The 387,708-nt window shown below is 40.0% G+C and carries 337 protein-coding genes, 3 tRNA genes and 1 riboswitch; of the genes, 181 read left to right on the top strand and 159 right to left on the bottom strand.

The window, feature by feature from the left end; genetic code table 11:
- Nucleotides 1-237: 237 nt before the first annotated feature.
- From DVR12_RS11080 to hflX, 3 genes are all read right to left on the bottom strand, one after another.
- Nucleotides 238-311 (bottom strand) — tRNA-Asn (locus tag DVR12_RS11080).
- Between the two features lie 154 nt (nucleotides 312-465).
- Nucleotides 466-807 carry a Rieske (2Fe-2S) protein gene (locus tag DVR12_RS11075; RefSeq protein ID WP_116975738.1) on the bottom strand — a complete coding sequence of 114 codons (342 nt, stop codon included), beginning with the start codon at nucleotides 805-807 and terminating at the stop codon, nucleotides 466-468.
- On the bottom strand, nucleotides 807-1,997 hold the full coding sequence (hflX, locus tag DVR12_RS11070; RefSeq protein ID WP_116975737.1) for a GTPase HflX: 1,191 nt from the start codon (nucleotides 1,995-1,997) through the stop codon (nucleotides 807-809). The genes DVR12_RS11075 and hflX overlap by 1 nt, the downstream gene beginning before the upstream one ends.
- A 119-nt stretch (nucleotides 1,998-2,116) precedes the next feature.
- Here hflX and DVR12_RS11065 point away from each other — a divergent pair, with 119 nt between their 5' ends.
- The gene (locus tag DVR12_RS11065) at nucleotides 2,117-4,144 is read left to right on the top strand and encodes a S9 family peptidase (protein ID WP_116975736.1); all 2,028 of its coding nucleotides are present in this window, start codon (nucleotides 2,117-2,119) and stop codon (nucleotides 4,142-4,144) included.
- Between the two features lie 26 nt (nucleotides 4,145-4,170).
- The gene (locus DVR12_RS11060; RefSeq protein WP_116975735.1) at nucleotides 4,171-4,947 is read left to right on the top strand and encodes an enoyl-CoA hydratase-related protein; all 777 of its coding nucleotides are present in this window, start codon (nucleotides 4,171-4,173) and stop codon (nucleotides 4,945-4,947) included.
- A gap of 46 nt (nucleotides 4,948-4,993) precedes the next feature.
- Here DVR12_RS11060 and DVR12_RS11055 read toward each other — a convergent pair whose 3' ends face one another.
- Nucleotides 4,994-6,058: a metallophosphoesterase gene (locus DVR12_RS11055; RefSeq protein WP_116975734.1), complete on the bottom strand. Its 1,065-nt coding sequence runs from the start codon at nucleotides 6,056-6,058 to the stop codon at nucleotides 4,994-4,996.
- 99 nt (nucleotides 6,059-6,157) lie between these two features.
- Nucleotides 6,158-6,859, bottom strand: coding sequence for a porin family protein (locus tag DVR12_RS11050; RefSeq protein WP_116975733.1), 702 nt, complete (start codon nucleotides 6,857-6,859; stop codon nucleotides 6,158-6,160).
- A gap of 279 nt (nucleotides 6,860-7,138) precedes the next feature.
- Here DVR12_RS11050 and DVR12_RS11045 point away from each other — a divergent pair, with 279 nt between their 5' ends.
- The gene (locus tag DVR12_RS11045; RefSeq protein ID WP_116975732.1) at nucleotides 7,139-10,078 is read left to right on the top strand and encodes a PAS domain S-box protein; all 2,940 of its coding nucleotides are present in this window, start codon (nucleotides 7,139-7,141) and stop codon (nucleotides 10,076-10,078) included.
- Here the strand turns inward: DVR12_RS11045 and DVR12_RS11040 are convergent.
- The 12 genes from DVR12_RS11040 to gcvT form a co-directional block, all read right to left on the bottom strand.
- Nucleotides 10,075-11,772: a sensor histidine kinase gene (locus DVR12_RS11040; protein ID WP_116975731.1), complete on the bottom strand. Its 1,698-nt coding sequence runs from the start codon at nucleotides 11,770-11,772 to the stop codon at nucleotides 10,075-10,077. The two genes, DVR12_RS11045 and DVR12_RS11040, sit on opposite strands and share 4 nt — an antisense overlap.
- Nucleotides 11,769-12,893, bottom strand: coding sequence for a sensor protein KdpD (locus DVR12_RS11035; protein WP_116975750.1), 1,125 nt, complete (start codon nucleotides 12,891-12,893; stop codon nucleotides 11,769-11,771). Before DVR12_RS11035 ends, DVR12_RS11040 begins: the two co-directional genes overlap by 4 nt.
- 5 nt (nucleotides 12,894-12,898) lie before the next feature.
- The gene (locus DVR12_RS11030; RefSeq protein ID WP_116975730.1) at nucleotides 12,899-13,978 is read right to left on the bottom strand and encodes a porin; all 1,080 of its coding nucleotides are present in this window, start codon (nucleotides 13,976-13,978) and stop codon (nucleotides 12,899-12,901) included.
- 108 nt (nucleotides 13,979-14,086) lie between these two features.
- Nucleotides 14,087-14,650, bottom strand: a complete 564-nt coding sequence (kdpC, locus tag DVR12_RS11025) for a potassium-transporting ATPase subunit KdpC (RefSeq protein ID WP_116975729.1) — start codon at nucleotides 14,648-14,650, stop codon at nucleotides 14,087-14,089.
- A 20-nt stretch (nucleotides 14,651-14,670) separates the two neighbouring features.
- A complete protein-coding gene (gene kdpB / locus DVR12_RS11020; RefSeq protein WP_199417085.1) occupies nucleotides 14,671-16,716 on the bottom strand; it encodes a potassium-transporting ATPase subunit KdpB in 2,046 nt (681 codons plus the stop codon).
- Nucleotides 16,717-16,737: 21 nt separating this feature from the next.
- On the bottom strand, nucleotides 16,738-18,450 hold the full coding sequence (gene kdpA, locus DVR12_RS11015) for a potassium-transporting ATPase subunit KdpA (RefSeq protein ID WP_116975727.1): 1,713 nt from the start codon (nucleotides 18,448-18,450) through the stop codon (nucleotides 16,738-16,740).
- Between the two features lie 12 nt (nucleotides 18,451-18,462).
- A complete protein-coding gene (locus DVR12_RS28120) occupies nucleotides 18,463-18,540 on the bottom strand; it encodes a potassium-transporting ATPase subunit F (protein WP_116975749.1) in 78 nt (25 codons plus the stop codon).
- 105 nt (nucleotides 18,541-18,645) lie between these two features.
- Nucleotides 18,646-18,966: a DUF7674 family protein gene (locus DVR12_RS11005; RefSeq protein WP_116975726.1), complete on the bottom strand. Its 321-nt coding sequence runs from the start codon at nucleotides 18,964-18,966 to the stop codon at nucleotides 18,646-18,648.
- Between the two features lie 309 nt (nucleotides 18,967-19,275).
- Nucleotides 19,276-23,019 (bottom strand): DEAD/DEAH box helicase, encoded by a 3,744-nt coding sequence (locus DVR12_RS11000; protein WP_116975725.1) that lies wholly within the window; start codon nucleotides 23,017-23,019, stop codon nucleotides 19,276-19,278.
- Between the two features lie 292 nt (nucleotides 23,020-23,311).
- A complete protein-coding gene (locus DVR12_RS10995) occupies nucleotides 23,312-24,034 on the bottom strand; it encodes a 2-phosphosulfolactate phosphatase (protein WP_116975724.1) in 723 nt (240 codons plus the stop codon).
- Between the two features lie 16 nt (nucleotides 24,035-24,050).
- The gene (locus DVR12_RS10990; RefSeq protein ID WP_116975723.1) at nucleotides 24,051-24,524 is read right to left on the bottom strand and encodes an SRPBCC family protein; all 474 of its coding nucleotides are present in this window, start codon (nucleotides 24,522-24,524) and stop codon (nucleotides 24,051-24,053) included.
- 50 nt (nucleotides 24,525-24,574) lie between these two features.
- Nucleotides 24,575-25,663 (bottom strand): glycine cleavage system aminomethyltransferase GcvT, encoded by a 1,089-nt coding sequence (gcvT, locus tag DVR12_RS10985; protein ID WP_116975722.1) that lies wholly within the window; start codon nucleotides 25,661-25,663, stop codon nucleotides 24,575-24,577.
- Nucleotides 25,664-25,868: 205 nt separating this feature from the next.
- Between gcvT and DVR12_RS10980 the strand changes: the two genes are divergently transcribed.
- The 6 genes from DVR12_RS10980 to DVR12_RS10955 all read left to right on the top strand — a co-directional run bounded on the left by DVR12_RS10980 (nucleotide 25,869) and on the right by DVR12_RS10955 (nucleotide 31,164).
- Entirely contained in the window at nucleotides 25,869-27,152 is a 1,284-nt protein-coding gene (locus DVR12_RS10980) for a M28 family peptidase (protein ID WP_116975721.1), read from the top strand.
- Nucleotides 27,153-27,215: 63 nt separating this feature from the next.
- A complete protein-coding gene (locus DVR12_RS10975) occupies nucleotides 27,216-27,611 on the top strand; it encodes a nuclear transport factor 2 family protein (RefSeq protein WP_116975720.1) in 396 nt (131 codons plus the stop codon).
- A 14-nt stretch (nucleotides 27,612-27,625) separates the two neighbouring features.
- A complete protein-coding gene (locus DVR12_RS10970; RefSeq protein ID WP_116975719.1) occupies nucleotides 27,626-28,033 on the top strand; it encodes a hypothetical protein in 408 nt (135 codons plus the stop codon).
- Between the two features lie 10 nt (nucleotides 28,034-28,043).
- Nucleotides 28,044-28,730 carry an NUDIX hydrolase gene (locus DVR12_RS10965; protein ID WP_116975718.1) on the top strand — a complete coding sequence of 229 codons (687 nt, stop codon included), beginning with the start codon at nucleotides 28,044-28,046 and terminating at the stop codon, nucleotides 28,728-28,730.
- 95 nt (nucleotides 28,731-28,825) lie between these two features.
- A complete protein-coding gene (locus DVR12_RS10960; protein ID WP_116975717.1) occupies nucleotides 28,826-29,731 on the top strand; it encodes an NUDIX domain-containing protein in 906 nt (301 codons plus the stop codon).
- 17 nt (nucleotides 29,732-29,748) lie between these two features.
- The gene (locus tag DVR12_RS10955) at nucleotides 29,749-31,164 is read left to right on the top strand and encodes a nicotinate phosphoribosyltransferase (protein WP_116975716.1); all 1,416 of its coding nucleotides are present in this window, start codon (nucleotides 29,749-29,751) and stop codon (nucleotides 31,162-31,164) included.
- 161 nt (nucleotides 31,165-31,325) lie between these two features.
- On the opposite strand, the gene DVR12_RS10950 is transcribed toward DVR12_RS10955, so the two are convergent.
- The 7 genes from DVR12_RS10950 to DVR12_RS10920 all read right to left on the bottom strand — a co-directional run bounded on the left by DVR12_RS10950 (nucleotide 31,326) and on the right by DVR12_RS10920 (nucleotide 41,363).
- A complete protein-coding gene (locus DVR12_RS10950; RefSeq protein WP_116975715.1) occupies nucleotides 31,326-32,189 on the bottom strand; it encodes an NHL repeat-containing protein in 864 nt (287 codons plus the stop codon).
- A 167-nt stretch (nucleotides 32,190-32,356) separates the two neighbouring features.
- Nucleotides 32,357-35,539, bottom strand: coding sequence for an efflux RND transporter permease subunit (locus tag DVR12_RS10945; protein ID WP_116975714.1), 3,183 nt, complete (start codon nucleotides 35,537-35,539; stop codon nucleotides 32,357-32,359).
- A 23-nt stretch (nucleotides 35,540-35,562) separates the two neighbouring features.
- Nucleotides 35,563-36,636 (bottom strand): efflux RND transporter periplasmic adaptor subunit, encoded by a 1,074-nt coding sequence (locus tag DVR12_RS10940; RefSeq protein WP_116975713.1) that lies wholly within the window; start codon nucleotides 36,634-36,636, stop codon nucleotides 35,563-35,565.
- A gap of 45 nt (nucleotides 36,637-36,681) precedes the next feature.
- The gene (locus tag DVR12_RS10935; protein WP_116975712.1) at nucleotides 36,682-38,043 is read right to left on the bottom strand and encodes a TolC family protein; all 1,362 of its coding nucleotides are present in this window, start codon (nucleotides 38,041-38,043) and stop codon (nucleotides 36,682-36,684) included.
- A 43-nt stretch (nucleotides 38,044-38,086) separates the two neighbouring features.
- Nucleotides 38,087-38,683 (bottom strand): TetR/AcrR family transcriptional regulator, encoded by a 597-nt coding sequence (locus DVR12_RS10930; RefSeq protein WP_116975711.1) that lies wholly within the window; start codon nucleotides 38,681-38,683, stop codon nucleotides 38,087-38,089.
- A 14-nt stretch (nucleotides 38,684-38,697) separates the two neighbouring features.
- A complete protein-coding gene (locus DVR12_RS10925; protein ID WP_158563252.1) occupies nucleotides 38,698-39,306 on the bottom strand; it encodes a TetR/AcrR family transcriptional regulator in 609 nt (202 codons plus the stop codon).
- 797 nt (nucleotides 39,307-40,103) lie between these two features.
- Nucleotides 40,104-41,363, bottom strand: coding sequence for a pyridoxal phosphate-dependent aminotransferase (locus DVR12_RS10920; RefSeq protein ID WP_116975709.1), 1,260 nt, complete (start codon nucleotides 41,361-41,363; stop codon nucleotides 40,104-40,106).
- A gap of 380 nt (nucleotides 41,364-41,743) precedes the next feature.
- On the opposite strand from DVR12_RS10920, the gene dnaN reads away from it, so the two are divergent.
- The 3 genes from dnaN to DVR12_RS10905 all read left to right on the top strand — a co-directional run bounded on the left by dnaN (nucleotide 41,744) and on the right by DVR12_RS10905 (nucleotide 44,430).
- Nucleotides 41,744-42,862 carry a DNA polymerase III subunit beta gene (gene dnaN, locus DVR12_RS10915; protein ID WP_116975708.1) on the top strand — a complete coding sequence of 373 codons (1,119 nt, stop codon included), beginning with the start codon at nucleotides 41,744-41,746 and terminating at the stop codon, nucleotides 42,860-42,862.
- A gap of 462 nt (nucleotides 42,863-43,324) precedes the next feature.
- The gene (locus DVR12_RS10910; RefSeq protein WP_116975707.1) at nucleotides 43,325-44,143 is read left to right on the top strand and encodes a sterol desaturase family protein; all 819 of its coding nucleotides are present in this window, start codon (nucleotides 43,325-43,327) and stop codon (nucleotides 44,141-44,143) included.
- Between the two features lie 35 nt (nucleotides 44,144-44,178).
- Nucleotides 44,179-44,430: a hypothetical protein gene (locus tag DVR12_RS10905; protein WP_116975706.1), complete on the top strand. Its 252-nt coding sequence runs from the start codon at nucleotides 44,179-44,181 to the stop codon at nucleotides 44,428-44,430.
- A gap of 6 nt (nucleotides 44,431-44,436) precedes the next feature.
- On the opposite strand, the gene DVR12_RS10900 is transcribed toward DVR12_RS10905, so the two are convergent.
- A complete protein-coding gene (locus tag DVR12_RS10900; protein WP_116975705.1) occupies nucleotides 44,437-44,907 on the bottom strand; it encodes a lipocalin-like domain-containing protein in 471 nt (156 codons plus the stop codon).
- A gap of 83 nt (nucleotides 44,908-44,990) precedes the next feature.
- Nucleotides 44,991-45,091: riboswitch (TPP riboswitch) on the top strand.
- A gap of 52 nt (nucleotides 45,092-45,143) precedes the next feature.
- On the opposite strand from DVR12_RS10900, the gene thiS reads away from it, so the two are divergent.
- From thiS to thiH, 7 genes are all read left to right on the top strand, one after another.
- Nucleotides 45,144-45,347, top strand: coding sequence for a sulfur carrier protein ThiS (gene thiS / locus DVR12_RS10895; RefSeq protein WP_116975704.1), 204 nt, complete (start codon nucleotides 45,144-45,146; stop codon nucleotides 45,345-45,347).
- A gap of 88 nt (nucleotides 45,348-45,435) precedes the next feature.
- Nucleotides 45,436-47,145: a phosphomethylpyrimidine synthase ThiC gene (thiC, locus tag DVR12_RS10890; protein ID WP_116975703.1), complete on the top strand. Its 1,710-nt coding sequence runs from the start codon at nucleotides 45,436-45,438 to the stop codon at nucleotides 47,143-47,145.
- Nucleotides 47,129-47,716 carry a thiamine phosphate synthase gene (locus DVR12_RS10885; RefSeq protein ID WP_158563251.1) on the top strand — a complete coding sequence of 196 codons (588 nt, stop codon included), beginning with the start codon at nucleotides 47,129-47,131 and terminating at the stop codon, nucleotides 47,714-47,716. The genes thiC and DVR12_RS10885 overlap by 17 nt, the downstream gene beginning before the upstream one ends.
- Nucleotides 47,689-48,438 carry a hydroxymethylpyrimidine/phosphomethylpyrimidine kinase gene (locus DVR12_RS10880; protein WP_116975701.1) on the top strand — a complete coding sequence of 250 codons (750 nt, stop codon included), beginning with the start codon at nucleotides 47,689-47,691 and terminating at the stop codon, nucleotides 48,436-48,438. Before DVR12_RS10885 ends, DVR12_RS10880 begins: the two co-directional genes overlap by 28 nt.
- Entirely contained in the window at nucleotides 48,435-49,055 is a 621-nt protein-coding gene (locus DVR12_RS10875) for a thiamine phosphate synthase (RefSeq protein ID WP_116975700.1), read from the top strand. The genes DVR12_RS10880 and DVR12_RS10875 overlap by 4 nt, the downstream gene beginning before the upstream one ends.
- Nucleotides 49,055-49,834, top strand: coding sequence for a thiazole synthase (locus DVR12_RS10870; RefSeq protein ID WP_116975699.1), 780 nt, complete (start codon nucleotides 49,055-49,057; stop codon nucleotides 49,832-49,834). Before DVR12_RS10875 ends, DVR12_RS10870 begins: the two co-directional genes overlap by 1 nt.
- A 4-nt stretch (nucleotides 49,835-49,838) precedes the next feature.
- Nucleotides 49,839-50,942: a 2-iminoacetate synthase ThiH gene (thiH, locus tag DVR12_RS10865; RefSeq protein ID WP_199417084.1), complete on the top strand. Its 1,104-nt coding sequence runs from the start codon at nucleotides 49,839-49,841 to the stop codon at nucleotides 50,940-50,942.
- 412 nt (nucleotides 50,943-51,354) lie between these two features.
- On the opposite strand, the gene DVR12_RS10860 is transcribed toward thiH, so the two are convergent.
- Nucleotides 51,355-51,795 (bottom strand): PA2169 family four-helix-bundle protein, encoded by a 441-nt coding sequence (locus tag DVR12_RS10860; RefSeq protein WP_158563250.1) that lies wholly within the window; start codon nucleotides 51,793-51,795, stop codon nucleotides 51,355-51,357.
- A gap of 233 nt (nucleotides 51,796-52,028) precedes the next feature.
- On the opposite strand from DVR12_RS10860, the gene DVR12_RS10855 reads away from it, so the two are divergent.
- The 12 genes from DVR12_RS10855 to DVR12_RS10800 all read left to right on the top strand — a co-directional run bounded on the left by DVR12_RS10855 (nucleotide 52,029) and on the right by DVR12_RS10800 (nucleotide 68,186).
- A complete protein-coding gene (locus DVR12_RS10855) occupies nucleotides 52,029-52,181 on the top strand; it encodes a lmo0937 family membrane protein (protein WP_116975696.1) in 153 nt (50 codons plus the stop codon).
- A 204-nt stretch (nucleotides 52,182-52,385) separates the two neighbouring features.
- Nucleotides 52,386-53,096, top strand: a complete 711-nt coding sequence (locus tag DVR12_RS10850) for a ferritin-like domain-containing protein (RefSeq protein WP_116975695.1) — start codon at nucleotides 52,386-52,388, stop codon at nucleotides 53,094-53,096.
- A 10-nt stretch (nucleotides 53,097-53,106) separates the two neighbouring features.
- Nucleotides 53,107-53,940 carry a ferritin-like domain-containing protein gene (locus DVR12_RS10845; RefSeq protein WP_116975694.1) on the top strand — a complete coding sequence of 278 codons (834 nt, stop codon included), beginning with the start codon at nucleotides 53,107-53,109 and terminating at the stop codon, nucleotides 53,938-53,940.
- A 94-nt stretch (nucleotides 53,941-54,034) separates the two neighbouring features.
- Nucleotides 54,035-55,186, top strand: coding sequence for an esterase-like activity of phytase family protein (locus tag DVR12_RS10840; RefSeq protein WP_116975693.1), 1,152 nt, complete (start codon nucleotides 54,035-54,037; stop codon nucleotides 55,184-55,186).
- A gap of 34 nt (nucleotides 55,187-55,220) precedes the next feature.
- Complete coding sequence (locus DVR12_RS10835; protein WP_116975692.1) at nucleotides 55,221-55,679, top strand: copper resistance protein NlpE; 459 nt, start codon at nucleotides 55,221-55,223, stop codon at nucleotides 55,677-55,679.
- A gap of 138 nt (nucleotides 55,680-55,817) precedes the next feature.
- Nucleotides 55,818-57,416, top strand: coding sequence for a DUF6377 domain-containing protein (locus tag DVR12_RS10830; RefSeq protein WP_147323445.1), 1,599 nt, complete (start codon nucleotides 55,818-55,820; stop codon nucleotides 57,414-57,416).
- 409 nt (nucleotides 57,417-57,825) lie between these two features.
- Nucleotides 57,826-60,774, top strand: coding sequence for a SusC/RagA family TonB-linked outer membrane protein (locus DVR12_RS10825; RefSeq protein WP_116975690.1), 2,949 nt, complete (start codon nucleotides 57,826-57,828; stop codon nucleotides 60,772-60,774).
- A gap of 23 nt (nucleotides 60,775-60,797) precedes the next feature.
- The gene (locus tag DVR12_RS10820) at nucleotides 60,798-62,336 is read left to right on the top strand and encodes a RagB/SusD family nutrient uptake outer membrane protein (protein WP_116975689.1); all 1,539 of its coding nucleotides are present in this window, start codon (nucleotides 60,798-60,800) and stop codon (nucleotides 62,334-62,336) included.
- A gap of 127 nt (nucleotides 62,337-62,463) precedes the next feature.
- A complete protein-coding gene (locus DVR12_RS10815) occupies nucleotides 62,464-64,917 on the top strand; it encodes a glycoside hydrolase family 31 protein (RefSeq protein WP_116975688.1) in 2,454 nt (817 codons plus the stop codon).
- 54 nt (nucleotides 64,918-64,971) lie between these two features.
- The gene (locus DVR12_RS10810) at nucleotides 64,972-65,610 is read left to right on the top strand and encodes a hypothetical protein (RefSeq protein WP_147323444.1); all 639 of its coding nucleotides are present in this window, start codon (nucleotides 64,972-64,974) and stop codon (nucleotides 65,608-65,610) included.
- A gap of 391 nt (nucleotides 65,611-66,001) precedes the next feature.
- A complete protein-coding gene (locus tag DVR12_RS10805; protein WP_116975686.1) occupies nucleotides 66,002-67,588 on the top strand; it encodes a collagen-like domain-containing protein in 1,587 nt (528 codons plus the stop codon).
- A gap of 268 nt (nucleotides 67,589-67,856) precedes the next feature.
- On the top strand, nucleotides 67,857-68,186 hold the full coding sequence (locus DVR12_RS10800) for a hypothetical protein (protein ID WP_116975685.1): 330 nt from the start codon (nucleotides 67,857-67,859) through the stop codon (nucleotides 68,184-68,186).
- A gap of 124 nt (nucleotides 68,187-68,310) precedes the next feature.
- Here DVR12_RS10800 and DVR12_RS10795 read toward each other — a convergent pair whose 3' ends face one another.
- From DVR12_RS10795 to DVR12_RS10765, 7 genes are all read right to left on the bottom strand, one after another.
- Entirely contained in the window at nucleotides 68,311-68,586 is a 276-nt protein-coding gene (locus DVR12_RS10795; protein ID WP_116975684.1) for a hypothetical protein, read from the bottom strand.
- Between the two features lie 35 nt (nucleotides 68,587-68,621).
- Entirely contained in the window at nucleotides 68,622-69,062 is a 441-nt protein-coding gene (locus DVR12_RS10790; protein ID WP_116975683.1) for a hypothetical protein, read from the bottom strand.
- A gap of 21 nt (nucleotides 69,063-69,083) precedes the next feature.
- Nucleotides 69,084-69,437, bottom strand: a complete 354-nt coding sequence (locus DVR12_RS10785; protein ID WP_116975682.1) for a hypothetical protein — start codon at nucleotides 69,435-69,437, stop codon at nucleotides 69,084-69,086.
- 3 nt (nucleotides 69,438-69,440) lie between these two features.
- Nucleotides 69,441-69,800, bottom strand: coding sequence for a hypothetical protein (locus DVR12_RS10780; RefSeq protein ID WP_116975681.1), 360 nt, complete (start codon nucleotides 69,798-69,800; stop codon nucleotides 69,441-69,443).
- Between the two features lie 212 nt (nucleotides 69,801-70,012).
- On the bottom strand, nucleotides 70,013-71,221 hold the full coding sequence (locus DVR12_RS10775; protein WP_116975680.1) for a DNA translocase FtsK: 1,209 nt from the start codon (nucleotides 71,219-71,221) through the stop codon (nucleotides 70,013-70,015).
- A 409-nt stretch (nucleotides 71,222-71,630) separates the two neighbouring features.
- Nucleotides 71,631-71,704, bottom strand: a tRNA-Ile gene (locus DVR12_RS10770).
- Nucleotides 71,705-71,801: 97 nt separating this feature from the next.
- A complete protein-coding gene (locus DVR12_RS10765) occupies nucleotides 71,802-72,743 on the bottom strand; it encodes a hypothetical protein (RefSeq protein WP_116975679.1) in 942 nt (313 codons plus the stop codon).
- A 187-nt stretch (nucleotides 72,744-72,930) separates the two neighbouring features.
- On the opposite strand from DVR12_RS10765, the gene DVR12_RS10760 reads away from it, so the two are divergent.
- Nucleotides 72,931-73,557: an HAD family hydrolase gene (locus DVR12_RS10760; RefSeq protein ID WP_116975678.1), complete on the top strand. Its 627-nt coding sequence runs from the start codon at nucleotides 72,931-72,933 to the stop codon at nucleotides 73,555-73,557.
- A 30-nt stretch (nucleotides 73,558-73,587) separates the two neighbouring features.
- Here DVR12_RS10760 and DVR12_RS10755 read toward each other — a convergent pair whose 3' ends face one another.
- The 3 genes from DVR12_RS10755 to DVR12_RS10745 form a co-directional block, all read right to left on the bottom strand.
- Nucleotides 73,588-73,839: a DUF4834 family protein gene (locus DVR12_RS10755; RefSeq protein ID WP_116975677.1), complete on the bottom strand. Its 252-nt coding sequence runs from the start codon at nucleotides 73,837-73,839 to the stop codon at nucleotides 73,588-73,590.
- Between the two features lie 69 nt (nucleotides 73,840-73,908).
- On the bottom strand, nucleotides 73,909-74,259 hold the full coding sequence (locus DVR12_RS10750) for a TM2 domain-containing protein (protein ID WP_116975676.1): 351 nt from the start codon (nucleotides 74,257-74,259) through the stop codon (nucleotides 73,909-73,911).
- 11 nt (nucleotides 74,260-74,270) lie between these two features.
- The gene (locus DVR12_RS10745) at nucleotides 74,271-74,561 is read right to left on the bottom strand and encodes a DUF2752 domain-containing protein (protein ID WP_116975675.1); all 291 of its coding nucleotides are present in this window, start codon (nucleotides 74,559-74,561) and stop codon (nucleotides 74,271-74,273) included.
- 202 nt (nucleotides 74,562-74,763) lie between these two features.
- Between DVR12_RS10745 and DVR12_RS10740 the strand changes: the two genes are divergently transcribed.
- From DVR12_RS10740 to DVR12_RS10715, 6 genes are all read left to right on the top strand, one after another.
- Complete coding sequence (locus tag DVR12_RS10740) at nucleotides 74,764-75,192, top strand: ribosome maturation factor RimP (protein WP_233522295.1); 429 nt, start codon at nucleotides 74,764-74,766, stop codon at nucleotides 75,190-75,192.
- 16 nt (nucleotides 75,193-75,208) lie between these two features.
- Nucleotides 75,209-76,456: a transcription termination factor NusA gene (nusA, locus tag DVR12_RS10735; RefSeq protein ID WP_116975673.1), complete on the top strand. Its 1,248-nt coding sequence runs from the start codon at nucleotides 75,209-75,211 to the stop codon at nucleotides 76,454-76,456.
- Nucleotides 76,443-80,252, top strand: coding sequence for a translation initiation factor IF-2 (infB, locus tag DVR12_RS10730; protein ID WP_233522293.1), 3,810 nt, complete (start codon nucleotides 76,443-76,445; stop codon nucleotides 80,250-80,252). Before nusA ends, infB begins: the two co-directional genes overlap by 14 nt.
- Nucleotides 80,253-80,438: 186 nt before the next feature.
- Nucleotides 80,439-81,827 (top strand): peptidylprolyl isomerase, encoded by a 1,389-nt coding sequence (locus DVR12_RS10725; RefSeq protein ID WP_158563249.1) that lies wholly within the window; start codon nucleotides 80,439-80,441, stop codon nucleotides 81,825-81,827.
- Nucleotides 81,828-82,009: 182 nt separating this feature from the next.
- Entirely contained in the window at nucleotides 82,010-83,857 is a 1,848-nt protein-coding gene (locus DVR12_RS10720; protein WP_116975671.1) for an amidophosphoribosyltransferase, read from the top strand.
- Nucleotides 83,858-84,066: 209 nt separating this feature from the next.
- A complete protein-coding gene (locus tag DVR12_RS10715) occupies nucleotides 84,067-84,561 on the top strand; it encodes a SixA phosphatase family protein (RefSeq protein WP_116975670.1) in 495 nt (164 codons plus the stop codon).
- Nucleotides 84,562-85,106: 545 nt separating this feature from the next.
- On the opposite strand, the gene proC is transcribed toward DVR12_RS10715, so the two are convergent.
- Nucleotides 85,107-85,904 carry a pyrroline-5-carboxylate reductase gene (proC, locus tag DVR12_RS10710; RefSeq protein ID WP_116975669.1) on the bottom strand — a complete coding sequence of 266 codons (798 nt, stop codon included), beginning with the start codon at nucleotides 85,902-85,904 and terminating at the stop codon, nucleotides 85,107-85,109.
- An 84-nt stretch (nucleotides 85,905-85,988) separates the two neighbouring features.
- On the opposite strand from proC, the gene DVR12_RS10705 reads away from it, so the two are divergent.
- Complete coding sequence (locus DVR12_RS10705; protein WP_116975668.1) at nucleotides 85,989-89,228, top strand: AAA domain-containing protein; 3,240 nt, start codon at nucleotides 85,989-85,991, stop codon at nucleotides 89,226-89,228.
- Between the two features lie 77 nt (nucleotides 89,229-89,305).
- Here the strand turns inward: DVR12_RS10705 and DVR12_RS10700 are convergent, their stop codons facing one another.
- Both DVR12_RS10700 and dusB read right to left on the bottom strand, forming a co-directional pair.
- Nucleotides 89,306-89,875, bottom strand: coding sequence for an NUMOD4 domain-containing protein (locus tag DVR12_RS10700; RefSeq protein WP_116975667.1), 570 nt, complete (start codon nucleotides 89,873-89,875; stop codon nucleotides 89,306-89,308).
- Nucleotides 89,876-89,917: 42 nt separating this feature from the next.
- Nucleotides 89,918-90,976, bottom strand: coding sequence for a tRNA dihydrouridine synthase DusB (gene dusB, locus DVR12_RS10695; protein WP_116975666.1), 1,059 nt, complete (start codon nucleotides 90,974-90,976; stop codon nucleotides 89,918-89,920).
- A 173-nt stretch (nucleotides 90,977-91,149) separates the two neighbouring features.
- Between dusB and DVR12_RS10690 the strand changes: the two genes are divergently transcribed.
- The 5 genes from DVR12_RS10690 to DVR12_RS10670 all read left to right on the top strand — a co-directional run bounded on the left by DVR12_RS10690 (nucleotide 91,150) and on the right by DVR12_RS10670 (nucleotide 94,220).
- Entirely contained in the window at nucleotides 91,150-92,073 is a 924-nt protein-coding gene (locus DVR12_RS10690) for a CPBP family intramembrane glutamic endopeptidase (protein ID WP_116975665.1), read from the top strand.
- A 35-nt stretch (nucleotides 92,074-92,108) separates the two neighbouring features.
- Nucleotides 92,109-92,348 carry a putative signal transducing protein gene (locus DVR12_RS10685; RefSeq protein WP_116975664.1) on the top strand — a complete coding sequence of 80 codons (240 nt, stop codon included), beginning with the start codon at nucleotides 92,109-92,111 and terminating at the stop codon, nucleotides 92,346-92,348.
- Between the two features lie 24 nt (nucleotides 92,349-92,372).
- Nucleotides 92,373-93,257, top strand: coding sequence for a phosphatidate cytidylyltransferase (locus DVR12_RS10680; RefSeq protein ID WP_116975663.1), 885 nt, complete (start codon nucleotides 92,373-92,375; stop codon nucleotides 93,255-93,257).
- A gap of 94 nt (nucleotides 93,258-93,351) precedes the next feature.
- A complete protein-coding gene (locus DVR12_RS10675; protein WP_116975662.1) occupies nucleotides 93,352-94,002 on the top strand; it encodes a phosphatidylserine decarboxylase family protein in 651 nt (216 codons plus the stop codon).
- Nucleotides 94,003-94,013: 11 nt separating this feature from the next.
- The gene (locus DVR12_RS10670) at nucleotides 94,014-94,220 is read left to right on the top strand and encodes a hypothetical protein (protein WP_116975661.1); all 207 of its coding nucleotides are present in this window, start codon (nucleotides 94,014-94,016) and stop codon (nucleotides 94,218-94,220) included.
- 70 nt (nucleotides 94,221-94,290) lie between these two features.
- On the opposite strand, the gene DVR12_RS10665 is transcribed toward DVR12_RS10670, so the two are convergent.
- Entirely contained in the window at nucleotides 94,291-94,986 is a 696-nt protein-coding gene (locus DVR12_RS10665) for a YjjG family noncanonical pyrimidine nucleotidase (RefSeq protein WP_116975660.1), read from the bottom strand.
- An 88-nt stretch (nucleotides 94,987-95,074) separates the two neighbouring features.
- Between DVR12_RS10665 and DVR12_RS10660 the strand changes: the two genes are divergently transcribed.
- From DVR12_RS10660 to DVR12_RS10650, 3 genes are all read left to right on the top strand, one after another.
- Complete coding sequence (locus tag DVR12_RS10660) at nucleotides 95,075-95,776, top strand: SDR family oxidoreductase (protein ID WP_116975659.1); 702 nt, start codon at nucleotides 95,075-95,077, stop codon at nucleotides 95,774-95,776.
- 146 nt (nucleotides 95,777-95,922) lie between these two features.
- Nucleotides 95,923-97,875, top strand: a complete 1,953-nt coding sequence (locus DVR12_RS10655) for a BatD family protein (RefSeq protein WP_116975658.1) — start codon at nucleotides 95,923-95,925, stop codon at nucleotides 97,873-97,875.
- Nucleotides 97,876-97,893: 18 nt separating this feature from the next.
- The gene (locus DVR12_RS10650; RefSeq protein ID WP_116975657.1) at nucleotides 97,894-98,649 is read left to right on the top strand and encodes a tetratricopeptide repeat protein; all 756 of its coding nucleotides are present in this window, start codon (nucleotides 97,894-97,896) and stop codon (nucleotides 98,647-98,649) included.
- Here DVR12_RS10650 and DVR12_RS10645 read toward each other — a convergent pair.
- From DVR12_RS10645 to DVR12_RS10615, 7 genes are all read right to left on the bottom strand, one after another.
- Nucleotides 98,644-99,390, bottom strand: coding sequence for a LytR/AlgR family response regulator transcription factor (locus tag DVR12_RS10645; protein WP_116975656.1), 747 nt, complete (start codon nucleotides 99,388-99,390; stop codon nucleotides 98,644-98,646). The two genes, DVR12_RS10650 and DVR12_RS10645, sit on opposite strands and share 6 nt — an antisense overlap.
- A gap of 37 nt (nucleotides 99,391-99,427) precedes the next feature.
- Nucleotides 99,428-100,237, bottom strand: a complete 810-nt coding sequence (locus DVR12_RS10640) for a sensor histidine kinase (protein WP_116975655.1) — start codon at nucleotides 100,235-100,237, stop codon at nucleotides 99,428-99,430.
- A gap of 188 nt (nucleotides 100,238-100,425) precedes the next feature.
- Entirely contained in the window at nucleotides 100,426-101,136 is a 711-nt protein-coding gene (locus DVR12_RS10635) for a response regulator transcription factor (protein WP_089764691.1), read from the bottom strand.
- A gap of 61 nt (nucleotides 101,137-101,197) precedes the next feature.
- On the bottom strand, nucleotides 101,198-102,217 hold the full coding sequence (locus DVR12_RS10630; RefSeq protein WP_116975654.1) for a sensor histidine kinase: 1,020 nt from the start codon (nucleotides 102,215-102,217) through the stop codon (nucleotides 101,198-101,200).
- Nucleotides 102,217-102,705, bottom strand: coding sequence for a gliding motility lipoprotein GldH (locus DVR12_RS10625; protein ID WP_116975653.1), 489 nt, complete (start codon nucleotides 102,703-102,705; stop codon nucleotides 102,217-102,219). Before DVR12_RS10625 ends, DVR12_RS10630 begins: the two co-directional genes overlap by 1 nt.
- Before the next feature lie 15 nt (nucleotides 102,706-102,720).
- Entirely contained in the window at nucleotides 102,721-103,596 is an 876-nt protein-coding gene (locus DVR12_RS10620) for a YicC/YloC family endoribonuclease (RefSeq protein WP_116975652.1), read from the bottom strand.
- 71 nt (nucleotides 103,597-103,667) lie between these two features.
- Nucleotides 103,668-104,255, bottom strand: coding sequence for a pseudouridine synthase (locus DVR12_RS10615; protein WP_116975651.1), 588 nt, complete (start codon nucleotides 104,253-104,255; stop codon nucleotides 103,668-103,670).
- Between the two features lie 40 nt (nucleotides 104,256-104,295).
- On the opposite strand from DVR12_RS10615, the gene DVR12_RS10610 reads away from it, so the two are divergent.
- The 14 genes from DVR12_RS10610 to DVR12_RS10545 all read left to right on the top strand — a co-directional run bounded on the left by DVR12_RS10610 (nucleotide 104,296) and on the right by DVR12_RS10545 (nucleotide 118,324).
- Complete coding sequence (locus tag DVR12_RS10610) at nucleotides 104,296-105,018, top strand: Crp/Fnr family transcriptional regulator (RefSeq protein ID WP_233522281.1); 723 nt, start codon at nucleotides 104,296-104,298, stop codon at nucleotides 105,016-105,018.
- Nucleotides 105,019-105,100: 82 nt separating this feature from the next.
- Complete coding sequence (locus DVR12_RS10605) at nucleotides 105,101-105,652, top strand: hypothetical protein (RefSeq protein WP_116975649.1); 552 nt, start codon at nucleotides 105,101-105,103, stop codon at nucleotides 105,650-105,652.
- The gene (locus DVR12_RS10600) at nucleotides 105,652-108,087 is read left to right on the top strand and encodes a heavy metal translocating P-type ATPase (RefSeq protein WP_116975648.1); all 2,436 of its coding nucleotides are present in this window, start codon (nucleotides 105,652-105,654) and stop codon (nucleotides 108,085-108,087) included. Before DVR12_RS10605 ends, DVR12_RS10600 begins: the two co-directional genes overlap by 1 nt.
- A 193-nt stretch (nucleotides 108,088-108,280) precedes the next feature.
- Nucleotides 108,281-108,571 carry a cupin domain-containing protein gene (locus DVR12_RS10595; RefSeq protein ID WP_116975647.1) on the top strand — a complete coding sequence of 97 codons (291 nt, stop codon included), beginning with the start codon at nucleotides 108,281-108,283 and terminating at the stop codon, nucleotides 108,569-108,571.
- A 6-nt stretch (nucleotides 108,572-108,577) separates the two neighbouring features.
- Nucleotides 108,578-108,736, top strand: a complete 159-nt coding sequence (gene ccoS / locus DVR12_RS10590; protein WP_116975646.1) for a cbb3-type cytochrome oxidase assembly protein CcoS — start codon at nucleotides 108,578-108,580, stop codon at nucleotides 108,734-108,736.
- A gap of 32 nt (nucleotides 108,737-108,768) precedes the next feature.
- Nucleotides 108,769-110,943, top strand: a complete 2,175-nt coding sequence (gene ccoN / locus DVR12_RS10585) for a cytochrome-c oxidase, cbb3-type subunit I (protein WP_116975645.1) — start codon at nucleotides 108,769-108,771, stop codon at nucleotides 110,941-110,943.
- Nucleotides 110,944-110,955: 12 nt separating this feature from the next.
- Complete coding sequence (locus DVR12_RS10580) at nucleotides 110,956-111,135, top strand: CcoQ/FixQ family Cbb3-type cytochrome c oxidase assembly chaperone (RefSeq protein WP_116975644.1); 180 nt, start codon at nucleotides 110,956-110,958, stop codon at nucleotides 111,133-111,135.
- A 13-nt stretch (nucleotides 111,136-111,148) separates the two neighbouring features.
- The gene (locus tag DVR12_RS10575) at nucleotides 111,149-112,192 is read left to right on the top strand and encodes a cbb3-type cytochrome c oxidase N-terminal domain-containing protein (protein ID WP_116975643.1); all 1,044 of its coding nucleotides are present in this window, start codon (nucleotides 111,149-111,151) and stop codon (nucleotides 112,190-112,192) included.
- Nucleotides 112,193-112,194: 2 nt separating this feature from the next.
- Nucleotides 112,195-113,583 (top strand): cytochrome c oxidase accessory protein CcoG, encoded by a 1,389-nt coding sequence (gene ccoG / locus DVR12_RS10570; protein ID WP_116975642.1) that lies wholly within the window; start codon nucleotides 112,195-112,197, stop codon nucleotides 113,581-113,583.
- Between the two features lie 30 nt (nucleotides 113,584-113,613).
- Nucleotides 113,614-114,051, top strand: a complete 438-nt coding sequence (locus DVR12_RS10565; protein ID WP_116975641.1) for a FixH family protein — start codon at nucleotides 113,614-113,616, stop codon at nucleotides 114,049-114,051.
- Between the two features lie 3 nt (nucleotides 114,052-114,054).
- Nucleotides 114,055-114,762: a sulfite exporter TauE/SafE family protein gene (locus tag DVR12_RS10560; protein WP_116975640.1), complete on the top strand. Its 708-nt coding sequence runs from the start codon at nucleotides 114,055-114,057 to the stop codon at nucleotides 114,760-114,762.
- Nucleotides 114,763-114,766: 4 nt separating this feature from the next.
- A complete protein-coding gene (gene hemN / locus DVR12_RS10555; protein ID WP_116975639.1) occupies nucleotides 114,767-116,125 on the top strand; it encodes an oxygen-independent coproporphyrinogen III oxidase in 1,359 nt (452 codons plus the stop codon).
- A gap of 508 nt (nucleotides 116,126-116,633) precedes the next feature.
- On the top strand, nucleotides 116,634-117,584 hold the full coding sequence (locus DVR12_RS10550) for a UDP-3-O-(3-hydroxymyristoyl)glucosamine N-acyltransferase (RefSeq protein WP_116975638.1): 951 nt from the start codon (nucleotides 116,634-116,636) through the stop codon (nucleotides 117,582-117,584).
- A 68-nt stretch (nucleotides 117,585-117,652) separates the two neighbouring features.
- Complete coding sequence (locus DVR12_RS10545; RefSeq protein WP_116975637.1) at nucleotides 117,653-118,324, top strand: hypothetical protein; 672 nt, start codon at nucleotides 117,653-117,655, stop codon at nucleotides 118,322-118,324.
- Here DVR12_RS10545 and DVR12_RS10540 read toward each other — a convergent pair.
- The 3 genes from DVR12_RS10540 to pheS form a co-directional block, all read right to left on the bottom strand.
- A complete protein-coding gene (locus DVR12_RS10540) occupies nucleotides 118,316-119,299 on the bottom strand; it encodes an NAD-dependent epimerase/dehydratase family protein (RefSeq protein WP_116975636.1) in 984 nt (327 codons plus the stop codon). The two genes, DVR12_RS10545 and DVR12_RS10540, sit on opposite strands and share 9 nt — an antisense overlap.
- A gap of 51 nt (nucleotides 119,300-119,350) precedes the next feature.
- A complete protein-coding gene (locus DVR12_RS10535) occupies nucleotides 119,351-120,202 on the bottom strand; it encodes a 3-hydroxyacyl-CoA dehydrogenase NAD-binding domain-containing protein (protein ID WP_116975635.1) in 852 nt (283 codons plus the stop codon).
- Between the two features lie 63 nt (nucleotides 120,203-120,265).
- Nucleotides 120,266-121,294 carry a phenylalanine--tRNA ligase subunit alpha gene (gene pheS, locus DVR12_RS10530; protein WP_116975634.1) on the bottom strand — a complete coding sequence of 343 codons (1,029 nt, stop codon included), beginning with the start codon at nucleotides 121,292-121,294 and terminating at the stop codon, nucleotides 120,266-120,268.
- Between the two features lie 102 nt (nucleotides 121,295-121,396).
- Here pheS and DVR12_RS10525 point away from each other — a divergent pair, with 102 nt between their 5' ends.
- Nucleotides 121,397-122,182 carry a sensor histidine kinase gene (locus DVR12_RS10525; RefSeq protein ID WP_116975633.1) on the top strand — a complete coding sequence of 262 codons (786 nt, stop codon included), beginning with the start codon at nucleotides 121,397-121,399 and terminating at the stop codon, nucleotides 122,180-122,182.
- Here the strand turns inward: DVR12_RS10525 and DVR12_RS10520 are convergent.
- Nucleotides 122,179-122,868: a response regulator transcription factor gene (locus DVR12_RS10520; RefSeq protein WP_116975632.1), complete on the bottom strand. Its 690-nt coding sequence runs from the start codon at nucleotides 122,866-122,868 to the stop codon at nucleotides 122,179-122,181. The genes DVR12_RS10525 and DVR12_RS10520 overlap by 4 nt on opposite strands.
- 16 nt (nucleotides 122,869-122,884) lie before the next feature.
- On the bottom strand, nucleotides 122,885-124,285 hold the full coding sequence (locus tag DVR12_RS10515) for a sensor histidine kinase (protein ID WP_116975631.1): 1,401 nt from the start codon (nucleotides 124,283-124,285) through the stop codon (nucleotides 122,885-122,887).
- 184 nt (nucleotides 124,286-124,469) lie between these two features.
- Between DVR12_RS10515 and DVR12_RS10510 the strand changes: the two genes are divergently transcribed.
- From DVR12_RS10510 to DVR12_RS10495, 3 genes are all read left to right on the top strand, one after another.
- Nucleotides 124,470-125,264, top strand: a complete 795-nt coding sequence (locus DVR12_RS10510) for a GLPGLI family protein (protein WP_147323443.1) — start codon at nucleotides 124,470-124,472, stop codon at nucleotides 125,262-125,264.
- Between the two features lie 45 nt (nucleotides 125,265-125,309).
- Nucleotides 125,310-128,162: a TonB-dependent receptor gene (locus DVR12_RS10505; RefSeq protein ID WP_116975629.1), complete on the top strand. Its 2,853-nt coding sequence runs from the start codon at nucleotides 125,310-125,312 to the stop codon at nucleotides 128,160-128,162.
- A gap of 688 nt (nucleotides 128,163-128,850) precedes the next feature.
- Entirely contained in the window at nucleotides 128,851-129,753 is a 903-nt protein-coding gene (locus tag DVR12_RS10495; RefSeq protein WP_116975628.1) for a hydroxypyruvate isomerase family protein, read from the top strand.
- On the opposite strand, the gene DVR12_RS10490 is transcribed toward DVR12_RS10495, so the two are convergent.
- From DVR12_RS10490 to mqnC, 3 genes are all read right to left on the bottom strand, one after another.
- Nucleotides 129,750-130,292 carry a GNAT family N-acetyltransferase gene (locus DVR12_RS10490; RefSeq protein ID WP_116975627.1) on the bottom strand — a complete coding sequence of 181 codons (543 nt, stop codon included), beginning with the start codon at nucleotides 130,290-130,292 and terminating at the stop codon, nucleotides 129,750-129,752. The genes DVR12_RS10495 and DVR12_RS10490 overlap by 4 nt on opposite strands.
- A gap of 117 nt (nucleotides 130,293-130,409) precedes the next feature.
- Nucleotides 130,410-131,027, bottom strand: a complete 618-nt coding sequence (locus DVR12_RS10485) for a hypothetical protein (RefSeq protein ID WP_116975626.1) — start codon at nucleotides 131,025-131,027, stop codon at nucleotides 130,410-130,412.
- A gap of 148 nt (nucleotides 131,028-131,175) precedes the next feature.
- Nucleotides 131,176-132,300, bottom strand: coding sequence for a cyclic dehypoxanthinyl futalosine synthase (mqnC, locus tag DVR12_RS10480; RefSeq protein WP_116975625.1), 1,125 nt, complete (start codon nucleotides 132,298-132,300; stop codon nucleotides 131,176-131,178).
- 138 nt (nucleotides 132,301-132,438) lie between these two features.
- Between mqnC and DVR12_RS10475 the strand changes: the two genes are divergently transcribed.
- The 6 genes from DVR12_RS10475 to DVR12_RS10450 all read left to right on the top strand — a co-directional run bounded on the left by DVR12_RS10475 (nucleotide 132,439) and on the right by DVR12_RS10450 (nucleotide 138,277).
- Nucleotides 132,439-133,668 carry a retropepsin-like aspartic protease gene (locus DVR12_RS10475; RefSeq protein ID WP_116975624.1) on the top strand — a complete coding sequence of 410 codons (1,230 nt, stop codon included), beginning with the start codon at nucleotides 132,439-132,441 and terminating at the stop codon, nucleotides 133,666-133,668.
- 14 nt (nucleotides 133,669-133,682) lie between these two features.
- Complete coding sequence (locus DVR12_RS10470; RefSeq protein ID WP_116975623.1) at nucleotides 133,683-134,585, top strand: aspartyl protease family protein; 903 nt, start codon at nucleotides 133,683-133,685, stop codon at nucleotides 134,583-134,585.
- Nucleotides 134,586-134,641: 56 nt separating this feature from the next.
- Nucleotides 134,642-135,880: a M16 family metallopeptidase gene (locus tag DVR12_RS10465; protein WP_116975622.1), complete on the top strand. Its 1,239-nt coding sequence runs from the start codon at nucleotides 134,642-134,644 to the stop codon at nucleotides 135,878-135,880.
- A 37-nt stretch (nucleotides 135,881-135,917) separates the two neighbouring features.
- Nucleotides 135,918-137,198, top strand: a complete 1,281-nt coding sequence (locus DVR12_RS10460; protein WP_116975621.1) for a M16 family metallopeptidase — start codon at nucleotides 135,918-135,920, stop codon at nucleotides 137,196-137,198.
- A gap of 222 nt (nucleotides 137,199-137,420) precedes the next feature.
- Nucleotides 137,421-137,819: a lysozyme inhibitor LprI family protein gene (locus DVR12_RS10455; protein ID WP_116975620.1), complete on the top strand. Its 399-nt coding sequence runs from the start codon at nucleotides 137,421-137,423 to the stop codon at nucleotides 137,817-137,819.
- 62 nt (nucleotides 137,820-137,881) lie between these two features.
- Nucleotides 137,882-138,277, top strand: coding sequence for a lysozyme inhibitor LprI family protein (locus DVR12_RS10450; RefSeq protein WP_116975619.1), 396 nt, complete (start codon nucleotides 137,882-137,884; stop codon nucleotides 138,275-138,277).
- Between the two features lie 204 nt (nucleotides 138,278-138,481).
- Here the strand turns inward: DVR12_RS10450 and DVR12_RS10445 are convergent, their stop codons facing one another.
- The gene (locus DVR12_RS10445) at nucleotides 138,482-139,621 is read right to left on the bottom strand and encodes a formimidoylglutamase (protein WP_116975618.1); all 1,140 of its coding nucleotides are present in this window, start codon (nucleotides 139,619-139,621) and stop codon (nucleotides 138,482-138,484) included.
- A 106-nt stretch (nucleotides 139,622-139,727) separates the two neighbouring features.
- The gene (locus DVR12_RS10440) at nucleotides 139,728-139,976 is read right to left on the bottom strand and encodes a hypothetical protein (protein WP_079471515.1); all 249 of its coding nucleotides are present in this window, start codon (nucleotides 139,974-139,976) and stop codon (nucleotides 139,728-139,730) included.
- 346 nt (nucleotides 139,977-140,322) lie between these two features.
- On the opposite strand from DVR12_RS10440, the gene DVR12_RS10435 reads away from it, so the two are divergent.
- Nucleotides 140,323-141,456 carry a glycosyltransferase gene (locus DVR12_RS10435; RefSeq protein WP_116975617.1) on the top strand — a complete coding sequence of 378 codons (1,134 nt, stop codon included), beginning with the start codon at nucleotides 140,323-140,325 and terminating at the stop codon, nucleotides 141,454-141,456.
- Nucleotides 141,457-141,517: 61 nt separating this feature from the next.
- Here DVR12_RS10435 and DVR12_RS10430 read toward each other — a convergent pair whose 3' ends face one another.
- On the bottom strand, nucleotides 141,518-141,847 hold the full coding sequence (locus tag DVR12_RS10430; protein WP_116975616.1) for an arsenate reductase family protein: 330 nt from the start codon (nucleotides 141,845-141,847) through the stop codon (nucleotides 141,518-141,520).
- Nucleotides 141,848-141,945: 98 nt separating this feature from the next.
- Here DVR12_RS10430 and polA point away from each other — a divergent pair, with 98 nt between their 5' ends.
- From polA to DVR12_RS10415, 3 genes are all read left to right on the top strand, one after another.
- A complete protein-coding gene (gene polA / locus DVR12_RS10425; RefSeq protein ID WP_116975615.1) occupies nucleotides 141,946-144,765 on the top strand; it encodes a DNA polymerase I in 2,820 nt (939 codons plus the stop codon).
- 108 nt (nucleotides 144,766-144,873) lie between these two features.
- On the top strand, nucleotides 144,874-145,398 hold the full coding sequence (locus DVR12_RS10420; protein ID WP_116975614.1) for a GNAT family N-acetyltransferase: 525 nt from the start codon (nucleotides 144,874-144,876) through the stop codon (nucleotides 145,396-145,398).
- Nucleotides 145,399-145,490: 92 nt separating this feature from the next.
- Nucleotides 145,491-146,639 carry a C1 family peptidase gene (locus DVR12_RS10415; protein ID WP_116975613.1) on the top strand — a complete coding sequence of 383 codons (1,149 nt, stop codon included), beginning with the start codon at nucleotides 145,491-145,493 and terminating at the stop codon, nucleotides 146,637-146,639.
- A 137-nt stretch (nucleotides 146,640-146,776) separates the two neighbouring features.
- On the opposite strand, the gene DVR12_RS10410 is transcribed toward DVR12_RS10415, so the two are convergent.
- Nucleotides 146,777-147,064: a hypothetical protein gene (locus tag DVR12_RS10410; protein WP_147323442.1), complete on the bottom strand. Its 288-nt coding sequence runs from the start codon at nucleotides 147,062-147,064 to the stop codon at nucleotides 146,777-146,779.
- Nucleotides 147,065-147,069: 5 nt separating this feature from the next.
- The gene (locus DVR12_RS10405) at nucleotides 147,070-147,687 is read right to left on the bottom strand and encodes an L-threonylcarbamoyladenylate synthase (protein ID WP_116975611.1); all 618 of its coding nucleotides are present in this window, start codon (nucleotides 147,685-147,687) and stop codon (nucleotides 147,070-147,072) included.
- 92 nt (nucleotides 147,688-147,779) lie between these two features.
- Between DVR12_RS10405 and mtgA the strand changes: the two genes are divergently transcribed.
- Nucleotides 147,780-148,493: a monofunctional biosynthetic peptidoglycan transglycosylase gene (mtgA, locus tag DVR12_RS10400; RefSeq protein WP_116975610.1), complete on the top strand. Its 714-nt coding sequence runs from the start codon at nucleotides 147,780-147,782 to the stop codon at nucleotides 148,491-148,493.
- Here the strand turns inward: mtgA and DVR12_RS10395 are convergent.
- The 3 genes from DVR12_RS10395 to DVR12_RS10385 all read right to left on the bottom strand — a co-directional run bounded on the left by DVR12_RS10395 (nucleotide 148,476) and on the right by DVR12_RS10385 (nucleotide 150,308).
- On the bottom strand, nucleotides 148,476-149,000 hold the full coding sequence (locus DVR12_RS10395) for an AAA family ATPase (RefSeq protein WP_116975609.1): 525 nt from the start codon (nucleotides 148,998-149,000) through the stop codon (nucleotides 148,476-148,478). The two genes, mtgA and DVR12_RS10395, sit on opposite strands and share 18 nt — an antisense overlap.
- A complete protein-coding gene (gene pnuC / locus DVR12_RS10390; protein WP_116975608.1) occupies nucleotides 149,000-149,620 on the bottom strand; it encodes a nicotinamide riboside transporter PnuC in 621 nt (206 codons plus the stop codon). Before pnuC ends, DVR12_RS10395 begins: the two co-directional genes overlap by 1 nt.
- Before the next feature lie 91 nt (nucleotides 149,621-149,711).
- The gene (locus DVR12_RS10385) at nucleotides 149,712-150,308 is read right to left on the bottom strand and encodes a NifU family protein (protein ID WP_116975607.1); all 597 of its coding nucleotides are present in this window, start codon (nucleotides 150,306-150,308) and stop codon (nucleotides 149,712-149,714) included.
- Nucleotides 150,309-150,534: 226 nt separating this feature from the next.
- On the opposite strand from DVR12_RS10385, the gene DVR12_RS10380 reads away from it, so the two are divergent.
- From DVR12_RS10380 to DVR12_RS10370, 3 genes are all read left to right on the top strand, one after another.
- On the top strand, nucleotides 150,535-150,987 hold the full coding sequence (locus DVR12_RS10380) for a methylglyoxal synthase (RefSeq protein WP_116975746.1): 453 nt from the start codon (nucleotides 150,535-150,537) through the stop codon (nucleotides 150,985-150,987).
- 59 nt (nucleotides 150,988-151,046) lie between these two features.
- Complete coding sequence (locus tag DVR12_RS10375) at nucleotides 151,047-152,906, top strand: mechanosensitive ion channel family protein (protein WP_116975606.1); 1,860 nt, start codon at nucleotides 151,047-151,049, stop codon at nucleotides 152,904-152,906.
- A 72-nt stretch (nucleotides 152,907-152,978) separates the two neighbouring features.
- Nucleotides 152,979-154,517 carry a glycoside hydrolase family 10 protein gene (locus tag DVR12_RS10370; protein ID WP_116975605.1) on the top strand — a complete coding sequence of 513 codons (1,539 nt, stop codon included), beginning with the start codon at nucleotides 152,979-152,981 and terminating at the stop codon, nucleotides 154,515-154,517.
- 18 nt (nucleotides 154,518-154,535) lie between these two features.
- On the opposite strand, the gene DVR12_RS10365 is transcribed toward DVR12_RS10370, so the two are convergent.
- Nucleotides 154,536-155,621: a hypothetical protein gene (locus tag DVR12_RS10365; protein ID WP_116975604.1), complete on the bottom strand. Its 1,086-nt coding sequence runs from the start codon at nucleotides 155,619-155,621 to the stop codon at nucleotides 154,536-154,538.
- A 343-nt stretch (nucleotides 155,622-155,964) separates the two neighbouring features.
- Between DVR12_RS10365 and gltB the strand changes: the two genes are divergently transcribed.
- The 5 genes from gltB to tamL all read left to right on the top strand — a co-directional run bounded on the left by gltB (nucleotide 155,965) and on the right by tamL (nucleotide 170,587).
- Complete coding sequence (gene gltB, locus DVR12_RS10360) at nucleotides 155,965-160,494, top strand: glutamate synthase large subunit (RefSeq protein ID WP_116975603.1); 4,530 nt, start codon at nucleotides 155,965-155,967, stop codon at nucleotides 160,492-160,494.
- A gap of 67 nt (nucleotides 160,495-160,561) precedes the next feature.
- Nucleotides 160,562-162,040: a glutamate synthase subunit beta gene (locus DVR12_RS10355; protein WP_116975602.1), complete on the top strand. Its 1,479-nt coding sequence runs from the start codon at nucleotides 160,562-160,564 to the stop codon at nucleotides 162,038-162,040.
- Between the two features lie 179 nt (nucleotides 162,041-162,219).
- Nucleotides 162,220-162,819, top strand: coding sequence for a hypothetical protein (locus DVR12_RS10350; protein ID WP_116975601.1), 600 nt, complete (start codon nucleotides 162,220-162,222; stop codon nucleotides 162,817-162,819).
- 252 nt (nucleotides 162,820-163,071) lie between these two features.
- The gene (locus DVR12_RS10345) at nucleotides 163,072-168,147 is read left to right on the top strand and encodes a translocation/assembly module TamB domain-containing protein (protein ID WP_147323441.1); all 5,076 of its coding nucleotides are present in this window, start codon (nucleotides 163,072-163,074) and stop codon (nucleotides 168,145-168,147) included.
- Complete coding sequence (gene tamL / locus DVR12_RS10340; protein WP_116975599.1) at nucleotides 168,131-170,587, top strand: translocation and assembly module lipoprotein TamL; 2,457 nt, start codon at nucleotides 168,131-168,133, stop codon at nucleotides 170,585-170,587. Before DVR12_RS10345 ends, tamL begins: the two co-directional genes overlap by 17 nt.
- Here the strand turns inward: tamL and DVR12_RS10335 are convergent, their stop codons facing one another.
- Entirely contained in the window at nucleotides 170,588-172,327 is a 1,740-nt protein-coding gene (locus DVR12_RS10335) for a thiamine pyrophosphate-dependent enzyme (RefSeq protein ID WP_116975598.1), read from the bottom strand. It abuts the gene before it with no gap.
- 112 nt (nucleotides 172,328-172,439) lie between these two features.
- Between DVR12_RS10335 and DVR12_RS10330 the strand changes: the two genes are divergently transcribed.
- From DVR12_RS10330 to corA, 3 genes are all read left to right on the top strand, one after another.
- Entirely contained in the window at nucleotides 172,440-172,823 is a 384-nt protein-coding gene (locus DVR12_RS10330) for a septal ring lytic transglycosylase RlpA family protein (RefSeq protein ID WP_116975597.1), read from the top strand.
- 220 nt (nucleotides 172,824-173,043) lie between these two features.
- Nucleotides 173,044-174,294, top strand: a complete 1,251-nt coding sequence (locus tag DVR12_RS10325) for a DUF3472 domain-containing protein (protein WP_158563248.1) — start codon at nucleotides 173,044-173,046, stop codon at nucleotides 174,292-174,294.
- Nucleotides 174,295-174,464: 170 nt separating this feature from the next.
- A complete protein-coding gene (gene corA / locus DVR12_RS10320) occupies nucleotides 174,465-175,571 on the top strand; it encodes a magnesium/cobalt transporter CorA (RefSeq protein ID WP_116975595.1) in 1,107 nt (368 codons plus the stop codon).
- Here corA and DVR12_RS10315 read toward each other — a convergent pair.
- On the bottom strand, nucleotides 175,568-176,074 hold the full coding sequence (locus tag DVR12_RS10315; protein WP_116975594.1) for a DUF2480 family protein: 507 nt from the start codon (nucleotides 176,072-176,074) through the stop codon (nucleotides 175,568-175,570). The genes corA and DVR12_RS10315 overlap by 4 nt on opposite strands.
- Nucleotides 176,075-176,169: 95 nt before the next feature.
- On the bottom strand, nucleotides 176,170-178,248 hold the full coding sequence (locus DVR12_RS10310) for a peptidylprolyl isomerase (RefSeq protein WP_116975593.1): 2,079 nt from the start codon (nucleotides 178,246-178,248) through the stop codon (nucleotides 176,170-176,172).
- A 772-nt stretch (nucleotides 178,249-179,020) separates the two neighbouring features.
- On the opposite strand from DVR12_RS10310, the gene nadA reads away from it, so the two are divergent.
- Entirely contained in the window at nucleotides 179,021-180,022 is a 1,002-nt protein-coding gene (gene nadA, locus DVR12_RS10305; protein ID WP_116975745.1) for a quinolinate synthase NadA, read from the top strand.
- A gap of 2,911 nt (nucleotides 180,023-182,933) precedes the next feature.
- On the opposite strand, the gene DVR12_RS10300 is transcribed toward nadA, so the two are convergent.
- Nucleotides 182,934-183,170, bottom strand: coding sequence for a FeoA family protein (locus tag DVR12_RS10300; RefSeq protein ID WP_116975592.1), 237 nt, complete (start codon nucleotides 183,168-183,170; stop codon nucleotides 182,934-182,936).
- A gap of 158 nt (nucleotides 183,171-183,328) precedes the next feature.
- Between DVR12_RS10300 and ybeY the strand changes: the two genes are divergently transcribed.
- The 3 genes from ybeY to DVR12_RS10285 all read left to right on the top strand — a co-directional run bounded on the left by ybeY (nucleotide 183,329) and on the right by DVR12_RS10285 (nucleotide 187,521).
- Complete coding sequence (ybeY, locus tag DVR12_RS10295; protein WP_116975591.1) at nucleotides 183,329-183,754, top strand: rRNA maturation RNase YbeY; 426 nt, start codon at nucleotides 183,329-183,331, stop codon at nucleotides 183,752-183,754.
- 176 nt (nucleotides 183,755-183,930) lie between these two features.
- Entirely contained in the window at nucleotides 183,931-185,799 is a 1,869-nt protein-coding gene (gene mnmG / locus DVR12_RS10290; RefSeq protein WP_116975590.1) for a tRNA uridine-5-carboxymethylaminomethyl(34) synthesis enzyme MnmG, read from the top strand.
- Nucleotides 185,800-187,104: 1,305 nt separating this feature from the next.
- On the top strand, nucleotides 187,105-187,521 hold the full coding sequence (locus DVR12_RS10285) for a hypothetical protein (RefSeq protein WP_116975589.1): 417 nt from the start codon (nucleotides 187,105-187,107) through the stop codon (nucleotides 187,519-187,521).
- Here the strand turns inward: DVR12_RS10285 and cls are convergent.
- Together cls and DVR12_RS10275 are read right to left on the bottom strand one after the other, a co-directional pair.
- Nucleotides 187,516-188,994, bottom strand: coding sequence for a cardiolipin synthase (cls, locus tag DVR12_RS10280; protein ID WP_116975588.1), 1,479 nt, complete (start codon nucleotides 188,992-188,994; stop codon nucleotides 187,516-187,518). The two genes, DVR12_RS10285 and cls, sit on opposite strands and share 6 nt — an antisense overlap.
- A gap of 124 nt (nucleotides 188,995-189,118) precedes the next feature.
- On the bottom strand, nucleotides 189,119-191,257 hold the full coding sequence (locus tag DVR12_RS10275; RefSeq protein ID WP_116975587.1) for an alpha-galactosidase: 2,139 nt from the start codon (nucleotides 191,255-191,257) through the stop codon (nucleotides 189,119-189,121).
- A gap of 175 nt (nucleotides 191,258-191,432) precedes the next feature.
- Between DVR12_RS10275 and DVR12_RS10270 the strand changes: the two genes are divergently transcribed.
- From DVR12_RS10270 to DVR12_RS10260, 3 genes are read left to right on the top strand one after another with little or no spacing between them, the layout of a single operon-like run.
- A complete protein-coding gene (locus tag DVR12_RS10270) occupies nucleotides 191,433-192,890 on the top strand; it encodes an ABC transporter permease (RefSeq protein WP_116975586.1) in 1,458 nt (485 codons plus the stop codon).
- A gap of 15 nt (nucleotides 192,891-192,905) precedes the next feature.
- A complete protein-coding gene (locus tag DVR12_RS10265) occupies nucleotides 192,906-193,835 on the top strand; it encodes an ABC transporter permease (RefSeq protein ID WP_116975585.1) in 930 nt (309 codons plus the stop codon).
- A gap of 52 nt (nucleotides 193,836-193,887) precedes the next feature.
- Nucleotides 193,888-194,415, top strand: coding sequence for a hypothetical protein (locus DVR12_RS10260; protein ID WP_116975584.1), 528 nt, complete (start codon nucleotides 193,888-193,890; stop codon nucleotides 194,413-194,415).
- A gap of 17 nt (nucleotides 194,416-194,432) precedes the next feature.
- Here DVR12_RS10260 and DVR12_RS10255 read toward each other — a convergent pair whose 3' ends face one another.
- The 4 genes from DVR12_RS10255 to recQ all read right to left on the bottom strand — a co-directional run bounded on the left by DVR12_RS10255 (nucleotide 194,433) and on the right by recQ (nucleotide 198,136).
- Nucleotides 194,433-194,855: a DUF1648 domain-containing protein gene (locus DVR12_RS10255; protein ID WP_116975583.1), complete on the bottom strand. Its 423-nt coding sequence runs from the start codon at nucleotides 194,853-194,855 to the stop codon at nucleotides 194,433-194,435.
- Nucleotides 194,856-195,004: 149 nt separating this feature from the next.
- Nucleotides 195,005-195,077, bottom strand: a tRNA-Phe gene (locus tag DVR12_RS10250).
- A gap of 83 nt (nucleotides 195,078-195,160) precedes the next feature.
- Nucleotides 195,161-195,928 (bottom strand): DUF3050 domain-containing protein, encoded by a 768-nt coding sequence (locus DVR12_RS10245; RefSeq protein ID WP_116975582.1) that lies wholly within the window; start codon nucleotides 195,926-195,928, stop codon nucleotides 195,161-195,163.
- A 6-nt stretch (nucleotides 195,929-195,934) separates the two neighbouring features.
- Nucleotides 195,935-198,136 (bottom strand): DNA helicase RecQ, encoded by a 2,202-nt coding sequence (gene recQ / locus DVR12_RS10240; RefSeq protein WP_116975581.1) that lies wholly within the window; start codon nucleotides 198,134-198,136, stop codon nucleotides 195,935-195,937.
- A gap of 156 nt (nucleotides 198,137-198,292) precedes the next feature.
- On the opposite strand from recQ, the gene DVR12_RS10235 reads away from it, so the two are divergent.
- Genes DVR12_RS10235 through DVR12_RS10225 form a run of 3 tightly spaced genes read left to right on the top strand, consistent with a single transcriptional unit; the run spans nucleotide 198,293 to nucleotide 201,556 of the window.
- Nucleotides 198,293-199,267 (top strand): KpsF/GutQ family sugar-phosphate isomerase, encoded by a 975-nt coding sequence (locus tag DVR12_RS10235; RefSeq protein ID WP_116975580.1) that lies wholly within the window; start codon nucleotides 198,293-198,295, stop codon nucleotides 199,265-199,267.
- Nucleotides 199,268-199,269: 2 nt separating this feature from the next.
- Nucleotides 199,270-200,361 carry a mannose-1-phosphate guanylyltransferase gene (locus tag DVR12_RS10230; protein WP_116975579.1) on the top strand — a complete coding sequence of 364 codons (1,092 nt, stop codon included), beginning with the start codon at nucleotides 199,270-199,272 and terminating at the stop codon, nucleotides 200,359-200,361.
- Nucleotides 200,362-200,419: 58 nt separating this feature from the next.
- Nucleotides 200,420-201,556 carry a methionine aminotransferase gene (locus DVR12_RS10225; RefSeq protein ID WP_233522278.1) on the top strand — a complete coding sequence of 379 codons (1,137 nt, stop codon included), beginning with the start codon at nucleotides 200,420-200,422 and terminating at the stop codon, nucleotides 201,554-201,556.
- Between the two features lie 112 nt (nucleotides 201,557-201,668).
- Here the strand turns inward: DVR12_RS10225 and DVR12_RS10220 are convergent, their stop codons facing one another.
- From DVR12_RS10220 to DVR12_RS10210, 3 genes are all read right to left on the bottom strand, one after another.
- Nucleotides 201,669-202,340 carry a carbonic anhydrase family protein gene (locus DVR12_RS10220; protein WP_116975577.1) on the bottom strand — a complete coding sequence of 224 codons (672 nt, stop codon included), beginning with the start codon at nucleotides 202,338-202,340 and terminating at the stop codon, nucleotides 201,669-201,671.
- 44 nt (nucleotides 202,341-202,384) lie between these two features.
- The gene (locus tag DVR12_RS10215) at nucleotides 202,385-204,034 is read right to left on the bottom strand and encodes a SulP family inorganic anion transporter (RefSeq protein ID WP_116975576.1); all 1,650 of its coding nucleotides are present in this window, start codon (nucleotides 204,032-204,034) and stop codon (nucleotides 202,385-202,387) included.
- A 203-nt stretch (nucleotides 204,035-204,237) separates the two neighbouring features.
- A complete protein-coding gene (locus DVR12_RS10210; protein ID WP_116975575.1) occupies nucleotides 204,238-204,534 on the bottom strand; it encodes a hypothetical protein in 297 nt (98 codons plus the stop codon).
- Between the two features lie 364 nt (nucleotides 204,535-204,898).
- Between DVR12_RS10210 and DVR12_RS10205 the strand changes: the two genes are divergently transcribed.
- The 4 genes from DVR12_RS10205 to DVR12_RS10190 all read left to right on the top strand — a co-directional run bounded on the left by DVR12_RS10205 (nucleotide 204,899) and on the right by DVR12_RS10190 (nucleotide 210,337).
- Entirely contained in the window at nucleotides 204,899-205,228 is a 330-nt protein-coding gene (locus tag DVR12_RS10205; RefSeq protein WP_116975574.1) for a PadR family transcriptional regulator, read from the top strand.
- Nucleotides 205,229-205,274: 46 nt separating this feature from the next.
- Nucleotides 205,275-207,056: a PspC domain-containing protein gene (locus DVR12_RS10200; protein WP_116975573.1), complete on the top strand. Its 1,782-nt coding sequence runs from the start codon at nucleotides 205,275-205,277 to the stop codon at nucleotides 207,054-207,056.
- Between the two features lie 173 nt (nucleotides 207,057-207,229).
- Nucleotides 207,230-209,362 carry a ferrous iron transport protein B gene (feoB, locus tag DVR12_RS10195; protein ID WP_116975572.1) on the top strand — a complete coding sequence of 711 codons (2,133 nt, stop codon included), beginning with the start codon at nucleotides 207,230-207,232 and terminating at the stop codon, nucleotides 209,360-209,362.
- Between the two features lie 39 nt (nucleotides 209,363-209,401).
- Entirely contained in the window at nucleotides 209,402-210,337 is a 936-nt protein-coding gene (locus DVR12_RS10190) for a M28 family peptidase (RefSeq protein WP_116975571.1), read from the top strand.
- 116 nt (nucleotides 210,338-210,453) lie between these two features.
- On the opposite strand, the gene DVR12_RS10185 is transcribed toward DVR12_RS10190, so the two are convergent.
- Nucleotides 210,454-211,893 carry a S41 family peptidase gene (locus tag DVR12_RS10185; RefSeq protein WP_116975570.1) on the bottom strand — a complete coding sequence of 480 codons (1,440 nt, stop codon included), beginning with the start codon at nucleotides 211,891-211,893 and terminating at the stop codon, nucleotides 210,454-210,456.
- A gap of 60 nt (nucleotides 211,894-211,953) precedes the next feature.
- Nucleotides 211,954-212,760 carry a DUF922 domain-containing protein gene (locus DVR12_RS10180; protein WP_147323440.1) on the bottom strand — a complete coding sequence of 269 codons (807 nt, stop codon included), beginning with the start codon at nucleotides 212,758-212,760 and terminating at the stop codon, nucleotides 211,954-211,956.
- Between DVR12_RS10180 and paaA the strand changes: the two genes are divergently transcribed.
- The 5 genes from paaA (at nucleotide 212,761) to nadD (ending at nucleotide 216,059) form a co-directional block, all read left to right on the top strand.
- A complete protein-coding gene (paaA, locus tag DVR12_RS10175) occupies nucleotides 212,761-213,753 on the top strand; it encodes a 1,2-phenylacetyl-CoA epoxidase subunit PaaA (RefSeq protein WP_116975568.1) in 993 nt (330 codons plus the stop codon).
- A gap of 28 nt (nucleotides 213,754-213,781) precedes the next feature.
- Nucleotides 213,782-214,153, top strand: coding sequence for a 1,2-phenylacetyl-CoA epoxidase subunit PaaB (gene paaB, locus DVR12_RS10170; protein WP_116975567.1), 372 nt, complete (start codon nucleotides 213,782-213,784; stop codon nucleotides 214,151-214,153).
- Nucleotides 214,150-214,911 (top strand): 1,2-phenylacetyl-CoA epoxidase subunit PaaC, encoded by a 762-nt coding sequence (gene paaC / locus DVR12_RS10165; protein WP_116975566.1) that lies wholly within the window; start codon nucleotides 214,150-214,152, stop codon nucleotides 214,909-214,911. Before paaB ends, paaC begins: the two co-directional genes overlap by 4 nt.
- 2 nt (nucleotides 214,912-214,913) lie before the next feature.
- Complete coding sequence (paaD, locus tag DVR12_RS10160) at nucleotides 214,914-215,408, top strand: 1,2-phenylacetyl-CoA epoxidase subunit PaaD (RefSeq protein WP_116975565.1); 495 nt, start codon at nucleotides 214,914-214,916, stop codon at nucleotides 215,406-215,408.
- Nucleotides 215,409-215,489: 81 nt separating this feature from the next.
- On the top strand, nucleotides 215,490-216,059 hold the full coding sequence (gene nadD / locus DVR12_RS10155) for a nicotinate (nicotinamide) nucleotide adenylyltransferase (RefSeq protein WP_116975564.1): 570 nt from the start codon (nucleotides 215,490-215,492) through the stop codon (nucleotides 216,057-216,059).
- Here the strand turns inward: nadD and DVR12_RS10150 are convergent.
- A complete protein-coding gene (locus DVR12_RS10150; protein WP_233522276.1) occupies nucleotides 216,047-217,057 on the bottom strand; it encodes an AI-2E family transporter in 1,011 nt (336 codons plus the stop codon). The genes nadD and DVR12_RS10150 overlap by 13 nt on opposite strands.
- A 273-nt stretch (nucleotides 217,058-217,330) precedes the next feature.
- Here DVR12_RS10150 and DVR12_RS10145 point away from each other — a divergent pair, with 273 nt between their 5' ends.
- The 3 genes from DVR12_RS10145 to DVR12_RS10135 are packed head-to-tail and all read left to right on the top strand — an operon-like array spanning nucleotide 217,331 to nucleotide 218,391.
- Nucleotides 217,331-217,525 (top strand): YtxH domain-containing protein, encoded by a 195-nt coding sequence (locus DVR12_RS10145; RefSeq protein ID WP_158563247.1) that lies wholly within the window; start codon nucleotides 217,331-217,333, stop codon nucleotides 217,523-217,525.
- Nucleotides 217,526-217,550: 25 nt separating this feature from the next.
- The gene (locus DVR12_RS10140; protein WP_116975561.1) at nucleotides 217,551-218,018 is read left to right on the top strand and encodes a hypothetical protein; all 468 of its coding nucleotides are present in this window, start codon (nucleotides 217,551-217,553) and stop codon (nucleotides 218,016-218,018) included.
- Nucleotides 218,019-218,040: 22 nt separating this feature from the next.
- Nucleotides 218,041-218,391, top strand: coding sequence for a hypothetical protein (locus tag DVR12_RS10135; RefSeq protein ID WP_147323439.1), 351 nt, complete (start codon nucleotides 218,041-218,043; stop codon nucleotides 218,389-218,391).
- Between the two features lies 1 nt (nucleotide 218,392).
- Here DVR12_RS10135 and DVR12_RS10130 read toward each other — a convergent pair whose 3' ends face one another.
- The 3 genes from DVR12_RS10130 to DVR12_RS10120 form a co-directional block, all read right to left on the bottom strand.
- Entirely contained in the window at nucleotides 218,393-219,703 is a 1,311-nt protein-coding gene (locus DVR12_RS10130; RefSeq protein WP_116975559.1) for a M56 family metallopeptidase, read from the bottom strand.
- 4 nt (nucleotides 219,704-219,707) lie between these two features.
- Nucleotides 219,708-220,070, bottom strand: a complete 363-nt coding sequence (locus DVR12_RS10125; RefSeq protein WP_116975558.1) for a BlaI/MecI/CopY family transcriptional regulator — start codon at nucleotides 220,068-220,070, stop codon at nucleotides 219,708-219,710.
- Between the two features lie 101 nt (nucleotides 220,071-220,171).
- A complete protein-coding gene (locus tag DVR12_RS10120) occupies nucleotides 220,172-221,197 on the bottom strand; it encodes an SPASM domain-containing protein (protein WP_116975744.1) in 1,026 nt (341 codons plus the stop codon).
- A 127-nt stretch (nucleotides 221,198-221,324) separates the two neighbouring features.
- Between DVR12_RS10120 and DVR12_RS10115 the strand changes: the two genes are divergently transcribed.
- A complete protein-coding gene (locus tag DVR12_RS10115) occupies nucleotides 221,325-222,077 on the top strand; it encodes a glycoside hydrolase family 25 protein (RefSeq protein ID WP_116975557.1) in 753 nt (250 codons plus the stop codon).
- 22 nt (nucleotides 222,078-222,099) lie between these two features.
- Complete coding sequence (locus DVR12_RS10110) at nucleotides 222,100-222,378, top strand: hypothetical protein (protein ID WP_116975556.1); 279 nt, start codon at nucleotides 222,100-222,102, stop codon at nucleotides 222,376-222,378.
- On the opposite strand, the gene DVR12_RS10105 is transcribed toward DVR12_RS10110, so the two are convergent.
- Nucleotides 222,375-222,932, bottom strand: a complete 558-nt coding sequence (locus DVR12_RS10105; RefSeq protein WP_158563246.1) for a CAP domain-containing protein — start codon at nucleotides 222,930-222,932, stop codon at nucleotides 222,375-222,377. The genes DVR12_RS10110 and DVR12_RS10105 overlap by 4 nt on opposite strands.
- Nucleotides 222,933-223,287: 355 nt before the next feature.
- Here DVR12_RS10105 and DVR12_RS10100 point away from each other — a divergent pair, with 355 nt between their 5' ends.
- Entirely contained in the window at nucleotides 223,288-223,470 is a 183-nt protein-coding gene (locus tag DVR12_RS10100; RefSeq protein WP_116975554.1) for a hypothetical protein, read from the top strand.
- 118 nt (nucleotides 223,471-223,588) lie between these two features.
- Here DVR12_RS10100 and DVR12_RS10095 read toward each other — a convergent pair whose 3' ends face one another.
- Nucleotides 223,589-224,026 (bottom strand): YybH family protein, encoded by a 438-nt coding sequence (locus tag DVR12_RS10095; protein WP_116975553.1) that lies wholly within the window; start codon nucleotides 224,024-224,026, stop codon nucleotides 223,589-223,591.
- A gap of 114 nt (nucleotides 224,027-224,140) precedes the next feature.
- On the opposite strand from DVR12_RS10095, the gene DVR12_RS10090 reads away from it, so the two are divergent.
- From DVR12_RS10090 to DVR12_RS10075, 4 genes are all read left to right on the top strand, one after another.
- Nucleotides 224,141-225,331 carry a DegT/DnrJ/EryC1/StrS family aminotransferase gene (locus tag DVR12_RS10090; protein WP_116975552.1) on the top strand — a complete coding sequence of 397 codons (1,191 nt, stop codon included), beginning with the start codon at nucleotides 224,141-224,143 and terminating at the stop codon, nucleotides 225,329-225,331.
- Between the two features lie 51 nt (nucleotides 225,332-225,382).
- Entirely contained in the window at nucleotides 225,383-226,108 is a 726-nt protein-coding gene (gene kdsB, locus DVR12_RS10085) for a 3-deoxy-manno-octulosonate cytidylyltransferase (RefSeq protein WP_116975551.1), read from the top strand.
- Nucleotides 226,109-226,126: 18 nt separating this feature from the next.
- Nucleotides 226,127-227,203 carry an iron-containing alcohol dehydrogenase family protein gene (locus DVR12_RS10080; RefSeq protein WP_116975550.1) on the top strand — a complete coding sequence of 359 codons (1,077 nt, stop codon included), beginning with the start codon at nucleotides 226,127-226,129 and terminating at the stop codon, nucleotides 227,201-227,203.
- Between the two features lie 131 nt (nucleotides 227,204-227,334).
- A complete protein-coding gene (locus DVR12_RS10075) occupies nucleotides 227,335-228,786 on the top strand; it encodes a DNA recombination protein RmuC (RefSeq protein ID WP_116975549.1) in 1,452 nt (483 codons plus the stop codon).
- A 70-nt stretch (nucleotides 228,787-228,856) separates the two neighbouring features.
- On the opposite strand, the gene DVR12_RS10070 is transcribed toward DVR12_RS10075, so the two are convergent.
- Nucleotides 228,857-230,038, bottom strand: coding sequence for an MFS transporter (locus tag DVR12_RS10070; RefSeq protein ID WP_116975548.1), 1,182 nt, complete (start codon nucleotides 230,036-230,038; stop codon nucleotides 228,857-228,859).
- A gap of 171 nt (nucleotides 230,039-230,209) precedes the next feature.
- On the opposite strand from DVR12_RS10070, the gene DVR12_RS10065 reads away from it, so the two are divergent.
- From DVR12_RS10065 to DVR12_RS10050, 4 genes are all read left to right on the top strand, one after another.
- The gene (locus DVR12_RS10065) at nucleotides 230,210-230,680 is read left to right on the top strand and encodes a Dps family protein (RefSeq protein WP_116975547.1); all 471 of its coding nucleotides are present in this window, start codon (nucleotides 230,210-230,212) and stop codon (nucleotides 230,678-230,680) included.
- A gap of 83 nt (nucleotides 230,681-230,763) precedes the next feature.
- Nucleotides 230,764-231,516 (top strand): NYN domain-containing protein, encoded by a 753-nt coding sequence (locus tag DVR12_RS10060; RefSeq protein ID WP_116975546.1) that lies wholly within the window; start codon nucleotides 230,764-230,766, stop codon nucleotides 231,514-231,516.
- Nucleotides 231,516-232,043, top strand: a complete 528-nt coding sequence (locus tag DVR12_RS10055) for an O-acetyl-ADP-ribose deacetylase (protein WP_116975545.1) — start codon at nucleotides 231,516-231,518, stop codon at nucleotides 232,041-232,043. Before DVR12_RS10060 ends, DVR12_RS10055 begins: the two co-directional genes overlap by 1 nt.
- A gap of 105 nt (nucleotides 232,044-232,148) precedes the next feature.
- Nucleotides 232,149-233,531, top strand: coding sequence for a TlpA family protein disulfide reductase (locus DVR12_RS10050; RefSeq protein ID WP_116975544.1), 1,383 nt, complete (start codon nucleotides 232,149-232,151; stop codon nucleotides 233,529-233,531).
- Between the two features lie 80 nt (nucleotides 233,532-233,611).
- On the opposite strand, the gene DVR12_RS27565 is transcribed toward DVR12_RS10050, so the two are convergent.
- The 4 genes from DVR12_RS27565 to DVR12_RS10035 form a co-directional block, all read right to left on the bottom strand.
- Nucleotides 233,612-233,755, bottom strand: a complete 144-nt coding sequence (locus tag DVR12_RS27565) for a hypothetical protein (RefSeq protein ID WP_158563245.1) — start codon at nucleotides 233,753-233,755, stop codon at nucleotides 233,612-233,614.
- 72 nt (nucleotides 233,756-233,827) lie between these two features.
- On the bottom strand, nucleotides 233,828-235,798 hold the full coding sequence (locus tag DVR12_RS10045) for an alpha-ketoacid dehydrogenase subunit alpha/beta (protein WP_116975543.1): 1,971 nt from the start codon (nucleotides 235,796-235,798) through the stop codon (nucleotides 233,828-233,830).
- A 39-nt stretch (nucleotides 235,799-235,837) separates the two neighbouring features.
- Nucleotides 235,838-236,182 (bottom strand): phage holin family protein, encoded by a 345-nt coding sequence (locus DVR12_RS10040; protein ID WP_116975542.1) that lies wholly within the window; start codon nucleotides 236,180-236,182, stop codon nucleotides 235,838-235,840.
- A 239-nt stretch (nucleotides 236,183-236,421) separates the two neighbouring features.
- Nucleotides 236,422-237,354, bottom strand: a complete 933-nt coding sequence (locus DVR12_RS10035; RefSeq protein WP_116975541.1) for a hydroxypyruvate isomerase family protein — start codon at nucleotides 237,352-237,354, stop codon at nucleotides 236,422-236,424.
- Between the two features lie 182 nt (nucleotides 237,355-237,536).
- On the opposite strand from DVR12_RS10035, the gene DVR12_RS10030 reads away from it, so the two are divergent.
- The 3 genes from DVR12_RS10030 to DVR12_RS10020 all read left to right on the top strand — a co-directional run bounded on the left by DVR12_RS10030 (nucleotide 237,537) and on the right by DVR12_RS10020 (nucleotide 241,259).
- On the top strand, nucleotides 237,537-238,499 hold the full coding sequence (locus tag DVR12_RS10030; RefSeq protein WP_116975540.1) for a formylglycine-generating enzyme family protein: 963 nt from the start codon (nucleotides 237,537-237,539) through the stop codon (nucleotides 238,497-238,499).
- 33 nt (nucleotides 238,500-238,532) lie between these two features.
- Nucleotides 238,533-239,870 carry a Gfo/Idh/MocA family protein gene (locus tag DVR12_RS10025; protein WP_116975539.1) on the top strand — a complete coding sequence of 446 codons (1,338 nt, stop codon included), beginning with the start codon at nucleotides 238,533-238,535 and terminating at the stop codon, nucleotides 239,868-239,870.
- Nucleotides 239,871-239,963: 93 nt separating this feature from the next.
- Nucleotides 239,964-241,259 (top strand): D-alanyl-D-alanine carboxypeptidase/D-alanyl-D-alanine-endopeptidase, encoded by a 1,296-nt coding sequence (locus DVR12_RS10020; RefSeq protein WP_116975538.1) that lies wholly within the window; start codon nucleotides 239,964-239,966, stop codon nucleotides 241,257-241,259.
- Here the strand turns inward: DVR12_RS10020 and DVR12_RS10015 are convergent, their stop codons facing one another.
- Nucleotides 241,260-241,910 (bottom strand): hypothetical protein, encoded by a 651-nt coding sequence (locus DVR12_RS10015; protein ID WP_116975537.1) that lies wholly within the window; start codon nucleotides 241,908-241,910, stop codon nucleotides 241,260-241,262.
- Nucleotides 241,911-242,650: 740 nt separating this feature from the next.
- On the opposite strand from DVR12_RS10015, the gene DVR12_RS10010 reads away from it, so the two are divergent.
- Together DVR12_RS10010 and DVR12_RS10005 are read left to right on the top strand one after the other, a co-directional pair.
- Nucleotides 242,651-245,737: a SusC/RagA family TonB-linked outer membrane protein gene (locus DVR12_RS10010; RefSeq protein ID WP_116975536.1), complete on the top strand. Its 3,087-nt coding sequence runs from the start codon at nucleotides 242,651-242,653 to the stop codon at nucleotides 245,735-245,737.
- Between the two features lie 10 nt (nucleotides 245,738-245,747).
- Entirely contained in the window at nucleotides 245,748-247,502 is a 1,755-nt protein-coding gene (locus DVR12_RS10005; RefSeq protein ID WP_116975535.1) for a RagB/SusD family nutrient uptake outer membrane protein, read from the top strand.
- A gap of 96 nt (nucleotides 247,503-247,598) precedes the next feature.
- On the opposite strand, the gene DVR12_RS10000 is transcribed toward DVR12_RS10005, so the two are convergent.
- From DVR12_RS10000 to DVR12_RS09990, 3 genes are read right to left on the bottom strand one after another with little or no spacing between them, the layout of a single operon-like run.
- Nucleotides 247,599-249,056, bottom strand: coding sequence for a Gfo/Idh/MocA family protein (locus DVR12_RS10000; RefSeq protein WP_116975534.1), 1,458 nt, complete (start codon nucleotides 249,054-249,056; stop codon nucleotides 247,599-247,601).
- A 51-nt stretch (nucleotides 249,057-249,107) separates the two neighbouring features.
- Nucleotides 249,108-249,800 (bottom strand): gluconate 2-dehydrogenase subunit 3 family protein, encoded by a 693-nt coding sequence (locus DVR12_RS09995; RefSeq protein WP_116975533.1) that lies wholly within the window; start codon nucleotides 249,798-249,800, stop codon nucleotides 249,108-249,110.
- A gap of 17 nt (nucleotides 249,801-249,817) precedes the next feature.
- Entirely contained in the window at nucleotides 249,818-251,557 is a 1,740-nt protein-coding gene (locus tag DVR12_RS09990) for a GMC family oxidoreductase (protein WP_116975532.1), read from the bottom strand.
- 82 nt (nucleotides 251,558-251,639) lie between these two features.
- On the opposite strand from DVR12_RS09990, the gene DVR12_RS09985 reads away from it, so the two are divergent.
- A complete protein-coding gene (locus tag DVR12_RS09985; RefSeq protein ID WP_116975531.1) occupies nucleotides 251,640-253,097 on the top strand; it encodes a gluconokinase in 1,458 nt (485 codons plus the stop codon).
- Between the two features lie 15 nt (nucleotides 253,098-253,112).
- Here DVR12_RS09985 and mutL read toward each other — a convergent pair whose 3' ends face one another.
- Nucleotides 253,113-255,008, bottom strand: a complete 1,896-nt coding sequence (mutL, locus tag DVR12_RS09980; protein ID WP_116975530.1) for a DNA mismatch repair endonuclease MutL — start codon at nucleotides 255,006-255,008, stop codon at nucleotides 253,113-253,115.
- 335 nt (nucleotides 255,009-255,343) lie between these two features.
- On the opposite strand from mutL, the gene msrB reads away from it, so the two are divergent.
- Entirely contained in the window at nucleotides 255,344-255,832 is a 489-nt protein-coding gene (gene msrB, locus DVR12_RS09975) for a peptide-methionine (R)-S-oxide reductase MsrB (RefSeq protein WP_116975529.1), read from the top strand.
- A 97-nt stretch (nucleotides 255,833-255,929) separates the two neighbouring features.
- A complete protein-coding gene (locus DVR12_RS09970; RefSeq protein ID WP_116975528.1) occupies nucleotides 255,930-256,946 on the top strand; it encodes an SRPBCC family protein in 1,017 nt (338 codons plus the stop codon).
- 48 nt (nucleotides 256,947-256,994) lie between these two features.
- On the opposite strand, the gene DVR12_RS09965 is transcribed toward DVR12_RS09970, so the two are convergent.
- Entirely contained in the window at nucleotides 256,995-257,261 is a 267-nt protein-coding gene (locus DVR12_RS09965; protein WP_233522274.1) for a YciI family protein, read from the bottom strand.
- A gap of 226 nt (nucleotides 257,262-257,487) precedes the next feature.
- Here DVR12_RS09965 and DVR12_RS09960 point away from each other — a divergent pair, with 226 nt between their 5' ends.
- The 3 genes from DVR12_RS09960 (at nucleotide 257,488) to DVR12_RS09950 (ending at nucleotide 261,196) form a co-directional block, all read left to right on the top strand.
- Nucleotides 257,488-259,248, top strand: coding sequence for a DUF4836 family protein (locus DVR12_RS09960; protein ID WP_116975526.1), 1,761 nt, complete (start codon nucleotides 257,488-257,490; stop codon nucleotides 259,246-259,248).
- Nucleotides 259,249-259,342: 94 nt separating this feature from the next.
- Nucleotides 259,343-259,993: an ATP-binding cassette domain-containing protein gene (locus DVR12_RS09955; RefSeq protein WP_116975525.1), complete on the top strand. Its 651-nt coding sequence runs from the start codon at nucleotides 259,343-259,345 to the stop codon at nucleotides 259,991-259,993.
- Nucleotides 259,994-260,005: 12 nt separating this feature from the next.
- Nucleotides 260,006-261,196, top strand: a complete 1,191-nt coding sequence (locus DVR12_RS09950) for an ABC transporter permease (protein WP_116975524.1) — start codon at nucleotides 260,006-260,008, stop codon at nucleotides 261,194-261,196.
- Here DVR12_RS09950 and DVR12_RS09945 read toward each other — a convergent pair.
- From DVR12_RS09945 to DVR12_RS09935, 3 genes are read right to left on the bottom strand one after another with little or no spacing between them, the layout of a single operon-like run.
- Nucleotides 261,193-263,751 carry a DUF3857 domain-containing protein gene (locus DVR12_RS09945; protein WP_116975523.1) on the bottom strand — a complete coding sequence of 853 codons (2,559 nt, stop codon included), beginning with the start codon at nucleotides 263,749-263,751 and terminating at the stop codon, nucleotides 261,193-261,195. The two genes, DVR12_RS09950 and DVR12_RS09945, sit on opposite strands and share 4 nt — an antisense overlap.
- Before the next feature lie 52 nt (nucleotides 263,752-263,803).
- Complete coding sequence (locus tag DVR12_RS09940; RefSeq protein WP_233522246.1) at nucleotides 263,804-264,883, bottom strand: DUF2891 domain-containing protein; 1,080 nt, start codon at nucleotides 264,881-264,883, stop codon at nucleotides 263,804-263,806.
- A 1-nt stretch (nucleotide 264,884) separates the two neighbouring features.
- On the bottom strand, nucleotides 264,885-266,120 hold the full coding sequence (locus tag DVR12_RS09935; RefSeq protein WP_116975522.1) for an NAD(P)/FAD-dependent oxidoreductase: 1,236 nt from the start codon (nucleotides 266,118-266,120) through the stop codon (nucleotides 264,885-264,887).
- 109 nt (nucleotides 266,121-266,229) lie between these two features.
- Between DVR12_RS09935 and DVR12_RS09930 the strand changes: the two genes are divergently transcribed.
- From DVR12_RS09930 to DVR12_RS09920, 3 genes are all read left to right on the top strand, one after another.
- The gene (locus tag DVR12_RS09930; protein ID WP_116975521.1) at nucleotides 266,230-266,529 is read left to right on the top strand and encodes a YbaB/EbfC family nucleoid-associated protein; all 300 of its coding nucleotides are present in this window, start codon (nucleotides 266,230-266,232) and stop codon (nucleotides 266,527-266,529) included.
- A gap of 97 nt (nucleotides 266,530-266,626) precedes the next feature.
- Nucleotides 266,627-267,928, top strand: coding sequence for a PepSY-associated TM helix domain-containing protein (locus DVR12_RS09925; RefSeq protein ID WP_116975520.1), 1,302 nt, complete (start codon nucleotides 266,627-266,629; stop codon nucleotides 267,926-267,928).
- A gap of 118 nt (nucleotides 267,929-268,046) precedes the next feature.
- Nucleotides 268,047-269,162 carry a TPR end-of-group domain-containing protein gene (locus tag DVR12_RS09920; protein WP_116975519.1) on the top strand — a complete coding sequence of 372 codons (1,116 nt, stop codon included), beginning with the start codon at nucleotides 268,047-268,049 and terminating at the stop codon, nucleotides 269,160-269,162.
- Here the strand turns inward: DVR12_RS09920 and DVR12_RS09915 are convergent.
- The 5 genes from DVR12_RS09915 to DVR12_RS09895 form a co-directional block, all read right to left on the bottom strand.
- A complete protein-coding gene (locus tag DVR12_RS09915) occupies nucleotides 269,152-269,808 on the bottom strand; it encodes a DUF2306 domain-containing protein (protein ID WP_116975518.1) in 657 nt (218 codons plus the stop codon). The two genes, DVR12_RS09920 and DVR12_RS09915, sit on opposite strands and share 11 nt — an antisense overlap.
- Nucleotides 269,808-270,572 (bottom strand): hypothetical protein, encoded by a 765-nt coding sequence (locus DVR12_RS09910; RefSeq protein WP_116975517.1) that lies wholly within the window; start codon nucleotides 270,570-270,572, stop codon nucleotides 269,808-269,810. The genes DVR12_RS09915 and DVR12_RS09910 overlap by 1 nt, the downstream gene beginning before the upstream one ends.
- Nucleotides 270,573-270,606: 34 nt before the next feature.
- Entirely contained in the window at nucleotides 270,607-271,287 is a 681-nt protein-coding gene (locus tag DVR12_RS09905; RefSeq protein ID WP_116975516.1) for a hypothetical protein, read from the bottom strand.
- A gap of 42 nt (nucleotides 271,288-271,329) precedes the next feature.
- Nucleotides 271,330-272,355 (bottom strand): GTPase ObgE, encoded by a 1,026-nt coding sequence (gene obgE, locus DVR12_RS09900; protein ID WP_116975742.1) that lies wholly within the window; start codon nucleotides 272,353-272,355, stop codon nucleotides 271,330-271,332.
- Between the two features lie 121 nt (nucleotides 272,356-272,476).
- Nucleotides 272,477-273,064 carry an adenylate kinase gene (locus DVR12_RS09895; RefSeq protein WP_116975515.1) on the bottom strand — a complete coding sequence of 196 codons (588 nt, stop codon included), beginning with the start codon at nucleotides 273,062-273,064 and terminating at the stop codon, nucleotides 272,477-272,479.
- Nucleotides 273,065-273,346: 282 nt separating this feature from the next.
- On the opposite strand from DVR12_RS09895, the gene DVR12_RS09890 reads away from it, so the two are divergent.
- On the top strand, nucleotides 273,347-276,328 hold the full coding sequence (locus DVR12_RS09890; protein ID WP_116975514.1) for a glycoside hydrolase family 3 N-terminal domain-containing protein: 2,982 nt from the start codon (nucleotides 273,347-273,349) through the stop codon (nucleotides 276,326-276,328).
- Between the two features lie 144 nt (nucleotides 276,329-276,472).
- On the top strand, nucleotides 276,473-276,982 hold the full coding sequence (locus DVR12_RS09885; protein WP_116975513.1) for a hypothetical protein: 510 nt from the start codon (nucleotides 276,473-276,475) through the stop codon (nucleotides 276,980-276,982).
- Between the two features lie 36 nt (nucleotides 276,983-277,018).
- On the opposite strand, the gene DVR12_RS09880 is transcribed toward DVR12_RS09885, so the two are convergent.
- Nucleotides 277,019-277,462: a hypothetical protein gene (locus tag DVR12_RS09880; protein WP_116975512.1), complete on the bottom strand. Its 444-nt coding sequence runs from the start codon at nucleotides 277,460-277,462 to the stop codon at nucleotides 277,019-277,021.
- A 166-nt stretch (nucleotides 277,463-277,628) separates the two neighbouring features.
- On the opposite strand from DVR12_RS09880, the gene DVR12_RS09875 reads away from it, so the two are divergent.
- Nucleotides 277,629-278,696: a COX15/CtaA family protein gene (locus DVR12_RS09875; protein ID WP_116975741.1), complete on the top strand. Its 1,068-nt coding sequence runs from the start codon at nucleotides 277,629-277,631 to the stop codon at nucleotides 278,694-278,696.
- Between the two features lie 44 nt (nucleotides 278,697-278,740).
- Nucleotides 278,741-281,011, top strand: a complete 2,271-nt coding sequence (locus DVR12_RS09870; protein WP_116975511.1) for a patatin-like phospholipase family protein — start codon at nucleotides 278,741-278,743, stop codon at nucleotides 281,009-281,011.
- Here DVR12_RS09870 and DVR12_RS09865 read toward each other — a convergent pair.
- Entirely contained in the window at nucleotides 280,977-281,975 is a 999-nt protein-coding gene (locus DVR12_RS09865) for an alpha/beta fold hydrolase (RefSeq protein ID WP_116975740.1), read from the bottom strand. The two genes, DVR12_RS09870 and DVR12_RS09865, sit on opposite strands and share 35 nt — an antisense overlap.
- A gap of 232 nt (nucleotides 281,976-282,207) precedes the next feature.
- On the opposite strand from DVR12_RS09865, the gene typA reads away from it, so the two are divergent.
- Nucleotides 282,208-284,016 (top strand): translational GTPase TypA, encoded by a 1,809-nt coding sequence (gene typA / locus DVR12_RS09860; protein WP_116975510.1) that lies wholly within the window; start codon nucleotides 282,208-282,210, stop codon nucleotides 284,014-284,016.
- Nucleotides 284,017-285,033: 1,017 nt separating this feature from the next.
- On the opposite strand, the gene recA is transcribed toward typA, so the two are convergent.
- The 5 genes from recA to DVR12_RS09835 form a co-directional block, all read right to left on the bottom strand.
- Entirely contained in the window at nucleotides 285,034-286,047 is a 1,014-nt protein-coding gene (gene recA, locus DVR12_RS09855) for a recombinase RecA (RefSeq protein ID WP_116975509.1), read from the bottom strand.
- 533 nt (nucleotides 286,048-286,580) lie between these two features.
- Nucleotides 286,581-287,276, bottom strand: coding sequence for a hypothetical protein (locus tag DVR12_RS09850; RefSeq protein WP_116975508.1), 696 nt, complete (start codon nucleotides 287,274-287,276; stop codon nucleotides 286,581-286,583).
- A gap of 11 nt (nucleotides 287,277-287,287) precedes the next feature.
- On the bottom strand, nucleotides 287,288-288,775 hold the full coding sequence (gene rpoN / locus DVR12_RS09845) for an RNA polymerase factor sigma-54 (protein WP_116975507.1): 1,488 nt from the start codon (nucleotides 288,773-288,775) through the stop codon (nucleotides 287,288-287,290).
- An 87-nt stretch (nucleotides 288,776-288,862) separates the two neighbouring features.
- Entirely contained in the window at nucleotides 288,863-289,471 is a 609-nt protein-coding gene (locus DVR12_RS09840; RefSeq protein ID WP_116975506.1) for a ribonuclease HII, read from the bottom strand.
- Between the two features lie 72 nt (nucleotides 289,472-289,543).
- Complete coding sequence (locus DVR12_RS09835; RefSeq protein ID WP_116975505.1) at nucleotides 289,544-289,963, bottom strand: hypothetical protein; 420 nt, start codon at nucleotides 289,961-289,963, stop codon at nucleotides 289,544-289,546.
- Between the two features lie 220 nt (nucleotides 289,964-290,183).
- On the opposite strand from DVR12_RS09835, the gene DVR12_RS09830 reads away from it, so the two are divergent.
- From DVR12_RS09830 to DVR12_RS09810, 5 genes are all read left to right on the top strand, one after another.
- The gene (locus tag DVR12_RS09830; RefSeq protein WP_116975504.1) at nucleotides 290,184-292,346 is read left to right on the top strand and encodes a S46 family peptidase; all 2,163 of its coding nucleotides are present in this window, start codon (nucleotides 290,184-290,186) and stop codon (nucleotides 292,344-292,346) included.
- Nucleotides 292,347-292,572: 226 nt separating this feature from the next.
- On the top strand, nucleotides 292,573-293,241 hold the full coding sequence (locus DVR12_RS09825; protein WP_116975503.1) for a succinate dehydrogenase cytochrome b subunit: 669 nt from the start codon (nucleotides 292,573-292,575) through the stop codon (nucleotides 293,239-293,241).
- Nucleotides 293,242-293,246: 5 nt separating this feature from the next.
- Nucleotides 293,247-295,157 (top strand): fumarate reductase/succinate dehydrogenase flavoprotein subunit, encoded by a 1,911-nt coding sequence (locus tag DVR12_RS09820; RefSeq protein WP_116975502.1) that lies wholly within the window; start codon nucleotides 293,247-293,249, stop codon nucleotides 295,155-295,157.
- Nucleotides 295,158-295,166: 9 nt separating this feature from the next.
- Complete coding sequence (locus DVR12_RS09815) at nucleotides 295,167-295,913, top strand: succinate dehydrogenase/fumarate reductase iron-sulfur subunit (RefSeq protein WP_116975501.1); 747 nt, start codon at nucleotides 295,167-295,169, stop codon at nucleotides 295,911-295,913.
- A gap of 211 nt (nucleotides 295,914-296,124) precedes the next feature.
- Nucleotides 296,125-296,460: an IPT/TIG domain-containing protein gene (locus DVR12_RS09810; RefSeq protein ID WP_116975500.1), complete on the top strand. Its 336-nt coding sequence runs from the start codon at nucleotides 296,125-296,127 to the stop codon at nucleotides 296,458-296,460.
- A gap of 90 nt (nucleotides 296,461-296,550) precedes the next feature.
- Here DVR12_RS09810 and DVR12_RS09805 read toward each other — a convergent pair whose 3' ends face one another.
- The 10 genes from DVR12_RS09805 to rlmD all read right to left on the bottom strand — a co-directional run bounded on the left by DVR12_RS09805 (nucleotide 296,551) and on the right by rlmD (nucleotide 308,703).
- Nucleotides 296,551-298,341 (bottom strand): META domain-containing protein, encoded by a 1,791-nt coding sequence (locus tag DVR12_RS09805; RefSeq protein ID WP_116975499.1) that lies wholly within the window; start codon nucleotides 298,339-298,341, stop codon nucleotides 296,551-296,553.
- Nucleotides 298,342-298,551: 210 nt separating this feature from the next.
- The gene (locus tag DVR12_RS09800; protein ID WP_116975498.1) at nucleotides 298,552-299,439 is read right to left on the bottom strand and encodes an SIR2 family protein; all 888 of its coding nucleotides are present in this window, start codon (nucleotides 299,437-299,439) and stop codon (nucleotides 298,552-298,554) included.
- Between the two features lie 14 nt (nucleotides 299,440-299,453).
- The gene (locus tag DVR12_RS09795) at nucleotides 299,454-300,071 is read right to left on the bottom strand and encodes an alpha-ketoglutarate-dependent dioxygenase AlkB family protein (RefSeq protein WP_116975497.1); all 618 of its coding nucleotides are present in this window, start codon (nucleotides 300,069-300,071) and stop codon (nucleotides 299,454-299,456) included.
- A 355-nt stretch (nucleotides 300,072-300,426) separates the two neighbouring features.
- Nucleotides 300,427-301,422 carry a M28 family peptidase gene (locus tag DVR12_RS09790; RefSeq protein WP_199417083.1) on the bottom strand — a complete coding sequence of 332 codons (996 nt, stop codon included), beginning with the start codon at nucleotides 301,420-301,422 and terminating at the stop codon, nucleotides 300,427-300,429.
- Nucleotides 301,423-301,440: 18 nt separating this feature from the next.
- Nucleotides 301,441-302,940, bottom strand: coding sequence for a cysteine--tRNA ligase (gene cysS, locus DVR12_RS09785; RefSeq protein ID WP_116975495.1), 1,500 nt, complete (start codon nucleotides 302,938-302,940; stop codon nucleotides 301,441-301,443).
- 155 nt (nucleotides 302,941-303,095) lie between these two features.
- The gene (locus DVR12_RS09780; protein WP_116975494.1) at nucleotides 303,096-304,169 is read right to left on the bottom strand and encodes an endonuclease/exonuclease/phosphatase family protein; all 1,074 of its coding nucleotides are present in this window, start codon (nucleotides 304,167-304,169) and stop codon (nucleotides 303,096-303,098) included.
- A gap of 99 nt (nucleotides 304,170-304,268) precedes the next feature.
- Nucleotides 304,269-305,369 (bottom strand): endonuclease/exonuclease/phosphatase family protein, encoded by a 1,101-nt coding sequence (locus DVR12_RS09775; protein ID WP_116975493.1) that lies wholly within the window; start codon nucleotides 305,367-305,369, stop codon nucleotides 304,269-304,271.
- 116 nt (nucleotides 305,370-305,485) lie between these two features.
- A complete protein-coding gene (locus DVR12_RS09770) occupies nucleotides 305,486-306,409 on the bottom strand; it encodes a rhomboid family intramembrane serine protease (protein WP_116975492.1) in 924 nt (307 codons plus the stop codon).
- Between the two features lie 44 nt (nucleotides 306,410-306,453).
- A complete protein-coding gene (locus DVR12_RS09765) occupies nucleotides 306,454-307,281 on the bottom strand; it encodes a rhomboid family intramembrane serine protease (protein ID WP_116975491.1) in 828 nt (275 codons plus the stop codon).
- A gap of 6 nt (nucleotides 307,282-307,287) precedes the next feature.
- Nucleotides 307,288-308,703: a 23S rRNA (uracil(1939)-C(5))-methyltransferase RlmD gene (gene rlmD / locus DVR12_RS09760; RefSeq protein ID WP_116975490.1), complete on the bottom strand. Its 1,416-nt coding sequence runs from the start codon at nucleotides 308,701-308,703 to the stop codon at nucleotides 307,288-307,290.
- 116 nt (nucleotides 308,704-308,819) lie between these two features.
- On the opposite strand from rlmD, the gene DVR12_RS09755 reads away from it, so the two are divergent.
- The 3 genes from DVR12_RS09755 (at nucleotide 308,820) to DVR12_RS09745 (ending at nucleotide 312,164) form a co-directional block, all read left to right on the top strand.
- Entirely contained in the window at nucleotides 308,820-310,226 is a 1,407-nt protein-coding gene (locus DVR12_RS09755; RefSeq protein WP_116975489.1) for a TlpA family protein disulfide reductase, read from the top strand.
- Nucleotides 310,227-310,689: 463 nt separating this feature from the next.
- Nucleotides 310,690-311,307, top strand: coding sequence for a porin family protein (locus DVR12_RS09750; protein ID WP_158563244.1), 618 nt, complete (start codon nucleotides 310,690-310,692; stop codon nucleotides 311,305-311,307).
- 176 nt (nucleotides 311,308-311,483) lie between these two features.
- The gene (locus tag DVR12_RS09745) at nucleotides 311,484-312,164 is read left to right on the top strand and encodes a porin family protein (RefSeq protein ID WP_116975487.1); all 681 of its coding nucleotides are present in this window, start codon (nucleotides 311,484-311,486) and stop codon (nucleotides 312,162-312,164) included.
- A 240-nt stretch (nucleotides 312,165-312,404) separates the two neighbouring features.
- Here DVR12_RS09745 and DVR12_RS09740 read toward each other — a convergent pair whose 3' ends face one another.
- Entirely contained in the window at nucleotides 312,405-313,358 is a 954-nt protein-coding gene (locus tag DVR12_RS09740) for a methylenetetrahydrofolate reductase (RefSeq protein WP_116975486.1), read from the bottom strand.
- 167 nt (nucleotides 313,359-313,525) lie between these two features.
- On the opposite strand from DVR12_RS09740, the gene lptB reads away from it, so the two are divergent.
- Genes lptB through fabG form a run of 3 tightly spaced genes read left to right on the top strand, consistent with a single transcriptional unit; the run spans nucleotide 313,526 to nucleotide 316,610 of the window.
- The gene (gene lptB / locus DVR12_RS09735; protein WP_116975485.1) at nucleotides 313,526-314,287 is read left to right on the top strand and encodes an LPS export ABC transporter ATP-binding protein; all 762 of its coding nucleotides are present in this window, start codon (nucleotides 313,526-313,528) and stop codon (nucleotides 314,285-314,287) included.
- A 23-nt stretch (nucleotides 314,288-314,310) separates the two neighbouring features.
- A complete protein-coding gene (locus tag DVR12_RS09730; protein WP_116975484.1) occupies nucleotides 314,311-315,843 on the top strand; it encodes a GH3 auxin-responsive promoter family protein in 1,533 nt (510 codons plus the stop codon).
- 17 nt (nucleotides 315,844-315,860) lie between these two features.
- The gene (fabG, locus tag DVR12_RS09725; RefSeq protein WP_116975483.1) at nucleotides 315,861-316,610 is read left to right on the top strand and encodes a 3-oxoacyl-[acyl-carrier-protein] reductase; all 750 of its coding nucleotides are present in this window, start codon (nucleotides 315,861-315,863) and stop codon (nucleotides 316,608-316,610) included.
- Between the two features lie 143 nt (nucleotides 316,611-316,753).
- Here fabG and DVR12_RS09720 read toward each other — a convergent pair whose 3' ends face one another.
- Nucleotides 316,754-317,641: an SMP-30/gluconolactonase/LRE family protein gene (locus DVR12_RS09720; protein WP_116975482.1), complete on the bottom strand. Its 888-nt coding sequence runs from the start codon at nucleotides 317,639-317,641 to the stop codon at nucleotides 316,754-316,756.
- Nucleotides 317,642-317,768: 127 nt separating this feature from the next.
- On the opposite strand from DVR12_RS09720, the gene DVR12_RS09715 reads away from it, so the two are divergent.
- Nucleotides 317,769-318,821 (top strand): nucleoid-associated protein, encoded by a 1,053-nt coding sequence (locus tag DVR12_RS09715; protein WP_116975481.1) that lies wholly within the window; start codon nucleotides 317,769-317,771, stop codon nucleotides 318,819-318,821.
- 199 nt (nucleotides 318,822-319,020) lie between these two features.
- Here DVR12_RS09715 and DVR12_RS09710 read toward each other — a convergent pair whose 3' ends face one another.
- The 7 genes from DVR12_RS09710 to radA form a co-directional block, all read right to left on the bottom strand.
- Nucleotides 319,021-320,808, bottom strand: coding sequence for a carboxypeptidase-like regulatory domain-containing protein (locus DVR12_RS09710; protein ID WP_116975480.1), 1,788 nt, complete (start codon nucleotides 320,806-320,808; stop codon nucleotides 319,021-319,023).
- Nucleotides 320,809-320,940: 132 nt separating this feature from the next.
- Entirely contained in the window at nucleotides 320,941-322,434 is a 1,494-nt protein-coding gene (gene ricT, locus DVR12_RS09705) for a PSP1 domain-containing protein (protein ID WP_116975479.1), read from the bottom strand.
- A 144-nt stretch (nucleotides 322,435-322,578) separates the two neighbouring features.
- Nucleotides 322,579-323,718: a DNA polymerase III subunit gene (locus DVR12_RS09700; protein WP_116975478.1), complete on the bottom strand. Its 1,140-nt coding sequence runs from the start codon at nucleotides 323,716-323,718 to the stop codon at nucleotides 322,579-322,581.
- 32 nt (nucleotides 323,719-323,750) lie between these two features.
- A complete protein-coding gene (locus DVR12_RS09695; protein ID WP_147323438.1) occupies nucleotides 323,751-324,293 on the bottom strand; it encodes a hypothetical protein in 543 nt (180 codons plus the stop codon).
- Nucleotides 324,294-324,387: 94 nt separating this feature from the next.
- Nucleotides 324,388-324,909 (bottom strand): glutathione peroxidase, encoded by a 522-nt coding sequence (locus DVR12_RS09690; protein ID WP_116975476.1) that lies wholly within the window; start codon nucleotides 324,907-324,909, stop codon nucleotides 324,388-324,390.
- Nucleotides 324,910-325,005: 96 nt separating this feature from the next.
- Nucleotides 325,006-325,692 (bottom strand): ComF family protein, encoded by a 687-nt coding sequence (locus DVR12_RS09685; RefSeq protein WP_116975475.1) that lies wholly within the window; start codon nucleotides 325,690-325,692, stop codon nucleotides 325,006-325,008.
- 10 nt (nucleotides 325,693-325,702) lie between these two features.
- The gene (gene radA / locus DVR12_RS09680) at nucleotides 325,703-327,079 is read right to left on the bottom strand and encodes a DNA repair protein RadA (RefSeq protein ID WP_116975474.1); all 1,377 of its coding nucleotides are present in this window, start codon (nucleotides 327,077-327,079) and stop codon (nucleotides 325,703-325,705) included.
- 547 nt (nucleotides 327,080-327,626) lie between these two features.
- Here radA and DVR12_RS09675 point away from each other — a divergent pair.
- From DVR12_RS09675 to pyrH, 8 genes are all read left to right on the top strand, one after another.
- A complete protein-coding gene (locus DVR12_RS09675; protein WP_116975473.1) occupies nucleotides 327,627-328,316 on the top strand; it encodes a zinc metallopeptidase in 690 nt (229 codons plus the stop codon).
- A gap of 296 nt (nucleotides 328,317-328,612) precedes the next feature.
- A complete protein-coding gene (locus DVR12_RS09670; RefSeq protein ID WP_116975472.1) occupies nucleotides 328,613-331,684 on the top strand; it encodes a SusC/RagA family TonB-linked outer membrane protein in 3,072 nt (1,023 codons plus the stop codon).
- Between the two features lie 17 nt (nucleotides 331,685-331,701).
- A complete protein-coding gene (locus DVR12_RS09665; RefSeq protein WP_116975471.1) occupies nucleotides 331,702-333,090 on the top strand; it encodes a RagB/SusD family nutrient uptake outer membrane protein in 1,389 nt (462 codons plus the stop codon).
- A 279-nt stretch (nucleotides 333,091-333,369) separates the two neighbouring features.
- Nucleotides 333,370-333,813, top strand: a complete 444-nt coding sequence (gene rplM / locus DVR12_RS09660) for a 50S ribosomal protein L13 (RefSeq protein WP_116975470.1) — start codon at nucleotides 333,370-333,372, stop codon at nucleotides 333,811-333,813.
- 13 nt (nucleotides 333,814-333,826) lie between these two features.
- A complete protein-coding gene (rpsI, locus tag DVR12_RS09655; protein WP_116975469.1) occupies nucleotides 333,827-334,216 on the top strand; it encodes a 30S ribosomal protein S9 in 390 nt (129 codons plus the stop codon).
- Between the two features lie 91 nt (nucleotides 334,217-334,307).
- Nucleotides 334,308-335,306: a 30S ribosomal protein S2 gene (gene rpsB, locus DVR12_RS09650; RefSeq protein ID WP_116975468.1), complete on the top strand. Its 999-nt coding sequence runs from the start codon at nucleotides 334,308-334,310 to the stop codon at nucleotides 335,304-335,306.
- Between the two features lie 128 nt (nucleotides 335,307-335,434).
- Complete coding sequence (gene tsf / locus DVR12_RS09645; protein ID WP_116975467.1) at nucleotides 335,435-336,259, top strand: translation elongation factor Ts; 825 nt, start codon at nucleotides 335,435-335,437, stop codon at nucleotides 336,257-336,259.
- A gap of 184 nt (nucleotides 336,260-336,443) precedes the next feature.
- Nucleotides 336,444-337,157 carry a UMP kinase gene (gene pyrH / locus DVR12_RS09640; protein WP_089765294.1) on the top strand — a complete coding sequence of 238 codons (714 nt, stop codon included), beginning with the start codon at nucleotides 336,444-336,446 and terminating at the stop codon, nucleotides 337,155-337,157.
- 79 nt (nucleotides 337,158-337,236) lie between these two features.
- On the opposite strand, the gene DVR12_RS09635 is transcribed toward pyrH, so the two are convergent.
- Nucleotides 337,237-338,340: a DUF3298 and DUF4163 domain-containing protein gene (locus DVR12_RS09635; RefSeq protein ID WP_116975466.1), complete on the bottom strand. Its 1,104-nt coding sequence runs from the start codon at nucleotides 338,338-338,340 to the stop codon at nucleotides 337,237-337,239.
- 72 nt (nucleotides 338,341-338,412) lie between these two features.
- On the opposite strand from DVR12_RS09635, the gene pdxH reads away from it, so the two are divergent.
- Complete coding sequence (pdxH, locus tag DVR12_RS09630) at nucleotides 338,413-339,060, top strand: pyridoxamine 5'-phosphate oxidase (RefSeq protein WP_116975739.1); 648 nt, start codon at nucleotides 338,413-338,415, stop codon at nucleotides 339,058-339,060.
- Nucleotides 339,061-339,158: 98 nt separating this feature from the next.
- Here pdxH and DVR12_RS09625 read toward each other — a convergent pair whose 3' ends face one another.
- The 6 genes from DVR12_RS09625 to DVR12_RS09600 form a co-directional block, all read right to left on the bottom strand.
- Nucleotides 339,159-339,263, bottom strand: a complete 105-nt coding sequence (locus DVR12_RS09625; RefSeq protein WP_089765291.1) for a 30S ribosomal protein THX — start codon at nucleotides 339,261-339,263, stop codon at nucleotides 339,159-339,161.
- A gap of 149 nt (nucleotides 339,264-339,412) precedes the next feature.
- A complete protein-coding gene (locus tag DVR12_RS09620; RefSeq protein WP_012788562.1) occupies nucleotides 339,413-339,682 on the bottom strand; it encodes an HU family DNA-binding protein in 270 nt (89 codons plus the stop codon).
- Nucleotides 339,683-339,998: 316 nt separating this feature from the next.
- Complete coding sequence (locus DVR12_RS09615) at nucleotides 339,999-340,301, bottom strand: DUF4286 family protein (protein WP_116975465.1); 303 nt, start codon at nucleotides 340,299-340,301, stop codon at nucleotides 339,999-340,001.
- Nucleotides 340,302-340,308: 7 nt separating this feature from the next.
- Nucleotides 340,309-341,073, bottom strand: coding sequence for an exodeoxyribonuclease III (locus DVR12_RS09610; RefSeq protein ID WP_116975464.1), 765 nt, complete (start codon nucleotides 341,071-341,073; stop codon nucleotides 340,309-340,311).
- Nucleotides 341,074-341,202: 129 nt separating this feature from the next.
- Nucleotides 341,203-343,965 carry a methionine synthase gene (metH, locus tag DVR12_RS09605; protein ID WP_116975463.1) on the bottom strand — a complete coding sequence of 921 codons (2,763 nt, stop codon included), beginning with the start codon at nucleotides 343,963-343,965 and terminating at the stop codon, nucleotides 341,203-341,205.
- A 17-nt stretch (nucleotides 343,966-343,982) separates the two neighbouring features.
- A complete protein-coding gene (locus DVR12_RS09600) occupies nucleotides 343,983-344,996 on the bottom strand; it encodes a homocysteine S-methyltransferase family protein (RefSeq protein ID WP_116975462.1) in 1,014 nt (337 codons plus the stop codon).
- Nucleotides 344,997-345,385: 389 nt separating this feature from the next.
- On the opposite strand from DVR12_RS09600, the gene DVR12_RS09595 reads away from it, so the two are divergent.
- Nucleotides 345,386-345,598, top strand: coding sequence for a hypothetical protein (locus tag DVR12_RS09595; protein ID WP_116975461.1), 213 nt, complete (start codon nucleotides 345,386-345,388; stop codon nucleotides 345,596-345,598).
- An 89-nt stretch (nucleotides 345,599-345,687) separates the two neighbouring features.
- Here the strand turns inward: DVR12_RS09595 and recR are convergent, their stop codons facing one another.
- The 5 genes from recR to DVR12_RS09570 are packed head-to-tail and all read right to left on the bottom strand — an operon-like array spanning nucleotide 345,688 to nucleotide 350,704.
- Nucleotides 345,688-346,308: a recombination mediator RecR gene (gene recR / locus DVR12_RS09590; RefSeq protein WP_116975460.1), complete on the bottom strand. Its 621-nt coding sequence runs from the start codon at nucleotides 346,306-346,308 to the stop codon at nucleotides 345,688-345,690.
- A 36-nt stretch (nucleotides 346,309-346,344) separates the two neighbouring features.
- Nucleotides 346,345-347,805 carry an Ig-like domain-containing protein gene (locus DVR12_RS09585; RefSeq protein WP_116975459.1) on the bottom strand — a complete coding sequence of 487 codons (1,461 nt, stop codon included), beginning with the start codon at nucleotides 347,803-347,805 and terminating at the stop codon, nucleotides 346,345-346,347.
- Nucleotides 347,806-347,850: 45 nt separating this feature from the next.
- On the bottom strand, nucleotides 347,851-348,375 hold the full coding sequence (locus DVR12_RS09580; protein WP_116975458.1) for a hypothetical protein: 525 nt from the start codon (nucleotides 348,373-348,375) through the stop codon (nucleotides 347,851-347,853).
- Between the two features lie 22 nt (nucleotides 348,376-348,397).
- Nucleotides 348,398-349,414 (bottom strand): lipid A deacylase LpxR family protein, encoded by a 1,017-nt coding sequence (locus DVR12_RS09575; RefSeq protein WP_116975457.1) that lies wholly within the window; start codon nucleotides 349,412-349,414, stop codon nucleotides 348,398-348,400.
- Between the two features lie 18 nt (nucleotides 349,415-349,432).
- Entirely contained in the window at nucleotides 349,433-350,704 is a 1,272-nt protein-coding gene (locus DVR12_RS09570; RefSeq protein ID WP_116975456.1) for an acetyl-CoA hydrolase/transferase family protein, read from the bottom strand.
- 128 nt (nucleotides 350,705-350,832) lie between these two features.
- Here DVR12_RS09570 and DVR12_RS09565 point away from each other — a divergent pair, with 128 nt between their 5' ends.
- From DVR12_RS09565 to DVR12_RS09535, 7 genes are all read left to right on the top strand, one after another.
- Nucleotides 350,833-351,336, top strand: a complete 504-nt coding sequence (locus tag DVR12_RS09565; protein ID WP_116975455.1) for a GNAT family N-acetyltransferase — start codon at nucleotides 350,833-350,835, stop codon at nucleotides 351,334-351,336.
- A 92-nt stretch (nucleotides 351,337-351,428) separates the two neighbouring features.
- Nucleotides 351,429-351,941, top strand: coding sequence for an RNA polymerase sigma factor (locus tag DVR12_RS09560; RefSeq protein ID WP_147323437.1), 513 nt, complete (start codon nucleotides 351,429-351,431; stop codon nucleotides 351,939-351,941).
- Nucleotides 351,932-352,402 carry a hypothetical protein gene (locus DVR12_RS09555; RefSeq protein ID WP_116975453.1) on the top strand — a complete coding sequence of 157 codons (471 nt, stop codon included), beginning with the start codon at nucleotides 351,932-351,934 and terminating at the stop codon, nucleotides 352,400-352,402. Before DVR12_RS09560 ends, DVR12_RS09555 begins: the two co-directional genes overlap by 10 nt.
- Nucleotides 352,403-352,504: 102 nt before the next feature.
- Nucleotides 352,505-352,990, top strand: a complete 486-nt coding sequence (locus tag DVR12_RS09550) for a hypothetical protein (RefSeq protein WP_116975452.1) — start codon at nucleotides 352,505-352,507, stop codon at nucleotides 352,988-352,990.
- Between the two features lie 127 nt (nucleotides 352,991-353,117).
- Complete coding sequence (locus DVR12_RS09545; RefSeq protein ID WP_158563243.1) at nucleotides 353,118-353,609, top strand: lipocalin family protein; 492 nt, start codon at nucleotides 353,118-353,120, stop codon at nucleotides 353,607-353,609.
- A 122-nt stretch (nucleotides 353,610-353,731) separates the two neighbouring features.
- Nucleotides 353,732-354,484, top strand: a complete 753-nt coding sequence (locus DVR12_RS09540; RefSeq protein ID WP_116975450.1) for a metal-dependent hydrolase — start codon at nucleotides 353,732-353,734, stop codon at nucleotides 354,482-354,484.
- Nucleotides 354,485-354,493: 9 nt separating this feature from the next.
- Nucleotides 354,494-355,012, top strand: a complete 519-nt coding sequence (locus tag DVR12_RS09535; RefSeq protein WP_116975449.1) for a GNAT family N-acetyltransferase — start codon at nucleotides 354,494-354,496, stop codon at nucleotides 355,010-355,012.
- On the opposite strand, the gene DVR12_RS09530 is transcribed toward DVR12_RS09535, so the two are convergent.
- From DVR12_RS09530 to ispG, 6 genes are all read right to left on the bottom strand, one after another.
- A complete protein-coding gene (locus tag DVR12_RS09530; RefSeq protein ID WP_116975448.1) occupies nucleotides 355,002-355,895 on the bottom strand; it encodes a LysR substrate-binding domain-containing protein in 894 nt (297 codons plus the stop codon). The two genes, DVR12_RS09535 and DVR12_RS09530, sit on opposite strands and share 11 nt — an antisense overlap.
- Before the next feature lie 22 nt (nucleotides 355,896-355,917).
- Nucleotides 355,918-356,835, bottom strand: a complete 918-nt coding sequence (locus tag DVR12_RS09525) for a molybdate ABC transporter substrate-binding protein (RefSeq protein WP_116975447.1) — start codon at nucleotides 356,833-356,835, stop codon at nucleotides 355,918-355,920.
- A gap of 10 nt (nucleotides 356,836-356,845) precedes the next feature.
- Nucleotides 356,846-357,271, bottom strand: coding sequence for a DsrE family protein (locus tag DVR12_RS09520; protein WP_116975446.1), 426 nt, complete (start codon nucleotides 357,269-357,271; stop codon nucleotides 356,846-356,848).
- On the bottom strand, nucleotides 357,268-358,260 hold the full coding sequence (locus DVR12_RS09515) for a c-type cytochrome (protein WP_116975445.1): 993 nt from the start codon (nucleotides 358,258-358,260) through the stop codon (nucleotides 357,268-357,270). Before DVR12_RS09515 ends, DVR12_RS09520 begins: the two co-directional genes overlap by 4 nt.
- Nucleotides 358,261-358,534: 274 nt before the next feature.
- Nucleotides 358,535-358,870, bottom strand: coding sequence for a hypothetical protein (locus DVR12_RS09510; protein WP_116975444.1), 336 nt, complete (start codon nucleotides 358,868-358,870; stop codon nucleotides 358,535-358,537).
- 73 nt (nucleotides 358,871-358,943) lie between these two features.
- A complete protein-coding gene (gene ispG, locus DVR12_RS09505; protein ID WP_116975443.1) occupies nucleotides 358,944-360,887 on the bottom strand; it encodes a (E)-4-hydroxy-3-methylbut-2-enyl-diphosphate synthase in 1,944 nt (647 codons plus the stop codon).
- A gap of 120 nt (nucleotides 360,888-361,007) precedes the next feature.
- Here ispG and DVR12_RS09500 point away from each other — a divergent pair, with 120 nt between their 5' ends.
- Nucleotides 361,008-361,871 carry a helix-turn-helix domain-containing protein gene (locus tag DVR12_RS09500; protein ID WP_116975442.1) on the top strand — a complete coding sequence of 288 codons (864 nt, stop codon included), beginning with the start codon at nucleotides 361,008-361,010 and terminating at the stop codon, nucleotides 361,869-361,871.
- A 297-nt stretch (nucleotides 361,872-362,168) separates the two neighbouring features.
- Here the strand turns inward: DVR12_RS09500 and def are convergent, their stop codons facing one another.
- The gene (gene def, locus DVR12_RS09495; protein WP_199417082.1) at nucleotides 362,169-362,702 is read right to left on the bottom strand and encodes a peptide deformylase; all 534 of its coding nucleotides are present in this window, start codon (nucleotides 362,700-362,702) and stop codon (nucleotides 362,169-362,171) included.
- A gap of 62 nt (nucleotides 362,703-362,764) precedes the next feature.
- Between def and DVR12_RS09490 the strand changes: the two genes are divergently transcribed.
- A complete protein-coding gene (locus tag DVR12_RS09490; protein WP_116975440.1) occupies nucleotides 362,765-363,550 on the top strand; it encodes a helix-turn-helix domain-containing protein in 786 nt (261 codons plus the stop codon).
- Between the two features lie 40 nt (nucleotides 363,551-363,590).
- Here the strand turns inward: DVR12_RS09490 and DVR12_RS09485 are convergent, their stop codons facing one another.
- From DVR12_RS09485 to kbl, 4 genes are all read right to left on the bottom strand, one after another.
- A complete protein-coding gene (locus DVR12_RS09485) occupies nucleotides 363,591-364,403 on the bottom strand; it encodes a tetratricopeptide repeat protein (protein WP_116975439.1) in 813 nt (270 codons plus the stop codon).
- Nucleotides 364,404-364,414: 11 nt separating this feature from the next.
- A complete protein-coding gene (locus tag DVR12_RS09480) occupies nucleotides 364,415-365,434 on the bottom strand; it encodes a VWA domain-containing protein (protein ID WP_116975438.1) in 1,020 nt (339 codons plus the stop codon).
- 175 nt (nucleotides 365,435-365,609) lie between these two features.
- Nucleotides 365,610-366,392 (bottom strand): penicillin-binding transpeptidase domain-containing protein, encoded by a 783-nt coding sequence (locus DVR12_RS09475; RefSeq protein ID WP_116975437.1) that lies wholly within the window; start codon nucleotides 366,390-366,392, stop codon nucleotides 365,610-365,612.
- A 142-nt stretch (nucleotides 366,393-366,534) separates the two neighbouring features.
- Nucleotides 366,535-367,722, bottom strand: a complete 1,188-nt coding sequence (gene kbl, locus DVR12_RS09470) for a glycine C-acetyltransferase (RefSeq protein WP_116975436.1) — start codon at nucleotides 367,720-367,722, stop codon at nucleotides 366,535-366,537.
- A gap of 378 nt (nucleotides 367,723-368,100) precedes the next feature.
- Between kbl and DVR12_RS09465 the strand changes: the two genes are divergently transcribed.
- The 6 genes from DVR12_RS09465 (at nucleotide 368,101) to DVR12_RS09440 (ending at nucleotide 374,736) form a co-directional block, all read left to right on the top strand.
- On the top strand, nucleotides 368,101-368,586 hold the full coding sequence (locus DVR12_RS09465; RefSeq protein ID WP_116975435.1) for an RNA polymerase sigma factor: 486 nt from the start codon (nucleotides 368,101-368,103) through the stop codon (nucleotides 368,584-368,586).
- Between the two features lie 20 nt (nucleotides 368,587-368,606).
- Nucleotides 368,607-369,623 (top strand): hypothetical protein, encoded by a 1,017-nt coding sequence (locus tag DVR12_RS09460; RefSeq protein ID WP_116975434.1) that lies wholly within the window; start codon nucleotides 368,607-368,609, stop codon nucleotides 369,621-369,623.
- A 24-nt stretch (nucleotides 369,624-369,647) separates the two neighbouring features.
- Entirely contained in the window at nucleotides 369,648-370,589 is a 942-nt protein-coding gene (locus DVR12_RS09455) for an outer membrane beta-barrel protein (protein ID WP_116975433.1), read from the top strand.
- A 33-nt stretch (nucleotides 370,590-370,622) separates the two neighbouring features.
- On the top strand, nucleotides 370,623-370,970 hold the full coding sequence (locus DVR12_RS09450) for a hypothetical protein (protein ID WP_116975432.1): 348 nt from the start codon (nucleotides 370,623-370,625) through the stop codon (nucleotides 370,968-370,970).
- 153 nt (nucleotides 370,971-371,123) lie between these two features.
- The gene (locus DVR12_RS09445) at nucleotides 371,124-374,063 is read left to right on the top strand and encodes a M16 family metallopeptidase (RefSeq protein ID WP_116975431.1); all 2,940 of its coding nucleotides are present in this window, start codon (nucleotides 371,124-371,126) and stop codon (nucleotides 374,061-374,063) included.
- A 109-nt stretch (nucleotides 374,064-374,172) separates the two neighbouring features.
- Complete coding sequence (locus tag DVR12_RS09440; RefSeq protein WP_116975430.1) at nucleotides 374,173-374,736, top strand: L,D-transpeptidase family protein; 564 nt, start codon at nucleotides 374,173-374,175, stop codon at nucleotides 374,734-374,736.
- Between the two features lie 176 nt (nucleotides 374,737-374,912).
- On the opposite strand, the gene DVR12_RS09435 is transcribed toward DVR12_RS09440, so the two are convergent.
- From DVR12_RS09435 to DVR12_RS09420, 4 genes are all read right to left on the bottom strand, one after another.
- Entirely contained in the window at nucleotides 374,913-375,851 is a 939-nt protein-coding gene (locus DVR12_RS09435; RefSeq protein ID WP_116975429.1) for an alpha/beta hydrolase, read from the bottom strand.
- A gap of 67 nt (nucleotides 375,852-375,918) precedes the next feature.
- Nucleotides 375,919-377,832 (bottom strand): acetate--CoA ligase, encoded by a 1,914-nt coding sequence (acs, locus tag DVR12_RS09430; protein ID WP_116975428.1) that lies wholly within the window; start codon nucleotides 377,830-377,832, stop codon nucleotides 375,919-375,921.
- A 113-nt stretch (nucleotides 377,833-377,945) separates the two neighbouring features.
- Entirely contained in the window at nucleotides 377,946-379,076 is a 1,131-nt protein-coding gene (locus tag DVR12_RS09425; protein ID WP_116975427.1) for a tetratricopeptide repeat protein, read from the bottom strand.
- 222 nt (nucleotides 379,077-379,298) lie between these two features.
- Complete coding sequence (locus DVR12_RS09420; protein WP_116975426.1) at nucleotides 379,299-379,574, bottom strand: hypothetical protein; 276 nt, start codon at nucleotides 379,572-379,574, stop codon at nucleotides 379,299-379,301.
- 443 nt (nucleotides 379,575-380,017) lie between these two features.
- On the opposite strand from DVR12_RS09420, the gene DVR12_RS09415 reads away from it, so the two are divergent.
- Both DVR12_RS09415 and DVR12_RS09410 read left to right on the top strand, forming a co-directional pair.
- The gene (locus tag DVR12_RS09415) at nucleotides 380,018-380,611 is read left to right on the top strand and encodes a helix-turn-helix transcriptional regulator (RefSeq protein WP_116975425.1); all 594 of its coding nucleotides are present in this window, start codon (nucleotides 380,018-380,020) and stop codon (nucleotides 380,609-380,611) included.
- 123 nt (nucleotides 380,612-380,734) lie between these two features.
- On the top strand, nucleotides 380,735-381,280 hold the full coding sequence (locus DVR12_RS09410) for a hypothetical protein (protein ID WP_116975424.1): 546 nt from the start codon (nucleotides 380,735-380,737) through the stop codon (nucleotides 381,278-381,280).
- Nucleotides 381,281-381,296: 16 nt separating this feature from the next.
- Here DVR12_RS09410 and DVR12_RS09405 read toward each other — a convergent pair whose 3' ends face one another.
- Nucleotides 381,297-381,833 (bottom strand): 5' nucleotidase, NT5C type, encoded by a 537-nt coding sequence (locus tag DVR12_RS09405; protein ID WP_116975423.1) that lies wholly within the window; start codon nucleotides 381,831-381,833, stop codon nucleotides 381,297-381,299.
- A gap of 83 nt (nucleotides 381,834-381,916) precedes the next feature.
- Here DVR12_RS09405 and DVR12_RS09400 point away from each other — a divergent pair, with 83 nt between their 5' ends.
- Nucleotides 381,917-382,663, top strand: a complete 747-nt coding sequence (locus DVR12_RS09400) for a DeoR/GlpR family DNA-binding transcription regulator (RefSeq protein ID WP_116975422.1) — start codon at nucleotides 381,917-381,919, stop codon at nucleotides 382,661-382,663.
- Between the two features lie 25 nt (nucleotides 382,664-382,688).
- Nucleotides 382,689-383,846 carry an MFS transporter gene (locus DVR12_RS09395; RefSeq protein ID WP_116975421.1) on the top strand — a complete coding sequence of 386 codons (1,158 nt, stop codon included), beginning with the start codon at nucleotides 382,689-382,691 and terminating at the stop codon, nucleotides 383,844-383,846.
- Here the strand turns inward: DVR12_RS09395 and DVR12_RS09390 are convergent.
- Nucleotides 383,843-384,430 carry a hypothetical protein gene (locus DVR12_RS09390; RefSeq protein WP_116975420.1) on the bottom strand — a complete coding sequence of 196 codons (588 nt, stop codon included), beginning with the start codon at nucleotides 384,428-384,430 and terminating at the stop codon, nucleotides 383,843-383,845. The two genes, DVR12_RS09395 and DVR12_RS09390, sit on opposite strands and share 4 nt — an antisense overlap.
- Nucleotides 384,431-384,620: 190 nt before the next feature.
- On the opposite strand from DVR12_RS09390, the gene carB reads away from it, so the two are divergent.
- Nucleotides 384,621-387,437: a carbamoyl-phosphate synthase large subunit gene (gene carB / locus DVR12_RS09385; RefSeq protein WP_116975419.1), complete on the top strand. Its 2,817-nt coding sequence runs from the start codon at nucleotides 384,621-384,623 to the stop codon at nucleotides 387,435-387,437.
- Nucleotides 387,438-387,708 lie beyond the last annotated feature (271 nt).

The raw sequence follows: 387,708 nt of genomic DNA, 5'->3' as shown, positions 1-387,708 counted from the left end.
GGAGTTTTTCCTATTTAGATTATACAAGCTGTATGCGTAAAATTTATGCCATCCCCCAAGTTTTCAACTTGATCCGATAATATTATTCTTCAACCGTTTTCTTAAAACAGGATTAATAGTGTTTGTTACCCAATTTCAGAGGCAAACAAGAACAGGAAAGAGAGAAACTCGAAATCTCTCGATGATTTGAATGTAAACAAAAAAGGTTCAGAATATTCTGAACCTTTTTCTGGTTTGCTCCCCCTGCTGGACTTGAACCAGCGACCCTCTGATTAACAGTCAGATGCTCTAACCAACTGAGCTAAGGAGGAATTTATCCTTTAGTTTCCCCTAATCGTTTGTGCGATTTGGGATTGCAAAAATAGATAAATTTTCATTTCTGCAAAATCTTATTTCATTTTTTTTGAAATAATTTTTCAAACCCGCCACTGTAAAGCATTCTAAAGGAAGTAAAATTTTTATATATTACCAGAACCACCCGCTTTTTTCCATGCCCAGCCACATTCCATCTTCTCTTTTTTCTATAGGATATGTTTTAAGATAATATCCTTCTCCACTTGAATTGTAGCCATTCTTCAAACTAAACTTATATCTGTGCAATGGGCAAACAACATTCCCTACGGCATCAATAAAGCCATTTGACATCATTCCTCCGGCATGCGGGCACTTATAGGCAAAAGCAAAAAGCTGCCCCTGAAACAGCGTACAGCAGACCTTTTTGCCGTTTACTTCCAATACCTGAATATCCTTTTCTGTTAGTGGAAGATTGCCTTCTTCCAGTTTATACCAGGAAAATTCTTTGGCCATTAATAATAAAATTCTGTTTTATATGGATAGCGGACCTTGTATTGTTCGGATACTTTATCGAGAATAGTTTTACGCAGCTCTTCAATATTTCTCTTTTCTATTGCAGATATAAATACGCAATTACCCTGGGTTTTTACTTCCCAGTCGCGCTTTAGTGAAGTAAGAATATCCTGCTTTACCTCAGGTTCCAACCACTTATCGAAAGTATTTTCCTCATAAAGATCCATTTTATTAAAGATCAGTATTGTCGGTTTCTCGAAGGCTTTAAGTTCCTGTAAAGTACGGTTTACTACTTCTATCTGTTCTTCGTACTGTGGGTGGGAAATATCTACCACATGAATCAAGATATCACTTTCTCTAACCTCATCGAGGGTTGATTTAAAACTTTCTACCAGGTGGTGAGGGAGCTTACGGATAAATCCCACTGTATCGCTCAATAGAAAAGGAGTTTGCTCAAATACGACCTTACGCGTTGTAGTATCCAGGGTCGCAAATAATTTATTCTCTGCAAATACCTCACTCTTACTGAGCAAATTCATGATGGTACTCTTTCCTACGTTGGTATATCCCACCAATGCTACCCTTATGAATTCACCTCGTTCCTTACGTTGAGTAAGCGATTGCTTGTCAATTTCCTGCAGTCTTTTACGTAATAAGGAGATTTTATCCTTAACAATACGACGGTCTGTTTCAATTTCAGCTTCCCCCGGACCCCGGCTACCAATACCACCTCCCTGACGCTCGAGGTGACTCCACATACCACGCAAACGCGGTAAAATGTACTGATACTGCGCCAGTTCTACCTGTACCTTAGCCTGAGCCGTACGAGCCCTGCGGGCAAAAATATCCAGAATAAGATCGCTCCGATCTATCACTTTTACCTTTAATACCTTCTCAATATTGGCTATCTGAGATCCTGATAACTCATCATCGAATATTACTATCGAAATATCCCTACCGGCAATAAATTGATATATTTCTTCCAGCTTACCCTTTCCAACAAAGGTGGCTCTATCGGGGTGTGCCAATCGTTGAGTAAACCGCTTTACGGTAGTTGCACCGGCAGTTTCAGCCAAAAATACCAGCTCATCCAGGAATTCATTTACCTGACGCTCTGTTTGATCTTTGGTAATAACTCCAACAATAACAGCTCTTTCTTCTTTTTGTACTACTTGTTTTTTCTCTATCAAGTTGTTTCTGTATTTGTTGCAAATTTACAAGAATTTGCCCGATACCATAAAAAAAGCAACTCTGGCTAAATCCGCTTTTCTTCCTACTTTTACCCGATCCAAAACAATTTACAGTAACTATGTACAAATCTTTTTTACTGACAGGACTATTTATTTCAACTATGGCAACTGCCCAGGATAAAATGACCCCCGAGTTACTTTGGCAATTGGGTCGTGTAAGTGGTGAAGCGTTGAGTGCAGACGGGAAAACCGTTATTTACGGCGTTTCTCAGGTAAATCTGGCCGACAATAAGAGTGAAAAAAATCTCTATTCCATCCCCCTGACCGGTGGGGCACCTCAGCAACTTACTCAAACTCCTGGTGGTGAAGGCGATGTAGCCATCCTTCCAGGAAACAAAATTGGTTTCTCTCTCAAAGGCCAATGGTACGAAATGAATGCCGATGGTTCCAATGCCGTTCAGAAAACCAATGTAGAAGGGGGGATGCAAAATATCAGAATTTCACCCGATGGTAAACATATCTTGTTCTCAAATGAGGTAAAAATAAAGAAGGTTTCGGGAGAAGATTTCTATCCAGATCTTTCAAAATCAAATGTTCAGATCTATACCACATTAAACTACCGCCACTGGGATACCTGGGAAGATGGTAAATTCTCTCATGTATTCTACGCAACTTACGATAATGGTGTTATAGGAACTCCTATCGACATCCTGGCGGAAGAGCCTTATGATTGTCCTCAAATGCCTTCTGGTGGTGCTGAAGATATGATCTGGGCTCCGGATGGTAAAAGCATCATATATGTTTGTAAGAAAAAATATGGTACCGCTTACGCAATCAGCACCAATACAGATATTTATGAATATGACCTGAACTCCAAAACCACCCGTAACCTGTCTGAAGGGATGATGGGATACGATGTTGCTCCTTCATTCAGCAATGATGGTAAATACCTGGTTTGGTTAAGTATGGCACATGATGGCTATGAGGCAGATAAGAATGATATTATTATTCTGAACCGTACTACCGGCCAAAAACAAAACCTGACCAAATCCTGGGATGGTACTGCTTCTTCAGTGCGTTTCAGTAAGGATGGTAAAAAACTCTATTTCCTCGCTGTAATCAAAGGAACAGAACAATTGCTGGAAATCAACCTGCAAAAAGATCTGGCACAAAATACTGAGAAGCATATACGCCAGATCACCAACGGTGATTTTGATATCAATGATATGGTGGACCAAACAGGTAATACTATGGTTGTTTCCCGAACTGATATGAACCATGCTGCCGAATTATTCACTGTAGATCTTAATAAAGGAACACTTACACCTATTACCAACGTAAATAAGGCGACTTATGACAAAATTGGTATGTGTAAAATCGAAAAACGCTGGATTAAAACTACAGATGGTAAGGAAATGCTTACCTGGGTAATTCTTCCTCCAAACTTCGATCCGGCTAAAAAATATCCTACACTGCTTTATTGCCAGGGAGGCCCTCAATCGGCCCTCTCACAATTCTATAGTTACAGATGGAACTTCCAACTAATGGCTTCTCAGGGTTATATAGTTGTTGCTCCTAATAGAAGAGGAATGCCGGGCCATGGTGTTCAATGGAATGCCGAAATTAGTAAAGACTGGGGTGGACAACCAATCAGAGATTATCTGAGTGCCATAGATGAAATCAGTAAAGAAAGCTATGTGGATAAATCCAGGCTCGGAGCTGTGGGCGCCAGCTATGGCGGCTATTCTGTATACATGCTGGCAGGTGTACACGAAAACAGATTTAAAACCTTTATTGCTCATGATGGGCTTTTTGATCTGAAAAGCTGGTACGGTACAACCGAAGAACTTTGGTTTGCCAACTGGGATATAGGTGCATACTGGGATCCGGCTAATGCCAATATCTATAAAAACTTCAATCCAAGCGAATATGCCAATAAATGGCACACTCCAATCCTGATCATTCAGGGGGGCATCGACTTCAGAGTTCCGATTGAACAAGGCTTACAGGCTTTCCAACTGGCACAGCTTAAGAATATTAAGAGCAAATTGCTCTATTTTCCGGAAGAAAATCACTGGGTACTGAAACCGCAAAATGCGATTGTTTGGCAACGTGAGTTCTTTAGCTGGCTGAAAGAAACCTTATAATTTTCATTCATTTAACACCAAAACAGATGACGACTTTACTTATGGAAATCCAGGATGGTATTGCTACCATCACCTTAAACAGACCTGAGGTATATAATGCCTTCAATGATCCGTTGAGCTACGAACTTCAGGATGCCCTTAAGAAGGCTGAGAAAGATGAAACGGTGAGAGTAGTAATATTAACAGGAGCCGGTAAGGCATTTAGCAGTGGTCAGGATTTAAAAGCATCCATGGCTTCAGGTAAAAGAGACCTGAGTGAGTCGTTACATCAGCGCTATAATCCAATTATCAGGGCTATCAGGAATATGCCTAAACCTGTGATATGCAAACTCAATGGAGTAGCAGCAGGGGCAGGTTGCTCACTGGCGCTGGCCTGCGACCTGGTTATTGCCAGTGAGGAAGCCAGTATGATTGAAATTTTCGTGAACATCGCACTGGTACTGGATTCAGGGTCGAGCTACTTCCTGCCACGTACTGTTGGCTATCATAAGGCTTTTGAACTGGCTACCAAGGCCTCTAAAGTAAGTGCAATAGAAGCACTGCAATTGGGCCTGGTGAATAAAGTAGTTCCGGCAGCCGAACTGGATGCAGCCGTAGCGGCAGAAGCCGAATATTACGCTAATGCACCTACTAAAGCCATTGGCATGATGAAGAAAATGCTTACCAAAGGGATGACGGAAAACCTGGATGCAGTTCTGGAATATGAAGCATATTGCCAGCAAATTGCTGGTAATTCGGCCGATAATGCTGAAGGAATAAACGCATTCCTCGAAAAGCGAAAACCTGTATTTAAAGGTATATAAAAGCAAAAGGGTGGATCTTAAGTCAGATCCACCCTTTTACTTTTAATCAGATATCCTCCAATATTAAAGTCTTCTTACCGTCCAGACCCACCTGGTAATACTTGCCAGCTTCAACATATAATCCTTTATGTTGACCTTCATGCTGGTCAACATCCACTCCTATAACCTTGCCATCGAATCGTTTCACTATAACCGTGTCGGTTATAGTATGTCCAACTATAATATGTTTACAGCCGTATTGTTTAAGAGTGCTGTCGATTGTTGCCATGCTGGCAACTGGTTCATAAAAATAGCCTCTGTACCAGAATGGCGAATTTCCGTTAAAGAATACCTGCAATGAATCGGGCATCTGCTTCCGGGGCACTCCCAGCAGGGGCCGGGTAATATCATTAATCTGAGTAAGTGATAGTTGTTTCGAATTTAAAGCCGGCGACATGCCCGCATGCATTACCAGCAGATCTCCAATCTTCTCAACAACATTTTTACTTCGCAACCACCGGCCCAATTCACTATCCTCTCCGAATAGTTGTTTGAGTTCACGACCCATCAGCCATGCATACTTAAAATATCGGGCATCTGTATAACGGAAATCCCCGGCAAGCTGCATGATATCATGATTTCCCAATATCACATGCACTTGTCCGCCTGCCGCTACAGCTTTATCTTCCAGCGTATATAACAGCCAAAGCCATGGCAGCACCTGAGTTCCACGATCGAAAAGATCGCCAGCTATTACCAGGTGGCCTTTACCAAAAGTCCAGTTACCAGATGGATCGATTACTCCTCCGGCGAGGAGTAATTTATATCCTGCATCAAACTCCCCTTCAATATCTGAGAGTACGTATAGCTTCTCAGGGGCAGGGGTAATATTTGCAGGAATAGTTATCTGTGGCTTTAGATGGATCTCAGATCCTTCGCTATTGAGAGAGAAACGCGATTTTACCGGGTATTTTTGGGTGACTGCAGAGGCAAGGTCCTCCTGTTGATAAATCGTCTTAACTACAGCACTGTCGCCTTCATAAAATACATAAGGGCCATCTACAAGTCTTTTCTGGGCTGTTCCAAGGCATGGTAGCATAACAAATGCCAGAACTAGTCTGCTGATCCGCATGGTGTATGATTGTTTTGGGAGTTGACTTACTATTGATAAAAATGCAAAAAGGGTATTTCATTGTTGTGAAATACCCTTTTTGTTGTTAATCTTATTATTTTATAAACCACTGATACATAAGCCTATTTGATAGGAATTTATATCGAAGTTGCTTTTATCTGATTTCAATAATGGGTTAAGTGCATAAGCACCGAAAATTGAGAAATTACCCATTCCTACGCGGCCGGTTGCAGAAAATCTCCAGGGATTAAAGAACCCTTTGTTCATATCCTTGTCTATATTTTTGCTACCGTTAGCACCGGTATACTTTAATTTCGTATGTGCATCTACTAATGCACCTATTTTCACACCAAGTGCAGCTTTGAAGCCTTTATTTGCATTATCCGGGTAGGTGCGGTAGCGTAACTCAATTGGAATTTCGATATACGTAGTAGCTACTTTATTTTTCTTGGTATTTGTTGTTGGGAAAGAAGCCACATTAGGATTGGAGGTTCCTTGGATGTCCATTTTATGATCTTTCAGATATACGCCGCTGGTGCTGATACCGATACCAGGTGCCACACTCAGTTTAGAGTTCTTAAACGGAAAATCATACATCAGGGCTATATTAAACCCACGGTTTAAGCCAGTTTTGATGCTATCTGGAGTTCCAGCCCAACCATCATAGGCAATTTGCACCATCAGAAAGTCGTTCGAATGGGTCAACTTATTAACCGCCTTATTCATCGGAGAGCCACCTTCCTGTGCAAAAACACCAATAGAAACAGCTATCAGCCCAAGGGTAAAGATTATTTTCTTCATAAATTATACATACTTAGGAAAAAGAATATTAGGCAAATATAATGGAATGATTGTAACACAACTGGTTAAAATATTGCAAAATCACTTGCGTGTAAACATTCCCGTTCCCGTAAGTTACATAAAAAGTAATTTTAGGACCCGCATCTTTTCGTGTTGGCCCAAATTTGAACAAAGATGAATAACAATATTGGGATAAAATATCCTAATTTAAAGTAAGAATTCCGTAATCTACGTCATAACCCCTGCCAATACATTTAAAATGCCGCTGAATCCTTTAGAATGAAAAAAGTCCTAAATACTGTCCTGGCACTCGTACTGGTCGTTGTAATGGCTTTAGTTGGTTTCGTTTACTACGCCTGGATGGTTCAGAAAAGAAGCAAGTCCGCCGCCGAAAACATGATCGAAACTAACCGGCTTATTGATAAAGTAAGAACCATTTACTTACTGGAAAGTAATTATACCAATGGTATAAGGGATATGCTTCTAAATAATAATACCCAACTTGCCCCTAACTTTCTGAAACTCCACGATAGCATTCAATTTATCTTCAATAGCATTAGCAACAATCCACTGCTCGACAGTACTTCCCAAAAAACCTTACATATCATTAAACTTATTATTGCCCGAAAAAAAGATTTTAATCAGAGAGTCATAGATATAGCCCCCTCCCAACCAGATTTAGCCCGCCAACTTATTACCAGCACTCAGGGAATGGACCTTAGAAGCTCATTGATTACCGAGTTTAACCACTTCCTTCAAATTAACCGTAATAAACTTATCAGCCGGGTAGATAAAGATCTCCATTACACCCTCTATTCTTTCTGGACAACAATCATCATCAGTATCTTTACCCTAATACTAATTATTGGAGAAGGAAGATATATTTACCGGCTATTTCTAAAACTAAAGAAAAGTGCCAACCAGCTTCATAAAAGAGAACAATCCTTTATGCGGCTCGCAGAAGAAACTGAACTGATCGTCTATAAATCCAGCGTCGAAGGCTTCTTTACAAATGTTAGTAAACGTGCTGCCGAAATGACAGGGTATTCCAGCGCGGAACTGGTTGGGCAACACTATTCTATCTTCCTGGCCGAAGAAACCTTCAAGGAACTGGAGGAGTTTTATGTTAATCAGATAAAAAACGGCGACGATTATACTTTTAAGCAATTTGAAATCATTACCAAATCAGGCGTTAAAAAGTGGGTAGAGCAACTGGCAACTATCATCTATGGCAATGATGGCAAAGTAAGAGAGTTTCAATGCATGGTAAGAGATATCGACAAAGAAAAAAGAAATGAAGATCAATTCCAGTACCTGCAGGAACGCCTCGAATCGATTATCGATTACATGCCGTCCATGATGTTTGTTAAAGATATGCCTGGCCGATATCTGCTGGTAAATAACAGGTTCTCCGAAATGATGAACGTAGCCAAAAAAGATATTATCGGCAAAACAGACCAGGAACTGTCTTTCGCCTGGGTAAAAAAATATGCCCACCTCGACGAGGAAGTACTGACAACCAAAAACAGAGTGAAAATGGAAGATACCATCACTGTAGATGGAAAAGATTACCACTTCCTGATCACTAAATTCCCACTCCGTAACGCCGACAATGAAATGATAGGTATTTGCGGCATTGGACAGGATTTTACAGAAAAAACCAATTACATTATTGCTGTCGAAGAAGCCAACAAAAGAGGGCAGGAGGCAATTGCCGCACAGGAAATGTTTCTGGCAAATATGAGCCACGAAATACGGACTCCAATGAACGGTATTATCGGGATGACTAACCTGATGCTGCAAAACCCACTTACCCCCAAACAACTCAATTATGCAAATGCTATAAAATCGTCTGCTACCAGATTAATGTCGATTATCACCGAAGTACTCGATTTCTCTAAAATCAAAGCAGGTAAACTCAGTGTACAACATGAGATGTTTGATATTTACGAGGTAATAAACAATACACTTCTTCCTTTAAAACTACAAGCAGAAGAAAAAGAATTGCAATTTATTACCCAGATAGATAACAATATTCCCACCTCCCTGGTAGGAGATGATGTACGCCTGACACAAATAATTACCAACATAGTCGAAAATGCTATCAAATTCACTGAGGCTGGCACAATAAAAGTAAGGGCTTCATTTACAAAGAAAGAATTAAATAGCCGGCAAATCTGGATTCAATTCATCGTTAGCGATACAGGTATAGGTATTGCTCCGGAAAAACATGAGCTTATTTTCAAAAGCTTTTCACAAACGCATTCCGACAATGCCCGGAAATTCGGCGGTGCAGGCCTGGGACTTGCTATCACAAAAGAACTTCTGAATCTGCTAAATGGCAACATCGAACTTCAAAGCAATCTGAATGAAGGAAGCACTTTCTACTTTGAACTACCATTCGATATTAGCGAAGATAATATCGGCGATGTACTGAAAAACGATACTTCTTTAAAAATCATTTCTCCACTATCCGGTAAGTCTATTTTGATTGTTGAGGATGATGAAATCAATCAACAGGTAGCAATTGAGCTATTAAGAGATGCCGGTTCCAGACCTGATGTAGTTAGTAGAGGGTCTTTAGCATTGAATATGCTTGATTTCAAAAAATACGATTGCATCATAATGGATATTCAAATGCCGGAAATGGATGGATATGAAACAACCCGCCGAATAAGACAAAAAGGAATAAATACTTATATCATCGCAATGACCGCTTCAGCCCTGAAAGATGAAAGAAGCCGCTGCCTGGCCGCAGGAATGAACGATTACATTGCAAAACCTTTCGACCCATCCGATTTATTTTATCGCATACTTAAAGGACTGGGAGAGAAAGTTGTAGAACCAACCCCAACAAAAATGATTATCTCTAAAATTAACGAGCACTCCCTTGATGTAGTTTACAATATGTTCTCCGGCAATAAAGCTAATGTCATCAAACTACTTAAAGATTTGGTTAAAGTAATGCCTCAAAAGTTCTCAGAACTAAATCAACTAGCCAGTAAAAAACAATGGGATCCATTCTACATTCTGGCACATCAAATAAAATTCAATCTCAATGTTGCAGGTATGCCTGAAGCTTCAATATTGGCGCAGGAAATGGAAATGGATGCACGGCAAAATATCAACCTCGAAAATATGCTTGAGAGAATACAAATGGTAGAATCTATCTACCTAAAAAATATTCACTATGTAGAAACACATATTGCTCAGGCTTAAGCTGCAGGAAGTGTGAAATAAAAGCGACTGCCTTTTCCTTCCTCACTTTCAACACCTATAGTTCCGCCTTGTGCTTCAATAAATTCCTTGGAAATGGCTAATCCCAAACCACTTCCCTGAACTTGTTTCCTTCCTGGTACCTGATAGAACCGTTCAAAGATTCTTTGAAGGAATTCTGCTGGTATGCCTTTCCCAAAATCCTGTACAGTAAACACGACCTTCCCGGATTCACCCTGCTCAATATGTAACATAATACTGGTTCCTTCCTTTGAATATCTGATTGCATTCGTAAGTAGATTTACCAATACCCATGCTGTTTTTTCTACATCCGCCACAACACTTGGTAAATTCTCTGCTATATTTTCATCTATTTCTATCCGTTGCTGAATTGCCTGTTTCTGTACTGCATCCAAAGCATATTGAACTATGTGCCTAACTGCTACAGGTTGCGGTTGTAGCTGAATGTTCCCACTCTCTACCTGTGAAAGATCCAGTAATTCAGAAACTATTCTGATCATTCTCCTGTTATCCTGTTTCAAGCTGGTTATTAGTTCTTTCTGTTCTTTATTCAAACGCCCCGTTCTATCATCCTCCAATAGTTTAATACTAAAATCAGAGGCTGCCAGTGGGGTTTTCAGTTCATGCGAAACTGTAGCAATAAAATGAGTTTTCGCAATATCCTGTTCCTTAAAGGAGGTAATATTTCTTAAAATTATTACATACCCAATACGTGCTTCTTCGTGCGTTATATCTGTCATTTCTTTTGTAAAGAAGGCCTCTTTACCATCAACTACAATTTTGAAAGGCGCACTTTCCTTAGGATTGATCAGAAACCTTAAAAGATCATTACGTTGCGCCAACTCTTCGGCAGGCTTTCCCACCAGGTCCTTGTCTTTCAGATTAAGTAATTGTTGGGCCGGTACATTTGCAAAAAGAATGAGATTATTACTATCCAACCCAATGGTAGCATCTTTGAAGCTACTGATTACAGCTTCTGCGCGTTGTTTTTCGAATAATATTTTAGCGAGATTACTGTGCTCATATTCATCGAGTCGCTGAGCCATAGTATTAAATGCAGCTGCCAGTTCCCCAAATTCATCATCTGATTTAAAATACAAACGTTTGCTATATTGTTTATTGGCAATACTTTTAATACCTTCTGTTAGCTCATGTATAGGATTGGCAACGTAGCCAGGGAAATTATATACGAAAGTAAACCCTAATAAAAAGCATATTCCACTAATAATAGCTATGTACATCAACGCATGGTCGGCGGTTTTCTTAGCTCTTTCATTTTTACCGACTATGGCATTCATATTGAGGTCCATGATTGTATAAATACCTCTTTTGATAGCGCTCAAATCTGATAAACGGCCATTTTTGTAAGCCTCAAAAGTTCTGGTGACTTCCAGTGTTGCGGCTTTTTCTCCGGGTTCGGTAACGTTATTACTTTGTCTTTGAAGGTTGGTTTCAAACACCCGGAGGGCAGAGTCGCGGTTCACATTCATGTCTTCAAGTGCCACCAGCATATTTTTGGAGTAATCGAGCGACTCATAATTATCCTTTAGAATAACCTTAGCCCTTTTGTTCAGGCGGTTGAGATAGTAGTATCCTAAAATGCTTACGAGAAGTAGCATCAAATAAAGGAATAATACTCCTACCGTTATTTTCGTTTTCAACCTTAGCTTATTCATGATAGTATAATAATATCAATATCGTTAGATGATAAGGTTTTTAGCAGTTGATTAAAAAGATTAGTCCGCAAAATAATTCGGAATAAACTTATGTGAGGCTTCCCCATGCAAATAGTAGTAATCTTTTTTGCCAAAGCCATATCTATGATCGCAGTGGAAATACTTGCATGTTGCACTTGTAATACCTCAGCCCCTAGTTCGGTTGCTAATTTAAGGTTGTTGATCAGATGGCGCTGACTAGCAAGGGCAATTCTATTAGAGTTTTCTTTAGGGGTTTGTACATATAGCACATACCAGTTTGCATGATAATAAGTAGCAAGCCTGGCTGTTTTCCTGATCACTTTTCTGGCTACTTCATCATTAGAAGAAATACAGGCAAGAAAAATTTCATGGCGCATCTGAAGGTTACGAGGTATCTCAGTTTCTACCTTTCTTTCTACTTGTGTAGCCACTTCTTTAAGTGCCAGCTCTCTGAGCTGAAGTATTTTTTCCGACTGAAAGAAGTTGCTCAAAGCACTTTCTACTTTCGATCTGTCATAGATTTTCCCTTCCTTAAGTCTGGTAATCAGTTCATCGGCTGTTAGGTCGATGTTTACCACCTCATCGGCCATTCTCAGCATCAGATCCGGAATCCGTTCTTTTACTTCTACACCTGTAATAGCTTTTACTTCCAGGTTGATGCTTTCGATATGTTGGATATTGACTGCTGAAATCACACTGATACCAGCATTCAGGATATCAACAACATCCTGCCATCGCTTTTCATTTTTACTACCGGGAATATTGGTATGCGCCAGTTCATCTACTACCACCCAATCTGGTGATAAAAGCAAAATTGCTGAAAGATCCATCTCTTCCAGCATTTTACCTTTATAGAAGACCTGCCGCCTGGGAATTTGCGGCAGGCCTTCCAATAAAGCATGGGTTTCTTCACGCCCATGCGTTTCTATGTAACCTATTTGAACATTGATGCCACTTCTTAACATGGCATGTGCCTCCTGTAGCATGCGATAGGTTTTACCTACGCCTGCGCTCATGCCGATGTAGATTTTAAATTTCCCCCGGCTGCTTCTATTTGCCAGATCGAGGAAATGTTGTACGGATTCTTCTTTTGTATCCATAGTTATCAGAACCAAACCGACAATGAAGCTGTCAGGGATGTACTTGTATTTTTAAAATCAGTTCCTTTATTGAAAATCTTATCCTTTCCATTGAACATGCGGCCTTCCACTCTGAATAGTACGTTATTAACCGGGCTAACATCGAGGTTGAGAGAATATCCCATTGTCTTGAATCCATGCGGTGTACCTGTATTTATTATAACTCCACTTGCATCGTTATAGTATTCGATACGACCAGCCAAAGCAAGTTTATTTGTAAACGCGTACTTACCAATCATAGTAGTAGTAAACCAACTATTGAAACTGCTGCTTCCTTTGCTTTTCTGTTGCCAGCCATAGTCGAATCCGGCAATCAGACTAAATTTTCCTGTGATATTAAAGGTACCATAAAGATCACTAAAATAACGCATTTGTCTGATGCTGTCCGGGAGGTCATTACCGATGAAAGTGCTCCAGTTAAGCAGTACTTTATCACCAGGTTTAAAAGAAATCTGAGTGCCAAATGAAGGTGTCTGGTTATCGTTTACTTTCCTGATTCTTTGCCAACCATTCAGATACATAACAGCAAACAACCACTTATCGTTGGGTGTCCAGCTAACTTTTGCGCCAGTTTCGTAGTAAGGGGAGTTTTCAGCTGCCAGGCTTCTGGTAAGTGTGGGGCAGTCTTTTCCGATGGCACTTTCCCATCCGATATGTGCAGGCATAATACCGGCATCTATCCATACCTGTTTTCCGATTCTAACTCCTACATTAGCTTCATAAACATATTGGAAAATAGTTGGTTCAGTAGCCAGGTTATATTCAGGATAAGTACCAGCCATGAGCGCAAAGTTTCCTCTTACCCTGTCTGAAGTATAATTTGCCTTCAACATTGCCATATTAATATTTAATTCATTATGGCGATTATAGTTGTAAAGAAATCCAGGTTTTAAATGGTTAGAAGGTTTATTAAAATCATAGCTATAGTAAGCTTCGGCGTACCCGGAAAAAGTCAGTTTTCCGGATTGATTTACTTTTGCACTATCTTGAGCAAACATAGTAATAGTAGCCGCCAGTAATCCGGCGATCAAAAGAATTTTTTTCATTTTAATTTATTGACGTTATATAGGTGCTTTGATAATCACCGGCAATCCTTTTCGGATTACCGGTGTAGGTTTTTCATAGGAAATTTCATGGCATAGGTAAGGCTGATTTCATTTCATATCGTCTAATGCGATGTTTAATTTTAACACATTTATTGTTGATACTCCAAATAAGCCAAGTACTGGACCTTGGGTATTATTTTTAATGAGTTCTTTTAATTTCTCGGGAGATATTCCTCTCGCTTTGGCAATACGAGACACCTGCACTAAAGCTCCGCTCGGAGACAAATGAGGATCTAATCCGCTAGCCGAAGCCGTTATCAGTTCTACCGGAATTTCAGATTTCTTTACATCAGGATTATGAACCATGAAAGTATCAATACGCTCCTGTACTGTTTTCAGATAATCCGGATTACCAGCCGATTTGTTAGAGCCTCCCGAACCGGCTGCATTATAATTCACAGTAGATGGGCGGGGTTGGAAGTATTTATCGTCAGAAAAATTCTGCGCAATATTCTCATATCCAACAACCCTTCCGTTATGCATCACCTTTACTCCATCTCCCTTTCCGTTGGCAAGCTTGGCTACTGCAGATAAAAAGAGAGGATAAAGACCCCCTAATACTACAATAAGTATTAAAGTAAGTTTTATGGAAGGCCAGAGATACTTTTTCATTTTATAAAGAATTTAGATCATTAAAAGAAAACAGCAATCAACATATCAATCAACTTAATCCCAATGAAAGGAGCAATAACACCACCAACACCATAGATCAACAGATTCCTGCGCAACAGAGCGCTCGCCCCAATTGGTTTATAAGCTACCCCTTTTAGGGCCAGCGGTATTAGCATTGGAATAATGATTGCGTTGAAAATAACAGCACTCAGTATTGCCGTTTCCGGACTATGCAGTTTCATGATATTGATAGCCTGTAATGCCGGAATTGAAGCCACAAACAACGCCGGAACAATTGCGAAATACTTAGCAACATCATTGGCTATTGAGAAGGTCGTAAGCGTTCCACGGGTCATCAGCAATTGTTTTCCTATTTCTACGATCTCAATCAGTTTAGTAGGATCATTGTCTAAATCCACCATATTACCTGCTTCCTTAGCTGCCTGGGTTCCGCTGTTCATTGCTACGCCAACATCCGCCTGTGCGAGAGCTGGTGCATCGTTTGTACCATCACCCATCATCGCAACGAGCCGGCCCTCATTCTGTTCTTTACGTATATACTTCATCTTATCTTCAGGCTTAGCTTCAGCGATGAAATCATCTACACCTGCTTTATTGGCTATATACTTCGCCGTTAGTGGATTATCACCCGTTACCATTACTGTTTTCACACCCATCTTTCTTAACCTGTCGAACCGCTCGCTGATACCTGGTTTGATGATATCCTGCAATTCTATTACTCCCTGAACTTTGTTGTTAAGCGCCACCACCAAAGGCGTTCCTCCATCTTTGGAAATTTCTTCCACCTGTTTGAAAGTATCGGTAGGGAAGGAGTTGCCAACTCGTTCAGCCATTTTCTTTATAGCGTCATAAGCCCCTTTGCGAATGCAATTTCCATCGGGCAAATCAATGCCACTACTGCGGGTTTCGGCTGTAAATTTTACCATGGAGGCATTGGCTATTGAAAGTTTATTTACGATGTCTTTTCCTGCCAGTTCAACTATGGATTTTCCTTCGGGGGTTTCATCGGCGAGCGAACTTAAGGCACAAAGACGGATAAATTCTTCCTGTGTAACTCCATTTGTTGCGTAGAAGTTAGTCGCCTTTCTGTTACCGATGGTAATAGTTCCGGTTTTATCGAGTAGCAAAACATCAATGTCACCGGCTGTTTCAACTGCTTTACCTGATTTGGTAATTACATTCGCTCTCAATGCTCTGTCCATCCCTGCTATCCCGATGGCAGATAATAATCCACCTATGGTAGTAGGAATAAGACAAACGAAAAGTGAAATAAATGCTGCGATTGTAATAGGTGTATTAGCGTAATCGGCAAAGGGTTTTAGGGTTACGCATACGATTATAAACACGAGGGTGAAACTGGCCAATAAAATAGTCAATGCAATTTCGTTAGGAGTTTTTTGTCTGCTGGCTCCTTCTACCAATGCAATCATCTTGTCCAGGAACGACTCTCCCGGTTCGGTACTTACACGTACTTTAATATGATCAGACAGTACTTTGGTACCACCCACCACGCTGGATTTATCGCCACCTGCTTCTCTAATTACCGGTGCACTTTCGCCGGTGATAGCAGATTCGTCGATGCTGGCCAGTCCTTCTATAATCTCGCCATCGGCGGGAATTATATCTCCCGGATCACAAACGAAAATATCACCTTTCCTTAATGTAGCTGAAGACACTACTGATACTTCGTTGGTAAATGTTTCTCCTACTTGTGAGATCTTTTTTGCCGGCGTGTCTTCTCTTGTCTTACGCAAACTTTCTGCCTGCGCCTTACCTCTTGCTTCTGCAATGGCTTCCGCAAAGTTGGCAAACAGTACTGTGATCAGCAGCATCAGAAATATGGCAATATTCCAACCTAAACTACCCTGATCTGTATGGCCGGTAAACATTACATATAATGTAACCACCAACATCACCACTGTTCCTATTTCCACGGTGAACATCACCGGGTTTTTAATCATTAGTTTAGGATTCAGTTTCACAAAAGATTCCTTCAGGCTCTCCATCACCAGGTCTTTCGGAAACAATTTATTATTAGCTTTCATGTTAATCAGTCTAATTAATAATTACAGAGAAAAATACTCGGCAATAGGACCTAATGCCAGTGCAGGGAAGTATGATAAAGCAGTAAGAATAATGATTACTGCAAATGTCATAACACCGAATGTAACAGAGTCTGTTCTCAATGTACCTGCAGATTCAGGGATATACTTTTTGGAAGCCATAATTCCTGCAATCGCAACCGGACCAATAATTGGCAGATATCTACCTAAAATCAATACAAAACCTGTTGTTATATTCCAGAAAAAATTACCATCTCCCAACCCTTCAAAACCGGAACCATTGTTTGCATTAGAGGAAGTATATTCATACAGCATTTCTGAGAAGCCATGATATCCCGGATTGTTTAACCAACTCGAAGGCTTCACCGCCCAATTGGCATCAGGATAGTTTACCAACACATAAGAGGATAGGGCAGTACCAACCAGGATCAGGAATGGAGATAATAGCGTCACCAATGCCGCGATTTTCACTTCCCGGGCTTCCAGTTTATGCCCCATAAATTCGGGGGTACGCCCCACCATCAAACCAGAAATAAATACTGCTATAATTATGAAGATGTAATAGTTGAGGATTCCCACTCCACAACCACCATAGAAGCAGTTGAGCATCATACCCAATAACTCCATTAAGCCTGTCAATGGCATTGTACTATCATGCCACCCGCAAACAGAACCCGTAGATATTATTGTAGTTACAGTACTCCAATAACCTGTGGCGGCAGCTCCAAACCTGACCTCTTTACCTTCCATTGCGCCGGCGGCCTGGTCTATCCCCATCTTGGAAATTAAAGGGTTTCCGGCCACCTCATTTTGAATCGACGGAATCAGTAAACATATCATCCCTATGGTCATTATCGCGAAAATGATATTGGCAAACTTCCGGCGTTGTATGAATAAGCCAAGCGCGAATACCATGGCAATCGGAATTACCACCTGCGCAACCATTTCTGTCATCCAGGTTACGTAGTTCGGATTTTCAAGCGGGTGAGCAGAGTTGGCACCAAACCATCCACCACCGTTGGTTCCCAGGTGTTTGATAGCTACAAAACCGGCAGCCGGACCTCTTGATACATTCACCGTATCGCCCTGCATAGTAACTACTGTATCTTTTCCTTCGTAACTGGCCGGCATTCCGTTGAAGATAAATATCAGGGCTATTACAATACTAAGAGGTAAAAGAATACGGGTAATTGTTTTGAGGAAGTAATCCCAGAAGTTGCCAAGTTGGGTAGTAGACTTTTCCTTCAATGCTTTAAACACAACAACTAAGGCAGCTATACCTGTTGCAGCACTAACAAATTGAAGGAAGGCAAGTACAAATAATTGTGTGAAGTAAGTAACTCCTGTTTCGCCGGAATAGTGTTGTAAGTTACAATTCACCAAAAAGCTGATAGCAGTATTAAATGCTAAATCGGCCGATTGCCCGGGATTACCATCCGGATTTAATGGCAGTTTATCCTGAAATAGTAATACAAAGAAGGCATAAATAAACCATACCAGGTTAATGGTAAGTAATGCTTTCATATGTTCCTTCCAATTCATCTCTTCTTTTGGGTTAATACCCGCTATTTTAAAGAAGAGCCTTTCAATTGGCGACATGAAGTCAGACCAGGTTTTATCACCTCTGAATACTTTTACAAAGTACCTGGACAAAGGCCAGGCTAATAACAGCGTTATACCATAGGTAGCAATAACGCCCGCAATTGCAGTGTTCATGTATATAATGAATTAAAATTTTTCAGGTTTCAGCAGTACGTATAGCATGTAGCCGAAAACGAAGATGGATAACACAAATAATGCTGTCATGTTTCTTGTAATTAGATGTTTTCGAAATAGTCGACCGACTTAAAGAATAGTGCAAAACATGCCAGACCAGCTAAAACCATTAATACAGTCATCATATCGGTTGAATTAAATAGTTTGTAATTGTTGTAATCTGATATGGCGAAGCGAAAGAGGAAGCATCGCCTGATGCTGTTTGTTGATCAGTGGAGATAATGTAAAAATAAAAGCTCCTTCAATTGCGTTACGCAATGCATTGCTCCCGTTTTTATACAGAACTCCGGCCATAGTAAAGCAACGCTTAACTTCGTTTAAATGTTCATATCTGATCATTCGGCCAGTATAGGAAGCAAATGTGCTGATAACCTTACTTATCTGCTGTTCGGCCGGGAAGAAAATACCCGGAACCTGAGAACCTATTAGCAAGGCGATTTTAGAATCTGGTAACATTTATCATTTTGATTTTGATGATGTATAGGTTATGCCATCCAGATGCCAGATTGTTTTAACTTGCTATTAAATAATTGATAATGAATTTGTTAATTTTATTTTGATGGTTTTGGGGGATGTTGAGCAAGTAGAAAACCATGCAGAAATTGAAGGGTGATTGCAGAAATTGAAGAGCCTTTGTTATTCTTTTTTATGTTGATGATAGAAAGTTAAACGAAAGCCAATTCATCAAATTAAAATCATTCTGTATAAATAAATAAAGGCCATAGCAGTAGTGCTATGGCCCTTATTTTTATTGTGTGTTAGTAACTAGCTAAATAAATACAATACATCTTCCTTCGTCAGCTTCTTCACAAATCCACTATCATCAGCTATAATCTCTTTCACCAATGATTTCTTACGTTCCTGAAGCTGAAGAATTTTCTCTTCCACAGTATCCTTACAGATCATGCGGTAGGCGAAGATATTCTTAGTTTGTCCGATACGGTGAGTACGGTCAATGGCTTGTTGCTCAACGGCCGGGTTCCACCATGGATCAACGATGTATACGTAATCTGCAGCGGTTAGGTTCAGACCCACGCCTCCGGCTTTCAGAGAAATCAGGAATACCCTGCATTCGTCATTATTCTGGAAGTTCTGAATGGCCTTTTCTCTGTCCATCGTTGAAGTACTACCATCAAAGTACTCGTATGGTATCTTTAATGCCTGCATTTTCTCGCGGATCAGGCTTAGCATTCCCAAAAACTGGGAGAAGATAAGCACCTTATGGTTGCCGATATTTTCTGAAATCTCGCGGGTTAATTCATGCAACTTCACAGAGTGATTCGGATATTGTTCCGTATCGTTCAGGATAGCTGGTGAATCACAAATCTGGCGAAGTTTCATCAAACCTTGCAGGATGGTGAGCTGTGAACGCTCGATACCCTGATCTTCTATCACACCCAGGATCTTAGAGCGGTAGGTATTCCTGTAAGCATCATAGATATGCCTTTGTTCAGGGTCCATTTCGCAGAAGATCACCGTTTCAATCTTTTCAGGCAGGTCTTTAGCCACCTGCTCTTTGGTACGGCGAAGGATGAATGGATAGATCAGTTTACGCAGATGATCTTTCCTTTCTTCGTCCTGGAATTTATCGATAGGAGTGGCAAATTCATTTCTGAAGAAATCCACACTCCCCAGCATACCAGGATTCAGGAAGTTCATTTGTGCATAAATATCGAATGTATTGTTTTGCATAGGCGTACCACTCAATGCCAACCTGTTTTTGGTTTGCAGAAGCTGTGCCGCCTTGGTAACCTTAGATTGCGGATTCTTAATTGCCTGCGATTCATCCAGAATTACATAATCGAATTCCAGTTTAATCAGCAATTGAATATCGCTGCGTAAAGTTCCGTATGTAGTGATAATCACATCATATTTCATCAGTTCTTCAGACGATTTCAGCCTGGTAGGACCATGATGGATATGATGCTTGATATCGGGAGTAAATTTCTTGATCTCGTTTTCCCAGTTATAGATCAGCGTAGTAGGACAAACAACCAGCGACAGGGTTTTATTCAGGTTCTTATTCTTATAGTATTGTAGGAATGTAAGTGCCTGAATGGTTTTACCAAGACCCATATCGTCGGCCAGGATTCCACCCCATTTAATATCATCCAGGTAGTTGAGCCATTGGAAACCGCTTTCCTGGTAAGGGCGTAACGTTGCATGCAAGTTATCAGGTAACTCAATATTCCGGATTTCATCGAACTGCAAGAGCTTTCTGCGCTTTTGTTCCAGTTCAATTACCACGGCTTCATCATCAATAAACTCATAAAGTTCATCGATAACGCTGAAATTATACTTGCTAAGTTTTAATCCTTTACCTTTTTCTTCCCCAACCTTAAACAGCAAGGAGTACTTACGCAGCCACTCTTCCGGCAAGAGGCCCAGAGAGCCATCTGCCAGTTGAACATAGTTCTGCTTATTTGCTAAGGCCAGTTTGATGTCTTTTATACTTACTTTCTGATCTCCATATAATACTTCAATCTGAGCATCAAACCAGTCAATCCCTGAGCTGATCTGGAGATTAGTAACTGGTTTATGGGAGCTGAACTTAAAGTTGCGTAATGAATCGAATCCGAATACGCGGACATTCATTTCCTTAAGCGCATCAAAGAAGAGGAAGAACCAGTTGTTCTTCAGCGCTTCTTTGGCCCGCAGGTAGAAGTAATTATGATTTTCGCTGGTCAGGAAGTTGGTGTGCAGGGTACGAAGTTTATTTACAAACTCTTCTTCTACCTCCTTATTACGATGAATAATCAGCACTTTATTTCCTTCCTGGATAGTGATTTTGCTTTCATCGTTCCATTCTACTTCCTGGTGGCGGTAAGCGAATCCAGGTTGAATAATGAATGTTTCTCCCATTTCTTTAAGGAACACTCTTGGTTCTGGCAGAATATCATCTACCTCAGCAAGCAGTTCCTTATCGAACTGAATATCATATTGTTTGCTTAAAGGCAGCAAATAGTCTTTAAGATATACCGGCCACTCATCATTTGCAATGCGCAGTTCTCCATTTTGTCTGAAAAGCTCAACATGCAGGGCATCCTGAGGGTTTTCGAACAAATACAATACGTTTTTGTACAGGAATAAGAGAGTGCTGACCCAGGCATTATCGGCAATACTAACTAATTCTCCTTCTATGTTTACGAAGCAACGAATTGTTACATGAGTTTTACCTGTTTCTGTTTTTATGATGAGTCTTAGTCTATCTGCTCCGATTTGCAGCAGTTCCAGGTTTTTTGTTTTGAAAGCCTGGCGCTTGGGCAATGCAAAAACCAGCTTATGTTCTGCCAGTTGAGGGAAGAGCTTTGCCAGTTTAGGATGCAGGTATTCCAACATCAATTCTTTGGTTTCTGTTGGAAGTTCATCTTCATTTTCGTGGGTAATATGATCCCATATACCTGCAAATGGAGAGTTTTTAGACAGAAACTTACTAACCTCAGAGCCCTGAAGTTTACGAATTGGTGTGATCAGATCTCTATCTTTTTCTTTGAATTGAAAGAAATCTACATATTTGGTAAGATCCAGCTTACTGGCCAATGAAACGAATTCAGTTTGTTCTTCGTTTACTTCTCCGGTAACCAGATCTATTTTAAAATATGGATATAAATCTTCGTTGGCATTAAAAACAGCAGCCAGACGTTGAGATATTGTAATCGTTTCTTCCGGCTTTTCAGCTACAGGAGGGGCAACTGGTTGTCGGCCCAACGTAGTGCCATCTACCCGTTTGATGGAAGGGTCGAGAACTCTTAAAAACGGTTTGCCCTCATTATAACTGAATGCAAATTTGCCATCCAGGTCATCAGACAGGGAGTAGCCATATAAAGAAAGTAGTTTATTCTTTTCTTTATCCCAGTTCCGGAGCGTATCGAAATAGTATGCCCCAAATTTCTGTAACAGTTGCATAAACAGGGTTGTCTTATGGATACAAAGAGCATACTCTGTTTCATCGCAGGTACAGTGGGTATCGAAAAAGCGTTCTTCATTCCGCTGTATGATCAGTGGAAATTCTTCGCCCTCATATTTTAGTACAGCTTCTACTTTCTCATCTTTGGCAGAACTGATGACAACCGGGTTCTTTTTGGCCAGTTCTTCTGCTTTGGAGAGGATAGCAGCTGAAGTAAGCAGTTTGATTGTTTTGAGGTCGATTGACTTCATTTTAATCAGCGTATGTTGCTGATTAAAGTTAGTGTCATGGCTTTCGAAATGATTTTTGTCCAGCATTTCCTGGAGTTGGAATAATGCTGCAGCTTCATGGCGACAAATATCGCCTAAGTTGTACGGGCATTGGCACCGTATGGACATACCGTTGGGGTCTCCATATTTTGAGATGGATACACGGTAATAATTGGCATGTGTGTCGCTCTTTACGCGGAAGGTCGCGGTTTTCAACACTGGATCGGCTTCAAGTAATTCTACTCCTCCAGTAGAAAAGATACGCTTCCCCCTGCGGATCACTTCATCAGTGCCGTTGTTGTAAACATATTTTAGCAAATGGGGTAGCGACATACTATACGTTGTTGCCTCTTTTTTTAATTATCAGCAAAGGGTTAATAATGTTAAAAACTAAGAATCGCTGATAAAAAGGCAATCCACAAAAGTAAGCAGAAAATTTCTAATTCGGCGCAGCAGGTGACTCCTGAAAAGCATTATTGTAACTGCTAATCAGCTAAATAGGGGTTAAGAAAAGATCTATAGGTATTATTAATAAAATCTAAAAATATAAATTTTTGTCTATCAATCTTTTAAATATAAAAAAGGGAGATTTTTTAAAAATGTTAAAAAATCTCCCTTTATAAATTTAACCTGCGATTAATTCTCCATTTTTAAACAGTGGCAGCACATTTGCGCCATCCGGTGTAAGACAATATTCAATATCTTTTTCTAATCCGAAATTAGCTAATCGCTTATAGTGTGAGGCTTGTTTCATGAAAGAATAAATATCACCTTTCGCAGTATTATACAAGGCTTCAGCAGCAATAGCAGAATCACAGTTAATATCAAAATTAGCGCTAATGCGACTAACTACCGCCCCGGCAAAAAGGGTATCTTCCAGGTTTACCCTGTCTTTCCACGCTGCACATCCCAGGATTACATTCTGCCCCTGAGAGATCAGATAATCACATACAGCACTGATATTAGGAAAAGATCCTGTCACAATCTGGATCGCATCCTTGGCCATATGCAGCATTTTGGTACCGTTGGTTGTTGTAAGTACCAATGTCTGATTTTCAATGAACTCACGTGGATATTCGAAAGGGGAGTTGCCATGTACCAGTCCTTCGGCGATACGGCCATCTCTTTCTCCGGCAGTTATACCCCCGATAGCTTTTCCAATGTTCACACATTCTTCAACACTGGCAACCGGAATTACTCTTGCAGCTCCATTATAAAGAGCGGTACAGATAGTAGAAGTAGCTCTTAGCACATCAATAATAACTACTATGCTGTTTTTTACATCGTAAAGATGTAATAAGGCCGGAGATAAACATACTTCCAGGCTAGGTTTGTTACTTTCTGACATTCAATTACTTTTAATATTAATCAAGGATCACTCTCCACTTCTCACTCTCTGCATAGTCCTTGATCGTACTATTCCTTTCCTGCAGGAGCTTAGTCATATACCTTTGAAGGTAGAAGCGTTCAAACACTCTTCCAAACCATCCATAAGGGGAACCAAAATCCATAATGTCTATCATTACCGTACCATTACCGATTTCCTTGAAATAATGTTCATGCTTCATATGCGTAAAATCGCCCTGAGTCATTTCATCACAAAAGAACTCGTTTTGCTGCATGGCTGTAATCTGGGTAGTGAGTTCCCTCATTTTACCCAAATGCTTGGCTCTCCAGGTAACAGTTTCATTATAAGATATAAGGCCGTTTGTACGTCCTTTTATTGCATCTTCCTGTCGGTGCGTCATGCTTCGTTTATGTAGCGTAATACTCCTGCTTAGGTCAAAAACGCGGTCTAACGGGGCATGAATAACGGTAGTTAAATGAATAGTGGGCATAGATATGGTGGTATAAAGTCAACGAAATTAATAACTTTAAACCGCTATTCCTAGCTCAGAAAAGGCACTTTTACCACTTTCGCTTTAAGTGCTTTATCTCGTACAGAGATGAAAATTTCTGTATCTGGCGTCGCAAAAGCAGTTTTTACATAACCCAAACCAATTGCTTTTTGCAAAGATGGGGATTGAGTTCCTGAAGTTACCTTACCAATTACATTGCCTTCTGCATCCTTAATTTCATAATCATGACGAGGAATACCCTTATCTACCATTTCGAAACCAACCAGTTTGCGGGTAACACCATTTGCCTTCTGTTGTGCAAATAACTCGCTGGAAGTAAATGGTTTAGTGAATTTGGTAATCCATGCCAGTCCGGCTTCCATTGGAGAAGTAGTATCATCAATATCATTACCATAGAGGCAGAATCCCATTTCAAGACGTAAGGTATCACGAGCTCCCAAACCAATTGGCTTCAGGCCTTTTGGTCCTCCTGCTGCAAAAAGTGCATCCCAGATCTTGTTGGCTGCATCATCTTTATCTTCAAAGTATATTTCAATTCCACCCGAACCAGTATAACCGGTTGCACTGATCAGTACATTTGGTACGCCGGCAAAAGTTCCTTTTTCAAAGGTATAGTACTTCATGTTCACCAGGTCTACTTCCGTTAATGGTTGCAGCATACTAGTGGCATTAGGGCCCTGAATAGCCAGCAGACAGGTTCTGTCAGAGATATTCTGCATCTCAACACCTTTGGTATTGTGAGCGCTGATCCAATTCCAGTCCTTCTCTATATTACTGGCATTTACAACCAGCATATACACTTTATTCTCCTCAATACAGTAAACGAGCAAGTCGTCTACTATCCCTCCTTCATTGTTAGGTAAGCAGCTATACTGTGCCTTACCAGGAGTGAGCTTTGAGGCATCATTGCTGGTTACTCTTTGTATCAGGTCCAGTGCATTTTCACCCTTTAAAATAAACTCGCCCATATGACTAACATCAAATACGCCGGCATTCGTACGTACCGCTTGATGCTCATCATTAATACCAGTGTAGGAAATAGGCATGTTGTAACCGGCAAATGGGGCCATCTTGGCACCCAATGCAATGTGCTTCTCAGTAAAAGGCGTGTTCTTCATACTTCGTTTTTAAAAACGGGGCAAAAATAGGCATTTGGTAACGATTAACGTTCAGACTTTCTCGTGGTATGACACATCCAAGACGATCAGTCTCATTTACATTACAAATACTTAAAATACAATACGATAGAAAAAGATTTGGCCCGATTTTAATTGTACCAATGGGGTAATTCGTACTTTTGCCACAACACCCAATATTAAAGCTGTGAAAAAGATTACCTGGCTGTTACCACTGGTCGTGATAACCATATCCGTAAATGCACAGAAAAAAGAGGACAGAAAAACCATTGGCAACCTACAATCGCATATCAATTATTTGAGCAGTAATCAGCTCGAAAGTCGTAGTACCGGCGCCCCTGGTGAACAACTAGCCGCTGCCTACCTCTCTACTCAAATGCAAACAATCGGTCTTACCCCCATGGGTAATGATAACTACCTGCAAACATTTACCGTAAAAGAAACCCGGGAACCTTCCGCTAACTGTTTAATGACAATTAACGACAAATCCCTCGAAGCAGGCCAACAGTTTTTACCCCTCCCTTTCAGCGCCGAAAAAACCGCCAAAGGGGAAGTAATACCCGGCGTTAATGAACCCGATAATATCTGGTTTATTAATATGGAAGATCTGGACTCCAATAGCCAGAAATCCCTTTTACAACAATGCTTCCAACTCGGAAAAGAAGCCGAAAAAGCCGGTGCCACCGGTATAGTATTCTATAATGGCAATACCACCCTGCCACAAGCCAAAAAATGGCTGGATGAACCAGTAGCCATTCTCTCTATCCCCGCTGTTTGGGTAGATAGCAGCACCAGTAAAATCCTAAGCTCAGACGACGCCAATGGATTTCAAATCGATTTTAAAGTGGCCTTCGACGATATAAAACGAAACGGAACTAACGTAATAGGATATATTAACAACAAGGCAGAACACACCATCATAATAGGAGCCCATTACGATTTCCCCGGCTGGGATGCAACCATACCGGTAAACGACAATGCCACCGGCATCGCCGCATTGCTGGAACTGGCCAGGTTACTTCATAACTCCGCCCTGCACAACAACAACTACCTGATAGTGGCCTTCTCAGGAAAAGAACAAAACCTTGCCGGATCAAATTATTTCGCTACTCACCCTACCATTAACCTGAGTACCGTGAATTATATGATCAACCTCGATGGTATTGGACAGCTATCTGCCGATAAACCACTACAGATCAATGGTAGCACATCATCGGCCGACTGGACCTCCATCCTGCAACAAGTTACTCCTCAGGAATTGCCATTAAATGTAAATGCAGCTTCAAGCTTTTCTGATCATGCTACCTTCTTTAAAAAGCATATTCCCGTACTTTCTTTTTCCACTAACTCTACCTCAACAGACAACACGAAAATCAACTACGACGGTACTCTCAGCGTATTAAAATTGGTATATAAGATCATCGATAAAACCAACAATAAGGATAAATTAGCTTTTACAAGCGTGCAGTAGACCTTGCAAAATAGAATTCGATCGTACCTAATGCTTATTTTCGCATAAATTTATCCCTGTTAAATGGACGAAAAGCTGGCGCTCATATACCGGTACTTCCATCTGCTTGAAAAGTTTTCAGTAGATGCCACTGAATATGCCTCCATTTTTCATCCTAATATCGTACAAACGGCTTATCCTAATCTGTTGTCTGATGAAGTAAAACAACGAAACTTCGACGTGATGATGGAAAGCATGGCTACCAACAAAATCATCCTGAAATCCCAACATTTCAGCGTGGTTAAGGTAGTAGAATCAGGCAATTCATTAGTCGTGGAAGCTACCTGGACAGGCGAAATAGGAGTGGATGCCGGACAATTTCGCAGAGGTCAGATACTAAAAGCCTTTATTTGTAGCGTTATTGAATTCAGGGATGGAAAAATTTACAGGCAGCGCAATTACGACTGCTACGAAAATTAAAAGCTACTTACAGTATGAAAAAATTATGGTCTTTCCTGCTTATCTCTACTGCATTATTTGCATGTAATTCAGGAACTCGTGAAACCACCAAAGATAGATCTGCTTACGACGTTATTAATGAAAAATGCTACGTGTACAGAGAGTTTAAACCAGCTCCCGGTCCGCTCACCGATTCTGTTCTACAACTCAGAAAAAATTTAATGGAGTATCTGGATCAACACCAGTTTAAAGGCCATCTTGCAAAAAAAGACAGCCTCCTGTTTCAACGTCTGAATGGCCAGGAAGTTATCATAGAACTGCCAGCCCCACAGGATATTTGGGAACAAAATACCATCATCGTTTTTGATCCCCAAAAAAACCCATTGTTCGTAAATTTACATAAAGGCACCGCCCAGTTAGATCAATATCTTCAAGCTAAATAATCAAACGGAGTTGTCTATCAAACAAAACATTAAATTAACTGTCGACGCAGTTGTTTTCGGATATAAGCCCAAGGAAGGTATAGAAGTACTTTTAATAAAACGTACTATACCTCCGTTTCTTCATAGCTGGGCCTTGCCTGGCGGATTTGTGCTCGACGATGAATCACTGGAAGAAGCCGTGACCCGTGAATTGGAAACTGAATCTGGCGTCAGAATCAACTACCTCGAACAATTATATACCTTCGGTAAAGCGGGCAGAGATCCAAGAGGCAGAATTGTATCGGTTGCCTACTTCGGATTGGTAAACCCTACGAACTTCAAACTTGCCGCCAGTTCGGATGCCGAAGACGCAGAATGGTTCAATATCAAAGACCTCCCTCCACTCGCATTCGATCATGCTACCATTATTGATGTGGCGGTACAGCGACTCAGAAATAAGTTCAGATACGAACCGGTTGGATTTGAACTGCTGGATAAGAAATTCCCGATCGCTGATCTCGAAAAATTATACGAAACACTGCTCGACCGGCCAATTGATCGCCGAAATTTCCAAAAAAAGATCAAGCATCTGGGTATTCTGATTGCTCATAACGAACAGCAAAAACAGGTATCTCAAGGACGCCCCGCCAAACTATTCTCCTTCGATGAAGCACGTTACTTTAAGCTACAAAAGGAAGGAATGGCTTTCGAGATTTAGCTTTTTTAATGTTTTGTGTATTTTTTACATAAAATATTTTGTTGTTTAAATTCGTCGTTATATATTTGTGTAACAATTACACAAAACAACATTTTATGCAACACTCCAGATCTACAGGCATAATAATAGCCAGGTTCCAAACACCTTCTTTACACGAAGGCCACCTCGCCCTGATAAAGGAAGTAGAACAACATCACAATAAAATAGTGATCGTTCTTGGTGTTGCACCGGTAAAAGGCAGCAGAAAAAATCCGCTCGACTACTATACTCGGGAAAGAATGATCAAGCAGCAATTTCCTAATATCATTATTCTACCATTGAGCGATCAGAAAAGTGATAATGTATGGTCTAAGACCCTCGACGAATTGCTGCAAACTACCTTTCCACACGAAACCTTTCTATTATACGGAAGCAGAGATAGCTTTATAGAAAGCTATTCCGGCAAATTTCCAACTACTTCACTGCCTCCGGTTCAGGACTATAATGCTACTGCACTGAGAGACGCAATTTCCGACAAAGTACTCGATACAGAAGCCTTTCGCGCAGGTATTATTTACAATACCTACAGCCTGTTTCCAACAGCTTTCCCAACTGTAGATATAGCCGTATTCAGAAATGATAAGCAGGAATTGCTTTTAGGAAGAAAACCAAAGGAACAAGCCTGGCGCCTACCAGGAGGGTTTGCCGACCCTACGGATGAAAGCTTTGAAATTGCCGCTGTAAGGGAATTACAAGAAGAATGCGGAAATATCACTGTTTCAGCTCCCGTATATGTTGCTTCATTGAGAGTAAACGACTGGCGCTATAAACACGAAGCAAATAAAATCATCACCACCTTATTCAGCACTAATCTTATAGATGGTATTCCTACCCCCAGTGATGATCTGGCGGCTCTTAAATGGATAACCGTAAAGGATATACCACAATTAATAGAAAATGGAGAAATAATCGATACACACATCCCCTTACTGACAAAACTTATTGAAAAAATGGCTTACTAAGCGCAAAACATGGAACTATGACAAAAGATAATCTCATTTTACTCGCCGATGCTTACAAATATTCTCACCATAAATTATACATCCCAGGTACCCAATATATTTATTCCTATCTCGAAAGTCGTGGCGGAAAATTCGATGAAACTGTAGTTTATGGCCTGCAATACTTTTTGAAAGAATATCTTGAAGGTCCTGTATTTACTAAAGAGAAACTGGATGAAGCAGAACAAACACTCAAAGAAGTTTTTGGAAGAACAGATGTTTTCGACAGAACTAAGTTCGAATATATCATAGAACGTTACGGTGGAAAATTACCCGTAAGAGTTAAAGCAGTACCGGAAGGCATGTCTGTACCCGTACGGAATGTATTAATGACAATTGAGAATACAGATCCGGAATGTTTCTGGTTAACCAACTTCCTAGAAACTTTACTGATGCAGGTCTGGTATCCTTGTACCGTAGCTTCATTATCAAGAGAAATAAAGAAAATTGTTACCCGCTATTATAACGAAACAGCCAGTGAACAATCTTTTGGCGGAATTGAATTTGTGTTGAATGATTTTGGTTTCAGAGGCGCCAGCTCCGTTGAAAGCGCAGGAATTGGCGGTAGTGCACACCTGGTAAACTTCTCCGGGAGCGATACCATCGCAGGATCTGTACTGGCAAAAAAATATTATAACGCAGCCACCGCACCCGGTTTATCTATTCCAGCCACCGAACACTCTATCTGCACACTTTTGGGAGAACCTGGCGAATTAACAATATTCAAACACATTCTTGATACTTTTCCAACTGGTACAATAGCCTGTGTATCCGACTCTTATAATATCTTCAGAGCATGTGAAGAATATTGGGGTACAGCACTAAAAGACCAGATCCTTCAAAGAAATGGCACACTGGTTATACGCCCTGATAGTGGAGATCCCGTTCAAACCTTAACCAGGGTATTTGATATTCTGATGAAGAAATTTGGTTTTACAATCAATGAAAAAGGATATAAAGTATTACCACCACAAGTAAGAGTTATACAGGGCGATGGTATTAGCTATTCCTCAATCCCGGAAATATTTGAGGCATTGAAACTGGCTGGAATAAGTGCTGAAAATCTGGTTCTCGGTATGGGCGGAGCACTATTACAGCGGGTTAATCGTGATACTCAGGAATTTGCATTAAAATGTTCTTATGCTGTTGTTAATGGGGTAGGAGTTGATGTACAGAAATCACCCGTAGAGTTAGATCGGGCAGGAAATCTCAGAACTTCTTTCAAAAAATCAAAAGCAGGAAAATTAAAATTAATTCAACCACAACAACAATTTGAAACTGTTGGCATACAGGAATATCCTGATGCTACGGATATAATGGAAACTGTTTTCGAAAATGGCCACATCACCCGCGAATATACTTTTGATGAGGTAAGAAAAAATGCAAGTATATAATATTTAAAAAGGTCAGGATCACCGCTATCAGACAGTAAGCATTACAATCGCGTAGATCCTGGCCCTGCCGTTGCAAAATGATTAAATCTTAATAATTGATATAAAAAATTAAGGTGCTAAAACATGAGTCTTAGCACCTTAATTTTTACAAAGAATATTATTTACTTAGGTAATCCTACAACTACTATTTCACTATCCAACAACTGCGGAATAAGCAATTTCCTGTTTGCCTTATCTAATGCTATATCAGCTGGTCCGTGCTTTACTTCTTTCCGGGTAACCTCTTTGGTAGCCGGATTATATGTCACCAGAAATCCTGCTTTTTCGCCACTCAGATTTTGCCAGTCAGACAATACAATATTCCCATCTTCCAGCTGAACAATTCCATCAAACAATCCAACCGGAGAGCCACTTACTTCTGTAAATTTTGAACCGTTATCTTTTAACTTTCTGGTAAACAGTTTACCTTGCCCCTTCATTTGTTCCCCCATAGAACAAACATAAACAAGATCAGACTTGCGGTCATACAGTATCCCGTTAGCCCCGGCAATAACACCCAGTTTAGTGGTGGTGCCATTAGAAAGGTTTACCGATAAAACATCACCGGTAAATGAATCTGTTACCAACAGCAGGTTTTCGTTTACGATGAATATATCATTCAGCAGTTTCGCGCTTTTTTCGAGATCAAGATCAAAAATCTTCTTCTTTGTAACAATATCAAATCCTTTTACGTGATCAATATCTGCTACATATAACCTGCTTCCTACAATATCAATACCCTTAGGTGCATTCAATACTTCATCGAAGTATTTTGGCGATTTAACCTTACCGGATTTATCAACGAAAGCGATAGCTCCGTCTCCATCCTTTTTAATTGGTTCCAGCTTCTCACCAATTGATGAAACAAAATATCCGTCTTTATATGCCACAATACTTTCTGGTGATGGCACTCCCTTAATAATTTGTTGAGCTTTAACAAAAAAGGGGGTCGATAAACACAATACAATAGTTGCTAGTCTTTTCATATGAAAGTTTTAAATTCCGATAAAAGTACAATCCATCTACTCTCAAAACTTGTAAAAACTAAAGAATTTAATGTGAATATCAAAGTACCCATAAAAAAATAAGCCGGAGTAAGAGTACTCCGGCTATTACCTAAACCTACAACTGTTACACTGTTAGTAACATATCTTTAATTCTGATGAATTTCATTTAAAGGAACTTCTTCGTAAGAAGCTACCATCCGCTGACGGATGTAACGCTTACCGGATATACGACCTATTCCGAATTTAGCCATGATCTTATCAACGATCATATAAATTACAGGTACTACTATCAGGGTTAAGAACATAGAACTGATCAAACCACCAATAATTACCCAGGCCAATCCATTTTTGGTAGATGCCACACCACCTGTTGCCAACGCAATCGGTAACATACCTATTACCATCGCAATAGTGGTCATCAGAATCGGACGCAAACGTGCATTATTCGCATGTATCAATGCCTGATAAGTACTTTGCCCCTGCTCCTTCATCTGATTGGTAAAGTCTACCAGAATGATCGCATTCTTCGCTACCAGACCAATCAACATAATCATACCCAAAATGGTGAAAATGTTTAAGGTATTATTTGTTAATGCCAGTGCAAGTAATGCTCCGATAATCGCCAACGGAATAGAGAACAATACGACAAACGGATAAATGTAGTTATCGTATAATGCCACCATGATGAGATATACCATCACAATAGAAATCAACAATGCCGCTCCCAATGTACCGAACGAATCGCCCTGGTTTTCTGCATCTCCACCAAACAGGTAGTTGATACCCACAGGTTTCTGCATTTTTTCCAGTTTCGCCGCAAATTCCTGCGTCACTGTACCTGATGGTCGACCCATTACCTGTGCCTGAACCGATACAGAAGTATTTTTATCCCTTCTTTCCAGATGACTGGGACCAGAGCCTTCAGTGATGGTTGCAAATTGTGCCAGCTTAATCAATTGTCCTTTACTATTCTGGAACTGAATATTGGAAACATCATCAAGATTCTTACGGTTAAAGGCATCAAAACGAATATTAATATCATACTCATAATCGCCCTGTCTGAACTTCACTTTCGAATCATCAGCTGTTCCACTGAATGCAGTTTGCATAGTACCACCCACTGCATCTAATGTTAGGCCGAGAGCCGACATTTTATCACGGTCTACCTGTACATTGATTTCAGGGTTACCATTTTCTACTGAAAGCTTTATTTCTGTAGCACCATCTACTGTTCTCAGTGTATCCATTGCCTTTCTTGCAAAGTTCATCACACTATCCAGCTCAGTACCCATTACTACCAGCTCTACCGGTGCTCTTTCAGCTGTACCCAGAATACTTACATCTGTGGTTTTTACCTTAACGCCCGGAAGTATTGCTTTCAACTCTTTTTTAATCTTGGCTGCATAAATATCAGAACCATCTAATCTCTGCTTCGGATCTACCAGCATAACTGTTATCTCAGATTTATAGGCAGTAGATTGAGCAGTACCAAAACCATCTTCACTTGTTTGCCCCACTGTGGTAATCAAACGGGTGATTTCCGGTTTCTTATTCAGATATTTTTCAACAGTACGGGTCGCCTGGTTAGTTTGCTCTACCGATGCATCCTTAGGCATTTCCAGCATAATGATAAACTGGCCACGGTCACCCTTCGGAATAAACTCTCCTCCAATATAACCTTTACCCAACAGCATGAAGGAAGCAAACAACAATCCTACTGCCACTATTACGGTTGCCAACTTATGATTCAGTGCCCATTTCAATAAACCAGTCATCCAGTTGGTGAAGCGTTGTAACTGACCTTCAAACCAAAGAATGAATTTTTCGAAAATATTCTTACCTGTAATATGTTCCAACTTACCGAAGCGGGAAGATAGCAGCGGTACAATCATGAAGGAAGACAACAAACTTAGCATTGTTGAGATCATTACCACCACGCAGAACTCACGCAGGATCTTTGATACCAATTCATTCGTCAGTGAAATTGGTAAGAATACCACCACAATTACCAAGGTAATTGATGTTACCGTAAACCCAATCTCTTTTACTCCATCAAATGCCGCTCTTACCCTGTTTTTACCCATCTCCATGTGCCTGTAGATATTCTCCAGTACCACAATCGCATCATCCACCAGGATACCTACTACCAGCGATAGTCCGAGGAGCGACATCAGGTTTAACGAGAAGCCCATCAGTTTCATACCAATGAAGGTAGCGATCAGAGAGGCCGGAATAGAGATCATAACGAAGAGGGCACTACGAATACTGTGCAGGAACAACAGCATCACAATGGCCACTAGAATTACCGCCAGAATAAGGTCATGAATTACTGAGTCGGCCGATTCAAGGGTAAAGTCTGAGGAGTCATTTGCAATCAGAATTTTCAGTCCGTTAGCTGCATAGTCTTTTTCTATTTTGCTAATGGCTTTTTTCATTTCTTCACTCACAGTTACCGCATTGGCATCTGTTTGTTTCTGCACCTGTAATGCAATCGCATTTACTCCATCAACCCTGGCTATACGTTCAGCATCTTTCTGTGCATCCTGTACGTCGGCTACATCAGATAATCTTACCTGTGTACCATTATCGGTAGTTTTAATTACCAGATTACGCAGCTGATCAACATTCTTATACTTACCGGCCAAACGAATCAAAATCTGTTCGTTAGCAGTTTTTACCTTACCGGTAGGGAAGTCGAGGTTTGCGTTTGTAATCAACTGGCGCAATTGCAGGATCGACATATTAAATGCCTGCAATCTTTTAGGATCCACATTGATCTGGATTTCACGTTCTTGTCCACCTATCAGTGAAACCTGAGCTACACCCGGAAGGCGGGATAATAATGGCTGAAGTTTTTTATCTACCAGATCATAGAACTGCTTATCATCCATGTTTGCAGTAGCAGACAATGTCATGATAGGAAGGTCATCTATCGAGAATTTATTTAAAGAAGGGGCCTTAGCATCGCCAGGTAAATCGGCCAGAATAGCGTTTACCTTACGTTGAGCATCCTGCAATGCAATATCTACATTGGCATCGTTATTCAGCTCAATAGTAATAACGGAAAGGCTTTCGGAAGATTTGGAAATGATTTTCTTAATCTTTTCCATTGATGCGATCGCATCTTCAATCTTCTTGGTTACAGTGCTTTCTACCTCATTTGGAGAAGCACCGGGATATATAGTGGCAATGGTCACCACCGGCGAACTAAACTTAGGCAACAGCTCATAGTTCAGTGCTTTATAGCTCATCACACCCAGTAAGGTGAGGATGGTGAATACAACCACTACTATAGTAGGTCGTTTTATTGATACTTCAGTAATCTTCATGTTTCAAAAAGTTTGATCCTCACTTACTTAGTAGCGTTGCGCTGAACAGATACAGTAGCACCATCGGTCAGGTTGATCTGTCCGCTGGTGATTACAGTTTCACCATCTTTCAATCCTTCACGTACTTCTACCTGATCACCTAAAATTCTTCCTGCTACTACTTTTCTTTTCTTTGCAACATTGCCTTCCATTACATAAACTTCATTGCTGTTTACCCCACCGATAAAGGCAGTACGGGCAACGAATATGGCTTTATCGGTATTGGTATCTGTGAAATTTGCAGTACCATACATACCAGCTTTAAGTTCTTTACCTGCAACATTGCTTACTTCCATTTCAACAGGATAGTTGAGGGAATTATCGCCTTTTGCAGCAATGAAAGTGATAGTAGCATCATATTTTGTTTCAGGGAACACATTAGAAGTAACTTCTACTTTCTGTCCTTTCTTTAAAGTAACAACTTGAGCTTCTGGTACAGATACTGATAGTTTAAGACGGGAAACATCTACTATATCAAACATCTTGTTACCTACAGAGAGATAAGCACCTAGTTCAATATATTTTTTATTGATGATCCCGGAGATTGGAGCTTTCACATAGGTATCGCTCACCCGGCGACTTGCAGCCTCATAGCGTGTTTTAGCGATATCGTACTGTAATTTGGCATCGTCCATTTGTTTACGGGTTACGCCACCAGTTTGGAAAGCACTTTCAAAACGATCTGCATCAATTTTCAACTGATTGAGATTTGCTTTCGCTGATTCGAGATCAGTACCAACAATCTGACCATCGATATATGCAATGATTTGTCCTTGTTTTACAACACTGCCTTCGTCTACCAGCAATCTGGTAACTCTGCCGGCAGCTTCTGCCAGGTAGGAGAGTTCACGAATTGGCTCGAAATTACCATTAGCAAGAAAGCTCTTAGAGAAATCGTTAGGCACAACAGTTTGTACCAGTACCGGTACATCACCAATGTTACTTTGTTTTACGAATTCGATTTTTGATTCGTTGGCTTTTTTATTTGAATTGAGCTTCCACATTATCAGTACAAAAGCACCAACAGTAACAAGACCCCAGATAATAATCTTTTTCATCAGTCAAAATAGTTTTTGTGTTCTATCTTTTTTTCGTTTGTAGATTTAGTTGAGCAAATCTCTCAGACTTCCTTTACTTTTTATAATTTCCAGCTCTGCCATTTTATATTGCAGCAGTGCTTCGTTGTAGCTGTTTTGAGCATCGGCCAGCGATGTTTCAGCATTCAGCAGGTCTGTTAATCCTGCTAAGCCTAGCTTATAGTTATTCTGTGTAGAATAATATACTTCATTGGCCAGATCCATATTTTCCTTCTGAGTAGAAATAGTAGCCAGGTTGCTGCGGATCATCAGTTTAGCATTTTCATAATCAGCGTCAATTGCCAGTTCAGTATCCTCAATTTGTTTATTGATTTGGCGAAGCGCTACGGTAGCCTGACTAACCTTTGATTTACGTCCGAAACCATCGAAAATTGGAATTTTCAGTGTGAGTCCAATAGATGCAGCGCTAAACCAGTTTGTCATGTAAGAAGGATCGGAATTTTTGAAGATCCAGTTATCACTCATCCCGTTATATGAATATCTTCCAAAGAGGGAGAGGGAAGGATAATACTCTGCCAGGTATGCTTTCTTTTGGAAGAGTTGCAGTTCTTCCTGTTTTTTCAGCATTTTATATTCAGTTCTGTTGGCAATATTCATATCGTCGTACCTCAATACACCAGCTGCTTTGTTTTCAATTTCTTTCAGAGAAGCAGGAGGTAAGGAAAATGCCGACTGGATAGGCATACCCATTACACGTTTCAGATTGTTGGTCTGAGTGGCGTATTGGTTTTGTAATTGAGTACGTTGAGTGATATAATTGGTAAGATTCACTTTAATACGATCCAGATCAATTTTTTTAGCTAATCCGTTATCGTATTGCGATTTGGTAGCGTTTACTAGTTCAGTAAGTTTTTCGATATTACCGTTAATGGTGGTGATCTTCTCCTGAGTTACCAGGAGTTGATAGTATAATTGAGAAACGTTGTAGATAACAGTTTCTTCAGATTGTTGAGTTTGGAGTGTATAATATTCTTCCCCGGCTTTAGCAGCTTTCAATCCTGTAAAAACTGATTGATTATAAATCTGCTGGCTAAGTTCGGCGCCTACAGAAGTACTATACTTTACACCAAATGCTACCAATACTGAGCTATCGGCAGGTTTGCCAAAAACAGCACCAGGAATGAGTGATTTCTGTAGCATTAAGTTATCGGAATATGTTGCATTACCATTAATCTGAGGTAAGGCCTGGGCGCGAACTTCCTGGGTTTTGAATTTACCCATATCCTCATCCATTTTAGTTTTCGCCAGTTGTTTATTGTTATTTAGTGCAAACTTCAACGCTTCCTGTAATGACAGTTGCGTTTGTGCATAGCCGTTATACACCCCTATCCCCAGCAGGAGGATAAGCGTTAACTTTAATCGCTTCATAAATTTGATTAGTTAGCGGTAGTCGATTATTATTCGTCGTTTTTTACTTTAGGAATTGGTTGGCCATCTGTTGTCCGGTGGTAGTGGCAATTCCCAGAATATAGTGAGCAGTAACCTGATCCATTACATTTTGCATTTCATACAGATCTGCAGGGTATTGTTCAGGATCAAAAGCAGCTTCCAGTTGCAACTGGCGCATGCGGGCTACGATATTAATATCGAGGGTCTGACGATATAGGCCTTCCGTCATTCCTCGCTTTAAGTTTTCTTTTATGCCATGTAAAACACCATCAGACTTAAACCTTTCTACATTGTTCCAGATATCGGGATGATATTTCTGGAGATCGTGCAACATCACTGGATTCAGGGTTTTGGCCATATTGGTCATATACCTTGTACTGTTCAGTAACTCTTCAATAGCATTGGTACTGGTTTGAATATTATCTTTCAGATAATCGCCATGATTAGTAAGTAATTGCTGTAATCCTTCTCCTACCAGCGCCTGTTTATCTTCAAAATGTTCGTAGACGGTCTTTTTAGATATCCCGCAATCACGGGCGATGTCGAACATTGTAACACCTTTAACTCCATAAATCCTGAACATTTTAAGCGCTGTTTCTAAAATCCTTTCTTTCACCATGATTATCTGCTTACTTATTTAGCCTTTATGCCATTGATAAATACTGTTAATAATTGTTTTTGCTTTTCAATTACCAGTTCAAACATCTCATCATCGATATCCATATCATCAGTTACATGATCGGGAACGGCGAAACGAAGACCAGCTGATGCCTGAACCAGAAGTTCAGCCACTTGTTTAGGATTTTCTACATTAAACTCCCCTGATTCGTTGCCGGCTATGATGATTTTGGTATGCAGTTCAATTTCGCGCTGCATTCCTTTTTTCTTTTCTTCTAAAAAAGTGTTTTTAACATCCTTCAGTAATTGAAAGATCTCGAGTCGGCAAAACTTACTAATGAATAGTTTGCGGATATCAACAATCTTAAATAATGCCTGAGATGCAGATGTCACGTTTTCGGCTTCTTTTTCCATATCACGGAAATAAGCTTCTCCTATTTTCTGCAATACGGCTATGTGCATAGCTTTCTTGTCGGGAAAATAATAATACAATGATGCTTTAGAGCAGTGAAGGTCATCTGCAATTTCATTCATTGTTGTTTTTGAAGCGCCATAGTGAGTAAAACGCTTCAGAGCAGCATCGAGGATTTTATCCCTCATTTCATCTTTTGACTCTGTATGCATTAACTTTTTGACTTTTTTAGTTTCAAGGTCAAAATTAGTGAGTTTTTTCATATTAGTAAGAACTATTGACCTTTTAACAGCTATTTAACTTTTTGATGACAAAAGTCAAAAAGTCAGGATTGAGTATAGGAAAGTATATTATAATATATTTTTATAATCAATAATTGTTTGGATTATAGTTATGTTGATGGAATTATAATGGTTTTATTGTAGGTTGATTATTGAATTTTTGTTGACTTATTACTGGTTAATTATTTATTTAGTTTAGTCCAATACAATTGATGTGAAGGAATATTGAATTCAATTTAAGGGATGGTTGGGGAACCCAATTTGTATGACTTGTTTCCTTTGCCGTAGGTAGGGCAGGGGTAAACCCTACAGGATTTCATCGAAACTATATTTTCATCCGGTAGATATATTTCATGTAAAATGTCAATCTACTAACTTCAATTCTGTTCAGAAACAATTTTACAATTTAGAACCTCTAATTCGCTGAAGCCCTGTAGGGGCGGGGCTTGCCCCCGCCCTACCTACGGTAAAGGAAACTTATCAATCAAATAAAGACGATAAAATCGGAAACTATCTCTCTTAACGTAAAAGCGTTGGGTTTACCCCCGCCCTACCTACGGTAAAGGAACTTATCAAAGACAATACAATCAAGCCCTATCTCTCTTAGCTTAATGGCATTAGGGCAATGCCCGCCCCAAAAGAAACAATTCACTACTCTGCACCAAATATAAAAAGAGGATGTTCCTTTCCAGAAACATCCTCTTTTCAAAATTTATTTATGATGGGAACTACTTCAACTTATCCAGTGCTTGTTGTAATTTCTCAAAAACGGCAGGAATTTCTTCCTTCACACAAGTTCCTACGCTAAGGCGGTACCAGGGAGAATTTTTGGTAGCTCCGAAGGCGTTAAATGGTACCAGGGCCAGTTTGGCTTCATTAAGAATATAGGAAGTAACGGCAGCCTGGTCTGATAATACAGTACCATCGGCGGTTTGTTTGCCTGTCAGGTCGAGTTTTACGGTCAGGTAAATGGCTGCTTGTGGAGCAATGGCATCTACTTTATGTCCGGCACCTTTCAGCTTTTCGAATCCCTGATAGAATTTAACCAGTCGCTCTTCGATTTCAGCTTTGAAGTGTTTCAGGTATTTATCTACATTCTCTTTTTGTGCAAGGTAGCGTGCAGCAGCCTTTTGTTCGGCCATTGGGCTCCAGGCGCCAACATGGGAGAGGATTGATTTCATTTTGCCAATAACAGCAGCGGGGCCGAGAGCCCAGCCAACTCTAACACCGGTAGCAGCGAAAGCCTTACTCATACCATCGATAAAAATGGTATAATCTCTCATTTCCGGGCGAAGGGCAACCGGATTATAATGTTCAGTGCTGCCAAAGGTAAGCACCCAGTACATTTGATCGAACATCACATAGAGGGGCTTTTCATCTGCTCCTCTGCTTTTGTTTTCTGCAAGTACCAGATCACAGATTTCTTCGAGCTGTTGTTTTCCGAAGGCAGTACCGGTTGGATTCTGAGGAGAGCATAAAGCCAGCAGGGTAGCACCTTTCAGAAGTGGTTTCAGTTCTGCGGCAGTAGGCATGAAATTATTTTCAGGAGTAGTTTCCAATACTACGTGTTCTGCTTCCAGGAAGTGTGTATAGTGGTTATTATTCCAGGATGGAGTAGCATATACAACTTTCTCACCTCTGTCTACAATCGTACGGAAAGTAGCATAGATGATAGGACGACCACCGCAGGAGATAACAATTTCCTTTGCAGGGTCATATTTCAGGCCTTCTCTTTCTGCAATAAATTCACTTACTGCTTGTCGCAATTCTGCAATACCATCGGCAGGAGGGTAGTTGGTTAAATGCTCTTTATATGCAGTTATGATTTCCTGTTCAAATTCTGCCGGAATAGGAAAAACCTTTGGGTCAAAGTCGCCAATCGTAAAGTTATAGATCTTTTCGCCCCTGGCCTGCTTTTCTTTAATATCGGCAGCCAGTTTAATAATTTCAGATCCAATCAATGTTTCGGCTAAATGAGACAGTTTCATAACCTTGTATTTTATTGTTTTGGTAAATCTTTTCGCGCGGCAAAATTAACCTATTTGAACATACCATTAAATACAGGGGGATTCTTTTCAAGAATATTAACAAATAAGTTGAGTTATTAAAATTTGTCAAACAAATATTGATTCTCATTAACTTATCAATAACTATTATTCAAATAAAACAACATATGACAGATATGGTTTCGGTTGTGTAAAACGCTATAATATAAGTGTATAAGATGTGATGAAATAAAGAGAATAACAAATCTTACTATCTTTGTTTTACTGTACATTTGACCTTTAAGATAGGTAACATGTGAATTTTAGAGCAAAACGCAAAGGTTACCCGATTGGCAAAAATGATAAGCAAACTTATATAAACCATGAAATTTATTGTTTCTTCCTCTACTTTATTAAAACAATTACAACAGATCAGCGGAGTTATCAATTCGAATACAGTATTGCCAATACTGGAGGATTTTCTTTTCCTGATTGACAAAAACGAACTGACCGTAGTTGCCACAGACCTGGAAACTGTTATGCGGGTGAAGCTGGAGGTGGAAGCTAAGGAAAGTGGAAGAATCTGTATTCCTGCAAAAATTTTGATCGACTCGCTCAAAAACTTGCCTGATCAACCACTCACTTTCCATATTGATCTGAATTCCTACGCTGTAGAAATCACCTCAGACAATGGTAAGTATAAAGTTATGGGCGAAAATCCCGAAAACTTTCCAAAAGAACCGGCAGCAGATGATACTACATCTTTTACAATGACTGCCACCGGCCTCGTTACAGCTATCAACAAAACCTTGTTCGCTGTAAGTAACGACGATCTTCGTCCTGCTATGACCGGTGTATTCTTTGAGCTCTCTCCCGAAAGCCTCACTTTCGTAGCTACTGATGCTCACAGACTTGTAAAGTATGTAAGAACTGATGTTAAATGCCCGAAGGCCGATACCTTTATCGTGCCTAAAAAGCCTTTAAACCTCCTGAAATCTGCTTTGCCAGACAACGATTCTGAAATCAAAGTTTCCTACAGTCAGAACCACTTCTTCGTGCAACACGATGGCGCCCAAATGATTTGTCGCCTCATCGATGCCCGATTCCCTGACTATAAAGTAGTTATCCCTAAAGATAACCCTTACCGCCTCACCGTTGTAAAGAACGATTTCCAAAACGCCCTGAAACGTGTAAGCGTTTTCGCTAATAAGAGCACCAACCAGGTAGCCCTGAATATCACCGGTAGCGAATTACAACTCTCCGCTCAGGATGTTGATTTCTCCTTCGAAGGTAACGAGCGTATGAGCTGCCAATATACCGGCAGTGATTTGCAAATAGCTTTCAACGCGAAATTCCTCATCGAAATGCTCAACGTTGCTGAAGGTGACGAAATTTCCATCGACCTTGCTACTGCTACCAAAGCCGGAATTCTCAGACCTTCCGAAAAAGAAGAAAATGAAGACCTGCTCATGCTGGTTATGCCTTTAATGCTGAATAACTAATTTTTACCTTATATAATAAAAGGCTGTATCAAAATATGATACAGCCTTTTGCTTTTGTAGCCATTAGTAAACAGACATTTTAGAATAAAGGCATCTGTCTATCCTACAAAAAATGACAAATCCTCCCGGGAAGAAATGCAAGACTTTTCCGAAGAAGGATTACGGCTATTTGCACAATACTATACCAACTTGTGGGATTGATTTTGTTTAACCTATATGACTATATTTTTTTACCTCAAACACCAATTTGTTTTTATAGTAATACATAATATTATACCCTCCAATATCTTGACTGTGGCAGAAAAGAACTATTTTATTTATTCTATAATTAGTTGTAATTTTTCACCACGGAAAGCAGTTGATTGATAACTTTTCCCACCCCGTATCCTCGTTAGATTTTGTTTTCGCCTGGTCGAAGAACCGATAATTATCAAGTAAAGCATTAGAAGATTAATCCGTTTTATGGTCAATTTTTTTGAACATATTCCGTCGTCTTTGCGTACCCTTATACTGATAGGAGGATTACTGGTGTTATGGATATTAGAAGGTATTGCACCCAGGTTTCACTTCAAAGGAAACCGGTATCGTCATGCCGGTATTAATCTGTTTTTTACACTTACTACTGCTATTATTAATACTGCCCTTGCTTTCCTGGTTGTGAAAGCAACCAGATATACCTCTCAAAATCAATTTGGCATATTATATCTGGTCAAATTACCACTTTGGCTACATACCCTGCTCGCAGTTATGTTACTCGATTTTATGGGCGCATGGCTCATTCATTGGGTACAACATAAGAAAGCATGGCTATGGCAGTTCCATAAAATACATCATATCGACACAGAAATAGACGCCACCACCGCCCTACGGCATCACCCTGTTGAAAGCCTGTGGCGTGTGGGAGCCTTATTTATTGCCATTTTTATTTTAGGAGTACCATTCTGGATGGTAATGTTCTATCAAAGTTTATCTGTCCTGTTTTCCCAGGCTACCCACGCAAATATTCGCCTACCTCAATGGCTCGACGATTCAATAAGCTGGGTGCTGGTATCTCCGGATATGCATAAAGTTCACCATAGCACTTATCAACCAGAAACCGATTCTAATTATGCCAACATCTTTTCATTATGGGATAGAATTTTTGGCACATTTAAGAAAGTAGAAACAACCAAATTGAAATACGTGCTCGATGAATATCAGGAAACCCGTTATGAGCAGATTGGTACGCTAATGAAAGTACCCTGGGAGCCCTTACCAAATCAGGACATCCAGGTAAAATAATATTCCTTAACCTGTTTATTAAAACTCGAATACATATGCAACATTCAACAACTTTAACAAAAACAGCTTGTTTCTCAGCTCTGATCATTGGCGTTCTTTCCGCTGCCTTTGCCTTCACAACTAAAAATCCAGCTAACGCAGTTACCGCAGGTGCCGTAGCCGCAATTGTAGGTCTGATCTCTCTATTTATTGGAAGAAAAAATATTGACGATATGCAGTTGGCTGCCGCCGGAATTTTTATGGCCGTTGTTGCCTGCCTGGTTGGCCTGTGGCAAATCTATAATTGATAACAGCTATTGTTTCCTGTAATGCTCTGTATAACCTTCAGCAGCATGTATAGGATACAATACCAACGAAGTATCTGATAATGCTCTGATAATAGTTGTATCAACGATAGTAGCAGTATCTTTTACACCTTCTGAATGATTCCAGAACAGTAAGGTGTCGCCCAACAGCTCCCATTTTTCATATACCAATGTATACATATTAATGGATTTAGCTGTACCGTTCTTTCTTAACTGGAAACCCTGAACCTCCCTATCAAGACCCTCTACAGGTCTTATCCATTTTCCTATGAGCTTTGCTGCATCAACATGCAGCGTATCCGCAACAGCAGCGATGCTGTCAGTGATGCCGGCATTACTGCTGTCTGCGATACTAAGCAAACTACTATCCTCATGCCACTCTTCAACTGAAGTCTGCTTACCGCTATGACCACACGCCGCAAACAATACTAAAAATCCTATTAGTGTAAATCGAATCATACCATTAAAATTACAATTTACTCTTTTTAACTGCTCTAAATTTTATTCCCCCCATTTGTATTTGATATTTTTTGGCTACTTTCGTGGCTCTTTAGGGGTGTTTATCCTTCCGGGATAAACTGAGATGATACCCTCAGTACCTGAAGCAGTTAGGACTGCCGTAGGGAAAAGTAGACTGAATCTTTCTCATCTTTACATCCTTAAAGTTTATTGTTTCACTTTTAATTCCAATCACTATGGAAGTGCTTGTAAACAATGAACTTTATGCGGTGCAGCAGGGAACTACCATTGCTGCACTCTTACAGTTTATTCAAATTACTACTCACAAAGGTATCGCGGTTGCTATTAACAACCAGGTAATTCCAAAAGCATCATGGGCAGATAAACCCTTGAATAACGCCGATAATGTAACCATTATCCGCGCCACTCAAGGAGGTTAAACCGCTCCCAATTCTCTAACTACGTATATCCCTTTCCGTATTATCATACGGAACAGGAATCTTATTACTCTTACAAACCGATTTTCTTATGACCACTACTTCTACGGCCATCAGCCGGATACCCCTGCCCGCATCAAAAAAAATTTATGTTGATGGTATTATCCATCCCATTAAAGTAGGAATGCGGGAAATAACTTTAACGAATACACGAAATAATAAACAGGAAACTCCTAACGAACCCGTTGTTGTATACGATACCAGCGGCCCGTTTACCGATCTGTCTATCTCCATCGATCCCGCTGTCGGTATTCCCCGTATCAGAGAGCAATGGATAAAAGACCGTAATGATGTTCTCCAATCCAACAACTCCTTCCGCGCCAAACCCGGCTCCAATATCACCCAACTTAGCTACGCTAAAAGAGGTATCATCACTCCGGAAATGGAATATATCGCCATTCGGGAAAATCAACTGGCTAACAAACCCGGTCTCATTACTCCTGAAATAGTTCGCGAGGAAGTAGCCGCCGGAAGAGCCATCATTCCCGCTAATATCAACCACCCGGAGAGTGAACCCATGATCATCGGCAGAAGATTCTTGGTAAAAATCAATGCCAATATCGGTAACTCCGCTGTTACTTCCAGTATAGAAGAAGAAGTTGAAAAAGCCGTCTGGGCCTGCAGATGGGGGGCAGATACACTGATGGACCTAAGCACCGGAAAAAATATTCACGCCACCAGAGAATGGATCATCCGTAATTCTCCCGTTCCGGTTGGTACCGTTCCTATTTATCAGGCACTCGAAAAAGTAAATGGTAAAGCAGAAGACCTTACCTGGGAAATCTTCAGAGATACACTTATCGAACAGGCCGAACAAGGTGTCGATTACTTCACCATTCACGCCGGTGTACTACTACGATATATTCCACTCACCGCAAAACGCACAACCGGTATCGTTTCCAGGGGTGGATCAATAATGGCTAAATGGTGTCTTGCCCACCACAAAGAAAACTTCCTCTACACCCACTTCGAAGAAATTTGTGAGATCATGAAAGCCTATGATGTTTCATTCTCCCTGGGTGATGGACTCAGACCAGGTAGCATTGCCGATGCAAACGATGCTGCCCAGTTTGCCGAACTGGAAACTTTAGGTGAACTCACCAAAATAGCCTGGAAGCATGAGATACAGGTTATGATCGAAGGTCCGGGCCATGTACCAATGCACCTCATCCAGGAAAATATGGATAAGCAGTTAAAACATTGCCATGAAGCACCTTTCTATACGCTTGGTCCATTAACTACCGACATTGCTCCTGGTTACGATCATATCACCTCTGCTATTGGTGCCGCAATGATCGGCTGGATGGGCACTGCTATGCTTTGCTATGTTACTCCTAAAGAACATCTTGGTTTGCCTAATAAAGAAGATGTAAGACAAGGGGTTATTGCCTATAAAATCGCTGCTCATGCTGCCGATCTGGCTAAAGGTCATCCGGTCGCTCAATTAAGGGATAATGCACTCAGTAAGGCAAGATTTGAATTCAGATGGGAAGATCAGTTTAACTTATCACTTGACCCTGAAACCGCGAAGTCTTATCACGATGAAACTTTACCTGCGGAAGGTGCCAAAATCGCTCATTTCTGTTCGATGTGTGGCCCGCATTTCTGCTCCATGAAAATAACTCAGGAAGTACGTGATTATGCTGAAGCAAACGGACTAAATGATACACAGGCCCAGGAAGCAGGGATGCAGGAAATGTCGGCCTCCTTTATTCAGAAAGGCGGTGAAATATACTCCTGATATGCTTTGGGTAATTACAGCACCACATTTCATCAGGGATGAAGTTTCAATTATCACAGATCTTATTCATGCTGGCGCCAATCGGGTGATCATACGAAAACCCGATTGGAAGCCAGAAGAATACGAACTGTTATTAAATCAACTTCCTTCATCAATCTATTCAAAAATCCTGATCCGTAATCATTATCAATTAGCGGAACAGTACTGCCTTGCCGGTATTCATTGGAATCAAACACCTACGTTTACTACAGGCAAAGAACACTGTACCGGCATTCACAACATTAATGAACTAACTGAAAAGGATAGACGGTTTAATACACTTCTGTTAAGCCCGGTTTTCGATAGTATCTCAAAACCGGGTTACAAGGGCTTACATGCTTGCAAGATTGAAACTCAAAACCGAACAGTACTGGCTTTGGGAGGTGTAAACCATACAAATATTGCGTCGCTTAAAAACTGGAATTTCAACGGAGCAGCACTTCTTGGAGCCATATGGAAACATCCTGAAACCGCTATTCAATCATTCTTAAAAATTCAGAAAGCATGGAAGCAATCAGACCAAAGGCAATGAGTATAGGAGGCCTGGATCCTAGTGGTGGTGCAGGTTTACTGGCAGATATAAAAACATTCGAACAGCATAAGGTAATTGGCTACGGATGCTGTTCTGCCATTACTGCCCAAACATCGGCTGAAGTGTTTTCTGTTTCCTGGCTTTCGAATAATGAAATACTTACACAGGTGCGGCCACTACTGGAAGAGGATCTTCAATATTGCAAAATAGGTATCATGCCTGGTGCTAAAGCTACTCTTGAATTAATTGAAGATTTAAAAATGCTTCAACCAGGTATACGAATTATTCTCGACCCAGTACTCAAAGCCTCTGCAGGGTTTAATTTCCATGCAAGTCAGGAATTCTCTGTTTGGAAAGAAATCTTATCGCTCCTTTATCTGATTACGCCTAATGCAATAGAGGCACAACAATTAACGGGTATCAACAATGCCGAAGGTGCAGCACTGGAACTTTCTGCATCTTGTTCTGTACTACTGAAAGGAGGGCACAGAACTCAACAATTGGGCTACGATATATTGTATACCCAAAACAATATCCATCAATTTTCACCAGGGCCGGAAAACGTATACCCAAAGCATGGTTCGGGCTGTGTACTGTCTGCCGCCATTACTTCATGTTTAGCGAAAGGAATGACACTAACAGAATCTTGCTCTAATGGTAAAAGATATACGGAAAAATTACTGGCCAGTCATTCATCACTCATCGGTTATCACCATATATGATCAGTCAATTACATTATATCTCACAATATCCACATCTCGAAAACATCCAGGCTGCCTGCGATGCCGGTTGCAATTGGATTCAATTAAGAGTTAAAGACCAGCCTGTAGCTGAAATACAGGAATTGGCAACAACGGTAAAACAGCTCTGTGATCGTTATCAGGCTACCCTTATTATCAATGATCATCCTGCCATTGCAGTACAAGTAATGGCTGCAGGAGTGCATGTTGGGCAGGAAGATATGAATGCCGCTGCTGCCCGGCTGGTAGTTGGAGACAATAAGATCGTTGGAGGTACTGCTAATACTTTTGAACAAATAGCACAGCATATTCAAAATAACGCCAGCTATGTGGGAGTCGGACCTTTCAGGTTTACAACTACCAAACAAAAACTAAGTCCAATACTGGGCTTGGAAGGATACAGGCAAATATTAACCACATTAAAACAGAATGAATTGAATATTCCACTGATTGCTATCGGAGGAATAAAACTGGAAGATATTCCGGCGCTGATAGAAGCAGGAGTACACGGCATTGCAGTAAGTGGACTGATCTCTAACAGCAACAATAAAGCCCTGATTGTTAAAGAAATTTATAACCTTTTAAAAGGAAATAACTAATGGAACCATTAAGAATTGCAGACAAGGTTTTTTCCTCCCGTTTATTTACCGGCACAGGAAAATTTGCTTCTAACGAATTAATGGAAAGCGCATTGCTGGTATCAGGAACGGAGCTGGTAACAGTAGCGCTTAAACGAATAGATCAAAATAATAAAGCCGATCAGATGCTAAAACATCTGGCACATCCCAGAATTAATTTGTTGCCAAATACATCTGGTGCCAGAACAGCCAAAGAAGCAGTTTTTGCTGCCGAATTAGGGAGAGAGGCTTTAGAAACCAACTGGGTAAAACTGGAAATACATCCAGACCCACGTTATTTACTACCAGATCCAATCGAAACTTTGCTGGCAGCCGTAGAATTAGTCAAAGCCGGATTTATAGTATTACCCTATATACATGCCGACCCGGTGCTTTGCAAACGTCTTGAAGATGTTGGTGTTGCTGCCGTAATGCCTCTGGGCTCACCTATTGGGAGTAACAAAGGTTTGAAGACTGCCGAATTCCTGGAAATCATTATTTCCCAAAGCAATGTTCCCGTAATTGTAGATGCCGGAATTGGTAGTCCATCCCATGCAGCATTGGCGATGGAGATGGGAGCCAGTGCGGTTTTGGTAAATACAGCTATTGCTACTGCAAGTAATCCGGTTCAAATGGCAGCTGCATTCAAGGCGGGAGTAGAGGCAGGGCTGATGGCACAGCAAGCCGGGCTTTCTGCCACATCAACCCATGCGATAGCAAGCAGCCCTATGATTGCCTTTTTAAATGAATCAGAATCTTAATAAGATGTTTAAGGATCTTTTTGAAAAATATAATTGGGCAGAAGTTAAAACACTGATCCATACGGCTACGAGTGAGCAGGTAGAAGCAGCCTTGAAAAAGGAAAAGCTGTTGGTATCTGATTTCGCGGCTTTAGTTTCTCCTGCTGCGGCACCATACCTGGAGGAAATGATAAGTAAAAGCAGTATGCTTACCAGACAAAGGTTTGGTAACACTATGCAGTTATACATTCCTATGTACTTATCCAATGAATGTAAAAACATCTGCACTTACTGTGGTTTTAGCTTACAAAATAAGGTGCCCAGGAAAACTTTGTCGGATACTGAAATTATGCAGGAGGTAGCTATACTGAAGAAGAGGGGATTTGATCATCTGTTGCTGGTAACCGGAGAAGATGGCCAGATGGTTGGGATGCCATATTTCAGAAATGCCATCAAACTACTTAGGCCACATTTTGCACAGATATCAATTGAAGTACAACCTTTGGAGGCTGAAGAATATCAAGAGCTTTCAGAACTGGGTGTGCATACAGTATTGGTATACCAGGAAACTTATAAGGAAGAAGATTATAAACTACATCATCCTAAAGGCAGAAAGTCGAACTTCCACTACAGACTTGAAACTCCCGACCGCATCGGCAAAGCCGGGATACACAAAATTGGATTGGGGGTCTTAATAGGATTGGAAGACTGGCGAACAGATAGTTTTTTTACTGCCTTACATCTGAGTTATCTGGAAAAAACCTATTGGAAAACACGTTTCAGCATTTCCTTCCCCCGGCTCAGGCCTTTTTCGGGAGGGTTGGCTCCTAAGGTTGAAATGAGCGACAGAGAGCTGGTACAGTTAATTTGTGCATACAGATTATTTAATCCGGATGTGGAATTAAGTATTTCAACCAGGGAAAGCGCCAGGTTTAGGAATTTGTTATCTACAATCGGCATTACCAGTATGAGTGCCGGCTCCCGTACAAATCCGGGAGGATATAGTATAGATCCTCAGTCATTGGAGCAATTCGAAATTTCGGATGAAAGGAGTGTGGAAGAAGTAATTGAAATGCTAAAGAGCCAGGGGTTACAACCGGTGTATAAAGACTGGACTTATGTATGGTAATAAAAAAGGTGACTGGTTAGGTCACCTGATCATCTATTTGTTTTTCATGGGGAGGTTAAAATATATATACAAGGAGTGTACTTCTTTAGAATCGTTTCAAAGGTAACGTAGCAATTTATTATTTTATACCTCCCAACTAAACTGAATAAAATGAATAACCAGGATAGACTTTGAATAAAAGACCAGCAATATCAATGAATTTATCATCATTCAGATCATTCTACAGATATAAAAAGGGCTGCCTTCATAGTAAAAGCAGCCCTGTACCGAAAATCCCGTAGTTGCCATATTACTTATTAACATAAGTATGATTGGAATATCATGTATTCAAAAATAGTATGGGTTTAATGAACAACACTAACTTGGGTGAATATGAATAAAAAGAACAACTACAGGGATAATGCACACTTAATTAATCTTTCAATACATCTTTATAACTTTTAATAGTATCATGCGCTTCTTTCAGTTTGGCTTGTTGCCCAGCCAATACTTCCCGCAGTTTGAAAGGCATTATTACTTGCAGATGTAATGCGCTGGAATAAGCGAATTGCACCGTATCTTCTCCATATTCACAAAAAGTAAATACCATACTTCTGTCATCCCCCACATAGGGAGATCTCACTGCCGTCCAGGCTCTGTAAACCTTTCCTTCTTCCTCATCACCACTATTGTGCGCCAGCATTTGTTCATGCAGCTCAATAATATTTCTCTTGCTTTCTTCTATCATTTGTTGAAACAGGGCTTTCTCGTCTTCATCCTGGATGGCAGCCATGGCTTTCTCATAGCCAATAATTCTGGCTTCATTGATTTTCACAAGGTCGTTTAATACAGTACCTATTTTTTCTTCCTGCATTGTAGTAACTTTTATAAAAATTAACATCTCAAATTCCCGACCAGACAATAACCCCCTTAAGAACAGTTATTTACAAAAGAAATAAAAATGTGATCATGATGCATTTTTGCTCGGATGGTGGAGAGGCTTCCACAGCTTGGTTTGCTTCCGAGTTTCTTTACCCATTGGAAATAAACATATTAAAGAATTGGCATAATGTTTTTATAACCTAATTAGAATCAAATTTTTATAATATGAACAGCCTGCTTTATTTGATTGCCGTTATATTGATTATTGGATGGATACTTGGTTTTTTTGTGTATTCAGCCGGCGCCTTAATTCATGCACTTCTAGTATTAGCCATCATTGCCATACTTGTAAATATTATTAGAGGGAGAAGCTTATAATCTCCATTAATTCAACTTCCCGCGAAAGACACTCTAATTGTTCTTTCGCGGGATTTTTTTGTTTGTTGAAACCAAATTTTTTAAAACTCCGTATATCTTACCCAGTGCCTGTGCGAGCGTACCTGCAGGCAGCATGAAAACCGCTATTGCTTATTAAAAAATAAGCAGTAGTAAACTATTTCCTTCTCATTAAAAATTTACCTCATGCACATTTTAAAGCATCTTTCTTCAGAGAAAGACGAAAAGGTTATGCCCAACCTACAACGGCGCAACTTCCTCAAATACATGGGAATGGGTGCAGCATTAGCTACAGCAACATCTTTGGCTGCATGTCATAAAGACCATGATTATGTTGATAATGGGGTGAGCCTCGGCTCTGGAGATTTTGCTGTTCTTAATTTTGCTTATGCATTGGAACAACTGGAGGCCGCCTTTTATACCCAGATAGTAGCCTCTCCGTATTCCGGTATAACTCCAACCGAACTGGAATTTTTTACAGACATCCGTAATCATGAGATTGGGCACCGGGATTTTTTTAAAAAGGCATTATCCACAAACGCTATCATTGGGCTTGAGGTAGATTTTAGTTCCATTGATTTTAGCAGTCGGGCCAGCGTTCTCGCTACCGCCAAAGCGTTTGAAGACCTCGGGGTATCTGCCTATAATGGTGCAGCCCAATATATTTCTTCTACCGATACAGGTAAAGCATATCTCTTACTCGCCGGTAAAATCGTGTCGGTGGAAGCCCGGCATGCAGCTTATATCCGGGACCTCATCGAACCTGGTTCTTTCGCAGGCAATGATGTTGTAGATGCTAACGGACTGGATACGGTAAGAACTCCGGCTCAGGTATTTGCTATTGCTGGCAAATACATCAAAACAAAAATTAACGCTAATACTTTACCTCACGCATAAATGTAAAAACATGGATTTACAGAATATTTTTCATGAAATCGAAAAAGTAGACCCAGAGGTTTACGACAGATTAGATAGTCGTCGGGCTGCCATGAAAGAATTTACGCGTATAAGTGGCAAAATAGCACTCGCTGCTATCCCTTTTGCCTTGGGTGGAATGTTCAAAAAAGCCTACTCACAAACAACTTCCGGAACAAGTGTGGCCGATGTACTGAAATATGCTCTTACTCTGGAATACCTCGAATCTGCCTACTATATTAAGGGCATAGCAACTCCGGGCCTCATACCCACTGCCGGTTTGGGCGCTATTACTACCATTCGCGATCACGAGAAAGAGCATGTCAATTTTCTACAAACCGTACTAAGCGGATTGGGTGGAGCACCCGCCAGCCCGGAATTTGATTTTACAGCCGGTGGAACCTTCCCAACTGTATTTTCAGATTATAACTACTTTCTGGCTGTTGCACAAACATTTGAAGACACTGGTGTACGAGCCTATAAAGGCCAGGCAGCAAACTTATCTGGCAATGCCACAGTATTAACTGCGGCACTGAGCATTCATTCTGTAGAAGCACGTCATGCCTCTCATATACGTTCTATGCGCAGAGCAATTGGCCAGTTAGGTGCCACTGCAGCTCTAAAACCATGGATTACCTTAAATCAGAGCGGAATCGCAACAACAGCAGTAAATCCTTCCTACGCAGGTGAGGAATTAATAGTTCAGGCAGGAATTGATATTGCAGCATTAGATAACATTGGCGCCAATAGCGCCTCTGAAGCATTTGATGAACCATTGTCAATGGATCAGGTACTACCCATCGCCAAATTATTCATTAAACCATAAATACACATAAGTTGGTCAAAGCTTAATATCCGGTGGCCGGCTCTTCTGAGCTGGCCTTTACAATAGATTAACACAGATTTACTAAATTGCCGGCATGAAAAATTTTTGCTTATGTGTGCTGGCAATCGTTCTCGCCAGCAGTTGCAGAACCACCCGCCTGCAAACTAATAACAATGAATCCATTGGCTCCTTAAAATTAATTGGCCAATACAACGTGCCCTACAATCTTTCCTTTGATAATACCACAGTAGGTGGACTTTCAGGTATTGATTACGACCCTCAGACTCAAAACTATTATTTGATCTGCGACGATAGATCCGCTATTAATCCTGCCAGATTTTATACCGCCAGATTATATTTTACAGATAAATCTTTTGATAGTGTGGCTTTTACAAAAGTCACCTATCTGCTTAATCCTCAAGGACAAACGTACCCCGACTCCAAAACAGCGCCATCTTTAGCACCTGACCCGGAAGCTATGAGATTTAATCCAAAAAAGAATTGCCTTGTCTGGAGCAGCGAAGGTGAAAGAATTGTTACAGATAAGGATACCATCCTGAATAACCCTGCAGTTTATGAAATAAGCCTGACAGGTAAGTATCTCGATTCATTCGCACTTCCATCCCAATTTGTAATGAAGGCTACAGAAAATGGGCCCAGAAGAAACGGCGTTTTTGAAGGGATTGGATTCTCTGATAATTTCAAACATATGTTTGTAAGCCTGGAAGAACCAAGATATGAAGATGGTCCTCGTTCCGATGTAACTGATGGTCCGGCTTATACCCGTATTATTAAATATAATGTGGATACCAGACAACCTATAGCACAATATGCCTACAAACTAGAGCCTATTGCCTATAAAGCCATTCCCGAAGATGCTTTTAAGGTAAATGGTATCTCTGATATCCTGGCTTTATCTGATACCCGGATTCTGACAATAGAAAGATCTTTTTCTACAGGAATCAGGGATTGTACTATAAAACTATTTATTACAGATCTCAAAGGGGCAACCGATATCAAAAATATTAACTCCCTAAAACAAACTCCGGGCTTTAAACCAGCCAGCAAAAAGCTGCTCTTTAATTTCGCCTCTCTAAACCGATATATCGATAATATAGAAGGGGTGACATTTGGGCCTATTTTGCCCAACGGCCATCAAAGCCTCATATTCGTTGCCGATAACAACTTTTCCGACAAGGAAGAATCACAATTCTTTCTGTTTGAAGTAGTTCCGTCAAAACAATAGGTATAACATATTGTTATCTAAGGAAAAATCGGATATGAGACATATTACTTTTCTGATTATCTGCATAGCTCTTTTTTCCTGTCAAAACTCTAAATCAAAAACAGGGAAAACAGACAGCGCTATTATTTCCAATCCAAACGATACTTCTGTAATAACAACTGTTACCTATTCAGGCACACTTCCCTGTGCCGATTGCGAGGGTATCATTACTGATCTGACCCTTACTACCAATACTGATAACAAGGATTATCATTTCAGCATGAAAGAAACCTATCTGGGTAAAAATCAATCATTCCCCAGTGAAGGAAATTTTGCGGTTTTGCAGGGCACACCTGCCGACCCAGCTGCAACTATCATTCAACTAAATCCGGATAAAGACAAAAACCTGCAACGCTATTTTAAGAAGGTTTCAGAAAATGAATTGAAATTGCTGGATTCTGAGATGAAAACCATAGAAAGCAATCATAATTATTCCCTGAAAAAAGTTCAGTAATAAATAATAATTCTAATGCAGAAGCGAAGGTTATCAATAACCTTCGCTTCTGCATTTTTTACTTTATGTAAAACAATAGTTTTTATCAAAAAAGTCACTTAAATTTAGCTTAGACCTGTGTTTTTTATCAATCGAGCTATGAATCGAATTCTAGGCAGCCTTGCCTTATTTATGTTTGTGACCTTCACCGCTGTTGCAAAAGCGCCCGTCGACAGCCTAATGAAGGAGTTAAACAAGGCAATGGAGCAATCCACGTTATATGACTCCATCAAAATAAAAAGAATCGACAGTCTGCGTAGCAGACTGCAAAGGCGTGACCCTCATACTCTTTACAATTCCTACCTTCAACTTTATAATGCCTATAAGGTATTTAATTTCGACTCGGCATTCGTATATGCTCAGTTGATGGAAAACCTGTCTGAACAGCTGCAGGACCCTGTAAGGATTGTGGAGGCTAAAGTAAAAATGGGGTACATCTTACTCTCCAGTGGCATGTTTACCGAAACAGCAGCTTTTATTAACACCATAAATGCCAATGGTAGCCCCGATAGTACAAAAATTGAGTACTATCTGATGAAAAGCAGATTGTACTTCGATCTTGCCGATTATAACCAGGATAAATATTACACTCCGGAATATATTCGTACTGCCAGCAGATATATCGACTCCGCCCTTCACCTGATGTCGCCCAATTCTTTTGAATACCGTTATAACAGGGGTTTGCAGCAATTTAAACTGGGAAATGTAAAGGAGGCCCTTTCTATTTACCCGAACCTGGATCAACCTGGCTTAACCGACAGGCAAATTGCGGTTTCTGCCTGCACATTAGGAGCTATTTATGTGGCCACAGAAAAGATAGATACAGCTATTGCACTGATGATTAGATCAGCGATTTCCGATATCAGAGCTTCAACTAAAGAAACTATGGCCAGTTATAGCCTGGCTACCTTGCTTTTTGAAAAAGGTGATATTAAGAATGCTTCTCACTGTATTGAGAGGGCAATTGCCGAAGCAGTATTTTATGGCGCCCGCCAAAGAAAAGTAATGGTTAGTAGTATTTTACCCATTATTGAGCGCGAAAGAATACTTACTGCTGAAGAAAGAACCAAATCGTTACTCATCTATGCTGCAATCGTCACTCTATTACTTGTAGCTTTAGTTGTATTAGCTATAACCGTTTTCAGACAGGTACGAAAACTTAAGGTTGCCCAACGGATTATTACTGAAGCCCACCTGAAACAACAGGAGATTAATAATCAATTACTTGAAGCAAATAAAATTAAAGAAGAGTATGTAGGTTACTGCTTTAATATTAATGCTACCTATATTGCCAAACTGGAAAAGTTAAAGCAAACTTTGGAGCAAAAGTTAACCGATAGCAAATCTACAGCCGAGGTAAAGTTCATTATTAATAACATCAACATCAGGCAGGAAAGAGATGAACTATTCATGAACTTCGATAGGGTATTCCTAAAAATATTTCCTCATTTTGTTACTGCATTCAATGACCTTTTCGATAAAGACAACCAGGTTATTCTTAAGGAAAACGAATTATTAAATACAGATTTGAGAATATTTGCGCTTATCCGAATTGGAATAAATGATAATGAAAAGATAGCCAGTATTTTAGAGTATAGTGTAAACACTATTTATGCTTATAAAACCAAAATCAAAAAACGCTCTTTAATGCCAAGTGAGGAATTCGAACAACGAATTATGGATATAAAAGCCCTGTAAAAAATCCCAGAAAAACCCTGATTTCATTTATATAATAAAAATTTATATACAAATTCAATCGATTGATTATCAATCATTTTTAATTGTACATCTCCAAAAATAGAACAATATTTTCTATATTTTGCTTGTATTAGTTGTTGACCTGCCGATTGATAATTTACTTTGATCATCATCAGTCGCGATAAAAAACCAGGAATCTAAAAACGTTTAAAAAACACACTTAAAGTAGCCAACGACTCCAGTCGTTCCACGATGAAACCTTAAAGGGAAATTTAATTGCATCCACGTCGCTTGCCTTGCAGTAAAAACATTTACTGCTAACAGCTTCCTATTGCCATTAGAAATTCAAAGTAAGCATCGACAAAACGCTTAAAGAACAGCATTTCACTGCGCAAAAAAAATCCACATTATGTTCAAGACACGATCCATCAAAACTCTTCTTCTGTGCACCTTACTGTTTGCATTACAGTATGTTGCTGCTGCACAGAACAGGACAATTACCGGAAAAGTAACAGACAAAACCGGTTCCGCAATCCCCGGCGCTACTATCCAGGTAAAAGGCACCCAAACTGGTACCACCGCCGATGGCGATGGTACATTCAAACTTTCTGTAGCCAATAATGCCGCTACATTAATTATCTCTTTTATTGGCTATACTTCCCAGGAAGTAAGTATTGCCAATAAATCCAGTATCAACATTCAACTCTCCCAGGAAAATACTACGCTTACAGACGTAGTTGTAGTGGGGTATGGAACTACCCGTAAAAAAGACCTTACCGGTGCTATTGCTCAGGTAAAAGCTGCAGATTTCAATAAGGGGATCACTACCGCTCCGGATCAACTGATCCAAGGTAAAGTTTCCGGTTTAATGATCTTAAATAATAATGGTGCCCCAGGCGCATCTGCAACAGTAAGAATCAGAGGTGTATCGTCTGTTCGTGCAGGTAACCAGCCGTTATACGTAGTAGACGGTGTACCGTTAGATGGCCGCGTTGCCCGTCCTTCCCTGAGTTTAACCGGCTTAGGCCAGACCCCTGATGCTAACCCGCTAAACTTTATTAACTCATTCGATATTGCCACCATGGAAGTATTAAAAGATGCTTCTGCTACTGCAATCTACGGTTCCCGTGGCTCTAATGGTGTTGTTATTATTACCACCAAAAAAGCAGCGGTTGGACCAATGCAACTGGATGTCAATTATTCTGTTGGTCAAAGCAGCATCATGAAAAAACTGAATGTCCTGAATGCTGATGAATATCGTGCTGCCCTGAAACAATACAACCAAACAGGTGGTGATGGTGGTTCCAGTTCTGATGGTTTAGGATCTATTCTGCGCACCGGTATTACTCAAAACGTAGGTATTGCCATGAGTGGCGGTAATGAAACCGGAAGGTACAGAGCCTCTTTCGGGTTAATGAACCAGGAAGGTATCGTTAAAAAATCTGGCCTGAAAAAATATACAGCTACTTTAAGCGGTCAGAATAAATTCCTGGAAAGTCAGAAACTGGGTGTCGATTACAATATCATGGCTGCCCAAACTAATGAACAACTGGCTCCTATCTCTAACAACGCCGGATTTACCGGTAGCTTAGTTGGTCAGGCTTTACAATGGAACCCAACCGATCCTCTGTATAATGCAGATGGTTCTTTTTATACCCTCGGCGTTAATCAGCCAGTAAACCCGGCTTTAATGTCGGCCGGCTATGATGATAATGCCAACATCAGCTTCATTTTGGGAAGTATTTCTCCTTACTTCAAATTCAACGATCACTGGGAACTCAGAACTATGTATAGCGTTAACCACCAGATAGGACAACGCCGTGCACAACTCGATAAATCCATTAACATTGATCAGGTCTATAACAATGGTATTGCTGCTTATAATACTGCTGAACTAAATACACAGTTGTTTAACAGCACTTTAACCTATAATAATGAGATTAGTAAAGGCTATAACCTGACTGCCATGGTAGGTTATGAGGTTCAGAAATTCGAATATTCAGGCGTTGGTATTGGGGCTAAAGGTTTCCCTACCCAAGCCCTCAAATACTATGATCAACTGCAGTCTCCTTCCCAAACAAATACTTTTGTAAGTTCTTTCCGCAATCCGGAATCTGAATTACAGTCTTTCTTTGGCAGAGCAACAATCAATGCAAAAGATAAGTATATCCTAACCGCTACAATGAGAGCCGATGGTTCCAACAAATTTGGAGCGAACCACCGTTATGGATATTTCCCTTCTTTTGCAGCAAAATGGAATACAATCAATGAATCATTCCTTAAAGGCAGCGGAACATTTAGCAATCTGGCACTGAGAGTTGGTTATGGTACTACTGGTAACCAGGAGTTCCCGGCTGGTGCTGCTCAGTCTCAATACACCGTAGCTGCCGGAAGTGCAAAACTTTCTAACGTTGCAAACCCGGATTTACAATGGGAAACTTCAAAGCAGCTGAACATAGGAGTCGACTTCGGATTTGCTAAAGATCGTTTAACAGGTACTATTGATTACTTCCTGAAAAACACCAGTAATCTGCTGTTTAGCTTTACTACAATGTCTCCGGCCCCAGCATCTACTTACTGGATCAATTTCCCTGGTAAGGTGGTGAATACTGGTGTTGAAATATCATTAAGAGGTCAGGTAATTCAGTCTAAAGACTGGAGCTGGTCTATAGGTGTTAACGGTACTTACCTGAAAAACAAATTTGAAGGGTATACTGGTCCGGTTATCAGAACTGGTTCTATCGATGGTCAGGGTGTTTCCGATGCGTTCTCTCAACGTTTGGAAAATGGTTACCCTCTTAATACTTTCTATTTGCAGAAATTTGAAGGATTTGATGATAAAGGAAATAGTATTTACGCCGAAAATGGTAAGAAATTCTATCTGACCAACCCTAACCCTAAAGCTTTACTGGGTATCAATTCTGAAGTAAAATATAAAAGATGGTCATTATCTGCCAGCTCTCACGGTGCTTTTGGTTTCCAGATTTATAACAATACTGCCAACACTGTTCTTCCAATCAATAACCTTGGTTCAAGAAACGTTGCAAAATCAGTATTGGGTAATGGAGAATCCAAAACCAACTCACCTGCTGCTTCTTCACGCTTCCTCGAAAATGGTAACTTCCTGAAACTGGATAATATCACTCTCTCTCACCAGTTCCATATTGCTGGTAAGGTGTTGAAAAATCCTGTTATTTACGTTACAGGCCAGAACCTATTCGTACTCACTAAATATACCGGCTTCGATCCTGAAGTAAATACCGACAAAAACATCAATGGTGTGTCTTCTTTCGGTATTGAGTATATACCTTATCCAACTGCCAGAAGCGTGGTGTTCGGTGTATCATTCTCTTTATAATTTCCAGCTAAAAAATGATTATTATGATTCGAAATATTCTCAAATCCACGTTAGTTATTGCAGGCTGTATGGCTTATTCAGCCTGTAGCCTGAAAGAAAATCTGGGTAGCGCTATTACTCAGCAACAGGCCGACTCCCTGTTGACCGCCGATCAACTGCTTAAAGCAGCATATGACGATATGCAGTTTGCATATCAGGACTTCTCCCAGACATTTGGCCTTTGTGAAATGTCAACAGATGCCTGTGTCGGACCTACAAGAGGTGCCGACTGGGATGATGGCGGTGTATGGAGAGAATTACATGAACACAGATGGACATCTGATAACCTCCGTATACAAACAGCCTACACCTCCCTGTTGCTCGACCAGTTTGATGCCTCCAACGTACTTCGCTTTAAACCAACTCCACGTGTTGAAGCCGAAGCCCGTTTCTTAAGAGTATGGTCTATTTTCGGAACACTCGACCTGTTTAATCAGGTAGCCTTCCGTAATCCGGGCGATGACCTCCTGAAAGCTCCGAAAGTGATGCAAACACAGGAAGCCATGGACTACATTATCAGTGAACTTACCGCAATCATGCCTAACCTGCCTACCAGGGCTGCAACCAAAGCTGCCTATGTAGCCACTCAGGATGCCGCAAAATTCCTGATGATGAAAGTTTACCTTAATAAAGGCGCCTTCCTGAATCGTAAAGCCCCGACTTTTGACGCAGCAGATATGCAAAAAGTAATTTCACTGGCTGATGAAATTACCGCTACAGGTAATTATGCATTAGCCAATAATTACTTCGATAACTTCGCATACAATAATGATGTAATCTCTACGGAGAACATCTTCACACAACAAAATGGCCCAGGATTCAGTACTTCCCGTGCAGGTAATAATGTTTACTGCCGTTGGACCTGTACACTGCACTATAAGCAAACACCCGGTGGCTGGAACGGATTTACCACACTTTCTGATTTCTACAATAAATTCGAAGATGTGGATTCACGAAAAGGTATGGCATACCAAGGGGTTACCAATATTGGCGGCTTAAGAGTAGGTTTCCTGATTGGACAACAATACAACGAAAAAGGAGAGAAAATACTTGATAGGAATGGTCTACCTTTAGTTTTCACCCCCGATATCACAATCCGTGTAAATGGCGATGCTGTTGAAGCTGCAGGTATCAGAGTAGTTAAATACCCTCCTGATATGAAAGGTGGTGGTAATGATGCCAGTAACGACTTCGTATTCATGCGCTATGCAGACGTATTACTGATGAAAGCCGAAGCATTGTTAAGAACTAACAACGCCCCAGCCGCCCTCACCATCGTAAATGGTCTGAGAACTAAACGTGGTGCTACTATTTTTGCCGACCTGACAACCGATAAACTGATAGATGAAAGAGGCCGTGAATTATATTGGGAAGGTTGGAGAAGACAGGATCTTATCCGCTTTGGTAAATACCTCGATCCTTGGCAGTTAAAACAACCAGATGATCCTAAATATCTGCTGTTCCCAATCCCAACCAGCGATCTTGCTGTAAATCCAAACCTCAAACAAAATCCAGGATACTAATTAACATACCAGACAGGGTAGGATAGGCCAGAAGCCCATTACCCTGTCTTTCATAAAATCCCCTGCTCCAGGCTCATTAAAACGATAATGTGGCAGGGGAATTTTATATCCAAAAATTCACTGTATTATGTCTTTTAAACACGCATTTCCATGTGTTTTCCTACTATTTGCTTGCTTGAAATTACAGGCCCAGCAACCTGTTAAGAAAATAGGGAATATCACAAAGGTTAACATAACCGGCCAACAAATTAAAATAACCGCAGAAAATGCATTCGCAGAGATTTCGATCTATAGTCCTTCTGTTGTTAGAGTAAGAATCGATAAACAGCCATTAAACAAAGATTTTTCTTATGCTGTCGTAGCTTCCCCTATACCTACGAAATTCAACACACAACAAACACAGAAAGATCTTACTATCACAACTGATTCCTTACAGTTGCAGATCAGTAAATCTCCTTTTGCCATCCGCTTCCTGACACCTGATGGTAAAGTCATTAATGAAGATGAAGAAGGATTAACAACCTCCTGGGTGAATGATGCAGTAACAACCTATAAAAAAATGCAGGACGATGAGCGATTCATCGGCCTTGGTGAAAAAGTTGGCAACCTCGATCGTAAAAACGAAGGGTATACCAATTGGAATTCCGACAAATTTGGATATCCTACCAATACAGATCCAATCTATGCCACTATTCCGTTTTATATTGGCATTCATCATCAACTTAACTATGGTATTTTCTTCGACAATACCTGGCAGAGTGATTTCAATTTCGGCGCCAGCAATAATCGTTTTTCCTCCTTTGGTGCCAGAAGTGGTGAGATGAATTATTACTTTATCTATCATAAAAATCTGCCCGATATCATTTCTTCCTACACCAGCCTCACAGGTAGAATGCCTTTACCTCCCAAATGGAGTTTAGGCTATCAGCAGAATCGATATAGCTATTATCCCGATACCGAAGTACTACGCATTGCGCAAACATTGAGAGAGAAAAAAATTCCATCCGATGGTATCACGCTTGATATCCATTATATGGATGCTTACAAACTATTCACCTGGAATAAAGACAGATTTCCTAATCCCAAACAATTAAGCTCCGACCTTAATAAACTGGGATATAAGCTCACCGTAATAGTAGATCCTGGAATTAAAGTAGAAGAAGGCTACGCCGCTTATGAAAGTGGTAAGCAATCAGACATTTTTATTAAGTACAATGATGGCCGTTACTATACCGGACAGGTATGGCCCGGTTGGTGTCATTTTCCCGACTTCACCAGTGAGAAAGGTCGTCAATGGTGGAAAACACAGGTAAAAGGTTATATAGAAACTGGTGTTAATGGTATTTGGAATGATATGAACGAAATAGCCACCTGGGGGCAGAAAATGCCAGACAATGTGGTGTTTGACTTCGAAGGTCACCCGGTTAGCCATTTACAGGCTCACAATATATATGCCCTCCAAATGGTGAAAGCCAGCTACGAAGGCGCCAGAGAAAACCTGAAGAAAAGACCATTTCTGTTGACCAGAGCCGCCTATTCAGGCACTCAGCGTTACTCCGCCATCTGGACAGGTGATAACCGTGCAGAAGAAGATCATATGCTTCTGGGAGTTAGATTACTTAATAGCTTAGGGATAAGCGGAATGCCGTTTGCCGGGATGGATATTGGTGGTTTCACTGGGAATGCAACTGTAAGCTTATATACCCGTTGGATGCAAATAGGCGCATTTATCCCATATTTTAGAAATCATACAGGGGTTAATACCAAATCTGCCGAGCCATGGGCTTTTGGGGAAGAAGCATTGGAAATTACACGCAACTACATCAACCTCCGATACAAGTTATTCCCATATCTGTATAGTGCAATTGCAGAAGCCAGCCGCACAGGTGTTCCTGTAATGCGTACCCTGGCCCTGAACAACACCTTCGACCCTAAGGTTTACGATACCAGGTATCAGAATCAATATCAGTTTGGATCAGCCTTTTTAATAGCACCTTTCGAGAGCACAAAAGAATTCGGAGAAGTATATTTCCCGGATGGCACATGGTATAACCTATATAATGATAACATCACAACCGGTAACCAGGAAAAGATACTTCCATTAAGCATTAAAACATTACCCGTTTTTGTAAAGGGAGGAAGCATCATTCCTTTGCAATCACTCACCCAATCTACCAATGAGAAGCCTGGCGATACATTGTTCCTGCATCTGTATAAAGGGAATCAACCTTCCAGCTTTCAGTATTATGAAGATGATGGTGAAAGTTTTGATTATGAAAAAGGAAGCTATTATCAGCGTACTATAACCTATAATCCAGCTACTGGAAAATTACAGCTGGATAAGGTTAGCGGTAATTACAATTCTAATTTCAAAATTATCTGTTTAATGCTTCATGGTTTTCCTTTGGGTAGTGGTATCACTGTTAATAACCAGAAAATTCCTTTACAGCAGAAAACATATTCATTCCTTTCAGCCATATCGCGTTTCGACCCCCAAGGTGCTTTTATAGCACCAGAACATTGTGAAATTCAACAAGCCACATTTGAGAATGGGAACCAACTCATTAACGTGGATTTGTAATTAAAAACAGAACGGCACCCCTGGATTTTCCAGGGGGTCTTACTATCTTGAAGGATGAAATATTTATCCGCTATCCTTATTCTTTTCCTGATTGCATGTGATTCAAACTTCAACAAGGAAACGAAACAAGTTGCATCAAACACTACTAACATTGAGGATTTATTAAAGTGTTACAAAAAGTTAGGGAAAGACACTTTGTATCTCAACATAATGCCGCAAGATACCAGTGGCTGGGCTTTTTCAGGAACTCCTATATCACCTTTGCTCCGCCAGTTTTTGCCGGAAGAAATTACAAAAAACGAAACAAGTTTTGCATGTTATCAGTTCAGGTTAGATGACAATACAATTGGTTTGATTACCAGAGTGCCATCAGTTTATGATGCAACCTCTATCAACCTAAGTGCCTATCATAAAAACAGTAAGAAAATTACTTTTGAAGCCGAGCTTTCTGAAACGTTTGGAGATGCCGGCGATGTTATGAGTAAATCAACCATTCTTTATCGTAATGCTGCTAAAAAATGGGAGGCGATTTTAGAATACTATGAAAGTCATGAAGAGTTGGAAGAAGACACTAATACTCAATCCAACACCTATACAGCCTACTATCAATACAGATGGAACCAACAAAAATTCGATACCATCGGTTTCGATAGCAGCAAATTAGCTCCTTTATTTACTAATATGAGTAAGTAGTTTTTCGTGTATAAAAAAGATTTCACCATTGTTTGTTAACCCCTCCTTTCAGATCCTTCATGAAAGGAAGCATTCATGATTAACTTACCTGCATAAAGTAATGTTTGAACTACCCGCAACCTCACTAAATTGGTATTTATCCATCTCTGAAGTAGTTTTTTTACATCAAAATACCTTCTAAAGTGAATTTGAATAGATATTCAAGCATTTGAACACTCTGAACAAAATGGCTAGAAAAAGCTATTGCCAGAATTTGTTGATTCTATAATTTTGCGCCCGGCATATCCCATATACCGGGCGCCACAATTATATCATGTGAATAAATCTGAGTAGTATATACCTCAATTAATCAGTCATCCTAATTATTTACATCCGTCTAAAAACTCCAAAAATGAAAACTATCCGTTTCGGATTAGCCTCAATTCTGTATTTAAGTTTCTGTTTTCTACTTTCCTGCAGTAAAGATGGCGCCCAGGGGCCCCAAGGCAATACTGGACCGCAAGGCAGTGCTGGTCCACAGGGTATAGCCGGCGCCGTTGGTCCAGCCGGAAAAAATGGTAGTACAATATATGCAGGCGAGGGAGTTCCCGCCAATTCTGTTGGTCAGCTTGGGGATTATTACCTCGATAAAAACACAGGAATATTATATGGCCCCAAAAAAAGTTCCGGATGGGATGCACTGATCAGTTTAAAAGGCGATAAAGGAAATACAGGTGCACAGGGAACTAAAGGTGAGAAGGGCGATAAAGGAGATACAGGTGCACAAGGAACTAAAGGTGAGAAGGGCGATAAAGGAGATACAGGTACGCAGGGAACTAAAGGTGAGAAGGGTGATAAAGGAGATACAGGTGCGCAGGGAACTAAAGGTGAGAAGGGCGATAAAGGAGATACAGGTACGCAGGGAACTAAAGGTGAGAAGGGCGATAAAGGAGATACAGGTGCACAGGGAACTAAAGGTGAGAAGGGTGATAAAGGAGATACAGGTGCACAGGGAACTAAAGGTGAGAAGGGTGATAAAGGAGATACAGGTGCACAGGGAACTAAAGGTGAGAAGGGTGATAAAGGAGATACAGGTGCACAGGGAACTAAAGGTGAGAAGGGTGATAAAGGAGATACAGGTGCACAGGGAACTAAAGGTGAGAAGGGTGATAAAGGAGATACAGGTGCACAGGGAACTAAAGGTGAGAAGGGTGATAAAGGAGATACTGGTGCACAGGGAACTAAAGGCGAGAAGGGTGATAAAGGAGATACAGGTGCACAGGGTTCAAATGGGGAGAAAGGTGAGAAGGGTGATAAAGGAAGCCAGATCTATAGTGGAGATTTACCACCCGATAATTCAATCGGAGCGGTAGGAGACTATTACTTAGATAAGACTAATCATATTCTATACGGTCCTAAAACAGCAGAAGGTTGGGGATTTGGATTAGATATGTCGTCTGCTTCCAATGCAGCAGTAAAGGTTTTCACTTATACCTCTCCAAATTCCAACATTTACGTTGATAAGGGTATAACTGGAATGAGTAATCTACAATATCCTGTCCATTTTGATTTACCATCCATTATTGATTGGGAAGATGTGAATGATCATGGTGCCATACTCGTTTATTATGGCTTCGGAGACAACGTAAATTTTTTCCAATGGTTGAGTTTTCCATATGTTTATCAGGGAGGTGTATACGATAAAGATAACAATATCACTATTTCTACTGATGCTTTATTCAATGTAAACTATCATCTGAATAAAGATTCCAGATCCGATAATTGGTTTTTAACAATCTGGCCAGCTATCTCAGATATTATGGTAAAAGACTATGGAGGACCTCATGATGTAGGAACGCTATATGATTGGTATCCGCCTGGGTTTACAGCTATTAAAGTAGTGGTAATATCGGGTGATTACCTTGGAGATTTTGGGCCTCAGCGTAGTAATATTTCAAGAAATTATGAAGAGGTAAAGCGCCGCCTACACCTCGACTAATCTGTTTTTGATTTGACATCCCCGATATGACTTGTGCCGGTTTTTACTGGCGCAATATTTTATTCTCTTTATCAATATTCACTATAAACAATCATATTGATAAAGACCTAAATCCAGATTATACCAATTGTTCACAGAAATTTAATTAACTAAAAATTGCTATTGATTGTATTCTATAATTATTTAATTTGCCACACGCTTAGTACTCGGCACATTAAAATTAGTTTCCAATCCTAATTATATACTTTTAATTAAAACCTCAAAAAGAATGAAAACTCTACTCATTGTTTCAGCTTCATTTCTATGCTTAAGCTCATTGATTTTAGCTTCCTGCAAAAAGGATGATGCTCAGGATTTACAAAAAATAGGAGGACAAACCGTACAAACGAGTATAACTCATGTTGGAGAAGGAAAACCTTCACCAGAACTAGGTAACACAGGAGATTATTATTACGATCAAACAACTGGATATATGTATGGACCAAAAACAGGAGCGGGCTGGACTACTCTTTCCTTAAAAGGATCAAGACATAAAAAGCCAAAAGATACCAATACACCAGGCAATACCGGATTAACACATGCACCGCATGACAGATGAATGAATTGATTCCATATTAGGATTGGAATTCTAAGAAAAGCGCCAGATTAAATCTGGCGCTTTTTAGGTATAATGATTATTATTTAATAATCTCAGTACATAGGATTTATGCCTGAACATTAGCTCAGCAATCAGCAGTCTTTATCGCATGAATCGTAACAAAACCAGCCTTTATAATTGTATGAAGAATCCAAACATTTGGTACTCCATCAATTGGAGTAGGATCTTCATTTTGAAGTACACGCTGTAGTTCAAGCTTTCCCTTTTCTTTCATGAATTTAATTTCAGTTATATCAAGGCTTTCACTCCATAAAACTATTGCTGTTCTCAAATTAACCTCTTTTACCTGGCTAATATATAGTCCTCCTCTAAACTCCATAAAGAATGTATATCTATCCATATCTGAATGCTTGATGAAGACAAATGCGTCGTTGTTTATTTCCTTATCTGCGTTAGTCTTTCCTGTAGTAAGTCTGCAAAGGATTTATTCAACATTTCTATTTTATAATAAACCAACCCACCGCCAAAATTGGATTGTCTCTCACATTTTTCAGCAATCCTTTGGTCTCCATAATTTAGGACATATTCTATTGCTTTAGCATTTTTCACTCTGTCAATAATCTCCTTTCTAATCTGTAATGGGTTATGGATATTCCGCCAATATTGTTTTTCATAGTCTAAGCAGGCATTACTCAAAAAGTAAGGTAATGGCGAGTCTGGATATTTAATGATATTGTTTATTGAATCTGCACACTTCTCTATATAACCTCGGGCATCAGAAGTCATAGCAGCATTTCCTGTTCTACATCCATATAAACTAGCTATAAAAATAAGAATGCAATTACGTGTGCGTTTTCTGACTGCTCTAAAGTGCATATAAATATTGCTTGTAATCAATTATAGCTTTCTAAAGGAATACAGATAAACTTGGTTCCCCTTAATAATTTTTAATGTATCCGACTTAACAGGCTTCACAATAGAATCTCCGATTCTCGCAGTATTAAAGAACGGCATATTGTTATTCAACTCACTAGTTATGGGAATAAAACCATATTGCTCATCACCTTTATCTAATTTAAAATAGACAACGCCTACACTAACTGTAATGTCACTAATTTTTCCGTTCAAATCAGAATTATAAAAATGATCAAAGTTTCTTTTTGCTCTTTGCTTTACCTTAATAGATTGATATAATATTGCTGATACTACAACTAGCGCTAAAAAAATAATTACCCAAATCTTTTTTACCATAAACTATTTTCTAAAATCTTTCAAAATAAAAGTATTACTTACTCCCAAAGATGCATTTACCGGAGCATCTCCAGCCGGAAGGCCCAATCCTGCATTTATTGAAAACGATACGATACCACTTCCTGTTGGAGTGCTGGTATACCCACCTGTCGCTCCCAATTTAGCAAGAGCAGAAATTCCAAAACCACCAGTATACGTTACATCTCCTTGGCCAATGTTTGTTTGTAACATTCCTCTATTAATATCGCTAACTGGTCCCAGATAATTTGCTCCACCCATATTTAAAGTCGCGTCTACAGAAAAACCCCCTGCAACTGTTTGGGTGGTTGTAATAATAGGTAAAATTGAAGCCCCTATAAACATTCATTGTAAGGTTTAAAAACACTTCAAAAAAAGTTGGCAAAATCTTAATTTATAAAAATCATTTTTCTTATCCAGCTGCTTTTTGCAATTGAATTACAGTAGACAATAAACAGAAATTGGGTACTAAATTTTAGCATGGGAAATGTTGCTGGTAAAGTGATTGGAATGCAATTAAGTCTGTTATAGTTATCAGATTAGTAATATAAAAGTGATTAAATTAGGTCGTTTAATATTGTTTCTAGCTCGTTCTCTGTTTTAATTAAGACCTCCCTTACACGGCTTCCCATTTTAGGCCCTACAATGCCAGCCAATTCTAATTGGTCCATTAATCGTCCAGCGCGATTATAACTTAACTTCATTCTTCTTTGTAATACCGAAGTACTTCCCTGTTGAGATTGAACTATTATAATTGCTGCCTCCTTAAACAACGGGTCTCGATCTTCAATGGCCAAGGCCTCTTCTGTTGAATCAATGTATTCTGGTAAAAGATAAGGCCCCGGGTAATCTTTTTGCTTAACAATATTTGTAGTTAAGGCTTCAATAAGTGGCAATTCTACGTTAAAAGTTCTTCCCTTTTTAACCTTCCCTGAATCTAAATAAAGAAACTCTCCTTCTTCAATTAATTTTGGAACACTTTCAGTATCTAGAAATTTGCGATTATCCCTCTTGTCTGTAAGTCTGAAAACAATTCTGTGTTGTATAAGTGATTTAATACCTGGAGATAATGTATCGCCCATAATCTGATTTGTACTTATTATTACTTGTATCCCAACTTTGTATCCAGATCTTAGCACATTCTCAAGTACCCTGTTTACCTCACTTTTGTTAATAATTAACATATCAGCCAATTCGTCAACAACCAAAAATAGATGAGATAAGTACCTATGCCCTTTTTGTGGATTTAATAGACGACTGCAAAATTTATCATTGTATTCAATAATATTACGACAGGCAGCATCCTTCAATAAATCATACCTCAACTCCATGTCTATCGCTAGAGCATTTAATGTTGCTAATACATTATCCGTTTTGCTTACAATTGACTGATTATTTCCATTCGGTAGTTTTGCAAGAAAATGGTTTTCTAACAAATTGTATACTGAAAATTCAAGCTTTTTGAAATCAAAAAATATAAACTTTATTTCTGCAGGATGTTTTGTTAGTAATAATGAAATTACCAATTGATGAAGGAAAGTTGATTTCCCACATGCTGGAGGGCCTACCACTAATAAATTTTTTAATTCTGCAAAATCTCTTATAACCAATTCATTGGTTTTAGACCATATTATAGGGAGTGTGTGATCTTTTTTTGCTTCCCATAAAGTTTTTAAAGATTGATTAGATCTATATTGGTCGATCTCGGATAAGGGAAAAGAATAATTGGGGAAGTCTAATAAAGGGGAATATTTTAGAGGCTCCATTAACAGAATATTTATTTTTCAATAAATATCCACTTTTATAAACAAAATACAGTTATTAAATATAGATGAAGGCTTTGGAAGATTTAGACACTAAATGGGTTAGATATGTTTTCAATTTGAGATCAAATTATTACTGTTCAATAATCTGAAATGAAGAACATAATCTATGTATGGAATCAATTGTACGTAATATAATGGCTCTATAACATAAAGGTAAATAAAAGAAGAACCATCGAATTTTCGATTTAATTATCCAGATTAATTCCCAAATTAAATTCGCTAATAATACAAAGTAAAACTACAATAATGATACTCCAATCAATTTGAATACAGCTATGGACAGATAACACCACCCCCGGCCACAAAAAGAAAAAGCGCCGATTTTACCGGCGCTTTCGCGAAATTTAAGTGGTCCCACCAGGGCATGATCCTGGGACCCCCTGATTATGAGTCAGGTGCTCTAACCAACTGAGCTATAGGACCTGTTCCGAAGAACTAATTCCCCTTTTGAGGGAGGGCAAAATTAATTATTTTATTGAATTAACCTAAATTTTTTTTCTCTATTACGTTGATGATTACACTATTTAGAGCTGAGTTCCAATGCAGACAACCGTTCCAGAATATTCTGACTTTGCTTTTTTAATGTGTCATTTTCCTTTTTTTGCTGGATAAGATATAAGGTAAGTTCTTCTACTTTTTGCAGAAGAAGTTTATTCATATTACCTAAATCAACTCCATCCCGACTCACTTCATCGGCTGAAGGTATATTCTGTAACCTTCCATTGGCATTAATATAGGCTTCTACTTCAGCTAAATCTGATAACTTGTAGGTTGGATCAAATACAAAATCGGCCCACCCGGTTTGTATTACTCTTAGCCTGGTCGCAATTATAGGTCCGTTTACACTTAATTTAGGCTTTTCAGTTTCACTGGAATTAATTGTACCTCCAATAGCCATATTTCCAAATACATCAGTATATGGCAGCTTGTATATTTTATTGTTATCGAAATCACATTTCACACCAAACCCATTGGCTACAACCATGGCTCCCTGAGGCTCCGTAGTAGTAGTAACTAATGTACACCTTGGAGAAAAGTTAGCAAAATCGGCTATTGTACGCAGATAAATAGAGCCCCATTTGTAATTCGATTTTACCCAGATCTCATTTTTGTACACATAAAACAGCCCCGCCTGTGGATTTCCGGAAGTACAACGAATTTCGATCCCATCAAATCTTCCGGTGGTTCCATCATATTTATCTACACGGAGCTCATAAGTTCCCTGGTAATTATAATAATTGGCATCTCCTTGTATCGAAACCTGTAATATAGAGGCGTACCTGGACGTATCAGCAATAGCTGCTAAAATCTTATAGTACATAAAATCATAATTTGGAGGGGTATTAGTATGGCCAGCCCCCACATATACCCAGTCTTTTCTCTCGAAAGGATAAATCTGGGCAATGGTTTTACTAACTACAACACATGACAATAATGTCAACAAAAGGATGATTTTTTTCATAAGTATTGAATAAGGATATTAAATTTTATAGATTCTGATTTTTAGGTTACAAAACAATATTTATAGGTTAATCTACATTCTCAACAATCAACAATTGTATATCCTGTAAATATAACAATTTACATTTATTTAGCTACTTCTAACTTTCAGAAAATCTGCATTTCTTTGCTTTTCCAATTTTAAAAGTATGCAGGGTATAAAAAATATCATTTTCGATCTGGGAGGGGTGATTCTAAACATCAACTATAAGTTAACTAGTGAGGCTTTCCAAGAATTAGGTGTAGCGAATTTCGATGAGCTTTATTCTCAATTTCATGGTTCCGACCTGTTCAACGGCCTCGAAACCGGGCATGTAGCCGTTGAAGACTTCTTGTTAGAAATGCATAAACACGTGCCTTCGCATATTACGGATGATCAGATCGAAGCCGCCTGGAATGCGATGCTTTTAGATTTTCCGGTACAGCGACTCCAGTTATTACAACAGCTCCGGCAACATTATAATCTGTTTCTGTTAAGCAATACTAATGCGATCCATTTGGCTGCTTTCAATAAAATACTGGAGACTTCCAGAGGAATTCCTTCTCTGGCCACCTTTTTTGATAAGGCTTATTATTCCCACCAGATGGGATACAGAAAACCAGATAAAGAATCTTACCAGATGGTTTTAGATGAAAATGAGTTGAATCCTGGGGAAACTTTATTTATTGATGATACTTTACCTAATATAGAAGGGGCTAAAGCAGTGGGTTTACAAACAATTCACCTGCAGGCACCCAAAAGTATTCTGGAGATATTCAGACCTGCAAACACATAAAAAAGGCCGGAAAGTTTCCGGCCTTCTCATTTATTTTACTTCTTCAAAGTCGATATAGTCGCCTTTATCAATTTTTTGCTGTTTCGGAGGCTCCTGAGAAGCCTGTCCATACGCCCCCTGCTGAGCCTTTTGTTGTTGCTCGTATTGCTGACGCATATGATCCTGCATATTATTCATTTGTCTACGCACTTCTTTCGTTACTCTATATCCCGGGATTAGTATATTAAAGACGAGTTTATAGAGTATATAGGCTATGATTATAGTTAATATAAACTTGAACATACTCACGAAGTTAGCAGAATATCCTATCCGTGGTAGGAAAAACACCCCTTTTTTAAGTTTTTTTTAACTTTAAAGGCCAAGTAGCGCTGCGGTCTCTACTGCCTGTTTTTTATTATACTCCCAGGTCAGTTTTCTATAATTTATGGCATCTATAATGGTGCCTACGAAGCAAAATCCCAGCGTAACAAAGTATAAAATTCCCATTACGATCTGATTTAACAGGAATCTTTGGATTCCGGCAACTGCAACTAATCCTATTAATGTGCAGATAAGAATAATCTGGGGATCCCGGCGCCGGCTTTGATAAACTGCTAAAAACCGTTGTTTATTCTCATTAGAATAGTTCTTGGTTAATTCCTGCAGCCAAATCATTTCCTCACCTTCAATACCCGGTAACATAGCAAATGAAAACTCGCTCATAATATGGATTATTAATGTTTTAGAGAGAAGTATTGTTGTTTGCTTAATTCAATTATACGATAACACAACGTTAATGCCACAACAGGGGATAACCAGTGGTGCTGAATGGCAGCGGTCCATTGACCATGTAAAAAGAAGTGAATGCCATGTCCTAATCCACATCCCGGGCAAAATTTAAATCCAATGATCGCTAAAGGACAAATTGTGAAGGAGGACTCAGGATTCACATTATACAAAATCACAATACCAAGCGCCCACGCGATCAACTCTATGTTAAGTTTTTTCAGGAAAATCAGGCCCATATCAAATATTTTTAAATAACATATGAAAGGCCGGCAGGGCTTCTTATCTTCTAAATTACTGTGAATCTAAAGAAATAGTTTTTCAATCAAAATAAAATCCTAATTTTGTGAAAGGAAAATGATACTAACGAAGGGGACGAGTGATTGTCCCCTTCGCGTTTTTTGTATGGCAAACGAACAAGTGATAAAAACTATCCGGGACATGGCAGAAGGACTGCTAGTTGAGTATCCCGACAACTTTTTGGTAGAAATCAAGATTAAGCCCACTAACAATATTAAGCTCTTTCTGGACGGGGATAAAGGAGTTCCAGTGGCTACGCTGGTAACTTTTAACCGACAATTGTATGCATTGCTGGAAACTGCTAACATATTTCCAGACAATGACTTCTCTCTGGAGGTTTCTTCTCCGGGATTAGATGAACCACTCAAACTGCATAGACAATACCTTAAAAATATTGGTCGAAAAGTGGAAGTCACCCTGCTTGATGGTGCAGTGAAGGAAGGTATATTACAAGCTGTAACGGAAGACTCCATTACCATTGAGGAAACCGTGGGCAAAAAGAAAGAAAAGAAATCTACTGATTTAAAACTTAATGAAATAAAGCATACTAAAGTGTGCATCGTGTTTTAAAATATAATAACTAAACATGGCTAGTATTAACTTAATTGAGTCATTTACCGAGTTCAAGGAGGCGGAAAACATAGACCGTCCTACATTGATGAAGGTACTGGAAGATGTGTTCAAGACACTGCTTAGGAAAAAATATGGCTCAGATGAGAATTTTGATGTGATTGTAAATACCGAAAAGGGTGACCTTGAAATATTACGCCGCCGTACCATCGTTGCCGATGGGGAAGTAGAAGATGATAATGCCCAAATCGCCTATTCTGAAGCTATTCTCGTAGAACCAGATTATCAGGTAGGTGAAGATTTATATGAAGAAGTGGAGATTCTGGACTTCGGCCGCAGAGCTATTCTGGCTGCCAAACAAACCCTTTCTGCCAGAATCGGTGACTTAAAGAAAAACATCCTGGTGAAGAAATACGCCGATAAAGCTGGCGAAATTGTAACCGGTGAAGTATACCAGGTTTGGAAAAAAGAAGTTTTATTGCTTGATGATGAGGGGAATGAGTTAATTTTGCCTAAATCTGAACAGATTCCTACAGACTATTTCAAAAAAGGAGAGAATGTTAGAGCGGTGGTGAAGAAAGTGGAAATGAAGAATAACGCACCACTTATCATTCTTTCTCGTACACATCCATCCTTCCTTGCTAAATTGCTGGAAATTGAGGTGCCTGAGATCTTTGACGGGCTGATTGTCATCAAAAAAATTGTTCGCGAACCAGGTGAAAGGGCAAAAGTTGCCGTAGAATCATACGACGACCGTATCGATCCTGTAGGTGCATGCGTGGGTATGAAAGGTAGCCGCATTCACGGTATCGTACGCGAATTGAGAAATGAAAATATCGATATCATCAACTTTACCACTAATATTCAGTTATTAATCCAACGCTCCCTCACACCAGCAAGGATTAGCAGAATGGAAGTGGATAATGACAATAAATACGCTTCCGTTTACCTAAATCCTGACCAGGTATCACTGGCCATCGGTAAAAAAGGCGTTAACATCAAATTGGCTTGCGAACTTACCGGTTACGAAATAGATGTATTCCGCGACGAAGCTCAAGAACAGTCTGAATTTGATATAGATCTCGAAGAATTCTCAGACGAAATCGAAGAATGGATCATAGACGAACTGAAGCGAATAGGTTGTGACACTGCCCGCAGCGTATTAGAGCTGACTGTTGAAGAACTGGTTCGCCGTTCTGATTTAGAAGAAGAGACAGTGCAGGATGTAAGAAGAATATTACAAGAAGAGTTTGACAAAGAATAAAGCCGAGCCACAACCCTTCCCAGGTAAAGGCCTTATTAGAAAGGGAATTGATTTTTTCGAGTTATTGTTTAAACGTAAAAAACTATCCCGTTTGGAAACGGGAAACAGGGGAGGCCCGAAATACGATATGCCTGAAACAACAAACAACACACCGCGATTGCTGGCTGCAGCCAAGGAGTTCAATATTGGTAAGGAAACGCTAATCGATTTCCTTAGCAATAAGGGCTTTGATATGGGTGGATTCAGTTCACCCAACGCCCGCCTCACTGCTATTATGTATACAGCTCTGCAGTCGGAATTCCAGCAAGACAAGGCTAATAAACGCAAAAGCGATCAAATAGCCCTGCCTAAAGGAAGCGTGTTAGAATCGATGAAGAAGAAAGAAAAAGAGGAAGCGGAAGCGGCGGCTAAGAAGAATTCAAATAAAGAAAAAGAAGAAACTGCGCCTGCTGCCCCTGCTGCAGAAGCGCCTAAACAGGAAGCAAAACCAGAACCTGTTAAAGAAGCTCCTAAACAGGAACCTCAGCCTCAGGCTAATGTTGCTCCGGTAACTCCGCCTCCTGCTAAGGAAAAAGCTGAACCAAAACCAGAAACTCCCGTAGTTACAGCTCCCCCTGTCGCGGAAGTTCCTAAAACTCCAGCTACGCCTCCTCCTGCGGAACCAGAAGTAGTAAAACCTGAATCGCCGAAAATCAACGGCCCTAAAGTCATTACTACCATCGATCTCGATGCTCTAAACCGCAAAAAACCAGTTGCTAAAAAAACTGAACAGGAAGAAAAACCTGCTACCCCTCCACCGGCGCCTAAACCAATTCAGGAACAAAAACCTGTTGAGGCCCCAGCTCCAACCCCGGTAGCAGAAAAGAAACCTGAACCTAAACCGGTTCAACCTCCCGTACAGAATGCAACTCCACCAACTCCTCCGGCAAAACCTGCCGAAGTCGTTGCTCCGGAAAAAGTAGCCCCTGCTGCTCAAGCTCCAGCTACTCCAACAGCCAAAGTTGAAAAAACAGATAAAACCGATACGACAGAAAAAACGGAAAAAGCCGCACCGGTTGAAGATAAACCTGTAGTTAAAAAAGTGGAAGAAGTATTACAAGAGGCAAAACCGGCTACCGCTAAAGAACCGGCGCATATTCCTGTTACTAAAGTCGTGAAGGCCGAAAGTCGCCCTCAACAGGCTCCTGCCGCTGAAACCCCTCCTCAAGCCCCTCCGGCCCAGGAAGAAGCCAGCGCAGTTATCGAAAACATTCAGGCCGAAAAATTAACCGGCCCTAAAGTTATCGGTAAAATCGAATTACCTGTCCAATCCGACAGACGCGATAATAACAAGAATAATCGCGATGAAAAACGTAAACGCAAACGTATCATCGTAGAAAAGAAACCTGAACCTATTCAGCCTAAAGACTTCAAAGAAGGCGATCGCAAAGAAGGCGGTCATGGCGAAAATAGACCTCATAACGAAAACAGACCTCACCAGGGTAATCGCCAACATGGCGACAACCGAGGTGGTGGCAACAACCAACAACATGGTAACCGCCAACATCAAGGTGGTAACCAGGGTGGACATCAAGGTGGCAACCGCCAACACGGTGGTGGCGATAACCGCGGTGGATACAACAGAAACCAAGGCCAAGGTCAGGGTCAGGGCCAACAACAAGGTCAACACGGCCAACAAGGCGGTGGTTTCAACAGAGGTGGTAACCAACAAGGTGGCGGATTCAACAGAGGAAACCAACAAGGCGGTAACAATCAGGGTGGTAACAGATCCGGACAAGGCGGATTCAACCGTCAAGGTGGCAACCAAGGCGGTAATCGTCAAGGTGGCAACTTCAACAGACCTGGTCAAAGAGGTCCAAACAGACCACATGACGACAAACGCCCGATCGAGGAGAAGGAAATCGACAAAAACGAGATCCAGAATAAGATCAAGGAAACCATGGCCAAACTCAGCGGTGGCCGCGGTAAAAACGTGAAAGCCAAACACCGTAGAGAAAAACGTGAAGAAAGAGAAAACCAGAAATTAAGAGAAGGAGAAGAAAACAACAAACTCCAGGTAACTGAATTCGTTTCTGTAAGCGAATTAGCTACCCTGATGGATGTTAGCTTCGCCGACGTAATCTCTAAATGTATGGGCCTCGGTATAATGGTGTCAATCAACCAACGCCTCGATGCGGAAGTAATTGAACTCGTTGCCGGCGAATTCGGATTCGAAGTCGAATTCATTGGTCTCGAAGATGCCGAAGAAAGTGATGAAGTAGAAGAAGTAGACGCGCCGGAAGATCTGGAACCTCGCGCTCCTATCGTTACAATCATGGGACACGTAGACCACGGTAAAACATCCTTGCTCGATTACATCCGTAACGCGAATGTAGTTGCCGGTGAGGCGGGTGGTATCACCCAGCACATTGGTGCTTACCAGGTTACTACTGCCAGTGGTAAAAAAATCACCTTCCTCGATACTCCTGGTCACGAAGCCTTTACAGCAATGCGTGCCCGTGGTGCGAAAGCTGCAGATATCGCAGTAATCGTAATCGCTGCCGATGATGCTATCATGCCTCAAACCAAGGAAGCGATCTCCCACTCTCAGGCTGCTGGTCTGCCAATGGTATTCGCTATCAACAAAATCGATAAAGATGGCGCCAACCCTGAGAAAATCAAAGAACAACTCGCAGGTATGAACTTGCTCGTTGAAGATTGGGGTGGTAAATATCAAAGCCAGGAAATTTCTGCTAAAAGCGGTCTGAATATCGACGTATTGCTCGAAAAACTATTGCTGGAAGCCGAATTACTGGAACTGAAAGCTAATCCTAACCGCGAAGGTTCTGGTAGCATCGTGGAAGCAACCCTCGATAAAGGTCGTGGTTATGTAGCTTCCCTGCTCGTACAAAACGGAACTCTCCGCCAGGGCGATACTATCGTTTCCGGTTCCTTCTTCGGTAAAATCAAAGCCATGTTCAACGAACGTGGTCAGAGACTTGAAGAAGCCGGACCTTCCTCTCCTGTACAGGTGCTCGGTCTGAACGGTGCTCCTCAGGCAGGTGAGAAATTCAAAATGTTTGTCGACGAATCTGAAGCTAAAGAAGTGGCTAACCGCAGAGCTCAGATCGTTCGTGAACAAGGTATCCGTACCAAGAAACATATCACCCTCGATGAAATCGGTCGTCGTCTGGCTCTGGGTAACTTTAAACAGCTTAACCTCATCATCAAAGCCGACTTTGATGGTTCCGTAGAAGCATTGAGTGACTCATTACAGAAACTCTCTACCGAAGAAATCGTTATCAGTATCGTACACAAGGCAGTGGGTCAGATCACCGAATCTGATGTATTGCTGGCTACCGCTTCCGATGCAATCATCCTCGGATTCCAGGTTCGTCCTTCTTCTCAGGCAGCTAAACTGGCTGAAAAAGAAAACATCGAAATCCGTAACTACTCTATCATCTACGATGCAATCGAAGAGATTAAGAGCGCTATGGAAGGTATGTTGGAACCGAAGATCGAGAAGAAAGTGGTTTGTAACGTGGTGGTTCGTGAAACCTATAAATTCGAGAAAGTTACCGTTGCCGGTTGCTTCGTAACCGACGGTAAACTCACCAGAAACACCCGCATAAATGTCGTTCGCGATGGTATCGTGGTATTCACCGGTGAGCTCGCTTCACTGAAACGTTATAAGGATGACGTGAAAGAAGTTGCTGCAAACATGGAATGTGGTTTGAGTATTCGTGGATACAGCGACCTTCGTCCAAACGATCATATCGAAGGTTTCGAAGAAGTTGAAGTGAAAAGAACACTCTAAAATGTTTAATTAAATAATAGCATTTCTGATTAGCGAAGATATAGGTGGTTCCTTACCTCCAAAATCTTCGCTAATCTCTTTTAGATACGTAGTGGAAGGGGATTCATCTAAACTTTTGTTAAATCCGTCGACTTCCTCTATGCTGCTGATCTTTTAATGGTTATTTTTGGTTTTTACCGCTTTTTTATGAAGAAACTTTTAGCAATAGCCGCTGGCATTTTGCTGTTATGGCAAACGTCATCAGCTCAGCAAAGACTTGTGGCAGATAAGATTATCGGTGTTGTGGGTGATAAAATCATCCTCAAATCTGATATGGATGGTGCGCTGGCCGAACAAATCCGTAACTCCCCGGATGAACAGCTGCCTCCTAATGCAGCCTGCATGATGATGGAAATGCTAATTTCTCAAAAAGTAATGATCCTTCAGGCCGAACGAGATAGCTTACCAGTTTCCGATGGCGATGTAGAAGGACAACTCGAAAACCAAATCCGTTATTATATTGATCACGTATACGGATCTAAAGAAAAAATGAAGGAAATCACCGGTTACTCTGTTTATCAGATCCGTGAACGTTTCCGCACCCCTATCAAGGAAAGATTACTCGCGCAGGCAATGCGTAATAAAATAATTGATGGCGTAAAAGTTACTCCTTCTGAGGTGAAACGCACCTTCGATGCCATCCCTAAAGACAGTTTGAAATTCTATGAGTCTGAACTGGAAATTGGTACCCTCGTTTTACAGCCGAAAGCTACTAAAGAGATGGACCAATACGCCATAGACAAGCTTCTGGAGTTTAAAAAACGCGTACAAAACAAAGAATCAGACTTTTCTTCCCTGGCAATGCTTTATTCTGAAGATCCGGGTGTTAAGGAAAATAAAGGGATATATGTGTTGAACAGAAATGATAAAAACACCTATGATCCTGATTTCGTAGCCGCTTCTTTCCGTTTGAAAGAAGGGGAGATCTCCAACCCGATTAAAACTCAGTTTGGTTATCACCTGATCCAAATGGTAAAAAGATCCGGAGATAATGTAACTGTTCAACATATCGTTGTAAGACCAGCTATCACCAAGTCTGATCTGGTAACATATACCAGCAAACTGGACTCAATCAGAAAGGTAATCCTCGATGGCAAAATGACCTTCACCGAAGCCGTTATGAAATATAGCGATGCGCCAAGCGCTAAATTCGATGGTGGTATGCTGCAATCAAGAACCGGCGATGGTAGCACTCTTATTACTATCGACCAGTTGGATGACCCTTCTGAAAGAGAAATCGTAATGATGCTCGATACCCTGAAACCAGGCCATATTTCTGCTCCTTCCCAGTTTCTGGACGAACAGGGTCGCCCGGCTATCAGAATCGTTTTTCTTAAAACCCGCACCCAACCGCATCGCGAAAACCTTTCAGACGATTACTCCAGAATACAACAACGTACCCTGGAAGTAAAAAGAGCTGATGCTATCAATAAATGGCTGCTCGAAAAAATACCAACCTTCTATGTACACGTAGATGATGAGTATAAAAACTGCAATCACATCAATCAATGGATGTCCTCGATTGCCAAACAATAAATTATCTTCTTTTCTAATAAAAAAGGTTGGACCAGCAAGTCCAACCTTTTTATTTTAACATCTTATTAATTCCTCCCCAATACCTTACCACACAATTTCTCATTTATTCATCCTATCCTTTTTAAGACATCTCTTTATGCTTTCTGGTTTTTAGCGTAACTTTGCGACTTCAATTTTCTGCCATGAGTGATGCGATCAAACATGAATGCGGTCTGGCATTTATAAGATTAAGAAAACCGTTTTCCTACTACCAACAAAAATATGGAACTGTTTTTTATGGGCTGAACAAGTTGTATCTGCTCATGGAAAAACAACACAACAGAGGACAAGATGGTGCCGGGCTTGCAGCTGTTAAACTCAATACCGAACCAGGTGTTCCCTTCATGCACCGTATTCGAAGCGCCGCTCCACAGGCTATCGGCGATATTTTCGGAAAAATTCGCGATGAAATCCATGAAATAGAACGATACCAACCCGAAATCACCAAATATCCCGGCCTCATGAAAGGGCATATCAGATTTTTAGGTGAATTATTAATGGGCCACCTTCGTTATGCCACTCAAGGGAAAAACAATGTAGAACTTTGCCACCCTTTTGTTAGATATAATACCATCCCTTCCCGTAACCTCACAATGGCAGGTAACTTCAACCTGGTAAATGCTGATGAACTCTTCAAATTCACCCAGGCTCAGCCAGGGGATGTGCATAAAAACAGCGATCTCGCTGCTATGCTCGAAGTAGTTCACCATTTTATTTGTGAAGACGACAGCGAAGAAGGAAAAGACCTCGATATAGCAAAGATTCTGAAACAGTCTTTTTCGATGTTCGACGGTGGTTATCATGCCTGCGGCCTGATTGGCTCCGGTGATGCCTTCGTAATCCGCGATGCTCACGGTATCCGTCCATCTTATTATTATATCAACGACGATGTAATCGTTGCTGCTTCTGAAAGAGCCGCAATCCGTACTACTTTCAACGTTGGTGAAAATGAGGTGCTGGAATTAATGCCGGGAAATGCACTTATCGTAAAAAATAACGGCGATTACACCATTGAGCAAATCCTCGAACCCAAAGAGCGTAAAGCTTGTAGCTTCGAAAGAATATACTTCTCAAGAGGTAACGACGAAAAAATCTATAAAGAACGTACTTCCCTCGGCCGTAACCTCTCCGGTACCGTGCTGAAGGCCATCGATAACGACCTTAGAAATACTATCTTCTCCTTTATTCCAAATACAGCGGAAGTGGCATTCTATGGCCTGTTAAAGGGGCTGGAAGATTATCTTAATAAAATTAAGGTAGAACGTATCCTTTCCTGGGATAAGGATTTTGATGCTGAGAAACTCACCGAAATGGTAAATCGTCGTATTCGGATCGACAAAATTGCCATTAAAGACGTAAAAATGAGAACCTTTATTACGGAAGATTCCAGCCGTAATGAAATGGTGCAGCACGTTTACGATATTACCTACGGAACAGTACGGCCTGGTATTGACAGCCTTGTTGTAATAGACGACTCAATCGTTAGAGGTACCACCCTTAAAGAAAGCATTATCAAAATGCTGGATCGTTTGGGGCCTAAAAAAATTATAATCGTTTCCTCTGCTCCTCAGATCAGATATCCGGATTGCTATGGTATAGACATGAGCAAAATGGGAGATTTTGTTGCCTTCCAGGCTGCTATCGCATTGCTGAAAGATCATGGTAAAGAACATATTCTTCAGGAAGCATACGGACTCTGTCAGGAATTACAACGTACCAATACTTTAGATGCTCAGAACGTTGTGAAGAACGTTTATAAACCGTTCACACCTGAGCAGATTTCAGCTAAAATTGCTGAAATCCTTACACCTAAAGATACCGGCGCCGAAATAGAAGTGATTTATCAATCTATTGAAAGCCTGCATGAAGCCTGCCCTAATAACCTGGGTGACTGGTACTTCACTGGTGATTATCCTACTCCAGGTGGTAACAGAGTGGTAAATAAAGCGTTCATGAACTTTATGGAAGGGAAGAACGAAAGAGGATATTAATTAGCATTTAACACATTTAATATAAAAATCCCGGCGGCTAAAACTGTCGGGATTTTCTATTTATAGATTAAAAATAATTATTATTTGTAGCTATTTTTCCATGTTAATTTTATCTTAAATAACTATATCCCTTATATCTGTATAGAGCGAACAAATTAACTTCCTGTAAATTCCTTATTTTCGTTACGTTAACTATTCGTTTTCATCGCATGAAAACACTATTACTTATACGTCATGCTAAATCGAGTTGGACGGATTCCGAAATGGATGATTTTGACCGCCCACTTAACAAACGTGGAAAACAAAACGCCCCGGAAATGGCCCAACGCTTGGTAGCACATGGTCTGGTACCAGAACTGCTTATTTCCAGTCCTGCTAAAAGAGCCAGAAATACAGCCAAATTAATGGCTATCGAATGGAACTATCCAAAACAGGCAATTCTGCTGGAGGAGGAGTTATACCTCTGCTATGCAGCCACTTTCCTCAAGGTAATCACAAAGGTTGACGATGACTTTAACGTTATTGCCATCTTTGCACATAACCCCGGCATCACAGATTTTGCCAATTATCTTACAGATGAAATCAGAATAGACAATGTTCCAACTGCCGGAATATTTGCCATTCAAGCCGATACAGATAGTTGGAAGGACTTTGATCTGGCCCCGAAAAAATTCCTGTTCTTCGATTACCCCAGAAATAACTAATCTTTTAATCTTATTTAAGATGAAGTTTTTCCTTTGATAAAGGGAGAACTGAAACCTATGCTATTAAGTTAAGGGGAAGGATATTGATTGAATATTGAATTCGGTTTGAAGTATTAGTTTCCTTTACCGTAGACTGGGCAGGGGTAAATGTAGTGCACCCCCAAACTTGGACAGTTAAAAAATATTAAGCGGCTTGAGTTCTGTAGTCTACAGGGCTTAAGCCGTTTAATATTTTTTAACTGTCCAAGTTTGGGGGTGCACTACAGTAAACCCTGCCCCTACAGGATTTCATCGAAACTAAATTTTCATCTGGTAGATATATTTCATGTTAGATATCAATCTTATAATTTCAATTCTGTAAAGGAACAATTCTACAATATAGAAACTGAAATTCGCTGAAACCCTGTAGGGGCAGGGTTTACCCCTGCCCAGTCTACGGTAAAGGAAATTCATCAATCCCATAAAGACAATAAAATCAGGACATAGTTCCTTGGCTTAATCGCTTTGAACTAAGCCCCAGGTGATCTAAATTACCCTGACCCCCCTTAATCCTTTACGATCTTATTATAAGACGCAGTAATTCCTTTGATAAGGGAGGAACTAAAGCCCTGGTGTTCCATCTCATTTAATCCGGCAATTGTACAGCCTTTTGGCGTAGTAACTTTATCGATTTCTTCCTCCGGATGGCGGTTTTCACGGATCAGTAATTCCGCAGCACCCTTTACTGTCTGAGCTGCAATCAAACTTGCTGTACGAACATCAAAGCCAATTTCAATTCCACCCTGAATATTTGCTCTGATAAATCGGAGCGCAAAAGCAATACCGCATGCCCCTAAAACAGTGGCAGCATCCATCAGCTTTTCATCTATACTTACTGTAGCTCCCAACTGATCAAACATGGTTTTTACATATCTCACCTGTTCCTCAGTTACATGCTTATGCGAAATACAGGTAATCGACTCCTGAATAGCAATAGCCGTATTAGGCATTGCACGCACAACCGGTAACCCTGGCAATACATGCTCAAGATCCTGAATGCTTACACCAGTAACTACACTTATCAGAATATGTTTTGATGGATCGAAAGATGCTCTGAATTCCTGCAATACTTCTCTGACATTGTAGGGCTTCAACGCCACCACAATAATTTCCGACTCACGAATAGCAATATCATTATCTGTTTCAACACGTACACCGGCTTCCTTAAGAGCAGATAATGTATTTATATTTCTTTTAGTGATAGTAATATCTGAAGGTTTGGAGAACCCACTCTTAAGCAAACCTTGTGCAATTGCGGTTCCCAGATTTCCTCCGCCTATAATAGCTATTTTTTTGGCTGACATACAATTTCTTCTATTTAATAAAATCTTACGGAAGGTATAACAATTGATGCAGCAATGCAAACCTCTATTCCTTAACTTGCAACTATGCAGGCATCATTGTTTTACGCCAGAATTCGAGAAGCATCTAAGGTGCAGCCAACCGAAGAAAAGGCCAGATACTATAAACAAATTCTTGAAACACTTTTCCGTGAGCTAACCAAAGAGGAGAGCCGCTCCTTTGGAAATCTGTTTGCACGTATGTTGTTTTTCTTTGATAAACACAATGTTCCCACAGAAATAAAACAACCACTCGTTGCCTTACGGATTCTAACCCAAAAGGCTACACGCGATTCGCTTCAACTTCACGAATCTGACCATCACCTCTGCCTCAAAGCACTAATCGAGGTGATTTCCTGGTATTATCAGGAAGATGTACCGGCAGATTTACAATCTTTCCCGAAAACCCCGGGTCAGCTGAACAGCATGGCCCAACAACTACAGCAACAGGCTGCATATACACTGAAAGGTGTGATCATCAATATACAATCATCTGCTTTACATCTTAGAAATGAAGAATATGGCGACTTTTCACTTACATTAACCGCACTGCCGCCTACAACCATTCTTTCACTTCAAACGCTGCTGCGTACCTACGATACAATCCTGGCCACCGGATGTAAAACAGAAAACGATTATGAATTCGTAACAACACATGAAACACAAATCGTATTGGAGCCAGACCTGCTTATTGATATCAGTGATCTGGCAGAATGTTTTACCCACAAAGGAGCTAATAAACTACTTTACCTGGTAAAAAAACTGGTGCCTCAATTTCCCGGTGCTGCCGCCTTTCGCGGGAACCTCGTAAATACCTTACTCGATGAAATGCTTCGCAACCGGAATACGGATATGAAAAAAATGTTCATGGAAGCCGTGGCTGAAAATATTATGCAGGCAACAGCATTCGGGCGAACCGAAATCAATAAAATGTACAGCGATATTAAGGATTGCCACTGGCCAAACCTTCAACAAACAGTAGCTGAACTGCAACATAAAGCTGTAAGAATTGAGCCCGCTTTTTATTCCGCGATTTATGGACTACAAGGGCGACTGGATCTTATGACAGAGGAGGAAACAGATGATACCAGAAAAGAAATCTATGAGCTGAAAAGTGGAAGGGCCCCCGACTTCCATACCTGGAAAAATCACGAAATGCAGGTTGTTGGATATAACCTGTTATTGAAATCTACTTTTGGCCGTCAGCGAAAAGGGAGTTCTGCTATCTTATATTCATCCGCTGCTGTTAATCCGCTTAGAAACGTTACCAGCACTTTGCTTCAGGAAGGCGAACTGCTGATGCTAAGAAACGAGATCGTAGCCATGCTATTACGTTTGGCCATTGGAGAAATGGATATCCTTTCTTCCATCAATGCCATAAATGCTCAGGGGCTTCCATCTTTCAGTATAAATCATTTCAATGCATTCCAACAAGCATGGGAGCTGGCTTCTCCAACTGCCAAAGCTTATTATAAAGAATACCTCTCATTTACAATCCGGGAGTATCTGCAAGCGAAATGCGGAATGTTTTCGGCCGTAAACAGGGAGGAAGAGGCGGATGGATTTGCTGCACTCTGGCTTCAGGACGAAAAAGATAAAAAAAGTAAGTTCAATATCATACCAGGACTTCGATTCAGAGAGTTCGATACCCAAAACAGCTTGGTGAAGTTTGATTTGATGTTGCCGGTTACCCATAATTTCAGAAAAAACGATACCGCTGTAATCTACCCCCGCTCCAAAACAGGCTTACAGCCATTAAAACAGCAATTATTAAAAGGGAGAATAGAGGAATTGGGAAAAGGCTATCTGACCTTTAGCCTTATTAACCGCCAGATGACTTTAGATTTCTTCAGTCAATTTTCCGAATGGGTAATTGAACATGATATTTACGAATCTAATTACTGGTCATCCGCCGCTTTTCTCTTTTATATGTTGGCCCCCCAGTATTCTACCAGGGCTAATCTTATATTAGGGTTAATGCCTCCCAGATGGTCACCACTGCCGATGGAAGCACCTGTTATGTTCAATGATAATCAGACTACTATCGTGCGGCAAGCACTGGAAGCACAGGATTACTATTTATTACAGGGCCCACCGGGAACCGGAAAAACATCTTCACTACTTACTACTATAGTGAATGAAAAAGTGAAACAAGGGCGCACAACCATCATTGTTGCTTTCACAAATAAAGCAGTAGAGGAAATTTGCAGTAAACTGGAAAGCCGCGAAATCGGTCATTTACGGCTGGGAGGAAGAAATACTGAAGCAGCCAGGCTACTTCAGCAATATTGTCTTGATGGCTCACTGGAGAAGGCTAAGAACTATATAACCAGCCATAAGGTATTTGTGGCAACCGTATCCACAATGACATCCCGCCTGGAGCAGTTAATGATGATAGGAATTCCTACAGATACACTGATTGTTGATGAGGCCTCTCAATTAACAGAGCCACAGATTTTGGGGTTATTAATGCCATTCAGAAAATTCATCCTGATTGGAGACCAGAATCAGCTCCCTCCGGTAGTAGCACAGGATGAGAGTTATTGTAGAACTACCCAGCCGGAACTCAACCAACTTGGAATATATGATTTAAGAACTTCTATGTTTGAGCGGCTAATGCATCTTTCAAAGGCAACTGACCGGAGGCATGCCTGGGGAATGTTGAATACTCATTTCAGAATGCACAATACAATTGCTGATCTGGTTAATCATTATTATGCGGGTCAGCTGACCTGTGGCCGCAGGGAGCAGCATTTACCTTTTATACCTGCTACGGATCAACCGGAAGGTTGGGAGAGGATTTTGGCAGCAGGAAGAAAGGTGTTTATTAGTAGTCCTTACGAAACTACTTCTAAAATGAATTTAACGGAAGCGCAATGGGTCAGATCATTATTACAACATTTAAGGGCGAGAGATGGGAATCTGTTTAATAAAGACAGGGTAGGGGTAGTAACTCCCTGGCGTACTCAGATCGCATTGATACGGGAACTGATAGCGGATGATGAGGAGTTACAAGCCATAAACATAGATACGGTAGAGCGTTTCCAGGGATCGGAAAACGACATAATAATAGTATCGCTGGCAGTTTACCATGCGGCACAATTGCACTCACTGCAGTCACTTGGGCGTTTTAAATGGGAGGAAGAAGAAGTAGAGGTAGACAGAAAATTGCTGGTAACTTTATCCAGGGCCAAACAGCAGGTGATATTATTGGGTCATTTACCGGTTTTACAGTCAAGTGCCCATTATAGTAAGATATTGTCCGGAATGACACAGAGTTGGCTTTAGACAACTATGGCCACACTTAAAAGTATGGCCACAGTTCAGACAACATCATATATTGATCACTCCTGGTAAACCAGGCTTTAATCCAAGGTTACATGTGACCAGTTTTCACCGCTTTTAATGCGGTAAAGTTGCATTTCGCTGATATCGAATTGTTCAGCAATCTGCTTCATTGTTTTCTTACCCGGTTTATTGAGTAAGCGTTTAATGCTTTTTACTTTGGTCACATTGAGTTTCAGTCCTTTCAACCGGTTACGTTGTTTTTCTTTATAAGCCAGTTTAGCAGGACTGTTTTGTTGATGCTCTTCCATTTCTTCTTTGGTTGCCCATTTCAGATTGGTTGCTTTATTATTTTTCTTGTCGTAATCCAGATGGATAACGTATTTGTAAGCTCTGCTAGGTTTTTTGTTGAAGAGCTTAGCTACTTCGCGGTGCAGGTAGAGAGATTGGTAGCTATCTGCAGGTTTTACATTCAATACCGTATAACCCTCTACGGTAGAACCCGTGAGCAGCTTACCATCTTCGATACTTTCATGATAACTGATCACTCGGCCCATATTTGAAACGGCGTACTTTTTACGCAGGGCTGACTTGTTTTTAATCTGTAAGTCTTTCCAGACTTCATTTCTCAGATTTTTAATTGTGGTCATGTGAAAGTAATTTATTATTTATACACTTTTGGGGTTATCCGTTTAACCGTAAACGTTACAACCGGATGTTTCATTGCCAGCCGGCAAAAAATCATGAGTAGGGGCCGATCTTTCGAATATATGATCTTTGTATTGAATCGCCACCGTGTCTAGCACTTCCTCTATTCCAGCTAATGTATTGCAAGTTACTAATTGCTGTCTGTAATCTTTGATGTGGGGTAACCCTTTGAGATAATTAGTATAGTGTCTGCGCATTTCCAGTATACCAATCACTTCACCTTTCCAGGCTACAGACTCTCGAAGATGTTTTTTACATACTTCTACTCTTTCCAAAACAGTTGGTAAAGCTAAATGTTCGCCGGTGCTCATAAAATGCTTTATCTCCCTGAATATCCAAGGGTATCCGATAGCTGCTCTGCCTATCATTACGCCATCAACGCCGTATTTAGCCCTGGCTGCTATTGCCTGTTCAGGCGTACATATATCACCGTTACCGAAAATGGGTATCTGGATGCGCGGATTATTTTTAACTTTTCCTATTAAGGTCCAATCAGCATTTCCTTTATACATCTGCGTACGGGTACGGCCGTGAATGGTGAGCGCCTTAATACCTACGTCCTGTAATCTTTCTGCAACGTCTTCGATGTTCTTTGTTTCATCATCCCAACCCAGGCGGGTTTTGATGGTTACAGGTAGTTTTGTAGCCTTCACAACGGCAGCAGTGAGCTTCACCATTTTAGGAATATCTTTAAGGATTCCTGCGCCTGCGCCTTTACAAGCCACCTTTTTTACGGGGCAGCCAAAGTTTATATCCAGCAAATCGGGATTGGTAGCTTCTACTATTTGAGCAGCAAGGGATAATGATTCTTCATCACCACCAAAGATTTGTATACCTACCGGCCGTTCGTAATCGAAAATATCGAGTTTCTTTCGGCTTTTGATGGCATCACGTATCAAACCTTCTGAAGATATGAATTCAGTATACATGAGGTCGGCCCCATTATCTTTGCACACCGCACGAAACGGCGGATCACTTACGTCTTCCATGGGTGCCAGTAACAAAGGGAATTCACCCAATTCAATATTTCCTATCTTCACCATAATTTAAGTATAACCAAGGCTTATTTGCTATAGTTATTTTTATAATATTAATTTTATCACTAAGGATATGCAATAACAGTTTTTTCTCTATGAGGGTAATTTTTGAGGGTAACTGATACTGCAAACCGAATTTCACACTGTAAATTTACGCAAATTTAATACAGTAATTCTTTATGACAGGTTACTTGAGGCAGACGCCAATCTTTTTACAGATAATCACATTCCTTGGCTTTTTCTTTGGATTCTTTGTCGTTTATCTACTCCTGCTTAATTCTATTACGCCTGCATTGGTTGGTATGAGCCTGGAAGAAATGCAAAGTCAGGTATTTGCCAATCCTAACCTTGTCGGCTATCTGAAAATTACACAATTCTTTTATTCGATAGCGGTTTTCTTTATTCCAGCGGCACTTTTTGCTTATTTATGGCAACCCCACCCAATGAGGTATCTTGGCTTGAAACCAATGCCATCAATACTTCAGATTGCAATCTCAGTGCTGGCATTATATTGCTCATTGCCATTTGTAGGGTGGTTGGGCGAGTGGAACAAAACCTGGCCTGTGCCCCAGCAATTCAGAGAAATGGAAAAGATGGCCGACCAATTGTTGAAGGTCATCCTCAAAATGCCAACAATAAAAGACCTCTTTGCCAATCTGTTTCTGGTAGCAATTATACCTGCAATTGCTGAAGAATTATTCTTCAGAGGAGTTCTGCAACGCTTAATTATCAATGCTACCAATAAAGTATGGTTTGGTGTTTTTATTACAGCCATAATCTTTAGTGCTATCCATGGCGAAGCATTTGGGTTTATGCCAAGAATACTACTTGGCTTTATTCTCGGAGCCGTTTATGCTATTAGCGGTAGCTTATGGCTCAGCATTTTAACCCATGTTGTAAATAATGGTATGCAGGTAATCTGGCTATATCTTTTTCAGCATGGCGTTATAAAGGATGATCCGATGCAAGACACTCCGGTAGCCTGGTACCTGGTTCTGATAAGCATTCCGGTAACAATAGGTTTGTTGTGGGCATTAAGCAAAAAATCGAATCCCAGGCAGTTCGAAGAACCTGAACAAAAGAATGATATAGAGATATTTTAATAAGAAAGAAATCACTCACATAAAATCTATCAGTAATGGAAAAAGATTGGGTAAAAGTTTTTTCAAGCACTAGTCCGTTTGAAGCAGAAATAGTGAAAGGTATGTTGACCGAACATGCAATAGATACGGTTTTATTGAACAGACAATCTTCGTCATATAATATTACTCTGCCGGGGCTGGTGGAGCTATATGTACACAACAGTAATGAAGCTACTGCCAAATCGCTGATCGAGAGCCATCACGATTTACCAACCGGGGATCCTAATATTGGATAATTATTTAATCGTAGAATAACACTCATGAAAACATTTTTTACCCGTACGGCTTCTGCACTGGTGTTTGTAGCAGTAATGCTGGGGGGGATCTTATATACCGAATTCACATTTTTCCTATTGTTTTTCCTGATTGGCTTCTTTGCTTTTCAGGAATATTTTAAATTAATCAGACATATTGATGCTGATTACAACAGCATTTCCCCTGTGCACAAAATAAGCGCCCCCCTTGCCGGTGCTGCTATATTATGCGCTTTTACCGGAAATTCATTTCCTGTTTTGGGCGTACCACTTGGACTAATAGGCTGGTGGGCAACGGTTATCTTTTTATTGGTAATGCCTTTGGGAGAGATCCTGTTTAGTAAAGATTTTTATTTAAAGAACCTGGGCTACTCTGCTATCGGGCTTCTATACGTGATTATTCCATTTGGTTTGCTGATTCATCTGCGGCTGAATGCTATAAACATCACCTATACACCAGGAAATGTTGGTACTGCTCCTGGCTGGCTTATCCCTTTATTGCTGATCATTTTCATTTGGATCAATGACACAATGGCCTATATTGTAGGCTCATTAATCGGAAAAACACCTTTTGCGCCAACTATTTCACCTAAAAAAACCATTGAAGGAACTGTAGGAGGTATGGTGCTTGCCGTAGCTACAGCCGCCATTTACGGCCATTTCTGGGGTAGTAGTTATCTATCGCTGCAACATTGGATCGTATTAGCTTCTATAGCAGCGATATTTGGTACAATCGGAGACCTGATCGAATCCAAATTAAAAAGAATGGCCGGCGTAAAAGATTCCGGCAATATTATGCCCGGGCATGGAGGTTTTCTGGATCGGTTCGATTCATTATTATTGGCTGCTCCTTTTGCCTGGATTTACGTTCAATCCTTTATGATTTATTAAACAGAATTTCGCATAATAATTTTTTTGAATTGAAGTACCTTTGCCAGGTAGAAATGTCAATATCATATAAAACTATAATTTAATAAAAAGAAAAATGAAGATCCATAGAGAAGGATTTGCCACCATTTCCCTTGTATTTCTTGTACTGGCGTTGATCAACGGAGCGGTATTTTATTGGTTTGATTCACCTGCTCTTTGCTGGACAATAGCCATTATATCCCTGGTCTTCTTCCTGTTCATCGTATCTTTTTTCCGTATCCCGGCCCGTAAGTTCACAACAGGTGATTCTCTGGTTATCTCCCCTTGCGATGGTAAAGTGGTTGTAATCGAAGAAGTTTATGAGCCAGAATACTTTAAGGATAAGCGTTTGCAGGTATCTATTTTTATGAGCCCAGCCAACGTGCACGTTAATCGTAACCCGATCAGCGGAGTTGTAAAGCTCTCTCAGTATCACCCTGGTAAGTACCTGGTGGCCTGGCATCCAAAATCATCTACTGAAAACGAAAGATATTCTGTGGTAATTGGTAACAATAAAGCTGATATCCTGGTACGTCAGATCGCTGGTGCTCTCGCTCGTAGAATTGTGAATTACCTGAAACCTGGCATGGAAGTAAAGCAAAACGAGGAAATGGGATTCATTAAATTCGGTTCCAGAGTAGATTTGTACCTGCCTATCGGCACTGAAGTAGCAGTAAAATTAGAGGAAGTTGTAAAAGGTGGGGTAACTGTAGTCGCTAAACTTTAACATAATTAAAGATGAAAAAAGCACTTACCGGCTCATTAGCATTGTTGCTCATAACAGGTTTCGCCTTCGCCCAGGATAAAAAGGGCAAATCCGAAACTGCAACCAAAAAGGAATGTACTTCCGATTGCTCTAAAAAAGATAAGTCGAAGACCAAAAGCTGCTGCAAACAGCCTTCCAAAGCTGCCAGCCTGGCTGCTAAAGGTCAGAAAACTAAATAATATTCGCAGTATTGCGCAAAACAAAAAGATCGAAGTGGTTATCCGCTTCGATCTTTTTGTTTTTATAGCATTACAGAAAATTCTTTAGTTCGTTTAAGTGCTGTATCACATAAGTTGGCTGAAAATCGACAGGTGGTTTGGCCGGATTAAAGTACACCTGATCCATTCCTACAGCATGTGCTCCTTTTATATCCAACTCCATGGCATCCCCGATCATGATACTTTCCGTAGCATTTGTACCTGCTCTTTCCATCGCAAACTCGAAGATGGGAGGATAAGGTTTCAGGCTACCAGCAAGCTCTGACGTAATAATGTGAGTGAAGAAGTGCTCGATTCCTGAATTGCGCATTTTCAGTAATTGGGTCTCTTCAAAGCCATTGGTAATCATATGCATTGGATAACCTTTATCTAAAAGATATTCCAAAGTTTCCTTAGCCTCAGGGAAAAGTGCAGTTTTATAAGGCAAAATCTCCAGAAAGGCTTCTGTAAGATTTTGAGTCAGCTTTTCATCACCGATTTTAAAATCAAGCAGCGTCAGCCTAAAGCGTTTGTCCCTTAAGTCGTTGCGGGTAATAAATCCCTTACGGAAGCGATCCCATAACCGTTCGTTATGACCTACATAAGAGATGGAGAAAGATTCAAAAGTTGGCACTCCGCGTTGTTTCAAATCATTGTTCTCATACAATTCCAGCAAAGTTTCCTGTTCATTTTTTTCAAAGTCCCAGAGTGTGTGATCCAGATCAAAGAAAAGATGTCTATACTTCATGATGGCGCAAAGTTACGAAATACGGGTCGTTTAGGGGGCCGTTATCTGTAAATTCCTTATTTTACTGTCTTTAATCTGACATAGGAATATGAATGCAGTAATTACAGGGGCCAGTAAAGGTATCGGGAAAGCAATTGCGGAGAGGCTGGCAAAAGAAGGGTTTAATGTGGCAATATGTGCGAGAAATGCTGATACACTGGCTGCTACACAGGCAGAAATACAGAAAATCAATCCACAGGTTCAGGTGCTGGCACTTTCTGTAGATATGGAGAAAAAAGAAGATGTTTTAGCATTTGCCCATACAATAAATGACAACTTTTCAACTATAGATATTCTCGTTAATAATGCTGGGATTTATGTTCCCGGTACTATTTACCAGGAAGACGACGGGCTACTGGAAAAGTTGATGGCCGTTAATGTTTACAGCGCCTATTATCTTACCAGGGCACTTTTGCCTACTATGATCGCACAGCAAAAAGGACATATTTTCAATCTGTGTTCCACTGCCAGCCACAAGGCCTATCCAAACGGAGGATCATACAGTATTACCAAACATGCCTTACTTGGATTCAGCAAAAACCTGAGGGAAGAATTGAAAAACCTTCAGATAAAAGTGACCTCTGTAAGTCCAGGGCCTACCCTTACCGCTTCCTGGGAGGGCTTCGACGGGCCTCCAACGAGATTAATGCCTCCTGAAGATATTGCCTCAGTTATCTGGTCGGCCTACCAGCTGGCACCTCAAACTGTTATGGAAGACGTGGTACTCCGACCAATGTTAGGTGACTTGTAAAGATGGTTGTCTGAATCAACATAAGACATTTATTCATAACAAATTCATAAATCAATAAATTCGAATTTTCCCGAATGTTTTAACTAACTTTTAACGGGCTGCATTGCGCTTCTGATGCGGCTTTGGTTAAATTTGTTGACATAATTATGATGTACAGATTTTGCATAAGGAAGTGCGTTTACTCCATTTTGTTTTGCTTAGGATTTGTTGCTACCGCTGTTGCACAGGATTTCCGTTTCACCACCACCGTGAGCAGTAATAGTGTTACAATGGATGAAACATTCCAGATACAGTTTATGCTGGAAAATGGAGTGAATATCTCCAGTTTTCCAATCCCTGTCTTTAAGGATTTTGAGGTAGTACAAGGGCCATCGCAGATGCAGGGCCAATCCATTTTTAACGGCAAACGTTCGGAGTATATCGCATTGAGTTTTCTACTGCAACCTAAGCATGTAGGAAGCTTTACTATTCCCGGTGCCCAGGCAAGGGTTAACGGAAATATGGTAAAATCTAATCCTGTTCTTATTGAAGTAAGAAAAGGAGCGTCTCCGCAGGCACAACAGCAATCTTCATCCTCCTCTTCAGGCTATCCTCAGCGTGGCCGCCAGTCTGCCGGCGGTGGAGAATCAGAATTACCGGAAGGCGTGTTAAAGAAAGGTGAAAACATCACCGAAAAATTACGCAAGAACATCTTCCTGAAAGTAGATGTAGATAAAACTAATCTGTATGAAGGCGAGCAGTTAACTGCCACCTATAAACTTTATACCAGGCTCCCGACAAATTCAAGTGTTACTAAAGTACCGGCCTTTAAAGGGTTCTCGGCTAAAGATATAGAATTACCAAATCCGCCTCAGGCTACTGAAGAGAGAGTGAATGGTTTACTTTATAAAGTTTTCACCATTCGCAAAACCTTACTATTTCCATTACAATCAGGAAACCTCGAACTGGACCCAGTAGAGGTAGATAACCAGGTAAGATTAATTAAACTCGAAAACCGCCGTGGTGGTGGCAGAGGAAGAGATCCGTTTGATGATTTCTTCAATGATCCCGCTTTTAAAGATCCTTTCTTCGATGATTTCTTCAACAGACCTGAAGTATCGTATGAAGATGTTCCATACAAGATTCAGAGCAATCCTATCACCATCCACGTAAAACCTGTTCCGGTAGATGACAGACCGGCAAGTTACAATGGTGCTGTGGGTAGCTTTAGCATGACTGCAGAAGTAGATAAAAAACATCTGACAACTGATGAAGCCCTGACACTCAAGGTTACCATCAGTGGACGAGGAAATGTTAATCTGCTGAATTCTCCAAAAGTAGATGTGCCTACCGGTTTCGAAAAGTTTGATCCTAAGGTTACAGACAATATCGAAAAGAATAGTAATCCGCTTACCGGCAGCCGTACTTTCGAATACGTATTAATGCCTAAAGAAGCAGGAGATCATACGATTCCGGCTGTTGAGTTTTCATACTTCGATCCAGCTTCCAATGCTTATAAAACGATCAGATCTGAAGATTTCAATATTCATATAGAACAAGGCAAACAGGTAAAACAAGAGAAACAAGATTACGGTGTTAATAAAAACGAGTTGGTAAAAAATGATACCGGCATCCTTAACTGGACCCGCAATCATAGCTGGTTTATATTAAGCCCCTGGTTCTATATCCTGTTATTACTTCCGGTATTGATCATAGTTGGACTCATATTCTATAAACGAAGAAAAGAATATAAGACCACAAATGCTGCAATGCTGAAACATCGCTATGCCAATAAAGTAGCCTTAAAGCGTTTGGAATTAGCTGCCAGATATCTGAAAGAAGGTAAAGACAAAGCTTTCTATGAAGAAACATCCAGAGCGGTTTGGGGATATTTAAGTACTAAACTTAAAATACCAATGTCTGACCTCAGCAAACAATTGGTATCGGATAAACTTGGGCAGCGTAGTATTAATGGCAGCAATACCAAAGACCTGTTTGAACTGATCGACAACTGTGAGGTTGCGCTATATGCACCGGGGCAGGATAATCGCAGAATGCAGGGAACTTATGAGCAGGCTGTAAACATTATTACCAACCTGGAAGGCGCACTTAAAAATTAAAGTATTCAAATCACAGGCATGATAAAATCGATTTTCTTTGCTTTGGCTATATTGTTGGCTACCTTTTCAACAAGTAGTGCTCAAACACCTCAAAAACGCTTTGAGGAGGCAAATAATCTTTTTGGTCAGAGCAAATACACTGAGGCAGCAAGAACATATCAGCAACTAATAGATGAAGGTTATACTCCTGCATCGCTATATTTCAATGCGGGAAATGCCTGGTATAAAGCCGGCAAACTCGGCATGGCTGTTTATAACTACGAAAAAGCCTTACAAAGTTCTCCCAATAATAAAGCGGTAAAACATAACCTGAGTGTTGCTCATCAGAAAGTGGAGGGATATGTTGAAGAATTGCCATTGGTATTTTTTCAACAATGGTGGTTAACACTCCGGCAGCTACATAGCCCTAATGGCTGGGCAATTGGTGCCGTTATTTTCTTCTGGCTCCTGATTGCTGGTATAACTGTTAATAGTTTTTTGCCTGGGTTACATAAATCCTGGTTGCGCTGGGCTAATTATGTAGCTGGCTTCCTGGTAGTGCTATACTTCTCAATGGCCATAAATACCTATTCCTCTGCCACCAATCACAGTAGTGGTATCATTATGGTGCAGAATAAAGCTAAATCTGCTCCTGATGAGAATAGCAGAGACGTTTTTGAGGTTGGGGAAGGCATGAAGGTTCATGTAACAGACGCTACCAACGATTTTTGTAAAATAGAACTGGCCGATGGCAACAGCGGTTGGATCAATTGTGCAGCAATCAAACGTTTATAAGTTTTCAACCCTATAAAGAAAATCCTGTTTCTTTTCTCTGGAAAGAGGAATACTATCTCCGTTACACATAACAATTTCACCACCATCACCCTTAATATATTTATCCATCAGGGAAAGATTAACGAGGAAATCGTTGTGCACCTGCATAAATCCCTTATCACTTAACCAGTGTATCAACTCGGGGATGGCAATCTTTATAGTTACCTGGCTTTCGGGTGGTTGCAAGAATAGTTTTGTTTGTAATCCGGCTGCTTTGCAATAAATAATGTTTCTGGCAGTGATCATTTTCAGTCCCTGCGTAGTTGGCAAAGCTTTTCTTTCTTCCTGTTTCAGACGTTGTTGCAGATAGTTAAGTAAATCCTGAACTTTTTGGGAATTATCATTCACTGCATAATGGGCAGCCTTACTAATGGCCTGCTGTAGCTCAATAGCATCAATTGGTTTCAACAGATAGTCGAGTGCACTATGATGAATGGCCTGAATAGCATACTGGTCGAAAGCGGTAATAAAAATTACAGCGAACTGCACATGTTCAATTGCTTCCAGGAGCTGAAAGCCATCCATTCCTGGCATTTCCACATCCAGGAAAACCAATTGTGGTTTTAATTGCTTTATTGCTTCAAGAGCTTCAGCGCCCCGGCTACAGGATGCTAACAGAGAAATATTGGGGCAAAATCTTGTAAGCATTGCCTGAAGGGCATCACGACTATGTTTCTCATCATCTACGATAATGGTACGCATCTCAAAGGGATTAAAGTGACTCTCAAATTTGCTGTTATTACCCAGCCAGCGACTGGCGGGTACCGACGTGTTGCATACTAATAATCAGGCGATTGCCGGAATGGGAGTGGAATGTATCATATACCTGCAGGGCTTTTATGCTTGCCTTCATGTGATACTTTTCACTCATCATATACAATCGTTCAGATGCTATATCTACGCCAGTTGCTTGTCGTTCTCCGGTACCGTCCAACATTTCTGTAATTAGTACGCCATTATCTTCTAACTGAATGTACAGGCGATCTTTATCTTTTCCTATAATTATTGAAAGTTCACCTCCGCTTTTTTCGGGTCTGAGCAGCAATCTGTGCCAGATAGCATATTGCACATATGGTTGAATAATAAGAGGAGGTATTAAGGTAAGTTGCTGATTAACTTCCGGGCGCACCTGAAGCTGGTATTTAAACTGTTCATCAAATCTGAGTTGTTCCAGTTGAATATAGAGTTCCAGCGCATCCAGTTCTTCTCTTAAGGTAATCCATTCTTTGTTGAAATTATTAATCATTAATCTCATCAATTTGGAGAACCTCGTCAGGTATAGGGATGCCATATCTGTACTGGTAGTCAGAATATAATGATGAATAGCATTGAGGCTATTAAAAATAAAATGGGGGTCCATCTGCGCCTGAAAAGCATGAAGTTCCAGGTCAATCAGGGTTTGATGTTTGGTTATTTTGTTTTCAGCAGCTTTCCTGATTTTTCTTTCCCTTATGTAGAAAAAAGTGAACAAGGCAACGAGGCTTAACAAAGAAAACAACCAATAGGGCCATCCCGTAGCAAAAACTATTTCCGTATAATAATGTGCCACATGTAAGATTTACAGGGAACTAGCAATTAGGTGAAATAAATATCGGGCAAATAAAAACTAATTGAAAGGGGTACTTAATATGAGGCGGTAATTTTAAGGAAACCGGGGAGAAAAAGCTGAAAACTGGTAGAATTGATAATTAACTCAGAGATTTAAAAATTTATAGATTTTTAAATCTCTGAATCAGTTCACCCTTCGGTGAATTTATAGCCCACCCCTCTGACAGAGTGGAAGTATCTTGAATTACGGCTATCCTCTTCAAAGTATTTTCTGAAGTTAAGGATAAAGTTATCGATAGTACGGGTGGTAGGGTATACGTTATAACCCCAAACTACCTGGAGTATCTTTTCACGTGTTACTACTTCGCCTTTATTTTCGATCAGCAGTTTAAGGAGCATAGCTTCTTTTTTACTGAGTTCGTAATGTTTACCATCTTTTCCCACACATTCCTGGGCAGCAAAATCGATCACATTATTACCGAACCTATAAACGTTAGGCACGCTATCCTTATCTTGTATTTTCTTGTTTTTTACGATCAACTTCTCTACTCTCAACAGTAATTCTTCCAGGTTAAAGGGTTTGGTCATATAATCATCGCCCCCTTTTTTCAGTCCTAATACTCTGTCGGCGCTACTGTTTTTAGCACTGAGGAACAGGATTGGAATTTCATTGTTCTGGATACGGATATTCTCGCATACAGCGATGCCATCCATTTCCGGCAACATAATATCAAGTATGATCAGATCGAAATATTCATTTTTCACAGCTTTTAAAGCAGCTGTACCGTTGTCTACTGCCGTAACTTCATATCCTTCCAGCTCCAGATTCAGCTTCAGCGCTTCCTGGAGGTTTTCTTCGTCCTCAACCAGTAGTATTGATGCCTTTGTCGCTTCTTTCATGTGTATGTTTGATTTATTAGATAGGGCCCGTTATCGGGTCATCATCAATCTGTAAGCTAATTTACGCTCTTTGGACGGAAAATTCTGTCCAGGTAATTTCGAAACGGCTACCAGAAGGCTTGTTATCTTCTACCGTAATTTGGCCCTTGTGTTGTTCTACTATTTTTGCAGTCAGGAACAAACCCAGACCCGAGCCTTTCGATTTTCGGGTATTTTCATTGCCAATGCGGTAAAACTTTAAAAAAATACGATTTTTTTCTTCATCGGGGATACCAGGACCTTCATCGATTACCTGCAATTTCAGCTGATGTTGCTGATTCTCAAATAGCTTTACAAATATACTACTATTCTTTGGTGCATACTTCGCTGCATTTTCGACGAGGTTGCTAAGAATAATCTGTAATGTTAATTTATCGCCTTCCATCCAAACATTTGGTTGAATTTCAGCGATAATCTGATGGCTACCAATACGTGAATCCAGGTCTCTGATACTTGCAGAGAGCAGTTCTGAAAAGTTTATAGGCTCTTTAAATAATTGATACTTATGGGTTTCCAGTTGAGCTGCCAGCAAAATATTATTACATAGCTGATCCAGGCGGTTCGTTTCCTTGATGGTATTGGTAATAAGTTTAAGCCGCTTTTCAGGGTCTAACTCATGCCGCTTTATCGTTTCAAGGTTCAGTTTGGCAGCCGCAATGGGTGATTTCAGCTCATGGGTAACTGCCATCATGAAGTTTTGTTGCTGACGGGAAAGTTTCATGTATTTCCATACAGCTCTGAAAACGAATAATGCACCCAGGAGAATAATAGCCAGAAAGGTTATTCCTTCACCGATATATTTGAAAGAACGCATATGTTCTTCCTTATCAATACGTTGCAGTTCCAATTGAAATTCTACGGGCCGGGCAACACTATCTACTCTAAGATTCAGATTCTGTACCTCGAATCCTTTGATTTGCTTACTTTGGCGGAATAGCAAGATACCCCACCAAACCAGGGCGGCTATTGTATATGCCAGTACAAAAAAGTAAATCAGGGAAACAGATTTCCCTCCCTGCATCTTATTAAAGATTCTTTTCATTATGGTCTCTTGCCGGCTTTCTCTATCCGCAGGCCAACGTTCATCACATAAGGAAGCGGATTTTGCCGCATATTTTGTTCGAAAGAAAACTTGTAAGTTCCGGGAACATTAAAGGTTGCTCTCTGCTGAATAAATATTCTATGCTCAAAGATATCATCTATTCCGGTTCCTGACCATTTTCCTGCAACATCAGCCAGTGGTAACTCCACCCGTTGTTCTTTGGGAATGCTATCACCAGGGTACCGGGTTCCGATCAATAGCCAGATATTACTATATGGATAGGCGTCGGTATGCCGGATATTTACATAGATATTATAAAGCCAGGCTGTATCTTCCGGCTGAATATTTATTTCAAAAGAGGGCTTGTAATCGCTCGACCATTCGTGCCCCGGGATTTCCAGGTTTTTCTCGTATACGTCTAGCTTAGGTGGTTTACAAGCTGCGACAAATAACAGAAGGCTTGCCGCAGCCAGAAAGAAATGCTTCATATGGTTTACGCCTTACTATAAAACGTTTAATACTTGTTCTTTAGCTTTCTCCAATTCATCTTTCATTAATACCACCCATTGTTGTATGCCGGCGTCGTTGGCTTTAGAACCAGTAGTATTAATTTCCCGGCCAATTTCCTGCAATACAAACCCCAGCTTCTTTCCTTTAGCAGCATCTTCATCTTTCAATATCTCTCTAAAGTAGCGCAGGTGATTTTCCAATCTCGAAAGTTCTTCAGATATATCTAATTTCTCTAAATAAAAGATTAATTCCTGTTCCAATCTATTGCCGTCTACATTCTCCTTACCCACATGCTCGGCCAACAAACTCTCCAGGCGCTGACGGATTTTATCTTTACGAAGAGGGTCTAATTCTCTGACTTTCAACAGATATTCATCAATATTATTAACTCTTTGTTTGAGATCTGACTCCAGCATTCTGCCTTCATCTATCCTGTGACTATCCAGATCTATCAATGCTTCTTTCAATGTACTTTCCACATCTTTCCACTCTTCTTCTGTCATTTGCTCGGTAGCAGGAGATACCACTTCCGGCAACTTCATCAGTACATTAAGCATATCTCCCTGAGGCAACTCGAGTTGATTTGCCAGCATGGTAATAGACTGATAATAGAATTTTGCCAGATCAGTATTGATCACGACCGGGCGGGTAGCACCATTCTGACGAATGTTTATGGAGGCATCCAAAGTTCCTCTTTGCAGTACCTGTTGCATCAGATTACGAATATCGAATTCGTATGGTCTCAACAATGGAGAAAACTTCAAATTCACCTCAAACTGCTTCCCGTTCAACGATTTTATTTCAACTACTATACTTGTTTCTCCTCTTGTGCATTCAGCCCTTCCGAAGCCGGTCATTGATTTCAGCATAATTGATTTTTGTAGGTGACAAACCTAGTTAAAATTTAGGAATTTACGGATTATAAGCGTAATTGATGAATTTATAATCTTAATCCTTTATAAACAGTTGCTTTATCAAGTTGTTTTAAATCGCCTGGCTGCATTCCGTCGATTGTCAGCTGTTCAATTCTATAACGTACAAGCCTCAACGTAGGAAACCCAACAGCTGCCGTCATTTTTCGAACCTGGCGATTCTTTCCTTCCTTAAGGGATAAACTGATCCAGGGGGCAGGAATGGTTTTTCTAAATCTGATAGGCGGATTACGAGGCGGTAATTCAGGTTCTGTTTCAAATATCCTGGCCTTACAACGCTGGGTATGATACATCTTCCCATCAACATTAATATCTACCCCTTTTGCAATCTGTTGGATAGCCTGATCTGTGATCGCTCCGTCTACCTGTACCCAATATTCCCTTTCATGCAAATGTTTAGGTTGCAAAAGCCGGTGATTTAAATCCTTATCATTTGTAAGTATGAGCAACCCTTCACTATCATAATCCAATCTTCCAACCGGATAAACATCTTTAGGAACATTAAAAAAATCGGCCAGACATGCTTTATTCTCTTCAGAAGTAAATCTCGTCAGCACCTCATATGGTTTGTAAATTATATAATAATTAAAGATCACAAGACTTTTACTTTGGTTTAGGCGCTGTAAATTAGTACTTTTGCAAATTGATATGGCTACTCCGTTTAACAATCCTTCATGCCAACATTGCAAGGATCGCTTTTCTTCAATATTCTGCAAGGCGGAACCCTGTAATCTCAATGAGATTTCAGACGCTAAAGTATGCTCTGTTTACAGAAAAGGCCAGGTAATTTTCCATGAAGGTGCCTATCCATTCGGTGTTTACTGTATTAATGACGGTAAAATAAAGCTTTCCCACAGTGGCGATGATGGCCGCGAACAAATTATACGCCTCGTTAAAGCCGGAGATATTATGGGTTATAAAGCCCTCCTCAGCAACGAACGCTATACTGCCACCGCAACAGCCCTGGAAGATTCTTCTATCTGCTTTATTCCCAAAGACTTATTCCTCAATATTCTCAAAAAAGACGCCTCCCTTTCTTTTGAAATGATGCGCATCTTATCTAGTGAGCTTAGAAAGGCTGAATTAAAGATCACTCACCTCGCTCAAAAGCCAGTAAGAGAACGACTCGCAGAAACCCTCCTTTTTATTAAAGAAACCTATGGCCTGGAAGAAGACCAGCAAACCTTAAGCGTGCGCCTCTCCAGAGAAGAAATAGCCAACCTCGTTGGCACCGCCACCGAATCAGCAATCCGTTTACTGTCTGAGTTCAAAAAAGATGGTATGATTGAACTGGACGGCAAGAAAATCAGACTGCTCGATATCCCTGAAATTATCAGGACAGCCAACCTGCAGGACTGATAAAAATCATATTTCGCCTTGATGCTTATCATAGCACTCCTCTCACATCGCTGGTACTTTTGTATTACAAAATTACCACTTCATGTTCGCCTATTCTATTATCAATTACCACGAATTAAAACCAGGTCACCTGTGCAATGTAATTGCTAATAAATTCCATGCACCGATACAACAACTGATCGACCAGGTAATGACTTATTTCAATCTGGACAGACAGGACGACAAACAAGCACCCGCAGTGGCAGATTTACAACATCTGCTCTTTGGGAAAATGCAAACTGAAACCTCACAGCTCATCCGAAAAGAAACATCCGTTCTTTTCCCCGTAATCCGCAATGCTTCCGCGTTAAATAAGAGTACTAAAAATCTCCAACCCGGAGCATATGACAGTATTCAACAGGCATTTCAAAAAATCTTGCTGCTCTTGCAGAAACTCCGCCAGGTGTCGTCTAACTACCAACTCCAGCAACATTGGAGCGCCGAATATAAACTGTGTGTCAATGATATGCTGATTGCAGAACAGGTTATTCAGCAATGGATCTATATAGAGCAAAATATCCTTTATCCTGCTGCTATTCCGGGTCATACTATTGTTGTTTCCCAGCACGAAATTAATAACGTAATTATCGACTAATGAGCATATCCTCTTCTACCGAAACCAATATCACCTGCTTCCATTGTGGCGAAAAATGTAATGATACCGATATTACAATCCAGAATAAGACCTTCTGCTGCCTGGGTTGTAAAACCGTGTTTGAAATATTGAATCAAAGTGGTCTTTGTACCTACTATGATCTCAATAATCAACCTGGTATTAATCAACGAATTGCCGCCAGGAAAGATAAATTTGCGTTCCTGGAAGATGATAAAATTAGTCAGCAACTCATTTCATTTAAAAATGATGATTGCACACACGTAAATTTCCATCTCCCTCAAATCCATTGTAGCTCCTGCCTCTGGCTACTCGAGAACCTGCATAGGATCGATCATGGCATACAACGTGTAACCGTTAACTTTAGTAAAAAGGAAGCACTTGTCATTTTTGATCATTCCATTACCCTCCGCAGAGTAGCCGAACTGCTTACAGCAGTAGGGTATGAGCCTTATATAAGTTTACAGGATCTTCAACATAAAAAACCAAAAACAAGCAAACAACTGATTTACCAATTAGGGGTGGCAGGCTTTTGTTTTGGTAACATCATGTTGCTAAGCTTCCCTGAATACTTCGATTCTACAGACCTTCTACAGGGCAACCTCAATAATATGTTCAGGTTTATGAACCTGTTCCTGGCTCTGCCTGTTTTGTTCTATAGCGCCCAAACTTTTTATAAATCGGCCTGGGGTGGACTTAAACATGGATTTCTGAACATTGATGTTCCCATAGTTTTAGCTGTTTGGGTCACCTTCTGTCGTAGTCTGATTGAAGTATACAATGGTAATGCAGGTTTCTTTGATTCTATGACCGGCATAGTATTTTTTATGCTGATAGGCAGAATCCTGCAGGATAAAACATACCAGGGTCTTTCATTCGATCGGGATTATACTGCCTATTTTCCTATTGCTATAAGCGTAATGAAAGATGAAAAGGAAATTCCAACACCATTACCCGATATCAAAACCGGCGACACTTTACTTATTCACAACAATGAATTAATACCTGCCGACGGCATTATAGTTAAAGGAGGAGCACTTATCGATTATAGTTTTGTAACCGGAGAATCAGTTCCTGTAAATAAATCTATCGGGGAGATAGTATATGCAGGTGGCAGACAATTAAATGGGAACCTTGAAATATTAACTATCAAGGAAGTTGCACAAAGCTATCTGACAAGCTTATGGAACCGGGATGAATTAAAAGAAAAGAAAAATGAATCCATTTCTTTTGTTCATTTGCTTAGTAAATATTTTACATGGGTTGTATTACTGATTGCAGTAATTACAGCTACCTACTGGGGTTTTACGGAACCTGCACGTATATGGCCTTCTGTTACTGCTATCCTGATTATTGCTTGTCCATGTGCTTTGCTCCTTGCATCCTCATTCACTAACGGCCATATTCTAAGAATTTTAAGTAGAAATAATCTCTATCTGCGCAATGCACAAGCCATAGAAAATATGGCAGCTACCACGCATATAGTATTTGATAAAACAGGTACACTAACCAGTAAAACCGGTACTTCTGTTATTTATTACGGCACTTCTCTTACTCCAATTGAGGAAATTAAGATTGCAGCAATAGCAATACAATCCACACACCCTCTTAGTAGTGCCATTGTTCAATATTGTGGCGTACCTGCACCAATGCCTGTTGAAGAGTTCAGGAATGTACCGGGGCAGGGGGTAAGCGGAATTGTTGGAAATACAATCATCAAATTGGGTAATGCCGGTTTCACTGGTGCACATAAAAAAGAAGAGCAGGATGGTAGTGTAGTATTTGTTTCTATTAATGATAAACTATGCGGGCTCTTCACAATAAAAAACACCTATCGCAGAGGGCTGAAAACAATGATTCAGCAGCTGCAGGATAAATTTGGTTTATCGGTTTTATCGGGTGATAACAATCACGCTGCTCAACAATTAAGAAAGTTGATGGGGCATCATGCTACACTGCTATTTGAACAAACTCCGGCCAATAAACTGGCTTATATTCAATCGTTACAAGCCAAAGGCGAAAAGGTAATGATGATAGGAGATGGGTTAAATGATGCCGGAGCATTGAAACAGAGTGACATAGGTATTTCATTAACAGAAAACAGGAACAATTTTACACCAGCAAGTGATGGTATCATGGATGCAGAAGAGTTATTGTCAATCTCCGCGTTCATCAAACTTTGTAAAGCAAACAAGCGAATAATTATCATCAGCTTCATTCTATCCTTAGTATATAATATCATAGGATTATACTTCGCTGTGCAAGGCATCTTATCTCCACTGATTGCGGCAATACTAATGCCTGCAAGTTCAATAAGCATTATTATAATAACATACAGTTGTAGTGAATGGTATGGTAAAAGTCTTCAGCAGCGGGCATTAGAGCAAATCCCTGACAAATATCATATTTCAGATTGAGCAATATCATTGCACTGGGGATAAGCTCCCAGTACCTTTGTAATATCACGAGACACACAAGTTAAAATCTAAGCAAAACCTCAATTCGCCCGTATTTGAAATGAGTCGTGTAAACAACCTGAAAAAGGTTGTTTACACGAAACGGGTAAGGTTTGTCTTAAATGTGGCATTTATTACTTCATATAAACTGTAAATGAAAGGTATAAACGTCTTACTGGCCGATGGAAACGAGAAAATAAAGAGCTGTGCTTTATTTAAGACAAAACGTTTCGACGCCACCCTGCTGATCATTCAACAAGGGCATCAAATTCCACCACATACATCATCTACTAATGCGATGGTATTGATTCTGGAGGGGAGAATAGCGTTTATGCTAAACGATGAAATAACGATACTGGATGCCGGCGATACATTTACGTTCAAGGCAAATGAAATACATGCACTTCAGGCACTGGAAACAACAAGATTATTATTAATTAAATAATCAACTATGGATATCATCATTGTCTTACTGGGCGCAAGTCTTGTCGTGGCTTTAGGGTTTTTGATAGCATTTATATGGTCTGTTAAAACCGGCCAGTTTGAAGATGATTATTCTCCGGCACATCGGATACTGTTTGAAGACAAGAAAGATAACATAAACGAATAAACGAAAATCTGATAACCTTTTAAATACCAATAATGTCACTCGAAAAATTCTATTACGACAACCGTACCGTGAAATGGTTTGCCTATGCCGCGATTTTCTGGGGATTAATAGGCATGCTGGCCGGATTGTGGGCTGCATTGGAGCTAGCATTTCCCGGACTTAATTTTGGATATGCTCCAATTACATTTGGACGCCTAAGGCCAGTTCACACCAATGCTGTCATTTTTGCCTTTGTTGGTAATGGTATTTTTATGGGTGTCTATTATTCGCTGCAACGTTTGTGTAAAACCCGTATGTTCAGCGATTTACTCAGTAAAATACACTTCTGGGGATGGCAAACAATTATTGCCGGTGGGGCACTTACCTTATTTCTTGGCTATACCACCGGTAAAGAATATGCCGAACTTGAGTGGCCGTTTGATATAGCTATTACGCTCATCTGGGTAGTATTTGGTGCAAATATGTTGGGAACCATCCTGCGCCGGCGGGAAGTTCACCTCTACGTAGCTATATGGTTCTACATTGGAACCTGGGTAGCCATCGCCATGTTACATATAATTAACTCTTTCGAATTCCCTTTATCCCTATTCAAAAGCTACAGCTGGTATGCTGGTGTGCAGGATGCTCTTGTGCAATGGTGGTATGGCCACAACGCTGTAGCTTTCTTCCTTACAACTCCGTACCTGGGATTAATGTATTATTTCGTACCTAAAGCAGCTAACAGACCTGTTTATTCTTATCGTTGGTCTATCATTCACTTCTGGTCATTAATCTTTATTTATATCTGGGCTGGTCCTCACCATTTATTATATACCGCACTTCCCGACTGGGCTCAAACCCTCGGTACTGCCTTTAGTATTATGCTGATTGCTCCATCATGGGGTGGTATGCTCAACGGTTTACTTACCCTACGCGGGGCCTGGGATAAAGTAAGAGAAGATGCTATTCTGAAATTCTTTGTAGTAGCTCTTACCTGCTATGGTATGGCTACATTCGAAGGCCCTATGCTGTCACTCAAAAATGTGAATGCTATCAGTCACTATACCGATTGGACTATCGCACACGTACACGTAGGTGCTTTAGGTTGGAATGGATTCCTCACTTTCGGTATTTTATATTGGTTGATCCCACGTCTCTTCGGTACTCAGTTATACTCAAAAAAATGGGCTAACACTCACTTCTGGATTGGTACCCTGGGAATTATTTTCTACGTGATTCCGATGTACTGGGCTGCATTCACTCAAAGTATGATGTGGAAACAGTTTACAGAAGAAGGACAACTGAAGTATCAATTCATGGAAACCGTTACTACCATCGTTCCGATGTATGCATTGCGCGGACTGGGAGGGTTACTGTACATCAGTGGACTGGTATTAATGGTGGTGAACCTGAGGAAAACAATCCGTAGCGGTAGTTTCATTGCCAATGAAGCAGCTGAAGCAGCACCATTACCTAAAGTAATTGAAACACATGGTAAGGCACACTGGCATAACTGGATCGAACGTCGTCCTATTCAGCTGTTGGTATTTAGTTTGATTGTAGTGGCCATTGGCGGATTACTCGAATTGATGCCTACATTCCTTGTAAGAAGCAATATACCTACCATCAGTAGCGTAAAACCATATACACCGCTGGAACTACACGGTAGAGATATTTACATCCGCGAAGGATGCTATAACTGTCACTCTCAAATGATCCGTCCTTTCCGTGATGAAGTAGCCAGATATGGTGAATATTCAAAAGCCGGTGAGTTTGTATACGACCACCCATTCCAATGGGGTTCTAAACGTACAGGTCCGGATCTGGCCCGTATTGGTGGTAAATACCCTGATTCATGGCATTACAACCACATGCTCGACCCAACCTCTATGTCACCAGGTTCTATCATGCCAGGGTATCCATGGTTGTTTGAAGAAAGGGTAGACAGAGCAAAAACACCTGCAATGATCAATGTTATGCGGAAGCTGGGAGTTCCATACCCTGATGGCTATGAGCAACAGGCTATCGCAGATCTGGATAAACAGGCATTGGCAATTACCGCGGCATTGGAAAAAGATAAACTGCCTATCAAACCGGATCGCGAAATCGTAGCACTTATTGCTTACCTGCAACGTATAGGAACAGATATTAAAGCAGAAGTAAAAACTCAACCTGCAGAAGCTGTACAGGAAAGTTCTACAGAGCCTGAAGGAGCCTTTAAACCATAAAAACTTATCGTCATGAAATTCATCAATTATCTGGAATCAATATCTGGTATAAGTATTTATCCAATGGCCTCACTGATCCTCTTCTCTGCCTTCTTTGTAGGAGCTGCTTTCTGGGCCTTCAAAGCCGATAAGAAAATGGTAGATCAGATAAGTAAAATACCGCTCGACTGTGACGACACTCAATCCCTGTAAAAGAAAAACTAACATGAAAAAATCATATATACTGTTATTACTGGCTAATCTGCTATTAAGTCCACGGCTGTTTGCTTTATCACAAGAAGCTCCGACAAAAACAGAGGAATTTGATCCGGTTGCAATTATCCTGATGATAGTGATAGTAGGTCTGGCCATTGTAATTATTGTTTTGGGAAATGCCGTGCTTGGAGCAATTGAAGTGTACAGAGAGCGGATCAAAAAAGAAGGGCAGAAGCTTGTAGCAATTGCAGCATTAGCAGGGCTAACATTATTCAGTAATCAGGCCTCTGCACAAGGGATTTTCGCGACCCTGGACTCTTATTCCTACTATCTTCTGCTTTCGGTATTAGGGGTTGAAATACTGGTAATCTTCAGTTTAATATTTACACTAAAATTTCTTGTGGGTATTAAGCGTAAACAAAAGGTAAAAACAGCTACTAAAAAGGTGGGAGTTACCTGGTTGGAAAGATTAAATAGAACCAAATCCCTGGATGCTGTATCTGAAGAAGAGGCTGATATGGGTCACAATTATGATGGCATCAGAGAGCTCAACAATCCTACTCCTCCATGGTGGAAGTGGGGCTTCATTTTCACTATCGGATTTGGAATCGTATATACCTGGCGAACAGAGATTTCCCACACAGCCCCTAATCAACTGGAAGAATTGGCTGCTGCCGAAGAAAAGGCAGCTATTGCAAAGGAAGAATACCTTAAAAAAGCCGCTAACAACATTGATGAAAACAATGTTACCCTCCTCACGGATGCAGGCGAATTAGCAGCTGGCCAAAAGCTTTTCGTGGCTAGTTGCGCCCCTTGTCATGGAGCCCAGGGTCAGGGAGTTGTTGGGCCTAACCTTACAGACGATTACTGGCTTCATGGAGGAAAGATTAACGATGTATTTAAAACTATTAAATACGGCGTTGCAGAGAAAGGAATGAAAGCCTGGCAGGAAGATTTTTCACCCAAACAACTTGCCCAGCTGGCCAGCTTTGTTAAGTCGATCCATGGTTCTAATCCTGCTAATCCCAAAGAGCCGCAAGGACAAAAAGAATAGGTATGACAGACAATACATTCAGAGATTCTATAGCCACCGTTGATAAACAAGGCAAACGCAACTGGATATACGCCCAGAAGCCGAAAGGCAAATGGTATAATATCCGTAGCGTAGTAAGCCTCCTTTATTTTAGTGTTTTTTGTAGCCTGCCGTTTATTTCTATAAATGGCAGGCCTTTATTCCTGCTCAATGTAGTAGAAGGCAGATTTATTTTATTTGGTTCTATTTTCTGGCCGCAGGACTTCTTCATTTTCGGGTTGGCGATGCTTGCCTTCATTTTGTTTATCGTCGTATTTACTATGGCGTTTGGTAGGCTATTCTGTGGATGGATGTGTCCTCAAACTATTTTCATGGAGATGCTTTTCAGGAAAATCGAGTATTGGATTGAAGGGGATGCTGTTAAACAAAAACTCCTGAATCAAGCTCCCTGGGATGCAGATAAAATTTTCCGTAAAACTTCCAAACACCTCATTTTCTATACTTTATCATTCCTTATTGCCAATTTATTCCTAGCCTATATCATTGGAGCCGACCAACTTAAAGCAATTATTACCGACCCATTATCCGAACACCAGGGTGGATTCTTAGCCATCATCATTTTCTCAGGTGTTTTCTACGGCGTGTTTGCATTTATGCGTGAGCAAATTTGTACGATTGTTTGTCCGTACGGCAGGTTACAGGGTGTACTACTCGATAAAAACAGTATTCTCGTTGCCTATGACTATACGAGAGGTGAGCCCCGGGGAAAATTCCGTAAAAGTGACCAAAACGAATTGGGCGACTGCATAGATTGTAACCAATGTGTGAAGGTATGCCCTACAGGGATTGATATACGAAACGGTACTCAGTTGGAATGTACTAACTGTACTGCCTGTATAGATGCCTGCAATTTTATGATGGCAAAAACGGGTCGGCCGATCAACCTGATCCGTTACGCATCCGAAAATGGAATTGCCCAGAAAAAGAAACTTCGCTTTTCTCCAAGGCTCAAAGTTTACAGCAGTGTTCTCATTTTACTGCTTGGAGCTATCGTTACTATGCTGGTAAGCAGAAAACCTGTAAGCGGCACCATTATGCGCACTCCGGGTATGTTGTATCAGGAGCAGGGAATAGATAGCCTGTCAAATCTCTACAGAATTAAACTTGTGAATAAAACAGGCAACGATATCCCGCTTCATCTTAAAGTAGAAGAGATGGCAGGAGCAATTACCATGGTTGGTAATCCTATTATTCATGTAAAAGCCGGAGAACAGGGAGAAGGAACCTTCTTTATCATACTTCCTAAAAAAATGATTCATCAGCGAAAATCCACTATCCATGTTGGAATTTATGACGATAGGAATAACAGGATATCGGGATTGAGCACTACATTTTTAGGCCCTGTTCAATAAATCAATTATTCACCTTAAAATCATTTAGCAATGAATTGGGGATATAAAATAATCATCGTTTTTGTGGTCTTTGCCGCCGGAATGCTCACTTTGGTTACGAAAAGTCTGAGAACCAAAATAGATATGGTAACTCCGGACTACTACAAGGAGGAATTAAAGTACCAGCAGGTTATTGATGGGAAGCAAAATGCAAATAATCTGTCTACACCCATTACTATTTCCCAGCCGGGAGAAAGTGTAGTTCTTACATTTCCACAGGAAATGCGTGAAAAACCAATCAGTGGCCAGTTAACCTTCTATCGTCCGTCAGATTCCCGCAAAGATGTTTCTGTTCCGCTTAAAATAGATGAAGCAGGACAATTACTAATAGAAAAGACCCGATTTACAACTGGTTTGTATAAAGTGAAGCTTCAATGGTCGATGAACGATCGTCCTTATTATCAGGAACAGACACTAACAATTAATTAAGCCATGTTAACAGCATTCATACTAGGATTTACGGGCAGTTTTCACTGTGTTGGGATGTGTGGTCCGGTTGCCTTATCGCTCCCCGTACAGCACCTCTCTGGTGCCAGAAAGATGATGGGTATAATCCTTTATAACCTTGGAAGAATTGCTGCCTATTCAATGCTTGGTTTGGCCTTTGGATGGATGGGAAAACAACTGTACCTGGGAGGTTTTCAGCAATGGCTGTCTATTATTCTGGGAATTTTGTTGCTGATAGTTGTAATACTAAAATATACAGGTAAAAAATGGGGGATCAATCAATATTTACCTTCCTTTTTTACCAATAAATTAAAGCAAAGTCTTGGCCATCTGATACGTCAGCAGAAGTTACATACATTATTGGCTATCGGATTTCTAAATGGGCTGCTACCATGTGGATTGGTATATCTGGCAATTGCCGGAGCAATATCTACAGGTAGTGTAATTAATGGAATGCTATTCATGGCAGCATTCGGAGCGGGCACATTTCCGGCGATGGCAGGAGTGGCCTGGTTCAGTCATTTATTCAGCATTTCAATACGGAATAAAATGCGCCAGATGATACCGGTAGTAGTAGCAATCATGGGTATATTATTACTGCTCCGGGGCCTGAATCTGGGGATTCCATATGTTAGCCCGGTCATGCAGGCAAACACCGAACACGTAGTTACAAATTGTTGTCATAAACCTTAAAGATATGAGCTTAATCAGTAAATATAATGTGGCGGCTCCACGATATACCAGTTACCCTACCGTACCATATTGGGAAGAGAATAGCTTTAACCAGGATACCTGGAAAACATTGATGAAAAAATCGTTTATGGAAACCAATGGCAAGGAAGGGATAAGCTTATACATTCATCTACCGTTTTGCGAGAAATTATGCACTTATTGCGGCTGTAATAAATACATCACCATTAACCACCAGGTAGAAACACCGTATATCGATACTTTATTGAAAGAATGGGATTTATATCTGGCTGTTTTTGGGAGTAAACCAAGGATAAAAGAAATACACCTGGGAGGTGGTACTCCCACATTCTTTAGTGCCGATAATCTGAATCATCTGCTTAGCAGGATTTATGAAACGGCAACGGTACTTCCTGATGCTTCGTTGAGCTTTGAGGGTCATCCCGGCAATACAACTGCCGAACACCTTCAAACCTTATACGATATGGGATTCAGAAGACTCAGTTTGGGTATCCAGGATTTCGATAAGAAAGTGCAGGAAATCATTAACAGGATACAACCTGTGGAGATGGTGGCAGAGGTGGTTCAGAACGCCCGAAGAATTGGTTATACCTCCATCAATTTCGATCTGATATACGGATTGCCATTACAGACTGCTACCGGGATGCGCGAAACTATCAATGAAGTAGTAAAATTACGCCCGGACAGGATCTCTTTTTATAGCTATGCTCATGTACCCTGGATCAAAGGAACAGGACAACGTAAGTATACCGAAGCAGATCTGCCTCAGGAAGCTGAAAAAAGAAGGTTGTATGAGTTAGGTAAGTCGTTGTTCTACATGAATGGATATTCTGAAATTGGAATGGATCATTTTGCCTTACCCGGAGAAGAATTACATAAAGCATTTGAAACCGGGAATTTACATCGCAACTTCATGGGATATACCGTATCTCACACTTCTCTTTTGGTGGGTTTAGGAGCATCCTCTATTGGCGATAACTGGTATGCTTATGTACAGAATGAAAAACAGGTACAAGCTTATCAGGAACTTGTTAATAACGGTTATTTCCCCATAGTAAAAGGACATATTTTGAACACTGAAGATTTGCTGATACGCAGGCATATTCATAACCTCATGTGCAATTTCGAAACACAGTGGGAGAGGGCCGATACACAATGTGATGCTGTGATTGAAGGGTTACAAAGACTTCAGGAACCCGAAAAGGATGAACTGGTAAAAGTATTGCCTCAGAAGGTAGTTGTTACATCAAAGGGCAAACCCTTTATCAGAAATATTTGTATGGCATTTGATGCGAGATTATGGCGCCAAATTCCACATTCACAACTCTTTAGTAAGGCGATATAGACAAGTTGATATTTATGAAGTTGAAACGGTGGCAAATTTTTTTGCCACCGTACTTATTAAAATTCTAAAAAAACGACCTCAGATTCCCCAAAAATGAAAAAATGGGTATCCCGTAATTCGAATCCGGATTTTTAAAAAAACAGGAGAACCAGAAAGAGAAGAAGTGAAAAAGAAGTAACACTTAAAAAATGAATCCGCTGTAACGCCCTATTCATGCATGTTTCAAGGGCAATAAAAAAAGTCTGACCGTTGGAACAATCAGACTTTCTTGTTATGTGAATGGGTTAGTAAGTACAGGAAAACAAAATTCCCTACACAATATTAAAAAGAATTTCATCACAAAAGAAAAATTTTACAAAAAATTTTATTCACACCACTAAAATAATTGTGGATAACAGCAGAATAAAACTTTCAAATCCTCGTCATCGAACCGCCATATTTTGATTGTTGCAACTATCCATTTACTACCTTTGTTGCGCTTAATTATTATTTAATAATTCACTGTTATATGAAGTTCGAAAAACCTGTTGCAGTAACTGATATCGCAGCATTAATAGGCGCTGAGCTAGTTGGTAACAGCCAGTTGCTGGCAACTGGTATCAATGAAATACACAAAGTAACACCTGGAGATATCTCATTTGTTGACTTTGAAAAATACTATAATGCCAGTTTGAATTCTGCAGCCACTATCATTATCATTAACAAGAAGGTGGATGTTCCGGAAGGAAAAGCACTTTTGGTATTAGATGACCCGTTTAGTGCTTACGTAAGCCTTGTCAAAAAATTCCGTCCTTTCGAACCAGCATCAAAGTCGATCAGTGATACTGCTGTGATAGGAGAGGGAACTATTATTCAGCCCAATGTATTCATCGGTAATCACGTTAAAGTAGGTCGCAATTGTATTATCCATCCTAACGTTACGATCTATGATCACTGTGTTATCGGAGATAATGTAATTATACACGCAGGTACGGTGCTTGGTGCTGATGCTTTCTACTTCAAGAAAAGAGCAGAAAGAGAGGTGATCTACGATAAATTAGAGAGCTGTGGCAGAGTTATTATTGAAGATTATGTAGAGATCGGAGCAGGATGTACAATTGATAAAGGGGTGAGTGGAGATACCATCATTGGCCAGGGTACCAAATTGGATAATATGATCCATATCGGACATGGTACTGTGGTAGGAAGAAATTGCCTGATTGCCGCACAAGTTGGTATTGCAGGTAAGGCAAAAATAGAGGACAACGTAATCCTTTGGGGCCAGGTTGGTGTTAATAAAGATCTGACCATCGGAAAAGGTGCTGTTGTTTTGGCTCAAAGTGGTGTTCCTTCTTCCCTGGAAGGTGGAAAGGTTTACTTCGGTTATCCGGCTGAAGATGCGAGAGCAAAAAGAAAGGAAATTGCCTGGATCAAACGTATTCCTGAAATCTGGGAAAAGGTAAAAGATTTGGGTAAATAAAAGCGTTATTCACAAGGTGATAGATATTCAAACCTAATATCCATCACCTTGCCTAAAACCATCATGCAATGAGATATCTTCTTGCCATTATATTACCACTACTGCTGTGGAGTTGCAGTACCAGTAAAAACATTACTGTTTCCAACGACTTGTATACCAAAGAACAGGAATGGCCGGTAACAGTAAAAGATGGTTGGCTTACCGCTAAAACAATAACCTTCGGACCTTATACTACTACTCCAAGAAAAAACGGACTAACAGAGCCAACTTTCATCAAATCTCCCAAAGATCCCTTTAGCTTCTTTGTTGATGGCAATGGAGAACATATACTGGTACAAACTTTAGGTACAACTGCCGTTGCTTTTACCAGCAGAAACCTGCCAGCTGCCTTTAATACACTTGCTCCAAATACTGCTATCAGATATACAATGATAAATGGTACCAGCCAACATCCATTAAATAAGTGGGAGATGATTGTTAAAGCCGCCCATTATCTGGAACTGAACAGTAATAAAACAGCGGGAGTTTTACGCTCTTCTGAACGGGAATTCCGCATCTCTGCTCACAACCATTTCGGGAAGGTCAACAGCTACGAGAATATCTGTTATGAGTTTTATTCTAATGGGAAATTGATTGCAGCTGTAATGCCCGGAGAACACCCTAAAGTATGGATGAATAAAAATGTGGATACCGAAACCAGTAACATCTTAGGCGCAGCCATAGCTGCATTTCTATTGTAAGGAGTTCTCCTTTAGGAAGTTTGTAGAAATTTCTTTAATTGTTTCTGCCAGTGGTTTAAACCTAAACCCGGGTAGTGCCTCAAGTATTTTACCATTTTCATAATATACTTTCAGCTGGGCAGTTCTTGCTGTTTCTTTTGTTACCAGTGGATGCTTACCTGTGATCATACCTTTTACCTTCTCTAATCGCCACACAACTTCAGCCATCCATGGTTTTACAGCTATGTGAGGTGGCTTTTTCCCCAATGCATTGGCCATTGTAGTAAAGAGCTGCTGATAATTCCAGTTTTCGGCAGAAAGAATAAAACGTTCTCCGTCTATTTCACTGTCCATTAACCCTATCATTACTTTTACCACATCCTCTACATCCACAAATCCGTTTACGCCAAGTGTATAAAAAGGAAATTCTTTCCATGCATTTTTCAACAATGCTCCTGAGCCATCGTTCCAGAAGCCAGATCCTAAAATGATTGCAGGGTTCACAATTACAGCATCCAGGCCTTCGGCAATCCCTCTCCATACTTCCATCTCACCAAGGTGCTTACTTACGCCATATCGGGAGTTATTAGCGCTATCCTGCCATTCACACTGCTCATCTATAGGTCCGTTATCTTTTGCTCTGCCAATTGCGGCTACCGAGCTTACATAAACAAGTTTTTTAACCCCGGCATCCAATGCAATATTCACCACATTGGCAGTTCCTTCAACATTAATTTTCATTAACCGGTCTTTATCCCCTGCCTGAAATGAAACTACCGCTGCGCAATGGTAAACCTGGGATACTCCGTTCATTGCATCTTCCAATACACAAACATCGAGTATATCGCCCTGCACCCATTCTATTTTATGGGCAATATCCTGTAACCGAACGGATGGTTGATTTCGATACAGTGCTCTTACAGGTTTCCCTGCTGCTACTAATGCCCGAATCAAATGACTCCCTAAAAATCCTGTTCCGCCAGTTACTAAAATCATGAATACTAAAAATTCTTTTATTGAAAGTGGCCCAAATTTAGGCAAAACCTGTTATTGTTCGTACCTATAAAAACCCAATCCTGTTTTACGTCCCAGCTTTCCTTCTTTTACACGTTGTTCCTGCAATATACTGGGCTTAAAACGAGGCGCCTCATCAAAGGCTTCATAAAGCGATTGGGAGACGGCAAGGTTAATATCATTTCCTATCAGATCCATTAAAGCAAATGGCCCCATTTTAAATCCAACACCTTCCAATAACTGATCTATATCGCTAAAATCTGCTCCTTTTTCTTCAGCAATACGCATAGCCTCCAGATAATATAGCCGGGCAACCCGATTTACAATAAAACCTGGTGAGTCTTTAACCCTTACAGGCACTTTACCCATTTGCAAAGCCAATTCATATACAATGTCGGCAGTTTCAGGCGCAGTTTGTTTACCACTTACGACTTCCACCAGTTTCATCAGGTGAGCAGGGTTGAAAAAATGCATACCCACAACTCTGGATGGATTATCAACTCCTTCCGCAATTGCAGATATACTCAAGGAGGATGTATTGCTGGCTAAAATAGTGTTTTCGGCATTGTTGGCTGCCAACTGTTTGAACAGTTCTATTTTCACCGGCAATTGCTCTACAATTGCCTCGATAATCACATCCGCGACGCAATCGTTTATGTTGGTAATATAACTGATTCGTTGCAGGGTTTGCTCCTGATCTTCAACTGTCAGTTTTCCTTTTGAAACAGCGCCAGCCAGGCTTTTCTCAATTTGAGCCTTAGCCTTTTCCAGTCCACTTTCCTGAATATCGTATAGTAGCGTTTTAAAACCGCTATATGCAGCAATTTGAGCTATGCCGGCCCCCATTGTACCTGCACCGCAAACAGCAATTGATAAAGTAGCCATTGTGAGATTTGGGATTCAGAAAAAATAAAGGGGTTATCATTGATGATAACCCCTTTGCTACAATTATATAGTTCCTTCAAACTGCTCTAAGAAACGAACATCGTTTTCCGAGAATAACCGAAGGTCTTTAATCTGATATTTAAGCATTGTAATGCGCTCTATACCCATTCCGAATGCAAAACCCGAATATTTTTCAGGGTCTATTCCGCAATTGGCAAGCACTTTCGGATGCACCATTCCGCAACCCAGGATTTCTACCCATCCGGTATGTTTACAAACATTACAGCCGGTTCCCCCGCAGATGAAACATACTATATCCATCTCTGCACTTGGTTCGGTGAATGGGAAGTAGGAAGGACGGAAACGGATGCCTGTATTTTCACCAAACATCTCTTTCACAAAATGATATAAGGTTTGCTTCAGATCTGCAAATGATACATTTTCATCTATATACAATCCTTCTACCTGATGGAAAAAGCAGTGTGCACGAGCCGAAATTGTTTCATTTCTATATACTCTTCCAGGGCTGATAATCCGAATAGGGAGCTTTCCGGATTCCATTACACGCACCTGTGCCGATGAGGTTTGAGTACGTAAAAGCCAGTCCGGATTCTTACTGATAAAGAAAGTATCCTGCATATCACGGGCCGGATGATTTTCCGGCAGGTTCAATGCAGTAAAGTTATGCCAGTCATCTTCAATTTCAGGACCTTCAGCAATGGTAAAACCCAAACGTTCAAAAATCCTGATGATTTTATTTCTCACCTGGCTGATAGGATGGCGGGTACCCAAACGATGGGGTTCTGCCGGTAATGTATAGTCAATATTACTGTCGCTGTCCGCACCATTTTCTTTCAGTTCAGTAAACTGCTCGTAACGCGCTTCAGCAAATTGCTTGAAATCATTTAAAATTTGTCCAAATTCTTTCTTACGGTCATTAGGCACCTGCTTCATTTCCCCAAAAAGGGCTTTCACAATGCCTTTTGTTCCCAGGAATTTAATGCGGTACTGTTCAAGATCCGCTGCGCCTGCAGGCGTAAAAGCCGCTATTTCTTCTTTGTAGGCTGCTATTTGCTGTACTAACTGTTCCATAAACAACAAAGATAAGTGATTAAGGCAAAAACTGACATCCTCAATCTAATCCCTTTATTAGAGAAATAACGTATATTTTCATAGCAAATCTTTTACGATGGTATGTTCGTCATCTTACTGACTCTTTCCTTAGTGTTATTGGGCACTTGTGCCCTGGTTGTCTTGTTTGTTCAAAACAGAACAAATGCATATTATCTTAATAGATTTAAAGAAAAGGATAAGGAAATTTCAGCACTTCAACAGGAATTAACTGAATTGAAGCTCATCAACCTAAAATCGCAGGTTAATCCTCATTTTATTTTCAATTGTCTGAATGGCATCCATAATGCAGTCATTACAAATGATAGCGCCCTTGCTGAGGCTTACATCTCCGGGGTTGCACAGCTCTTGAGAAGAGTACTCGTATTATCAGAAAACCACCATAATTCGTTGAAGGAAGAGATAGATTTATTGGAGATCTACCTGCAACTGGAAACACTTCGGACCAATGAAGGATTTTCTTATTCCATTCACGTAGAACCCAATATCGATCCCCGGCTAAGTGTTCCCAGTATGCTAATACAACCATTTGTGGAAAATGCCATCTGGCATGGGTTGATGCCCAAAAAAGATAATAGGGAGCTAAAAATAAACTGGTTGCAACCACAACCAGATTTATATGTCTGCGAGATTATCGATAATGGAATAGGACGACTCCAATCACAAAACAGAAAGCCTGATGGCCTTAAAGCCGGGAATTATAGAAGTAAAGGCATGGATATATGTATGGAAAGAATTATGCTTTATAGGTCGCTACACCAGCTACAGTATGAAATAAACATCGAAGACCTGCCGGACGACCAGGGAACCATAGTATACGTCACTTTTGAGTCGAAACCTGTTAGTTAAAAAATCAGCTTATATCCAACACCGCGAATATTCACAATTTGTACTTTAGGATCTTCTTTCAGATAACGGCGAAGCTTTGTGATGAAAACATCCATACTACGGGCATTGAAGAAGTTGTCGTCTCCCCATAGTTCGATTAGTATGGCTTTTCTCTCCATAATGTCATTCTTGTTGTCGTAAAGTCGCTTTAGTATAGCGGCTTCCCGATGCGACAGGAATTCTACATTATTGTTGCGGGATAATGTTTGCTTTGTATAATTAAACATATACTGGCCAATTGCCACGGAACCTTCTTCCGGCTCCTGTTCTGTAACCGGGTTATCCTTAAACCGTTTCAACAGTGCAGTGATCCGAACAATCAGTTCATCCATGCTGAAGGGCTTCTTCAGATAATCGTTGCCTCCGAGTTCAAACCCTTTTACTACATCGGCAGTTTGTGATTTGGCTGTCAGAAAGATGATAGGAGTAACTTTATCGTGCTTTCTTATTTCAGAGGTAACAGTAAATCCGTCCATATTAGGCATCATAATATCGAGTACCACTACATCGGGGCGCTCTTGCTGATATAGCCTTAATCCTTCTCTTCCATCAACAGCATATAACATTTCGAAGCCTCTCATTTCAAGGCTGTCTTTAACAATCTGACCTAACTGAACTTCATCTTCTATCAATAGTACTTTAGCCATTTCCTTTATTGTTTATTTATGCTGATGGAATAATGATGGTAAACTCACTGCCTTTATCCGGCTCGCTATGCACCTGGATTGTACCTCCATGCATGGTCACTATTTTCTGAACATAACTCAGCCCTAATCCAAATCCTTTTACATTGTGAAGGTTGCCTGTAGGTACTCTGAAAAATTTATCAAAGATGCTGTGCTGATAGGCTTTAGGAATTCCTATGCCATTATCTTTCACTTTTATCTTCAAGATACCATTTTCCAGGCTAGTTTGAATATAAAGTTGCACCTGATCGCGTGAATACTTAATTGCGTTATCTACCAGGTTGCTGATCGCATTACCCAGATGAACTTTATCTACATATACCAGCTTACCAGCCAGGTTATTATCATAACGCACCTGAATGATTTTATTTGATTTTAACTGATGATTGGATAATATATTGTCGATAATTTCATTCAGATCTGTTTCTTCCCTGAACAGCTCTATATCCTCCTTTTCTTCAGCAGCAATGTGCAATACTTTTTCTACAAGATCAGATAATCTCTGTAATTCATTTTTTGAAATATCGAGATAGGTTTGAGTTTTACGCTGATCGCTAAGCGCATTGAAATTCTGTAATGCTTCAACGGCAGCAGACACAGTAGCAATAGGTGTTTTCAGCTCATGTGTCATGTTATTTATGAAGTCGCTCTTCACCTCAGATAATTTCTTTTGTTTGAGGATTGTGCGTAACATATAAATGAAGCTGATGGTAGTTAATGCAAGTAAAACCACTGAAGAGAGCAGTGTCCAAATCATCTTTTGCAAAATAAATTGGAGTGGCGACTCGAAAGTTGCCTGAATAAACAGGTTGCTGATTGGGCTTACAGGAATCTTAGCCGTTTGCCTTGGTGTTCTTCTTCGCAAGCTATCTTTAAAACTTTCCCGCTCAAACCCTTTCATATCCCAATAGAAAGTATCCAGGGCATATGGAGTACTGATCTGGCGGTTGGTCAGTTCCGACTTAAATGCAGAGTCAATTTTTGCAATGTTGGTGCTATCGTCATGCAGGTTATTTGCAATAAGGTATTCCGTTATTTGCCTGGCTAATGTATCGGCATAATAGCGACCCCTAAACATTTCGCCGGGGGGAGGACCAGCATACCTATCATCGGGGCGGATGATGACTTTTCTACGGGTTCTATCGAACTCTTCCAATAACTTAGCTATTGTTGTATCCTTTCCATAGTTCCGAATATATCTGCGCACTTCCGAAGAGATATTGTTTGTTATCGCATTCCTCAACGATTCATTAATCTCCTTTCTGAATTGTTCTTCTCTAAAGCGATAGGAATTGTATAACCAGTATCCCTGAAACAGAAAAATGCCCAGAATACAGATACACATTAGGATAAGTATATTTCTGATTCTTTTTCGCATGTAGTTTGTTCTATGCTTACAAAACTATCTATTCCCTTTCTAAAACAAGATAATTCCTTAACAGTAATTAACATTAGATAAGGAAGATTAACTCACTTAACAGTAAATAACAATAAATAAAGGTTTTTAACCCAAAAAAACCGCCCAAATACAGATTTTTGTGCCTTACAAACAGAATAAAACCATGAATAAAAATTTCAGATCATTTATAGCCGCTGGTTTATTTATTGCAGCTTCCAGTCCGGTTTTTGCTCAGAAATCTGGTGTTATTACGTATGAAGTTACTGCCCGTATGGACCCGGAGCGCATGAGAGGCTTTAATCGTGGAGGCAACGACGACAACAATTCAGTACCAGATGTAGTTACCTTCAACCAAACTTTTACCTTCAACGATAATGTAGGTAAAATCACCACTGAACGCCCCGACTTCGGCGGGCAAAGAAGGCAACAGCGCCCGGACGGAGATACTTCCCGTCGTCGCGGCCCTGGAGGACCTGGTGGACCTGGTGGACAAGGAGGAAGAATGATGATGGGCCCTGGTGGCAATGCTCAGTATGTAGACCTGGCCAACAAAAAATATGAACAGGTGTTCAGCACATTTGGAGACGATAAGAAGGTATTCTACACAGAAGAAGACTATATCTATACTGCGAATAGTAAATCATCAGATAAAACTAAAAAGATAGCTGGGTACACTTGTAAAAGAGCCACTATTCAACTGAAAGATGATACATATACTGTTTGGTATACTACAGACCTGCCTTTTAGCTTTTCACCAGTTAATGGTTTGTTACCGGAAAACAATGCAGTAGTACTGGCAGCCGAAAGCAGCCGAAGAGCCTTTACTGCAAAATCAGTAGATCTGAAACCTGTTACTGAAGATCTGAGCATTCCTGCCGGCGCAGAAAAAATCAGTCAGGAAAAGATGAGAGAAATTAGAAGAGAGCAGATGGAGAAATTACGTGAGCGGCAACAATAGATGTAAATTTTCATCCTACCTTTCAATTTCCAGTGATTATCGTTTATGAAGAAACTTATACAAATCTTGCTGGTATTGGGTTTGAGCATTCTGCATGCTCAGGCTCAAAACCAACAAGGAAAGATTAAAGGCCAACTGACAGATCAAACCACTAAAGAAGCTATGCCTGCAGCTACAGTTGTACTGCTAAACGGCAAAGACAGTACTGTAGCTCAAACAACTCTTACTGATACTAAAGGAAATTTTGAATTATCAGGAATCCCATTCGGTGATTATCGCCTGTTCGTCAGCTTCCTCGGTTATAAATCTATCAACAAACCATTACAGGTAAATGCCGAGCATAAAGAAATTGCTTTGGGAAACCTTGCAATGGAAACCAAAGGAGTATTGTTAAACACCGTGGAGATTCTTGATGAAAAACCACCGGTTGTTATTAAAAAAGATACTGTCGAATTTAATGCCGATGCATTTAAAACAAGAGAAAACGCTGTAGTTGAAGACCTGTTAAAAAAATTACCCGGCGTTACCGTTGATAAAGATGGTGCCATCACCGCTCATGGCGAAACAGTTACCAAAGTACTTGTAGATGGTAAACCTTTCTTTAGCGGAGACCCTAAACTTGCCACCAAAAACCTTCCAGCAAACATTATCGACAAAGTACAAGTCATCGATCGAAAATCAGACCAGGCACAGTTTACAGGGATAGACGACGGGCAAACCGAAAAAGCTATCAACATCACTATTAAGAAAGATAAAAAGCGAGGAATATTTGGCAGAGCTACCGCCGGCTATGGAACCAACGATAGATTTGCTGCTAACCTGAGCTTCAACGTCTTCAATAATACCAAACAACTCTCCTTACTGGGCGGCGGTAATAATGTGAACAACTTAGGTTATACCATGCAAGACCAGATGGCCTTCTCCAGTGCCGGTGGCGGCGGTGGTATGAGAGGTAACAGAGGTATGATGACGAACCTCGGCGGTAGCGGCGGTTCTGGTATCACCCGGAACTGGAATACCGGTGTGAACTTCTCTGATTCATACAAAGATAAAATTACCTACTCCGGGAACTACTTCTTCAACGACACCAAAACCAATACAGAAAGCAACAGTCGCAAACAAACATTTAATGGTGATACTGTTATCTATAATTTAAATAACGGTGCGTCTATAAGCGATAATGCCAATCATAGGTTCGGTGCACGTGTTGAGTATAACATCGATTCTATGCACTCCCTGGTTTTTGAACCTTCTGTTAGCTATACAACTGCAAACAGTAATAGTGTCACCAACAACATTTCTTATAATAGTTTAGGTGATACGCTGAACAAAGGGGTTAGTTCTAACTATGGTAGCGGAACTACTACTAACTACGGCGGAAGATTATTGCTGAGAAAACGTTTCAACAAACGTGGAAGGTCGATGAGCCTGGGCCTGAACTTCAACAGCAGTGAAAGCGACCAGGAGAACTTCAATCGTTCTACTTACTTCTTCTTTAATCCAGACAGCAGTAGTTCTTTTAATCAACGTAATAAAATCAATAGCCAAAACAAAAATCTGGGCGCCAATCTTACCTATTCCGAACCGTTAGGAAGAGATAATTACCTGGAGTTTAACTATGGCCTTACTGCTTATCAGAATCAAAATAATAAGTCGACCTACGATTACGACGGCAGCAAAGGCGAATATGATAAATTCAATGACTCACTCAGTAATGTTTTCACTAACAAAACGCTCAACCAGCGTGGAGGTATTTCATTCCGTCAGGTGAAATTGAAATATGATTATTCCTTAGGCTTAAATATCATTAATAATACACTGGATAATGTTACTCACTCATTCCTTACAAAAAGAGATACAACCATTACCCAGAATAGCTTGAACTATGCACCACAGGCAAACTTCAACTATGCGTTCACAAAAAACAAACGACTAAGTCTTAACTATAACGGACAAACTAGTCAGCCTACCGTTCAGCAATTAGCACCGGTTCCCGACAATAGCAATCCGTTATATGTACAGCTCGGAAACCCGGATCTGAAGCCATCTTACAATAACCAGATCAGTCTCAGATATCATTATGTAGATATGATTACTTTCAGAAGTATGATGACATCTCTGAATGGCGGATTTGGTACCAACAAAATTGTAAACTCTGTAACGCTCGACCCTAAAAGTGGTAAGCAAACAGTTAAACCAATTAACGTTAACGGCTACTTTAATTTGAATGGAATGTTGCATAATTCATTCCCGCTCAGCAAAACACCAGGGCAGAATTTAAATACCAGTACTTCCATCTCATTTAACCGCGATGTTAATGCCAATAATGGAAAGATCAACTATACAAATAGCTTTTCATTTAATCAATCTGCCAACGTTAGTTACTTCTACAAAGAGCTATTCGATGCAGGAGTAGGAGGTAATTTCTCGTATAGCAGAAGTAATAACACTATTTCAACAGGAATAGGATTGACCAACTATTTCGATTACAGCCTGACTGCAGATGTCAACTTCAACCTGCCATTAAATTTTATGGTTGGTACAGATATCAACTGCACCATGAGCAGAGGTCGTACTGCCGGTTACAATCTTACTTCTACAATGTGGAATGCCAATATTTCCAAATACCTGAATAAGAAGAAGAATGCTTTGGTGAAAGTGCAGGGATTTGATTTGCTCCGGCAGTATATCAGTGTTAACAGAACCGTTGCAGATAACTATATCATAGATACTCAGAACAATGTGTTGCAGCAGTATTTTATGATTAGCTTCACCTACTTCCTGAATAAATTTGCTGCCCCAACTCCAAGAGGTGGCAGAGAAGGAAGAATGAACTTCGGACCAGGCGGTGGCCCGGGCGGTCGCGGAGGCGGAGGTGGAGGAATGAGACGGTTCTAATTTCTCGCAGGCTCGCTGGTTTCTCGCAGAGAAGCAAAGATTAATATTAAGAAATATAAGGATCGAAGCGAATGTTTATAAGGACTTCCAATAGGTTTCAACACTAAGAGAAACCGTTCAGCAGTTCTTAAAGACATTCGCTTCGATCCTTATATTTCTTAATATTAATCTTTGCTTCTCTGCGAGAAACACCAGCTCGCAACGCGAGCTAAAGCGCCTTCCTCGAAAAGCTCATAGCACGGCGACTAGCCATAACTCGTTTTAATATCCACGCAAGAGTGAAAGTGGGTATGAAATCTGTTCCGGGAAACAGTTCTTCAATAAAATTGAAAAAACTACCGAAGGCGCCCAACGGACCGCCAAACATTCGGTAAAAAATAAATGCAGAAATCGGGGCCCAAACAACATCTCCTACTTCGCCTAAAACTGGTATAGCATAACTTGCGCATCCTATTAGGTCCATTAAAATACAAACCCAGAGGGCAGGGGTATATTTCTTATCCATTTCCATCTCCTCTTTTCTTATCTTTAAACAAATTACTTACCAAATTTAAGAATATAACGCCGATTACGCAGGCATAGTTCTACTGAATTTCAGAAACCGTATTTTTACCTGTCTTACTTGTATCTATATATTATTTAGGGTATCTTGACAACCGTTAATACCAAAACCTAACATCGATTATTTATGAACCAGGAAAATTCCAGACGCGATATGATTAAAAAAGTAGCTTCTGCGGCTCTGGCAACCACCGCGTTATCTTCTCTTTCTGAAAGAATTGCTGCCCACGACCTTGCCACAGGCGAGGGGCTAAAAGGAAAAATCAATCACTCCGTATGTGCCTGGTGCTACAATATGCCATTAGAGGAGCTATGTATTGCCTCTAAAAAAATAGGTATCACGTCAATTGACCTGGTATCGCCAAAAGACTTTGATATACTTAAGAAATATAACCTGCATTGTGCTATGGTAGCGAGCAATGGCAAGGAGTTCGGTATTACTAACGGATTTAATAATCCGGCCAATCATGATAAATTGGAGGATTATTTTAAACAAGCAATTGATGAAACCGCCAAAGCCGGCTTTACCAATCTGATCTGTTTTTCTGGTAACAGAAACGGATTAGACGATATGCAAGGCATAAAGAACTGCACAAAAGGAATTCAGCAAATTATTGGCTATGCAGAAAAGAAAAAAGTAACCCTGGTAATGGAATTGCTAAATAGCCGCGTAGATCACCACGATTATCAGTGTGATCATACTTCCTGGGGGGTAGAACTCTGTAAAAGTATAGGATCTTCCAACTTCAAACTCCTTTACGATATTTACCATATGCAAATCATGGATGGTGACATTATTCATCACATCCGCGATTATCACGAATATTTTGCTCACTATCATACCGGTGGAGTACCAGGACGCCATGAGATCAACGACAGCCAGGAATTAAATTATCCTGCCATCATGAAAGCTATCGTTGAAACAGGTTTTAAAGGATATGTGGCACAGGAGTTTGTACCTACTTCAAAAGACGCTAAAGGTCAGTTAACAGCTTTACAACAAGCAGTGAACATTTGCGATATCGCTTAATACTGCCAGTCCGACTTCAATATACCCATAACTACCATGTCGGTAAACTGCCCATGTAGTTTGGCGCTATGCCTTAATATACCTTCTTTGGCAAATCCCAGTTTTATTGGGATTTGCCCACTTTTTTGATTTTGGAGAACAAATCTTATTTCAATTTTATTTAGACGTAATTGCTTAAATGCAAAGGTAATAAGTGCTTTTGTAGCTGCTGTTACTATACCCTTTCCCTGATAGGCAGTTCCCAGCCAATATCCAATTTCTGCCTTATTTAGCGCATGATCCCAACAATGCAGGTCAATCACTCCAACAAACACCTGATCAGCCCAAATTCCAAACGCAATGGCATCCTGGTCATCAGCTTTTCGTTCCATCATCTGAATGAAACGTAAAGAATGCTCAACATTAGTATTATAATCTACCCAGGGTAAAAATTTGCGCAGGTTTTTCCTGGAAGCATCAATTTGTTGGTAAACCAACGGAGCATCCTGTTCCTGCAATTGCTTCAGCACTATAGTTTCATTGACAGTTATTTCAAGCATATCTGAATTGGTAAAGGGAAAATTAAACTTACACCTAAATCAATTAAAAACAAACCTTTAACTAAAAAGGCATCGTTGTGAAACGATGCCTTTTTAGCTGAATAACGATAATGCTGCCTATTGATTTATCAATTGCTGTTTCGCCATATCCTTTACTACCTGATGTCCGTATAATACAGCCATTCTTTCTGTAGTAGGTGGATCAAAAGATTTGGATTGAACAGAATACAATAACTGACCGGATCTCAGGTCGTAAAGGTTACCTTCCCACTGATACTTGGTATTATAGGTGTAGTAACCGGGAGCATACATTCTGGAATAATACATAGAATAATATGGCCAGAAACCATACCCGTAAGGACCATAGCTAGGAACGTAGTTTCTTTCTCTACCTCTGTCGAGCATCACAATGGTCATAACCTGATTTACGTCACTACCCTGTAATTGTTGTACTACCTGTTTCTCAGTTAATTTCCCCAACTCCTGCGGGCCATAAGTTTGTAACGCCGATACTGCATTGTAGCCCTTTTTACGCAATTCAATTACTGTATAATTTTCCATTTGGCTGCGAAGCGTACGATCTTTTTGAGGTACCAATGCCAACACCATAATCTTATTATCTTTCTGCAGCTGCTGGGCATTATTCGCACGCCATGAAGACGTTACTTTGGTGCTTGTACATGCTGCCATGGCAACGACTACTAATCCGGCCATGATTAAACCAATCTTTTTCATATACACCCTCCTTTAATTTGTTTGTACTAGTTAGACGTAAAAAGAGGCCAATTGTAACAGACACAAGATAGTTTTAACAGTTTTTTAATCCCATAAAAAAAGGTGCTGATAGTTGAATATCAGCACCTTCTAGCTATTTATAATACCTTTAATAAGTAATCACTTGTTCTTCAATAAATTCAGGCAATTCTCTGAATTCATATAGTTGTGTACGTAGCTGTGGTTCAAATCCTGCTTCCTTGATTGCTTCCTGCATAGTACGGTAAGTAAAACGGTGTGGAGCTCCGGCAGCACTTACCACATTTTCCTCAATCATGATGGAACCAAAGTCGTTTGCTCCGGCATGCAAACACAGTTGTGCTACTTCCTTACCAACGGTTAACCAGGATGCCTGAATGTTTTTAACATTAGGCAACATAATACGGCTAAGTGCAATCATCCTGATGTATTCTTCAGCTGTGGTCATATTGTGCACACCACGAATTTTGGCAAGCAGTGTATCCACATCCTGGAAAGTCCACGGAATAAATGCTGTAAAACCGTAATGTCCTTCTGGTTTCTCGCTTTGAACCTGTCTGATATCTACCAGGTGTTCGAAACGTTCTAAAACAGTTTCAACATGGCCAAACATCATGGTTGCAGAAGATGCAATATTAAGTTTGTGAGCAGCTCTCATTACATCCAACCACTCCTGGGCGCCACATTTACCTTTAGAGATCAGGCGTCTTACCCTGTCGTTGAGTATTTCAGCCCCAGCACCCGGCAAACTATCCATACCAGCTTCTTTCAGGGCCTTAAGTACTTCGATATGTGTACTTTTTTCCAGCTTAGTAATATGCGCTACTTCAGGGGGGCCTAAAGTATGCAAACGTAAGGTTGGATATAATTGCTTTAATTGTTTAAAGAGATCTACATAGAAACTAAGCCCAAGCTCAGGGTGATGTCCTCCCTGCAGTAATAATTGATCACCGCCATATTTCAGCGTTTCTTCAATTTTACGCTTGTATTCATCAATAGGAGTGATGTAGGCTTCGGCATGACCTGGAATACGATAGAAGTTACAGAATTTGCAGTTGGCCGTACATACGTTGGTCGTATTCACATTCCTGTCTATCTGCCAGGTAACCTTACCATGAGGTACCTGTTGCTTACGCAACTCGTTGGCTATTTCCATCAGTTCTGTTAAAGGTGCATTTTCAAATAAATAAACACCTTCTTCTGCTGTCAGAAACTCGAAATTCTGAGCCTTTTTATATAATTCCTTAAGTTCCATTACCTGTTTTTCTATTTCTGAATAACTTCAACAAAGGTAGTATTTCAGTTTATATCCACCCCGAAGAAAAATATTTATTAACCATTAGCTTTTTATGTTAAATTTATAATATATCAAGTACCTGTGTCCCCAATTTTTATGTTCAAAGCACTAATATTCAATATACTGTTGCTTTTTTCCATCGCCTGCTTACCTACCAGCGCGAAAGCAACTACTACAGCTCTAGAAAATGATTCTACTGTAACTACTCCTATAACCCGTTTTCATTTCAAACAATACTATGGAGGGGTTGTAATTATTCAGGCCGTACTCGACCAATATCCGGATACGTTACAGTTTATTCTGGATACCGGCAGTGCAGGTATTTCTCTCGATACCACCACTGCTCTTCGCTTAGGGCTAACAATTAAACCTTCCGACAGAATCATTAAAGGCCTTGCAAGCTCCAAACCCGTATCTTATACCCATCACCATACCTTACACTTACCAGGTTTGAGGGTAGATAGTCTCGACTTCCATATAAATGATTATGAATTAATTAGTCAGGTTTATGGAATCCAGGTAGACGGTATAATTGGATTTAGCTTATTAAGCAGGTATATTATTACTGTAGATTATGATACTGAAGAGATTATCATCTATCCAAAAGGCAACTTCAATTATCCGAAAGGCGGGCAGCTATTAAAACCATCACTAACTCAAATACCTTTGATTTCTGCTCCCTTGCGAAATTCGTACCGTACTATCAATAACCGGTACTACTTCGATACCGGTGCTGGTATGTGCCTTTTGCTTTCCAGTCAGTTTGTTAATGATAGCAGTGTTTTGCAGGAAAAGAAAAAACGAAGATCGAAGAAGATTATTCAAACTGAAGCCCAGGGCTTGGGTGGAAAAATGAGCATGTCTTTAACTACGATAACAGAATTTAAAGTGGGAAATTTTAGCTTCCGCAACGTTCCTACCTATATTTTCGACGATAAAAGTAATGTAACTGCCTATCCATTTCTTGGAGGAATGATTGGTAATGATTTGCTAAGGCGTTTCAATATCACACTTAATTATTCTAAAAAAGAAATCTATCTGATGCCCAATACACACTATCGGGATATGTTCGATTATTCCTATACGGGGCTTATCATTTATCTGATCAATGGAAAAGTAGAAGTAACTGATATCATTAAAGGTTCGCCGGCCGAAAAAGCAGGATTTAAAAGCGGAGATATTATTATAGCTATTAACAATAATCTGGGTAATAATCTTCAGCTCTTCAGAGATCTTCTTAAAAATATCGGCACAAAAGCCATTTGCCTGATTTCAAGGGATAATGAATTACTGATAAAAAAACTACCAATAAAAAGCATACTTTGACCGTTATTTGTGTCATGTGGCGCTTTTTATGGATCGCTATTTTGTTTTTTTATGTAAATGTTCCCGTACAGGCGCAACGCAATAACGGATCAGATATTGAAAAACCAATAGCTATTATCCCTTTTCAATTAATTGATAAACAAGTTGTTATTCCTGTGCTGGCTTCCGGAAGTACAGATACCCTCCATTTTATATTTGATACAGGGGCAGAAGTTACCGTACTAAACTTTGCCACAGCCAACAAACTAAAGCTAAAAGGCTCTGGCGAGGTATTCATGTCGGGAATCAACAACCTGATGGTAAAAACAAGCAGTGTAAGCATTAATGCATTGTATATCAGAGAGGTAAGAATGCCCTATGTAAAAGCATATCTTGAAAATCTAAGCAATTTAGGTGCTATCGATGGCATCATTGGTATAGCACTATTAAAACCATATATTGTTAAAATCGACTATCGCAAACAGGAGCTGGTACTCTATAAATCAGGTAAAACACCAATTGGTAACACTGGTCGGCTGTTGCATTTCCAACTAAACTATACCACTCCGGTTATCGATGCTTCTATACAATTATCGGATGGCCGTCGCTTACCCGGGCATTACCATATCACCACAGGCGGAGATTACGGAGTACTTTTCAACTGGCCATACGTAGATAAGAATAAACTTAATACCATTTTACCTACCATAAACACTGATCCCGTACGAGATGTAGTCAAGACTCTTTACTACATTAACAGCACTATTCCTTCTCTTGAATTAGGCGGTCACAGTATTAAACAAGTTCCTGTAAGTTATTGTAAAGACATCGATGACCTGGGCGTTTTCACGGAAATTGCAGGCTCTATCGGCTATGATATCTGGAAACAATTTACCCTGACTATCAACTACGACAAACAGGAGCTATATCTGGAATAATACTTTCTTTCGTAATTTTCGCCCTATTTTTATAGTATATTGAGTAATAAACGGATATGATTCATTTTAATAAATTCACACTGGCGAACGGATTGAGAGTAATCGTTCATGAAGACCATACCACGCCAATGGCTGTTGTCAATGTGCTGTATGATGTTGGAGCAAGAGATGAAAGCCCTGAAAAAACAGGTTTTGCGCATTTATTTGAGCACCTGATGTTCGGTGGGTCTGTAAATATACCTGTCTATGACGAACCTCTTCAAATGGCAGGTGGAGAAAATAACGCATATACAACCAGCGACCTTACCAACTACTATATTCAACTTCCTGCTGAAAATATTGAAACAGGATTCTGGCTCGAAAGTGATAGAATGCTTTCCCTCGCCTTTACTGAAAAAAGCCTGGATGTTCAGCGTAAAGTAGTGTCTGAGGAGTTTAAAGAACACTATATCAATAAACCATATGGTGATATCTGGCATAAGATGCGTAATCTGGCGTACTCTACACACCCTTATCGGTGGATGACTATCGGAAAGGAACTTTCCCATATTGAAGAAGCCAAACTGGAAGACGTTAAAGCCTTCTTCTTTAAACATTACCGTCCGGTAAATGCAATCCTGTCTGTTGCCGGTAAAGTAACAGTAGAACAGGTTAAAGCCCTGGCAGAGAAGTGGTTTGGAGATATTCAGTCTGGCGACAAGTATAACCGCCAGTTACCTGTAGAGCCTCCTCAAACCGAGGCTCATAAAATGGAAGTAAAATCCAATGTACCACTGGATGCACTGTACAAATGCTACCATATGTATTCTCGCACAGATCCCAGGTATTACGCCGCAGATCTTATTTCTGATATTCTTGGCGGTGGTGCTTCTTCCCGTCTGCATCAGGTACTGGTAAAAGAAAAACAACTTTTCTCCAATATAGAATGTTACCACTTTGGCTCTCTGGATGCCGGATTACTAACTATTGAAGGTAAACTGGTAAAAGGAGTTAAAATGAAGGATGCTGAAAATGCCATCCAGGAAGAAATCGAAAAACTTCAACAGGAAATTATCTCTGAAAGAGAACTTCAGAAAGTTAAAAACCGTGTAGAAAGTATGTTGGCCTTTGAAGACATGAGCCTTCTTAGCAGAGCCAATAACCTGGCCTTTTATGAGCTGCTGGGCGATGCTTCCTTAATGAATAGGGAATTTGAAAACTATGAAAAAGTAACAGTTGAAGATATACATCGGGAAGCTAATCTGCTTTTTGATGAAAAAAACTCCAACACGATTTACTATTACGCAGCCAATTAATGAATGGCTATAGCCAGGATGGTTTAAATTGAGCACCATGAACAGAACAACTCCTCCTCCGATTAAAGATGCGGTGGAATTCGAAATAAAATTAAGACCTTACGAAAAGTATACCCTGGATAATGGTATTCCTGTTTATGTAATGAAATCTGATGAACAGGATACTTTACAACTCGAATTGGTTTTTCCTGCCGGTAGCTGGTACGAAAGTGAAGTACTGGAAGCCGCTGCTACCAACTTCCTGATGAAAACCGGCACCAGTGGATCAACAGCCAAGCAAATTAATGAGAATGTCGACTATTATGGTGCTTACCTTAATAGAAATGCCTATCATGAAAATGCTACGTATACACTCCACTGCCTGTCGAAACACCTGGAAGTATTATTACCAACATTACAGGAAGTAATTCAGGACCCAATTTTCCCGGAAGAAGAGCTGCATATTTACCAGCAGAATATGAAGCAGAAACTGGCTGTGAACCTTCAGAAATGCGACTTTGTTGCCAACCGGTTCATAGATAAGTATCTGTTTGGAGACTTTCACCCCTATGGGCGCGTTAGCACCATGATGGCTTATGATGCGCTGCAAACTGAAGGACTGCAAGCCTTTTATAAAAAGCACTACACATACAACAACTGTAAGATCTTTGTTGCAGGGCATTTACCCGAAAACACAATCACATTGTTGAATAAATACTTTGGTTCTGTATTGTGGAACGATGCCTCGCATCTCATCAAACTGGATCTACCAATTCAGCCAGCTGAAGAAAAGAAATTCAGGGTATTCAATGACGAAAATGGGGTACAGGGTGCTGTTAGAGTGGCCCGCCATTTCCCTAACCGTTATCATCCCGACTTCCCTAAAATGCTTGTATTAAATACTATTTTAGGTGGATATTTCGGTTCCCGTCTGATGAGCAACATCAGAGAGGATAAAGGCTATACCTACGGTATTTATTCTCAGCTTTATAATTTCAGACAAACCAGTGCTATAAACATCCAAACCGAAGCTGGTAGAGATGTTTGTGAGGCTACTATAGAAGAGATTTATAAAGAACTGAAACAATTACAGGACGAACCTGTTCCACAGGAGGAGCTCGACCTGGTTAAGAATTATATGATAGGTTCAATGCTCGGGGATCTGGACGGTGCATTTCAGGTTATACAGCGTTGGAAGAACTTGATTCTGAACGATTTGGATGAAAGTTACTTCAATAACAATGTCCAAACAATTAAGAATATAACAGTCGAAGAACTTCAGCAATTAGCCAAACAATACTTTACACCAGGCGATTTCTATGAACTGGTGGTAATCTAAAATCTAACTTCTATTACCCTTAAGAGGGGCTGTTTCTATGTTGTAGAGACAGCCCCTCTTACTTTTTGCAGCAGTAATTGGTATTTAAAACAGGGAGCACTAAGCATATTCAAATTCCTTTTGATAATATTTTAGTAGCATTCCTATCGTCTCTTCGAAAAACGAAGTATCTTTTACACCTGTACTACTTCAACCTATGCATTTATCTAAAATCCAATCTACATGAAACAAATTCTTTTGCTGGTACTCTTCCTATACGGAAGTATTGCTGTTTATTCACAGTCACAGAGCGAGCTAAATAATAGAGCAAAGAAAGAGTATAAAGAAGCTGATAAAGAGCTTAACGAGATTTATCAACTGGTTTTAAAGGAATATGCACGTAATAAAACATTCATTCAGCGTATGAAAGATGCACAAAGATCCTGGGTGTTGTTCAGAGATGCTGAACTAAAAGCCAGGTATCCGAATGATGCCAAAAGCTATGGCAGCATATATCCTATGTGTGAAGCCAACTTTTTGAAAGAGCTGACAGAGCAAAGATCTGCCACCTTACGTACATGGCTAAACGTAATGAAACCGGATGCTTGCCAGGGTTCTATTGGTGATAAAGAGGATCACTAAGTATTAGCGGAAATACTAATTATATAATTTTCGTATATTTGCGCTTTACAGACCCGTGACCTATGCGAAACCTAATCCTGATCCTATTGGTCTTTCTATGCTCTAATGCCTATTCCCAAACCTCGCAGGCTGCATTAGATTCATTGGAAAGCAATTACCAACAATGCCTTGGCAGTAGTCAACGTATGTACGATTGTGCTGTTAATTATTACAGACAGTTAGATAGCCTGCTTAATAATACACTTAAACAACTTTATTCCAGTCTCGACAAAGATCGTCAGCAACAATTACAACAGGAACAGGTTGTCTGGGAAGAAAAGAAGGAAGAATATTTCAAAAAAATTGACGAACGAGTAGAAAAAATGCACAAGCGCACAATGGAGGGGTTAGACGACGATATGATTTCTACTGATAACAAAGCTGCATATATCAAGCAACGACTAACGGCGTTGTTATAGCTCGCGTTGCTCGCTGGTTTCTCGCAAAGAAGCAAAGATTAATATTAAGATATATAAGGATCGAAGCGAATATCTTTAAGAGCTGCTGAATGGTTTCTATTTGTGTTGAAACCTATTAGAAGTCCTTAAAAATATTCGCTTCGATCCTTATATATCTTAATATTAATCTTTGCTTCTTTGCAAGAAACCAGCGAGCAACGCGAGCTACAATCTTTCCTGATGACGCAGCCAACGCTCAGGCATTTCATTATTGCTGGCCATGAGGTAATCGTTGTATGCGCAAGGCACAAATTCCTGATCAGGAAGTTGCATCCACCACCTGTTGGTTTTTTTGCTTTTCAGAAATACTGTTTCTATATCGGAGAAAGCTATATGAAATTCCCAGAAGGCATCTCTGTCTTCCAATCCAGCTTCTTTTCCTTTAACGGCTCTTCCATCCATAAAATACCAGATCATCTGGGAAATTTGTCGGGCAGTGAGATTAGCTACATCCTTTTCGGGCTCATAACCATAGATTCCGAAGGAAGAAAGTCGGCTGCTCATACCAGCATATCTGGAAAGAGTGCATGCTTCTTCACCGGAGAATCCGTTAGGGGATAGGTGGTTTGCCGGGGCATCTGTATGTTTGATAATATTAATATCGAGGCTGAAGAGATCTGAATGTCGAAGTACGGGTTCTGCTTCTTCCATATTTTCTCTTATGCGTCCAAGTCTGAAACAATCGAAACGAAGTTTGTCTAGTGTTTCGAGCATTCTTGGGTGTACAAAATAGCTTTGGAAGCCTATGTGGTTATAATGTCTGAGATAATTAGGTTGCTCGGTAAGAATGTCCATAAGGAAGCGTTCGCTTTTGATTCGCGAGTCTTCTTTAAGATCAATCAGTGCGTCGGCCACTGTGGCTTCAATGATTAATTCCTGTGATGCGTAGGCTTTATATTGGGGGTAGGTGAGATCGTGTGATCCACCTAAAATAATGACGGTTTTATTAGCGCTTATGAGTTCAGACAATACGGTTTTCATGGCAGCGTAGGCATCGGCCAGAAAAGCGCCGGGAAGCAGGTTTCCAACATCGGCCAGTTTAATGTCTTTATGCCAGTTGAATAAGCGATAAAGTTCGCGGCGAATAGCATCTGGCCCGTTGGTATTGGTTTTGCCGGAAGGGCCACCTCGCTCTTCCCCCACACCGAGTAGGATAATATCTGCTGCTTCTAAGTCGGGTTGCTGATCTATTTCGTATACATCAATGATACTACCAACCTGGAATGCATCGTATTCCTGGTCGTCGTTTAACATAGCTTTGGAAACAGGATGCAAGAAGTCCTGCAGGTGTGAAAATTCTGCCATCACTTTAATGGGTTTGTTTGATGGCAAACCTACAACAAGAATTTAAAAAAAAGCAAAAACGGATATGACGCTGAGTGGGCCTAAACTACTATAACGGAAAGCTGTACTAGTTCTTGTGAATAATAAATTCGAATGGCTTATGCGACTTACGTGAAATTGCTTTTTCCAGCACAGTTCTTTTGCTGGTAATCCGACTTTTGTTACAATCCATAACTTCCATAACGGCACAGAGATAATCCATCGTTTCAATTAACGATAACATTTCGCTGATTTGACGAACTGCTGATTGTATCTGCTGCTCTGTGTACCTATCCTCATGTAGCAGGATTAGTAAATCTCTATCTACAGGTTTCATGAAAAAAAATTTGACTGTTCCCCGAAATATTGTTTGGCCAGGTATCAAAAGGATAGTTCAATAAGATAAGGCAAAAATTGTTGTCCGGTTCAAGTTGTTAGTTGTCGTCTGTATCAAACAAATGGTTCTAATGCATTCTTTTTTTATTCATGGTTGGGCAACCGCAATCGTTTTTTTTGAAAACCTTACACCCCTCCATCATCAAACTACCACAAACCAGAATGATCGCGATCCACTTAATACTTTTCATATTTTGACTATAATTAAATTCCGTTCTAAGAGTTCACCTTTTCTTAACAATGCTCTTTTGTAATTTAAGCTAAATTCGTAAAAAATATCAAATTATTTGTCCACAATTCTTGCTGTTAAAAAAATTCTTTTTGTTCCTCTGGATTGGGGATTAGGGCATGCAACGAGAGACATTCCTCTTATCCGTGAAATGCAAAACGCAGGTTGTCAGGTATTTATTGCTGCCGAAGGCAAACATGCTGCATTACTTCAACAGGAATTTCCGGAAATTACCATCTTTCCATTGCCCGGATACCGCATCCAATACGCACAAAAAGGGAAATTTTTTGGACTGAAAATTATTCAGCAAATTCCAAAAATTTTCAAGGCTGTTCGATACGAACAAAAATGGTTGAAGAAAATAGTTGCTGATTATCAAATCAATGCAGTTATTTCAGATAATCGCTTTGGATTATATCATAAAGATATTCCCTGCGTTTTTATCACTCACCAACTACTAATCAAAACTCCTTTTGGTGGCTGGTCCGAAAGAATTCTTCAAAAAATAAATTACCATTTCATTAACAAATACAGTCAGTGCTGGATTCCCGATTTTGAAGGAAACGACAACCTGTCTGGCGAATTAGCGCATCCCGCTCAACTGCCTCACCATACTTCCTACATAGGTTGCCTGAGCAGATTTGTTAATAAACCCGGTGTGTCTAAAAAATATGACCTCCTGGTTCTGATTTCCGGCCCGGAACCTCAACGTACCAATCTGGAAAAAATTATCATCTCACAAGTACAGTCGTTATCTATCAAAACACTGATTGTGAGTGGGTTACCAGGTAATCATACTTCTACTCAAATAGCACCAAACGTAGATCAGGTAAACCACCTTAATGCGGAAGCACTGAATGAAGCTATCCTGGCTTCTGATATGGTGCTGAGCAGATCCGGTTATACCACTTTAATGGATCTCGTTAGACTCGATAAAAAGGCAATACTGGTACCTACTCCCGGCCAATCCGAACAAGTATACCTGGGCGAATATTTAATGGAAAAAGGCTACTTCTATTCCTTATCACAAGAGGGCTTCGACCTAAAATCCGCTCTCGAAAAAGCTGCTGCATTTCAGTTCAAATCCTTTCATCAAAATGATATGGATCAATACAAAAAAGTTGTGCAACAGTTTCTTACCAATTCTCTCCACTGGCAGCCACAAAATATAGCGGCAAACCAGCATTCATAAAAAAGAGAAGCGAATGCACCCTGGGGTACATTCGCTTCATTTTTTCTACACAAAACTCTTGTTAAATTTCCTTTACAGCTGCCCCCATATAAATTTTATTTCCTACTATCGCAACCGGACGTTTTAAGAAAGAATATTCCTGGAGAATTAATGTTCTGTAATCTTCTTCTGTAAGATTTTTTTCATGAAGCCCCATAGGTCGGTATTGCTGCGACCTGCGGCTGAATAAGGACTCATAACTACCTGCCAATGCTTTCATTTCATCGAGCTGCGCTGGCGTTATTTTCTCTTTTTTTATATCTTGTAGCTCAAAGCCCCTGGCTTTTGCATTAGTTTCTTCCAGAATCTTCTTGCAGGTGCCACAAGTAGATAAATGATAAATTTTATTCATTTTTCGTTCATTTTTCGTTCTCAAAGTTACATCCTCACCTTATATTGAACTACTATCTTTAATTTTGCGAATTCAAATTAATTCTTGTAGGTTTAGCGATGGAAAAAAAATTATTTTTACTGGATGCAATGGCGCTGATCTATCGCGCATATTATGCGTTGATCAGAAATCCCCGTCTCACCAGCGCGGGTAAAAATACCAATGCCCAGTTTGGGTTTACAACAACTTTATTGGATCTCCTCAATAAAGAAAAACCTACCCACATGGCGGTAGCTTTTGATACCCATGCCCCCACCGAACGTCATACTACGTATACCGACTATAAAGCCAATCGTGAAGATGCGCCGGAAGACCTCCTGGATGCACTGCCCGATATCAAACGTATTATCGAAGGATTTAATATCCCGGTTGTGGAGCTGGATGGGTATGAGGCAGATGACGTAATCGGTACTCTTGCATGGCAGGCTGCCAATGCCGGATACACTGTATACATGGTAACTCCCGATAAGGATTACGGCCAGCTGGTTAAGGAAAATGTATTCATTTACAAACCTCCTTATATGGGCAACAAGGAAGAAATAATGGGGCCTAAGGAAGTTTGTGAAAAATGGCAGATCCAGGATGTACACCAGGTAATAGATATCCTGGGCCTCATGGGCGATGCTGTTGATAATATACCTGGTATTGCCGGTATCGGTGAAAAAACAGCCATGAAACTCCTTGCCCAATACCACTCACTCGAAAATGTACTGGAAAACGCAGATACTATCGGTGGAAAAATGGGAGAGAAGATTAAAGTGGGCCGCGACAACGCTTTACTTTCTAAAGAACTTGCCACTATTATCACCGATGTTCCTGTAACCTTTCATGAAGAAGATTTTTGTGTTAAGGAATTTGATAAGGATAAACTGACAGAGATCTTTACTGAGCTTGAATTTAAGACCCTCGGTAAAAGAATTTTGGGAGATAATTTTGCAGGTGGAAGCAATGTTGCTGCTCCTCCAAAACCCAGGGTTGTACAAACAGATCTTTTCGGCGCCGTAACCGTTTCAGAAGATGTTGTTGAAGTAGAAATTACCACTGTCGCAAATGTATTACTCGCCGATAAAAACATCAATAATACTCCTCATGATTATCAAATAATCGATTCTCCGGAAAAAAGAACAGCACTACTACAACAATTACTTTCTCAATCAGAAGTTGCCTTCGATACTGAAACCACCGGCACCGACGCCAATGAAGCGGAAATAGTTGGAATGAGCTTTTCTTTCAAAAAAGGAGAAGGATTCTATATTCCTTTACCTGCTAATCACGATGCCGCCAAAGCAATTCTTGAGGAATTTATTCCGCTTTTCCAGCATAACAGTATCGTGTTAATTGGTCAGAATATCAAATACGATATGTTAATCCTGAAGTGGTATGGTATCACTATCACCGCTCCGCTTTTCGATACAATGCTGGCTCACTACCTCATTGAGCCGGAAGGCCGCAGAAGCATGGATGTGTTAAGTGCCCAGTATCTGCAATATGAGCCAATTCCAATTGAATCGCTCATCGGTAAAAAAGGAAAAGGCCAGGGCAATATGCGCGATGTAGAAGTAGATGTCATTGCCGAATACGCCGCCGAAGATGCCGACATCACTCTTCAACTTAAAGAAAAATTCGCTCCGCAGGTCACTGAAAGATCAGTAGAAAAGGTTTTCTACAACATAGAAAATCCACTGGTAAAAGTACTGACAGACATGGAATATGAAGGTATAGCCCTCGATACAATGGCGCTGGCCGATTATTCCCGCGAACTGGAGGTAGAAATTAAAAGAGCCGAGGAAAGCGTATACGAGCAAGCTGGTGTACGTTTCAAACTTGCCTCCCCTAAACAATTAGGCGAAGTACTGTTCGAAAAATTACAACTCGATCCAAAGGCAAAAAAAACACGTACCGGCCAATACGCAACAGGTGAGGATGTATTACAGAAGCTCTCTTCCAAACATAAAATTGTTGAAGATATTCTCATCTTCAGAGAATTGAGTAAACTCAAATCCACCTACGTAGATTCGTTGCCGTTATTGCTCAACAAACGCACCAACAGGGTTCATACCAGCTATAACCAAGGTGTTGCCGTAACAGGGCGATTAAGCTCCAACAATCCGAATCTTCAAAATATTCCGATTCGTACTGAGAGGGGCCGGGAAATTCGTAAAGCATTTATTCCGAGAAATGAAGAATTTGTATTGCTGTCTGCCGACTACTCACAGATCGAACTTCGCATTATTGCTGCGATCAGCGAGGATAAGGAAATGATCAATGCATTCAGGAATAATATTGATATCCATGCCGCTACTGCCGCCAAAGTATATAACGTCGAATTAGCTGATGTTACACCTGAGATGCGTAGAAATGCCAAGAGTGTAAATTTCGGAATCATCTATGGTGTAAGTGCATTTGGATTATCTGAAAACCTTGGCATTGCCAGAAGTGAAGCCAAAATGCTTATCGATAATTACTTTGCGCAATATCCGGCGATCCAGCAGTATATGGATAATCAGAAAAAATTTGCTCAGGAAAATGGGTATGTACAAACCTTATTGGGCAGAAAAAGATGGTTAAGGGATATCAACTCTTCCAATGCTGTGGTACGTGGTTTCGCCGAACGAAACGCTATCAATATGCCTATTCAGGGTACTGCTGCTGATATGATTAAACTTGCAATGATCGATATTCATAAGGCATTTAAACAAAACCAATTTAAGTCGCGTATGCTCTTACAGGTACATGACGAGTTGGTGTTTGATGCACATCGTTCCGAAGTAGAAATTATTAAACCCCTGATCCGAGACCTAATGCGAAATGCTCTACCATTGGCCGTTCCTGTTGAAGCAGAAATCGGTATTGGTAACACCTGGCTGGAAGCTCACTAAATTAGTATACTGACAAACTGATAGGTGTATGATATTGAAATATCATATACCTATCATTATTTCTGTACTCCTATTGTAATTAAAAAAACTGTTTACTAGTTTTCAAAAATGATCCAAACACCTCGACTACAATTGTTGTCGTGCACCTTAGAGTATTTTGAATTGCTGTTACAAAGCAACGATCATCTGGCCGAATTGCTTGGAATTTCTATTCAGGATACCTGGACCGAATACCCTGAGATGGTACTGGTAGCCTACGACAAATTACGCAACGATCCTGGCATGCTGGGATGGTTTTTCTATTTAGTGATACACCGAAATGATAAACGCCTTATTGGAGCCGGAGGCTTCAAAGGTAAACCCAATGAAGAAGGTATGGTGGAAATCGGCTATGAAATAACACCCGAATACCGCGAACAAGGCCTGGGAACTGAAATGGCAGAAGGACTGCTCCGTTTTGCCTTTGGCCATTCGTATATAAACAGTGTTATTGCACATACCGAAGAAGAATATAGCCCATCTATTAAAATACTTCAGAAAGTAGGGATGAAGTTTGTAGGTGCTGTTAAAAACAAAGAAGGGGAAGACCTCTGGGAATGGAGGATTACAAGAGATCAATATCTTGAAAAATAACCCATATTCCACTCATCCATCTTTTTGCACCTCAATACTGCTGCTTTCAGTAAATTTGGTCCTTTGTTTAAAAAACCAATCATTACAGACGTATGAAGAAATGGATGATGTGCGCGGCCATCTTTGGTAGTGTTGCCGCTTATGCTCAAACCAGCACCAATCAGGAAAATAGTAAATATCAATTTACCGTAATTAAAAACCTGGATGCTGGTGATGTACAAAATCAGGGTCGTACCGGCACCTGCTGGTCCTTTTCCGGACTTTCCTTCTTTGAATCAGAATTACTCCGCAACAACAAATACAAAGGGCTGAACTTAAGCGAAATGTTCGTTGTTCGCAAAATGTACCCGTTGAAAGCTGCCAACTATGTACGCATGCACGGAAAAGCCAACTTCGGTGAAGGTGGTGGATTCCCGGACGACTTACTATGCCTGCGCGAATATGGTATGGTTCCTCAAAGCGTTTACGACGGGAATAAAGATAAAATGTATAACCACGCCGAAATGGAAGGTGTACTGGAAACCGTAGTTACTAAAATTGGTAATGCTCAGGACCAGATCAACCCTAACTGGACTAAAGCGGTTGATGGCATTCTGAATGCTTACATGGGCGACGCTCCTGAAAGCTTTCAATATAATGGTAAAACATATACTCCTCAATCTTTTGCAAAAGAACTGGGCTTAAATGCAGATGACTATGTATTGATCTCTTCATTTAAACACCATCCTTACTATTCTCAGTTCGTTCTTGAAGTACCTGATAACTGGAATTGGGAAAAAGTATATAATGTTCCCTTGAACGACTTCAGTGCTATTGCTGAAAATGCAATCATGAACGGCTACACCATCGCATGGGCTGCAGATGTAAGTGAAAAAACCTTCAATTTCAAAGAAGGCCTGGCTGTTGTTCCGGATAAAAGCTGGGAAGATATGAGCGCCGAAGAAAGAAAAAATGTTTTCCTGGAGCCTGTTAAAGAAAAAACGATCACTCCTGAACTTCGCCAGGTTGCTTTCGATAACTTCTCAACCCAGGACGACCACGGTATGCATATCGTTGGATTGGTAAAAGATCAGAACGGTAACAAATACTTCAGAGTTAAAAACTCTTGGGGAACTACCAACTTCGGTCAGGGATACTTCTATGTTTCTGCTCCTTACTTCGCTTATAAAACAACCAGCATTATGGTGAATAAAAAAGCGATCCCTGCTGATTTAGCAAAAAAGATGGGCATCAAAATATAAGCATCAACCTAACTTATAAAAAAAAGCAGAACTCTACCTTGTAGAATTCTGCTTTTTTAGCTTAAATAAGATTATTTGACTTTGTCAAATATAATTAATTGATCAAGTCAAGTAATTTGTATAAAACTCAATACTAATTATTGTTTTCCTTCTTGTTTCTGTGTGTAATCATAATTTCCCAGGCGTAATTTTATAGGAAGTCCGGTGTTTTTCTGCCAGTTCCATTCCTGCTTACAGAAGAACCCAAACTCTTGTTTGTAAACCGAATTAGCGGCTAGGGGATTTATTGGAAAAGAAGTTTTAACTGGTTGCTTAGAAGATTTGATAACAGGTACAGGCAGTAGTTTTACCGGTTTAAGGGTAAAGGACTGAGCAGAGATTTTCATCCCCATTAACATCAATATTATAACAAATCCTCTTTTCATTTAACTTATGTAATAGCTTCAAAACTACCGATTCCCTCCCTGATCAGTTCAGGTTCCGGTCCGGTACAATCAACAACTGTTGAAAATTCCACTCCCCCTGGTCCTCCATCTACAACTATATCTACCTGATTTCCAAACTTTTCGTAGATGATTTCAGGATCTGTATATTCTTCAACATAATCTTCGATTGGCAGGGTAGTACTCATAATAGGATTTCCAAGTTCTTTTACGATGGTTCTGCAAATCAGATTATCCGGCACACGAATACCCACTGTATCTTTCTTCGTTTTCAACATTCGGGGTACCATTCTGCTGGCAGGCAGAATGAAGGTATATGGCCCGGGTAAAGCTTTTTTCAACATCCTGAAAATTGGAGTATCCACACTTTTTGCATAATCAGAAAGGTGACTCAGATCATAACAAATAAATGAAAAATTCGCTTTTTTCGGATCTATATGCTTTAATCTTGCCAGTTTGTCTATTGCTTTTGGCTGTGTAATATCGCAGCCCAATGCATAAACAGTATCGGTTGGATAAATAATAATACCTCCGGCCTGCAAACATTCAACAATGATCTTAATATTACGGGCATTCGGATTATCTGGATGTACGTGTAACAACATACCTTAAAGTTACACAAATGTTTTTTTGTCGGATTGCTGACTACGTTTCATGTTTTTAAATTACTTTCGGCCCGATTTTCTAAACCTGCACGATGGAATTAAAAGGTATTGTACCAAGAACGTGGAGAAGATTAAAGCGAATTTTACTAGTCCTGATTCTCGCCCAATTTGTATATATCATTATCTTAAAGTGGGTAAATCCGCCTATTACAATTACGCAAATAAGCAGTTGGTTCAGCCTTTGGGGAACAGATAAGAAACTTCAAAAGTCCTGGGTCAATTACGACCAAATCTCACAACATGCAAAGCTAGCCGTTATTGCCAGTGAAGATCAGTTGTTTACTGATCACAACGGATTCGATTTTAAATCGATCGAAAAGGCAATGAAGCACAACCAGAAAAACAAGAAAATAAAGGGAGCCAGCACTATCAGTCAGCAGGTTGCAAAAAATGTATTTTTATGGCAGGGCAGGAGTTGGTTTAGAAAAGGCCTGGAAGTATACTTTACTTTTATGATTGAGAAGATCTGGGGTAAACAACGTATCCTGGAAGTTTATCTGAATGTTGCTGAAATGGGAGAGGGAATATTTGGTGTTGAAGCTGCTGCTCAAAACTATTTTCATAAAAACGCCGCCAGTCTGAACAGAGAAGAAGCTGCTATGATAGCGGCTTGTCTTCCTAACCCTATCAAATATACGATTGTACCACCAGCAAGAATTACAGTATACCGGCAGCATAAGATCCTTATACAAATGAGGAATCTGGCACCGGACCCGGATATTGCAGAATTAATAACCAGTAAATAATTGATTGACTGCGGCTTTGGCGGTAGATTCACGCTCGGCGTAGGTGCCTTTTATTTCAACCCAGGGTGTGCCACTTTGCATAACTATATCACGGTAAATCTGATAGAAATAATTCCTCATTTCAGGGTCCGGATATTCCCGTTGCGGGTCTTCTTCCCAGGGCAAATCAATATAGGTAAGCAAATAAAGGTCGCAGGATTGTTTTGAAATGGCATCCAGGATACGGGCATCACAATCGCCATACTTATGTTCACTCCATACTTTAACTACATAGAGATCGGTATCACAAATCAGTACTTTATTTGCCTTTGCCATTTGTTGTTGCTCCAGTTCTGTTTGTCCGAGTGCAATGGCCAGCAAATCGCTTTGCTCGTATGGTCTGTTTAGCTGCTCTATATATTCACGTGCATATTCGGGCGTCCATACGGTATGGAAGTCATTCGCCAGTTTTTCACTAAGCGTACTTTTCCCGGTAGATTCGGGCCCTATTACAACTACTTTCTTCATTATTGAGTGATTTCTCTTTGCAGCACTTCTTTCCGCCAGCTAATGTATCCAAAAATGGCGATGATAAACAAAAAGATCGTTAATAAAGCCGTTGGGTATAAGGTTTTAGAAAAAAGCAGTGGGATGGCAGCGAGGTTGGAGATATTCAGAAAGATCCAGTTCTCGAGTTTACGTTTTGCCAGCAGCCACATTCCGGCGCAGGCGGTGGCCGAAACAAATGCATCCATTACCGGTACATTGGAGTCGGAGAAATGGGTAAGTAAATAGTGGAAGATAAACCAGCCAATAAGGGCTATAAAGGAGGCAGTACCTAATTCCCGGGGATTGCTCCTGGTTATCGGAACTACATCGCCAGACGCCCCTTTTCTGGCCCAGAATGCCCATCCATACACACTCATCACAAAGTAATAAGCATTTAGGGTAGCATCCGCATATAATTTAAAATGGTCTCTGGATAGCAGATAAACATAAATACCGGTACTTACTAACCCTGTCGGGTAAACGAGGATATTATTCTTCTTTTGGCAAATAACCGATAAAACAGCAAATACAACAGCGGTGACTTCCCAATAAGTCATATCGTGTAGTCCTTTCTGTAGCTGTTGAAGGAAATCGTTCATGTTAAAAAATAAAAATTCGATGGTCTGTCAAAAGAAAAGCACAGTCATAGACTGCGCTTTCATTTAACACTATCATTCACTCAACTATGGCTTATTCCGCTTCTGCCACTACTTCTTTCACTTCAGGTATCATACGTTTCATCATACCTTCAATACCTGCTTTCAAAGTGATCATAGAAGAAGGACAGCCTGAGCATGAACCCTGTAACATTAAGGTTACTGTACCACTGTCGTAATCTTTGAACTGAATAGCTCCGCCATCCATTTCAACAGCTGGTTTAACATAGTTTTCCAGTAACTCTTTAATTCTCTTAACTACATCTGTATCATCTGCACTCACTTCATTGCTGGCAGTAGATTTAGTAACTACTACTTCATCTTCATTGATGATAGGACGTGTATCTTCCAGGTATTCTTTCAGGAATGCTTTAACAGTTGGAATAATATCATTCCAATCAGTTTCACTGGTTTTTGTTAAAGTGATAAAGTTGGCCATAATGAACACCCCCTTAATAAACGGGAAACTAAACAGCTCCATTGCTAATGGAGATGGCTTAGCGCTGGCTTCATCAGGGAAATCGATGCTCTTACCAGGATATAACAGTTTGTTTGCCACAAACTTCATCGTTTCCGGGTTTGGCGTCATTTCTGTATATATGCTGATAATTGGGTTGCCTGTCTTAATCATTTTTATATTGATTTATAACGCAAAGGTAACACTTTGTGAGCAGATTTTTAGCCTGTTTATACCCTTGGCATATTGAATTTAACAATCTCCCTATTGGTAGTTTTGATAACATCATATACAATTAATTCACAATGCCTTGAGTATCTCCCGATTCCCTGCCCAAAATCAAAATATTAATTTTATTCAGATTCATTTATTGTTACTCTCTTATTACTTTTGTATCGATATGCAACAAAAAAAGATCATTCACGCACGAAAGAGAATAGCCTTGATTGCTCACGACCATAAAAAGGCCGAACTTATCGAATGGGCAACCTACAATAGAGCAGTGCTGAGCAGACATGAACTCTATGGAACCGGTACTACCGGCCAATTGGTAGAACAGGCCCTCGATATTCCGGTGCGGAAACTTCTCAGTGGCCCTCTTGGCGGCGATCAGCAAATCGGTGCCCTCGTAGCCACCGGAGGACTGGATCTAATCATTTTCTTCTGGGACCCTATGGAAGCTTTACCTCATGACCCGGATATTAAAGCCCTGCTCAGATTAGGTGTGGTATGGAATATTCCTATGGCCAGTAACAGAGCTTCTGCAGATTTTCTCGTCACCTCTCCACTCATGAACCAGGAATACGAAACCATACTTCCTGATTATAGTCAATACACTAAACGGAAAATTTAGTAGGGGGTCCTTCGTTTTAGCTAGCAGAAATTTCCGTAACTTTTATCAAAGCTTCGGGAATGAGATTTGTTTTTACCCTATTAGCCATACTGGCTATTACCCCATTTCATGGCTATTCACAGCAAGATACCGGACAAGTACTTCGCGACTCCCTGTCGGAATCCCGGCTGGCCCTTACAACCAGATTGTTACGAGAAAACGATTCACTTCTCAAGGCAGATGCCTCACAAAAACAAAACCTGGAAAACCAATTGCTGCTGATTAGTAGTCAGAACGAAAGTAAAAGAAGGGAATTGGTTAAAAGAATTATTGAGTTTGAACAAGCTGATTCCATCCAAAAAGCAGCACGATTAGACAAAATAAATGCACTCAAAGGTACAAATCCCGGCTTCCCTGTTGTTCCTTTCAGAGATACCATTTTTTATATATATAATAAATTAGGACCTCTTCAACCTAAAGACAGAGCTGCCAATATCAATCGTAAAATGCAGCAACTAGCTAATGATCCGTTCTTTTCGCCTGATTCAATTAAAATTACACCTAATGAAAATAATGTAGATGTTACTTATTCAGATCTCGTATTATTCACTATAACTGAAGATGATGCTCTTTGGCTGAATAAAGATCAAATTACTATTGCTAATAACTACATCTCATCGGTCAAAAAAGCAATTCAACAAAACAAAGACGAAAACAGCCTCAAAAATCTTCTGATCAGAATAGGATGGCTGTTATTAATCATCGTTATTTTCTCACTCGCCATTTTCGGAATCAACCGGCTATTCAGAAGATTATATCTGCTGGTACTGAAAGAAAAAGATAAATATTTCAAGGGGCTTAAAGTAAAAGACTATGCCCTGCTGAACCAGAAAAGACAGGTGAAAATAATTTATAATTTTCTTCGTGTAGCCAAGGTAGTAGTAATCCTATTTGTCTTATATCTGACCCTGCCCTTTGTATTTGGCATTTTTCCATGGACCCGGGGAATTGCCGACTCCTTAATAGATTGGACGCTTTCTCCAATTAAAAGAATATTCTCTGCCTTTCTTAATTATTTACCCAAACTGCTCACGATTGCAGTTATCTATCTTATTACTCATTACCTGGCCAAACTAATCAATTACCTGGCCGATGAAATCTCTAAAGGCAATCTGACTATTAAAGGATTTTATCCCGACTGGGCAAAACCTACCAGTAGCGGAATTAAATTCCTGCTATATGCCTTTATGTTTATTGTAATCTTTCCCTATTTGCCTGGCTCAGATTCTAAAATATTCCAGGGAGTATCTGTTTTTCTTGGTATTCTTTTTTCACTTGGTTCTTCTTCCGCCATTTCCAATATAGTAGCTGGTTTTGTAATCACATACATGCGCCCATTTAAAATTGGGGATAGAGTGAAAATAGGGGATATAACAGGAGATGTCATTGAAAAGAACTTATTGGTAACCAGGTTACGTACTATAAAGAATGAAGAAATTACAGTACCCAATGCCAGCATCCTAAACGGGCATACCATCAATTTCACCACTTCCAGTAAGGATTTAGGATTAATTCTCCACACCAATATAACTATTGGTTACGAGGTGCCCTGGCCTAAAGTACATGATTTATTGATTCAGGCGGCTCTAAAAACCGAAGGTGTTCTGAAAGACCGGGCGCCATTTGTTTTGCAGAAAGAGTTTCAGGATTTTTCTGTTGCCTATGAAATAAATGTTTATACTGATGATTCTCATAAAATAGCCTCTATACAATCAAACCTTCATCAACATATTCAGGATGCTTTTAATGAAGCAGGTATAGAAATCATGTCGCCTCACTTTATGGCGCAGCGGGATGGCAATACCAGCACGGTGCCTCCCGGGTTTTTACCCGAAAACTATCAGGCTCCTGCATTTAGAGTAGATGTGAAAAAGGAATGATTATCATATTATTATAAGGTGATAGTACGTCTTTTTGCTATTTTCGCATTCTCAAGGATAAATGTTTGGCTGATGTTGAAGCAATTTTTAGCAAGTGCTGTTTTATGTATATTAATGATGCAGCATGCCCTGGCTCAATTACCCCCTAAAAGAGAACTCAGGGCAGTATGGGTCGCTACAGTAGAAAATATTGACTGGCCATCCCGAAGGGGATTAAGTTCAGAACAACAAAAACAGGAGTTCATCGCATTACTGAACCAGCATCAGCGTAATGGTATGAACGCTGTTGTAGTTCAGATTCGCCCTGTTACCGACGCTTTTTATGCTTCTCCATTCGAACCCTGGTCTGAATACCTTACCGGTACTCAGGGCCAACCGCCTTTTCCTTATTACGATCCGCTGGAATTCATGATTGAGGAAACTCATAAAAGAGGAATGGAGTTTCATGCCTGGTTTAATCCTTATCGTGCAGTCTTTAATGTTAGTAGAAGCAGTGTTGCTGCCAATCATATTACCCGGCTCCGTCCACAATGGTTTGTGACTTACGACAACCGCAAATATTTTGATCCGGGATTACCGGAAGCAAGAGAATATGTTACTTCTATTGTTGCCGATGTTGTAAAACGTTATGATGTTGATGCCATTCATTTCGACGATTATTTCTATCCGTACAGGGTTCCTGGCAAAGAGTTTCCGGATAATTACTCTTATCGCATGTATGGTGGAACAATGAATAAAGACGATTGGCGCCGCTCGAATGTAGATGCTATTATTCAAATGATCGGAAAAGCCATTAAGACCGAAAAACCATGGGTAAAATTCGGTATCAGCCCTTTCGGCGTTTGGCGTAATAAAGACCGTGACCCGGAAGGATCTTATACCAGAGGCGGACAAACAAATTACGATGACCTCTATGCCGATATCTTAAAATGGCTGAAGAATAAATGGATAGATTATGTAGCTCCACAACTTTATTGGGAAAGAGGACATAGGCTGGCAGACTATGAAGTGCTGCTCAACTGGTGGGCTCAACATGGATATGGCAGACACGTTTATATTGGTCACGGCGTTTATCGGATCAATAGTAATGCCGCCTGGAAAAACCCTAACGAAATACCCATTCAGGTGGAAGAATCCAGAACACTGAATACTATTCAGGGAAATATCTTCTACAGTGCAAGTTCATTCAAGGGAAATCCGGCTGGTATTGAAGATGCTCTCAGAAACCGGCTTTACAAGTATCCGGCACTAAGACCCATTATGCCATGGCTCCCTAATGAAATGCCGGAGGCTCCGTATTTTGTAGATGCTTTTGAGAGACCCGGTGGGTTGGAAGTTCACTGGGCGGATGGCGATACCACTGGCCGTACTAAACAGTATGTGCTTTACCGTTTCGAAAACAATGAACCAATTAACGTAAGCGACCCAACGAAAATTGTTAGTATTCAGACCCAGGGAGATGATCCTATGTTTAAGGACCCTACCTATGTTAAAGGCAAAACATATACGTATATCGTTACAGCACTGGATCGTTTACAAAATGAAAGTCATGTTAGTGAGCCACTCAGACTCCAAACATCAAATGGTAAAACTTCATTCACCTTCGAATAATATTATTGGAACAGGCGATTAAAAAATAAGATCGCCTGTTTCCATATCTATAGCTGTTGCTTCAGGATCTGCCAGATTTGGGAATGCATCCGCTTTGGGTAGTTTAACCGCTGCCCCTGAAATTAGTCCACCTGCCAAACCACCTATTACAGCCCCTGTTAAAATCTGATTGTTTCTATGCTTGTAATCTGCTATGTATGAAGAGATTGTGAATCCATATCCATCTCTGTCTAACGGTAATAACTTTCTATCCTGTTTTTTGAGTATTGCTCCATCCTTTACTATGCACCAATAGGCTGCAAGTATTCTTTTGCTTCCATCAGATTCTACTGCGGAAACTGCCGCACCTTTTTTCTCCGATACTTCAAAATTGGTAATGGAAGGTTTGTTCTCACGGAAATCATTAAACGAAAAATAAACTCCATCGTTCAATTTTTGTGTCAGCACCGGAATATTTCTTTTACGCTCATATTGAGCCATAATTTCATCGTAGGAAAAGGACGCCAGTTGCTTGTCCGCTAATACAGCATCCAGCTTTGAAACCGATAACAGATAGAGTTCTTTGAAAGCCTTTGCTATATTACTTTTATGTTTATGCGTAACATCCATGCCTCCATTCTGAAATGCATTATCAGAACTTGCCAATGGTATAAATTGCTTTCCATCACTACTTACGTAAGCAGTTGCTTTTAATCTGGTAAATGCTTTCTCAGACATTGCTCCGGTTCTTTCTCCAATTCTCAGATCTTCTATTATCCAGAGCAGAGTAGGCTCTCCGGCTGCAACGGTGTTTCCAAAAGCAGCATTTGCATATTCCTGGAAATAAGTTGAAAATGGTTTGTCTGGTACTGCTTCTGCTTTTTTATTAAACATTCCCACTTGTAAAAAGCCCATCCTGGTGGTATCCCACAATTGGCTGACTACTACTATTCCTCCGATTTTTTTGGCAGGCACATCCTTATCTGAAAATGCAGCTTCTTTACTTAACGTAATTTTCTTTCTGGCTAAAGTGGCTGTTGAAGCCGTGTCTGATGGGTATTGGGCTTGGGCAGAAGCTACAAGCATAACTGCAGGCAAGGTAAGGGTAAAAAACTGACGTAACATAATACTATTATGGATTTAGACTGTTGGCGTTAGGAGGCAAGTTATGATATCTGGTCGAATCTGTATTGAATATTAAATGGCTACTTGATAATTTTTTAAATAAAAGTTGAATTCACTGCAATTCTCATAAAATTATCCTGACGGGTGATTCGTTTTTTGTTATTTTCTAACAATAAATAGCGTCTTTTTATGATTTTCTAAATTTTTACCGTCTAACGAAAGTTTATATAAAAAATACAGCATTCCTTTAGTATCTTTAAACCGTTCCCGTATTATATCGTACACCATCACCCACGGCGCAAGTCATCGGGGGAGAGTGTGTAAAAGCAAAAATCTAAACCACATGGATGAAGTGAAGCAAACGCAAGGTTTATACCGTCCTGAATTTGAACATGATGCCTGCGGAACAGGTTTTACCGCCCATATCAAGGGCAGGAAATCCCACAGTATTATTCGTGATGCTCTTACCATGTTAGAAAACATGGAACACCGCGGCGCATGCGGCTGTGAGCAAAACACGGGTGACGGTGCAGGTATTCTATTTCAAGTTCCTCATGAATTCTTTTACGACGAATGTCTGAAACTCGGCATTCGCTTACCTGAATTCGGAAAGTACGGTGTAGGCATGGTCTTCTTTCCAAAAGAACCACGCTGGCGTGAAGAGTGCCGTGAAATTTTTCAGCGTAGCGCAGAAAAATTAGGTCTCGAAATTCTAGGTTATCGTAAAGTGCCTGTACGTCCTGATGGCATTGGCGAAACCGCCCTTTCTGTAGAACCAGAAATTGAACAGGTATTTATCGGCTGTCCTTATCATATTAATGACCCAGAAGTATTTGAGCGCAAATTATTTGTGCTTCGCAACTATATTTCTAAAACAGTTCGTAGTACCGTTCCAAAAGAAAAGTCGCTTTTCTACATCGCGTCTCTTTCTTATAAAACCATCGTATACAAAGGTCAGCTTACTACTTACCAGGTACGCCATTATTATACAGACCTCAGCGACGAGAAAATGGTTTCTGCCTTCGCATTAATCCACTCTCGCTTTGCTACCAATACTTTCCCTAGCTGGAGATTAGCTCACCCTTACCGCTACATCGCGCATAACGGTGAAATCAATACCCTCAAAGGAAACCTCAACTGGCTCCGTTCCGGTGAAAGAGGCTTCGTTTCCAAATACTTCTCTCCTGAAGAAATGGAAATGTTACTGCCTATTACCGAAGATGGCCAATCCGACTCCGCAAGTCTGGATAACGTTATCGAGTTGCTTACCATGACCGGCCGTTCGCTCCCGCATGTAATGATGATGCTGGTACCTGAAGCCTGGGACGGAAACGAGGATATGGATGAAGACAAGAAAGCCTTCTACGAATACCATGCTTCTTTAATGGAGCCTTGGGATGGTCCGGCTTCTATTTCATTCACAGATGGTAAAATCATCGGTGCTACCCTCGACAGAAACGGATTACGCCCAAGCCGCTTTGTGGTAACTAAAGACGATAGAGTAATCATGGCCTCTGAAGCCGGTGTATTACCTATTGATCCTAAAAATGTTAAAGAAAAAGGTCGTTTGCAACCTGGTAAAATGTTCATTGTTGACATGGACCAGGGCAGAATCATCGGTGATGAAGAGCTGAAAAAACAAATCTGCTCCCAACAACCGTATGGCGAATGGCTTAATAAATATAAGATTCGCTTAGAGGAATTACCAGAACCAAGAGTTACTTTCACTCACCTGGAGCACGAACAAATATTTAAATATCAACGTGCCTTCGGATACAGTACTGAAGATCTGGAACATATCATTGCACCAATGGCCATCGATGGAAAAGAGCCTATCGGTTCCATGGGTACTGATACTCCTCTGGCAGTGTTGAGCAATCAACCTCAGCACCTCTGCAACTATTTCAAACAATTGTTTGCTCAGGTGACTAATCCTCCTATCGATCCGATTCGTGAAAGACTGGTAATGTCGCTCTCCACTTTTGTGGGTAATAATGGTAACCTGCTGGACGAAGATCCGCTGCACTGCCATGGTGTTGCTTTGCGCCATCCGATCCTGAATAATCACGAACTGGAAAAAATACGCAGTATTGATACTGGCTTATTCCAGGCCAAAACTTTACATACCTACTTCAAAGCCGACGGTAAACCAGGTTCTCTGGAAAAAGGACTGGCTCGTATCTGCCGCTATGCTGTGGATGCCGTGGAAGATGGATTTGAAGTAATCATTCTCTCCGACAGGGCTATCGATTCCGAACATGCCGCTATCCCGTCTATCCTTGCTGCATCTGCGGTACATCACCATCTGATCCGCAAAGGATATCGCGGTCAGGTAGGTCTGATCGTTGAAGCCGGCGATGTTTGGGAAGTTCATCATTTTGCATGTTTACTCGGCTTCGGTGTAACTGCCATCAACCCATACCTGGCAATCAGCAGCATCAGAGACATGAAGCTGAATGATAAGCTCGAAACCTCTCATGATGTAGATAAACTGAAAAAGAACTATATCAAATCGGTTTGCGATGGATTGCTGAAAGTATTCTCTAAAATGGGAATTTCTACGCTGCAATCTTACCAGGGTGCTCAAATCTTCGAAATTCTCGGTATCAATCAGGCTACTGTTGATAAATACTTCACCGGTGCTGTTTCCAGAATTGAAGGTTTAGGGTTAGACGAAATTGCCCGCGAAACCCTTGCTAAACACTGGATGGGCTTTGGCAGAAAAGAAACTCCTGTTCAACGTCTGACCGAAGGTGGTGTTTACCAATGGAAGCGTAAAGGAGAGTTCCACCTCTTCAACCCAACTACTATTCACTATCTGCAGCTGTCTACCCGCACAGGTGACTACGCTACATTTAAGAAATATTCAAAAGCTGTTAACGATCAAAGCGAAAAAGCAGCAACTCTCAGAAGTCTGTTTACGTTTAACCGTAACCGTTCCTCTATCTCTATTGATGAAGTAGAACCAGCATCCAGCATCTTCAAGCGTTTCGCTACCGGTGCAATGAGCTTTGGATCTATTTCTCACGAAGCTCACTCCACATTGGCTATTGCAATGAACCGCATCGGCGCAAAAAGTAATACCGGGGAAGGGGGAGAAGATGAACTGCGTTATGAGTTACTGCCAAATGGCGACTCTATGCGTTCTGCAATCAAGCAGGTAGCAAGTGCCCGGTTTGGTGTAACCAGCTACTATCTGACCAATGCAGATGAACTGCAAATTAAAATGGCTCAGGGTGCTAAACCTGGTGAAGGTGGTCAGTTACCTGGCCATAAAGTGGATGACTGGATTGCAAAGGTCAGACACTCTACTCCTGGTGTTGGTCTTATTTCTCCACCTCCGCACCACGACATTTACTCAATCGAAGATCTGGCTCAGCTGATCTATGATTTGAAAAATGCCAACCGCGCTGCCAGAATCAGTGTAAAACTGGTATCTAAAGCCGGTGTGGGAACTATCGCTGCAGGTGTTGCCAAAGCCCACTCCGATGTTATCCTGATTTCAGGTCACGACGGTGGTACTGGTGCTTCTCCTGAAAGTTCTATCAAACACGCAGGTTTGCCTTGGGAACTCGGTCTGGCCGAAACTCATCAAACCCTGGTAAAAAATAAACTCCGTAGCAGAGTTGTACTGCAAACCGATGGTCAGCTTAAAACTGGTCGCGATATTGCAATCGCAACATTACTAGGAGCAGAAGAATGGGGTGTTGCTACTGCTGCACTGGTAGTAGAAGGTTGTATCATGATGCGTAAATGCCATGTAAATACCTGCCCTGTTGGAGTGGCGACTCAGGATCCTGAGCTTCGCAAACGCTTCTCTGGCGATCCTCAACACGTAGTTAATTTATTCACCTTCCTGGTGGAGGAATTACGTGAAATCATGGCTGATCTGGGCTTCCGCACTATCAACGAAATGGTCGGACAGGTAGATTGTCTCAAAACAAGAGACAATATCTCCAACTGGAAAACTCAGAAACTGGATCTTACTCCAATTCTTTATAAAGAAGAAGCGGCTCCTGAAGTTGGCTTGTACAAACAGGAAGAACAGGATCATGGTATCAGCGAAGTGCTCGACTGGCAGTTACTTAAAGTTGCTGCACCAGCACTGGAGAAAAAAGCAAGAGTATACCAGCAGTTCCCGGTTAAGAATACCGACCGTACTGTAGGTACCATTCTGTCTAACGAAGTATCCAAACGCTATAAGAGCGAAGGCTTACCGGAAGATACCTTGCACTTCAAATTTGTTGGTTCTGCAGGTCAAAGCTTTGGTGCATTTACTACCAAAGGTTTAACCCTTGAACTGGAAGGAGAAGCAAATGATTACTTCGGTAAAGGTTTATCCGGCTCCAAATTAATTCTGTATCCACACGGTGAATCGGGCTTTAAAGCGGAAGAAAATATCATTGCCGGTAACGTATGCTTCTATGGAGCAACTTCCGGTGAGGCTTACATCCGTGGTAAAGCAGGTGAAAGATTCTGCGTTCGTAACTCTGGTGCTACCGTTATAGCAGAAGGAGTGGGCGATCACGGTTGTGAATATATGACCGGTGGTAAAGCAGTGATCCTCGGAGAAACCGGCCGAAACTTCGGTGCAGGTATGAGCGGTGGTATTGCTTATGTGTACGATGTAAAAGGAACTTTTGCTAATCATTGCAACAGAGACATGATCGACCTGGATCCTTTAGACCAGCAAGATGTTGCCTTCCTGCAGGATTTGATCACTAAGCATCATGCCTACACAAATAGTACAGTGGCTAAGTTTATCCTGAAAGATTGGGAAAACCAACTGCGTCAGTTTGTGAAAGTATTCCCTAAAGAATATAAGGCAGTACTTCAGTCGGCTTCCGCAAAAGGTCAGAAAGTCGGACACTAGGATTAAAAAACATTAACATTCATCATCAAAATATCCCTTGCAGTTAAGGGAGTTGTGGAGGATAATTATGGGTAAACCTACAGGATTCCTGGAATTTACACGTGAGCAGCCCAGGAAAGCAGATCCCCGGGAAAGAATAGGCCACTATAACGAATTTGTAGAGCGCTTTCCGGATAATCAATTAAATCAGCAGGCTGCCCGCTGCATGAATTGTGGTGTTCCTTTCTGCCATAGCGGTTGCCCGCTTGGTAATGTGATCCCGGAATTCAATGATGCTGTATACCGTAAAGACTGGAAAGAAGCTTACGACATATTAACATCTACCAATAATTTTCCTGAATTCACCGGCCGTATTTGCCCGGCTCCATGCGAAAGTGCTTGCGTATTGGGCATTAACCAACCTCCGGTGGCTATCGAGGAAATAGAAAAACATATTATTGAAATAGCTTTCGATAAAGGCCTCGTTCAGGCTAAAGTTCCAAGAGTACGTACCGGCAAAAAAGTGGCCGTTATCGGATCAGGACCAGCCGGACTTGCAGCCGCAGCCCAGTTAAACTACGCCGGTCATACCGTTACTGTTTTTGAACGCGACGACAAACCAGGTGGACTATTACGCTATGGCATTCCTGATTTCAAATTGGAAAAATGGATCATCGACCGTCGGGTGAAACTGATGGAAGAAGAAGGCGTTATTTTCCAATGCAATGCCAACGTAGGGGTAAACGTTAGGACAAACGATTTGTTGAGAGAATTCAATGCAATCGTATTGGCAGGCGGTTCTACCATCCCTCGCGACCTGAATATTCCTGGCCGCGAGCTGAAAGGAGTGCATTTTGCAATGGACTTCCTTAAACAGCAAAATAAAAGAGTTAGCGAAATCGCAGTAGAAGGCAGCGATATCTTTGCTACCGGCAAAAACGTGGTAGTAATTGGTGGTGGTGATACCGGTTCCGACTGTGTTGGTACCAGCAACCGCCACGGAGCTTCCAGCATTACGCAGCTCGAGTTATTGCCAAAACCTCCGGGAGAACGTACTCCTTACATGCCTTGGCCTACTTACCCAATGATATTAAAAACTTCTACTTCTCACGAAGAAGGAGCCGACAGACAATGGGCCATTGCTACTAAAGCATTCCTGGGCGACGAAAAAGGTCAGCTCAAAGGCTTATTGCTGGTAAATCTGGAATGGACAGCCAGCTCAGATGGCCGCCCCGCCAAATTCTCAGAAATCCCGGGTAGCGAAAGAGAAGTGCCTTGCGAATTAGCATTACTAGCTATGGGCTTTGTGCACCCTCAACACACCGGATTACTGGAAGAATTGGAAGTTGAGCAAGATGAACGTGGTAATGTAAAAGCCACTGAAAAAGATTACCTGACATCCATACCAAAAGTATTCACCGCCGGCGATATGCGCCGTGGTCAATCTCTGGTTGTATGGGCAATAAGCGAAGGTCGCGAGTGTGCGAGAAAGGTGGACGAATTCCTCATGGGTATCTCCCAACTGGAAAGCAAAGACCATTCACTTCAGGAATTAGCACTGAAATAATCCTAAAATTCAAACTTTTCTCATAAGCAGGTTTAGATTTTGTTGTAACCTTCAGCCGGGCCGGGTTTTTACCCGGCCTATAATTTTTTAAAGACAGAATTTCTGCTTCAGTAGTAGTAAATCCCCATTTCAGCTATTTCATTCCCCCAAAGTAGCCAAAGCCTATACTTTTGTTCACTATGAAAAGGCTATGGTTTATTCTCACCCTTCTTTACACCAGTAAAGCTTTCGGACAAATTCCTGTTATCGATCAGCATCCTAAAAAAGGTTTATACAGAACATTCACTGAATTTCAACAGAATGCACCCTCTGAAGAAGGTGACCTTATTGTGAAAAACCGCAGCTCCGCCGCACAAATTTATCTCCTGGCCAATAGAAATGAACTTAGACTCAAGGATGCCAGTGGTGAAGAACATAAAGTAAAAGACTACTGGGGATTTTGTGATGGTAAGGATATTTATATCCGTGACTATGGCCTGAATAAATTAACTGAAATTGGCTACTACTGCATTTACGAATTACATACTGTTCAACCCTCCAGAGGTTATCCGATTCAGGCAGATATGACACCCAACAACCTGAATGCTCCTGCGAATATTAAAAAAGTACTTAACGTTGTTACTGGCGATAAGCTGGATCTTACTGCCTATAATCTTAAAAAATATATATTACCTCAGGATAGTACCCTTCTCGAAGAATTTAGAGCAGATAAGAGCAAGAGAACTACTCTTGAATACTATATATTCAGGTTCAATCAACGTAATAGGGTAACTCTGTAAGCCGAATTTTATTCCTCCCGCAACAAATTGCGCATTTTCCTACTCATATTTTTTGAGTCCTCAAATCTTAAAATAGTATGTTCGTTTCCGTATTTAATGTATTCTTGCAATAAATGCAGTGATTTACAGACTCTCAGGTATAAATTTTGTTGTACCCCTGCTTTAACGCTCCTGGTTACACTAACCTTTGGGCAAAGTAAACCATAAGCGTCCTTTTACGTTTATATTCAGTAGTTTTTCTAATCGCGCATAGTGACAGAACCAACAGAAGTCAAAGAAAGGCATGTCCGTCGTTGGTGGCGATGGCTATTATGGATTTTTGTTGCGGTGCTTTTATTGCCCGTAATGGCTGTCTTATTGCTTCAACTGGAGGGGGTTCAAAATTTCCTGCGAATAGAAGGCCAGAAATATCTTCAAAGAAAACTTAATACAAAAGTTCATATAGGTTATCTACGAGCCAGGGGGTGGAAATACCTGGAACTAAGAGACATTTACATTGCCGATACCTCTAATCAAACACTCTTCTATACTGCCAACCTGAAATTAAGATACAATTTACTGGCTCTCATCAGCAATGAACTGAGAATAGAGCGCTTAGACTGGGATACACTTATTGTTAATGCCTATAAACGAGAACATGATACGGTATTTAATTACCAATTCGCTATAGATGCATTTAGCAGCCCTAATAGTAAACCGGATACACTTGCTCCATCAAGCGGTACCACTATTCAATTCAGACTTAAAGATCTTAATTTCAAAACTGTAAAACTTCAGTTTTGGGATGTTCCCGGAGGCATGCACGCCGCCGCCACATTTGACAGTCTGCACTTAGATCCGGACGATATCTTAATAGATGACGGCATTTATGCATTCAGGAATATTACACTGGATGGACTGAAAGGCTTTTTCCGCCAGAAATATATTCCGGCGGCTACAACAAAGGCAGCTCCGCCTCCTCCAAAAATTGATACAACCTCCGCATCTTTACACCTCTTACTAAGGAAGCTGTTGGTTCAAAACAGCTATTTCCTATATGAAGATGAAGGTGCTGGTATTTCCACCAATTGGAAGGTCGGCAAACTTCAGGTTACCAATAGTAGCCTGGATCAGGACTCCACTTATATTCAGATCGGAGACCTGGCTCTTAGCCAGGCTGCCGGCTTCGTAATGATGGTTCCCGGAAAATCTCCTGCTCCGGCTACCCCGGCAGAGAGCACCCCCAATACCTGGAAGGTTTTTGCCAATCAGGTAAATATGGACAGAATTGTAGTACGATACGATAACGGTGGCCCGGCCCCGAAAGCAGCAGGCCCCGATCCCGATTACAACCACCTGTTACTGCATAATCTTGATGGTAAAATTCAAAACATCAGATATCAGCCCGATAGCATCTCCGCTGTAGTTAAAGCTCTTTCTGCAAAGGATAAATCAGGCTTTACACTTAGGAAAACAAATATGGAGGTAATATATACTCCACAAGTAATATCGCTTAATAAACTATTGATTCAAACCAATAGAAGTATTATCCGAAAATCCATTACCATAACCGCCCCTTCCTGGTCTATGATTGCAGACAAACCCGATTTATTGGGAATTGATGCAAATCTCGATTCCGTTCGTATTGCCTTGGGCGAATGGTTAGGTTTCGTTCCCGGTGCCCGTAAGAATAGCAGCTTTAAACCCCTTTGGAATAAGGATATAACATTATCTGCCCTCCTGAAAGGAACAATGGCAAACCTCAATATCAGGCAACTTTATATAAACGATCATGAGGGCAATATAATCAGGGCAAACAATAGCCAGGTTACACAGGCTACAGATCCTGATAACTTCTCTGCATATTTACCCGATCTCTATATCGAATCCGGTAACAAAGCACTTCGTTCATGGCTTCCACCAGGCACTTTGCCCGATACTCCCCGTTTGCCTAATCACATGGTTATTACGGGTATGTTGAAAGGTGGACTTAAAAACATGATCACTGCGCTTCAGTTGAAAAGTGATTATGTTAATGCCAACATAAATGCCCGTCTTACAAATATTACTGATAGTATCAGAAGTAGTTATGCATTAAATATTCCATATTTCCGGGCCAACCCGGGCATCATGCTATATGATACTACCTATGGCTGGGTTTCGGGTCGGCTGGAAGCAAACGGCCAGGGATACACTATTAGCAGAATGATTGCTAATGCAAATGCTCAGCTAAGTGAGGCTACCTATAATAAATACACGTATCATGGAGTGAGCATCAATGGGAGTATCGATAAAGGAGACTTTCATGCGCAGGGCGAGAGCGCAGATACTAATGTACTGGCCCAATTTAACGTAAAAGGAGTATTATCTGATACCACTGTAAGAGATTTACACCTTTTCCTCGATCTTACCAATGCAGACCTCTACGCCACTAACTGGTATTCCGAACCTTTAACATTAAAAGGTAATCTTAACGCAGACTTTGCAAGTATAGAACCGCAAAGGGTAGAAGGCAGTGCATATCTTACCAACTGGCAGATTGCTACAAATGGTCAGGTTTTCCCAATAGACAGTACCTCTTTACTGGCAGAATATACTGACCAGCAATACATTTCGCTGAAAAGCCCTGTTGGCACTATTAACGCAAACGGGCATATGGATTATAGGAAAATCGGGGCTGCCTATTCAGGTATTATCAGTAAACCTTTATTGCCTTATGATTCCGCTAATATCATTCAGATTCCTGGCAACCAGGTTGTTTCATGGACAGCTTCATTAATCTGGCCTAAATCATTACAGCCGCTCTTCCCTGCATTACGGATGGATGTACCATTAACTATGGAAGGAAGAATTAATAGTGATAGTAGTTTACTTTACTTACATGCCGCCGCTACAAAACTGGAATACGACTCCCTGCAAATAGATAGTCTGCGTATCTATGCAAAAATCGTAGATACCACTCTAAATTCATATACAGCAATCTCAAAGCTGAATCATCCTACCTTCCCACTGTTTTATACTTATGTTGCAGCAAAGGCAAATGCAGGACAGGTAGAATTTAATACATTACTTACTGATGTAAACAGGCAACCTAAATATAAATTCGGAGGTTACCTATCATTCCTGAACGATAATGTAATTGAGCTTTCCCTCAAGCCTGGAATTTTGTTGAATAAAGAGGCATGGAGTGTAGATAATAATAATGTTTTCAGACTACATAATGGTATGCCTGATACCGCTAATATCAGGTTATATCAGGGCGCTCAATCTATTCACCTGTATACACAACACGATAGCAGTACTGTTCCTGTTATCGCAGCAAAAATTACTGATTTTCATTTATCAACAATAACCGGACTTCTTGCTACCGATACCTTACTCGCAAATGGTATCCTGAATGCAGATGCAACAGTGCGCAACTGGAATGCTTCTCCTCTCATTTTAGCAAATTTAAAGGTCGATGATCTTACTGTCAGGAATAAACCTTTTGGTACGCTCGATGCTAAAGTCAGCAACCTGACTCCAACCAGTTATGCCCTTACAGCCAATCTTTCCGGCAGTCTGAATGATATTAAGCTTGATGGAACTTACGATAGTACTATCAACGCAAATCTAAATATCAACAAGTTAAGTATGTCTTCTCTGGAGCCTTTTACAATGGGAAGCGTTTCCAGAATGGCAGGTACGGCCAACGGACAATTTACTATCACCGGCACTCCTTCTGACCCGAAGGTTGATGGAAGCCTGCATTTCAACAATGCTTCCGGTATGGTAAATATGATTGGCTCCACATTCCATTTACCGGATGAAAACATTCTGATAGATGAAAAAGGTATTAAGCTTAATAACCTGGTCGTTGCAGATAGTTTGAACAACGAGCTTATTGTAAATGGCAGAATTAATACAAACGATTACTCCAGATTCTTTTTAAATCTTGATGTGAATGCCAATAACTTTATGGTACTTGGTAAACAGCAAACTCAGGATCAATGGATATATGGACCTGCATTCGTTGATAGCAAAATAAAAATCAGAGGAACTTCGGACTTACCACGCGTTGATGCAGTAGTTACACTAAAGGATAAATCAAAAGTAACTATGACATTACCGCAAGACGAACCAGGGCTTGCCACCAGGGAAGGAGTAGTTGAATTTGTGGATATGTCGAACCCGGTCGATTCTGCACTGCTTGCCCGGCAGGACAGTCTTAAGTACAGCACCACGCGTTTACAGGGGATTTATTTATCAGGCAATCTTGATATCACCCCAGAATCAATTATCAAAATAATTATCGATGCCCAAAATGGCGATTATGTTCAGGCTCAGGGAACTGCCAGTATTAATGCTACATTGGACCCCAGCAGCAAATTAAGTCTTACCGGCAGGTATGAAATCAACGAAGGGAAGTACGAAATGTCGCTCAATCAACTGATTAAACGATCCTTCGATATTCAAAAGGGTAGCTCTATTACCTTTAACGGTGATCCGACAAATGCAGATGTTGATATCACAGCAAAATATACTGTCAATGCCTCTGCATACGATCTGGTAGCTGATCAACTATCGAGTATGACCGCAGAACAGCGTAATACATATCGCCAACGTATGCCTTTCCTCGTATATCTGATGATTAAAGGCAGCATATTGAAACCTGATATCAGCTTCCAGCTCGACATGGAAGAAAAAGACAGAAACTCTTTGAGCGGTACCCCTTATAATCGTATTAAACAGATCAACCAGGTGCCATCTGAGTTGAATAAACAGGTGATGGGGTTACTGGTATTAAATACATTCATTCCTGATGATCCTACCAATACGCTCGAAAGTACAGGAGGTGGAGTAGAACAGGCCGCAAGAAACAGTGTGAGTAAAATTTTATCACAGCAATTAAATAATCTGGCAGGTAATCTGATCAAGGGTATTGATCTGAATTTTGATCTGAAGAGCCAGGAAGATTACTCTACTGGCTCGGCGCAGGAAACAACAACCCTGAACGTTGGAGCCTCTAAAAAACTATTCAATGATCGTTTATCCGTTTCCGTTGGTTCAAATATTATGCTTACAGGAAACACCCAAAATGCCAGCAATCTGATTGGCGACATATCAATAGAATATAAGCTGACTAGTGATGGTAGATATAGAATAAGAGTTTATCAACGTAATGATGGTACTACTGTCATTGATGGCCAGGTGGTAGAAACCGGAGTTGCATTTGCACTGGTGATGGACTACGACGAATTCAGAGAAATATTTCAAAGATCAAAAATCGCAACCCGAAGAGAAAAGTTGCGAAACAACAAAAACAACGACGATAAAAATCCGGCAACCACTGATGCGATTATTAAGTAACGTAACATCTGTTCAAAATATACTGTTCTGCATTGTATTCCTGTTTATCACCGGATGCAGTACTACTCGTACTGTTCCAAGTGGCGACAGGTTGTATACCGGCAGCAAAATAATATGGACTAATGATACCGTTACGAAGAAGAAGCCGAAAGATTATTCCGACCTGCAATCCGGATTAAATAAAAGAATCAGACCTAATCCCAATAGAAAATTTCTTGGAATGCCAATCAAATTGTGGCTTTATAATCTGGGGAATGAACCTAAAGGAAAAGGCCTGAATTATTTACTGCGAAAAAAATGGGGGGAACCTCCTGTATTACTAAGTACAGCCAAGCCCAATTATACATCAGAAATATTAACAGGATATTTGGTTGATAATGGGTTCTTCCAATCTGATGTTACTTCTGAAATTAAATATTCCGGCAAGAAAAAAGCAAGCATAAACTATACTGTTATTCCCAACCACAGATACACTATTAAAAGTGTTACATTTTTAACGGATACCAGCTGGATTGGGAAAACTATCACTAAAACAAAAGAGACGAGCTCTCTGATTGTTGGAGCTCCGTATTCATTGGATTCTATTAAGGCCGAACGTGATCGCATACACGCTATTTTAAAAGAACAAGGGTACTATTATTTCACACCAGATTATTTATTAGTTCAAGCAGATAGCACGAATGACGGGAAAATAGATCTATATGTAAAAATAAAGGATAACACTCCAGCCTTAGCATTGAGGCCATACAAAATGCGTGATATTGTTCTGTTCCCTGATTATTCATTAGATAATGATTCTACCTCAACGCTTGGTACACCAATGAAGTATAAAGGAATTTATATTGTGGATTCGGTTCACCGGTTTAAGGCTTCTACTTTCGACAAATCTGTATTCTTACGTCCTGATAGTTTGTACAGGCTAAGCTCTCATAATATTACCCTTCAAAGATTAATTAATCTGGGAGTATTCAAATTTGTAAAAGGTCAGTTCCAACCGGTAAGAGATACCAGCATACACAATATATTGGGTGGAAATCCAAATCAAATTGTACGGGATACATCAATACGCCGTTTAAGCGATACTACTATTGTCAGAGATACAACAGACAGATCTAATTACAGAGCATTGGTCAATAATCGATGGTCTTTAGATAGTGGGTGGTTAGATGCAAAGTTCTACCTGACTCCATATAAACGAAGATCACTGCAAACAGAGCTTAGAGGTACTTCTAAGTCCAATGGTTTTGTTGGATCTCAGGTAAGTTTAACCGCTAAAAACCGTAACTGGCTGCATATTGCGTCATTACTGGAGATCGGCTTACAGGGAGGTATGGAATGGCAGACGGGTGGTAATGCTGGTGGTTCCAACTCCTATTCGTTAGGGGCTTCAGTAGCGGTAACCGTTCCGAGATTTTTAACGCCCTTCAGAGGGTTAAACATACGCGCTCCTTATGTTCCTAAAACAAGAATAAGCGCCGGATATGAGTTATATAGCAGATCTGATATGTATAACTTAAACGCATATACGCTACAGCTTCAATATCTATGGCAGAAGAATCAACACCTGAGCCATAATCTTGCTCCAATAGCTGTAACCTATGTACTGCCAACTAAAACAACTACTGCCTACGATAGTATTTTGGCAAATGATCCCAGTCAAAGAGCTGCTATTGAAAAGCAATTCATTCTGGGCAGCAATTACACTATTACATACAATACCCTGAATCCTAATAGGATACATAGTTTCTTTCTGAGTGGAAATATCGATATCTCTGGAAACCTTGCAGGCTTAATTATTCCAAGAAATGATACCGGTCAGAAAACCATATTAGGCAACTCTTTTGCCCAATATGAAAGACTAACCCTGGAAGGCCGCCATTACTGGAAAATTGGAAGAGGCAAACAATGGGTAAACCGATTACTGATTGGTTATGGTTTGCCATATGGCAATTCCCAAACCCTTCCTTTTGTAAAACAGTTCTTTACTGGTGGTAGTAGTAGCATCAGGGCATTCAGAGCAAGAACACTTGGCCCGGGATCTTATCACAACTATGCTGCAGATACTTCTTCTCTATTGGCTAATGAGGCTGGTGATATCAAACTGGAACTTAATACGGAACTAAGAATACATATTGCCAGTGTATTTAATTTTGCAGCTTTTGTAGATGCAGGAAATATATGGTTACAAAAAGATGTTCCTGATAAGCCAGGAAGTAAATTCACCTTTAATACTTTCTATAGGGAAATAGCTGTAGGGGGCGGAATTGGTCTGCGTATCGATGCATCTATTGTGGTAGTGCGTCTCGATTTGGCCACACCATTCAGAATTCCATATCTCCCGGAAGGTCAGCGTTGGGTATTTGACAAAATAGACTTTGGTGATCCTGATTGGCGAAAAAAGAATCTGGTATTGAATATTGCCATTGGTTATCCTTTCTAATTATATATTGATGTCTTTTATGTGTTTGTAATTTGATTTAATTGCTTCCAATACTTCCTCATAACGTCCGCCCAGCATAAGTTTGCTCATCCAAAGGGCAAACCCTTTCAATTGAGAAAACTCAATTTTAGGAGGCATTGCCAAAGATGCCGGATCCGTAAAAATATTGATGAGTACTGGCCCCGGTGTGTGAATTGCCAGTGTTAATGTACTCTCCAGATCATTTGGCGAACGCACTGTAAACCCTTTAAATCCCATGGCTTCAGCAACAGCAGCAAAGTCGGGGTTTAACATACTGGTCTGCCAGTCGGGTAATCCGGCTACTTCCATTTCAAGTTTTACCATTCCGAGTGAACGGTTATTAAATACTATTACCTTAACCGGTAAATGATACTGAACAATTGTTATTAAATCACCTAAGAGCATAGATAATCCACCATCTCCACACAATGCATATACCTCTCTGCCAGGTTGTGCAAGTGCAGCTCCTATGGCTTGTGGCATAGCATTGGCCATAGACCCGTGATTAAAAGAGCCCAATAACATTCTTTGTCCGGTTCCTTCTATATAGCGGGCGGTCCAAACATTCGTCATTCCGGTATCAACAGTAAATATAGCGTCGGAAGATGCAAGCTTATTAAGTGTCGCTGCCACAAATTCCGGGCTAATTGCATCTTCTTTTCCTCTGTCTTCCACATATGTTTGCATTCGCTGGTTAACCTCTTTGTAAAAGGTCTGCATCGCATCCAGAAAATCACGGCTTTTTTTCTCTTTAAGATGAGGTATCAATGCTGAAAGGGAATCTTTTATATCGCCACATAATCCCATATCCAGATTGGCTCTTCTACCAAGTCGTTCCGGCTGAATATCAATCTGAACGATTTTATTCTTCTCCGGAAAGAACGGAGTATAGGGGAAATCTGTTCCTAGTAAAAGTAAAACATCTGCATCATGCATACTGCGGTATGCGGATGCAAGCCCTAGCAGGCCCGTCATCCCAACCTCATATGGATTATCGTGCTGAATACCCATTTTAGCCCTGAAAGAATAGGAGATAGGAGCATTTAATAATCGACCTAATTCCACTATCTCATCATGAGCTTTTACAGCTCCGATTCCGCAATAAATTGCAATATTGTTTTCCTTGTTCAGCAAAGCTGCCAGCTCTATAATTTCCTCATCTGAAGGTCGGATAATGGGATTGGGTTTATATACTTTTGTTGATGTAGTAATATTCCTGGCATCATCAGATGCTATATCACCAGGCAAACCTAATACTGCTACGCCATGTTTATGTATTGCATGTTGTATAGCTGCCTGCAACATTCTTGGTACCTGCTCGGAGGTTGTAGCTATTTGATTATAACAGCTGCAATCTGCAAACAACTTAATAGTATTCGTTTCCTGAAAATAATCACTTCCGAATTCAATGGTAGCACAAGTTGAGGCAATGGCTATTACGGAGGCCCCGGAACGATGGGCATCATACAAACCGTTTATCAAATGCACATGGCCTGGCCCACTGCTGCCAGCACAACACGCCAGTCCATTGAGCTGAGCTTCTGCCCCGGCGGCGTAAGCACCTGTTTCTTCATGCCTTACATGAATCCACTCTATTCTTCCATCTCTTCTAATGGCATCATTAAGATGATTCAAACTATCTCCGGTAACTGCATATAACCGTTTAATACCCGCTTCTACCAACATATCAACTATTTGATCTGCAACTAATTTTGCCATAATCCTTTTGTTTTATGTACTAACAGCGTGAACAAAACATTGGTTCATCCCTATATTTTAATATTCCTCATGAAAATTGCCTTACTTTTATAACAGGCAATTATTAGCTTATATGATTACTATCCCGTCTCCCTTTTTACGCTCATTAGGAGCTATGCTTCTGATTCTCATTGCTTTCTCTTCCTGTAGCCGCAAGATTACGGAAACAGGTAAAGCTTCTTATTATGCCAATAGTTTTGATGGAAAAAAAACAGCCAGTGGCGAAATATTCCGTCAACGTAGATTAACAGCAGCTCACAAGTCTTTACCTTTTGGAACTAAAGTTACTGTCATCAATGTTGCCAATGGAAAAAGTGTCAGAGTTATTGTTAATGACCGTGGCCCGTTTGTAGCCGGCCGCATTATCGACCTGTCGTCTAAAGCGGCACAGCGAATTGGCATGTTAAATACGGGAGTTGCAAACGTTGAGATTAAGTATAAGAAGAAGAAAAAGTAGTTAGCTGAAACGGGAATTGCATTCTATTTTAGCCTATCTGTAGTATGCCTTCTTTATTAACGCAGAGAGAAGAATAAGTTCCTTCAGATCCTCCTATTATTATTTCTTACAGAATGCGGGTAAAGAAGTTTCTCATTGGTTTGTAATTTTTGTTCATGATTACTTGCTTTTACTAACAGTTGCTACTTTATTTGTTCATTGCACATTTAGAACAATGATCATGAAAAAATTACTCTCAACTGCCACCGCGCTTCTCGTGGCTATTGCCTCCTATGCACAGGCACCATCTATCACCCTACCGGGATATACTGCATATGTAGAACCATCCGAAAAATATGCTGTAGTAGATGAAAAAAATGGTGTTCGTAACTGGACCGATAATAGAGGAATAGTTAATTTTTACTTTTATGCAGCTCGTGAGGGAAGTATCGATATTTCTCTTATTGCCAACGCCACCACTGAAAGTAAATTATCTGTTTCTGTAAATGGTTCTCAAAAAGAAGTTAGCATTCCTTCCAATACTAATTTCAAATCTCTTCCTGTAATGAAAACTGAATTAGGTCAACCTGGCTTTTATTGTATTTCTATTAAGGGATTAAGTAAAAGGGGAGCAACTTACGCCAATATAAAAGGGGTTTCATTAACTGGCGATATAACCAGGAACATTCAATATAACCCAAAGCCATGGCGCAGATCGGCTTCTGTACACTTAAGTTATCCGACTCCCGAAAACAAGGAAGTTGAGTGGTTTTATGGCGAAATAAAAGTTCCTGAGGGAGAAGATAAACTCGATTCATATTTCATGTCCTGTGGCTTTCACAGAGGTTATTTCGGAATGCAGGTAAATTCTCCTACTGAGCGTCGTATAATCTTTAGTGTTTGGGATTCAGGAGGGGAACCTGAAGAAAGAAGCAAAGTAAAGTATGAAGATCAGGTTGTACTTCTTGCAAAGGGAGATAGTGTTTATGCAAGTGGGTTTGGGGGAGAAGGCACAGGAGGCCATAGCCACTGGATTTACAACTGGAAGGCTAATGAAACCTATCGTTTTCTTTTGCATAGCGTGCCTACTGGTAATACCACAACTTATACAGCCTACTTTTATGTTCCCGAGCATAAGGAATGGAAACTAATAGCAAGTTTCAGGGCTCCTAAAGATGGGGTATATATGAAAGGGCTTTATTCTTTCCTTGAAAATTTCAATTTTGAAAACGGTCAATGGGGGAGAAAAGGTTACTTCGGAAATCATTGGATTAAAACCGATAAAGGAGAATGGATAGAACTTACTAAAGCTAAGTTTTCAATTGATGCCACTGCAAGAGCAAAAGATCGTATTGATTTTGGCGGTGGAAGTGAAAATGGATGGTTCTACTTATGGAATGGTGGATTTAAACCAGCCAACGCAAAGTATGGGGATATTTTTGAACGCCCCGCTAATGGCATTATCCCAACTATTGACCTTCCGAAATTTTAATATTAACCCGGATTGTTATCCGGGTTTTTAATAAATTTATTTGTCCACATACCCTATAGGACAAAGGTGGCGCATTTATTTTCTGCATTTTCCCCAATTTCTCCTTTAAAAATCACGGGGTCTGTTGAAATTTTTTACTTTAAATTCATGCTAAAATCTTTGGAATTAAGATGGCCAGGCGTAATAAATTACCAATTACTGATGTTGTGCAGGTTTTAAACCCATTCAAATTAAAGAAGCAGCGAATTATGAACTTTAATCCAGCTGCCGGAACATCAGTACGCAAGCCTGCCTCAGAAATTCTGATTACAGTTTTCGATTACAGCGCTGATTCTTGCTCACAAATAGTTTTAAACAAAGTTGAAGAAACGTTTAAATACCTGGAATCACCCACTCTAACGTGGATAAACATTGATGGTCTCCGAAAGGAAGAAGTACACGCTGTTTGTCAACAGTTTTTAATCCATCCACTTATTGAGGAAGATATTTTAAGCAATGGGCAACGTGCGAAAATGGATGAAATTAATGATAGATTATTTTGTTTACTACCGATGATTTATTTCAATAAAGAATCCAGTTCTGTAGATCTTGAACAAGTAAGCATTGTAATGGGGAAAAACTTCGTGATTTCTTTCCAGGAAGATCCAACCCGCGATGTATTTGACCCCGTACGAACCAAACTTTCATTAAAAGGATCCAGAATAAGAAACGGAGGCGCCGATTATTTATGTTATTCGCTTCTGGATGTTATTGTTGATAACTACTTCATTGTAATGGATAAACTGGGAGAAAGGATTGAAATGATGGAAGACCTCGTTCAACATCAGCCTAACACCAGAACATTAGCCAGGATAAACTATCTCCGTCGCCAGGTTTTCTTATTTAAGAGAGCCATTTCACCTGTACGGGAATTAGTGAATGGCTTCTTAAAAAGTGAAAGTGATTTGCTGGAAGATCAGGTCACCAAATATTATAAGGATGTATATGACCATATTATTCAATGTAATGACCTGGCCGACAACTATCGCGATATGGTGCTCAACTTACAGGAAATGTATCATACCCAGCTCAACCTTAAAATGAATGAAATCATGAAGGTTTTGGCTGTTGTTACCACTTTAATGGCTCCTCCAACGCTGGTTGCAGGAATTTATGGTATGAATTTCCACTTCATGCCTGAATTAGAAAAGAAATATGGCTATTACTATACCCTTGGCGGTATGGGTTTACTATTGATCCTTATGATCTTTATATTCAGAAAAAGAGGATGGTTCTAGCTTTTCTTCTTGTAAACAGGAACTGTTGAACAAGGTTCTCCATACATTATACTCTTGGCAACAGGTCTGAGCAAGCGGGTAATTTCTGCATATGCTACTTCTCCCACGCGCTTATCTCCACATCCTTTAATAACAATTCTTTTATCCTCATAAGCAGAAACATCAATAGCTGCGAGATTTTTCAGATAAAGTGTTTTATATATAAAATCGGCATCTCCAAAAGCAGCATAATTTGCAATTGGCTCCAGATAGGTCATTACCAACATATATGCCCATAAAGGTATGACAGCATCCACACTACAAATCAGACCTACATTTTTTCCGCGATATTGTTCCCAATCATAGGTTTGAAGAGCAGCTCTGAAATCCTTCTCTTTAAGGATCAATCCCATAAACAAATGGTCTTTCATATCGAAAGTCACAATATCCCCATTTGGATAAAATCCTTCTAAGTCTATGGTTTCCAGTCCACTCTGTGCTACTTTATTAACTATTTCGTCCATTTCTTCTATATTTTATCAATACAAATTTACGAATCTCTGCAAAGAAAAAGGGAGGCTAATGCCTCCCTTTAGTATGTCAGTAAAAATGTTATGACTTAGAAGAATTTACCGCGAGTATCTTTAACGTTGCTAAGTTTCTTCAATGTTAGCATCAGTTGTTGATTCAACAGTAAGCCCATATTTTGCTCGTATGCAGCTTGCATAGTAGCAATATCCTGTTCAGGCTGGGTGTTTGGCTGATAGTTATCAACTTTGATCACATATACGCCAGCACCACCTTCAATAGGAGTAGATACTTTAGCAGTGCCCCAGCTTTTATTGAAAGAAGCACCTACTACGCGTGGTTCGAATCCGAGAGAAGCAACAAAAGGAGTAGCGAAAGTAATATTCTCTGCTTTCAGCACTGGTTGATTGGTTGCACTAGCTGCAGCCTCCAGAGAAGCAGGAGTTTGCAGTTTGGAAATAATCTGCTCGGCTTTCTTATGTCTTCTTACTTCAGCTTCAACCATTGGTCTAACTGAGGCAAGAGGAGCAGTACCTTCAGCAGTGATATTTGATAAGGTAGCTACTACATATTTATCTTCGAAGGTAAATACATTACTTACAGCACCGGTTTTAGCTTCATAAGCCCAACGAACTAATTCACGAGCCTGACCAATACCAGGAACTGCGAAATCCATTGGTCTAACTTCTGCAATTCTCTTATTCAGTTTACCTTGTTGAATAGCTTTTTCGAAATCGCTGGCAGATCTGTTGCTCTTACCTGCAAATTCGGAAGCAGCAGCATAAACGCCATTGTTAGTTTCTTTGCTGGCTTCAACTGGTTTACCTAAATAGGCAACTTTAATAGCAGGCCCGATGTTTTTCTGCTCCATAATCTGAGTAACGAAATAACCTACAGCAGTTTTAACTGCTTTGATTTCGCCCTTAGAACCTTCTAAAGCAAATTCTTTGAATTCTGGGTAAGCCTGGGTAGTAGGAGTAATATATTCTTCACCACCATTCGTTGTTTTTGCAGGATCGTCAGAATATTTCATCACTAATTCGCTGAAATTAGCACCACCACGAAGTGCAACAGCAATGCTATCTGCACGGCGGGAAGCGATTGAATCAGGTAAGCCACCCTGAGCTCCTGAAACAAGAACAATTTGACGAACTTTTACAGAATCTGGTAAATTCTTACGATCAACCATTTTCGCATACACGATAAGGTTATTATCATAATATGGTCCGAAGATTCCGCCGATAGGCAGATTTACGATAGAATCTTTCTGTGGAACATTTACCATGCTCTTAGAAATAAAACCATCGTAGAATTTAATATCAGAGTTACGGTTAATAAAACCTGCAACTTCTTTAGTTGTATCTAATTCTTCTCTTAAAGAAACGATGTGTTGAATAGCAGCGGTAGAGTCGGCAGCTGAAGGAATTGCATCAAAAGCTACAAATTCCACTTTGCGTGATTCCTCAACCTGGAACAGTTTCTTATGTTCATCGATAAATCTTTGCAATTCAGCATTTGTTACTTTAACAGTAGAATCTGAAATGGTAGCATAAGGAACGCTTACATAAGAGATGTTGGCAATCTGGCTATTATCCTGTTGTTCTTGTTGTGCTAACCATTTAGGATAATAGATGCCTTGTTTTATTAATGTAACATATTTCAGTCGCTGTTGGTATTTGGCAACCATGTCTTGTAATTCATAAATCGCTTCACGTTGGTTAGGGTTACTTAAAGCCCTTCTAACTTCTTCACGATCAACAGGTTCACCATTACGGGAGAATTGTTGAGCAACAAGTGGGTTGATATTTTTACCATAAATCTGATCTACTACTTCAGCTTCGGTAGCTACCAGGCCCAATTTTTTGTATTGCTCACCCATGATCTGCTCTGTCAGAAATTCATTCCAAACACTCTCACGAATTTGATCGCGCATCTGATCATCAATATTAGAATATTGAGAACGCGCATTGTTTTCTGCAACCTGGATACGACGTAAGTATTCTGATTGATCTAGTTCCACGCCATTCACTTTACCAACGGTGGTACTGCGGCGCATAAAAGAATTTTTGCCAAAGAAGGCATCCTGCAATAGGAAACTAACAATAGCCAAGCAAATCACTACTACGATCGTAACGGCGTATTTGTCCCTGATTTTCTGAATTACTGACATATATTATATAGTCTACATTTTTAAGGTTAGCAAAAATAGAATAAAATAACTGTAACTGCAAAAGAGTATTTTTTAGCTTGTAATCCAGTACTGTAAAGGGTTTCAGGTGTTTATAACACGTTTGTGGTCTATCAGGCATTCACAGGTTTTCCACACATCAACCCATTTTCGAAGTTTATTATTTTCAATTATTTATAATCTTAAAAGTGGTTCTGTGACTATATTTCCATGAATTTTGACCGCACCAGGTTCTCAATTCATTATTCACAATTGTTGAAAACGCGTTTTAGTGTATTCACATAAAAATGTGAATAAAAGCCTTGTATTTCGCTTGAAATAAAATTTAGGCCTTTGAAGTTCCCTGCTCGCTTTTTTTCCACAATTGATGTGTAAAAACCCCTGTAAAACCCAAAAAATGGTGGGAAAAGGTGCCTTTATACACAGGAATAAATAATTTTGTTATTCTCCTAAATTTATACCTCAACTTTTAAGAGGTCGATTTGTGAATAGTTAAGCTCGTCTTTCAACAACTTTCTAATACTATGTCAACTAAAAAGATTTTCACTAACAACGATATCCACCTATGTGGATGAAAACATAAAAAGTGAGTATTGGCGCGGAAATCGTATGTTAATTTAGTGTGGAAAGTGTAGTAGAAAATAATAACAACTACATTTGTATCAGGGTAAAAAATTAAATTTCCACATATTCACAGCCCTAATAGTAGTGGGCTTTTTCTTTTAATTAAATAAATAAGTATATAGATATGATTATGGAAATCGCTGACGCGAAAAAAAATTTGCAACGAAAAGGATTTTTAGATATAGCCGTTGATCCGTCTTTAGATCTGTTTGCAGCGATCGAAGATTTAAAAAAGAAAAAAAATGCAATTGTACTGGCACACTATTACCAGGAGCCAGACATCCAGGATATCGCAGACTATATTGGCGACAGTTTAGGCCTCAGTCAGCAAGCTGCTAAAACCGATGCCGATATTATAGTTTTTGCAGGAGTACACTTTATGGCAGAAACTGCTAAAATTTTAAGTCCACAGAAAAAAGTACTCTTACCCGACCTGAAAGCGGGATGTTCATTAGCCGATAGCGCTCCTCCTGAGCTTTTTAAGAAGTTCAGAGATAAGTACCCAGACCATATCGTGATTTCGTATATTAACTGTTCTGCTGGGATCAAAGCATTAAGTGATATCATCTGTACCAGTTCTAATGCCGAAAAGATCATCGAGAGCGTTCCGAAGGATCAGCCGATCATTTTTGCCCCCGATCGGAATTTAGGGGCTTATTTGATCAAAAAAACGGGTAGAGACATGGTTTTGTGGAATGGTGCATGTATGGTCCACGAAATCTTCTCTCTGGAGAAAATTACAAAGCTTAAGGTTCGTCACCCAGAAGCTAAGATTATTGCTCACCCAGAATGTGAACCAGCTGTGCTTGCAATTGCTGATTATATCGGATCCACTACTGCCTTGCTGAAGTATAGCAAGAAAGACAGTGCAAAGGAATTCATCGTAGTTACTGAAACCGGTATTCTGCATCAGATGGAAAAAGACAATCCTGAAAAGACTTTTATTCCTGCTCCTCCTAATAATGCCTGTGCTTGCAATGATTGTCCACACATGAAACTCAATACGCTGGAAAAATTGTATTTGTGTATGGAATATGAGCAACCTGAAATTACCATGGATGAACAATTGAGAGTTGCTGCTTTAAAGCCGATAGAAAGAATGCTGAAAATTAGCGCGGAAGCTGGACTATAGCTAAGTACTTGAAAATCAGTTTAAAAATAGTCTGACTATTTGTGTATAACCTTATTAAGGCCCTGGGGATAAATTATTCCCAGGGCCTTATTTTTTATATGAATTATTTGAATACTAATTAATTATAAATCGACTTCTTGCTGTGTATATCTGGTGAATATTATGTTTATATACGGTTGAAAACTAAAAATGAAGGCCCTGAGATTTTGATATTTATTTTATCCATTGGGTTAGTCCACGTTCCTTTTGAATATCGATTTCTCAGAGTGCTATTTAAACGCTGAGAATGTTATAATTCATCTTTGTTTTAGGGAGAATGTGAAATATTATATTGTAAACTTGTGTAAAACCTAATTTTTGCTGTTAACAACGATATTGTTTATCCACAAAAAATGAAAAATCGAAAAAATGAAGGCCCTGAGAATCGAAAAAATTTTCTTTCACTGTGTATACCCTTGCGCTTGTTTTTATATGCAATTCTCAGCAACCTGTTAAGCTATTATGAGTGCCATATTCTCATAGTTATATTGGGAATATCAAATTTCATCAGATTCTCAGCGCTCTTATTCACGAAGTAATTTTAGTTAGATATCCACTTTTCCACATTATGAAGTGAAAATAAAAATTTGAAGGCCTTGAGAATTGAATGGAAATTTTTTTATCGTGGTTACCCTTGTAATATTTTGATTATCAAATTCTCATGAGCATAGGAGAGCACTGTAGTTGAAGTATAACTTGCCTTATGGTGGAGATCAACAATTCCATCCAATTCTAAAAGGCTTCGAAATTTTTTTTCTTTTTGTTATAGGGGATATACAGAGTTTTTTTCATTTTTAGAAGGCTCTGAGAGTTTAATATTTTAAGTTTTGCTGTGGATTCCCCACATTTTTCAGATTTATCCGATTGTCAGCGCTTAGATAGTGCGCTGAGAATTCAATAAAAATTTTTTTTCTTGTATATCTACGAAAGCCCCAATTTTCATGTAATTATAGGCGCCTGGTGAAAGGGCTGAGAATTTGATATTCTATTTTAGACTTTGATATAAGAACCAGTATAATATTTTATTCGATTGTCAGGATATTATGAAGGGGCTGAGATTCGATTATTTTATTTTTCTCTTTGGATATGCCGGGAACTAGCTATTTTCTTCGATTGTAAGAGAACTATTAATACATTGACAATTCAATTTCTTGGATTTTCCTAGGGTAACCCAATGTTTTAGAGTTCCAGTCAATTCTCATGCTGATTTACAATGTATGAGAATTAGATAGAAGTATATTTTCCTTGGTAACCCCGGGATATTGTTTTTTAACAAAAAGTAAACGCACTTATATGGCGTTGAGAATTTAATATTTGATTTGTTGCTAACAGTGACTTAAGTGAAGTAAAATCTATGCAACTCTGGCCGTCTGAGTAAGAGGCTGACAATTTGATATTTAGTAATCTTTTTTGGTATCCTTGAATTCATGAATTTCACAGCATTATAGAGCTTTTAGATTTATACTAAATAATTTGCTGTAACTGATCATTATTATTTTGGAGAAGGTTAATGGAGATTGTTTGTTTGATATATTTTGAATGGAGAGATCTTTTAAGATTAAATCATGCCAGGTGTTAACAGGTTTACAGAAATAGTTTTTTGGTAGAGAGAAACGTACTCATTGATTTTACTGAAAGGGAAGGATAGAAGAATTTCAAGACTAAAAAATTGATGTTTTACATGAATTTTTTAGTGAAATTTTCTTTTTTGAGTTGATTTTCGACAAAATTCGTATGGTTTTTCATTAAAATTCCATTGTTTAAAAAAGAAGTGACGTTACGAAGTACGATTGTAGATTTTGACGATATTTTTTCGACTTATTTAGGATAGAATTGGCTCTTAATAATAATAATTTCCCTGGCTCTGAATCTATAAATGGCAGGTTTATTCACAAATATTCCAAAATCTCAAAAAATTTTTCTTTTTCTAACTTCGAGATGTTGGTATCCTTATTTTAAGGATAGAGTTAACCCCTAATTATAAGAATTCTCCTGGATCTTCAACTACTTTTCTCCATTATTGAGGTAAAACTCAAAAATTTTTCTTTTTCTAATTTCGAAAATCTGGCGTTTATAAATAAAATCAGCCCAAGGGGTAAGGATTACTCCTTGATCTGAAGCTGTGAATACCTTTTTCTCCACTACGAAGGCAAAAATCTCAAAATTTTTCTTTTTCTAGCTTCTTAGAACAGGCTTTTTTTGAGTTAGAAATGGAATTAGTTCTGCGCTACAAGGATTTCTCCTGGATTGGATTAGGGAATACCTTTTTCTCCGCTATGAAGGTAAAAAATCTCAAAATTTTTCTTTTTCTAACTTATAGAAGCTCGCATTTTATGATTTAGAAATGGAATTAGTTCCGAGGTATGAGGATTCCTCTTTGATTTGAAGCTGTGAATACCTTTTTCTACACCATGAAGGTAAAAAATCTCAAAATTTTTCTTTTTCTAACTTGAAGGAGCTGGCATTTTATGATTTAAGGATAGAGTTAGCACTGATTTGTAAGGATTTTTCTGGATTGGAAGCCCTATATAGCCATTCGCTCCAGTGAAAGGTTGGAACTCTCAAAGATTTTTTCTTTTTGTTAGATATACACCTGGGAGTTAGATGTTGAGAAAGCATTTGAAGGATATCTAATCACAGGCCCTACATAATAGAATCTATTGCCGTTGACTCTCAGTAAGTATCGTAATAATTAGATTGATGACATTGCTTATTGAATATAGAGGGGAGTAGAATTGAAGGTAGATACCTTTAAGATTAGATACCTTGAAGCTATATCGAGAAAATTAGATTGTATTGTTTCGGGGGGAATTCTAAAAAAGAGGTTGACCAATTAGCTTGGTCAACCTCTTCTAAATACCTAAATAATAAGTTAGATTTCTTCTACCCAGATGTGATCGGCTTCTGTTTTGCGTAAAGACAAATTATATCCTGCTACTGAAATTGAAATTGGATCTCCTAATGGAGCAATTTTTTCAATTTTTACTTCTTCACCAGGAACGCAGCCCATTTCCATTAGTTTAATATGAAGATCATCTTTCTCGAATTCAATGATTACTGCACTTTTACCCGTTGTAAGGGAAGATAGTTTAATTGCGCCCTTTTTCATTTCCTGCGTATTAATCTTTTAAAATCTTAGTTCCGGCATTGGAGTTCATTCTCTGAATGATAGAACAAAGTTACCTTTGTATCCTTATAATGCAAAAAGAAAGGTGAAGCAAAAGCAAATTTCACTATATTTTTACATCTGATTATTATACAGAATTAATGGCTATTCAATTTACAGCACACGAAGTGAAAGATCAGCTTAAAGATAAAAGGAAGCTGAAACAATTTTTATCTGACTTATTCACTGCAGAGGGGCAAGGCTTAAAAAGTTTGCATTATGTTTTTTGCACTGATGCATATTTATTGGAAATCAATAAGCAATTCTTACAGCACGATACTTACACCGATATTGTAACTTTTGAGATGGGTGAGGACCCGGAAGTGACTGAAGGGGAGATCTACTTAAGTGTGGATAGAGTTACTGAGAATGCTGAGAAGTTTGGAGTTCCTTTTAATCATGAATTACATAGAGTAATTTTTCATGGAGCTCTGCATTTATGTGGATTTAAAGATAAATCGAAGAAAGAGGCTGCTTTAATGAGAAGTAAAGAAGAGGAATACTTGAATAAGTATTTTGGTAAATAATAGAACATTTAACCAATGTTCCACGTGGAACATAATGTATCTGTTTTAAAAGAATGTTCCACGTGAAACATTCTTTTTTCTTTTTAAGGAAAGTATAATGTTCCACGTGGAACATTATACTTTATATCAACAATCTCCCTTCTTCTATGTAATTTTGCACTTTCCAAAAACGAATTATGTTTCCAACTTACGATATAATTGTTGTGGGCGCCGGACATGCTGGTTGTGAAGCTGCTGCCGCTGCTGCCAATATGGGATCAAAAGTCCTTCTGGTGACTATGAATATGCAAACCATAGCTCAAATGAGTTGTAACCCTGCCATGGGTGGTATTGCAAAAGGTCAGATTGTTAGGGAAATTGATGCTTTAGGTGGATATTCTGGAATTGTTACAGATCAATCTATGATCCAATTCAGAATGCTCAACCGATCTAAAGGACCTGCTATGTGGAGTCCACGTACGCAAAACGACCGCATGCTTTTTGCCGCTAAATGGAGAGAAGCACTCGAAAAAACTCAGAATGTAGATTTTTACCAGGATATGGTGAAAGGTCTGCTCGTTAAAGATGGAAGATGCTATGGTGTTATAACTGGCCTTGGCCACGAAATAAAAGCTAAAGCGGTTGTACTCACAAATGGAACTTTCCTTAATGGGGTCATCCATATTGGAGAAAAACAATTTGGTGGAGGTCGTGTAGCAGAAAAGGCTGCCACAGGAATAACAGAACAATTAGTTTCCCTGGGCTTTGAAAGCGATAGATTAAAAACAGGAACTCCTCCAAGAATAGATGGCAGAAGCCTCGATTATTCTAAAATGGAAGAACAAAAAGGAGATGATGAAATTGTTGGATTCTCATATCTCGATGTTCCCAAAATTAAACCTGCCCAACAAAGAAGTTGCTGGATCACTTATACCAGTGAAGCAGTACACGAAATGTTGAAAACAGGATTCGATAAATCTCCAATGTTCCAAGGGCGTATTCAAGGAACTGGTCCTCGTTACTGCCCAAGCATTGAAGATAAAATCAATCGCTTTGCCGAAAGAGAAAGACATCAGCTTTTCGTAGAACCTGAAGGTTGGGATACCGTGGAAATTTATGTAAATGGATTTTCTACTTCCTTACCAGAAGAAGTGCAAATGAAAGCACTTCGCCTGGTACCTGGATTTGAAAATTGTAGAATGTTCAGACCAGGATATGCTATAGAATATGATTTCTTTCCACCTACTCAATTAGAGTTTTCTCTGGAAACAAAGCATGTTCAGAACCTCTTTTTTGCTGGCCAGATAAATGGTACTACAGGTTATGAAGAAGCTGCATGCCAAGGTATCATGGCCGGAATTAATGCTCACCTGAAAAGTAAAGAAGAAGCTCCTTTTGTATTGAAAAGAAGTGAGGCTTACATCGGTGTGTTAATCGATGACCTGATTAATAAAGGTACCGAAGAACCATATCGCATGTTTACTTCCCGTGCCGAATTCAGAACACTATTGCGCCAGGATAATGCGGATTTAAGACTCACCGAAAGAAGCTATAAAATGGGATTGGCCAGCGAAGAAAGAATGCAGAAGATGCTGGCTAAAAGAGAAGGTGTAGAAAAAATCAAAAAAACACTGAAAGAACTTTCTATCGAACCAGAAGAAATCAGTGCATTACTCGAAGCTAAATCTTCAGCCCCTTTATCACAAAAACAAAAAGCTCATCAGATCTTATTACGACCAAATATCGACATCTTTTCAATGAAAGATCAGGTTGCTAAAATTGATCAGGCTTTGGCAGGATATGATATAGAAACTTTGGAACAAGCAGAAATACAAATCAAGTATGATGTGTACATCGAGAAAGAAATGGAATTGGTTCAGAAAATGAGCCAGCTGGAAGACCTGGTAATTCCTTCCAATTTCGATTATAGCAAACTAGTTTCTTTATCGAGCGAAGCCAAACAAAAATTCAATAAAATTCGCCCACATACTTTAGGACAAGCAAGCAGAATTAGTGGAGTTAATCCAAGTGATGTTCAAATCTTAATGGTATACATGGGAAGATAATTCTTATAAATTTATGTTTTAAAAGGCGCTGATTTTTCAGCGCCTTTTTATTTATATATACCTTCAAAAACTAAAAAAAATGTTTTTTTGGGAAAAATCGACCTCTGGAAACCCTGTAAAATTTAAAGATCGTCGAATGGTTGAGTATAAGTGTTGTAAAAGGGGAAGGGATCAAAAAAAAGGCTAAAAATAGGCTTTAAAAGGATGAGGTACTTTAAAGGAAGATTTTAATGCTCTAAATGGGCCAAAGAATGGGAATTTTTATGTTCATAAAAATTGATCATCTTTTTTACAAAATCATCAAACTGAAATCATCAAACTGAAATCATCAAACTGAAATCATCAAACTGAAATCATCAAACTAAAATCATCAAACTAAAATCATCAAACTAAAATCATCAAACTAAAATCATCAAACTAAAATCCTCAAACCAAAATCATCAAACCAAAATCCTCAAACTAAAATCCTCAAACTGTCTAATTTTAAAAACTATAAAAGCTCGGTTAAAACTAATTCCCGATAGCTGATAATTTTGAGAATCTCAAAAAATAGAGATCAAAAAAATTTCAAAGTATCAATCTGGAAAAATATTAATCATATTGAAAATGGATTTGCAAGACGAGGAACAAAGGCAAAATCTTTTATCAAATCCCAATACAAATCATTAAACATGAAATTTTCAATTAGTAATCACATGACCCCGAATTAATCTTATTAATAATGGTTATTGTAAGATAAACTGGTACAGGACAAAATTTTTCAATCGAAATATGAAATCTTCTATATCACAAGCCAGAACTACTAACAGAAAGTGAAAATCAAAAATGTATTCATCACTAATGATAGTCTTAATCTATCGATCAATTGAACTTTAATAATTAGTATCAACCAAACAAAATCGCAAATACGCTCTTAGGCCAATTAGTATACTTCCACAATAATTCATCATCAACAGGCCTAAAACATCAATTTTTATCAATAATAAATCTTCACATTTCTGAACCTCGCTAAATTTCTATGTTGAAATTCTTTCAACCAAAGTAAGTATCTCGTATATAACGTTCACGACTATACGTAAATTGAATTCATGAGTCAGCTAATAATCCGAATACTAAAGATATTTCCACACCTGTGGCAATTATGGGGCAGATTGATTCATAGTCAAATAGTATTGTTAATATTTCCTAACCGCTGAAATCATTACCTATAAAGGCTAAACAAACATCCTCATCCCTTGTTATTATAAATATAAACCATGATCGCTATGGCACGGCTTTTTGACTACATAATTAAAATTGATAATCATGGACGATAAAAATAAAAAGAAGAAACCGGGGAAATCAACTAAAGATTCAAGAGATCAACAATTTCCTGGCTATCCCTCTTATCCCGCAAGTGATGATATCATGAATAATGATAAAGAAGCTAATATCGATATGAATGACGTTACCACGTCTTTCAGACATAATAGTGAATTACCGGATCGGGAAGACTATCCCTTCGAAAAAAGCGATGAACAGGAAGAAAAATGGAGAGAGGACAAAGTAGGAGATGACCTCGATGTACCTGGTGCCGAACTAGACGACGAAGCGGAGAATATCGGAGAAGAGGATGAAGAAAATAATATCTACAGCCTCGGTGGCGACAGGCATGAAGACCTGGAAGATGATAACGGAGAATTTCTTGATTTTGAAGACGACGATAGAGAACTTGACTCATAATAACGGAGTCAGCAAGCGACATAAGCCATCCATAAACCGTTTCATAATATTTCTTTTATTCCATCGGGTTTCCTGAACAGGAATACAATAAAGTAAGTCGTCTTCAAAACTCTTATTCAATTTGGCCGCTACTTCAGGGTCATAAATAAGTGCGCCAATTTCATTGTTTAAATAGAAACTCCTGTTATCAAAATTTACTGAACTAACCCAGGAAATATTATCATCTATCACCATTGTTTTAGCATGAATAAACCCACGGGTATAGAAGAAGACTTTTATACCCGCTGCTAACAATGGTTTCATGTTAGATAATGCTGCATGCTGCACTATATATGAATCTCCCTTTAATGGCAACATTAGTTCTATTTCCTTACCCGCAATAGCTGCCATTTGCATTGCTGTCAGAATTTCTTCTGTGGGTATAAAATATGGATTACAAATCCTAACCCTTCTTTTTGCAAGATTAATCCCCATCAATATACTCTGCATTGCCACCGGCCATTCAGAGTCTGGCCCGCTTGCTACTATATCTGCATACGACGAACCAGTTAATTCTGCTCTCATAAAATAAGGTTCCTCAAACGGAAAAACTTCTTTACTACAATACCGGTAACTCATGAGAAATTGTAATTGCAGTATATTTACTGCATCACCTTCTATTTTCAAATGTGTATCCCGCCAGTATAATTTATGCTTGCCATTATTGATGTATCTTTCATCTAAATTGATTCCACCTACAAAGCCTGTAGTACCATCAACCACTATTATTTTTCTGTGATTCCTGTAATTGGCATTCAGATAAAAATTGATCTTTACTGGTGAAAAGGGATATACTAATGCGCCATTCTCTTTTAAACGTTTAGGAATATCTCCGATTCTATCGCTACCCATATCATCGTATATAAACCGTACCTGAACTCCCTGATTTAATTTTTCGATAAGGATATCCGTTAATTCATTTCCTACATCATCTGCCGCTACCATGTAATATTCTATATGAATATGATGCCTGGCAGCCCTCAATGCCGAAAAAACTGCCGGAAATTTTTCCTCTCCATTGATCAGTAGTTGTACCTGGTTGTTGCGGGTCAACAACGACTGGCGACTGTTTAGTAACATAGAGGAGATTTCCTGCTTACTTCCCACCAATTGCCGCAGATTGATCTGCCGCCTTTCTATTTCTGCTTTTTGTGCCTCCCAATACTGGAGAAATAACGTCTCATCTTTACTTCCCTTTAAAGTAAAGCGCCTTTTCTTCCTCAGGTCTCTTCCTAAATAATAATAAACGATTAACCCTACAATCGGAATAAAAACTAATATCAGTATATATGCCACCGCCTTAACAGGATTCCTGTTTTCGAGTACAATGGTGGCCATAATACCAACTAACATCAATGATATGAGAACAACACTACCAATCTTATAAGCAATATGCCATTCCGTTCCGGTAAGAAATTCGATTAGAGATTTCACCTTTTCAATTTAGATTTATTAACACCCAAAGGTTAAACTAGGTTGAAATTACGCATTTAAAGGGGTAAAAAAAGAATGTCTGGTCCTTGACGAACCAGACATCCCATTTATTGAGAATTGAGCCTTATTCTGCCGTTATTTCAAGAATATTGCTGGTCAATGAACTAGCCCATCCTGGTAATAACTGAATACCTTCTTTCATTAACAGATCTCCGCTGTAAACCTGATTGAAATGATATCTCGAATTGGAACCCGGGAAAAGGTTAATTTCTTTGATCCTGTATTTCTTTGCCGGATCCAATCCCTGTAACTTAACCAAATTGAACTGGTCGTTCTTTCCAACATTCATCAGATAACTAAAGATTACCGACTTGGTTTTATCTTCACTGGTATATTGGAATACTGCTCTGTTTTCCTGATAAGGAGATACTAACCTGTAAAGATTTCCATACCATACTATATCACTGATACGGTTATACGTTTTTACGGCTTCCTGGCTAAACTGCAATTCCTGTGGAGTGAAATCACTTACTTTGATATCGTATCCAAGTTTACCCATCATCGCTACATCTGTACGGAATTTTAGCGATTGCTTGCCCCAATTGGTCACATGCGCTGAAATAGTATTGGCAGGGAAGAAATGTGAATAACCATATTGAATATAGATTCTATCTAATCCATCTGTATTATCGCTAGGCCAGAATTCCGTGAAATATTTTAATGCACCAAAATCTGTACGGCCACCACCGCCAGAACAAAGCATGATCGGCAGATGAGGATACTTGGCTCTTACTCTGTCCAGCACTTTATACAAACTGCGGGTATAATCTATAAATAAATGTGATTGTTTGTCTTTCAAATAAGGAGAGTAAGCATTGGTGAGCATACGATTGCAATCCCATTTGATATAGGCGATACCCGGACTGGCAGTAAGAGTCTTATCCACAACTCCGAAAACAAAGTCCTGAACCGCGGGGTTTGTCAGGTCAAGCACCATCTGGTTGCGATAATAGTGCTCGTCTCTGTTGGGCAGTCTTAATATCCAATCGGGATGTTGGGTATATAATTCACTTTTAGGGTTTACCATTTCAGGTTCCAGCCAGATGCCGAATTTAACACCGGCTTTTTCAGCTTCTTTAACCAGGTAGCCCAAACCATGAGGTAATTTTGTTTTATTGGGTTCCCAATCACCTAATCCGGCATTGTCGGCATTTCTTGGATATTTGTTGGCAAACCAGCCATCGTCTAGTAAAAACATATCCACGCCTAATTTTTTGGTTTCATCGAAGAGCGCTGTAAGCTTTTCTTCATTGAAATCCATACCGGTTGCTTCCCAGTTGTTTAATAAAGTGAGCCGTGGAGAATATCCATCCAGTACCCCGTTTGCCAATGCCCAGCGATGGAAGTTTCTGCTGGCAATACCTTTACCATGATCAGAAAGAGTAAAGATGAATGCCGGAGTGGTAAAGGTTTCATTAGGTTCGAGTGAATAGTCGCTGGCATAAGGGTTTATACCTGCATTAATATGCAATTTATTAAGCTCATCTACTTCAAAACCAAATTTGAAGTTGCCTGTCCATGCCAGCGTTCCTGCAAGTACAGTACCTGTTTCTTCTGAGGAAGGCTGATTTAGAGATAACAGGAAGAAGGGAGATTGTTGCATATTGGCTCTTACAGCCAGTTTACTATCCAGAATTTTCATACCGGTAGTAAGGTATTGTTCCTGTAGGTCAGCTTCCTTAGCCCAATCGCCATGAAACTGGGTTAACCAATATTTATTGGCGTCGAGATGCAACATTGCGGAGGCATAGGCTGTAAGCTTTACAGGCTTCTTTTCTGTATGTTTGATTTCAGACCATGTTTTTATGATATCGTCTTTATAAAAAGCCTCAAAGTGCAGTACTACAGTAAAAGGATAAACCGGGTCTTTCAGGGTGATAGCTGTATGGTTTACCCCATTATTGGTGGTAGTGGTTGAACTAACATACCTTAATTCCAACGAAGGATTACCATCGTTATGTACTGCTCTGATGGCCGGATCTAATAAACTTTCCATACCAGCAGTGATGTAAGCCTCCTGGTTGTTCTGAATCAGCGTATCGGCTCCGGAGGGGGTAAGCTGTGAGCCCAGATATTGTTGAATTAGTCGACCATGCTGATTTACGCGGTAAACCAGGCTTATATGTTCTGTGGCTATACGTATTTGCTGGGCATGCAAAGAAGCACTTATAAGTAACAAGGCAAAGGCCCACAGTTTTTTCATATTATCAATTTTATGTACGGGAATAAGCGTACAAAATACAAATATTTTTTTCTTGTGCGTATACGAACATATTTTGTACGATTTCGAACAAGATTTTATCTATTTTAGATTGATTATCAATAGTATATTGAAGGGCATTCTTTTCGCACAGCAACCCGAGCTTAACTCATTGGCCATGTTAAAAAACTATCTGAAGGTTTCTGGGAGAAATATTATTCGTCATCCTTTTTTCTCTTTAGTTAATATAAGTGGATTAGCATTTGGAATTACTTTTTTAATGTTGATAGGTGCATTTGCTTATAATGAATACAGCATAAATAAACCCCTCGACCAGGATAATCGGGTATATCTTCTTACGAGTCAGTGGAAACAGGATAATATGGGATATCCGTTTGTAACGTTCGGACAACTAACTAAATCACTAATACAGGATTACCCAACGCTTATAGAGAGTGCATATGTTCATGATGGTATAACTACAATAGTAGAAGTAGGTGATAAACAGTTCAGAACCGAAATTCATCCTGGAGATTCTACTTTATTTAAAGTATTTGATTTACCTGTGTTATATGGTGATAAAGAAACAGCCCTTGAAAAGCCTAACGGAGTTGTATTAACTGCTGCAAAAGCCAGATTGTTTTTTGGAACCACTAACGTTGTTGGTAAAACGATTCGTATACAATCATTCGATAATAACAATAAAGATTTTGAAATAACTGCTGTACTGAAAGATTTACCGTTCAATACTCTCACTAACTATAGTAACCCATCTTCTGAAGTTTTTTTAGCTCCTGCCAGTATAGACTATTTTGGCAGACGTGGAGTATTTAACTGGCAATTTCCTGGTACAATCGGATATGTAAAATTAAAAAAAGGAGTTAAGCCGGCCCAGTTGAAAGAGCCACTGGCGCAGCTATTAAAAACACATACCTCAGCCGATACACAAAAGAATTTGAAAATAGTACCCGTGTCTTTTTCTGATTGGTATTTGACCAGTGATAATGGTTTGGCTAAAAAAATGATATTGGTATTTGTGTTGGGCGGAGTTTTTATATTGATAATGGCGATTATCAACTTTGTAAATATTACTGTGGGTAATTCATTAACGAGAATTAAAGAGATTGGAGTAAGAAAGGCGATGGGTGGATTGAGATCTCAATTGATCATACAGTTTATGGCTGAGTCGTTGTTGTTGGTAAGCATTGCGTTGTTGGTAGCTATTGGGTTTTATGTAGTGGTGTTACCATATTTCAATCAGATAGTAGGGAAGGATTTACCGGCAGTCTGGAATCTTCCAAAATGGTTTGCATTGGCACCACTTGGAATTATTTTGGTAACAGGAGTTTTGGCAGGTATTTATCCTTCATTTGTTTTATCTGCACAACCATCGATAACAGCATTGAAGGGGAAATTGAAGACAGTACAGGAGCGGCAATTTATCAGGCGGATTTTAATAGCTGTACAATTTACTACGGCCATAGTTGTGTTTATTACAGCCATAGTCATTAATAAGCAGGTATCATTTTTCTTTCAATCCAATTTAGGATTCAATAAGGATAGGATTATTACAGTACCGGTACCAAGAGATTGGTCGGCCAGCGGGGTAAAGAATATGATGGCAAAGAGAGATTAATTAAGATCTCTTTCTATGGTGAAAGATGCGTCGATATCTTTTGAAATCCCTGATGGAAATTTAGGAAATAATGCTAAAATATATACGCCGGATAAAGATTCTACCAGTGGAATATCAGCGATGGCGATTGCGGCAGACAATAGGTTTACTTCTGTTTACGGTATAGGAATGAAAGCGGGAACGTTTTATGAGGGCGGATCTCAGGATTCGATGAAATTGGTAATAAATGAATCTGCTGCGAGGGCATTAGGGTGGTTTGATCCACAGAAGGCATTGAATCAGCCACTTAAGTTTTTCAATTCTCCTGCAACATTTTACATTAAAGGCGTAACGAAGGATATTCAATTTGGATCGATGAGAGATAAAATACAACCAACTTTCTTTAGCACGGTAGAAGGAGTTCTGGTGTATAGGCATCTTTCAATAAAATTGAATGATGGTAGTATTTCACAGCAGATTGCCTCATTGCAGAAAGAATGGAAACGAATATTTCCACATTCACCATTTGATTATAAGTTTATTGATGATAATCTGGCCAAGATGTATGAAACGGAAACACGGATGCGAAAAGCGGCCAGGTTAGCTACTATTGTTGCTTTTATATTAGTAACCTTAGGGATACTTGGAATTTCTGCAATGAGTATAACACGCAGAACTAAAGAAGTAGGTATTCGCAAAGTATTAGGTGCAACCTATACGGATATTGTGATCTTATTTGTTAGGGAATTCTCATGGATTATTATAGCCTCAAATCTTGTTGCCTGGCCACTTGCCTGGTATTTACTAAACAAATGGCTTAACACTTATTCTTACAGAATTGATTTAGACATTTCACCATTTTTGATTGTAGGAATAGTGATTATAGGATTAGTGCTGGCTGTTATAATGCTTATGCTTGGAAAAACGCTAAGAACCAATCCTGTAAAGAGTTTGCAGATCGATTAGGTATTGTATTTTCATTAACAGATAGAATAATTAATTGAAAGAAATTTGTAGGATGCATCGTAACCTACAGAAGTTTTTTGTTATTGTTGGTAGCCCTTTTTCTGGCAAATCAAGAACTATTCAGGAACTTTTCAGACGAACTAATTTCTTTCCATTTAAACAACCTATTCGGGTTGCCTGGGAAAAGAAGGAGCGGTTTATCGTTATCAATAGTTCAGATACTAATTTTAGAGCGATCGACCATTTACATAAGATTAAATCAGTTGTTAATTCTCATATAAGCTGTCAGGTTAGTTTTGTAACACCATTAAGTATTTGTTTTGATGAAAGCAGGAGAGATATCAGGGATATCATGATTTATTTGAATCATCTGGGGATGGAAACACATTACTTAATTCTTGCCTCGAGTTGGAGAGAGAAGAAAATTATAGAACAGCAGGATATAAAGATGTTTAATCAGTTTATCGGGCTTGGTACCAGTCATATGTTCGATCGTTTGGTAACCATGTCTGAGCTCCGGTTTAGGGAGAGGAGAGATGAAGTGATAGGAATAATAAGAAAGATTCTTAATAAAGGCTAAGTAAACATTGATAATTATCACTTACTAATTATAATCGTATAAGCAGTAATAATCAGAAAAATCAAAGAGATAATAAACCTCAGAACAGTAAGCGTTAATTGTGTTTTTCTTCCGTTCTTATCATCAGGTTGGTTCATCTTATCGGGGTCTTTATAGTTTCTGAAGATGAATTTACTTTGAATAAGGATTGTAAGATCAATAAATATAAAGGCAGAAACAAATAGCAGGATCCATAAATTACTTTTGTCGCCATATTTATCAACCTTTCCTACCAGATTGTAATGAGTAGGGATTTGCTCCGGTAATTGCTTAAAGGATAATATTATGATCAATAAATTGGTGAGGATAAAGAGTATAGAACCAGAAGTAAGGATTCTGTCTGTCAGTTTATTATTTGGATAGAAGAATTGAATAAAGGCTTTGGGATAATTTTTCATCATAGTACATGAGATTACAAAAATGAGAAATTGGTTAACCTCAGATACAAATTAAGAATATAGATTTTACTTTCATAGCAGGGAACAGAGAAAGTTAATAGCCTGATATATGGCAATAAAAAAAGGTCACTAATTAGTGACCTTTTTCTGTGTGGTGTGAGCCGGGATCGAACCGGCGACACAAGGATTTTCAGTCCTTTGCTCTACCAACTGAGCTACCGCACCATCTTTTTGTATTACCATCTCTCTCGATGGGATTGCAAAAGTAATACAATCTTTTAAATTGCAAAATTTTTTTTGCAGAAATTTTAAAAAATTACTTTTTCTGCAAGAATACCGCTCCAAAGTTCGTGCCTCCAATGTAGCGACAGGCGTGCATATTCGGCGGCTTCATCCCATTTTTTCTGATCATTTCCACACAGTTCATTTACCATTTGCATAGCTAATTGGCTGTGATGATCACCATCTACTTCGATATGTCTTTCGAGATAATAGATAAATGTATCCAGTTTTCCAGGGAATTTCTGGTCCAGATCTTTTACCAATTCGAGGAACATATCAGGGATGAGGTCTTCTCTTCCAAAAGTAAATACAGCGGCCATGATATGGGCTTTACCGGTGTTGATAACATCGAAGGTAAAGCCTAGAAATCCTTTTACTGCAGGAGGCAGATCCTGAGCATTCAGAATTGTTTGAATATCGTTACCATTTTTTACGGCAGTAATAACCGACTGAATGGCTGAGCAATCTGCGCCTGCCTGTAGCATAGCCTGCTCATATAATTCGAAATGACTGCAACGGTTACCGTCTTTATCCACATCGCTTTCTTCGCCGGTAACGATTTCATTAATCAAATATCTGGTAGCTGCGTTACCGACCGGAATCCAGGGGAGGGTAACGCAAGTAAGTTGTTGTTGTAATCCTTTGAGCAGCGACATGAAATCCCAAACAGCATACACATGATATTGCATAAAGGTGCGAACATCATCAATTGTTTGTAATGCAGAGTATAGCGGGTGCGCAATTACTTTTTCTCTGTTAGGAGCTATGGTTTCCTGAATTAATTTGATGCTCATATTTGTTTAGTTTCCGTATTCTACCAGGAATTTGATTCTAACTAACTTTAATTGTTCCAAAGAATAGTCGTTCTCAATAAGTTCTTCTCTGGCAAGTGCAAGGCTGGATGTTTCACAACCTTTAAAATAATCCATTATTTCGTCAACAGCGTAGTCGTCGAGCTCTTCATCCAGGCAATAATCGATATTCAGTTTAGTGCCGCTGGCAACAATTGTTTCCATTTCGTCGAGCAATTGTGAGAGCGTGATTTCCTTGTTTTTGGCGATTGTTTCCAGTGGTATTTTCTTATCAATATTTTGGATAATAAATACCTTCATTCCGCTTTTGTTTACCACGCTTTTCATCACAAAATCGTCTGGTCGGGTGATATTGTGTTCTTCTACATAGCGGGTAATGATATCCAGAAACTGTTTTCCATAGCGAATAGCTTTTCCTTTGCTGACGCCCTGAATTTTTTCCAGTTCCTGAACGGTAGTAGGATATTGGGTAGCCATATCTTCCAGGGAAGTTTCGAGGAAGATGACAAAAGGAGGGAGTTTCTTTTCTTTTGAAACTTTTTTCCTTAACTCTTTCAGCATTTCGAACAACACAGGATCTGCAGAGGCCTGAGATTCGGCAGCTGCTTCATCTTCTTCATCCATTGCATCTTCATCGAACTGATGATTTAAGGCAACCATGATAGAATATGGTTTCTTGAGGAATTTCTTACCGTTTTCGGTAATCTTTAAAAGACCATATTCCTCAATATCTTTTTCTATCAAACCTTCAAGCATCATCTGACGCATGAGGGAATTCCAGAAGTGTGCATCGAATTCTTTTCCTTCTCCGAATACTTCCAGTTTATCATGTCGATAGGTAGTGATCTGAGGGCTTATTTTGCCGGTGATTACATTGATAACGTATTCACTGCCAAAACGTTCTTCCAGGGCCTGAATGGCTTTAAGCATGATCACCACCCTGTTTTTCACTTCTATTTTCTCCTTAGGATTGCGGCAGTTATCGCATTGTCCACAATTGGTGGTTTCATACTGTTCACCAAAATAGTGAAGTATTACTTTACGTCTGCACACTGCGCTTTCGGCATAAGCTACTGTTTCGTTGATCAGCTGAGCGCCCATTTCACGTTCGCTGAGTGATTTATCACGCATCAGATGCTCCAGTTTCTGAACATCTTTATGCGAATAGTAGCAAATACAATGGCCATCCAGGCCATCTCTGCCGGCTCTACCAGTTTCCTGATAGTAGTTTTCAAGACTTTTAGGGATATTATAGTGAATAACAAACCTAACATCGGGCTTGTCTATACCCATACCAAATGCAATTGTTGCAACAATTACCTCAGTATCTTCATGCAGAAACATATCCTGGCGTTGAGCACGGGTAGAACTATCCAATCCGGCATGATAAGCAACGGCTTTAATACCATTGGCTACCAGCATATCGGCTAATTCTTCAGTGGTTTTGCGGTTTAATGTGTAGATAATTCCGCTTTTGCCTTTATGTTGATGAATGAATTTGACAATATCCTTGATAGTTTGTTCTTTCTTGCGTTTGGGCCTGATTTCATAATACAGGTTTGGACGGTTGAAGGAAGAAATAAAGATATTAGCCTGATTCAATCCTAAGTTCTTAACAATATCGCTTTGTACTTTCGGCGTAGCCGTAGCAGTTAAAGCAATGATTGGCAACTTATCATTGATCTGATCAATCATTTCCTTCAGGCGACGATATTCAGGTCTGAAATCGTGACCCCACTCAGATATACAGTGAGCTTCGTCTACTGCAATAAATGAGATCTCTAATTCCTTAAAAAAGTCAAGATTTTCTTGTTTGGTGAGAGTTTCCGGTGCTACATAAAGTAGTTTGGTTTTTCCCGCCATCAAATCAGATCTTACTTTCTTGATTTGCGCTTTTGATAAAGTCGAATTAAGAAAATGTGCTACGTTATCCTTACTGCTATAACCACGTACTAAATCTACCTGGTTTTTCATTAAAGCAATAAGGGGCGAAACAATTAAAGCACAACCCGGACTCATCAATGCCGGTAATTGGTAACAGAGCGATTTTCCTCCGCCCGTTGGCATAATTACAAAAGTATCTTTGCCTGACAGGATGCTATTTATTATTTTTTCCTGATTTCCTTTAAAGGAATCGAACCCGAAGTGTTCGCGTAATGCATCCATCAAACGTTCCTTAACAACAGCCATTGCATTCAAATTTAAACTCTAAAGAACTAACAAATGACGAAATATGTTTATATGTTTTTTAGGGGACACGAAGTTAACTAAAAAAGCCCGGAGTATCAATATTAATTACTTGAGTGCGTCAGTGCTGACTAAAAAATGATAAATTTGTAAATCGACATGAAAAGGAACGAAAGTATCAATATAGGACAGGTAGCCAGGCGCACAATTGCGATGGAAGCATCAGCGATCAATGATTTGCAGCAGTTTATAAATACAGATTTTGAACAGGTTGTAGAATTAATTGCGCAATGCAAGGGTCGGGTAGTGGTAACGGGCATTGGAAAAAGTGCCATAATTGCTCAAAAAATAGTTGCTACATTTAATTCTACCGGTACTCCCTCACTTTTCATGCATGCAGCAGAAGCTATACATGGCGATTTGGGTATGATTACTGAAGATGATGTGGTTATGTGTATTTCCAAGAGCGGTTCTTCTGCTGAAATTAAAGTACTGGTTCCTTTAGTCAGAAACTTTGGCAATAAGTTAATTGCTATGGTTGGGAATACTGATTCTTTTTTAGCTAAAGAAGCAGACTTCGTACTTAATACAACAGTAAGTCAGGAAGCCTGCCCAAATAATCTGGCACCAACTACCAGTACTACAGCACAATTAGCTATGGGAGATGCCCTCGCTGTTTGTTTGATTGAGTATCACGGATTTACGGCTGCCGATTTTGCAAAATTTCATCCCGGTGGTGCTTTAGGAAAGAAACTCTACCTGAAAGTGAGCGACTTAAGCAAACTGCACCAGTCTCCAAAAGTTAAACTTGATAGTTCTTTAAGAGAAGTTATAGTTGAAATCTCCTCTAAAATGCTCGGTGTTACGGCTGTATTAGACGAAAATGGTATTTTACAGGGAATAATTACTGATGGAGATTTAAGGAGGATGCTGGAAAAGAATGTGCCGACCACAGACGTCAAAGCAAAAGATATTATGTCGTTAAATCCTAAAGCTATTCAACAAGATCAATTGGCTATTAATGCTTTAGATATGATGAGGCAGCATGATATAACTCAATTGCTGGTGATGGAAGGAAATTATTATCAGGGAATTATACATTTACATGATTTAATAAGAGAAGGAATTATATAGAAATGACACAACTCAACAGTCACTTTTATGTGGCAATTATGGCAGGAGGAATAGGGAGCAGATTCTGGCCTCAAAGCCGGACAGATAATCCCAAACAGTTCCTTGATATTCTTAACACAGGGAAGACTTTATTGCAGTGGACCTATGAACGCTTTTGTCAATTTATTCCTAAGGAGAATATCTTTGTAGTAACTCATTATCAATATACCAATAAGGTTCACGAGCAATTACCGGAATTACCGGTTGCAAATATTGTAAATGAGCCATCAAGAAAAAATACGGCTCCTTGTGTTGCTTATATCTCTCACAAGATATATAAACAGGACCCACAGGCAAATATTATTTGCGCACCGGCAGACCACCTGATTGTTGATGGTCCGGCTTTTACTAATGCCTGTCTCAATGCCTTATTGTTTGTACAGAAGCATAGTGCATTGCTGACACTGGGAATTAAACCTACCCGCCCCGATACAGGTTACGGCTATATTCAGTTTGAGCCTCAGCATGTTGCGGATAATGTTTACCAGGTTAAAACATTCACAGAAAAGCCAAACCTCGAACTCGCAAAAACATTCCTTCAAAGTGGAGATTTCCTATGGAATGCAGGCATCTTTGTTTGGAACGTGAATACCATACTGGCAGCACTCAAACAATACCTGCCTGAAATGAATGAGCTTTTCGAGCAGATAAGCGATAATCTTAATACACCTCAGGAAAAAGAATCGATAGAAAAAGTATACCCTCAATGTACCAATATCTCTATAGATTATGGTATAATGGAAAAGGCAAGTAATGTATATGTAATTCCATCAAATTTTGGATGGAGCGACCTGGGCACCTGGGCTTCTGCCTATGAAAATCTTGAAAAGGATTATCTGGGGAATGCTGTACAGGGCAAGAATGTAATGATCATCGATGCTACAAAATGTATGGTAAAAGTGCCTAATGAAAAGCTGGTACTATTACAAGGTCTTGATGAATTTATCGTTATTGATACTCCTGATGTATTGATGATCTGTAAGAAAGAAAACGAACAACAGATCAAAGAATATGTAGCGGAGATTAAGAGAAATAAAGGTGAAAAGTTCCTTTAAATAATTTCGTTTCTTTGGTGCGGCATTCGAGCTGATTGTCGCACCAAAAGAAATGACTATGAATTTTAAGTTACCAAACGTTGGTACTACCATATTTTCAGTAATGTCTGCGCTTGCAGCATCTCACAAAGCAATTAACCTCTCTCAGGGCTTCCCCGATTACGATTGTAGCGATGAATTAAAAGCCATGGTAAATCAGGCTATGGTTGAAGGCCATAATCAATATGCGCCTATGCCAGGATTACCAGCTCTTAAAATAGCCATCGCCCAAAAAATTCAATCATTATATCATCAAACTATAGATCCTGATTCTGAAATCACTATTACTCCTGGTGGTACCTATGCTATTTTTACCGCTATTGCAACCTGCATCGGACCCGGAGATGAAGTGATTGTATTTGAACCGGCCTACGATAGTTATATTCCTAATATTTTGGTGAATGGTGGCATCCCTGTTCGTATCCCATTAGTATATCCTAACTATAATATCGATTGGGATGTAGTGCAAAGCAAAATCACAGCACGCACTAAAATGATCATTGTAAATACGCCGCATAATCCTACTGCCAGTGTTTTACAGGCAAACGATTTACAGGAACTGGAGAAATTGGTAGAGCAGTTTAATCTTGTTGTCTTGTCGGACGAAGTGTATGAGCATCTGATTTTCGATAATGCCTTACACCAAAGTATTCTTCGTTATCCGGCCATTTTCAGAAACAGTTTTGTGGCATATTCTTTCGGAAAAGTATTTCATAATACCGGATGGAAAATGGGTTATTGTGTGGCACCTGCACATTTAATGAATGAATATAGAAAAGTGCATCAGTTCCTATGCTTTAGTGTTAATACTCCAATGCAATATGGATTAGCAAAATTTTTGGAGCAACCTAATCATTATCTGGAACTACCGGCTTTCTTCCAAAGAAAAAGAGATTTGTTCTTATCCCTGATGAAAGATAGCAAGTTCACACCGCTACATAGTGCTGGTAGTTATTTTCAGCTGATGAAATATGATCGGATTTCTGATGAGGCAGATAAGGATTTTGTAGTCAGACTTACAAAAGAGGCAGGGGTTGCAGCAATACCGGTATCTGCATTTTATCAGGAAGGCACAGATAATAAAGTAATAAGATTCTGTTTTGCTAAAAAAGATGAAACATTGGTATCGGCAGCAGAAAGACTTAGAAAACTTTAAATATAATAAGGGCTATTAGTAACTGTATTATCATTGCCTTTAAATTAAATGATAATAAGTTACTAATGCCCTTTTTTAAACAAGCAGACAATCTTTTCAATTAAGAAGGCTCTTAACTGGCAAGAGCTTCAACAGGTTCGTTTTTTTCCAATATAAGTGTGTGATCCATAAAACTCACGATGCCGGTTTCCACATCATATATGGCTCCTACAATTCCTATTTCACCCCGCTGAATCATATCGCGAAGAATGTTGCTTTGTTCTACTATGGCTTGAACTGAACGCTCTACATGAATATTATTTACAGCTTCAACAAAGTTGCTGTTATGTGAATTGCGATTTTCTGACACTGTTTTTTCAGCAAAAACAGCTGGCGCAATTTTATTTAATAAGCCGGTAAGATTTCCTAATTCAACTGCATCGCAAGCTCCTTTAACAGCGCCGCACTTAGTGTGTCCTAATATCACGATAAATTTAGAACCGGCAACTTTACAGGCATATTCAAGGCTGCCAAGTACATTATCTGAGATAACTGCACCGGCTAAACGAATACTGAAAATATCACCAAGGCCCTGATCGAAAACCAATTCAGCAGAAGTACGGGAATCCATACAGCTAACTATAGCAGCCATAGGCCATTGACCGTCTGAGGTATCGTTTACCATTTGAAGCAGGTTACGGTTAATGCGGAGGTTATCCACAAATCTGTTATTTCCTGCCTTTAAAAGTTCAAGGGCTTGAGCTGGAGTGATTTTCGATTGTAATGCTTTATTAAGTGTTTTCATTTTTGTCATTTTTAAAAGATGATAAAAAGGGAATAGAACCCATTCTAGTTTAGTTGTAATTCTTTCAGCAGCTCTTTATGGCTACCGGTAGAAATTGTATGAACATTTTGTGAACGCAGATTCTCCTGTTCTTCTTCAGTCAGATCGGGTGTATTCTGAATATTATATACAGGTTTAAATCCTGTTAAGATCACTTTAATGTTTTTCTGAGGAGCTTTAATGTCTTTAAACTCCCTGATTGTTTGCAACACATCAAAATCGATATACTCCGTATTATGTGCATCGATGATCAATTTGATATCTCCCGGAATATGATCTAATGTTAGCAGTATGCTGGCTTTATTGAGGAAGGACACTTCCTGGGCCAGTTCGAGTCTGATACCGGCTCCTGAATGGTATTTTTCTTTACTGAAGTAATAGGAGCTTTTAATATTTCCTCTCAGAATTGCGAGTACGCTTACTGCCATTCCCAATGCAATACCAATTAGCAGGTCTGTAAATACGATAGCAACAACGGTTACCAGGAAAGGCACCCATTGGTATTTCCCGTTTTTAAACATTTCCTTAAAGATGGAAAACTTACAGAGCTTGTAACCTGTAACCAGTAAAACGGCAGCCAATGTAGCCAACGGAATCTTATTCAGGAGTGCCGGAATTAAGGCGGCACAAACCAGTAATAGCGTTCCGTGTATCATGGAAGACAGTTTGGTTTTACCACCGGCATTGATATTAGCACTGGAGCGTACGATTACAGAAGTGATAGGCAATCCACCGATCAAACCGCTCACTATATTTCCAATACCCTGTGCTTTAAGCTCACGGTTAGGAGGAGTGTGGCGCTTGTAAGGATCTAATTTATCTGTGGCCTCAACATTCAATAAGGTTTCGATGGATGCTACAATTGCTATAGTAAATGCAGTGATCCAAACCTCTTTGTTGCTGATGGCGCTGAAATCGGGTAAGGTGAATTGGTGTATGAAATCACTAAAACTATCAGGCACGGGCAACGAAACCAGGTGATTAGATCCCAGTGCCAGCACGCTACTACCGGAGAAAACGCTATTGAGCAGAATTCCGGTTATTACGGCTACCAGAGGTGCTGGCACTACATTGAGCTTAGGGATCTTACTCCAGTACAGAATAATGAAAATGGAGATTAAGGTTATCAGGGTTGCTCCTATGTTGATATGATTCAGCGTAGATAAAAGTGCACTAATAGTATTATCACCATTTACCTGAATAAAATTGAGATCGCCTTCAGAGTCGGCATCATACCCAAATGCATGGGGTAATTGTTTCAGGATAATAATAATACCGATAGCGGTAAGCATACCCGTAATTACATTTGATGGGAAGTAGTTGGCCACAGTTCCGGCTTTCAACAGACCCATTAAAAATTGTAATACACCGGCAATAACTACGCTCAATAAGAATATTTCAAATACACCGAGTTTAGTGATAGCTACTAATACTACAGCAGTTAAACCTGCTGCTGGGCCACTTACACTCAATTGCGAACCGCTGAGAAAGCCTATTACAAGGCCACCTATAATACCTGAAATCATTCCGGCAAATAGGGGGGCACCTGAGGCCAGGGCAATACCTAAACATAGTGGTACCGCAATGAGGAACACTACAAGGCCGGCTGAAAAATCGCCTTTTATATTTGAAAAGATTGATGTCTGCTTGTTCATAATTTTTCTTTTTAGGGACCACGCTTCCGGATAACAGCATTAGCTGAAATCGGAACAGTACAGAATAGTAGATTTACTGAGGGGACCAACAGTTTACACGTATAGCAATAGCAGATACGAACCGGGCCCGACAGCTTTAAATAAAATTGTTTGTAAACAGATAGAATAACTCAACCGCTGACTTGCAGTTGAAAAAGACGTAATTAACCAATAAGTTGGTTTGGAGGCGGGGCGTGTATTTCCATAGCAGGGTTGCTAGGAATATCTTCCATTATACGGAAGTGTTTAGTGTCTTGTAGCTGTAACAGACTAAACTGCAGACTATCATCGAACTGTTTGCAAAACTTCAATTCTTTTGCAATCTTCACATGGTCTACTCCGCAATCAACAGGATGTTCTTCTACAATCTGGTTGTTAAACAGCAACTTTCCTACCTCCTTAATTGGAAGTAATTGAGACACCATGAGTGCCAATAGAAATATGCCGATAACTTTTTTCATGCTACTTTATAAACACAAAAATAATTGAGGAGTATTAAAAATGATAAATTGAGTAATTAAAAAAATGTTAAAGCATTTTAACATTGCAAAAATCTATGATCATACATTATTATTTTCCGTTTATCATCAATATAAACCGTTTGTCAATAATAATTTAATGGTCAATTTAGTTTATTACCTGGCAAATGTATACTGCGAGGACTTTTAGGCTAAAATTGTAGTAACTTTCAAAACAAGTTATTTTGCTTTCTATGGTATTGTGTATTGCATAGTAGTAAATGTTCCTTATCTTTGTATCAGAAAGTTGATAAAATAGCTATCAAAACAACTGTCAAAAACCACCATTTTTTAAAGCTCACTAGCCATGAATATAGATAACACACAATCGCAGATGAGGAAAGGGGTGCTAGAGTTTTGCATACTATCTATAATAAAACAGGGGGAAGTTTATCCGTCAGACATTATTGAAAAAATGAAAGAGGCAAAACTGGATATCCTGGAGGGAACTCTTTACCCATTATTAACTCGTCTTAAAAATGCAGAGCTATTGACCTATCGTTGGGTAGAAAGTAGTTCCGGGCCGCCAAGAAAGTATTTTTCAATGACAGATAAAGGAGAAATTTTTTACCGGGAATTGGAAAGTACCTGGAACGAATTGGCGAACGCAGTACATCAATTAACTCAAAACGTATAATCTCGAAAGTTGCCTTAATCTAACCTAAAACCTAAATCAAGACCAAATGAAAAAGATCATCAATATAAATCTGGCCGGGCGGCTTATCCCCATAGAGGATAGTGCCTACGAGATACTTAACCAGTATCTTAACAGCCTTAAAAAATATTTTTCAAAAGAAGAGGGTGGAGATGAAATCGTCGCTGATATTGAGAGCCGCATTGCTGAATTGTTTCAGGATAAATTAAAGAAAGGCGCTCATTGTATTACCGACGAAGACGTTAATACCGTTAAAACCTCTATGGGTACACCGGAACAATTCGATGAGTCTGGCAGTACTTCAAACGCAAAAGAAGAAGCTACTTCAGGAAATACTGAAGAACCTTATAATCCACGCCCTCGTAAACGCTTGTATCGCGACCCGGAAAACAAAGTTGTAAGTGGTGTTTGTAGCGGTTTGGGTGCCTATTTTAATATAGACCCGGTTGTTTTCAGAATAATTTTCGCTTTACTCGCTATCGGAGGTTTTGGTAGTGGTGTATTAGTATACTTCATCCTGTGGGTGGCTACTCCCACCGCCGATACCGCAGCCGAAAAACTGGAGATGAGAGGGGAAAGAGTAGACCTGAACAGTATTAAAAACACGATTCAGGACGAAATTAACCAAATGAAAAATCAGGCTAAAAACGTAGGAAATGATATCCGAAATTTTTCCCAGGGCCGCGGAAAGCAAATAGGTAGTGAATTCGAACGCGTTTTCACCGGAGTTGCATCTGGTGTAGGTAGCATTCTGGTATTCGTTACAAAAGGGTTCTTTTATTTCTTTGCTGCAGTAGTTCTTTTTTGCCTCGTTATCGTGGCAATTACTATGGCAGTCTCTTCTGCGGCCCTATTCCCCTGGAAAGATTTATTACTACATGGCACTATTCAGAACACATTGATCTGGCCTGCCATCGGATTACTAATTGGTATACCAATTCTTTCGTTAATCATCTTCATTGTAAGAAAATTAACCGGTATCAATGAAACCAGCAGATATGTGGGTTATACACTTAGCTTCCTCTGGTTTCTTGGATTAGCATTCGCCGGAATAGTAGCCATTTCTATGGTGAAAGACTGGAGAAGAGAAACAACAGAAACTACTTCTGTATTCATTCAACAGCCTTCCAATGGTAAACTGATCCTTAAAAAGGCTCCCGGTACCTTGCTTACAGATTGGGATAACGATTGGCATATCAACTTTTTCAACAATAAAATGCTGGTAGATGACGATACCATCGTGATCAACCGTATCCGAATCAGAGTTGAAAAAAGTCCGGATGCCAATTTCCATGCAGATATTCTGAAATATTCTGCCGGTAGAAATATCCAGCAAGCCAGAAATTTTGCTAATGATATCGAGTTCTCTATCACACAAAAAGATTCTATAATCTATATTCCAGAAGGATTTACATTGCCTCTGCACTCTACGTTCCGTGGACAAGGCGTGACCCTGGTAATTCAGGTTCCTAATGGTAAATTCCTGGAAGCAGATAGAGAAGTAACCCATAACTATGACTTCAGAAGATCTGGCCGCGGATATAATGCCAACTGGGATGATGATAGCTACTACGATGGAGAACCGGTTAAACTGAAAATGACAAATGATGGAGTAAAGAATGAAAACGAACCGGTTAAGCAGTCAGACACAACTTCTCATGAGAAAAAAGATTCTACCGCTTCAGAAAAAGGCTACAGATACAAAGGACCTGCTGCCACAAATGTGAAGAAAACTGTTAAAATTACTATGAGTGCCGATAGATTAATAACACTTATATCTCCGACACTATATAAAATAGTAAATGGTTAATATTCATAAATCAATATAAATTAAAAACTTAAGGGTTAGGGGTCTTCTCTAACCCTTTGTTTTTATATAGAATTACCGCCCGTACAGAATTTCCCGATCCGATTATTTAACAGCCTGATTAATGTGTAACTTTGCGCCTTCAGCTCATTAATTAAATAATTAGGATAGAAAGGATGCAGGCTCCCATAAACATCGCGCTGGTTGGAAATCCGAATAGTGGTAAAAGCTCACTTTTTAATGCACTTACTGGTTTAAACCAGAAAGTCGGAAACTTTCCCGGAGTTACGGTCGATAAAAAGACCGGACAGGCCGAGATAGTGACGGGTGTAACAGCTAATATTATAGACTTGCCTGGTACTTACAGTCTTTATCCTAAAAGTGCTGATGAATATGTTACTTACGATGTGCTGATTAATCAGCAGAGTTCCGATACCCCAAAGCTGGTAATTATTGTTGCCGATGCTTCTAATCTTAAGCGTAATCTCCTTTTCTGCTCCCAAATCATCGATTTAAAAATTCCTGTTATTATCGCTTTAACCATGATGGATATAGCCAGGAAGAAAGGGGTGGAAATTGATCTTGATGGCCTGGAAAGAGAACTGGGTGTTCCTGTTATTTCCATTAATCCCAGAAAGAACAAGGGAATAGTAGAGATAAAAAAGACAATTGATCTTGCGCTCCGCTCTCAATATAGCGTACCGCCACGCGATTTTATCAATAATCAGGCTTTAGCTCCTCAGGTCATCGAATCTGTAAAACAGACTGTTACCGTGAAAAGTGATTATGCTGCTATGCACATTGCTGTAAATGCATCAGAACTCACTTTCCTCAATGAGCAACAAAAGAGCGATATTCAAAATATTCTTAAGAAAAATAATTTTAATAAAACCACGGTACAGGCCGAAGAGATCATGCAACGATATGCCAGAATCAAGCATATCATGAAAGCTACAGTCGTGGAAACTGATCCTCTCCAGAAACAGCTTAGGTCGGAAAAAATCGATGATCTGTTATTGCATCGTTTCTGGGGCTATGTTATCCTGCTTGTGGTAATGTTCCTCCTTTTCCAAAGTATCTTCTGGCTTGCATCCTATCCAATGGGCTGGATCGAAAATGGTTTTGGGGCTTTAAGTGGCTGGTTAAGTGGATCATTACCCGACACCAAGGTTACAGATTTCTTTATCAATGGTATCCTGGCCGGAATCAGCGGCTTCGCAGTTTTCGTTCCACAGATCATGATCCTTTTTGGATTGATCACCATTTTGGAGGATACCGGGTACATGGCCCGCATCAGCTTCCTGACAGACCGTTTAATGCGCCAGGTTGGACTTAATGGTAAATCGGTGATGCCTTTAATTAGTGGTGTAGCCTGTGCGGTACCTGCTATTATGGCCACAAGAACTATTGAAAACAGGAAAGAACGCCTTATAACCATTATGGTTACACCGTTAATGAGTTGTTCGGCCAGATTGCCTATTTATACAATGATGATTGCCCTGGTGGTGCCAGATATCAGACTGTTTGGCATTTTGAGCCTGCAAGGTGCAGCAATGATGGGATTATATCTTCTGGGCTTCTTCATGGCAATTTTTATTGCTGCTGTAATGAAGATCTTTGTGAAGATCAAGGAAAAAAGCTACTTCATCATGGAACTACCGGTTTATCGTTCTCCAAGATGGGCAAACGTGGGAACAACCATGATAGAAAAAGCCAAAATCTTCATTAAAGATGCAGGTAAAGTAATTGTAGTTATTTCTGTTATTCTATGGTTTCTGGCCAGCTATGGCCCTTCTTCCAGGATGCATCCTATTCATGAGAAATACGAAAAAATATTGGCTGAAACCCCTGCCGAATCTCCTGAAGCCGCAGTTGTGAATAAAGAATTTCAATCCGAAAAACTGGCTAATTCCTATGCCGGAATACTCGGACATTCCATAGAACCGGTAATCCGACCTCTCGGCTTTGATTGGAAAATAGGTATTGCACTTATTACTTCATTTGCCGCCAGAGAAGTATTTGTTGGTACAATGGCTACTTTGTATAGCGTGGGAGAAGATCCGGAAAATAATAACGCCACTTTACGTGAAAAACTTACTGCTGCTACCTGGCCGGATGGAAGACCAGTGTATACAACAGCAGCAGGGCTTTCTCTCATGATATTTTATGCTTTTGCCATGCAGTGTATGAGTACTCTGGCCATTGTCAGAAGAGAAACCAAATCATGGAAATATCCGTTGATCCAACTGATATACATGACAGGTCTTGCCTATATATGTAGTTTCATCGTTTATCAGATCTTCAAATAATATCTTGTACATTTATTACAAATAAATCTGCAAGAAATCATGAAGTGGTATTGTTTCTTCTTTTGTATGGCGTTGGGTAGCCCGGCGTTTTCTCAAAAAGCAATTGACTCCAGTGCCTTAATGAAGGATGTACAAAAATTGTCTTCCGATCAGTTCGAAGGGCGTAAAACCGGAACAAAAGGTAGTCGTTTGGCACAATTCTACATCATTGATCGCTTCAAGCAGATTGGAATCAAACCCTTTAATGGAACTTTTGAGTATCCTTTTTTCTTTCAGAAAGATGATCGCAGAATTATGGGAACCAATATTTATGGTTATATCCCAGGCCAACTGAATTCTGTTATTGTTATTACTGCACATTACGATCACCTGGGAATCAGAAATAATGGAGAATCAAAAGATTCTATTTATAATGGTGCCGACGATAATGCCTCCGGAATAGGAGGATTACTGGCACTGGCTAAATACTTCAAACAGCACCCACCACGATATACAATGATCTTTGCTGCACTGGATGCAGAAGAAGCTGGATTGGAAGGGTCTAAAGCATTTCTTAAATCACCACCTGTTCCAATAGAGCAAATGCGACTGAATATCAACATGGATATGATTGCCCATAACGATAAGAATGAATTATATGTTTGTGGTACCTATCAATTTCCTGATCTGAAAAAGTATGTTGCACAAGTGGCGGACAGGAGCAGTGTTAAACTTATTGCAGGTCACGATAATCCATCTCAGGGGCACGACGACTGGACTAATCAAAGCGATCAGTATGAGTTCTTTCAGCAGAAAATTCCATTCTTATATTTTGGGGTAGAAGACCATCCCGATTATCATCATGCTTCAGATGAATTCAATACAATCAATCCATCATTTTATTATAATGCTGTGCAAACTATTCTTGATGCTGTAAAAACCTTAGATAGCGGACTTTCGGAGAATAAGTTTAGTGGAGCCAAAACCATGAATTAAAAAAGAAGAATTTTCAAATAATAAGACGAGGCCTTATCAGATATATGATAAGGCCTCGTCTTATTTGAGTACCTGATAGAGTCAGGTAGTTATTTAAGCAATTCTCAGGATCTGCTTTATCGTTTAAAGGATTGTATCATTCCTTTGAATTTTGTAGCCTGCAATCTGTTGGCTGTTGTAGTCGCTAATATTCTACCAGAGGCTATTCTGGCCGAGCGGCCCAATACAGAAGCCTGTACTCCCATATCGATCAACGACTGTTTTAATAAAGGATCATTGAACGAACCCCAATCATTTGAGAAGTCGTCGCCAACTGTTATATCGGGTTTTAGCCCGGTAAAGTAATCTCCCTGCCCCAGGCTATTTTTAGTTTGGAAGCAAACGGCATAAACATCATAGCTTCCAAAAGTGATATTAATAAAACCTACTGGTTTACCATAAGTAGTAGTTCCAACCAGTTTAATGTTCATAGCCGGTTTAAGGTTATTGCATAATAATTCACTTGCAGACACGGTACTATGGCTTACTAGAAAGTTTACCTGGTCTAATTCCCAGCTTCCGATTTTTGAGAACTTAGCTGTTTTATAAGTAGTAGCCTCGCTGTAGAAAATATCTGTCCAGTTATAGGTTGGATAGTATGGTAATGCCTTCATATTCTGGAAGATCCGGCTGAATTTTTTATTGTTTACGTTGTCGTTGAATGACTGCGTATACATCACAGTATTTGATTTGGCAGCAGGAACCAATCGGTTGGCGATATACTCGGAGGTTTCAACAAGTCCGCCACCATTATATCTGAGATCTATGATCAGTTTTTTAGCACCGGCAGCAGCAAATGCATTGAAAATTGAGTCGAGCTTCGTTTGTACATCTGCCAGGGCAACGAAATTGTTAAATACCAGGTATCCAACCTTCACTCCGCTCAGGTCAAACAGTTTGGAGTACAAGATAGGATTCAGCTGGTAGGTGGTGGAAGCAATGGTGTTTTGTTGAGTTGTTCCATCTGGTTTTTTAAACTGAAAATTACCGCTGCCAGTGGAAAAAGCTTCATTTAGAGCATCATCAGTTGCACCATTATCGTAATAATTGAATTTAGTGAATCCGTTAGCGCTTAGAAGTTGCCATCCTCTTTTGATACCGGCTTTGTCGGCTGGCGACCCCGGATATACATATACGACAAACAAAGTAGTATCAGTTTGGTATCCTACCTCAAATCCTTTATCTCCTACTATTCCTTCCTGCAGGGCTCTTGAAGTAGTTCCATCATCTAAGAAGCTATAGCGGTCGAGCGATTCATAGGTTATTAATGAATCAAACATTTTACGGGTGCTGGAGAAACTATTGGGCTTAAATGTAGCCGAATCGGGGAGTACATTGGTCCATAAATAGATATCCTTTGTGACAAAGAAAATGCTGTCGTTGGTTGTTACGGCCCCTGAGTTCCCGTTTGTTGGTGGAGGGGTATCAATGCTACTTTCTTTCTTTTTACAGCTAAAAAGAGCAGATAATATTAAAAGGCCACCCAATAAAGTTTTGAAGTGTCGATTTCTTTGCATGTTCCCAATTTAAAAGTAGATGTAATATAGTAATAACGACGATGAATAATTGAATATTGGTTATCTGATGAAATTTCCTTCCATACCCAATTCATCTGGTAAAACTCCGTTATTTCGTAACCCGATATTAACCCTTTCCCGCCAGCGCAGTTGTTCAGTTCTGTTTAAACCATGGTTACTTTCCTCGTCGAACCGATATTGGAGTTTATTCATTTCCCGGAAGGATTCTAAATATTGATACTGTATGACACTATCATAGTCGTCTCGGTTTAATGGGGTCTGACGAAGTTTTTGCTTAAATCTTTCGGCAACGAGTTTTGTAATATCAAAATGTAGTTGTTCGTGGGCCAGGGCATAGGAATTCATGTAATCTGGCATCACCCAGGAGGCACTTTTAACAAAAAAGACTTCTATGTTCAGAGTAATGAGTAGGGTATCGTGAGCAATCCGGCTATTTCCTTCATAGGCAAAGCTGGTATAGGAAACAGCAGCACTCTGCTTTGTTGATGGAGGTTTCCCGTGAAAATCCGTCCATTTTAACGGTCTTATATAAAAAAGTGTATCTGAGGAGGCAGAATCGGGAACTGTTTTGTCATTGATATTCAGAATTACCACCGCCGGCCGCCGTTTTTGGAGTGAATCTGAACGGTGATGGGGGTGAGATGGAAAAATCAACCCACATAATAGTATGGCAATAGCTGACAGCATCAAAGAAGTGACCTCTATAAAATTAAGGTAAGTAACGCTATGATTTTCCCGGGCATGAAATTTTTGCGATTCTATAACATTTGACCGGGGTATATATGCAGTAAAATGATCGTAAACGCTCTTTTTTCCGTAATTTACGAGTAACCAAAACAATCGCATATGTACGGCGGAGGATATATATATGATGAGCCCAATAAGCGGCCACTGGCTGAGCAATTGGCGGAAGACCCAGATAAACTGGCAGCCTTTGAAGCAAGAATTGCCAAAGGGGAAAAAATAGAACCAGGTGACTGGATGCCATCTGAATATCGCCGACAATTAATCAGATTAATAGAACAACATGCACACTCCGAAATTATAGGAGCTTTACCGGAAGGTACATGGATTACCCGTGCGCCGGGTTTCAAACGAAAATTGGCTTTGATAGCTAAAGTTCAGGATGAAATAGGGCATGGACAATTATTATATAATGCCGCTGAAACTCTGGGTAAATCCAGAGAAGCAATGATCAATGATCTGCTCAGTGGTAAATCCAAATATTCCAATGTCTTTAATTACCCTGCGGAAACCTGGGCCGACGTGGCAGTTATCGGTTTTTTAATTGATGCAGCAGCGATTGTAAACCAGGTGGCCAATGCTAAAGGATCGTACGGCCCGTATTGCAGGGCATTGGAAAGAATCTGCTACGAAGAAAGTTTCCACTTAAAACAGGGGCATGATGCTTTTATTGAATTAGCGACAGGTACACCTGCTCAGAAAACGATGGTTCAGGAGGCACTGAATCGTTGGTGGCAACCAATAATGCATTTCTTTGGCCCGCCAGATAAGACTTCCAGTCATAGTGAGAAATTAATGCAGTGGAAAGTAAAAATGGCCAGCAATGATGATATGAGAAACCAGTTTCTTGATATGTATGTACCAAAAATCTGGGAATTAGGTCTTTCTCTTCCGGATCCTTTACTAAGAAAAAATGAAGCAGGAAAGTGGGAATATACAGATCCCGACTGGGATGAATTCTTCAGAGTTATTAATGGAGAAGGCCCTTGTAATGAAGAAAGGTTGAGAGTCCGTAAATGGGCTGAAGAAAATGGAAGATGGGTACGCAAGGCATTAATGCAGCCAAGCGATAAAAAGAGTTTTCCCGTTGCTTAGTTTATCAATATAAATTCTTTACTAATTCATGTCAAACGATTCTTTAGACCCCCGTGTCAACAGATTAAAGCTGGGAGTAGCAGGAGAGGCGATTAGAGTAGAGGAAGGAGAGAACTGGAATATTTATGAAGTTTTTCATCAGGAGAAAAGAGGGGCACACCATGAGCATGTAGGATGTGTGCATGCCCCCAATCAGGAACTGGCATTGATCTTTGCCAAAGAGCAATTTGCCCGCCGTAAAAAATGCGTTAATCTATGGGTTGTGAAAAGCGCTGATATTTTGGCATTTGATGTTGAAGATGAAGATATGTTTGCTAATAATGCTGATAAAAATTATCGCGATGCCAGCGGATTTAAAGTGATGGAGAAAATCAATAAATACAAACAATCAAAAAAATGAATACAACAGCAATAAAAGATCTGATTATTAAAATGGCAGATGATGAGCTGATTCTGGGGCATCGAAATTCTGAATGGACAGGTCTGGGCCCTGTTATGGAAGAAGACATTGCTTTTTCATCCATGGCTCAGGATAAAATAGGACATGCACTTGCGCTATATCAGATCTTACATGAACAACTGGATGGGGTTGATCCTGATAGATTTGCATTTCTAAGAGCTGAAAAGGATTTTCGTTCTTCTCATCTGGTGGAAATGCCGAATGGAGAATATGATTTTAGCCTGATGCGTCATTTTTTATTTGATCATGCTGAAGCCGTTAGATATGAAAGTCTGGCTGCCAGTGCTTTTGAACCATTAAAATCACTAGCCTTTAAAATTAAAGGAGAGCTCAAATATCATACTTTACATGCCAATGCCTGGGTAATGCAACTAAGCAATGCCAATGAAGAAAGTCATGCAAGGATGCAACAGGCACTAGATAATACTATCGCTTTAGCTGCAGGAATATTTGAGCCTTCAGAGAAATGGGAGAGTGATTTAATTTCATATGAAATCTACCCGGGTGAACAAATATTATTTCAACGCTGGATAGAACGTATTTCTCCAATCTTGGAACAGGCTTCATTAAGGCTGCCTGATTTAAAAACTGTTACACCGGTTTACGGAGGTCGTAAAGGTTATCATACTATTTACCTGCAGCCGTTGTTGACAGAAATGGGAGAAGTTTATAATCTGGATGCGGAGGCCAGTTGGTAACTATGATCACATTACCATCAAAAGAAGCGGTTTATAAAATGCTGGAAGAGGTGATGGACCCCGAAATTCCCGTATTAAGTGTTGTGGATCTGGGGATGATCACCGATGTGGAGGTGTTGGAAGATGAGGTACGGGTAAAAATGATCCCCACTTTTGCGGCATGCCCGGCAGTGAATTATATTCAAACAAATATTAAACGCGCACTGGAGGAGAGGTTAGAGGTTCCGGTGAGTGTAACAATTGATAAAAGTGTTAACTGGTCGAGCAGCCGGATGACGGCAGCGGCCAAGGAGAAGCTAAAAAATTATGGTATAGCCCCACCGCCTAAGGAACAGGCGGCCGATCCATTGATGTTAATAGCCCAGGAAGTTCCTTGTCCGCACTGTGGCAGCAAGCAAACTTACCTTCGTTCTCCTTTTGGGGCAACTCTTTGCAGAGCCCTGCATTATTGTAAGGAATGCGGGCAGGTATTCGAGCAGTTTAAGCCTTTGGATTAGGCTCAATGTATTGTTTCTCATATTAATACCTATTTTTACACGCATTATTAGCGCCGCTATTGGCAAATTATAAGACGACACATGAGAATAGGCTTGTATTTTGGATCTTTTAATCCTATACACACTGGGCATCTGATCATTGCCAATTACGTTGCATACAATACAGATTTGGATAAAGTGTGGTTGGTTGTATCACCGCATAACCCGTTGAAACCTCAGTCGGCATTATTGAATGAACATGACAGGTTTCATTTGGTAGAATTAGCAATTAAAGACGAACCCCGGCTAAGGGCGAGCAATATAGAGTTTTCCTTACCACGTCCATCTTATACAGTAGATACCCTGGCATATCTTGGTGAGAAGTTTCCAACTCAGGAATTTGCAATCATCATGGGCAGTGATAGCTTCCAGAATCTTTCGAGATGGAAAAACTATGAACATATTGTAAGGCATTATCCTATCTATGTTTATAAAAGGCCTGGACATGAAATTACCGAAACATATGGTGCTAAAGTAGAGATCCTGGATGCGCCTATGCTTGATATATCGGCAACAGATATACGAAAATGGATTAAGCAGGGAAAATCTGTCAGATATATGGTGCCGGATTCGGTAATTACCTATATCCATGAGAACAATTATTTTAAATAATCATTCCCTTCGTCTTTACGTTTGTAATAAGTTTTAGGACTTTCCCGCCTTTTTACTATAAACTCATTACTATAGATATCCAAAAGCAGAATATACATCGAAATCAGGAGGGGGCCGAATATCAATCCGATAAACCCAAATAGGTTTACCCCGATTATCACGCCTATAATAGTAATGAGGGGATGTACATCTGCAATTTTCTTTGCAAGCAGGAATCGTGAAATATTATCAGAAATCCCTACTACTCCAAAACCATAAACTAAAATTGCGATACCCTGCCAGGTATTTCCAATAGCCAGCAAGTATACTCCCATGGGCACATAAACCGCTGCGGCACCAACTATTGGTAACATAGCGGTAAAGCAGGTAACAACAAACCAGAAGACAGGTTGGGGAACGCCAAAGATCAGGTAGCCAACAAGTGCAACTACCCCCTGAACAATAGCGATTAATGGAATACCTACTGCGTTGGCAATCACCAGGGTGTTGAACTCTTTACCCAATCGGTCCACATTTTCATCCTTTAAGGGAATATATTCGTAAAGGATAGATTCCATTTTCCGGCCATTCACCAGCATAAAGTATAAAATGAAGTACATAATTGCTATTGCGGTGAGGGTATTGAATGTAGCTCCCAAAAACCGGGGTACGAAAGAGGTAACGGTTTCCTGAATATTCTGTAGCCTGGCAGGAGTGATGAAATTAAATCCAAGATACTCATCCAGTTGGGCGCTAAGGCCTTTCAGACTATTTATAAGGTCGCCCGAATGATTGGCGGCATAAGCAATTCTGGAAGTAAGTAAATTGATTAACATTCCTACAGGCAGCAGTATGATGAGGAAGGATAGAATTATTAATACACTGGCGGCCAGGCTTTTATTCCACTTTTTTTGTTCGTTGAGCCTAAACATATATTTTCTGCAAATCACATAAAAGGTAACAGCACCAAGGAATCCGGGAAAATAGGTATAAGTCTCCAGGAAAAGGAGAATGGTCAAAAAAACGATTAGTAACAGAAAGCCTATTTGTTTTAGACGATCATTATCGAGATAGCTCATAGAAATAATATCGGGTTCTATAAATTGTCAAAAAGCAGACCGATCTGAAAGATGTAGCCAGTAGCCTGAAAGTAAACAAATTTCGTTAGTGCTTGTTCTTTTCTTCAAGGGTTAACATGAGAAAATCAGGAAATATTCATTTATGGAATAATGTTTGTGAAACCTCATATACTTTGCAAAAAACCAAATTATTCATCTCAAAAAAAAATAATCATGAGTAACAGTTCAAAAGCCGTGGTTTCATTTATTGTAGGTGCTGCAGTTGGAGTAGCAGTAGGATATTTTCTGAATTCAGACAAGAAAGATGAGTTGATTGGTAAATTGAAAGATCAATCGGATCGTCTGAAAGAAAAATGGAGAAAGAAAAAGGATCAATTTCAGGATGAATTGGAGAACGAATTAGCATAACTACTATTTGAATAAATTCTACTGCATGGAAGATAATTTCAGCAACTATTTTAATCAAACAGGAAAAGTAGCTAAGGAGTATCTGGAAACCAGATTAGACCTTATTAAACTCCAGGCAGCAGGAAAGCTATCGAAAGCATTGGGATTATTTTTCTCATTGACGATGGCTTTCCTGTTGTTCTTTTTTGTTGTCGTATTTCTCGGAATGGTATTCGGTTTTTGGATTGGCGAAATGACGAATAGCTATACTATTGGCTTTAGTTGCGCAGCGGGTTTATTTATATTGTTGTTTTTAGTGATAATGATATTTAGAAAACCGCTGATTCAGAGACCTTTGGGAAAGCTATTGCTATCCGAACTACTAGATGAGATCAACGAGCCTGAAGAGGATGAAGACGAAGAAGAAGCTGGCCCAAGGCCAGTAATGGGAGAAGAAACGGCGCATGCTTATGTGCCGGATGATGAAGCTACTGAAACCACAACTAAAGGATAACGATGATCAAAGTTTACACTTTATGGGTAAAGTAAAAGTCAACAGTTTTGAAGTCCTTGATCTGGAGATTGCAAGATTAAAAAAGCGGTCCAGAAAACTTGAACGGGAGTTAGGTACCCGGGTTGATTATTTCAAAGATAACTACAAGAAAATGGCAATAAATGCTGTCATCCCCAGTAGTACCAGACAAGGCGGTGCCATGAGCGTAGCCATGAATGTGGCTAAGCTTGCGTGGAAAAGCGGCAGTGTCAAGAATTTTGCTACCGGGGCGTTGATGACAGCATTGGAATTTATTGGCGTTCAGCTAGGGATAAATCTTTTTAATAAAGTAACTAAACGCAGGCGGAAGAAGAAAGAACCAGAGGCCGAATAGACTAATTTTTCGTATAGCCAATTACTACGGCAAATGGACTTGTTTTATCCTCCTCTTTAACAGAACCACCTAAAACAGTACCATCAGCTTTTATTAACTGAAATAATACTGATTGTATTGTTTTGTGTGGCTTGGATTGAGGATCTGGAGTAAATGTAAACTCTGAAACCATCCTCTTTACTTCAGCCCCTAAAGCTTCCCCATTTTCAGGTGTTTTAAGAACTTCAATATCTGTAACAGTGCCATCTGGTTGTAATGTATATGCCACTTTAACCAGCCCAACAATTTTGTTATTATAGTTAACACGCGGATACCTGGTATGTCGTGAAACAAATCTTGCATAGCCATCATGGTCTCCTATAAAACGCTTATAAATAGTGCTGTCGTTTTTACCTTGTTCCAGGGTTAGCGATGAAGCACTGTTAGGTGTAGTGGAGGCTGCAACTAATGTACAACCTAATACCAATGCAGGTACAATTAATGCATAACGCCAACGCTGCATGGCGGATGAAGGTTTTTTGTTTAGCATAACGATTCTGTTTTTTATGAATGATTGTCCATATGGCTGAATTAAAGACGATACCGGCAAGTTAACGGCAAAGCTGAGCAGACTCATTTGATAGCCGGAGCTAGACTCGGCCAGAGCAGAGGCTTTTCTGTCGGCAAGGTATTCGAGGTTCAACTGCATAGCCTTCCTGATCAGTATACCAAAGGGATTGATCCAGAACAGGCAGCAATAAACTGAAGCTATCAATAAATCCGTGGTGTGATTTTCCTCTGCATGGGTGGTTTCATGATTAAGGATATATTCCAGGGTAGAAGGATCGTGGGCTTCAGGGTCGAAGTATATTTTGCTCATGAAAGTAAATGGAGCAGGCAAACCCTTTATCTGCACATACTTAAGAGTTCCCTTTGTAATAATATTTCCTGTTTGGCCAAGCTTTGTAATTTTTCGTACCTGGAAAAAGAAGCGTAGTAATAATATTACTGCTACAGCTGCATAGGCACCCAGAAGGAACATTTGATAATTTATGGAGCCTGTAGAGGTAGTTGCCGGGGTTCCGCTGGCAATATTAATGTTCGTTGGTGTTTCAACGTTAGTATTGTTTAGTGCTGCAAGAGGTATGACACCTCCGGTATTGAAAGCCGGAAATGGGAGTAATGGAACTATTGCAGAAACCAATAACGCAATTATAAGGAAGTACCTGTTATACCGATAAAACGTAGTATGCCTGAAAGCTGCCATGAAAAGGAGATACAGTAAGGCCAGTATAACGAAGTTCTGAATCAGATATAGCAGAAGTGAGTGCATAGGGCTACTTTTTATTTTTCTCAATCATTTTTACCAATTCATCCATTTCATCCTTTGTCAGCTTCTCTTCTTTAGCGAAATAGGCCAGCATATTGAAATAGGAATTGTCGAAAAAGGTGCTGACAACTTTCTTCATGAAAGTATCCTTATACTTTTCCTTCTCAACGGTAGGATAGTACTCATAGGTGCCACCATATTCGCGATGCGCCAGAAATCCTTTTTCTTCCAGGCGTTTCATGAGAGTAGCTATAGTGTTATAATGTGGTTTAGGGTCGGGAAGCTGATCGATAGCATCTTTTACAAATGCTTTTTTGAGGTGCCACATCACCTGCATAAGTTCTTCTTCCTTGCGTGATAATTTCTTCATATCACCAAGGTAAAACTATTTCTGTAGTTTTAAAACTATTTTTGTAGTTATTAAACTAAATAGATAGTAATCTATTGATTGTCAGTTCAATAATTTTTAAATTATCCCCAAACCTTAGTGCCTTCGCTACAATTAGCGCAGATATCGATGTTTTTGCGGGTTTGAAGGATCTGAGATCGGAAGTGGATATATTCTTTATTATGCCATAGCGCCTTGAAGCTTTCTTTTTTAAGATTCCCCAGTTTATGCTGGGCATCTTTATCGAAGCAGCAGGGAACTACCAGTCCATCCCAGGTTACAACAGGAGAGTGCCACAATCTCCAGCAGTGATTGCTGAGTTTATTTTTGATGGCATACGTACCATCTTCATTCCGGTGGTATCTCGAATATTTATCGATAGTAGGGATGAGTCGGTTTCCTTCTTCGTAGTCGTATACCTGTGCCGTTTTAAACCTCACCTGGTCTACTCCAATTTCTTTAGCCAGGCGTTTTACATCTTCAATTTGATGTTCATTTGGCTTTACAACCAGGAATTGGAAGAACACGAAGGGTTTAGAAGATTTTAGCTCCTTTTTCCATTTAACGATATTTTTTGCTCCCTGGATAACTTTATCCAGATGACCGCCTACCCGATATTGCGTATATACGTCCTGGGTAGTACCATCAATAGAAATGATTAATCTATCTAAACCACTTTCTACCGTTTTACGGGCATTTTCATCGGTCAGATAGTGAGCATTGGTAGAAGTTGCAGTATATATTCCTTTGGCAGAAGCATACTTCACCATTTCCAGGAAACCTGGATTGAGGAAAGGTTCTCCCTGGAAATAGAAGATCAGATATAGTAATTCGCGGGAGATTTCATCAATTGTTTGTCTGAAGAAATCCTGTTGCAACATACCTGTTGGCCTTGTAAAGGCTCTGAGTCCACTTGGGCATTCAGGGCACCTTAGGTTACAGGAAGTAGTAGGTTCAAAGGATATTGATACAGGATAACCCCACTGAACGGCTTTGCCGGTCCATTTACTTACAAAGTAGCTGCTCAATACTTTTGTGGCGTTGATACCACGACGCAGCGTGATTTTCGATAGCAAATTCAGGGTATCCTTCAGGTTAAAATCGGGCATAAAAAAACGCTTGACCATTGTAAAAGTAGCGCCTTTAAACAAATTATAGCCTATACTTGCTGAAAAAATACCGCTGTATCCCAAAAATACATGCGACCTAATTACCCTGCAACTAACTGAAACTAAAGTGAAAAGAGTTCTGATCGGATTATTGCTATTGATTTTTAGCCTCGGTATAGCCCTAATATCTTATCTGATATGGAATAAGATTGCCAACAAAGATAAATTTGTTCGATACCAGGAATTTGGGATCGATATTCCGGTTAATTATAAAATACATGGGATTGATGTTTCTAAATTCCAGAAGGATATTAACTGGCAGGCTGTCAAACAAATGAGGGTAAAGAAGATTCGTATATCCTTTGCCTTTATCAAGGCAACGGAAGGAATTACCCGCCAGGACGCTGCATTTAAAGAAAATTGGGAACATGCCGGTAAAGCAGGAATGATCCGTGGCGCATATCACTTCTTTTATGCAACCCGCGACCCTATTAAACAAGCTATCAATTTCAATAACGTAGTATCGCTTCAACCAGGCGATCTGCCTCCGGTATTAGATATAGAAACTACCAATAATCTACCTGCCTCGGTTATACGCAGCACGGCTAAAATATGGCTGGAAGAGATGGAGAAGACTTATAAGGTAAAGCCTATTATTTACACCAATATTCATTTTTATGAAACCTACCTGGGCGACGAATTCGATAAATATCCTTTATGGATTGCTCATTATTACCAGAAAGAACGCCCACGATCTGTCAGAAACTGGCTTTTCTGGCAACATAGCGATATAGGAAGGGTTAATGGAATACGCACAACTGTTGACTTTAATGTATTTAAAGGCGACAGCACTGATCTAGTAAAACTATGTTTACCTTAGCAGGGATTAAAAAACCGGTTTTATGGAAGAAGAGAAGGATGATGTACAACCAAAGAAAGACGAAGAACCCAAGTTTGACTGGGAACTGATGGAGTTCTTTCTGAAAATTATCCGAACAATATTTGTAGGGCTTTTTTTGATGCTTGTAAATATTACTCTTGGACTATACCTGGGATTCGGTGTGCCGGAGGAATCGACCCCCGGCCGAATGATCTTCTTTTATTCATGGCTGGTTATCACACTTGCAGCATATATTTATTATGTCTGGAAGATGTGGAAACACAAAATGAAAGCACCTTAATTGGCAGAAGCTCTTCTGGAACCAAGTTCCATTGTCCAGTTCAGCCCATTTCTTCCAACACCAATTTCTACAAAATTTCCATTCATGATATTACGGCAGTGGTCAGGGCTATGTAGCCATCCGAGGATAACTGCCTGTTCATCCATACTGCCATTGGCTATATTTTCCCCATAAAAGCTCCAGTTATAACCAACAGCATCTAATCTGCCGCCCGGAGTTGATCCATTTAAACCAGTATGATTGAAGTAATGATTGTCGGTCATATCCTTACTGTGGGCATAGGCGGCTTTTTCCAATAAGCCATTCCAGTTTACAGGGCCTACAGGAGCCATTTGCTGGCCTCCACAATTGCAACCACGACTTCTTACACCATTTACCAATTTTAATAGGGCATCACGGTCAATTCTGTTGTCTTTAACGGTATCCGTTATAGCAACGGAATCGACAACTCCATGTGGAAGTGGTTGTTCTGGGGTAAGATCCATTTTTTTTGTGCAACCAACCAAAACGAGTAATAACAGAGAAAATACAATACTTAATGTTTTCCCGGGCATAACCATAAATAAGTTATAGTGAATAGATACCGGGTTCTAAACAGGAACAGATTAAAATTAAAGAAGGCTTTAGGAAGGAATTTGGATAAAACTACTCGTGGTTGATCAAGGGCCTATGGGTTAAAACATAATTGGGTCACTAAGATAGTATGTATAAGTGAAAAACGGATATCTCTTTTTGTGAACCGTATGTTAATGATCCCTGCCGTATAGGCGCAGGGGTATTATTTGCCCATCAGGGTTGGTTTTTGGGGAGTTGACACCACGTAATACTGCAATTTATCGGGTAATTAAGTGGTATTTGGGCTGGAATAAAGTTTGTTTTTTCTTATCAGGAGCATTTAAATCTGTTAGTATGAAGAAGAAGTCAAAAAATCATGATGCGGTAGATTATCCGGAAAAACAGAAGCCGGTAAAAGTCTTAGCTACAGATAAAGGCACTTATACAACTAACCCTTTACATGCTTCATTGTCTGAAAAGCCTGAAAAAGAAAATAAGGGGGTCAGACACACTGAAAAAAATAAATCAAAGCATTAAAAATATATATCCATATCCAATGAGAACCCTACTTCTACTTTTTTAACACTAAGAAGAATCAGACTTCTTTAATGTTGTGGTGTATAGCGGCCATCCTAATCTTAGGATGGTTTTTTATTTAGCTGCTATGATCGGCAATTATTTTCCAGGTAGTTCCAAAGCGTTTAACAACCAGGCTAAAATGTCCTTCCAGATCGCCAATTTTACGGGTAAGATGCCATTTGCCAACAACAAAAAAGATATCTGGAGCCAATTGTTTGAATTCTAACAATTTAAAGTCTAACTTTCCCATGGCAGTGGCGTCCGGATAGGCTTTCTTATAACGGTCGAGTGCTCCCTGCCAGCCATAGGTAATGCCGGTTTTATTTATAAAGAGGAGGGAGTCAGACTTCCAGTATGTATCCATGAAAGTATTAATATCTCCTTTATTCCAGGCTGTGCTTTGGATGGTAAGCAGGGCAGAAATTTGGGTTATTTCTTTTGACTGAGAAGCCGGTTTTTGAGCAAAAACGGCCGTAGATAAGCCCAACCAGGTAAGCAACAGTAAAAAACGCATGATAATTTTTTAGCAAAAGATAAACAGATTTTCCGATGTACAGCAACTCTGATTATAGTAACTTTGCATCACCATTTGAAAAACATCACTAATTTATATTTAAATCAATAGCTTATGCCCGGATATGAACTATTTGGCGCCGAGGAAAGAAAAGAGGTAAACGACGTACTGGAAACCGGTATTTTTATGCGTTATGGATTTGATGGCCCACGCAAGGGTATTTGGAAAGCCAAAGAATTGGAGCAAGCCATTTGCGACAAACTGAATGTACAATATACACAATTAGCTTCCAGCGGTACTGCGGCATTAACAACTGCGATGGCAGCGCTGGGAATTGGAGCCGGCGATGAGATTATTATGCCTACTTTCACCTTCGTAGCTAGTTTTGAATCAGTATTCTCTGTAGGAGCAACGCCGGTGCTGGTAGATGTTGACGATACGCTCACTCTGGACCCTAAAGCCGTGGAAGCAGCTATCACTCCAAAAACCAAGGCCGTTATGCCTGTACATATGTGCGGAGCAATGGCAGATCTGGATGCATTACAAGCAATCTGTAAAAAACATAACCTGTTTTTACTCGAAGATGCCTGCCAGTCTTTTGGCGCCAGCTATAAAGGCAAAGCATTGGGTACAATCGGCGATGCAGGAACCTTCTCTTTCGACTTTGTAAAAACAATTACCTGCGCTGAAGGCGGAGCAGTTGTTACCAATAATAAAGACATCTATATAAAATGTGATGGTTACACAGACCATGGTCATGATCACCTCGGGGTAGATCGCGGCGCTGATCTGCATCCGTTCATTGGCTATAACTACCGTATTTCTGAATTGCATGCCGCAGTTGGTTTGGCTCAGGTTAGAAAACTTGATAAATTCCTGGAAATACAGCGTAGTACAAAGAAGATTTTCAAGGATGCACTGGCTGCAATTCCTGGAGTAACCTTCAGACGCTTACCTGATGAAGCAGGCGATAGCGCAACCTTCCTGTCGTTTTTCCTGCCTACTCCGGAACAAACAGCTAAAGCTGCAGCAGCAATGAAAGCAGCCGGACTGGTAGCATTCTATTATTATGATAACAACTGGCACTATATCCGTCAGTGGGATCATTTTAAAGAAGGAGCAGTACTTACTCCGTTTGCACCTGGGTTAAAACAGGCAATGGAAATCTATAAGACTAAACAGTTCCCTGCATCGGACGCAATTATTAGCCGTAATATTTCTACTCCGATTAATCTTAGCTGGACAGAAGCAGAGATTAAAGAAAGAGCTGAGAAATTGGTTAATGCTGTAAAGAGCGTATTATAATCCAGGTAACGTGAAGCCAGCAGCTTCACGTTATTTGTAAAATAGATCTACATGAAGAAAATTGCGTTGATACCTGCCCGGTATGGAGCTACCCGTTTTCCTGGGAAAATGATGGCGAAGCTGGGCGATAAAACAGTTATTTTGCGCACTTATGAATCTACAGTTCAGACAGGAGTGTTCGATGAAGTGATGGTAGTAACTGATAGCGATATTATTTACAATGAGATAGTAAGTAATGGTGGTAAGGCAGTCATGAGCAAAAAAGAGCATGAATGTGGTACTGATCGTATAGCCGAGGCTGTTGTAGATATGGATGTTGATATTGTGGTGAATGTACAGGGAGATGAACCTTTTACACAGAAAGAACCTTTGGAAAAACTGCTGAAAGTATTTGAAGGAGAAGAAGGGAAGAAAGTGAGAGTGGCTTCGCTGATGCAGGAACTAAAGGAACAATCATCTATCGAAGATCCCAACTACGTTAAAGTAGCTGTTGATAAAAATTTCAATGCATTATTTTTCTCCAGGTCAGTAATTCCTTATCCAAGAAGCACAGATGTAAAACCTGTATACTACGAGCATATCGGGATTTATGCGTTTCGTAAGCAAACATTGCTGGAGTTTACACAATTGGAAGTTACCCCGTTGGAAGCCGCCGAGAAAATTGAATGTCTGCGCTATCTGGAAAACGGAATTCCAATGAAAATGGTAGTTACCTCTTATATGGGAGTTGAAATTGATACCCCCGAAGATTTAGAGAAAGCGGCCAAATTATTATAAAATAACTAAGACGTATATATGAAATTCAGGAATTTCAAAATGGTGGACTATGTTATTTACGGTAGCGGATGTTTTGATCAGCTAGGTGAAATACTGGCCCCCAGACGTATAGGCGATGCTCCCATGATTTTTTTCGTGGATGAGTATTTCCAGGACAAGAAGGAGTTTTTGTCTCGTATTCCTTTACAGGGGAAAGACAAAATTGTGGTGATTGATGTAACCCATGAGCCTAAAACAACTTATGTAGATAAACTACGTGATGAACTGGTAGCTGAGTTTGGAAAAGTCTCAGGTATTATTGGAATCGGTGGCGGATCGGTATTGGATATGGCGAAAGCTGTGTCGCTGATGATGACCAACCCTGGCTCGTCGGCCGACTATCAGGGCTGGGATCTGGTAAAGGTTCCTGGTGTTTATAAAGTAGGTATTCCAACCATTTCGGGTACAGGAGCTGAAGTTAGCCGTACTTGCGTATTAACTGGCCCTACCCGTAAACTCGGAATGAATTCCGACTTTACTCCATTCGATCAGATAGTATTGGACCCTTCATTAACTAAAACAGTAGAGCCGAATCAACGTTTTTATACCGCGATGGATTGCTTTATTCACTGCGTTGAATCACTGCAGGGCACTTATCTGAATGCATTCAGCAAGTCTTACGGTGAAAAAGCTCAGGAATTGTGTGAAGAAATATTCCTGGAAAAGGATATTTGGGATGACGATTCGGATGAGAAGCTGATGATGGCTTCATATGCCGGCGGTATGAGCATTGCCTATTCTCAGGTAGGGGTTGCGCATGCAGTAAGTTACGGACTGGCATATTTGCTGGGCACCAAACACGGTATTGGTAACTGTATTGTATTCGATAAGCTGGAAGAATTTTATCCTGATGGGGTTGTGAAGTTCAAGGAAATGGTGAAGAAACATAACATCCATATTCCTCAGGGCATAACCAGTGGGTTGACAGATGAGCAGTTCGATACAATGATTAATGTATCTCTGGGTATGGCTCCATTATGGGAAAATGCTCTGGGTAAAGACTGGAAAGAGATCATGACGCGCGAGAAGCTGCGTAAGCTCTACGAGCGCCTGTAATTTTATAGTTTAGATTATTTAAAAGCAGTAAACATTTACTTTTGGGTAAATCGTTTACTGCTTTTTTTATATTCTGAACGCAGATATAATGCGTAGAAAGAGTTTATCATTGTTTTTAGAGCCGGATTAGCATGTTGATACTTTTAATTATTTCGGGAATTTGCGTTTTAGTGCTTGCGTATCTGTTTATCAATACCAGGCAACAATTGCTGGGCAAACAAGCTGCAGATCAGCAACAAGCACAGTTATGGCAGGCAGATTATGCAGCCTTACAGGAGAAGACAAGGCTGCAGGAAGCCAGATTTGAATACCAGCAGAATATGCTGGAAGATAAAGCTGTAAGCCTAAGAGAAAAGCAGGAACAACTAGAGCGGCTAAACGAAGAGTTCGTGTCTGTAATGTCGGAACAAGGCCGGTTAATTGAGCAGAATAAATATCTTCAGATTCAGCTCAATAGTGAAAAGGAGCGCTTGCAACAAGTGCATAAAGAGTTCGGTCTGCAATTCGAGAATACTGCTCAGCAGTTGCTGCATCAAATATCCGGCAACTTTATGGAGCAGAATAAAACGAAGATGGATGATGTATTAAAGCCCCTGTCTGAAAAGATCGATAGTTTTAGAAATAGCCTGCAGCAGTCGCTTGTTGAGGAAACCTCTCAAAGAGCTGCCCTTAAAACAGAATTGGGCAAACTCATGGAACTTAATCAAACCTTATCCAAAGAAGCTAATAATCTCACCAATGCCTTAAAAACCGATTCCAAGAAACAAGGTAATTGGGGAGAAATGATTCTGGAGCGGGTATTGGAAGTCTCCGGCCTTGAAAAAGGGGTACACTATACTACGCAAGATGCACAGAGAGATGAAAAAGGTCTGCTCAAAAAACCGGATCTGGTATTGTATTTACCAGAAAACAGAAGGTTGGTGATCGATTCAAAGGTTTCACTGAAAGCATATGAACAGTATTGCAGTGCTGAAAATGAAGAAGATAGAAAGCATGCTCTGAAAATGCATGTGCAATCTGTTAAAAATCATGTGAACGAACTAAGTGAAAAATCCTATCATACCCTTTATGATAATTCGACCGATTTTGTAATGCTCTTTATTCCAATTGAGCCGGCATATGCCCTGGCTATTATGCAACCGGAAGAAGAGTTATACGATTATGCTTTCAAGCGCAGAATCATTCTGGTAAGTGTGCCATCTTTACTGGCCACCGTCAGAATTATTGAGAATATGTGGAAGTTGGAAAAGCAGAATAAGAATGCTTTAGAAATTGTGAAACAGGGGAGTGCCCTGTACGACAAATTTGTTGGTTTTGTTGATGATCTGACAGCAATAGGTGTTCAACTCAATCAAAGTAATAAAGCCTATGAAAATGCGCTAAATAAATTGTCTACGGGCAAAGGAAACCTGGTAGGCAAAGCTGAAAAAATGCGGAAATTAGGATTGAACAGCAAGAAATCCTTACCAAAAGAACTATTGGATCTGGGCTCAGATGAAGACACAGAATCACTTAACCTACCTCCAGAGAATGAAGTATTTGTTAGCAAACCATTAAACATATCTGAAACGAATCAGCAATAATGAGAATATGCTTGCTAAACTAACAAGCTGGTAATTAATATATTAACAAGTGTAAATAAGAATACAGGGGTTAATTTGATACCTGTATCTTTTTAGGCTTGTAAATAAAGCTTAGGTAGATGGTAGCCAATAAAGTTATCCCGGCGAATACATAAAATGTAAGTGGAAATCTTTCTTCCTTGTTGTGATAAATCATAGCGGAGAAGTAAGCACCTAAACCAATTCCTGCCTCAAGAGCTATATACATGCTCGCTAATGCCCTTCCCCGGTGCTGTGGATTACTTAAGTCAATAGTCCATGCAGTAATGGCCGGAGAATTTAATCCAACAGCTATTCCGTATACTACAGCTCCGGTGAGCAACCAAAAGCCATTGGTAGCAAATCCCAAAACCAGCATTGAAACAGCCATTGTAAGGGCTGATACTTTCAAAACCGGCAACCTTCCGTATTTATCAGATACCCGACCCGCCAGAATCCGTATTCCAATGGAACTGGCTGTAAAGAAGGTAAAGAACAATCCTTTATTGGTGACTCCCAAAAATGCACTAAAGTCTGGCACAATGGTCAATATTGCACCATAACTGAAATAGGTTATAAAGCAGATAATTACCGGAGCCCACACCAACGGCTCAAATATTTCATCCGGCGAAATCTTTAATAAAGAGAAGCGAAAACGTTGTTTATTATGTAAGGTTTCCTTCATGCCAACCAAAATCACAACAGATAACAAGGCAAAAAGAGCTGAAAGCTGAAACATTACATTAATATTCCACCTTACAGCAACATACCCTCCAATAGCCGGGCCCATTGCCATACCTATTGTACTGAATAGCCCAACCATTCCCATGGCTTCACCACGGCGGGTTACAGGCACTATATCAGAAACATAGGCTGACGTTCCCGTAGGTTTAAAACCGGTAGAAAAACCATGAAAAAATCTTAATAATAAAAATGCTGCTACAGAGCTGATAAGCGGATAAATCAGACTGCAAACAACACAAACCAGAGAACCAAAGATCATTACCGGTACTCTGCCTATGGTATCTGTAAGTTTTCCACTGAAAGGACGTGATAGGCCCGCCATTAAAGTAAACAAACCTATAATATATCCCTTGTAATCTGCTCCTCCCATCTTTGTCAGATAGGCTGGCAGCTCAGGGATCATCATATTAAAACTTGCGGAGAAAAGTGCATTGCTCAGGCAAAGCATTATAAAGTGAAGATTGTAAATCCGATCTGTCGACTGGTCCATGCGCAAAATTAACAACAATGGTACAATTTTCGCAAAGTTCTGAAGCCAGCAGTACCTGAACAAAACCGGAATCCTACCTGTTTATATATTCCCGGTTATTCAGAGATGATAAACATCATTGGCTGCAGTTTTATTAATCAGTAAATTTATATAAACCAAAAATTCAATGATATGAAAGCAAACATCGGTGTTTTAGAAGAACACTTAAAACAAATAGCACTAGAGTTGAATAAGGTATTAGCAGATGAATTGGTATTGTATGCAAAAACCCGAAATTGCCATTGGAATATTGAGGGTAGCAACTTCATGGAACTACATTCGTTCTATGAAGATCAATACGAAGAACTGGAAGAATATGCCGATGAAGTAGCTGAGTATATCCGCTCAATTGGCCACTATGCAGAAGGCAGATATGTAGATGCACTTAAATTGACTCATTTACTGGAAGGAGAATATTCTAACGATCAGAAAGTACAGCTTAAAGGCCTCCTCGATGATCATGAAACCATCATCCGTAATCTCCGCCGCCTGATCGACGAGTTTGATACCAAGTACAATGATAAAGGCGCTGCAGACTTTGCTACACAGATGTTGCAAAAGCACCTCAAAAAGGCGTGGATGATCCGCTCCTATCTGAAATAATACTTCTTCAAATTATTACAAACGTGTTGATTGCAGCAAGAATTATTCTGTAGTCAACACGTTTTGTCATTTAATCACAACATATGGATAACTCAAATGACCTTCGACTGGCTGTTCTCATAGATGCGGATAATATCCCATATCATAATGTAAAAGGAATGCTGGAAGAAGTAGCAAAGTATGGTAACCCTACCTTTAAAAGAATTTATGGCGATTGGACTAAACCCACTGTTGTGGGTTGGAAAAATGTGTTATTGGAATACGCCATTACACCAATTCAGCAATACAGCTATACCAGTGGCAAAAATGCAACCGATTCGGCTATGATAATCGACGCAATGGATATTTTATATACAGGACGGGTAGATGGATTTTGCCTGGTATCGAGCGATAGTGATTTTACCCGTTTGGCAACCCGACTAAGGGAAGCCGGGATGATCGTTTACGGAATGGGAGAACAGAAAACCCCTTCTGCCTTCAGAGCTGCCTGTGACAAATTTATTTATCTTGAAATATTGGAAGCTGATGAGAAAAAGACGGATGTTGATAAACAGAAGTCATCAAAAGTAAAGCACAAAAGCATCAGTAAAGCAGATAAACAATTACTCTCACTTTTATCGACCAGCATCAATGATATCGCAGATGAAGATGGATGGGCATATCTGGGAGAACTAGGAAACCTGTTATTGAAAAAGAAACCGGATTTCGATTCCCGCAACTATGGATATATCAAACTATTGCAACTCCTGAAAAGTTTTCCAAACTTTGAAATAGATATCCGGGAGAGTAGTGGTAAGAAAACCGGAAAATTAGTATACGTAAGAACTGTATCATAATGAATAGAATTAAAATAGTGAAAGGTGATATTACTAAAGTGAAGGTTGATGCAATTGTAAATGCTGCTAATTCTTCACTCATGGGTGGCGGCGGAGTAGATGGGGCAATTCACAGAGCCGGAGGACCTGAAATACTGGAAGATTGCAGAGCAATTGTTGCACGCCAGGGCGGCTGTAAGACAGGAGAAGCTGTTATAACCCGGGCAGGGAATTTACCAGCAAAATATGTAATTCATACCGTGGGGCCGGTGTGGAATAATGGAAAGAAAAATGAAGAAGCACTTTTAGCCAATTGCTATTTCAATTCTTTAACCCTGGCGGCTAACAATGATGTTAAATCTATTGCGTTCCCTAACATTAGTACAGGAATCTATCACTTCCCTAAAGATTTGGCAGCCAGGATTGCTATTGAAACTATTGCAGTGTTTCTGGAAAAAATTTTTATTCCAGATGAAATTATACTGGTATGCTTCGATGATGAGAACCTCGAGTATACCAATCACTATTATAATCAGTACTATAGCTAACCTTTGTAAACCCTATTAGGCCATTAATCCCAAAAAACTTTCTTTAATACTTTCCATGATTATATTTGATGATATAATTAACAACCACCATTAAAAAACGAAACAATGAAAGTATCTCGACTACTGTCGGTAGCCGCCTTATTGGCGTATACCGGAGTGAATGCCGGCGTTGGCCCTGTACCCATCAAATCTCCATCTATTATCCAGGGAAAAGTAACAAACGACCAAATCAGGAAGGTAACTTTATACGCTGTGGTAGAAGGTAGAAAAGAAGAAATAGCTACTGCCAAATTAAATGATCAGCAAGCCTTTGCATTTGCTGTTCCCTCGCCTAAAGAAGGATTTTATTATGTTTCTACTGGTATAAGGGGCGGTGATGCCCGTATTTACCTGAAACCAGGAGATAATCTAAGCCTGATAGTTGAGGATGGAGAATATTCCTTACAATCGGGATCGGCAGAAAACAAAGTCTTGCAGCAATGGAGCCGGCAATTGAAACCACTGACAATGCCAATTGTAAAAATGGATACCTCCACTTTTCAATCCTATTTCCCAAAATTGGAGGCTTTGGTAGCACAGGTAAAATCAAATAAACAGAAAGTAGCTACACCTAATAAGGCCTTTAATGAAATGATGAAATTACAAATGGACCTGGATGTGGAAAGAACTGCTTTACAGTTTTTACTAATGCCACATTCCATCCATCCATCTCCGGATCAATATCCCGCTTATTATAAGCAAATCTTGCAGCCCAATAAATATTCCGACTCAAGAATCCTGAGAGATGGTGATGCAAGCAGTCTTTTGAGTTTGTATGGAACATATAGTTATATGAACCAGGCTACCCACGAAAAGATAAAACCAGAGGAAAGACTTGCGAGATCTGTCGCTTTATATGGAAATGATACTGTGAAAGCAGTGGTAATTACCCAGAGTCTGGATGCTTATAAGTCTTATGATGCCCTGATTGCAGCTATGGAACCAGTAAAACAATACCTGGTCACCGATGAGCAAAATAGGAGATATCTGGAATTCGAAAAGAAACTGCACAATTTTGCAGCCGGAAAGCCTGCTCTCAGTTTTTCTGGGGAAGATGTGAACGGAAAGAAGGTATCACTGGCCGATTTTAAAGGTAAAGTGGTAGTAGTAGATGTTTGGGCAACATGGTGCGGCCCCTGCAAAGCTGAACTGCCTTATCTGATGAAGTTAGAGGAAGAAATGCATGGAAAAGATGTTGTATTTCTGGGTAGTTCTGTAGATGAAGTTAAAGACAAGCAGAAATGGCTGGATTTTGTAAAAGAGAAGGAGATGAAAGGAGTACAGATCTTTACCAAGGGGTATAGTGAATTAACCAAACTGTATAATATTCAAGGGATTCCACAGTTTATGGTATTTGATCAGAAAGGAAATATAGTGACTATAGACGCACCAAGGCCTTCTACACCTGAGCTAAAGGCATTAATAGAAAAAATACTAACAAAGGGATAAGATTATTAAACGATAAAAAGGCTTCCTGTGAAGGGAAGCCTTTTTCTTTTTCTATAGTGCGATGTGAAAAAGCGTATTAATTAGTTTTTTGCGTACTTAGCCCAAGCATAGATAAACATAGCAGCAAAAAGCAAAATAACTACAGGAGTCAGGAAACCACCAATTTTATCACCAACTTTATAAAATTCGGTAGTATGTACTACGGTTAAAAGATTCATCAACATAGTATAACGATTTTATTAGATTCCGGGTGCAAATTATAACTTTAAAGGCATATTCCCAATGAAAGGATCTGTTTACCAATGAAATAATCTTTGCATATACTCGTCCAGCCTCGATTTCGCCAGAAAATTTTTTTCCAGTTCGAGGTTAAAAGGCACCGGAGTATCCAGGCTTGCGCAACGCAATACAGGTGCATCTAATAGCTCAAAACAATGTTCTCCTATCCAGGCACTGATTTCTGCCCCAAAACCACCGGTCAGTGTATCTTCATGCAATACTAAAACCTTACCTGTAGCAGCTGTAACGTTTCTGATGGCGTCATAATCCAGGGGCTGTAAAGACCGTAAATCCAAAATAGCAACAGACATTTCCTGATGTTGGGCTGCATATTGTAACGCCCAGTGAACGCCACTTCCATAGGTAATAATACTAATATCGTCGCCAGGCTGTATCAGATTAGCTTTGCCTATTTCAACAGTGTAATAGCCTTCGGGTACTTCACCGGAAATGCTTCTGTAAAGTGCTTTATGTTCAAAAAAGATAATAGGGTTTGGGTCTGCAAAGGCTGCAAGTAATAGCCCTTTAGCATCGGCCGGAGTGGAAGGATACAAAACTTTTAGTCCCGGAACATGAGTAAACCATGCTTCATTGGTTTGAGAATGAAATGGACCGGCACCGACTCCGGCACCTGCGGGCATGCGAATTACTACATCTGCTGCCTGCCCCCAGCGATAATGGATTTTTGCGAGATTGTTGACGATCTGATTGAAGCCGCAAGTGACAAAGTCACCGAACTGCATCTCCACCATACTTTTAAAACCACCGATCGACAAGCCCAATGCTGCTCCAATAACGGCACTTTCGCAGAGAGGGGTGTTTCTTACCCGATTCCCGAACTCTGTTACCAGGCCTTCTGTAATTTTGAAGGCACCCCCATATTCAGCAATGTCCTGCCCCATGAGTATGAGCTGAGGAAATTGTTCCAATGCCTGTTTAAGGCCTTCTGCAATGGCATCAATATACCTTTTCTCATTTGAGGAATGAGAGGGAGAGATAGCAGGAACTGATGGCGCATAAACATCTGCCAGTTCAACGGCCGAATTAACAGCAATTGGAGCTGAATGAAGGCCGGCGGCAACCTCGTTTTCTATATGTTGTTTTAATTGTTGGTATATTTCATTGATTTCGTTTTCAGAAATCAGATTATTCGACTTAAGGAAATTAGTATATTGAAGAATTGGGTCTTTCTTTTCCCATTCTTCAAAGAGTGCAGTAGGAACATATTTCACTCCGCTTGCTTCTTCATGGCCACGCATACGGAAGGTGAGGGCTTCTATCAGTACGGGCTTTTGTGTTTGAATGGCATAATTTCTGGCGGTTTTAATAGTCTGATAAACTTCCAGCAGATTATTACCGTCTATTCTTACACCTTCCATCCCGTAGCCAATTGCCTTATCTACCAGGTCGGCACACTTGTATTGTTCATTGGTGGGTGTGCTTAGTGCATAGCCATTATTTTCTATAAGGAAGATAACAGGAAGACCCCATACGGCAGCAAGGTTTATAGCTTCATGAAACTCCCCTTCGCTGGTTCCGCCTTCTCCGGTAAATGCCAGGGTAACTTTAGGTTCTTTTTTGAGTTGATGTGCCAGAGCAATTCCATCAGCAATAGAAAGTTGGGGGCCAAGATGACTGATCATACCACAGATATGATGATCCCGGCTACCGAAGTGAAAGGATCGTTCCCTTGCTTTGCTATAACCGTCGGAACTTCCCTGCCATTGTTTTAAAAGCTTTGCCAGTGGCATGTCGCGGGTCGTAAAGATACCCAGGTTACGATGTAACGGGAGTATCCATTCATCATTTTCCAGCGCCATTGCGGCACCCACAGAGATAGCTTCCTGTCCTATGCCGGAAAACCATTTACTGATTTTTCCCTGGCGTAGGAGCAGCAACATCTTTTCTTCTATTAGTCGTGGGTACACTAATGCCTTGTAAAAGGCCAGCAATTGTTCATTGCTGAGCCCAGATCTGTCGAACTGCATGATTTACGCTTTACTAAATGTCGAAAGAAGGCAATGACATTAATTAGTACCGGCAATACCACTTAAGATATAGTTGACTGCGGCCATAATGACACTGAAAAGCATAGCCCACCAAAAGCCTTCCACTCTAAAACCAGGAACAAGCTTTTCGGCCAGTAAGATAATGAGGGCGTTAATAACAAACAGGAAAAGGCCTAATGTTACAATGGTAATTGGAAAAGTAAGTACTACTAGTAGTGGTCTTACTAATGCATTTAAAACTGCAAGCACCAAAGCAAGGATTAACGCGGTTACAAAGCTGTCAACTTTTACTGCTGGTTTTAGCAGGTAAGCGGTAAACATCGCAGCCAATGCGCTGAGGAGTATACGTACAATAAAACCCATAGCAGATTGTTTTAATAGTTAAGTTAAGTATTTCTCACAAAGGCACAAAGATTAATATTAAGACACAAAGGATTTTTTTAAAGTCTTTTTAAGGCCTGAAGTAAATTTTTTAAGAACTACAGACAAGTTTCTTTTATTGTTGAAACCAATCGAAAGTTCTTAAACCATTCGCTATTCCTTAAAAATCTTTAAAAAAATCCTTTGTGTCTTAATATTAATCTTTGCGCCTTTGCGAGCAACTACAAAAAGCTATCGGCTTCTCTATAAGCTTTAATCAGGGCAGCTTCACCTTCTTTGCCTTTACCGGCCATACCATGTTCCATGCCCAGAATTCCTTTATAGCCTTTGCTGTGAAGATGCTTGAAGATGTTTTTGTAATTGATTTCTCCTGTACCAGGTTCTTTTCTTCCAGGATTATCACCTATCTGGATATACGCAATTTCATCCCAGCACCAGTCCATAACCGGAATCAGGTTACCAACATTACGCTGCATATGGTATATGTCATATAAGATTTTACATGACGGACTTTTAACGGCCTTACATACCTCAAAGCTTTGTTCTGCAGTGCGAAGGAAAAGATCCGGGTTGTCGCTCAAAGGTTCCAGTACCATTACCAATCCGTGTGGTTCAAAGATTTCAGCGCCTCGGCGCAGGGCTTCAACTACGTTAGCTGTTTGAATGCCCATAGGAAGATTGCGCTCAAAGTATCCCGGAACTACAGTTGCCCATTTAGCATTACAGCGTTTGGCAACTTCCACACTTTTTTTACAAGTGCTTAAAAAGGCATCTACAAACTCTTGTTTTCCGGTGGTTAAAGATGTTTTCCAGTTATTACCGGTATCCACCACGAAAACGCCCATTTGCATACCTAATTTATTCAGCAAATCACCAATCTTGGATTGTTCTTCCGGACTGCGGCCTAGCATTCCGTTGTCTTCTATTGAACGGAAGCCCTGATCAGCCATATATTTGATCTGATCCAGAAAGTTATCACCGCCACTGTTTCTGAACATACCATCATGTGGTGCATAGTTCAGATTGAAGGTTTTTCCTTTAGCTTGTTCACTGTTTTTAATGCCTGCAGCATTGGCTGATTGGCTAAGGCTTCCTAAGGTCAGTGCAGAAATACCGGCGAGCGTACCGTTTTGCAGGAATTTTCGTCTTTCCATAACGTTTAGATTAAAGGGTAGTTGACAGGGCAATAAATTTAATAGCTTTTGCAAGTAAATGCTAATTTCTTAGAAAAAATTTCAATTCATCAGTCAATTTTCACTTTCATAAAAAAATATTGCATTCCCGATTAGTTTTTTTTAGATTCACCGTTCTATATATTTTGAATTAATCACGTTAGATGACTAAACCATATGTGGCCTTATTGCTGAGCGGAGTGTTCAGCCAGGTAGCTATAGCACAGACAATAACCTTTGAAGCGTATTCACAACAGATTCCAGGAACAGAAGTAAGCTTTAAAATGGTGCCAATTAAGGGTGGAACATTTCAACTTGGAAGCCCTAACAATGAAAAAGGTAGGAATAAGGATGAAGGACCTGCTAAAAATGTTCAGATTTCAGACTTTTGGATGGGAGCAACAGAGGTAACCTTCGATGAGTACGACGTTTATTCTGATGCAGAAAAAGATAAAACACCAGTGCCGGATGGAATGACCAGACCCAGCCCTCCATATATCGATTTAACCCTCGGAATGGGAAAGTCTGGTGGTTTTCCAGCAAATAGTATGAGTCAATATGCTGCATTAATGTACTGCAAGTGGTTGTATATTAAGACAGGAATCTTTTATCGGTTACCAACAGCAGCAGAGTGGGAATATGCTTGCAGAGCAGGAGCCACTACTGCATATCCTTTTGGAAATGAACCGTCAAAGCTGAAAGAATACGCCTGGTTTAGTGGAAATAGTGAAGATAAATATCATAAAGTAGCTCAACTTAAACCTAACGCATGGGGATTATACGATATGTTAGGTAATGTTGAAGAGTGGACAATGGACCAATACGATGAAAATGGCGTAGCTACAGCTACAGATGTTGATCCATGGCGAGTGCCAACCGAAAAAACACCAAGAGTAATCAAAGGTGGTAGTTATAAGGATGAAGCACCATCGCTTCGCGCTGCCGCCAGGGTGAAATCAGATCCGGTTTGGAACCGCCGCGACCCTCAGATTCCAAAAAGTTCCTGGTGGAATGCCGACGCCCCGTTTGTAGGTTTCAGAGTTGTAAGACCGGTAAAACAACCAACGCCTGAAGAGGCAGAACAATTCTTCGCAGAGATGATTGCTAAATATAAAGGTGCACGATAGTAAATCTCCTAAAACTAAAATCTTATTCATTTTATGGACAACGAAAAAAAATTCCACGGGGAAGGCCGCCGCGGGTTTGTAAAACAAACCTCCCTTCTGGCTGGCGGATTATTGGCAATGCCAATTTTAACTAAAGCAAATTTCTTATCTAAATCCGCTCCCGGAAGCGTAATAAAAATAGCCCTTATTGGATGCGGTGGTCGTGGTACCGGTGCCGCTACCCAGGCACTAAGCACTAAAGAAAATGTAGAGCTGGTGGCAATGGCTGATGCATTCCCTGATCGACTCCAAAGTAGCTACGAAAACATTAAAGAAGCATTGGGTGATAAGGCTAACCGGGTAAATGTTCCCGAATCAAATAAATTCACCGGATTTGATGCTTACAAACATGCAATTGAATTGGCAGATGTAGTAATCCTAACAACTCCTCCGGGATTCAGACCTATTCACTTCGAAGAAGCAGTGAGACAGGGTAAGCATATTTTCATGGAAAAACCGGTTGCTACTGATCCTGCTGGTATTAAAAGAGTACTGGAAGCTGCTCAGGTGGCAAAAACCAAGAAACTGAACGTTGTTGTAGGTTTACAACGCCATTATCAGGATTCTTACCGCGAATTATATAAGAGATATCAGAATGGTATTATTGGTGATATCCTTTCTGTTCAGGTTTGGTGGAACCAGGGCGCATTATGGGTGAAAGAACGTAAACCTGAGTATACAGAAATGGAATACCAAATGCGTAACTGGTATTACTTTAACTGGCTGTGTGGCGATCATATCGTAGAACAACATATTCACAATATTGATGTGGGTAACTGGTTTATGGGTAAGACACCTGTTACTGCCGGCGGTATGGGTGGTCGTGCTGTGCGCACAGGTAAAGAATACGGTGAAATTTTCGATCACCATGCTGTTGAATATCGTTACGACAACGGGGTGGTAATGAATAGTCAGTGCCGTCACTGGAAAGATGCGCCAAGTAAAGTTGATGAAGAAATCGTGGGAACAAAAGGAAGGATCTTATGTGATAAAGCACAAATCGTAGACCACAAAGGTAAAGTGTTGTATCAGTTTGATAAGAAAAACGAAAGAAACCCATATCAGACAGAACATGATGAACTGTTTGCTGCTATTGCAAAAGGTGAATACAAATTTGCCGATGCAGAAAGAGGCGCACAGGCTACATTGTCTGCAATTATAGGTCGACTCGCCACTTATTCCGGCCAGAATATCAAATGGGATGTAGCTTTGAATTCCGGACTGGATTTACAACCTAAAGTATATGCATTTGATGCTCCTCCTCCGGTTGTACCAGATGCTTCAGGTAATTATGCATATGCTAAACCTGGTATCACTAAATACTTCTCCTAATTAAAAGTAGTTTTAGGTAAATATTAAAGAGGATGTCGTTCTGGCATCCTCTTTTTATTTGAAATAGTATATTTAATGGCTTAATGATTCTGAATGAAAAGAGGCTTATTAATATTTTGTAGTTGTTTTATGTTGATGAATGCTACGCAGGCACAGGTTCCAATGATTGAAAAATGGGCCCGTCAGCATTTATTACCGGAAAAACCATTAGATCAGGCTAATGTTGGAGTGTGTATATACGAGCCGGCAACCGATAAATATTGGTATCAATACCAGGACAATAAATATTTTACTCCCGCCTCTAACATGAAAATCTTCTCCTTGTTCGCAGGGCTTGAACGTCTGGGAGATTCATTACCGGCACTACGATATTTTGAAAATGATACGGCCTTGTTTGTTCGGGGAACGGGAGATCCTTCTTTTTTACATCCGGCCTTTAGTTTTCAACCGGCCTTAAAGTTTCTTCAGGACTCGAAGAAGCCAATTTACCTGGTACCCGCTATCAATCTGAATAAAAGATACGGGCCCGGGTGGGCCTGGGGCGATTATGCCGACAGTTATCAGCCCGAATTGAATGAATGGCCCATGTATGGAAATGTTGCCAGAATTTCATTGAATAGGGAGGGTAGTAAAATTGCTCCACAGATTTTTAATCTGGATGTTTCGACAGATAGAAGCTTAAAGGAAAATATTGCTACGAGAGATGAACGGAACAACTTTTTTTACCTGCAATATAACCCGGCAATTACTTCAGCGTTTTCTGCTGATGTTCCCTTTATAACTGGTGGAATTCAGGAATTAAGAGAGCGGCTGGAAGACACCCTGCATAAAGTGATTGGTTTAGCATCCTTACCAAAAGGCACTAATTGGAGAATGCTGAGAAGTATACCTGTAGATTCCCTGTTTATTCCGATGATGGAACAAAGCGATAACTTCTTTGCAGAGCAGGTATTAATGATGGCATCGGCATTAAATGGAGATACAATTAGCAGTAATAAAATAATAGATCAACTTTTAAATACCACCCTTAAGGGATTACCTGATACACCGCAGTGGGCCGATGGCTCAGGGTTATCGAGATACAACTTATTTACACCCCGTGATTTTGTAAAGGTCTTAACGCTAATGCAGCAGGAATATCCGAAGGCCAGATTATGGAACATTTTTCCAACAGGAGGGAAGGGTACTTTAAAGAATTATTATCAGCAACAATTTGTACATGCTAAAACGGGTACATTAAATGGAGTAGTTGCGTTAAGCGGATATCTTGTTACGCAGAAAGGCAAAACATTAGTTTTTAGTGTGATGGTTAATAACCACCGTGGGTCGGCAAGTACAATCAGGCGTTCTATAGAACAGCTGCTAACAATGATCTATAAACAATATTGATTATGGTGCAATTGTATAGGAAACAATTCTTGTTGTATCCTGTTCCTGATCTGCTTCTATAAGACCAACACCTTTACTATAGTAGCTGGTAGAAATAGTGCCAACCGGAACGGGGTTATTAAGAATAACTGCGAAAGCGTCCATTCTTACAGCTATTACATGCTCAAACTCTTGTCCATTCACGGTTTTACTAACATCTTTTTCGGTGACGGTATATTCCAATACTCCGGTTGTACTAATACTTCCATTAGAAACGGTGATAGTGTCTTGCCAGGAAGCACCGGCAGATACATTATCTTTCAGATAGGTGAGCTCCAGATCATCGGCCTGATAGCCCTGGAAGGTCAGCAGGTTGGCAACCTGGGTGTATATTCCATCTTTACATCCTGAGCAGATAAAGACACTGTCGTTACCCACGGTTTTATAAGTTTTACCATTGATAGTGGTATCACCACCAACTTTAAGGGTATAATTAATGGTATCGGTATTACTTATATTCTCATAATTAAATGTAGAACCTGGAGTATAAGGTGCATATGCACAAGGAGTTGGGGAGATAACACTTTCTCCTTCCTGGCTTTTTTCCTTTGAGCAGGAAGAAATGAAGGAAGCAATCACACAGGCCAAAACAAATAGGTAAAGATTTCTCATAGTTTGATTTTGGTGTTGATATGGCTATAACGTTGGTACTAAAATAATGTTGCCTCAAAGGTATATATCTTCAGTTTATATTTATAAGTTCTTTTAAATAAAGAACCGGAAGTTGACGAAATTGGAATTATCCTCATTTTCTGCTTTAAAATTTAAAATAATTGTAAAAACTACATTTATTTTTAGAAAAAAATTAAAGCTATTCTAGATAAATTACAGTCAATTGATTACGCCCTTTTTCTGACGATAGTAGTATTAAATTGAGATTGAAAAACTAATAACCAGGTTGTAAACAATGAAGAGATAACCAAAAACTAAAATCACTTGTAATGAAACCACGTTGTGTTAACACTATTCAGTTAACCTGTTTAGTTACATACAACAAAATTTGATAAGAAAACCCAACTGTAGTAAACCCTATAGTCGGACCTATTTTTTCATTTCTAAAAAGCTACAAATTTTAAAAAGTTGAATAATAGCATAAACAAAGAACAATCGAAATAATTAATCTCTAATCACTTGTTTTTATGTGTAAATCACTTGTTTGAATTTCAGTTAGCAGTGACTTTTATTTGTAAACAGCGTTAAAGAAAACATCAAATTCCATCGTTACTTTGGCCTTTAGAGTTAATGAAGTGCCTATCTTATGTATTGATATGAACAATGATGTTACTATTTCACCTATTGACAACAATGAAAAACTAGAAGCAAAAATTTAATCATCCAAAATCACTTGTAGCATGAATCCACGTTATGCAAAGGCAATGCTATTGCTATGCCTCTTTGCAACCAACACGAGCGCAGTCAGCGCCCGACTGCCTTTACCTAGCGTATGGCAGCAAGGAAACCTTACCGTTAAGGGAAAGGTAAAAGACATCAATGGAAATCCGCTCCCCGGTGTTACTGTACTTGTAAAAGACACTAAGAAAGGAGCAACCACTGATCCACAGGGTAACTATACTATTACTGACATTAGTAAGGATGCCATTTTGATATTTCAATACATTGGATTTGATTCACAGGAAATTAAACTGGATGGAAAAACCAGTGTAAATATTGTATTGAAAGAAAATCAAAAAACACTTGATGAGTACGTAGTAGTGGGATACGGTACTCAAAAGAAAGTGACAAAAACGGGGGCTGTATCATCTGTGAAAGGATCAGAGTTACAACAATCTCCAAACGTCAACGTCTCCAATTCATTAGTAGGACGTATTCCTGGTATTATCGCGGTAAATAATAGTGGAGAGCCTGGATATGATGGTTCAAAACTTTTTATTCGTGGACGTAGCACTTTAGGTAATAATGATCCGCTTGTGGTAATTGATGGTTTTCCTCGTGATGGATTTGAACGTATGAATCCTAACGATATTGAAAGCGTTTCAATTCTGAAAGATGCTGCAGCGGCTATCTATGGTTCGCGAGCTGCAAATGGCGTAATTCTGGTTACCACTAAAAGAGGTAAAGGAGGAAAGCCTACTTTGAGCTATGGCTTTAATCAATCGTTTGTAACACCAACCAGATTGCCTAAAATGGCGGATGCTACTACTTACGCACAGGTAGTAAATGAAATCAATAAATACAATGGCAACTCACCTAAATTCTCGGCTGAAGAGATAAAAAAATTCGCAGATGGTTCCGATCCATGGCTCTATCCCAACACCAACTGGTATGATGCAGCGATTAAAAAGATTTCTTTGCAAAACAGACATGATTTATCGCTTACCGGTGGTACAGATAAAATGTCGTACTACGTTTCATTAGGGTCATTGTTTCAGGATGGTATTTATAAAAACAGTGCCACCAATTACAAACAGCAAAATGTTAGAGCAAATCTCGACGCTGTTGTAAATGAAAACATCCGCTTACGTTTCGACCTGGCAGGCAGATTGGAAGACAGAAATTTCCCTCCACGTAGTGCTGGTTCTATCTTCCGTTCTCTTATGAGAGGCCGTCCTACCGAAAATGCCATCTGGCCTAACGGACTTCCCGGACCAGATATTGAATATGGCGATAACCCTGTAGTAACAGGAACTAATGCCATTGGGTATCAGAACGATAAAAACTATGTGATTAACACAAACATGGCTGCAGTGATAAATATTCCTTGGGTTCAGGGTTTATTTGTTGATGGAAGTTTCGCTTATGATCAAGGCTTCCGCTTTAATAAATACTTTATTAAGCCATGGACTTTATATACACTGGATAATGCTGACCTGAATGCTCATAAATTAAATGCCTCTTCGAGAGGAGTAAGTGCTCCTGAAATGAGTGAAAACTTTACGACAACCAGACAAACAACATTCAATTTTAAACTCAATTATGTTCGTGCGTTTGGCAAGCATAACTTTAATGCGTTTGTTGCATTCGAGCAATCTGAACTCAGGAGTGATTTATTGGCAGCGAATCGTAAATATTTTATAAGCGACAAACTTGATCAGCTAAGCCTGGGCGCCGATAAAGAGAAAAGCAATAGCGGAAGCGCAATGGAATTTGCCCGCCGCAACTACTTCGGACGTATTTCCTATAACTACAAGGAAACATACCTCTTCGATTATAACATGCGTTATGACGGGTCACAAAACTTTCCTGATGGACGTAGAATGGGCTTGTTCCCAGGTGCTTCTGCCGGTTGGGTAATTTCAAATGAAAACTTCTGGAAAAATAATATTCACAAAATCGACTACCTGAAATTAAGACTTGCTTATGGTCAAATGGGTAATGACCTGATAGATCCATATCAATATTTAAGCACCTATGGCTTTAGAGGTGGTGGTGTTATGTTTGGTGGAGATTTGAACAGAGGTATTTATCAACTTCGTTCTCCAAATGAATCAATTACATGGGAAGTGGCCAACAACTACGATGTTGGTATTGAGGCCAAATTACTCGGAGATAAACTGGCAATTGAAGGAGATTATTTCTATACCCGTCGTTCAAACATTCTTGTGCAACGTGACTTATCAATGCCTGGTTATACTGGTATGACTTTACCTTCCGAAAATATTGGAAAGGTAGAAAACAAGGGATTTGAAATGGTATTAAGCCATAAGAATGATATCAAGAAGTTCCATTATGAAATATTCGGAACAGTTACCCATGCCAAAAACAAGATATTATTCTGGGATGAAACTCCTGGCGTACCTGAATGGCAAAGAGCTACAGGTAAACAAATTGGTTCGAAATTGTATTACCAGGCAATTGGAGTATTCAGAGACCAGGAACAAATTAACAGTATGCCGCATTATCCGGGTGCCAAACCAGGAGATGTCATCTTTGCTAAAGTAAATAAGAAGGATGATGGTAGCAGTAATAATGTAATTGATGGAATGGATCGCGTAAGAATGGATAGATCAGAATATCCTACCTGGATTTTTGGTTTAACATTTACTGCTAAATACAAAAACTTTGATTTCACAATGCTTTGGCAAGGAGCAACAGGTGCTAGTCAGTATATCCGTACAGAGTCCGGATTAATCGGAAACTTCCCGGAAGCTTTTGTTAAAGACAGGTGGACAGAAACTAATACAAATGCATCCTGGCCACGGGCATATGACCGCGACGACAAATATTGGGTAGCAAATGAAAATACCTTCTGGTATTGGAATACTAATTATATGCGCTTAAAAACATTAGACTTCGGATATAATATTCCTTCTGCGGTTTGTAAGCGTGTAGGATTGCAAAACTTAAGGGTATATGTAAGCGGACAAAACCTGTTAACAATCGACAAAGTTAAAATCTTTGACCCTGAAGCTCCAGCTGGAAGCGGGCAATATTATCCTCAGACGAAGATTTACAACGTAGGATTAAATGTTACCTTTTAATTAATGAGTCATGAAGAAAAAAACACTATTTAAATATATAGCAGGAGCTCTTTTAGCATGTGCAGCAACGACTGCATGCAATAAGAATTTCCTTGAAAGAAGCCCATTGAACGAATACAAGGAAGCTGATGTTTGGAAAGATGTAGGGCTGGTACAGGGATTCGTTAATGATTTATATGTGCAGATGCGCTCTGGTTTTGAGGAAGTAATGTTGTCCTCCCTGACAGATGAAAGCCTGATGATCCATGGCTATAGCACTGCGATGGTAGTGCAGGGAAACATGATTCCTGATGATATAGGCAGGTTGGGAGACTTTGCCCGTTGGGATAACCACTATCAAAGAATCCGTAACTGTAATATGTTCTTTGAGAAGATAGACCAGGTACCATTTTCCGATGAGAGTAAGCGTACCAGGCTAAAGGGAGAAGTGCATTTTATGAGGGCATGGTATTACCATATGTTGGTAAAGTACTATGGCGGTGTGCCACTAATCACCAAATCGTTTAACATTAAAGGTGATGACCAGGAGATATTGAATGTAAAGAGAGCGCCGTTTGCAGATTGTATAAAATTTATCTCTGATGAATGTGATAGTGCTGCTAAATTATTACCACTCACCTATACATTGCCTGCAGATAAAGGCCGTGTAACCATGGGAGCTGCTTTAGCATTAAAATCACGAATGTTGCTTTACGCTGCAAGTGATATGTTTAATGATGCTCCGTCTCCCTTACAAGGATATATAGGTGCAGACCGGGCCGACTTATGGAAAAAAGCAAGAGATGCTGCAAAAGCTGTAATGGATCTTAATATTTATGAATTATACCAACCCTCTGGTAATCCTACAGAGAGCTACAGCAGAATATTCCTGGACAAAGATCATAAGGAGCTGATTTTTGTGAAGCAATATGATAAGGCTCTATTGGGTACATCCCATGATAAATACAATGGTCCAAATGGCTATCACAACTGGGGAGGAAATGTGCCACTTGAAAACTTTGTATCAGGCTACCAAATGGCCGATGGAAGCACTTTTTCATGGAATAATGCTGCTCAGGCGAAAGCTCCATACGTCAATAGAGATCCTAGATTCTATGCTACCATACTTTATGATGGTGCGCAATGGAAGCCCCGGCCAACAGATGGCGCAGCCATCGATCCGAAAGGAGTTATTCAGACAGGAAAGTATGAGCCAGTAACAGGTAAAGACAGCATTTGGGGCCTGGATACCCGTGGTGGTACAATTGAAAACTGGAATGGAACATATTCTGGTTACTACCTGCGTAAGTTTATGGATAAGACTCTGGATGCTCAGTTTTTTAATGGCGATCAGAGCTGGATATTCTTCCGTTATGCAGAAATTCTTTTAAACTATGCAGAGGCTTGTATTCAGATTGGCGGTGCAGATGAAGCAAACGGCCGAACTAAGTTAAATGAGGTGCGTACCCGTGCAGGTATGCCAGCTACCAATGCTGCCGGAACTGCTGCATTAATGGCTGTTTTGAAATATGAACGTCGTTATGAATTAGCGTTTGAAGAACATCGTTTCTTTGATGTTCGCAGATGGAAAGATGCGGATGTAGTATTTAATACCAATGCATTAGGTATTGAGGTGTTAGGATCGTTTATTCCTGGCCATCCTTTCACCTACCGTCCTTACAGCATTCAGGACCGTGCTTTCCCTGCTGGTAAGTATCTGGCACCAATTCCGGCATCAGAGATCCGGAAGAATAGTAATCTGAAACAACAGTCTTACTATCAATAATAAGTCTTATTTCACTCAAAATACCCGGGGGCTTTTCGAATGTGATTTCGGAATCACATTCAAAAAGCCCCCGATTTATTTTAATCAGAAGAAGTCTTAAACGCCTAATGACCAGCCATCGCGGTAATTACGTTTTACAAATTGGTTGGCTTCATCGAAGTTGGTAATCTTCATATTGTTACCATCCCACAGCAATTTGATATAACGGCCCGGATAATCAAATCCTTTACCATTTGCTTTTGGCTTACGGATATCGTAGCTACGGATAGCCAGGTTAGCCATCAGAATTGATTCAGTTAATGGACCAGCGATATCGAATGGAGAAGACAATGCTTTTTGTTTAGCACTACCATAACCAGCAATAGCAGCATTTACCCATTGAACATAGTGACCCTCTGGTACACGTGCAATAGTTTGTGGAACATTTGCCTGACTTGTACGGGAAGTAGGTAATAATTGTGGGTTCATACCATAAGTACCGCACATCATTTTACCTTTATCACCGATAAACAGCGCACCGTTACCACCATCGCCAAATACTTCATTTGGTCCTAGTTCTGGCGGACGCTCAGGTTGGATACCACCATCCATCCAGTGGAGAGTGATTTCTTTACCATTTTTACCAGGGAATCTCATAATAACGTGAGATGATGGAGGGCAGCTTTCAGGGAAATAACCACGGGTAAATTCACCTACATAAACGCTACCAACACTACATTCAACAGAAGTAGGATAACCCAGTCCTAATACTTTGAAAGGAGGCTCGATGATATGGCAACCCATGTCACCAATTGCACCGGTACCGTAATCCCACCATCCGCGCCAGTTAAATGGCACCAGGTTATCTACGAAATCTTTTTGAGGAGCAGTACCTAACCACAGATCCCAGTTCAGTTCTTTAGGAACATCAGCTCTGGTGGTTGGCCACTGAATACCTTGAGGCCATACTGGTCTGTCGGTCCAGCAATAAACAGTATGTACATCTCCGATAGTTCCGGCATTATACCATTCCATCAGTTGACGAACGCCATCGCCAGAAGCACCCTGGTTACCCATTTGGCTAACTACCTTGTGCTTTCTTGCACCCTGGGTAAGCATACGTGCTTCCCATATATCGTGCGTTAATGGTTTCTGTACATAAACGTGTTTGTTTAACTGCATTGCGCCCATTGCAGCAACTGCGTGAGTATGGTCAGGCGTAGATACAGAAACAGCATCAAAGTTTTTATGTTCCTTGTCAAACATTTCCCTGAAGTCGGTATAGAACTTAGCCTTAGGGAATTTTTTAACGGCTTCGGCAGCACGACGAGTGTCTACATCACAAAGGAATGCTATATCAGCAGGGCCTTTAGTGAATTCAACGATATCGCTGTAGCCTTTACCGCCTACACCGATACCAGCAACGCGTAAACGGTCGCTAGGTGCTACATATCCTTTTCCCCCAAGTACATGACGTGGAACGATCATGAAACCGGCAGCTGCAAGCGCACCGTTTCTCAGGAATGATCGACGAGAGACGCTATTCTCGTTCTCGTTCTTTTTTTCTGGAATCATTGTTAAGTTTTCTGGATTTAATTATAGTTAATAAATGTTGGCTCGTTGTGATTATTCCCAGGTCATAATTTTGCCCCTGTCCTCAATTTTTAAACAGGTAGCAAGTGTTTTTTCATCATAAGCGTAACCGTATTGTTGCAATACATCAGCAGGCACTCCATCCCACTCATTTGGAGTATTGCCTTTGTAGTCCAGATCTTTCATTCCAATTTTGCTGGTAAAAAATCCTGTCGCCGTAAGATCGCGCATTCTGTTAAAGAATGCAACCCCCTGGCTATTTTCAGGTAATGCCTTTTCAGGATAGGCAATTAAATCCAGCATTGCGATGCGTTGTTGTTCATTACAATCAACAAATACCGCATTATATTTTTTCAGGCACTGCATATCAAGCCACCTTAATCCTCCTCTCATCGGAAGTTGGTGATCAGGCATGTCTTTAACAATAAAGGCTATAAACTCAGGTACTTTTGCCTCTATTGCTCCTCCCGAATGTGAATCGGCCGGAATAATCATGTCCGACAGCATAGTAATGGTTTTCATTTCTGCTGCTGTAAAGAATGCTTCTTCCATCAAGGTTTTATCGCGCTTCGCTTCATCCGGTGTACGGCCATAACCTGGCAGTTTGTCGCCAGTCGCGCCTTTAGTGCCATCGGTCTTCTTGTCTTCACAGCCTGTAGCGGATATAATTGTGCCTACAGATAAAGTTCCCAGCGCAAGTGCTTTAAGGGATTCTCTTCTATCCATAATATTCAGTTTATGAATTAGATATTCTGTTTTTTCAACTCATCAATAATGTACTCAGATGCTCTCATAGAAAGAGCAAGAATTGTCCATGTAGGATTCTTATCTGCCTGTGATACAAAGGCTCCTCCATCTACTACAAAGAGGTTTTTCACTTCGTGAGCCTGATTGTATTTGTTCAGTACAGAGGTCTTTGGATTATCACCCATTCTGGTAGTTCCTACTTCGTGAATAATACGACCAGGATTTTCAAGGCCATAATTAGATTCAGGACCAGGTTTGTTGCCCATTGCAACACCACCCATTTGATGGATAAGCTCCTCAAAGGTATCCTGCATGTGTTTTGCCTGCTTGATTTCGTGATCGCTCCAGGTATAATTAAATCTTAATACCGGAATACCATACTTATCAACTATGTTGGGATCAATCTCACAATAGTTGTCTTCACGGGCAATACATTCACCTCTGCCAGCAAAACCGATATAAGCACCAAAGAAACGACGATAATCATCTTTCAATGATGCGCCATATCCACCTGCCGGTTTGGTCTGACCATCTCTACCTGGGTATTTACCATTCATATTCTGGATGCCGAAACCGTAGCCGTAGGAAGGCATATGCATACCTCCACCTAATTCGATATGATAACCGCGGGCAAAATCGAGCTTTTTATTATCAAGCCACCATGGAACATAAACGTGCATACCGCCAACACCATCTTCATTATAGCGTTTACGATCCATTAATTGAGGCATAAATCCTCCTCTGGATGAACCAGTAGAGTCATGCAGGTATTTACCCACAACTCCACTTGAATTGGCTAAGCCGTTAGGGTGTTTGGCAGATTTGGAATTGAGCAGCAGACGGGCCGATTCACAGGCACTTGCGGCTAATACTACCACCCGTGCATTCACTGAATACTCCTGCAAATCAGTTTTGTCGATATATGCTACTCCGGTAGCTTTACCTGAATCATCTGTAAGTACCTCTCTAACCATAGCATTGGTATAAAGATCTACATGCCCGCTTTTCATAGCAGGTTTTACTAATACAGATGAAGAGGAGAAGTCGCCGTATACGGTACAACCTCTGCTACATTGGCTGCAATAGAAGCATGGGCTTCTGTCTTTATTTACAGAACGTGTAAGGATAGAAAGGCGGGATGGAATAACCGGGATACCCAGTTTGTCACCAGCTCTTTTTACCATTAGTTCGTGCATTCTTGGTTTGGGAGGAGGAAGGAAGAATCCATCGGGTTCGTTGGGCATATTTTCCTTAGACCCAAAAACACCGATTAACTTATCTACCCTGTCGTAGAATGGAGCTACTTCCTCATATGTAAGAGGCCAGTCATCACCTAATCCATCGTAGCTTTTATGTTTAAAGTCTCTGGGCCCAAAGCGGAGAGAAATACGGCCCCAGTGATTGGTTCTGCCACCGAGCATGCGGGAACGGAACCAGTCGAATTGCGTGCCATTCTTCCTGGTATATGGCTCACCGTCTAATTGCCATCCTCCATAGGCGGCATCAAAGTCGCCAAATGGACGTGTGGTGCTTGCGCCTCTTCTTGGCGATTCATAAGACCATTTAAGTTGAGTAGCCTGTTCAGGATCGGCAGGATCATACTTTGGACCTGCTTCCAAAAGAGCTACTTTCAGACCTGCTTCTGAAAGTATTTTTGCGGCCATGCCGCCCCCGGCGCCGGAACCAACGATGCAAACATCATACGCCTTTCCCTGTTTTTTGATTTCGAAAGCCATTTGCGTGGAAATTTTTTGATATTTAGTAAGAACACCAGTTTTAAATCTATAAATTAAATGCGAAAACGGGAAGGTTTTTTATATGAGTGTGCATAACAGCTATATTATTGGTTTAGATATCGGAACTAGCAGTACAAAATCGATTGTGCGCTTAAAGAACGGAAATTCTGAAACGATATTTCAACAATCTTATTCCACTAAACATCCTTTGCCTGGGTATAGTGAACAAGACCCTGCAGCCATTTTGATGGCTGTAAAACAAGGAATCCGTAAAACTGTAGAAACGCTGAAAGGGCCACCAACAGCCATTTCATTCAGTAGTGCCATGCATAGTTTCATGGCTTTGGATCATGCTGGAGTTCCATTAACCCCTCTGATCATCTGGGGGGATAACAGAAGTACCGCCTACGCAGAATCGCTAAAAGCATCTGCCGAAGGCAATATGATATATAAACAAACAGGAACGCCTGTACATGCCATGTCTCCACTCTCTAAGCTGCTCTGGCTTAGAAATGAAGAAATTGAAATATTTAATAATTCGTTCATGTTTGTGGGGATAAAAGAATATATTCTTCATCATTTCTTTGGAGAATATTTGATAGATCACTCCATCGCTTCGGCTACAGGCTTATTTGATATTCACACTCACAGGTGGAATGAATTAGCATTAAAGATATCCGGCATAAGTGCCACACAGTTGCCACGCCCTGTACAGGCTAATCATGTTATTACTGGCTTAAAGGCTTCTGTAGCTGAAGAATTGGGAATCCCTGCAGATACACCCATTATAATTGGAGGGAGCGATGGATGTCTGGCTCAATTGGGAAGTAAAGCTATGGATAAAGGACATGCTACACTAACTATCGGAACCAGCGGGGCTATGAGGGTTGCTGGTTCAGATCCCATTGTGGATACAGAGCAGCGGCTATTTACCTATTTACTGACAGATGATGTTTATATCACCGGTGGGGCTACCAACAACGGAGGTGTGGTATTGCAATGGATGATGGAAGAATTGTTTCAACAACCATTGGAGGAACTGGGAGACCGTATCAGCTCAGCATTAGCCACAGCACCTGATAAGCTGTTATGTTTACCTTATCTGTTAGGGGAAAGAGCTCCTATATGGGATAGCAATGCTACAGCGGCTTTCATTGGCATACAACCCCAGCATAATGCTGCGCATTTCACCAGGGCAACTATTGAAGGTATTTGCTTTGTATTATTAAGCATAAAAAAGGCATTGGAGGAAACGGTAGGAGAAATCACGAAGATCTCAGTTAGCGGAGGGTTTACCCATACGCCATCCTGGATGCAATTGTTGGCCAATATTTTTGAACAGGAAATATATTACGAGCAAACTAACGATGCATCGGCCAGGGGAGCCATAATGCTGGCAGCATTGGAGCTGGGCTGGAAGTTTGAGGAAGAAGCAGAAATTGAAAATGTTTTTACGCCGGATCCTACCTACAGGGAGGTTTACAGGTTAAACTACCAGCGTTTTAAAAAGCTATATGAGGTATTGTTAACAGTGCCCTGAGCCAGGGCACTGTAATTAATTTCCTCTTTCGAACATTCTGGCCAGGTCGGTCAGTTTGAATGAGATAAAGGTGAATTTACCACCAGGGGCCACATTTGGCATACTGCAGGCGAATAATTCATCAATAATATTTTGCATTTCCCTTGCGGAGAGTATTTTTCCGGCAGGGATGGCGTTATTTCTGGCCATAGATCTGATCAGGTGTTCACGGCGGTTTACCTTTAGTTCGCTGCTGAAGTGTTTGAATTGTTCGAGCAGATTTTCTATGGTAGCCTGATCGTTGCCGCTTCTGATATCGGCTGGTGTGCCGCGTACCACGAAGGTGTTGTTTCCGAAAGGTTCCAGATCATAACCCAGGGTTTGAAGATCCGGGAGCATTTCGTTGATGAGGGCAGCATCAGCTGGTGGAAGCTGTAAAGTTTGTGGGAACAGACTTTGCTGGGTCGACATTGGCATTTCCAGTAAAGCGCGTTGGTAGCGTTCATACAGGATTCGCTCATGAGCGGCTTGCTGATCGATCAGGATAAATCCTGATTTGATCTGAGAAAGAATATATTGTTGGTGTACCTGAACGGGTACTTTCTGATCATTGGAGGTATCCTGCCAGCGTTCATCAATAACAGAAGCGGTAGCTTGCTGGGCCTGATGTTCTTCAAATTCCTCATCATCGTCGTCGTCGATTACGGGAGAAATAGTTACGTAACTATCGGTATTGGCGGGGGCCTCGTAGAGGTCTTTCCAATGTTTAAGGTTACTGCTACTGCTACTTTTGTCGATCATGTGGGCCTGATTGGCCTGAGTAAAGGATTTATAAAGAGGGCTGTTGGTAGATTCCATTTGTTGTTCGGCGGTAAACGGTTTGCTGACAGCGTCGAGTGCCTGGATGTTTGGATCGAGGTCGAAATCCAGGGTTGCAGTAACGCTGAACTGAGCAAGGGAATGTTTAACGGCCGATTGTATGAAGGCGTACATCAATTTTTCATCATCAAACTTGATTTCCTGTTTGGTAGGATGAACATTGATATCGACGTGTTCTGGGTTTACATCAATAAACAGTACATAAAGCGGGAAGCTATCTGCAGGGATGATGTCCGCAAAAGCGTTCATGACAGCATGATTGAGATAGGAGCTTTTAATGAAACGGTTATTGACGAAGAAGAATTGGTCGCCTCTTGTTTTTTTAGCGGTTTCGGGTTTTCCAACGAATCCATAAACGTTCATGTAGTCGGTGGTTTCCTTTACGCTTACGAGTTTGGCGTTATAGTGCTGACCTAAGATGGCAACAATTCTTTGTTTAAGGGATCCTTTTTCGAGATAGAAGACCTGTTGATTGTTGCTGGTCAGGGAGAATTGCAGCTGAGGGAAAGCCATGGCAACGCGGATGAATTCATCTACGATGTGGCGCATTTCAGCGGTATTGCTTTTCAGGAAGTTGCGTCGGGCGGGCACGTTGAAGAAAAGGTTCTTCATGGCGATGCTGGTACCTTCGGCAGTTTGGCAGGGTTCCTGCTTTTTTACGAAGCTATTATCTATTTCCACAAAGGTTCCTACATCGGAGCCTTTTTTGCGGGTTTTGAGTTCTACCTGAGAAACAGCGGCAATTGAGGCAAGAGCTTCACCTCTGAAGCCCATTGTAGTGATCTGGAACAGATCATCTATGGATTTTATTTTAGAAGTGGCATGGCGTTCGAAACACATTCTTGCGTCGGTTTCGCTCATTCCACCGCCATTATCAATTACCTGTACTAATTCTTTACCGGCATCTTTGATGATCAGTTGAATTTCAGTTGCTCCGGCATCTACAGCATTTTCCAATAACTCTTTCACCGCTGAAGCTGGTCTTTGTATCACTTCACCTGCTGCTATCTGATTTGCTATATTGTCTGGTAATAAATTAATGATATCCGCCACTTACTAGCCTTTTGCGGTAAAGTTAACAATTTATATGCAGTTGCTCGCTTATGATTATCAGGGAGTTTTAAACAAAAAGTTAACTCTTTTGTTAATTACGGCCCTGATTTGCAGTAAATAACAATCCATGATGCTTATTCATACGTATTTTAGATAAGAAAAAATAAAGATACAACGCGCCAACGAGACACAATAAGCACTGTGTTAATTAGAAGTTAACGAATCAAAATTTTAAATATGTAGGTTCTGAACTTAATAATTTTGATCGTTTCTTAAGAATAGGGAAGAATTACCAACTTTGATTACCATGAAAAATCGTTGAAAACAAAAATTCAATGGAAGATGAAAAAAAGAAGGGAGAGATATACTCCCGAACAGATGCCAACAAAGTGAGATTAACAGAGGAGGAGTGGAAAAATATACTTCCTAAAGAGGTTTACCATATCGCCAGAGAAAAAGGAACGGAATGGGCATTTACCGGAAAGTACTGGAATAGCAAAGAAAATGGAACTTATTACTGTGCCGCCTGCGGAAATCCTTTGTTTATATCAGATACAAAATTTGAAAGCGGCTGTGGCTGGCCAAGTTTTTTTCAGCCCTTACACAAAGCCAGCGTGATTTATGCACCAGATAACAGCCATGGTATGCATAGAACCGAAGTACTTTGCGGCAGATGTAATTCGCATTTAGGCCACGTATTTGATGATGGACCTCCACCAACAGGATTGAGATATTGTATTAATTCGGTGATCCTGGATTTTGATGCTGCTCAGGAAAAAGACCAGCAATTCAAGCAAGATAGCAACGGAAATCAAGAGAGTTAAAAAAGCTGAACTGTATTCTTCTGTCTGATTGCCAACGACCAGCGTGGGTTTGACCAATAAAAAAGCGTAAATTTATTATCATCAACGCCCCGCAGTCATGAAAGTACTTAAAACACTCGCCTGGATAATAGGAATAATTCTCTTTATCATTATCGTATTGATCTTAGCTGCGCCCTCCAATTTACACGTTGAACGTAGCATAGAAATAAATGCTCCTGCTACTCTGGTTTGGGATGATATAGTCAAGTTTGAAAAATACAATAAGTGGAACACCTGGAAACAGATGGACCCAACCGCCGAATTCACCATCAGCGGAGAGGATGGTACTTTGGGTGCAACAAACTCCTGGCATGGGAAAAAAATAGGGGAAGGACGCCTTCAGCACCTGGAACTGATTCCATATCAATCAATTGTTCAAAAATTAACATTTATTAAACCGGTGGCAGCAGAATCGGATGTTAACTTCTATCTGACAGAGGCTGCAGGAAAGACAAAGGTCGTATGGTCGTTCAATACCCATTATGATCGCCCATACAATATCATGATCCTTTTTATGAAAGGAGCATTGGAAAAGGATTTCGATCAGGGGTTGAATAATCTTAAAAGTATGGCTGAAGCAGAGGTGAAAGGGCCAGGTACGCCAAATGGTATTGATGTAACTGTAAAGGAAATGGATTATCCGGCAACCACTTATGCGGCAATACGTAAAACAGTTCCGATTAGCAGGATTACAGACTATTACCGTGAAAACATGGAAACCCTCAGGAAGCGGGCACAGGAGTCGAAGCTCCAGCCAGGAGTACCTTGCAGCCTGTTTTTTTCATGGGATATGAAACTGCAGCAAACAGATATGGCTTCAGCAATTCCGGTTCCGGAAGGTACCAGGGCTGCCGGAGGCTTTGAGATAATAAATTTACCAACTTCTAAAGCTGCATATGCAGATTTTTACGGGCCATATAGCAAAATTGCCGATGCGCACGTAGCTGTACGAAATTTCATTAAAGATAGAAATAGAACAATAGTGCCTCCCGCAATTGAAATGTACGTTACTGACCCCGAAACAGAGAAGGATAGCAGCAAATGGTTGACTAAAGTGATTTACTTTATGAAATAGTTAGTTGAATGGAGGAAGACGACAGATCGTTGGCCGCAGAAAAATAGATTACTTTTCAGTCTTACTTACATATTTTGTTGGCTCAAATTCAATGATTTCGTACATAGCCAGTTGGTATTTCTCCAATGGGTCTTCGCTCATTATTTCTTCAACTTCCTTTCTGCTCGAAGCATTACACAAAATCAGAGAACCAGATTTTGGCTTTCTTCTACCAGATAAGATGAAGCGACCATTCTCATAATACTTTTGCAAAAAGGCGGTATGCGCCTCCATATAGTGTTCTACGGCTGCAACAGGCCGTATATACTGTAACATAATCAGGTACATAATGGTTTTTCTATGGTTTTAATTAATAGTTTCATAGTAATAGCAAAGGTATAAACTTAAATAGTATTGAAATATTGTATTATCAGTTTGGGAAAAATTCGGACATATAAGCTACAAAAATATACGTACTTTTGTATGATTGAAATACCACGATAGTGGGAATCACAGAATAGGTGTGGCATCCGAATCTAAATAAAACAATTCTTAATCCTGTATGAAAAAAGCAATTTCCAAAGTTTTGTTAACCGCTCTGTCTGCAGCGGTTATCTTATCTGCCTGTTCTAAAGCCCCGGAAGAGAGTAGATTTATTCCTAAAACAGCAGGTGTTGTATTGGAACTAAACGCCAAACAACTCACTACCAAATTGGTTTCCAATGGTATAACCATGGATAAGCTGTTTGAAGCAGTTCAACAAAAAGATACCTCCAATGAAGTAATGAAAGCATGGAAAGATGCTGAAAACTCAGGAGTTGACTTACAAAGCCACTTTTTTCTGTCTGTAGTAACTCCAACTACCGCTGGATTAGACCAATATGTTAGCGTAACTGCCAGCCTGAAAGATGCGGATAAATTCGAAGCTTTTGTTAAAAAGCAATCTCCAGATCTTAAAATAGAAACTAAAAATGATCTGAAATACTTCTGGAAAGCTGATGAACAATGCATTGTTGGATGGACAAAATCTACCACCATTCTCATTAAAAGCATCAATACCAATGAGCTGAAGAAATTTGCTCCTGGTCAGCAAGGCTTCCCTGCACCTGGTGATGCACCGGCAGAGGCAGATTCTACTGAAGTTTCTCCAGTAGCACTGGTTAGCGATTCTAACGAAGCAGCTTGGCTTACCGAACTCGATCATCTTTTCCATCTGAAAAAAGATGAATCAGCTGCTTCTATCGAACCTTTCAATAAACTGCTGAAAGAAAATGCAGATGCTGGTTTGTTCTTCAACGCTGAAAGCTTTTATAACAGCACGAACATGACCATGATCCCTGCTAATTTCAAAAAGCTGATGGAAGGTACTTACTATGCATCTACCATTAACTTCGAAAATGGTAAGATCGTATGCGAAGGTGATAGCTACCTCGGTAAGGAAATGACAGCTATCATGAAGAAATATGGCAGCAAAGAGATTGATTATGATCTGATTAAAAAATATCCTGGTACTAACATTACTGGTCTGATTGCTTATGCTTTCGACTTTCACATGATAGGTGATATCATTAAATTAATGAGTGTTGATGGTATGGTAAATATGAGCCTTGCTAAATCTGGTGTGACTTTAGACGATATCCTTGATGCTTTTGAAGGTCAATTAGCTTACGTGGCTTCTGATTTTGCTATTACCAAACAGGAATCACAATATATGCCTGGTCATTTTAGTGATAAACCTTCTGCAAAATGGATCTTTACTTTGAAAGTTGGTAAAAAGGAAGCCTTCGATAAAATCATGACTTCTCCAATGCTGAAAGATGTATTTGCCAAAGAAGGTGACCACTATGTAATCACTAACCCAATGATGGCTGCTACAGCACCTCCAATGTCTATCACCGATAAGTATATTACTTTAGGTTCTGACAGCACTTTACTGCAGGAATACCTGGCAGGTAAAGGCAGCATTAAATTACCTGAAGGTGTTGAAAGTAAGCTGAAAGGAAATATGATGGCAGGGTATGTAGATCTGGATAAACTGGTAAACAGTGTTCCGGATTCTGAAGTGGATGCAGATGCTAAACCTTTATTTGCTAAAGCTAAGGAACTGTTCAAAGATGCTTATTTCAATACCAAAATGAATGGTAATGATAAGCAACACGGTGAAATCGTTATCAACTTTAAAAATAAAGACCAAAACAGCTTGGTTCAACTAGTAAACTTTGGTACTGAAGCAGCGAAGTTGATTCAGGAGAAAAAAGCAAAAGAAGAAGGAGAGAATGCCGCTATCGACAGTGCAGCAGCTAATGCAGATACTGTTAAGTAAGCCATTCCCTTTTAATTAATATTAATTACGAATTATAGTGTTGTTGAAAAAGATAACTTTACAACACTGTAATTCGTAATTTTTTTTTAAGCAGATGGAGATACAACTAAGTCAGCTAATGCCCATTCCCTTGCAGGATAAGTTGCTACAGCGGAATTCGGATATCTGGAACAAAGAGGTAACGTTTCAGCAAGGAACTTTTGTGAAAATAAAAGCTCCTTCAGGATCAGGAAAAACAACTCTGATCCATTATCTGTATAATATCCGCTACGATTATACAGGCCAAATCCGTATAGACCGGAAGCCCTGGCCCTCCTTCCTAAAAGATGAAATCTCAGCAATCAGGCAGCAAAGCCTCAGTATCATATTCCAGGACTTAAGGTTGTTTGATCAGCTAACTGCTAAAGAGAACGTAGAATTAAAAAGAGTAATGATTCCTGAACCATTCTGTACTTCAGAGAAAGTAGAAGAAATGGCGCATAGATTAAAAGTAGCCCATGTATTGAAACAATCGGGCAAAACCCTATCCTATGGCGAAAGACAGAGAATTGCTATTATCAGGGCATTATCGCAGCCTTTTAAATGGTTATTGATGGACGAACCATTTAGTCATCTCGATGAAGAGAATACGAAACTGGCGGCAAGATTGATCGCTGAAGAATGCAAAAGCAGGAATGCCGGCTTCATTCTTACAGATCTGGATCATGACCAGCATTTTTCCTATGATGTGAATTATAACCTTTAACGCTCTTGTGGCATGCGCGAATTCTTCCACTTACTTAGAAAAGTTATCAGAACAGGGGTTGCCCGATCAAGATTTTTAATGGCCGCTGTAGGATTAGGCATAGCTATGCTCCTAATCCTTGTGTCGATTCAAACATATACTGATTTTAACCAGTTGTTATATGGAACGCAAAACCAGAATGAGACTGCTGATTTTCTGGTAATCAACAAGAAAATCACCAATGCCATGATGGGTCAGGCAAATAAAAGTGCATTTTCAACAGAAGAACTGGATAATATTAAGAAACAGTCTTTTGTTCAATCTTTTGGTGTTGTTACTCCCAGCCAGTTCAGAGTAGTAGCTCAGGCACCCGGAGACCTCCACTTTGCAACGGATATGTTCTTCGAAGCAGTGCCAGACAGCTTCCTCGATGTAAAAGATGAAGATTGGAAATGGGAGCAAGGCAGTAAAACAATTCCTATCATCCTGCCCAACGACTTTTTAAATCTCTATAATTTCGGTTTCTCCCTCAGCCAGGATTTGCCGCAGATTTCCCAGGAAACAGTAAAGGCTTTGCCTCTGCAAATCAATATTTCTGGAAATGGGAAGTCAGACTCCTATATGGGCCATATTGTTGGGTTTTCGGACCGGATTTCTTCATTCCTGGTACCATCAAGTTTTATGACCTGGGCCAACCAGGCTTATGGTACAGGAATCGTAAACGGAACAACCAGGGTAATAATTAAAACACCAGATCCTTCAAATCCAAAACTGGTAAAGTTTTTAGACGATAATGGCTACACCACCAATCAAGACAAACTTAAGTTCAGTAAAACGAGAATGATTGTTCAAACAATAGTTTCCGTAGTCGGATTCTTCGGACTAATCCTGCTATTCTTTGCTTTACTGGTGTTTAGTATGTTTATTCAACTGGTGATAGCCGGAGCAAAAGACGAAATTCAATTATTGGTAACACTAGGGGCAGCACCCAAACAGCTACGCAGGTACCTGTTGAAACAATTTGTACCAATTTATATTGTTGTTGGCATCATTACCTTATTGTTAGTAACGGCATTCCAATATATAGCCGCGATGGCATTATCCCGGCACAACATGCTGGTAGACCCATGGCCGGGTATTGGCGTTTTCGGTGCTATTGCAATGATTCTGCTACTGGTATATTTTGTAAACTGGCTTACAGTCAGGAAATATGTAAATCGCTAATTGTAATCAGGCTTGTTATAAGGAATTACAAAGGTTGATTTCCCACGATCAGACATTCTGATATAAGGTATCCAGATAGCCATTTTAATTAATGGAAATAGAATATAATAGTTGTTGATGGCGTTATCGGTCGATGATTTAAAGAGGTAATTGTTTAGATGCTGATCAATAAAAATGAAAAGGATATCAGCAAAATAATAAGTAGCTAAAGTAATTGGAAAGGTATCCCGACGATTAAAAAATAACACGGCGAGTAAGATACTTCCAACTACCAGCAATGCCTGTATGATCATTTCCATTATCAGAAATAACTGAATGGCGGTAATGTTAATATTTTCGCTCATAGCGTATAGGCCAATCCACCTATCATAGCTAAATGCGGGGAGTTTAAAAAACTGACTGATTTCCATAAGTGGAGAAAACACGAGGCCAATTGCCAGCAAAGCTAAACCACCGCCAATTTGAACAGGCTCTGTATTATTAGACGGATAGATCGAATGTTTATAATAGACGGTGGCCATCCAGGAAAACACCATGATAAAAATAGGTGCCAGCGCTAATGCCAGCCAATTTATAGAAGTGTGCTTATTGGAAGTTGATGAAAGAAAAGGATTCCAGGTTAAATCCATTGAACTTACCTCATTCATCCTTTTAAAATCCTTAACATATTCAGGAATAAACTCAATTGGAATATGATCGCTTAATGTTTCGAAGTGATAATTAAGTGTGATTTGCTGATCCCCTTTTTCCGGGATATAATCGAATTTATAGTAGCTATTGCTGATATGGACAGGTGCTTCATTGATGGTCCAGTTTATTGGAGTATTTACAACAATCTTATAATTCAGATCATACGGATAGCGCTGTGCTACCGGAGCTTTACGGTTTGGATTTGAAACAACGGGTAGGGCATCATAAAAGGATTGAGCATTTAAAGTAAACAATAGTTTTCCTGTGGTGCTATCCTTTTTCCAAGGGCCGTTTAGTGTGTAGCTCTCATTGATTTTCAGAATATTATGATTGTTAACAGTGTCCTGCACTTTAATGGAATCTTTGATTGATACTTCCCCATATAGTTTGCGGTAGTAGCGAAGATAAGATTCGTCTTTACTCTCCATGCTTGCGCTGGCGAATTCGGCTCGCTGAATATCGGCTTGTTCACGGTTGTAATCAGTTACTACTTCCAATGATCCATCTTTATACTGGTTATCGGGTAAGGTAAAGGTTTCAAGGATATTTAAACTTCCTTTATTCCTGATGACAATGGGTGTTAATTCAGTTGTTGTGTCGTTTGCTACCAGTGCTTGTTGATAATCCGGTTCGCAAAACTCATCCAGTGAGCCTCTTTGAAAATTCACCGTACCATCCAGCCAATAGGTTTTACCCCGAAAAAGAACTTGCACAATTACATGGTTAAATGCATTGGGAGCTGGCAATAAATTTTTAATCTGACCTTTGTTATCGGTACTTACATAAGCTAAATTGGCTGTTATGCCATAATTTCTGAGCATGGAGCATAGGAGCAGGGCTTTATCTTTACAATCCCCGAATCGCTGTGTCAATACCTTATCGGGTTGGTTGGCGCGATGGGAGTATTCTCCTATTTCAATTCCCATGTACCTTATATCGTCCTGTACAAACCGGAGTGCGAGCAATAGGTAAAGCGAAGTATCTCCGGCCGCCGATTGTCTGAAAGCGTTGATGCGCTGTTGCAAAAGAGGGCCTGGAGTTGGTGTTCCATTAACCGATAAGGCCCAGCGGGCAACTTCATTCCAGTTGTTATATTCGCTTACCTGTACATAATTATATGAGTTATACCAGGATGGAAGGTAGTTGTACTGCTCATTTTCACGAACGTCCAGTTTATTCCACTCATAGATGATACTACCATTCTCTGTTCTTTTCGTAGGGAGTATAGCGTTATTAAAAGGTTTGAAATGCAGATTTCTTTTAGGAGAAACAATCAGGTTTTTATAGTAGTTTAATATTGGTTCGAAAGCCACGAAATATAGGCGGTGATCTACTTTGCCATTGAAAATCGGATTATCACCAATTATAGAATAGGAGTATTCTATCTGGTCGTTCTTTCTCACATCTTCCAGGATATGATAAGCAGTATAAATGCCACTATAAATAAATCTTGAAAGATCCTGTTCTTTTTGCAGTTGTTTGAAAGAAGCAGAAGGTAATCGGTTGATCACCTGGCCATCGCGATGGATTACCAGGCTATGAAAAACTATTTTCTCGTATTGTGGATCATAGTCGATAGATATTTCCGATCCATTCTGAATGCCTGCTTCAGAAACGATATGTCTTATATAATGGTGATAAACTGATTTTAGTTCTTCATTATGTTGCTCCTCCAGTAACAGTAAATAGTAGCCGTCACTAATATTTTTGATATTAGGTTTTTTGCTTAGGTCAGGAGTGTATTTCACTAACCAGCCAGGGGTTTGGCTGGTACTTACTTTTTGTGCATTAACAGAAAACGTTATCAGTGTAATCAGCACTAATAAGATGGCTTTCATTGTCACAATGGCAATAGGGCGACGCATAAGTATTCGAGTTATACTCTCCCGTATAAAACGGGAGAGCAGAACCCCTAAATTACGGTTGTTTTTCCACAGTTAGCATATAAACTGCAAAAGATGCCAGCCAGTGTTCACCGGCGTAATTACCACTGAAAACTTGTTGCAGACCTGCATCTCTATGTTTTTTTGCCAGATCAGAAATAGCCTGCTGATTTTTGCCTGCAGTAGCAGCAATGCCTTCCAGGCACCAGGTTCTGCTTAGATTCAGTCCATCCAAATGCACCAGCTTTCCGTCGGTCCGATCTTTTACTTTTGCTACCTCCAGAACTTTTATTTCTTTCTCAAACAGACCAGGGAGAAACTGATAAATCCATTTTCTGTAATCAGTCAGAGGTAAAACTCTACGCATTAAATCGGCTTCTTCCAGGCTAGGCGACAGAAAATCGTAGCCACCTGGCTCCCAGGTTATAGGTGCATTTTTGTCGTTATAATAGAATTTAATTGCGGCATCATGAATAGATTTTTTTAATGCTTCATCGTTTGATGCAATAGCATAATCCCATGCCAGACAAAGGCCAAAGGCAAGGTTAGTATGTTCGCCAACTCTGATTGGGTAAACGAGTTTATCAAGAAACTGGATATAGGAAGTAGAGAATTGATTTGCTAGTGGTTTCAGATTCTTACTAAGTGTTTTACCTAAAGGATCGTTCCATGATTGCAGTTCATTTTGTAATTGCAAGAGCCAACTCCAACCATAGATCCGTTCAAAGCTTTTATTATCAGCACTTTGAAAGAGCTGTTGTTCTATTTTGATATTATTTTCAGATAGATGATTGGCAAGCTTGCTTTTTATTTCCTCCGCCCTGTCGAGATCGGGGAACATTTTAAGTAATCTAACCAGCATCCAGTGACCGTGAACGCTGCTATGCCAATCGAAGCATCCGTAGAAGGCAGGGTGATAGTTTTTAGGAGCACTGGCTAAAGAACTATCGGTAAACACAATTCCTGTTTTATAAGGATACTCCAGCTCCAGGCATTTTAGTGGCAATGCTGCTAATTTATTAGCAATATCGCGGGTCAGCGTAGCGGGTTGTTGTGCTTTCATTGCAAAAGGTAATAGAACAAAAGTTAGCAGTAGTTGATGAACGCGTCTCATTTTATCTGTTGAATAGTAGTTTGAAGTAAAACATAGGTTGACTTAATTTCTTTCGAAGATCTACCTCATGGAACATGCAGGACATCAGCTCTTTTAGCTGTTGGTTACGAGAACCCATTTTCATGAGGGTATTGAATAACCACGGATACTTGATGAGTTTCTGTAGCTTGGTGCTCATCTGAAGTTCGGGGCCTAATATTCTATATACTTCGTTATCATATTTTTCGAAAAATGTATCAGAGAAATCGTTGGCTTCTATGGCAGCAATGGCCTGTTGGGCAGCAATTCTAGCTGAATACAGTGCGTTGCCAATACCTTCACCAGTAAACGGATCTATCAGGAAGGCAGCGTCTCCAACCAGCATAAATCTGTTGCCATGCAGTTTCCTTTTTTTGCTGCCTAATGGAAGTCCGTAGCCATCAATGGAGCCGGCAAGAGTAGCATCCTTAAATCGTTCTTTCATTACTGGATCATTGGCTATTGTATCCAACATCAATTGTTTCAGATTTACTTTTTTATTTCTGGCATTGTTGCTTAGCATGCCTACGCCAACATTAGCTTCTCCATTTGGTAATGGGAAAATCCATATATAGCCGGGGAGCATATTTTTCAAAAAATGCAGTTCAATAAAGTTATCCGGATGCAGGTCGGTAATTCCTTTATAGTAAGCGCGGATACCCGCAACATAGTGTTGTGGTTCCATTTTAATGCCGGCAACATCTTTGGTGAAGCTGCTATGGGCGCCATTTGCGACGATCAGTATATCGGCTTTAATTTTAATCTTGTTTTCCTTATCTGAGATATGGTAACCATCTTTCTCGAGCATGTATTTGTCGATATTTACCCCTTCAAGGAGGGTAATTTCCTTACGGCGTTTTACTTCCTCTACCAGGAAATTATCGAAATCGATCCGTTTACAAACAAAGCCTCGCGGGTTACTTTTATCGGTCTGATAACCTAATTTATATGGAATATCCATTCCTATTCTGTTGGGTGCAACAAATTTCACCCCCCAGCTATCTGCTTTGAACAAGGCTGCCTGAAGTCTTTTCCCGATTTCAGGATCTATTCTTTCTAATAAGGTAAGCACCTTACCACTTAGGCCATCTCCACATACTTTATCTCTGGGAAAAGTGGCTTTATCTACCAGTATGCATTCTATTCCAGAATTAGCTAATTGAAGTGCAGCAGTGGCGCCACCAGGGCCAGCTCCAATGATACAAACTTTAGTTTCCATTTATGAAATTGTACGGGTCAGTTAAGGATTCGTTGAACAGATAAAAAGAGAATTTCTCTTCTTTCTGAATAACTTATATTTGCTGTTCTATCTTAAAAATCAAGATATTATGTTCGATATATTTGGAAAGTTATCACAAATCAAGCAAAAATTAGCAGAAGGAAAAGAAAAGCTTGCAGGTATCACTTTAACAGGAGAAGCAGGTAACGGGGCAGTAAAAGTAACCATTGATGGAAACCGCCAGGTGAAAAGTATTGATGTTGCTTCTAATCTGTTAGCTGCTGAAAACAAGGAAGAACTGGAAGACCTGTTAGTTACGGCTTTGAACAGAGCTTTGAAAGAAGGAGAAAATGCCTGGGAATCAGAAATGAAGAATGCAGCAGGCGGAATGCTTGGTGGTTTATTGTAATAAGTAGATCATTTCCCGATTAATAAAAAGAATTTCCCGATTCGACTTTCATATCTGAGCAAGTATCTTTTCCTTTGCCGAATTGGACAAATCAGATATGAAAGTTTTTTTTCGGCGGATTCACTTATACCTGGGCCTGGCTGCGGGTCTTATCATTACTATCAGTTGTTTAACTGGTGCAATGCTCGTTTTTGAGAAAGAAATTACAGAAGCCCTTAATCACGATCGATATTTTGTAAAACCAGCAGGAGAGCGTCTTACGCTCGATCAATTGGCTGAGCAGGTAAAACAACAGGTTCCCGGTGCTAAAGTTGGCCGAATTCAACTATTCGCTGATCCTACAAGATCTGTTCAGATAACTTTGGAAGAAGGAAAAAAAGGTGGAGAGAAAGGTGAGAAAAAAGAAGGTGCAGAGAGAGGGGAAAGAAAAGAAGGAAGAGAGAACGGAGAAATAAAGGAGGGTAGAGAAAACGGAGAAAGAAAAGAAAAAGCTGCTTCAGAAGGAGGCATGCAAAAGAAAGGAGCACAAGAGGCTCCTCCCAAAAAAGAAAAAGGTGGCCGCACTGCCTTTGTTAATCCTTATACCGGCAAGGTAATCGAGCTATACAGCTATCAAAAAACTTTCTATTATAAAATATTCTCAATGCATCGCTGGCTGATGGCCGGAGATGTAGGGAAAGTAATTACAGGAATCAGTACCCTGATTTTTCTGTTTATCCTGATAACAGGAATTATATTATGGTGGCCTAAAACCAGGAATATTCTCCGCCAACGCCTTAAAGTAAAGTGGGATGGGGGCTGGAAGCGCCTGAACCACGATATGCATATTGTGCTTGGGTTCTACGCTTCAATATTTTTATTTGTTTCTGCATTTACTGGTTTGACCTGGGCTTTTGAATGGTTCAACAACGGACTATATACAGTGTTGGGGTCATCTCCCAAACCAACTCCAGCTCCGGTATCCGCTCCATTGGCAACAGCTGATAATACGGGAACAATTACGTTGGAACAGGCTTTGGCCACGGCCAAACAGCAGGTTCCGGACGCAATATTCTTCACTTTGATGCCGCCAAAAGACACAGCTGCTTCTTTCTCTGTTGCATTATTACCTCCAAATGCTTTTCATGAAGCAGCAACTACAAGTTATTACCTGGATCAGCATACCGGAAAGGTTCTTTCTTCTCAAACATTTGAGCAAAGAACATTAGGACAAAAGGTTAGAGGATCTATCAAACCTCTGCATACCGGATCAATTTTCGGGCTTCCATCTAAAATTTTCGCATTCATACTAGCCTTATTGGGAGTAACTTTCCCTACGACCGGAACAATTCTGTGGATCAACCGAACCAGGAAGAAATCCAAAAAGAATCCGGCGAAAAGACAAGTAGCAGTGAATTAATAATATTAAAAGAGAATTCAAAAGAGGATACTTCAAGATAATTTGGAGTATCCTCTTTTTATTGGCTTAATGGCTCTGGAGATATTTATTATTATCTTTATGCCATACAAAAATATTTATGCGCCTTATACCCTTGTTTGCCTCTTGCATATTGATTGTTTCGGCATGTAATCAATCAGCTAACCAGAAACCTGCTGTAGCACTTACAGAAGCAACGCTTTACGATCCTAATGTGGTGCTTGATGCTGTAAAATCTAAAAGCCACAGTAAGGAAGCAGATAAATTATTCCTTAAAGCAATCGATGAATATAGAAATGCTCACCATCCTCTGGCGAGTGTTGAGTTGTTCGTTAAATCAGCGGTTCTAATGCCTCAGGCTAAAACCTATTATGAGCTTGGAAATGCGTTGATGGATAGTAAAAAGCTGAATGAAGCTATTCAGGCATATTCAATCGCAGAATTGCTCAACTATAAACCATTATCAAAACTATTTTATAATAAAGCATGTGCTTACTCCAAGGCAGAAAACCGTGATTCTGCCATGTATTATTTAATGGGAGCTATTGAATTTGGATACAGCAATATGAAAAATGTATTGAAAGATCCTGATTTAAAATTTGTGAGGGATGAGTATTATAATTTTCAAACCGATATAATGAGAGCATTTGCAGGAGTTGAGGAACCTGAAAAGCTACAGTGGTCACTTTTCAATACCCAATTCCAACAAGTGTCTTTCCCTTTTACCATCGATAGTAACTACGCTCATAAACTAGACAGAAAGCAAACCATTTCCTACGATTTTGAGATTTATGTATCTGAAATGAGAAAGGATAAATTCACTCGTGATGTTGGTAGCGAGTTCTATTATGTTGGGCTTATTAAAAAGGATACTGCATTTAAGACCTTGGTTTATGCAGTAAATGATGAGGTTTATGATGAGAATTCTATAAATCCTTATTACTATCTGGTAAGCTACGATAGCTATGGTAAGCTGATTGATAAGCTGTTAATTGCCGGCCATGATAAATTAAAAGATCCATTTCGCATAGCCACATTTAATGGAAACGGTGATATTGAGCTAACAGAATTTGAGTATAAATATGAGAAGAACCCGGAAGAAGAAGGGTTCGACAGAAATAAAATCATTTCAAGCACCGAACTTCAAAAGAAAGTTTACAGACTTTCGGAGAATGGTCATATTGTTCCTAAAACAGAGCAGTTAGCTAGCCGATAAAGCTCTTCATACGCTTAAGTAAAAGTCTTTTTACTACAATTTCAGCAATGAGCAGGTTGATAGTCCAGCTGGTCCACGCAACCAAAACATAAGCTTTGAAAGGAGGAATGTGCAGGTGCATTATTCCTATCAGAAAAGTAAAAAAGCGAAGAGTAAGGGCCGACAAGGTAAGTGCGTAGCTTCTCAACATCCAGATGATATGAGCTTTCCACTTACCTTGCCTGGCACGAATCCAACCCATAATAGTAAAGCCCAGCCAGAGAACAGAAAGCAGCACAAAGCTGATCCTGCCTGAAATTCCACCATTGGCGTAAATGCCCATGATTAACCCCGACGGCCCACTAAACGCAATAATTATAACAGCATATAGCTTTCCGGAAGCCCTATGGATCTGCGGGTGCTTTTTCAGGAGCCACCGTGAAAATTGTAACATGCCGGCAAGCAATACAAAGATGCTTACAAAAATATGGACATAGAAACTTGCTCTCCAATGCAACAGATGATAAACACGTTGCTTAGTATTGAGAAAATCGGTATATCGGTCGAAAGCCGCATAGGGAATAGTAAGGCGAAGCATTAACCAGGCACCAAAGCAAATGATGATCCCCGTTACTACCCAACCTGTATTCCGTAAATATTTTATCATTAATAGATCACTGAAAAATGATATCCTTCACCTTTAATACCAGAAACATATCTTTCCTCTTCTCCTTCTATTTCACCTTTTTCAACAGTAAAGATACTGGTAGGAGAAGAAAAGGTATTGTTCTTATTCCAGGTTATTAATAAGGTAGTATCATTTTCCTTTTTATATGAGCCGCTTAAACTTACTAACTGTTCTGCATAGGTGCTGTCGGTAATTCGTGGATAAAGTTTAAGAAAGCAGGAACCATCTTGCTCGAATACGATCTCACTTTTACTGTCTCTGTAATCATAGAAGATTTCATTGAAAGTGGCTGTTGAGTCACTAATGCCACTGTATGTTCCATTTACTGCGGTTAGTACTTTGGTTAACTTAAATTTCTTCTCGCCCATTGATTTGTTGTTGGCGGTCCAGGTACCTTTAGCTTCATTGAAATCGTGATTGAAAATTAAACTGAATACACCATCAAAAGCATGATCGCCGGGTTCAGAGAGGGAAAGTTCCCATTCGTCTTTTACTTTTTTAATATCGCCATGCAGGTTACGGCGTAAACCCTTATGCACATTGTATCCTCCAACGTGTTGTCCGTTGAAGAAATTGAGAGTAATGTAAATTGGGCCATTTCCAAAGTCGCCTTTGTAAACGCTGATCAGGTTTTTGATAGCAGAGCTGTCGATCTCCGTAACGGTGGCAGTTTCCTGTTTTTGATTACCGCAAGCCTGAATTAGCAGAAAAGACGCCAGAAGAAGGATGGGAGTATATTTCACGGGGGATATATTTTTTGTAAATATAATTAATTCGTTAATCTGTGGTTACATCAAAGATCAGAAGTTTGTTTGATGATAAGCCTTCCAGCCTTAAATAGTATCTGCTTATTCCTATTGTTTCAGGTAGATGTTTTAACGCAGCGGCTTTTTCGTATATAATAGGTGTTGCGGAGTTTTTCACATATTGTTTAAAGGATTGGAGAGAAGTAGGAGGAAATAATTTTCTTTCATTGGTTGTATAAGTTTTACAGATGAAGAAGTTTTGAACTTCAGGGGTAAGTTGTTCCCAATTACTTGTAAAGTGTTTCCATCCTGCAAACAGGATTCCTTCGAAGAAGATGCTTGTTTCATATCGCTGCCAGACTTTAATATTTTTAGCGGCATCTGTAGTTATGGCAAGCATTTGTCCTTCAATGGTATGATTGTACATTAAATAAAAGTAGAGGGTATCGGGGCGTGATTCGAGGTTGTTTCGTTGATTATTTGCTCGTATCCAATCGAGTGAGAAGTGGCAATCCTGGAAACGTATATAGGTGGTAGTATCATGGGTCAGGATACTTGCGGCATTATTGGAGATCTTAATAGTAGGTGAGTCTGGCGGGGCAACCAGGATCATGGTGTCTATTTGGACAGGCCTTTCTTTTTTGGGTTTCACTACCTCCCTGCATGCGGTTATAAGCAGGAGGGAGGTAGTAATAGAAAACAATAATTTCATTGGGTGTCGGGTATTAGTTGTTGCCCTGACAACCGTAGCAAGTTATTCTGCTGATTCGGAATTTTTAGATTCTACTGGTTTGTTCAGCGCTTCCCATAGTATGTCTTTTAATTCTGTAAGACCTTGATTGGTTACAGAAGAAATGAAAACGTGAGGTACGCCTTCCGGTAGTTCTTCAGCAATTGCAGCCTTTAATTCTTCATCCAGCATATCGCTTTTACTGATAGCTAACAGAAACTGCTTATCGAGTAGTTCAGGATTATATTGTTCTAGTTCGTTAACCAGCACCTCGAAGTCTTTTTTGTGATCGGCACTATCGGCTGGAATTAAGAATAATAATACGGAGTTTCTTTCAATATGTCTTAAAAACCGATGACCTAATCCTTTTCCTTCATGTGCACCCTCAATAATACCCGGGAGATCGGCAATACAGAAAGATTTATTATCGCGATACTCTACCATTCCCAACTGGGGTGTAAGGGTAGTGAAGGCATAATCTGCAACTTTGGGTTTAGCAGCTGTAATAGTGGATAAGAGGGTTGATTTACCTGCATTAGGAAAACCAACAAGCCCAACATCTGCTAAAACTTTTAATTCTACGACTTTCCAGCCTTCCCTTCCTGGCATACCGGGTTGGGCATATTCGGGAGTTTGGTTGGTAGGAGATTTAAAGAAGGCATTTCCTTTACCGCCTTGTCCGCCTGGCAGCCAGATTACTTCCTGGCCATCATGAAGGATTTCGGCTTCAACCTCTCCGGTTTCTTCATCTCGGGCCTGGGTGCCGAGGGGTACTTCAATAATAATATCTTTTCCGAAACGTCCGGTACAATTATCACCACTTCCGTTTTCTCCGTCTTCGGCCAGGAGATTTTTATGCCAGCGCAGGTGCAGCAGGGTCCAGAGTTGTGAATTACCTCTTAGGATAACATGCCCTCCACGGCCACCGTCGCCACCATCAGGGCCTGCCTGGGCGTTGAATTTGGTGCGCATAAAGTGCATGCTGCCAGCACCACCCTTGCCGGATTTACAAAATACACGGATATAGTCTACGAAGTTCGCTTTTTCCACAATTTCGGTGTTGTTTCTATAAAAAATAAAACGCAAAGATCGTGAAGTTTAGCTAATTAGCACAATCCGTGCATTTAGCCACTTTACAATCTTTGCGTTGAGTATTTTAATGTATAGGTAATTATACTTTTTCGCTCATCATTTCGTCCAGTTCTTTGGACAACAGATCAAAGACTTCAGTTTCAGTACCGTCACCCTTTACCTTCTTGAATTTGCCAAATTTAGCATAGTGGTCTGCCACCGGAGCCGTTTTGTTATGGTACTCCACGATGCGCGCTTTTACCACTTCTTCAGAGGCATCATCAGCACGTCCGGAAGTTAAACCTCTGTTCAGAAGGCGTTTAATTAATGCATCTTCAGGTACTTCGAGCGACAATACGCTGGAAATAGCTGTTTTCTTCAATGCCAGTAATTTATCAAGTGCTTCTGCCTGTGCAGTAGTACGAGGGAAACCATCGAATATAAAACCACGGGCTCCTGGATTAGCATCGAGCTTGGAACTGATCATACCAATTACCACTTCATCAGGCACCAGCAGGCCCTGATCCATGAATTTCTTTGCTTCCAAACCTAACGGAGTCTTTTCACTGATCTCGCTACGTAACAAATCACCCGTAGAAAGGTGGATAAGCCCGTATTTCTGGATAATATTAGCACTTTGTGTACCCTTGCCGCTACCGGGAGGGCCAAATAAAATGAGATTGACCATGTTTTAATTAAATCTACTTTACTCGCAAGATTGCAAATATAATAAACAATTGAATGTATTGGTAATTAAAAATACAATTGCTTGAATCGTATGTAATTATTCCTGTAAATTGATAAACATCTTTCAAATATTTACCAAAATCAATGAATTATCTTCAACGAGTATTTCTAATTTACTGAATAAGTTTCGGTTCAACAAAATCACATTATTATTAATAATAATTCGTTGATATTCATAGCCACTATACTGGTTTTTACGCATGAATATTTGTAAGTTTATGATATGAGGAAACAATTATTGGTTGCTGGATTAACAGGGTTAATGCTAATAGGTAGCGCTTTTACGCTTCCTTCGGAATTTAACAATAGAAAAAAAAGTAAGAAAGCGGTCAAACATGCCGATAACTTACAGCAAGACAAAGAATCGCAGTGGGTCGACAGTGTATTTAACTCTCTTAATCAGGAAGAGAGAATTGCCCAATTAATCATGATCAGGGCACATTCCAATTTAGGACAGGACCATATCAACGCCGTAGTTAAAGATATTCAGGACAATAAAGTAGGTGGTGTAATATTTTTCCAGGGTGGGCCAGTCAGGCAAGCCAATCTCACAAATTATTATCAATCTATTTCAAAAGTACCACTACTGGTAGCTATTGATGGCGAATGGGGATTAGGTATGAGACTGGATAGCGTCATTTCCCTACCTCGTAATATGATGATAGGTGCCTTACAGGATAGCACCCTCGCATATGAAGCCGGAAAATTAATGGGCGAACAATGCCGCAGAATGGGTATTCATATCGACTTTGCTCCGGACATGGATATCAACAATAATCCGGCTAATCCTGTGATCAACGACCGCTCATTCGGTGAAAATAAATACCAGGTTGCCCGTATGGGTGTAGCCACTATAAAAGGAATGCAGGACGCAGGAATAATGGCCTGTGCAAAGCACTTCCCCGGCCATGGCGATACAAATGTTGATTCCCATTTCGATTTACCTACCATCAATAAAACCCGTAAACAGCTAGACTCCCTTGAATTGTATCCTTTCAGGGAAGCTATCAAAGCCGGAGTAGGGTCGATCATGATAGGACATCTTTATATCCCGGCTATCGATAAAAAACCTAATACTCCAACTTCCATCTCTTACAAAGCAGTTACAGACCTGCTCAAAGAAGAAATGGGTTTTAAGGGGCTGATAGTGACCGATGCACTTGAAATGAAGGGAATTGCCAAATTCTATACTAAAGGCCAGGAATCTTTGCAGTCTTTATTGGCTGGTAATGATCTGATGATATTGCCCTCTACTTCTGCCGGAAGTGTAGACGCTATAAAAAAAGCAATAAAAGCAGGAAGAATAAGTCAGGGAGAAGTAGATGAGCGAGTGAAAAAAGTACTCAGGGCTAAATATCAGTTGGGACTGGCTAACCTGGAGAAAATTGATACTAAAAATTTGGTTGAAGATATAAATGCACATACAGATAGCCTGCGTAGACGTATTGCCGAGAAAGCAATTACACTAGTGAAAAATGATAAGGAATTGATTCCGTTTTCTCCGGCAATGACACAGCAAAAATTAGCTGTAATTGCAGTTGGCGCAGATGCCAATAATGCTTTTATACAAGCCGTTAAGGAAAGCAAACCCGGAACCGATGCATTTATCTTTACAGCACGTCAATCAGTTGATCAGATTGCGCCAATAGTTTCCAGAATTCAGCGCGATTATAAAGCGGTAATTATCAGTTTACATAATTTCAGTCGCCGCCCCGCCAATAACTTTGGTCTGTCTTTAGCTGAAAGACTAATTATTAAGCAGCTGCAAACTGAAATGCCATCTGCAACCGTAGTTTTCGGAAATCCTTACGCATTACAGTATTTCTGTGATGCTCCAAATATCATTGCTGCCTATGAAGACGATAGTACCACCCAGAAGGTAGCGGCAGAAATATTATTTGGAAAAATTGGTCCATCTGGTAAGCTGCCGGTAACCGTTTGTCCTGGCATGCCTGAAGGCACCGGGATCAGTTATAAAGTGAATCAATATACGATATTGCCAACTGTCTCTCCTAAAGAAGCAGGAATGAATGAGCAGGCGCTGTTGAAAATTGATGCTATTGCCAATGAAATGATTTCACGTGGTGCCGCACCGGGAGCACAGGTGGTAGCATTGAAAGATGGAAAAATGGTTTATAACAGATGCTTCGGACACTTCGAGTATAATAGGGTAGAACCGGTAACGCCAATGTCGATCTACGATGATGCATCCGTTACTAAAGTATGTGCTACTACTATTTCAATTATGCGTTTATATGATGAAGGTAAAATTAATCTTGATGGAACTTTAGGGATGTATTTACCCATGGTACTGGGAACAGATAAGGCAGGACTGAGGATTCGGGATATTTTACTGCATCAGGCGGGCCTGGTTCCATATATTCCTTTTTATAAAGAAACCTTGTATCCCAATGGCTCTCCTGATACCATACTCTATCATAGGGAACCGGATGCTAATCACCAGGTTAGAGTGGCAGAGCACCTGTATCTTGAAAACAATTATATAGATACCTTATGGAAGAAAATAATTGAAAGTAAAGTAACACCGCGTGCAGGGTATGTATATAGTGATAATGATTTTCTGTTTTTAGGAAAGATAGTAGAGCAACTTACAGGTAAGAAACTGAATGATTATGTAAGAGAGACCTTTTATGAGCCATTAGGTCTGGCCACCACGGGATTTAAACCAAGAGAAAGGTTTAAGCTGGCCAGAATTGCGCCAACCGAGCAGGAATTAATTTTCCGCCAGCAATTGTTGCGTGGAGATGTACATGACCCGGGAGCTGCAATGTTTGGCGGAGTAGCTGGTCATGCCGGCCTTTTTTCCAATGCACACGATCTGGCTGTTATCATGCAGATGTTGCTAAATAATGGAAGTTTTAATGGGGTTCAATATATAAAACCTGAAACAGTAAAGCTTTTCACCGCTTATGGAAGTAACATTAGCAGGAGGGGGTTAGGCTTTGATAAGCCGGAAAAGAATAATAGTATCCGTCAGGATCCCTATCCGGCAAAGAGTGCTTCCGGGGCCACATTTGGGCATACGGGATTTACAGGTACCTGTGTGTGGGCTGATCCGGTAAATAAGCTGGTATTTGTATTTATGAGCAACAGAGTTTTTCCGAGTGGCGGATCAAATACAAAATTGGCTTCTCTAAGAATCAGAGAGAAAATGTTTGATGTATTATATCAGGCAATTATGTAAATTGATTATACAATGTAAAAAGGCCAGTCTCAGTTTGCAGACTGGCCTTTTTATTTATCATGTGTTAAGTAGAGTTAAATAACACTTCAGGTTGCTTAACTGGCACTCTTTTGGAATTCTTGTAAGTGGATAAAACTTAAAAAGATGAAAAAGACTGCATTTTTACTAGGATTTTTGTTATTGGTTGGCTGGTCTGTCAATAAAAGTTTTGCACAGGTGAATGTAAGTATCAATATAGGGAGCCAACCGCAATGGGGGCCTGTAGGATATGATTATGCACAATATTATTACCTGCCGGATATAGATGCTTATTACAGCATTCCACAGCAACAGTTTATTTATTTGAGTGGTAATCGTTGGATTCATGCCAGATCATTGCCTTCTCATTACCGTTACGACCTTGACAGAGGATATAAGGTAGTTATAAATGAGCCTAACCCCTGGTTAAGAGGAGATGTGTACAGAACAAAGTATGGTAAGTATAAAGGATGGTATGGAAAACAAACTATTATCAGATATAGTAAGGATCCAAAATATCAGAGATACCACCACGATAATGGCAGAGGAAATAAGAATGGCCATTATAAAAACGGTAAAGGAAACGGAAATGGTCATGGTCATGGAAATGGACAAGGTCACAACCACAATCATTAAAAAAAAGAGGCGATCAAACGATCGCCTCTTTTTAATTTATTCAGTAACCAGAACCCGTCTGTTGACCTGTGTCTGAGTTTTAATAGAAACCGCTTTTTCTGCGAGCAGGCTTTTGCCATTACGGATTTCGAAAATATACTCCCCGTCTTCAAGCGATTGAAGGTTATATCTACCTTCAAATTTTACTGTTCCGGTAATAGCTTCTCTATGCAATGTATTATTGAAGGTATCCTTTATATAAAGCATGAGCTTCTCGTTAGTCGGATTATCTATCAGTAATTGAAACAGTAGTTGCTCCTGATTCAATTGCTTGATCTGAACCCTGAAAGAATTTACCGGAATTGTTGTTTCGGTGTTGGTTTTAGGCGCAAAGTAAGCAAATGTTGTAGCTTGGGCTGTTGCGCAAACCTGAAAGAATAGGATAGTAGCGAATGTTAATAAAATGCTTTTGGGTGCCAAAACAAATCTTAAAGATTTCATGATTAATTTTTTTAAATGTTATATCATTAAAATGAGGGCGTATTAGCTAATACAATGGTGCCTTTTTCCGACACAAAATTCCATGTACAGAATTAACAGAACATTACGCATTTGTTAAAATAATGTGAGTATTTCTTCAGCTTTCGTTCCTATTTTTGCAGCGTTTATGAAAGCATTAGATCTAGAATTGGAAAATATAAGGAATAGAAGTAATCGCCCGGTTGCCATTTGGTTATACATTGGCGTGGGTATGTTGATAATTCAGGTGCTCCTGGGAGGAATCACCCGATTAACAGGTTCTGGTCTTTCTATTACAGAATGGCAGCCATTGTTGGGCGCTTTTCCGCCAATGAACGAAGCTGCATGGGAAAAGGCATTTGAAGGATATAAACAAATTGCTCAATATAAATATCTCAATAATCACTTTACGATTTCAGATTTTAAGGCTATTTACTTCTGGGAATGGCTGCATAGAGATTGGGCGAGATTGATGGGAATTGTATTTATAGTTCCATTTATCTATTTCCTTATAAAGAGAAAGATCAATGCGAGTATGATCAACCCAATGATTATACTGTTTGTTCTGGGCGGTTTACAGGGCCTGATCGGCTGGATCATGGTGGCCAGCGGTCTGAATGATGAAAATTTGTATGTAAGCCATATCAGGCTGGCTATTCACTTTATTTCAGCACTGGTACTTCTCGCCTATGTATTTTGGTTTGCATTGAAATTAAGTATTCCAGATACCGAAATCCTGTTTGTTCCTAAGCTGAAAAAATTAAATATCTGGTTACTTTCTCTTCTGGTGATCCAATTAATTTACGGGGCATTTATGGCCGGCATCCACGCCGCACTGGCAGCCAATACCTGGCCCGATATTAATGGGTCCTGGATTCCCAAGGGGGCATTGACAGATATTTTCCATAATGCTATCGCCATTCAGTTCATTCACCGTGGCCTGGCATATCTCATCACGATTTTAGTTGCTATCTGGTGGTGGCAATCTGGTCAGACACCCAGAGAAAGCTTACTTCATAAAACCCGTTACCTGCCTTTGTTGTTAGTATTACTGCAAGTACTGCTTGGTGTGCTTACTTTATTAAATAGCCAGGTGAAAATTCCGATCTCATACGCTATACTGCACCAGGCAGTGGGGATGTTATTACTTTTATCCCTGATTTGGACCATGTATCTGAGCAAGAGAAGTAGTAAAAGTCTGGCACTGAATTTATAATTCGTGATTTTTTCCGTAGGTTTATTTGTAATAATCGGGTTCTGATGAAGGTGAAGTTATTACTGATAAAAACGTACTATTCTTTCCCTATACAACTACTGCTGCTTCATTTTAGGAAGTACCAGGTTTTGCTTGTGTTCTGGATAATATTATTTAGTACTATCAACGGAGGTTTTGCAAAACTTTTTGGTGGAGACGCATTGTTTCTGGCGCCAGAATATCTCGGAAAGGTGAATTTCTACAGCACCACAATCCTGGGATTAGCCACTGGTATGTTTACCATGAGCTGGCAAATAACCACCTTTATATTGCATACCGGCAGATTCAAATTCCTGGCTACAACAGCCCAACCTTTCTTTAAATACTGCCTGAATAATTCAATTATTCCATTACTCTTTATTATTAGCGTTTTAGTTCGCGGCTGGGAATATCAACGGTATGAACAGTTGAACGGTATTCCTGATATTTTACTTCTGGGAGAAGGATTCATTTGTGGAGTCTTACTGATCTTCTTCTTTTGCTTTTTTTATTTTTTTAATGCCGATAAAAATATTGGGCGTCGACTTGAAAAGCGGTTTGGCAATCCCCGAAATTTTTTGAAAGTCATCTTAAAGCCTACCCAGGAACCGGATGAGAATGCCTTACCTGTCCATAATTACTTTACATCTCCCTGGAAAATCAGAAGAGCCAGAAATGTAGATCATTATAACAAACATTATCTGGATAATATTCTTAAACAACACCATTTCGCAGCCATTATTACGGTTGGCTGTTCTTTAATATTCCTGGTAATACTGGCTTATATGATGGACTATAAAGTCTGCAGAATTCCTGCGGGCGCCAGTGTACTGATATTTTTTGCCTTTTTAATCGGCGTAGCTGGCGCATATTCCTACATGCTTCAAACCTGGTCTATCCCTTTCTTACTAGTGCTTTTATTTGGAATTAACTGGATGGTAGAACACGATTGGTTAGACAATCGTAATAAAGCATACGGACTTAATTACAGAGAACGACAGGATCGCCCCGAATACAGTGTCGCTGCATTACAGAAATTCTTTACAAAAGACCGGTATGAAGCAGATAAGGAAGAAACTTTAAAGATTCTTGACAAATGGAGAAAGAAATTCCCTGAAGATCAGAAACCACCCCTGATTGTAATCAACTTTAGCGGAGGAGGAAGCCGCTCAGCTACCTGGACGGTAAATGTGCTCCAACGTTTAGACAGTCTTTTGGATGGAAGGCTAATGAATCATACTGTTTTAATGACCGGCGCTTCTGGTGGAATGCTTGGAGCCAGTTACTTCAGGGAGTTATATTATGAGCAATTACAGGGGAAGCCTATAAAATTAACTAACCCGAGTTATGCAGATAAAGTGTCGCAAGATTTATTGAATTCTGTATTTACGGCTATGGCAGTGAATGACTTCATTACACCTTGGAGAAGTTTTACACTAGACAATAACAAATATGCCAAGGATAGAGGTTATGCTTTTGAAATGCAATTGAATGAGCATACGGATAGTGTGCTGAATAAAACATTGCACGAGTATTATGAGCCGGAGCATAATGCCGAGATACCGATGCTGATATGGAATGCTACAATCAACGCAGATGGCCGCAGACTTATGATTTCCCCTCAGCGTATCAGTTATTTATGCAGTCCTGAATATCTATATCCAACCAGGCAAATCAGGGATATCGACGGAGTAGATTTCGGGCAATATTTTGCCGGCCAGGATGCAATGAATCTCCGGATTACAAGTGCTATCCGTATGTGCGCCACTTTCCCTTATGTGCTACCCAATACTTTTTTACCAAGTAACCCGATTGTAGATGTGATGGATGCCGGCATCCGTGATAATTTCGGCCAGCAAACCACATTGAGATATTTATACACTTTCAACAAATGGATCAATGAAAACACAAGTGGAGTAGTGTATATACAAATCAGAGATACCCGTAAAAACGATATAACACCAATAAAAAAGCATAAAGATTTAAGCGATATGCTTTTTGAACCATTGTTTACGATGCAGCAGCACTGGAGTGCTATGCAGGATTTTGATCAGGACGATTTGCTGAATTATATGGAGGGGTATTTCCCCAATAAATTCCATCGGATCATCTTCCAGTATGTACCTCAAAAACAGGATAAGGCCGCAGCGCTTTCATGGCACCTCACCTCCAGAGAAAAATTGGATATAGAGAGGGCATTGGATAATCCGGCAAACCAGAGTGCTTTTGATTATGTAGTGAAATTATTGGGCAGCCATAACTTTACTGGTGCAGGAAATCCAGTAAAGGAGCGATAAATTTCGTGTATGCCTCGATGTGAGGAAGATGGCCTACATTATCAATTGGAACCAATGTAGCATGCGGGATTTTGCTGGCCGCATTTCGACCTAAGACCGGATAATTTCCCAGTGTGCTTCTTATGGAGTCTGGAACACTGGCTTTCCCAAGAGCAGTGCGGTCGCGTTGCCCAATGATTAATAATGTGGGCATTTTTAGGTTTCCGAATTCATACAATACCGGCTGAGTAAAAATCATGTCATAGGTTAAAGCTGCATTCCACGCAGCTATGGCGTAATCGGGGCTATTAATCCAACTGGCCTGCAACCTTGCCCATTTATCATACTCTGGTGTCCATTGCCCTGCATAGTAGCTATCCATCATATATTGTTTGATTTTAGCATAGCTCTGTTGCAATTCCCCTTTGTACCATTGATCGATAGATTGGTAGGGAACAACAGTTTTCCAGTCTTCGAGTCCAATCGGATTTTCCAGGATTAGTTTTTCGGTAGTATTGGGATACATGAGTGCAAATCTCGTTGCCAGCATGCCGCCCATAGAATGACCCAGGATGGCTGCTTTATCTATCTGCAGGGAGTCGAGCAGGAGTTTGGTATTCTGTGCCAGTTGCTGGAAGCTATATTGAAAGCATTTAGGTTTGGAAGATTTTCCAAAACCGATCTGATCGGGAATAACGACTCTGTATCCGTTGTTACTAAGGTCGGCAGCTGTTTTATCCCAGTATGCTCCGTTGAAATTCTTACCATGGAGTAGTACTATGGTTTTGCCATTAGGCTTTGAGGGTTGAACATCCATATAGGCCATTTTAAGGTGTTGGCCCTGGATATTCAGGGGTAAATAGTGAACAGGGTATGGATATTTATAATTGGAGAGATAAATGTCTTGTGTGGGGATATCCTGTGCCTTAGCAACAAATGAGAAGAAACAGAAAATGGCTAACAGATTGATTACTAATTTTTTCATGAGGAATAACATTGATTTGCGTTCGATAGACGCAAAATTGACGCCAAATGTCGTTGTGTTTAAGTGATTGATAGTCAATTTATTATGATGAAATTTTTGGAACTGACTAAATGATTACATTTATTTAAAGTGTGAGTATTTCATTCTCAGATGGTTTTCGTACCTTTGCGCCTTCTTTTTGTGGCTATTAGCGTGAATTCTGTTAATGGCTGATAGCTAAAGGTATAAATATATGAACATTCGTAATATCGCAATTATTGCACACGTAGACCATGGTAAAACTACTTTGGTTGACAAAATTCTTCATCAGACGAACGTATTTAGAGCCAATCAGGAATCAGGTGATCTGATTATGGATAACAACGATCTTGAAAGAGAGCGTGGTATTACCATTTTGAGTAAGAATGTGTCTGTTGACTATAAAGGCGTTAAAATTAACGTTATTGACACTCCGGGCCACGCCGACTTTGGTGGTGAGGTAGAAAGAGTATTGAAAATGGCTGATGGGGTTATCTTATTGGTGGATGCATTTGAAGGGCCAATGCCACAAACTCGTTTTGTGTTACAAAAAGCACTTCAACTGAATCTTAAACCAATTGTGGTAATTAACAAGGTAGATAAAGAAAACTGTCGCCCTGATGAAGTACATGATGCGGTGTTCGAATTGTTCTTTAACCTTGATGCAACTGAAGATCAGTTAAACTTCCCAACATTTTATGGTTCTGGTAAGAATGGTTGGTTCAACAGCTCATTAACTAAATGTGATGATATCACTCCGTTAATGGATGGTATTCTTGAGTATGTGCCAGCGCCTAAAATGCCAGAAGGTAACCTGCAAATGCAGATTACTTCTTTGGATTATTCTTCTTTCCTGGGTCGTATTGCCGTAGGTAGAGTTACCCGTTCGTTTATTGAAGAAAACCAATGGATTACTTTAATGCAGGCAGATGGTTCTGCTAAGAAGCAGAAAGTTAGAGAGCTTTATGTTTTCGAAGCTTTGGGTAAGAGAAAAGTAAGTAAAGTAGAAGCTGGTGATATTTGCGCTGTAGTAGGTATTGAAGATTTCAACATCGGTGATACTATTGCCGATGCTGAAGCTCCAGAAGCATTACCGGTTATTAGCGTGGATGAACCAACAATGAATATGTTGTTTGGTATCAACAACTCTCCATTCTTTGGTAAGGATGGTAAGTTTGTTACCTCTCGTCACCTTCGTGACCGTTTGGTTAAAGAAACTGAGAAGAACCTGGCATTGAGAGTAGTGGATACAGACAGTGCTGATAGCTTCCTGGTATACGGTCGTGGTATTCTTCACTTAGGGGTATTGATTGAAACAATGCGTCGTGAAGGATATGAGTTGACAGTAGGTCAACCTCAAGTTATCGTTAAATCTATTGATGGTAAGAAATGTGAGCCATACGAGACTTTAGTAGTTGATGTGCCTCAGGAATTTGCCAGCAAAGTAATTGATCTGGTTACACGTCGTAAAGGTGAGATGTTGATTATGGAAACGAAAGGAGAGATGCAACATCTTGAGTTTGAGATTCCATCACGCGGTCTGATTGGTTTACGTACTCAAATGCTTACTGCTACTGCGGGTGAAGCTGTAATGGCGCACAGATTTAATGATTATAAACCATGGAAAGGTGCAATTCCTGGACGTAATAATGGAGTGTTGATTGCTAAGGAAGCAGGAAGCACCACAGCTTACTCTTTGGATAAATTGCAGGACAGAGGATCTTTCTTTGTTGATCCGGGAGAAGAGGTTTATAAAGGTATGATCATTGGTGAGAACAACAAACCTGGTGACCTGGTAGTAAACCCTAACGAAGGAAAGAAATTAACGAATATGCGTGCAAGTGGTAGCGATGGTGCTGCTAATATTGCTCCTAAAATATTGATGACACTTGAAGAATGCATGGAGTATATCCAACACGACGAGTGTATTGAAGTTACACCTAATTTCATCCGTATGCGTAAAGCTATTCTGGATGAGGAAGAGCGTAAGAGATCAGCAAAGAGCCTGAAGGCTGAGGCTTAATAGCTGCTTACATTACTAGTGAAAAAGTAGAACCGCTCCGGATTACGGGGCGGTTTTGCTTTTTAGTACCAGGATGGGAGTTTTAGTGGAATTTACTGGCAATATAGTTTAGTGAGTGTTGATTTTCCACGATTGTAGAGCAGGCAATGTTCCAATACTATTAAGTTAAGAGGAAGGATGTTCATTGAATATTGACTGTAATTTAAATGAATGGTTTCCTTGACCGTAGGCTGGGCAGGGGTTGCTATTAAGTTAAGAGGAAAGATCTTAGTTGAATATTGACTTCAATTTAAATGAATGGCTTCCTTGACCGTAGGCTGGGCAGGGGTAAACCCTGCCCCTACAGGGCTTCAGCGAATTACAGTTATTATATTGTAGAATTGTTTCTTTACAGAATTGAAATTAGTAGATTGACATTTAACATGAAATATATCTACCAGATGAAAATATAGTTCCGATGAAATCCTGTAGGGGCAGGGTTTACCCCTGCCCAGCCTACGGTCAAGGAAACCATTCATTTAAATTACAGTCAATATTCAATGAACATCCTTCCTCTTAACTTAATAGCAATCCCCCTACGATAAATGAAGATTATCAATCACTAAATGACAATAAAATCAGGACCTATTCCTCTTAACATAATAGTATCGGCGCAAGCCTACGGTCGAGAAAGATTAAAAATCCAAAATTATTGAAGCGATTAATTTAATTACAGCGGGAAGCCTGTATCAAAGGATGAGGGATGATCTAATTCAAAGATTTAAGTAACCAAGAAGCTGCTTGCTTTTGTAAGCAAAAATCCCCGCCCAGGAAAAGGCAGGGATGTGCATACTAACCCAATGCTTACTAAAACTAAAACTAACTTCTAATTATATATGAGATAACTATTATCTAGTAATTAATGAGTGTTGGAAAAATTCTCAAACTTCGGCATCAAACTTCGGTTTCAAACTTAAGGTTCAACCTTTGATCTCGAACTTTTTCCTGGAATAAATCTATTTACCTGAACTAAGTGCCTTAAGCTTCAGCATTTTGCTTTTCAGCAATTTTTGCTTTGATCTTTGTTTCAATCTCAGCTGCTAATTCTGGGTTATCGATCAGTAATTGTTTTACTGCATCACGGCCCTGACCTAGTTTATTGGTATCGTAACTGAACCAGCTACCGCTTTTTTGAACGATGCCGTATTCAACACCCATGTCAATTATTTCACCCATCTTAGAAATACCCTGACCATAAACAATATCAAATTCGGCCTGGCGGAAAGGAGGAGCTACTTTGTTTTTTACCACTTTAACTTTTACACGGTTACCAATAGCTTCATCGCCATCCTTGATCTGGCTCATACGACGGATATCTAATCTTACAGAAGCGTAGAATTTCAGTGCGTTACCACCGGTAGTAGTTTCGGGGTTTCCGAACATTACACCTATTTTTTCACGTAACTGGTTGATGAAAATGGCACAGCAATTTGTTTTGGCAATAGTGGCAGTTAACTTACGTAAAGCCTGAGACATCAAACGAGCCTGTAAGCCCATCTTGCTTTCTCCCATTTCACCTTCCAACTCACTCTTAGGTACCAACGCAGCAACAGAGTCAATTACTACGACATCTACTGCACCAGATAAAATCAATCTGTCTGCAATCTCTAATGCCTGTTCTCCATGATCTGGCTGAGATATCAATAAAGCATCAACATCTACTCCCAGTTTCTTAGCATATGAGCTGTCGAATGCGTGTTCAGCATCTATGATAGCGCAAATACCACCTTTCTTTTGTGCTTCAGCAATTGTGTGAATTGCTATGGTAGTTTTACCAGATGATTCCGGACCATATATCTCTATAATTCTTCCTTTCGGCAAACCATTAACACCAAGCGCAATATCCAAACCCAGAGAGCCAGTGGAAATTACCTCCATCGGAGCTTCCGCTTTTTCTCCCATCATCATCACAGATCCCTTACCGAAATCCTTTTCTATCTTGTCCATTGTAAGGCGTAACGCCTTCAGTTTTTCTGCATTGGCTGTAGACATATTATTAATGTTTTTTACAAATTTAAAAGATAGCTGATCACAAATAGTAAGCAAATCAATTGGATTGCTAAATTATGATCTTATTTTTGATTTTCCTAAAATTTTTAGCATTTTATTTTTATTGCTAAATTATATAGTATTTATTATCTACCTCTTTTTAGCAATTCAATCTCTTTCAGATTGCATAACAAAGATGCAAAGGCATTACGCATTGAATATGCGCAACCAAAAAAGGGTGAAAAAAATTGAAGGGGAATTCTACTGCTTTTTTAAAAAGCGTAGTTATACGCTTGAGTATCGATTCAGAAATTATGACATTTGTGATGTCAAGTTTAGTTGTTGAAAGTTACCCCCACTTACTGTTTGTTGAAAAGCTTGTTTGTTAGCCTCTGCCTTGCGGCCTTGCATCCAAGTAATGAGGTAGGACTGATAAGTGCGGAGTGGGCAACCCCAATTAAGTTTCCTTATTTATAGTTTGGTTCCTTACTCCCTGCAGGTAGAAATATCGGCAGGGAAAAGGTATTTTATACAGATTACTTTACCAATATCGCACACGCAACCAATTGAGAAGCAATGCCAATCAGAAATCCCAGGTAAATCTCACGTGGCCTGTGTGCTTCTACAATCATCCTGCTCGTAGCCACTATGGCCGCCACAAAAAATGTAATCACCAATGGCACCGATACATTCATATTCATTCCCCACATCAACGACAACAACAATCCTATAACTCCTCCCCAACCAACTGTATGCATGCTGGTTTTTATGAAAATATTGGAAATAAAGGCAATAGAGATACTCAAAAACGTTCCCAGAAAAAATGCCGTATAAAATTTAGGTGCCCGGCCTTCCTGCTGAAAGGTGTAAAATGCCCAGAAATAATAGGTGAGCATCGCCACATAAGGGATAATCCTGTCGCGCTGTGACTTCAGATATATTGATGAAACAAAATTCAATGACTTGGCCAGCAATAATGTTAGCATCGGAAAACCAATGCTGATAATGGCTACCCTGAAATACAGCATGTCAAATGCAAACCGCTTACTTTGCGATTTGAATGCCACCATATACTCAGGAATTGATTGTAATATCAGGAAAGTTACCAGCAGCGGAATAAACAGAGGATGAGTAAGATATGAAATTACCTGCGCCACGACTCTTGTAGCCGGCGAAAATTCTGGCTTCTCATTTATCTCCGAAAACCGATTCAGTACTGCATTCTCTTGCATGGTATAGTCTCTTATAATTCTTTACGCAAACGGGCTACCGGAATATTTAACTGCTCACGATATTTTGCCACTGTACGACGTGCAATATTATAACCTTTATCTTGCAACATCTTCGTTAAATTCTCGTCACTCAGCGGTTTACGCTTATTCTCAGCTTCAATCAGATCCGACAGAATCTTTTTCACTTCCCTGGTAGATACTTCCTCTCCACTATCTGTAGATAATGACTCTGAGAAGAAAAACTTCAATTTAAATGTACCAAACTCAGTTTGTACATATTTACTATTTGCCACCCGGCTAACAGTAGAGATATCTAACTGTGTACGATCTGCTATGTCTTTCAGAATCATAGGTTTCATCGTTGTTTCATCTCCCGTCAGGAAAAATTCACGCTGATAATCCATAATCGATTCCATTGTCGATAACAAAGTATGCTGCCGCTGTTTAATAGCGTCTATAAACCATTTTGCTGCATCAATCTTTTGCTTGATAAACAAAACCGCCTCTTTCTGACGCTTATCTTTTTTATCACCTCGGTCATACTCCTTCAACATTTCTCTGTATCCACCAGAAATACGAAGATCAGGCGCATTCCTCGAATTGAGAGTCAACTCCAGTTTCCCGGCATTATTCATAATGAAGAAATCCGGAATTACGTAACTCTCTGCTTTATTTAATGTAGCAAAATTGCCGCCTGGCTTAGGTGTAAGACGAATAATCTGCGTAATGGCTTCTTTTAAACCCTCATCAGATAAACTCAGGGATTTTTGAATCTTCTCATAATGCTTCTTGGTAAACTCATCGAAATAGTTTTCCAATATCACATAGGCATTATGAACACCCGGATCGTCCTGCGATTTACGCTTCAGCTGTAAAAGCAAGCATTCCTTAAGATCTGTTGCACATACGCCGGCCGGATCAAAATCCTGAATCTTTTTTATTAATGTACTGATCTCCTCTTCCGTAGTCTCAATATTCTGAGAGAAGGAGAGATCATCTACCATCGCACTGATTTCACGACGTAAATATCCGTCATCATCTATACTTCCAATAATATGCTCAGCTATGGCAGTTAATCTGTCATCCAACTCCAACATGCCTAATTGGCTAAGTAAATGCTCATGGAAAGAGGTTTCTACTCTGATCGGAATTGTTTTATTGCTTTCGTCAGGGTCCGGATAATTATCGTCACGCAATTTATAATCTGCAACTTCATCATCTCCCTCACTCACATACTCGGATATATCTATATTGTCGTATTCACTTTCACTACCATCAGGGTCAAATTCCTCATCCTCTGTGGATGTTTCAAAGTCGTCCTGTTCTTTAAACTCATCTTCCCCGGATTCTTCTCCATATTCCAATGCAGGGTTTTCTTCCAGTTCTTCTTTAATTCTTTCTTCCAGGTTGACAGTAGGAACCTGCAGCAGTTTCATTAACTGAATCTGTTGCGGTGAAAGCTTTTGTAATAACTTCTGCTGTTGTGTCTGTTTTAACATAATTTATCCCTACAAGGCAAAAATAATAAGTATAAGGTTAACGATATGTTAGCCTTCAGCCCGGTTAGTGATTCGTTTATTTTTATCCTACAAGTCAAAATCCAACTCTAACTGTTCATCTGGTAACAAACGAAACGACTTTCTGTGATAAGGCGTTTCTCCATGTTCCTTCAATGCGTCTCTATGCAACTTTGTCGGATACCCTTTATTAACATCCCAACCGAAATGAGGATATATATTATGTAAATCCTTCATATAGTCATCGCGGTAGGTTTTCGCCAATATTGATGCCGCAGCGATTGAGGCATACAAACCATCACCCTGTATAATACAGGCATGAGGCGTTTTACCATACGCATTGAAACGATTCCCATCTACCAGAATGAACTCTGGTTGCTGTTGCAATTTCTCTAATGCCAGATGCATTGCTTTAAATGAGGCTTTCAGAATGTTTATTCTGTCAATTTCCACATTATCAACACTGGCAACAGCATAACAGATCGCCTTTTTTTCTATCACTTTTCTCAACTTCTCCCTGTCTGAAGGTTTCATCTGCTTAGAATCATTCAATAGTGAATGCCTGAATTTTTTCGGCAAAATTACAGCGGCGGCAAATACAGGCCCCGCCAGGCACCCCCTGCCGGCTTCATCACAGCCAGCTTCAATCAATTGATCTTGATAATAAGAACGTAGCAAATCCTAATCTGTTAAAGCCGGGTAAAATTACATGATTAATGTTCAAGGAACAAGGATTGTGGAATTTGGCCCCTATTTAAATAGGTTCTTTAACGCATCCCACTGTTTGTCTGTTTCCTGCATCAATTCATCTGCGGTGGCTCTAGTGCTATCCCATTTATCCTGACTGGCATTTTTAATTTCATCCAGTTTTTTGCTCATTTTCTCCTTCAATTCATCCAGCTTCATAGCAGCTTCCTTACTTTTTTTACTTCCTTCTTTTCTTAAAGCTGCTGTCTTATCATCAATTTCTTTAATCCGTTTTTCTAAACTATCCTCAGTCTGTTGCTTTTGTTCTTTTAAATATTCCCCGGCATTATTGGCTGCAGATTTCAAATTATCTCCTGCTTCCTGTAAATTTTCTTTCATCTCTTCTTTATGGTCTTCCTGTTTTTTGTTCTCATTACAGGATAAAATAGCCGCAAGACCCGCAATTAATAATAGATTCTTCATGATTGTACAGTTTTTCAGGTTTACAAAATATTGGCATAGTATATACCGTGCGTCTCCCTTAATCAAAACATATTCCAGTTTTTTTGTTCGATGAAATTCAAATTAAATTAATTGTCATGTCAAAAAAGTAATTATATGACTGCTGTTATACTGCTAAATCTGTGGCTGATAACGAAAAAATGGCTAGGTTTGAGGTCCTTAAAAACAAACCTGACTTAATATGAAGAAAAAAATGATGGTTTTGCTCCTCCTTTTCTGCGTATGCGTAAAGTGGGCAAAAGCAGATGAAGGTATGTGGCTACCATATTTATTAGGCCAACAGACCTACAACGACATGGTGAAAAAAGGTCTCAAACTGACAAAAGAACAATTATACAGCATCAACAAGGCATCATTAAAAGATGCAATCGTCATCTTTGGTGGCGGATGTACTGGTGAAATTGTTAGTAATGAAGGACTGATTTTCACTAATCACCACTGCGGATACGGTGCTATCGCCAACGCCAGCACAGTTGAGCATAACTATCTGAAAAACGGATTTTACGCCAAAACAAAACTTGAAGAAATTAGTTCTCCTCAGCTCTCCGTTCAGTTCCTGGTAAAAGTTGAAGACGTTACCAAAGAAATGGAGGAAGCCCTTAAAGGCCTGGATGGCACTGCAAGAGCCCAAAAAGAACAACAGACGTATGCTGAAATCATCAGCAAAACTATTGCTAATACCGACTATGAAGCTAAAGTGGTTCCTATGTTCAAAGGCAACCAATACCTTCTTTTCGTTTATGAGCGCTTTAAAGATATTCGCCTCGTAGGTACTCCTCCTGAAAGTATCGGTAAATTCGGCGGCGATACCGATAACTGGGAATGGCCACGTCATACCGGTGACTTCTCAATTTTCCGCGTTTATGCTACAAAAGATGGTAAACCTGCTCCATATTCTGCTGATAACGTGCCTTTGAAACCTAAGCACTTCCTGCCTGTTTCTATCAAAGGAGTAAAGGAAAATGATTACGCAATGATCTTTGGTTACCCTGGTGGTACCAACCGTTATGAAACATCTTACGGTATTCAACTGAAAACATCTGTAGAAAATCCTTCTCTGGTAAATCTGCGCGATGTTAGATTGAAAGCAATGTTTGAGCAAATGAAGAAAGATCCGGCTGTGAAACTGCAACTGGCTTCTTCTTACGCAGGTATTGCCAACTACTGGAAATTCTTCGACGGCGAAACCAAGCAATTGGAAAAACACGGGGTACTGGCTGAAAAACAACAACAGGAAGCTGCTTTCGCAAAATGGGCGCAGGATAAACCTGAGTTTGCCAATGTAATGCGCGATTATGAAGCGGCCTACAAAGCATGGACTCCCTACGCTAAGCAAAGATCTTACCTGACTGAAGGTATTTTAGGTTCCCCATTAGCTGCTTTTGCTGGTAGCCTGGGAAGTGTTGAAAAAGCGCTGGTAACTCCAGGTGCTCCTAAAGATGCTGTTAAACAAGCAGTTGAAGCCGCTGATAAAGCCCGTACTGCTTTCCTGGAAGGTGAAAATAAACCTAGCGATCAAAAAATCCTTGCTGCAACTGCGCATATGTTCTATACAGATATTCCGAAAGATCAACAACCTATCGGTTTCTATGAAGGATTGAAATCTAAATTCGGAAGTCTGGATGATGATAATACTTATCGTACCTGGGCTGCTTCTGTAATGAATAATACTTTCATTTTTGATGATGCTAAATGGAAAGCATTTGTTGCTAATCCGGATGCTGTGACACTGCAAAATGACCCTGCATTTGCCTATGCAAGCGCTTTCATTAAGAATTATTCCAGCAAGTATCAGCCTTTAGCCAGCCAGTTCAATACAAAAATCAATGATCTGGGTCGTGTTTATCTGAAAGGTGTTATGCAAATGAACCCGAATGCCAACAGATATCCGGATGCAAACTTTACCATGCGCCTTTCCTATGGCCAGGTAAAACCATATTCCCCACGTGACGCTGTTTACTACGATTACGCTACTACTATGAAAGGTGTGCTCGAGAAATATATACCTGGTGATTATGAATTCGACCTGCCTGCAAATTATGTGGAACTTTATAAAAAGAAAGATTTCGGTCAGTATAAAGATCCAAAACGTAATGATGTTGTAACCTGCTTTATCACTACCAATGATATTACTGGTGGTAACTCCGGTTCTCCGGTTATCAACGCTAATGGCGAATTGATCGGTCTGGCATTCGATGGTAACTACGAAGCTCTCAGCCACAAAATTCAATTCGATTCAGAATACAACCGTACTATCTGCGTAGATGTACGTTATGTATTATGGTGCATCGATGTATTGGGTGGTGCAAAAAATATTATCAACGAATTGAAACTCGTTAAGTAATTTTTCCCTCTTAAATAAAGAAGGCCGGCTCATATCATGAGCCGGCCTTCTTTGCGTTTGTACCCAAACTTTTTCTGGCCTATTCTGTTAATATCAGAAGCCTTTCTGCATCCGTGCATGTATATACGAAAATATTTCCCTTTTGTAATGATGTTGTAGCGAAGCATCCACGATATGTAGATGCCCTCTGGGCCAAAATTTAAAGGAATCTGATAAACACGATCTTATGGCAAAAAGTATTCAGCGCACCTTATCCAGAAAAAACTGGATGGCAGTTACAGGGCTTTTCCTATGCTTTTATCTGGTCATCCATTTATTGGGAAATCTACAGCTTTTATTGCCGGATGAACGTGCACATATACAATTCAACTGGTATGCAGAAGTACTTTCAGGAAATATTATAATCAGGGTTGTATCCTGGATACTTTTTGCCAGTATTATAGGCCATATTATCTACGCACTAATCATCACCCTAACAAATAATCATGCACGAAACATACGTTATCAATACGATAGGAGAAGTGCGGAAAGTAAATGGTATACCAGAAATATGGGAGTGCTTGGAACTGTTATTCTGATTTTTTTATTGATTCACCTCCGCGATTTCTGGTATATCTACAAGTTCGGAGACTTACCCGTAGACGAAAAAGGAAGAAAAGACCTGTATGTATTAGTGATAAAAGTATACAGCGATTTATGGTATGTACTGCTATATGTGGTTTGTATGATTGCGTTGTTCTATCATCTGCTGCATGGTTTCTTCAGTGCAGCCCGAACATTAGGTTTATACCATCCCCGCTATGTGCGATGGGTAAAAATGTTTGGCTGGGTATATAGTGTTGTAATCTGCGCTGGTTTTGCGTTTATTCCCTTGTATGTTCACTTTGTAAAATAGAGGTTATGCTTGATGCAAGAATCCCTGATGGGCCGCTGGCAGAAAAGTGGAGCAACTTTAAATCTCATGCCCGCCTGGTTAATCCGGCCAACAGAAAGAAACTTACAGTAATAGTTGTGGGTACCGGTCTGGCTGGCAGTGCACTTGCTGCTTCAATGGCAGAAATGGGATACCATGTAAAGTGTTTTTGCTTTCAGGATACTCCCAGAAGAGCGCATTCCGTGGCGGCACAGGGAGGTGTTAATGCCTGCAAGAATTATAAGAATGATGGTGATAGCGTATACCGGATGTTTTATGATACGATAAAAGGCGGGGATTTCAGATCAAGAGAAGCTAATGTATACAGATTGGCTGAATGCAGTGCAAGTCTGATAGATCAGGCTGTAGCACAAGGAGTTCCTTTTGCAAGAGAATATGGTGGATATCTGAATAACCGGTCCTTCGGCGGAGTGCAGGTTTCCAGAACGTTTTATGCCAGGGGCCAAACCGGGCAACAATTATTATTGGGAGCCTACCAGGCACTTATGAGACAGGTGGGACTAGGAAACGTTGAGTTACATGCCAGACATGAAATGATGGATCTCGTGTTGACAGACGGTGTAGCGAGAGGAATTATTGTGAGGAACATGGACACAGGAAAACTGGAGCGATATGGCGGCCATGCAGTAGTATTGGCCACAGGAGGCTTTGGAAAGATATATTTCCTGTCTACACTGGCTATGGGAGCTAATGGTTCAGCCATCTGGAGAGCTTATAAAAGAGGGGCCTATATGGCAAATCCAAGCTGGACACAAATACATCCAACCTGCTTGCCTCAATCGGGCGAATATCAGTCGAAGCTCACACTTATGTCGGAATCCTTACGAAACGACGGGCGTATCTGGGTTCCAAAGAAGCAGGATGATCAACGTTCTCCAAACAATATTCCTGAAGAGGAACGTGATTACTATTTAGAAAGAAAGTATCCTGCCTTTGGTAATCTTTCCCCTCGTGATATTGCTTCCAGGGCTGCAAAGGAGCGAATAGATGAAGGATATGGTGTTGGCCCGTTAAGAAATGCAGTGTATCTCGATTTTACCAGGGCTATTCAGAATCAGGGTGAAGCAGCCATCAGGAAAAAGTATGGCAATCTGTTTACCATGTATCAGAAAATCACCAACGTAAATGCCTATAAAGAGCCAATGAAGATTTCTCCGGCAGCGCATTTTTCAATGGGTGGGCTATGGGTCGATTACGAGTTGATGACAACAATACCAGGCTTATTTGCCATTGGGGAGGCCAATTTCGCGGATCATGGAGCTAATAGATTAGGTGCGAATTCACTTTTACAGGCGTGTGTTGATGGCTATTTCATTGCTCCTTATACTCTGGCCAATTATCTGGCAGCGGATATTAAAACCGGACCCATTGATACTGAAGATGTTGCTTTTGCAAAAGCTCAGGTAGGAGTTGAAGAGTTCATGAGCAAATTACTGGCTATCAAGGGAAATCAAAGTGCCGACCAATTTCACAGGTTGTTAGGAAAGATTTTATATGATAAATGTGGACTGTTGAGATCGAAGGAAGGGTTGATGGCTGCTATCACGGAAATACGACAACTGAAAGCTGAATTTTGGAAAAATTTGCATGTACCAGGAGGAGAAGCTATGAATAGCGAGCTCGAAAAAGCCGGCAGGGTTGCAGATTTTCTTGAACTGGCAGAATTGATGTGCAATGATGCTTTATATAGAAATGAATCCTGTGGCGCACATTTCAGAGTAGAGTATCAAACGCCGGATGGTGAAGCATTGAGAAATGATAAAGATTTCGCTTTTGTTTCGGCCTGGGAATATAAAGGAGAGGATAATGGACCGGAATTACATAAAGAAGAATTGAATTTTGATGTAGTAACTCCAACAGTGAGAAGTTATAAATAACTAACAGTTATGAATATACGATTAAAAATCTGGCGGCAAGAGCATGAAGGTGATGCTGGAAAGATGGTAGATTATTCATTAAATGACATTAGTTCGGATATGTCGTTCCTGGAAATGCTTGATACGCTCAATGAACAGCTGATTCAAAAGAATGAGCGGACTATAGAGTTTGATCATGATTGCAGGGAAGGAATATGCGGGCAATGTGGAGTAATGATTAATGGCAGACCACATGGACCACTAACTAATACAACTACCTGTCAATTACATATGCGCACATTTAAGGATAATGAATTGATTGTAATAGAACCATTCAGAGCTACTGCTTTTCCTGTAAAATGTGATTTAAAAGTTGATAGGTCCGCATTTGACAGAATTATTCAGGCAGGTGGATTTATCTCCGTAAACACAGGACAGGCGCCGGAAGCGAATGATATTCCAATTGGGTCACCGGTTGCAGAATCTGCATTTGATGCAGCAGCATGTATTGGATGCGGTGCTTGTGTTGCAGTTTGTAAGAATGCCAGTGCTGCATTATTTACAAGTGCAAAAATTTCACATCTTGTATTATTACCGCAAGGAAAAATAGAAGCTGCGGCAAGAGTAAAAAATATGGTTGAGCAAATGGATAACGAAGGATTTGGTCACTGCAGTAATACGGAAGCATGCGAAGTTGCTTGTCCACAGGCCATTTCAGTGTTGCACATTGCCCGAATGAATTATGAATACAATAAACTTCAGGTATTAAAAAAATAAACTCCAACACCTATACGTAATTGATCGTATTTTGAAAAGAAAGTTTGACTAAAGTGTTTTTATTTGAAAAATACATCGTAAATTTGCATCCGCTTTTGTACCGATTTAAATACTGTTGCTTATAAGAGTTGCAAAAAGTGCAATGGTGTTAGCCCCGGTGAAATTATTTGTAACAGGGTTTTGTAACCCCCAAAAATAGAATGTAAATAAAATGAAACAGTTAAAATTGTTTGTAGTTACCCTCATGCTGTTAACAACAGCTTTAATTTCCTGCAATTCTAATTCCAGCAAACAGGCACCAGAAGTAGTAAAAGGAACTGCTGGTAACTTCCTGTTAATCAAAGGACATGGATTTAGTTTAGATAGGAATCAGAACCAGGTGAAGTTTGGTAACGTTACTGCACATATTTTACGTGCAGATGCCAATTATATATTGGTACAGGTTCCCGTGCAACATGCGACTATTGTTCCTGTTGTGGTAACCGTAGGAAAGGATACCTCTAATGCTATGCAGTTTGCATATCATACAGATCTGGCGAGCCTTTAAAAAATAGTAGTCACAGTGTTTTAGTTAAGGTTGATAAGAGCCCCTTTGGCATGATATCTCAAAGATATCATGCCAAAACTGAAGGGGTAATTATTTGTTTTGCATACCAAACATGATTACAATTTTTCCATCTTTATCATAAAGATTTAATGTTTGATCTGCAATATCAAATCTGTAAGTTTTCTCACTTAGCAAATTCAGAAAAGTAGATTCACGTCTCATAACGTTGGGATCCGGACATGCCATGCGTGTACTTATTGCTCGTGAAAATGTAATATCCTCCTTTGCAGAAGTATATGTTCCGGCAATATTATTACATCCTCCCTTCCCATTATATCTCTTTTTATTAATGTCAAATTGCAACCAGATACCTGAATTAGCAAGTGTTTCATCATTTAACTTGATGACATTCCACTTTTTGCTCCCGATAAATGCCCATTCACGCATGTTGCCACTCGCAACAGGATGGCTGCCTTCGGTAGAAAACTGCATTACCAATTTATCGTTGTCATAAAGATTTAATGTTCTGTCATCAATTTCATAACGATAACTACGATCGCTTAAGGTCTTAAGAAACTCTGATTCTCGTTGTGCTGCATCATTATCCAAGCAAGCCATTCTGGTACTAATAGCCTGTTTGAAAGTGATAGTATTGTTGATATTGGTGTATGCGCCGGAAATATTATTACAACCACCTTTTCCGCTGAAGCGTTTTTTTCTTGCATCAAACTCCAGGTACATTCCGGTAACATCGCTTAAATCCGTATCATTTAATTTTTCCAATGTCCACCTTCTTCCTCCAAGCGTAATATTGGCAATAGGTTGACTTCCTTCCGTGATAAATTGCATCACTAAATTATCGTTGTTATAAAGGCTCAAAGTTCCTTCACCTATTTCATAACGATAACTATGATCGCTTAAGGTCTTAATAAATTCAGATTCTCTTTGTGCAACTGTATTGTCTGTGCATGCCATCCGTGTGCTGGCAGCTTGTTTGAAAGAGATAGTGTTGTTATTATTTGTATATGCTCCAAAAATATTATTGCAACCACCTTTTCCACTGAAACGTTTCTTTTGTGCATCAAACATCAGGAACATTCCGGTAGCATTGCTTACGTCGGTACCATTCAATTTAGTTAATATCCATTTTCTTCCACCAAGTGCCATATTTACATTACCAGAGGAGTTATCTCCTTTATTTCCAAGTCTAAACTGAAATACAGGAGTGCCTTGTTGCATTAAAGTAACCATTGAGCCTGCAACCTGGATTTGGAAAGATTGATCGCCGAGTTGTTTCATGAACTCATATTCTCTGCGCATCATATTGCTATCAGGGCACGCCATTAGGGTACCGGCGGTTTTAGTAAATGAGATATTATTTACTGAAAGGGTGTATCCTCCCATCATACCATTGCATCCGCTTTTACCGTGCATGCGGTTTTCTTTGGTATCAAATTCCATCCAAATACCGGATTGTTTTAACTCTTCTCCGTTCATCTTGACCAATGTCCACCTTTTGTTAAGGGCATTACCTATGGAGTTATTTGGTGAGAGTTCTTTGACTTTAGTTCGATTTAATATTTTGATTAAGGAATATTGAATTGAACTGGCGTCGGCAGGAGGATTATTTACTCGAGAGACGCGAACTCTCAAGCGGTAGCGGTATCCGGGAACATACTTGAATCCAGCAATATTACCATAGAGATTGCTCCACTCTTTATCTTCAGGTTTTCTGATTTGGAGGCATTCCATTGGAGCAACTCCTGTACAAGGAACTTTTGTTTCTCTTACAAAGATTATTTCCGTTCTGGAGGCCTGTTGTCGTTCCTGTACCGGTGCCATAAAAGCAGTGGCAAGGGTAATTGCTAATTCGATCAGCATAACATATAGATTTAGTCAAGTATCTAACAACCAAAAACGATGTGAGGTTTACCTTGCCGGACCGTATAACAGATAGTAGGGGCTGTTAATAGCAGGCAGGCATAAACATCATAAAACAGCCATTTTGATAGCAGCGTAGTTGATTATTAGTTGTTGAACGCTTGATAGTCTATATAAGTTACTTATAATGAATGGATTACAATGAAATTTCTAACATAGTTCCAGTTCTTTATTACGTATAATCTGGATGATTGATTCGTAATATTCCATTTTGCTTTCTGATGGCAGGCTCACTACGGTTACATCATTAGCGGTTAGAAGTTCAAGCTTAAACTGTGATACAGCAACGTATTCTTCTGGGATATAATAGTAGATCCTGTTTGGAATTGGAATATTCTTATGATGGAATTTCTGCCTGGCCCGGTAAGTTAGTAACCACCACAGATCAGTTTCTACAAAATCAAGGGATAGCCCGAATATGTGTATATCCTTTGTAAAAAACAGATCGATCCATGAATGATAGAATACCTGATGTGTGTGTATCCTTCGAAGCAAAGAAGCTTTTGGAACATCTTTACTTGAATAGAAAGTACCGCTGACTACATAATTTCTCATTAGCTGCAGCTGGCCGCCATAGTGCTCAAAACCAAGATTGATGCTCATAGGGTTGAGGCAGTCGCCATGAATATGCCAATATGTTGTTGGTCCGACCTGGTATCTTCTGAAAATGCTATAAAATTTTTCAGTGATGATACTGGTATTTTCGATTGGTGTACCGCCTTCTAAAGTGAACTCATAATTTGTGGTGATAATATGTGCAGGATTAAGGCTTCTGATTGATTGGTGAATTGGATTTCCCTTAATTTCTGCAGTTTTAACTGCAATAAATGATTTGAGGTCTTTCTCTCTTATTTTACGTTGTTTACTGGCAGTTAAGAATATTTCTTCATACAGTAAAGGAAATGGTTTGTTATTATCGATGACGATCTGATCACCGGCATGGCAAAAATTGAGGATATCCTGTAGCAGATCTTTCCAGCTGAGGCCACATGATAGATTGTTGATATCATTTCCGACTAATAATACAAGGTTCTTCATAGCGATATTACTTTTTAAGGGGTGATATGCCTAAAGGTTAGATTGATTCTTTCGGACAAAACTTTTTTGGTTTTAGGAATCTGATGTTCCCAGAATTCCTGTAGAGTGCCTTTCATGACTAACAAAGAACCATGAGAGAGTGGAAGTTCGTAGGTAAGTTGATGGTTATTCTTATAGCGAAGGCGGAATTTTCTGGTAGCTCCAAAATTTACAGATGCTATAATAGGGTGGGGGCCAAGTTCCGGCTCATCATCGGCATGCCAGCCCATTGCATCGTTTCCGTTTCTATAGAGATTAGCTAATACACTATTGAATGTTTTTCCGCACAAAGGAGTAAGGCGATTCCTGATCTCAAGCAATTCAGTCGTCCAGGGTACCGGGGTATAGTTTCTGCCAGAGAAACTGTAATTACTCCCTGCATCACCATACCAGGCCATTAGCCGGGGAAAAAGGATATCTTTGCCATATAGCTTCATAGATTCCTGTTTCCAGTCTAATGAGGCTCTTAATGCTTGCATAAGGGCATTACTTTCCTGTTCAGAGAAAAATTTGGGGTAATAGTCCATTTCTCCGTTCAATAATGGAATGTTGATAACATTCTCGTCATCAAATATGCTTCCCTGCACATTCATAGCACTAAATTAATTAAATGCTACGCATTGTATTTACATTTTGATATTTCTCGCAGAGAAGGAAAGTTTTTTTAAGAGGCATAAGGGTTTTTTAAGAGCAATAATTTGATAAAACATAAAGGCGAATATTATTAAGGATCACGAGTTTATTTGGAATCCTTAATAATATTCGCCTCTTTATAAAAATCTCTTTATAAAAATCTCTTTATAAAAATCTCTTTATAAAAATCTCTTTATAAAAATCTCTTTATAAAAATCTCTTTATAAAAATCTCTTTATAAAAATCTCTTTATAAAAATCTCTTTATAAAAATCTCTTATGTCTCTTAAAAAAAACTTTGCTCCTCCGCGAGCCACTAATACCCAAACGGCTGATTATATATGACCTGTAACAGTGTTTGGCCAACCGCTTTCAGGGTATTTCGATCTATTACGTTGATATTATCATTTTGTGTATGCCAATGAGGTGCGAAATCATTATTTGGCTGCAAAGCAATAATATCAAAGGTTGGAATATTGGCGATGGTATTTACCGGCACATGATCATCTGTGATGAATGCACCATTGTTTTCATACCTGAAAAAATCAGAATAGCCTAATTGGTTTGCTACATCCCAGAACAACTTCATTTGTGCGCCGGCATATTGCTTGGAAAACCCTTCCATATAGAACTGAGTTCCGCGGCCACCAACCATGTCGAATAATATACCATAATTGGCTTTATAACCAGGGATATGTGGGTTTTTTGCCCAATATTGAGTGCCTAGGCAAAAAGAGTTTTCGTCAGTTTTAGAACCATAATCTTCCACATCAACCAGAAGAATGTCAATTCCGGCTTCCGGGCGCTGTAAATGGAACTGCCTTGCAGCCTCCAATAAAACAGCTACACCACTTGCTCCGTCATCGGCCCCGTCAATTTTCTTTGTTTTATCGAAAGCGTCTTCATCGGCCCACGGACGGGTATCCCAGTGTGCCAGTAAAAGTACTCTTTGCTTGGCAGCAGGATTGAAGCTACCAATGATATTGATACAAGGTAACTTCTCTTTATTAGGACCAATAACCGTGGTTTTCTGAACATATACTGTATCTGACCAGGTTTTTAATTTTTCGATCAGCCAGTTAGCACATTTTTCCTGTGCCGGAGTATTTGGTATTCTTGGTCCAAAGCTCACCTGTTTGGCTACATAATCGTAGGCAGAATCGGCCTGAAACACAGGAACCGGACCTAAGATCTTATCTACCTTACTGGCTCCTGTACTATCGTTATTATTGTTATTGTTACTGTTGCCAGATTGCTGACAAGCGCCGGCAAAAATGGCCAGCGCTAACAGTATACTAAGAGCTTTTCGCATGATATTTATCGGAAGTTTTTATTGCAGGCTATACGAAACCGTACCGTCCTTCTCGTCCTTTAATTGTATGCCAATTGAAAGCAGTTCATTTCTGATCTTATCGCTGGCAGCATAATCTTTACGGCTTTTAGCCTCTTTACGCATTTCAATCAGCATTTGCAATACTCCATCCAGCTTATTATCGTCGAGCCCCTTATCATCCATCTGGATACCCAGAATATTGATTAGATAAGTTTCCCAGGTTTGTTTCAACTGATTGAAGGTTGCTTCACTGATTTCATGCATTTTTATTTGCCCTCCTTTCAATGAATTAATCACCGGAGTGAGCTCAAATAAATTAGCAAGTACTTTGGCGGTGTTGAAATCATCATTGATGAATTCTTCACATTCCAGGCACCATGTCTGTATTTGTTTATCTAACTCTTCGTTGACAGGCAGACCGTTTGCCGGGGTATAAGTTAATTGCTGTAAAGTTTCGTAAGCGCTCCATAATCTTTGCAATCCTTTTTCAGCAGCTTGTAATGCTTCGTTAGAGAAATCGAGGGTGCTCCGATAATGGGTTTGTAATACGAAGAAGCGAATAGTCATTGGACTATATGCTTTATCGAGCTGGGTATTTTCACCGGAAAACATTTCCGTGAGTTTGATAGTATTGCCATAAGCTTTACCCATTTTACGGCCATTAATGGTGATCATATTGTTATGCATCCAATACTTAGCCATCATATGCCCATGAGCAATTTCACTTTGGGCTATTTCTGATTCATGATGAGGGAACTGAAGATCCATTCCTCCGCCGTGAATATCAAACTCATCGCCCAGGTATTTTGCGCTCATTGCCGAGCACTCGATATGCCAGCCAGGGAAGCCTTCGCCCCAAGGGCTAGGCCAGCGCATAATATGCTCTGGTGGTGCATTCTTCCATAGTGCAAAATCGGCTTTATTGTGTTTTTCGTCCTGTCCTTCCAATTCACGGGTTGTTTCCAACATATCTTCCAGTACTCTGCCGCTCAGGATGCCGTAGTCATGGGTGGAGGCATATTTTTTAACATCAAAATAAACACTACCATTCTTTTCATAGGCATAGCCTTTTTCAATTATGGTTTTGATCATTTCTATCTGCTCAATAATATGGCCGGTAGCGGTTGGCTCAATACTTGGTTCAAGGCAGTTGAACTGCAGCATGGCCCAATGGTATAAATTGGTGTATTTCTGCACCAGTTCCATTGGTTCCAGCTTTTCAAGCAAGGCTGATTTGGAAATTTTATCTTCAGCTGCACGATCTACTTCTTCAAAGTGACCGGCATCTGTAATATTACGTACGTAGCGTACTTTAAATCCTAAATGTTTGAGATAACGAAATACTACATCAAATGTAATATACGGGCGAGCATGCCCAAGATGTGATTCTCCTGATACTGTAGGTCCGCATACATACATTCCAACATGCCCGGGGTGTAATGGCTTAAATACTTCTTTCTGACGATGTAACGAGTTATATATCTTAAGTTCTGACATATCTTTTAAGTGATGCTCCGGGAGCTAGTTCCCCTCATAGCATCTATGTTTTAATTGGTGGTTGCAAAGATAAATATTGTTTTCCGGGTACAATAATGCTCCGACAACAACATCGATCAGCCACAAAAATATTATTCATTTTCATAATAATTCAGCTATTTGTTAATGACGATTTCGCTTTCCTGACTACCCGTCAGACTTAAATTAGCAATAACGGGGTAATGGTCAGACAGGTCGGAGTTGATTTTTCGGAAGCTATTTACTTTAAAATCCTTGCTCACAAAAATATAGTCAATTCTTAGTGTCGGTGCCAGCCCGGTAAAGGTACGGCCAATTCCTAATCCTTTTCTTAAAAAAGCATCCTGTAAATTACCTTTTATCCTAAAATAGGTATAGGAAGCCGGAGTATCGTTAAAGTCTCCGCATACAATCACAGGATATGGACTTTTGTTAATAAAGCTGCCCACAATATCGGCTTGTTGACTGCGACGAATATACGCCTCTCTCATCTTTTGGATGATACTTTTGGTAGCCACCAGGCCAGTATCTTCCTGATTCTTTATTTTTCTGATTGCAGTGTAATCTTTTTCGTTGAACCTATAAGATTCCAGGTGCATATTTATTATTCGAATAGTATCGTTTCCTTTAACAATATCGGCATAGATAAGGCTTTCGCTTCTTGGGCCTACGCTCATTTTTACTTTATCGGAGGCAATAATGGGGAATTTGGAATAGATAATAGATCCCCAATGCTGCATACCGTTACGATTAAAGTCGCTTGAAAAGAATCGGTAAGGAAATCCCATTTCCTGCGAAATATCTTCTCTGTTATTGAAATCATTGGTCTTTTCCGAGGTATAAAAGTCCTGGAAACAGGCTATATCAAGTTCCTGTTTCTTAATCATTGCAAACATTGCCTGACGATTATACTTACTGTCACGTTCTCTGTACAACCCAAACTGACTTACATTATAGCTCATCACCGTAAGGCTTTTGGGTACAGCAAGTGCTTTGTTTCCGGCAGGCGGATTAAAGGCCACAAAAGCAGTAATCGACTTCCATCCCAATAGTAGCGCGATAAATGATAATAAAGCATAGCGATAGTTAAAGAACACCCATCCTACTAAAAATATTATCACTAACGCAAGCAGGAAAGGAAATGTCAGAGTTAAGAAGCTAATGGGCCAGAACCATACTGGTGAAATATAAGGAGCTAAACATGCTGCCAAAAAAAGTATTACCACCGCGATGTTGCAAATCAAAAAAAATCCTTTCGTAAATAGTCGTAAAAACCGCAATGCGTATCCTGCTTTGTTGAAGTACTAAAGTTAATCTTTTTTTAGGGATAGTCTGGCTATTAATGGGAAATGCTCCGATGGTGCAACTTTCAGTGTTTTACTGCCATGAACAGTGAAACGGCGTTGCGGTAAAATGTAATCAATTCGCAGGGATGGCGATAAAAAGGATAGGGTTCTTCCCCAACCAAATTGAGTCGAAAGAAATGCATCCTGCAAATTGCTGCTGATAGTTCTATAGGTAAAAGAAACCGGGGTATCATTAAAGTCACCACAAACAACAACCGGATACGGGCTAACAGCTATAAGTTCCTGAAGTTGTAAGGCTTGTTGAGAGCGTTGAGCAAATGTTCTTCGCATCTTTGAAAAGATTCCTTTCCCCTTTGGAGCCTTCATGTTGTCATAATCCTGGTTATTGAACATATATGAGGTTAGTTGTACAGAAAAGATCCTGATAGTATCCTCATTAATCAATAAATCTGCTTGCAAAAAGCTGCTTCCACTACCAAATTCACTCTTACCGCAAGGAACCGCCGCCGCATCAATTATCGGATATTTTGAAAATAATATGATGCCATAACACCAGGTATCCCAATGGATTTTGTCGCGGGTAAAGTAGTAGTGCGGATAATTCCCTTTCATTTTAATACTGTCGATATGCTTTTCTTTACCTGTTTGTTCGTTGGTATAAAACTCCTGCAGACAAAGAATATCGGGGCTGGTGTCTGCAATTGCATTATAAATAGCAGATTCTTTTGCCTTATCGGTAACATAGGCTGTAAGACCCATGCTGCTTGTATTAAAGGTCATAAGGGTAAATGACTTATTATCATGTTGCTTTAATAACGCGTCATTGTCGAGCATCCTATGCATTCCCCAGGTAGTAAATGCGGCAGGGAGACAGCATAGGGCTGCAAATATTGCAATCATCATTTCTCTTGTCTGTTTCGTTAATGCCCAGACTGCGATTAACAATAAATTCAACAAGAACAAGAAAGGGAATAACAATCCAATAAATCCGGGTAACCAAAAGGTAGCTGGATTAAAGGAGGGGAGGTAAGTGCTTAGCAGGAGCATGCATACAAATAGTGCATTCATCCAAAGCAGGCAAAAACTAAAATACTTCTTGAACATAGGGGGCAATTGAGGTAACAAAAAATGAGTTGGCAAAAATAAAATTCGCGTACGATAAATTTTTTCAATTTATTGTACGCGAATCGATATTTCGGAAATTAATATCTGTAACCTACTTACTCCGTTTTGCTTGCTCTCAAGAGTGTATCTTTTTCTTCAGGTGATAAAGATGAATAGCCATTGGTATTAATCTTATCAAGGATTTCGTTTAGTTTTTGTTCAGGTACTTTTCCGATTCTTCTGAATGGAAGTGTTGGTTCAGTAGCTTTGTAGCCGGAGTGAAGATTATCGCTACCAGCCATTTTTTCCTGAGGAGGGTGAAAGCTATGCCCAACTTTATGAATTATTTTGTTTAATCCTGCTCCCCAATCATTTCCTTTTCGCCATTGCCACATATACCACCAGCCGGCTAAACCAGCACCTACTAATTCAGGAATCTGGTTAGTGAGTTTAGAGGTGGCTAATGTTCCGATTGTCAGACCGCAGTAAATCAGCGTAATTACCCATACAGGAATTCCACCTACCAACATAGGAAAAACGCGATGAGTAGGCGCAATATAAGTTACGCCAATAGCAAATGCCATCACACATCCGGCAGCACCAGTAATAGTGCTTATAGCAATATCATTATGAAAAGCAGGAATCAATTGCATGCCTGCAACATAAAAAAGGAAGCCACAAATACCTCCGAAGAGATATAATGGTAAAATACGTTTATACCCCGCAGTCTGTTGCAGCAAGGTGCCAAAACACCAAAGCCATATCATATTGCTGAAGATATCCACAACCTTGATATGTGTAAATAAAGCAGTGATGAGTGTCCATGGCTTCTTCACCAGAATTGCCGGATCGGCAGGCACCCGCAGCCAGGACATAATATCCTGATAAAAACGAGGTACTCCAATGTTCTCCATCTGATAGATTACCATTGTAAAGAACAGGAAAACAAATATTGTAAGATTGGTGACTATTAATTGTGTTACCATATTCCTTCCTTCTCCTAGAGAGAGGTGGGATTTCTCTTTTTCCGACACTTGCATGGCACAAATTTTTACAATACAAAAATACGTCTAATAACCGGCTGTTAATAAAAATCGGATCGACGTTTAGACCAGCCTTTCAACAGCAGGAAGGCAAATAAGACACCACCTAAGTGAGCGAAGTGTGCAACATTGTCGCCAGCTGAATTTTGAATACCAGACCATAATTCGGCTACTATCAAGAATGCTACCACATATTTAGCCTTAATAGGGAAGAGGAAGTACAGGTACATATAGGCATTTGGAAACAGAAATCCGAAAGCGAACAGAATACCATACACAGCGCCGGAAGCCCCTATAGTAACAGTATTTCGATATTCATGTACATAGTCTCTAACATAAGCTACAGCTAAATCAATCGCCTGTGGATCATTAGCTTGTATCATTGTTTTTAGGCCTTCCATACTTAATGAAGAGCCACTGCCAATGTCGAACTTATTATCCAGTCGTGCAAAGTTGGTATAGTTAGGGTCGTTCAGAAAAGCCTGAGCATATTTAGTCAGATTAAGATTCTCATAAGTAAGCACGCCCATATGACATAGGGCAGCGCCTAATCCGCAAACGAGGTAAAAAATCAGGAAACGCTTAGGCCCCCAAAGATTTTCGAGAGTGGCACCAAACATCCACAATGTGAACATGTTGAATAGCACATGCGCAAAATTCTTAGGGTCGTGTAAGAACAGATGGGTTATAAACTGATATGGTCTGAAAAGATCAGAACCCCAGTAGTGTAAGCCAAACATACGGCTTAAATCGTAACCAAATCTATTTAACAGTGTTATCTGCACTAACCAAACCAAGCCATTAATGATCATAAGATTTTTGATCACTAGTGGGAGGTACTGAAATTTTCCGGGCCTGTACTCGTTCATTGTTGCTTAGTTATTAACTCGTTTTTTCAACAACACCACATTTTCTATATGGTGGGTGTGTGGGAACATATCTACTGGTTGAACCTTTTCTACTGTATATAAGGCATCCAGCAATGCAAGATCTCTGGCCTGAGTGGCAGGATTACAGCTGACATATACAATTTTAGGTGCAGCAATTTCCAGTAGTTTATTTACCAGTTTTTCGTGCATTCCTGCCCTTGGCGGATCTGTAATTACCACATCCGGTTGGCCATGGAGTGCAAAAAAATCATCATTACAAATATCTACTACGTCGCCTGCAAAAAATGTAGCATTATCTACATTATTTCTTGCAGCATTTTCTTTGGCATCGTCAATTGCTTCTTTGATTAATTCGATACCAATCACTTTACGTGCTTTACGGGAAACAAAAATACCAATACTTCCGGTACCGCAATAAAGATCATAAACCACTTCATTACCAGTTAAGCCTGCAAAGTCTCTGGTTACTTTGTAAAGTACTTCACCTTGATAGGTATTGGTCTGGAAAAAAGATTTAGGACCTATTTTAAAGGTAAAGTCTTCCAGCTTCTCTTCCGCATATCCCTTACCGTAATAAACTTTAGGTTCGAGATCAAAGATACTATCGTTGCCTTTAGGATTAATAGTATATACGATAGTAGTGATAGCAGGAACTGTTTTTAGAAGATGGTCTAATAACGCTTCCCTGTTCTCTTTATCTTCGTTTCTGATTACCAGGTTAACCATTATTTCTCCGGTCGTACACAAACGGATTACCAAATTGCGTAACCAACCTTGTTGGGCACGTATATCGTAAAAGGTAAGTTCGTGTTTTATTGCGTATTCACGGATAGTATTTTTTATCAGGTTTACCGGTTCCTCCATCAAATAACAGGTATCAATATTCAATACCTTATCAAATAATTTAGGAACATGAAAACCTAATGCAGGTTTTACCGGTATCTCACCATTATTGGCTTGTATCTCTTCATTAGTAATAAATGCTTTATTACTAAACGTAAATTCAAGTTTATTACGATAATGGGCAGTATGTTCGCTACCCAATATCGGATCAATTACAGGTAGCTGTAATTTTCCTATCCTTTGAAGATTATCTGTTACCTGCTGATGCTTGTATTCCAATTGTTGGGAATAAGGTAACATTTGCCATTTGCATCCACCGCAAACACCAAAATGCTGACAAAATGGAGTAACGCGTTTGTCGGAATAGCTATGAAAATGGATAGCCTTACCTTCTGCCCAGTCCTTTTTATTTTTACTCAGACGTACATCTACCACATCTCCTGGTACCACTCCTCCTTCAATAAAAACAACTTTGCCTTCCAATCGGGCCAGTGCCTTACCTTCTGCCGCATAGGCAGTAACAGGTACATTTTCTAGAACAACATTTTTTTTCCTCACGGCTGCAAAGGTAATTGGAAATGCTGAATCCTTTATATGAATTCGCTTATTTACTGTTCAAACGGCTTCCCTATTTAAGTTTTTAGCCTTATTTTTACATATTGCTCCTAAATAATATGCGTAAATCATTTATACTATTGGTAACCAGCTTATTAGGCTTAATTCAATCCTACGCTCAGGGCTACCAGATCACTGTGGAACTACCCAATTTTAAAAGCGGAAAATGCTTCCTTGCCCATTATATGGGGAAATCGACCTATCTCGCTGATTCTGCCGATGTTAATTCAAACGGTGTAGCCGTTCTGAAAAAGAATGAGAAACTATTACCCGGAATTTACCTGCTTGTGCTACCTGGTAAACAGCATTACATTGAAACCCTGATAGACAAGCAACAAACATTTAGTGTTTCTATAGATACGACCGATCTTATTAAAAAAACTATTTATAAAAATAGTCCTGATAATGAGTTGTTTCTTTCTTATAATTCCTTTTTAGGAGCGCAAGACGCCTTAAATCGTAGTATTCAGGAACAAATGCGTAACGCAAAAACCGCAGCAGATTCAGCAAAGGTTTTTCCTTTACAGCAGGAACTTGGAAAGAAAATCCAGGATTTCCGAAACTCATTTGTAACCTCACATCCTGGAAATATACTCTCTACCATCTTTTTGGCAATGAAAGAGCCAGAGGTGCCAAAAGATCATCCAACAAATGACTCATTGTTTGCCTATCATTATTTTAAAGGACATTATTGGGAAGATGTAGATCTGCAAACAGACAGATTGGTAAGAACGCCGATTTTAGAGGGGAAATTGAATAAGTATTTTGATCAGTTAGTAGCTCCTGTACCGGATTCTATTATTGGAGAATGTGATGCCTTATTAGCAAAAACCCGTAAAAGTAAGGAAACGTTTAAGTTCGTTCTGTGGTGGCTAACCTATCATTATGAAACGTCTCCCTATATGGGAATGGATGCAGTTTTCGTGCATTTGGTAGAGAAGTATTATGTAGCAGGTGATGCATTTTGGTTGAATGAGGATCAATTAAGCAAGATAATTGATAGAGCTTATGCCTTAGCACCAAATTTAATTGGAAAACAAGCGGCTCCGCTTGAGTTTAAGGATATTATATCGAACCCTACTTCCCTTTACAAAATACCTGGAAAATATACTGTACTGGTATTTTGGGATCCTACCTGCGGGCATTGTAAAACTGAAATACCGCGGCTCGATTCGGCCTACAAAGCGAGTTGGAAGAGCAAAGGAGTTTCGATGGTCGGAATTAAAACTGAAGGCACGAAAGAGGAATGGCTTAAGTTCATAAAGGATCATGACCTTAAAGGCTGGACACATGGTTATGAACCGCAGGCAGCAACTAATTACAGGCGACTATACGATGTTTATAGCACACCAATGATTTACTTGTTGGATGAGAAGAAAAAAATTGTGGCCAAGAAGTTAGGAGTAGAGCAATTGCAGGAATTTATAAACAGAAGTAGTGTAAAAAATACGGGTACTAAGCTGTAGAATATCTAGTGTAAAATGTAGAATAACTACCTGCTTGAACCTGATTTTCAATAGAATATAAAATTTTAACGTTTTGTTGACATAGCCCTGAATGCAGACTTTGCTCTGATTCAGGGCTATTTCTTTGAAAACCCCTGTCTGTAGTCGATTTCCAATTTTCAGTTTGTTAGTTATACCTACCAGTAGATGAAATTGCTTAAACCCCTCTGGTATTGCCTTTCCGCCCTCTGCATACCGATTATGGCATAAGATTTAGCATTTTATTCACAGGTTATGAAAATAGTTAGGAAAATGTTAAGCCCCAATCTTTAGTATTTCTATAAGGCTGCACTTATAAAATATCAGGGTGAGGTGCTTTAAAGGCAGGCTAAGAACAGGTTTCATTCATTTGTTAGCAAACATGAAATTTAGTGCGGTATCTAACCTGTGGTGCCGTTTTTTTATCATTCAAATTATGTCGATCATGAAAAAGGTACTATTATCTATGGCAGCATTGCTGGTGGCAACAATTACATTCGGTCAGGTTCAGTGGGGAATTGTTGCCGGGCCCCAATTTTCGAGTATCCAAACCAGAAACTTGGGTCTGAGTAATAACAGAGAGGCCACGAGACTGGTTACTAATTTAAGGGCAGGTTTTACAGTGGATATTCCATTTGCACCGGGTTGCTATATAGGCACCGGAATTCTTTACTCCGGTAAAGGAGGTAAATTTAAAAACTCAGATGTAAGGGCAAACATTTCTTATTTGGAAGCGCCTATTCAATTTATGTACAAACCAGATGTAGGCTATGGTAGAATGGTATTGGCAGTAGGTCCTTATGTTGCAGTAGGAGTTGGCGGTAAAGTAAAAAATACCGCATTTGGTAGCCTGGATATTTATAATGATGAAGCATTATTAATGAGACAAAAACGATTCGACAGCGGAGCAAGTGTTGGTGTTGGTTATGAACTTCCTGTTGGTCTATTCTTTGGCTTAAATGGTGATATAGGTTTAGTAAACACTGCTTACTATACTGATAACGATCGTAAATTCCATAATTACTCTTTCGGAGTTTCCGTTGGATATAAATTTGGACGATAAAGTAGACTAAAATGAACTTTTAGTTAAACCACCTGTTAATCCAGGTGGTTTTTTTATTTAAATCAAAACGTTTATGTACTTTCGCATCACAGTAACCAAGAACCAATAGTAAAATACACCTCTTCCCCAATCGTCGTTTGTGGACATTTCGTTTATGTAATTATTGACCGAATACAATGAAAATTTTTACACTCTTTTGTGCAACTATTTTAGTTGCAACAACTGCTCATGGGCAAGCTAGCCTTGGTGTGCGCAGTGGCTATCTTAACACTGATTTTGTATCATCTGTATCCAATCCTAACCTTCGAACCTCTCCTTCCCATAATTGGATGGTGGGGCCTTATGTAAATATTCCACTAGGTTGGAATTTTCACATACAAACCGGATTGAATTATTCTGTAAAAGGAGCGCAGCTTAACTTTGGAAAAGTACATCCAGAGGCTACTTTTGCTACGGATGTTACAGAAATTAAGCTCAAGTACCTGGAATTACCGGTACACCTGCTTTACAAAATAAATACTGGTATTGGGAAGGTAGTATTAGGGGGAGGCCCCTATGGTGCCTATTGTGTCAGAGGCGACTATAGCCTTTCTATTTATAATAATGGAACTCAAGTACAGACCAATAACCAGCATATCAACTTTCGTTCTACACCTACCCTAATGGGAACGGATGTAGATCTACAGAGATGGGATGCCGGCGTAGAAGGCAGTATAGGAATGGAGTTTAATTGTTTCATCACCTTAAGTCTTAACTATGCTCAGGGATTAATGGATATTGATAAAGGGAGTAGTAAGCTTCAAAACCAATATCTGGGAGTTAAAATTGGAATATTATTTAACCGGGAAGATTGGTAAAATAACCAGTTAAAGTGTTTTTGGTATTAACAATTAAGGCTGATCCATGATCAGCCTTAATTATTTTTTTAGTTTATAGGGGAAGCGATTTTCTGATGCGTCTATATATCTGAGGAAATCATTTCGATGGTTTCAGATCATAGGACAGTTATAAATTTATTATTAAAAGTGTGACAGTTATAGGGATATGCCACTACGTATCTACGTAATGGCATTTTTTTATTCTATCACATAATAAGCCTAAACTATAGCAGCAACCGCTTTCTCAATTACTTTAGGTTTGCCCAGCGTATAATAGTGAAGTACTGGAACTCCAAATGCTTTTAATTCTTTCGACTGTGCAATTAACCATTCGGTACCTACTTGTTCAATATCTTTATCAGACTTGCATTTCATTATTTCAGTAGATAAATCGGTAGGGATATCTACGTGAAAAATTCGAGGTAACATGGTCATTTGCTTTCTTGTTGTCAATGGCTTTAATCCAGGGATAATAGGAACAGTTATGCCCATTTCTCTGCATCTGGCCACAAAATCAAAGAATTTTTGATTATCAAAAAACATCTGGGTTACAATATAATCTGCCCCTTGTTCCACCTTTTTTTTGAGGTGGGACATATCGGTTTGCATATTCGGTGCTTCAAAGTGTTTTTCAGGATAGCCGGCAACACCAATACAAAAGTTAGTTTTAACACCTCCTTGCAGGTCATCTTCCAGGTATACACCATTATTCATGTGAGCTACCTGATCCAGCAACTCAATGGCAAAACTATGTCCATTGGGGTCTGGCTCAAAGAATGTTTCATTTTTTGGGGCATCTCCACGCAATACCAATACGTTATCGATACCCAGAAAATTTAGGTCGATCAATGCATTTTCCGTTTCCTCTCTGCTAAATCCACCACAAATAAGGTGAGGAACTGCGTCGATATTATAATGGTTCATAATGGCAGCACAAATACCCACGGTACCAGGGCGTTTGCGAATTTCAACCTTCTCAAAAGAGCCATCAGCCTTCTTTTTGAACATATGCTCGCTGCGATGGTAGGTGACATTGATAAATGAAGGCTTGAATTCCATCAAAGGATCAAGGTGATCATAGATCGAGTCAATACTTTTTCCTTTGAGGGGGGGAAGTATTTCAAAAGATATCAGGGTATCTTTAGCTTGAGCGATATGTTCAGTTACTTTCATATGTTATTGGACTTTAGGAACTTGGGAAAAGGTTGATTTACAAGTTCCATAAAAATATGGAGGCAAAATTAATATATCCCCCTATTATAATCAGATCATTTTTAATCTTATGAGAACTATAACTAGGCTAACTGAATGAATTGTTTATTTTTGCTAAGTTTGAACATATGTCATTAAGAATACATACAGACCAGCTGGTAAAGCGTTACGGTAACAGAACAGTGGTAAACCATGTATCTGTAGAAGTATCCCAAGGGGAGATTGTAGGGCTGCTAGGCCCCAACGGTGCGGGTAAAACCACATCTTTCTATATGGTGGTAGGCCTAATTAAGCCTGATGAGGGAAATGTGTACCTGGATGGTCAGAACATTACCAAGCTGCCAATGTATAAGCGTGCCAAAATGGGAATAGGATACTTGCCACAAGAGGCGTCCGTATTTCGTAAATTGAGCGTGGAAGACAATATTGCAGCGGTTTTGGAGATGACTAAACTCACAAAAGCCGAACAGAAAGACAAATTGGAAAGCCTCCTGGCGGAATTCCGGTTAACTCATGTTAGAAAAAGTCCGGGTGATGTATTGAGCGGGGGAGAGCGCCGCCGTACCGAAATTGCGCGCGCACTGGCCGTAGACCCGAAATTTATCCTATTGGATGAACCATTTGCTGGTATCGACCCTATTGCAGTGGAAGATATTCAGTCGATTGTTGCTAAGCTCAAATATAAGAATATTGGCATCCTCATTACCGACCATAACGTACAGGAAACACTTTCAATTACAGACAGAGCCTACCTGCTGTTTGAGGGGAAAATCCTCAAATCCGGAACTGCTGAAGAATTAGCCGCTGACGAACAGGTTAGAAAAGTGTATCTTGGCCAGAATTTCATTCTTCGCCGTAAAGATTATCTTGGAGAAGCAGCTAAACAGTAAAATAATTCTACACCATCCTATATATGAGAATTTTAAGTCCTGCAATATCACAACTCGCCAGATTGCGCATGGGGCGTATAGTATACTTCATGCAGTATCCTGTGCAAGTGCAACAGCAGGTATTCCAAAACCTTATTAGTGCCGGCCAATACACAGAATTTGGCAAGCAATACGGATTTTCGAATATTTATAAGATAGACGAATATAAAAAAAGAGTTCCTATTCACACTTACGATACCATCAAACCATATATTCAGCGTACGATGGAAGGTCAGCAAAATGTGCTATGGAATACTCCTATCAAATGGTTTGCTAAATCAAGCGGTACTACCGCCGATAAAAGCAAATTCATTCCCGTTACCGTAGAAAGTCTGGATGAATGTCATTATCGTTCAGGCAGAGACGTTATTTCGCTTTACTATAACAATTTCCCGGATTCAGACGTATTTACCGGTAAATCCTTAGTCATAGGCGGTAGTCACCAGGTTAATAAATTGTCTGAAAACAGCGATTCTTACTTTGGTGATCTGAGTGCGGTTATGCTGCAGAACATGCCATTCTACGGAAATATGATCCGTACTCCCGATCTCGAAATCGCCCTGATGGACGAATGGGAGGAGAAAATTGAGCGAATGGCCAATGCTGTTATACATGAAAATGTAACTTCAATAGCTGGTGTACCTACATGGACAATCGTTTTAATAAAGAGAATATTTGAACTGACGGGAACTGATAACCTGGCGGATGTTTGGCCTAACCTGGAACTTTATATGCATGGAGGGGTAAGTTTTACTCCCTACAGAGAACAGTTCCAAAGACTGATCCGTAAGCCAATGATGAATTATCAGGAAACCTATAATGCTTCTGAAGGCTTTTTTGCTGCTCAGGATATAATAGGGGAAGAAGGTTTACTTTTATTCCTGAACCACGGTATATTCTATGAATTTATGCCGATGGAAGAATTAGGTAAGGAAGAGCCTCAAACCCTGCAGTTACAAGATGTAGAGCTTGGAAAAAATTACGCACTGGTCATCAGTACGAATGGTGGACTTTGGCGTTATTTGGTTGGAGATACTGTTCAGTTTACTTCCCTGTTACCTTATCGTATTAAAGTTAGTGGCAGAACAAAATCATTTATTAATGCATTTGGAGAAGAAGTGATTGTAGAAAATTCAGACACTGCTATCGCTAAAGCATCTGAAGCAACAGGAGCTATTGTAAATGATTATACTGCCGCCCCTGTATATTTTAGTGAGAAAGGAAATGGTGGTCATGAATGGTTGATTGAGTTTGATGTAGCACCAAATGATATAAATCGCTTTATGCAGGTGCTGGATGATACACTTAAAACAATCAACTCAGACTATGAGGCAAAAAGATACAAGAACATAGCATTGCATATGCCTGCTGTTCATGTACTTCCTCAAGGAACTTTTTGCGAATTCCTGAAAAGTAAAGGTAAATTAGGAGGGCAGCACAAAGTGCCCCGCCTAAATAATGATCGTAAATACCTGGAAGAAATTCTGAAATTTACGGCTGAAAATATGAATGCTTAAAACCTATCAACTATAACATGAAATTACTGGAGAACAAAGTTGCTGTTGTAACAGGCGCCAGCCGCGGTATCGGAGAGGCAATTGCTTTAAAGTTTGCTGAACAGGGAGCCAATGTAGCATTTACATACCTGAGTTCTGACGAAAAAGCAAAAGCATTGGAAGCTAAACTAACTGCATTAGGCGTTAAAGCTAAAGCTTATAAATCCAATGCCGCTGTTTACGAAGAAACTGAAACTTTAATTGCTGATGTGCTGAAAGAGTTTGGCAAAATTGATATCTGTGTGAATAACGCAGGTATTTCTAAAGATAACCTGTTACTTCGCCTTAGCCCTGATCAGTGGGATGAGGTAATGGATGTAAACCTGAAAAGTGTGTATAACATGACCAAACAGGTAATACGCCCAATGATGAAAGCAAAAACCGGTAGCATCATTAATATGAGCTCCGTTATCGGAATAATGGGTAATGCTGGTCAGAGTAGCTATGCTGCTTCCAAGGCCGGTATTATCGGGTTTACCAAATCTATAGCTCAGGAATTAGGTAGCCGTAATATTCGTTGTAATGCTGTTGCTCCGGGTTTCATTGAAACTGATATGACCAGCTACCTGAAAGATGGTGAAGGGGCAAGTGCATATATTCAGCAAATTCCTTTGGCTCGTTTCGGAACGCCTGAAGATATCGCTAATGTTTGCTTATTCCTGGCTTCAGATATGAGCAGTTACGTAACCGGGCAAACTATTAGTGCCTGCGGCGGATTGTGCATGTAATAAGCTTTTTATAAAAATTAAAATAGGCTGTCTCTGCTTAGTAGAGATAGCCTATTTTGATTTGGGCATCTGTAGTTATTTAAACAATACTCAGGAGATTCGCTATCTCTTTGTTTTTTATACGTTGATGTATAAACGAAGGTTTAGAATTTTTTACCGGCAATTGCTACTCTGAAAGTTTCCACAGCCTTCCTGTCTTGCAGTGTTACAAATACTGTTTTACCATCTTTACCTCCAAAAACAAGATTGCTGCATTGCTTACCCTTTAAAGGTATTTCCCTTAATAATTTTCCATCAGGCGTCAGTACAGCTATCACTCCCTTTCCCCAACGTGCAACGTAGAGATTACCGGCTTTATCGCATTTCATCCCATCAAAACCAAAATCAGGAAATTCGGCGAAGAGCTGCTTGTTGGAGATATTACCTTTTTCATCTACCTCGTACTTCCAGATTTTACGTTGTACACTTTCATTTACATAGAGGATTTTTTCGTTAGGACTAAGTTCGATACCATTTGTTGTGCCCATATCGGTTTCCAGTAAAACAGGAATCCGGTTGGTATCGATTCTCCAAATTTGTCCGCTATTCGAAGCCCATTTGGGATCAGACGCAAAAATCTGATCCTTACGGTTTATACATAAATCGTTAGGTTGATTAAATTGATTGCTGTATACATAAACTGATACCTGTTTGGTTTTCATATCTACAGCCAGCACATTATGGCCTTTAAAATCAGGCAGTAACATGGTGCTTTTGCTATTAAAATGCACCCCGTTGGCCACGCTGCCATCGGGTAATGTCACAAAGATCTCACCTGCTCCGGTAGTGGGATTAATCTTTCCAATAGTACCATCGTGTTGAAAATTGACTATATATAGATTACCGGTTTTGTCGAAATTTGGGCCTTCTATATTGGAAGAGAACTGATTTTCGGAGGTTAAATCTTTAGCTTTATATAGTTCTTTGTTTTGGGCCAGGACAGTAGTGGCGCATGACAGCAAAAGTATGGCGAGGTATAATTGTTTTGTCATTTCATCCTAGATTTTAGCCTAAAATAAGGAACAAAATCAGATTTTTGCAGCGTTTTAAAGTTATCAAGATTTAATTACCAGGCAGTACAGTACGGTGGTCTGCCAACTTATTTATTAATTTTGCGCGATGATTCATGTTTCTGAGTTTAAAGATTTGGCGCTATTAACCATTCATAAAGTGGGAAATGCTTCAAATGATGAGCCATTAGTTTGTTCTAAGGCACCGCTGCAGTTGGAAGACGAAACAATTGGACAGTTGTTGATCACATACTTCATTCAGCCATTCACGAATGTTGCAGAATATTTCAGGTTTAGACATGATGCCGACCTGGAAATGAATGAAATATTTCAATATTGTAAACGTATCTTTACTAACCAGGATGATTTTCAGGAGCAATCCATAAATATTGCCAAACATCTATATAAACATTCTACTCATCCAAAGATCAAAGGAGGAGAATTATATATAACCTACTTTAGCAAATGTCTGGTCGATGGAGAAGAAGTAGCAGCAATAGGCATTTTTAAGTCAGAAAATCGGGATACCTATTTAAAGGTGTTTTTATCTGACGATAATTATCAGGTCAACTATGAAGATGGGATCAATATTAATAAGCTGGATAAAGGTTGCCTGATTTTTAATACTGAAGAAGCTGAAGGGTTTAAAGTTAGTATTGTAGACAGTATAGGTAAGCAACAGGAAGCAGTTTATTGGAAAGATGCTTTCTTACAGGTACAGCGCAGGGAGGATAGCTACCATCAAACTGAAACAGCTGTATCGATGTGCAAACAATTTATCTCTGATAAACTACCGAGTGAATATGAAATGAATAGAGTAGACCAGGTAGACTTGTTAAATAAATCAGCCGCTTATTTTAAGGAGAAAGAACAATTCCAGTTAGATGATTTTGCTAATGAGGTTTTAGGCCATCCGGATGCTATCGCTTCTTTTAAGGAATATCGAAATGAGTATGCAAACCACTACCAACAAGATTTTCCGGATGAATTTGAGATTTCAGCTCCTGCTGTTAAGAAGCAACAAAAGGTTTTTAAGAGCATTATTAAATTAGATAAGAATTTCCATATATACATTCACGGTAACCGCGAGATGATTGAAAGAGGATTTGATGAGGCTACCAATATGAACTATTATAGGTTATTATTTGAAAACGAAGCATAGTATTCGTTTTTGACGTGCCCGTAGGCGCCTGTGCAGATTGATTTTGTGAGAATGATATAAACTGAACTTTACAATTTTCTCATAAGCAAAAACCAATTGTTAACAAAGGCTGCCTCGTCTGGGCGGCCTTTTATTTTGCTACTGAATTATACTAAAATAGGGCTACCATTGGTAGCCCTATTTTAGTATTGATATTGAATTAGTCATAATAAAGAATCTTCATTTTAAATGTTCCGGTTATTGGAAACCTTGTTGTACCTGTGCTATCGCTACCAAGTGTACCTGTAATACTACCTTCATAAAATTCGTCAGCCCCGGTACCCACTTTTGTGAGAGTGCATGTTCCTTCTGCTTTGCTGTAAGTCATGTTTTTGATACGGAAAAAGAAATTGTCATTCTTCAATGGATAAGTTCCGGGAGCGAAAGGAGTATTGGAAGATAATCCCCAATTAAGTTGCTCACTTAAATCTGCTTTACTCGATTTTGCACCAATACTGTATGTTCCAAAGCTCATGTGCCAGGAAATAATAGTATCCTGTTCTCCAAATGTATAACTCTTACCATTGAAATTCAGGTTCATGAAAGCAGTAGCTTCCTTACAAACCTGTAAATCTATACTTTCTGTATTTACAGTAACTGTTTTGGTGATTTTGTTGCTGGTGTTATTTACAACATCCATTGCAGCAATCTCCAATTCTGAAGCTGTGGATGCACAGCGTAAAATATTTATTGAGTATTTTCCATTATCGTCAGAATAGGTACGATAAGTTCTTCCTTCAAGTAAGGCAGAAACATAAGCACCCTTAACTATAGCATTATCACAATCAGTTATTTTACCAGTGATAGTAAGGAAAGGAATGTTGATGTCTATTGCTAAATCGCCCAGATCTGTATCATTCAGAAGTGGCCCAATAGGCTGAGGATGGGTATAAAGAGTATTGTTACATTGTCCTGCTAAGCTTAGAGTAAGCGCTTTTTCAGCCGGTACTATTCCTTCAACTACTCCATTATCATCTGTAAATCCGTAACCAACCTGTCCTTCACTGGTTTTAAGAATTACCTGCGTGGCCTGTACCGGTACCCCGGCTTTTGAGAGAAAGCGGATTTTGATTTTCGCCTGAGCGAATGGGTAATCGAGATTCCAGAAAGAAAAGTGTTTAACTTCTCCGATATAAAAAGCCCCGTTTTTAGTTGCCAGACCTTCTTCCTGCCATAATCCTGATTTCTCATCAAAATACCAGAGAGGCATGGTGGCAGGAGCTGTATTTAGTAAGGATGTAGGAATGGCATATTTAAGCATTACAGATTTATTGGTATCGAGATGGAGGGCTTCTCCATTAGCTCCTTGTAGTTCTACTGCAAACATACCGAAGGACTGTAACCCTACTTCCTTTCCGTTTTTATTGGTTCCTCTCAGTGCTCCGGGTTGTATATCTGCAAATTTGCTGTCTTCAGGATTGATGTTGCTAATTAAAACACTAACTTTTCCGCTATATACTTCATTGTTGCCATTTAAAACATGATTGGGCTGAAAGGTAAGCTGGCAGGTAGATGCGGCAGTTATTTGGCCTCCATTGACAGCTTCAAATTGGCCGGCTTCTTTTTTGGGTAATAGCTGAATTTGTACATACTTAAGGCTATTGGCGCTTGTGATGAAAGTGCGGCTGCCATTGAAGTAGCCATCTTTCTTTACAACTACAACGGCAGTGTTTTTAGAAGCAACCACATTGTCAAATTTGAAAAAACCATTAACATCAGTTATACCACTTATGGCTCCGAAGGAAACAATAGCACCCTTAACAGGTTCTTGTTTTTCATCGATAACCCGACCCTGAACACTAGTTTTGACAGTTACCACCGGGGTTGGAGGGGTAGTACCATTTCCATTGTTGTTACCATTATTTTCAGAAGAATATTCTTTCTGGCAGGCAAAGAAGATTAAAGTTAGAGAGAATAACAACAACAATGAGTGGGGGAATTTTTTCATAGGTAATTTATGATTTTAAAAAGAGTAGGAAAGGTAAATAAATTATAATATAAAGTATACAAAAAGAAAAGGCCAGCCTATTGGCCAGCCTTGTTCTGAATAATTCAAATCTATTTAAGAAACCCGCTCAGATTATTTTTCTTTATCGGGTTGATTGTTATTATTCTTATTGTGTTTGTGTTTATGTTTTGGATGATTATGGCGTTTATCTTGTCTAGGTTGTTGAGAACCTTGATTTGATTGATTAGGGCTTTGCTGTTTAGGTTGCCCTTGAGGTTTATTTCCCTGGTCTGGTTTGGCCTGGTTTGGCTGGTTACCTTGTTTAGGGGAATTATTTCCTCCGCCATGACGTTGTTGGGGCTGCTGACGTGCATCCTGTTTAGGCTTTTTGTCCTGTTGCTGAGGTTTATGTTCCTGTTTGGCAGCAGGTTTTGCCTGTTCTTGCTTGGAAGCGTTTTTAGGTTCGTTACCCTTTGGTTGTTGCTGTTGTTGTTTTTGTTTATCCTTATCTTTCTGTTTACGTTTCTGAACGGTTTTTTCGAGAGATTTAAGGCTAATTTGTCCAACTACATCAGCATATCCGAGATCTGCTTCTTTAGGTTTGGTAGTTACTACCTCAACTGGTTTAAGATCTTCTGGTTTGATACCTTGTTTGTTGAGCTGTTTGATTTCTTTAGCTCTGGAAATAGTAAGAGGGTATTGTTTGTTACTCCCCTCAAAAGAATACCACATGAGGCTTTTGAAGATATCACGTTTTTGCAGGTGGGCAACACCAGCTGCGGTTTCAATGATATCGGCATCTTCCGGAAACTCTTTTAAAGCGTCCAGGTAGGTATCTAATTCGTAGTTAAGGCAGCATTTAAGGCGACCGCACTGACCAGAGAGTTTGGCCTGGTTAATAGACAGGTTTTGATAACGGGCCGCGGTAGTATTTACGCTTTTGAAATCAGATAACCAGGTAGAGCAGCATAATTCTCTGCCACAGCTACCGATACCGCCTACTTTTCCGGCTTCTTGTCTGGCACCAATTTGGCGCATTTCTACTTTTGCGCGAAACTCGGAAGCATAAACTTTAATAAGCTCTCGAAAATCTACACGATCGTCTGCTGTATAAAAAAAGGTTGCCTTGCGGCCATCAGCCTGAATTTCTACTTCGGCTAATTTCATTTCAAGGCCCAGGTTACGAGCTAAAGCTCTGGATTTGATGAGCGCCTCTTTTTCGCGGGCCTTATTGTCGCTCATCCTTTGTAAATCGTCGTTGGTAGAACGACGTAAGATCTTTTTTACTTCGGGCGTGTCTTCTACACGTCTTTTCTTCATCTGCAGCTTTACCAGCTCGCCTGTGAGGCTTACTGTTCCAACGTCAAACCCGCTAACTCCTTCTACCGTTACCATTTCTCCTTTATCAAAGGTTTGTTTGGTAATATTTCTGAAAAAGTCTTTGCGGCTGCCGTGGTTAAAGCTTACTTCAACTATGTCAAATGGTGCTAAGCTATCTCCAAGGGGAATATTGGATAACCAATCAAATACATTAAGTCTGTTGCAACCTCCTGTACTGCATCCTCCATTACTCTTGCATCCTGCTGGCTTCCCATCCACACCCGTACCACATCCGGCACAAGCCATATTATTAATTAGTTTAAATTTTAGAAATAAGCAATTCAGGTTGTACTGGTTCTTAAAATACATTTTTCCTGTCAGAAAAACAAAGAACCGTAAGCAACAAAGATAGGGAAAAGGTGCTGATAAGCCCGCGAATGCCGCTACTTATTACATTACTGGTATAGGTTTATTTTTAAATATGTGTTGTAGCTTGATAGACAGCGCATGAAATAATAGTTTTCCATTGGCATTGCGTTCTATATAATAGCAGGCATTATTTATTTCCGAGGCAATGGCAGCCAATTGCTCATGATTGGCGAGTTTACGGAGTTTGGCCGCAAAATCAACTTCTTCAGGAGAGAACCCGAGAACAGACTTATCAAGATATTCCAGTCTGATAGTATGTTCTATCAGGTTAACAAAGTAGCGGAGGAATTGCTTTTGGTTCTCTCTACCTGTTTTGGCGCTGGAAATACCTTCTATCCATTCCTGGAGAGCAATCCGATTACCTGTAAAAAGGTGATTTAACCAATTTCTTAGTAATTCGTGATAATCATCATCAGAATGTTGCAGCAAGTACAAAGCCTCCCTATAATTGCCAGAAGCAATAGTGGCTATTTGTTGGGCTTTAGGGGCAGCTACCTGGCTTTTTTCTTCCAAAGCCTTAACAATTTCATCTTTTTGGATTGGATTTACCTTAATAAGATGAGTTCGGGAAAGTATGGTTGCAAGAATCTGTTCCTGGTTTTCAGCGATCAGAATGAATAAAGTATTCTGTGGAGGTTCTTCTATTAGTTTTAATAGCCTGTTTCCCTCATTACCTAAATATTCAGGCATCCACATAAGTAATATCTTATAGCCGCTTTCGAAGCTTTTGAGATTTAACTTATGAAGGATATCCTGACATTCGCTTGCAGTAATATTTCCTTGTTTATTTTCTGCACCGATGAACTGTAGCCAATCATAGGCATTTCCGTAAGGATTTGTGTCTATGAATTCGCGCCATTCATTAATATAGTCTGTACTGATTGGTTTATCACCAGATTTTCTTGGGATTACCGGATAGGAATAGTGAATATCCGGGTGAATATGTTGAGAGGCCTTAATACATGCAGAACATTGCCCACAGGCATCTTCTGCCTGTTTATTTTCGCAAACAAGATATTGAGTGAATGCAAGACCTAATGGCAATCCACCGGCTCCTTCGGGAGCAACAAGAATCATTGCATGGCTAAGTCTATTGTTTTGGACTGAGTGTACAAGTTGTTGCTTAATACCATTTTGGCCAATTATTTCAGAAAACTGCATGAGCGCAAGTTAATGAAAAGAGGATTATCCTCTTATTCTAACCTAACATAGCAGGTATTTTCGAATGTTCCGGTGGCAACTTTTGCCTTGTTACCTGTTTCAAGATAAAAAAAGCCGGTAACAGTTTGATTTTTGGTATTAATTCTGCGAATTGTTATGCTGGAAGTATCTGTCTCCAAAAACTTGTAACCCTGAGGAGTAGCAATAGCTATTATCACAAGTCCATCATTTTTTACTCCTTTCATAAATTCGTAGGTTCGGAGATGCAGGCTATCGTTCGTCAATTCAAGATCGGTGTACAACGTGTCTCTTAAATTCAGGAGAACTTTAAAGGAGTCACAAGTCGCTTCTGTGCTCATAAATTTAATTCCACCAGAATCTGTATGTTGGTTAAAGATAACATTACTTACAAAGTTCATTACTCTGGTAGTTTCACCAATATTTACCATCATTTTCATAGAGGGGCAAGAAAGTGAAGGAGTATCGATCAGATTTTGGCAACTCATTAAAGGAATGAGTAAAATAAGAATAATGAATAATTTCTGATTAAGAGTAGAGGTTTGGTTCATAGACATATTGCCATTTGGTTAAAAAAACTATAGCTAACTACTACAAAGGAGTAATAGCATTAATTCTCATGACACAAGTTGGCAATGGCTAAGAAAATGATTACTTTTCTATTGCTGCGATCACTTCCGGGGCATCAGGTTGAGTTTTGGGAGAAAAAACAGCGACCAGATTTCCTTTTTCGTCTAACAGATATTTCTGAAAATTCCAGGTTACCTCAGTTGGTTCAAAATGTTTTGCTTTACTTTCTTCAAGTAACCATTTATAAATGGGGTGAATATCATTTCCTTTTACTGAAATTTTAGCTGCCATTGGGAAGGTTACAGCATATTTTTTAGTACAAAATTCCTGAATCTCTTTATTTGAACCTGGTTCCTGAGAGCCAAAGTTATTGGCAGGAAATCCAACAATTACCAGTTTATTCTGATATTTCTTATACAGATCTTCAAGTCCTTTATATTGAGGAGTATTACCGCACAAAGACGCAGTATTTACGATTAATACTTTTTTTCCCTTGAATTTTGAAAAGTCAATTTTTCCTCCATCAACTGCATCAACCTTAAAATCATATAAATGAGAAGTGCTGAAAAACATAACTATAGAAAGTATGGCAAGTCTAAACATCTTGGAGTTTATTTAAAAGTATATAAATCGAAAGCGAATTCGGCTATGAGTAAAGGTAATAATAATCCTATTTTGTTGCTGAGTTTTTTTTCTGGTTTAATGCCATGTAAGCGCCAGGGTGGCAATACTAACCTTGGCATTTTTCCGGAGCAAGGCCTGTGCACAGGCTTCTGTAGTAGCGCCTGTGGTAATAACATCGTCTATCAACAGTAAGTGTCTTCCTGCCAGGGGGGAATTTGCAATGAAAGTATCAGCTACATTTTGCCATCTTTCGCTTCTTCCTTTTTGTGTCTGGGTATTTGTATATTGTTGACGATGAATTAATTGTGTATTTATTTTGAGGTTTAATACCTCTCCGATTCCTTTCCCGATCGAGGTAGCCTGGTTATAACCTCTTTCCCGTTCCTTTTTTGGGTAAAGCGGAACCGGAACCAGGGTATCGATTTCCTTATACCAGTTGTTTTGCTGTAACTGAATCCCCATCTGTTTACCCATCCAGATAGCAATATCCTCGCGTTTTTTATATTTAAACAGATGGATAAGCTGTCTTAGTTCTGAAGATTGATGATAATAATAGGCAGAAAAGGCGTGTTCAATTTTGGCTCTTCCGTTAAATAATCTCATTACCGGGTTATCATTATATCGTTGGAAATTGGTAACGGGTAAAGATTCTATACATCTAAAGCATAATAATTCTGCAGTAGCAGGCAAATCTGTACCGCAGATCTCACAGCAATGCGGATAGAAAAGCTGTACCAGTGGTGTTAACAAACGGGAAATCATAAAGTATTAATTAAAACAAACGTTGATAAACTTCTTCTACTCTGCCAACAGCAATAACTTCGATCATAAATTTACTGAAATCGATCCCTTTTTTGTTATAGCGGGAAATAAAAATTTTCTCAAATCCCAGTTTTTCTGCTTCAGCAATTCTTTGCTCAATACGGTTTACGGCTCTGATTTCGCCGCTTAAGCCCACTTCACCGGAGAAACATATTTTCGGTGGAATGGCCACATCTTCATAGGAAGAAAGTAGTGCGCATAATACTGCCAGATCAATAGCCGGATCTTCCACCCTAATACCACCGGCAATATTCAGGAAAACATCTTTGACACCGAAATGAAATCCTCCTCTTTTTTCAAGAACGGCCAGTAATAATTGCAGGCGTCTCAGATCGAATCCGGTAGCAGTACGTTGAGGGGTACCATAAACGGATTGAGTAACTAATGCCTGAACTTCTACCAAAAGAGGGCGCATTCCTTCCAGGGTAGCGGCAATAGCAACACCACTCAGCAAATCTTCTCTTTGTGAAATAAGTATTTCCGAGGGATTGGTTACCTGTCGTAACCCTACACCTGTCATTTCGTAGATTCCAAGTTCGGCAGTGGAACCAAATCTGTTTTTTATAGTTCTCAGGATTCGATAGGCGTAGTGTTGATCCCCTTCAAACTGTAATACTGTATCTACCATATGTTCCAGAACTTTAGGACCGGCAATTGAGCCATCTTTGGTGATGTGACCGATGAGGAATACAGGGATATTACTTTCCTTGGCGAATCGTTGAAGTTCGGCTGTGGTTTCTCTGATTTGGGAAACGCTACCGGGAGCGGATTCGATAAAAGGGGAGTGCAGGGTTTGGATTGAGTCTACAATTACTAATTGTGGTTGTAGTTTTTTTATTTCCTGGAAAATGGTTTGAGTGGAAGTTTCGGTGAGTAAAAAAAACTGATCGTTGCTTATTTTGATTCGATCGGCACGCATTTTTATTTGTTGCTCACTTTCTTCACCACTAATATATAAGGTTCTGATATGCTGGAGTTGCAATGCGTTTTGAAGGAAGAGTGTTGATTTGCCGATTCCGGGTTCACCACCTACCAGCACAAGAGATCCGGCAACTATACCGCCGCCGAGTACTCTGTTTAATTCATTATCGGGAGTTAGGATTCTTTCTTCCTGACTGGTAGTAACATCAGAGAGGTTAATAATTTTTTGAGTACGGTTGCCTGAGTCGTTCTGTTGTTTCCAGTCTACAATTTTATTGGAAGTATCTTTTTGAACTTTCTCTTCAACAAATGTATTCCATTCACCACAGCTGGGACATTTTCCATTCCATTTGGCGGCTTCGTATCCACATTGTTGACAAAAAAAAGCAGTTCTGATTTTACTCATAAATTTTTAAAGGATGGGTTACAAAGTAAATGGATTTTTAAACTTGAGGGAGAAAATGGTTGAAAAAAAGCTTTCCAAAACGTCATAAAATGAGAAAAGAGCCAAACGGAAGATTCCGTTGACTCTTTCTACTTACTAACCCATTAAATTCAGGTCTAAATTACAAAATGGCTTCAGAATAAAAAAGTTTATTTAATTGATGTGAATAACTTTTGACTAATGGTGTCATTCTTACAAAGTGGCTGCCAATGCTTGTTTCAGCCTGTATTTTTATCTAATATTACTTTCACTGACCCATGCTAAAATGTTGATAAAGAGAGGTGATGTTTATGATTTTTGCATATAAAAAAACCGTCATAATATAGATTTTCATCAATGACAAACAGGCGTCCTCAAGGGGGAAATTTGTTCGTTTTGCCAATATGGCAGTGTTAAATTATTTTTTCTTTACCAAAAAAGAGGGGGTGTCAGCCCAAATGCTAAATAAAACTTAAAATGGGGTTATTGGAAGGGTATTTGTGCCTGCTTAGGTCTAATTTAAAGAGCTATGACACCTGGAATTATGTTCGTATCACTGATCTTTGTGGGGATCAGCATGCTTGTAAGCTATATTCTGAAAAGTAAGTTCCAGGCTTACAGCGAAATACCCACTTCTTCAGGTTTAACCGGCCAGCAAATTGCTGAGAAAATGTTGAAAGACAATCAGATATATGATGTCCGGGTTCAGGCAACCGAAGGTTTTTTATCTGACCACTATAACCCGGCAGATAAGACTGTAAATCTAAGTCCTGATGTTTTTTATGGGGCCAATGTTTCGGCGGCGGCTGTAGCGGCCCATGAATGTGGCCATGCTGTTCAACATAAAGATGCATACCGTTGGCTGGGGCTCAGATCCCGTTTGGTACCTATTGTACAATTTAGTTCTGGTATCGTATCCTGGGTGCTTTTAGGAGGTATATTATTAATTAATGTATTTCCTCAATTGTTGTTGGCTGGTATTATATTATTTGCAGGTACCACCTTATTCTCGGTAGTTACCCTGCCAGTGGAATTTGACGCTTCCAGAAGGGCATTGGCCTGGTTGGATCGCAGTCAGGTTATGAAGCCTGCGGAGCATGATAAAGCTAAAAATGCTTTATGGTGGGCGGCAATGACCTATGTAGTGGCAGCATTAGCCTCTATGGCCACCTTATTTCAGTATATCTTAATATTTATGGGAGCCAGAAACCGCGACTAAAAGCTAATTTAAGGTTACAAGATAAAAAAGACAGCTATATGCTGTCTTTTTTTTATATATGTATTTTTGTGAACGTAAAATTAATACGCTAAACTTTTAACAAATCGTTAAGGAATTGAAAAAAAAATTATATTTTTATCCGACAAATTGAAGTTAGCCAACTTTGGTTTCTGTCTATATTTTTTGCTTATGATTCTTCTTATAGGATAGGAATGCCCTGTAGAAAATTAACCAAACAACCAAAATAGTATTTAAGACTGCTGTTATATAACTCAAAATCTAAACATTCAAAAGCCATGTTGCGATTCTTTTCGATGGTAGGGATGTTGCTAATCCTAAGCATATTCTCGTTTGCCCAAGTAGGTCAACTGACAGGTAAAGTAACTGATGCCAAAGACGGCACTCCTTTGCCCGGAGTAACAGTGAAAGTAAAAAATTCCAATATCGGAACTATTACAGATGCCACTGGTACTTATCATTTATCTGTGCCTTCAAGTGCTGTTTTTTTAACTTTCAGTTTTGTCGGATTTGCCGATCATGAAATAGCGATTGCCGGACATTCAACTATTAATATTGCTTTGCAATCAGGTAATAAAGATTTATCTGAAGTAATTGTAGTTGGTTATGGTACCCTAACCAAAAAGGATGTTACAGGTTCCATTTCTAAAGTTGCTTCGAAAGAAGTTGAAAATCAACCTGTAGCGAGCCTTGAGTCAGCTATTCAGGGTAAAGTTCCTGGTGTTGTAATTGAATCTGGTAGTGGTAAGGTTGGTCAGGGTATTAAAGTAAGGGTAAGGGGTACATCTTCTATATCTGCCAGCAGTCAACCATTATATGTGATTGATGGAATGCCGGTAAATACCACTAGCCGTAGTGATATTTATAATGATGAAACTAACCCAATGGCAGATATCAATCCAAATGATATTGAGTCTATTGAAGTATTGAAAGATGCTTCTGCTGCGGCAATCTATGGTGCCCGTGGTGCTAATGGAGTAATTCTCATTACAACCAAGAAAGGAAAAGCTGGTGAAAAAACTAAACTAGAGTTAAACGCTAATAATACTTGGGGCCGTCCTACTAAAAAAAGAGGATTCTTAAATGCTCAAGATTATATTGATTTACTCCATGAAAGAGCTGTAAATGATGGTAAACTTTCATTTGCTGCTGGATATAACCCAGTAAATCCTGCTCTACCACCATTTGCATCTGAAGCAGAAGCAATAGATTATATGACTAAGAGGGTTGACAATGCTCTCAAAAGTTTTTCGCTAGGTAAAGATTTGAAAAGCTTGGGGTATACGACTGATTGGGAAAGTTTAATGTTCAGAGACCCTGCTCACAGCCAACAGATTGATCTATCAGCAACAGGTGGAAATGAAAAAACAAAATTCTATGTTTCTGGATTTTATATCAATCAACAGTCAATTGTAAAGAATAACGACTTTAAAAGATATGGTGGTCGCCTAAACCTGGAACATAATGCAAGCGATCGTGTATCCTTGGGTATGAATGTAAATATCAGCCGCTCTCAGTTAGATAGGGTATCAAATGATAATAGCTTTTCAACCCCAGGTCAATTAGTCGCACAGTCTCCAGTTTCTCCATATCTTGATGATAATGGAGAAATTAATAATAGTACACTTTATCCAAATGGTCTCTACGATGCTCAGTTTAATACAAGTAGCATGATTACGTTCAGAACATTGGGAAATGTATTCCTGAACTACAAAATCCTTCCCTCTCTATCATTCCGTAGTGAGTTGGGTGCAGACATTTCTACTATAAATGAAGATTCGTATATAGGTGTTCTTGCTTCTGATGCATTTGGCAAAGGGTTTGGTTCATCTTTTATCAGCCAGGACGTTGCGCTGAATACAAACAACTATTTCTCATTCAATCCACAATTAGGTGGTGATCATACATTGAGCGCTACGGCTGGTATGAGTTATCTGCAGGATGATTTTAATTCAACTCAGGTTCAGGGAGAATTATTTCCTTCTGATATTATTAAAAAATTAGCAGCCGCAGCTTCTATTACTTTTGGAAGTACGCAGGCTCAGCGTTATACTTTCCTCTCTTATTTTGCAAGAGCCAATTATTCTTATAAGAATAAATATATTGCTTCCATAAGTGTTCGCTCTGACGGGTCTTCTCGTTTTGGTCCAAATAATAGATATGGTATTTTTCCGGCAGGATCTGTAGCATGGGTACTTTCAGAAGAAGAATTTCTTAAAAGCAACCCAACTCTGACTTACCTTAAAGTGAGAGCTAGCTATGGTAGTACCGGTAATGCTGAAATTGGTGAAAATAGATTTCTGACATTATTATCTCCTACCTCTTATCCTCAATTGCCAGGATATCGCCCAACGCAAATGGGAAACCCTGATTTAAAGTGGGAAAGAACAAATCAGGTAGACGTAGGTATCGAATTTGGATTATTTGATAACCGATTCAGTGGTGAAATCGATTATTACAACAAGCAAACTTCTGATTTATTATTAAAAGCTAATCTGCCTTATACTTCAGGATATGGTTTCCAATATATGAATATTGGAAGTATGGAAAATAAAGGTGTTGAAATAATGCTAAATAGTATCAACATCAGGAACCGTAATTTCAAGTGGACCACTACTCTGAATTTGGCTTATAATAAGAACAGAGTTAAAAATATTGGTGGACAAATAATTGAATCTACAGGTGGTGAACAAAGGGCTGTTGAAGGTGAACCTATAGGTGTTTTCTATATGCCAAAATTTGCAGGTGTTGATCCTAAAACTGGAGAAGCGTTATATGTAGATGGTTCTGGTAAAAACACCACTTCTTATTCTGATGCGGTTAAAATGGTAGTTGGTAAATCAAACCCTGATTGGACAGGAGGGTTCACTAATACATTTAGCAGTCACGGTTTTGACCTTTCTGTATTCTTCTCTTTTGTACAAGGCAATAATATTTATAATCGTGCAGGTATTTATCAGGATAATGGCTTTGCAAGTGGATATGATAACCAACGTGTAGATGTATTAAACAGGTGGCAGAAACCTAACGATATTACCAATGTACCACGTTTGTCAAGATACTTCTCTAATGGTGCAAATCAGATGTCTAGTCGCTGGATCTCTGATGGGTCATATATTCGTTTGAAATCTGCTACACTTGGCTATAATCTACCTAAGCAAGCCCTTGATGTTCTGAAAATTTCAGGGCTACGTTTATACGTTGCAGGTTATAACCTTTGGACAAAGACAAAATTTGTAGGCGATCCGGAAGTCAATTCGGATGTGATGGGTAACATTGCAGGTGGTATTGATTATTATACAATTCCACAAGCTAAGCAAGTAACTGTAGGCGTGAATGTTAAATTTTAACTTTAAACCTGAAAGAGATGAAATTATTTAAGAATTATATAGGAATTTGCTTGCTGGCTGCTGCTTCATTTGGTTTGCCTGCATGTAATAAAAAATTGGATGTTATACCTGGGGGACAAATTGTTCCAAACCAGATCAAATCTCAAGGAGATGTTGAAGCCGTAATTAAAGGTATTTATTCAAATCTTCAGGACCCAAATGCATTTGGTGAAAGAAATTTGCTGATGGCAGATTTGCTGGGTGATGAAGGAGAAATTTCATTTGAAGGCACTTTTCTGAATTATCGTTTAGTTCAGGAGAAAAACCAGGATAAAAATAGTTCAATCGTTGAAGGAATGTGGCAACGTAGTTACTATACTATCAACAATGCTAACCTGGTATTGGAAAATTTAGACAAGGTATCTAAAGATAGCAAAGAGGCGTTTGAAGCTGAAGCCAGATTTCTGAGAGGTCTTGTTTATTTTAACTTGTGCAACTTTTATGCAAAACCTTATTCTGCCGGTAATGTAACATCTACATTAGCTGTTCCTCTTATCTTAAAGGCGACAATTGGACAAGAGAACCTGAAGGATAGTTATCAGGGTAGAGCAACATTGGATGCAGTTCACAAACAAATCCTTGAAGATTTGCTATTTGCTGCTGAAAAGTTACCTGAATATATTGGCAATGGTCGTGCAGATAAATATGTAGCAAGTGCAATACTTTCAAGAGTTTATTTATCAGAAGGTAAGTATGAAGAAGCAGCAACCGCTGCTAACGAAGTAATAGAAAGTGGAGAATATGCCCTTACTTCTTCTTATAGCAAAGCATTTAACAATGCTTCTAATTCAACAGAAGATGTATTTGCTATTCAACAAACCAATCAAAGCAATTCTGGTACCACGAACAATGGGTTGACAACCTTTTATGGCGGTTACGATTATGGTAGCAGAGGAGATATTATTATAGATCTTGATGCTTTGCCGGTTACCTTCGAAGCTAATGATGAGCGTGGTAACTTCTTCTATGAGAATTATGGTATTAATGTAGACGATGGAATGTACACAACTAAATGGAGAGACCAGTATAAGGTTATACCGATTGTAAGATTGGCTGAACTTTATCTGACAAGAGCTGAAGCAAACTTTAGGGCAGGAACCACAATTGGTGCAGATCCAATAGATGATGTAAATGAAGTTAGACATAGATCTGGAGCTAGCGTGCTGAATAAAATAACAGTGGATGATATTGTAGAAGAAAGAGTAAGAGAACTATTGTTTGAAGGAGATAAAATTTGGACATATAAAAGATTAAAAAAGGATTTCGGTTCTTTAAGCTATTTATATGATAAATTGATTTTCCCAATACCTCAACGTGAGATTGATGTGAATACTAAATTAAAAGATCAGCAGAACCCAGGATATTAAAATTTGTACTTAATAAAAAAAATCCCGGTAGCCCAGCTACCGGGATTTTTTTTATTAAGTACAAATTATGTTTTTTGGGTATGTGAATGGTGTAAAAAAACCTTCCTTTAGATTGTTAATAACTTTTATACAAATTTTTTATTGAAAATCAATCTATTACAAAGGTGTCTTATAAAAAAGTGTTTAAAATGTATGGTTATTCACATTTGGCAATGTACCTTTGCGTTCCTCTTAGGGGGATGATTGTTTACAAGACGTAACATTATATCGTATACAACAATGAATACATTAAGTTTCAAAACTAAATCGGCTAACGACGCTTACGTAAAGCGTGACTGGCATATAGTGGACGCTACTAACCTGACACTCGGAAGAGTGGCTGCTAGAATGGCGGCTATCTTAAGAGGTAAAAATAAGCCTTACTATACGCCTCATACTGATTGTGGTGATTATATCATCGTAATCAATGCAGAAAAAATCGTTTTGTCTGGCAACAAAATGCAGGAGAAAGAATATATCCATTACACTGGTTATCCTGGTGGTCAGAGAATTGAATTGGCTAAGGATCTGAATCGTCGTCGTCCTGAAGTGATGATTGAGAAAGCTGTTAAAGGTATGTTGCCTAAAAACCGCCTGGGCCGTGCTATGTACAAAAAATTATTTGTATATGCGGGTGCTGAACATCCTCATGCTGCACAGAAACCAAAACCATTAACTTTCTAATTTTCTCTGATACATGGAAAAGAAAAAAAATACAATTGGTCGTCGTAAAGAAGCTGTTGCCCGTGTTTATATCAACAAAGGTACCGGTAACATTACAGTTAACGACAAAGATTATAAATCATACTTTTCTCTGATCTACCTGCAAAATCAGGTAGAACTGCCTTTAAAAACTATTGATGCACTGGACAAATTTGATGTGAAAGTGAACGCACAAGGCGGTGGTATCAAAGGTCAGGCTGAAGCAATTAAACTGGGTATCGCTCGTGGTTTATGCGAAGTGAATATCGAGTTCCGCCCTGCTTTGAAAGCTGCAGGTTTGCTGAAACGTGATCCTAGAGGTGTTGAACGTAAGAAACCAGGTAAAGCTAAAGCTAGAAGAAGCTTCCAGTTCTCTAAACGCTAATATTTTTGAGTTACTGGCGATTGGTTTAGGGTTCTTTACCCGCTACCGAAAGCTAATCATTATTTGATCCTTATAATTGAGCAATATAAACATGGAAAATAATACCTCATTGCAGCAGCAGTTACTGGAGGCAGGTGTTCACTTCGGTCACCTGAAGAAAAAGTGGAATCCAAAAATGCTGCCTTATATTTTCGCAGAAAAGAAAGGTATTCATATCATTGATCTGAATAAAACCGTTGAAGGTTTACAGGAAGCAGCTTCTGCCCTGAAATCTATCGCAAAAAGCGGTAAAAAGATCATGTTCGTTGCTACTAAAAAGCAAGCGAAAGAAATCGTAGCAGATGCTGCGCGTAACATCAACATGCCTTTCGTTACTGAAAGATGGTTAGGTGGTATGCTCACTAACTTCTCTACGATCCGTAAGAGTGTAAAGAAAATGCAGAGCATCGAAAAAATGCTGCAGGACGGTACATTCGATAACATCACTAAGAAAGAACGTCTGACTTTAAGCCGTGATAAAGAAAAAATGGAAAAAGTGTTAGGTGGTATCGCCCAACTGGCACGCGTTCCTGCTGCTTTATTCATGGTGGATATCAGCCACGAACATATTGCATTGGCAGAAGCAAAACGTCTGGGTATCACTACCTTCGGTATGGTTGATACTAACTCAGATCCTACTAAAGTAGATTTTGCAATCCCTGCGAACGATGACGCTACCAAATCTATCGCTATCGTAACCAGCTACATCTGCGCAGCTATCGCTGAAGGCTTATCTGAAAGAGCTACTGAGAAAAATGAAGAAGAGGAAGAAGTAGAAGAAGCAGAAGATAAAGCTCGCAAATTCGATGTAGAAGGTGGTGAAGATCGTGAAAGAGGTCGTAAGAGCGGCAGCGGCGGCGGTCAAGGCCGTGGTCAAGGCCAAGGTCAGGGCGGTAACAACCGTGGCGGTGGCCAAGGTGGCAACCGTGGTGGTGGCCAAGGCGGTAACCGTGGTGGTGGAAACAACCGTGGTGGCCAAGGTGGCGGTCAACGTCGTCCTTCTGGTGCTGGTGGCGGTGGCCCTAGAAAACCAGGTGGCGGTCCTAGATAATTTATTACCGTTATGAGTTACGAATTACTGGTTTGCTGAAAGAATAAATCATTCCTTCCGCAAGCTCGTAATTCGTAACTCGTATATGAACTCCGTATAATTTTAACTATCTAAACTAATTATAGCTCATGGCAACAATTACAGCGGCTGATGTTAATAAACTGCGTCAGCAAACTGGTGCTGGTATGATGGATTGCAGAAAGGCACTTGTAGAAAGCGACGGTGACTTCGAAAAAGCAGTTGATTACCTGCGCAAAAAAGGTCAGAAAGTAGCTGCTTTACGTTCTGATCGCGAAACTAAAGAAGGTGTTATCATCGCACAAACTGCTGCTGATGGTAAATCTGGTGTTATCGTAGGTTTAGGTTGCGAAACCGACTTCGTTGCTAAAAACGAAGACTTCGTGAAATTCGCTCAATCTATTGTTGATCTGGCACTGGCTAACGGTATCAAAACTATTGATGCATTAAACGCTGCTTCTCTGGATGGCGCTACTGTTGCTGATAAAGTAAACGATCAGGTTGCGAAAATCGGTGAGAAAATCACCCTGAATAAATTCGAATTCGTTGAAGCTGGTGGAGTAACCGCTTATATCCACGGTAACTACCGTATGGGTGTTCTGGTTGCTTTCAGCAAACCAGTTTCTGCTGAAGTAGGTAAAGATATTGCTATGCAAATCGCTGCAATGAACCCTATCGCTGTTGATGCTGATAGCGTACCTGCCGACGTAATCGCTCGCGAAAAAGAAATCGCTGTTGAACAAGTGAAAGCAGAAGGTAAACCAGCTGAAATGGCTGAGAAAATCGCTGCTGGTAAAGTGAATAAATTCTTTAAAGAAAGCACTTTATTACAACAGGCTTTCGTTAAAGACAGCAATAAATCTGTTGCTGATTACCTGAAATCTGTTGATGCAGATCTTAAGGTATCTGGCTTTAAGCGAATCGCTTTAGGTTAATAACTTATTATATTAAAAAGGAGAGAAGTAAAATTCTCTCCTTTTTTTTGTACATACCCCAATAGGGAGCAAACGGGAGATATACGCATTTTTTTTAGCGGTACCTGCCATTCTGCATTTTAGTTGTATATTAGAATGCCGTAATCAGTTTAAGTACTATAATCTTACAATATTTTATAGCGTCATGTTGCCAAAGTATAAGCGTATTTTGCTCAAATTGAGCGGAGAGGCCCTGATGGGGGATGCAAATTATGGTATTGATCCAAAAGTGATAGCACAGTATGCCTACGACATCAAAGCAGTTACTGACCTTGGTGTACAGGTTGCCATAGTTATCGGAGGCGGAAACATTTACCGCGGTATGAACGAAGTAGATACCGGCATCGAAAGAGCACAAGGTGATTATATGGGAATGCTGGCCACCGTAATCAATGGTATGGCTATGCAAAGTGGATTGGAAAAGGTAGGATTATATACCCGCCTTCAATCTGCTATCAAAATGGAACAAATAGCAGAACCTTACATCCGCCGCCGTGCCATCAGACACCTCGAAAAAGGTAGAGTAGTTATTTTTGGAGGTGGTACCGGAAACCCTTACTTCACCACTGATACAGCTGCCTCTTTGCGTGCTATAGAAATCCAGGCAGATGTTATCCTTAAAGGAACCAGAGTAGATGGTATCTACACCGCCGATCCTGAAAAAGATAAAACTGCTACCCGTTTCGAAACCATTACCTTCACTGAGGTTTATCAAAAATCCCTGAACGTAATGGATATGACAGCGTTCACGCTCTGTCAGGAAAATAAACTACCAATCATTGTTTTCGATATGAACCGCCAGGGCAACCTCCTGAGCGTGATCATGGGCAAAAATGTTGGTACCCTGGTTAAAGGATAATAATACCAAACATATAAAGGAAAAGGGTTTTAGGAAGATCTATCATCAACCTAAAACCCTTTTCTATTTAAATAAAAAACTATTTCAATATATCCTTTAACTCTGTAAACGGCACAAATAAAGTAATCTGGCCCATTGCATAAGGCCCAATCTCATAAGGGGTATAACTAAAGCAAACTCCCTTGCCGGTAACAATTAAATTATCATTGGCAGGAATTGTTTTAACCAATAATACCTGATCCAGTGTTTCCTCTTCTCCTAAATGAAATTTCTCTCTGAATGCTTTATCCAATAACGGACTCAATTTCTCTTTATAACCTGGTTTAAATAGATCATCAGGCGTTAAAGCCTTCCTCTTAGCCAGATCTAACGTTTGATACTTTGCTCCCCAATTGCCATGCGCACCTCCTGTAAAGTCGTACCCATATTTCTCAATTACAAGCAATGGCCAGGTATTATACACAACTTTCATATCATTATCCGTTGTCCAGTTCCAGGATACACTGCTACCGTCCTTAAATTCAGCGGTATCTACATCTTTGGCTGCAATACGGTAAACGAGCATAAAGGAATCAATTGCCCGTTTTAAATAGGCTTGAGGGTCTTTGCCTTTGCCTCCTGTAATCTGTTGAATTAAGAAGTCTGCAACCTCTTTATTCACACTCGAATCCGGCCAGATGATGCTATTGGAAACAGTTCCCATCGGTGATTTGGTAAAGGATGGAAGTAGTTTAACAGAATCTATAGCATAATAGACTTTTAATAGGGTAGCATGCTGGAGGTCTGTGTGTAATTCATAATGATAAGAGGTACCATCGCCATGCCATACGCCTTTGAACTTTCCATCATCAGACAAATAACCACTAAACAGCCTGTCTTCATCCGAATTCGTTTCTTCGTAGATATTAACCAAACCGGAGTCTAAGGTGCCCCATAAACCAATTGGTTTGCCGATACTATCATAAGCATAATATCCTCTCAATAAATGGGGGGCTGTTTTCATCAGTTGCATGGTAATTGGCTGGTCGCCTACCTTCCCCTTTAATTGGGTATAAAACTGGGGTGATGACAAAAGAGGAACCACTGTATTAGCAGTAGTGCCTGCCGATTCATTGCTGTTCTTTGTGTGGCAGCCAAATAGGGCAACGAGCAGAACGAGTGCCACAAACGAAGCTCTTTTCATAATATGATTTATATCAGAAGCTCAAAATTACTATTATCCTTGCATACCTTTGAAACTATAAAATTACAGATCATGTTGAACCAACAAATTGCGGCATTGCGAACTGATTATATGCAGGCTTCGCTGAATGAAAGCGATGTGGCTACAACGCCACTGGGGCAATTCGACAGGTGGTGGAAAGATGCGGAAAAAAGTGAGATAGATGAATTGAATGCAATGACTCTTGCAACCAGTACTCCAGCCGGTCATCCAACTGCCAGAATAGTGTTGCTTAAGAGTTTTGATGAAGAGGGATTTATGTTCTTCACTAATTATGAAAGCCGCAAGGGGCTGGAGTTAGCTGTAAATCCCAATGTTTGTTTATTATTTTTCTGGAAGGAACTGGAACGTCAGGTTCGTATAGAAGGTACCGTTAGTAAGGCTCCTGCGGCCATAAGTAATGAGTATTATGACAGTCGCCCGATTGGTAGCAGGATAGGAGCAATAGCTTCACCACAAAGTAAAGTAATTCCAAACCGTGAGTTTCTGGAAGAACAGGTAACACGTATTACTGAAACATATAAAGATAATACCCCTGTAAGACCGGATTATTGGGGCGGGTATATAGTGAAGCCACAGGCAGTAGAATTCTGGCAGGGAAGAAGCAGCAGGCTGCACGATAGAATTCTGTATACTATAACTCCAGAAGGAAATTGGAGAATAGAGCGTTTAGCTCCGTAATTAAAAAATGACTTAAAGGATGTAGATATACGTTGTTAAAGTCTGATAAAGATATTAGCAGTATAGCTACATCCTTAAATCATTTCAATCCAAAATATTTATGCTTTTGGCGCAGATTTTTTTCTAGTTTTTGAAGATCTAACTTTACCAAAAGATTTGTTGCTGATCTTACCTTTTTTAGTTTTAATATCTCCTCTACCCATAACGAATAAATTGAAGTTTGATGTTTGTTAAATATAGGATGTTATCGACTGCAAATTAGTGTAAATCTTCCAAATACACTATGGACTTTACCGAATAAAAAAAGCAAGAAACATAATTGTTCCTTGCTTGAATAAGTTGTGCTAACTGATTAGAGCTTATCGGATAAAGCTTTACCAGCTTTGAATTTAGCAACTTTCTTAGCTTTGATCTTGATGATCTGGCCAGTTTGCGGGTTTCTACCGTTACGTGCAGCACGTTTAGAAACAGAGAAAGTACCGAAACCAACTAAAGTTACTTTACCACCTTTTTTCAGGGTATCAGCAACAGCTTTAGTGAAAGAATCCAAAGCTTCGTTAGCTTGGGTTTTAGTGATGCCTGCATCTTTAGCAAGCTTGTCGATTAATTCGGCTTTGTTCATAGTTAGTAAGATTTAACTAGTGAAAAAATGTTTGATGTGAGCAAATATAGCGCGTTTTATCAGATTACCAAATTTTTCAGGTGTTTTTTCTGGAAAAATTTATCGGCTGAAAAAGGCTACTGGTAACGATTACAGCAGATTAGCCATTTACTTGCTAATACTTCCGACTTTAGCAAAAAGTGCTGAAATATAGTGTAGTGGCATATTTGCTTAATATTTAGCTATAAACGCCGCATTTAACCAGGTATTGTGTTGGGGAGCCGAGACCCCGAAAATAGTGGATTTCCTGTGGATAAGTTTAGTAAAGACACCTTACTTACAAGACCTCCATGACGGTTGTAAATGCGATAAACCGATCCCCGAAGGCATCATATCCTTTCTGCCGCAGGGCTCGCTGGTGTTGACTTTTAAACACATCATAGTGCTCCATAGAGGGTGCATAGAACTGAATTGCATAAGTAGGCCCTTCACTATCATCCTGCTCCAGCAGTCTGCTGATCCGGTATTCAGAAAAAAGGCCAGTCGCCAACATCTCAGGTATATGTATTTCCCTCATCCACTTTAACCATGCTTCGCAGGCTTCTGTGGCCACTTTCACTGTAATATTATATATGATCATATGATTGTTAGGACACTAATTCAACATAAACCGGACAATGATCCGAATGTTTCACCTGTTGGTAAATAGTGGCATTTTTTAAGCGCTCTTTTAAAGGAGTTGATACATTGATATAGTCAATTCTCCAACCCTTATTATTATTCCTTGCATTAGCCCTAAAACTCCACCAGCTATACTGATGAGGGTCGGGGTTAAAATGCCGGAAACTATCCACAAATCCTCCTTCAAAGAAGCGGTCCATCCAGGCCCTTTCTTCCGGCAAAAAGCCGGTAGAATTCTTATTGCTCACCGGATCGTGAATATCGATTGGTTTGTGGCAAATATTGTAATCTCCACATACAATCAGATTTGGTCTGGTAGCTTTCAGCGTTTGCAAATACACATAAAACTCATCCAACCATTGATATTTATAGGTCTGACGGTGATCTCCACTAGTACCAGACGGAAAATAGGTATTGATTAATGTAACATCACCGAAGTCGAGTCTGATAAAACGACCTTCCATATCACTTTGTTCATGACCACTGCCATATTGTACAAAATCAGGTTTGATTTTGGTTAAAACGGCCACCCCACTATATCCCTTCTTCTGGGCCGGAAACCAGTAATGCTCATATCCTAATTGGTCGAACTGCTGAAAATCAATGTTTTCCTTGTGAGCTTTAATCTCTTGTAAGCAAACAATATCTGCAGGATTTGTTTGCAACCATTCTGTAAAACCTTTAGTCATCGCAGACCTCAGGCCATTCACATTGTAAGAAATAATTCTCATGACTAGTTTTTGTTGTTGCTCGCAAAGCGGCAAAGTGGCAAAGAAGCAAAGAAATTTTATTTTATAAATTAGCTGAAACAGCTATTAAAACTCCTTTGCTTCTTTGCCACTTTGCTTCTTTGCGTGAAATTAAATATCATATTCCAGGTTCGGACGAAGCCATTGCTCTGCTTCCTCTACTGTCCAGCCTTTACGGGCTGCATAGTCTGTAACCTGGTCTTTCTCAATTTTGCCAAGGCCGAAGTATTTGGCTTCAGGATTGGCAAAATACCAACCACTCACACTGGATGCAGGATACATGGCCAGTGATTCAGTAAGCTCAATGCCGGTATTGGCTGTTGCATCAAGCATTTCAAACAATTTATATTTCTCGGTATGGTCTGGACAAGCCGGATAGCCGGGAGCCGGACGAATACCGCTATATTCTTCCTTGATCAATTCTTCATTGCTAAGGTGTTCCTCTGAAGCATATCCCCAGAACTCTTTACGTACACGTTTGTGCATTAATTCAGCAAATGCTTCTGCAAGCCTGTCGGCCAGCGCTTTCAACATAATACTGTTATAGTCGTCATGCTCTGCTTCGAACTTCTCCAACCACTTCTCAATACCAACACCGGTTGTTACAGCAAATCCACCCATATAATCGGTATACCCATTTTCGGCTGGTGCGATATAATCGGAAAGCGAGAAGTTAGGTTGACCAGGTGCTTTTTTCAATTGCTGGCGTAAGAATTCTAATTGTACTTCTGAAGTGGCCGGACTTACCCTAACAGAATCAGCGGCTACCCTGGTAGCAGGGAATAATCCGATTACCGCGTTGGCAGTCAGCCATTTTTCATCAACAATTTTCTTCAACAATGCCTGTGCATCTCCATATAATTTGGTAGCGGCTTCTCCCACAACTTCATCAGAAAGGATCTGAGGAAATTTACCATGCAATTCCCAGGCTATGAAGAATGGTTGCCAGTCGATATACTCGGCAATTTCAGCAAGGCTATATGATGTAAAAGCTTTAACACCCAGGAAATTAGGCTTAACAGGCTTGTAATTAGCCCAATCTATTTTTACTTTATTTTCCTGTGCTGTAGCAATTGGGAGGAATTGCTTGGTTTGTTTTTTATTCTTAAAAGCCTCATTTAATTGTTTGTACTCCTTCCTGATTCCTTCCAGGAAATCTGGTTTTAATGCTTTGTTCAACAGGCTACCTGTTACAGTTACGCTGCGGGAAGCATCCAAAACGTGAACAACCCCATGTTCATATTCCTGTGCTATTTTAACGGCAGTATGGGTTCTTGAAGTAGTAGCACCGCCAATAATCAAAGGAATATTGAAATCCTGGCGTTTAAGCTCACGGGCTACGTGTACCATTTCATCAAGACTAGGAGTAATTAACCCACTTAAGCCAATGATATCAACTTTTTCCTGACGGGCGGTTTGCAATATTTTTTCTGCAGGCACCATTACACCCAGGTCAATGATTTCATAGCCATTACAAGCTAATACTACCCCAACGATATTTTTTCCGATATCGTGTACATCGCCTTTAACGGTTGCGAGTAGGATTCTGCCGGCGGTTTTGATTTCTCCACCTTCTACTGCCTGCATGCGTAGTTTTTCTTCTTCAATGAAAGGAGTAAGGATGGCAACAGATTTTTTCATAACTCTGGCGCTCTTTACTACTTGCGGAAGAAACATTTTACCACTGCCAAACAAATCACCGACTACGTTCATCCCAGCCATTAAAGGACCTTCGATGACATCGAGCGGGCGAGGGTATTTAACTCTGGCTTCTTCAGTATCCTGATCAATATAGTCCGTGATTCCGTTAACGAGTGCATGGCTCAATCGTTCTTCCACAGTTCCTAATCGCCAGGTCTCATCTTTTTCCACAACCTTTCCTTTTGCCTTTACAGTTTCGGCAAATTGAATCAGGCGTTCGGTGGCATCATCTCTTCTGTTTAATATGGCATCCTCACATAATTCACGGAGCTGAGGTTCTATATCATCATAGATTTGCAGCATACCGGCATTCACGATACCCATATCCATACCTGCTTTGATAGCATGGTAAAGGAATACGGAGTGCATGGCCTCACGTACGGTTTCATTACCTCTGAACGAGAAGGAAACGTTACTAACCCCACCACTTACTTTGGTTAGAGGCATTAATTCTTTAATACGACGCGTAGCACTTATAAATTCTACGGCGTAGTTATTATGTTCTTCAATCCCTGTTGCAATAGCAAAAATATTAGGGTCGAAGATGATATCCTGAGGATCGAATCCTACTTTCTCGGTAAGGATTTTATAAGCGCGGTGACTAAAGGTTACTCTTTTATCTTCCGTATCTGCCTGTCCATATTCATCAAAGGCCATTACAACTACAGCTGCGCCGTAGTCTTTACAAATGAAGGCCTGTTCGATGAATTTTTGTTCACCTTCTTTCAGACTGATGGAGTTAACGATACATTTACCCTGAACGCATTTAAGACCCGCTTCTATGACAGAGAACTTACTGGAGTCGATCATAATAGGGATGCGGGAGATATCTGGTTCACCTGCCAGGAGGTTGAGGAAGGTGGTCATGGCCATTTCTCCATCGAGGAGGGCATCATCCATGTTTACATCCAGTATTTGCGCACCGTTTTCAACTTGTTGGCGGGCAACGGAGAGGGCTTCTTCGAAGTGGCCTTCCCGTATAAGGCGTGCAAATTTCTTGGAGCCTGTAACGTTGGTACGTTCACCGACATTAAGGAAGTTGGTTTCTGGTCTGACTATCAGCGGTTCGAGACCACTAAGGCGCAGGAAAGGTTTGATTACCTTTTTCTCGTCCTGAGGTAAATCATTCACACTATTGATAGTTGAAGTATTGCTGGTGATAGTATCGTTCATTGTTGCTATTAGTATAATTAGGCAGTTTCAGCTAATTCTGGTTTCTGGCGTGGTTTAATTTGTTTCACATGATCGGCAATATGACGGATATGATCAGGTGTGGTTCCACAACATCCACCAACAATATTTACAAATCCTGATTGAGCAAAATCTTCAATAATGCAGGCAGTATCTTCAGGTTCTTCATCATATTCACCAAAAGCATTAGGTAAGCCGGCATTAGGGTAGCAGCTTACATAACAACTGGCGATATTGGAAAGTTCTTCAACATAAGGCCTCATTTGCTGACCGCCCAAAGCGCAGTTCAAACCAATAGAGAATGGGTTGGCATGCATTACGGAAATGTAAAAGGCCTCCAGGGTTTGGCCACTAAGGGTTCTGCCGGAAGCATCGGTAATGGTACCAGATATCATAATTGGCAAAGGTTCCTGGCCAATGCGTCTGAAATACTTTTTAATAGCATAGATAGCTGCTTTACTATTCAGTGTATCGAATATTGTTTCGATTAGCAGGATATCTGCTCCGCCTTCATGTAATCCCTGTATTTGCTCTTCATATGCGGTAGCTACTTCATCAAAAGTAACGGAGCGAAACCCAGGATTATTTACGTCGGGGGATAATGATAATGTTTTGTTCATTGGGCCAATAGCACCGGCAACAAATCTTGGTTTATCGGGGTTTTTGGCGGTATACTCCATTGCTGCCTTTTTAGCAATTTTTGCAGCAGCTACATTCAGCTCAAAGGCTAGTTCCTGCATGTCATAATCTGCCATGGCAATAGTGGTGCTGCTGAAAGTATTGGTTTCAATAATATCAGCGCCAGCTTCCAGGTATTCTTTGTGAATGGCTTCTATGATTTGAGGCTGTGTAAGGTTGAGCAGATCATTATTGCCTTTTAGATCGCTAGGGTAGTCTGCAAATCTCGTTCCTCTGTAATCTGATTCCTGGAGTTTATATCTTTGAATCATGGTGCCCATTGCACCATCGATAATGAGTATGCGCTCATTAGCGCAGTCTTGTAAAGATTTCATAATAAAGCAAGATTGTTTATTAGTTACAGTTAAACTGTGGGGTCGAACAATAAACAAATCCACCCCAAAGAGGCTACAAATATAACCTTTTATTGGCTATTTTATGGTTTTCTGAAGGCCTCCAAAGGTGTATTGGTGATTAACTATATCTGCAGGTTGTATTATAGATTTTGGCTATTAACATAAAATTAATTTGGAAGAAGTCTATAAAGTCTATTATATTTGTAGGGTAATATATAGACATGCAATACAGTGATAGAAATATAATGAATCAAATGGCCATGGCCACCCACCAGCCCTCCGCCTGCACCTCATATAATTGCTGCTGCAATTGATCTAATTGTCATTAAGTTTTTTCTTAACATTTATTACAACAAAATACCTCAGATATGACAATATCAGAACATATCCATACACTGCATAAACACCTGGCCAGCCTGGGTTTACAACCAGTGTATCAATTGGTGGATCAGAATCAGCCTGAAGTTTTCAAGGTATGTTTTCTGAATAAATATGAAATGCAGCGGTGGAAAGAGTTACAGAAAGAATCAGAAACCAATCATACATTATTTCAGCAATCTTCTCCAAAGAAAGAGAGCTGACGACTTTTTCATAACGTGGAATTACAGGTTAAACGAAGACGGGTGCTATTGAGCACCCGTATTTTTTTGTTATATATAGATAACCTGAATTATTTGTTCTGAACGTAACTTTCGAGTGGCAATCTGTTACTGATAGAGCGGGCGAGGGTCATCTCATCTGCATATTCCAGCTCTCCCCCAAAAGCAATACCCCTGGCAATAGTGGTGATTTTAACAGGCCAATCTTTCAGCCTTTTTGAGAGATAGTAGATAGTAGTATCCCCTTCAATAGTTGGGCTCACCGCCATAATTACTTCCTCAACTCCCTGATGCTGAACACGTTCTACAAGGCTGTGAATATTCAGCTGATCGGGCCCCACACCATCAACCGGTGATATAATGCCACCCAGCACATGATAAAGTCCGTTGAATTGCTGTGTATTTTCAATCGCCATCACATCCCGGATACTTTCTACTACACAAACTACCTGTTTATGACGGGAATGATTGCTACAGATGCCACATACCTCGGCATCAGACACATTGTGACAAACTTTGCAAAACTTGATTTGCTGGCGCATTCGTGCAATAGCCTCACTGAACTGCTGTACCTGTGTTGTATCCTGTTTTAATAAATGAAGGATCAGACGAAGGGCAGTTTTCTTGCCAATGCCCGGAAGCTTGGCAAATTCATTTACCGCGTTTTCAATTAATGCAGACGAAAAAACCATATCTTAAAGTTAGTAATAATGGAATGTACCCCGGCCTCAGATACTTATTTTCTTAGGTACCGTCCAAAAAGCTTTTAAGTTCACTTTATCAATAATAATCACTCTCTCTGGCTGTCGTTTCGGCTCTTTAAAGTAGCTTCCGCGATCCCATTTACCATTACCATTTTTATCCAGCAACAGCCGCACTTCATACTCTCCAGGTGTAATGAAACGTTGGCTCCACTTACCATTTACGATAGTACCGGAATATTTAACAGTTTTATCCTGTACCAGTTGTACTACATAATGCATTGAACTATCATTAATAGCCTGTTTTGCACTATCGCTGATATTCAGCTCTGTAACGGTGAATATTGCGTAATCACTGATTTTCTTTGACCTGAACTTAATGGTATCGGCCCTTGCCAGTTGCTGCCCTGCCGTATCCGTTGCGGCATCCTTTGGAATAATTAACTGGTAAGGCGTTCCCTCTTTCCAGGCATATCCGACAGTCAGGGTAGTTTTTGTTGAATCCATTGTGCTGGTAAAAGTCACTGGATTATAGGCACTGTCTTCTCCCAGAATAACCCTGTTACTATCCAGGTTTCTCAACGGAAGCGAGAATGTAATTTTCAGTGGTGCCGGTAGTTCTTGTAAGCCACCACTGAGTTGCGCTGTAGCAGTCAGTTTTGGCAATTTCTTTTTCTTTTTATCTGGTTCCTCCTCCTGTTGCAGGTCGGTAGAATCAATTGGTTCCGGCGGCGGTTTGATAGTACTGTCATTTTCCATGAACAGCAACATATTTACTCCGGAAATATTACTTTCTTTTAAAACTATTGGAGCTTCTAAAAAGGCAATCAACTCAGTAGGCTGACTATACTGTAAATCGCGATCTTCTTCCTTTAAGGCAAAGATCTTATAAGTGCCGGGAGCCAGATTTTTAAATCTGAAAGACCCATCACCCTTAGATTTAGCGTAATACACAGGTTTTTCTTTCGTAACAATCGAATCTTCCAATCCGCGATAGAGCATAACTGCCACATTACTATCGAGTCGTCCTGATTCTGCATCGATTATAGTACCGGTAACCTGCAAACTATCCAGATAATCACCGGTTGAGAAAACGTATTGGAAATCGGGAATGGCATTTCTTTCATTGATATCTCTTACAGCATCTGCCAGATTGAATGTATAGGTTGTATTTTCTTTCAGTGTATCCTTAATTTCTATAGTAAGAGTATGCAGTTTGGCTGTAATGATTGGAAACCGGGTCAGGGTAGGAGAAACTATCAGTTTATCGTTCACATTATCCAGTTCAATAAATTCATCAAATACAAAAGTTATCTTCTTGCTATTGAAATGCAGCGTAGAGTCGGGTGGTGTTGCTCTTAGCACAACCGGTGCTAATGTATCCTTAGGCCCCCCACTTGGTGGTACTATATTGGCGCATCTTGTAAGTACAACCGAAGCGAAAATAGACATCAGCCAGAAAACCCAGCTCCTGAAAAATTGATTCATGGAGCGAAGATAAGGAGAAAGAAGAAAGCCAGATATGAAAATTCCCTACTGCTCAGTGGTAATTGTTGTTACTAATTTGTCACCATTATAGAAGCTAAAAGTACTCTTTCCCATTTTAGGCACAGTGCCCAACCAGAGAGGAATAATAGAGGAACTGCTTTTATTGGCATTACCAATGGCGGTAAACCGCATAGTGGCATCATTAGTGTCGTCGTCTAATGTGGCATCTGCCAGTTCTATTTGTGTATTGTAGTAGGTTGGTGGCATAGTAGCCGCCACAACTATCTGAGTACCAAAATCTGGTTGGGTGATTTTGTTTGTCATGGTTTTAGCCACTCCAAACAAGCTATCAAATGTTTGCTGATTATCAATGATCCAAAAGGTCAGACTGTCATTAACCTGAATAGTATTTTTAAGAAAATACCCGGAAAGTGGATTTACATCTAATTGGCTATTAACTGCTGCAGAAACACCTAAGCTGGTATCTGTCTGAGAGGTTTTATGGTTCCCTCCGCAGGATGCGATTAAGAATACTGTGGCCAGTAAAACAAAGATACGGGTGTAAAACATGCTTTAATTTTTCTATATAACGTTATTTTTCGGGAATAGTTTTACGGGAGATGGGAATAAGTAAGGTAATATTTCCTACTGAATGTTTACCGGTTCCGCTCATCCACTCAGTCTGGGTTTTCTGGGTATAACTAATCGTAGTTCTTTTAATAACTATCCCTATTCCATAATCCATCCCTATTGTGAAATTTCTCATATGCGTTCTCTGTTCGCCCGACAATTCCTCAAAGTTGCTGCTGGTAGATCTGAAAATCCCTCCTTGCAGCAAAGCATTATAAGCAATTACGGAAACCTGGGGTCGGGCTATCACATAGAGTTGAAAACGCCGCTTCGTACCTCTGGCCAGGTTAATATCTCCAAAATAAGGGTTCATCAATCCATATCGGAAGTAAGTATAAACACTGCCACTTGTTGTCATAGTACCAGCCTTTCCATCTAATCCTCCTATGATTTCCAAGCTTTTAAGAGGGTTCCATAACATTACTTCAAAGGTAAAGTTGTAGTTAAGCAGGGGAGAATTAGGTACCTGGTTTTCCCATCCCCTGGGCGGTTGATAACTAATTAACTTATGGAAGAAAGTTTGTGCTTCTTTAGTGAAAGACCAGGGGCCCATCACCCCAAATACTATTTCTGTCCGAAAGCTATATTTTTTAATGGGATTATATGAGTTGAGGGCATGTGTAGCAAATAAAGCGCCCGCATAATAGAAGTCTTTCGGCTGGTAGCTGGTATCTGCAATTTCATTGGGAGTGATCATGATTTGCATAAGATCCCATTCAAATACATTAATGGCATCTGCACCCGCCTGATGAAGCAGGATTTTATCGAGAAAGGTGGATTTTTTATTTTTCATATAGATGTAACCTAGTCCGGTTCCATTACTATATGCCCTGTCTGTACCTCTTCCCCAGACGTTGAAATAATCATCGTCTTCATAGATCTGAATCTGCCGTGTAGCGTCTTGTGTTACCTGGGCGGTAGCCGTAATAGCTGAAATAGAGGTAAGACAAAACCAGAAACATGACAGCAAATATTTCATATTGTTAGTATTAAACCATTAAAAAGATTTAAAAATCTCGAATGCGTCTTTTTCCAACTTATTCCTATGATCGGGATGAGCAATGTTTATTAGTGCCCTGGCCCGTTGTTTCAAATTCTTGCCATGCAGATAAGCAATACCATACTCTGTGACTACATAATGTACATGCGCCCGGGTGGTAACTACGCTGGCTCCGGGTAATAACTGGGCTACAATCCTGGAGTTCCCTTTTGAGGTTACGGAGGGAAGGGCAATTATGGGTTTCCCGTTCTCCGAAAGGGCTGCCCCTCTCATAAAATCCATTTGTCCACCTACTCCGCTATACTGCCTGAACCCAATTGAGTCGGCACATACCTGTCCGAAAATATCAATTTCGATAGCACTGTTGATGGCAGTAACTTTAGGATTCTTACGGATAATAGAAGGATCATTCACATAACCAACATCCATTAATCGCATAAGCAGATTGGTATCCATAAATTTGTAAAGTCTTTGGCTGCCTATGGCGAAGCTGGAAATCAATAAACCCGGATGTACTTTTTTATGCTTACCGGTAATAACTCCTTTTTCAACCAGGTCAACAATCCCATCTGAAAACATTTCGGTGTGAATACCCAGGTCTTTATGCTGATGCAGGGATTCCAGCACGGCATTAGGAATACCTCCAATTCCCATTTGGAGGGTAGCGCCATCTTCTATCAGGGAAGCAACGTGCCGGCCGATGGATAAATCGATATGACTTGGGGTTTTGACAGGCTGAGAGTAGATAGGGTAATCGACCTCTACAGCCGCTGTGATTTTTGATATATGAATTACACCATCTCCTAATACAGTAGGCATCCGGGGGTTGACTTCCGCAATGATAATTTTTGCAGTATCAACAGCAGCTTTGCTTACATCGCAGGAAACACCCAGGGTACAATATCCGTTTTTATCAGGGGGAGAAACGGAGATTAATGCCACATCTACCCCGGGATTGCAGGTTCTGAAATAACGGGGTATTTCGCTCAGGAACATAGGCACATAATTGGCCCTGCCTTCATTCACTGCCTGTCGTACATTCTTGCCCACAAAAAAAGCATCAATTTGAAATGACTTATATCGCTCAGGATCAGCATACGGAGCATCCCACTCTGTGTGAATGCTTACCAGTCGTACATTTTTTAATTCTTTGTACCGGTCCGACATTGCGTACACCAGTTCTCTGGGGGTTGCGGCTGCGGTATGAATAAAAACGGTATGACCAGACTGTATTAAGGAAACTGCTGCTGCGATTGAAGTATAAGCCATGCTAAACTTAGTTTACGAACTAGGTTATCATGATAGGAAAAACGGTTTGTTGACCCACCACAATAGTCTAAATTCAATAATGGTAATTCAACAACTAATATAAAGGAATTGTTAAACTAGTAACGGAGATGGATACACTTCATTTACGAGCGGCCCAACAGGGCGATTTGCCCCAGATAGCAGCGCTTTTACTCAAAAGTTACCAGGAATTTAAACAGGTATTGGAACCCGGTTTCTGGACGAAAATGGAAGGTAGTCTTCAGGATACAGAGTCTTTGTCACAATTATTGGAAAAAGGACATTGTTTTCTGAGTTTAATAGCTCACCAGGTTGTAGGGGTAATATTTCTGATGCCATCAGGCAATCCTACTACTATTTATCCGGCAAATTGGGCTTATATCAGATTGTTGGGGGTGGACCCGGATCAGAGAGGGAAAGGAATTGGAAACCGGTTGACAGGGCATGTAATTGAAGTTGCAGCCAAAAATGGGGAAAAATTAATTGGGCTTCACACTAGTACTATCATGCCGGCTGCCCGACGTATATATGAAGGATTTGGGTTTAAAATTGTGCGGCAGCTAGACCCTATAATGGGCCAGGAGTATTGGTTATATTTAAAAGAGCTGGGGTAGGAGTTTGTCCTTTTCCGCTTAAATGACCCTTTCAATTGGCTGTTACGACACATTTTTATATTTTAGCATTAAAACCGGCATACAACATATCCTTGAGGAGAGATTTGGCACATATAAATGAGCAACAGCTCATAGAGAGGTTGGTTGTAGGAGATCCCGCAGCGAAAGAATGGTTGTATGACAGATATGCCGGAGCGCTTTATAACATTGCTTTACAATTAGTTCCGATTGAAACCAGAGCAGCGGATGTAATAGTGAGAGTGTATAGCTGGGCCTTTCATCACATTGGTTCTTTTAAAAATTCAGGACATCACACCTTATTTACCTGGTTAATGCGTAAAACACGGGAGGTGGCCATACAGGAAACTATACCAGAATCGGCTCTTACAGGTTCCGAACTTATGAAACAAGAGGACGGCATGCTTCAACGGTTTTACCTCATACTACCAACCGATCAGCAGCAGGTCTTTCGGTTATGTTACTTTAAAGGATTATCTATAGCAACGATAGCTCGGATTATGGCAATGCCTGAAGAGCAAATAAATGAAACCCTGAAAGAAGCGATGCGATCTTTCAGACAATTCTTAAAAAATAATTGGAACTAAAATTTTACATCGAAAGCGGTATCATTGAGTCTTATGTGCTAGGGTTAGTGACAGAGGAGGAAGCATTGGAGCTACAGCAAATGAGACGTTTGTATCCAGAACTGGATACAGAAATAGATATTGTTGAACGTCGCCTGGAAAGAGCCGCGTTTGATGAGCCTGCTTTGCCTCCTGCTGAAATTAAGGATAGGGTAATGCAACGAATTCGCTGGGAAAACGGAAGTGCATATGCCGAACCAGATCCCGGAGCCAATTATACTTTTATCAATATTCAGCAAAAAGATAAGGATCATATTACTGTTCACAGATGGTGGAAGGTATTCTTTATTATCTTCTTCATTATGTCTAAGGTTTTCTTGTTTCTCGCCATCTTCTATTACCTGAAATACAAACAAACGCAAGAAAACCACAGTAATAATCTTCACCCGATATTCAAATACGAGCAACCGATAAGCGCCTGATCAATCTATTTAATTTATTTTCAGAATGACAATCCGTTTGACCCCAATCAAACGTATATAAATATATATCCATATCTTTTTCAACTTATTACAAGTTGCAAGGTGAATATTAATAACTATATAGAAAGTGGGATAATCGAGCGTTACTTGCTTGGCTTAGCCTCTGCTGATGAAGAAGCGGAGCTTTTTGCCCTACGCAAAATTTACCCAATTTTAGATATTGAATTCGCCGCCGCTGAAATCCGAATTGAAAATAAGTGCCATTTGGAAGCCAAAACGCCTCCTCCGGCACTCAGACAAACTATCCTGAACCGCTTCAAAAATGATGATGCCGACTTTAATACCAATGAAGAAACATATAGCCGACAACGATACCGCCAGCAACCACCTAAAACGGATACGTATATTCTCGAACCTTTCTGGAAACGACGTATGAGTGTGAGTATCTGGTGGAGGTGCATTGTTATTGCAATGGTCATACTTTTGATGGCCCTGGCTGCCAGCACCTATCATTTTTACAGACAGGCCTCCCGGTTCGAAGATGCCTTGATAAAAAAGGTGAGCTCTCCCAACTCATCCTCCCGGTAAGTTCTCTACTTTCATTTGGTACGTTTATTGCAAATGCTGAACTTGCCGTGTATTTTGCATGCGTAAAACCTTTTAGAATAAAGGTATGTTGAATACTCAGGCATTTAAACACACAAATACAATTCAAATGAAAAAACTTTCCTTTGCAGCACTATTTCTGGCATTTGTAGCAATCATCGCTGCCTCCTGCTCTCCAAAACAAGGTGTAACTACAGACATTAATAAAGCTGCAGTAAAAGGTAATTGGGTACTGACAGATATTAAGTATGAAGGAATTCCGGACAGAGCCAAAGTAACCGTTTTCGATGAAGCAGATGCCAAATGCTTTATTGGTAGCACCTGGTCTTTACCTGATAACTATGCAATGGGTACTTATACCATTACTTCTACAGAAAATGGTTGTAACCCTGTAACCCAGAAAATTGCATGGACACTTACCAAGCAAGGTGGCGTTAGCATGTTTGGATTCAAGAAACTTTATACCGGCGATAAAGCAAAAAATGTTACAGAGGGTTACAGAGTACAAGTAACAGAAGCTGGAAGTATGATGACCTGGAGAGCTAATATTAGCTTCGAAAATAAGAGTGCTGCTATCATTTATACCTTACAACGGAAATAAATAAACGAACTTATTTTTCTATAGAGAGCCTGGCGTTTTAAGCGCCAGGCTCTCGTTTTTTATATAGTTTTTCTTTCCCTGATTAATAGTATATTTAGATATCAAACCATCAGCACCAGAATATGAGCACGCAGCATTCAAAAATTCAATTCCTGGGGCATGCAAGTTTCCAGGTGACAACACCAGAAGGCCACGTCATTTTAATTGATCCCTGGTATACCAATAATCCTACATTACCTGCCGGATTAACCATTCCTGAAAAAATAGACCTTATCCTGATTACCCATGGCCACCGTGATCATCTGGATAGTAAAATTGCTGACATCATACTACAGAAGTCTCCCAAAGTAATTGCTAATCCGATGATCAGATGGTATCTGGAAGAAGTAGCAGGAGTTCCGGACCATGTTTTTGAACCTATTAATGCAGGTGGTACCGTGTCATTACTGGATGTAAAGATAACCATGACCAATGCCTTTCACTTTGCGCATGTTTCATTGCCTGAAGGGAAAATTGGCTACCCGCATACCACCAATGGTTTCATAATCTGGATGAGTGATGATGTATCAGTTTATTATTCTGGAGATACCTCAGTATTCAGTGATATGAGCCTTATAGGTGAAATTTATGAGCCGGATATTGCCATATTACCAATTGGCGACAGGTTTACAATGGGCCCGCTGGAAGCTGCATTTGCCACCCGCCTGCTTAAAGTAAAGCATGTAATACCTTGCCATTATGGGAGTATGCCTTCACTAACCGGTACTCCTGAGAAATTAAAAGCATTAACCGAAGATATTCAAAGACTGGTGATCCATGCCTTAAAGCCTGGTGAAACCTTGGATACTAGCAATATACAGCCGAATAACTGGTAGATTTTTTTCATGTTGCCCCTTCAAACGAAACGTCTGTTAATATATCCGTGTCGCCTACCTCTTGTAACAGAACTTTATCTAAGGCATCCGCATGCCGGAGATAAACTGGCGGCCACCATACCTGATGACTGGCCCCAGCAGGAGCTGAGGGAGTTGCTACCGCATTTCATAAAATTGCTGCAGCACGACCCCAAAAGCTTTCCATGGCTTATGTGGATCATCGTAAATAAAGACCTTAAAACAGTGATAGGAAATGTTGGCTTTAAAGGCCGGCCAGATGGTAATGGCTCCGTAGAAATCGGATACTCTGTTTTACCGGCATACCAGAATCAGGGGTATATGAAAGAAGCTGCTGAAGCCATGGCCGATTGGGCTTTTAAACAACCTGATGTTAAGCAATTGATAGCCGAATGCCATATATCAAATCTAAGCTCCAAACGAATTCTTGAACATCTTGGAATGAGTCCGACAAAACAAGTGAATGATATGCAATACTGGGAGTTGCCTAATAATTTTATTACTCGCTAAGATTCTGACGTGCAAACTTTATAAACAGTTGGCAAAGCTTATCCTGTAAACCTTGCAGATAAATAAAATGCAGCTTTCTTACCAGCTTGAAATTTTTTATTGGGATGATCTTAAACTCTCCCGCTTCAAGTTCACGTTGCACTGCCTGTAAGGAGATGAATGCAGCGCATGGAGAATAATGTAAATATGATTTTATACTCTCTGAACTACCCATATACATGGCTATATTCAGGTCAGTGATTTTTAATTTCAATCTCTTTAATTCGTCTGTAATTACTTCCAGCGTTCCGGAACCATGTTCTCGCATCAACAATGGTATTGTTTTCAAATCGGTTGCCAATAAAGCTTCTCCGTTACCATATTGATGGTTAGCATTTCCGACAAGCACTATTTCATCTTTCGCAAACTCCACATATTTCAGTAGTGGGTTCTTGGAATTACCTTCAATTATCCCCAGCTGAATAGTTTTTTCAAACAATGCCTGCTCGATCTGTTCGGTATTCCCATTAACCAGTGAGGTTTTAACATCAGGATAGCGCTGATTGAATTTTGCCAATACAGGGGGAAGTAAATATTGGGCAATCGTTGAACTGGCACCAATAGGTAATAATCCCCCCTGCATATGCTTTAATTGATTAACATCGTATTCCAGGTTCCGGTAATCAGTGAAAATAATTTCTGCATGATGTAAGACCAATAATCCTGCTCGGGTCAGTTTAATCTTATTTCCGATCCTTTCAAATAAGGCCATACCCAGCTGCTGCTCCAATTCATGTATATGCTTGGTGACAGCAGGTTGCGAAATATATAATTCTTCTGCAGCTTTAGTGAAGCTGAGACGTTTGGCAACGGTATAAAAAACCTTAAGTCTGAAATCGAACATGCAATAAAATTACAAAAATCCCTTAGATCTCCGGCGGTGTAAAGCCAAAGTGCCTGTAAATAGCCTGCCCTTTTTCGCTTAACATAAAGTTAAGGAAGTCAGTAGCTGCCTGTTTATGAGGGGCAGATTTTAAAATACCAGCCCAATAAGATGCATAAATATTGTGTTTCTCAGGAATTGGAACCAGATCTATAGGATGCTTCAGCATTTGCTGGTAATATGCCTCTGTATACCATACTGGCCCGGCATCTGATTGATTATACAGTATACGCATAGGAGTTTCACGATGATGGATTTTGGTTAGCCAGGTTGTTCCTTGCTTTACCTTCGTTTTCATAATGGCTTGTTGAAGGGCATCTCCATCGGCTTTCACATATGCTTCCTCAATACGTTTTCCAATTCCTTCCCATTCAGGATTAGGCATACTTACCTTGATGTTTGCTGCTGCTAAGTCGCTCAATCCCTTAATCTGTTTAGGATTTCCTTTGCGAACCATGATAGCCAGTTTGTTACCTGCATAGTTTTTAACGATGGAGAAGCTATCTTTTAGCTGATCGATCCTTGTTTTTCCTGCTGTGTAAATATCTGGACGTATATCAATTTTCAGATTCCCCATAACAAGGCTGCCACTAATGATCTGTTTTGCGAGGATGCCTGGTGGTAGTGTTTCTGCAAATACCCGCTGGTATTGTGGATAAGCCTTTTTGAAATCATGAATTAATGAATCTATCACCATAAATTGATTACCTGCAAAGAAGATAACCAACTGGGGGTCTATAATATCGCCATAGAGGTCTGGCGCATTATCAATCCCCGGCACAGTGAAATACACCCCTCCTTCAGGAACCTGGTTCCATGGCGGATCGAACCGATGGTCCTGCGCATAGGCACCGGTAGTGAATAATAGTATTGTAATTATAGCAAAGATCTTCTGTTTCATATTTTTTCGTTTATGGATGCACGTAAGCCCATCCTTCTTTCTGTTTGATAATTAATTCACCGTTACCACTGGGAGTATATTGTATAAATGGGAATAGTTCCTCTTTAGCTATATTCCTTTCCCTGAGAGTGTTTTCACACTCAACCAGGATTACACCCTTATCTTGCAGCTCTTTTAAAAGCGTTTCATAAGGGTGATCTTTTTTATAAGCAGTAACACCACCTCCATGAGCAACCAGTTCAATTTTCACCTTACCCTTTAAGCGGGGATCTTCCAATGCATTTTTGATATTTCTAAGCGTATTTCTGATAGTTTTATCATCATCGCTATTCAGCTGATACACAGCTTTGTATTTGGCTTTATGCTGGCTCATGGCATAAGGCAGTGAAAATATCAGACAGCAAATGCTTAATAATGCAAACTTCTTTAGGCTCATTGGTGATTCTTTTTAAAAGGTCCGAATTTGTGTTGTTCTTCAGTTAAATTATCTGCATACGGTCCGAAAGGAAAATCAATAGGTTTTTGTTTGATATCTTTCCAATCGGCCGATTGATCTTTATGTGGTCGTGGTTGCGAGTTTACGAAGGCGGCCAGATCCCAGGCTTCTTCATCTTTGAGAACCGGAGCGTTGAAATCAGTACCGTAAGGCATATTGTATTTCACATAACCGGCAAACTTCGATAAGCGGTAAAGTCCGGCGGCATCATTATAACTCTCGCCTCCCCAGAGCGGAGGGTATATGAATGCGATTCCATCGTCATCTTTTACGCCTTCTCCGTTACTGCCATGGCAACTCTTACATTGTTGTTTATAAACCTTTGAGCCTTTTGCCGGATCAGCAGCACGAGTAAGAAAAGGTAAGCTGGTAATGCCACTGCCTAAAGGTTTTTCTTTAGGTGGAACCTGGCTTCCTACCCATTCGATGTAATCTTTAATGGCTACCATTTCCTTGCTGGTACTGTCAGGAGCTTTTCCGTTCAGGCTGCGTTCGAAGCAATCACTGATTCTTTTGTACAATGTTTCAACTCCATTTGAACGTGCTCTGAATTTCGGATACGAGGTAGCTACAAGGCTGTAGTTATTGCCAAATGGTTTTGTTCCTGCCTGCAGGTGACAATTCTGGCAATTCATTCCATTACTGATCTGAAGTACAGATCCTTTTGGGCCAAGAAAATGCGCTGTTTCCCGGATAAGCGATTGGCCATAAACAATACTGTTCCCTTTCTCACCGCCAGGAATAGAAGTTGCTGGTGGTGGTTTCCATAACTGCTGGGTTGCTGATGCATTGCTAACTGTTTTGTTGGTTGAAGGCTCTTTAAATAACAACATAAATGTTTCTAAACCAGCCACCAAAACTAAAAGCAACATACAACAGAGGGTGCCGGAAATAATCCGTTTGTAACGTTGGACTTTTGTGGTCTCCATTTTGAATTACAGGTTGGTGATATGGTGCAAAAGTAATAGGGGCGTGCCCTTGGGTCAAATTACTAATAACTATCACCCATAACTTATGGTTATAACTATAGCGTTGTGAAAGGAATAAAACTAAAATATTACTGTAAGCGGAGTATCTGATTTTTTATAGGGATACCAAATAAAGTGGAAGAGCGGTAATATGTGTGTGGATATGGTTATAAAAGCACAATGGGTGCCTCAGATGAGTCACCCATTGTGTGCAAAATAATAAGGTAAATAAATGCTAGGATTTTTTCTTGCCGGCATTTTTGTTATTTGCTTTATAGCGCATATCCGGAGTACCGTCTTTTTTGGTTGGTCCGGCTGCTTCAGGCTTTGTTTTACTTTCTTTGTTTTCTTTAAATCGTTTGTCTGGAGTACCGTCTTTTTTTGTTTTGGCAGCAGAAGCGGTTGGGGCTTCGTCTTTTTTATCGGCCTTTTTAGCTTCTTCTTTCTTTGCTGCTTTTTCAGTTTTAGTTTTCGGAGATTTGGTCTCTTGCTTTGAGGTTGCCGGAGTCTGGGCCATGGTCACACTTAAGCCCATGAAGAGTGCCAGCATTCCGGTGAGGAGCTTTTTCATAATGAATGTTTTATGAAAAATTAATCAATTTTCTCAGTTATTAGAACAAATCTTCGTTTTTTTTAATCAACATTTAAGCCTTTTCTACCCACATTCCATTGTCTCTTATCAGGTTGATTAATTCATCAACGGCAACATCACTATTGAGGCCTCGTTTAACGATTTCCTTGCCTTTGTACAGTGTAATTTTACCAACTCCGCTACCTACATATCCAAAATCAGCATCAGCCATTTCTCCGGGTCCATTTACAATACATCCCATAATCGCGATTTTAACGCCTTTCAGGTGATGGGTAACCGCTCTGATTCGGGCAGTTGTTTCCTGCAAATCGAAGAGGGTACGGCCACAGGACGGACAGCTAATATATTCGGTCTTGGAAATACGGGTACGGGTAGCCTGCAAAATGCCAAACGCAATGTTATTAAGCGTAGCAATATCATTGATAACTGGAGTATTTGTCAACCATATGCCATCTCCAAAACCATCCAGCAACAAAGCGCCGGCTTCAATGGCATGATGTATCAGATGCTCATCTATTGAAGGCCAGTTGCTAATGCTGTGAATAATAACAGGAGAAGAGATGTGCTTCTCTTCCAATAGAATGAACAGTCGGCGAACGGCTGCCATGGCAAGATCTCCTGTAGCTTCAGCCACTATTACAGTTTTTGAGGATACCTGGGAGTCTGCAAGGGTATCTAGTAAAGATTGTACACCCGGTTGTTCGAGTTGCAGGCAGTTTACTTTTACAAAATTGAGAGACGCTGTAGTTGGAGCGTAATTATCAGCTTCAAACAGCGGTACTGCCAATTGCTTATCGGCTAGTGAATTCCAGCTTTCTGCATTCATAAGCACTCTAAGTGTGCCTGGTAATGCAAAAGAAGGGAGGGTGTTGCCTGTGTAAATATAATCGGCTGCCGCATCTCCAATATTCCATTTATCGCTGGGTTCGTCGTAGTTATAACCAATTCCTGCGAGGTCTGATAGCTGAAGGGTTGTTCGACCGCTAAAATCAGCTACTACAACCGGTACTTGCTTCTCGCCGATATTCTCTGTTGCGGTAGTAGAACGACGTGTATATTCAAAAGGTGAATAAGTAATATTTGTTACAGGAAGTATTTTCGTTTGATCGTTACGGTTAGTATAGCGCTTAACGATGTCTTTACACACAGGTAGCTCAAACTCCGGATCTTCTGTGAGGGAAACCCTGATAGTATCACCAATACCATCTTCCAGCAGGGTACCGATACCGATGGCAGATTTGATACGTCCGTCTTCTCCGTCGCCGGCTTCTGTAACGCCCAGGTGAAGAGGGTAGCAGTGACCCAGCTCCTGTTGCATAGTATGAACAAGTAACCGATATGCCTGCACCATTACCTGTGGGTTGCTGGCTTTCATGCTCAGTACAATGTTTCTGTATTGAAGATCTTCTGCAATACGTAGGAATTCCATTGCACTTTCCACCATGCCCATAGGAGTATCACCATATCTGCTCATAATACGGTCGCTAAGGGAGCCATGATTGGTTCCGATACGCATAGCGGTACCATGTTCCTGACAGATTTTTACCAATGGTGTAAAGCGCTCTCTGATTCTGTCTATTTCTTCCAGATATTCGCTATCAGTATATTCCAGTTGCTCGAATTTCTTTTTATCGACATAGTTGCCCGGATTAATACGAACCTTTTCAACAATGCGGGCTGCAATTTCAGCTGCATTTGGTGTAAAGTGAATGTCGGCTACCAATGGGGTATTATAACCTTTCTGGCGCAATTCGTTCTTAATTGCGAGCAGGTTCTCAGCTTCTTTTTTACTGGGGGCTGTAATACGTACCAGCTCAGCACCGGCTTCGATACAGCGGATAGCCTGCGCCACAGTGCCGGCAGTATCCATCGTATCCGTAGTGGTCATAGTCTGAATACGGATTGGATGGTTGTTTCCAATGATTAAATCACCCACTTTTACTTCCAGTGTGGCCAATCGCTTGTATTCTGTAAGAGAGTTGCAATAGCGTTGCATAGATTTTTCTGTTTTCCTGCGTTAGCAAAGTTAATAAGGCTATCCGACTTAAAGCGATATTAAATTCCACGAACGGAAGGTTTTTCGCAACAGAAATCCCTTACATTTGATGTAATTGTTATGTTAATTAACAAACATATCGACATACCTTATCAAAACCTGCCAGAAGAGAGCCAGTTTGGGGTATTACCTCTGTCAGCGTTTAAAGGAGAATTTTCAAATCTTCCACATCGCCACGATTATTTCCAGATTATCTGGTTTATTAAGGCAAAAGGCCGACATATGGTCGATTTTGAGTGGTATGATGTTGAAGATAATATGATCTTTTTCCTGCGCCCCGGACAAGTACATCAGGTTGACTGTGAAAGCTCGGGATACAGCATTTACTTTACTGAGCAGTTTTATTTCACAAACCGACAGGATAAGGAAACCTTATTCGACTTTACCACACTTTTTGATACATGGAAAGGTTATAACCCGATTACCATTACTTCTTCCAACAGTAATTCTCTGATCGGATTAATCGACCTGATGATTAGGGAGAAAGAAAACCTTGATTATCATTGCTTTGCTATCCTAAAGCACTATCTAAGTGCTTTCCTGCTACTAACAGAAAAGGAAAAGATGCATAGGGATGCCAATTACATGCCCTCCAGTGCTTATGATGCAAGGGTTGTTCAGCTCCGCAGGCTGCTCGAACAACATTTCAGAGCAGAACATCAGGTAATCTTTTATGCAAATTCCTTCTCTTTAACTCCCAAACGCCTGAATGAGATTACAAAGGATTGTACTGGAAGAACCGTTACAGAATTACTTCACGACCGCATCACATTGGAAGCTAAGCGTCAATTATCGTTTAGCAGAAAAAGCATAAAGGAAATTTGTTATGAGTTGGGCTTTGAAGATCCGGCCTATTTCAGCAGATTTTTCAAAAATAATACAGCACTTTCTCCACAGGAGTTTAGAGATATGATGTTCAAATAGTACAAGTAAATACGCGGATTGTCCTAACGACCGCCATCAGGCTCCATCTATCTTTGTCTTTTTCATTTTTTACGTCTTTAACCCAATTTCTCTGTACTTCATGAAAGCAGTTCCGCAACTACTTTTAAAAATAATTCTGTGTTTAAAGCGGGAAGCAAGAAATAAGCAGATGGAATTTATGACTCATTAAAACGGAACCTTGCTTCCTATTTTTTTAATACGGTAAAGAGAATTGTTACACATGTAACAGTTTGTAGGTTTAGGTAAAATAGCCGGAATAGTCGTATTCCGGCTTCTTTATAGCCTAAGCATCGGATAAGGTGTTTTTATTCCTCCCCGCAGAATAGTTTGTAATTTATTTTTCAGTAATGTTCGTTGCAGCGGCTGTAAATGATCCAGATATAGTATGCCCTGAGTATGGTCGTATTCATGTTGTATAGCCCTGGCAGTTTCGCCATGAAACGTTTGTTCATGGCCTGCAAATAATTCATCCTGCCATCTGATGGTAATAGAATTTGATCGGGTTACAGATTGAGAAATTCCAGGGATACTTAAACAACCTTCAGTATCCGAATTTGTATCTTCACTATACCAGATAATTGCAGGATTGATGAAAACACCGAAATAGTCATCTGTTTCTATTAAAAAAAGCTGTAAGGGCCTATTTACCTGTGATGCAGCCAGTCCTGCACCTCTTGCATTAATCATTGTGGCCTTCATATTACTAATTAATTCCTGAAGCCGGGGTGTCGATTCTTCAACCGGATCAGCAATCTGGCGAAGAATATCGGCTCCATAGGTTACAATCGGTAGTATCATTTTTTTCTTCAAAGTAACTGGTTGAAATGGGTTGGAAATTGTAGATTTTAGACACTTCTGTTTATTTTTATCATATGCCGGTCGAAATACTTGCCCATCTTATACATAATCATGCTACTTCAGCTGTTAGGCGCTTTGCTCCAGCTACTGAGCTGAAGAAGGTAATAGATTGTTATTGCTGGTATACCGCCAGATCTGTCCATAAAGTGTGGGCAGCACTGGATGGTACGCCTGGTATTGTATTGGTATTATCTGATACAGGCTTCAGACTCATTGCTGATAAAAATAAAAGAATTGAGCAAGGATTCCTATGCCGCGGAGTTCTGGAGAATGTGTATCTCGAATTAACCGGGGATAGGATTGAACTTTTGGTGATAAAGTTTCATGCTGATGCAGCCGATTATCTGCCTGAATTGTCTGATTCTGCAACAATTTCGCGACTTCCGGTACAGTACGGGGCATTATTGGATCAACTAAAAAAGGGAAGATCTATAAATGATAGGATTGCTATCTTAAACTCATTTTATTCAAATCATTGTCCAGCTCTGATCACAGGGAATGCTGTACTGAAAATAGCTGTAGATATGGTGAAGGAGTGTAACGGGCTTATTTCTGTAAAGGATTTATGCCAGAGGCTGAAAGTAAACTATAAGTGGCTGGAACGTAATTTTCGTTGGTATATGAATGTTAGCCCTAAAGCCTATATAGATAATTTTAGATTTATTGGAGCGTGGGCTATTATGCAGAAGCAGGATAGGTCCTTAACGCATATTGCATTGGAAGCCGGGTATTATGATCAGGCTCATTTTATAAAAGCATTCAAAAAATACACTGGTAGTATACCATCTGCTCGTAAATAAAAACATCCGGAAGTATTGTGCTTCCGGATGTTCAATATTTTTACCAATCTTTTTCTACTGGAACCTGCTGACCTTTTACCTTCTTTGCTTTGTCCTGCAGTTTCTTTTCCTGTTGAGATATCGCTTGCAGGTATCTTTCGGCCTCCTGTTTCGTCATTTTACTTGGCTGAGGCTCCGGCTTCTGATTTTCCTGTTCCTTTTCCTGGTCTTTATTTTGCTGATCTTTATTTTGTTGATCTTTATTTTGATCTTTTTTGTCTTTATCCTTGTCTTTGTTTTGTTGATCTTTATTCTGTTGATCCTTGTTCTGATCTTTGTTCTGGTCTTTATTTTGATCCTTATTGTCTTTTTTATCTTTATTCTGATCTTTTTTGTCTTTGTTATCGTTACCACCGCCGCCTTGTTGTTGTTTTTTCAGCATGGCCTGAGCGTAGGCCAGGTTGTAGCGGGCATCTTCGTCGTTAGGATTCAGTTTAAGTGCCTGTTTGTAAGACTTAATACTCTCTTCCCATTTTTTGCCTTCCATGAATGTATTACCGATATTATAATCGGCATTTGATTTCATGCTGTTGGGCTGATTTCCAAGTTTAAGGCTATTGGCATACTGAGTGCGGGCATCATCATAGCGTTTTTGCTTATAGAATGAGTTACCGAGATTATAGCTACCTACAGCAGATTTAGCATCTTTTTCGAGCGCCTTTTTATAGGCTGCTTCGGCATCAGTATATTGTTGTTTCTGATATAAGTCGTTTCCTTTTCGAATAAGTGCATTCGTGCCTGTCTGAGCGCTCACAGAGATGGCACCCAGTACAAAAGCGAATAGGAAACTATATTTTAATTGTTTGATTTTCATGTCCTTATCGATTATGCTGCCTGTTTGCTGGCAGTTTTAGGAAAACGCACTTCAGGAATAAAGAATTCAATCAACAGGAGAGCCAGGCAAATTCCAAGGAAATATTGGAAATAGCTGTTATAATCAGTAAAGATATTCTCTCCGAATTCTTTTTGTTCCATACTATCGATTTTGTTGGCTAGTGTATTTACAACATCATCTGTGTTATTCTCTAAATGTTGGTAGATTCCTTTACCTGCAGAAGCGATAGACTTCAGCTCTTCTTCATTTAATTTTGAAATAACAGTATTACCCTGTCTATCTTTTTTATAGCCACCGGTTTCAGGATCTGGAAGCGGAGAACCATTTACAGAGCCTATACCTATCGTATTTGTGACAACACCATTTTCAAATGCAGCTTTTGTTTTTTGAATGGCAGTTTCATCATGGTCTTCACCATCAGAAATTACAACAAGTGCCTTGTGTTTACGTTCCTTCTTATTAAAGGCATCATCAGCAACACTTATAGCTTGCCCGATTGCCGTACCCTGGGTAGGGATCATATCCGGGGAAACGGTGCTGAGATACATTTTAGCAGCAGAATAGTCAACTGTTAAAGGCATTTGAAGGTAAGCATTACCGGCAAATACAACTAACCCGATACGGTCATTATCCAGTTTGTCCATCAACTTGCTGATCAGTTGCTTGGCACGGGTAAGACGATCCGGCTGTATATCGGTAGCCATCATACTTTTACTTACATCCAGGGCAATTACCACGTCTACACCCTTCCTGGTGATTTTTTCCATTTTGCTACCTTTCTGTAGGTTGGCAAGACCAATAACACCAAAGAAGAAGGCCAGGAAAATCAGCAGAAACTTTACTACAAATAGTTTACGGGAATACCCGGTGAATAATTTTTCTACCAGCGCTGGGTCGCCTACTTTACGAATAGAGCGGCGTTTCCACCAGGAAACACCCAAAAATGCCGCCTGAAGAACCAGCAATAGCACCAGGGCCCATAAATACTCACTATGTTGAAATCGTAACATATTCGATTTTAAGATATCCGTTACCGGTAGTAAACCAGGTAAGTTATCAAAAATAATTTTTTTGTCACGTATTGCAAGAGGATCAAGGGGGGATTTATCGTTTTTTTAACGGTTGAGGACAAAAAAAGCCGGGAGCATTTTCAACGCTCCCGGCTTTTAAAATATTATAAATCAATTACATCTCTCCTTTAAAGTACCCGGCATCTGCTAAAATATCCCTGAAAATACTCATAGTCGCTTTTTGAATATCAGCATCGGGTTTCTCGGATTCAACATTTAATACAAAGAATGATGGATGTCTGTTTTCTTCTATCCAGCCAACAATCCATCCTATTTTCTTCGAATCTTTTGTCTCAAATCCTGTTTTGTAAGACAGCTCATATTTTGGTGTTTTTTCCATCAGCATCACGTCTCTTACCGATTTCATGGTAGTTTTTGCAAACGGGAGTTTGTCAAAATACAATTGTTTAACAAATCCTAATTCTTCATCCGGTGAAATCAGTAATGAGTTATCCAGCCAGAAAGTATCTACCCGGCTGATTTTCATATTACCATATTTAATGGAATCCAACCAGGATTGCATGGTTGGTTGTCCGATCTTTCTGGCAATTTCCTGAAAATAGGGTTCTACAGAGCCTTTGAAAGCCTGAGCCATGGTCACATTACTACTATCTACAGAAATGACCATATTGGAATCTTTAATAGCTCCGGTATGAAAACCAACGAGGGAATTTAAAATATTGAAGGTAGATGTTGGCTTAAAGCGTTGGGATGCTCTATCGATGTTATATACTTTGAAGACACCCTGACTGTTGTTAAACAACATGAAAGTACCTTCTACTTTGTTTTCAGCGAAGTATTTTTCCCAGTCTTTAACGACTTTTACGTTGTTAGGCGCACAGGCAGTCAGCGATAATCCAATAGCTAATAAAACCCAGCCAAATCTTTTCGTCAGCATATTAAATACGATAATTTGATCGCAAAAGTACAGTAAAAGACCCTTTTAAACCCGTATCTCAATTTTATTTACAAAACAAGGATATAAAAAGAGGACCATGCTTGTAAGCATGGCCCTCTATGCGATTTTTCATACTAAAAACTTATTTGATAACGCCCAATTCCTTACCGACTTTAGTAAATGCGGCAATGGCTTTGTCGAGATGCTCCTGTTCATGAGCGGCACTGAGCTGAACTCTGATTCTTGCCTGGCCTTTAGGCACAACAGGGAAGAAGAATCCAATTACATAAATACCTTCTTCGAGCAAACGATCAGCGAATTTCGCGCTCAATACTGCATCATACAGCATTACCGGTACAATCGGGTGATCACCTGGCTTAATATCGAAGCCAGCTTCGGTCATTTTAGAGCGGAAATATTTGGTATTATATTCTAATTTATCTCTGAGAGCAGTTGTTTCGCTCAGCATATCTAAAACAGCAATAGACGCACCCACGATAGTAGGAGCTACGGAATTAGAGAAGAGATAAGGTCTGCTACGTTGGCGTAGAATATCGATTACCTCTTTACGACCGCTGGTAAAACCACCGGAAGCGCCACCCAAAGCCTTACCCAGGGTACCAGTAATAATGTCAACGCGGCCCATAACTCCTCTGTATTCATGAGTACCACGGCCGGTTTTGCCCAGGAAGCCGGAAGAATGGCTTTCGTCAGACATTACAATGGCATCATATTTATCGGCCAGTTCGCAGATTTTATCTAATTGTGCGATGGTGCCATCCATACTAAATGAGCCATCAGTAACAATAATACGGCTACGGCAATCTTTAGCTTCTTTCAGTTTGGCTTCCAGGTCATCCATATTGTTGTGTTCGTAGCGGTAGCGTTGAGCTTTGCAAAGACGAACCCCATCAATAATGGAGGCATGATTCAGTGCATCTGAAATGATAGCATCCTGTTCATTAAATAATGGCTCAAATACACCGCCATTAGCATCAAAAGCCGCAACGTATAATATGGTGTCTTCAGTTCCAAGGAATTTTGCGATTTTTTGCTCCAGTTCCCGGTGAATATCCTGGGTTCCGCAAATGAAACGTACACTACTCATACCATATCCATGTGTATCAATAGCTTCTTTTGCTGCCTTAATTACAGCCGGGTGTGACGACAGGCCCAGGTAATTATTAGCACAAAAGTTTAGTACTGTTTTGCCACCTACCTGTATTTCAGCTCCCTGCTCAGATGTAATTATACGCTCTCTCTTATACAGACCGGCTTTTTCGATATCGCCGAGTTCTTCCCGAATCCGGGTAATAAACTTCTCATTCATAAAAAATGCAATATTTTAATTGGATCTTCCGATATATTGGCAATAAATGTATTACGATTCTACATCGTGTAAATCAGTAACGGGCATATTCGTAAAAAGTTTTACTAAGGTGTAACATTTAATACTTGCACTCCGTCATAGTACTATCATGACTACTAATGCCATGCATACAGAAAGCATAGAAATAAGTAATTTTCCTAAGTTATAATATATTATACTGGATAAGTTCTTGTTTTTCAGCATTAAGATTCATGTTACTACAACTGTGAGAAGGTTTGCTGGCTTTGGAGTGAAGGTGTGGGTAACTGAAATGGATGTGTCATTGATGGGTATTCATGTATTTGTCGGAACTTAGCACTAAAATCCCGCACCACCGGAATGACGGAAAAGGAATACAATAAATGCGTGGATCTGTATTCGGATAATTTATTCCGCTTTATCATTAAAAATCTTGACCATGCGGAAGATGCACGAGACGTAGTACAGAATTCATTCGAGATATTGTGGAAACACTGTCAGGATGTGCCTTTTGAAAAGGCTAAATCATACCTGTTCACAGTTGGTTACCACAATATGATCGATCATGTGCGAAAGGTAAAGCGGATTACATTAGTTGATCAGTTTAAAGAAGAAGAAAAAATAGCAGACCATAAAATTACTAATGCTAAAGAAGTGATCGATAAAGCATTAGCAAGATTGAGCGAAGTTCAACGATCTCTCATTCTCCTGAAAGATTACGAAGGTTATTCTTATGAGGAAATAGGACAAATGATGGATCTTAACCCTTCCCAGGTAAAAGTTTACTTGCACAGAGCAAGAATCCACCTGAAAAACTATCTTGTGAAAATGGAAAATGTTATATAAAAAACTTATAATTTGTAATTTTGTCGCACGAACTTAACATATCAAATTACGAATCTTGGTTTCTTAGCTACGTCGATGGTGAGCTTAATGAGGAAGAAGTAACATTGTTACAACAATTCCTTCTTAAATATCCCCATCTGCAACAAGAACTGGAATTGCTTGAAGGTACCAAGCTAACTCCGGATACCGATGTCGTGTTTGATCATAAAGCAGTGCTTTATAAACAAAACATTGATTCTGAAGCATATACCGATTTAATGCTCAGCTACATCGATGGAGAATTGGATGATGTATCAACAGAAAAGCTGTTGCAATATGTCAATACCACTACGGAAGCTGAAAAAGAACTGACAATATTCAGGCAAGCAAAATTAACACCTGATAGCAGTATCGTATTTGGTGATAAATCTTCACTGTATCGTCGTTCAGCCAAAACAGGAACTATTTACCGCAGAATTGGATGGAGTGCTGCAATCGCTGCAGTAGTAGCCGGATTTATTGTTTGGGTATTACCAACTCATCAACCTGAAGTTCCGGTAACCGCTCCAAATATTGCCAGTGTAACTACTGTTACTCCTAATGCAGTTCCGGTACCGGTTCCAAATGAAGAAGCAACTCCAACTTTGGCCAATGTAGAGCCTGCTAAGGCTAAAACAGTTGCTCAGCAAAAGCTGCAGACACACAAATTACAAGGCGCACAAGATAAGCAGGCTGAGCCTGAAAAGAGCCAGGTTGGTACATTAGTACAATTACCACCACAAAGAAATGCAGTTGAAGAAGTGGTAACCGAGCACTTGCAGCAAGTAGCAAGCGCGGCCGCAGAACCTATTTCAGGAGCCGAGATTAAAAAAGAAACAATCCTGGCCACCAGTACACAAATCGTAAATAAAAATATAGAAGATAATAAACCTGTTGTCACTTCCTCAACTCAAACACAGCCACCTGGTGAACTGATTATATCTGTTAGTGGTAGTGACAGCAAGATTTTAGACAAGGTTACTAACGTAGCAAAACTTTTCTCCCGTAGAAGGAAATGAACCATAAATGTTGGAAAATAGCATATGAAGTATAAAATTTTACTCATTTTGTTACTGGTGTTATGTGGCGAATGGGTCAGTGCACAGAAGACTGAGAATAAAGGACTCCCCAGCACAGATACAATCCAGATCAAAGGATTGATCATTTTAAAAAGTAAAAACGACAAAGGCCGTAGTAGCTATAAATTCTATAAGGATACGGCTTATGCACGCAATAAACTCAAAAAGAATCTGCAAACTAAATGGTTTGTATTTGATATTGGGTTTAATAATTATTTAGATAGAAGTGAGTATTCCGGAGCTTCATTTATTAACTACTATCCTAATAATTCAGCCTACTTCAATGGGGCCCAGGCTTCTATTGTAAGTAAGTCCTATGATTATTCCCCGGCTGCTTTAGCCAACTTTGCTCCCAGAGAGGCCAGTAAACCTTTGACCCCTTCTGAATTTAAATTAATCACGGGAAAATCAATCAACTTCAATATTTGGTTGTTCCAACAACGATTGAATTTAACAAAACACAAATTAAACTTGTTATATGCTCTGGGTCTAGAGATGAATAACTATAGGTATGCCCGTAATATCACTTATTTACCAGGCTATCCTACCCAAATAATCCGAGATACCGTAGAATTTTCAAAGAACAAGCTATTTGCTGAATACATTTCCATTCCGCTAATGCTGAACTTTAATTCTAACCCCGCTAAACCTGGAAGAGCTTTCCAGGCTAGTGTTGGCGTCTCCGGTGGTTATCTTCTTAAGTCCAGAACCAAGCAAATCAGTGAAGAGAGAGGAAAAGTTAGAAAAACTGATGACTTCAATCTAAACAAATGGCGTTTTGGATTGACAGGTGAGCTGGGATATGGCCCTGTTAAGCTGTATGGAAATTTTGCACTCACTCCTCTGCATGATTACGGGTTACAACAGTATCCATTTTCAATCGGTCTTCGGCTAAATGGATTTTAAGAATTTTAAATTGACCAGTCCTAAATTGTGTTTATGCGTTCTTTTGTTGCTTTAATGACATGCATTGGTTGCATTGCGTTAATTCATTCCTTTGATAAGCGTATTGTTGGTGTAACTACTGAAAAGGAAAACTCTATTCAAACTATTCAACAATTACCAGTTGCCGTATTTCCGGTAACTATTCCTGCACAGTATATTAAAACTGCCGAAAAAGCATTGGTAGCCCCGGTTGTCTATGCAAAAAAAATAAATATCGGTACCAGGAAAAGATCAACTAAAACTAAAAATGATTCTTTAAAGAATAATCTTGCCCTCATCAGGCAAAATAGCATCTTTCATGATATCGAAAATGGTGCTGCACTAGACAATAATAACCCCTGAATAATCTGATTTATACCGATTTGCTTTTATCGATATTACAATCGATTTGTTAACCTTATGCCTACCGCTCATATATTTATCATTTTTTTTGCATTTAATATTTTCCACTTCCGGTATATTTGATGGAATAATTTCCAAAAAACCAACTATTGTATGAGTCTCAAAAGAGTCGTATTACTATGCCTGTTGGCATGCTCCCTGCAAGGCGCATTTGCCCAGGGAAAATTCCAATGGAAAGAAGCCACCTCCGGAGGATATACTTATAAGTACGTGACTAACGACCCAATGAAAGCCCGGTTTTATACCTTAAAAAATGGGCTGACTGTAATCTTAAGCGTTAACAAAAAAGAACCACGTATTCAAACCCTTATTGGTACCAGAGCCGGTAGCAACAACGATCCAAAAGATCACACAGGGCTTGCCCACTACCTCGAACACTTACTGTTTAAAGGAACCGAAAATTTCGGATCTCTCGATTGGTCTAAAGAAAAACCATTGATCAATGAGATTTCTGATCTGTACGACACCTACAACAAAACCACTGATCCTACTGCCCGCAAAGCAGTTTATCACCAAATCGACAGCGTATCCGGTGTTGCCGCCAAATATGCTATCGCTAATGAATATGATAAAATGATGGCGGGAATGGGTGCCCAAGGTACAAATGCGCATACCTGGGTAGAAGAAACTATCTATGAAGAAGATATTCCTTCAAATGCCATAGATAAATACCTCACAGTTCAGGCTGAAAGATTCCGTGACCCGGTTTTCCGCTTGTTCCATACCGAGTTGGAAGCAGTATATGAAGAAAAAAACAGAGGCCTCGATAATGATGGCCGTAAAGTTTACGAAACCATGTTGGCTGCATTGTTCCCTACTCACAATTATGGTCAGCAATCTACCATCGGTACCGTTGAACACCTGAAAAATCCTAACCTGAAAGTTATCCGCGATTTCTACAACACATATTATGTACCTAATAATATGGCTGTTGTAATGGCTGGTGATTTTGATCCCGATTACGTAATCAAAACCATCGACAACCAGTTTGGATACATGAAATCCAAACCAGTTAAGGAATACAACCCAGCTCCTGAAGCTCCGATTAAAGCACCTATCGTAAAAGAAGTTTATGGCCCGGATGCTGAAAGTATTGAAATTGCTTTCAGAACTCCTGGTGCTTTAGATACTAAAGCCAGCCTTATTCAGGGTGTAATCTCCGCTATCCTGCAAAATGGAAAAGCCGGACTACTCGATCTGAATATCAATAAACAACAAAAAGTGCTCAACGCAAGCGCCGGAGCCCTTTCTCTTAAAGATTATTCTGTCTTCACATTGAGCGGCAAAGCCAAACAAGGCCAAACCCTCGATGAAGTAAAAAACCTGCTGCTCGGACAATTAGATATCCTGAAGAAAGGAGAATTCGACGAAAAACTGGTTAAAGCTATCGTTAATAACTACAAACTTGGCGAACTCCAAAGCCTTGAAAAAAATGGTGATCGCGCTAACTCAATGATGGACGCTTTCATTAAAAGTAAAGGTAAAAACTGGGCTTTTGATGTAGCTTATGTTGATGATATGAGCACTGTTACTAAAAAGGAAATTGTTGATTATGCCAACAAATACTTCGGTAACAATTATGTGATCGTTTACAAACGCAAAGGAGAAGATAAAGACATTCAGAAGGTTGAAAAACCTGCTATCACGCCTGTTGAAGTAAACCGTGAAGCTCAATCGCCTTTCCTCATTAAAATAGCGGAAATGCCTGCTACTCCTGTAAAACCACAATGGTTAGATTATCAGAAAGATATTCAGAAATCTACTATTGGAAATGCAGAAGTAATGTATGTTCAGAACAAAGATAATAGCCTGTTCAGACTCTATTACCGCTTCGATGTTGGTAGCTGGAATGATAAAAAATTACCACTCGCAGCCGGATATCTTCAGTTCCTGTCTACAGATAAATATACTGCCGAACAGATCAGTAAAGAGTTTTACAACATCGCATGTAGCTTCAATGTAAGCACTTCTAATGATAATACAGTAGTTAGCATTACCGGATTACAGGAAAACTTCGATAAAGCGGTTGCCCTGTTCGAACATATTATCACCAACTGTAAGCCTAATGAGGAAGCACTTGCTGCCCTGAAAGGCCGCCTCCTGAAAGGACGTGCTGATAATAAGCTGAATAAGGGTGCTATCATGAAAGGCTTAAACAATTATGCTATCTATGGTGCTAAAAATCCGTTTAATTATCAGTTAAGTCAACGTGAGCTTGATGCTATTACAGCAACAGATTTGGTGAACATCCTGCATACTTTGCCTACTTACAAGCATACAATTATTTACTGGGGCCCTAAATCCCTGGATGAAGCAACTGCTGATGTGAAAAAGCTGCATACCCTGCCTGCAACCTTTACAACTGCTCCTGCTGCTACTACATTCAGCAAATCTACCCAGGATAAAAACCAGGTGTTGTTTACCAACTACGACATGGTTCAAACAGAAGTTAACTGGATCAGAAATGATGATGCCTATGATCCTGCAAAAACTGGTATTATATCTTTGTTCAACTCCTATTTTGGCGGTGGAATGGGATCTATAGTTTTCCAAACTATACGTGAATCCAAAGCCCTGGCTTATTCTACTTATGCTTACTATATGAGCCCTGATAAAAAAGGTGAAAGATATACAACCATGGCTTATGTAGGTAGTCAGGCAGATAAAATGAACGACGCTGTAACAGCAATGAACGAATTGCTGAACGACCTGCCTCGTTCTGATAAATTATTAGCTACTGCTAAAGAAGGTCTGAAACAGGATATCGAAACAGAAAGGATTACTAATGATGGTATCATTTTCAGCTATATCGCTGCTCAGAAACTGGGCCTCAATACCGATATCCGTAAACAGGTTTACGAATCAATTGATGGAATGAACTTCGATCAGGTAAAACAATTCCATGATCAGTATCTGGCTAAAAAGCCTTATACATATTCAATCCTGGCTTCAGAAAATAAGATCAGCATAGATGATCTTAAGAAGTATGGAGAAGTGAAGAAACTTTCTCTGGAAGAAATTTTCGGATACTAATAAACTACTCTTAAAATGAAAAGGTAGGGGAAACCCTACCTTTTTTTATGCCACAAGAAAACAATAATTATTCTTTTTGCAACGTTAATCCCCTTGTATTTTTTATCCTATGAAGAAGCTGTGCTTAAACTGTGTGGTAGCAATGCTGCTACTTCCACTTGGTGGATTTATTAAAGAACCAGATTTATATAATGTGCATATCAGTTCCGGAAATATTGATCCGGATAAAATCTTTTTGTTGATAGATAAAAGTGATTACCGGTTATATCTCTATGAAGATGTTACACTGCGTAAAATCTATAAAGTAGTATTTGGTAATAAAGATCAGGGAGATAAACAGGCAGAGGGTGACAGACGTACCCCTGAAGGCACTTTCCACATTCAAAGTAAGCGTATCGATAAAAGTTGGAGCAGGTTTATGCTACTCGATTACCCCAATGAAAATTCCTGGGAAAAATTTCATCAGCTTCAATCCACAGGCCGGCTTTCTTCCAATGCTACAATTGGTGGAGGAATAGGAATTCATGGAGTAGAATATAATTCGGGAATCAGAGATAATTATGTGGATGGACAAATCAACTGGACACTGGGATGCATCAGCATGAAAAATGCTGATGTCAACGAATTATATGAAGTAATTAAAGTGGGTACTCCTGTAGTTATCCGTCGCTGATGCCGCCCGGGATATTTTACCCGGTGATTCCGTATGGCAGCAATACATTGTAACTTTAAAAAGCAGGTATTGATGCGGCATCTAGTGGTGTTACGAGAGTGGCACCATGACTCAAATATACATGGCGGGTCAGGATCCTGTGAAGGGCGCACACCACTCGTATGGTGCGCGCTTTTTTATTGTAAAAAGCTTCGCACCAACTGATGCCAGGTTGCGGAGTCGTGCTGGCAGAAAGACTGATGGCCTGCATTAGGAAAAATATGCAACTGTTTGTCTTTGGTTCCTAACTGTGAAAAGATCTCCTCTGTTTCATGGGCTTCCACCCGGATATCTTTTGCTCCATAACAATACAAAACAGGCATATGGATATCGTGAGCATATTCTGCTGGTTTGAAACCTGGCCCCCAGAACCCCTGTTCTAAGCCTCCCCAGAATGTTAATATCTGAGAAAGTGGAGTAGGAGGAAGATTAACAGCTCTCATCCTGCTCTTTACTGCATCTGTAAGCGTGGCAAACGGGCTTTCAATAATAATTTTCTGTGGGGTCAGGTGGTACTCAGGAATTGCCTTCATAATAGCAGCCGCTCCCATACTTACTCCCCAAAGAACAATTGGACCAGCTGCTTTTTGAGATACATAGTTCCAGGCAGTTAATACATCACCGGCCTCCTTATAACCCACACTGCAAGTTAAGCCCTGACTATTTCCATGCGCCCGGAAATCGACCAAAAAAGTGTTGTACCCCAAACTTCTGAAATAGCTGGCTTCAGGGAGTAATGTGCCTTTATTGCCGTTATAACCATGAAATAGTATGACGGTACCTTTGGCCTGCATAACAGGAATCCACCAACCCTCGATCAGTAATTTATTGGTAGAAGGGAGCATTACTTTTTCATAGGGGGTATCAGGATACTGGCGGGTAGTTGATTTGGCAATATGAACACCAAATAATACCATCCTGAGTTTCTCGCCCGTACTCATTTGTTCCGGTAATTTATTGACATGGTTTTCATCATAGAAATGAGTAAACTGCCAGGCATGAAAGGCCGCAATAATATTGAAGAGAACTATAACAACAAGTAGGGTATAGCCGCTTGTTTTTAAAATACGTTTCACGTTGGATGATATTAAAAAAAACAGCCGGTAAGAACTGACTTACCGGCTGCTATCTGTTTATATTGAATTACAATCTTCCTCTTTTGATCTCCTCTACGACTGCTGGGTCCAGCAAGGTAGAAGTATCTCCCAGGTTGTCCATTTCGTTTTCGGCAATCTTACGCAAGATACGGCGCATAATTTTACCGGAACGGGTTTTCGGTAGCCCGCTCACAATCTGGATTTTATCTGGCTTGGCAATCGGACCAATCACTCTGGATACTGTTTGAGCTATATCTTTCTTTGTTAGTTCAGGATCATGAGTTAGTCGTTCCATAATAACATAGGCGTAGATACCTTGTCCTTTAATATCGTGAGGATAGCCAACTACTGCGCTTTCAACAACCCCTGCGTGCATATTGATGGCATTTTCTACTTCAGCGGTACCAATACGGTGGCCACTAACATTCAATACATCATCTACACGGCCGGTAATACGATAGTAACCATCTTCATCTCTGAGGCAGCCGTCGCCGGTAAAGTACATATTCTCATAAGTAGAGAAATAGGTTTTGCGGAAACGTTCATGGTCGCCGTAGGTGCTACGCAACATTCCGGGCCATGGGAATTTGATGCAAAGGTTACCGCTAACGCCGTTGCCTTTAAGTTCCTTACCGTTTTCGTCTACCAGTACTGGTTGAACACCTGGTAATGGTAAAGTTGCATATCCTGGTTTTTCTTTGGTAATGCCGGCAATAGGTGTAATCATTATACCTCCTGTTTCGGTTTGCCACCAGGTATCTACGATAGGGCATTTGCCTTTACCGATATTATCTTTAAACCAATGCCATGCTTCTTCATTGATTGGTTCACCAACACTTCCCAACTTCCTCAGAGAGCTAAGGTCTTTATGGTTTACTGGTCCTAATCCAAAGCTCATGAGGCTACGGATGGCAGTAGGAGCAGTATAGAGAATATTTACACGGTATTTGTCAACTATTTCCCACAAACGGCCGGCATCCGGGTAAGTAGGTACGCCTTCAAACATCAGGGTGGTTGCACCTGCGCTCAGAGGGCCATAAGCGATATAACTATGTCCGGTAATCCAACCTATATCGGCAGTACAGAAGTATACTTCACCTGGTTGGTACTGGAAGGTATTTACAAAAGTGTAATTCGCGTAAACCATGTATCCACCGGTCGTATGTACAACACCTTTAGGTTTACCTGTAGATCCGGAAGTATAAAGAATGAAGAGAAGATCTTCTGCATCCATTTCTTCAGCCGGACAGGCAGGGTTGCCCATAGTTTCCACTTGTTTGATTTCATCTTCCCACCACAAATCTCTTCCTTTCAGCATGCTAACGGGAGTGCGGGTGCGGGTGCATACGATCACTTTTTTCACTGAAGGGCAGCTCATCAAAGCATCATCAATAACCGATTTCAGTGGAATATCCTTAGCTCCTCTGTAGGCACCATCACAAGTGATGACAAGGCTGCATTGCGCATCCTGGATACGATCAGCGATCGATTGGGCGCTGAAGCCTCCGAATACAATTGAGTGAACAGCACCGATTCTGGCGCATGCCAGCATCGCTATTGCCAGTTCCGGGATCATTCCCATGTAAATACATACACGGTCGCCACGTTTAACACCGTTGTTTTTCAAAACATTGGCAAACTGACATACTTTATTATACAGCTCTCTGTATGTAAGTACCCTGTGTTTTTCTTCCGGATCGTTGGGCTCCCAGATAATTGCCGGTGTATTGGCGAGAGTACCTAAATGACGATCCAGGCAGTTTTCAGTGATATTAAGTTTTGCTCCGGAAAACCATTTTATTTCCGGGTCTTTAAAATTCCATTCCAGTACTTTATCCCACTTGCGGCGCCAGTAAAAATGGTCTGCTACATTTGCCCAGAAACCTTCCGGGTCCATAACGCTTTGTTGGTAAGCCTGCTGATAATCTTCAATACTCTTAATCTGGTATGGGTACGACATAGCACCGTGATTGTTTATTTGTTTAATACATTCGTTTTTCCTAACGGGATTTAAATTTACGAAAACCTGAATGGTTTATTAAGATAAATTCTAAAATTTTTTAAAAAGCCAGATTATTTTCCAACATATTCCTTTAAATATTTGTAAATGGCTTTTTCTTCAGGGCTTTCAGGCTTCGTTGTTAGATAGCGTTTGTAGTGTACTATGGCCTTTTGTTTATTCCCCAGGTTTACATCATAAATACGTCCGATGCTGTATTGACGCAAGGGGCGTTGGAAAAGATACCAGGCGGTATCTAAAGCTGCAATGGCCGATTTATATTGTTTCATCCCTTCATAATTGGCGGATTTGCCGGTATAGTAATCATCGAGGCTTACGGAAGTGGCCAGGTCTATGCAAATCTGTAGCAGGTTATTACTGGAATCATAGTTTTTGAGAGCGGTATGGGCCAATGCTGTAAAGTACATGATATTTGGACTGGCCTGATTAAGCGGGGCCAGATAATCATAAATGGTAATACATTCTTTGTATTGTTTCTGGCGGTATTGCGCTGCAATAACATAGCTAAAGGCGGTAGAAATTTGTTTGGCATTCATCATTTGATTACCAAACATGATGCAGCGGGAGTAATCGCCCAATCGCCAGGCCAGCCGGATAGAGGAGGTGATGACATTTAGATCGGTACTATCAGTTTCAATAAAAGAGCAAAGGATGCTATCTGCTCTCATAAAGTTATTGCGGTCTATTAGTTCATCGGCCAGGCGGGAAGCTGTAATGGGGTCTTTACTGTTTAAGGAGTAAGATTTATTTAGGAAGAAGAAAGCGGTATCAGATTCTTTAATACGGTAAAAGGCGAATGCCAGTTGTCTGAAAGCCATAGCATTATTGGGTTGTAGCCTGATAATATGTAGGTAATGAGGTATAGCATCTTCAGGTTTGTCTTTATATATACTGGTCAGATATTGATGAGCAACGAGTTGATTGCTGTCGAGCTGCAATACTTGTTCATATTGGGTTGCTGCTTCTTTGAGGTTGCCATTGAGGTATTGAAGATAGGCGTAGAGGGAGAGGTCTTGAATATTTGAAGTAAGGAATTTGGGCTGAACATACTCCAGGGCTTCTCTGAATTGTTGGTTTTGCACGTATTCCATAACTATTGTTTTATTGATGGAAGACTGTTGAGAAAGTGCTGATTGAGAAGAGGCGAGGAGGATTATTAAACAGAGTGGTAGTAAGCGTTTCATGGGTTCTTTTTTTAAAACTAAAAAATTAGTTCAAAAAAAGAAAATTGATCATAAACTAGATAAAAATGAAAGAAGATGTATCAATAGTAATTTTACCCGATATTATTCGGGTATCTAAAGGGGAGAATGTTATAGATACCATTCTCTGGTACTTCAGATTACTATTGATACAGCCTCTTTCAGAAGGTAATAAATGCTTTCTACAGACAGTGGATTTGGTGGCTACTTTGAAGGTCTCTTATATTTTGTAAGTATTTCTGAACCTGAAGCATACACTTCTTCCAGGATCTCTTGGATCTTCTGTTTTTCAGCATTACTCAATGCGGGGATAATCTTTCCTGCCTCTTTGGGGTTAAGTTTATCCTTACCTCGCATTTTGCGATAAAATGTTGGTGTACTCCAGTTACACTCTTCACATACTTTCTCTCTGAACAATACCGGAAAGTTCGAGAGCCAGGTATGGATGTCCAGGAGCATGTTTGTTTTCTCTGAACCCATGGTGGCATGATTTGAAGTTTTGGATATGGTCAACAAAAAATATAGTTACAAATTAGACACTGCATTGCTCGTATATTTTTAGTGTAATATAAATGTTTTACAAAGATGCAATTATAATCATTAAAATTTACTTTATTAAAAAATTTTAATGTTCGCTTAAATGCAGTGTAGTGGCGTGTTTCAATATGATAATCAGATTGTTATTTGTAATAAAAAATTACAAAAATATGTGTATGGTATACATTATCAGATAGACGATATCAATTTGATTAAAACAATATTATTTATTGTTGTTAAAAATATTTTCGTGTATTCGTTATAGTTATATTCCTTTCCCTTATCTGCATTGGATTTTTTTCGTTAAATTGATAATTTTATTCACATTGTGAGAGATTAATTGTTATATTAAACGATAATAGAACCTTAAACCAGGAGAAGAGAATATGCAATCGAGCCTGATACATATGGGTAATAGATTGAAGCAGATACTGAAGCAAAGAAAAATCAAAGTGATAGATTTTGCACAGATGGCCGGCTTCACTAACCAGATCGCTCATTACTATCTTAGGAAAAGTGACATGAAACGAACCACGTTAGAGCGTTTCTGTTCCATCATCGGAATCACTCCTGATGAGTTTATGCGTTGGAACATCAGTGATCCTGTATTGAATGGGGAAAGTTTGCATCACGGAGAAAGAATGGCGCAAATAATTTCTGAAAAAGGACTGAATAAAAGTAAGCTGGCCTCCAGATTAAATATCAGTCGGCGTACTATGTACAATTTTTTTGATAAGGAATCCTTCTCACCTGACGAACTGGATAGAGTGGCAAGAGGGCTGGATATGTCTACGGAAGCCTTTCTGAATCCGGCAATGATACAGGAAAGTATGAAGTATGCTGATAATGATGAACTGCTGATTCTTAGAGAGAAGTATTATAAAGTATTGGAAGAAAACAACAGACTTTTAAAAGATAACCTGCTACAGCGGGATGAAATTGCACAACTTAAAAAAGAGTTATCTGTCTATCGTAAATAGAAAGATTTACAGAATGAAAACCGGCCATTGTTTTTGATATTTTATTTTTTATTTAGAGTACGAATGTGCTAAATTTGTGATTACTCAAAATCAACCCCTTTTACCCAAAACAATCATTGAGCCATGTCTGTTCCATACACTATCCATGAAGGAGCCAGATTAAGAAGAATTCTTCGTCGTAAAGAAGTTGTAATTCTACAATATGCAAAGAAGGTAAACATGAGCCCGCAAGGCTTGTATCGCTACTTCTGGCAGGCAAACATTAAGAAAAGCAAATTAGCTTCCCTGCTTTCTGCTATTCCGATTTCACAGGAAGAATTTTATCACTGGAGCTCATTAGAAGGTAATCCTTGTCATCAGGGAGAACTCTTACTACTTCATTTGGGCAAACAAAAAATGAAGATAGAGCATCTGGTAGAAGGACTGCAACTTTTGCCCAATCAGGTTTTTGAATGGGTTGATACAGCTACCTTCAGTAATCAGCAACTGGAAAAATTATCAACTTTTTTCAATGATTTATCATTCCTGGATACTCCGCACCTGTTTACGCAGGAAGTGAATTGGAGGGAGGCTTATCTGGATATCTGTGAGGCTAATCACCAGCATATCAGAAAAATAGCAACGCTGGAACAAAAGATCAATGATCTGGAGGCTACCTTAACCAAATAATGCCCCCTCCTGAAATTCAGATAACCGGAACTGTATCTAACGCAAAATATTGCGCTACTTCTTTCCAGTTGTTTACCCTGCGATAAGCACTAAGCGAAAGATTATGTGGAGCACTAAACAGGATTGGTTGACCTTTAAATGTGCTTAAGTTTTTATCGTGGTCATCTATCATATAATCCGCCTCCACAATCGTTTTAGCACCACAGAACACAATGTTTCTCCAGCTGATAAATGGGAAATGTTCGTTTAACCAGGATAGCTTCTCCGTCAGAGAAGCCGGAAATTCCATTGCTGCCGAAACCACAAATATTTCATGGTTTTCAGATAACGATTTGATGACTTCCTGACTGTCTCTCATCACAGGTATCCCTCTGAAAAAACCAGGACTTTGCAATATTTTGTAAGCAATCCCCTCCGGAAAAGCACTCCCTTCGGGTACATTGTCCAAAGCTGACGGATCAACTCTGATCCCATACTGCTCTGCATATACATCCAATAAATGTTGGGTTAGGTCGGCCATGACATTGTCCATGTCTATTGCAATTCTTGCCATATTTTGCGGTTTTGTGCAATATTATGTAATAATCTGCAAATTATTGCAAAAAGTTTCATAATATTGCATAAAATGGCAAGTTTATGCTGAGAGAAGAAAGGTTAGATTATATTCTTCGTAAACTCCAGACCGATCATAAAGTGCTGCAAACCGAACTGAGTAACGATTTGCAGGTTTCTGAAGATACCGTAAGAAGAGATCTGGAATCATTGGCTCAAAACGGGCAACTGATTAAAGTAAGGGGAGGAGCTATTCCTCACTCTCCAAACCCCTATTCTTTTAATGAAAGAATTAAATACCATCCGGACGATAAAAAGAACATGGCAGAAAAAGCATTGAAATTTCTGCATAATGGTCAAACCATCATCCTGGATGGAGGAACGTCAACGCTTACACTAGCAAGGCTTTTTCCGCCCGATCTCCATATTAAAGTAATTACCACCAGCGTACCTATTGTTTCTTTACTGATAGAACATCCGGTAATCGAAGTTATATTTACCGGGGGCTTGATAGGAAAAGATTCCCAAACTGCCGGAGGTATGGATACCATAAGAATGCTCGAAAAAGTGAGAGCTGATATATGCTTCCTCGGTATCTGCAGTTTACACCCAAATGCCGGTGTAACGGGGCTCGACCTCGGTGAAGCCGATGTGAAAAGTGTAATGGTGGAATCGGCAAATAAAACCATAGCTTTGGCAACAAGTGATAAAATGGGTACTGCAGAACCGTTCAAAGTATGTAATATTACAGATCTGGATACCATCATCACTGATAATCCGGATTTGCCATCCGTTAAACCATATGTTAACCTTGGAATTCAGGTTATTTGATCAATAATTCCTTATTCTGTTAGAGATGTTACCAGATGTCACAATGGTAGTGAGCAATAAGAGAGCAGCAAGAATAGCTGTTAGTTCGTTATTTTTCCTGACTGGACTATGTTTTGCCAGTTGGGCTTCCCGTATCCCGGATATTCAGCAAGCCTTGCATCTCAACGATGCAGGATTAGGTGGTGTACTACTGGCATTGCCTGTAGGCTCCATTATTTCCCTGCCTATAGCCGGTATCCTGGTATCGAAATATGGAAGTCGAAATGTGCTGTTACTTGCTGCAACAGCCTATGCTATTGTGTTGCCTTCCTTAGGTCTGGCACATGAATCCTGGCAGTTAAGCCTGTTTCTGATGCTATTCGGCTTTTGCGGAAACCTGGCAAATATCGCCGTAAATACCCAGGCTGTTGGTGTTGAAGCACTTTATGGCAGGTCCATTATGGCTTCTTTTCACGGACTTTGGAGCGTAGCTGGTTTCTCCGGAGCTGCTATCGGTACCTTGATGACATTCCTGCATCTGCCGCCGCTTTATCATTTCCTTATTATCAGCGCTATGGCCTGGACTATAGTAGGATTTGCAATGAATCACCTGTTAACGCATTCTGGTAACGAAAGCAGTACGCCTACGTCTTTATTTAAAAAGCCGGATCTGTTTTTGTTTACACTGGGAATTATTGCAATGTGTAGCATGATTTGCGAAGGCACCATGTTCGACTGGAGTGGAGTTTATTTTAGAAGGGTAGTAGAGGCAAGACCAGGAATATCAGGTGCTGGTTATGCTGCTTTTATGAGTACCATGGCCTCAGGCAGATTTATTGCTGATTATCTGACTACCAGATTTGGCGTCAAGAAAATGTTGCTGGGCAGTGGGTTATTCACAGCAATAGGATTATTGATAGCTGTTATCTTTCCATATTTCACTACTTCTTTTTTGGGTTTTATGCTGGTGGGTGCAGGTGTTTCGGCAGTAGTTCCACTGATTTACAGCGCCGCCGGGAAGTCTAAGATCATGTCGCCCGGTATGGCTCTGGCAACTGTTTCTACCATCGGTTATCTTGGCTTCCTCTTTGGACCACCGTTAATTGGGTTTGTTTCTCAGGCTACCAACCTGCGTATTGCTTTTGCACTGATTGCTGTAATGGGAGCATCTATTTCAATTATGTCGGCCAGGATTAAATTTTAATACCTGTAAAGCTCTGTAATTAAGTCATCGCAATATTTAAAAATAGCTTCTAAATCCGATTCGCTGAATATCAGTTTATAAATGCGTAAATGAAGATAATTTTTAACCGTTGCAGGATCAATAAAATCAGTTGTGAGAAACATCGACTTGTGCCATTCAAACATTATTAGTAGCTGTAGTCGATTAAAAACTGGTTGAATTGCACCATTTGGTTTTTCAAGTAAAACGAACAAATTATCAAAATAAGGATCACCAAACCTTTTCCTAAGTGGATGAAGGCTATAAAAAAATTTCACGAAATTTCCGGCAGTAAAAAGTTTAAAGTAACATTTGTCAGATGGAAGCTCTAGGAAAACTTCAGTTGCTCCGGCGTAGCTCGTTTTTTCTGGATTATAAGATTTATGCCATATTAAACCAGGATCTCTTTTCGTATTAATATCCTCCCAGGAGAATCTTATACTGCCAGCTCTGCCGTTATATTTTAATTTGGCAGAAAGACTGAATATTGGCTGTGTTTTAACCCCTTTAACATACAAGGGTTTGTTACAATATTTTCTTAGAATATTTTGCCAGGAAGGATGCATTTTTACTCTTAATTTAAGAAGAATTATATATCAATTTTTAAACATTCATATATTTTTTTCTCACTATTTATATTTTTTTGAAAAAAAGATTGTGTAGAAAGCTTCAATCTCCGTAACTTTGCACGATTTTTTTGGTCCCTCATACGGCAGAAAGATCAAACTGGTTTTTCATTTTCAATAGATTATACAAATGCCGAAAGACTCATCTATCAAATCTGTTCTCATTATTGGTTCTGGCCCCATTATTATTGGGCAGGCTTGCGAATTTGACTATTCCGGATCTCAAGCAGCACGTTCGCTGAGAGAAGAGGGAATTAAAGTGATTTTGATTAATTCCAATCCGGCTACGATCATGACGGATCCAATGATGGCGGATAAAGTTTATTTATTGCCGCTGACAGTGGAAAGCATTGAGCAGATTCTGGCAGAAAACCAGATAGATGCCGTATTACCGACCATGGGTGGACAAACCGCCCTCAACCTCTGTAAAGAAGTTGACGAGCTGGGAATCTGGGAAAAGAATAATGTTCGCCTGATAGGGGTAGACATTAAAGCAATTGATAAAGCAGAGGACCGCGAACAATTCCGTCAGTGGATGATTCAACTGGGAATTCCTGTAGCGCCTGCCAGAACTGCTAACTCTTTCCTGGAAGGTAAAGAATTCGCTCAGGAGATCGGATTCCCATTAGTTATTCGCCCTTCCTTTACCCTGGGTGGAACCGGTGGTGGTTTCGTTCACAGTAAAGACGAATTGGACGAAGCTCTCGATCGTGGTCTGAAAGCTTCTCCTATCCACGAAGTACTGGTAGAAAAAGCAGTACTGGGATGGAAAGAATATGAACTGGAATTGCTGCGCGATAAAAAAGATAATGTTGTTATTATCTGTACCGTTGAAAACCTCGATCCAATGGGTATTCACACGGGAGATTCTATCACCGTGGCTCCTGCAATGACACTGAGTGACACTGCATTCCAGGATATGCGTAATAAAGCAATGATGATGATGCGCGACCTCGGCAACTTTGCCGGTGGTTGTAACGTTCAGTTCTCTCTCAACCCTGAAACTGAAGAGCTCATCGCAATTGAAATCAACCCACGTGTAAGCCGCTCTTCTGCACTGGCATCCAAAGCAACCGGATACCCAATCGCAAAAATCGCTGCTAAACTGGCAATTGGTTATACACTGGATGAACTGGAAAACCAGATCACCCGCACAACTTCCGCTTTCTTCGAACCAGCATTGGACTACGTTATCGTGAAAATGCCTCGCTGGAACTTCGATAAATTTAAAGGTGCCGACGATACATTAGGATTACAAATGAAATCTGTAGGTGAGGTAATGGCTATCGGCCGTACTTTCCCTGAAGCCCTCCAAAAGGCTTGTCAAAGCCTGGAGAACGATGCTTTAGGCCTCGGCTACTATGGTAAATCCCTGATGAAGAGCGAACAACTGATCGAGAAGCTGAAACGCCCGACCTGGGATCGTATCTTCCGTATCAAAGACGCGCTGATGGCCGGTATGTCTGTAAAACACATTCATCAGGCTACCTATATCGATCGTTGGTTCTTACACCAGATCCAGGATATCGTAAATCTGGAGAAACAACTGGCAGAATTGGATCTGGAAACTATTACTCCAGATGTTCTGAGAGATGCTAAAAAGATGGGCTTCTCTGATGCTCAGCTGGCAATCATCCTCGGCAACTGTGATGAAGATGAAGTGTATGCTAAACGTAAAGAATTAGGCATCACCCGTACTTTCAAAATGGTTGATACCTGCAGTGCTGAATTTGAAGCTAAAACTCCTTACTTCTATTCTACTTTCGATACCGAAAACGAAAGCAAGGTTACAGATAAAAAGAAAATCATCGTATTGGGTTCCGGACCAAACAGAATTGGTCAGGGTATCGAATTCGACTACTGCTGTACTCACGGTTTACAAGCTATTCAGGATTGCGGATACGAAGCAATCATGGTTAACTGTAACCCTGAAACGGTATCTACCGATTTCGATATGGCCGATAAACTCTACTTCGAACCAGTATTCTGGGAGAATCTGTGGGAGATCATCGAGCTCGAAAAACCAGAAGGTGTTATCGTTCAGTTAGGAGGTCAAACTGCCCTGAAACTGGCTAAACGCCTCGAAGCTAACGGAGTTAAGATTATTGGTACTTCCTTCGATAACATGGATATCGCTGAAGACAGAGGACGCTTCTCCGACATGCTGAAAGAATTAGGTATTCCTTATCCGAAATACGGAACTGCTTACAATACCGACGAAGCTATTGAAGTGGCAAAAGAAGTTGGATACCCGGTATTGGTACGCCCTTCTTATGTATTGGGTGGACAAAGAATGCGTATTGTAATCAACGAAGATGAACTGGAAGAATCAGTATTAAGCTTGCTGAGACACTTACCAGGTAATAAAATCCTGATCGATCACTTCCTGGATCGTTGCCAGGAGGCAGAAATCGACGGAATCTTCGATGGAACTGATTTCCATGTAATGGGAGTTATGGAGCATATCGAACCGGCAGGTATCCATAGTGGTGATAGCCATGCGCTTTTACCGGCATTCAACCTCTCTCCAATTGAGGTTACAACTATGGAATACTATGCTGAAAAAATTGCAAGAGCATTAAATATCCGTGGATTGATCAATATTCAGTTTGCTATCAAAGATGGTAATGTATATGTGATCGAAGCTAACCCACGTGCTTCAAGAACTACTCCGTTCATTGCAAAAGCTTACCAGGTTCCGTATCTGAACATTGCTACCAAAGTAATGATCGGTGCTAAAAAACTGAAAGACTTCAAAATTGAGAAAAAGCTTACCGGTTTTGCTATCAAAGAACCAGTATTCTCTTTCAATAAATTCCCTGGAGTTAATAAGGAACTCGGACCAGAAATGAAATCAACAGGTGAAGCAATTCGCTTCATTAAAGATCTTCGTGATCCATACTTCAGACAGCTTTTCAAAGAAAAGAGCATGTACCTGAGTAAATAATTCACCAAGAATATTGTTAGAAGAAAGGCGTCTCAATTTATTGAGGCGCTTTTTTTATGCTTAAAGAGATAATAATATACTTAGATAAATTTCTTAAAAATCCTTTGCCTCCTTACACCCCTCTGCGAGAAACAACAAACAACTAAAAATCCTTTGCCTCCTTACAAGACTCTGCGAGAAACAACAAACAACTATAAATCCTTTGCCTCCTTACAAGACTCTGCGAGAAACAACAAACAACTATAAATCCTTTGCCTCCTTACAAGACTCT

The sequence above is a fragment of the Chitinophaga silvatica genome, assembly GCF_003419895.1.
Classification (GTDB): domain Bacteria; phylum Bacteroidota; class Bacteroidia; order Chitinophagales; family Chitinophagaceae; genus Chitinophaga; species Chitinophaga silvatica.
Note: the sequence above shows the minus strand (reverse complement) of the source record. Positions and strands in the feature narration are given on the sequence as shown.

Excerpts from the sequence above, each read along its gene's own strand:
- DVR12_RS11075 (WP_116975738.1), bottom strand. The coding sequence starts at position 807 with ATGGCCAAAGAATTTTCCTGGTATAAACTGGAAGAAGGCAATCTTCCA.
- DVR12_RS11065 (WP_116975736.1), top strand. The coding sequence starts at position 2,117 with ATGTACAAATCTTTTTTACTGACAGGACTATTTATTTCAACTATGGCA.
- DVR12_RS11060 (WP_116975735.1), top strand. The coding sequence starts at position 4,171 with ATGACGACTTTACTTATGGAAATCCAGGATGGTATTGCTACCATCACC.
- DVR12_RS11055 (WP_116975734.1), bottom strand. The coding sequence starts at position 6,058 with ATGCGGATCAGCAGACTAGTTCTGGCATTTGTTATGCTACCATGCCTT.
- DVR12_RS11050 (WP_116975733.1), bottom strand. The coding sequence starts at position 6,859 with ATGAAGAAAATAATCTTTACCCTTGGGCTGATAGCTGTTTCTATTGGT.
- DVR12_RS11045 (WP_116975732.1), top strand. The coding sequence starts at position 7,139 with ATGAAAAAAGTCCTAAATACTGTCCTGGCACTCGTACTGGTCGTTGTA.
- DVR12_RS11040 (WP_116975731.1), bottom strand. The coding sequence starts at position 11,772 with ATGAATAAGCTAAGGTTGAAAACGAAAATAACGGTAGGAGTATTATTC.
- DVR12_RS11035 (WP_116975750.1), bottom strand. The coding sequence starts at position 12,893 with ATGGATACAAAAGAAGAATCCGTACAACATTTCCTCGATCTGGCAAAT.
- DVR12_RS11030 (WP_116975730.1), bottom strand. The coding sequence starts at position 13,978 with ATGAAAAAAATTCTTTTGATCGCCGGATTACTGGCGGCTACTATTACT.
- kdpC (WP_116975729.1), bottom strand. The coding sequence starts at position 14,650 with ATGAAAAAGTATCTCTGGCCTTCCATAAAACTTACTTTAATACTTATT.
- kdpB (WP_199417085.1), bottom strand. The coding sequence starts at position 16,716 with ATGAAAGCTAATAATAAATTGTTTCCGAAAGACCTGGTGATGGAGAGC.
- kdpA (WP_116975727.1), bottom strand. The coding sequence starts at position 18,450 with ATGAACACTGCAATTGCGGGCGTTATTGCTACCTATGGTATAACGCTG.
- DVR12_RS28120 (WP_116975749.1), bottom strand. The coding sequence starts at position 18,540 with ATGACAGCATTATTTGTGTTATCCATCTTCGTTTTCGGCTACATGCTA.
- DVR12_RS11005 (WP_116975726.1), bottom strand. The coding sequence starts at position 18,966 with ATGTTACCAGATTCTAAAATCGCCTTGCTAATAGGTTCTCAGGTTCCG.
- DVR12_RS11000 (WP_116975725.1), bottom strand. The coding sequence starts at position 23,019 with ATGTCGCTACCCCATTTGCTAAAATATGTTTACAACAACGGCACTGAT.
- DVR12_RS10995 (WP_116975724.1), bottom strand. The coding sequence starts at position 24,034 with ATGTCAGAAAGTAACAAACCTAGCCTGGAAGTATGTTTATCTCCGGCC.
- DVR12_RS10990 (WP_116975723.1), bottom strand. The coding sequence starts at position 24,524 with ATGCCCACTATTCATTTAACTACCGTTATTCATGCCCCGTTAGACCGC.
- gcvT (WP_116975722.1), bottom strand. The coding sequence starts at position 25,663 with ATGAAGAACACGCCTTTTACTGAGAAGCACATTGCATTGGGTGCCAAG.
- DVR12_RS10975 (WP_116975720.1), top strand. The coding sequence starts at position 27,216 with ATGGACGAAAAGCTGGCGCTCATATACCGGTACTTCCATCTGCTTGAA.
- DVR12_RS10970 (WP_116975719.1), top strand. The coding sequence starts at position 27,626 with ATGAAAAAATTATGGTCTTTCCTGCTTATCTCTACTGCATTATTTGCA.
- DVR12_RS10960 (WP_116975717.1), top strand. The coding sequence starts at position 28,826 with ATGCAACACTCCAGATCTACAGGCATAATAATAGCCAGGTTCCAAACA.
- DVR12_RS10955 (WP_116975716.1), top strand. The coding sequence starts at position 29,749 with ATGACAAAAGATAATCTCATTTTACTCGCCGATGCTTACAAATATTCT.
- DVR12_RS10950 (WP_116975715.1), bottom strand. The coding sequence starts at position 32,189 with ATGAAAAGACTAGCAACTATTGTATTGTGTTTATCGACCCCCTTTTTT.
- DVR12_RS10945 (WP_116975714.1), bottom strand. The coding sequence starts at position 35,539 with ATGAAGATTACTGAAGTATCAATAAAACGACCTACTATAGTAGTGGTT.
- DVR12_RS10940 (WP_116975713.1), bottom strand. The coding sequence starts at position 36,636 with ATGAAAAAGATTATTATCTGGGGTCTTGTTACTGTTGGTGCTTTTGTA.
- DVR12_RS10935 (WP_116975712.1), bottom strand. The coding sequence starts at position 38,043 with ATGAAGCGATTAAAGTTAACGCTTATCCTCCTGCTGGGGATAGGGGTG.
- DVR12_RS10930 (WP_116975711.1), bottom strand. The coding sequence starts at position 38,683 with ATGGTGAAAGAAAGGATTTTAGAAACAGCGCTTAAAATGTTCAGGATT.
- DVR12_RS10925 (WP_158563252.1), bottom strand. The coding sequence starts at position 39,306 with ATGCATACAGAGTCAAAAGATGAAATGAGGGATAAAATCCTCGATGCT.
- DVR12_RS10920 (WP_116975709.1), bottom strand. The coding sequence starts at position 41,363 with ATGAAACTGTCTCATTTAGCCGAAACATTGATTGGATCTGAAATTATT.
- dnaN (WP_116975708.1), top strand. The coding sequence starts at position 41,744 with ATGAAATTTATTGTTTCTTCCTCTACTTTATTAAAACAATTACAACAG.
- DVR12_RS10910 (WP_116975707.1), top strand. The coding sequence starts at position 43,325 with ATGGTCAATTTTTTTGAACATATTCCGTCGTCTTTGCGTACCCTTATA.
- DVR12_RS10905 (WP_116975706.1), top strand. The coding sequence starts at position 44,179 with ATGCAACATTCAACAACTTTAACAAAAACAGCTTGTTTCTCAGCTCTG.
- DVR12_RS10900 (WP_116975705.1), bottom strand. The coding sequence starts at position 44,907 with ATGATTCGATTTACACTAATAGGATTTTTAGTATTGTTTGCGGCGTGT.
- thiS (WP_116975704.1), top strand. The coding sequence starts at position 45,144 with ATGGAAGTGCTTGTAAACAATGAACTTTATGCGGTGCAGCAGGGAACT.
- thiC (WP_116975703.1), top strand. The coding sequence starts at position 45,436 with ATGACCACTACTTCTACGGCCATCAGCCGGATACCCCTGCCCGCATCA.
- DVR12_RS10880 (WP_116975701.1), top strand. The coding sequence starts at position 47,689 with ATGGAAGCAATCAGACCAAAGGCAATGAGTATAGGAGGCCTGGATCCT.
- DVR12_RS10875 (WP_116975700.1), top strand. The coding sequence starts at position 48,435 with ATGATCAGTCAATTACATTATATCTCACAATATCCACATCTCGAAAAC.
- DVR12_RS10870 (WP_116975699.1), top strand. The coding sequence starts at position 49,055 with ATGGAACCATTAAGAATTGCAGACAAGGTTTTTTCCTCCCGTTTATTT.
- thiH (WP_199417084.1), top strand. The coding sequence starts at position 49,839 with ATGTTTAAGGATCTTTTTGAAAAATATAATTGGGCAGAAGTTAAAACA.
- DVR12_RS10860 (WP_158563250.1), bottom strand. The coding sequence starts at position 51,795 with ATGCAGGAAGAAAAAATAGGTACTGTATTAAACGACCTTGTGAAAATC.
- DVR12_RS10855 (WP_116975696.1), top strand. The coding sequence starts at position 52,029 with ATGAACAGCCTGCTTTATTTGATTGCCGTTATATTGATTATTGGATGG.
- DVR12_RS10850 (WP_116975695.1), top strand. The coding sequence starts at position 52,386 with ATGCACATTTTAAAGCATCTTTCTTCAGAGAAAGACGAAAAGGTTATG.
- DVR12_RS10845 (WP_116975694.1), top strand. The coding sequence starts at position 53,107 with ATGGATTTACAGAATATTTTTCATGAAATCGAAAAAGTAGACCCAGAG.
- DVR12_RS10840 (WP_116975693.1), top strand. The coding sequence starts at position 54,035 with ATGAAAAATTTTTGCTTATGTGTGCTGGCAATCGTTCTCGCCAGCAGT.
- DVR12_RS10835 (WP_116975692.1), top strand. The coding sequence starts at position 55,221 with ATGAGACATATTACTTTTCTGATTATCTGCATAGCTCTTTTTTCCTGT.
- DVR12_RS10830 (WP_147323445.1), top strand. The coding sequence starts at position 55,818 with ATGAATCGAATTCTAGGCAGCCTTGCCTTATTTATGTTTGTGACCTTC.
- DVR12_RS10825 (WP_116975690.1), top strand. The coding sequence starts at position 57,826 with ATGTTCAAGACACGATCCATCAAAACTCTTCTTCTGTGCACCTTACTG.
- DVR12_RS10820 (WP_116975689.1), top strand. The coding sequence starts at position 60,798 with ATGATTCGAAATATTCTCAAATCCACGTTAGTTATTGCAGGCTGTATG.
- DVR12_RS10815 (WP_116975688.1), top strand. The coding sequence starts at position 62,464 with ATGTCTTTTAAACACGCATTTCCATGTGTTTTCCTACTATTTGCTTGC.
- DVR12_RS10810 (WP_147323444.1), top strand. The coding sequence starts at position 64,972 with ATGAAATATTTATCCGCTATCCTTATTCTTTTCCTGATTGCATGTGAT.
- DVR12_RS10805 (WP_116975686.1), top strand. The coding sequence starts at position 66,002 with ATGAAAACTATCCGTTTCGGATTAGCCTCAATTCTGTATTTAAGTTTC.
- DVR12_RS10800 (WP_116975685.1), top strand. The coding sequence starts at position 67,857 with ATGAAAACTCTACTCATTGTTTCAGCTTCATTTCTATGCTTAAGCTCA.
- DVR12_RS10795 (WP_116975684.1), bottom strand. The coding sequence starts at position 68,586 with ATGGATAGATATACATTCTTTATGGAGTTTAGAGGAGGACTATATATT.
- DVR12_RS10790 (WP_116975683.1), bottom strand. The coding sequence starts at position 69,062 with ATGCACTTTAGAGCAGTCAGAAAACGCACACGTAATTGCATTCTTATT.
- DVR12_RS10785 (WP_116975682.1), bottom strand. The coding sequence starts at position 69,437 with ATGGTAAAAAAGATTTGGGTAATTATTTTTTTAGCGCTAGTTGTAGTA.
- DVR12_RS10780 (WP_116975681.1), bottom strand. The coding sequence starts at position 69,800 with ATGTTTATAGGGGCTTCAATTTTACCTATTATTACAACCACCCAAACA.
- DVR12_RS10775 (WP_116975680.1), bottom strand. The coding sequence starts at position 71,221 with ATGGAGCCTCTAAAATATTCCCCTTTATTAGACTTCCCCAATTATTCT.
- DVR12_RS10765 (WP_116975679.1), bottom strand. The coding sequence starts at position 72,743 with ATGAAAAAAATCATCCTTTTGTTGACATTATTGTCATGTGTTGTAGTT.
- DVR12_RS10760 (WP_116975678.1), top strand. The coding sequence starts at position 72,931 with ATGCAGGGTATAAAAAATATCATTTTCGATCTGGGAGGGGTGATTCTA.
- DVR12_RS10755 (WP_116975677.1), bottom strand. The coding sequence starts at position 73,839 with ATGTTCAAGTTTATATTAACTATAATCATAGCCTATATACTCTATAAA.
- DVR12_RS10750 (WP_116975676.1), bottom strand. The coding sequence starts at position 74,259 with ATGAGCGAGTTTTCATTTGCTATGTTACCGGGTATTGAAGGTGAGGAA.
- DVR12_RS10745 (WP_116975675.1), bottom strand. The coding sequence starts at position 74,561 with ATGGGCCTGATTTTCCTGAAAAAACTTAACATAGAGTTGATCGCGTGG.
- DVR12_RS10740 (WP_233522295.1), top strand. The coding sequence starts at position 74,764 with ATGGCAGAAGGACTGCTAGTTGAGTATCCCGACAACTTTTTGGTAGAA.
- nusA (WP_116975673.1), top strand. The coding sequence starts at position 75,209 with ATGGCTAGTATTAACTTAATTGAGTCATTTACCGAGTTCAAGGAGGCG.
- DVR12_RS10725 (WP_158563249.1), top strand. The coding sequence starts at position 80,439 with ATGAAGAAACTTTTAGCAATAGCCGCTGGCATTTTGCTGTTATGGCAA.
- DVR12_RS10720 (WP_116975671.1), top strand. The coding sequence starts at position 82,010 with ATGAGTGATGCGATCAAACATGAATGCGGTCTGGCATTTATAAGATTA.
- DVR12_RS10715 (WP_116975670.1), top strand. The coding sequence starts at position 84,067 with ATGAAAACACTATTACTTATACGTCATGCTAAATCGAGTTGGACGGAT.
- proC (WP_116975669.1), bottom strand. The coding sequence starts at position 85,904 with ATGTCAGCCAAAAAAATAGCTATTATAGGCGGAGGAAATCTGGGAACC.
- DVR12_RS10705 (WP_116975668.1), top strand. The coding sequence starts at position 85,989 with ATGCAGGCATCATTGTTTTACGCCAGAATTCGAGAAGCATCTAAGGTG.
- DVR12_RS10700 (WP_116975667.1), bottom strand. The coding sequence starts at position 89,875 with ATGACCACAATTAAAAATCTGAGAAATGAAGTCTGGAAAGACTTACAG.
- dusB (WP_116975666.1), bottom strand. The coding sequence starts at position 90,976 with ATGGTGAAGATAGGAAATATTGAATTGGGTGAATTCCCTTTGTTACTG.
- DVR12_RS10690 (WP_116975665.1), top strand. The coding sequence starts at position 91,150 with ATGACAGGTTACTTGAGGCAGACGCCAATCTTTTTACAGATAATCACA.
- DVR12_RS10685 (WP_116975664.1), top strand. The coding sequence starts at position 92,109 with ATGGAAAAAGATTGGGTAAAAGTTTTTTCAAGCACTAGTCCGTTTGAA.
- DVR12_RS10680 (WP_116975663.1), top strand. The coding sequence starts at position 92,373 with ATGAAAACATTTTTTACCCGTACGGCTTCTGCACTGGTGTTTGTAGCA.
- DVR12_RS10675 (WP_116975662.1), top strand. The coding sequence starts at position 93,352 with ATGAAGATCCATAGAGAAGGATTTGCCACCATTTCCCTTGTATTTCTT.
- DVR12_RS10670 (WP_116975661.1), top strand. The coding sequence starts at position 94,014 with ATGAAAAAAGCACTTACCGGCTCATTAGCATTGTTGCTCATAACAGGT.
- DVR12_RS10665 (WP_116975660.1), bottom strand. The coding sequence starts at position 94,986 with ATGAAGTATAGACATCTTTTCTTTGATCTGGATCACACACTCTGGGAC.
- DVR12_RS10660 (WP_116975659.1), top strand. The coding sequence starts at position 95,075 with ATGAATGCAGTAATTACAGGGGCCAGTAAAGGTATCGGGAAAGCAATT.
- DVR12_RS10655 (WP_116975658.1), top strand. The coding sequence starts at position 95,923 with ATGATGTACAGATTTTGCATAAGGAAGTGCGTTTACTCCATTTTGTTT.
- DVR12_RS10650 (WP_116975657.1), top strand. The coding sequence starts at position 97,894 with ATGATAAAATCGATTTTCTTTGCTTTGGCTATATTGTTGGCTACCTTT.
- DVR12_RS10645 (WP_116975656.1), bottom strand. The coding sequence starts at position 99,390 with ATGCGTACCATTATCGTAGATGATGAGAAACATAGTCGTGATGCCCTT.
- DVR12_RS10635 (WP_089764691.1), bottom strand. The coding sequence starts at position 101,136 with ATGAAAGAAGCGACAAAGGCATCAATACTACTGGTTGAGGACGAAGAA.
- DVR12_RS10630 (WP_116975654.1), bottom strand. The coding sequence starts at position 102,217 with ATGAAAAGAATCTTTAATAAGATGCAGGGAGGGAAATCTGTTTCCCTG.
- DVR12_RS10625 (WP_116975653.1), bottom strand. The coding sequence starts at position 102,705 with ATGAAGCATTTCTTTCTGGCTGCGGCAAGCCTTCTGTTATTTGTCGCA.
- DVR12_RS10620 (WP_116975652.1), bottom strand. The coding sequence starts at position 103,596 with ATGCTGAAATCAATGACCGGCTTCGGAAGGGCTGAATGCACAAGAGGA.
- DVR12_RS10605 (WP_116975649.1), top strand. The coding sequence starts at position 105,101 with ATGTTCGCCTATTCTATTATCAATTACCACGAATTAAAACCAGGTCAC.
- DVR12_RS10600 (WP_116975648.1), top strand. The coding sequence starts at position 105,652 with ATGAGCATATCCTCTTCTACCGAAACCAATATCACCTGCTTCCATTGT.
- DVR12_RS10595 (WP_116975647.1), top strand. The coding sequence starts at position 108,281 with ATGAAAGGTATAAACGTCTTACTGGCCGATGGAAACGAGAAAATAAAG.
- ccoS (WP_116975646.1), top strand. The coding sequence starts at position 108,578 with ATGGATATCATCATTGTCTTACTGGGCGCAAGTCTTGTCGTGGCTTTA.
- ccoN (WP_116975645.1), top strand. The coding sequence starts at position 108,769 with ATGTCACTCGAAAAATTCTATTACGACAACCGTACCGTGAAATGGTTT.
- DVR12_RS10580 (WP_116975644.1), top strand. The coding sequence starts at position 110,956 with ATGAAATTCATCAATTATCTGGAATCAATATCTGGTATAAGTATTTAT.
- DVR12_RS10575 (WP_116975643.1), top strand. The coding sequence starts at position 111,149 with ATGAAAAAATCATATATACTGTTATTACTGGCTAATCTGCTATTAAGT.
- ccoG (WP_116975642.1), top strand. The coding sequence starts at position 112,195 with ATGACAGACAATACATTCAGAGATTCTATAGCCACCGTTGATAAACAA.
- DVR12_RS10565 (WP_116975641.1), top strand. The coding sequence starts at position 113,614 with ATGAATTGGGGATATAAAATAATCATCGTTTTTGTGGTCTTTGCCGCC.
- DVR12_RS10560 (WP_116975640.1), top strand. The coding sequence starts at position 114,055 with ATGTTAACAGCATTCATACTAGGATTTACGGGCAGTTTTCACTGTGTT.
- hemN (WP_116975639.1), top strand. The coding sequence starts at position 114,767 with ATGAGCTTAATCAGTAAATATAATGTGGCGGCTCCACGATATACCAGT.
- DVR12_RS10550 (WP_116975638.1), top strand. The coding sequence starts at position 116,634 with ATGAAGTTCGAAAAACCTGTTGCAGTAACTGATATCGCAGCATTAATA.
- DVR12_RS10545 (WP_116975637.1), top strand. The coding sequence starts at position 117,653 with ATGAGATATCTTCTTGCCATTATATTACCACTACTGCTGTGGAGTTGC.
- DVR12_RS10540 (WP_116975636.1), bottom strand. The coding sequence starts at position 119,299 with ATGATTTTAGTAACTGGCGGAACAGGATTTTTAGGGAGTCATTTGATT.
- DVR12_RS10535 (WP_116975635.1), bottom strand. The coding sequence starts at position 120,202 with ATGGCTACTTTATCAATTGCTGTTTGCGGTGCAGGTACAATGGGGGCC.
- pheS (WP_116975634.1), bottom strand. The coding sequence starts at position 121,294 with ATGGAACAGTTAGTACAGCAAATAGCAGCCTACAAAGAAGAAATAGCG.
- DVR12_RS10525 (WP_116975633.1), top strand. The coding sequence starts at position 121,397 with ATGTTCGTCATCTTACTGACTCTTTCCTTAGTGTTATTGGGCACTTGT.
- DVR12_RS10520 (WP_116975632.1), bottom strand. The coding sequence starts at position 122,868 with ATGGCTAAAGTACTATTGATAGAAGATGAAGTTCAGTTAGGTCAGATT.
- DVR12_RS10515 (WP_116975631.1), bottom strand. The coding sequence starts at position 124,285 with ATGCGAAAAAGAATCAGAAATATACTTATCCTAATGTGTATCTGTATT.
- DVR12_RS10510 (WP_147323443.1), top strand. The coding sequence starts at position 124,470 with ATGAATAAAAATTTCAGATCATTTATAGCCGCTGGTTTATTTATTGCA.
- DVR12_RS10505 (WP_116975629.1), top strand. The coding sequence starts at position 125,310 with ATGAAGAAACTTATACAAATCTTGCTGGTATTGGGTTTGAGCATTCTG.
- DVR12_RS10495 (WP_116975628.1), top strand. The coding sequence starts at position 128,851 with ATGAACCAGGAAAATTCCAGACGCGATATGATTAAAAAAGTAGCTTCT.
- DVR12_RS10490 (WP_116975627.1), bottom strand. The coding sequence starts at position 130,292 with ATGCTTGAAATAACTGTCAATGAAACTATAGTGCTGAAGCAATTGCAG.
- DVR12_RS10485 (WP_116975626.1), bottom strand. The coding sequence starts at position 131,027 with ATGAAAAAGATTGGTTTAATCATGGCCGGATTAGTAGTCGTTGCCATG.
- mqnC (WP_116975625.1), bottom strand. The coding sequence starts at position 132,300 with ATGGAACTTAAGGAATTATATAAAAAGGCTCAGAATTTCGAGTTTCTG.
- DVR12_RS10475 (WP_116975624.1), top strand. The coding sequence starts at position 132,439 with ATGTTCAAAGCACTAATATTCAATATACTGTTGCTTTTTTCCATCGCC.
- DVR12_RS10470 (WP_116975623.1), top strand. The coding sequence starts at position 133,683 with ATGTGGCGCTTTTTATGGATCGCTATTTTGTTTTTTTATGTAAATGTT.
- DVR12_RS10465 (WP_116975622.1), top strand. The coding sequence starts at position 134,642 with ATGATTCATTTTAATAAATTCACACTGGCGAACGGATTGAGAGTAATC.
- DVR12_RS10460 (WP_116975621.1), top strand. The coding sequence starts at position 135,918 with ATGAACAGAACAACTCCTCCTCCGATTAAAGATGCGGTGGAATTCGAA.
- DVR12_RS10455 (WP_116975620.1), top strand. The coding sequence starts at position 137,421 with ATGAAACAAATTCTTTTGCTGGTACTCTTCCTATACGGAAGTATTGCT.
- DVR12_RS10450 (WP_116975619.1), top strand. The coding sequence starts at position 137,882 with ATGCGAAACCTAATCCTGATCCTATTGGTCTTTCTATGCTCTAATGCC.
- DVR12_RS10445 (WP_116975618.1), bottom strand. The coding sequence starts at position 139,621 with ATGGCAGAATTTTCACACCTGCAGGACTTCTTGCATCCTGTTTCCAAA.
- DVR12_RS10440 (WP_079471515.1), bottom strand. The coding sequence starts at position 139,976 with ATGAAACCTGTAGATAGAGATTTACTAATCCTGCTACATGAGGATAGG.
- DVR12_RS10430 (WP_116975616.1), bottom strand. The coding sequence starts at position 141,847 with ATGAATAAAATTTATCATTTATCTACTTGTGGCACCTGCAAGAAGATT.
- polA (WP_116975615.1), top strand. The coding sequence starts at position 141,946 with ATGGAAAAAAAATTATTTTTACTGGATGCAATGGCGCTGATCTATCGC.
- DVR12_RS10420 (WP_116975614.1), top strand. The coding sequence starts at position 144,874 with ATGATCCAAACACCTCGACTACAATTGTTGTCGTGCACCTTAGAGTAT.
- DVR12_RS10415 (WP_116975613.1), top strand. The coding sequence starts at position 145,491 with ATGAAGAAATGGATGATGTGCGCGGCCATCTTTGGTAGTGTTGCCGCT.
- DVR12_RS10410 (WP_147323442.1), bottom strand. The coding sequence starts at position 147,064 with ATGAAAAGAGGATTTGTTATAATATTGATGTTAATGGGGATGAAAATC.
- DVR12_RS10405 (WP_116975611.1), bottom strand. The coding sequence starts at position 147,687 with ATGTTGTTACACGTACATCCAGATAATCCGAATGCCCGTAATATTAAG.
- mtgA (WP_116975610.1), top strand. The coding sequence starts at position 147,780 with ATGGAATTAAAAGGTATTGTACCAAGAACGTGGAGAAGATTAAAGCGA.
- DVR12_RS10395 (WP_116975609.1), bottom strand. The coding sequence starts at position 149,000 with ATGAAGAAAGTAGTTGTAATAGGGCCCGAATCTACCGGGAAAAGTACG.
- pnuC (WP_116975608.1), bottom strand. The coding sequence starts at position 149,620 with ATGAACGATTTCCTTCAACAGCTACAGAAAGGACTACACGATATGACT.
- DVR12_RS10385 (WP_116975607.1), bottom strand. The coding sequence starts at position 150,308 with ATGATTAAGACAGGCAACCCAATTATCAGCATATATACAGAAATGACG.
- DVR12_RS10380 (WP_116975746.1), top strand. The coding sequence starts at position 150,535 with ATGCAACAAAAAAAGATCATTCACGCACGAAAGAGAATAGCCTTGATT.
- DVR12_RS10375 (WP_116975606.1), top strand. The coding sequence starts at position 151,047 with ATGAGATTTGTTTTTACCCTATTAGCCATACTGGCTATTACCCCATTT.
- DVR12_RS10370 (WP_116975605.1), top strand. The coding sequence starts at position 152,979 with ATGTTGAAGCAATTTTTAGCAAGTGCTGTTTTATGTATATTAATGATG.
- DVR12_RS10365 (WP_116975604.1), bottom strand. The coding sequence starts at position 155,621 with ATGTTACGTCAGTTTTTTACCCTTACCTTGCCTGCAGTTATGCTTGTA.
- gltB (WP_116975603.1), top strand. The coding sequence starts at position 155,965 with ATGGATGAAGTGAAGCAAACGCAAGGTTTATACCGTCCTGAATTTGAA.
- DVR12_RS10355 (WP_116975602.1), top strand. The coding sequence starts at position 160,562 with ATGGGTAAACCTACAGGATTCCTGGAATTTACACGTGAGCAGCCCAGG.
- DVR12_RS10350 (WP_116975601.1), top strand. The coding sequence starts at position 162,220 with ATGAAAAGGCTATGGTTTATTCTCACCCTTCTTTACACCAGTAAAGCT.
- tamL (WP_116975599.1), top strand. The coding sequence starts at position 168,131 with ATGCGATTATTAAGTAACGTAACATCTGTTCAAAATATACTGTTCTGC.
- DVR12_RS10335 (WP_116975598.1), bottom strand. The coding sequence starts at position 172,327 with ATGGCAAAATTAGTTGCAGATCAAATAGTTGATATGTTGGTAGAAGCG.
- DVR12_RS10330 (WP_116975597.1), top strand. The coding sequence starts at position 172,440 with ATGATTACTATCCCGTCTCCCTTTTTACGCTCATTAGGAGCTATGCTT.
- DVR12_RS10325 (WP_158563248.1), top strand. The coding sequence starts at position 173,044 with ATGAAAAAATTACTCTCAACTGCCACCGCGCTTCTCGTGGCTATTGCC.
- corA (WP_116975595.1), top strand. The coding sequence starts at position 174,465 with ATGGCCAGGCGTAATAAATTACCAATTACTGATGTTGTGCAGGTTTTA.
- DVR12_RS10315 (WP_116975594.1), bottom strand. The coding sequence starts at position 176,074 with ATGGACGAAATAGTTAATAAAGTAGCACAGAGTGGACTGGAAACCATA.
- DVR12_RS10310 (WP_116975593.1), bottom strand. The coding sequence starts at position 178,248 with ATGTCAGTAATTCAGAAAATCAGGGACAAATACGCCGTTACGATCGTA.
- nadA (WP_116975745.1), top strand. The coding sequence starts at position 179,021 with ATGGAAATCGCTGACGCGAAAAAAAATTTGCAACGAAAAGGATTTTTA.
- DVR12_RS10300 (WP_116975592.1), bottom strand. The coding sequence starts at position 183,170 with ATGAAAAAGGGCGCAATTAAACTATCTTCCCTTACAACGGGTAAAAGT.
- ybeY (WP_116975591.1), top strand. The coding sequence starts at position 183,329 with ATGGCTATTCAATTTACAGCACACGAAGTGAAAGATCAGCTTAAAGAT.
- mnmG (WP_116975590.1), top strand. The coding sequence starts at position 183,931 with ATGTTTCCAACTTACGATATAATTGTTGTGGGCGCCGGACATGCTGGT.
- DVR12_RS10285 (WP_116975589.1), top strand. The coding sequence starts at position 187,105 with ATGGACGATAAAAATAAAAAGAAGAAACCGGGGAAATCAACTAAAGAT.
- DVR12_RS10275 (WP_116975587.1), bottom strand. The coding sequence starts at position 191,257 with ATGAAAAAACTGTGGGCCTTTGCCTTGTTACTTATAAGTGCTTCTTTG.
- DVR12_RS10270 (WP_116975586.1), top strand. The coding sequence starts at position 191,433 with ATGTTAAAAAACTATCTGAAGGTTTCTGGGAGAAATATTATTCGTCAT.
- DVR12_RS10265 (WP_116975585.1), top strand. The coding sequence starts at position 192,906 with ATGGTGAAAGATGCGTCGATATCTTTTGAAATCCCTGATGGAAATTTA.
- DVR12_RS10260 (WP_116975584.1), top strand. The coding sequence starts at position 193,888 with ATGCATCGTAACCTACAGAAGTTTTTTGTTATTGTTGGTAGCCCTTTT.
- DVR12_RS10255 (WP_116975583.1), bottom strand. The coding sequence starts at position 194,855 with ATGATGAAAAATTATCCCAAAGCCTTTATTCAATTCTTCTATCCAAAT.
- DVR12_RS10245 (WP_116975582.1), bottom strand. The coding sequence starts at position 195,928 with ATGAGCATCAAATTAATTCAGGAAACCATAGCTCCTAACAGAGAAAAA.
- recQ (WP_116975581.1), bottom strand. The coding sequence starts at position 198,136 with ATGGCTGTTGTTAAGGAACGTTTGATGGATGCATTACGCGAACACTTC.
- DVR12_RS10235 (WP_116975580.1), top strand. The coding sequence starts at position 198,293 with ATGAAAAGGAACGAAAGTATCAATATAGGACAGGTAGCCAGGCGCACA.
- DVR12_RS10230 (WP_116975579.1), top strand. The coding sequence starts at position 199,270 with ATGACACAACTCAACAGTCACTTTTATGTGGCAATTATGGCAGGAGGA.
- DVR12_RS10225 (WP_233522278.1), top strand. The coding sequence starts at position 200,420 with ATGAATTTTAAGTTACCAAACGTTGGTACTACCATATTTTCAGTAATG.
- DVR12_RS10220 (WP_116975577.1), bottom strand. The coding sequence starts at position 202,340 with ATGAAAACACTTAATAAAGCATTACAATCGAAAATCACTCCAGCTCAA.
- DVR12_RS10215 (WP_116975576.1), bottom strand. The coding sequence starts at position 204,034 with ATGAACAAGCAGACATCAATCTTTTCAAATATAAAAGGCGATTTTTCA.
- DVR12_RS10210 (WP_116975575.1), bottom strand. The coding sequence starts at position 204,534 with ATGAAAAAAGTTATCGGCATATTTCTATTGGCACTCATGGTGTCTCAA.
- DVR12_RS10205 (WP_116975574.1), top strand. The coding sequence starts at position 204,899 with ATGAATATAGATAACACACAATCGCAGATGAGGAAAGGGGTGCTAGAG.
- DVR12_RS10200 (WP_116975573.1), top strand. The coding sequence starts at position 205,275 with ATGAAAAAGATCATCAATATAAATCTGGCCGGGCGGCTTATCCCCATA.
- feoB (WP_116975572.1), top strand. The coding sequence starts at position 207,230 with ATGCAGGCTCCCATAAACATCGCGCTGGTTGGAAATCCGAATAGTGGT.
- DVR12_RS10190 (WP_116975571.1), top strand. The coding sequence starts at position 209,402 with ATGAAGTGGTATTGTTTCTTCTTTTGTATGGCGTTGGGTAGCCCGGCG.
- DVR12_RS10185 (WP_116975570.1), bottom strand. The coding sequence starts at position 211,893 with ATGCAAAGAAATCGACACTTCAAAACTTTATTGGGTGGCCTTTTAATA.
- DVR12_RS10180 (WP_147323440.1), bottom strand. The coding sequence starts at position 212,760 with ATGCGATTGTTTTGGTTACTCGTAAATTACGGAAAAAAGAGCGTTTAC.
- paaA (WP_116975568.1), top strand. The coding sequence starts at position 212,761 with ATGTACGGCGGAGGATATATATATGATGAGCCCAATAAGCGGCCACTG.
- paaB (WP_116975567.1), top strand. The coding sequence starts at position 213,782 with ATGTCAAACGATTCTTTAGACCCCCGTGTCAACAGATTAAAGCTGGGA.
- paaC (WP_116975566.1), top strand. The coding sequence starts at position 214,150 with ATGAATACAACAGCAATAAAAGATCTGATTATTAAAATGGCAGATGAT.
- paaD (WP_116975565.1), top strand. The coding sequence starts at position 214,914 with ATGATCACATTACCATCAAAAGAAGCGGTTTATAAAATGCTGGAAGAG.
- nadD (WP_116975564.1), top strand. The coding sequence starts at position 215,490 with ATGAGAATAGGCTTGTATTTTGGATCTTTTAATCCTATACACACTGGG.
- DVR12_RS10145 (WP_158563247.1), top strand. The coding sequence starts at position 217,331 with ATGAGTAACAGTTCAAAAGCCGTGGTTTCATTTATTGTAGGTGCTGCA.
- DVR12_RS10140 (WP_116975561.1), top strand. The coding sequence starts at position 217,551 with ATGGAAGATAATTTCAGCAACTATTTTAATCAAACAGGAAAAGTAGCT.
- DVR12_RS10135 (WP_147323439.1), top strand. The coding sequence starts at position 218,041 with ATGGGTAAAGTAAAAGTCAACAGTTTTGAAGTCCTTGATCTGGAGATT.
- DVR12_RS10130 (WP_116975559.1), bottom strand. The coding sequence starts at position 219,703 with ATGCACTCACTTCTGCTATATCTGATTCAGAACTTCGTTATACTGGCC.
- DVR12_RS10125 (WP_116975558.1), bottom strand. The coding sequence starts at position 220,070 with ATGAAGAAATTATCACGCAAGGAAGAAGAACTTATGCAGGTGATGTGG.
- DVR12_RS10120 (WP_116975744.1), bottom strand. The coding sequence starts at position 221,197 with ATGCCCGATTTTAACCTGAAGGATACCCTGAATTTGCTATCGAAAATC.
- DVR12_RS10110 (WP_116975556.1), top strand. The coding sequence starts at position 222,100 with ATGGAAGAAGAGAAGGATGATGTACAACCAAAGAAAGACGAAGAACCC.
- DVR12_RS10105 (WP_158563246.1), bottom strand. The coding sequence starts at position 222,932 with ATGCCCGGGAAAACATTAAGTATTGTATTTTCTCTGTTATTACTCGTT.
- DVR12_RS10100 (WP_116975554.1), top strand. The coding sequence starts at position 223,288 with ATGAAGAAGAAGTCAAAAAATCATGATGCGGTAGATTATCCGGAAAAA.
- DVR12_RS10095 (WP_116975553.1), bottom strand. The coding sequence starts at position 224,026 with ATGCGTTTTTTACTGTTGCTTACCTGGTTGGGCTTATCTACGGCCGTT.
- DVR12_RS10090 (WP_116975552.1), top strand. The coding sequence starts at position 224,141 with ATGCCCGGATATGAACTATTTGGCGCCGAGGAAAGAAAAGAGGTAAAC.
- kdsB (WP_116975551.1), top strand. The coding sequence starts at position 225,383 with ATGAAGAAAATTGCGTTGATACCTGCCCGGTATGGAGCTACCCGTTTT.
- DVR12_RS10080 (WP_116975550.1), top strand. The coding sequence starts at position 226,127 with ATGAAATTCAGGAATTTCAAAATGGTGGACTATGTTATTTACGGTAGC.
- DVR12_RS10075 (WP_116975549.1), top strand. The coding sequence starts at position 227,335 with ATGTTGATACTTTTAATTATTTCGGGAATTTGCGTTTTAGTGCTTGCG.
- DVR12_RS10070 (WP_116975548.1), bottom strand. The coding sequence starts at position 230,038 with ATGGACCAGTCGACAGATCGGATTTACAATCTTCACTTTATAATGCTT.
- DVR12_RS10065 (WP_116975547.1), top strand. The coding sequence starts at position 230,210 with ATGAAAGCAAACATCGGTGTTTTAGAAGAACACTTAAAACAAATAGCA.
- DVR12_RS10060 (WP_116975546.1), top strand. The coding sequence starts at position 230,764 with ATGGATAACTCAAATGACCTTCGACTGGCTGTTCTCATAGATGCGGAT.
- DVR12_RS10055 (WP_116975545.1), top strand. The coding sequence starts at position 231,516 with ATGAATAGAATTAAAATAGTGAAAGGTGATATTACTAAAGTGAAGGTT.
- DVR12_RS10050 (WP_116975544.1), top strand. The coding sequence starts at position 232,149 with ATGAAAGTATCTCGACTACTGTCGGTAGCCGCCTTATTGGCGTATACC.
- DVR12_RS27565 (WP_158563245.1), bottom strand. The coding sequence starts at position 233,755 with ATGTTGATGAATCTTTTAACCGTAGTACATACTACCGAATTTTATAAA.
- DVR12_RS10045 (WP_116975543.1), bottom strand. The coding sequence starts at position 235,798 with ATGCAGTTCGACAGATCTGGGCTCAGCAATGAACAATTGCTGGCCTTT.
- DVR12_RS10040 (WP_116975542.1), bottom strand. The coding sequence starts at position 236,182 with ATGGGTTTTATTGTACGTATACTCCTCAGCGCATTGGCTGCGATGTTT.
- DVR12_RS10035 (WP_116975541.1), bottom strand. The coding sequence starts at position 237,354 with ATGGAAAGACGAAAATTCCTGCAAAACGGTACGCTCGCCGGTATTTCT.
- DVR12_RS10030 (WP_116975540.1), top strand. The coding sequence starts at position 237,537 with ATGACTAAACCATATGTGGCCTTATTGCTGAGCGGAGTGTTCAGCCAG.
- DVR12_RS10025 (WP_116975539.1), top strand. The coding sequence starts at position 238,533 with ATGGACAACGAAAAAAAATTCCACGGGGAAGGCCGCCGCGGGTTTGTA.
- DVR12_RS10020 (WP_116975538.1), top strand. The coding sequence starts at position 239,964 with ATGAAAAGAGGCTTATTAATATTTTGTAGTTGTTTTATGTTGATGAAT.
- DVR12_RS10015 (WP_116975537.1), bottom strand. The coding sequence starts at position 241,910 with ATGAGAAATCTTTACCTATTTGTTTTGGCCTGTGTGATTGCTTCCTTC.
- DVR12_RS10010 (WP_116975536.1), top strand. The coding sequence starts at position 242,651 with ATGAATCCACGTTATGCAAAGGCAATGCTATTGCTATGCCTCTTTGCA.
- DVR12_RS10005 (WP_116975535.1), top strand. The coding sequence starts at position 245,748 with ATGAAGAAAAAAACACTATTTAAATATATAGCAGGAGCTCTTTTAGCA.
- DVR12_RS10000 (WP_116975534.1), bottom strand. The coding sequence starts at position 249,056 with ATGATTCCAGAAAAAAAGAACGAGAACGAGAATAGCGTCTCTCGTCGA.
- DVR12_RS09995 (WP_116975533.1), bottom strand. The coding sequence starts at position 249,800 with ATGGATAGAAGAGAATCCCTTAAAGCACTTGCGCTGGGAACTTTATCT.
- DVR12_RS09990 (WP_116975532.1), bottom strand. The coding sequence starts at position 251,557 with ATGGCTTTCGAAATCAAAAAACAGGGAAAGGCGTATGATGTTTGCATC.
- DVR12_RS09985 (WP_116975531.1), top strand. The coding sequence starts at position 251,640 with ATGAGTGTGCATAACAGCTATATTATTGGTTTAGATATCGGAACTAGC.
- msrB (WP_116975529.1), top strand. The coding sequence starts at position 255,344 with ATGGAAGATGAAAAAAAGAAGGGAGAGATATACTCCCGAACAGATGCC.
- DVR12_RS09970 (WP_116975528.1), top strand. The coding sequence starts at position 255,930 with ATGAAAGTACTTAAAACACTCGCCTGGATAATAGGAATAATTCTCTTT.
- DVR12_RS09965 (WP_233522274.1), bottom strand. The coding sequence starts at position 257,261 with ATGTTACAGTATATACGGCCTGTTGCAGCCGTAGAACACTATATGGAG.
- DVR12_RS09960 (WP_116975526.1), top strand. The coding sequence starts at position 257,488 with ATGAAAAAAGCAATTTCCAAAGTTTTGTTAACCGCTCTGTCTGCAGCG.
- DVR12_RS09955 (WP_116975525.1), top strand. The coding sequence starts at position 259,343 with ATGGAGATACAACTAAGTCAGCTAATGCCCATTCCCTTGCAGGATAAG.
- DVR12_RS09950 (WP_116975524.1), top strand. The coding sequence starts at position 260,006 with ATGCGCGAATTCTTCCACTTACTTAGAAAAGTTATCAGAACAGGGGTT.
- DVR12_RS09945 (WP_116975523.1), bottom strand. The coding sequence starts at position 263,751 with ATGCGTCGCCCTATTGCCATTGTGACAATGAAAGCCATCTTATTAGTG.
- DVR12_RS09940 (WP_233522246.1), bottom strand. The coding sequence starts at position 264,883 with ATGAGACGCGTTCATCAACTACTGCTAACTTTTGTTCTATTACCTTTT.
- DVR12_RS09935 (WP_116975522.1), bottom strand. The coding sequence starts at position 266,120 with ATGGAAACTAAAGTTTGTATCATTGGAGCTGGCCCTGGTGGCGCCACT.
- DVR12_RS09930 (WP_116975521.1), top strand. The coding sequence starts at position 266,230 with ATGTTCGATATATTTGGAAAGTTATCACAAATCAAGCAAAAATTAGCA.
- DVR12_RS09925 (WP_116975520.1), top strand. The coding sequence starts at position 266,627 with ATGAAAGTTTTTTTTCGGCGGATTCACTTATACCTGGGCCTGGCTGCG.
- DVR12_RS09920 (WP_116975519.1), top strand. The coding sequence starts at position 268,047 with ATGCGCCTTATACCCTTGTTTGCCTCTTGCATATTGATTGTTTCGGCA.
- DVR12_RS09915 (WP_116975518.1), bottom strand. The coding sequence starts at position 269,808 with ATGATAAAATATTTACGGAATACAGGTTGGGTAGTAACGGGGATCATC.
- DVR12_RS09905 (WP_116975516.1), bottom strand. The coding sequence starts at position 271,287 with ATGAAATTATTGTTTTCTATTACTACCTCCCTCCTGCTTATAACCGCA.
- DVR12_RS09895 (WP_116975515.1), bottom strand. The coding sequence starts at position 273,064 with ATGGTCAATCTCATTTTATTTGGCCCTCCCGGTAGCGGCAAGGGTACA.
- DVR12_RS09890 (WP_116975514.1), top strand. The coding sequence starts at position 273,347 with ATGAGGAAACAATTATTGGTTGCTGGATTAACAGGGTTAATGCTAATA.
- DVR12_RS09885 (WP_116975513.1), top strand. The coding sequence starts at position 276,473 with ATGAAAAAGACTGCATTTTTACTAGGATTTTTGTTATTGGTTGGCTGG.
- DVR12_RS09880 (WP_116975512.1), bottom strand. The coding sequence starts at position 277,462 with ATGAAATCTTTAAGATTTGTTTTGGCACCCAAAAGCATTTTATTAACA.
- DVR12_RS09875 (WP_116975741.1), top strand. The coding sequence starts at position 277,629 with ATGAAAGCATTAGATCTAGAATTGGAAAATATAAGGAATAGAAGTAAT.
- DVR12_RS09870 (WP_116975511.1), top strand. The coding sequence starts at position 278,741 with ATGAAGGTGAAGTTATTACTGATAAAAACGTACTATTCTTTCCCTATA.
- DVR12_RS09865 (WP_116975740.1), bottom strand. The coding sequence starts at position 281,975 with ATGAAAAAATTAGTAATCAATCTGTTAGCCATTTTCTGTTTCTTCTCA.
- typA (WP_116975510.1), top strand. The coding sequence starts at position 282,208 with ATGAACATTCGTAATATCGCAATTATTGCACACGTAGACCATGGTAAA.
- recA (WP_116975509.1), bottom strand. The coding sequence starts at position 286,047 with ATGTCTACAGCCAATGCAGAAAAACTGAAGGCGTTACGCCTTACAATG.
- DVR12_RS09850 (WP_116975508.1), bottom strand. The coding sequence starts at position 287,276 with ATGCAAGAGAATGCAGTACTGAATCGGTTTTCGGAGATAAATGAGAAG.
- rpoN (WP_116975507.1), bottom strand. The coding sequence starts at position 288,775 with ATGTTAAAACAGACACAACAGCAGAAGTTATTACAAAAGCTTTCACCG.
- DVR12_RS09835 (WP_116975505.1), bottom strand. The coding sequence starts at position 289,963 with ATGAAGAATCTATTATTAATTGCGGGTCTTGCGGCTATTTTATCCTGT.
- DVR12_RS09830 (WP_116975504.1), top strand. The coding sequence starts at position 290,184 with ATGAAGAAAAAAATGATGGTTTTGCTCCTCCTTTTCTGCGTATGCGTA.
- DVR12_RS09825 (WP_116975503.1), top strand. The coding sequence starts at position 292,573 with ATGGCAAAAAGTATTCAGCGCACCTTATCCAGAAAAAACTGGATGGCA.
- DVR12_RS09820 (WP_116975502.1), top strand. The coding sequence starts at position 293,247 with ATGCTTGATGCAAGAATCCCTGATGGGCCGCTGGCAGAAAAGTGGAGC.
- DVR12_RS09815 (WP_116975501.1), top strand. The coding sequence starts at position 295,167 with ATGAATATACGATTAAAAATCTGGCGGCAAGAGCATGAAGGTGATGCT.
- DVR12_RS09810 (WP_116975500.1), top strand. The coding sequence starts at position 296,125 with ATGAAACAGTTAAAATTGTTTGTAGTTACCCTCATGCTGTTAACAACA.
- DVR12_RS09805 (WP_116975499.1), bottom strand. The coding sequence starts at position 298,341 with ATGCTGATCGAATTAGCAATTACCCTTGCCACTGCTTTTATGGCACCG.
- DVR12_RS09800 (WP_116975498.1), bottom strand. The coding sequence starts at position 299,439 with ATGAAGAACCTTGTATTATTAGTCGGAAATGATATCAACAATCTATCA.
- DVR12_RS09795 (WP_116975497.1), bottom strand. The coding sequence starts at position 300,071 with ATGAATGTGCAGGGAAGCATATTTGATGACGAGAATGTTATCAACATT.
- DVR12_RS09790 (WP_199417083.1), bottom strand. The coding sequence starts at position 301,422 with ATGCGAAAAGCTCTTAGTATACTGTTAGCGCTGGCCATTTTTGCCGGC.
- cysS (WP_116975495.1), bottom strand. The coding sequence starts at position 302,940 with ATGTCAGAACTTAAGATATATAACTCGTTACATCGTCAGAAAGAAGTA.
- DVR12_RS09775 (WP_116975493.1), bottom strand. The coding sequence starts at position 305,369 with ATGTTCAAGAAGTATTTTAGTTTTTGCCTGCTTTGGATGAATGCACTA.
- DVR12_RS09770 (WP_116975492.1), bottom strand. The coding sequence starts at position 306,409 with ATGCAAGTGTCGGAAAAAGAGAAATCCCACCTCTCTCTAGGAGAAGGA.
- DVR12_RS09765 (WP_116975491.1), bottom strand. The coding sequence starts at position 307,281 with ATGAACGAGTACAGGCCCGGAAAATTTCAGTACCTCCCACTAGTGATC.
- DVR12_RS09755 (WP_116975489.1), top strand. The coding sequence starts at position 308,820 with ATGCGTAAATCATTTATACTATTGGTAACCAGCTTATTAGGCTTAATT.
- DVR12_RS09750 (WP_158563244.1), top strand. The coding sequence starts at position 310,690 with ATGAAAAAGGTACTATTATCTATGGCAGCATTGCTGGTGGCAACAATT.
- DVR12_RS09745 (WP_116975487.1), top strand. The coding sequence starts at position 311,484 with ATGAAAATTTTTACACTCTTTTGTGCAACTATTTTAGTTGCAACAACT.
- DVR12_RS09740 (WP_116975486.1), bottom strand. The coding sequence starts at position 313,358 with ATGAAAGTAACTGAACATATCGCTCAAGCTAAAGATACCCTGATATCT.
- lptB (WP_116975485.1), top strand. The coding sequence starts at position 313,526 with ATGTCATTAAGAATACATACAGACCAGCTGGTAAAGCGTTACGGTAAC.
- DVR12_RS09730 (WP_116975484.1), top strand. The coding sequence starts at position 314,311 with ATGAGAATTTTAAGTCCTGCAATATCACAACTCGCCAGATTGCGCATG.
- fabG (WP_116975483.1), top strand. The coding sequence starts at position 315,861 with ATGAAATTACTGGAGAACAAAGTTGCTGTTGTAACAGGCGCCAGCCGC.
- DVR12_RS09720 (WP_116975482.1), bottom strand. The coding sequence starts at position 317,641 with ATGACAAAACAATTATACCTCGCCATACTTTTGCTGTCATGCGCCACT.
- DVR12_RS09715 (WP_116975481.1), top strand. The coding sequence starts at position 317,769 with ATGATTCATGTTTCTGAGTTTAAAGATTTGGCGCTATTAACCATTCAT.
- DVR12_RS09710 (WP_116975480.1), bottom strand. The coding sequence starts at position 320,808 with ATGAAAAAATTCCCCCACTCATTGTTGTTGTTATTCTCTCTAACTTTA.
- ricT (WP_116975479.1), bottom strand. The coding sequence starts at position 322,434 with ATGGCTTGTGCCGGATGTGGTACGGGTGTGGATGGGAAGCCAGCAGGA.
- DVR12_RS09700 (WP_116975478.1), bottom strand. The coding sequence starts at position 323,718 with ATGCAGTTTTCTGAAATAATTGGCCAAAATGGTATTAAGCAACAACTT.
- DVR12_RS09695 (WP_147323438.1), bottom strand. The coding sequence starts at position 324,293 with ATGTCTATGAACCAAACCTCTACTCTTAATCAGAAATTATTCATTATT.
- DVR12_RS09690 (WP_116975476.1), bottom strand. The coding sequence starts at position 324,909 with ATGTTTAGACTTGCCATACTTTCTATAGTTATGTTTTTCAGCACTTCT.
- DVR12_RS09685 (WP_116975475.1), bottom strand. The coding sequence starts at position 325,692 with ATGATTTCCCGTTTGTTAACACCACTGGTACAGCTTTTCTATCCGCAT.
- radA (WP_116975474.1), bottom strand. The coding sequence starts at position 327,079 with ATGAGTAAAATCAGAACTGCTTTTTTTTGTCAACAATGTGGATACGAA.
- DVR12_RS09675 (WP_116975473.1), top strand. The coding sequence starts at position 327,627 with ATGACACCTGGAATTATGTTCGTATCACTGATCTTTGTGGGGATCAGC.
- DVR12_RS09670 (WP_116975472.1), top strand. The coding sequence starts at position 328,613 with ATGTTGCGATTCTTTTCGATGGTAGGGATGTTGCTAATCCTAAGCATA.
- DVR12_RS09665 (WP_116975471.1), top strand. The coding sequence starts at position 331,702 with ATGAAATTATTTAAGAATTATATAGGAATTTGCTTGCTGGCTGCTGCT.
- rplM (WP_116975470.1), top strand. The coding sequence starts at position 333,370 with ATGAATACATTAAGTTTCAAAACTAAATCGGCTAACGACGCTTACGTA.
- rpsI (WP_116975469.1), top strand. The coding sequence starts at position 333,827 with ATGGAAAAGAAAAAAAATACAATTGGTCGTCGTAAAGAAGCTGTTGCC.
- rpsB (WP_116975468.1), top strand. The coding sequence starts at position 334,308 with ATGGAAAATAATACCTCATTGCAGCAGCAGTTACTGGAGGCAGGTGTT.
- tsf (WP_116975467.1), top strand. The coding sequence starts at position 335,435 with ATGGCAACAATTACAGCGGCTGATGTTAATAAACTGCGTCAGCAAACT.
- pyrH (WP_089765294.1), top strand. The coding sequence starts at position 336,444 with ATGTTGCCAAAGTATAAGCGTATTTTGCTCAAATTGAGCGGAGAGGCC.
- DVR12_RS09635 (WP_116975466.1), bottom strand. The coding sequence starts at position 338,340 with ATGAAAAGAGCTTCGTTTGTGGCACTCGTTCTGCTCGTTGCCCTATTT.
- pdxH (WP_116975739.1), top strand. The coding sequence starts at position 338,413 with ATGTTGAACCAACAAATTGCGGCATTGCGAACTGATTATATGCAGGCT.
- DVR12_RS09625 (WP_089765291.1), bottom strand. The coding sequence starts at position 339,263 with ATGGGTAGAGGAGATATTAAAACTAAAAAAGGTAAGATCAGCAACAAA.
- DVR12_RS09620 (WP_012788562.1), bottom strand. The coding sequence starts at position 339,682 with ATGAACAAAGCCGAATTAATCGACAAGCTTGCTAAAGATGCAGGCATC.
- DVR12_RS09615 (WP_116975465.1), bottom strand. The coding sequence starts at position 340,301 with ATGATCATATATAATATTACAGTGAAAGTGGCCACAGAAGCCTGCGAA.
- DVR12_RS09610 (WP_116975464.1), bottom strand. The coding sequence starts at position 341,073 with ATGAGAATTATTTCTTACAATGTGAATGGCCTGAGGTCTGCGATGACT.
- metH (WP_116975463.1), bottom strand. The coding sequence starts at position 343,965 with ATGAACGATACTATCACCAGCAATACTTCAACTATCAATAGTGTGAAT.
- DVR12_RS09600 (WP_116975462.1), bottom strand. The coding sequence starts at position 344,996 with ATGAAATCTTTACAAGACTGCGCTAATGAGCGCATACTCATTATCGAT.
- DVR12_RS09595 (WP_116975461.1), top strand. The coding sequence starts at position 345,386 with ATGACAATATCAGAACATATCCATACACTGCATAAACACCTGGCCAGC.
- recR (WP_116975460.1), bottom strand. The coding sequence starts at position 346,308 with ATGGTTTTTTCGTCTGCATTAATTGAAAACGCGGTAAATGAATTTGCC.
- DVR12_RS09585 (WP_116975459.1), bottom strand. The coding sequence starts at position 347,805 with ATGAATCAATTTTTCAGGAGCTGGGTTTTCTGGCTGATGTCTATTTTC.
- DVR12_RS09580 (WP_116975458.1), bottom strand. The coding sequence starts at position 348,375 with ATGTTTTACACCCGTATCTTTGTTTTACTGGCCACAGTATTCTTAATC.
- DVR12_RS09575 (WP_116975457.1), bottom strand. The coding sequence starts at position 349,414 with ATGAAATATTTGCTGTCATGTTTCTGGTTTTGTCTTACCTCTATTTCA.
- DVR12_RS09570 (WP_116975456.1), bottom strand. The coding sequence starts at position 350,704 with ATGGCTTATACTTCAATCGCAGCAGCAGTTTCCTTAATACAGTCTGGT.
- DVR12_RS09565 (WP_116975455.1), top strand. The coding sequence starts at position 350,833 with ATGGATACACTTCATTTACGAGCGGCCCAACAGGGCGATTTGCCCCAG.
- DVR12_RS09545 (WP_158563243.1), top strand. The coding sequence starts at position 353,118 with ATGAAAAAACTTTCCTTTGCAGCACTATTTCTGGCATTTGTAGCAATC.
- DVR12_RS09540 (WP_116975450.1), top strand. The coding sequence starts at position 353,732 with ATGAGCACGCAGCATTCAAAAATTCAATTCCTGGGGCATGCAAGTTTC.
- DVR12_RS09535 (WP_116975449.1), top strand. The coding sequence starts at position 354,494 with ATGTTGCCCCTTCAAACGAAACGTCTGTTAATATATCCGTGTCGCCTA.
- DVR12_RS09530 (WP_116975448.1), bottom strand. The coding sequence starts at position 355,895 with ATGTTCGATTTCAGACTTAAGGTTTTTTATACCGTTGCCAAACGTCTC.
- DVR12_RS09525 (WP_116975447.1), bottom strand. The coding sequence starts at position 356,835 with ATGAAACAGAAGATCTTTGCTATAATTACAATACTATTATTCACTACC.
- DVR12_RS09520 (WP_116975446.1), bottom strand. The coding sequence starts at position 357,271 with ATGAGCCTAAAGAAGTTTGCATTATTAAGCATTTGCTGTCTGATATTT.
- DVR12_RS09515 (WP_116975445.1), bottom strand. The coding sequence starts at position 358,260 with ATGGAGACCACAAAAGTCCAACGTTACAAACGGATTATTTCCGGCACC.
- DVR12_RS09510 (WP_116975444.1), bottom strand. The coding sequence starts at position 358,870 with ATGAAAAAGCTCCTCACCGGAATGCTGGCACTCTTCATGGGCTTAAGT.
- ispG (WP_116975443.1), bottom strand. The coding sequence starts at position 360,887 with ATGCAACGCTATTGCAACTCTCTTACAGAATACAAGCGATTGGCCACA.
- DVR12_RS09500 (WP_116975442.1), top strand. The coding sequence starts at position 361,008 with ATGTTAATTAACAAACATATCGACATACCTTATCAAAACCTGCCAGAA.
- DVR12_RS09490 (WP_116975440.1), top strand. The coding sequence starts at position 362,765 with ATGCCGGTCGAAATACTTGCCCATCTTATACATAATCATGCTACTTCA.
- DVR12_RS09485 (WP_116975439.1), bottom strand. The coding sequence starts at position 364,403 with ATGAAAATCAAACAATTAAAATATAGTTTCCTATTCGCTTTTGTACTG.
- DVR12_RS09480 (WP_116975438.1), bottom strand. The coding sequence starts at position 365,434 with ATGTTACGATTTCAACATAGTGAGTATTTATGGGCCCTGGTGCTATTG.
- DVR12_RS09475 (WP_116975437.1), bottom strand. The coding sequence starts at position 366,392 with ATGCTGACGAAAAGATTTGGCTGGGTTTTATTAGCTATTGGATTATCG.
- kbl (WP_116975436.1), bottom strand. The coding sequence starts at position 367,722 with ATGAATGAGAAGTTTATTACCCGGATTCGGGAAGAACTCGGCGATATC.
- DVR12_RS09465 (WP_116975435.1), top strand. The coding sequence starts at position 368,101 with ATGACGGAAAAGGAATACAATAAATGCGTGGATCTGTATTCGGATAAT.
- DVR12_RS09455 (WP_116975433.1), top strand. The coding sequence starts at position 369,648 with ATGAAGTATAAAATTTTACTCATTTTGTTACTGGTGTTATGTGGCGAA.
- DVR12_RS09450 (WP_116975432.1), top strand. The coding sequence starts at position 370,623 with ATGCGTTCTTTTGTTGCTTTAATGACATGCATTGGTTGCATTGCGTTA.
- DVR12_RS09445 (WP_116975431.1), top strand. The coding sequence starts at position 371,124 with ATGAGTCTCAAAAGAGTCGTATTACTATGCCTGTTGGCATGCTCCCTG.
- DVR12_RS09440 (WP_116975430.1), top strand. The coding sequence starts at position 374,173 with ATGAAGAAGCTGTGCTTAAACTGTGTGGTAGCAATGCTGCTACTTCCA.
- acs (WP_116975428.1), bottom strand. The coding sequence starts at position 377,832 with ATGTCGTACCCATACCAGATTAAGAGTATTGAAGATTATCAGCAGGCT.
- DVR12_RS09425 (WP_116975427.1), bottom strand. The coding sequence starts at position 379,076 with ATGAAACGCTTACTACCACTCTGTTTAATAATCCTCCTCGCCTCTTCT.
- DVR12_RS09420 (WP_116975426.1), bottom strand. The coding sequence starts at position 379,574 with ATGGGTTCAGAGAAAACAAACATGCTCCTGGACATCCATACCTGGCTC.
- DVR12_RS09415 (WP_116975425.1), top strand. The coding sequence starts at position 380,018 with ATGCAATCGAGCCTGATACATATGGGTAATAGATTGAAGCAGATACTG.
- DVR12_RS09410 (WP_116975424.1), top strand. The coding sequence starts at position 380,735 with ATGTCTGTTCCATACACTATCCATGAAGGAGCCAGATTAAGAAGAATT.
- DVR12_RS09405 (WP_116975423.1), bottom strand. The coding sequence starts at position 381,833 with ATGGCAAGAATTGCAATAGACATGGACAATGTCATGGCCGACCTAACC.
- DVR12_RS09400 (WP_116975422.1), top strand. The coding sequence starts at position 381,917 with ATGCTGAGAGAAGAAAGGTTAGATTATATTCTTCGTAAACTCCAGACC.
- DVR12_RS09395 (WP_116975421.1), top strand. The coding sequence starts at position 382,689 with ATGTTACCAGATGTCACAATGGTAGTGAGCAATAAGAGAGCAGCAAGA.
- DVR12_RS09390 (WP_116975420.1), bottom strand. The coding sequence starts at position 384,430 with ATGCATCCTTCCTGGCAAAATATTCTAAGAAAATATTGTAACAAACCC.
- carB (WP_116975419.1), top strand. The coding sequence starts at position 384,621 with ATGCCGAAAGACTCATCTATCAAATCTGTTCTCATTATTGGTTCTGGC.